Source organism: Streptomyces sp. HUAS CB01 (genome assembly GCF_030406905.1).
GTDB classification, from domain to species: domain Bacteria; phylum Actinomycetota; class Actinomycetes; order Streptomycetales; family Streptomycetaceae; genus Streptomyces; species Streptomyces chengbuensis.
In genome coordinates, this window is the sequence record NZ_CP129137.1 from 5,912,844 (window position 1) to 6,374,216 (window position 461,373).

380 protein-coding genes, 10 pseudogenes and 1 riboswitch (2 of these 391 running past the window's edge) are annotated in these 461,373 nt (G+C 73.1%); of the genes and pseudogenes, 217 read left to right on the top strand and 173 right to left on the bottom strand.

Annotated features, from left to right (window positions below):
• Positions 1-570, top strand: the 3' portion of a protein-coding gene (locus tag QRN89_RS26100; protein ID WP_290351800.1) for a M23 family metallopeptidase. 204 nt of this gene lie to the left of the window's left edge; 570 of the gene's 774 nt are visible here — the last part of the coding sequence; its start codon lies beyond the left edge, outside the window; its stop codon occupies positions 568-570.
• A 180-nt stretch (positions 571-750) separates the two neighbouring features.
• Positions 751-1,428 carry a GntR family transcriptional regulator gene (locus QRN89_RS26105; RefSeq protein ID WP_290351801.1) on the top strand — a complete coding sequence of 226 codons (678 nt, stop codon included), beginning with the start codon at positions 751-753 and terminating at the stop codon, positions 1,426-1,428.
• Positions 1,429-1,573: 145 nt separating this feature from the next.
• Here the strand turns inward: QRN89_RS26105 and QRN89_RS26110 are convergent, their stop codons facing one another.
• A complete protein-coding gene (locus QRN89_RS26110; protein ID WP_027734018.1) occupies positions 1,574-1,855 on the bottom strand; it encodes an HPr family phosphocarrier protein in 282 nt (93 codons plus the stop codon).
• 173 nt (positions 1,856-2,028) lie between these two features.
• Between QRN89_RS26110 and QRN89_RS26115 the strand changes: the two genes are divergently transcribed.
• From QRN89_RS26115 to QRN89_RS26130, 4 genes are all read left to right on the top strand, one after another.
• Positions 2,029-5,139, top strand: a complete 3,111-nt coding sequence (locus QRN89_RS26115) for a bifunctional acetate--CoA ligase family protein/GNAT family N-acetyltransferase (protein ID WP_290351802.1) — start codon at positions 2,029-2,031, stop codon at positions 5,137-5,139.
• A 771-nt stretch (positions 5,140-5,910) separates the two neighbouring features.
• Positions 5,911-6,504, top strand: coding sequence for a DUF5998 family protein (locus tag QRN89_RS26120; protein WP_290351803.1), 594 nt, complete (start codon positions 5,911-5,913; stop codon positions 6,502-6,504).
• Complete coding sequence (locus tag QRN89_RS26125) at positions 6,504-7,694, top strand: alkaline phosphatase family protein (RefSeq protein WP_290351804.1); 1,191 nt, start codon at positions 6,504-6,506, stop codon at positions 7,692-7,694. The genes QRN89_RS26120 and QRN89_RS26125 overlap by 1 nt, the downstream gene beginning before the upstream one ends.
• Positions 7,695-7,751: 57 nt before the next feature.
• Complete coding sequence (locus QRN89_RS26130; protein ID WP_290351805.1) at positions 7,752-8,402, top strand: thymidine kinase; 651 nt, start codon at positions 7,752-7,754, stop codon at positions 8,400-8,402.
• Positions 8,403-8,887: 485 nt separating this feature from the next.
• Here the strand turns inward: QRN89_RS26130 and QRN89_RS26135 are convergent, their stop codons facing one another.
• On the bottom strand, positions 8,888-9,667 hold the full coding sequence (locus QRN89_RS26135; protein ID WP_290351806.1) for a VOC family protein: 780 nt from the start codon (positions 9,665-9,667) through the stop codon (positions 8,888-8,890).
• A gap of 240 nt (positions 9,668-9,907) precedes the next feature.
• Here QRN89_RS26135 and QRN89_RS26140 point away from each other — a divergent pair, with 240 nt between their 5' ends.
• Complete coding sequence (locus tag QRN89_RS26140; RefSeq protein WP_290351807.1) at positions 9,908-10,762, top strand: sulfurtransferase; 855 nt, start codon at positions 9,908-9,910, stop codon at positions 10,760-10,762.
• A gap of 306 nt (positions 10,763-11,068) precedes the next feature.
• Here the strand turns inward: QRN89_RS26140 and sepH are convergent, their stop codons facing one another.
• Positions 11,069-12,139, bottom strand: coding sequence for a septation protein SepH (gene sepH, locus QRN89_RS26145; protein ID WP_290351808.1), 1,071 nt, complete (start codon positions 12,137-12,139; stop codon positions 11,069-11,071).
• A gap of 435 nt (positions 12,140-12,574) precedes the next feature.
• Here sepH and QRN89_RS26150 point away from each other — a divergent pair, with 435 nt between their 5' ends.
• Positions 12,575-13,450 (top strand): hypothetical protein, encoded by an 876-nt coding sequence (locus tag QRN89_RS26150; protein ID WP_290351809.1) that lies wholly within the window; start codon positions 12,575-12,577, stop codon positions 13,448-13,450.
• 67 nt (positions 13,451-13,517) lie between these two features.
• On the opposite strand, the gene QRN89_RS26155 is transcribed toward QRN89_RS26150, so the two are convergent.
• Together QRN89_RS26155 and QRN89_RS26160 are read right to left on the bottom strand one after the other, a co-directional pair.
• Positions 13,518-14,849 carry a D-arabinono-1,4-lactone oxidase gene (locus QRN89_RS26155; protein ID WP_290351810.1) on the bottom strand — a complete coding sequence of 444 codons (1,332 nt, stop codon included), beginning with the start codon at positions 14,847-14,849 and terminating at the stop codon, positions 13,518-13,520.
• Positions 14,806-16,050 carry an MFS transporter gene (locus QRN89_RS26160; RefSeq protein ID WP_290351811.1) on the bottom strand — a complete coding sequence of 415 codons (1,245 nt, stop codon included), beginning with the start codon at positions 16,048-16,050 and terminating at the stop codon, positions 14,806-14,808. Before QRN89_RS26160 ends, QRN89_RS26155 begins: the two co-directional genes overlap by 44 nt.
• Positions 16,051-16,156: 106 nt before the next feature.
• Here QRN89_RS26160 and QRN89_RS26165 point away from each other — a divergent pair, with 106 nt between their 5' ends.
• Both QRN89_RS26165 and QRN89_RS26170 read left to right on the top strand, forming a co-directional pair.
• Complete coding sequence (locus tag QRN89_RS26165) at positions 16,157-17,299, top strand: ferrochelatase (protein ID WP_290351812.1); 1,143 nt, start codon at positions 16,157-16,159, stop codon at positions 17,297-17,299.
• A 119-nt stretch (positions 17,300-17,418) separates the two neighbouring features.
• Positions 17,419-18,219, top strand: coding sequence for an inositol monophosphatase family protein (locus tag QRN89_RS26170; protein ID WP_290351813.1), 801 nt, complete (start codon positions 17,419-17,421; stop codon positions 18,217-18,219).
• A 94-nt stretch (positions 18,220-18,313) separates the two neighbouring features.
• On the opposite strand, the gene QRN89_RS26175 is transcribed toward QRN89_RS26170, so the two are convergent.
• Positions 18,314-18,487, bottom strand: a complete 174-nt coding sequence (locus QRN89_RS26175) for a hypothetical protein (protein ID WP_290351814.1) — start codon at positions 18,485-18,487, stop codon at positions 18,314-18,316.
• Positions 18,488-18,836: 349 nt separating this feature from the next.
• Here QRN89_RS26175 and QRN89_RS26180 point away from each other — a divergent pair, with 349 nt between their 5' ends.
• From QRN89_RS26180 to QRN89_RS26195, 4 genes are all read left to right on the top strand, one after another.
• On the top strand, positions 18,837-19,490 hold the full coding sequence (locus QRN89_RS26180) for a response regulator transcription factor (RefSeq protein WP_290351815.1): 654 nt from the start codon (positions 18,837-18,839) through the stop codon (positions 19,488-19,490).
• Positions 19,491-19,492: 2 nt separating this feature from the next.
• On the top strand, positions 19,493-20,737 hold the full coding sequence (locus QRN89_RS26185) for a sensor histidine kinase (RefSeq protein ID WP_290351816.1): 1,245 nt from the start codon (positions 19,493-19,495) through the stop codon (positions 20,735-20,737).
• 422 nt (positions 20,738-21,159) lie between these two features.
• Entirely contained in the window at positions 21,160-21,456 is a 297-nt protein-coding gene (locus QRN89_RS26190) for a DUF4193 domain-containing protein (protein ID WP_017946571.1), read from the top strand.
• 13 nt (positions 21,457-21,469) lie between these two features.
• The gene (locus tag QRN89_RS26195; protein ID WP_290351817.1) at positions 21,470-22,438 is read left to right on the top strand and encodes a hypothetical protein; all 969 of its coding nucleotides are present in this window, start codon (positions 21,470-21,472) and stop codon (positions 22,436-22,438) included.
• A gap of 680 nt (positions 22,439-23,118) precedes the next feature.
• Here the strand turns inward: QRN89_RS26195 and QRN89_RS26200 are convergent.
• A complete protein-coding gene (locus QRN89_RS26200) occupies positions 23,119-23,601 on the bottom strand; it encodes a DUF3093 domain-containing protein (RefSeq protein WP_290351818.1) in 483 nt (160 codons plus the stop codon).
• A 58-nt stretch (positions 23,602-23,659) separates the two neighbouring features.
• Between QRN89_RS26200 and QRN89_RS26205 the strand changes: the two genes are divergently transcribed.
• The 8 genes from QRN89_RS26205 (at position 23,660) to QRN89_RS26240 (ending at position 31,217) form a co-directional block, all read left to right on the top strand.
• Complete coding sequence (locus QRN89_RS26205) at positions 23,660-24,235, top strand: PaaI family thioesterase (protein ID WP_290351819.1); 576 nt, start codon at positions 23,660-23,662, stop codon at positions 24,233-24,235.
• Positions 24,235-24,756: a dUTP diphosphatase gene (dut, locus tag QRN89_RS26210; protein WP_290351820.1), complete on the top strand. Its 522-nt coding sequence runs from the start codon at positions 24,235-24,237 to the stop codon at positions 24,754-24,756. Before QRN89_RS26205 ends, dut begins: the two co-directional genes overlap by 1 nt.
• Position 24,757: 1 nt before the next feature.
• Positions 24,758-25,534 (top strand): DUF3710 domain-containing protein, encoded by a 777-nt coding sequence (locus QRN89_RS26215; RefSeq protein WP_290351821.1) that lies wholly within the window; start codon positions 24,758-24,760, stop codon positions 25,532-25,534.
• A gap of 194 nt (positions 25,535-25,728) precedes the next feature.
• Positions 25,729-26,430 carry an ABC transporter ATP-binding protein gene (locus QRN89_RS26220; protein ID WP_290351822.1) on the top strand — a complete coding sequence of 234 codons (702 nt, stop codon included), beginning with the start codon at positions 25,729-25,731 and terminating at the stop codon, positions 26,428-26,430.
• A 189-nt stretch (positions 26,431-26,619) separates the two neighbouring features.
• A complete protein-coding gene (locus tag QRN89_RS26225; RefSeq protein ID WP_290351823.1) occupies positions 26,620-29,163 on the top strand; it encodes an ATP-binding protein in 2,544 nt (847 codons plus the stop codon).
• Positions 29,164-29,212: 49 nt separating this feature from the next.
• Entirely contained in the window at positions 29,213-29,899 is a 687-nt protein-coding gene (locus QRN89_RS26230; RefSeq protein ID WP_290351824.1) for a response regulator, read from the top strand.
• Positions 29,900-30,062: 163 nt separating this feature from the next.
• Positions 30,063-30,470 carry an OB-fold nucleic acid binding domain-containing protein gene (locus tag QRN89_RS26235; RefSeq protein ID WP_290351825.1) on the top strand — a complete coding sequence of 136 codons (408 nt, stop codon included), beginning with the start codon at positions 30,063-30,065 and terminating at the stop codon, positions 30,468-30,470.
• A 3-nt stretch (positions 30,471-30,473) separates the two neighbouring features.
• Positions 30,474-31,217 carry a DUF3159 domain-containing protein gene (locus QRN89_RS26240; RefSeq protein ID WP_290351826.1) on the top strand — a complete coding sequence of 248 codons (744 nt, stop codon included), beginning with the start codon at positions 30,474-30,476 and terminating at the stop codon, positions 31,215-31,217.
• A gap of 160 nt (positions 31,218-31,377) precedes the next feature.
• Here the strand turns inward: QRN89_RS26240 and QRN89_RS26245 are convergent, their stop codons facing one another.
• Both QRN89_RS26245 and QRN89_RS26250 read right to left on the bottom strand, forming a co-directional pair.
• Positions 31,378-32,061: a potassium channel family protein gene (locus tag QRN89_RS26245; RefSeq protein WP_290351827.1), complete on the bottom strand. Its 684-nt coding sequence runs from the start codon at positions 32,059-32,061 to the stop codon at positions 31,378-31,380.
• The gene (locus QRN89_RS26250) at positions 32,061-32,729 is read right to left on the bottom strand and encodes a potassium channel family protein (RefSeq protein ID WP_290351828.1); all 669 of its coding nucleotides are present in this window, start codon (positions 32,727-32,729) and stop codon (positions 32,061-32,063) included. The genes QRN89_RS26245 and QRN89_RS26250 overlap by 1 nt, the downstream gene beginning before the upstream one ends.
• A 295-nt stretch (positions 32,730-33,024) precedes the next feature.
• Between QRN89_RS26250 and QRN89_RS26255 the strand changes: the two genes are divergently transcribed.
• The 7 genes from QRN89_RS26255 to QRN89_RS26285 all read left to right on the top strand — a co-directional run bounded on the left by QRN89_RS26255 (position 33,025) and on the right by QRN89_RS26285 (position 42,673).
• Complete coding sequence (locus QRN89_RS26255) at positions 33,025-35,073, top strand: APC family permease (protein WP_290351830.1); 2,049 nt, start codon at positions 33,025-33,027, stop codon at positions 35,071-35,073.
• A gap of 126 nt (positions 35,074-35,199) precedes the next feature.
• Entirely contained in the window at positions 35,200-36,528 is a 1,329-nt protein-coding gene (locus QRN89_RS26260; protein WP_290351831.1) for a class I SAM-dependent RNA methyltransferase, read from the top strand.
• A gap of 958 nt (positions 36,529-37,486) precedes the next feature.
• On the top strand, positions 37,487-38,710 hold the full coding sequence (locus QRN89_RS26265; RefSeq protein WP_290351832.1) for an arginine deiminase: 1,224 nt from the start codon (positions 37,487-37,489) through the stop codon (positions 38,708-38,710).
• Positions 38,711-38,776: 66 nt separating this feature from the next.
• Positions 38,777-39,778, top strand: a complete 1,002-nt coding sequence (gene argF / locus QRN89_RS26270; RefSeq protein ID WP_290351833.1) for an ornithine carbamoyltransferase — start codon at positions 38,777-38,779, stop codon at positions 39,776-39,778.
• A 32-nt stretch (positions 39,779-39,810) separates the two neighbouring features.
• Complete coding sequence (locus QRN89_RS26275) at positions 39,811-40,764, top strand: carbamate kinase (protein ID WP_290351834.1); 954 nt, start codon at positions 39,811-39,813, stop codon at positions 40,762-40,764.
• Positions 40,761-42,284 (top strand): YfcC family protein, encoded by a 1,524-nt coding sequence (locus QRN89_RS26280; RefSeq protein ID WP_290351835.1) that lies wholly within the window; start codon positions 40,761-40,763, stop codon positions 42,282-42,284. Before QRN89_RS26275 ends, QRN89_RS26280 begins: the two co-directional genes overlap by 4 nt.
• Before the next feature lie 194 nt (positions 42,285-42,478).
• Entirely contained in the window at positions 42,479-42,673 is a 195-nt protein-coding gene (locus QRN89_RS26285) for a hypothetical protein (RefSeq protein WP_290351836.1), read from the top strand.
• A gap of 1,012 nt (positions 42,674-43,685) precedes the next feature.
• Here QRN89_RS26285 and QRN89_RS26290 read toward each other — a convergent pair.
• A complete protein-coding gene (locus QRN89_RS26290; protein WP_356948656.1) occupies positions 43,686-44,453 on the bottom strand; it encodes a CBS domain-containing protein in 768 nt (255 codons plus the stop codon).
• Between the two features lie 88 nt (positions 44,454-44,541).
• Positions 44,542-44,664, bottom strand: a pseudogene (locus QRN89_RS26295) (zinc-dependent alcohol dehydrogenase); the annotation flags it as partial.
• A 381-nt stretch (positions 44,665-45,045) separates the two neighbouring features.
• Between QRN89_RS26295 and gap the strand changes: the two are divergent.
• The 4 genes from gap to QRN89_RS26315 all read left to right on the top strand — a co-directional run bounded on the left by gap (position 45,046) and on the right by QRN89_RS26315 (position 51,272).
• Entirely contained in the window at positions 45,046-46,074 is a 1,029-nt protein-coding gene (gap, locus tag QRN89_RS26300; protein ID WP_290351837.1) for a type I glyceraldehyde-3-phosphate dehydrogenase, read from the top strand.
• Positions 46,071-46,676 (top strand): Rv1733c family protein, encoded by a 606-nt coding sequence (locus QRN89_RS26305; protein ID WP_290351838.1) that lies wholly within the window; start codon positions 46,071-46,073, stop codon positions 46,674-46,676. Before gap ends, QRN89_RS26305 begins: the two co-directional genes overlap by 4 nt.
• Positions 46,677-46,819: 143 nt before the next feature.
• Positions 46,820-49,480, top strand: a complete 2,661-nt coding sequence (adhE, locus tag QRN89_RS26310) for a bifunctional acetaldehyde-CoA/alcohol dehydrogenase (RefSeq protein ID WP_290351839.1) — start codon at positions 46,820-46,822, stop codon at positions 49,478-49,480.
• Between the two features lie 67 nt (positions 49,481-49,547).
• Complete coding sequence (locus QRN89_RS26315) at positions 49,548-51,272, top strand: sensor histidine kinase (RefSeq protein WP_390702682.1); 1,725 nt, start codon at positions 49,548-49,550, stop codon at positions 51,270-51,272.
• A 176-nt stretch (positions 51,273-51,448) separates the two neighbouring features.
• On the opposite strand, the gene QRN89_RS26320 is transcribed toward QRN89_RS26315, so the two are convergent.
• Both QRN89_RS26320 and QRN89_RS26325 read right to left on the bottom strand, forming a co-directional pair.
• Entirely contained in the window at positions 51,449-51,913 is a 465-nt protein-coding gene (locus QRN89_RS26320; protein WP_290351840.1) for a pyridoxamine 5'-phosphate oxidase family protein, read from the bottom strand.
• A gap of 147 nt (positions 51,914-52,060) precedes the next feature.
• Positions 52,061-52,387 (bottom strand): STAS domain-containing protein, encoded by a 327-nt coding sequence (locus tag QRN89_RS26325; RefSeq protein ID WP_290351841.1) that lies wholly within the window; start codon positions 52,385-52,387, stop codon positions 52,061-52,063.
• 392 nt (positions 52,388-52,779) lie between these two features.
• Here QRN89_RS26325 and QRN89_RS26330 point away from each other — a divergent pair, with 392 nt between their 5' ends.
• A complete protein-coding gene (locus QRN89_RS26330) occupies positions 52,780-53,505 on the top strand; it encodes a response regulator (protein ID WP_290351842.1) in 726 nt (241 codons plus the stop codon).
• Positions 53,506-54,019: 514 nt separating this feature from the next.
• Here QRN89_RS26330 and QRN89_RS26335 read toward each other — a convergent pair.
• Complete coding sequence (locus tag QRN89_RS26335) at positions 54,020-54,889, bottom strand: universal stress protein (protein ID WP_290351843.1); 870 nt, start codon at positions 54,887-54,889, stop codon at positions 54,020-54,022.
• A 351-nt stretch (positions 54,890-55,240) separates the two neighbouring features.
• Here QRN89_RS26335 and QRN89_RS26340 point away from each other — a divergent pair, with 351 nt between their 5' ends.
• The 6 genes from QRN89_RS26340 to QRN89_RS26370 all read left to right on the top strand — a co-directional run bounded on the left by QRN89_RS26340 (position 55,241) and on the right by QRN89_RS26370 (position 61,854).
• A complete protein-coding gene (locus tag QRN89_RS26340) occupies positions 55,241-56,110 on the top strand; it encodes a universal stress protein (RefSeq protein ID WP_290351844.1) in 870 nt (289 codons plus the stop codon).
• Between the two features lie 330 nt (positions 56,111-56,440).
• Entirely contained in the window at positions 56,441-58,708 is a 2,268-nt protein-coding gene (gene pflB / locus QRN89_RS26345; protein ID WP_290351845.1) for a formate C-acetyltransferase, read from the top strand.
• Positions 58,705-59,433 carry a pyruvate formate-lyase-activating protein gene (gene pflA, locus QRN89_RS26350; RefSeq protein WP_290351846.1) on the top strand — a complete coding sequence of 243 codons (729 nt, stop codon included), beginning with the start codon at positions 58,705-58,707 and terminating at the stop codon, positions 59,431-59,433. The genes pflB and pflA overlap by 4 nt, the downstream gene beginning before the upstream one ends.
• A 42-nt stretch (positions 59,434-59,475) precedes the next feature.
• Entirely contained in the window at positions 59,476-59,910 is a 435-nt protein-coding gene (locus QRN89_RS35865) for a universal stress protein (RefSeq protein WP_435833268.1), read from the top strand.
• Positions 59,911-60,167: 257 nt separating this feature from the next.
• Entirely contained in the window at positions 60,168-60,797 is a 630-nt protein-coding gene (locus QRN89_RS26365; protein ID WP_290353864.1) for a DoxX family membrane protein, read from the top strand.
• 151 nt (positions 60,798-60,948) lie between these two features.
• Entirely contained in the window at positions 60,949-61,854 is a 906-nt protein-coding gene (locus QRN89_RS26370; RefSeq protein WP_290351847.1) for a universal stress protein, read from the top strand.
• Between the two features lie 36 nt (positions 61,855-61,890).
• Here QRN89_RS26370 and QRN89_RS35870 read toward each other — a convergent pair.
• The 5 genes and pseudogenes from QRN89_RS35870 to msrA all read right to left on the bottom strand — a co-directional run.
• Positions 61,891-62,015, bottom strand: a pseudogene (locus tag QRN89_RS35870) (sugar hydrolase); the annotation flags it as partial.
• A gap of 90 nt (positions 62,016-62,105) precedes the next feature.
• Positions 62,106-65,450, bottom strand: coding sequence for a glycosyl hydrolase (locus tag QRN89_RS26375; RefSeq protein WP_290351849.1), 3,345 nt, complete (start codon positions 65,448-65,450; stop codon positions 62,106-62,108).
• 493 nt (positions 65,451-65,943) lie between these two features.
• Positions 65,944-66,273 (bottom strand): annotated as a pseudogene (locus QRN89_RS26380) (DNA-binding protein); the annotation flags it as partial.
• Positions 66,270-66,437, bottom strand: a complete 168-nt coding sequence (locus QRN89_RS35875) for a hypothetical protein (protein WP_390702676.1) — start codon at positions 66,435-66,437, stop codon at positions 66,270-66,272. The pseudogene QRN89_RS26380 and the gene QRN89_RS35875, both read right to left, overlap by 4 nt.
• Positions 66,438-66,775: 338 nt before the next feature.
• Positions 66,776-67,297 (bottom strand): peptide-methionine (S)-S-oxide reductase MsrA, encoded by a 522-nt coding sequence (gene msrA / locus QRN89_RS26390; protein WP_290351851.1) that lies wholly within the window; start codon positions 67,295-67,297, stop codon positions 66,776-66,778.
• Between the two features lie 558 nt (positions 67,298-67,855).
• Between msrA and QRN89_RS26395 the strand changes: the two genes are divergently transcribed.
• From QRN89_RS26395 to QRN89_RS26405, 3 genes are all read left to right on the top strand, one after another.
• On the top strand, positions 67,856-69,058 hold the full coding sequence (locus QRN89_RS26395; protein ID WP_290351853.1) for an IS701 family transposase: 1,203 nt from the start codon (positions 67,856-67,858) through the stop codon (positions 69,056-69,058).
• Positions 69,059-69,092: 34 nt separating this feature from the next.
• Positions 69,093-70,670, top strand: coding sequence for an FAD-dependent oxidoreductase (locus tag QRN89_RS26400; RefSeq protein WP_290351855.1), 1,578 nt, complete (start codon positions 69,093-69,095; stop codon positions 70,668-70,670).
• Positions 70,671-70,743: 73 nt separating this feature from the next.
• Positions 70,744-71,514: an SDR family NAD(P)-dependent oxidoreductase gene (locus QRN89_RS26405; RefSeq protein ID WP_290351856.1), complete on the top strand. Its 771-nt coding sequence runs from the start codon at positions 70,744-70,746 to the stop codon at positions 71,512-71,514.
• A 94-nt stretch (positions 71,515-71,608) separates the two neighbouring features.
• Here QRN89_RS26405 and QRN89_RS26410 read toward each other — a convergent pair whose 3' ends face one another.
• On the bottom strand, positions 71,609-72,643 hold the full coding sequence (locus QRN89_RS26410; protein WP_490235872.1) for a ScbA/BarX family gamma-butyrolactone biosynthesis protein: 1,035 nt from the start codon (positions 72,641-72,643) through the stop codon (positions 71,609-71,611).
• A gap of 66 nt (positions 72,644-72,709) precedes the next feature.
• On the opposite strand from QRN89_RS26410, the gene QRN89_RS26415 reads away from it, so the two are divergent.
• Positions 72,710-73,327, top strand: coding sequence for a ScbR family autoregulator-binding transcription factor (locus tag QRN89_RS26415; protein WP_290351858.1), 618 nt, complete (start codon positions 72,710-72,712; stop codon positions 73,325-73,327).
• A gap of 99 nt (positions 73,328-73,426) precedes the next feature.
• Here QRN89_RS26415 and QRN89_RS26420 read toward each other — a convergent pair whose 3' ends face one another.
• The 4 genes from QRN89_RS26420 to QRN89_RS26435 form a co-directional block, all read right to left on the bottom strand.
• Positions 73,427-74,008: a TetR/AcrR family transcriptional regulator gene (locus QRN89_RS26420; protein WP_290351859.1), complete on the bottom strand. Its 582-nt coding sequence runs from the start codon at positions 74,006-74,008 to the stop codon at positions 73,427-73,429.
• A 123-nt stretch (positions 74,009-74,131) separates the two neighbouring features.
• Entirely contained in the window at positions 74,132-75,766 is a 1,635-nt protein-coding gene (locus QRN89_RS26425) for an FAD-binding oxidoreductase (RefSeq protein ID WP_290353865.1), read from the bottom strand.
• An 80-nt stretch (positions 75,767-75,846) separates the two neighbouring features.
• On the bottom strand, positions 75,847-77,472 hold the full coding sequence (locus tag QRN89_RS26430; RefSeq protein WP_290351860.1) for an FAD-binding oxidoreductase: 1,626 nt from the start codon (positions 77,470-77,472) through the stop codon (positions 75,847-75,849).
• Between the two features lie 134 nt (positions 77,473-77,606).
• Entirely contained in the window at positions 77,607-78,065 is a 459-nt protein-coding gene (locus QRN89_RS26435) for an AtaL-like protein (RefSeq protein ID WP_290351861.1), read from the bottom strand.
• Positions 78,066-78,367: 302 nt separating this feature from the next.
• On the opposite strand from QRN89_RS26435, the gene QRN89_RS26440 reads away from it, so the two are divergent.
• The 13 genes from QRN89_RS26440 to QRN89_RS26500 all read left to right on the top strand — a co-directional run bounded on the left by QRN89_RS26440 (position 78,368) and on the right by QRN89_RS26500 (position 92,000).
• Positions 78,368-79,774, top strand: a complete 1,407-nt coding sequence (locus tag QRN89_RS26440) for an MFS transporter (RefSeq protein ID WP_290351862.1) — start codon at positions 78,368-78,370, stop codon at positions 79,772-79,774.
• 96 nt (positions 79,775-79,870) lie between these two features.
• Complete coding sequence (locus QRN89_RS26445; protein WP_290351863.1) at positions 79,871-80,632, top strand: SDR family NAD(P)-dependent oxidoreductase; 762 nt, start codon at positions 79,871-79,873, stop codon at positions 80,630-80,632.
• Positions 80,633-81,061: 429 nt separating this feature from the next.
• A complete protein-coding gene (locus QRN89_RS26450) occupies positions 81,062-81,316 on the top strand; it encodes a response regulator transcription factor (protein WP_290351864.1) in 255 nt (84 codons plus the stop codon).
• A gap of 38 nt (positions 81,317-81,354) precedes the next feature.
• The gene (asnB, locus tag QRN89_RS26455; RefSeq protein ID WP_290351865.1) at positions 81,355-83,205 is read left to right on the top strand and encodes an asparagine synthase (glutamine-hydrolyzing); all 1,851 of its coding nucleotides are present in this window, start codon (positions 81,355-81,357) and stop codon (positions 83,203-83,205) included.
• A gap of 166 nt (positions 83,206-83,371) precedes the next feature.
• A complete protein-coding gene (locus QRN89_RS26460) occupies positions 83,372-84,532 on the top strand; it encodes a 3-deoxy-7-phosphoheptulonate synthase (protein WP_290351867.1) in 1,161 nt (386 codons plus the stop codon).
• Between the two features lie 61 nt (positions 84,533-84,593).
• Entirely contained in the window at positions 84,594-85,367 is a 774-nt protein-coding gene (locus tag QRN89_RS26465) for a 2,3-dihydro-2,3-dihydroxybenzoate dehydrogenase (RefSeq protein ID WP_290351869.1), read from the top strand.
• A gap of 55 nt (positions 85,368-85,422) precedes the next feature.
• Entirely contained in the window at positions 85,423-86,037 is a 615-nt protein-coding gene (locus QRN89_RS26470; protein WP_290353866.1) for an isochorismatase family protein, read from the top strand.
• Positions 85,980-87,974, top strand: a complete 1,995-nt coding sequence (locus QRN89_RS26475; RefSeq protein ID WP_390702673.1) for an anthranilate synthase family protein — start codon at positions 85,980-85,982, stop codon at positions 87,972-87,974. Before QRN89_RS26470 ends, QRN89_RS26475 begins: the two co-directional genes overlap by 58 nt.
• Positions 87,962-88,294 carry a hypothetical protein gene (locus QRN89_RS26480; protein WP_290351871.1) on the top strand — a complete coding sequence of 111 codons (333 nt, stop codon included), beginning with the start codon at positions 87,962-87,964 and terminating at the stop codon, positions 88,292-88,294. The genes QRN89_RS26475 and QRN89_RS26480 overlap by 13 nt, the downstream gene beginning before the upstream one ends.
• Positions 88,295-88,457: 163 nt before the next feature.
• Complete coding sequence (locus QRN89_RS26485) at positions 88,458-89,657, top strand: 3-hydroxybenzoate 6-monooxygenase (protein WP_290351872.1); 1,200 nt, start codon at positions 88,458-88,460, stop codon at positions 89,655-89,657.
• Positions 89,654-90,838 carry a chorismate synthase gene (gene aroC, locus QRN89_RS26490; protein WP_290348229.1) on the top strand — a complete coding sequence of 395 codons (1,185 nt, stop codon included), beginning with the start codon at positions 89,654-89,656 and terminating at the stop codon, positions 90,836-90,838. Before QRN89_RS26485 ends, aroC begins: the two co-directional genes overlap by 4 nt.
• A 206-nt stretch (positions 90,839-91,044) precedes the next feature.
• Positions 91,045-91,380, top strand: a complete 336-nt coding sequence (locus tag QRN89_RS26495) for an alpha-amylase inhibitor (RefSeq protein ID WP_290351873.1) — start codon at positions 91,045-91,047, stop codon at positions 91,378-91,380.
• A gap of 11 nt (positions 91,381-91,391) precedes the next feature.
• Positions 91,392-92,000, top strand: coding sequence for a ribonuclease FAU-1 family protein (locus tag QRN89_RS26500; RefSeq protein WP_290351874.1), 609 nt, complete (start codon positions 91,392-91,394; stop codon positions 91,998-92,000).
• Positions 92,001-92,010: 10 nt separating this feature from the next.
• On the opposite strand, the gene QRN89_RS26505 is transcribed toward QRN89_RS26500, so the two are convergent.
• Positions 92,011-93,222, bottom strand: a complete 1,212-nt coding sequence (locus QRN89_RS26505) for a DUF418 domain-containing protein (protein ID WP_290351875.1) — start codon at positions 93,220-93,222, stop codon at positions 92,011-92,013.
• 747 nt (positions 93,223-93,969) lie between these two features.
• Here QRN89_RS26505 and QRN89_RS26510 point away from each other — a divergent pair.
• On the top strand, positions 93,970-94,734 hold the full coding sequence (locus QRN89_RS26510; protein WP_290351876.1) for an aldehyde dehydrogenase family protein: 765 nt from the start codon (positions 93,970-93,972) through the stop codon (positions 94,732-94,734).
• Positions 94,735-95,206: 472 nt separating this feature from the next.
• On the opposite strand, the gene QRN89_RS26520 is transcribed toward QRN89_RS26510, so the two are convergent.
• Entirely contained in the window at positions 95,207-97,282 is a 2,076-nt protein-coding gene (locus QRN89_RS26520) for a SpoIIE family protein phosphatase (protein ID WP_290351877.1), read from the bottom strand.
• Between the two features lie 122 nt (positions 97,283-97,404).
• Positions 97,405-99,834, bottom strand: a complete 2,430-nt coding sequence (locus tag QRN89_RS26525) for an ATP-binding SpoIIE family protein phosphatase (RefSeq protein WP_290351878.1) — start codon at positions 99,832-99,834, stop codon at positions 97,405-97,407.
• Between the two features lie 620 nt (positions 99,835-100,454).
• Between QRN89_RS26525 and QRN89_RS26530 the strand changes: the two genes are divergently transcribed.
• From QRN89_RS26530 to QRN89_RS26580, 11 genes are all read left to right on the top strand, one after another.
• Positions 100,455-100,871 (top strand): cell division protein SepF, encoded by a 417-nt coding sequence (locus QRN89_RS26530; RefSeq protein WP_290351879.1) that lies wholly within the window; start codon positions 100,455-100,457, stop codon positions 100,869-100,871.
• Positions 100,872-100,927: 56 nt separating this feature from the next.
• Entirely contained in the window at positions 100,928-102,064 is a 1,137-nt protein-coding gene (locus tag QRN89_RS26535; protein WP_290351881.1) for an AAA family ATPase, read from the top strand.
• A complete protein-coding gene (locus QRN89_RS26540) occupies positions 102,061-102,432 on the top strand; it encodes a nucleotide pyrophosphohydrolase (protein WP_290351882.1) in 372 nt (123 codons plus the stop codon). Before QRN89_RS26535 ends, QRN89_RS26540 begins: the two co-directional genes overlap by 4 nt.
• 125 nt (positions 102,433-102,557) lie before the next feature.
• A complete protein-coding gene (locus QRN89_RS26545; protein ID WP_290351884.1) occupies positions 102,558-103,118 on the top strand; it encodes a DUF6099 family protein in 561 nt (186 codons plus the stop codon).
• A 294-nt stretch (positions 103,119-103,412) separates the two neighbouring features.
• The gene (locus tag QRN89_RS26550) at positions 103,413-104,336 is read left to right on the top strand and encodes an LLM class F420-dependent oxidoreductase (protein ID WP_290351885.1); all 924 of its coding nucleotides are present in this window, start codon (positions 103,413-103,415) and stop codon (positions 104,334-104,336) included.
• Positions 104,337-104,379: 43 nt separating this feature from the next.
• On the top strand, positions 104,380-105,288 hold the full coding sequence (gene mmuM / locus QRN89_RS26555) for a homocysteine S-methyltransferase (RefSeq protein ID WP_290351886.1): 909 nt from the start codon (positions 104,380-104,382) through the stop codon (positions 105,286-105,288).
• 86 nt (positions 105,289-105,374) lie between these two features.
• Entirely contained in the window at positions 105,375-106,952 is a 1,578-nt protein-coding gene (locus QRN89_RS26560; protein WP_290351887.1) for a 3' terminal RNA ribose 2'-O-methyltransferase Hen1, read from the top strand.
• Positions 106,949-109,504 carry a polynucleotide kinase-phosphatase gene (locus QRN89_RS26565; RefSeq protein WP_290351889.1) on the top strand — a complete coding sequence of 852 codons (2,556 nt, stop codon included), beginning with the start codon at positions 106,949-106,951 and terminating at the stop codon, positions 109,502-109,504. Before QRN89_RS26560 ends, QRN89_RS26565 begins: the two co-directional genes overlap by 4 nt.
• Positions 109,505-110,372: 868 nt before the next feature.
• Complete coding sequence (locus QRN89_RS26570; RefSeq protein ID WP_290351891.1) at positions 110,373-111,623, top strand: arginine deiminase; 1,251 nt, start codon at positions 110,373-110,375, stop codon at positions 111,621-111,623.
• 82 nt (positions 111,624-111,705) lie between these two features.
• On the top strand, positions 111,706-112,728 hold the full coding sequence (argF, locus tag QRN89_RS26575; RefSeq protein ID WP_290351892.1) for an ornithine carbamoyltransferase: 1,023 nt from the start codon (positions 111,706-111,708) through the stop codon (positions 112,726-112,728).
• Positions 112,729-112,843: 115 nt separating this feature from the next.
• Positions 112,844-114,304, top strand: a complete 1,461-nt coding sequence (locus QRN89_RS26580; RefSeq protein WP_290351893.1) for an amino acid permease — start codon at positions 112,844-112,846, stop codon at positions 114,302-114,304.
• On the opposite strand, the gene QRN89_RS26585 is transcribed toward QRN89_RS26580, so the two are convergent.
• On the bottom strand, positions 114,273-114,722 hold the full coding sequence (locus QRN89_RS26585) for an ATP-binding protein (protein ID WP_290351894.1): 450 nt from the start codon (positions 114,720-114,722) through the stop codon (positions 114,273-114,275). The two genes, QRN89_RS26580 and QRN89_RS26585, sit on opposite strands and share 32 nt — an antisense overlap.
• 326 nt (positions 114,723-115,048) lie before the next feature.
• On the opposite strand from QRN89_RS26585, the gene QRN89_RS26590 reads away from it, so the two are divergent.
• Complete coding sequence (locus QRN89_RS26590; RefSeq protein ID WP_290351895.1) at positions 115,049-115,876, top strand: enoyl-CoA hydratase family protein; 828 nt, start codon at positions 115,049-115,051, stop codon at positions 115,874-115,876.
• Positions 115,873-118,305: a bifunctional salicylyl-CoA 5-hydroxylase/oxidoreductase gene (locus tag QRN89_RS26595; RefSeq protein ID WP_290351896.1), complete on the top strand. Its 2,433-nt coding sequence runs from the start codon at positions 115,873-115,875 to the stop codon at positions 118,303-118,305. The genes QRN89_RS26590 and QRN89_RS26595 overlap by 4 nt, the downstream gene beginning before the upstream one ends.
• 150 nt (positions 118,306-118,455) lie before the next feature.
• Here QRN89_RS26595 and QRN89_RS26600 read toward each other — a convergent pair whose 3' ends face one another.
• Positions 118,456-119,271 carry a PaaX family transcriptional regulator gene (locus tag QRN89_RS26600; RefSeq protein ID WP_290351897.1) on the bottom strand — a complete coding sequence of 272 codons (816 nt, stop codon included), beginning with the start codon at positions 119,269-119,271 and terminating at the stop codon, positions 118,456-118,458.
• A gap of 62 nt (positions 119,272-119,333) precedes the next feature.
• Positions 119,334-120,980 (bottom strand): AMP-binding protein, encoded by a 1,647-nt coding sequence (locus QRN89_RS26605; protein ID WP_290351898.1) that lies wholly within the window; start codon positions 120,978-120,980, stop codon positions 119,334-119,336.
• Between the two features lie 145 nt (positions 120,981-121,125).
• Between QRN89_RS26605 and QRN89_RS26610 the strand changes: the two genes are divergently transcribed.
• Together QRN89_RS26610 and QRN89_RS26615 are read left to right on the top strand one after the other, a co-directional pair.
• Complete coding sequence (locus QRN89_RS26610) at positions 121,126-122,265, top strand: acyl-CoA dehydrogenase family protein (protein ID WP_290351899.1); 1,140 nt, start codon at positions 121,126-121,128, stop codon at positions 122,263-122,265.
• Positions 122,262-122,660: a RidA family protein gene (locus tag QRN89_RS26615; protein WP_290351900.1), complete on the top strand. Its 399-nt coding sequence runs from the start codon at positions 122,262-122,264 to the stop codon at positions 122,658-122,660. Before QRN89_RS26610 ends, QRN89_RS26615 begins: the two co-directional genes overlap by 4 nt.
• A gap of 33 nt (positions 122,661-122,693) precedes the next feature.
• On the opposite strand, the gene QRN89_RS26620 is transcribed toward QRN89_RS26615, so the two are convergent.
• Complete coding sequence (locus QRN89_RS26620; protein ID WP_290351901.1) at positions 122,694-124,079, bottom strand: aminopeptidase P family protein; 1,386 nt, start codon at positions 124,077-124,079, stop codon at positions 122,694-122,696.
• 211 nt (positions 124,080-124,290) lie between these two features.
• Between QRN89_RS26620 and QRN89_RS26625 the strand changes: the two genes are divergently transcribed.
• The 10 genes from QRN89_RS26625 (at position 124,291) to QRN89_RS26670 (ending at position 137,108) form a co-directional block, all read left to right on the top strand.
• A complete protein-coding gene (locus QRN89_RS26625) occupies positions 124,291-126,675 on the top strand; it encodes a collagenase (protein WP_290351902.1) in 2,385 nt (794 codons plus the stop codon).
• Between the two features lie 70 nt (positions 126,676-126,745).
• Positions 126,746-127,921, top strand: a complete 1,176-nt coding sequence (locus QRN89_RS26630) for an NAD(P)/FAD-dependent oxidoreductase (RefSeq protein WP_290351903.1) — start codon at positions 126,746-126,748, stop codon at positions 127,919-127,921.
• A complete protein-coding gene (locus tag QRN89_RS26635) occupies positions 127,918-128,232 on the top strand; it encodes a (2Fe-2S)-binding protein (protein WP_290351904.1) in 315 nt (104 codons plus the stop codon). The genes QRN89_RS26630 and QRN89_RS26635 overlap by 4 nt, the downstream gene beginning before the upstream one ends.
• Positions 128,213-129,883: an FAD/NAD(P)-dependent oxidoreductase gene (locus QRN89_RS26640; protein ID WP_290351905.1), complete on the top strand. Its 1,671-nt coding sequence runs from the start codon at positions 128,213-128,215 to the stop codon at positions 129,881-129,883. The genes QRN89_RS26635 and QRN89_RS26640 overlap by 20 nt, the downstream gene beginning before the upstream one ends.
• 286 nt (positions 129,884-130,169) lie before the next feature.
• Complete coding sequence (locus QRN89_RS26645) at positions 130,170-131,072, top strand: dihydrodipicolinate synthase family protein (RefSeq protein WP_290351906.1); 903 nt, start codon at positions 130,170-130,172, stop codon at positions 131,070-131,072.
• Between the two features lie 219 nt (positions 131,073-131,291).
• On the top strand, positions 131,292-132,293 hold the full coding sequence (locus QRN89_RS26650; protein WP_290351907.1) for a proline racemase family protein: 1,002 nt from the start codon (positions 131,292-131,294) through the stop codon (positions 132,291-132,293).
• Positions 132,294-132,454: 161 nt separating this feature from the next.
• A complete protein-coding gene (locus tag QRN89_RS26655) occupies positions 132,455-133,477 on the top strand; it encodes a proline racemase family protein (protein WP_356948659.1) in 1,023 nt (340 codons plus the stop codon).
• Positions 133,474-134,433: an ornithine cyclodeaminase family protein gene (locus tag QRN89_RS26660; protein WP_290351909.1), complete on the top strand. Its 960-nt coding sequence runs from the start codon at positions 133,474-133,476 to the stop codon at positions 134,431-134,433. The genes QRN89_RS26655 and QRN89_RS26660 overlap by 4 nt, the downstream gene beginning before the upstream one ends.
• A gap of 41 nt (positions 134,434-134,474) precedes the next feature.
• Positions 134,475-135,185 carry a GntR family transcriptional regulator gene (locus QRN89_RS26665; protein ID WP_290351910.1) on the top strand — a complete coding sequence of 237 codons (711 nt, stop codon included), beginning with the start codon at positions 134,475-134,477 and terminating at the stop codon, positions 135,183-135,185.
• Between the two features lie 375 nt (positions 135,186-135,560).
• Positions 135,561-137,108 (top strand): MFS transporter, encoded by a 1,548-nt coding sequence (locus tag QRN89_RS26670; RefSeq protein ID WP_290351911.1) that lies wholly within the window; start codon positions 135,561-135,563, stop codon positions 137,106-137,108.
• Between the two features lie 92 nt (positions 137,109-137,200).
• Here QRN89_RS26670 and QRN89_RS26675 read toward each other — a convergent pair whose 3' ends face one another.
• On the bottom strand, positions 137,201-137,596 hold the full coding sequence (locus tag QRN89_RS26675) for an ATP-binding protein (RefSeq protein WP_290351912.1): 396 nt from the start codon (positions 137,594-137,596) through the stop codon (positions 137,201-137,203).
• A gap of 673 nt (positions 137,597-138,269) precedes the next feature.
• Between QRN89_RS26675 and QRN89_RS26680 the strand changes: the two genes are divergently transcribed.
• On the top strand, positions 138,270-139,625 hold the full coding sequence (locus QRN89_RS26680) for a sensor histidine kinase (RefSeq protein ID WP_290351913.1): 1,356 nt from the start codon (positions 138,270-138,272) through the stop codon (positions 139,623-139,625).
• Between the two features lie 190 nt (positions 139,626-139,815).
• Here the strand turns inward: QRN89_RS26680 and QRN89_RS26685 are convergent, their stop codons facing one another.
• Positions 139,816-140,469, bottom strand: coding sequence for a response regulator (locus QRN89_RS26685; protein ID WP_290351914.1), 654 nt, complete (start codon positions 140,467-140,469; stop codon positions 139,816-139,818).
• A 227-nt stretch (positions 140,470-140,696) separates the two neighbouring features.
• Between QRN89_RS26685 and QRN89_RS26690 the strand changes: the two genes are divergently transcribed.
• On the top strand, positions 140,697-141,680 hold the full coding sequence (locus QRN89_RS26690) for a DUF5996 family protein (RefSeq protein WP_290351915.1): 984 nt from the start codon (positions 140,697-140,699) through the stop codon (positions 141,678-141,680).
• A gap of 10 nt (positions 141,681-141,690) precedes the next feature.
• Entirely contained in the window at positions 141,691-142,152 is a 462-nt protein-coding gene (locus tag QRN89_RS26695; protein WP_290353868.1) for a VOC family protein, read from the top strand.
• A 104-nt stretch (positions 142,153-142,256) separates the two neighbouring features.
• On the opposite strand, the gene QRN89_RS26700 is transcribed toward QRN89_RS26695, so the two are convergent.
• Positions 142,257-143,786, bottom strand: coding sequence for a helix-turn-helix domain-containing protein (locus tag QRN89_RS26700; RefSeq protein WP_290351916.1), 1,530 nt, complete (start codon positions 143,784-143,786; stop codon positions 142,257-142,259).
• A 553-nt stretch (positions 143,787-144,339) separates the two neighbouring features.
• On the opposite strand from QRN89_RS26700, the gene acnA reads away from it, so the two are divergent.
• Positions 144,340-147,057, top strand: coding sequence for an aconitate hydratase AcnA (gene acnA, locus QRN89_RS26705; protein WP_290351917.1), 2,718 nt, complete (start codon positions 144,340-144,342; stop codon positions 147,055-147,057).
• Positions 147,058-147,354: 297 nt separating this feature from the next.
• On the opposite strand, the gene QRN89_RS26710 is transcribed toward acnA, so the two are convergent.
• The gene (locus tag QRN89_RS26710) at positions 147,355-148,236 is read right to left on the bottom strand and encodes an AraC family transcriptional regulator (protein WP_290353869.1); all 882 of its coding nucleotides are present in this window, start codon (positions 148,234-148,236) and stop codon (positions 147,355-147,357) included.
• A gap of 104 nt (positions 148,237-148,340) precedes the next feature.
• On the bottom strand, positions 148,341-149,240 hold the full coding sequence (locus QRN89_RS26715) for a LysR family transcriptional regulator (protein WP_290351918.1): 900 nt from the start codon (positions 149,238-149,240) through the stop codon (positions 148,341-148,343).
• 183 nt (positions 149,241-149,423) lie between these two features.
• Here QRN89_RS26715 and QRN89_RS26720 point away from each other — a divergent pair, with 183 nt between their 5' ends.
• The gene (locus QRN89_RS26720; protein WP_290351919.1) at positions 149,424-149,774 is read left to right on the top strand and encodes a DoxX family protein; all 351 of its coding nucleotides are present in this window, start codon (positions 149,424-149,426) and stop codon (positions 149,772-149,774) included.
• Between the two features lie 377 nt (positions 149,775-150,151).
• Here the strand turns inward: QRN89_RS26720 and QRN89_RS26725 are convergent, their stop codons facing one another.
• Complete coding sequence (locus QRN89_RS26725) at positions 150,152-153,982, bottom strand: GH92 family glycosyl hydrolase (RefSeq protein ID WP_290351920.1); 3,831 nt, start codon at positions 153,980-153,982, stop codon at positions 150,152-150,154.
• A gap of 473 nt (positions 153,983-154,455) precedes the next feature.
• Between QRN89_RS26725 and ngcE the strand changes: the two genes are divergently transcribed.
• The 9 genes from ngcE (at position 154,456) to QRN89_RS26770 (ending at position 166,518) form a co-directional block, all read left to right on the top strand.
• Positions 154,456-155,907, top strand: a complete 1,452-nt coding sequence (gene ngcE / locus QRN89_RS26730) for an N-acetylglucosamine/diacetylchitobiose ABC transporter substrate-binding protein (protein WP_290351921.1) — start codon at positions 154,456-154,458, stop codon at positions 155,905-155,907.
• 85 nt (positions 155,908-155,992) lie between these two features.
• Entirely contained in the window at positions 155,993-156,916 is a 924-nt protein-coding gene (locus QRN89_RS26735; RefSeq protein WP_290351922.1) for a carbohydrate ABC transporter permease, read from the top strand.
• 1 nt (position 156,917) lies between these two features.
• Positions 156,918-157,844 carry a carbohydrate ABC transporter permease gene (locus QRN89_RS26740; protein WP_290351923.1) on the top strand — a complete coding sequence of 309 codons (927 nt, stop codon included), beginning with the start codon at positions 156,918-156,920 and terminating at the stop codon, positions 157,842-157,844.
• A 185-nt stretch (positions 157,845-158,029) separates the two neighbouring features.
• Entirely contained in the window at positions 158,030-159,229 is a 1,200-nt protein-coding gene (locus QRN89_RS26745) for an ROK family transcriptional regulator (RefSeq protein ID WP_290351924.1), read from the top strand.
• A 120-nt stretch (positions 159,230-159,349) separates the two neighbouring features.
• A complete protein-coding gene (locus tag QRN89_RS26750; protein WP_290351926.1) occupies positions 159,350-160,462 on the top strand; it encodes a substrate-binding domain-containing protein in 1,113 nt (370 codons plus the stop codon).
• Positions 160,463-160,629: 167 nt separating this feature from the next.
• Entirely contained in the window at positions 160,630-161,418 is a 789-nt protein-coding gene (locus QRN89_RS26755) for an ATP-binding cassette domain-containing protein (RefSeq protein WP_093651866.1), read from the top strand.
• Positions 161,415-162,710: a sugar ABC transporter permease gene (locus QRN89_RS26760; RefSeq protein WP_290351928.1), complete on the top strand. Its 1,296-nt coding sequence runs from the start codon at positions 161,415-161,417 to the stop codon at positions 162,708-162,710. The genes QRN89_RS26755 and QRN89_RS26760 overlap by 4 nt, the downstream gene beginning before the upstream one ends.
• A 206-nt stretch (positions 162,711-162,916) precedes the next feature.
• On the top strand, positions 162,917-164,839 hold the full coding sequence (gene dxs / locus QRN89_RS26765) for a 1-deoxy-D-xylulose-5-phosphate synthase (RefSeq protein ID WP_290351930.1): 1,923 nt from the start codon (positions 162,917-162,919) through the stop codon (positions 164,837-164,839).
• Positions 164,840-165,006: 167 nt separating this feature from the next.
• Positions 165,007-166,518, top strand: coding sequence for an amino acid permease (locus QRN89_RS26770; RefSeq protein WP_290351932.1), 1,512 nt, complete (start codon positions 165,007-165,009; stop codon positions 166,516-166,518).
• A 337-nt stretch (positions 166,519-166,855) separates the two neighbouring features.
• On the opposite strand, the gene QRN89_RS26775 is transcribed toward QRN89_RS26770, so the two are convergent.
• Positions 166,856-167,227 (bottom strand): NTP pyrophosphohydrolase, encoded by a 372-nt coding sequence (locus QRN89_RS26775; protein ID WP_290351933.1) that lies wholly within the window; start codon positions 167,225-167,227, stop codon positions 166,856-166,858.
• A gap of 183 nt (positions 167,228-167,410) precedes the next feature.
• Between QRN89_RS26775 and QRN89_RS26780 the strand changes: the two genes are divergently transcribed.
• On the top strand, positions 167,411-168,520 hold the full coding sequence (locus QRN89_RS26780) for a DUF8189 domain-containing protein (protein ID WP_290353870.1): 1,110 nt from the start codon (positions 167,411-167,413) through the stop codon (positions 168,518-168,520).
• A 120-nt stretch (positions 168,521-168,640) separates the two neighbouring features.
• Here QRN89_RS26780 and QRN89_RS26785 read toward each other — a convergent pair whose 3' ends face one another.
• The 5 genes from QRN89_RS26785 to QRN89_RS26805 form a co-directional block, all read right to left on the bottom strand.
• On the bottom strand, positions 168,641-170,770 hold the full coding sequence (locus QRN89_RS26785; RefSeq protein ID WP_290351935.1) for a 3-hydroxyacyl-CoA dehydrogenase NAD-binding domain-containing protein: 2,130 nt from the start codon (positions 170,768-170,770) through the stop codon (positions 168,641-168,643).
• Entirely contained in the window at positions 170,767-171,993 is a 1,227-nt protein-coding gene (locus QRN89_RS26790) for a thiolase family protein (RefSeq protein WP_290351936.1), read from the bottom strand. The genes QRN89_RS26785 and QRN89_RS26790 overlap by 4 nt, the downstream gene beginning before the upstream one ends.
• A gap of 743 nt (positions 171,994-172,736) precedes the next feature.
• The gene (locus tag QRN89_RS26795; RefSeq protein WP_290351937.1) at positions 172,737-174,020 is read right to left on the bottom strand and encodes a ribonuclease D; all 1,284 of its coding nucleotides are present in this window, start codon (positions 174,018-174,020) and stop codon (positions 172,737-172,739) included.
• 80 nt (positions 174,021-174,100) lie between these two features.
• Positions 174,101-174,763, bottom strand: a complete 663-nt coding sequence (locus tag QRN89_RS26800) for a helix-turn-helix transcriptional regulator (protein WP_093651875.1) — start codon at positions 174,761-174,763, stop codon at positions 174,101-174,103.
• Positions 174,764-175,473: 710 nt separating this feature from the next.
• Positions 175,474-176,139 (bottom strand): DUF3000 domain-containing protein, encoded by a 666-nt coding sequence (locus QRN89_RS26805; RefSeq protein ID WP_290351938.1) that lies wholly within the window; start codon positions 176,137-176,139, stop codon positions 175,474-175,476.
• 90 nt (positions 176,140-176,229) lie between these two features.
• Here QRN89_RS26805 and hemE point away from each other — a divergent pair, with 90 nt between their 5' ends.
• Positions 176,230-177,342, top strand: coding sequence for a uroporphyrinogen decarboxylase (gene hemE, locus QRN89_RS26810; RefSeq protein ID WP_290351939.1), 1,113 nt, complete (start codon positions 176,230-176,232; stop codon positions 177,340-177,342).
• Between the two features lie 80 nt (positions 177,343-177,422).
• Here the strand turns inward: hemE and QRN89_RS26815 are convergent, their stop codons facing one another.
• Positions 177,423-178,793, bottom strand: coding sequence for an FAD-dependent oxidoreductase (locus QRN89_RS26815; protein ID WP_290351940.1), 1,371 nt, complete (start codon positions 178,791-178,793; stop codon positions 177,423-177,425).
• Positions 178,794-178,821: 28 nt separating this feature from the next.
• On the bottom strand, positions 178,822-179,754 hold the full coding sequence (locus QRN89_RS26820) for a DUF4349 domain-containing protein (protein WP_290351942.1): 933 nt from the start codon (positions 179,752-179,754) through the stop codon (positions 178,822-178,824).
• 479 nt (positions 179,755-180,233) lie between these two features.
• Here QRN89_RS26820 and hemG point away from each other — a divergent pair, with 479 nt between their 5' ends.
• Together hemG and hemQ are read left to right on the top strand one after the other, a co-directional pair.
• Positions 180,234-181,679, top strand: coding sequence for a protoporphyrinogen oxidase (gene hemG / locus QRN89_RS26825; protein ID WP_290351945.1), 1,446 nt, complete (start codon positions 180,234-180,236; stop codon positions 181,677-181,679).
• Between the two features lie 4 nt (positions 181,680-181,683).
• Complete coding sequence (gene hemQ, locus QRN89_RS26830) at positions 181,684-182,403, top strand: hydrogen peroxide-dependent heme synthase (protein WP_093651881.1); 720 nt, start codon at positions 181,684-181,686, stop codon at positions 182,401-182,403.
• Between the two features lie 64 nt (positions 182,404-182,467).
• Here hemQ and QRN89_RS26835 read toward each other — a convergent pair whose 3' ends face one another.
• From QRN89_RS26835 to QRN89_RS26860, 5 genes are all read right to left on the bottom strand, one after another.
• On the bottom strand, positions 182,468-184,069 hold the full coding sequence (locus QRN89_RS26835; RefSeq protein ID WP_290351948.1) for an alpha/beta hydrolase: 1,602 nt from the start codon (positions 184,067-184,069) through the stop codon (positions 182,468-182,470).
• A gap of 579 nt (positions 184,070-184,648) precedes the next feature.
• Positions 184,649-185,707: a TIGR04222 domain-containing membrane protein gene (locus QRN89_RS26845; protein WP_290351949.1), complete on the bottom strand. Its 1,059-nt coding sequence runs from the start codon at positions 185,705-185,707 to the stop codon at positions 184,649-184,651.
• Positions 185,708-185,713: 6 nt separating this feature from the next.
• On the bottom strand, positions 185,714-187,243 hold the full coding sequence (locus QRN89_RS26850) for an MbnB/TglH/ChrH family RiPP precursor modification enzyme (protein WP_290351950.1): 1,530 nt from the start codon (positions 187,241-187,243) through the stop codon (positions 185,714-185,716).
• A gap of 242 nt (positions 187,244-187,485) precedes the next feature.
• Complete coding sequence (locus tag QRN89_RS26855) at positions 187,486-188,265, bottom strand: DUF4142 domain-containing protein (RefSeq protein ID WP_290353871.1); 780 nt, start codon at positions 188,263-188,265, stop codon at positions 187,486-187,488.
• Positions 188,266-188,395: 130 nt separating this feature from the next.
• Complete coding sequence (locus tag QRN89_RS26860; RefSeq protein WP_390701144.1) at positions 188,396-189,127, bottom strand: peptidyl-tRNA hydrolase; 732 nt, start codon at positions 189,125-189,127, stop codon at positions 188,396-188,398.
• Positions 189,128-189,732: 605 nt separating this feature from the next.
• On the opposite strand from QRN89_RS26860, the gene QRN89_RS26865 reads away from it, so the two are divergent.
• Complete coding sequence (locus QRN89_RS26865) at positions 189,733-190,845, top strand: S1 family peptidase (protein ID WP_435833269.1); 1,113 nt, start codon at positions 189,733-189,735, stop codon at positions 190,843-190,845.
• A 227-nt stretch (positions 190,846-191,072) separates the two neighbouring features.
• On the opposite strand, the gene QRN89_RS26870 is transcribed toward QRN89_RS26865, so the two are convergent.
• The 4 genes from QRN89_RS26870 to zapE form a co-directional block, all read right to left on the bottom strand.
• The gene (locus QRN89_RS26870) at positions 191,073-191,996 is read right to left on the bottom strand and encodes a PPK2 family polyphosphate kinase (RefSeq protein ID WP_290351952.1); all 924 of its coding nucleotides are present in this window, start codon (positions 191,994-191,996) and stop codon (positions 191,073-191,075) included.
• Positions 191,997-192,362: 366 nt separating this feature from the next.
• Complete coding sequence (locus tag QRN89_RS26875) at positions 192,363-193,799, bottom strand: alkaline phosphatase PhoX (protein ID WP_290351953.1); 1,437 nt, start codon at positions 193,797-193,799, stop codon at positions 192,363-192,365.
• 150 nt (positions 193,800-193,949) lie between these two features.
• Positions 193,950-194,375, bottom strand: a complete 426-nt coding sequence (locus QRN89_RS26880; RefSeq protein WP_093651891.1) for an OsmC family protein — start codon at positions 194,373-194,375, stop codon at positions 193,950-193,952.
• Positions 194,376-194,436: 61 nt separating this feature from the next.
• Positions 194,437-195,513: a cell division protein ZapE gene (zapE, locus tag QRN89_RS26885; RefSeq protein ID WP_390701143.1), complete on the bottom strand. Its 1,077-nt coding sequence runs from the start codon at positions 195,511-195,513 to the stop codon at positions 194,437-194,439.
• A gap of 697 nt (positions 195,514-196,210) precedes the next feature.
• Here zapE and QRN89_RS26890 point away from each other — a divergent pair.
• The 6 genes from QRN89_RS26890 (at position 196,211) to QRN89_RS26915 (ending at position 200,288) form a co-directional block, all read left to right on the top strand.
• Positions 196,211-196,978, top strand: a complete 768-nt coding sequence (locus QRN89_RS26890) for a pyrimidine reductase family protein (protein ID WP_290351956.1) — start codon at positions 196,211-196,213, stop codon at positions 196,976-196,978.
• A 102-nt stretch (positions 196,979-197,080) separates the two neighbouring features.
• Positions 197,081-197,551: an indole-3-glycerol phosphate synthase gene (locus tag QRN89_RS26895; protein ID WP_290351957.1), complete on the top strand. Its 471-nt coding sequence runs from the start codon at positions 197,081-197,083 to the stop codon at positions 197,549-197,551.
• A 42-nt stretch (positions 197,552-197,593) separates the two neighbouring features.
• On the top strand, positions 197,594-198,988 hold the full coding sequence (gene murC / locus QRN89_RS26900) for a UDP-N-acetylmuramate--L-alanine ligase (RefSeq protein ID WP_290351958.1): 1,395 nt from the start codon (positions 197,594-197,596) through the stop codon (positions 198,986-198,988).
• A gap of 36 nt (positions 198,989-199,024) precedes the next feature.
• Complete coding sequence (gene msrB / locus QRN89_RS26905; protein ID WP_093651895.1) at positions 199,025-199,435, top strand: peptide-methionine (R)-S-oxide reductase MsrB; 411 nt, start codon at positions 199,025-199,027, stop codon at positions 199,433-199,435.
• Between the two features lie 155 nt (positions 199,436-199,590).
• Positions 199,591-199,953, top strand: coding sequence for a type II toxin-antitoxin system RelE/ParE family toxin (locus QRN89_RS26910; RefSeq protein WP_290353872.1), 363 nt, complete (start codon positions 199,591-199,593; stop codon positions 199,951-199,953).
• A complete protein-coding gene (locus QRN89_RS26915) occupies positions 199,950-200,288 on the top strand; it encodes an XRE family transcriptional regulator (protein WP_290351959.1) in 339 nt (112 codons plus the stop codon). Before QRN89_RS26910 ends, QRN89_RS26915 begins: the two co-directional genes overlap by 4 nt.
• 212 nt (positions 200,289-200,500) lie before the next feature.
• On the opposite strand, the gene QRN89_RS26920 is transcribed toward QRN89_RS26915, so the two are convergent.
• Entirely contained in the window at positions 200,501-201,427 is a 927-nt protein-coding gene (locus QRN89_RS26920) for a helix-turn-helix domain-containing protein (RefSeq protein ID WP_290351961.1), read from the bottom strand.
• Between the two features lie 114 nt (positions 201,428-201,541).
• On the opposite strand from QRN89_RS26920, the gene QRN89_RS26925 reads away from it, so the two are divergent.
• Entirely contained in the window at positions 201,542-202,369 is an 828-nt protein-coding gene (locus tag QRN89_RS26925; RefSeq protein WP_290351962.1) for an alpha/beta fold hydrolase, read from the top strand.
• A gap of 230 nt (positions 202,370-202,599) precedes the next feature.
• A complete protein-coding gene (locus QRN89_RS26930) occupies positions 202,600-203,517 on the top strand; it encodes an arginase family protein (protein WP_290351963.1) in 918 nt (305 codons plus the stop codon).
• A gap of 75 nt (positions 203,518-203,592) precedes the next feature.
• On the opposite strand, the gene QRN89_RS26935 is transcribed toward QRN89_RS26930, so the two are convergent.
• Both QRN89_RS26935 and QRN89_RS26940 read right to left on the bottom strand, forming a co-directional pair.
• On the bottom strand, positions 203,593-203,841 hold the full coding sequence (locus QRN89_RS26935) for a DUF397 domain-containing protein (RefSeq protein WP_290351964.1): 249 nt from the start codon (positions 203,839-203,841) through the stop codon (positions 203,593-203,595).
• The gene (locus QRN89_RS26940) at positions 203,838-204,686 is read right to left on the bottom strand and encodes a helix-turn-helix domain-containing protein (RefSeq protein ID WP_290351965.1); all 849 of its coding nucleotides are present in this window, start codon (positions 204,684-204,686) and stop codon (positions 203,838-203,840) included. The genes QRN89_RS26935 and QRN89_RS26940 overlap by 4 nt, the downstream gene beginning before the upstream one ends.
• Before the next feature lie 116 nt (positions 204,687-204,802).
• Between QRN89_RS26940 and QRN89_RS26945 the strand changes: the two genes are divergently transcribed.
• Complete coding sequence (locus QRN89_RS26945) at positions 204,803-205,270, top strand: ATP-binding protein (RefSeq protein ID WP_290351966.1); 468 nt, start codon at positions 204,803-204,805, stop codon at positions 205,268-205,270.
• Between the two features lie 56 nt (positions 205,271-205,326).
• Here the strand turns inward: QRN89_RS26945 and QRN89_RS26950 are convergent, their stop codons facing one another.
• A complete protein-coding gene (locus QRN89_RS26950; RefSeq protein ID WP_290353873.1) occupies positions 205,327-205,719 on the bottom strand; it encodes a VOC family protein in 393 nt (130 codons plus the stop codon).
• A 78-nt stretch (positions 205,720-205,797) separates the two neighbouring features.
• Between QRN89_RS26950 and QRN89_RS26955 the strand changes: the two genes are divergently transcribed.
• The gene (locus QRN89_RS26955) at positions 205,798-206,433 is read left to right on the top strand and encodes a nucleoside/nucleotide kinase family protein (RefSeq protein WP_290351967.1); all 636 of its coding nucleotides are present in this window, start codon (positions 205,798-205,800) and stop codon (positions 206,431-206,433) included.
• A 30-nt stretch (positions 206,434-206,463) separates the two neighbouring features.
• On the opposite strand, the gene QRN89_RS26960 is transcribed toward QRN89_RS26955, so the two are convergent.
• Together QRN89_RS26960 and QRN89_RS26965 are read right to left on the bottom strand one after the other, a co-directional pair.
• On the bottom strand, positions 206,464-207,000 hold the full coding sequence (locus tag QRN89_RS26960) for an SMI1/KNR4 family protein (protein ID WP_290351968.1): 537 nt from the start codon (positions 206,998-207,000) through the stop codon (positions 206,464-206,466).
• Positions 207,001-207,041: 41 nt separating this feature from the next.
• Positions 207,042-207,875, bottom strand: coding sequence for an oxidoreductase (locus QRN89_RS26965; protein ID WP_290351969.1), 834 nt, complete (start codon positions 207,873-207,875; stop codon positions 207,042-207,044).
• 193 nt (positions 207,876-208,068) lie between these two features.
• Between QRN89_RS26965 and QRN89_RS26970 the strand changes: the two genes are divergently transcribed.
• The 3 genes from QRN89_RS26970 to QRN89_RS26980 all read left to right on the top strand — a co-directional run bounded on the left by QRN89_RS26970 (position 208,069) and on the right by QRN89_RS26980 (position 211,184).
• Complete coding sequence (locus QRN89_RS26970) at positions 208,069-208,650, top strand: TetR/AcrR family transcriptional regulator (protein WP_290351970.1); 582 nt, start codon at positions 208,069-208,071, stop codon at positions 208,648-208,650.
• A 192-nt stretch (positions 208,651-208,842) separates the two neighbouring features.
• Positions 208,843-209,802 carry a DUF1444 domain-containing protein gene (locus QRN89_RS26975; RefSeq protein WP_290351971.1) on the top strand — a complete coding sequence of 320 codons (960 nt, stop codon included), beginning with the start codon at positions 208,843-208,845 and terminating at the stop codon, positions 209,800-209,802.
• A 245-nt stretch (positions 209,803-210,047) separates the two neighbouring features.
• On the top strand, positions 210,048-211,184 hold the full coding sequence (locus tag QRN89_RS26980) for an aminopeptidase P family protein (RefSeq protein WP_290351972.1): 1,137 nt from the start codon (positions 210,048-210,050) through the stop codon (positions 211,182-211,184).
• A 106-nt stretch (positions 211,185-211,290) separates the two neighbouring features.
• Here the strand turns inward: QRN89_RS26980 and QRN89_RS26985 are convergent.
• The 3 genes and pseudogenes from QRN89_RS26985 to QRN89_RS26995 form a co-directional block, all read right to left on the bottom strand.
• Positions 211,291-211,571: pseudogene (locus tag QRN89_RS26985) on the bottom strand (IS5/IS1182 family transposase); the annotation flags it as partial.
• 106 nt (positions 211,572-211,677) lie between these two features.
• Entirely contained in the window at positions 211,678-212,193 is a 516-nt protein-coding gene (locus tag QRN89_RS26990) for a hypothetical protein (RefSeq protein WP_290351973.1), read from the bottom strand.
• Complete coding sequence (locus QRN89_RS26995) at positions 212,190-213,212, bottom strand: Hint domain-containing protein (protein ID WP_290351974.1); 1,023 nt, start codon at positions 213,210-213,212, stop codon at positions 212,190-212,192. Before QRN89_RS26995 ends, QRN89_RS26990 begins: the two co-directional genes overlap by 4 nt.
• A 107-nt stretch (positions 213,213-213,319) precedes the next feature.
• Here QRN89_RS26995 and QRN89_RS27000 point away from each other — a divergent pair, with 107 nt between their 5' ends.
• Positions 213,320-213,907, top strand: coding sequence for an FG-GAP repeat domain-containing protein (locus QRN89_RS27000; RefSeq protein WP_290351975.1), 588 nt, complete (start codon positions 213,320-213,322; stop codon positions 213,905-213,907).
• A gap of 187 nt (positions 213,908-214,094) precedes the next feature.
• Here QRN89_RS27000 and treZ read toward each other — a convergent pair whose 3' ends face one another.
• The gene (gene treZ / locus QRN89_RS27005) at positions 214,095-215,846 is read right to left on the bottom strand and encodes a malto-oligosyltrehalose trehalohydrolase (RefSeq protein WP_290351976.1); all 1,752 of its coding nucleotides are present in this window, start codon (positions 215,844-215,846) and stop codon (positions 214,095-214,097) included.
• Between the two features lie 172 nt (positions 215,847-216,018).
• Here treZ and QRN89_RS27010 point away from each other — a divergent pair, with 172 nt between their 5' ends.
• Entirely contained in the window at positions 216,019-217,407 is a 1,389-nt protein-coding gene (locus tag QRN89_RS27010; protein ID WP_290351978.1) for a GH1 family beta-glucosidase, read from the top strand.
• Between the two features lie 237 nt (positions 217,408-217,644).
• On the opposite strand, the gene QRN89_RS27015 is transcribed toward QRN89_RS27010, so the two are convergent.
• The 3 genes from QRN89_RS27015 to QRN89_RS27025 form a co-directional block, all read right to left on the bottom strand.
• Entirely contained in the window at positions 217,645-218,538 is an 894-nt protein-coding gene (locus QRN89_RS27015; protein ID WP_290351980.1) for a GNAT family N-acetyltransferase, read from the bottom strand.
• Between the two features lie 431 nt (positions 218,539-218,969).
• Positions 218,970-222,233 carry a tetratricopeptide repeat protein gene (locus QRN89_RS27020; RefSeq protein ID WP_290351982.1) on the bottom strand — a complete coding sequence of 1,088 codons (3,264 nt, stop codon included), beginning with the start codon at positions 222,231-222,233 and terminating at the stop codon, positions 218,970-218,972.
• The gene (locus tag QRN89_RS27025) at positions 222,230-224,098 is read right to left on the bottom strand and encodes an HSP90 family protein (protein ID WP_290351983.1); all 1,869 of its coding nucleotides are present in this window, start codon (positions 224,096-224,098) and stop codon (positions 222,230-222,232) included. Before QRN89_RS27025 ends, QRN89_RS27020 begins: the two co-directional genes overlap by 4 nt.
• Positions 224,099-224,659: 561 nt before the next feature.
• Here QRN89_RS27025 and QRN89_RS27030 point away from each other — a divergent pair.
• The 7 genes from QRN89_RS27030 to QRN89_RS27060 all read left to right on the top strand — a co-directional run bounded on the left by QRN89_RS27030 (position 224,660) and on the right by QRN89_RS27060 (position 234,715).
• Positions 224,660-225,211: a DUF1707 and FHA domain-containing protein gene (locus QRN89_RS27030; protein WP_290351984.1), complete on the top strand. Its 552-nt coding sequence runs from the start codon at positions 224,660-224,662 to the stop codon at positions 225,209-225,211.
• Between the two features lie 328 nt (positions 225,212-225,539).
• Positions 225,540-226,400, top strand: a complete 861-nt coding sequence (locus QRN89_RS27035; RefSeq protein ID WP_290351985.1) for a universal stress protein — start codon at positions 225,540-225,542, stop codon at positions 226,398-226,400.
• A 365-nt stretch (positions 226,401-226,765) separates the two neighbouring features.
• Positions 226,766-228,832 (top strand): transketolase, encoded by a 2,067-nt coding sequence (gene tkt / locus QRN89_RS27040; protein WP_290351986.1) that lies wholly within the window; start codon positions 226,766-226,768, stop codon positions 228,830-228,832.
• Between the two features lie 61 nt (positions 228,833-228,893).
• Positions 228,894-229,925 (top strand): phosphogluconate dehydrogenase (NAD(+)-dependent, decarboxylating), encoded by a 1,032-nt coding sequence (gene gnd, locus QRN89_RS27045; RefSeq protein ID WP_390701132.1) that lies wholly within the window; start codon positions 228,894-228,896, stop codon positions 229,923-229,925.
• Between the two features lie 3 nt (positions 229,926-229,928).
• Positions 229,929-231,380 (top strand): glucose-6-phosphate dehydrogenase, encoded by a 1,452-nt coding sequence (gene zwf / locus QRN89_RS27050; RefSeq protein WP_290351987.1) that lies wholly within the window; start codon positions 229,929-229,931, stop codon positions 231,378-231,380.
• Between the two features lie 195 nt (positions 231,381-231,575).
• Positions 231,576-232,319 (top strand): HAD family hydrolase, encoded by a 744-nt coding sequence (locus QRN89_RS27055; protein WP_290351988.1) that lies wholly within the window; start codon positions 231,576-231,578, stop codon positions 232,317-232,319.
• Positions 232,316-234,715, top strand: a complete 2,400-nt coding sequence (locus QRN89_RS27060) for a glycoside hydrolase family 65 protein (RefSeq protein WP_290351989.1) — start codon at positions 232,316-232,318, stop codon at positions 234,713-234,715. Before QRN89_RS27055 ends, QRN89_RS27060 begins: the two co-directional genes overlap by 4 nt.
• A gap of 472 nt (positions 234,716-235,187) precedes the next feature.
• On the opposite strand, the gene treY is transcribed toward QRN89_RS27060, so the two are convergent.
• A complete protein-coding gene (treY, locus tag QRN89_RS27065; RefSeq protein WP_290351990.1) occupies positions 235,188-237,503 on the bottom strand; it encodes a malto-oligosyltrehalose synthase in 2,316 nt (771 codons plus the stop codon).
• Between the two features lie 254 nt (positions 237,504-237,757).
• Complete coding sequence (glgX, locus tag QRN89_RS27070; RefSeq protein ID WP_290351991.1) at positions 237,758-239,878, bottom strand: glycogen debranching protein GlgX; 2,121 nt, start codon at positions 239,876-239,878, stop codon at positions 237,758-237,760.
• Positions 239,879-240,006: 128 nt separating this feature from the next.
• On the opposite strand from glgX, the gene QRN89_RS27075 reads away from it, so the two are divergent.
• From QRN89_RS27075 to QRN89_RS27090, 4 genes are all read left to right on the top strand, one after another.
• Positions 240,007-240,813, top strand: a complete 807-nt coding sequence (locus tag QRN89_RS27075) for a Tat pathway signal sequence domain protein (RefSeq protein WP_290351992.1) — start codon at positions 240,007-240,009, stop codon at positions 240,811-240,813.
• Between the two features lie 15 nt (positions 240,814-240,828).
• Positions 240,829-242,295 carry a copper amine oxidase gene (locus QRN89_RS27080; RefSeq protein WP_290351993.1) on the top strand — a complete coding sequence of 489 codons (1,467 nt, stop codon included), beginning with the start codon at positions 240,829-240,831 and terminating at the stop codon, positions 242,293-242,295.
• Between the two features lie 99 nt (positions 242,296-242,394).
• The gene (locus tag QRN89_RS27085) at positions 242,395-243,639 is read left to right on the top strand and encodes a DUF5919 domain-containing protein (protein ID WP_290351994.1); all 1,245 of its coding nucleotides are present in this window, start codon (positions 242,395-242,397) and stop codon (positions 243,637-243,639) included.
• Between the two features lie 140 nt (positions 243,640-243,779).
• Positions 243,780-244,484 (top strand): 3'-5' exonuclease, encoded by a 705-nt coding sequence (locus QRN89_RS27090; RefSeq protein WP_290351995.1) that lies wholly within the window; start codon positions 243,780-243,782, stop codon positions 244,482-244,484.
• A 413-nt stretch (positions 244,485-244,897) separates the two neighbouring features.
• On the opposite strand, the gene QRN89_RS27095 is transcribed toward QRN89_RS27090, so the two are convergent.
• Positions 244,898-245,749: a phosphotransferase enzyme family protein gene (locus tag QRN89_RS27095; RefSeq protein ID WP_290351996.1), complete on the bottom strand. Its 852-nt coding sequence runs from the start codon at positions 245,747-245,749 to the stop codon at positions 244,898-244,900.
• A 113-nt stretch (positions 245,750-245,862) separates the two neighbouring features.
• Here QRN89_RS27095 and QRN89_RS27100 point away from each other — a divergent pair, with 113 nt between their 5' ends.
• The 6 genes from QRN89_RS27100 (at position 245,863) to QRN89_RS27125 (ending at position 252,905) form a co-directional block, all read left to right on the top strand.
• Complete coding sequence (locus QRN89_RS27100) at positions 245,863-246,804, top strand: carbohydrate ABC transporter permease (RefSeq protein ID WP_290351997.1); 942 nt, start codon at positions 245,863-245,865, stop codon at positions 246,802-246,804.
• A complete protein-coding gene (locus QRN89_RS27105; protein WP_290351998.1) occupies positions 246,801-247,640 on the top strand; it encodes a carbohydrate ABC transporter permease in 840 nt (279 codons plus the stop codon). Before QRN89_RS27100 ends, QRN89_RS27105 begins: the two co-directional genes overlap by 4 nt.
• Positions 247,640-248,938 (top strand): ABC transporter substrate-binding protein, encoded by a 1,299-nt coding sequence (locus QRN89_RS27110; RefSeq protein WP_290351999.1) that lies wholly within the window; start codon positions 247,640-247,642, stop codon positions 248,936-248,938. Before QRN89_RS27105 ends, QRN89_RS27110 begins: the two co-directional genes overlap by 1 nt.
• Before the next feature lie 253 nt (positions 248,939-249,191).
• A complete protein-coding gene (gene mgt, locus QRN89_RS27115) occupies positions 249,192-250,391 on the top strand; it encodes a macrolide-inactivating glycosyltransferase (protein WP_290352001.1) in 1,200 nt (399 codons plus the stop codon).
• A 673-nt stretch (positions 250,392-251,064) separates the two neighbouring features.
• Positions 251,065-252,267: a S8 family peptidase gene (locus QRN89_RS27120; RefSeq protein WP_290352003.1), complete on the top strand. Its 1,203-nt coding sequence runs from the start codon at positions 251,065-251,067 to the stop codon at positions 252,265-252,267.
• Between the two features lie 77 nt (positions 252,268-252,344).
• Positions 252,345-252,905 (top strand): DUF1697 domain-containing protein, encoded by a 561-nt coding sequence (locus tag QRN89_RS27125; protein WP_290352005.1) that lies wholly within the window; start codon positions 252,345-252,347, stop codon positions 252,903-252,905.
• 130 nt (positions 252,906-253,035) lie between these two features.
• Here the strand turns inward: QRN89_RS27125 and QRN89_RS27130 are convergent, their stop codons facing one another.
• Positions 253,036-253,227, bottom strand: coding sequence for a DUF4236 domain-containing protein (locus tag QRN89_RS27130; protein ID WP_290352006.1), 192 nt, complete (start codon positions 253,225-253,227; stop codon positions 253,036-253,038).
• Between the two features lie 196 nt (positions 253,228-253,423).
• Between QRN89_RS27130 and QRN89_RS27135 the strand changes: the two genes are divergently transcribed.
• Both QRN89_RS27135 and QRN89_RS27140 read left to right on the top strand, forming a co-directional pair.
• On the top strand, positions 253,424-253,885 hold the full coding sequence (locus tag QRN89_RS27135; protein WP_290352007.1) for a hypothetical protein: 462 nt from the start codon (positions 253,424-253,426) through the stop codon (positions 253,883-253,885).
• A gap of 89 nt (positions 253,886-253,974) precedes the next feature.
• The gene (locus QRN89_RS27140; protein WP_290352008.1) at positions 253,975-254,652 is read left to right on the top strand and encodes a DsbA family protein; all 678 of its coding nucleotides are present in this window, start codon (positions 253,975-253,977) and stop codon (positions 254,650-254,652) included.
• Between the two features lie 31 nt (positions 254,653-254,683).
• Here the strand turns inward: QRN89_RS27140 and QRN89_RS27145 are convergent, their stop codons facing one another.
• The 15 genes from QRN89_RS27145 to QRN89_RS27210 all read right to left on the bottom strand — a co-directional run bounded on the left by QRN89_RS27145 (position 254,684) and on the right by QRN89_RS27210 (position 270,452).
• Positions 254,684-255,457 (bottom strand): sirohydrochlorin chelatase, encoded by a 774-nt coding sequence (locus QRN89_RS27145; RefSeq protein WP_290352009.1) that lies wholly within the window; start codon positions 255,455-255,457, stop codon positions 254,684-254,686.
• Positions 255,458-255,466: 9 nt separating this feature from the next.
• Positions 255,467-256,381, bottom strand: a complete 915-nt coding sequence (locus tag QRN89_RS27150; protein WP_290352010.1) for an ABC transporter permease — start codon at positions 256,379-256,381, stop codon at positions 255,467-255,469.
• Complete coding sequence (locus tag QRN89_RS27155) at positions 256,368-257,159, bottom strand: ABC transporter ATP-binding protein (RefSeq protein ID WP_290352011.1); 792 nt, start codon at positions 257,157-257,159, stop codon at positions 256,368-256,370. Before QRN89_RS27155 ends, QRN89_RS27150 begins: the two co-directional genes overlap by 14 nt.
• A 38-nt stretch (positions 257,160-257,197) precedes the next feature.
• Positions 257,198-258,307, bottom strand: a complete 1,110-nt coding sequence (locus QRN89_RS27160; protein ID WP_290352012.1) for an aliphatic sulfonate ABC transporter substrate-binding protein — start codon at positions 258,305-258,307, stop codon at positions 257,198-257,200.
• Positions 258,308-258,532: 225 nt separating this feature from the next.
• The gene (locus QRN89_RS27165; protein ID WP_290352013.1) at positions 258,533-259,873 is read right to left on the bottom strand and encodes a sulfate adenylyltransferase subunit 1; all 1,341 of its coding nucleotides are present in this window, start codon (positions 259,871-259,873) and stop codon (positions 258,533-258,535) included.
• A gap of 2 nt (positions 259,874-259,875) precedes the next feature.
• Positions 259,876-260,799, bottom strand: a complete 924-nt coding sequence (gene cysD, locus QRN89_RS27170) for a sulfate adenylyltransferase subunit CysD (protein ID WP_290352014.1) — start codon at positions 260,797-260,799, stop codon at positions 259,876-259,878.
• The gene (gene cysC / locus QRN89_RS27175; RefSeq protein WP_290352015.1) at positions 260,796-261,329 is read right to left on the bottom strand and encodes an adenylyl-sulfate kinase; all 534 of its coding nucleotides are present in this window, start codon (positions 261,327-261,329) and stop codon (positions 260,796-260,798) included. The genes cysD and cysC overlap by 4 nt, the downstream gene beginning before the upstream one ends.
• 65 nt (positions 261,330-261,394) lie before the next feature.
• The gene (locus QRN89_RS27180; protein WP_290352016.1) at positions 261,395-262,105 is read right to left on the bottom strand and encodes a phosphoadenylyl-sulfate reductase; all 711 of its coding nucleotides are present in this window, start codon (positions 262,103-262,105) and stop codon (positions 261,395-261,397) included.
• Positions 262,102-262,281, bottom strand: coding sequence for a hypothetical protein (locus QRN89_RS27185; protein ID WP_290352017.1), 180 nt, complete (start codon positions 262,279-262,281; stop codon positions 262,102-262,104). Before QRN89_RS27185 ends, QRN89_RS27180 begins: the two co-directional genes overlap by 4 nt.
• Positions 262,282-262,465: 184 nt before the next feature.
• On the bottom strand, positions 262,466-264,163 hold the full coding sequence (locus QRN89_RS27190) for a nitrite/sulfite reductase (protein WP_290352018.1): 1,698 nt from the start codon (positions 264,161-264,163) through the stop codon (positions 262,466-262,468).
• A gap of 149 nt (positions 264,164-264,312) precedes the next feature.
• Positions 264,313-264,396 (bottom strand): putative leader peptide, encoded by an 84-nt coding sequence (locus QRN89_RS35625; RefSeq protein ID WP_356948698.1) that lies wholly within the window; start codon positions 264,394-264,396, stop codon positions 264,313-264,315.
• A gap of 290 nt (positions 264,397-264,686) precedes the next feature.
• Complete coding sequence (locus tag QRN89_RS27195; RefSeq protein ID WP_290352019.1) at positions 264,687-265,253, bottom strand: GNAT family N-acetyltransferase; 567 nt, start codon at positions 265,251-265,253, stop codon at positions 264,687-264,689.
• A gap of 149 nt (positions 265,254-265,402) precedes the next feature.
• Entirely contained in the window at positions 265,403-266,785 is a 1,383-nt protein-coding gene (locus QRN89_RS27200; RefSeq protein WP_290352020.1) for an FAD-binding oxidoreductase, read from the bottom strand.
• Between the two features lie 263 nt (positions 266,786-267,048).
• Positions 267,049-268,344, bottom strand: a complete 1,296-nt coding sequence (locus QRN89_RS27205) for a GAF domain-containing protein (protein ID WP_290352021.1) — start codon at positions 268,342-268,344, stop codon at positions 267,049-267,051.
• 434 nt (positions 268,345-268,778) lie between these two features.
• Entirely contained in the window at positions 268,779-270,452 is a 1,674-nt protein-coding gene (locus QRN89_RS27210) for an acyl-CoA dehydrogenase family protein (protein ID WP_290352022.1), read from the bottom strand.
• Positions 270,453-270,469: 17 nt separating this feature from the next.
• On the opposite strand from QRN89_RS27210, the gene QRN89_RS27215 reads away from it, so the two are divergent.
• Both QRN89_RS27215 and QRN89_RS27220 read left to right on the top strand, forming a co-directional pair.
• Positions 270,470-271,687, top strand: coding sequence for a YihY/virulence factor BrkB family protein (locus QRN89_RS27215; RefSeq protein ID WP_290352023.1), 1,218 nt, complete (start codon positions 270,470-270,472; stop codon positions 271,685-271,687).
• A gap of 47 nt (positions 271,688-271,734) precedes the next feature.
• Positions 271,735-272,481 carry a helix-turn-helix domain-containing protein gene (locus QRN89_RS27220; protein WP_290352024.1) on the top strand — a complete coding sequence of 249 codons (747 nt, stop codon included), beginning with the start codon at positions 271,735-271,737 and terminating at the stop codon, positions 272,479-272,481.
• Here QRN89_RS27220 and QRN89_RS27225 read toward each other — a convergent pair.
• Complete coding sequence (locus QRN89_RS27225; RefSeq protein WP_290352025.1) at positions 272,403-272,813, bottom strand: VOC family protein; 411 nt, start codon at positions 272,811-272,813, stop codon at positions 272,403-272,405. The genes QRN89_RS27220 and QRN89_RS27225 overlap by 79 nt on opposite strands.
• Before the next feature lie 186 nt (positions 272,814-272,999).
• Here QRN89_RS27225 and QRN89_RS27230 point away from each other — a divergent pair.
• Positions 273,000-273,809: pseudogene (locus QRN89_RS27230) on the top strand (response regulator transcription factor); the annotation flags it as partial.
• 284 nt (positions 273,810-274,093) lie between these two features.
• A complete protein-coding gene (locus QRN89_RS27235) occupies positions 274,094-275,203 on the top strand; it encodes a sensor histidine kinase (protein WP_290353875.1) in 1,110 nt (369 codons plus the stop codon).
• Positions 275,204-275,565: 362 nt separating this feature from the next.
• Here the strand turns inward: QRN89_RS27235 and QRN89_RS27240 are convergent, their stop codons facing one another.
• Positions 275,566-276,732, bottom strand: coding sequence for a serine hydrolase domain-containing protein (locus QRN89_RS27240; protein ID WP_290352026.1), 1,167 nt, complete (start codon positions 276,730-276,732; stop codon positions 275,566-275,568).
• Positions 276,733-276,969: 237 nt separating this feature from the next.
• Here QRN89_RS27240 and QRN89_RS27245 point away from each other — a divergent pair, with 237 nt between their 5' ends.
• A complete protein-coding gene (locus tag QRN89_RS27245; RefSeq protein ID WP_356948660.1) occupies positions 276,970-277,272 on the top strand; it encodes a hypothetical protein in 303 nt (100 codons plus the stop codon).
• On the opposite strand, the gene QRN89_RS27250 is transcribed toward QRN89_RS27245, so the two are convergent.
• The 3 genes from QRN89_RS27250 to QRN89_RS27260 are packed head-to-tail and all read right to left on the bottom strand — an operon-like array spanning position 277,247 to position 280,169.
• On the bottom strand, positions 277,247-277,807 hold the full coding sequence (locus QRN89_RS27250) for a cupin domain-containing protein (protein WP_290352027.1): 561 nt from the start codon (positions 277,805-277,807) through the stop codon (positions 277,247-277,249). The two genes, QRN89_RS27245 and QRN89_RS27250, sit on opposite strands and share 26 nt — an antisense overlap.
• A complete protein-coding gene (locus tag QRN89_RS27255; protein ID WP_435833270.1) occupies positions 277,804-279,099 on the bottom strand; it encodes a cytochrome P450 in 1,296 nt (431 codons plus the stop codon). The genes QRN89_RS27250 and QRN89_RS27255 overlap by 4 nt, the downstream gene beginning before the upstream one ends.
• Positions 279,093-280,169 carry a type III polyketide synthase gene (locus tag QRN89_RS27260; RefSeq protein ID WP_290352028.1) on the bottom strand — a complete coding sequence of 359 codons (1,077 nt, stop codon included), beginning with the start codon at positions 280,167-280,169 and terminating at the stop codon, positions 279,093-279,095. The genes QRN89_RS27255 and QRN89_RS27260 overlap by 7 nt, the downstream gene beginning before the upstream one ends.
• Before the next feature lie 293 nt (positions 280,170-280,462).
• Here QRN89_RS27260 and QRN89_RS27265 point away from each other — a divergent pair, with 293 nt between their 5' ends.
• Together QRN89_RS27265 and QRN89_RS27270 are read left to right on the top strand one after the other, a co-directional pair.
• The gene (locus tag QRN89_RS27265) at positions 280,463-281,710 is read left to right on the top strand and encodes a cytochrome P450 (protein WP_290352029.1); all 1,248 of its coding nucleotides are present in this window, start codon (positions 280,463-280,465) and stop codon (positions 281,708-281,710) included.
• Between the two features lie 7 nt (positions 281,711-281,717).
• Entirely contained in the window at positions 281,718-281,966 is a 249-nt protein-coding gene (locus QRN89_RS27270) for an acyl-CoA carboxylase subunit epsilon (protein ID WP_290352030.1), read from the top strand.
• A gap of 326 nt (positions 281,967-282,292) precedes the next feature.
• Here the strand turns inward: QRN89_RS27270 and QRN89_RS27275 are convergent, their stop codons facing one another.
• The gene (locus QRN89_RS27275) at positions 282,293-283,333 is read right to left on the bottom strand and encodes a hypothetical protein (RefSeq protein ID WP_290352031.1); all 1,041 of its coding nucleotides are present in this window, start codon (positions 283,331-283,333) and stop codon (positions 282,293-282,295) included.
• Positions 283,330-284,368: pseudogene (locus QRN89_RS27280) on the bottom strand (SPFH domain-containing protein). The gene QRN89_RS27275 and the pseudogene QRN89_RS27280 overlap by 4 nt, the downstream one beginning before the upstream one ends.
• Before the next feature lie 121 nt (positions 284,369-284,489).
• Here QRN89_RS27280 and QRN89_RS27285 point away from each other — a divergent pair.
• The gene (locus tag QRN89_RS27285) at positions 284,490-284,843 is read left to right on the top strand and encodes a DUF488 domain-containing protein (protein WP_290352032.1); all 354 of its coding nucleotides are present in this window, start codon (positions 284,490-284,492) and stop codon (positions 284,841-284,843) included.
• 85 nt (positions 284,844-284,928) lie between these two features.
• Here QRN89_RS27285 and QRN89_RS27290 read toward each other — a convergent pair.
• Both QRN89_RS27290 and QRN89_RS27295 read right to left on the bottom strand, forming a co-directional pair.
• Positions 284,929-285,257: pseudogene (locus tag QRN89_RS27290) on the bottom strand (oxidoreductase); the annotation flags it as partial.
• Positions 285,258-285,452: 195 nt separating this feature from the next.
• Entirely contained in the window at positions 285,453-286,223 is a 771-nt protein-coding gene (locus QRN89_RS27295; protein WP_290353877.1) for a VOC family protein, read from the bottom strand.
• A 650-nt stretch (positions 286,224-286,873) separates the two neighbouring features.
• On the opposite strand from QRN89_RS27295, the gene rsgA reads away from it, so the two are divergent.
• Both rsgA and QRN89_RS27305 read left to right on the top strand, forming a co-directional pair.
• Entirely contained in the window at positions 286,874-287,878 is a 1,005-nt protein-coding gene (gene rsgA, locus QRN89_RS27300) for a ribosome small subunit-dependent GTPase A (RefSeq protein WP_399009627.1), read from the top strand.
• A gap of 704 nt (positions 287,879-288,582) precedes the next feature.
• Positions 288,583-289,971, top strand: a complete 1,389-nt coding sequence (locus QRN89_RS27305) for a DNA-3-methyladenine glycosylase 2 family protein (RefSeq protein ID WP_290353878.1) — start codon at positions 288,583-288,585, stop codon at positions 289,969-289,971.
• Positions 289,972-290,070: 99 nt separating this feature from the next.
• Here QRN89_RS27305 and QRN89_RS27310 read toward each other — a convergent pair whose 3' ends face one another.
• Positions 290,071-291,282 (bottom strand): helix-turn-helix domain-containing protein, encoded by a 1,212-nt coding sequence (locus QRN89_RS27310; protein WP_290352034.1) that lies wholly within the window; start codon positions 291,280-291,282, stop codon positions 290,071-290,073.
• Positions 291,283-291,986: 704 nt separating this feature from the next.
• Between QRN89_RS27310 and QRN89_RS27315 the strand changes: the two genes are divergently transcribed.
• From QRN89_RS27315 to QRN89_RS27325, 3 genes are all read left to right on the top strand, one after another.
• Positions 291,987-293,693 carry a protein phosphatase 2C domain-containing protein gene (locus QRN89_RS27315; protein ID WP_290352035.1) on the top strand — a complete coding sequence of 569 codons (1,707 nt, stop codon included), beginning with the start codon at positions 291,987-291,989 and terminating at the stop codon, positions 293,691-293,693.
• A 27-nt stretch (positions 293,694-293,720) separates the two neighbouring features.
• A complete protein-coding gene (locus tag QRN89_RS27320; RefSeq protein ID WP_290352037.1) occupies positions 293,721-295,463 on the top strand; it encodes a pyruvate dehydrogenase in 1,743 nt (580 codons plus the stop codon).
• A 121-nt stretch (positions 295,464-295,584) separates the two neighbouring features.
• Positions 295,585-295,998 carry an ATP-binding protein gene (locus QRN89_RS27325; RefSeq protein WP_290352039.1) on the top strand — a complete coding sequence of 138 codons (414 nt, stop codon included), beginning with the start codon at positions 295,585-295,587 and terminating at the stop codon, positions 295,996-295,998.
• Positions 295,999-296,257: 259 nt separating this feature from the next.
• Here the strand turns inward: QRN89_RS27325 and QRN89_RS27330 are convergent, their stop codons facing one another.
• Both QRN89_RS27330 and QRN89_RS27335 read right to left on the bottom strand, forming a co-directional pair.
• The gene (locus QRN89_RS27330; protein WP_290352041.1) at positions 296,258-297,343 is read right to left on the bottom strand and encodes a DUF2637 domain-containing protein; all 1,086 of its coding nucleotides are present in this window, start codon (positions 297,341-297,343) and stop codon (positions 296,258-296,260) included.
• Positions 297,344-297,565: 222 nt separating this feature from the next.
• A complete protein-coding gene (locus tag QRN89_RS27335) occupies positions 297,566-298,435 on the bottom strand; it encodes a (2Fe-2S)-binding protein (RefSeq protein WP_290352043.1) in 870 nt (289 codons plus the stop codon).
• A gap of 707 nt (positions 298,436-299,142) precedes the next feature.
• Between QRN89_RS27335 and QRN89_RS27340 the strand changes: the two genes are divergently transcribed.
• Together QRN89_RS27340 and QRN89_RS27345 are read left to right on the top strand one after the other, a co-directional pair.
• Entirely contained in the window at positions 299,143-299,976 is an 834-nt protein-coding gene (locus QRN89_RS27340; RefSeq protein ID WP_399009629.1) for a GntR family transcriptional regulator, read from the top strand.
• Between the two features lie 9 nt (positions 299,977-299,985).
• Positions 299,986-301,491: a WD40 repeat domain-containing protein gene (locus QRN89_RS27345; RefSeq protein ID WP_290352044.1), complete on the top strand. Its 1,506-nt coding sequence runs from the start codon at positions 299,986-299,988 to the stop codon at positions 301,489-301,491.
• Between the two features lie 150 nt (positions 301,492-301,641).
• Here QRN89_RS27345 and QRN89_RS27350 read toward each other — a convergent pair whose 3' ends face one another.
• Together QRN89_RS27350 and QRN89_RS27355 are read right to left on the bottom strand one after the other, a co-directional pair.
• On the bottom strand, positions 301,642-302,406 hold the full coding sequence (locus QRN89_RS27350; RefSeq protein ID WP_290352045.1) for a hypothetical protein: 765 nt from the start codon (positions 302,404-302,406) through the stop codon (positions 301,642-301,644).
• A gap of 479 nt (positions 302,407-302,885) precedes the next feature.
• A complete protein-coding gene (locus QRN89_RS27355; protein ID WP_290352046.1) occupies positions 302,886-304,601 on the bottom strand; it encodes a PucR family transcriptional regulator in 1,716 nt (571 codons plus the stop codon).
• 282 nt (positions 304,602-304,883) lie between these two features.
• Here QRN89_RS27355 and QRN89_RS27360 point away from each other — a divergent pair, with 282 nt between their 5' ends.
• From QRN89_RS27360 to QRN89_RS27390, 7 genes are all read left to right on the top strand, one after another.
• The gene (locus QRN89_RS27360; protein ID WP_290352047.1) at positions 304,884-305,774 is read left to right on the top strand and encodes an FAD binding domain-containing protein; all 891 of its coding nucleotides are present in this window, start codon (positions 304,884-304,886) and stop codon (positions 305,772-305,774) included.
• A 2-nt stretch (positions 305,775-305,776) separates the two neighbouring features.
• Positions 305,777-306,376 carry a (2Fe-2S)-binding protein gene (locus QRN89_RS27365; RefSeq protein ID WP_290352048.1) on the top strand — a complete coding sequence of 200 codons (600 nt, stop codon included), beginning with the start codon at positions 305,777-305,779 and terminating at the stop codon, positions 306,374-306,376.
• A 4-nt stretch (positions 306,377-306,380) separates the two neighbouring features.
• Positions 306,381-308,789 carry a xanthine dehydrogenase family protein molybdopterin-binding subunit gene (locus QRN89_RS27370; RefSeq protein WP_290352049.1) on the top strand — a complete coding sequence of 803 codons (2,409 nt, stop codon included), beginning with the start codon at positions 306,381-306,383 and terminating at the stop codon, positions 308,787-308,789.
• A 311-nt stretch (positions 308,790-309,100) separates the two neighbouring features.
• Positions 309,101-310,564: an NCS2 family permease gene (locus QRN89_RS27375; protein WP_290352051.1), complete on the top strand. Its 1,464-nt coding sequence runs from the start codon at positions 309,101-309,103 to the stop codon at positions 310,562-310,564.
• Between the two features lie 46 nt (positions 310,565-310,610).
• Positions 310,611-311,768, top strand: a complete 1,158-nt coding sequence (locus QRN89_RS27380) for an XdhC family protein (protein ID WP_290352052.1) — start codon at positions 310,611-310,613, stop codon at positions 311,766-311,768.
• A gap of 137 nt (positions 311,769-311,905) precedes the next feature.
• A complete protein-coding gene (locus QRN89_RS27385; RefSeq protein WP_290352053.1) occupies positions 311,906-314,398 on the top strand; it encodes an FHA domain-containing protein in 2,493 nt (830 codons plus the stop codon).
• 10 nt (positions 314,399-314,408) lie between these two features.
• On the top strand, positions 314,409-315,026 hold the full coding sequence (locus QRN89_RS27390) for an SH3 domain-containing protein (RefSeq protein WP_290352054.1): 618 nt from the start codon (positions 314,409-314,411) through the stop codon (positions 315,024-315,026).
• A gap of 387 nt (positions 315,027-315,413) precedes the next feature.
• On the opposite strand, the gene QRN89_RS27395 is transcribed toward QRN89_RS27390, so the two are convergent.
• Positions 315,414-316,688, bottom strand: coding sequence for a streptophobe family protein (locus tag QRN89_RS27395; RefSeq protein WP_390701117.1), 1,275 nt, complete (start codon positions 316,686-316,688; stop codon positions 315,414-315,416).
• Positions 316,689-316,865: 177 nt separating this feature from the next.
• On the opposite strand from QRN89_RS27395, the gene QRN89_RS27400 reads away from it, so the two are divergent.
• The gene (locus QRN89_RS27400; protein ID WP_290352055.1) at positions 316,866-318,221 is read left to right on the top strand and encodes a DUF6777 domain-containing protein; all 1,356 of its coding nucleotides are present in this window, start codon (positions 316,866-316,868) and stop codon (positions 318,219-318,221) included.
• A gap of 73 nt (positions 318,222-318,294) precedes the next feature.
• On the opposite strand, the pseudogene QRN89_RS27405 reads toward QRN89_RS27400, so the two are convergent.
• The 5 genes and pseudogenes from QRN89_RS27405 to QRN89_RS27425 all read right to left on the bottom strand — a co-directional run.
• Positions 318,295-318,453: pseudogene (locus tag QRN89_RS27405) on the bottom strand (SpoIIE family protein phosphatase); the annotation flags it as partial.
• Between the two features lie 276 nt (positions 318,454-318,729).
• The gene (locus QRN89_RS27410; RefSeq protein WP_290352056.1) at positions 318,730-320,406 is read right to left on the bottom strand and encodes a SpoIIE family protein phosphatase; all 1,677 of its coding nucleotides are present in this window, start codon (positions 320,404-320,406) and stop codon (positions 318,730-318,732) included.
• A 115-nt stretch (positions 320,407-320,521) separates the two neighbouring features.
• The gene (locus tag QRN89_RS27415) at positions 320,522-321,697 is read right to left on the bottom strand and encodes a PP2C family protein-serine/threonine phosphatase (RefSeq protein ID WP_290352058.1); all 1,176 of its coding nucleotides are present in this window, start codon (positions 321,695-321,697) and stop codon (positions 320,522-320,524) included.
• A gap of 11 nt (positions 321,698-321,708) precedes the next feature.
• Entirely contained in the window at positions 321,709-323,898 is a 2,190-nt protein-coding gene (locus QRN89_RS27420; RefSeq protein ID WP_290352061.1) for an FUSC family protein, read from the bottom strand.
• The gene (locus QRN89_RS27425) at positions 323,895-324,074 is read right to left on the bottom strand and encodes a hypothetical protein (RefSeq protein ID WP_290352063.1); all 180 of its coding nucleotides are present in this window, start codon (positions 324,072-324,074) and stop codon (positions 323,895-323,897) included. Before QRN89_RS27425 ends, QRN89_RS27420 begins: the two co-directional genes overlap by 4 nt.
• 487 nt (positions 324,075-324,561) lie before the next feature.
• On the opposite strand from QRN89_RS27425, the gene QRN89_RS27430 reads away from it, so the two are divergent.
• From QRN89_RS27430 to QRN89_RS27445, 4 genes and pseudogenes are all read left to right on the top strand, one after another.
• Positions 324,562-325,479: a DMT family transporter gene (locus QRN89_RS27430; protein WP_290352065.1), complete on the top strand. Its 918-nt coding sequence runs from the start codon at positions 324,562-324,564 to the stop codon at positions 325,477-325,479.
• Positions 325,480-325,642: 163 nt separating this feature from the next.
• On the top strand, positions 325,643-326,122 hold the full coding sequence (locus tag QRN89_RS27435) for an SPW repeat protein (RefSeq protein ID WP_290352067.1): 480 nt from the start codon (positions 325,643-325,645) through the stop codon (positions 326,120-326,122).
• Between the two features lie 156 nt (positions 326,123-326,278).
• Positions 326,279-327,199, top strand: coding sequence for a MurR/RpiR family transcriptional regulator (locus tag QRN89_RS27440; RefSeq protein ID WP_290352068.1), 921 nt, complete (start codon positions 326,279-326,281; stop codon positions 327,197-327,199).
• A gap of 302 nt (positions 327,200-327,501) precedes the next feature.
• Positions 327,502-328,056: pseudogene (locus tag QRN89_RS27445) on the top strand (5-methyltetrahydropteroyltriglutamate--homocysteine S-methyltransferase); the annotation flags it as partial.
• Positions 328,057-328,128: 72 nt separating this feature from the next.
• Here the strand turns inward: QRN89_RS27445 and QRN89_RS27450 are convergent.
• Together QRN89_RS27450 and QRN89_RS27455 are read right to left on the bottom strand one after the other, a co-directional pair.
• Complete coding sequence (locus QRN89_RS27450) at positions 328,129-328,818, bottom strand: class F sortase (protein ID WP_290352069.1); 690 nt, start codon at positions 328,816-328,818, stop codon at positions 328,129-328,131.
• A gap of 133 nt (positions 328,819-328,951) precedes the next feature.
• A complete protein-coding gene (locus tag QRN89_RS27455) occupies positions 328,952-330,022 on the bottom strand; it encodes a hypothetical protein (protein WP_290352070.1) in 1,071 nt (356 codons plus the stop codon).
• Between the two features lie 435 nt (positions 330,023-330,457).
• Here QRN89_RS27455 and QRN89_RS27460 point away from each other — a divergent pair, with 435 nt between their 5' ends.
• From QRN89_RS27460 to QRN89_RS27470, 3 genes are all read left to right on the top strand, one after another.
• Entirely contained in the window at positions 330,458-330,739 is a 282-nt protein-coding gene (locus tag QRN89_RS27460; RefSeq protein ID WP_290352071.1) for a hypothetical protein, read from the top strand.
• Positions 330,740-330,995: 256 nt separating this feature from the next.
• On the top strand, positions 330,996-331,595 hold the full coding sequence (locus QRN89_RS27465) for a sigma-70 family RNA polymerase sigma factor (RefSeq protein ID WP_290352072.1): 600 nt from the start codon (positions 330,996-330,998) through the stop codon (positions 331,593-331,595).
• Entirely contained in the window at positions 331,592-332,416 is an 825-nt protein-coding gene (locus QRN89_RS27470) for an anti-sigma factor (RefSeq protein ID WP_290352073.1), read from the top strand. Before QRN89_RS27465 ends, QRN89_RS27470 begins: the two co-directional genes overlap by 4 nt.
• A gap of 366 nt (positions 332,417-332,782) precedes the next feature.
• On the opposite strand, the gene QRN89_RS27475 is transcribed toward QRN89_RS27470, so the two are convergent.
• A complete protein-coding gene (locus QRN89_RS27475; RefSeq protein ID WP_290352074.1) occupies positions 332,783-334,081 on the bottom strand; it encodes a cytochrome P450 family protein in 1,299 nt (432 codons plus the stop codon).
• A 107-nt stretch (positions 334,082-334,188) separates the two neighbouring features.
• Between QRN89_RS27475 and QRN89_RS27480 the strand changes: the two genes are divergently transcribed.
• On the top strand, positions 334,189-335,424 hold the full coding sequence (locus QRN89_RS27480) for an FAD-dependent oxidoreductase (RefSeq protein WP_290352075.1): 1,236 nt from the start codon (positions 334,189-334,191) through the stop codon (positions 335,422-335,424).
• Between the two features lie 469 nt (positions 335,425-335,893).
• Here QRN89_RS27480 and QRN89_RS27485 read toward each other — a convergent pair whose 3' ends face one another.
• From QRN89_RS27485 to xylB, 3 genes are all read right to left on the bottom strand, one after another.
• The gene (locus tag QRN89_RS27485; protein ID WP_290352077.1) at positions 335,894-337,567 is read right to left on the bottom strand and encodes an acyl-CoA dehydrogenase family protein; all 1,674 of its coding nucleotides are present in this window, start codon (positions 337,565-337,567) and stop codon (positions 335,894-335,896) included.
• A gap of 25 nt (positions 337,568-337,592) precedes the next feature.
• Complete coding sequence (locus QRN89_RS27490) at positions 337,593-338,210, bottom strand: TetR/AcrR family transcriptional regulator (protein WP_290352078.1); 618 nt, start codon at positions 338,208-338,210, stop codon at positions 337,593-337,595.
• 952 nt (positions 338,211-339,162) lie between these two features.
• A complete protein-coding gene (xylB, locus tag QRN89_RS27495; RefSeq protein WP_290352079.1) occupies positions 339,163-340,668 on the bottom strand; it encodes a xylulokinase in 1,506 nt (501 codons plus the stop codon).
• A 195-nt stretch (positions 340,669-340,863) separates the two neighbouring features.
• On the opposite strand from xylB, the gene xylA reads away from it, so the two are divergent.
• Together xylA and QRN89_RS27505 are read left to right on the top strand one after the other, a co-directional pair.
• Positions 340,864-342,033 (top strand): xylose isomerase, encoded by a 1,170-nt coding sequence (gene xylA / locus QRN89_RS27500; protein ID WP_290352080.1) that lies wholly within the window; start codon positions 340,864-340,866, stop codon positions 342,031-342,033.
• 81 nt (positions 342,034-342,114) lie between these two features.
• Entirely contained in the window at positions 342,115-343,377 is a 1,263-nt protein-coding gene (locus tag QRN89_RS27505; RefSeq protein WP_290352081.1) for an ROK family transcriptional regulator, read from the top strand.
• A gap of 3 nt (positions 343,378-343,380) precedes the next feature.
• On the opposite strand, the gene QRN89_RS27510 is transcribed toward QRN89_RS27505, so the two are convergent.
• Together QRN89_RS27510 and QRN89_RS27515 are read right to left on the bottom strand one after the other, a co-directional pair.
• Positions 343,381-343,734: a VOC family protein gene (locus QRN89_RS27510; protein ID WP_290352082.1), complete on the bottom strand. Its 354-nt coding sequence runs from the start codon at positions 343,732-343,734 to the stop codon at positions 343,381-343,383.
• 236 nt (positions 343,735-343,970) lie between these two features.
• Positions 343,971-344,993: a LacI family DNA-binding transcriptional regulator gene (locus QRN89_RS27515; protein WP_290352083.1), complete on the bottom strand. Its 1,023-nt coding sequence runs from the start codon at positions 344,991-344,993 to the stop codon at positions 343,971-343,973.
• Positions 344,994-345,143: 150 nt separating this feature from the next.
• Here QRN89_RS27515 and QRN89_RS27520 point away from each other — a divergent pair, with 150 nt between their 5' ends.
• The 4 genes from QRN89_RS27520 to QRN89_RS27535 are packed head-to-tail and all read left to right on the top strand — an operon-like array spanning position 345,144 to position 350,812.
• Positions 345,144-346,451, top strand: coding sequence for an ABC transporter substrate-binding protein (locus tag QRN89_RS27520; RefSeq protein ID WP_290352085.1), 1,308 nt, complete (start codon positions 345,144-345,146; stop codon positions 346,449-346,451).
• A 31-nt stretch (positions 346,452-346,482) separates the two neighbouring features.
• Complete coding sequence (locus tag QRN89_RS27525; RefSeq protein WP_093652008.1) at positions 346,483-347,430, top strand: carbohydrate ABC transporter permease; 948 nt, start codon at positions 346,483-346,485, stop codon at positions 347,428-347,430.
• Positions 347,430-348,248 carry a carbohydrate ABC transporter permease gene (locus QRN89_RS27530; RefSeq protein WP_290352088.1) on the top strand — a complete coding sequence of 273 codons (819 nt, stop codon included), beginning with the start codon at positions 347,430-347,432 and terminating at the stop codon, positions 348,246-348,248. Before QRN89_RS27525 ends, QRN89_RS27530 begins: the two co-directional genes overlap by 1 nt.
• Positions 348,245-350,812 carry a beta-xylosidase/alpha-l-arabinosidase gene (locus QRN89_RS27535; RefSeq protein WP_435833271.1) on the top strand — a complete coding sequence of 856 codons (2,568 nt, stop codon included), beginning with the start codon at positions 348,245-348,247 and terminating at the stop codon, positions 350,810-350,812. The genes QRN89_RS27530 and QRN89_RS27535 overlap by 4 nt, the downstream gene beginning before the upstream one ends.
• A gap of 275 nt (positions 350,813-351,087) precedes the next feature.
• Here QRN89_RS27535 and QRN89_RS27540 read toward each other — a convergent pair whose 3' ends face one another.
• Positions 351,088-352,422 carry a cytochrome P450 gene (locus tag QRN89_RS27540; RefSeq protein ID WP_356948661.1) on the bottom strand — a complete coding sequence of 445 codons (1,335 nt, stop codon included), beginning with the start codon at positions 352,420-352,422 and terminating at the stop codon, positions 351,088-351,090.
• 453 nt (positions 352,423-352,875) lie between these two features.
• Here QRN89_RS27540 and QRN89_RS27545 point away from each other — a divergent pair, with 453 nt between their 5' ends.
• The gene (locus QRN89_RS27545) at positions 352,876-354,282 is read left to right on the top strand and encodes a cytochrome P450 (protein WP_290352090.1); all 1,407 of its coding nucleotides are present in this window, start codon (positions 352,876-352,878) and stop codon (positions 354,280-354,282) included.
• Positions 354,283-354,387: 105 nt separating this feature from the next.
• On the opposite strand, the gene QRN89_RS27550 is transcribed toward QRN89_RS27545, so the two are convergent.
• The 4 genes from QRN89_RS27550 to QRN89_RS27565 all read right to left on the bottom strand — a co-directional run bounded on the left by QRN89_RS27550 (position 354,388) and on the right by QRN89_RS27565 (position 358,691).
• Positions 354,388-355,503 (bottom strand): selina-4(15),7(11)-diene synthase, encoded by a 1,116-nt coding sequence (locus QRN89_RS27550; protein ID WP_290352092.1) that lies wholly within the window; start codon positions 355,501-355,503, stop codon positions 354,388-354,390.
• A 350-nt stretch (positions 355,504-355,853) separates the two neighbouring features.
• A complete protein-coding gene (locus QRN89_RS27555) occupies positions 355,854-357,398 on the bottom strand; it encodes a SulP family inorganic anion transporter (RefSeq protein WP_290352093.1) in 1,545 nt (514 codons plus the stop codon).
• 109 nt (positions 357,399-357,507) lie between these two features.
• On the bottom strand, positions 357,508-358,116 hold the full coding sequence (locus tag QRN89_RS27560) for a carbonic anhydrase (RefSeq protein WP_290352094.1): 609 nt from the start codon (positions 358,114-358,116) through the stop codon (positions 357,508-357,510).
• Between the two features lie 176 nt (positions 358,117-358,292).
• Positions 358,293-358,691 (bottom strand): hypothetical protein, encoded by a 399-nt coding sequence (locus QRN89_RS27565; RefSeq protein ID WP_290352095.1) that lies wholly within the window; start codon positions 358,689-358,691, stop codon positions 358,293-358,295.
• A gap of 243 nt (positions 358,692-358,934) precedes the next feature.
• Positions 358,935-359,117: riboswitch (cobalamin riboswitch) on the top strand.
• Positions 359,118-359,161: 44 nt separating this feature from the next.
• Between QRN89_RS27565 and QRN89_RS27570 the strand changes: the two genes are divergently transcribed.
• The 4 genes from QRN89_RS27570 to QRN89_RS27585 all read left to right on the top strand — a co-directional run bounded on the left by QRN89_RS27570 (position 359,162) and on the right by QRN89_RS27585 (position 362,756).
• Positions 359,162-359,551, top strand: coding sequence for a (2Fe-2S) ferredoxin domain-containing protein (locus QRN89_RS27570; protein WP_290352096.1), 390 nt, complete (start codon positions 359,162-359,164; stop codon positions 359,549-359,551).
• Positions 359,552-359,776: 225 nt separating this feature from the next.
• The gene (locus QRN89_RS27575) at positions 359,777-360,766 is read left to right on the top strand and encodes an ABC transporter substrate-binding protein (protein WP_435833272.1); all 990 of its coding nucleotides are present in this window, start codon (positions 359,777-359,779) and stop codon (positions 360,764-360,766) included.
• Complete coding sequence (locus QRN89_RS27580) at positions 360,763-361,941, top strand: FecCD family ABC transporter permease (RefSeq protein ID WP_435833273.1); 1,179 nt, start codon at positions 360,763-360,765, stop codon at positions 361,939-361,941. The genes QRN89_RS27575 and QRN89_RS27580 overlap by 4 nt, the downstream gene beginning before the upstream one ends.
• Complete coding sequence (locus tag QRN89_RS27585; protein ID WP_290352097.1) at positions 361,938-362,756, top strand: ABC transporter ATP-binding protein; 819 nt, start codon at positions 361,938-361,940, stop codon at positions 362,754-362,756. Before QRN89_RS27580 ends, QRN89_RS27585 begins: the two co-directional genes overlap by 4 nt.
• A gap of 243 nt (positions 362,757-362,999) precedes the next feature.
• Here the strand turns inward: QRN89_RS27585 and rpmF are convergent, their stop codons facing one another.
• A complete protein-coding gene (rpmF, locus tag QRN89_RS27590) occupies positions 363,000-363,170 on the bottom strand; it encodes a 50S ribosomal protein L32 (RefSeq protein ID WP_290352098.1) in 171 nt (56 codons plus the stop codon).
• A 111-nt stretch (positions 363,171-363,281) separates the two neighbouring features.
• Positions 363,282-363,737 (bottom strand): Lrp/AsnC family transcriptional regulator, encoded by a 456-nt coding sequence (locus tag QRN89_RS27595; protein WP_290352101.1) that lies wholly within the window; start codon positions 363,735-363,737, stop codon positions 363,282-363,284.
• Between the two features lie 218 nt (positions 363,738-363,955).
• On the opposite strand from QRN89_RS27595, the gene QRN89_RS27600 reads away from it, so the two are divergent.
• Both QRN89_RS27600 and aspA read left to right on the top strand, forming a co-directional pair.
• Positions 363,956-365,062: an asparaginase gene (locus QRN89_RS27600; protein WP_290352102.1), complete on the top strand. Its 1,107-nt coding sequence runs from the start codon at positions 363,956-363,958 to the stop codon at positions 365,060-365,062.
• A 280-nt stretch (positions 365,063-365,342) separates the two neighbouring features.
• Complete coding sequence (aspA, locus tag QRN89_RS27605) at positions 365,343-366,827, top strand: aspartate ammonia-lyase (protein ID WP_290352104.1); 1,485 nt, start codon at positions 365,343-365,345, stop codon at positions 366,825-366,827.
• Positions 366,828-366,834: 7 nt separating this feature from the next.
• Here the strand turns inward: aspA and QRN89_RS27610 are convergent, their stop codons facing one another.
• The 7 genes from QRN89_RS27610 to QRN89_RS27640 form a co-directional block, all read right to left on the bottom strand.
• Positions 366,835-367,131 (bottom strand): hypothetical protein, encoded by a 297-nt coding sequence (locus QRN89_RS27610; RefSeq protein ID WP_356948662.1) that lies wholly within the window; start codon positions 367,129-367,131, stop codon positions 366,835-366,837.
• Positions 367,132-367,269: 138 nt separating this feature from the next.
• Positions 367,270-367,950, bottom strand: coding sequence for a GOLPH3/VPS74 family protein (locus QRN89_RS27615; RefSeq protein WP_290352107.1), 681 nt, complete (start codon positions 367,948-367,950; stop codon positions 367,270-367,272).
• Between the two features lie 119 nt (positions 367,951-368,069).
• Positions 368,070-369,095, bottom strand: a complete 1,026-nt coding sequence (locus QRN89_RS27620) for an alcohol dehydrogenase (RefSeq protein WP_290352108.1) — start codon at positions 369,093-369,095, stop codon at positions 368,070-368,072.
• 244 nt (positions 369,096-369,339) lie between these two features.
• Positions 369,340-369,741, bottom strand: a complete 402-nt coding sequence (locus QRN89_RS27625; protein WP_290352109.1) for an STAS domain-containing protein — start codon at positions 369,739-369,741, stop codon at positions 369,340-369,342.
• Positions 369,742-369,931: 190 nt separating this feature from the next.
• Positions 369,932-370,372: an ATP-binding protein gene (locus QRN89_RS27630; RefSeq protein WP_290353884.1), complete on the bottom strand. Its 441-nt coding sequence runs from the start codon at positions 370,370-370,372 to the stop codon at positions 369,932-369,934.
• A gap of 420 nt (positions 370,373-370,792) precedes the next feature.
• On the bottom strand, positions 370,793-371,332 hold the full coding sequence (locus tag QRN89_RS27635) for a hypothetical protein (RefSeq protein ID WP_290352110.1): 540 nt from the start codon (positions 371,330-371,332) through the stop codon (positions 370,793-370,795).
• 260 nt (positions 371,333-371,592) lie between these two features.
• Complete coding sequence (locus QRN89_RS27640; RefSeq protein ID WP_290352111.1) at positions 371,593-372,015, bottom strand: ATP-binding protein; 423 nt, start codon at positions 372,013-372,015, stop codon at positions 371,593-371,595.
• A gap of 355 nt (positions 372,016-372,370) precedes the next feature.
• Here QRN89_RS27640 and QRN89_RS27645 point away from each other — a divergent pair, with 355 nt between their 5' ends.
• From QRN89_RS27645 to QRN89_RS27685, 9 genes are all read left to right on the top strand, one after another.
• The gene (locus QRN89_RS27645; RefSeq protein WP_290352113.1) at positions 372,371-373,936 is read left to right on the top strand and encodes an SDR family oxidoreductase; all 1,566 of its coding nucleotides are present in this window, start codon (positions 372,371-372,373) and stop codon (positions 373,934-373,936) included.
• Between the two features lie 245 nt (positions 373,937-374,181).
• A complete protein-coding gene (locus tag QRN89_RS27650; RefSeq protein ID WP_290352115.1) occupies positions 374,182-375,564 on the top strand; it encodes a cryptochrome/photolyase family protein in 1,383 nt (460 codons plus the stop codon).
• Positions 375,565-375,664: 100 nt separating this feature from the next.
• Positions 375,665-376,138, top strand: a complete 474-nt coding sequence (locus QRN89_RS27655; RefSeq protein WP_290352117.1) for a hypothetical protein — start codon at positions 375,665-375,667, stop codon at positions 376,136-376,138.
• 119 nt (positions 376,139-376,257) lie between these two features.
• On the top strand, positions 376,258-377,262 hold the full coding sequence (locus QRN89_RS27660) for a MerR family transcriptional regulator (RefSeq protein ID WP_390701165.1): 1,005 nt from the start codon (positions 376,258-376,260) through the stop codon (positions 377,260-377,262).
• Between the two features lie 11 nt (positions 377,263-377,273).
• Complete coding sequence (locus tag QRN89_RS27665) at positions 377,274-378,800, top strand: cryptochrome/photolyase family protein (protein ID WP_290352120.1); 1,527 nt, start codon at positions 377,274-377,276, stop codon at positions 378,798-378,800.
• Positions 378,801-379,202: 402 nt separating this feature from the next.
• A complete protein-coding gene (locus tag QRN89_RS27670; protein ID WP_290352122.1) occupies positions 379,203-380,624 on the top strand; it encodes a polyprenyl synthetase family protein in 1,422 nt (473 codons plus the stop codon).
• The gene (locus QRN89_RS27675; protein ID WP_290352124.1) at positions 380,621-382,264 is read left to right on the top strand and encodes a phytoene desaturase; all 1,644 of its coding nucleotides are present in this window, start codon (positions 380,621-380,623) and stop codon (positions 382,262-382,264) included. The genes QRN89_RS27670 and QRN89_RS27675 overlap by 4 nt, the downstream gene beginning before the upstream one ends.
• Entirely contained in the window at positions 382,261-383,277 is a 1,017-nt protein-coding gene (locus tag QRN89_RS27680; protein ID WP_290352126.1) for a phytoene/squalene synthase family protein, read from the top strand. Before QRN89_RS27675 ends, QRN89_RS27680 begins: the two co-directional genes overlap by 4 nt.
• Positions 383,274-384,332: a DUF5914 domain-containing protein gene (locus tag QRN89_RS27685; protein ID WP_290352127.1), complete on the top strand. Its 1,059-nt coding sequence runs from the start codon at positions 383,274-383,276 to the stop codon at positions 384,330-384,332. The genes QRN89_RS27680 and QRN89_RS27685 overlap by 4 nt, the downstream gene beginning before the upstream one ends.
• A 168-nt stretch (positions 384,333-384,500) precedes the next feature.
• On the opposite strand, the gene QRN89_RS27690 is transcribed toward QRN89_RS27685, so the two are convergent.
• The 4 genes from QRN89_RS27690 to QRN89_RS27705 form a co-directional block, all read right to left on the bottom strand.
• Positions 384,501-386,138, bottom strand: a complete 1,638-nt coding sequence (locus QRN89_RS27690) for an FAD-dependent oxidoreductase (RefSeq protein ID WP_290352128.1) — start codon at positions 386,136-386,138, stop codon at positions 384,501-384,503.
• Positions 386,139-386,217: 79 nt separating this feature from the next.
• Positions 386,218-386,949, bottom strand: a complete 732-nt coding sequence (locus QRN89_RS27695) for a methyltransferase domain-containing protein (protein WP_290352129.1) — start codon at positions 386,947-386,949, stop codon at positions 386,218-386,220.
• Between the two features lie 86 nt (positions 386,950-387,035).
• Positions 387,036-388,259: a lycopene cyclase family protein gene (locus QRN89_RS27700; RefSeq protein WP_290353885.1), complete on the bottom strand. Its 1,224-nt coding sequence runs from the start codon at positions 388,257-388,259 to the stop codon at positions 387,036-387,038.
• A gap of 156 nt (positions 388,260-388,415) precedes the next feature.
• Positions 388,416-389,120, bottom strand: coding sequence for an RNA polymerase sigma factor (locus QRN89_RS27705; protein WP_290352130.1), 705 nt, complete (start codon positions 389,118-389,120; stop codon positions 388,416-388,418).
• Positions 389,121-389,588: 468 nt separating this feature from the next.
• On the opposite strand from QRN89_RS27705, the gene QRN89_RS27710 reads away from it, so the two are divergent.
• From QRN89_RS27710 to QRN89_RS27735, 6 genes are all read left to right on the top strand, one after another.
• Entirely contained in the window at positions 389,589-389,966 is a 378-nt protein-coding gene (locus QRN89_RS27710; RefSeq protein ID WP_290352131.1) for an anti-sigma factor, read from the top strand.
• Between the two features lie 484 nt (positions 389,967-390,450).
• The gene (locus tag QRN89_RS27715) at positions 390,451-391,653 is read left to right on the top strand and encodes a PP2C family protein-serine/threonine phosphatase (protein WP_290352132.1); all 1,203 of its coding nucleotides are present in this window, start codon (positions 390,451-390,453) and stop codon (positions 391,651-391,653) included.
• Positions 391,650-393,362, top strand: a complete 1,713-nt coding sequence (locus tag QRN89_RS27720; RefSeq protein WP_290352133.1) for a sensor histidine kinase — start codon at positions 391,650-391,652, stop codon at positions 393,360-393,362. The genes QRN89_RS27715 and QRN89_RS27720 overlap by 4 nt, the downstream gene beginning before the upstream one ends.
• A complete protein-coding gene (locus tag QRN89_RS27725) occupies positions 393,359-393,796 on the top strand; it encodes a response regulator (protein WP_290352134.1) in 438 nt (145 codons plus the stop codon). Before QRN89_RS27720 ends, QRN89_RS27725 begins: the two co-directional genes overlap by 4 nt.
• A gap of 172 nt (positions 393,797-393,968) precedes the next feature.
• Positions 393,969-394,475, top strand: coding sequence for a DUF6328 family protein (locus tag QRN89_RS27730; RefSeq protein WP_290352135.1), 507 nt, complete (start codon positions 393,969-393,971; stop codon positions 394,473-394,475).
• Between the two features lie 114 nt (positions 394,476-394,589).
• Positions 394,590-395,027, top strand: a complete 438-nt coding sequence (locus QRN89_RS27735; RefSeq protein WP_390701097.1) for an ATP-binding protein — start codon at positions 394,590-394,592, stop codon at positions 395,025-395,027.
• Positions 395,028-395,109: 82 nt separating this feature from the next.
• Here the strand turns inward: QRN89_RS27735 and QRN89_RS27740 are convergent, their stop codons facing one another.
• Complete coding sequence (locus tag QRN89_RS27740; protein ID WP_290352136.1) at positions 395,110-395,484, bottom strand: STAS domain-containing protein; 375 nt, start codon at positions 395,482-395,484, stop codon at positions 395,110-395,112.
• Positions 395,485-395,730: 246 nt separating this feature from the next.
• On the opposite strand from QRN89_RS27740, the gene QRN89_RS27745 reads away from it, so the two are divergent.
• Together QRN89_RS27745 and QRN89_RS27750 are read left to right on the top strand one after the other, a co-directional pair.
• Entirely contained in the window at positions 395,731-395,901 is a 171-nt protein-coding gene (locus QRN89_RS27745; RefSeq protein ID WP_093652039.1) for a hydrophobic protein, read from the top strand.
• A gap of 196 nt (positions 395,902-396,097) precedes the next feature.
• On the top strand, positions 396,098-396,277 hold the full coding sequence (locus QRN89_RS27750) for a DUF8839 family protein (RefSeq protein WP_290352137.1): 180 nt from the start codon (positions 396,098-396,100) through the stop codon (positions 396,275-396,277).
• Between the two features lie 321 nt (positions 396,278-396,598).
• On the opposite strand, the gene QRN89_RS27755 is transcribed toward QRN89_RS27750, so the two are convergent.
• Positions 396,599-397,477 carry a SigB/SigF/SigG family RNA polymerase sigma factor gene (locus tag QRN89_RS27755; protein ID WP_290352138.1) on the bottom strand — a complete coding sequence of 293 codons (879 nt, stop codon included), beginning with the start codon at positions 397,475-397,477 and terminating at the stop codon, positions 396,599-396,601.
• Between the two features lie 148 nt (positions 397,478-397,625).
• A complete protein-coding gene (locus QRN89_RS27760; RefSeq protein ID WP_290352139.1) occupies positions 397,626-398,018 on the bottom strand; it encodes a DUF2267 domain-containing protein in 393 nt (130 codons plus the stop codon).
• Between the two features lie 354 nt (positions 398,019-398,372).
• On the opposite strand from QRN89_RS27760, the gene QRN89_RS27765 reads away from it, so the two are divergent.
• A complete protein-coding gene (locus QRN89_RS27765; protein ID WP_290352140.1) occupies positions 398,373-399,149 on the top strand; it encodes a GAF domain-containing protein in 777 nt (258 codons plus the stop codon).
• 159 nt (positions 399,150-399,308) lie between these two features.
• Here QRN89_RS27765 and QRN89_RS27770 read toward each other — a convergent pair whose 3' ends face one another.
• The 3 genes from QRN89_RS27770 to QRN89_RS27780 form a co-directional block, all read right to left on the bottom strand.
• Entirely contained in the window at positions 399,309-400,259 is a 951-nt protein-coding gene (locus tag QRN89_RS27770) for a SigB/SigF/SigG family RNA polymerase sigma factor (RefSeq protein ID WP_290352141.1), read from the bottom strand.
• Between the two features lie 115 nt (positions 400,260-400,374).
• Complete coding sequence (locus QRN89_RS27775; RefSeq protein WP_290352142.1) at positions 400,375-402,501, bottom strand: MMPL family transporter; 2,127 nt, start codon at positions 402,499-402,501, stop codon at positions 400,375-400,377.
• A gap of 256 nt (positions 402,502-402,757) precedes the next feature.
• The gene (locus tag QRN89_RS27780) at positions 402,758-403,276 is read right to left on the bottom strand and encodes a MarR family winged helix-turn-helix transcriptional regulator (protein ID WP_435833274.1); all 519 of its coding nucleotides are present in this window, start codon (positions 403,274-403,276) and stop codon (positions 402,758-402,760) included.
• 258 nt (positions 403,277-403,534) lie between these two features.
• On the opposite strand from QRN89_RS27780, the gene QRN89_RS27785 reads away from it, so the two are divergent.
• Positions 403,535-404,107, top strand: a complete 573-nt coding sequence (locus QRN89_RS27785) for a DUF4383 domain-containing protein (RefSeq protein ID WP_290352143.1) — start codon at positions 403,535-403,537, stop codon at positions 404,105-404,107.
• Between the two features lie 116 nt (positions 404,108-404,223).
• Here the strand turns inward: QRN89_RS27785 and QRN89_RS27790 are convergent, their stop codons facing one another.
• A complete protein-coding gene (locus QRN89_RS27790) occupies positions 404,224-404,601 on the bottom strand; it encodes an STAS domain-containing protein (protein WP_390701095.1) in 378 nt (125 codons plus the stop codon).
• A gap of 283 nt (positions 404,602-404,884) precedes the next feature.
• On the opposite strand from QRN89_RS27790, the gene QRN89_RS27795 reads away from it, so the two are divergent.
• Positions 404,885-406,081 carry a PP2C family protein-serine/threonine phosphatase gene (locus QRN89_RS27795; RefSeq protein ID WP_290352145.1) on the top strand — a complete coding sequence of 399 codons (1,197 nt, stop codon included), beginning with the start codon at positions 404,885-404,887 and terminating at the stop codon, positions 406,079-406,081.
• A gap of 46 nt (positions 406,082-406,127) precedes the next feature.
• Here the strand turns inward: QRN89_RS27795 and QRN89_RS27800 are convergent, their stop codons facing one another.
• Together QRN89_RS27800 and QRN89_RS27805 are read right to left on the bottom strand one after the other, a co-directional pair.
• Positions 406,128-406,649: a MarR family winged helix-turn-helix transcriptional regulator gene (locus tag QRN89_RS27800; protein WP_290352146.1), complete on the bottom strand. Its 522-nt coding sequence runs from the start codon at positions 406,647-406,649 to the stop codon at positions 406,128-406,130.
• A 280-nt stretch (positions 406,650-406,929) separates the two neighbouring features.
• Positions 406,930-407,430 carry a MarR family transcriptional regulator gene (locus QRN89_RS27805; RefSeq protein ID WP_290352147.1) on the bottom strand — a complete coding sequence of 167 codons (501 nt, stop codon included), beginning with the start codon at positions 407,428-407,430 and terminating at the stop codon, positions 406,930-406,932.
• 282 nt (positions 407,431-407,712) lie between these two features.
• On the opposite strand from QRN89_RS27805, the gene QRN89_RS27810 reads away from it, so the two are divergent.
• Positions 407,713-408,690, top strand: coding sequence for a YihY/virulence factor BrkB family protein (locus QRN89_RS27810; RefSeq protein WP_290352148.1), 978 nt, complete (start codon positions 407,713-407,715; stop codon positions 408,688-408,690).
• Here the strand turns inward: QRN89_RS27810 and QRN89_RS27815 are convergent.
• Positions 408,637-409,320 carry a pyridoxamine 5'-phosphate oxidase family protein gene (locus tag QRN89_RS27815; RefSeq protein ID WP_290352149.1) on the bottom strand — a complete coding sequence of 228 codons (684 nt, stop codon included), beginning with the start codon at positions 409,318-409,320 and terminating at the stop codon, positions 408,637-408,639. The genes QRN89_RS27810 and QRN89_RS27815 overlap by 54 nt on opposite strands.
• Before the next feature lie 204 nt (positions 409,321-409,524).
• Between QRN89_RS27815 and QRN89_RS27820 the strand changes: the two genes are divergently transcribed.
• The gene (locus QRN89_RS27820) at positions 409,525-409,815 is read left to right on the top strand and encodes a DUF5133 domain-containing protein (protein WP_290352150.1); all 291 of its coding nucleotides are present in this window, start codon (positions 409,525-409,527) and stop codon (positions 409,813-409,815) included.
• A 94-nt stretch (positions 409,816-409,909) separates the two neighbouring features.
• Here the strand turns inward: QRN89_RS27820 and QRN89_RS27825 are convergent, their stop codons facing one another.
• A complete protein-coding gene (locus QRN89_RS27825) occupies positions 409,910-410,485 on the bottom strand; it encodes a TerD family protein (protein WP_290352151.1) in 576 nt (191 codons plus the stop codon).
• 173 nt (positions 410,486-410,658) lie between these two features.
• On the opposite strand from QRN89_RS27825, the gene QRN89_RS27830 reads away from it, so the two are divergent.
• Together QRN89_RS27830 and QRN89_RS27835 are read left to right on the top strand one after the other, a co-directional pair.
• Positions 410,659-411,069, top strand: coding sequence for a BlaI/MecI/CopY family transcriptional regulator (locus tag QRN89_RS27830; RefSeq protein WP_290352152.1), 411 nt, complete (start codon positions 410,659-410,661; stop codon positions 411,067-411,069).
• 4 nt (positions 411,070-411,073) lie between these two features.
• Complete coding sequence (locus QRN89_RS27835; RefSeq protein ID WP_290352153.1) at positions 411,074-412,012, top strand: M56 family metallopeptidase; 939 nt, start codon at positions 411,074-411,076, stop codon at positions 412,010-412,012.
• A gap of 411 nt (positions 412,013-412,423) precedes the next feature.
• On the opposite strand, the gene QRN89_RS27840 is transcribed toward QRN89_RS27835, so the two are convergent.
• A complete protein-coding gene (locus QRN89_RS27840) occupies positions 412,424-413,443 on the bottom strand; it encodes a sporulation protein (RefSeq protein WP_290352154.1) in 1,020 nt (339 codons plus the stop codon).
• Between the two features lie 414 nt (positions 413,444-413,857).
• On the opposite strand from QRN89_RS27840, the gene QRN89_RS27845 reads away from it, so the two are divergent.
• Positions 413,858-415,186, top strand: a complete 1,329-nt coding sequence (locus tag QRN89_RS27845) for a hemolysin family protein (RefSeq protein ID WP_290352155.1) — start codon at positions 413,858-413,860, stop codon at positions 415,184-415,186.
• Positions 415,183-416,208 carry a hemolysin family protein gene (locus QRN89_RS27850; RefSeq protein ID WP_290352156.1) on the top strand — a complete coding sequence of 342 codons (1,026 nt, stop codon included), beginning with the start codon at positions 415,183-415,185 and terminating at the stop codon, positions 416,206-416,208. The genes QRN89_RS27845 and QRN89_RS27850 overlap by 4 nt, the downstream gene beginning before the upstream one ends.
• A 271-nt stretch (positions 416,209-416,479) precedes the next feature.
• Here the strand turns inward: QRN89_RS27850 and QRN89_RS27855 are convergent, their stop codons facing one another.
• Positions 416,480-416,983, bottom strand: coding sequence for a hypothetical protein (locus tag QRN89_RS27855; RefSeq protein WP_290352157.1), 504 nt, complete (start codon positions 416,981-416,983; stop codon positions 416,480-416,482).
• Positions 416,984-417,240: 257 nt separating this feature from the next.
• The gene (locus QRN89_RS27860) at positions 417,241-418,401 is read right to left on the bottom strand and encodes a magnesium and cobalt transport protein CorA (protein WP_290352158.1); all 1,161 of its coding nucleotides are present in this window, start codon (positions 418,399-418,401) and stop codon (positions 417,241-417,243) included.
• Positions 418,402-418,745: 344 nt separating this feature from the next.
• Between QRN89_RS27860 and QRN89_RS27865 the strand changes: the two genes are divergently transcribed.
• Entirely contained in the window at positions 418,746-419,909 is a 1,164-nt protein-coding gene (locus QRN89_RS27865) for a winged helix DNA-binding domain-containing protein (RefSeq protein ID WP_290352159.1), read from the top strand.
• Between the two features lie 246 nt (positions 419,910-420,155).
• Here QRN89_RS27865 and lysA read toward each other — a convergent pair whose 3' ends face one another.
• From lysA to QRN89_RS27885, 4 genes are all read right to left on the bottom strand, one after another.
• Positions 420,156-421,523, bottom strand: a complete 1,368-nt coding sequence (lysA, locus tag QRN89_RS27870) for a diaminopimelate decarboxylase (RefSeq protein WP_290352160.1) — start codon at positions 421,521-421,523, stop codon at positions 420,156-420,158.
• A 2-nt stretch (positions 421,524-421,525) separates the two neighbouring features.
• Positions 421,526-421,990 carry an SAV_915 family protein gene (locus tag QRN89_RS27875; RefSeq protein WP_290352161.1) on the bottom strand — a complete coding sequence of 155 codons (465 nt, stop codon included), beginning with the start codon at positions 421,988-421,990 and terminating at the stop codon, positions 421,526-421,528.
• Between the two features lie 455 nt (positions 421,991-422,445).
• The gene (locus QRN89_RS27880) at positions 422,446-423,147 is read right to left on the bottom strand and encodes a LysE family translocator (RefSeq protein ID WP_290352162.1); all 702 of its coding nucleotides are present in this window, start codon (positions 423,145-423,147) and stop codon (positions 422,446-422,448) included.
• Between the two features lie 182 nt (positions 423,148-423,329).
• Positions 423,330-424,187 carry a helix-turn-helix transcriptional regulator gene (locus tag QRN89_RS27885; RefSeq protein ID WP_290352163.1) on the bottom strand — a complete coding sequence of 286 codons (858 nt, stop codon included), beginning with the start codon at positions 424,185-424,187 and terminating at the stop codon, positions 423,330-423,332.
• 126 nt (positions 424,188-424,313) lie between these two features.
• On the opposite strand from QRN89_RS27885, the gene QRN89_RS27890 reads away from it, so the two are divergent.
• Complete coding sequence (locus QRN89_RS27890; RefSeq protein WP_290352164.1) at positions 424,314-425,990, top strand: AMP-binding protein; 1,677 nt, start codon at positions 424,314-424,316, stop codon at positions 425,988-425,990.
• Complete coding sequence (locus tag QRN89_RS27895; RefSeq protein WP_290352165.1) at positions 425,987-427,591, top strand: AMP-binding protein; 1,605 nt, start codon at positions 425,987-425,989, stop codon at positions 427,589-427,591. The genes QRN89_RS27890 and QRN89_RS27895 overlap by 4 nt, the downstream gene beginning before the upstream one ends.
• Before the next feature lie 51 nt (positions 427,592-427,642).
• On the opposite strand, the gene QRN89_RS27900 is transcribed toward QRN89_RS27895, so the two are convergent.
• Both QRN89_RS27900 and QRN89_RS27905 read right to left on the bottom strand, forming a co-directional pair.
• Positions 427,643-428,149, bottom strand: coding sequence for a GNAT family N-acetyltransferase (locus QRN89_RS27900; protein WP_290352166.1), 507 nt, complete (start codon positions 428,147-428,149; stop codon positions 427,643-427,645).
• A 365-nt stretch (positions 428,150-428,514) separates the two neighbouring features.
• Complete coding sequence (locus tag QRN89_RS27905) at positions 428,515-429,435, bottom strand: hypothetical protein (RefSeq protein ID WP_290352167.1); 921 nt, start codon at positions 429,433-429,435, stop codon at positions 428,515-428,517.
• A 272-nt stretch (positions 429,436-429,707) separates the two neighbouring features.
• Here QRN89_RS27905 and gcl point away from each other — a divergent pair, with 272 nt between their 5' ends.
• Positions 429,708-431,495 carry a glyoxylate carboligase gene (gcl, locus tag QRN89_RS27910; protein WP_290352168.1) on the top strand — a complete coding sequence of 596 codons (1,788 nt, stop codon included), beginning with the start codon at positions 429,708-429,710 and terminating at the stop codon, positions 431,493-431,495.
• A 116-nt stretch (positions 431,496-431,611) separates the two neighbouring features.
• Here the strand turns inward: gcl and QRN89_RS27915 are convergent, their stop codons facing one another.
• Positions 431,612-433,033, bottom strand: coding sequence for a glycosyltransferase 87 family protein (locus QRN89_RS27915; RefSeq protein WP_290352169.1), 1,422 nt, complete (start codon positions 433,031-433,033; stop codon positions 431,612-431,614).
• Between the two features lie 115 nt (positions 433,034-433,148).
• On the opposite strand from QRN89_RS27915, the gene QRN89_RS27920 reads away from it, so the two are divergent.
• Together QRN89_RS27920 and QRN89_RS27925 are read left to right on the top strand one after the other, a co-directional pair.
• Entirely contained in the window at positions 433,149-434,282 is a 1,134-nt protein-coding gene (locus tag QRN89_RS27920) for a molybdopterin-dependent oxidoreductase (protein ID WP_435833275.1), read from the top strand.
• Positions 434,279-434,737 carry a hypothetical protein gene (locus QRN89_RS27925; RefSeq protein WP_290352171.1) on the top strand — a complete coding sequence of 153 codons (459 nt, stop codon included), beginning with the start codon at positions 434,279-434,281 and terminating at the stop codon, positions 434,735-434,737. The genes QRN89_RS27920 and QRN89_RS27925 overlap by 4 nt, the downstream gene beginning before the upstream one ends.
• On the opposite strand, the gene QRN89_RS27930 is transcribed toward QRN89_RS27925, so the two are convergent.
• The 4 genes from QRN89_RS27930 to QRN89_RS27945 are packed head-to-tail and all read right to left on the bottom strand — an operon-like array spanning position 434,719 to position 437,884.
• The gene (locus QRN89_RS27930; RefSeq protein ID WP_290352172.1) at positions 434,719-435,384 is read right to left on the bottom strand and encodes a methyltransferase domain-containing protein; all 666 of its coding nucleotides are present in this window, start codon (positions 435,382-435,384) and stop codon (positions 434,719-434,721) included. The two genes, QRN89_RS27925 and QRN89_RS27930, sit on opposite strands and share 19 nt — an antisense overlap.
• Complete coding sequence (locus QRN89_RS27935; RefSeq protein ID WP_290352173.1) at positions 435,381-436,091, bottom strand: TIGR04282 family arsenosugar biosynthesis glycosyltransferase; 711 nt, start codon at positions 436,089-436,091, stop codon at positions 435,381-435,383. The genes QRN89_RS27930 and QRN89_RS27935 overlap by 4 nt, the downstream gene beginning before the upstream one ends.
• On the bottom strand, positions 436,088-436,762 hold the full coding sequence (locus QRN89_RS27940) for a glycosyltransferase family 2 protein (RefSeq protein WP_392854161.1): 675 nt from the start codon (positions 436,760-436,762) through the stop codon (positions 436,088-436,090). Before QRN89_RS27940 ends, QRN89_RS27935 begins: the two co-directional genes overlap by 4 nt.
• A 54-nt stretch (positions 436,763-436,816) precedes the next feature.
• The gene (locus QRN89_RS27945) at positions 436,817-437,884 is read right to left on the bottom strand and encodes an NAD-dependent epimerase/dehydratase family protein (protein WP_290352175.1); all 1,068 of its coding nucleotides are present in this window, start codon (positions 437,882-437,884) and stop codon (positions 436,817-436,819) included.
• Between the two features lie 201 nt (positions 437,885-438,085).
• Between QRN89_RS27945 and QRN89_RS27950 the strand changes: the two genes are divergently transcribed.
• Both QRN89_RS27950 and QRN89_RS27955 read left to right on the top strand, forming a co-directional pair.
• Complete coding sequence (locus tag QRN89_RS27950; protein ID WP_290353888.1) at positions 438,086-440,017, top strand: NAD-binding protein; 1,932 nt, start codon at positions 438,086-438,088, stop codon at positions 440,015-440,017.
• Between the two features lie 386 nt (positions 440,018-440,403).
• A complete protein-coding gene (locus tag QRN89_RS27955; protein ID WP_290352176.1) occupies positions 440,404-440,673 on the top strand; it encodes a hypothetical protein in 270 nt (89 codons plus the stop codon).
• A gap of 313 nt (positions 440,674-440,986) precedes the next feature.
• Here the strand turns inward: QRN89_RS27955 and QRN89_RS27960 are convergent, their stop codons facing one another.
• Positions 440,987-442,411 (bottom strand): flotillin family protein, encoded by a 1,425-nt coding sequence (locus QRN89_RS27960; protein WP_290352177.1) that lies wholly within the window; start codon positions 442,409-442,411, stop codon positions 440,987-440,989.
• A 69-nt stretch (positions 442,412-442,480) separates the two neighbouring features.
• Entirely contained in the window at positions 442,481-442,990 is a 510-nt protein-coding gene (locus tag QRN89_RS27965; protein ID WP_290352178.1) for an NfeD C-terminal domain-containing protein, read from the bottom strand.
• 453 nt (positions 442,991-443,443) lie between these two features.
• Between QRN89_RS27965 and QRN89_RS27970 the strand changes: the two genes are divergently transcribed.
• Positions 443,444-444,736: an LCP family protein gene (locus QRN89_RS27970; protein ID WP_290352179.1), complete on the top strand. Its 1,293-nt coding sequence runs from the start codon at positions 443,444-443,446 to the stop codon at positions 444,734-444,736.
• 63 nt (positions 444,737-444,799) lie between these two features.
• Here the strand turns inward: QRN89_RS27970 and QRN89_RS27975 are convergent, their stop codons facing one another.
• The 5 genes from QRN89_RS27975 to QRN89_RS27995 form a co-directional block, all read right to left on the bottom strand.
• Entirely contained in the window at positions 444,800-445,072 is a 273-nt protein-coding gene (locus QRN89_RS27975) for a DUF6510 family protein (protein WP_290352180.1), read from the bottom strand.
• A 55-nt stretch (positions 445,073-445,127) separates the two neighbouring features.
• Positions 445,128-445,838 carry an FAD-binding oxidoreductase gene (locus QRN89_RS27980; protein WP_290352181.1) on the bottom strand — a complete coding sequence of 237 codons (711 nt, stop codon included), beginning with the start codon at positions 445,836-445,838 and terminating at the stop codon, positions 445,128-445,130.
• Between the two features lie 2 nt (positions 445,839-445,840).
• A complete protein-coding gene (locus QRN89_RS27985) occupies positions 445,841-446,440 on the bottom strand; it encodes a sulfite oxidase-like oxidoreductase (RefSeq protein WP_290352182.1) in 600 nt (199 codons plus the stop codon).
• Between the two features lie 131 nt (positions 446,441-446,571).
• Complete coding sequence (locus tag QRN89_RS27990) at positions 446,572-447,045, bottom strand: SRPBCC family protein (protein ID WP_290352183.1); 474 nt, start codon at positions 447,043-447,045, stop codon at positions 446,572-446,574.
• Positions 447,046-447,462: 417 nt separating this feature from the next.
• Positions 447,463-448,446 carry a DUF8832 domain-containing protein gene (locus QRN89_RS27995; protein ID WP_290352184.1) on the bottom strand — a complete coding sequence of 328 codons (984 nt, stop codon included), beginning with the start codon at positions 448,444-448,446 and terminating at the stop codon, positions 447,463-447,465.
• 239 nt (positions 448,447-448,685) lie between these two features.
• On the opposite strand from QRN89_RS27995, the gene QRN89_RS28000 reads away from it, so the two are divergent.
• Together QRN89_RS28000 and QRN89_RS28005 are read left to right on the top strand one after the other, a co-directional pair.
• Positions 448,686-450,947, top strand: a complete 2,262-nt coding sequence (locus QRN89_RS28000) for a heavy metal translocating P-type ATPase (protein ID WP_290352185.1) — start codon at positions 448,686-448,688, stop codon at positions 450,945-450,947.
• A 190-nt stretch (positions 450,948-451,137) separates the two neighbouring features.
• Positions 451,138-451,395 carry a hypothetical protein gene (locus QRN89_RS28005; RefSeq protein ID WP_290352186.1) on the top strand — a complete coding sequence of 86 codons (258 nt, stop codon included), beginning with the start codon at positions 451,138-451,140 and terminating at the stop codon, positions 451,393-451,395.
• Between the two features lie 348 nt (positions 451,396-451,743).
• On the opposite strand, the gene QRN89_RS28010 is transcribed toward QRN89_RS28005, so the two are convergent.
• The 9 genes and pseudogenes from QRN89_RS28010 to QRN89_RS28050 all read right to left on the bottom strand — a co-directional run.
• A complete protein-coding gene (locus tag QRN89_RS28010) occupies positions 451,744-452,301 on the bottom strand; it encodes a DUF4396 domain-containing protein (RefSeq protein WP_290352187.1) in 558 nt (185 codons plus the stop codon).
• 160 nt (positions 452,302-452,461) lie between these two features.
• Positions 452,462-452,970: pseudogene (locus QRN89_RS28015) on the bottom strand (DUF305 domain-containing protein).
• Positions 452,971-453,763: 793 nt separating this feature from the next.
• Positions 453,764-455,227: a catalase gene (locus QRN89_RS28020; RefSeq protein ID WP_290352188.1), complete on the bottom strand. Its 1,464-nt coding sequence runs from the start codon at positions 455,225-455,227 to the stop codon at positions 453,764-453,766.
• A gap of 400 nt (positions 455,228-455,627) precedes the next feature.
• The gene (locus QRN89_RS28025) at positions 455,628-456,554 is read right to left on the bottom strand and encodes a 2-hydroxy-3-oxopropionate reductase (RefSeq protein WP_290352189.1); all 927 of its coding nucleotides are present in this window, start codon (positions 456,552-456,554) and stop codon (positions 455,628-455,630) included.
• A gap of 59 nt (positions 456,555-456,613) precedes the next feature.
• The gene (locus QRN89_RS28030) at positions 456,614-457,453 is read right to left on the bottom strand and encodes a TIM barrel protein (protein WP_290352190.1); all 840 of its coding nucleotides are present in this window, start codon (positions 457,451-457,453) and stop codon (positions 456,614-456,616) included.
• Positions 457,454-457,797: 344 nt separating this feature from the next.
• Positions 457,798-458,673: a hypothetical protein gene (locus QRN89_RS28035; RefSeq protein ID WP_290352191.1), complete on the bottom strand. Its 876-nt coding sequence runs from the start codon at positions 458,671-458,673 to the stop codon at positions 457,798-457,800.
• Between the two features lie 47 nt (positions 458,674-458,720).
• The gene (locus tag QRN89_RS28040) at positions 458,721-459,647 is read right to left on the bottom strand and encodes an Rv1363c family protein (RefSeq protein ID WP_290352192.1); all 927 of its coding nucleotides are present in this window, start codon (positions 459,645-459,647) and stop codon (positions 458,721-458,723) included.
• Positions 459,620-460,894, bottom strand: a complete 1,275-nt coding sequence (locus tag QRN89_RS28045) for an MCE family protein (protein WP_290352193.1) — start codon at positions 460,892-460,894, stop codon at positions 459,620-459,622. The genes QRN89_RS28040 and QRN89_RS28045 overlap by 28 nt, the downstream gene beginning before the upstream one ends.
• Positions 460,891-461,373: the 3' portion of an MCE family protein gene (locus QRN89_RS28050; RefSeq protein WP_290352194.1), read on the bottom strand. The gene runs 810 nt beyond the window's last position; only the last 483 of its 1,293 coding nucleotides appear in the window; the start codon falls outside the window, past its right edge; its stop codon occupies positions 460,891-460,893. Before QRN89_RS28050 ends, QRN89_RS28045 begins: the two co-directional genes overlap by 4 nt.

Genomic DNA, 461,373 nt, shown 5'->3' on the forward strand with positions numbered 1-461,373 from the left:
GAGCAGATCGACGCCCAGGCGGATGCCCAGCAGCAGGAGGCCGCCCTGTCCGCGGCCCAGGAGAGGGCCGAGGCCGAGGCCAAGCGCAAGGCCGAGCTCCGGGTGGAGGCGGCCCGTGACGCCGCGGAGCGCGCCGCCCGCGAGGCCGAGCGCAAGCGGCTGATGACCTACACGCTGCCGGTCGCCGGCTCCTACGTGAGCACCGACTACCACGCCGGGGGCGGCCAGTGGTCCTCCGGCAGCCACACCGGCGTCGACTTCCACGCCGCCTCCGGCACCGAGGTCGTCGCCGTCGGCATGGGCACCGTCGTGGAGGCCGGCTGGGGCGGCGCCTACGGCAACAACGTCGTCCTGCGCATGCACGACGGCACGTACACGCAGTACGGCCACCTGTCCTCGATCAGCGTCTCGGTCGGACAGCAGGTCACCCCGGGGCAGCAGATCGGCCTCTCCGGGTCGACCGGCAACTCGTCCGGACCCCACCTCCACTTCGAGGCCCGCACCGGCGAGGACTACGGCTCGGACATCGACCCGGTCTCGTACCTCCGCTCGCACGGCGTCCGCGTCTGACGCACGCGCCTCTTCCCACCGAAGCCCCGGCTCTCTCCGAGCCGGGGCTTTCGGCGTATTCCGGCCAAAAGATATCCATGGATTACCATGGGTCTTCGGAAATTCCGGCCACCTGCCATAGAGTCACCGAAACAGACGTCGCTCGACGGGGTTTCGCGGCGATTAAAGCGGAGGTTCGGTATGCGCATTCCCGCGCGCTCGGTGTGCACGGCGATCCGCGACGACATCGTCTCCGGTGTGTTCGAGCGCGGCAGCCGGCTCACCGAGGAGCAGCTGGCGCGCCGCTACGGCGTCTCCCGCGTCCCGGTCCGCGAGGCGCTGCGCACCCTGGAGTCGGAGGGGTTCGTGGTCACCCGCCGCCACGCCGGCGCGTGCGTGGCGGAGCCCACCGAGCAGGAGGCCGCGGACCTGCTGGAGATCCGGCTGCTGCTGGAGCCGCTCGGTGCCGCCAGGGCCGCGCAGCGGCGGACCGAGGCGCACCTCAAGGTCCTGCGCGGACTGGTCAGGCTCGGTCAGGACAGGGCGCGGCGCGGCCAGGGCGAGGACCTGCGCTCGCTCGGTGCCTGGTTCCACGAGACGCTCGCCCAGGCGTGCGGGAGTCCCGGACTCACCTCGCTGCTGACCCAGCTCCGGCACAAGATCGCGTGGATGTACGCCGTCGAGCAGCCCGCCCGGCCCGTCGAGGCGTGGGCCGAGCACGGGGCGATCGTGGACGCGGTGGCCCGCGGGGACGCCGAGCGGGCCCGTGCGCTCACCGCGCTGCACGCCGAGCGGACGACGGGCGCGCACCGGCTGCGGATCAACGCGGGTGTGAGGGCTTCGCAACATCCCGTAAACACGGTGGGCGACCGTATTTAACAGTCGCGCCGTATACAAAGAAAGGGACTGAATCCCCCGGTCTTTTTGTGCTGCCGGAAAAGCATTTCGGCCGGGCGGCGATAAAACGAGCGGGCCGCCGTACCTGAATTATCGGTACCGCGGCCCATTCGGGAATTCGTCGGGTTCAGACGGTCTCGGGAAGCTCCTCGAGGCCCTCGGCGACCAGCTTCGCCAGACGCTCCAGGGCGGCCTCCGCGCCCTCCGCGTCCGAGGCGAGCACGATCTCCTCGCCGCCCTGGGCGCCGAGGCCGAGCACCGCGAGCATCGAGGCGGCGTTGACCGGGGTGCCGCCGGCCTTGGCGATCGTCACCGGAACGCCGGAGGCCGTGGCGGCACGAACGAAGATGGACGCGGGGCGGGCGTGCAGGCCCTCGGCCCAGCCGACATTGACGCGGCGCTCAGCCATGGTGGTGCCCTTCGAGTCTCAGCGGGAAGTCTGCGGGTTGTCTAGACCAGTCTCTCACGGGGTGCGGAGTGCCCGGCCACCGCCCTCGGCCCGTGCGGGGCCGGGATCGGCCATCCCAGCCTGCCCCCGCACTTCGGGGACCGCCAACTGTGCCGGGGCCTTACGCTTGCCCCATGCAGACCCCGTCGGACCACGCGTACCCCGACCACTGGGAAGCCGACGTGGTGCTGCGTGACGGTGGCACCGCGCACATCAGGCCCATCACCACCGAGGACGCCGAGCGGCTCGTCAGCTTCTACGAGCAGGTCTCGGACGAGTCCAAGTACTACCGCTTCTTCGCACCCTACCCACGACTGTCCGCCAAGGACGTGCACCGCTTCACGCACCACGACTACGTGGACCGGGTGGGTCTCGCCGTCACCGTCGGCGGGGAGTTCATCGCGACCGTCCGCTTCGACCGCATCAACGCGGACGGCCTGCCCGCCTCCGCCCCCGCCGACGAGGCCGAGGTCGCCTTCCTGGTGCAGGACGCCCATCAGGGCCGGGGCGTCGCCTCCACCCTGCTCGAACACATCGCGGCGGTCGCGCGGGAGCGCGGGATCAGGCGGTTCGCGGCGGAGGTGCTGCCCGCGAACAACAAGATGATCAAGGTGTTCACGGACGCCGGGTACACCCAGCGGCGCAGCTTCGAGGACGGCTCGGTCCACCTCACGCTCGACCTCGAGCCGACGGCCCGGTCGCTGGCGGTCCAGCGCGCCCGCGAACAGCGGGCCGAGGCCCGCTCAGTCCAGCGGCTCCTGGCGCCCCGCTCGGTGGCGGTGATCGGCGCCGGCCGGGCACCCGGCGGGGTGGGGCGAGCGGTGCTGCGCAATCTGCTCGACGCCGGCTACACCGGGCGGACGTACGCGGTGAACCGTTCCCTCGTCCTCGACATGGACGAGATCGACGGGGTGCCCGCCCACCGCTCGGTGGGGGACATCGTCGCGGCGACCGGCGAGCCGGTCGACCTGGCGGTCGTCGCCGTCCCCGCCGAACGCGTGCCCGACGTCGTCGCGGACTGCGGCGAGCACGGGGTGCAGGGACTCGTCGTACTCGCCGCGGGGTACGCGGAGAGCGGCCCGGAAGGGCGGGAGCGGCAGCGCGAACTGGTGCGCCAGGCGCGCTCGTACGGGATGCGGATCATCGGACCGAACGCGTTCGGGATCATCAACACCGCGGACGGGGTCCGGCTGAACGCCTCACTCGCGCCGGAGTCGCCCGCGCGCGGCCGGACCGGGCTGTTCACCCAGTCCGGCGCCATCGGCATAGCGCTCCTCAGCGGGCTCCACCGGCGGGGCACCGGGCTGTCGTCGTTCATCTCCGCCGGCAACCGGGCGGACGTGTCCGGCAACGACTTCCTCCAGTACTGGTACGAGGACCCGGACACCGACGTCGTCCTGCTCTACCTCGAATCGATCGGCAACCCCCGGAAGTTCACCCGCCTCGCGCGGCGCACGGCGGCGGTGAAACCGGTGGTCGTCGTCAAGGGCGCCCGGCACAGCGGCAGTGCCCCGCCGGGACACGCGGTGCCGACGACGCGGGTCCCGTACGCGACGGTCTCGGAACTGCTGAGGCAGGCCGGGGTGATCCGCGTCGACACGGTCACCGAACTCGTCGACGCCGGGGCGCTGCTGGCGAGCCAGCCGCTGCCCGCGGGACCGCGGGTGGCGATCCTGGGCAACTCCGAGTCCCTGGGCCTGCTGACGTACGACGCCTGCCTGACGGAGGGGCTGCGGCCCCTGCGGCCGCGCGACCTGACGACGGCCGCGACGCCGGACGACTTCTGCGAGGCGCTGGCCGGGGCACTGTGGGACGACGCGTGCGACGCGGTCGTCGTCAACGCGATCCCCTGGGTCGGGGAGAACGGTGTCACCGAGTCCGGCGACGGCGAGGTCCTGGCCGCGGCCCTCCTCGCCGCGACGGCCTCCGCACCGGCGAAGCCCGTGCTCGTCGTCCACGTCGAGCTCGGCGGACTGGCGGACGCCCTCGCGGCGGCCAGCAGCTCCGCCCCGGCCTCCGCGCACCGGGGCCCGGGTGCGGCGGTGGAGCCCGGGCCGGGTGCGGACCCGGGACCGACGGCCGCGGCCGGCTCCCCGGACGGGGGCGCGGGCACCGATCCGGGGCAGTCGGCGGGGAGCCGGGCCGGCGGCTCCGAAACCACCGGGCAGGGACCGGCACCGGCCCTCGGCAACCCCGCGACCGGTGGCCCGGGCGCGGCGACCACCCCCGTTCCTCCCCGGGCGGCCGTGCCGGCGCCCGGAGCGGGTGCCCCCGGCACCGCCGGCGCCGCGAACGCGGACGGCTCCCCGGCCGGCCCCGCCGGTGCCGCACTGCCCGACGGGGCAGGGCCCCCCGCCGCGGCCCGGGGGGAAGCCGCCCGGATCCCCGCCTACCCCGCCGCCGAACGGGCCGTGCGCGCCCTGGCCGAGGCCGTGAGGTACGCGCAGTGGCGCCGGGACGCGGCGGAGCCGGGGAAGGTCCCGGAGTACGACGACATCGACGAGGGCGGTGCCGCCGAGCTCATCGAGGGCCTGCTCGACGCCGCCCCCGGCGAGCGCGGCGTCACCCTGCCCGAGGACGACGCGCGGCGGCTGCTGGAGCGCTACGGCATCTCCGTTTGCCCCACGCTCCCCGCCCCCGACGCGGACACCGCCGCCCGGGCCGCCGGCCGGCTCGGCTACCCGGTCGCGCTCAAGACCACCGCCCCCCATCTGCGCCACCGCCCCGACCTCGGCGGCGTGCGCCTGGACCTGGCCGACGAACGGCAGGTGCGCCGGGCCTACGCCGAGTTGACGGAGAGCCTCGGCAAGCCCGAGGAACTCCAGCCCGTGGTGCAGTCGATGGTCCCGCGGGGGGTGGACACCGTCGTGCGAGCCGCGATCGACCCCGCCGTGGGCGCCGTGCTGTCCTTCGGGCTCGCCGGCCCCGCCACGGACCTGCTCGGCGACACGGCCCACCGTCTCGTCCCCGCCACCGACCGCGACGCAGCCGAGCTGATCAGGTCCATCCGGACCGCCCCCCTCCTCTTCGGCTGGCGCGGCTCCGCACCCGTCGACACCGCCGCGCTGGAGGAACTGCTGCTCCGCGTCTCCCGGCTGGTCGACGACCACCCGGAGGTCGTCGGGGTCGGCCTCGAACCGGTCGTGGTCGCCCAGCACGGCCTGTCCGTGCTGGGGGCCTCCGTCCGCCTCGCCCCGCCACCGGCCCGCACCGACCTGGGACCGCGGACCCTCCCGAGCTACTGACGGGCCGGCGGACCCGGCGGGTGCCCGCGGCGTCGGGCGGGCGATCACGGGGCCGTGCCCGGGTCCGGTGAGGGATTCCCGGGGTGCGGGAGGTCGATGTCGGAGAACGGTGCCGCTCGGTGGCCTGACGAGCGATTCGACGAACGAGGATCCGAGGACGGACACCGCACGCCGCCACGCAGCACTCCGGCTCCCGGAAGGGCCCTGGTGGGACTGGGATGTCATCGCCTGGGAGACCGCCCGCTCGCAGCCGGCCGCGGGGCACGACCCGACCTACCACCACGGGCTGGAACTCGTCTTCACCGAACCGGCCTTCGGTCGGCTGCCCCGCGGTGTCCCACGATCCGGTCTTCCGCGCGCCCACCGGGGACGAGGTGCTCCGGTTCACCCGTCAGCCGGGGGAGGAACCGGCGGTCCTGGTCGCCTTCGAAGCGGACGCGAACGGCACGAGCCCGTTCCCTGCCTCGTCGCCGCCGAGCGGTTCGAGGTCGTGCACGAGACCGTCCTGGGTACCGGCGGGACGATGCCGCACCCGGTCAGCGCTTCGCGCCCGTGGGTGCGTCCCCCCGTCCAGCGGACGGAGCGCCCCGTGCGCCCCCGCCACGAGGACGGCGCTGCCCCGCCGATCCACGGGCCGGCGCCACGGCCGACCCACGGACGGCGCCACGGCCGGGACGGAGCCGGATGCCGAGCCCGGCGGGTGCCCGGGTCGTCGGGCCGGGCGGTTACGGAGCGCACTCCCGGGTCCCCGGGCCCCGTAGGATGGAGCCCATGGCGAAGACCGGTACGACGACCCAGGGGCTGCGCGCGGCGATCGAGCGCAGCGGCTACTACCCGGCTCTCGTGGCCGAAGCGGTGGAGGCCGCGGTGGGCGGCGAGCCGATCTCCTCGTACCTCGTGCACCAGGAGACCACCTTCGACTCCAACGAGGTCCGCCGCCACGTCACCGTCCTCGTGCTGACCGGCACCCGCTTCATCGTCAGCCACACGGACGAGCAGGCGGCCGACAACAGCTCCCCGACCCCGTACGCGACGACCTCCACCGAGTCGGTGAAGCTCCCGAGGATCTCGTCCGTCGTGGTCAGCCGCGTGGTCGCCAACCCGGAGTCGTACACCCCGGGCACCCTGCCCCGTGAGGTCGTCCTGACCATCGGCTGGGGCGCGGTCTCCCGGATCGACCTGGAGCCCGCCGCCTGCGGCGACCCCAACTGCGACGCCGACCACGGCTACACCGGCAGTTCCACAGCGGACGACCTCAGCCTGCGGGTCAGCGAGGCCGGCGACGGGCCGGACGCGGTGCGCCAGACGCTCGCCTTCGCCCAGGCGCTGTCCGAGGCGACGGCCGCCACGGCGGCCACCCGCTGATGGTCCGTCCCGACTGGCCCGAGGACGTCGTGCCGCTCGCCCTCGACACGGCACCCGTCCCCGCGTACGGCACGGCCTCGCTCGCCGACCTGCTGCCGACGCTCGCCGCCGGGCAGGGCGTGCCGGGGCTGCACGCCACCATCGCGGAACTCGCGCCCGCGGACCGGAACTGCGTCTTCCTGATCGACGGCCTCGGCTGGGAGCAGTTGAAGGCGCACCCCGAGGACGCGCCGTACCTCACCTCGCTCCTCGCCGGCTCACTGGGCGGCACGGGCCGTCCCCTGACCGCCGGATTCCCCGCCACGACGGCCACCTCGCTGGCCTCGTTCGGCACCGGTCTGCCGCCCGGCGCGCACGGCCTGCCCGGCTACACCGCACGCAACCCGGAGACCGGCGAGCTGATGAACCAGCTCCGCTGGAAGCCGTGGACCTCGCCGCGCGTCTGGCAGCCGTACCCGACGGTCTTCCAGCTCGCCGACGAGGCCGGGGTCCACACCGCCCAGGTGTCGTCCCCCACCTTCCGGGACACCCCGCTCACCAAGATCGCGCTGAGCGGTGGCACGTTCCACGGCAGGCTCACCGGCGAGGAGCGGATGGACTTCGCCGCGCGACAGCTCGCCGCCGGGGACCGGTCGCTCGTCTACACGTACTACAGCGAGCTCGACGGCAAGGGACACCGCTTCGGCATCGACTCCGACGCCTGGCGCGGCCAGCTGATGTACGTCGACCGTCTCGTCCAGCGCCTCGCGGAGCAACTGCCGCCCCGCGCCGCGCTGTACGTCACCGCCGACCACGGCATGATCGACATCCCGTTCGACGAGGAGTCGAGGATCGACTTCGACGAGGACTGGGAGCTGCGCGCCGGCGTCGCCCTGCTCGGCGGCGAGGGCCGGGCCCGACACGTCTACGCCGTACCCGGCGCCGAGGCCGATGTGCTCGCCGTCTGGCGCGAGGTGCTCGGCGACCGGTTCTGGATCGCGAGCCGGGACGAGGCCATCGCGGCGGGCTGGTTCGGCCCGCAGACCGACGAGCGGGTGTACCGGCGCATCGGGGACGTGGTCGCCGCGGCCCACGACGACGTCGTCATCACGGCGTCGGTCAGCGAGCCCAACGAGTCGGCCATGGTCGGCATGCACGGTTCGATGACCCCCGTCGAACAGCTCGTCCCCCTGCTCGAAGTACGCTCCTGACGTCCGGCCGCCCCGACCGCGTCCCCCCGGCAACAACTGAAAGGCTGTCACGTCCTCATGCCCGAGCTGGTGTTCTTCTCCGGAACGATGGACTGCGGAAAGAGCACCCTCGCTCTTCAGATCGAGCACAACCGGTCCGCCCGGGGCCTGCAGGGCATGATCTTCACCCGTGACGACCGGGCCGGCGAGGGCAAGCTGTCCTCGCGGCTGGGGCTGGTGACGGACGCGATCGAGGCGGCGGACGGCTTCGACTTCTACGCGTACGTCGTCGCCCACCTGTCCAAGGGCGGACGCTGCGACTACGTGATCGCGGACGAGGCCCAGTTCCTCGCGCCGGAGCAGATCGACCAGCTGGCCCGGGTCGTGGACGACCTGCGGCTCGACGTGTTCGCGTTCGGCATCACGACGGACTTCCGGTCCAAGCTGTTCCCCGGGTCGCAGCGGCTGGTGGAGCTGGCCGACCGGGTCGAGGTGCTCCAGGTCGAGGCGTTGTGCTGGTGCGGGGCCCGTGCCACCCACAACGCCCGGACCGTCGGCGGGGAGATGGTCGTCGAGGGCGCCCAGGTCGTCGTCGGCGACGTCAACCAGTCGCCGGACGAGATCGGCTACGAGGTGCTGTGCCGTCTGCACCACCGGCGCCGGATGACCGCCGCGTCCGCGCGCGCCGCGGCGCTGTCGCCCGACGTGCTGCCCGTCGCCGCGGAGTGAGAGCGGACGCCGGCGGCGCCCTCCGCCGGGGCGGGTACGGGCACATCCCGCCCTGCCCGGGAAGGGCACCGCTGCCGGCGGATGCGGGCTCCGGGCGGCCCTGACAGCGGTCGGCGGCGGCCGGACGCCGAGGCATACCGGCCGGACCCCGGTGTCAGCGGGTGTCAGCGGGCTCCGGGGCGGCGGGGGCAGGTCGCGCGACAGCGGCGCTCCAGCGGGCAGCGGCGCGGGTCTCGGTGGCGGCGGGCACTGGGCGCGAGCACCCCGGGCGGCTCCGGCCCCGGCGGGGCGGCAGGGGGTTCCGAACGGGTCCGGCCGATCCGGCGGCGGGTTCCGGGCAGGTACCGGTGGCGGCGGGGATCCGGGCAGGTCTCGCCGGCAGGGGGTTCCGAACGGGTCCGGCTGATCCGGCGGCACGGAGCCCGCGGCGTGCCCGGCGTCCGGCCGCGGTCGGCCCCGTACGGCGGGAGCCCCGCGCCACTCGCTCAGTCCTGCCGGGCGCTCCGCACCACGGTGAAGACCGCGCCCTCGGGGTCGGCCACCGTCGCCAGCCGGCCACTCGTACCGTCGCACGGTTCGCGCACGACGTGTCCGCCGAGATCCACCACCGTGGCCACGGTCCTGTCGGGGTCCTCGACCTCGAAGTAGGTCATCCAGTGCGAGCCCCTGTCGCGCGGCAGCGCGTGGCCCACGCCGTGGATCGAGGCCACCGGACGGTTGTCCAGGTGCAGCGTCAGATAGTCGAAGTCGGCCGAGACCACGGGCTCCAGGTCGTAACCGAAGACCGTCTGGTAGAACTTGCCGACCGCCGAGGCCTCCCGGGTCATCAGCTCGTTCCAGACGGGCGTGCCATGGGTGCCGAAGAGGGCGGTGCCGGTGTGCGCGGCCGCCTGCCAGACGCCGAAGACCGCGCCCTCCGGATCGGCGGCGATGACCAGCCGGCCGGCGTCCGCCGCGTCGAGCGGCCCGACGCCGATCGTGCCGCCGCACATCCTGATCTGCTCGGCGGTCTCGTCGACGTCGTCGGACGCCATGTACGTCGTCCAGGCGATCGGCAGATGGCGGTCCGGCGGGAGCTGGCCGATGCCCGCCACCTCCTTGCCGTCGAGCAGTGCGCGGACGTACGGCCCGAGTTGCTGCGGCCCCGGGACGAACTCCCAGCCGAACAAGGCCCGGTAGAAGTCCTGCGTCGTGTCGAGTCCGTGCACCATGAGGCTCACCCAGCAGGGCGTGCCTGGTCTGCGCCGAGTCGCCTCGGTCGTCATCGTCACTCTCTCCTCGGACCATCGTCGTCGTGGCCGTGCGGGGACCGGCGGCCGTCGTACGGGAACGGCCCTCATCCCGTGCAGATGCTCGCACCACCGCGTACGCCGCGCGTCACGGCCGCGCCGCTCCTTCCCGGGGGATCCTCCAGGGAAGGATGCCCGTTCCGGCACCTTCCATCCGTGGTGCGGCCATGGCCGTTGCTGCCGCGGGCCCGTCGGGCCCTGAGCGAAGATGGCGTTATGAACCCCATCATCACCGCTACCGAACTCACCGGCGAGTCGGCCGGTCCGCGGCCTCCGGTGCTGCTCGACGTCCGCTGGCAGCTCACCGCGGCCAAGGCCGCCGGTGCCGCGCCCTTCGACGGCCGGGCCGCCTACGAGGCCGGTCACCTCCCGGGCGCCGTGTACGTCGACCTCGACTCCGAGCTGGCGGGACCGCCCGGGCGGGGCGGCCGGCATCCGCTGCCGGACCTGGAGGCCTTCGGCGCGGCGATGCGCCGTGCCGGGGTGTCGGACGGCGCCCCGGTCGTCGTGTACGACGGGGGCCAGGGCTGGGCCGCGGCGCGGGCGTGGTGGTTGCTGCGATGGGCGGGGCACACGGACGTCCGGGTCCTGGACGGAGGTCTCGAGGCATGGGACGGACCGTTGAGCACGGACGTCCCGGCCACGGAGCCGGGGGACTTCACCCCCGTGCCCGGCGGTCTGCCGCTGCTCGACGCGGACGGCGCCGCGGCCCTGGCCCGGTCCGGAGTCCTGCTGGACGCCCGCGCCGCCGAGCGCTACCGGGGCGAAGTCGAGCCGATCGACCCGGTCGGCGGGCACATCCCCGGCGCGGTGTCGGCCCCGACCACGGAGAACGTCTCCGAGGGCGGCACCACCCTCCTGCCCCGTGAGGAACTGGCCGCCCGCTTCAAACGGCTCGGCGCCGCGGACGCTCCCGAGGTCGGTGTCTACTGCGGGTCCGGCGTCTCCGCAGCGCACGAGGTCCTGGCCCTGGCGGTCGCCGGCATCCCGGCGGCGCTCTACGCGGGCTCCTGGTCCGAGTGGTCGTCCGACCCCGCCAGGCCCGTCGCGACGGGCCCCGACCCGCAGTAGCCGACCCGACCCGGCCCCGGCCTGCGACAGTCGGCAGAGGGCCGGGATCCCGAACCCCCACGCTCTCGACCGTGCGGGGCGCCCGGACCCCGGCCCCCCGGCCTCTCTGCGGCACGCCGGCCCCTCCGTGTCACCGGCCACGACGAGGAGCCCGCAGCCCGGGTCCGCCACCTCGCCCCGGGTCCGGCACACGGCCCCGGTTCGGCACGGCAGGCGGCACGGCCGGCATGGCGGCGGGCTCGTACGCAAAGCGTGAGGGCTCATACGGAAATCCGTATGAGCCCTCCCCTTCATCACCCGGAGGTGCTACTCCTGCTTCTTCCTGCGGGTGCCGAACACGATTTCGTCCCAGCTCGGCACCGCCGCGCGGCGCCCCGGTCGCACACCGTCCGCCTCGGCCTGCCGGTCCGTGGTCCCGGTGAGGCGGTCGCGGTGGCCGGTGACCGACCGCGGCATCAGGACGTCCGCGTACGCGGAGCCGGCACCCGCGGACGCGGCGGGGGCGGGAGGCTCCTCGGCCGCGGGCTCCTGGACGGGCTCGGTGGCCGGATCCTCGGGGGCGGGCCGCTCCGGCACGACGAGGTCGCCGCGGAAGCTCGGCACCGCCTCCAGCAGGCTGGTCAGCGAGTCCCGCTCGGTCTCCTCCGGCTCGGGCGCCGGTGCCGGGAGCTGCGCGGGACGGTCCGGCGTGCGGTCCAGCGGCCGGTCCCGGGGGAGCCGCGCGATGCGCGGCACGAACGGGAAGCTCGGCTCGTGGGTGACGCCGATCGCGTCGTCCGTCTCCCCGATCAGCGCCCGGGCCTCGTCGTCGACGGCCTGGACGAGCCGGCGCGGCGGGTCGTACGTCCAGCTCGCCGAGTGCGGCTCTCCCGCGACCCGGTAGACGAGCAGCACTTCCCAGGTGCCGTCGTCGCGGCGCCAGGAATCCCACTGGACGGTGTCCTTCTCGGCGCCCCGCAGCAGCAGACGCTCCTGCACCGCCTCGCCGAGCTGCGGGCCGGCGTTCTCCCCGGGACGCCGGACGGGCGTCTTGCGCGCACGCTCCGCCATGAACGCGCGCTCCGCGAGGACGGGGCCCTCGAACCGGCGCACCCGTTCCACGGGGATGCCGGCGAGCTGGGCGACCTCTTCCGCGGAGGCGCCTGCTCTTATGCGCGCCTGGATGTCACGGGGGCGGAGGTGGCTCTCGACCTCGATCTCGATCTGGCCGAGGCGCGCGCGGTCGTTGCGAACGGCAGCACGCAGCCGTTCGTCAATCGGAAGCGTGTACTCCGTGCTGTCCGCAGCCTTCAGCACCAGTCGTGTGCCGTCGTTTGAGACGGCCACGACACGCAGTTCGGGCATGGGGACCTCCCGGGTGGTGCCTGCCGACGTCACGTGCGTCGCTGCTTCCGCTAGTCGAGTGTGGCCTGCCCGGGTGCAGCCTGCCACAACCTTGCCGAGTTGCCCGGCGTGTCGGGCATGGGCCCTGGACCGCCGTTATGGCACGGTTACCTGTTTGCAACGCAGGGTGACGAGCGTCGTCACCCTGTGCAGCAGGCGACCGTGCGGTGCCACGGCGCCGCCGGTTCGAGTGCCGCTTTCGGCCCCCTGTTCCCGGGGCCGTGCACCCGTGAGAGAGACCGGACCCAGGGCTCGTCACAGTACTCCATTCGGGCCATCGGGGTGGACCGGCGCGCCGCCGAAGTTGTCGCGGAGGCCGCAAGTTCCGTTCCTCTACCCCGATTTCGAGGGTGGCAAGCTTCACAGAATCCGCAGAATCGGAACTATTCGATTCGCCCATATGTCCCTTCCTGGTGCACGGTGGGACAGATGGGTAAGCAGAGGCTGGAGATGCATCACAAGCGGGACAACGGCACGGCGGAGCAGAAGGAGCGGCGGCTGGACCTGAGCGTTCCGCAGGTCGCGGGCAGTGCGCTCGCTGCGGTGGCGGCGGCGGTCCTCGCATCCCAACTCGGCGTCTACGGAACGATCCTGGGTGCCGGAGTGGTGAGCGTGGTCGCCACTTGCGGCGGCACCGTCTTCCAGCACCTGTTCCGGCGAACCGGCGAACAGATTCGCGACGTCGCCCAGCAGTCCCGCCCCAAGGGCCCCCGCCCGGCGGCCGGTTCCCCGGAACCGGAGCCCGCCGCCCTCGGCGAGCCGCCCGCCCACGGGGAGTTCGGCGAGCCGACCACCCACGGAAACCGGGTCCGGGGCCGGAAGCGGTCCCTGCTCGCCGCCGCCGTCGTCTTCGCGGTCGCGATGATCGGCATCACCGGGTACGAGCTCGCGTCCGGCCAGGACCTCAGTGGCGGGCGGGGCACCACGGTGGGCACCGCCGTACGCGGCGGGGGCGGCAACGCGTCCGGCGACGAGTCCCCTTCGCCGTCGGACCCGCAGCAGGGCCGGGACGGCGGTCGGCACGGGCACCGGGACGGCACCTCCGCAACGGACGACGCCCCCGGAACGGGCAGCGGCGCGGGCGACCGGGGCGGGAGCGGCACCGACGGTGACGGCCGGGGCGGCTCGGGCTCCACGTCGGGCTCCGGTGCGGGGCCGGGAGCGGACGGCGGCGAAGAGGGCCGGCCCGCGCCCGCCCCTTCCGCGTCCACCGGCGACGAGAGCCCGGCGCCGGACCAGGACCCGACACCGTCCGCGCCCACACCGTCCGCGTCCACGGGAGGAGACGCTCCGGATGCTCCCTAGTGCCGTGACCGGGGTCGGGGGCCCGGGGGGCAGGCCTCACGAGCGGCCGGGCCCCGGCGCGAGGTGCCTAGGCGCCCAGTACCCGCCGCAGGTAGTCGTTCCCGAACACCCGGTCGGGGTCGAGCCGGTCGCGCAGCGCCAGGAACTCGCCGAACCGCGGGTAGACGCTCTCGAAGTACTCCGCGTCCCGCGTGTGGATCTTGCCCCAGTGCGGCCGGCCGCCGTGCGCGGTCATGATCCGCTCGACCGCGGTGAAGTACGAGCGGTACGGCGTCCCCTTGTACATGTGCACGGCGATGTACGCGCTTTCGCGTCCGGACGCCGTCGACAGCGTGATGTCGTCGGCGGGAGCCGTCCGCACCTCCACGGGGAAGCTGATCCGCAGCGGCGAACGGTCGACCATGGCCTTCAGTTCACGGAGCGCCGGGACCGCGGACTCCCTCGGAAGCGCGTATTCCATCTCGACGAACCGCACCCGCCGGGGGCTTGTGAAGACTTTGTAAGGGATGTCCGTGTACGTGCGGGCCGACAGCGCGCGGCTGGAGACCTTCGCGATCGCCGGAATGGTGGCCGGTATCGCTCGTCCGAGTGAATTGACCACCTGGAACAGGCCGTTGGAGAGGAGCTCGTCCTCGATCCACCCGCTGACCGCTCCGGGCGGGGCGACGGGACCGGCGCTGCGGTTGTTGCGCTTGGTGTTGCAGTTGCCCGTGTGGGGGAACCAGTAGAACTCGAAGTGCTCGTTCTCCGCGTGCAGCTCGTCGAACTCCGACGTCACCCGGTCGAAGGTCATCGGCTCCTCGCGAGCCGTCAGCAGGAACAGCGGCTCCACGGCGAAGGTGATCGCGCTGATCACGCCCAGTGCGCCGAGCCCGATCCGGGCGGCGGCGAAGATCTCGCGCTCCTCGTCGGTGCCCTTCTCGGAGCAGGTCAGCACCGAACCGTCGGCCGTGATCAGTTCGAGCCCCCGGATCTGCGCGGAGATCGAGGCCGAGTCACGGCCGGTGCCGTGCGTCCCGGTGCTCGTGGCGCCCGCCACCGTCTGCTCCATGATGTCGCCCATGTTCGTGAGCGACAGGTCCTCACGGGCGAGCGCGGCGTTGAGCCGCTTCAGCGGGGTGCCGGCCTCGACGGTCACCGTCATCGCCGTACGGTCGATCTCCCGGATGCCGGTGAGGAGATCGGGCCGGACCAGCACCCCGTCGGTCGCGGCGATCGCGGTGAACGAATGGCCGGAGCCGACCGTCTTCACCCGCAGTCCGTCCTCGGCGGCGCGGCGCACGGCCTCCGCCAGCTCCCCGGCCGAGGCCGGGGTGACCTCCCGTACCGGCCGGGCGGCAACGGTGCCCGCCCAGTTACGCCACGCGTTCCTCGTCGTGGTCCTGGATGTGCTCGTCATCCCGCCCCTCCCGCGTCGGCACCGGCCTGCGCAGCCGGCTGTACCCCAGGAACGCGACCACGACCGCGAGCGCTCCCGCCACCGCGGGCACCGCGTACGCCGCACCGGCCCCGTACTCGTCCACCACCCATCCTGAGGCCGACAAGCCGAGCGAGACGCCGACCGCGAGCCCGGTACCGGTCCAGGTCATGCCCTCGGTCAGCTTGGTGCGCGGTACGTGCGCTTCGACGAGGGCCATGGTCGTCACCATGGTCGGCGCGATGGCCAGGCCCGCGACAAAGAGCGCCACGGCCAGGACCACCAAGTTCCCGGCCAGTTGGAGGGGGATCATACTCACGGCCATCGCGCACACGCCCAGTACCCATCTGCGGGCCGGCTCGCCCTTCAGGTGCAGCAGTCCGAAAACCGCTCCCGCCAGGCAGGAGCCCAGCGCGTACACCGCCAGGACCAGGCTGGCCGCGGCCTTGCTGCCCTGCTCCTCGGCGAAGGCCACCGTCACCACGTCGATCGAGCCGAAGATGGCGCCCGTCGCGACGAAGGTCACGACCAGTACCCGCAGACCGGGTGAGCGCAGGGCGGAACCGGCGCTGTCGGACGTACGCGGGTGCGGCGCGGGCTCGGTCGCGCGCTGCGCCGTCAGCCAGAGGACGCCGACCACCAGGAACGCGGTGGCCAGCAACGGGCCCGCCTCGGGGAACCAGACCGTGGACAGCCCGATGGAGACGATCGGGCCGATGATGAAGCACACCTCGTCGACGATGGACTCGAAGGCGTACGCGGTGTGCAGTTCGCGCGGCGAACCGTGGTGGATCGCCGCCCAGCGGGCCCGGGTCATCGCGCCGACCGCCGGGATGCAGCCGGCACAGGCGGTGAAGGCGAACAGCATCCAGTTCGGCGCCCCCTGCTGGGCGCTGACGAGCAGTCCGGCCACCGCGACGACCGAGATCAGCAGGGCCGGCCGCAGCACCCTGCCCTGGCCGTGCCGGTCGACGAGCCGGGAGACCTGGGGGCCGAGCACCGCCGCCGAGAGCGCCAGGGTCGCGGAGAGCCAGCCGGCGAGGCTGTAGCGCCCCGTCAGCTGGGAGACCATGACCACGATGCCGACGCCCATCATGGACAGCGGCATGCGTCCGAGGAAGCCCGCGGCGGAGAACGCCAGGGTGCCGGGGGCCGCGAATATGGCGCGGTAGGGACTGGGCAAGTGGCGCTCCGTAAGGAATGTGAGTGGCCCGTACAGCTTACGGGTGAGGCAACCCTTACTCCAGTGCGGTTTCCCCGCTGACCGAGGCTGGTGGGAGGATCGCACCATGGCCGAACAGCACGATCCCGCCCCGCGCGACCCCGCTCCCTACGACGCTCTGCTGCTGCTCTCCTTCGGCGGCCCGGAGGGGCCGGACGACGTGGTCCCGTTCCTGGAGAACGTGACGCGGGGCCGCGGCATCCCCAAGGAGCGCCTGAAGGAAGTCGGTCAGCACTACTTCCTGTTCGGCGGGGTCAGCCCGATCAACGACCAGAACCGGGCGCTGCTGAAGGCGCTCCGCAAGGACTTCGCCGGCGCCGGCCTCGATCTGCCGGTCTACTGGGGCAACCGGAACTGGGCGCCGTACCTGACCGACACCCTCCGCGAGATGGTCCTGGACGGGCGCCGCCGGGTGGCCGTGCTGGCCACCAGCGCCTACGCCTCGTACTCGGGCTGCCGGCAGTACCGGGAGAACCTGGCGGACGCGCTCGCCGCGCTGGAGGCCGAGGGGCTGCCGCTGCCGCGCGTCGACAAGCTGCGGCACTACTTCAACCATCCCGGGTTCGTCGCCCCGATGGTCGAGGGCGTGCTCTCCTCGCTCGCCGACCTGCCCGAGGACGTCCGGGCGGGCGCGCACCTGGCGTTCACCACCCACTCCATCCCGGAGGCCGCGGCGGACAGTTCGGGCCCGGTCGCCGAGCACGGCGACGGCGGGGCGTACGTGCGGCAGCACCTCGACGTGGCACGGGTGATCGTCGACGCGGTCCGGGAGGCGACCGGCGTCGCCCACCCGTGGCGGCTCGTGTACCAGTCGCGCAGCGGTGCCCCGCACATCCCCTGGCTGGAGCCGGACATCTGCGACCACCTGGAGGAGCTGCACGGCGACGGGGTCCCGGCGGCCGTGATGGTGCCCATCGGCTTCGTCTCCGACCACATGGAGGTCCTGTACGACCTCGACACGGAGGCCACCGCCAAGGCTGCCGAACTGGGTCTTCCGGTACGCCGGTCGGCGACGGTCGGGGCCGACCCGCGCTTCGCCGCCGCGGTCCGCGACCTGCTCCTCGAGCGCGCGGCGACCGAGCGGGGGAAGGTGGTGGAGCGGTGCGCGCTCGGTGCGCTCGGGCCGTCCCACGACCTCTGCCCGATCGGATGCTGCCCGGCCAGGTCCGAGCGCCCGGCGGCGGCGGGCGCGGACAGCCCGTACGCCTAGAGCCGACGCGGACGCGGACCGCGACGTAAGGCCGGGGAGCCGGCGTACGGACTGAGGGGCGCGGTCGCCGCCCGCACGCCCCGGCACACCACACAGCCACGCACCTGGGAGCCATTTCCGTGACCGACCCACTGCTCGACGAACTGCTGTCCCTCGCGCTGGAGGCCGCGCGGAGGGCGGGTGAGCTGCTGCGGGACGGCAGGCCCGAGGACCTCGCCGTGGCCGCGACCAAGTCAAGCCCCATCGACGTCGTGACCGAGATGGACATCGCCGCGGAGAAGCTGATCACCGGCTTTCTCGCCGGGGCCCGGCCGGACGACGGCTTCCTCGGCGAGGAGGGGTCCTCGACGGAGGGCACGAGCGGTGTCCGCTGGGTCGTGGACCCGCTCGACGGCACGGTGAACTATCTCTACGGTCTGCCCACGTGGGCCGTGTCCGTCGCCGCCGAGCGGGACGGCGAGACCGTCGTCGGCGTCGTCGAGGTGCCGATGCGCGGCGAGACGTACCGGGCCGTGCGCGGCGGCGGCGCCTTCTGCGGCGACCGCCGGCTCCGCTGCCGGCCCGCGCCGCCTCTGGACCAGGCACTGGTCTCGACGGGCTTCAACTACGTCCAGTCCGTCCGCCGCCACCAGGCGGAGGTGGCACGGCAGCTGATCCCGCAGCTCCGCGACATCCGGCGCGGCGGCTCCGCGGCCGTGGACCTCTGCGACGTCGCCGCGGGACGCCTGGACGGCTACTACGAGCGGGGTCTCCACCCCTGGGACCTCGCCGCGGGGGACCTCGTCGCCCGCGAGGCGGGGGCCCTCACCGGGTCCCGCCCGGGGGAGCCGCCCTCCGGCGAGCTGGCCGTCGCGGCGTCGCCCGGCGTCTTCACCCCCCTCCAGCGCCTGCTCGAGGACCTGGGTGCCTGGCACGACTGACCACGCCGACGGCGGTCCTCACCGGTGCCCGTACGGGGCCGAGCATGCGTGAGGGCCCGGTGCCGTCCCATGGCACCGGGCCCTCACGGGCGGGTCAGGCGCTGACGGCGCCGAACTGCACGCCGTGCTCCGCCGCGAGACGGTGCAGGTCGTCCAGCTCGGCCTGCTCGACCTCCGCCAGGAAGTCGTCGCCGTCCTCGCGGGCCCGCGTGAGGTCGGTCTCCGTGGCCTTGATGCGCTGCAGAAGACCTGCGGTGAATGCGTCCATGGTCGCGCCCCCTCGTCGTGGGTCGGTGGCGGGGTGGTGGATCACGCGCACCCTCTGGGGGACAGAGAGACGGGGTGTGGCATGCCACATACATGGCGTGATCGCGGGGTGTGCAGTCGTCCTCCCCACGGCCACCCTCAGGGAAACCTCAACTCCACAGGGTTCCGCGTGAATTCCCGGTGCACTCCCGGTGCCGCCGGGGTGCCCCGTCTCCGTCTTACGGCCGGTTTACGCGCGTAAGGGGCAGGATGGAGACACAACGAACCACCATTCGACCACCGACCTGCCCGGGTCACCGTCGACCTGCCCGGTCACGGGACGGGGAGGTCACAGAGGAAGGACCAGCCTCGTGCGCGTACTCGTCGTCGAGGACGAGCAGCTGCTCGCCGATGCGGTGGCCACCGGACTGCGCCGGGAGGCCATGGCGGTCGACGTCGTGTACGACGGCGCCGCGGCCCTGGAACGCATCGGGGTCAACGACTACGACGTGGTCGTCCTCGACCGCGATCTCCCCTTCGTCCACGGCGACGACGTCTGCCGCAAGATCGTCGAACTCGGCATGCCCACCCGTGTGCTGATGCTGACCGCCTCCGGCGACGTCAGCGACCGCGTGGAGGGCCTGGAGCTCGGGGCGGACGACTACCTGCCCAAGCCCTTCGCGTTCACCGAGCTCATCGCTCGCGTGCGCGCGCTGGGCCGGCGCACCACCGTGCCGCTGCCGCCCGTCCTGGAGCGTGCCGGGATCAAGCTCGACCCCAACCGCCGCGAGGTGTTCCGTGAGGGCCGGGAGATCCAGCTCGCCCCCAAGGAGTTCGCCGTGCTCGAGGTCCTGATGCGCAGCGAGGGCGCGGTCGTCTCGGCGGAACAGCTGCTCGAGAAGGCCTGGGACGAGAACACGGACCCGTTCACCAATGTCGTCCGGGTCACCGTCATGACCCTGCGCCGCAAGCTCGGCGAGCCCCCGGTGATCGTCACCGTCCCGGGCTCCGGCTACCGGATCTGACCGTGGCGACGGCACCCGCACCCCCCACGGCGCCCCCCAAGCCGACCTGGGACCCACGCGAGCCCGTGGGTCCCCTGCTGCGCCCCACGATCCGCATAAGGCTCACCCTGCTGTACGGCGGGATGTTCCTGATCGCGGGCATCCTGCTGCTGTCGATCATCTACCTCCTGGCGGCCCAGGCGCTGCACGACGGCATCCGCCAGTCCGTCGAGGTCGGTGCCGCGCCGGGCGCGAACGTCACGATCACCAGTCCCACCTGCCCGCGCATCAACGAGCTGGTCGACAACGCCGAGCGGAACGCGGCCCTGAAGCTGTGCATCGCCGAGCAGCGGCAGCACGCCCTCGACGAGCTCCTGACCCGCTCGCTCTTCGCGCTCCTCGGCCTGAGCGTCATCGCGTTCGCGTTCGGCTACGCCATGGCCGGCCGCGTGCTGTCCCCGCTCGGCAAGATCACCCGCACCGCGCGCCGGGTCGTCGGTACCGACCTCTCGCGGCGGATCGAGCTGGACGGCCCGGACGACGAGCTGAAGGAGCTCGCAGACACGTTCGACGAGATGCTGGAGCGGCTGGAGAGGGCCTTCTCCGCACAGCAGCGGTTCGTCGCCAACGCCTCGCACGAGCTGCGCACTCCGCTGGCGATCAACCGGACCCTGCTGGAGGTGCACCTCTCCGACCCGGGTGCCCCTGCCGAGCTCCAGCAGCTCGGCAGGACCCTGCTCGCCACCAACGAGCGCAGCGAGCAGCTCGTGGAGGGCCTGCTGCTGCTCGCCCGCAGCGAGAACCAGATCGTCGAGCGCAAGCCCGTCGACCTGGCCGAGGTGGCCGGCCGCGCGGTCGACCAGACGCGGGCGGAGGCCGAGGCCAAGGGCGTCGAGATCCGCGGGGAACGGGCGCCGGCCGCGGTCCAGGGCAACGGCGTCCTGCTGGAGCGGATCGCCCTGAACCTCGTGCAGAACGCGGTGCGGTACAACATCGCGGACGGCGGCTGGGTGGAGGTCACCACCGAGGTCCAGCACGGTCAGGCGGTGCTGGTGGTGACGAACACCGGACCGGTGGTTCCCGCGTACGAGATCGACAACCTCTTCGAGCCATTCCGGCGGCTCCGCCAGGAGCGCACCGGCAGTGACAAGGGGGTGGGACTTGGCCTGTCGATCGCGCGGTCCGTCGCGAGGGCCCACGGGGGCCGTATCATCGCGGAGCCGCGCGAGGGCGGCGGCCTCGTCATGCGCGTCACCCTGCCGCTCTGAGACCCGCTCCCGGGACCGCAGGTGACACCGAAGGGCCACCGAGGGAAACGCTTGTGTTCGCTTTACGCGGAATTTTCGGGACTCACACCCGGAGGTTCGCTGTGTGATCGATCACAGGGGCGGATTTCCGGCCCTGTACTCTCCGTCGTCAAAGATCCTGTGGAACGCCGGGAACGTCCGGGTTTCCGGGGGTCGGAATGACGGGAAGTACACGGGGTGGCGCCCGTGAAGTGCGACATTAGGACCGTGTACGGTCCTGATCGCCATCCAAGCTGATCACCCTTGAGGGGTCGGGTTGGGTGTCGATTGAGTAACAGACCTTGATGTGAGGCAAAATCTCCGCCTCAGGTCGGGCACAAGTCCGGCCTCTCACGCGTTACGTGCGCTGGAGACACCGCAAACACCCAGAGGGGGAGAGCGACATGGCTACGGATTACGACACCCCACGCAAGACCGACGACGACATCGATTCCGACAGCCTCGAAGAGCTGAAGGCGCGCCGGAACGACAAGACGACCTCCACGGTCGACGTCGACGAGTTCGAGGCCGCAGAGGGCCTGGAGCTGCCCGGTGCGGACCTCTCGAACGAGGAGCTGGCCGTCCGGGTGCTGCCCAAGCAGGCGGACGAGTTCACCTGCATGAGCTGCTTCCTGGTCCACCACCGCAGCCAGCTGGCCCGCGAGAAGAACGGCCAGCCGATCTGCCGCGACTGCGACTGAGGTCCGGTCGGCCGTGGCAGGTGACGGACCGGCGGACCGGCCGGCGAAGCGCCGCTTCCGCCGGAAAGGTCCCCCGGACGCACATCCGGGCGGTACCGGCCCGTGGGACGGCGAGAAGCCGTCGGACGGGCAGGAGGACGCTGCCCGGCTGCCCTCCGCCGGTGCGCGTGACGACGAGCGGGGCCGGCCGGCCTCGCTCGAGGCCGCACCCGGGTCGGGTGCCCCGTCCAGGACCCGGCGCCTGGACGCGGTCAAGGAGGGCGTCCGCAGGAGCGGCGCGGCCGCCAGGACCGGCGTGCGCAAGAGCGGCGAGGCCGCGAAGGTCGCGCTGGGCTTCGTCGCCGACCGGCTCATCGAGTACGCCCCGCGGATTCCCGTCCGCGATCTCACCACCCTGCGGGCGCAGTTCCCGGGCCTCGGCCCGGACCAGATCGCGGACAAACTGATCGCGGGCGCGGCCAACGGCACGTCGACCGTGGGCGCCGGGATCGGCGCCGCGGCCATGATGCCGGTGCCGCCCGCGCTGCCGGCCGAGCTGGCGACGGAGATCATCGGCGTCGCCGCGATCGAGCTGAAGCTCATCGCCGAGCTGCACGAGGTCTACGGCCGGCGCCCGCCCGGCAATCTCAAGGAGCGGTCCACCGCGTACCTCGCCAGCTGGTCGGAGGAGCGCGGCATCGACGTGTCCAAACCGGCGACGATCAACGCCGCCCTGGGCGGTCAGATGAAGCGCGAGCTCCGGCAGCAGATCATGAAGCGCACGGTCCGCAATCTGCCGAACCTGATGCCGTTCATGATCGGCGCGGCCGTGGGCGCCGTGATGAACCGGCGCGACACCAGGAAGCTCGCCGAGCGCATCCGCAAGGACCTGCGTGCCCGGCAGGTCCCCTGGGACGCGCTGCCCCCGCAGCCCCGGCTGGACCAGCCCGACGAGCTGCCGCACACCATTCCCGTCGAACTCCGACGCGAACTCGACCAGTGACTCCGCCGGTGCCCGCCTGTGGGCACCCCTGCACGGGCGTGTGGGGCCCGCTGCCGCCTGCGGACGGCCGTCCGCGCCCACCTGACCCGGCCTGCCCGGCACGGCCCCTCGTGCCCCCCTCCGGGGCGCCGGCCCCACGGGCCGGACCGCGCCGGGCCTGTCGGCCGCTTGCGTCGGGCGTCAGCGCGGTGCCTGACGGTTCGGGGCGCGGGGACCGGACCCCGCGGGCCCGTGCCGGGCGGCGACCCCGGACCACCCCCTCCGTCCTGCGGCCGAGGTGGTGCTGCGGCTGCCCTTGGAGGCGGTGGGACGAGCCGTCACCCAGGGAGGACCAGGGCGAGGGCGGCGGCAGCCCCGGGGCGCGCCGCCGAGGAGCCGCGCGGCCTGCCGGGCAGGCTCCCTCATGCCCCGTCCGGGTTGCGGCCTCCCCGTGCGCCGGGCTTCAGTCCTGCCTGAGCAGCCCGGGTCGTGGACGGTCGGACGCTGCGGGGCCGGGCCTGCCCGTCCCGGGGCCCCGGGCCCACGGCCCGGACCGCGCCGGACCTGTCGGCCGCTTTGCGCGGGGCTTCAGTGCTGCCCGGCGGGTCGGGTCGGGCGGTCGGACGCTGCGGGGCCGGGTCGTCCGTCCGGGGCGCCGAAGGAGCAGCCCGGACCGTGTCGGGCCCGCCCGTCCGCCGGCCTCAGTGCTCCCCGGCGGATCGGAGCGCCGCGATCAGGCCCTGCGGGTCCCGGGTCGACAGGTACAGGTACGGCGTCGGGTCCTCCGGGTCCGTGACCGGCACCCGAACCGCCGTCGGCACGTAGCTGCGCAGCAGCATGAAGGCGCGCGGATCCGCCTTGTGGGAACGCCAGGCCCGCGCCTCCTCGGCCTCCAGGGCCTCGGGCTCGCCGAGCGCCGGGACGGGGATCCGGGCGTCGCCCGCCACCAGCGAGTCCGCCACCACCCGGATCCGGGCGGACCCGTACGAGCTGACACCGGCCGCCGCGAGCGCGCCCGCCGCGATCAGGCCGCCCAGCATGGGCACCGGACCCAGCGGAAGGAGGACCAGGCCGCCCGAGACCGCCACCAGAACGGTGATCAGCCACCAGGAGCGGGGGGCGGTGAGACGCTCGTCGTAACGGGGTGCCGCGGGGGAGCCGGACGGTGTGGCGGAGGGCTGCATGAACCCAAGCTTGGCACGGTGCGACCAGCAGGTTGCCCCGCGGGTAAGGTCTGCGCCTGTGAGTACTGCACTGACCCCTCCCGACGACGCCGCGGCGCCGGTCCGGCACCCCGACGCGCCCGCTCCCGGTGAGCTCCTCGGCGCGCACTACGAGCACTGCTTCGGCTGCGGTGGCGGACAGCCCCACGGGCTGCACCTGGAGGCACGGGCGGGCGAGGGCGTCAGTCTCACCGCCGAGTTCACCGTGACCCCCGCTCACCAGGGGGCGCCCGGCCTCGCCCACGGCGGCGTCCTGGCCACCGCGCTCGACGAGACGCTCGGCTCGCTCAACTGGCTGCTGCGGGTGATCGCGGTGACCGGACGGCTGGAGACCGACTTCGTCCGTCCCGTGCCCGTGGACACGGTGCTGTTCCTCGAGGCCGAGGTCACCGCGGTCGCCGGCCGCAAGATCTACTCCCGGGCCACGGGACGGATCGGCGGCCCGGAGGGACCCGTGGCCGTCCGCGCCGAGGCCCTCTTCATCGAAGTCAAGGTCGACCACTTCATCGACAACGGCCGCCCGGAGGAGATCCAGGCGGCCATGGCCGACCCCGACCAGGTCAGGCGCGCCCGCGCCTTCGAGGTGAACCCCTGATGCGCAATCCCGTCGACGTACTCATCCGGCGCGTGGACCCGGAGGTACCGATTCCGCAATACGGACATCCGGGCGATGCGGGTGTCGATCTGGTGACCACCCGGGCCGCCGAGCTGGCGCCCGGGGAGCGCACCGTCCTGCCGACCGGGGTGTCGATCGCACTCCCGGACGGGTACGCGGCCTTCGTGCACCCGAGGTCCGGTCTGGCGGCCCGCTGCGGACTGGCGCTCGTGAATGCCCCGGGGACGGTGGATGCCGGGTACCGTGGGGAGATCAAGGTGATCGTGGTCAATCTGGACCCGCGCGAGAGCGTGCGGTTCGAGCGGTTCGACCGGATTGCTCAACTGGTCGTCCAGCAGGTCGAGAAGGTGCGCTTCCACGAGGTGGCGGAGCTTCCCGGCTCGGCGCGGGCCGAGGGGGGCTTCGGGTCCACCGGCGGTCATGCCGCCGTGGACGGACCGGGCGGCTCACAGGGTGGGAATCGATACGCTTCGGTCGTATCCGACCGGGAAGGACAGTGACGTGTTCGGACGTCGCAAGAAGAGCAGTCCCGCTGGGGAGACAGCGGACGTGGCGGGCGAGGCCGAGCAGGTCGTCGACGAGCTCGACACGGACGACGCGGCGGAGCAGGACGAGCCCCGCCGGGTGAACCTTCCGCCGGCGCCGCGGCCCGACGGCCCCTGGGACGTCTCCGAGGTCTCCCGGCCCGAGGAGGGCCGCGTGGACCTGGGTGGTCTGTACGTGCCCGGGGTCGAGGGCATGGAGCTGCGCGTGGAGGTCGCGGGCGACGCGATCGTGGCGGCCACGATCGTGCTGCGCGACAGCGCGATCCAGCTGCAGGCCTTCGCAGCGCCCAAGAAGGAAGGCATCTGGGGCGAGGTCCGGGAGGAGATCGCCTCCGGCATCACCCAGCAGGGCGGCATCATCGACGAGGTCGAGGGCTCCCTCGGCTGGGAGCTGCGGGCCCAGGTCCCGGTCCAGCTGCCCGACGGCACCGGCGGCGTGCAGCTGGTGCGCTTCGTCGGCGTGGACGGACCGCGCTGGTTCCTGCGCGGAGTGATCTCCGGCCAGGGAGCCGTGCAGCCACAGGCCGCGGGCCTGCTGGAGCAGATCTTCCGGGACACGGTCGTCGTCCGCGGCGAGGGACCGATGGCTCCCCGCGACCCGATCGTCCTGAAGCTGCCGAACGACGCGCAGATGGTGCCCGAGGGCGTCCAGCAGGAGGAGCAGGAGACGTCGCGCTTCTCCGGCGGCATGGGACAGCTGCAGCGCGGCCCGGAGATCACCGAGGTGCGCTGACGCGGACACCCCACGGCGACGGCCGTGGACCGTGCGGTGGGCCGCACCCCGAGGCGGGGTGCGGCCCATCCGCCGTTCAACCTCCTTGCTCCCCGGGGCCGTTCCCGCTGATACTGATCGGTCGTCCCGGGCGGCGGGGGAGCCGGGGACGCAGGGGACCGGCGGGGCCGGTGAGGCGACGGGGAGGGAACCGCATGGCCGACAGGCCGATGGTGCGCGTCGAGGATCTGCACCGCTCGTACGGCACCGGGGCCGCCGCCGTCCACGCCCTGCGCGGGGTGTCGTTCGAGGTCCCGCGCGGTGAGCTGGTCGCTCTGAGGGGCCGGTCCGGCTCGGGCAAGACCACGCTGCTCAATCTGGTCGGCGGGCTCGACAGCCCGGACCGGGGCACGATCACCGTCGACGGCACGGACCTGTCGGGACTCGGCGAGGACGGCCTGCTGGCGCTGCGGCGCGACCGTATCGGCTTCGTCTTCCAGTCCTTCGGGCTGATCCCCATCCTCACCGCCGCCGAGAACGTCGGGGTGCCGATGCGGCTGCGCGGCACCGAACCGCGCGAGCGGGAGGAGCGCGTCGGACTGCTGCTCTCGCTCGTCGGCCTCGCCGACCAGGCGGCGCAGCGCCCGGGCGAGCTGTCCGGTGGCCAGCAGCAGCGGGTCGCCGTCGCCCGCGCCCTCGCCAACCGTCCGGCGCTGCTGATCGCCGACGAGCCCACCGGGCAGCTGGACGCCGAGACCGGCCTCGCCGTGATGGAGCTGCTGCGCGCGGTCGTCCGCAGCGAGGGCGTCACGGCCCTCGTCGCCACGCACGACGCCCAGCTGCTGGGCCTCGCCGACCGGGTGCTGGCCCTGAGCGACGGCGAGATCACCGAGGACCGAGCCGCCGTGCGGTCCTGACCGGCGGAGCCGCCACCGAGCCGCCGTGCGCTCCCGACCAGGGGACCCGGGCGCATCAGAATCGCGTCAATACGCCCCCTGGCAGAGCCGGCGGTCCGATCTGTCCGATTTCCTGGATGTAGCTTCGACAGGGCGTCCACGGCGGGCGCAGCAGCCGGTGCCCGGCTGCCGGTGAAGGACAATGAGGCCATGGCGCGCGGCAAGCTACGCATCTATCTCGGGGCCGCACCGGGCGTGGGCAAGACCTACGCGATGCTCTCCGAGGCGCACCGGCGCGTCGAGCGGGGCACGGACTGCGTCGTCGGCTTCGTGGAGCACCACGACCGGCCGCGGACCGAGGTCATGCTGCACGGCCTGGAGCAGATTCCCCGCCGCGAGCTCGCCTACCGGGACGCCGTCTTCACCGAGATGGACGTGGACGCCGTCCTGGCCCGCCGGCCCGCCGTCGCGCTCGTGGACGAACTGGCCCACACCAACGTGCCGGGCTCGCGCCACACCAAGCGCTGGCAGGACGTCGAGGAGCTCCTCGCCGCCGGCATCGACGTGATCTCGACCGTCAACATCCAGCACCTGGAGTCACTCGGCGACGTCGTCGAGTCGATAACCGGCGTGCGCCAGCGGGAGACCGTCCCCGACGAGGTCGTCCGCCGTGCCGACCAGATCGAGCTGGTCGACATGTCGCCCCAGGCCCTGCGCCGCCGCATGGCGCACGGCAACGTCTACAAGCCCGACAAGGTCGACGCGGCACTGTCCAACTACTTCCGCCCGGGCAATCTCACCGCCCTGCGCGAGCTCGCCCTGCTGTGGGTCGCCGACCGGGTCGACGAATACCTCCAGCAGTACCGCGGCGAGCACAACATCCGCTCGACCTGGCAGGCCCGCGAGCGCATCGTCGTGGGCCTCACCGGCGGCCCCGAGGGGCGCACCCTGATCCGTCGCGCCGCCCGTCTCGCCGAGAAGGGCGCGGGCGGGGAGGTGCTGGCCGTCTACATCGCCCGCAGCGACGGACTCACTTCCGCCTCGCCCAAGGAGCTGGTGCTCCAGCGCACGCTCGTCGAGGACCTCGGCGGCACCTTCCACCACGTCGTCGGCGACGACATCCCCTCCGCGCTGCTGGAGTTCGCGCGCGGGGTCAACGCCACGCAGATCGTCCTCGGCTCCTCGCGCCGCAAGAGCTGGCAGTACATCCTCGGGCCCGGCGTGGGCGCCACCGTCGCCCGGGAGTCAGGGCCCGACCTGGACGTCCACATCGTCACCCACGAGGAGGCCGCCAAGGGCCGCGGACTGCCCGTGGCCCGCGGCGCGCGGCTCGGCCGCTCGCGGATCCTCGCCGGCTGGCTGGTCGGCGTCGCCGGCCCGGTGCTGCTGTCCCTGCTGCTGACGCACATCGACGCGGACCTCGGCCTGGCCAACGACATGCTGCTGTTCCTGTCGCTGACCGTGACCGCGGCGCTCCTCGGCGGTCTGCTGCCGGCCCTCGCGTCCGCAGCCTTCGGCTCCCTGCTGCTGAACTACTACTTCGCGCCGCCGCTGCACCGGTTCACCATCTCCGACCCGAAGAACATCGTCGCCATCGCCGTCTTCTTCTGGGTCGCCGTCGCCGTCGCGTCGGTCGTCGACCTCGCCGCCCGGCGGACCCAGCAGGCGGCCCGGCTGCGCGCCGAGTCCGAGATCCTGTCGTTCCTCGCGGGCAGCGTGCTGCGCGGCGAGACGGCCCTCGACGCCCTGCTGGAGCGGGTGCGTGAGACCTTCGGCATGGAGTCCGTGGCCCTGCTGGAACGCCTGAGCGACGTCGACCCCTGGACCTGTGCGGGCAGTGTCGGACCGCGGCCCGTCGCCCGTCCCGAGGACGCCGACGTGGACATGCCCGTGGGGGAGAACATGGCCCTGGCGCTGTCCGGCCGCGTCCTGCCCGCCGAGGACCGCCGCGTCCTCGGCGCCTTCGCCGCCCAGGCCGCCGTCGTCCTCGAGCGGCAGCGGCTCGTCCACCGTGCGGAGGAGGGCCGCAAACTCGCCGAGGGCAACCGCATCCGCACCGCGCTCCTCGCCGCCGTCAGCCACGATCTGCGCACCCCGCTCGCCGGCATCAAGGCGGCCGTCTCGTCGCTGCGCTCCGACGACGTCGAGTGGTCCGAGGAGGACCGGGCCGAACTCCTCGAGGGCATCGAGGCGGGCGCCGACCGGCTGGACCATCTCGTGGGCAATCTGCTCGACATGTCCCGCCTCCAGACCGGCACCGTCACCCCCCTCATCCGCGGCATCGACCTCGACGAGGTCGTCCCCATGGCCCTCGTCGGCGTCCCGGAGGGCAGCGTCGAGCTGGACATCCCCGAGACCCTGCCGATGGTCCGCATGGACAAGGGCCTGCTGGAGCGGGCCGTCGCCAACATCGTCGAGAACGCCGTCAAGTACAGCCCCGACGCCGTCCCCGTCGTGGTCTCCGCCAGCGCCCACGGCGGCCGGGTCGAGGTACGGGTCGTGGACCGCGGCCGCGGTGTCCCGGACGACGCCAAGGACCGCATCTTCGAGCCTTTCCAGCGCTACGGCGACGCGCCGCGCGGGGCGGGGGTCGGGCTCGGCCTGGCCGTGGCCCGCGGCTTCGTCGAGGCGATGGGCGGCACGCTGGCCGCGGAGGACACCCCCGGCGGCGGGCTGACGATGGTCCTCACCCTCCAGACGGCGCCCGGCGCCACCGCGCCGGACCTCGAGGTCCCCGCCCGGGTCACCGGGTGACCCCGCACACCACCCCGACGAACGGACGAGAGACGGAAGGAAGGCACTCATGACCCGAGTGCTCGTGGTCGACGACGAGCCGCAGATCGTACGCGCCCTCGTGATCAACCTGAAGGCGCGCAAGTACGAGGTCGACGCCGCCCCCGACGGCGCGACGGCACTGCAGCTCGCCGCGGCGCGCCATCCCGACGTCGTCGTCCTGGACCTCGGGCTGCCCGACATGGACGGCGTCGAGGTGATCAAGGGCCTGCGCGGCTGGACCCGTGTGCCGATCCTGGTCCTCTCCGCCCGGCACACCTCCGACGAGAAGGTCGAGGCCCTGGACGCCGGCGCCGACGACTACGTCACCAAGCCGTTCGGCATGGACGAGCTGCTGGCCCGTCTGCGGGCCGCCGTGCGCCGTGCCGAGCCGGCCGGCGGGGACGACGACGAGATCGTGATCGTCGAGACCGAGGGCTTCACCGTCGACCTCGCTGCGAAGAAGGTCAACCGGGACGGCAAGGACGTCCGGCTCACCCCGACCGAGTGGCACCTCCTGGAGGTCCTCGTCCGCAACACCGGCCGTCTGGTCAGCCAGAAGCAGCTGCTCCAGGAGGTGTGGGGGCCCTCGTACGGCACGGAGACCAACTATCTGCGGGTCTACATGGCCCAGCTGCGCCGCAAGCTGGAGGCCGATCCCTCGCACCCCAGGCACTTCGTCACCGAGCCGGGCATGGGCTACCGCTTCGAACGCTGAGGCACCGGCGGGCGCGCGCCGCTGCCCGCGACCGGCCGGGCCGCGACCGGCCGGGCCGCGACCGGCCGGGCCGCGCCCGGCGGCGGCCGGGGCCGCCGGTCCGGCTGATCCGTACCGCTCGGCTCTTGACGGTGCCCGTACATCGTCCCGGTACGCTTTCACCATGAGTGCTGTACCTCGATCCGGGAACGCCGAGAAGCCGGCAGGCCGCTTCCGGCGGATGCTCGACCGTCTGTCCAGCTCCCAGCAGGAACTCGAGTCCGCGGAGCTCAAGGAGGACGCGCAGGCATCGGGTTGCACGCCGATCTGCGACTGCGGCGACCGGCAGATCGTGAAGGTGACTGGTACCTTGCGCACGGTCACCCTGCGTCCGCGGGCCGGTGTCCCGGCCCTGGAGGCTGAGCTCTTCGACGGCTCCGCCGCCCTGGACGTGGTGTGGCTGGGCCGGCGCTCCATCGTGGGCATCGAACCGGGCCGCAAGATGATCGCCTCCGGCCGGATCTCCATGAGCCACGGCCGGCGGGTGCTGTTCAATCCCAAATACGAGCTCCGACCGCTCGGACAGGAGTAGCCGGTGACGTCCCTCGACAAGCCGAACACGCAGGAACAGGACGACGGCCACGGCCGGCACGCCAAGGCCGTGACCGAGGCGGCCCTGTTCGAGGCCTTCGGCGGCATCCGGGGCACGGTCGAGACGGTCCTGCCCGGACTGATCTTCGTCACGATCTACACGATCAACAAGGACCTGCACCTCTCGGCCATCGCGGCCCTCGGGCTGTCCCTGGTGCTCGTCGCCGTCCGGCTCGTCCGCCGGGACACCGTGAAGCACGCCTTCAGCGGCGTCTTCGGCGTCGCCTTCGGTGTGGTCTTCGCGATGATGACCGGCAACGCGAAGGACTTCTACCTGCCGGGCATGCTGTACACACTCGGCCTCGCCCTCGCGTACATCATCACGACCCTGGCGGGCGTCCCCCTGATCGGTCTCATCCTGGGACCGGTCTTCAAGGAGAACCTCTCCTGGCGCACCCGCAACCCCGGCCGCAAGAAGGCCTACGCCAAGGCCAGCTGGGCCTGGGGCCTGATCCTGCTCGCCAAGTGCGCGATCCTCTTCCCGCTCTACTGGTGGGCCGACACGGCCCAGCTGGGCTGGGTGCTGGTCACGCTCAAGATCCCGCCGTTCCTGCTGGCGGTCTATCTGACCTGGGTCTTCCTGGCCAAGGCTCCGCCGCCGATCGACGTCTTCGCCGAGATGGAGGAGCAGGAGCGCGCCGAGGAGGCCCGCAAGGCGGCCGCGGCCCGGGAGAGCGGCGAGGCGTAGCCTGCCGGGCGAACCGCTCAGCACGCAGCCGTCACACCGGCAGCCCGGCGTACACCCCGGGCAGTGCCGCAGGGCCGGAGACAGCGAATCGCCGGACGGACCGGGACACCCGGCACGTCCGGCGATTCGGCGTCGAGGCCACCGCGGTGCGCGCCGCGTGTCAGCCCGTGGTCGTCGGGTCCTCGCGGCGGACCGACAGCAGGTCCTCCAGCTGCTCCTCACGCGCCTGGGCGGCCACGAAGAGGAGTTCGTCACCCGGCTCCAGGGTCTCCTCGTTGTGCGGGGTGAGCACCCGGGGACCGCGGATGATCGTCACCAGCGAGGTGTCCTCGGGCCACGCCACATCGCCCACCTGCGTGCCGGCCAGCGCCGACTCCGGCGGCAGGGTCAGCTCCACGAGGTTCGCGTCCCCGTGGCTGAAACGCAGCAGTCGCACCAGGTCGCCGACGCTCACGGCCTCCTCGACCAGCGCCGACATCAACCGAGGCGTGGACACCGCGACATCGACGCCCCACGACTCGCTGAACAGCCACTCGTTCTTGGGGTTGTTCACCCGGGCCACCACGCGCGGCACCCCGTACTCGGTCTTCGCGAGCAGGGAGACGACCAGGTTCACCTTGTCGTCGCCCGTGGCCGCGATCACCACGTTGCAGCGCTGCAGCGCCGCCTCGTCCAGCGACGTGATCTCACAGGCGTCGGCCAGCAGCCACTCCGCCTGCGGCACCCGCTCCACGGAGATGGCGGTGGGCGCCTTGTCGATCAGAAGGACCTCGTGCCCGTTCTCCAGCAGCTCGCCCGCGATGGAACGCCCCACCGCGCCGGCCCCGGCAATCGCGACCCGCATCAGTGACCGCCCTCCTCGGGACCCTGGGCGAACGCCGCCTCGACCTTCTCGATCTCCTCCGTGCGCATCATCACGTGCACCAGATCGCCTTCCTGCAGCACGGTCTGCGAGGTCGGCAGGACCGCCTCGCCCAGGCGGGTGAGGAACGCGACCCGCACACCCGTCTCCTCCTGCAGCCGGCTCACCTTGTGGCCGATCCACGCCGGGGAGGTGTGCACCTCGGCGAGCTGCACGGCGCCGCTCGGGTCCCGCCACAGCTCCTCTGCCCCGGAGGGCAGCAGCCGGCGGAGCATCTGGTCCGCGGTCCAGCGGACCGTCGCCACGGTGGGAATGCCCAGCCGCTGGTAGACCTCGGCTCGCCGCGGGTCGTAGATGCGGGCCGCCACGTTCTCGATCCCGAACATCTCACGGGCGACACGCGCGGCGATGATGTTGGAATTGTCACCGCTGCTGACCGCCGCGAACGCGCCGGCCTCCTCGATGCCCGCCTCGCGGAGCGTGTCCTGGTCGAACCCGACGCCGGTGACCCGGCGCCCCCCGAACCCGGAGCCCAGACGACGGAAGGCGGTGGGGTCCTGGTCGACGACGGCGACCGTGTGCCCCTGTTGCTCCAGGGTCTGCGCGAGCGCCGCTCCGACGCGCCCGCAGCCCATGATCACGATGTGCACCTATCTACCCCGCAGTCCTGGTCATCACGGTGACCTGTGCAAACACCCTGCTCACTCTTCTCTCTCGGCTCTGCCGGGCAACGATGGGGCATCAGTGTGCGGTTGTCGCCCCAGACGAGCTTATGCCGCACCACCCGCGTTGCCCGCATCCGCGGTGCCGCTACCGGCGGTGGCACCGGATGTCGTGGCACTGCGTACTCGCTCCGTTGCCGCAGCGTGGCCGCCGGGAGGCGATTTCGTGGCGGAGGACCCCACGGGTGGGCGCCGCCGAGAGGAACCCCTTACGATCCTCTCCGTGTCCAAACTGACCGACCTGCCCAAACGGATCCTGATCGGCCGGGCGCTGCGGAGCGACAGGCTGGGCGAGACGCTCCTGCCGAAGCGCATCGCACTCCCCGTCTTCGCCTCCGACCCGCTGTCCTCGGTGGCGTACGCACCCGGGGAGGTGCTGCTCGTCCTCTCGATCGCGGGTGTGTCGGCCTACCAGTACAGCCCCTGGATCGCGGCCGCGGTCGTGGTCCTGATGTTCACCGTCGTCGCCTCGTACCGGCAGAACGTCCACGCGTACCCGAGCGGCGGCGGCGACTACGAGGTCGCGAACACCAACCTCGGCCCGCGGGCCGGCCTCACCGTCGCCAGCGCCCTGCTCGTCGACTACGTCCTCACCGTGGCCGTGTCGATCTCCTCCGGAGTGGAGAACCTCGGCTCCGCGGTCCACTTCGTGATCGAGCACAAGGTGCTCAGCGCCGTCGTCATAATCCTGCTGCTGACGCTGATGAACCTGCGCGGTGTGAGGGAGTCCGGGAAGCTCTTCGCGATCCCGACGTACGTCTTCGTCTTCGGCGTCTTCACCATGATCGCCTGGGGCGCCTTCAAGGGCCTCGTCCTCGACGACACCATGCGCGCCCCCACCGCGGACCTGGAGATCAAACCGGAGCAGGAGGGCCTGGCCGGGTTCGCCATGGTGTTCCTGCTGCTGCGCGCCTTCTCCTCCGGCTGTGCCGCGCTCACCGGCGTCGAGGCCATCAGCAACGGCGTCCCCGCCTTCCGCAAGCCCAAGAGCCGGAACGCCGCCACGACGCTGCTGCTCATGGGCGGGCTCGCGGTCACCATGTTCTGCGGAATCATCGGCCTGGCCATGGCCAGCGACGTACGGATGGCCGAGAACCCCGCCCACGACCTCATCCGCGACGGACAGCCGGTCGGCGCCGGCTACGTCCAGGACCCGGTGATCTCGCAGGTGGCTGCGGCCGTCTTCGGCGAGCACTCGTTCTTCTTCGTGCTCCTCGCCGCGGCCACCGCCCTCGTCCTCTTCCTGGCGGCCAACACCGCGTACAACGGCTTCCCGCTGCTCGGCTCGATCCTCGCGCAGGACCGGTACCTGCCGCGACAGCTGCACACCCGCGGCGACCGGCTCGCCTTCTCCAACGGCATCGTGCTGCTCGCCGGCGCGGCCATGCTGCTGGTCTGGATCTACGACGCCGACTCCACCAAGCTGATCCAGCTCTACATCGTCGGCGTCTTCGTCTCCTTCACGCTCAGCCAGACCGGCATGGTCCGGCACTGGAACCGTCATCTGAGGACGGAGCGGGACCCGGCCGTACGGCGCCACATGATCCGCTCCCGGGCGATCAACGCCTTCGGCGCCTTCTTCACCGGTCTCGTCCTGGTCGTCGTCCTCGTCACCAAGTTCACGCACGGCGCCTGGGTGGCGCTCCTGGGCATGGTGATCTTCTACGGGACGATGTCGGCGATCCGCCGCCACTACGACCGGGTGTCGGACGAGATCGCCGCACCCGACGAGCCCTCCGACGACAGCGTGCGGCCCTCCCGGGTCCACTCCATCGTGCTGGTCTCCAAGGTCCACCGGCCTACGCTGCGGGCCCTCGCCTACGCCAAGCTCATGCGCTCCGACAAACTGGAGGCGCTCAGCATCGACGTCGACCCCGCGGAGACGAAGGCGCTCAAGGAGGAGTGGGACCGGCGCGGCATCAACGTCCCGCTGAAGATCCTCCACTCGCCCTACCGCGAGATCACCCGGCCGATCATCGAGTACGTCAAGAGCCTGCGGCGGGAGAGTCCGCGCGACGCCGTCAGCGTGATCATCCCCGAGTACGTGGTCGGCCACTGGTGGGAGCACCTGCTGCACAACCAGAGCGCCCTGCGCCTCAAGGGCCGGCTGCTGTTCACCCCGGGCGTCATGGTCACCTCCGTGCCCTACCAGCTCCAGTCCTCCGAGCTGGCGAAGAAGCGGGCCAGGAGGCGGCAGGAGTGGAGCGCGCCCGGATCCGTGCGCCGCGGACCAGTGAACGAGCGGGGCAAGGAGCCCAGCAGCAGGAGCTGACCCACCGGGCGGAGGGACCGGGTACCGGCGGCACGGGCCGGGGCACCCTCCCGCCCACGTAGACTGGGGGGCTGTCGTCCGCGGACGGACGACAGCCCCCTCTCGTATCCCTGGAGTCACCCCGCCATGCCGAACGCTTCCGATGCCTCGCTCGTCGGGGAGGAGTACGAGGTCGAGGTCGGCCCCGTCGCGCACGGCGGGCACTGCATCGCCCGTACCGACGCCGGCCGGGTCCTCTTCGTCCGGCACGCGCTCCCCGGCGAGAAGGTCCTCGCCCGCGTCACCGAGGGCGAGGAGGGCTCCCGCTATCTGCGAGCCGACGCCGTGCGCGTCCTGGAGGCGTCGAAGGACCGCATCGAGGCGCCGTGCCCGTACGCGGGGCCCGGACGCTGCGGTGGCTGCGACTGGCAGCACGCCAAGCCGGGCGCGCAGCGGCGCTTCAAGGGCGAGGTCGTCGCGGAGCAGCTGAAGCGGCTCGCCGGCCTCACCCCGGAGGAGGCCGGCTGGGACGGCACCGTCATGCCGGCGGAGGGCGACAAGCTGCCCGCGGGCGAGGTCCCGGCCTGGCGGACGCGGGTGCAGTACGCCGTCGACACGGAGGGCCGGGCGGGGCTGCGCAGGCACCGCTCCCACGAGGTGGAACCGGTCGAGCACTGCATGATCGCGGCGCCCGGCGTCTCCGAACTCGGCATCGAGAAGCGGAACTGGGAGGGCATGGCCTCGATCGAGGCCATCGCCGCGACGGGGTCCCAGGACCGCCAGGTGGTCCTCACCCCGCGACCCGGCGCCCGGCTCCCGATCGTGGAACTCGACAGGCCGGTCTCCGTCCTGCGCGTCCACGAGGGCGACGGAAGCGTCCACCGCGTCCACGGCCGCCCCTTCGTCCGCGAGCGCGCCGACGACCGCACGTACCGTGTCGGCATGGGCGGCTTCTGGCAGGTCCACCCGAAGGCGGCCCAGACGCTCGTCGAGGCCGTGATGCAGGGACTCCTGCCGCGCAAGGGCGACACCGCGCTCGATCTCTACTGCGGCGTCGGCCTGTTCGCGGGCGCCATCGCCCAACGCGTCGGCGAGAAGGGCGCGGTGCTCGGCATCGAGTCCGGCAAGCGCGCGGTGGAGGACGCCCGCCACAACCTCCAGGACCTGCCGCGGGTCCGCATCGAACACGGCAAGGTCGAGTCCGTCCTGCCCCGCACCGGCATCACCGAGGCCGACCTCGTCGTCCTCGACCCGCCCCGCGCGGGCGCCGGCCGCTCCACCGTCGAGTACGTCTCGGGCCTCGGCGCCCGCCGCATCGCGTACGTCGCCTGCGACCCGGCGGCCCTGGCACGGGACTTGGCGTACTTCCGCGAGAACGGCTACCGGCCGCGGACGCTGCGGGCGTTCGACCTGTTTCCGATGACGCACCACGTGGAGTGCGTCGCCATCCTCGAACCGGCCGCAAAGGGATCCTGAACTGCGGTTTTACGCGTGCGCATTATGTGCGTTGTGGGTGTTACGGGCGGCATCTTGACGCTGGAATGACGCTCGTGACGCTCATTCGACCATCGTCCTGATGGTGTGTCAGGCGTGGGGTTGCGCTGGTCAGGGGTCTGACGGCGCCGATGCAGCCGGGTTGCCGAGGATTTCCCTGCGGACGCCTCCTGCCCGAGGTGCGGACGGTGAGGTCGTCAGCCCGGGTGGACCACGTTCCACCATCGAGCCGGGCGACTGCTTCACCCCGCGGTCGGGCCTCCCAGGACGGGACGCACCGACGGCACCCGGCGCGGACGTGCGGCTCCTGCCGTGCGCGACGCACCGCACCGAGCAGAGGCCTACGCCGTCTTCCGGCTGCCTGAGCAGGACCGGGCCCCCGGGCGGGACGAGGTCGTGGCACTGCCCGGCCGCAGGCCCACGAAAGACACAACGGGGGCCATCGGGGGTGGCGCGAGCGGTGCGGGCGGCCATGGTGGTCGGGGGTCCGCGCGGGTGGTAGGCGCGGGGCGCCGGTGCTGCGGAAGGATCCGTCCGGGGGCGGCGTGGCGCGGCATTCATGGCGCCTGGTCGGCCCAGGTTCCGTCACGCACGCCGGCTGCACCACTGCGGGTCCCCCGTGGTCGTGGTACCGCGAAGAGGCGCGCAGTGGAGCAGGCCGCCAGGGCACTGCGGGGCCAGCGGGGCCGATGCACACAGACCGTGCATCCGTGCGCCTGTCCTTCCGTCCGGCACCCAGAGCCGAAGGGCCCTGCGGCCTCGGCCCAACGGGCCCTCACCGCCGGTACCGCACGGCCTGCCACCGGGGACTGTTGCCGTCCGGGTTCAGTCGGCCGCGAGTGACAGGGTTCAAGTGCTCCCCGGGCGTCACGCGGACGCCGGGGAGCACGTCATGTGCCCTGCTTCCGCGGCACTTCGAAACCGACCCTACGGGGGTCCCATGTCTTTTCACGTCGACTCCGAGACGGGCCGTCTGAAGCAGGTCATCCTGCACCGGCCGGACTTGGAACTGAAACGGCTCACTCCCACGAACAAGGACGCGCTCCTCTTCGACGACGTGCTGTGGGTCAAGCGCGCCCGCGAGGAGCACGACGCCTTCGCCGACACGCTGCGCGACCGTGGAGTGCGTGTCCATCTCTTCGCGGACCTGCTGACCGAGACGCTGGCACTGCCCGCCGCCCGGCAGCTGATCGTGGATCGCGTCTGCGACGAGCGCGAGTTCGGGGCCTTGGCCACCGACCACTTCCGCGCCTATTTCGACTCCCTTGAGCCGACCGCGCTGACCGCCTGCCTCATCGGTGGTGTCACCAAGGGTGAACTGCTCGAGCGCGTCGGGGCCACACCGAGTGTCCGGCTCCATGCCCTGGCGCCCGACGACTTCCTCGTCGCACCGCTGCCCAACCACCTGTTCACGCGCGACACATCGTGCTGGGTGTACGACGGGGTGAGCATCAACCCGATGAGCAAGCGGGCCCGCCGCCGCGAAACGGTCCACTTCGAGGCCATCTACCGCCACCACCCCCTCTTCGACAAGGGCGAGTTCCACCGATGGACGGACGGTGAAGGGGCCTACCCCGCCACCATCGAGGGGGGCGACGTCCTTGTCATCGGCAACGGCGCCGTGCTCGTCGGCATGAGCGAGCGCACCACCCCGCAGGCCGTGGAGAACCTGGCCCTGCGCATGTTCGCCGCGGGCTCCGCCCGGCGGGTGGTGGCGATCAACATGCCCAGGCGCCGCAGCTTCATGCACCTGGACACCGTGATGACGATGGTCAGCGGTGACACCTTCACCCGTTACGCCGGCCTGGGCATGCTGCCGACGTCCACGATCGAACCCGGCACGGGCGGGCAGGGACTGAGGATCACGGACCACGCACCCGAGTACATGGACCAGGCCGTCGCGGACGCCCTGGGCCTGCCATCCATCAACGTGCTCACACCCAGCCAGGACGTGCGCTCCGCCGAGCGGGAGCAATGGGACGACGGCTGCAACGTGCTGGCCGTGGAACCCGGGGTGGTCGTCGCCTACGAGCGCAACGTCACCACCAACACCTACCTGCGCAAGAACGGGATCGAGGTCGTCACCGTACGCGGCAGCGAGCTCGGCCGAGGCCGTGGCGGCCCTCGGTGCATGAGCTGCCCCATCGAACGAGAAGCCGGCTGACGCCCCCGGCGCCCGGACACTCCCACTCTGCCATACCCCCTGACACCCGCCCCAAGGAGCCAGAGCATGACCGTCGACCTGAGCCACCGCACCTTCCTCAAGGAACTCGACTTCACCCCGGAGGAGTTCCGCCACCTCCTGGAGCTGTCCGCGCGGATCAAAGCGGACCGCCGCAGCGGTTGCGAGGAGCAGAGGCTGCGCGGCAGGAACATCGCCGTCATCTTCGAGAAGACCTCGACCAGGACCCGCTGCGCGTTCGAAGTGGCCGCCCACCAGCAGGGCGCGCACGTGACGTACCTGGAGCCCTCGAGCTCACAGCTCGGACACAAGGAATCGATCAAGGACACCGCCCGGGTGCTGGGTCGCTACTACGACGGCATCGAATACCGGGGCAGCGACCAGCGCCTGGTGGAGGAGCTGGCCGAGTACGCCGGCGTGCCGGTGTGGAACGGGCTGACCGACCAGTGGCATCCCACCCAGTCGCTCGCCGACGTGCTCACCATGTGGGAGCACACCGACAAGCCGCTGCACCAGGTGTCCTTCGCCTACCTGGGGGACGCCCGGAACAACGTCGGCAACTCCCTGCTGATCACCGGGGCCATGCTCGGCATGGACGTACGCATGGTCGGCCCCAGCTCCCTGCACAACGCCCCGGAGATGGTGGACGTGGCACGCGAGGTGGCAGCCGGCACCGGCGCGCGGATCACGCTCACCGAGGACGTGGCCGAGGGCGTGGCCGGGGTCGACTTCGTCTACACCGACGTCTGGCTGTCGATGGGGGAGCCGCCGGAGCTGTGGGACGAACGCATCGCCCTGCTCAAGCCGTACCAGGTGACCTCCGCCGTCCTTCAGGCGACCGGGAACCCGCGGGTGAAGTTCATGCACTGCCTTCCGGCCTTCCACAACGGCGACACCACCGTCGGCGCCAAGATCGCCGCCCGCACCGGCATGACCGCGCTGGAGGTCACCGACGAGGTCTTCGAGTCCTCCCACTCCATCGTGTTCGACCAGGCCGAAAACCGGCTCCACACCATCAAGGCGGTTCTCGTCGCCACCCTCGCCGACTGACCCGCCCGCCACCCACCCCCTGGAGAACACTCATGCGTGTCGTCGTCGCCCTGGGTGGCAACGCCCTGCTCCGCCGCGAGGAGCGGCCGGACGCCGCCGTGCAACTCGCCAACGTCCGCGCCGCCGTGGCGGCCCTCGCCCCGCTCGCCCACGAGCACGAGCTCGTCATCACCCACGGCAACGGCCCCCAGGTCGGCGTCCTCGCACTGGAAAGCGCCGCAGACAGCTCCCTGAGCAGCCCCTACCCCTTCGACGTCCTGGGCGCGGAGACCCAGGGCATGATCGGCTACTGGCTCCTGCAGTCCCTGCAGAACGCCCTGCCCGGCCGCCAGGTGTGCGCCCTGCTGAACCAGACCCTGGTCTCGGCGGCCGACCCCGCCTTCGCCGACCCGGCCAAGTTCGTCGGCCCCGTCTACGAACGGGACGAGGCCGAACGACTGGCCGCCGACCGGGGCTGGACGGTCAAGCAGGACGGTACGCACTGGCGGCGCGTCGTACCCTCACCCCGCCCACAGAGGGTCGTGGAGACCCGGCTGATCCGGCTGCTGCTCCAGTCGGGAGCGGTGGCCGTGTGCGCCGGGGGCGGCGGGGTACCGGTCATCCGGGACGGGCAGGGGCAGTTGACCGGAGTCGAAGCGGTGGTGGACAAGGACCTCACCGCGGCCCTCCTGGCCGAGGCGCTCGACGCCGACGCCCTGCTGCTGCTCACCGACGTCCCCCACGTCTCTCTCCACTACGGCACCTCCGACGCCGAGCCCATCGGACGAACCACCCCCGCAGCGCTGCGAGCCCAGCACTTTCCGGCGGGATCGATGGGCCCCAAGGTCGACGCCGTGTGCCGGTTCGTGGAACTCACGGGCGGCACGGCAGCCATCGGCGCCCTCCGAGACGCCCGCGCCATCCTCGACGGGACCGCCGGCACCGTCGTCACACCCACCGGCCGCGACCTCGACGGCCGCCTCGACGCACATGAGGACCTGACATGAGCCTCGGCACCACCCCCAGAGCCCCCGAGCCCGCCGCCGACAACGCCGGCACCGCACCCACGAAGCGGCGCTTGTCGTTCCCCTCCGCGTTCACCGTCCTGATAGCGGTCACCGTCGCGGTCTGGGCCCTGACCTTCGTGCTGCCCGCCGGACGCTACGACACCAAGGACGGCAGCCCCATCCCCGGCACCTACCGACCGGTGGAGGTGACCACCGGCTTCTGGGAGCGGCTCAAGGACCTGTTCCTCTCACCGGTCAACGGCCTGTACGGCGTCACCGACACCCAGAGCGGTCTCACCACACCCGGTGGCACCGGAACCTTCGCGGGCGCCGCCGGAGTGTTCCTCTTCATCCTGGCCGTGGGGGCCTTCATCACCGTCACCATGCGCACCGGAGCCCTCACCGCCGGGGTGGGCCGTCTCGCTCAACGCCTGCGCCACCACAGAGCGGTGCTGCTCGTCGTCCTGCTGGCGGTGTTCTCCCTCGGCGGCACCACCTACGGCATGGCGGAGGAAACCCTCGGCTTCTACGGGCTCATGATCCCCCTGATGCTCGGCCTGGGCTACGACCGCATGGTCGCCGCGACCGTCATCATGGTCGGCGCGGGAGTCGGCACCCTCGCCTCCACCGTGAACCCGTTCGCCACCGGAGTGGCCTCCGACAGCGCCGGCATCGGCACCGGGGACGGCATCCTGCTGCGCCTGGCGATGTGGGCCTGCCTGACGGCGCTGGCAGCCGCGTACCTGCTGCGCTACGCCCGCCGCATCACCGCCGACCCCTCCCGCTCCCTGACCCCGCTCACCGAGGACGACCGCCGTCTCCGGGCCGAAGGCGGCGGCCGGGTGGAGCTCACCAGTCGTCAGCGCACCGTCCTGGGCCTCTTCGCGGCCACCTTCCTCTTCATGATCTTCGCCGTGATCCCCTGGACCGATCTGCACGTCACCTTCCTGCCCACACTCGGTTGGTACTTCCCCGAGCTCGCCGCCCTGTTCATCGTCGCGGCCATCCTCGTCGGGCTGATCGGAGGCCTGCGGGAGAAGGGCACCGCGGAGGCCATCACCGCCGGAGCGGGAGACTTCGTCGGCGCGGCCATGATCGTCATGCTGGCCAGGGGTGTCACCGTCATCATGAACAACGCCGGCGTCACCGATACCATCCTCAACACCCTGCACGGGGCGGTCTCCGGCACATCGTCCGGCGTGTTCGCCGTCCTGATGTTCGTGGTGAACCTCCCCCTGGCGTTCTTCGTCCCCTCCTCCTCCGGCCACGCGGCCCTCGCCATGCCGATCCTCGCGCCGCTGGCCGACTTCGCCGGAGTCAGCCGAGCCCTGGTGGTCACCGCCTACCAGTCGGCCTCGGGATGGGTGAACCTCATCACCCCCACTTCCGCTGTCGTCATGGGCGGCCTTGCCCTGGCCAGGGTCCGCTACGACCAGTATCTGCGCTTCATGGCGCCTCTCATGGGCATGCTGCTGGTGGCGGTCGCCGGCTTCCTGGCACTCGGCGCGGCCCTGGGCTGAACCCCGTCACGATGTCCCGGGCCGGCAGGCCGATGCTCGGCCTGCCGGCCCACCCCTGTGTCTACCGCGCGGTGCGGGGGCCTCATGGCTGCGCCGGACGGGCCATCAGGCCCCTGGGCGCCGCCCCGCTGTTCGGCGACAGTGAGATCCGGCGGGGGCAGGGTGCCCATCAGCCGTTCAAGGAGGTGGGCCACATGCTCGGACTGCTGGCCATCGGAGCCGTCACATCGATCGGGCTCGGCGCGATACTCGTATTCGCCGTCGACTGGCAGTGGGACGGCGCTGACCGGCCACTGGTGGGGCTGATCATGATGGCGGTCGGGATGCTCGCCCTGGTCGCTGCCACGAACATGTACGGCCACGACTCCCACTCCGGGAAGACGTCGTGAGCCCGCCCACCGCGCGCGGAACGGACAGTGCCGGTGCGGATGCCGTCCCGAAACCCAACCGGGAGGCGAGGCCCGTCACTTGGCCCCACGCCCAGCTCCAGGACTGACTCCCGGGAGTCACGTGGCAGGTGCACCTGCTCTGACGCTCCACGGCGGGACCCCGGCTGGAGGCGCGTGCGAATCGACCATGTCGGACAGGGCGATGGCCTGCCGGTGGTGGCGGATCATCGCCTCTCCGGCGTTGGGCGGCACCTGCACGCGGCGCCGCTGCGCTTCCTGGCCTCCGCGCCCCCTGCGCGGTCAGCGGGCCAGGGCCTGGGCGACGCGCCACCGTCGGCACGGGAGCGCCGATGCCGCACCGTCAAGAGGCCAGGGCCTGGTGCGGCCGCTGCCCCTGGAGGGAAGCGCCCGCACCCGGCCCTGGCAGACCCGGTCCACATCTGCGATGCCGCCTCCGACGGACGGTCAGAGGTGCGGCACCACCGCAACAGGCACCGCAGCATGGTGCAGCACCGCATGCGTGACCGGCCGATGTGCCTGCCGATCGCCGCGCGGCGTACGCGCCGTCCCACGACCAGCAACGAGGCGTCCTTCGAGGCGTCCACGAGGTGGTCGGCCGCCCGGCCCACCACGCACTGCTCCTTGACGCCGACATCCGGGAACTTGCACCGCCACGGCCGCAGCGCGTCGGGCGCTCGCTTCCCGCAGTCCCCTCGCGGCGCCGTGTCCGGGATCGACGGCGCGGGGGTCGCATCCGAACACGATCGGCGTGTCCCACCCGTGGACGAGCCTCAAGGCGGCCCCGCGTGCCGCGGCAGTGGACAAGGCGTACTCGATCACCTCGTCGCACGGTCGGGTGAGGTCGAGCCCCAGCACCACAGGGGGTGGCGTCGAAGCGGTGGACGAGTTCGGCGCTGTTCCCGGGGACGGGCGGTGATCTGCAGCGCGCCTTCCATGGCCGGTGGCTCGGCATTCAGGCAGACCTTCCCCGGCATCTCGGAAGGCCCGACTGCTATACCTCGCTCGGCCGTACGGACGAGGCGTATCGCCGGTCGGCCGCCGGCCGGTTGACCACGCCGACGACGCCGTCGACCCGCCATGCGGCCCGGATCAGCGCCATGGTGTTGATCTCGGGTCCGGCAGGGCCCTCGATGGTGACGACCCCGTCCCGGACATCGATGTGGGGGAGTTCGTCGGCGCCGTCAGTGGGACTGTGGAGGCAGACAGCGCCGGTTACGTCTTCGCGGATCTCCTCGTCGGTGCGCAGGAAGACGCGCAGGAGGTCGCGGCGGGTGGTGATGCCGATGAGACGGTCTTCCTCGTCCACCACGGGCAGCCGGTCGATGTGGCGGCGTTCCATGATGCGCGCCGCGTCGACCACGCGCTGCTCGGGATGCACGGTGACCGCGGGACTCGACATCAGCCCGCCGGCCGTCAGGGAGAGTGTGGCGGTGGGGCGGGCGTGGGCGATCCGCCTCAGGGCTCCCAGCACGCGGTCCCGGCCGGATCCGGTCCGGCCGTGAGCCGCCTGTCGCCGGGTCAGGTCGGTCTGGGAGACCACGCCCATGACCTTGTCGTCGTCGTCCACCACCGGCAGACCGCTGATGTGGTGGGACGTGAGCAGGCGAGCCAGCTCCTTGAAGGAGGTGTCCGGGTGAGCCTGGACCACTTCGCTCGTCATCACTTCGCCCACCGTCCGGTGCTTCACCACGGTTCCCATCTCCATTCGCTTGAACAGCTCTTGGCCGCCGCCCACGGCACCGCCGTCGTCCCCCGGCACGAAGGGAACGTGTCTCGGGGCGCCGAGGTGGCTGCATCCCCCCGCGGAGGCTGGGCGCTTCACATGTCGAGGACAACGCGGCCCTTGACGTGCCGACGATCGAGCCGACGACGGACGTCCCGTCGAGCACGGTCGAGAAGGCCGGCAGCTGGACGAGGCCGTCCGCGGGACGAGCCACCATCACCGGCTTGCCGCCGCGCCGGAGACCGGCCAGGGCGCGGCTACGAACGGAGGGGGGCTCGACCGGCCGGTCACCGTGAGCTCCGTGGATGTCCGTGTGGCACAGCCCGGACGCCTCGACGCGGATGCGCACCTGCCAACGGCTCTCTCGGGGTCTTCACCACTGCTGCCCTCATCGCCCGTTCCTCTGCTTGTCGTTGCCCCCAGGGTGGGCCGCGGTGGGGAGGGCGAACAGAACCGGTCAGGACCTGTACCGCGGGCCCTTCGGCCCGTGATCTGTCGGGCCACTCGGCGTGCGGGAGAGGAGGGCCCAACGGCACGGGGACAGCCCCGTTCGACCCCTGCCGCGGGGCAGACGGGAGCCCGCACGCTGGCGCCACCTGCATCGGAACCCCTCGGGAGGGCGGCGGAGATGACCGTACGCACAGCAATCAACGGCTTCGGGCGCATCGGGCGCAACTACCTGCGCTGTGTCATGGAACGCGCGGAGGCGGCAAGCGGCACCCCGGTCGAGGTGGTGGCCGTCAACGACCTCGCCCCGCCGCAGGTGCTGGCGCATCTGCTCACCTACGACTCCACCTACGGCCGGCTGGGCCGCACCGTCGAGCACGACGACGCATCGATCACGGTGGACGGGCACCGCATCGCCGTCACCTCCGAGCGCGACCCGGCCGACCTGCGCTGGGGGGCCCTGGGGGTGGACGTGGTCATCGAGGCCACCGGCCGCTTCCGCACCCGGGAGGACGCCGGCCGGCACCTGAAGGCGGGAGCGCGCAAGGTCCTGCTGTCGGTGCCGGGCAAGGGCGTGGACGCCACCATCGTCATGGGTGTCAACGAGTACACCTACGACCCGCAGCTCGACCACGTGGTCTCCAACGCCTCCTGCACCACCAACTGCGTGGCCCCGATGGTGAAGGTCCTCAACGCGCGCTTCGGGATCGTCAAGGGCCTGATGACCACCATTCACGGCTACACCAACGACCAGGTCGTGCTCGACGGCCCGCACAAGGACCTGCGCCGCGGCCGCACGGCAGCCGTCAACATCATCCCGACCAGCACCGGCGCCGCCCGGGCCGTCGGCCTGGTCCTGCCCGAGCTGGCGGGCACCCTGGACGGCATCGCCGTGCGCGTGCCGGTCGAGGACGGTTCCCTGACCGACCTCAGCCTTGTCCTCGAACAGCCGGTGACCGCACAGGACATCAACGACGCGTTCCGCGAGGCCGCCGATGGGCCCCTGAAGGGCATCCTGCGCGTGAGCGGGGCCCCGATCGTCTCGCGCGACGTCGTCGGCGACCCCGCCTCGTGCATCGTGGACGCCCCGCTGACACAGGCGCACGGGAACCTGGTCAAGGTGTTCGGCTGGTACGACAACGAGTGGGGCTACACCAACCGTCTCGTCGACCTGACCCAGCACGTCGCGGCCCTTCTCGACCCCCGATGAACACCGGGCACCCGGCCGACCGGGAAGAGCAAGGTGCCGGGACGCGCGTCAGGAGGGTGCGGCTGTGGCGGTGGCGCCGTAATGCGCTGCGTCGTCGTTACCACGCGGTGGAGGGCTGGATCCTCTTGGTCCTGGGCGTGGTCGGGTTCATCGGTGCGCCGCTGGGCGGCGCGGTGGCTTGGGAGGCCGTGCTGGAGGGGCGGGCTCAGCAGCGGACCGAGCGCCACCTCACCGACGCGGTGCTGGCGGAGGATCCCGGCCCCGCGGCCAGGGGCAGCACACGCACCCGGGCCACCGCCCGGTGGACCGCGCCCGACGGCACCACGCGTACGGGCCGGGTGCCGGTCGGAAGCCACCTGGAGCGCGGAGCGCGCGTCCCGGTGTGGACGGACGAGGACGGGGCGACGACCTCCGCGCCGCTGGGGCCGGCCGCCGCACGGTTCGATGCCGCGGTAGCCGCACTCGCCGTCACGGTGAGCCTCGGTTTCCTGGTGTTCGCCGTGCACCAGCTCGTGCGACGGCATGGCGAACGGCGCTTCACTGCGCAGTGGGGCAGGGAATGGGCCCGGGTCGCCCATGAGTGGGCCCGCAAGAACGCCTGACCAAGAGGCTCCGGAGACCATCGGGCACCTCCCCGGGACCTTCGGGACCTTCGGCCACGGGCATCTCCGGCGCAAGGCTGTAGCCGACACGACGAGCGGCCACCCCATGACCGGCCGATCCATCCGCATCCAGGGAGCCATCCATGACTCAGGTGACCAGTGACCACCGCGACACCTCCGACGGGGGCGTCCCCTCCGACGCGCGGATCGCCGTGAACCGGCTCGTCGACAACGCTTCCAAGGCGCTCGCCGACTTCGAGTCCCTCACGCAGGAGCAGGTCGACCACATCGTCGCCAAGGCGTCCGTCGCCGCTTTGGACCAGCACACCGCCCTGGCACGCCTGGCGGTGGAGGAGACCGGTCGCGGGGTGTTCGAGGACAAGGCGGCGAAGAACATGTTCGCCTGCGAGCACGTCACCCACAGCATGTCCCGGACCAAGACGGTCGGCGTCATCGCGTGCGACGACATCGAGGGCATCATCGAGATCGCCGAACCGGTCGGCGTGCTCTGCGCGATCACCCCTGTCACCAATCCGACGTCCACCACCGTCTTCAAGGCGCTGCTGGCGCTGAAGACACGCAATCCGGTCGTCTTCGCCTTCCACCCCTCCGCGCAAACGTGCAGCGCCGAGGCCGCCCGCATCGTCCGGGACGCGGCCGTCGCCTCCGGCGCCCCCGAGCATTGCGTGCAGTGGATCGAGGCACCTTCGATCGAGGCCACCGGCCTGCTCATGCGCCACCCGGGCGTGGCCCTGATCCTCGCGACCGGCGGCAACAGCATGGTCAAGGCCGCCTACTCGGCCGGCAAGCCCGCCGTCGGCGTCGGCGCCGGCAACGTCCCCGCCTACGTGCACCACAGCGCCGATCTGCACCGGGCGGTCAACGACCTGGTGCTGTCCAAGTCCTTCGACAACGGCATGATCTGCGCCTCCGAACAGGCCGTCATCCTCGACACCAGCATCTACGACGAGGCCCTGGCCGAGTTCCGGCGCCTGCACGCCCACGTCGCGACGGCCGAGGAGAAGCGGAAGCTGGAGACCTACCTCTTCCCGCCGGACCCGGCCGGTCGGCAAGGCCGCGTGAATCCGGCGGCCGTGGGCCGGAGCCCCGACTGGATCGCCGAGCGGGCAGGGTTCGCGATCCCCGCCGAGACGTCGCTCATCCTGGCCGAAGCGAGCCGCGTCGGGCCCGACGAGCCGCTCACCCGGGAGAAGCTCTGCCCGGTCCTCACCGTCCTGCGGGCCGACTCGACCGAGGAGGGCTTCGACCTCGCCGCCGATATGGTCGCCTTCCACGGCCAGGGGCACAGCGCGGTGATCCACACCGGGGACCCGGCCCTCGCCGAGCGCTACGGCCGCCGCATGAAGACCGTGCGGGTCATCGTCAACTCGCCTTCCTCACAAGGCGCGATCGGCGGCATCTACAACCGTCTCCTTCCCTCCCTCACCCTGGGCTGCGGCTCCTGGGGCAGCACGTCGGTCTCCGACAACGTCTCCGCCGCCCAGTTGCTCAACATCAAGCGCGTCACCACCCGGCAGAACAACCTGCAGTGGTTCAAGGTGCCGCCGAAGATCTACTTCGAGCCCCAGGCAATCCGGTACCTCGCCTCGATGCCCGACGTGCACCGCGTCACCGTCGTCACCGACGCCACCATGACCCGGCTCGGCTACGTCGACCGCGTCAGCCGCGTCCTGCAACAACGGGAACACCCCGTGACCATCCAGATCATCGACGATGTCGAACCGGAGCCCAGCATCGCGTCCGTGCGGCGCGGCGCCGCCCTCATGCGCGACTTCCGCCCGGACACCATCATCGCCCTGGGCGGCGGATCGCCCATGGACGCGGCGAAGGTGATGTGGCTGCTGTACGAGCAGCCGGACGTCGACTTCGCCGACATGCGGCAGAAGTTCTCCGACATCCGCAAGCGCGCCTTCCGCTTCCCCGTCATCGGTGAGCGGGCCCGCCTGGTCTGCGTGCCCACCACCTCCGGCACCGGCGCCGAAGTCACACCCTTCGCGGTGATCTCCGACCCGGCCACAGGCAAGAAGTACCCGCTCGCCGACTACGCCCTCACCCCGAGCGTGGCCATCGTCGACCCCGTGCTGACCGCCGACCTGCCCTCCCCGCTCGCCGCCGACAGCGGATTCGACGCCCTCACCCACGCCACCGAGGCGTACGTGTCGGTGTACGCCAATGACTTCACCGACGGTCTGGCGCTGCACGCCATCAAGCTGATCTTCGAGAACCTCGAGGGCGCGGTCACCGGTCAGGGCGCACAGCGGACCCTGGCCCGGGAGAAGATGCACAACGCGGGCACCATCGCCGGCATGGCCTTCGGCAACGCCTTCCTCGGCATCGTCCACGCCATGTCCCACACGCTGGGCGCCACCTTCCACATCGCCCACGGCCGGACCAACGCGATCCTCCTGCCGCACGTGATCCGCTACAACGGCCGCGTTCCGGCCAAGTTGACGGGCTGGCCCAAGTACGAGAGCTACCGGGCCCCTGAACGCTTCCAGGATGTCGCCCGCGCACTGGGCCTGCCCGCCTCCACCCCCGCCGAAGGCGTCGCCTCCTACGCGGCCGCCGTGGAGCGCTTGCGCGACGCGGTCGGTATCGCGCCGTCCTTCCGCGCCCTGGGCATCGACGAGACGGCGTTCATCGGCGCCCTGCCCCAGCAGGCGCTGAACGCCTACGAGGACCAGTGCGCCCCGGCCAACCCGCGCATGCCGATGCTCGACGACATGGAGGACATCATGCGCGCCGCGTACTACGCCGGGCCCCGGCCACTGCCCTTGATCTGACCCTCCGGCCACCCGGACGGCCGATAGGCTGTCGCGGTACGGGCGGGTGATCGGCGGAGGAGGCCCGGTGGGTGTGGAGGAGCCGCTGTCGCGGATGCCTCAGATGCGGCTCGACGAGCTGCTGGAGGAACTGCAGGCGCGTATCAACGCCGCGCGCGGCACCCGGGACCGGGTGCACAGCCTGCTGGAGGCGGTCGTCTCGGTGGGCCGCGAACTGGACCTTGCGCAGGTACTGCGACGGATCGTGGAAGCCGCCGCGCTGCTGGTCGACGCCCAGTACGCGGCGCTCGGAGTGATCGGCCCCGACGGCCGGAGCCTGTCGCAGTTCCTCACCGTCGGCCTGACGGAGGAGGAGATCGCCAGGATCGGGCCCCTGCCGGCCGGGCACGGCATCCTCGGCGAGCTCATCCGCAACCCCGAACCGCTCCGCCTGACCGACCTCGGCGCCCATGAGGCGTCCTACGGGTTCCCCGCCGACCACCCGCCGATGCGGACGTTCCTCGGTGTGCCCATCCGCGTCCGCGACGAGGTCTTCGGCAACCTCTACCTGACCGACAAGCACGGGGGCATGGACTTCGACGCTGAGGACGAGTCGGTGATCTCCACGCTGTCCGTCGCCGCCGGGGTCGCCATCGACAACGCCCGGCTCTACGAAGCCTCGCAGCGCCAGCACCGCTGGCTGCAGGCGAACGCGGAGATCACCAACAGCCTGCTCTCGGGCAGCCCGCGCCTGGAGGTCCTGGAGCTGATCGCCCGCCGAGCCCGGGAGATCACGGAGGCAACGCTCGCCGACGTGTCCGTGCCCGTGGCCGGGACGGACGACCTCGTCGTCGAGCTGGCCATCGGTGCCGACGACGACACCCGCCGCGGCCTGGTAGTACCGGTCGAAGGCACCCTCTCCGGCGCCGCCTACCAGGCCGGTGCACCCGTGACCACCGCCGGCCTCGCCGAGGACGACCGGTACGGCGCCGGGCCCGGCCGCTTCGACGGCCTGGGCCCGGCGGTCGCCGTCCCCCTGGGCACCGCCGTCAAGGACACCCGGGGAGTGCTGCTGCTGGCCCGCCACCAAGGAGAGCCGGTCTTCACCGAAGCCGAACTGGTGCCGCTGCTGGCCTTCGCCGGACAGGCCGCGCTCGCCCTCGAGCTGGCCGAACGCCGCAGCGACGCCGAGCAGCTCGCGCTCCTGGAGGACCGCGACCGCATCGCCCGGGACCTGCACGACCTCGCCATCCAGCGCCTGTTCGCGACCGGCATGACGTTGCAGAGCGCCGCACGCCTCGTGCAGCACGAGGGCGCCGCCGAACGGGTCTCGCGCGCCGTCGGAGACCTCGACGAGACCATCAAGATCATCCGTTCCACCATCTTCGGTCTGCGCGCCCGCGAGGAGGACGCGGGACCGAGCCTGCGGGCACGCATAGCCCGCACCGTGGGCGAGACGGCGACCGCGCTCGGGTTCCCGCCCCGCCTGAGCATGGAGGGCCTGCTGGACACGGACGTACCGCCGCAGGTGGCCGATCACGTCACGGCAGCCCTGACCGAACTGCTCAGCAACGCCGCCCGCCACGCACACGCCACCCGGGTGGAGATCGCCCTGCAAGCCACCTCCGACGAAGTCGTCCTCACCGTGACGGACAACGGCATAGGCATTCCCCCCGACGGCCGGCGCAGCGGCCTGAACAACCTCGAAGAGCGGGCCCGCAGAGTGGGCGGCACCGTGGAGATCGGGCGCCCGGACGAGGGCGGCAGCCGGCTGGTGTGGCGCGCGCCTCTCGCCCCCGGCCCTGGCGATTGATCGCCGGCTTCCCGGCAAGCGCCCATCCTGTCCTTCCGGTGCAGGCCGGGGACGGTGGCGCGTCCGGCGGCCCCACCCGACGGTCTGAGGGCCGCCGTGGAACAGGTGCCCGCAGTCGCGGTGACAGCGGCATTCGCCGTCGCAGCACTCGGTCATCCGGTGCGGCCGGCAGGCCCCTACGCGGTGACCTGCAAGCCCGTCACCAGGTCCGGCCGGATGCGCAACGCGGCCTTCATGGCGGGGTGTTGCACCCACGGGCGCAGACGGGCGGCGAAGCGCGCGAGTTCCCTCTCGTCGGTGACCCGGTGGGCGTATCCGGTGACCACCACGCTCCAGCCGATGTGCGTCTCGAGGTCGATGACGTCAGCCTCGTAGGCCACCACGACACCTGTGGCCTGAGTCGGCGTCACGATGGAGGCGAGCGTGGCGCCGTCGTGCAGCTGGACGATGATGTCCTCGCCGTCCATGAGGTGGTTCACCGGGCGGATGGCCGGCAGGGCCTGATGTGTGAAGACGATGCGCCCGAGCGAGATGCTGCCGAGCAGCCGCAGGCCCTCGACACGGCCGAGCTGTTCCGTCCGCCGGGGCGCCACCGCCTCACGGTGGTCGCCCACCGTGGTGTGCGTGGCTTCGTCCTTCATCGTGCCCACCTTCTGCTCCAGCTCGGCCCTGGACGACTTCGCTGCCTCCAGCCAGCGTCTCCCGTCGCACGCTGCCTCAGTAGGGCCGAACGGACCTTTCAGCCGTGCCGGTTCCGCCATGGCCGCAGGCCGGAGCTCTCCGATGGGTCAGGCGAAGGAGCAGGGCACGGCGCGGTGCACACCCAGGGCGCGGATGACGCGAGCAGTAAGCCGCTGGATGCGGCACAGGCTCAAGCGCACACCGGCCGCCACGCACCGGCGGTGCACGCGCAGGAACAGCGCCACGCCGGAACTGTCACAGAAGGTGACGTCCGCCAGGTCGAGCAGCAGTTCGCGCCCGGTCCCCCGTGTGAGGTGGGTCAGCTCCGCCTCGATGTGCGCAACGGTGTACAGGTCGAGCTCCCCGGCCAGGGCGACGGCCGTCGTGCTGTGGCCCAGCGGGGTCGTGGTCAGGCTGATCTGGGGCGTCGTCATGGCGGCAGCCCTGCTTTCTCGATCCAAGCGGTGTCCCGGGGCCTGAAGGCCCCGGCCGTGCCGGCGCACGCAGGGAAGTCCACCGGAACGCGAGCCAAGGCAGCAGGTCCGGCGGCCCCTCCCCATGGGGCCGAAGGTCCCTCGCCGGCGACGCCTCGTCGTCGCAGCGAAAACGAAAGGGCCGAGCAACGGGGGCGCCGACGGGTGCCGTTCACCCGGCTCGTGATCGTCGTTCACCGGGGTGCACGGGGCTTTGCGGCATCGGGTACCGGCAATTGCCGGGCCTGGCCAGGGTATGAGGGCCATCCGGCCCTGGGCGATGGTCCCGCTCGCGCGACACGATGCCCAAGGAGCCCCTCGGGGCGGAGAATTCGGCGAACACGGAGTGTGCGATGACAGACAGCAGCGGCGGCCCCACCGAGAAGGAACCGGTCAGGGTCTTCCTTCTCGACGACCATGAGGTGGTGCGTCGCGGTGTGCACGATCTGCTGGACGCCGAACCCGACCTGACCGTGGTCGGGGAGGCCGGTACGGCCGAGCAGGCACTGGTGCGGGTGCCTGCACTGCGCCCGCAGGTCGCTGTCCTCGACGTGCGTCTGCCGGACGGGGACGGTGTGAGCGTGTGCCGGGAACTGCGCTCGCGCATGCCCGACCTGGCCTGTCTGATGCTGACCTCGTTCGACGACGAGGAGGCGCTGCTCGACGCGATCATGGCCGGCGCATCCGGTTACGTCCTCAAGCAGATCACCGGCACGGACCTGGTCACCGCCGTGCGCACGGTCGCCTCGGGCCAGTCCATGCTCGACCCCGGCGCCACGGCACGGGTGATGGCCCGGCTGCGTGGCGGATCCCCCCAGGAGGAGCAGCGCCAGGGGCTGCCCGGATTGACCGAGCGGGAGCGGGAGATTCTCGCTCTGGTGGGAGAAGGGCTGACGAACCGGGAGATCGGCAAGCGCCTGTACCTGGCGGAGAAGACCGTCAAGAACAACATCTCGCGGCTGCTCGCCAAGTTGGGTGTCGAACGCCGGGTGCAGGCCGCCGTCATCGCTACCCAGGCACTGGCTGCCCAGCCGGACCGGGGCGGTTCGGCCGGGCGGGAAGGCCGCCCGCGAGGCTGAACGCCAGTCCCGTACGCGGATGCGTACCGATGAAACGGCCCCTGCTCTGTGCCGCGCTCGGAGCCGAGCAGGGACCGCTGTCGGCATCCCCGGCCTACGAAGAGCAGACGGGCGCGGCCGCCGAACCTTTCGCGTTTCGACATCCGGCGGCGTCCGGACGCACCACCTGTCGTCGGTGTCGTCTCGAGGCGGGTTCGGAAGTCTCTTGCCGCGCCGTCGCATGATTCCCGAGTGATGCCGCAGCTCAGTCGGCGGCGGTTGCGTGTCCGGGTTCTGCCGTAGTGCGAACGAGGCGGCAGGACCCGGTGCCGGTCCGGATGGTCGCGCGGTCGAAGGGAGACGGTCGGCGCGAAGAGGCCGAGTCGGCGAGAGTCCCTGTCCAGCCCACCGGTCGGCCCGGTACGTGTTCCTCGTCGTGACATCGCCTTGCGATACGGCCGCTTCGGCGGTCCCGGCGGTGTCGTCCCCATGGCGGGGGCCGGCCATGTGCTCAGCCCCCGCCACCGGGAGATGGTCAGTCGTGCGGAACGACAGCGACGGGGCAGGGCGCATGGTGCAAGGCGGCGTGGGCGACCGATCCGATGCGGGTACCGACGGGCGCGCGGCGCGTCCGTCGGCCGACCACGAGCAGCTGCGCGTTCGACACGGCCGACAGCAGCACCTGTCCCGCGCTGCCGATCTCGACGTGCTCGGTCACGGGGACGTCGGGGAACCGCTCCCGCCACGGGGCAAGGGCCTCCGCCAGCGCCTTCTTCTCGAAGGGCTCCAGTCCGCCCGCCTCGTCCGCGAGGCGCATCGAGCCGGGGCTGTAGGCGAAGATCGGCGGCAGGGTCCAGGCTTGTACCGCGCGCACGGCCGCGCCGCGTGCGGCCGCCTCCTCGAAGGCGAAACCGAGCACCGCGTCGCTGTCCTCCGGCGTGCCCTGCTGGCCCACGACGATCTCGCCGCCCTGCGCGTGCTTCTGCTCGTCACGGGCGCGCACGGAGATGACGGGCCGTTGCGCGGCGGCGATCACCTGCTGACCGTAGGAGCCGAGGAGGAAGCCGACGACCGCCCCGTGCCCCCGCGAACCCAGCACCAGCATCTCGGACGCTTCGGCCTCCCTCAACAGAGCGGCGACCGCGGTGTCCTGGACCACTTCGGCGGTGACCGTGAGAGCCGGGTGACGGCCGGCGACGTGTGTCTCGGCTTCGCGGAGCACGGTGTGGGCGGACTTGGCCTGCGTCTCCCTGTCCTGGACGACCGGGACGTCCAGCGGCTGCCAGAGCCAGGCGTGCACGATACGCAGCGGCATCCCGCGCAGTTCGGCTTCGCGTGCCGCCCAGCCGGCCGCTGCCAGGCTCTCCGCGGAACCGTCCACTCCTACGGTGATGGCGCTGGTCATGAGGGTGCCTCCATACGGTTCGACGGGCACGCCGTTACGGCCGCCCTTTCCTGTCCTCAGCATCCGTGAGGAGGCGGCTATCCGCGGAGGGCCCATCGGCCCTGTCTCCCGGCCGTTCGGTCACGGCGGCAGGGCCGTCCAGCCGGTGATGCGCGGCCGCGAGGCCCACCGGCCCACGACAGGGACCTCCGGCCCCCTGCGCGAACCACCCCGGCCGACCACTGTGGAGGGGCAGGCCCTCCCAGCAGGGCGCCTCGGAGCGCCGGACGGCCAACTCCCCTGAGAGCCCGTGCAGGTCAGCCCACGTACCCCGCATCCGGCCCTGCCGGACGCCAGACTTACGGAGTCCCCATGTCCCGCACCGTCACCGTCGGCCTCGACGGATCCCAGGAGAGCCTCACCGCCGCACAGTGGGCCGCCCAGGAGGCACTGCGCCGCGCGGTGCCGCTGCTGCTGCTCCGGGCATGGAGCAGTGACGGGGACCCGCGCACCCGTCTGGTCGATGCGGAGACGGCACGCGGATGGGGCGAGCGCACGCTCGCCATCGCCGAAAGGCGGCTGCGGCGCCGCCACCCGGGCCTGGACGTCGAGACGAAGTGGGTGGCCGGCGACCCGGTGGAGGTGCTGTGCGCCGCTTCCGACGAAGCGGAATTGCTGGTGCTCGGCTCCCGCGGTCTGGGCCCTCTGGCCGGCTTCCTCGCAGGGTCGGTCTCCTTGGCCGTGCTCGCCCGCACGCGGCGACCTGTCGTCCTCGTTCGCCCGCACGACTCCCTGGAGCCCGAGCAGGACCGTACGGGCGAGGTGGTGGTCGGTCTGGACGTGTCCGCCCCCAGCGACGAGGTGCTGGCCTTCGGCTTCGGCGCGGCCGACCGACACGGCTGCGGCCTGCGGGTGGTGCACAGGTGGGCCGTCCCCGCGCTCTACGGACCCGAGATGGGCGGCGCACTGCCGCTGCTCATGACGGAGGTCGCCGAAGACGCACGACGGGCGCTCGACGAGGCGCTGGCCCCCTGGACCGAGAAGTTCCCGGGCGTAGCGGTGGTGCGCGACTGCCGCCAGGGTCGGCCGGCGCAGGACCTGATGGAGCTGTCGCACGACGCCCGGCTCGTCGTCGTCGGCCGCAGGGTCCGGCGCGCGCGGATCGGCACCCACATCGGGGCCGTCACCCACGCGGTCCTGCACCACTGCCTGGCCCCGGTCGCGGTCGTCCCGCACGACTGAACGGGCCCGACGGCCGAGCGGGGCACACCGACGCTGCCCACCGGTGCGGGCACCTGCCCGGGGCAGGTGGGGCAGCCGAGCCGCTCACGTGGGCACCCTCCGGCCTCTTTCATCGACGACGACGAAAGGCGCCGCCTGGCCCGTGAGGGTGGGCGGAAGGCCCCTCGTGCCACCGGGGCCACCGGCCCTTTCACCCGGAACGACAAGCCCGGTCAGCGGCTTCGCGCGCCCTTTGAGGCCCTGGGGCCGGTGGCAGGGGAGCGACGAACATCGAAGGTGAGGCCGGGCCCTCGCCCGCCTCGCCGGCCGCCGTCCCTTGGAGTTGACGACATGACCGTGACCGTCCAGCCCTCCGCCGCCACCCGCCCCACCGACTCCGCATGGCGCGGTCTTACCGGTGGGCCGTGGCAGCAGTGCGTCGACGTGCGGGCCTTCATCCAGGCGAACTACACGCCGTACGAGGGTGACGCCGCGTTCCTGGCGGGTCCCACCGACCGCACCCTGGCCGTGTGGCAGGCCGTCACTGCCCTCTTCCCCGAGGAGCGCCGCAGGGGCGTGCTCGACGTCGACACCGCGACACCCTCCACCATCACCTCCCACGCCCCCGGCTACATCGACCGCGAACGCGAACTGATCGTGGGGCTGCAGACCGACGCACCGCTGAAGCGGGCGATCATGCCCAACGGCGGACTGCGCATGGTGGAGAACGGGCTGCGCGCGTACGGGTTCGAACCGGACCCGTTCGTCACCGCGGTCTTCGGTACGTACCGCAAGACCCACAACGACGCCGTCTTCGACGCCTACACCCCCGAGATGCTGCGCGCCCGCAAGGCCGGCATCATCACGGGCCTGCCCGACGCGTACGGGCGCGGCCGGATCATCGGCGACTACCGCCGCGTCGCGCTGTACGGAACCGCCCGGCTGACCGAGGCCAAGCGCGCCGAACGGGCCCGGCTGGACGAGATCCCGTCCACGGCCGACGTGATCCGCGACCGCGAGGAACTCGCCGAGCAGATCAGGGCACTGGGCGAGCTGGAACGCATGGCCGCGTCCTACGGCTGCGACGTGTCCCGGCCCGCCGCCACCGCGCACGAGGCCGTCCAGTGGCTGTACCTCGGCTTCCTCGCCGCAGTGAAGGAGCAGAACGGCGCGGCGATGTCCCTCGGCCGCACCTCCACCTTCCTGGACGTCTACCTCCAGCGCGACCTCGACGAGGGGCGCATCGACGAGAGCCGAGCCCAGGAGCTCATCGACGACTTCGTGATCAAACTGCGGATCGTGCGGTTCCTGCGCACGCCGGAGTACGACGCGCTGTTCTCCGGCGACCCGACCTGGGTCACCGAGTCCATCGGCGGCGTCGGGGAGGACGGCCGGCCGCTGGTGACCCGCACCTCCTTCCGCTTCCTGCAGACCCTCTACAACCTCGGCCCCGCCCCCGAGCCCAACCTGACCGTCCTGTGGTCCCCCCGGCTGCCCGGGGGCTTCAAGCGGTTCTGCGCCCAGGTGTCCATCGACACCAGCTCCCTCCAGTACGAGTCCGACGAGCTGCTTCGCCCCCGCACCGGCGACGACACGGCCATCGCCTGCTGCGTCTCCGCGATGGCCTCGGGCAAGCAGATGCAGTTCTTCGGCGCCCGCGTCAACCTCGCCAAGGCCCTGCTGTACGCGGTCAACGGCGGCCGCGACGAGCTGACCGGCGAACAGGTCGCCCCCACCGTGGCCCCGCTGACCGGCGAGTACCTGGACTATGACGAGTTGACGGCCGCCTACGACCGGATGCTGGACTGGCTCGCCGCGACGTACGTCAGCGCCCTGAACGTCATCCACTGCATGCACGACAAGTACGCCTACGAGCGCATCGCGATGGCACTGCACGACCACCCGGTCCACCGCACCATGGCCTGCGGCATCGCCGGCCTGTCGGTCGCCGCCGACAGTCTCTCGGCCGTCAAGCACGCCCGCGTGCACGTCATCCGGGACGCCACCGGCCTCGCCGTCGACTACCAGGTCCAGGGCGACTACCCGGCCTACGGCAACGACGACGACCGCGCCGACGGCATCGCCGTCGACCTGGTCCGCTCCTTCATGGCCAAGGTGCGTCGGCACTCCACCTACCGCACCGCCGAGCACACCCAGTCGGTGCTCACCATCACCTCGAACGTCGTGTACGGCAAGCACACGGGCAACACCCCCGACGGTCGCCGCGCAGGCGCCCCCTTCGCCCCGGGCGCCAACCCGATGCACGGCCGCGACACCCACGGCATGGCCGCCTCCGCCCTGTCCGTCGCCAAGATCCCCTACGACCAGGCACGCGACGGCATCTCGCTGACCTCCACCATCACACCCGAGGGCCTGGGCCACGACCCCGCCGAACGCGCCGGCCACCTCGTCGGTCTGCTCGACGCCTACACCGCCGCGGGCGGCTTCCACATGAACGTCAACGTCCTCGACCGCACCACCCTGGAAGACGCCATGGAGCACCCGGACAACTACCCGGAGCTGACCATCCGCGTCTCCGGATACGCCGTCAACTTCGTCCGTCTCACTCGCGAACAGCAGCTGGACGTCGTCAACCGCACGTTCCACGACGCCCGATGACCACCGGCCGCATTCACTCCTGGGACCTGTCCACCGGCGTGGACGGGCCCGGTACCCGGTTCGTCCTCTTCCTCAACGGCTGCCCGCTGCGCTGCCTGTACTGCGCAAACCCCGACACCTGGCACCTGCGCGACGGGCAGCAGGTCACCGTGGACGAGGTGATGACCCGCATCGAGCGGTACCGCCGGTTCACCGACCTGGCCGGCGGAGGAGTAACCGTCACCGGGGGCGAGCCCCTGCTCCAGTCTGCCTTCACCGCCGAAGTGCTGCACCGGTGCAAGGAACTCGGCCTGCACACCGCCCTCGACACCTCCGGCGCGCTCGGCCCCCGGGCCAACGACGCGCTGCTTGCCGACACCGATCTGGTCCTGCTCGACATCAAGTCCTTCGACGCCGCCGTCTACCGCCGCCTGACAGGCGGTCATCTGGCCCCGACACTCGACTTCGCCACCCGCTTGGACCGACTGGGCGTCCCCGCCTGGATCCGCTACGTCCTCGTCCCCGGCCGGACCGACGACCCCGCGGCCATCGACCGCCTGGCCGGCTTCCTGACGAAGTTGGACAACATCGACCGGGTCGACGTCCTCCCCTTCCACAAACTCGGCGCACCCAAGTACGGCACGCTCGGCATCCCCTTCCCGCTCCGGGACAACCCCGTACCGGACGGTGCCCTGGTCGACCGCGTGCGCGACCAGTTCCGCGCCCACGGCCTCCGAGCACAGTGAGGCACTGGCACTCCTTGGCCGTCCGTCACCGAGCCGACGGGCGTGCGCCGCGGACCCGATGACGCACGCGGCGGTCCGTCGTGGGCGACCCCGGGCCATGCGGGCATCACAGGGACCCGACCGCCGGCACGCATTCGCCCTCGTCACCGGATCCCGGGGCGGGGCGACATCGCCGGCCTCCTGCTCGGATCGGCGAGCTCGGCCGTGGCCGCCGAAGCCCACTGCCCGGTCGTCGTGGTGCGCGGGGGCAACGCCGGGCCGGCGGGCACGCGCGAACGGATCACGCTCGGCGTGGGAGAGGCCGACGCCGACTCCGCGGCGGTCCGGTCCCTGAGCCCTGCCTCCCGGACCCACGAGACCACCGACCATCCGCTGCCGGCCGGAGGCCCCGCCCGCTACGACGAGGGCAGGGCGTCCGGCCTGCCCTCGACGAGGCACTCGAAGCTGCCGCGCGGGACCACCCGGAGATCCGGGTGAAGCGAGCCACATGCCAAGGCAGGTGCCGTCACCGCACGGGACCCGGGGACCTGAGGTGGTACCGAGACGGCGCCGGTGAACCAGACGTCGTGTTCGTCCACGCGGGCCACGTACCCCCAGAAGGTCCGAACGTCCCGCTCACCAAGGGCTGTTCAGCCCACGGCCGTGGACCATTGGCGCCCGGCGCGGCCCGGCGCCGGCCGGGAGAGTCAGTGGTGTCAGGAACCGAACGGAACGTCCTCGAAGGGATCATCACCATGGCCGTGCACCAGCACCCGAACCCGAAGACCGGATTCCACCTGCCGTTCATGCGCAGGAACCAGGCCGCCTCCGCCCCGGAGTCCGCAGCGCCTGCACGCATCGACACGGACACCGCACGGGCCTACGTCCTCTCCTCGGTCCGCGTGCTGATGGGATTCGTCTTCCTGTGGGCCTTCCTCGACAAGACCTTCGGACTGGGCTACGCCACCCAGTCCGGCAAGGGCTGGACCGACGGTGGCTCGCCCACCGAGGGGTTCCTCGGCCACGTCGCCGTCGGACCGATGGAATCCGTCTTCCACTCCTGGGCCGGCGCCGCCTGGGCGGACTGGCTGTTCATGCTCGGTCTGCTCGGCATCGGCCTCGCCCTGACCGCCGGGGTGGCGCTGCGCCTGACGGCCCTCGCGGGCACCGTGATGATGGCGCTGATGTGGGTGGCCGAGTGGCCACCCGCTCAGCACCTGTCGGACGGCTCACGGAGCATGTCGACGAACCCGTTCATCGACTACCACCTCGTCTACGCGGTGGTGCTCATCGCCCTCGCCGCCGCCTCCGCCGGCGACGCCCTGGGCCTGGGGCGGCCGTGGGCCAAGCTCCCCTTCGTCCGCGACCACAGATGGCTGCGCTGAACGCCGCCGGCGCGGTGGGCCCGCTGACGGGCCACCGCGCCGGTCCGCCAAGAGGGCCCAACGGCCCCGATCCGGGACCAGCGGTCCCTGCCCCGGTCGGCCACCGACCCAGATGTTCGAAGCAGATCACACAACGCAGGAGGTGGGCTCTGTGCCCGGAACGATTGTCGTGGGACTCGACGGCTCGACCGAGAGCCGTGCCGCCGCGGAATGGGCCGCCCGTGAGGCGGAGTTGCGCGACCTGCCGGTGAAACTGGTCCACGTGTGGCAGCCGGTGCCGGTGCCGATGGCGCAGGCGCCGCTCCTCGGGGCCGAGACCCACCGGCACTGGACCGAGCGCGTCCTCCGCGAGGTCGCCGAAGACCTGCGGCAGCGTCACCCCGGCGTCGAGGTGAGCACCGAACAGCGCAACGGAACCCCGGCCCGCGTCCTCCTGGACGCCGCACCGGACGCGGAGTTGCTGGTCCTCGGCTCCCGCGCGCTGAGTGGTGTCGGCGGCTTCCTCGTGGGTTCCGTCGGCCAGTCCGTGACCGCCCGCACCGAGGTGCCCGTGGTCCTGGTCCGGGCCGGTGAGCAGGCCGCCGACGAGCACCTCAAGGACGTCGTCGGCATCGCGTCCGCTGCCACCGGCTTCCGGCCCGTCGTCCTGGGGCTGGACACCGGCAGCTCCTACGACCAGGTGATCTCCTTCGCCTTCGAGGAGGCACGGCGCCGCAAGGCCACCCTCACCGTCGTCCACAGTTGGGACCTGCCGCCCTCCTCTGCGTACAGCGTGGCCGGCGGGTACGACCCCCGCGCGGACATATCCCGTGCACAGGCAGGTGCCCTCACCGAGGTGCTCCTGCCCTGGCGGGAAAAGTACCCGGACGTCAGGGTGGACGAGATGTCCCGTAGGGGTAGCCCCGCCAGACACCTTGTCGACGCCTCCCGTGGCGCCTCGCTCGTCGTCGTCGGCCGTCGCGTGCGTCGTGCACCGTTCGGCATCCACATCGGTTCCGTGGCGCACGCGGTACTGCACCATGCCGCCGCCCCCGTCGCCGTCGTCGCCCACGACTGACACGGCTGGGCGCGCAGGGCGATACACGACGACGGCAGGCTCGGCCCACCAGGCGTCCGGCGCCGGGACGGGCGGGACGGTTCCGCAGGCCAGGGGCGGCAGGTGCCACTGACGTCGGCCCAGCCCTGGCGGCCCGTGGACGGTTCCGTTCCGAGGTTGTACGGGGCAGCGGGTTCCTCGCCGGCGGTTCCACCGGGCGAGCCCGGCCCGCGGGACGATCCGTCACAGGCCGGGCCGGGGCCGATCGGCTGTCAGTCGAACGGGATGGTCAGGACGGATCCCGTGCCCACCTGGAGGGTGGACGGACCGTTGCCCAGGGCGCTCCAGACCTCGACGCGGACGGTGCCGCCGTCCAGGTCGCCCAGGGTGCCCGACGCGGAGTGCGTCCCCTGCCGGGCGGAGGAGTAGTCCTCCCAGCCGGTGATCGGATCGGTGGCGAAGTAGCGGAACGTCTCGACACGGTCGAAGGTGCCGTCACCGGTCAGGTCGTAGGAGACCCGTGCCTGCTGGGCGTAGCCGACGTGGGTGCCGGCGTCGACCTTGAGGGTGAAGGCCGTGCCGGATCCCGCCTTCAGGGTGCCGTTGACGTTCTTCACCTCGTAGACGAGCGGGTTGTACGGGGTCCCGTCGCGGTTGGCGCCGCCTGCGGACGGGATGGTGTCCGAGGACCCGGCCGCAGCCGCCTGGGTGGTCAGCTGCCCGCCGGAGCGGAGGTAGAAGGTGTCGCCCGTGACCGGCGGGGGCCCGGAGGTGGTGACGGTCACGGTGCCGCCGGCCGGGCCGACCTGGTCGGCCGTGTCGCGGGCCCTGACGCTGTAGGTGTACTGGGTGCCGGAGGCCAGGCCCGTGTCGGTGTGGGTGGTGCCGGTGACCGTGGCGACCTTGGTGGTGCCGCGGTAGACGTCGTAGTCCTTGACGCCCCTGTCGTCGGTCGCCGCTTCCCAGCTCAGCTTCACCGAGCTGCTGGTCACGTCACCGGCGACCGGGGTGCCGGGCGCGCTGGGCGCCTCGTCGCGCGGCGGCGGGTCGCCGGTGGTGGTGACGGTCACGGTGCCGCCGGCCGGGCCGACCTGGTTGGAGGTGTCGCGGGCCTTGACGCTGTAGGTGTACTGGGTGCCGGAGGTCAGGCCGGTGTCGGTGTGGGTGGTGCCGGTGACCGTGGCGACCTTGGTGGTGCCGCGGTAGACGTCGTAGTCCTTGACGCCCTTGTCGTCGGTCGCTGCGCTCCAGGTCAGCTTGACGGAGTCGTCGGTGACGTCACTGGCGACCGGGGTGCCGGGCGCGCTGGGCTTGTCGTCGCCGGGGGCGCCGCACAGGGTGCCGAGTTCGGTGTCGTCGCCCGCTCCGGACGCGGTCGACATCGCCGGGACGTTCAGCACGCCGCCGTCGGAGAAGACGACCGAACACGCCTCGCTGGTGTAGTTGTGCGCGGCGTACGTCCTGGTGCCGCTCTTGTCGAAGGCGACGGCCGTCGGGGAGTTGGCCGTGACGGTCATGTCCGGCGATCCGATGGAGTTCATCGTGGCGACCCAGTGGTAGGTGTGGGCCTTGGTCTCGCCGGCCTCGGGGACGTAGCCGCCGTTCCACTGGTTCCAGTGGCTCATGGCCTTGGCCGGGTCGTAGAGGGCCTGGACCTGCCAGAAGATGTCCTTCCACTCGACGGCCGGGCCGCCGTTCTCCCGTTCCATCTCGGCCACGCTGCGGTTCAGCATGGCCTTCTCGCGGGCCAGGTGGAGCGAACCGCCGGTCACCGGCAGGAAGTTGATGCCGTGGATCTCCTCGGGGTTGGCGGTCCACCAGGTCGCGTAGGCGCCGCCGCTGCTCCAGACCATGCCCACGACGTCGTGGGTGAAGTCCTCGGGGTAGACCTGCTGGTCGGCGTCGAACCAGTACTGCGCGATCGACTCCGACTCGGTCGTCATCATGTAGACGCCCTGGTCACGCAGTGCCTTGTCACCCATGGCCGACCCCCACATGATCAAGCCGGCGCTGAGGTTGATCGACTCCGAGGACGACTCCTGGTTGTTGCCGGCGGCGAACGCCTCGTGGCCGGCGGCCCAGCTGTGGCCGGCGTAGACGTCGAAGCCGCGCAGGAACGGGTACTTGGTGTCGTTCCTCGCCGGGTTGGCGGCGTCCTTGATGAGCTCCTTGACCATGCCGCCCCACTCGGAGTCGGCGGCCCACCGGGGGTCGTACTGCGCCACGACGGCCGCGGCCGTCACGTAGTACGAGTAGTGGAAGTGATGGTCGTTGAGCTCCTGATCGCTCCCGTACGAGGCGGGGTACCCGATGAGGGTGCGCCAGTCCTTGTCGTAGGAGAACTCGGAAGGGCCGCCGACCGTGAACCACTCCTCCATCCGGCCCTTGACCAAGCTCAGCAGCTTGTCGCGGCTGACGGTGTCTCCGACCTGGTCCGCGAGAGGGACGAGCACGGCGAGCTTGCCCAGGGCCTTGCCGGTCCAGTAGGTGTCGATCGCGCCGCTGAAGGGGTCACCCTGGGTCAGCACGTCGTTGATGTAGCCCTTGAGCTTCGCCTTGTCGACGCCTGCCGCGCTCGGCAGGCCGGGCAGCACGCCGTTCACCTTCTGGGTGGTCGTGAAGGACGTTCCCTCGCGCACCTTCATCGCACCGCGCGAGGAGACGTAGCGGTAGGCGGTCAGCGGGTCGCTGCTGTGCATCCACTGGTGGCGGTAGAGCGCCTGGAAGGTGCCGGTCTCAGCCCCCTCCTTCGGCTCGGTGGTCAGCGAGTAGGTCGCCGTGACCTCGCCGTCGCCCTCTCTGTACTCCCAGTCAACCTTCGATCCGGTCACGAAGCTGAAGGCGTACTTCTTGAAGTCGGCCAGCGCTGCCTTGTCCGGGAGGACCGCCAGGGAGAAGTACTCCTTCGAACCCAGGTCGGCCCGGATCTCGTTGCCGGAGACGGTCCAGTCGCTGCCCCTCGGGGCGAACAGCGCGTAGTCATGACCCGAGATGGTGACGCCGAGGACGTTGCCCTGGTCGGCGAAGACGGTCGGCGGAGCCGCCGCGCTGATCTGCGCCGCCCCTCCGGTGCCCTCCGCGTACACGTACGGCAGGCCGTGGCCGATGGTCGTCCGCAGACTGCGCGCACCGTCGTTCCAGTACGGGCTGACGGTCCAGTCGCTCCACCCGTCCGCCTTCGCGTCGGGCGAGTTGAGACCCGTGAGCCCCAGGGTCAGGTCGGCCTTGTGCGGAAACTCGTACTGGCGGCCGCCGCCCACGATCTGGTGCGTGGTCGGGTATCCGACCTCCAGGCCACCGGAGACCGCCTTGTAGGTGAGGGGATGGCCGTACATGTTCTCCGACCACGGATTGCTGGAGAAGCGCTGGAAGGCCAGCGACGACCACCAGTCGTTCGTCGGCACGGGGAGGTCCGCCATGGCGGGAGTGACCTTCGGCTTGACCGCCTGGCCACCGCTGTTCGTCGGCCCCTGGCGGCCGGCGGGGCGAACGTCGCTGTAACTGCCCTTCCCCACCTCGATGGTGGCGGCCGAGGCGACGCCGCTGCCCAGCGTACCCAGGGCGGTGGCGGCAAGAGCCGCTGTTGTCAGCAACGACAGGTTTCTTCGAGATCTCATGAACAGCCCCTTTGAGAGCGCTCTCAAGTCGCCGACAACGTAGGGCGGCTCCGTAAGTCGGTCAACACTTCGAGTCGAAATCCTTACGGGCTGTCGCGCCCCTTCAAGGCTTGAACGCTCCAGCGTTGCTGGGCGTACGGCGGCCTCCGGCCCACCGACGTGCGAAGACGTCCGAGGCACTTGCGTGCTCATGACTGCTCGCGTCGTCTCGTGTGCGACGGGGTGTCGCCATCGCGCCGGGGCTGTACCTGGGACGAGGGCCGCCCGGCGGTACGGGGGGCGCTCTGACGCGAGCCGCACGGGGTTCGGTGGCCGCCCCCTACGTGGACTGCGACGACAGGGGAGGTGCGCGAGCGGCTGCGGCACACCTCGTTTCCGCAGGTCGCGGGGCGCTCCGTGGTCGGCGAGGGTGCGGACCTCGGTGCCCACCGGTGATCTGACAGTCCGTCTGGAAGTGACCCCGAACGGAAACGGAGGGTGGCCGGCCGTCGACGAGGATCGTGACCCGGCCCGCCGGGGAGAGTGCCGCAGCGCAGAGCATCGCGTCGATGGCGTACTTGTGGTCGTGCAGCCCGGCCGTGCGCAGCAGGGTGGCGGCGGACTGGGCGAGGGCCTGGGTGAGCGGTTCGCCCCGCAGTCGCGAGAGCGTCCACTTGAGTGCGGCGTCGTTGATCCGAGGGTGGATCACCTCGACGAGCACCGCGGCCGAGGTGATCACCGGTAGATCGGCATCGCGGGCGGCGGCGAGCCACTCGTGGACCTCGGGGTCGCGCTGGACCACCTCGGCCAAGCCCTCGCTGTCCAGGATCACGGCGCCGCTCACGCGGCCGTCCCGGCACCGGACGAGGCGTCGCCGGTGAGCTTGGCCCGCTTGGCGACGGCCGCCGGGTCGGCGGGGCCGTGTTTCCCGTCGAAGTCGGAGATCAACTCGTCCAGGTTGTCACGCTCGATCTGCCGTTGCGCGGCCTTCTCCAGATACCCGGACACGCCCAGCTTGCCGCGCGGATCGCCTGCAGGCTCCCGGCGGTCAGGGAGACGGAGATACCGCTGGTGGGCCGTTGCCCGGGAGGAAAACGGTCATGGCAAATGGCATACGGCGAGGTGCCGGCAGATGGCGGCATCCGGCGCTGTGGCGAACCGGGTGCCGGTGGCAAGGGTCGCTGCCCTTCGTGGCCGTGGGGCTGATCGACCTGTGTCCGGGCCCCGGGGTGCCCGGGCTCGCGGGCCGCGGCCAACCGTTCCGGTGCCATGCGCTCGGAACGGCCCGGAGAACGCGGAGCCCCTCTCCGTCACGCTTGTCGGAGAGGGGCCGGCCGTGCCGTCCGTCAGCTCGCCGCGTCGGCGGCGCGGCGAGGGAGCTTCCAGCCAGGGCGGGGGAAGTGACAGGTGTAGCCGTCCGGGTAGCGCTCCAGGTAGTCCTGGTGCTCCGGCTCCGCCTCCCAGAAGTCGCCCTCCGGTTCCACCTCGGTCACCACCGAGCCCGGCCACAGCCCGCTCGCCTCGACGTCGGCGATCGTGTCGACGGCGACGCGCCGCTGCTCCTCGTCCGTGTAGTAGATCGCGGAGCGGTAGCTGCGCCCGAGGTCGTTGCCCTGGCGGTCCTTGGTGGTCGGGTCGTGGATCTGGAAGAAGAACTCCAGCAGATCCCGATAGCTCGTCGCGTCGGGGTCGTAGACGATCTCGATCGCCTCGGCATGGTCCCCGTGGTTCCGGTACGTGGCGTTGGGGGTGTCGCCGCCGGTGTAGCCGACCCGGGTCGCCAGCACGCCGGGCTGCCTGCGGATGAGGTCCTGCATCCCCCAGAAGCAGCCGCCCGCCAGAACGGCCTTCTCGGTTCGGGCAGTCATGTCCCACTTCCTTTCTGTCCGGTCCCCAGTCTCCTCCGGCCCCCGTGGCCCACGCCAACGGGGGTGGCGGTGTCCCGTGCGCCGCGGCGCCGCGCGGAGACCCGCGGCCCCGGCCGGTCCAGGTCGGGGCGCCGCTTCGGCGTGCTCGGGCGCCCCGCCCGAAGCCCCTCGGCCGACGCCGGCCGGGCGAGCCTGCGTCACGGAGTTGGCCGGATCCGAAACTCCATTGTGAGTTGAACGGTCGGTTTGGTAACGAGCGCGTTCGGCGCCCCGCTCGCGCCCCGGCCGCTCGTGCCGCCGCGCTGTCGAATTCGCGTGCACGGCGCGGGACGGTCTCCGGTCAATGCCTTCTGAGCTGCTGTTATTCCGGTTCCTCCCGCGCGGGACGGCCTCTGTTGCCCTCGGTTGACGGCGTCCCGGACGGCTCCGTGTGAAGAGGATTACGATGGCCAAAATCCAAACCGTGTGTTCAACTAGAACTCGCAAATGGACAAGGGGGGCCTGATCCAGAACGCGGTGGGGTGACTGGATCCGGTGTCAGGGGGAGGTTTGCTCATCGTGGACACACATCGTTCTCATCGAACGCACGAGATCCTCTGGAGCGAGGTCGCCGACGACTTCGTCACCGAGTACAGCCGGCGGATGCTGATGTCGCTCCCGCGGCGCGACCAGCGCGAGAACGGCGAACTGTACATATCCGGTCTGCTGTCGCTCACCAGCCGGAAGTCGATGCGCTCGATCGCGTCGATGGCAGGGGGCGGCGCGGCCGAGCAGCGGCTGCACCACTTCATCAGCAAGTCGTCGTGGGACTGGGTCCCGGTGCGCAAGGCGCTCGCCGCGGATCTCGACCAGGCACTCGACCCGCTGGTGTGGGTGGTGAAGCCGATGGTGGTGCTCAAGACGGGCGAACACACCGTAGGAGTCACCGAATCGTTCGTGCCGCAGCTCGGACGGATCGTCAACAGCCAGCGTTCGTACGGCGTCTGGCTGGCCGGCGAGTCGAAGAGCGCGCCGGTCAACTGGCGGCTGAGGCTGTCCGGTGAGTGGCTCGCCGACGCCAAGCGCAGGCGGCGCGCGGAGATCCCCGAGTGGGTCGGCACGGACGACGGCTGTGGCCCGCCCGCGGTGGCGGCCGCGCTGGAGCTGACGCGCGGGTGGGGGCTGCGGCCCCGGCCGGTCGTCGTGGACGCCCGCGAGGAGGACGCGGGGCTGCTGGTGAGGCACCTGGCCGCGGCGAAGCTCCCTTTCGTCCTGCGGATCGGCGGTGCCACCCGGCTGATCCCGCTGGGCGCGGTGCGGGAGGGCCGAGCGCTCCGGCTGATGACCGCCCAGCACCTCGCAGAGGGCGCCGATCGCGCGGGGCGTCCGGTCCGGTGGGTGGACCGCACCGGGCAGACCGCCCGGTCCTCGCAGGTCACCGGCACCGACGTCGTGCTGCCGCCCGGTTCCGGCGCCCCGCCGCTCCGGCTGGTGGGCGCTCAGCGCCCGGGGGAGCGCAGGGCGCGGGAGCTGTGGCTGTCGAACATGTCCGAGGTCCCGTCCCCGCGCCTCGTGCGGCTGGGCCGGCTCAGCGAGCGCGTCGACCGCGACTTCGCCGAGATCAGCACCAAGGTGGGAGCGGCGGACTTCGAGGGCCGCACCTTCGGGGGCTGGCACCGCCACACGACCCTGAGTGCCGTGGCGCAGGCCATCGTGACCCTGTCCGCGGCACGCGATCAGGCGGTCGAACTGCCGAGCGGCGACCATCTGCAACTCGCGTGAACGGCGGGCCGGGACCCGCCGGGAGGGGGACGGCATGGACGGGGAGAGGGGCCCGGTGGCCCCGGACACGAGCGGGGCGGGAGAGGGGAGCGTGGCCGTGGACACGGACGTGGTGATCGTGGGCGGCGGACCGGTGGGCATGCTGCTGGCCGGCGAGCTGGCCCTGCACGGGGTCCGTACGACCGTTCTGGAGAAGGAGTCCGAGCCGTCGGGGGAGTCGAAGGCCGGGACCCTGCACGCCCGGACCGCGCAGTCGCTGCACCGGCGCGGGCTGCTGGAGGCCGTGCAGCCCGGCCGGTACGTGGCCGGGCGCGCCGCGCAACGGCACGTGCCGTTCCACTTCGGCGGCCTGTCCCGGCTCGATCTCGCCCCGGTGGTCGAGGAGTTCCCCGCGATCGTCGGCAGCCCGCAGGCCTACGCGGAGGCGGTGTTCGCCGAGCGCGCCGTCCGGCTGGGCGCGCGGGTGGCACGGGGCGCGGAGGTCACGGAGGTGCGGCAGCACGACCGTCATGTCGAGGTGACGTTGCGTCAGGAGGCTGGCGGGGAGCGGTCGCTGCGGGCGGCCTGGGTCGTCGGCTGCGACGGGGCCCGCAGCGTGGTGCGGCAGAGGGCCGGCATCGCGTTCACCGGCACCCCGTCGACGATCTCCTGCCTGATGGGGGAGGTCCGGCTGGCCGATCCGTACGGCTCTCCGAGCGGCTGGAACCGTACACCGCGGGGCTGGACCATCTTCTGGGTCGATCCCGAGGGCCACAGCCGGATCGGCACGTACGACTTCCGAGGGCCGGCCCTCGACCGCACGTCCCCGGTCACCTTCGAGGAGTTCAGGTCCGAGGTGGAGCGCATCACCGGCCGCGCGGTCGCGATGGACGCGCCCCGCCATCTCTCCCGGTTCAGTGACGCCGCCCTGCAGGCGGAGCGCTACCGTTCCGGGCGCGTCCTGCTGGCGGGGGACAGCGCCCATGTGCACTTCCCCGCCGGCGGTCAGGGGCTCAACACCGGCTTGCAGGACGCCCTCAACCTGGGATGGAAGCTGGCAGCCCGGGTGCGCGGCGACGCGCCGGCCGGGCTGCTCGACACCTACCACGCGGAGCGGCACCCCGTCGCCGCGCGGGTACTGGAGAACGTCCGCGCCCAGGTGGCGCTGATGCACCCCGGCCCGAACACCGACGCGCTGCGCCGCCTGTTCGCCGATCTCATGCGCGTGGACGCGGTCAACGCCCATCTGGCCGGCATGGTCAGCGGCTCGGACATCGCCTACGACGTCGGGCGGCCCGGCGACGCGCTGGCGGGGCGCTTCATCCCCGAGACAGTGCTGAAGACGGCCGCCGGCCCGACGAGCCTGGCGGGGCTGCTGCACCACGGCCGGCCGGTGCTGCTGGACCTCGCGGACCGGGCCGACGTCCGGCAGGCCGCCGCGGGCTGGGTCGGAAGGGTGGACGTCCTTTCGGCACGCGCGGAGGAACTGCCCGCTGACGCGGTCCTGTTGCGACCCGACGGCTACGCGGCCTGGAGCGCACCGGCCGGCGGGACGGGAACCGGGGGCCTGCAGGCGGCGCTGCGGCGCTGGTTCGGCGAACCGGCCGAGGGCGCCCGGACGGCGAACCCATGACACGGAGCCGCGCGGTCCGGCCCGCGGGCCGCACCGAACACATCTCGTCACGACTCACCGAAAGACTGCGACTGTGCCAGACACTCATCGACTGCTGAGCGGCAGAACGGCCCTGATCACCGGGGCGAGCAGCGGGATAGGTGCCGCCGCCGCCCGGGTCTTCGCCCACGAGGGGGCGGCCGTCGTCCTCGCCGCCCGCCGGGAGGAACTGCTCGACAAGCTCGTGCGGGAGCTCCGCAACGACGGCCACGACGCCTCGTACGTGGTGACGGACGTGACGCGCCCCGAGGACACCGCACGCGCCGTGCGGTACGCCGTCGAACGGCACGGCCGGCTGGACGCGGCGTTCAACAACGCGGGTGTGGGCGGTGACCAGACGCCGCTGCACCTCATGGACGACGACGTGTACGACACGGTGATGGACACCAATGTGCGCGGGCTCTGGAACTGCCTGCGGCACGAGATCGCCGCGATGCTCGAGGGCGGGGGCGGGGCCGTCGTCAACACGGCCAGCGTGGGAGGGCTCGTGGCGATCCCCGCCGCGGCCCCCTACGTGGCGGCGAAGCACGCGGTCGTGGGGCTGACCAGGGCGGCTGCGGGCGAGTACGCGGCTCGCGGCATCAGGGTCAACGCGATCGCGCCCGGGGCCACCCGCAGTGAGATCACCGAGGACTGGTTCGGCCGCAATCCGGGTCTGGAGGACGCCGTGATCGGTGTGACACCGCAGGGCCGGATCGCGGCGCCGGAGGAGATCGCCCAGGCTGCCGCCTGGCTGTGCAGCGACCGCTCACCCTTCCTGACCGGCGCCGTGGTGCCCGTGGACGGCGGCTTCACCAACGGCTGACCGAGGGACCGGGCCGTGTCGTCACGGGGGGCGCGGCCGGGGAGGGGGGAGCGGGCCGCCTGTGGGCGGCGGCCCGCTCCCCCCGGACGTCGGCTCAGTCCGTCAGACAGCCGGACACGGTGCTGCGGAAGCAGATCCGCCCGTCCTGCCGTCCCGTCACGTCCACCGTGACGCGTCCGCGGTGGGCCGGCGGGGCCGTGGCCTCGACCAGGCAGGGCGCGTCCAGTTCCACATAGCTCGCGAAGGCATTGGTGGCGGACAGCGGCACGAAGCCCGGACCGGCCAGCGCACGGGCGGCCTGCTGGGCCGCCTCGACCAGGACCAGGCCGGGTACGTGGTCGACGCGGTGGTCGAACAGCAGCAGGTTGCGTGTCTCGTTGCGGAGCTGCCAGCGCCCCTGCGACACGGGGGCGAGCAGGACGTCCTGCGCGGTGGCGCGGCCCACCGACGCGGGCGGCACGGGCTCCGGGGCCGGCGTGTTCCAGGGCGCGTCGACCTTGGCGCCGCGGAGCCTGCGGTACACGGCCCGGGACATCCAGGAGAACTCGGAGTCGATCCGGGCGAGCAGCCCGCCCGCGTGCAGGATCTCCGCCTCGATGCGGAGCCCGGCGGGCCGGCCGCCGCGGTGCCCGGTCACGGTGCAACGGGCGAGGACGTCCAGGGCGACAGGGCCGTGTGCCGGCAGCGGCCGGCCGGGGTCCACGGTGAGGTTCAGGTTCTGCAGCAGGGTCTCGCTGGTGCGGGGCACCCCGTACGCGGAGTGCGCGATGAGTAACCCGGCCTGGCGGTAGGTGGCCGCCACGAGCACCGGGGCGGGCCCGGAGAGGGTTCCGGACACGGGTGCACGACCGCCGTGCGCCTCGGGCCAGACGGCTCCGAACCGGAATTCCGCGGGGCCGGTCCTGGCCCAGCGCGTCAGGTGGAGCGAGGAGCGGTGGGTGAGGTGCAGATGGTCCATGGGTATGTCCTCGGACCACCGCGGTTCGGGACGGTCGGCGGACTCGGTTCCGTCGGCTTCCGGCCCCCGCCGGTCGCCCCGCGCGGGCAGCAGTTCAGGCACGTCGTTTCCCCCCATGCGCTGATGACGGGGCGGGGACCTGGCCGGGTCTCGCCCCGGAGTAGATTGCATAATCAGCGTTCCATTATTCCATTCCGAGCCGGAGACGAGGACGCAGTGGCATCGCAGGCACGGGGCATGCGCACCCGCAGACAGCTGCTGGACGCCGCCGCTTCGGCGTTCCTGGAGCACGGGTACGAGGGCGCGAGCATCGGCGACATCACCCAACGGGCCGGGCTCACCAGGGGCGCCGTCTACTTCCACTTCGCGTCGAAGGAGGAACTGGCGCAGGGGGTGCTGGACGAGGCGGTCACCACCGAAGGGGTCCGCCCGCAGGTCCTGAAGCTCCAGGAGCTGGTCGACACCGCGATGGCACTGGCCCACCGGCTGCCCAGGGAGCCCGTGCTGGCCGCGGCGCTCCGGCTCGCGGTGGACAACGGTGTGCGCCGGAGCGTGCGCACGGCGTGGCCGGAGTGGATCGCCCTCCTCACCGAGCTCCTGGAGGACGCCAAGCGCCGCGGGGAGACGCTGCCGCACGTGGATCCGGGCCCGACGGCGCGGCTGGTGATGAGCAGCTGGACGGGGGCCGCGCTGGTCCTGGACGGGGTACCCGACGGCCACGACCTGGAGCACCACATCGGCGCGCTCCTCGACCTCCTGCTGCCGTCGATCGCCGTACCGGCGGTTCTCGCCAGGCTGGACACCGCTGCAGGGCGCGGCGCCCGCGTGGTCGGGGCGGCGCAGGACGCCTCCTGAGGCCTGCTCCCGTCGGAGCCCTCCTCGCCCTCGGTGACGCGGGCGAAGGACCTTCTCGCCGCCGCGTCACCGCGGTGGCCGGGGGCGCGCCGGGTGGGGTCAGTCCAGCGCGGCCAGCGCTACGCGCGCGGCGGCCCGCAGCCGCTCGGCCTCCGGTGCCGCCCGTGCGATCACCCGCACACCCTGCATCACCACGAGCAGGAAGTGGGCGATCTCGTGCGGGTCCTTGTCGGCGGCCAGTTCCCCCTGGGCCCGCGCCCGGAGCAGCGAGGAGACCAGCGCCGTCTCCACGACGCTCCAGCTCACCTCCACCTGGCGGGCCACCTCGGGGTCGCGGGGCGACAGTTCCACCGCCGCGTTCACGACCAGACAGCCACGGCGGTCCGGGTCGGTCAGCGCGTCGGTGACCCAGCTCTCCACGAACGCCCGCACGGCCGGCAGGGCGGGCCCCGGCTGGGCGAGCGCGGTGACGAAGCCGGCCTCGCTGCCCCGCAGGTAGCGCCGCATGGCGGCCAGATACAGGTCGTGCTTGCTGCCGAAGGTGCCGTAGAGACTGGCCCGGCCGATGCCCAGGTGCTCGACGAGGTCCGCCATCGAGGTCGCCTCGTAGCCCCGTTCCCAGAACAGGTCCATCGCGCGCTCGAGCACCACGTCGGGATCGAATTCCTTGGTCCTGGCCATGTCCCGAGGCTAACAACAAACAGACCAAGCAATCCAGAAAAGCCCGCCCCGGGAGAGCGGGACGGGCTTCCGGGTGCCGGAGGCCGGTGGGAGGCGGTCCGGCACGGGGCCGGAGCGAGGGGTTCAGCGCCCCGGCGGCTGGAGGGACTGGCCGTGCCGGAAGAAGTCCGTGGGGTCCCAGGCGGCCTTCACCCGCTGCAGACGGGGCAGGTTCTCGCCGTAGTAGAGGGCGCTCCAGGACACGCCCGACCGGTTGCGTCGCGGGTCGCCGAGATCGATGTCCGGGTAGTTGACGTAGCAGCCGTCGGTGTTCTCGTCGGACACCGGGACCCCGCCGGTCCCGGCGTACACGTCCTCGTAGACGCCGCGCAGCCAGGCGATGTTGGCGGCGTCCTCGCCGGCCGAGTGCCAGTAGGTCTGGTAGAGCAGCTTGAACACCGAGTCGCGGTGGACGGAGGCGGTGGCCGTCCGCGGTACGGAGTTGACGGCCCCGCCGTAGGAACTGAGCAGCACCATCGCGTTCGGGTTGGCGAAGTCGGTGCGGGTCAGGTGCCGGTGGATCGTGGCGATCTGTCCTTCGGGGAGGGTGCGGCGTGCGTAGGCCGACTTCTGGTCCCCGCGCAGCGTCGGGTCGACCAGGACCGAGTTGGTGACTCCCAGATAGCGCGTGGCCTGGAGCCACGGCAGCCGCTGCGGGGTGGCGAACTCCGGCATCGGCCCGTGTTCGCCCAGCGGCGAGGTCGCGGCCCCGTGGGGCACGCCCACGCCGTCGGACACGGCCCGCAGGAAGGCGTCCAGCAGTGCGCGGGCGTGCGGGACCGTCGCGTCCATCTGGGTCAGCATGCCGATCCGGCCGTTGGAGCGGTGGCTCAGGCTCAGGTTGGCGACCAGTCCGTCGTACGGGCCTCCGGCCGCGGCGTGCGCCTCGTGCCAGGCACCGTAGTTGCGGACGAGGCGGGTGACGGCCCGCTCCGTCATGCTCTCCCACGGCCAGGAGACCGCGCTGAGCCACACCTCCGCCGGCGGCCTCGGCAGCAGCGCGGCGGGCGTGTCGCCCCTCGCGCCGGGGGAGCGGAACCAGTACCGCGTCACCACGCCGAAGTTGCCGCCGCCCCCGCCGGTGTGGGCCCACCACAGCTCGCGGTTCGGGTCGTCGGCCTCCCGGGTGGCGACCACCACGCGTGCCTGGCGCCGGGCGTCCACGACGACGACCTCGACGGCGTACAGATGGTCCACGATCAGGCCGTCCCTGCGGCAGAGCATGCCCCAGCCGCCGCCGCTGACGTGTCCGCCCACACCGACCGAGTAGCACACACCGCCCGGGACGACGACGCCGTACGCCTTGTAGAGGCGCTCGTAGACGTCGGTGAGCGTGGCGCCGGCCTCGACCTCGAAGGCGCGGCGCCGTTCGTCGTAGCGCACCGCGTTCATCTCGGAGAGGTCGACGACCGTCTCCACGGCGTCGTTGAGGACGAAGTCCTCGTAGCAGTGGCCGCCGCCGCGCACCGTGAGCCGCTTGCCCTCGTCGGCCGCCCGCTGGACGGCGTCGCGGACCTGTTGCGTGGAGGAGAGGAGCTGCACGCTCTCGGGGCGGGCCGTCCAGCGCTGGTTCATGCCGCGTACCAGGTCGGGGTAGCGGGCGTCGCCGGGACGCACGGAGACCGGCGGGAACGGGGCGGTTTCCGCCGCCCCCGCCGCGGTGGCCCGGCCGGCGGCGAGGGGGATCGCGGCGCCGGCCACGACGGCCGCGCCCCCCATCAGACGCCGGCGTGACCACCCGGCGGCCGGGGCCGGTCCGGAGGGGTCGCCGCCGGGGGCCGGTGTGCGGGGAGCCATGGTCACACCGCCCTGATCGACAGCGCGTGGCTGAAGAGGTTCTTCGGGTCCCACTGGGCCTTCACCGTCTGCAGCTGCCGGTAGCCGGACTTGAAGTAGAGCTCGTGCCAGGGGATGCCCGAGGCGTTGTGCCGGGGATCCGCGAGGTCGGCGTCGGCGTAGTTGATGAAGCAGCCGTCCGTGTCCGCGTTGCTGGCCGGCACGCCGCCGGACGCGGCGTACACGTCCTGGTAGAAGGAACGGACCCAGTTCAGATGGGTGGCGTCGTCGGCGGGGTTCGTCCAGAAGCTCACGTAGTGGAGCTTGAGGATCGAGTCGCGCTGCGGGACCGCCGTGTCGGCCGCCGCGACGGAGTTGGTCCTGCCGCCGTACGAGGTGATCATGACGAGTGACGCGGGGTGCGCGTAGTCGGTCCGTGTCATGTGCTTCCAGAACGCCTTGAGACCGGCGTCGGTGAACCCCCGCCGCATGTAGGCCGACTTCCCCTTGAAGCGCGTGGTGGTGTCGGTGCCGGTGAAGCCCGGCCACTGGGTGACCGCGTGCAGCCAGGAGATCTTCCGGCGGTCGTCCACCCGGTACGCGACGCCGGTTCCCTCGTTGACGGCGGCCAGGTACGAGTCGAGCAGCGCGGCGGCGTTCGGCACGGACGCGTCGATCTGCGTCGTCATCGAGAACGAACCCGCCGACCGGTGCTGCGGCTTGAGCTGGCTGAAGAGCGTGGCGTACGGCGACCCGGGCGAACTGTTGGACTCGTACCACTTGCCGAAGTTGCGGAGCAGACGGGTGAACGCGGCCTCGGTCATGTCGCTCCAGGACCAGGTGACGTTCGAGACGATGACCTCGGACGGCGGCTTGGGCAGCAGCTCGGAGGGGGCGTTGCCGGTGGCGTTGGGGGAGCGGAACAGATAGCGGGTGACCACGCCGAAGTTGCCGCCGCCGCCTCCGGTGTGGGCCCACCACAGGCTGCGGTTCGGGTCGTCGGCCTCCCGGGTGGCGACCACCTTGGACGCCTTGCCGGACGCGTCGACGACGACCAGTTCCACCCCCCAGAGGTGGTCGACGACGAGGCCGTGCCGCCGGGACAGCGGACCGTAGCCGCCGCCGGCGACGTGCCCGCCGACACCGACGGTGGGGCAGCTGCCTCCGGGCAGGGTGACACCCCACCGGTGGTACAGGGTCCGGTACACGTCGCCGAGGCGGGCACCGGGCTCGACGAAGAACACCCTGCGTGCCTCGTCGTAGCCGATCGCGTTCAGCCCGGAGACGTCGATGACGGTGCGGACGCGGTCGTTGGTGACGAAGTCCTCGTAGCAGTGGCCGCCGCTGCGGACCGCGAAGCCCTTGCCGCCGGCGACGGCCTGCTGGACGGCGGACAGGACCTGGCCCGGCGTGGCGGCCAGCTGCACGGTGTCCGGGGTGCCCACCCAGCGCTGGTTGCTGCCCCACGTCAGATCCGGGTAGCGGCGGTCCCCGGGCCGGACGGCGACGAGGGCGGGCGCGGGGACCGCCTCGGCGGCGGCCGGTGTCTCAGCGGCGGCCGGTGTGGCGATGACGGCAGGTGTGAGGGCCGTCGCGCCTCCTATCAGCGCGGCATGTCGGACGAACGCGCGACGGGTGTGCCCTGGCATGGTGGTGTGCTCCTCTTTCGGGTTCCTGGCGGTTCGGGTGGGGGGCGTGCGGTGCGCGGGGACACGGGAAGTGGGGGGCACATGCTCCGATGTCCTGTGGGGGGAGCCGGCGTGGGAACCGGCCGGCGCAGCGGTCAGCGCGCATGGCGCTCGACGAGGCCCTCGACGATGAACTGCAGCGCGTCCGAGAAGTAGCGCTTGGTCTCGTGGAGGAAGTAGCGGGTCTGCTCCGCCTTCTCGACCCCGGCGGGGCTGAGGGTGACGCGCAGGGTCAGCGTCGGCCGTCCCGTCGCGTCGGTGCCGAGCTCGTTCACGATCTCCTCGATGCAGGGATCGTCGACCGGCCGGAACACCACGCGCTCGTGGTCCTCGAAGGTCACGCGCTCGTGCACCCGGTCGGTGTCGCGGACGGTGATCTCGCGGAGGAAACCGTCGTCGAAGCGCTCCAGGACGCGGCATGCCGTCACGGCGGGGACGTACGGGCTGGGGTTCTCGGCCTTGTGGACCAGTCCTTCCCAGACCTGGCCGGCGTCCGGGCCGACCGTGTGCCCGCCCGGACCGGCGACGGGGAGCGTCCAGCTGAAAGTGGCCATGTGAGGTGCCTTCCTGATCCGTGGGTCACCCGGGATTCTGGTCGGCCCGCAGTGCCGGGACATCGCATGAACGTGCGATCTCCGGGGGTTCGGCCACCGCGCACCACGGGTTCGCGCCGAGGCTCGCCGTCTACCGGCGACGGCCTCGCCCACGGCCGGAAAGCGACGGTTCCCGCCCTGCGTAACCGCGTCGCCATCCTCTTATCTAGACCGATCATTCAAACACGTGCTAGCTTTTGATCACGGGAACAGCAAGGCCATTCTCCGGGAATCCGCCCCTGTATTGGAATGAGTGTTCAACTGTGGGTACCGTCTCTGTGGACACCTCGCCCCACGCGGCACCGTCGCGACCCGGCCTGTCCTTCGCGTTGCTGGGCGCCGTCCAGATCACGCTGATCGCGACGATCACGGTGATCACGGTGGCCCTGCCCGCGATCCAGCGGGACTTACGGCTGACCGACACCGACCTCGTCTTCGCCACCTCCGCCTACAGCCTGTCCTTCGGAGGGCTGCTGGTCCTGGGCGGCCGGCTCGCCGACCTGCTCGGCCACCGCCGGGTGTTCGTCACCGGCACGGTCGTCTTCGGGGCCGCCTCGCTGGCAGCCGCTGCCGCCGGCGCGCTGTGGGTCCTGGTGGCCGCCCGTTTCGCGCAGGGCGTGGGCGCGGCGTTCGCCGCCCCCGCCGCGATGGCGCTGCTCGGCTCCGTCTTCCCGGACGCCGCACGGCGGACCCGGGCACTGGCCGTCTGGGGAGTCCTGGCGAGCATCGGGGCCGGCTCGGGCAACATCCTTTCGGGAGTGATCCTCTCCTGGGTCCAGTGGCGCTGGGTGTTCGTCGCTCCGGCCGTCGTGTCGGCGGTGGTCGCCCTGTGCGCACCGCTGCTGCCGGCGGGACCGGCGCGCCGCCCCGAACGGCTCGACGTGCCCGGCGCCGTGCTCATCACCGCGGGGTTGACCGCGTTCATCTACGGGCTGGGCGAATCGGACGGGGTCTGGACGGGAGTCGGCGTCCTCGGCCTCGCCCTGTTCGCGGTGACCCAGACCCGTACCTCCCGCCCACTGGTGCCGCCGGCGCTGCTGGCCTCCGCCCGCCGACTGGCCGCACTGCTCGCCATCGGCCTGACGGCCGCGGCGATGGCGACGTACTTCTTCGTCCTCGCGCTCTACTTCCAGCGGACGCTGGACTACTCACCGCTGCGCACCTCGGCCGCGTTCCTTCCGTCCGTCCTCGCGGTGCTGTTCACCGCGGCGGTCGGCGGCAGGGCGGCGCGCCGGTTCGGGGCGGGTGCCCTGACGGCCGCCGGACTCGCCCTCGGGGCGGCGGGAATGGGGCTGCTGAGCGGGCTCGGCGCGGACTCCTCCTACTGGGGGCTGCTCGCCGCCGGGATCACGCTCTTCCCGGTCGGTGCCGGCTTCACCTTCTCCGGGGCGACCGTGTGGGCCGTCGAGGGGACGGCACCCGAGGAGGCCGGCCTGGTGGGCGGAGTGGTGAACACGGCCATGGAGATCGGGCCACCGGTCGGACTGGCCGTCCTCGTACCGCTCGCCGTCTCGTACGCCGCCGGGCACGGCGGCAGCGGCGAGCCGGCGGCGGACGCGAGCGGGTACGGCTTCGCCTTCGGAATCGCGGCCGTCGCGCTGGCCGTCGCGTCCGCGCTCGTCCTGCTGCAGCGCGCCTCGAGGTCCTCCGGGACTCCCGCCCGCGGCTGAGACCGGGCCGTCCCGCGGAGGCGACGCCCGCCGCCGGCCGGTGACCGAACAGACCAACGCATCACGCAACAACACCACGCAACAGAGGAGTTCGTCATGAGCGCACGTTTCACCGACAAGGTCGTCCTCGTCACCGGCGCCGGCGGCGTACTGGGCCGCACCGCGGCGCTGTCCTTCGCCAAGGAGGGTGCGACCGTCGTCGTGGCCGACGTCAACGAGAGCGGCGTCGACGAGACGGTCAAGCTGATAGAGACCGAGGGCGGCAAGGGCTCCGGCGTCGTCGTCGACGTCACCAGCTCCGAGAGCGTCAGGGCGATGGTGGACACCGCGGTCTTCCGCCACGGTGGTCTGCACGTCGCCTTCAACAACGCGGGCATCCTCGGCGGCGGCACGCCGGTCGGCGAGCACGACGAGGACGTGTGGAACAAGGTGCTCGCCGTCAACCTCACCGGTGTCTTCCTCGCCCTCAAGCACGAGACCGCGCACATGGCGGCCAACGGTGGCGGTGTCATCGTCAACACCGCCTCGAACCTGGGCGCCCACTGGCGGCTGGCGGGCATGAGCGCCTACTCGACATCCAAGGCCGGGGTCAGCTTCCTGACCCGTACCGCCGCGCTCGAGTACATCCAGCACGGCGTGCGCATCAACTCCATCAGCCCGGGCCCGATCGACACCCCCATGTCCTACCTGCCGGGCGAGAGCCGCGAGCAGCGTGACGCCCGACTGGCGCCGACCGTGCCCCTGGGCCGCGTCGCGGACCCGCAGGAGGTCGCCAACGCCGTGCTGTGGCTGGCGTCGGAGGAGTCCAGCTACGTGGTCGGGCACGACCACGTGATCGACGGGGGCGCCACCGCCTGACCGGGAGAGGACGTACGGCGCGACGGCGCGCCGTGAGGAGGGAGTCGCGGACGCCGCGGCTCCCTCCGCTGTCTGCGGACCCCGCGGAAGCCGGCGTCCCGGCGACCTGACGAAGTCCGTCCGTACTGACGAAGTCCGCCCGTTGTGACCCAGTCCCCCCGACCTGACGGGAGGGGGGCTGACCTGACATTCCGCCGCCGAGCTGACACAGCTTGCCGACAGTGACGAAATTCCCCGGACCTGACGACATGGCGGGCGCCTGACATTCTCCGGCGCGTCTGACGTTGTTGCTCATTCCGCTTTGTCGCCCGGCCTTCCGGCAGGGCAGTCTTGCTTTCGTAACCGCCCGGAAAACGTGGAGACTTACGCATCCCCAGGGCGTGGCGGATTACACGGACTACGTTGCGCAGTGACACGGAAAGCGAGTCGATGCAGACGCTCAAGGCGACGAGGAGGGCCCGTCCGAGCAGGTCCCGTTCGGGCTGGAATTCGCTGACACCGACCGAATTGCAGGTGGCTCGCCTGGTGGCGATAGGGCTGAGCAACCGTGCCGTGGCCGAGGAACTGATGGTGTCCCCGCATACGGTCAACACGCATGTGAGAAACGCGTTCGTGAAACTCGATGTGTCAAGTCGGGTCCAGTTGACGCGGCATGTGCTGCGCCATGAGGCCGAGGATTTCTGACCGCCCGCCCACGTTTCAACGAAAGGACCTGAATTCTCATGTGCGGACTGGCCGGATGGGTGAGTTACGGACGAGACCTGACCGGGGCCGCCGACGTCGCGGCGGCGATGACCGCGACCATGGTCTGCCGGGGCCCCGACGCCGGCGGCCTCTGGACGTCACGGCACGCGATCCTCGGCCACCGCCGGCTCGCGGTCATCGACCTCGAGGGCGGTCGGCAGCCGATGGCCGCCTCGGACGACGCCGGGCTCCCGGTCATCACCTACACCGGCGAGGTGTACAACTTCAAGGAACTGCGGGCCGAACTGGGCGCGCTGGGACACGAGTTCCGCACGTCCAGCGACACCGAGGTGGTGCTGCGGGCCTACCTCGAGTGGGGTGCCTCGTTCGCCGAGCGCCTCAACGGCATCTACGCGTTCGCCATCTGGGACCCGCGCACCGAGGAACTCCTCCTGGTCCGGGACCGGATGGGCGTCAAGCCCCTCTACTACCACCCGACCGCCGACGGCGTGATCTTCGGTTCCGAGCCCAAGGCCATCCTCGCCCACGACGAGGTCGAGGCGGTCGTCGACGCCGACGGCCTGCGTGAGATGTTCAGCATCGTCAAGACACCCGGGCACGCAGTGTTCAAGGGCATGCGGGAGGTGCTGCCGGCCACCGTCGTCCGCTTCTCGCGCGACGGCAGCAGCGAGCTGACGTACTGGAAGCTGGAGGCCCGCGAGCACACCGACGACCTGGACACCACGGTCGGCCGTGTGCGGACCCTGCTGGAGGACATCGTCGACCGGCAGCTCGTCGCCGACGTGACCGTCGGCACCCTGCTCTCCGGCGGACTCGACTCCAGCGCCGTCACGGCGCTGGCGGCCGCCGCCCGCGCCCGGCGGGGCGTCACCGAGCCCATCCGGGCCTTCTCGGTCGACTTCGTGGGGCACGAGCAGCGCTTCGAGTCCAATGTGCAGTGGGAGGACCCGGACACCCCGTTCGCCGTCGAAGTGGCCGAGCGGGTCGGCGCCGAGCACATCGTCGTCGAGCTGGACAACGACGACATCCTCGACCCCGGGGTCCGCGAGGCCGTGCTGCGGGCACAGGACCTGCCCGTGTCCACCGGCGACATGGAGTACTCCCTGTACCTGCTCTGCCGGGCGCTGAGGGAGCGCATGACGGTCGCCCTCTCCGGAGAGGCCGCGGACGAACTGTTCGGCGGCTACACCTGGTTCCACGACAAGGAGGCCGTCGAGCTCGACAGCTTCCCCTGGCACCACCCCTTCGAGAAGGCCGGCGGCATCGGCGCGCTCCGCGACATCGGCCTGTGGGACCGCCTCGACCTCACCAACTACGTCAAGCAGCGCTATTCCGAGGCGCTGGAGGAGGTCCCCCGTCTGCCCGGCGAGACGGGCCACGAGGCCCGGATGCGGGAGCTGACCTACCTCAACATCACCCGGTGGGAGAACTTCCTGCTGGACCGCAAGGACCGCATCAGCATGGCGGTCAGTCTCGAGGTCCGGGTGCCGTTCACCGACCACCGGCTGGTCGAGTACGTCTACAACACCCCCTGGGCGATGAAGAACTTCGACGGACGGGAGAAGAGCCTGCTGCGCGCGGCGATGCGCGGAGTGCTCCCCGACTCGGTCCTGGACCGGAAGAAGAACCCGTACCCGTCGACCCAGGACCGCTCGTACGAACTCGCCCTGCGCCGGAAGGTCGAGGAGATCCTCACCGACGGCGCCCCGGTGCTGCGCATCGTCTCCGAGGAGGACGTGCGCCGGCTGCTCGACCGGCCGGCGGGCTCCTTCGCGGTCGGCGGTCCCTGGAGCGCCCGCGCCGTCCTCGAACGCCTGGTCGAGTTCAATGCCTGGGTCACCGCGTACGACGTCCGCGTCGAGTTCTGACGGCGCTCCCACCGGGCGGGCCCGTGCGGCCCGCCGGCGCCGGCCGTCGCTGCCGCCCGGCCGGCGCCGATCCGCACCGCACCCTTACCGCACTCGCCACCCGCTTCCCTGATGCCGTCCCGTGACGGTGTACCGGCCTACCACCCGTGGGGTTCCCGTGACCGACATGCACTCGCATCTGCGTACTCTGCCCGCCCTGCAGCAACCCGAATGGCCGGACGAGGCGCACGTGTCCCGCGTCCGCGACGAACTGGCGCACATGCCGCCGCTGGTCGACGCCGAGGCCGTGCACCGCCTCGGCGAACTACTGATGGAGGCGGCCGCCGGGCACATCCAGGTCCTCCAGGCGGGCGACTGCGCCGAGGACCCCGCCGAGTGCAACCCGTCGGACACCGCCCGCAAGGCCGCCCTGCTGGACGTGCTCGCCGGCACCATGAAGCTCGCCGCGCTGAAGCCGGTGCTGCGGGTGGGCCGGCTGGCCGGCCAGTTCGGCAAGCCGCGCTCCCGGCCCACCGAGACCGTCGGCGACCGTGAGCTGCCCGTGTACCGGGGCCACATGGTCAACCGCCCCGAGCCGGACCCCGAGGGCCGCCGCCCCGACCCGGCCCATCTGCTGTCCGGATACCGCGCCGCCGGCGACGCGATGCACCACCTCGGCTGGCGCACGCCCCGGCGCCACCGCCTCGAACTGCCCGTGTGGACCAGCCACGAGGCGCTGCTGCTGGACTACGAGATCCCCCTGCTGCGCCGCGAGCCGGACGGTTCCCTGCTGCTGGCCTCCACGCACTGGCCGTGGATAGGGGAGCGCACCCGCCAGGTCGACGGCGCGCACGTCGCGCTGCTCGCCGCCGTCAGCAACCCGGTCGCCTGCAAGATCGGACCCGGTATCGAGGTGGACGAACTCCTCGCCCTCTGCGGGAAGCTGGACCCCGAACGGCGCCCCGGCCGGCTCACGCTGATCGCCCGGATGGGCGCGACGGCCGCGGCCGAGCGGCTGCCCCGGCTGGTCCGGGCCGTCGCCTCGGCGGGACACCCCGTCATCTGGCTCAGCGACCCCATGCACGGCAACACGGTCAACGGCCCCAACGGGCTGAAGACCCGGTTCCTGGAGACCGTCGTGCAGGAGATCGACGCCTTCCAGCAGGCGGTGCGCGAGAACGGCGGTACCGCCGGCGGCCTGCACCTCGAGACGACCCCGGAGACGGTCACCGAGTGCGTGCGCAATGCCTCGTACCTCGACCGCGTCGGCGAGAAGTACCTGAGCTTCTGCGATCCGCGGCTCAACCCCGCCCAGGCGGTCGAAGTGGTCTCGGCCTGGCGCGGCTGACCGCGACCGGCGTCCCCGCCCGTCCGCGAACGCCACGCCACATCCCCAGTTCGGAGGAAACATGGAAGACAGGATCGCCCTGGTCACCGGGGCGGCCGGGGGTATCGGCGAAGCCGTCGTCCGTACCCTCGCGGAACGCGGCGCCCTGGTCGCCGCCCTGGACCGGGACCCCGCCCGGCTGGCGGACAGCGTCGGCCGGCTGACCGCCCGGGGACTGCGGGTCACCGCCGTCCCCGCCGACGTCACGTCGAGCGCGGACGTCGACCGTGCGGTAGCCGCCGTCGAGGACGCCCTGGGGCCGGTGGACCACCTGGTCAACGCCGCGGGAGTGCTGCGGCTCGGCGAGGCCCGCAAGCTCACCGACCGGGACTGGGAGGACACCTTCGCCGTCAACGCCACCGGTGTCTTCCACGTCTCCCGCGCGGTGGCGGACCGCATGGTGGCCCGGGGCAGGGGGGCCGTCGTCACGGTCGCCTCCAACGCGGCGGGCACCGCCCGCAGCGAAATGGCCGCGTACGCCGCCTCCAAGGCGGCGGCGACGGCGTTCACCAAATGCCTGGGCCTCGAGCTGGCCCCCCACGGCATCCGCTGCAACGTGGTCGCCCCCGGCTCCACGGACACCCCGATGCTCCGCGGTATGCACGCGGGCGGCACCGCCGTCCGCGACTCGGTCGCGGGAACACCCTCCGCCTACAAGGTCGGCATCCCCCTCGGCAAGGTCGCCCAGCCCGGCGACATCGCCGAGGCGGTCGCCTTCCTGCTGTCGGACGAGGCCGGCCACATCACTCTGCACAGTCTGACCGTGGACGGCGGGGCGACGCTCGGTGTCCAGTGAGGAGAGCACGGTGACCAGTCCCACCCCGGGCATACCGCCCGTCGAGACCTACCCCATGCCCGCCGAGGGCGACCTGCCGCCCGCCGCCGTCTCCTGGGCACCCGACCCGCGCCGCGCCGTCCTGCTGGTCCACGACATGCAGCGGTACTTCCTGCGGCCGTTCGCCGGCGGCGGCTCCCCCGGCGCTCCGCTCGTACGCAACGCCGCCCTGCTGCGTGAGCGGTGCGCCGCCGCCGGCATCCCGGTGGCGTACACCGCCCAGCCCGGTGACATGACCGTCGAACAACGCGGTCTGCTCCGCGACTTCTGGGGGCCGGGGATGCGTACGTCGCCCGAGGACCGCGAGGTGGTCGACGAACTGGCGCCCGGCCCGCGGGACTGGCTGCTCACGAAGTGGCGCTACAGCGCCTTCGCCCGAACCGACCTGCTGGACCGCATGCGCGCCGAGGGCCGTGACCAGCTCGTCGTCTGCGGCGTCTACGCCCACGTCGGTGTGCTGATGACGGCGGTGGACGCCTTCACCCACGACATCCAGCCGTTCCTCGCCGCGGACGCGGTGGCCGACTTCTCCGCCGACCACCACCGGCTGGCCCTGACCTACGCGGCGGAACGATGCGCACGGGTGGCCACCACCAAACACCTGCTGAACGAACTGGAGGACACCCGGTGACCGGTCCGAACACCGCCGTCGCGGAGCCTTCGCCGCCGGGCCGCGACGATCCGCTGGGGCAGGTCCTCGGGGACCGTCCGCCCGCCTTCGCCCTTCTGCACCGGCCGCACACCACCGGCCCCGGTGCCGTCGACCTCGTCCTCGGCGACGTCACCCGGTGCGCCACGCTCGCGGACGTGCCGGTGGCGGACGCGCCGGCCGGTGGCGGGGCCGGCGGGACGGACGGCGGGCACGAGGTGCTCGTCCTGGTGCCGTACCGGCAGCTCACCGAACGCGGCTTCGCCGCCGTCGACGACGGCGAACCCCTGCTCGCCCTGGAGGTGCGCGAGCAGGCGACGCTCCCGCTGGGCGACGTGCTCCGACGGCTGCCCGACGTGCCCGTGTCCCTGACCGACGGCCGGTTCGACACGGACGACGACACCTACGCCGCGCTGGTGCGCAGGGTCGTCGCCGACGAGATCGGCACGGGCGAGGGCGCCAACTTCGTCGTCAAGCGGTCGTTCACCGCGGACATCACCGGGTACACGCCCGCCGCCGCCCTGTCGTGCTTCCGGCGGCTGCTGGAGCGCGAGACCGGCGCCTACTGGACGTTCCTGATCCACACCGGCGAACGCACGTTCGTCGGGGCGTCCCCCGAGCGGCACGTCAGCCTGAGCGACGGAACCGCCGTGATGAACCCCATCAGCGGAACCTACCGCTACCCGGCCGGCGGCCCCACCCTCAGCGGCGTACTCGACTTCCTCGGCGACCCCAAGGAGACCGAGGAGCTCTACATGGTCGTCGACGAGGAACTGAAGATGATGGCCCGGATCTGCGAGACCGGTGGCCGGGTGACCGGCCCCCACCTCAAGGAGATGGCGCGGCTGGCCCACACCGAGTACTTCATCGAGGGCCGCACCACCCGGGACGTGCGCGACATCCTGCGCGAGACGCTGTTCGCCCCCACCGTCACCGGCTCCCCCCTGGAGAACGCCGCCAAGGTCATCAGCAGGTACGAGCCCGAGGGCCGCGGCTACTACAGCGGGGTCGCCGCGCTCATCGGCCGGGACGCGTCCGGCGGGCGCACACTGGACTCCGCCATCCTCATCCGCACCGCGGACATCGACCGCTCCGGCCGGCTGCGGATAGGCGTCGGGGCCACGCTGGTGCGTCACTCCGACCCCGCGTCGGAGGTCGCCGAGACCCGGGCGAAGGCGGCCGGGCTGCTCGCGGCCCTGGACGGACCCGGCCCCACCCCCCTCGCCACCGAGGAGCGGGTCCTCAGCGCCCTCGCCCGGCGCAACGAGACCATCGCCGACTTCTGGCTGACCGGGGCACCCGGCGACGCCACGGCCCGCGCCGCCGAACTGGCCGGCCGCAGCGTGCTGGTGGTGGACGCGGAGGACACCTTCACCGCCATGATCGGGCACCAGCTCAGGTCGCTCGGGCTCACGGTGACGGTGCGGCGGTTCGACGAGGCGTACGACACCGACGCCCACGACCTGGTCGTGATGGGACCCGGCCCGGGCGACCCCCGCCTGACGGACGACCCGAAGATCAGGCATCTGCGCGGCACCGTCGGACGACTGCTGGAGACCCGGAAGCCGTTCATGGCGGTCTGCCTGAGTCACCAGGTGCTCGCCACCCTCCTCGGTCTGCCCCTGGTCCGGCGGGACGTGCCCAACCAGGGCGTACAGCGCGAGATCGACCTCTTCGGGCAGCGGCAGCGCGTCGGCTTCTACAACACCTTCGCCGCGCGTGCCGACTCCGACAAGACCGAGCACCCCGTCCGCGGCGTCGTGGAGATCTGCCGGGACCCCGGGAACGGCGAGGTCCACGCCCTGCGCGGCAGCGGGTTCGCCTCCCTGCAGTTCCACGCCGAGTCGGTGCTGTCCCAGAACGGTGTGGCCGTCACCGAGTCCCTGCTGACGGAGGTGCTGCGCTCGTGCACGCGGTGATCGTGTGGTGGGACCTCGCCGGTTCGGCACAGACCGTGGAGTCGCTGCGCTCCTTCCTGCGGGACGAGGCCGTTGACCGCTTCGCCCGGGTTCCCGGCCTGAGGCTGAAGTTCTGGATCTCGGACACGGCCCGGCAGCGCTGGGGAGCCGTGCTGCTGTGGGAGTCCGCCGAGGCCGCCGCCGTGCCCCTGGCTCCGCGCGCCGCCGAACTCATCGGCCGCCCGCCGGACTCCGTGACCGCCTTCGACGTCGAGGCCACCGTCGAGGGGCTGTTCACCACGGCGGCCCTCGCCGGCCGTGGCATCGCCCTCGAGGAGTAGGGGGCCGGTGACGGCCGCCGGCCGTCACCGCGGTCGCACGTCCGGTCGGCGGCCCGCGCGCCGCCGCGCCGCGGCGCGTGACGACACAGGACCTCGGGGACGTGCCCGGCATCGCGCCGGGCCGTCACCCGTCCGTACGACTGGGAAGGGAAGCGAACACGACATGGCGAGGATCATCGTCGCCGGGGGCGGAATCGGCGGGCTGGCCGCCGCCCTGAGCGTCGCACGGCAGGGGCACGACGTCGTCGTGCTGGAACGCCGCCGGGCCTTCGAGGAACTCGGCGCCGGCATCCAACTCGGCCCCAACGCCTTCTGGGCCCTGGACCGTCTCGGTGTGGGCGCGGAGGTCCGCGGCAAGGCCGTCTTCATCGACCAACTTCGCCTCATGGACGGCACGTCGGGCGAGTGCGTGGCCCGGATGCCGCTCACCGGGCCCTACCGTGCGCGGTTCGGCAACCCGTACGCCGTCGTGCACCGCGGCGACCTGTACGAACCGTTGCTGCGGGCCTGCCGCGCCGACCCCCGCGTCGAGCTGGTCCCCGGAGCGCAGGTGACCGGCTACACCCAGGACGCCGGCAGGGTCACGGCCGCACTGGCGGACGCCACCGCGGTCACCGGCGACGCGCTGATCGGCGCGGACGGCATCCGCTCGGTGGTCCGCGCCCGGCTCGTCGGGGACGGCGAACCCCGTGTCTCCGGCCACACGATCTACCGCTCGGTGATCCCGATGGAGAAGGTCCCCGAGGACCTGCGCTGGAACACGGTCACGCTGTGGGCCGGCCCCAAGTGGCACTTCGTCCACTACGCCATCGGCGGCGGCAGGTACCTGAACCTCGCCGCCACCCGCGACGACGGCGCGACCGTCGCCGTCGCCGGGGACCCCGTCGAACGACGTCACGTGCTCGCGGAGTTCCCCGGTCTGCGCGGCACCGTCCGACGCCTGCTGGAACTCGGCGAGGACTGGCGGACGTGGGTCCTGTGCGACCGCGACCCCGTCGACACCTGGACCGACGGCCGCGTGGCGCTGCTCGGCGACGCCGCCCACCCCATGCTCCAGTACGCGGCCCAGGGCGCCTGCATGGCCCTGGAGGACGCCGTCGTCCTCGGTGGACTCCTCGACTGCGACGCCGGGTCCCTCGCCCCGCGCCTCGAGAAGTACGCGGCCGAACGCCGCGAACGCACGGCGCGGGCGCAGTTCGTCGCCCGTGAGATGGGCACCCGGCTGTACCATCCCGCCGGCGACGAGGCGAAGGCGCGCAACGCCATGCTGTCCGGACTCTCCGAGACCGACCTGTACGACAAGGTCGACTGGCTGCACGGCTTCTCGCCGTCGGTCGGGCCCGTCGGCGGGGCGGTCCGTTGAGCAGGTTGCGTTGGCTGACCGCGGGGGAGTCGCACGGACCCGCGCTGGTGGCGACGTTGGAGGGTCTTCCCGCCGGCGTCCCGGTCACCACGGGGATGGTGGCGGACCATCTGGCACGGCGGCGCCTGGGTTATGGACGTGGTGCGCGGATGAAGTTCGAGCGGGACGAGGTGACCTTCCTCGGTGGGGTGCGGCACGGGCTCACGCTGGGTTCTCCGGTCGCGGTCATGGTGGGCAACACGGAGTGGCCCAAGTGGGAGAAGGTGATGGCGGCCGATCCGGTCGATCCGGCCGAGCTGGCCGAGTTGGCTCGTAACGCGCCGTTGACCCGGCCCCGGCCTGGTCATGCGGATCTTGCGGGGATGCAGAAGTACGGCTTCGACGAGGCCCGGCCGGTGCTGGAGCGTGCGAGTGCCCGGGAGACCGCGGCGCGTGTCGCTCTGGGCGCCGTCGCCCGCTCCTATCTGAGGGAGACGGCGGGCGTCGAGATCGTCTCGCATGTGGTCGAGCTTGCCGCGGCCAGGGCTCCCCGCGGGGTGTACCCGACGCCGGCGGATGTGGAGAGGCTCGACGCCGACCCGGTGCGCTGCCTGGACGCGGACGCGTCGAAGGCGATGGTCGCGGAGATCGATCAGGCGCACAAGGACGGTGACACGCTCGGTGGTGTGGTGGAGGTGCTTGCCTACGGGGTGCCGGTGGGTCTGGGTTCGCACGTGCACTGGGACCGCCGGCTCGATGCGCGTCTGGCCGCGGCGCTGATGGGCATCCAGGCGATCAAGGGTGTGGAGGTCGGTGACGGTTTCGAGCTGGCCCGGGTGCCCGGTTCCCGGGCCCATGACGAGATCGTCTCCACCGAGGACGGCATCCGTCGCTCCTCCGGCCGCTCCGGCGGTACCGAGGGTGGTCTGAGCACGGGGGAGCTGCTGCGGGTGCGTGCGGCGATGAAGCCGATCGCGACCGTGCCGCGTGCGCTCAGGACGGTGGACGTGGTGACCGGCGAGTCCGCCGCGGCCCACCACCAGCGCTCGGATGTGTGTGCTGTGCCGGCGGCGGGGATCGTGGCCGAGGCGATGGTGGCGCTGGTGCTGGCGGACGCCGTCGCGGAGAAGTTCGGCGGTGACAGCGTTCCCGAGACCCGCCGCAATGTGCGCTCGTACCTCGAGAACCTGGCCGTCCGGTGAGCGACGCACACGAGGCCGCGCCCCCGCGGCCCGGCGCGGGCGGCCCGGGCGTTCGCCCGTTGCGTCGGGTCCTCGCTCGCGACAGGGCCGCAGTGCGTGCACCTTTCACTTCATGATCTGAATTCACTTCCCGGAAGGAAAGCACCCCGAGCCCCTTCCTGATGCTTCAGACTGGCTCCATGAATTCAACCTCTGAAGTCAGGTCGATGGCACGACAGTTGATCGGTTCAGTTGTCGGCGTAGCGGTGATGGCGGCGCTGTTCTCGGCCGGCACGGCCCAGGCGGCGCCGGTGGTGGCCCGGGCGGCGTCGACGGCGGCCGAGGGAGGCGAACCGGCGCCCGAGTGCGTCCGGTACACGGCGAGCTGGCGCTACACGCACGTCGCCAACGGCTGTGACACCACGCACCGGTTGACCGTGGAGTACGCCGACGGCTTCGACGTGCCCTGCCGTGAGGTGCGGCCCGGGGAGACGGTCACGTTCCCCGGGTACGGCACCGGCGGCAACAGCGTGCTGAGGGTGCGGCTCTGCACGTCGCCGTAGGGTGGCGGCTCATGGAGACACGATTCCGCGAGGGTGAGGTCATCGTCCGCCGGGAGATGCTGGACGGCCGTGAATGGCTGGTCTATCCCGTGCGGGTGGCGGCCGACGACGAGCACGCGCTCGCCGTGTACCTGGCCCGGGGCACACCCCTCACCTTCGGCCACGGCGACTTCCGCTGGGGCCCGCACGCGTGGCTCGCGTTCGCGCACGAGTGGCAGTCGAGCGGCGTGCTCCAACTCCAGCGCCCGGGCGAGGGGTACGCGGTGTGGGGCCGCTGGGAGGGCGGCACCCTGCGGGAGTGGTACGTCAACTTCCAGGCGCCGTTCGCCCGTACGGAGCGCGGGTTCGACACGCTCGACCACGAGCTGGACCTCGTCATCCCGGGCGACGGTTCCCCGTACCGGTGGAAGGACGTCGACCACTTCGACGAACGCGTGCGCACGGGCGGCCTCACGGCCGAGGAGGCGGCCGCCGTGCGAGCGGCCGCCTCCCGGGTCGTCGGTCTCGTGGAGCGCGGTCAGTGCTGGTGGGAGCGGTGGCGGGAGTGGGCGCCGCCCGCCGAGTGGGACGTGCCCGCGCCGGCCGCCCTGACGGACGGCGGCGCCCCCGGCGCCCGTTGAGGGCCGCTACCTACGGCCCGGTCGCCTCCCGGGGGGTCCGCTGCGCCCCGGTCGAATCGGCCGGCGCCGCGGCCCCCTTCGGGGTGACCGCCCGCACCAGGACGTGCAGAAGCCATTCCAGCGGTCCCCGGCCCGGCTGCGTGCCGCGGAAGGCACGGGCCCACAGCGCGCAGCCCACCAGGGACACCAGGCAGAACGCGCCCAGCGCCCCCCAGCCGTGCTGGGGCCGCAACTCGGCGCGGGCCAGCACATGGACGGCGTACACCGAGAGCCCCATCGTGCCCACGGTGGCCAGCGGGCGCATCAACGGGCGGAGCAGCCCGCCGCGGGCGGCGGCGACGGCGAGACCGAGGAGCAGCAGACCGGCGCCGATGTTGGCGACGGTCTCCAAGGGTGTCTGGCTGTACGGCCCGTCGACCAGCAGCCAGGCCCAGGAGGTGCTCGGTATCGCGCCCGCCTGGGAGGCGAGCACCACCTGCACCGGATCGGGGGCGTTCACCGCGGCCGGGTGGCTTTCGGCGACCGCCCGCAGAAGTGCCTCACGACCGCCGCCCGGCCCCAGCGCCAGCGCCGACAGCCCGTGCCCGGCCGCCGTGGCCAGGGCTCCCCAGCCGATGAGCCGGCCGGCGGTGCCCGGCCGGCTCGGATCCATCACGCGGCCCAGCGCCATGCCGACCAGCACGTACGGGAAGTAGGTGAGCCACGGGTACGCGCCGGACAGCAGCAGGGTCTCCAGCGCGTCGCCGAATCCCGGCAGGCTCGTGACCGCGTCGAACCCGGGGTAACGGCCGCGGCCGGACACACGGTGGCCGAAGTACGGCCCCAGCACGTAGGACAGCACGGGTCCGACGACCGGTGAGAGCGCCGCCAGTACGAGCAGGGTGCGGGTCCGCAGCCGGGCGAGCGGCTCGGCGGCCAGGAAGTACACCGCGAAGAAGGTCAGGATGACCGCGATCCCGGACCTCAGCTCCGCGAGGGCCAGACCCAGTGCCGCGAGCACCGCGCAGCGGACGAGCGTGCCGCGCCGAGCACTCCTCTCCGGAGGGCGCGGGCGGGTCCCGCCCCGGGAGAGCGACAGTGACAGCCCCGCGATCAGCGTGAAGATCGCGGGCGCGCGCCCGTCGAACGCGACGATCAGATGGCCCGCCCCCTCGGGCCTCGCCGGGGGGCCGATGTGCGCGGCGAACATCGCGAGGACCGCCACGGCGCGGGCGGCGTCCACGCTGGTCAGCCGCTTCCCCCGGTCTCCCCGGGCCCGCCGCTCTCCCCGGTCTTCCGGTACTCCGCCGTCCCCCTGCCGCCCCGGTACTCCGCCGTCCCCCTGCCGCCCCGGTTCTCCGCGCTCTCCGCGCTCTCCGCGGTGTTCGTGTTCCTCCCGCTCGCCGGGCTCCCGCCCGGTCGGTGTCGCCGCACCCGCTGTCCGTACCACCTGATCCGCCCCCGCGTCTCCGGTCCTGCCGCCGAACCGGTCGTACGGCCCGGGCGGGTCGTACGGCCCCGGATCGGCTCGAAATGGTCGACCTCATGTGTATCGGTACGCGGTGGAAGGCCCGAAACCGGGGCGCCCACGGCTCGCGTTGCGCCCGGCACCCGACGGCGGCAGCATGGGGAGACGGCCCGCGGGACGGGCCCCCGCCGGTGAGCCGGCGGCGACCGCCGGGACCCCCGGCGTGCAGGCGATGCGGCGATTTCCCCCAGATCAGCCGGTCATCCCGGGACGGCTGAGCGGGCGCCTCCGGCGCCAAGGAAGTCCGAGCGACTCCACCACGAGACCGATCAGCGTTCTTGCACGAGACGGATCTGCCACTCGGGTACACCGGCGACGTCGTCGCAGAGGCGGCCGATGCGGGCCGCGGCGCGGTGGAGCGCGCGCGGCGTCGTCCGGTACGGCGGCCATGTCGGACCGGCAACGCGCCGAACAACGACGTGTCCGTTCACTCAGCGCTCCGGACGAAGCTGGGAGTGAGCCATGACGACTGCGACCGCGTTGCACTGGATCGACGGCACCTGGGTCGGCCCGGGAGGCCGTGACGGCCCCGACGCCCGCACGGCGCCGGGCGGCCGGACGACGGACGGGGGTGCCGGCGACGGGCGCGAGATGGCCGCACGGGCGCTCGTGGCGGCCAGAAGGGCCTTCGGCGAGACGCGCTGGAAGGACGACCGCCATCTGCGTGCCAGGACCCTGCACGAGATGGCGGACGTGTTCGCCGCGCACGTCGGGCAGTTGACCGAGTCGCTGGCCCAGGCGGACGGAAAGCCGAGGCAGCACGCGCGCTTCGAGGCGGAGACGGTGCCGTCGCGGCTGCGGTACTTCGCCTCGCTCGTGCGCACCGGGCACGGCCGCGCGCTCGAAGTCGGCCCGGGGAAGTGCTCCCTCCTGCTGCGCCGCCCCCGCGGCGTCGCGGGAATCGTCGTGCCGCGCCGGTCCCCGGTCGCCCTGCTCGTCTGCTCCCTGGCCCCGGCCCTCGCGGCCGGTACGACCAGCGTGGTGCGGATGCCCGGGCAGACCGCGCGCGTCAACGCCCTGGTGTTCGGGATCCTCTCCGAGGTCCAGTCCCTGCCGCGCGGCGTCGTGAACGGGTTCACGGAGGAGGACGGCGCGGGCGCCCGCTACCTGGTCGCCGCCGCCGATGTGCCGTGCACCCTCGACGGGGCCGCCCGGGAGGCGTCGGCGATGGAGCACTTCGTCGAGTGCGAGCGGGTGACGATCACCCCGGGAACCATCCAGCGGTAGGAGGAACCCGGGCCAGGCGCCCGTACGGCACGGGTGGTTGACGGCCCGTCACGGGGAGCTGCGGGACCCGGCCCCGATCCGGCGCGGACGGGGACCGGTGCCGCCGCGGTCCTCGCCCCGGTGCACGACGGTCACCGCGGCGAGGGCCGCCGCCATGCCGACCGCGGTCTGTGTGCCGAACGGGGCTCCCCGAAGAGCAGTGCGCCCCGCACGGCCGTCACCGGCGCCATGAGCAACATCAGCGCATTGACCCGGGTCACCCCGGAGCGGCGCAGGATCAGCCGGTACAGGCCGTACCCGCCGCCTGCGGAGAGCGCCACCACCCGGGCGACGGCCGTCCGGGAGGAGGCGTCCGCGGGCGGCGCGGCAGCCCCCGGCCCGCGCGCCGAAGCCCCCGGGACGGCTCCGCGCCCCCGCCCTCCGGTTCACCGCGATGACGTCGCCGGCCTGCGTTCACGTCGCCGGCCGGCGCTCACTCCCGCACGCGCGCGATGAGCAGGGCCACGTCGTCCTCCACGGGCCCCCGCCGCAGCGAGTCCAGGAGGCGGTCGCACGTCTCCTCCAGGCCCGCGGTCGGCCCCGCCATCAGCGTGAGCAGCGCATGCAGCCGGGTGTCGATGTCCTGGTCGCGCGTCTCCACCAGACCGTCCGTGTAGAGCACCAGCGTGTCCCCGGGGGACAGGGCGAAGTCGACGGAGCAGAACTCCACCCCGCCGACGCCCAGCGGCACCCCGGTCGGCAGGTCGAGCAGCACGGGCGCCTCGCCGGGCCGCTGCAGCACCGGCGGCAGATGACCGGCCGTGGAGATGCACACCCGGCCCTTGTGCGGGTCGTACAGGGCGTACAGGCACGTCGCGATGTACGGCTCCAGTTCACCGGTGATCGAGTCCAGGTGCCGCAGCACCTCGTCGGGCCCGAGCCCCAGGGAGGCGAGGGTCTGGGTGGCGGTGCGCAGCCGCCCCATGGCCGTCGCCGCGTTGATGCCGCTGCCCATCACGTCGCCCACCACCAGCGCGGTCTTCCCGTCGCTGAGGGGGAGGATGTCGAACCAGTCGCCGCCGACCTCGCTGACCGCTCCCGCGGGCTGGTAGCGGGAGGCGACCTCCAGTCCGACCAGGTTCGGCGGATGCCGCGGCAGCAGACTGCGCTGGAGGGCGAGCGCCGCGTTGCGCTGCTGCTGGTACCAGCGCGCGTTGTCGATGCACACCGCGGCCCGGCTCGCCAGCTCGCTGGCCAGCAGCACGTCGTCGGAGTCGAAAGGGACCGGGTTGCGGAACCGCTTGAGGTCCAGCGCTCCGAGCACCTCCCCGCGGGCGATCAGCGGCACCGCCATGTACGAGTGCACCCCCGCCGCCGCCAGCAGCACCGCCGCCGACGCGTCCCGCGCGATCCGGGGCAGGTCCTCGTTCGCCACGTGCGGCACCACGACCGGCTCGCCCGTCTGCACGCACTGGGTGACCAGCCGGTCGGCCTCGTAACGGGTGATCTCGCCCGGTGGGTCGGCCGCCTGCACGGCGACGGTCGGATGGGCGGCCGCGACGGCGAGCGCGCGGAACACCGCCGTGCTGCCGGCCTGCACCGACTCGCGCCGCCCCTCGACCGCCGAGTCCAGTACGTCCACCGCGGCGATGTCGGCAAGCTCGGGCACCGCCACATCGGCAAGCTCCCGCGCGGTCTCCCACAGGTCCAGGGTGGTGCCGATCCGCATCGACGCGTCGGCCACCAGGGACAGCCGGTGCCGGGCCCGCTCCGCCTCCTTGGCGGCGTGGTGCCGGTCCGTCACGTCCACCACGGACGCCGCCACCCCGAGGATGCGGCCGCGAGGGTCCTCCAGCCGGTACAGGGAGACCGACCAGGCGCGCTCGGTGTCCAGGTCGGACGGTGTGCGCCCGAGCACCTGGCGGTCCACCATCGGCGTACCGGTCTCCAGCACCCGGCGCATCGCGGCCTCGAGCCGGGCGGCGTCCAGGAACGGCAGGGTCTCGCTCACACGGCGGCCCACGTGCTGCTCCGCGGGGAGCCCGCTGACGCCCGCCAGGGCCGGGTTGACCGTCACACACCGCAGTTCGGGGTCGAGCACGGCCAGACCGATCGGGGACTGGTCGACCAGCCGCACCGACAGGGCCAGGTCGCGCTCCACCTGGCGCAGGGTCTCCTGGCTGGTGGACAGCCCCAGCGCGTAGAAACCGCCGTGCCGGTCCTGGAGCCGCATGTTGCGGAACTCCAGCTGCCGGATCGCGCCGTCCTTGTGCCTCACCGGGAACACCCCGGCCCAGTTCTCGCCGCTCTCCATCACGCTCGAGAACAGCTCGAGGACGGTCTCGATGTGCTCCTCCTCGACCAGCAGCCGCAGCGCGAACTCCCCGAGCGCCTCCTCCGCGGTGTAGCCCAGCAGTTCCTCGGCCTGCTGGCTCCACAGGGCGATCCGCCCCTCCGCGTCCAGCACCACCGGTGCCAGACCGAGCACGTCGAGCAGCCCGCCGGGCGGGGCGGGGCCCGCCTCCACGCTCGGTACCAGGTCACCGGGGAACGCTTCGGTGCCACCCATCCGCAGCTGCTCCTCCCGCCACCGTCACAGGGTATTTGTGCAGGTCATGCCCACCCCGCCGGAAACCTGGGCGCTCTTATCGTCCCTCCGTGCCCGGATCCGTGCAGCTTCGGCCCCACCGGTCAGCCCGGCAGCTCCTGCTCGGTCCAGACAGTCTTGCCCTCATGCGCGTGCCGTGTACCCCACCGTGACGTCAGTTGTGCCACGAGCAGCAGGCCGCGGCCGCCCTCGTCGGTGCTGCGGGCCCGTCGCAGATGCGGCGAGGTGCTGCTGGGGTCGGAGACCTCGCAGATCAGCCGGTGCAGACGGATGAGTCTCAGGGTCACCGGGCCGCCGGCGTAGCGGTAGGAGTTGGTGACGAGTTCGCTCACGATCAGCTCGGTGGTGAAGATCATCTCCTCCAGGCCCCACTCGGTCAGCTTCTCCGCGGTCAGCACCCGGGCCCGGGCCGGCGCGGTCGGCTCGGCGGGCAGCACCCACGTCGCGACCTGCTCGGACGCGAGGGTGCGGGTCCTGGCCAGCAGCAGGGCCACGTCGTCGGTGGGCCGCGCGGGCAGCAGCGCGTCCACCACGGACTGGGCCATGTCCTCCAGCGGCCGGTCGCGGCCGCTCAGGGCCTCCGACAACCGGTCGAGCCCGGCGTCGACGTCGTGCGCGTCGCCCTCGATGAGCCCGTTGGTGTACAGGGCGAGCACGCTGTTCTCCGGCAGCTCCAGCTCCTCGGACTCGAACGGCAGCCCGCCGAGGCCCAGCGGCGGCCCGGCCGGCAGGTCGGGCAGGCTCACCTCGCCGTCCGGCGCCACGAGCGCGGGCGGCGGATGACCGGCGCGGGCCACGGAACAGATCCGGGACACCGGGTCGTACACGGCGTACAGGCACGTGGCGCCCACCACCTGCTCGCCGGGTGAGCCCTCGTCGCCGTGCTCCTGCTCGCCGGCCAGCCGGGTGACGAGGTCGTCGAGGTGGGACAGCACCTCGTCCGGTTCCAGGTCCAGGTCGGCCAGGGTGTGCACGGCGGTGCGCAGCCGTCCCATCGTCGCGGCCGCGTTGATGCCGTGGCCCACGACGTCGCCGACGACCAGCGCGACCCGGGCCCCGGAGAGCGGGATCACGTCGAACCAGTCACCGCCGACCCCCGCGGCGCCGCCCGCCGGCAGGTACCGGTGCGCGACGCGCACCGCCGGCTGCGAGGGAACCTCGCGCGGCAGCAGCCTGCGCTGCAGGGCCAGCGCCGTGCGGTGCTCCTGGGTGTAACGGCGGGCGTTGTCGATGGCGATCCCGGCCCGCCCGGCGAACTCGTTCGCCAGCGTCAGGTCGTCCTCCTCGAAGGGCTCCGGGACGACGTACCGCCACAGGCAGACGAGCCCCAGCACCAGGCCCCTGGCGGTCAGCGGCACGACCATCAGCGAGTGGACGCCCAGCGTCCGGGCGTGCTCGGTCCGTTCGGGGTCCAGGCCCAGCTCCACGTCTTCGGGGTCCATGTGGGGCACCAGCACGGGGCGCCGGCTCACCAGGCACCGGGCCTGCGGCGAGTCCTTCGGGAACGACCGGAGCGTGCCCACCGGGTACATCACCTGCTCGGGGAACGGCGCCACCGACTTGAACGCGGACCTGCGCAGCGGTCCGCCGCGCTCCGGGAACAGCGCCTCGCCGAGCCCGACGGCCGGCAGCAGGTCGACCGTCACACAGTCGGCGATTCCTGGCACGGCGACGTCCACCAGCTCCTGCGCCGTGGTCTCCACGTCCAGCGTGGTGCCGATGAGCTCGCTCGCCTCGTTCAGCATCGCCAGCCGGCGGCGCGCCCGGTGCCGGTCGGTGACGTCCTCCACCAGCTGGGTCACCCCGAGCGTCCGGCCGCCCGAGTCCTCCATGCGGAAGGCCGACACCGCCACGTAGCGTTCGACCCCGGGCTCGATGAGCAGCCGGCACGACTGCTCGGTGAAGATCATCGGGGTGCCGGTCTCCAGGACCTCGTTCAGCCGGGACTCGATCGTCTCGGCGTCCGCGGCCACCAGGAAGTCACCGATGCGATGGCCCCGGGCCTGGTCGCTGGTGATGCCACCGATGTGTGCTATCGGCCGGTTGATCCGCAGGATCGCCAGCTCCGGGTCGTGCACCGACAGACCGATGGGGGAGCGGCAGAACAGCCCCTCCATGACCGACCTGTCGATCTCCCACTGGGCGACCTCCCCGGCCGGTGCGCCCACCAGCAGCCACTCGTCCGCCCTGCCCGCCCGTATCACCCGTCTGGCCCGGACCCCGAAACGGGACCGGCGGCCCTCCCGGTCGAGGACGGGCACCACCCCGAACCAGCCCCCGTCCCGGACGCAGTCCGCCGCGGCCTCCCGCACGAGGCCGTGGTCACGGGCGGCGACGAGGAAGTCCTCCGCACGGCGCCCGAGAGCCTCGGCGTCCGTGAACCCCAGGACTTCGCGCGCGCGCTCGCTCCAGCCGACCACCGACCCCCGCTCGTCCAGCACGACGGAGATGGCCCGCCCCAGCGAGAACGGGTCCTCCGGGCTCTCACTGATCAGGGTCACGGATCCGGTCATCACTCTCATGCTCCACCGGCTCCGACGGTTGCGCACGCCCCGTGGCCCGTTTGACGCCGATACACCGGGAGGCCCCCTGTGCGGCGACGGCGGGCACGTCCGGCGGCGAACGACGCGGGCGCGACGGCGGACGGTCCTCCGGGGAGACGCCGGCATGCGATCTCGATCGCGGCGGCGCACCCTGGAGCCATGGCGGCCGTCCGCCCGTGCAGTGTGCTCCCGGGCGGGTGCGTCTGCCAACAGGTGTGCGGTCCCGCTCCGTTCAGGACGCCGCCCGGTCACGGCGGGTCAGCTCCGGTGTCCGGGGACGGGAGCCGGCAGGGCGTCGCCGTGGTGGGCCATGACCCTCTCCTGCCCCATGTCGGAAGAAGGACCCCGACGACGCCGACGAGGCCGCCGTCCCGGACCCGAGGTGGTGCCGGCCGCGTCCGTCCAACGGCCTCGGCACCGACAGCGTCAACACGTCGGAGCACGGCGGCACACCGCCGGCACCGTTGACCCGGCACGACGCCGGGTCCACGCCCTCCGCTGCGCACCCGTGCCCCGTCTCCCACGGGCCGGGTGCGGACTCGTTCGTGTCGCTGTTGGGCCGAATGGGTGAGGGGCGCGAAGATGGTCGCATGAGCAGGTACGAGAGGTACGACGTCACCGACGAGCAGTGGGAGGGCCTGGCCCAGGTCGTGCCGCTGAGGGGCCGCAACGAGTGGCCCTCACGCGTGGACCACCGCACGATCCCCCGGGACGGTCTGGACGCCGCGCCCGGCGCCGAGGTGGAGCAGCGTCGGATGGTCGTCCTGCGCGTGCAGGTCTTCGCCGACGCCCGCGAGGTCGCCGAGTACCTCATCGCCCAGGTCCCCGTGCTGCTCGACCTCACGAGCGCCGACGCCGAAGTCGCCAAGCGCATCCTGGACTTCAGCAGCGGGGTCGTCTTCGGACTGGGCTGCGGGATGCACCGCGTCGACCGCAACGTGTTCCTGCTCGCGCCCGTCGGTACGGAGGTCGACGGTCTCGCCGCGGCCGCCGTCCCTCATTCGTAGGAAGCGTTTCCAGAGGTAACGGTTCGGCGTGCCGGGCCCTGCGTAGCGTCCGCCGTATGGACGTATCCACCCTCCGCCCCACCGTCACCGAACTGCGACTCTCCTCCTTCGCCGCGCACCGGGGGAGGACCCTGCCGCTCGGCCCCGTCACCCTCTTCGCCGGGCCGAGCGGCAGCGGGAAGTCGACCGCGCTGCGCGCGTACGCGGCACTGGCCGGGCTCGGGGCCGGCGCCGCGCTGGGCGAGGTGTTCCCCGATCCGGCGGGCTGTGTGCCGGAGGGTGCGGCACGCGACAGGCAGGGCAGGCGGGGATTCAGGATCGGCTGCACGGTCGACGGACCGGAAGGGCCCGTCCGGCTCGACGTCGCCGTCCAGGCCGACCCCGAACTGCGCGTCGTCGGCGAACGGTTGACCGCCGGCGGGCGGACACTGCTGAGCTCCGCCCTGCGCGACCCCGGGCGTTCCTGCGTCCAGGCCGCCTGGCACACCGCCGGCGACGCCGGGGTCACCCGCGCCCCGCTCCCCGACGACCTGCTCGGCACGGCGCTGCTGCCGCTCCGGGTCGCGGGGACGACGGACGGACAGCGACAGGTCCTCGCGGCCGCGGAGCAGGTCGTGGTGGCACTGCGCTCGGTGTTCCCCTGCGACCCGCGACCCGAGCGGATGCGCGAGCCGGTCGCACCGGGGGAGGGGCGGCTCCGGCCCGGCTGCGACAACCTGGCCGCCGTGCTCCACCGCACCCGCCACGAGTGCACGCGCCGCCACGCGAGGCTGACGTCCGTCGCCCGCGCGGGATGCGCCGGTCCCGTCAGCGAGGTCGGCGTCGAGGAACTCCCCGACGGCACGGTCCGCGCGGTGCTCGGCCGGGGCGCCCCCGAGAGCGCGGGCCTGCCCACCCCGCTCGGCCGGCTCGGCGACGGCGAACTGCGCTTCCTGGCCCTCGCGCTGGTCCTGCTGACCGGCCCCGGTGTGCTGGCGGTCGACCAGGCGGCGGAGGTCCCGCGGGCCCTCCAGTCGCTGACCGTCCTCGCCGAGAACCTGGACCGCGCCCTGGACACGGCCCAGTTGCGCGCCCTCCTGGCTCTGGCCGCTTCCGTCTGCGCCGACGGGCACATGCGCCTCGTGGGGGAGGTGGGGGAGGGGGCGGCCACACGGGGGATCCAGGGCGTGACGGTGGTAGACCTGGTGCGATGACGGAACCGGACGTGAAGGCACTACAGCGCAGACTGGCCGAGTTCGCCGCGGCGCGGAACTGGCAGCCGTACCACACCCCGAAGAACCTCGCCGTGGCGCTGACGGTCGAGGCCGCGGAACTCGTCGAGATCTTCCAGTGGCTGACGCCGGAGGAGTCGGCGCGGGTGATGGACGACCCCCGCAAGGCGCACCGGGTGGCGGACGAGGTCGCCGACGTGCTCGCGTATCTGCTCCAGTTCTGCGAGGTGCTCGGGGTCGACCCGCTCCGGGCGCTCTCGGAGAAGATCGACCGGAACGAGCTCCGCTTCCCGCCGGCCGAACGGGCATCCGACGGTCCCTCCGTACGAGATCGTCACTCTACGGAGTGACTGATCTTTCCCCAAGCGGCCTGCTGTCCACAGATTTCCGAATTCCCCTGGCTTTTCGTCTGGAGGGCCTTCACTCTGGGTAGTGACTCAGTGGGCAGAAAGTCGTACGAACGGGGGCGGCGTGCATGGATGCGGAACGGCTCGTGGCGATCGGCAGGCGCGCACTCGCGGAGTGCCGCGCGGCGCTGGACGTCGTGGCGGAGGCCTGGCAGGCGCAGGCCCTCGCGCAGGCGATCGGGAGTCAACTGGCGGTGAGCGGACCGCAGGTGCTGAGAAGCGAGGCGCGCGGACTCAGCGAGGCAGGCGGCCGGGCCGGCATGCTCGCCGACCCCGCCGTCCTGCGCGCGGGCGGCCCGAGAGCCGCGCAGCTCACGGAAGTGGCGGATCCCGGGCGGTCGTTGGACGCGCTCGGGACCCTGCTCGGCGAGGTCGGCATAGCGCTCGTCGGCGTGGCCTGCGCCACGGACGAGGAGGGTCTGTACTGGCAGTGCATCGAGGCGATCGACGCCGCGGACGAGTCCAGCGACCATGTCCGCGCCATGCTCCACCGGCTCGCCCTGTGCGAGCGCGAACGGGAGCGTCGAAGAGCCCACGGCTGGGAGCGGGACCGGGAGGACGGGACCGGCGGCCGCGAGCTCGCCGCCCGTCGCCCGGACCCGGCGGAGCCGACGGCGAGCCCGCCTTGAGCCCGGAGGGTCCCGTGCGTACCGCGCCGGGCGTCCGCTTCGGTCCACCGCGCGCCCGGGTCCCCTGCGCGGCCGGTACGCCCGCTGTCGGCCCACCGCCTGCCGCACGCGTTCGCACGCCCACGCCCGGCAGGACGTATCGGCACGGCAGGGCGCTGCACGGTCCGGCGCGGCGCTGCACGGTCCCGCGCGGCACGCGCAGCGTGGTCCGGGTTCAGTAAGGCACGCCCGGCTCTGCCCCGCACGGCGCGGCACGGCGAGGTTGAGGCGCGAACCAAGGTGCAGGATGGATGTATGGACCTTCGAATCTTCACCGAACCCCAGCAAGGCGCCTCCTACGACACCCTGCTCACCGTGGCCAGGGCCACCGAGGACCTGGGCTTCGACGCCTTCTTCCGCTCGGACCACTACCTCAGCATGGGGTCGGCCGACGGCCTTCCCGGACCCACCGACGCCTGGATCACCCTGGCCGGCCTCGCCCGCGAGACCCGGCGGATCAGGCTCGGCACCCTGATGACGGCCGGCACCTTCCGGCTCCCCGGTGTGCTCGCCATCCAGGTCGCACAGGTCGACCAGATGTCCGGCGGCCGGGTCGAGCTCGGCCTCGGCGCCGGCTGGTTCGAGGAGGAGCACAAGGCCTACGGCATCCCCTTCCCCAAGGAGAAGTTCGCCCGGCTCGAGGAGCAACTGGCCATCGTCACAGGCCTGTGGAGCACGGAGACCGGCAAGACCTTCGACTACGACGGACGGTACTACCAGCTGAAGGACTCACCCGCGCTGCCCAAGCCCGTCCAGCGGAAGGTCCCGGTGCTCATCGGCGGCCACGGCGCCACCCGCACCCCGCGACTGGCCGCACAGTACGCCGACGAGTTCAACATCCCGTTCGCCTCGATCGAGGACACCGAGCGGCAGTTCGGGCGGGTCCGCGCGGCAGCGGAGGAGGCCGGGCGGTCCCCCGGCGACCTCGTGTACTCCAACGCCCTCGTCGTCTGCGTCGGCAGGGACGACGCGGAGGTCGCCCGCCGCGCCGCCGCCATCGGCCGCGAGGCCGACGAACTCAAGGCCAACGGCCTCGCCGGCTCGCCCGCCGAGGTCGTCGACAAGCTCGGCCGCTACGCCGCCGCGGGCTCCTCCCGCGTCTACCTCCAGATCCTCGACCTGGACGACCTCGACCACCTGGAGCTCATCTCCTCGCAGGTCCAGTCCCAGCTGAACTGAGGCCGTCCGCCGTCCCGCACGCCCTCCCCCCCCGGAGCCACCCGTGAAGCCCGCCCGCAGCCTCGCCGACGCCCTCGCCGGGGACGGCCCGCTCGTCCTCGACGGCGGACTGTCCACCCAACTGGAGGCACAGGGCTGCGACCTGTCCGACGACCTCTGGTCGGCACGGCTGCTCGCCGACGGTCCCGAGCAGATCGAAGCCGCGCACACGGCGTACGCGCGGGCGGGCGCCCAGGTACTCGTCACCGCCAGCTACCAGGCCACCTACGAAGGCTTCGCCGCGCGCGGCACCGACCGGGGCGAGACGGCCGCCCTCCTCGCCCGCAGCGTGGCGCTGGCGCGCGCCGCGGCGGAGCAGCCGGCCCGGGAGGTGTGGGTGGCCGCCTCCGTCGGCCCGTACGGCGCGCTGCTCGCGGACGGCAGCGAGTACCGCGGCCGCTACGGGCTGACGGTGCGGGAGCTGGAGGACTTCCACCGGCCCCGTGTCGCCACGCTCGCCGAGGCCGCCCCGGACGTGTTCGCCCTGGAGACCGTGCCGGACACCGACGAGGCGGCCGCACTGCTGCGGGCCACGGCGGACACCGGCATCCCGGTGTGGCTCTCCTACACGATCGAGGGCGGACGCACCCGCGCCGGCCAGGACCTCGCGGCCGCCTTCGCGCTGGCCGCGGGCCACGACCACGTCATCGCCGTCGGCGTCAACTGCTGCGCGCCCGCGGACGCGGACCGCGCCGTGGGGATCGCCGCCCGAGAGACGGGCCGACCGGTCGTGGTCTATCCCAACAGCGGGGAGCGGTGGGACGCCCGCGCCCGCGCCTGGACCGGCGACGTCGCCTTCGACCCGGCCCGGCTGCCCCACTGGGCCGCCGCAGGCGCGCGACTGGCCGGTGGGTGCTGCCGCGTCGGCCCGGACCGCATCGCCGCCCTGGCAGCGCTCGCGGCACGGCTCTGAGCCGTGCCCGCCGGTCGCCCGCCCACAGCCGCAGACCGAGGAAATCCGCTGGTCGGACGCCGGACGAGTCGGTGATACTCGGACACGTGTTCCTGACGATCAGTACGACCGGCACCCCCGAGCGTCCCGCCACCGACCTGGGCTTCCTGCTGCACAAGCACCCCGACAAGGCGCAGGCGTTCTCCACCTCGCACGGCACGGCCCACGTCCTCTACCCCGAGGCGAGCGCCGAACGCTGCACGGCCGCGCTGCTGCTGGAGGTGGATCCCGTGGCGCTGGTCCGGCGCGGCCGGGGCAAGGGCAGCGGCGGGGCGCCCGACTCGGCCCTCGCCCAGTACGTCAACGACCGGCCCTACGCCGCCTCCTCGCTGCTCTCCGTCGCCATGAGCACCGTCTTCAAGAGCGCACTGCGCGGGGTGTGCGCCGCGATGCCGGAGCGGGCCGCGAGCCCGCTGCCACTGCGGATCGAGGTGCCCGCCCTGCCCGCGCGCGGAGGCGCCGAACTCGTCCGCAAGCTGTTCGGGCCGCTGGGCTGGGACCGGGTGGAGGCCGAGCCGGTCGTGCTCGACGAGCAGTTCCCGGAGTGGGGCGACTCCCGCTACGTACGGCTGACGCTCGAAGGGGAGCTGCGCCTCGCCGACGCCCTGCGCCAGCTCTACGTCCTGCTTCCGGTCCTGGACGACGCCAAGCACTACTGGGTGGCGCCCGACGAGGTCGACAAACTGCTGCGCGCCGGCGAGGGCTGGCTCGCCGACCACCCCGAGCAGAAGCTGATCACCAGCCGCTATCTGTCCCGCCGCTGGGGTCTCACCCGGCAGGCCGCGGAGCGGCTCGAGCTCGTCCGGCTCGCCGAGAGCGACGACCTCGAGGTGGAGGACGTCGACAACGCGGTGGACGAGACGAAGGACACCGAGGAGCGTCCCGTCCCGCTCGCCGAGCAGCGGCGCGCCGCGATCCTGGACGCCCTCCGCACGGCGGGCGCGTCCAGCGTGCTCGACCTGGGCTGCGGTCAGGGCCAGCTCGTCCAGGCGCTCCTGAAGGACACCCGGTTCAGCGACATCGTCGGCGTGGACGTGTCCGTGCGCGCCCTCGCCGTCGCCGCCCGCCGGCTGCGCCTGGAACGCATGGGCGAGCGGCAGTCCGGCCGCGTCACCCTCCTCCAGGGCTCGCTCACGTACACCGACAAGCGCCTCAAGGGCTATGACGCGGCCGTCCTCAGCGAGGTCATCGAGCACCTCGACCTGCCGAGGCTGCCCGCCCTCGAGTACGCCGTGTTCGGTTCCGCCCGCCCGCACACCGTGGTCGTCACCACGCCGAACGTCGAGTACAACGTGCGCTGGGAGACACTGCCCGCCGGACACGTACGCCACAGCGACCACCGCTTCGAGTGGGACCGCCGGGAGTTCCGCGACTGGGCCGCCCGGGTCGCCGAACGGCACGGCTACGGAGTCGTCCACGTACCGGTCGGCGACGACGACCCGGAGGTCGGCCCGCCGACGCAGATGGCCGTGTTCACGCTGGCCGCGGCGGACCGGGCGGCCGGAGCCAGGACGACCGGAGCCCGGGCCGCCGGAGCCCGGCCGGCCGAGTCCCCCGACGCGGACCCGGCGTCCCCGGCCGGCACCACCACCACCACGACCACCACGAAGGAGGGGGCGGCATGACCACCACCACCCGCGAACTGCCCGTCACCGACCTCTCCCTCGTGGTCCTCGTCGGCGCCAGCGGCTCCGGCAAGTCCACGTTCGCCCGCAAGCACTTCAAGCCCACCGAGGTGATCTCCTCCGACTTCTGCCGCGGCCTGGTCGCCGACGACGAGAACGACCAGAGCGCCAGCGGCGACGCCTTCGACGTCCTCCACTACATCGTCGGCAAACGGCTCGCCGCCGGCCGGCTGACCGTCGTCGACGCGACCAGCGTGCAGCGGGAGAGCCGCCGCGAACTCGTCCAGCTCGCCCGCCGGCACGACGTGCTGCCGATCGCGATCGTCCTCGACATGCCCGAGGAGGTGTGCGCCGCACGCAACGCGGCCCGCCCGGACCGGGCCGACATGCCCCGCCACGTCATCCAGCGCCACCGGCGCGAACTGCGCCGCTCCCTGCGCGGCCTGGAACGCGAGGGCTTCCGCAAGGTCCACGTCCTGCGGAGCGTCGAGGAGGCCGACGCCGCCGAGATCGTCCTGGAGAAGCGCTACAACGACCTGCGCCACCTCACCGGACCGTTCGACATCATCGGCGACATCCACGGCTGCAGCTCCGAACTGGACACCCTGCTCGCCCGGCTCGGCTATGTGGACGGCGCACACCCCGAGGGCCGTACCGCGGTCTTCGTCGGCGACCTCGTCGACCGCGGACCGGACAGCCCCGGTGTGCTCCGGCGCGTGATGGGCATGGTCGCCGGCGGCAACGCCCTGTGCGTGCCCGGAAACCACGAGAACAAGCTCGGACGCTGGCTGAAGGGCCGCAACGTCCAGCACACCCACGGCCTCGCCGAGACCATCGAGCAGCTGGAACGCGAGGACGCCAAGGACCCCGAGTTCCGGGGACGGGTGGCGGAGTTCATCGACGGCCTCGTCAGTCACTACGTCCTCGACGAGGGCCGGCTCGTCGTCTGCCACGCCGGACTGCCCGAGAAGTACCACGGCCGCACCTCCGGCCGGGTCCGCTCCCACGCCCTGTACGGCGACACCACCGGCGAGACCGACGAGTTCGGCCTGCCCGTGCGCTACCCGTGGGCCGAGGACTACCGCGGCCGCGCCGCAGTGGTGTACGGGCACACTCCCGTGCCCATGGCCTCCTGGGTCAACAACACCATCTGCCTCGACACCGGTGCCGTCTTCGGCGGCAAGCTGACCGCGCTGCGCTGGCCGGAGCGGGAACTCGTCGACGTCCCCGCCGAGCAGGTCTGGTACGAGCCCGCCAGGCCACTCGTCACCGAGGCGCCCGGCGGGCACGAGGGCCGCCCGCTGGACCTCGCCGACGTCCACGGACGCCGCGTCGTGGAGACCCGCCACATGGGACGCGTCGCCGTCCGCGAGGAGAACGCCGCCGCCGCACTGGAGGTGATGAGCCGCTTCGCGGAGGACCCGCGGCTGCTCGCCTACCTCCCGCCGACCATGGCCCCCACCGCGACCTCGCGGAAGGAGGGCTACCTGGAGCACCCGGAGGAGGCGTTCGCCCAGTACCGGACCGACGGGGTCGAACGGGTCGTGTGCGAGGAGAAGCACATGGGCTCCCGCGCCGTCGCCCTGGTCTGCCGCGACGCGGGCGTCTCACGGGAGCGGTTCGGCGCCGACGGCGTCACCGGCTCCCTGCACACCCGCACCGGCCGCCCGTTCTTCGACGACCCGGCCGTCACCGAGCAGATCCTCGCCCGGCTGCGCACCGCGATCACCGGAGCCGGGCTGTGGGAGGAACTCGGCACCGACTGGCTGCTCCTGGACGCCGAACTCATGCCGTGGTCGCTGAAGGCGTCCGGGCTGCTCCGCAAGCAGTACGCGGCCGTCGGCGCCGCGTCCCGCGCGGTGCTTCCCGGCGCCACCGCCGCCCTCGAGGCGGCCGTGGCCCGCGGGATCGACGCCGGGGACCTCCTGGCCCGCCAGCGCGACCGCGCCGTCGACGCGGCCGCGTTCACCGACGCCTACCGCCGCTACTGCTGGACCACGGACGGCCTGGACGGCGTGCGCCTCGCGCCCTTCCAGATCCTGGCCGTCCAGGGCCGCTCCCTCGCCGGCGTGCCGCACGACGAGCAACTGGCCCGGCTGGACCGGCTGGTGGAGGCGGACGCCACCGACACCGGCCCGGGGCTGCTCCAGCGCACCCGTCGCCTGGTCGTCGACACCGGCGACGAGGCCTCGGTGAAGGCCGGGACCGACTGGTGGCTGGAGATGACCGCCGCGGGCGGCGAGGGCATGGTCGTCAAACCCCTGCACGCCCTCGTCCGCGACGCCAAGGGCCGGCTCGTCCAGCCCGGCATCAAGGTCCGGGGGCGGGAGTACCTGCGGATCATCTACGGCCCCGAGTACACCCGCCCGGACAACCTGACCCGGCTGCGCGGCCGGTTCCTCGGCCACAAGCGCTCGCTGGCCCTGCGCGAGTACGCGCTCGGTCTGGAGGCCCTCGACCGCCTCGCCGACGGTGAGCCGCTGTGGCGCGTCCACGAGGCCGTGTTCGCGGTGCTCGCACTGGAGTCGGAGCCCGTCGACCCGCGGCTGTAGACGGCCGAAGCCGTGCGGGCGGGCACGGTCGGTGCCTCCCCGAAGGGTGTGATCACCCGCTCGGGGCCGGTCCTCGCGGACCGCGCCCCGGCGGGTGGACACGGCACGCGATGAGGGGGACAGGAGGGGCGCGACCACCGTCCGGAGGGTGGCCGGGGACCGTTGACCGGCAGCGGACCGCGCCCCGCCGAGCCGGCCCGTATTCCGCTGCCGCAGCAGCACGCCGCACGGGCCGCCGGCCCGCTCGCGCGGCGGCCGCCCGCGCCCCGGGACGCTGCCCGCCGGCCGGCTCGCCCCGGCGTCGGCATCACCGCGCTCACCCCGGCCGCGCGGAGCCCGGGTCGGCCGTCGGCGCCGGCCGACCCGAGGGGTCACGCCGCTCGGCGACCGACTGCGGCGACCGTCTGCGGCCATCGCCTGCGGGGCGACCGCGTCGGCGGCACCCACCACCTCGGCGGCTCCTTCGGGCCGGCACTCCGGCCCGGTCCCGGCCGCCGGGCCGACCCGGGGCCCGCCCGCAGAACGTCCGACGGGCCACCAACGGGCTGCCGGGACGACCGGTCGGTGCGCCGCCCCTCGTCCACGGGCTCGCGGTCGCGGCGCACGCGAGGCGGTGACCAGCCGGGGGGAGCGGGCTGCCGGAACCGGTCGACGCGGCTCACCTTGTTCGGGAGCTCGCGGTCGCGGAGCACCTCCTACGGCCACCAGCCGGGCGGGAGCGGGCTGCCGGAACCGGCCGGCGCGGCGCCCTTCGTCCGCGAGCTCGCCGGCGACGCACTCCGCGCGGCCGCGCGGAGTGCGCGATACGACAGGAGACGGTCCGGGCGTTCGCCGGGTGAAGTGCCCTCCGGACGGCCAGGATGGGGGCATGGGATTCCATGTCGACTCCGAGACCGGGCGACTGCGCCGGGTCATACTGCACCGGCCGGATCTGGAACTGAAGAGGCTCACGCCCAGCAACAAGGACGCGCTGCTCTTCGACGACCTGCTCTGGGTCCGGCGCGCCCGCCAGGAGCACGACGGCTTCGCCGACGTGCTGCGCGACAGGGGTGTGGCCGTGCACCTCTTCGGCGATCTGCTCCGCGAGTCGCTGGAGATCCCGGAGGCCCGCAAACTCGTGCTGGACCGGGTCTTCGACGAGAAGGAGTACGGCCCGCTCGCCACGGACCATCTGCGGGCCGCCTTCGAGGAGATGGACGCCGGCGGGCTCACCGAGGTGCTCATCGGCGGCATGACGAAGCGGGAGTTCCTCGCCGGCCACTCCGAGCCGTCGTCCGTCCGTTTCCACGTCATGGACCTCGACGACTTCCTTCTCGGCCCTCTGCCCAACCACATCTTCACCCGTGACACCTCCGCCTGGATCTACGACGGTGTCTCCATCAACGCGATGCGCTGGCCCGCCCGTCAGCGCGAGACCGTGCACTTCGAGGCGATCTACAAGCACCATCCGCTGTTCACGGGCCCCGAAGCGGGCGAGTTCCACCACTGGTCCGAAGGCCAGGACGACTACCCGTCCACCATCGAGGGCGGAGACGTCCTCGTCATCGGCAACGGCGCCGTCCTCATCGGCATGAGCGAGCGCACCACCCCGCAGGCCGTGGAGATGCTCGCCCGGGGGCTGTTCGCGGCCGGCTCCGCCCGGACGATCGTCGCGCTCGACATGCCCAAGCGCCGCGCCTTCATGCACCTGGACACGGTGATGACGATGGTGGACCACGACACGTTCACCCAGTACGCGGGGCTCGGGATGCTGCGCTCGTACACGATCGAACCGGCGCCGGGCGACCGGGCCATGTCCCTGCGGGTCACCGACCATCCGCCGGAGCACATGCACAGCGCCATCGCGGCGGCCCTGGGGCTGAAGGACATCCGTGTGCTCACCGCGACGCAGGACGTGCACTCGGCGGAGCGGGAGCAGTGGGACGACGGCTGCAACGTCCTCGCCGTCGAGCCCGGCGTCGTCGTGGCGTACGACCGCAATGTGACGACCAACACACATCTGCGCAAGCAGGGGATCGAGGTGATCGAGATCCCGGGCAGCGAACTCGGCCGCGGCCGGGGCGGCCCCCGCTGCATGAGCTGCCCCGTGGAGCGGGACGCCGTCCAGACCGGCTCGTGACGACGGCACCCCCGGTCGTATAGCAATACGGGATCACGTATACACTTCCAATGTCCCGTTCGCGATCCAGGAGCAGCCGACCATGGCGACACAACTCGCAGGCCGCCACTTCCTCAAGGAGCTCGACTTCACGGCCGAGGAGTTCCGCGGCCTGGTCGGCCTGGCCGCCGAGCTCAAGGCCGCCAAGCGAACCGGCACCGAGGAGCAGCGCCTCCGCGGGAAGAACATCGCGCTGATCTTCGAGAAGACCTCCACCCGCACCCGCTGCGCCTTCGAGGTCGCCGCAGCCGACCAGGGCGCGTCGACGACGTACCTCGACCCGGCCGCGTCCCAGCTGGGGCACAAGGAGTCGGTCAGGGACACCGCACGCGTCCTCGGCCGGATGTTCGACGGTATCGAGTACCGGGGGGACAGCCAGGCGGCCGTCGAGGAGCTCGCCGCGTACGCCGGGGTCCCGGTGTTCAACGGCCTCACGGACGACTGGCACCCCACCCAGATGCTCGCCGACGTGCTCACCATGACCGAGCACAGCGACAAGCCCCTCACCTCGATCGCACTGGCCTACCTCGGCGACGCCCGCTTCAACATGGGCAACTCCTACCTCGCCACCGGCGCCCTGCTCGGCATGGACGTGCGGATCGTCGCCCCCAAGTCCTACTGGCCCGGCGACGAGGTCGTCGCCGCGGCCCGCGAGGCCGCCGCGAGGAGCGGGGCGACGATCACCCTCACCGAGGACATCGCCGAGGGCGTCGCGGGCGCGGACTTCGTCGCCACCGACGTCTGGGTCTCCATGGGCGAGCCCAAGGAGGTGTGGGACGAGCGCATCGCGGCCCTCGCCCCCTACGCGGTGACCATGGACGTCCTGCGCGCCACCGGCAACCCGGACGTCAAGTTCCTCCACTGCCTGCCCGCCTTCCACGACCTCGGCACCCGCATCGGCCGCGAGCTCCACGAACGGCACGGGCTGACCGAGCTCGAGGTCACCGACGAGGTCTTCGAGTCCGCCCACTCGGTCGTCTTCGACGAGGCCGAGAACCGGATGCACACGATCAAGGCCGTCCTCGTCGCGACCATGGCCGAGGCCGGGGCGCCGCACCCGCGATGAGGGCCATGTGGGCCGCTGCGGTTAGCATCTGTCCCGTTCAGGTGGGGTTCGGGCTCACAAGGCCCGGACCCCTTCGCGTTGCACCACCCCCGCACCACCGAGAAGAGAACCACCCATGCGCACCAAGAGCCCTGCCCAACTGATCGCCGAATCCGGCGCGGATCGCGAGGGCCACGGCCTCAAGCGCACCATGGGACTCTTCCAGCTCGTCTGCTTCGGCGTCGGCGCCATCGTCGGCACCGGCATCTTCGTCGGCCTGTCCGACAGCGTCGCCGAGGCCGGCCCGGCCGTCGTCGTCTCCTTCGTCCTCGCCGCGATCACCTGCGTCTTCACCGCCTTCTCCTTCGCCGAGCTGGGCAGCGCCATCCCCGTGTCCGGCTCGTCGTACTCCTTCGCCTACGCCACCCTCGGCGAACGCGTCGCCTTCCTCACCGGCTGGTGCCTGCTGCTGGAGTACGGCGTGTCCGTCTCCGCCGTCGCCGTCGGCTGGGGCCAGTACCTCAACGAACTCCTCGGCGGCCTGACCGGCCACCGGCTGCCCGCCGCACTCGCCGCCCCGCCCGGGGAAGGCGGCGTCGTGAACCTCCCCGCCGTCGTCGTGATCCTCCTCGCCGCGACCCTCCTCGTCCGCGGCATCCGCGAGTCCGCCCGCGCCACGGCCGCCATGGCCGTCGTCAAGCTCGCCGTCCTCGGCCTCTTCTGCGCCGTCGCCTTCACCGCCTACGAGTCCGGCAACCTCACCCCCTTCGCCCCGTACGAGCTCGCCGGCATCACCTCCGGCGCCTCGCTCGCCTTCTTCTCGTACATCGGCTTCGACGCCATCACCACCGCCGGCGAGGAAGTGAAGAACCCCCGCCGCAACATCCCCCTCGCGATCATGATCTGCATCGGCCTGGTCACCCTGCTGTACTGCACGGTCGCGCTCGGTGCCATCGGCGCGATGTCCGCGGACGACGTCGCCGACAAGCCCGCCGCCCTGTCCCTCATCGTCGACAAGGTCACCGGCTCCGGCATCGGCGGCGGCGTCATCGCCTTCGGCGCCGTGGTCGCCATCGCGTCCGTCGTCCTCGCCGTGATGTACGGCCAGACCCGCATCCTGATGTCGATGTCCCGCGACGGGCTCGTGCCCCGCGTCTTCCAGCGCGTCTCCCCGCGCACCGCGACACCCGTCGCCAACACCTGGATCGTCGCCGCCGTCTTCGCCGTGCCGGCCGCCGTCGTCCCCCTCGACGTGGTGATGAACCTGACGACCATCGGCACGCTCGCCGTCATGGCCGTGGTGAACGTCGCCGTGATCGCCCTGCGCCGCCGCCACCCCGGCACCGAGACCTCGTTCCGGGTGCCGCTGTACCCCCTCAGCCCCGCGCTCGGTGTGCTGTTCTGCCTCTATCTGATGTGGGGCACCGGCTGGACGACCTGGCTCCAGTTCGCCGTCTTCCTCGCCGCCGGCGCCCTGGTCTACGCCCTCTACGGCCGCCGCAACTCGCGCCTCGCCGGCACCGGAACCACCTCGTCCGGGCCGGAGGAGGGGACGAGGACCGAGGTCACGCCTGAGCGGGAGCCCCAAGGAGTCTGAACCAGACCGCCTTGCCCCGCGCGGTCGGACGGTGCCCGCACGCCGCGCTCAGCGTACGCACCAGCAGCAGCCCGCGGCCGTTCTCCTGCCAGGGGTCGGGCATCGCGTACGGGGGCGGCCCGGACAGATCGCCGGGCGGGGACGGGTCGGGGTCGTGCACCTCGACCCGGCAGCCCTCCGGCAGCAGCTCCACCGCGAGCTCGATGGGGGAGACCCCGTCGGTGTGCTCCACGGCATTGGCGACGAGCTCGGCCGTGAGCAGCTCCGCCGTGTCGCAGTCGGCCCCCTCCTCGACGTCCGCCAGCGCGGTACGCACCAGGGCGCGCGCGATCGGCACCGCCGCAGTGGTGTGCGGCAGTGCGATCCGCCAGAGGCCGGTGGCCTCGACGGCAGGGGCGGTTCCGGGGGAGTGGGACAAGGCTCTGATTCCGATCGCGGCGCACGAGGGCCGGTACTGCGTCTGGTACTGGTTTCAACCTTACGAGACGGAATCAGCGGGCCCGGCAGAGCCCCCTGCCGCTCCGGCCGGCCGGTGCCGCACCCGTGAACCGCCGGGCCCCGCGCCACACCCAGACACGCCCTCCGCCGAGCCGCGGGCCTCCCCGCTCGTCGTCAGCCTTCACCCGAGCCGCCGTCTCTCCGTGTGTTATCGCGCCCTCGTGACGGAAGTCACGGAAGAGTGATAAATTCGGGTGGCAGGCAGACGTGGGACGAAACGCGCCCACCGAAGGAGGCCACACGTCCATGAGCCCCTTTCCGAGCTCCGCACCCCGCACCGAGGACTGGCGTCACATCCGCCTGACCAGGCAGGACGGCGTCGCCACCGTCACCCTCGACCGCCCGGAGAAACTCAACGCGCTCACCTTCGGCGCCTACGCCGACCTGCGCGATCTGCTCGCCGAACTCTCCCGGGAACGCTCCGTGCGCGCCCTGGTCCTCGCCGGCGAGGGCCGCGGCTTCTGCTCCGGCGGCGACGTCGACGACATCATCGGCGCCACCCTCGCCATGGACACCGCCCAGCTCCTCGACTTCAACCGGATGACCGGCCAGGTCGTGCGCGCCCTGCGCGAATGCCCCTTCCCCGTGATCGCCGCGGTCCACGGCGTCGCCGCCGGAGCCGGAGCCGTCCTCGCCCTCGCCGCCGACTTCCGCGTCGCCGACCCCACCGCCCGGTTCTCGTTCCTCTTCACCAAGGTCGGACTCTCCGGCGGGGACATGGGCGCCGCCTACCTGCTGCCCCGCGTCGTCGGACTCGGCCACGCCACCCGGCTGCTGATGCTCGGCGAACCCGTCCGCGCCACCGAGGCCGAACGCATCGGACTCATCAGCGAACTCACCGAGGAGGGCCAGGCCGACAAGGCCGCCGCCGATCTGGCCCGCCGTCTCGCCGACGGCCCCGCCCTCGCCCACGCCCAGACCAAGGCCCTGCTCACCGCGGAACTCGACATGCCGCTCGCCGCCTCGGTCGAACTCGACGCCGCCACCCAGGCGCTGCTGATGAACGGCGAGGACTACGCCGAGTTCCACGCCGCCTTCACCGAGAAGCGCGCCCCGAACTGGCAGGGCCGATGACCCCGCCCGCCGCCCCGGACACCCCGCCCCGCGCCCAGGACACCCCTGACACCCCCCGAGCCGCCCCCGGCCCACCACGACGCGACACCGCCCTGCGCATCGCCGTCGTCGGCGGCGGCCCCGGCGGCCTGTACGCCGCCGCACTCCTCAAACGCCTCGACCCCGCACGCGACATCACCGTCTGGGAACGCAACGCCCCCGACGACACCTTCGGCTTCGGAGTCGTCCTCTCCGACGAGACGCTCGGCGGCATCGAACACGCCGACCCCACCGTCTACCGCGCACTCCAGCGCGCCTTCGTCCGCTGGGACGACATCGACATCGTCCGCCGCGGCCACACCCTCACCTCCGGCGGACACGGATTCGCCGCACTCGGCCGCCGTACCCTCCTGCGCATCCTCCACGACCGCTGCGAGGAACTCGGCGTACGGCTCCGCTTCCGCACCCCCGCCCCACTCGCGGCCGAACTCGCCCGCCGGCACGACCTCGTCATCGCCGCCGACGGCATCAACAGCACCACCCGCGCCGCGCACGCCGACGTCTTCCGGCCCCGCGTGACCACCCACCGATGCCGCTACATCTGGCTCGCCGCCGACTTCGCCCTCGACGCCTTCCGCTTCGACATCGCCGAGACCGAACACGGCGTCATGCAACTCCACGGCTACCCCTTCGAACGCCCCGGACCCGCACCCCACCAGCGGACCGGACACCCCGGCGAGCCCCCCACGACCGGCGCCTCCACCGTCATCGTCGAGATGCGCGAGGAAGTCTGGCGCGCCGCCGGCCTCGACGAGTGCGACGAACAGCAGTCCGCGGAACGCTGCGCCAAGATCTTCGCCGACGCCCTCGGCGGGCGGCCCCTCCGCGGCAACAACTCCGCCTGGACCGCGTTCCGCACCGTCGTCAACGAACGCTGGTCCCACGGCAACACCGTCCTCCTCGGCGACGCCGCCCACACCGCCCACTTCTCCATCGGCTCCGGCACCAAACTCGCCGTCGAGGACGCCCTGGCCCTCGCCGCCTGCATCGAGGAACACCCCACCCTCCCCGACGCCCTCACCGCCTACGAGGCCGAACGCCGCCCCGTCGTCGAATCCACCCAGCGCGCCGCAGCCGCCAGCCTCCGCTGGTTCGAGGAACTCCACACCTACGTCGACCAGCCGCCCCGGCAGTTCGCCTTCAACCTCCTCACCCGCAGCCGGCGTGTCACCCACGACAACCTCCGGCTGCGCGACCCCGCCTTCACCCGCACCGTCGAGGACGACTTCGGCTGCCCGCCCGGCACCCCGCCCATGTTCACGCCCCTGCGACTGCGCGGACTGACCCTGCGCAACCGGGTCGTCGTCTCACCCATGGACATGTACTCCGCCACCGACGGCAACCCCGGCGACTTCCACCTCGTCCACCTCGGGGCCCGAGCCCTCGGCGGAGCCGGACTCGTCATGACCGAGATGGTCTGCGTCAGCGCCGACGGCCGCATCACCCCCGGCTGCACCGGCCTCTACACCGACGCCCACACCACCGCCTGGCGCCGCGTCACCGACTTCGTCCACGACCAGGCCCCCGGCACCGCCATCGGCGTCCAGCTCGGCCACTCCGGCCGCAAAGGCTCCACCCGGCTCATGTGGGACGGCATCGACCAGCCCCTGCCCGACGGCAACTGGCCCCTCGTCGCCGCCTCACCCCTCCCGTACCGGACCGGCGTCAACCAGACACCCCACCAGCTCGACCGTGACGGACTCGCCCTCGTCCGCGACCAGTTCGCCGCCGCCGCCCGCCGCGCCGCCGACAGCGGATTCGACCTCCTCGAACTCCACTGCGCCCACGGCTATCTCCTCTCCGGCTTCCTCTCCCCGCTCACCAACCACCGCACCGACGCCTACGGGGGCAGCCTCGCCAACCGCCTCCGCTACCCCCTCGAAGTCTTCGACACCGTCCGCGACATCTGGCCCGACGACCTGCCGATGACCGTCCGGATCTCCGCCACCGACTGGGCCGCCGGCGGCACCACGGCCGACGACGCCGTCGAGATCGCACGTGCCTTCGCCGCCCACGGCGCCGACGCCATCGACGTCTCCACCGGCCAGGTCGTCCCCGACGAACGCCCCGAGTACGGCCGCTCCTTCCAGACCCCGTTCGCCGACCGCATCCGCAACACCCTCCGCGTCCCCGTCATTGCCGTCGGCGCGATCTCCTCCTGGGACGACGTCAACTCACTCCTCCTCGCAGGCCGCACCGACCTGTGCGCCCTGGCCAGGCCCCACCTCTACGACCCCCACTGGACACTCCACGCCGCCGCCGAACAGAACTACACAGGCCCCGCCGCACCCTGGCCCGCGCCCTACCGCGCCGGCAGCCGCACACCCCCCACCGGCCGCACCGACGCCCCCAGACCACGCCTCACCCTCACCGGGAAGCCGCAGCCGTAGTCCCGGAAAGCCGCCCCGGCCGGCAGCCCCGGAAAGCCCCGCCGCAGCCGGCGGCCCCGGAAAGCCGCACCCCGGCGGGCCGGACCGGCCGGCCCGCGGCCCACCCGCCGTACGGGAACAGCCGCCGCCGGTACCGCGCACACCGGGCGCTCACACGCCGGCAGACCGGACGAACCCCGCACCCGCGTCGCGCAACCGCTCGTGCAACGCCGAGAACACCGCCGCCGAACGCCCGCCCGGCCAGCCCGCCGGCAACAGCTCCGCAGGCAGCCCCGGATCCGCGTACGGCAACCGGCGCCACGAATCCAGCGCCAGGAGATAGTCCCGGTACGCCTCCTCGGCCGACGTCTCCCCCCGCGACTCCCACGCCCGCAGCACCGGACCGTGCACGTCCAGGAACTCCTCGTGCTGCTTGGCCACCCCCGCCAGGTCCCACCAGCGGCCCACCGCCTCGGCCGTCGCCGCGAACCCCAGATGCTCGCCCCGGAACAGATCCACATACGGGTCCAGCTGCAGCCGCCGCAGCGTGTGCCGCGTCTCCTCGAAGAAACGCGCCGGCGCGATCCACACCCCCGGCGCCGCCGTCCCGAACCCCAGCCGGCCCAGACGCGACCGCAGCAGATGCCGCTTGTGCCGCTCCGCCTCCGGCACCGAGAACACGGCCAGCACCCAGCCGTCCGACAACAACGCCGCACGGCCGCCGAAAATGCGCTCGTCGCCGTCGTCCAGCAGCTGCCGGGCGTCGGCCGACAGGGCGTAGCCCGCCGCCCCGGACGCCGTCCGCTCCGGGACGAGCAGTCCCCGCCGCTTCAGCCGCGACACCGACGAACGCACCGAAGGGGCGTCCACCCCCACCGCCCCCAGCAGCCGGATCAGCTCCGCCACCGCGAACGGCCCCGCCGACTCGCGTCCGTACGCGCCGTACAGGGTGACGATCAGGGAACGGGGAGTGTGCTGCTCGGCCACGTGATCACTCTAGGCCGTGCCCGCCACACGGCGCCGTCAGCCCGAGGACCGGGCGGGATGTGTCAGACACCGCCCGCGCCCCGCAGGCGGAACCGCTGCAGTTTCCCCGTCGGCGTGCGCGGCAACGCGTCCATGAAGACGATCGCCCGCGGACACTTGTACGGCACCAACCGCGTCTTCACGAACTCCCGCAGCGCCTCGGCACCCGCCTCGTCCCGCGCGGCACCGTCGCGCAGCACCACGTACGCCGCCACGATCTGGCCCCGCAGCTCGTCGGCACGGCCGACCACCGCCGCCTCCACCACGTCGGGATGCGCGAGGAGCGCGTCCTCCACCTCCGGCCCGGCGATGTTGTACCCCGCCGAGATGATCATGTCGTCGGCGCGGGCCACATAGCGGAACCACCCGTCCGGCTCCCGCACATACGTGTCACCCGTCAGATTCCAGCCGTCCCGCACGTACACGCCCTGCCGCGGATCGGACAGATAGCGGCAGCCCACCGGCCCCCGCACGGCCAGCAGCCCCGGCTCACCGTCCGGCACCGGCACCCCGGAGTCCCCGTCCACCACCCGCGCCTCCCAGCCCGGCACCGGCACACCCGTCGTCCCCGGCCTGATGTCCCCGTCCGCCGCCGAGATGAAGATGTGCAGCAGCTCGGTCGCCCCGATGCCGTTGATGATCCGCAGCCCCGTCCGCTCCCGCCACGCCTGCCACGTCGCGGCCGGCAGGTTCTCCCCGGCCGACACACAGCGCCGCAGCGAGGAGACGTCGTGACCGCCGACCCCGTCCAGCATCACCCGGTACGCCGTCGGCGCCGTGAACAGCACCGACACCCGGTGCTCGGCGATCGCCGGCAGCAACTGCCCCGGTCCCGCCTGCTCCAGCAGCAGCGCCGACGCCCCCGCCCGCAGCGGGAACACCACCAGACCACCCAGACCGAACGTGAAACCGAGCGGAGGGCTCCCCGCGAACACATCGTCCGGCGTCGGCCGCAGCACCCGCGCCGAGAACGTGTCGGCCACCGCCAGCACGTCCCGGTGGAAATGCATGCACCCCTTGGGCCGGCCCGTCGTCCCGCTCGTGAACGCGATCAGCGCCACGTCGTCCGCCGCCGTCTCCACCGCCCGGAACCCCGCCGGCTCGCCCTCCGCCAGCCGCAGCAGATCGTCGGGCCCGTCCCCGCCGAACGCCGTGACCCGCAGCCCCGGCACCTCCGCCTTCACCAGCTCGTCCACGGACCGGATGTCGCACAGGGCATGCGTCACCTGTGCGATGTCACACATGACCGCCAGCTCCCGGGCCCGCTGCTGGGCGAGCACCGTCACCGCCACCGCGCCCGCCTTCATCACCGCGAGCCAGCACGCGGCCAGCCACGGCGTCGTCGGGCCCCGCAGCAGCACCCGGTTGCCGGGCACCACGCCCAGCTCACCGGTCAGCACGTGCGCGATCCGGTCCACCCGCTCACGCAGCTCCCCGTACGTCCAGACGCCGCCCGTCCCGTCACGGAACGCGGCACGGCCGCCCCCGTACCGGTCGATCGTGGCGTCCAGCAGCTCCGCACCGCAGTTGAGCCGCTCCGGATACCGCAGCTCCGGCAGCGCGAACAGCAGCCGCGGCCACTGCTCCGGCGGAGGCAGACGGTCCCGCGTGAACGTGTCGTGATGAGCCGAGGGAGTCAGCTCCGGGCCGGCCGAGGGTGTCAGCACCATTTCGCCCCCTTGTCGTGGTGGGGTCGCGCAACGAGCGTAGCGTGATGGTGACGACAGTCAACGGTCCGCGATAACCTGCTGCGCGAGGCCGCTGCGCAACAGCACCAACCGCCCCGTGATCCGGCCGCAGGAAGTGGGGAACCGGATGCCCGCATTCTCGCTCGAACCGGAACAGACCGCCTGGTGCGCCGAACTGCGCACCCTGGCCACCGAACGACTGCGCCCCCTCGCCGAGAAGGGCGAACCCGGCCGCGTCAACCGGCCGCTCCTCACCGCGCTCGGCGAACTCGGCCTCCTGGAAAGACTGTTCACCGCCGGCGCGCTCGACCTCTGCCTGATGCGCGAATCCCTCGCCCACGGCTGCACCGAGGCCGAGACCGCCCTCGCCCTCCAGGGACTCGGCGCCCACCCGCTCCACCGATCGGGTACCCCCGCCCAGCGCGACCGCTGGCTCCCCGCCGTCGTCACCGGCCGCGCCGTCGCCGCCTTCGCCCTCAGCGAGCCCGACGCCGGATCCGACGCCGCCGCCCTCGCCCTCCACGCCGCCCCCGAACCGCACGGCCCCGGCTGGAGGCTCACCGGCGAGAAACTCTGGATCTCCAACGCCCCCGAGGCCGACTTCTGCACCGTCTTCGCCCGCACGGGTGAAGCCCCCGGCGCCCGCGGCATCACCGCCTTCCTCGTCCCCGCCGACCGCCCCGGACTCACCGGCCGGCCCCTCGACATGCTCTCCCCCCACCCGATCGGCGCCCTCACCTTCGACGGCGTCCCCGTCACCCCCGACGACGTCCTCGGCCGGCCCGGCGCCGGCTTCCGCGTCGCCATGGACACCCTCAACCTCTTCCGCCCCAGCGTCGGCGCCTTCGCCGTCGGCATGGCCCAGGCCGCACTCGACGCCACCCTCCACCACACCGCACACCGCAGCGCCTTCGGCGCCCCCCTGAAGAACCTCCAGGCCGTCTCCCACCAGGCAGCGGAGATGGCCACCCGGACCGAAGCCGCCCGCCTCCTCGTCCACGCCGCGGCCTGCGCCTACGACGACGGCGCCCCCGACGTGCCCCGCCGCTCCGCCATGGCCAAACTGTTCGCGACCGAAACCGCCCAGTACGTCGTCGACACGGCGGTGCAACTGCACGGCGCACGCGCACTCCAGCGCGGCCATCTGCTCGAACACCTTTACCGGGAGGTGCGCGCCCCACGCATCTACGAAGGCGCCAGCGAGGTCCAGCGCAGCATCATCGCCAAGGAGCTGTACGCCACCGGCACCCAGGAGACCACCGGATGAGCCTCGAACGCATCAACCCGCCCGGGCTGTCACCCGCCAGCGGCTTCTCCCACGCCGTCGCCGCCACCGGCTCCCGACTGGTCTTCCTCGCCGGCCAGACCGCACTCGACGCCGACGGCAAGGTGACCGGCGACGGCCTCGTCGAACAGTTCGAGACCGCCCTCGCCAACCTCCTCGCCGCCCTCTCCGCGGCCGGCGGCACCCCCCACGACCTCGCCCGCGTCACCGTCTACGCCACCGACGTCGCCGACTACCGCCACCACGCAGCCGAACTCGGCCGCGTCTGGCACCGGCTCGCCGGCCGCGACTACCCCGCCATGGCGGTCATCGGCGCCGTACGCCTCTGGGACGAACAGGCCCTCGTCGAACTCGACGGAGTAGCCGTACTGCCCTGACCCCCGTCGACCGCCGGCGCGGACCGACCGGCGTCAGCCCTCCAGCAACGAACCCATCCACTCCTCGACCGCCCCCGGCGTACGCGGAAGCGCCCCCGACATCAGCCGCGCCCCGTCCGCCGTGACGACCAGATCGTCCTCGATGCGCACCCCGATCCCGCGCAACTCGGCCGGCAGCGTCCCGTCGTCCGGCTGGAAGTACAGACCCGGCTCCACCGTCAGCACCTGCCCCTCCTCCAGCACCCCGTCCAGATACGCCTCCGCGCGGGCCCGGGCGCAGTCGTGCACGTCGAGCCCGAGCATGTGGCCGCTGCTGCACAGCGTGTACCGGCGGTGGCGGTCGCCCCCCGGGTCCTTCAGCACCCCCCAGTCCACCAGCCCCTCGGCGATCACCCCCGTGCAGGCGCGGTGGAAGTCACGGAACCGCGCCCCTGGCCGCAGCGCCGCCATGCCCGCCTCCTGCGCGGCGAGGACCAGTTCGTACACCCGCCGCTGCACGGACGAGAAGCGGCCCGACAGCGGCAGCGTCCGGGTGACGTCCGCCGTGTAGAGGGTGTCGGTCTCCACCCCCGCGTCGAGCAGCAGCAGTTCGGACGGGTCGAGACGGCCGTCGTTCCGGGTCCAGTGCAGCACGCACGCGTGCGCCCCGGACGCGGCGATCGTCTCGTAGCCGGTGCCGTTGCCCTCCAGCCGGGCCCGCAGGCCGAAGACACCCTCGACCCACCGCTCACCGCGCGGATGGGCCAGCGCACGCGGCAGCTCACGCACGACGTCCTCGAAACCGGCCGCCGTGTGGTCCACGGCCCGCTGCAACTCGGCGACCTCCCAGGGGTCCTTGACCAGCCGGAGTTCGGCGAGGGCCGTTGCCAGCGCGGGATCGGACGCGGCATCGCGGCCGGGCGGCAGCAGACCGAGATCGTCGAGATGGACGCACCGGACGCCCGTCAGCCGCTCCGCCTCGGCCAGATCGGGCCGCCGGCCGACCCAGAACTCCCCGTACCTGCGGTCCCGGTAGAACGTGTCGTCCCCGGCGGCGCGCGCCGGCCGGGGGCGGACGTACAGTACGGCCTCGTGCCCGCCGCCCGGACCGGACGGCTCCAGCACCAGCACATGGCCGTGCTGGTCCTCGCCGGTCAGTCCCGTCAGCCAGGCGTAGGCACTGTGCGGACGGAACCGGTGGTCGCAGTCGTTCGAACGGACCTTCACCTCGCCGGCCGGAACCAGCAGCCGCTCGCCGGGGAACCGCGCAGAGAGCCGGTCCCGCCGGCCCGGTGTCATGTCACGGGCCGGCACCCGGGCATCGGCGGGCGACGCCCCCTCCGCCCAGTCCGTGCACATGAACGCGGCCAACTCCGGGGAAACCGGCAGGTCATGGCTCCCGGTGCGGAGGCGCTGGGGGAGGGGGTCACTACCGGCCATCTCGACTCCTCGAATCCTTGAACCCGTGAATCCTCGAATCCCGCGCATGCGGAACGGTGCTGAGGGCTTGTCAGTGCAATTTCACATTACTATGTTACGGGTCACATCGCGCCGCCACGGTACGGCCAATTCCCGCGTACCTCACGGAACTTCGCGATCACCGCACCGCTGACACACCACCCCCCAGCCACCTCCCACACAGGAGACACCGGTGTCCCAGCTCCGATCCGCGCTGCCCCGCTCCCCGCGCAGACCCCTGCTCGCCGCAGCGGTCGCCGTCACCCTCCTCGCCCCCCTGGGCCAGACCGCGCACGCCACCGCCACCGCCACCGCCACCGGCGACCCCGCGGCCCGCACCGCGCCCGCGGCGTTCACCGGCCGGCCCGCACCCAGCGCCCCCGGCACGGACCCGCACGACGAGGTCGACCGCCTCGCCCGGGCCCCGAAGCCCACCGCGGGCCCCGCCCCCGCACCCGGAGGCCTCGCCCAGGGCCGCACCCCCGGCCGCCAGAGCACCGGCACCCCCCGCGCCGACACCGCCCGCAGCGGTGACACCCTTACCGCCGCCGGAGTGCCCTGCACCCTCGACGGCCTCACCCGCCTCGGCCCCCAGCAGCTCGCCGACTTCCTCGCCGACCCCGCCGTCACCGCAGACGGCTGCCTCTCCGGCCTCATCTGGACCTGGGACGCCCGCCTCGCCCCCGTCATGTCCGACGCGCACGTCCAGGCCGTCGGCCGGCGGATATCCTCACTCGCCGCCGCACACGACGGCGCCAACAGCACCCACCTGCTGGAGATGTTCACCTATCTCCACGCCGTCGCCTACCACGACTTCTCGCGCCCCGAGATCGACATCACCGACACCCCGACCACCGAGATCCTGCGGCGCGCCGTCAACGACTTCGGCACCGCCGCCCGCACCTTCCACGTCACCCGCGCCAACGCCGAGACCCTCCGCGAGGCCCTCTACACGGGAAGCGCCCCCGGACTGCGCCACAGCCAGCTCGGGCTGATCAAGAAGGTCCTCGCCACGATGGACAGGTACCACAAGGGCCAGTACGACGACGCCTCCTGGGGCGGTGCGGCCCTCGCCGCCCTCTCCGTCAACTACCTCGGCGTCTACCCCGGCAACAAGGACACCGCGTTCCACAACGTCGTCACGGGCAACGTCTCGTACCGCGCCGCCTTCCGGGCCTTCGCGGGCCACACCCACCTCAAGGGCACCGTCAACGAGTGGGTCGTGCGCGACGCCCTGAGCGAGTACGGCCGCTTCGGCCAGATCGCCCCGCTCAACGCCGGGATCCTCCCCGACCTCGGCGCCCTGCTTCCCGTCACCCGCGCCAACTTCGGCAACGGCAGCCGCCCCTGGGCCTCGCTCGTCTCCTGGCTCAACTTCTACGAGGCGTGCAGGCCCTACGCGGTCTGCAAGGACGACATCGAGCGGCAGATCTTCCCGCACACCTTCAGCTACGACAACGGCGCCATCAAGGTCCGCACCGCCCTCGACCGCGCCACCGTCGACCAGCTCTACTACGCGAGCAAGCAGGTCAAGGCCCAGTTCCACCGGGTACTCGGCGCCGAGGCCCCACTCGCCGGCGACACCAACACCTCACTCAACATCGTGCTCTACGCCTCCCGCGCCGACTACGAGGTCTACCACCCCATCCTCACCGGCATGGGCACCGAGAACGGCGGCATCTACATCGAACGCGGCGCCACGTTCTACACCTACCAGCGCAGGGTCCCGCAGGACTCCTCCCTCACCCTCGAGGAACTCTTCCGGCACGAGTACGTGCACTACCTCAACGGCCGCTGGGCCGTGCCCGGATACTTCGGGGAGGGCCCCTGGTACAGCGGCGACCGCACCACCGCCATGGACGAGGGCACGGCCGAGTTCTTCGACGGCGCCACCCGCGACGACGGCATAGCCGTCCGCAAGTCCCTCGTCCAGGGCGTCATCGACGACACCGCCGGCGGCGGCCCGCGGATGACCGTGAACCAGCTCCTCCACGCCACCTACGACGGCGACGGCTTCCGCTTCTACGACTACGCGGGCACCTTCTTCGAGTTCCTCTGGACCGAACGCCCGTCGCTGCTGCGGGAGATGTACGGGCTGCTCCGGGCGGACGACCCCGCGGGCTTCGACGCCTGGCGCAGCCGGCTCGGCGGCGACCCCGCACTCCAGCGCGCCTACGACGCCTTCCTCGACGCGCAGATCGCGAAGGTCGACGAGCTGTTCGTGCCCGACACCACCTACACCCCCAACGACCGGCTCAGGGACGCCTCGGCCGAGGCCGTCCGCGCCTCCTTCGCCTCCGCCACCCAGTCCGACCCCGTCTGCGGGGAGAACGGCGACCCCGGAAAGCGGCGCTTCACCTGCACCGGCCGGATCACCGCCAACCTCACCGACGCCGCGTCCCCGGACCTCGTCTTCAAGGACATGTCCGAGACCGTGGACTACTTCATCCTCGACCGGGCCGGAGCCGCGTCCACCAATCTCGCGGACATGAACTGCTCCTTCGGCCCGGTCGAGATCTGGACCAACGGCCGGGCCGGTACGTCCACTTACCGCTGCGAAGGGCCCCTCCGCAGCTGAGTCGCGCGGGGGCGGAGCCGTTCCCGCGATTCCCTTCCCCGGCGACAAGGCAATGTGACATATTACTGCCGTGCCCACCGGAAACCCTCGCGGTCCCCTGGACGCCGTCATCGTCGGCGCCGGCGTCGTCGGAGCGGCCTGCGCACACTACGCGAGCCGTGCCGGCCTCGCCGTCGCCGTCGTCGACCGCGGCTCCGTCGCGGGCGGCACCACCGGCGCCGGGGAAGGCAACCTCCTCGTCTCCGACAAGGAGACGGGCCCCGAGCTCGACCTCGCGCTGCTGTCCACCCGACTCTGGCGCGAACTCGCCGACGTCCTCCCACCGGAGACGGAGTACGAGCCCAAGGGCGGTCTCGTCGTGGCGCCCGACGAGACCGCCCTCACCGCACTCCGCCGATTCGCCGCGGCCCAGCGCACCGCAGGCGTCGAGACGTACGAAGTCCCCTCCCACGCACTCCACGACCTGGAACCCCACCTGGCCCCCGGCCTCGCCGGCGGCTTCCACTACCCCCAGGACGCCCAGGTCCAGCCCGCCCGCGCCGCCGCCCGACTCCTCGCCTCGGCACGCCGCTCCGGCGCGGCCGTCCACCTCGGCGAAGAGGTCACCGGCCTCCTCACCCACCCCGACGGCACCCTGTACGGCGTTCGCACACCCCACCGGGAACTCCACGCCCCCGCCGTCGTCAACGCCACCGGCACCTGGGCCGGCGACCTCGCCCGCCTCGCCGGCACCCATCTGCCCGTCCACCCGCGCCGCGGCTTCGTCCTCGTCACCGAGCCCCTGCCGCGCGTCGTCCGCCACAAGGTCTACGCCGCCGACTACATCTCCGACGTCGCCAGCGGCTCCGCGGCCCTCCAGTCCTCCGCCGTCGTCGAGGGCACCCCCGCCGGACCGGTCCTGATCGGCGCCACCCGCGAACGCGTCGGCTTCGACCGCACCCTCTCCGCCGAGGCCCTCCGCCGGCTCGCCCGCCAGGCGGCCGCCCTCTTCCCCGTACTCGCCCGCGTCCGCGTCATCCGCACCTACCACGGCTTCCGCCCCTACCTCCCCGACCACCTCCCCGCCATCGGCCCCGACCCGCGCGTCCCCGGACTGTTCCACGCGTGCGGCCACGAAGGCGCGGGCATCGGCCTCGCCCCCGCCACCGGACTCCTGGTCGCCGCCGCACTCACCGGCGACCGGCCCGCCCTGGACCCGCGGCCGTTCCGGCCCGAACGATTCGACCCGGCAGGAGCAGCGCAGTGACCACCACCCCGGCCCGGCTCGTCCGCGCCGAACCCGGCCCCCCGTACGAGATCACCTTCGACGGACGCCCCGTCCCCGCCCTCCCCGGGCAGAGCGTCGCCGCCGCCCTGTGGGCCGCCGGGATCCTCGCCTGGCGCACCACCCGTGACGGCGGCACACCCCGAGGCGCCTTCTGCGGGATCGGCACCTGCTACGACTGCCTCGCCACCGTCAACGGCCGCCCCAACCGGCGTGCCTGCCTCGTCCCCGCACGCCCCGGCGACGTGGTCACCACACAGAAGGGGACCGGCCATGACGACCTCACCGTCTGAACCCGGCCCACCCCCCGGCGCCACCGGCGGTGACCCACCACCCCGCACCGGGGGTGAACCGCCCTGCGACCTCGCCGTCGTCGGCGCGGGACCCGCCGGGCTCGCCGCCGCCGTCACCGCGGCCGGACTCGGACTGCGCGTGACGCTCCTCGACGCGGGGGAGCGCCCCGGCGGCCAGTACTACCGCCACCCCGCACCCGCCCTCCGCGCCGCTCGGCCCCAGGCCCTGCACCACCACTGGCCGGCCTTCGCCCGTCTCGAACACCGGCTGCGCGCCCATGTCGCCGGGGGTCGCGTCCGCCACCTGCCGGGCCACCACGTGTGGACCGTCCTGCCCGAACGGCCCGAACGGCCCGAACGGCCCGCGTCGGCCCGGCCGGAGGACCCGGCCCCGGTGTGGCGACTGCACGCCGTCGTGGACGAGGGCTCCGGCACGGGCCACGGCCCGGAGGGCCGCGAGGACGGCCACAGCGGCGGCTCCCGCGGTGACGGCGGCGGCCCCCGCGGTGACGGTGGTGGCCCCCGCGGTGACGGCGGCGAGACGGCCGTCACCGTCCGGGCGCGCACCGTCCTCCTCGCCACCGGAGCCTACGAACGCCAACTGCCCTTCCCCGGCTGGACCCTGCCGGGTGTCGTCGGCGCGGGCGGAGCCCAGGCCATGCTCAAGTCCGGTCTCGTCCTCCCCGGCCGCAGGACCGTCGTCGCCGGAAGCGGGCCCCTGCTGCTCGCCGTCGCCGCCTCCCTCGCCGCCGCGGGCGGCACCGTGCCCACGGTCGTCGAGGCCGCCGCCTATCCCGCCTACGCACGCCGCCCCACCGCCCTGCTGCGCAACCCCGGCAAGCTCGCCGAAGGAGCCGCCCACGGCGCCACGCTGCTCCGGCACGGCGTACGGGTCCTCACCCGCCACGCCGTCACCGCCGCCCACGGCACCGCCCGGGTCGAGGCCGTCACGGTCGAACGGCTCGACCGCGACTGGCGTCCGGTACCGGGCACCGCCCGCCGCATCCCCTGCGACTCCCTCGCCACCGGCCACGGACTCGTGCCCCAGCTCGAACTCGCCACCGGACTCGGCTGCGCCACCCGTCGCACGGCCGACGGCACCCCCGCCCTCGAACTCGACGACGAGCAGCGCGCATCCGTGCCGGGTGTCTGGTCGGCCGGGGAGACCGGCGGGATCGGCGGCGCCGAACTCGCCCTGACCGAGGGCGAACTGGCCGCGCACTCCGTGGCCCGCGCCCTGCACGGCACCCCGCTGCCGTCGCACGCCGCGGCCCTGCGGGGACGCCGCGACCGGCTGCGGGCCTTCGGCGAGGCGATGGCCGCCGTGCACCGGCCGGGCGAAGGCTGGACCGCATGGCTCGACGACGCCACCCACGTCTGCCGCTGCGAGGAGGTCCCGGCCGGCGCGATCAGGGAAGCGGCGGGCGAACTCGGTGCGCGGGACGTCCGTACCGTCAAACTGCTGACCCGCGCCGGAATGGGCTGGTGCCAGGGACGCATGTGCGGCCCGGCGGTCGCCTCTCTGGTCGGCTCGGAGCCGGTTCCGGACCGGCGACCCCTGTCCTGCCCCGTACCGCTCGGCCACCTCGCCGGTCTGCCCCCGGACGGTCCTCCCGCCGGAACCCCGCCGCCCGCCCCGGCCGAAGGCTGACCCGCGGGACGGGCCTCGGCACCGGACGGCATCGGGTACGGCGTGCGCGGGGCAGCCGCCCCCTCCACCGGACCTTCACCACCCGTGGACACGCCCCACGGCGACGGGCCCCGGAGACACGTGCCCGGCCCTGCCGCCCGGCCCCGACGGGGCTCGTCGGCGACCGTCGTCGATCCCTCGACGACCCGTCGACGGTTCGTCAGAGGACAACGCCCGTACCGTCGCTCGCCCTTGTGGCAGTGACCCGCCACTAAGTAAAATGTCACACCTCACACTAGGAGTAGCCATGGCACCCGCACCCCGCACCCGTCCCTGGCACGGCATCATGGTCGCCACCGCCCTGCCCCTCCGCGACGACCTCTCCGTCGACTACGACGCCTACGCCGCCCATGTCGCCTGGCTGATCGAGAACGGCTGCGACGGCGTCGTCCCCAACGGCTCCCTCGGCGAGTACCAGACACTCACCGACGACGAACGCGCCCGGGTCGTCCGCACCGCCGTCGAGGCGGCGGGTGACGGGAACCGCGTGATGCCCGGCGTCTCGGCGTACGGCAGTGCCGAAGCCCGTCGCTGGGCCGACCAGGCGGCCGAGGCCGGCGCCGGTTCCGTCCTCCTGCTGCCCCCCAACGCCTACCGCGCCGATCCGGACACCGTCGCCGCCCACTACGCCGAGGCCGCCCTGTCCGGACTGCCGGTCGTCGCCTACAACAACCCCTACGACACGCGCACCGATCTCACCCCCGACCTGCTCGCCCGGCTGCACGGCGAACAGAGCATCGTCGCCGTCAAGGAGTTCAGCGGCGACGTCCGCCGCGCCTACGAGATCGCCGAACTCGCCCCGGGCCTCGACCTGCTGATCGGCGCCGACGACGTCCTGCTCGAACTCGCCCTGGCCGGCGCGGTCGGCTGGATCGCGGGCTACCCCAACGCCCTTCCCACCGCCTGCGCCACGCTCTACCGCGCCGCCGTCGCCGGAGACCTGGACACCGCGCTGCCGCTCTACAAGTCCCTCCACCCGCTGCTGCGCTGGGACTCCAAGACCGAGTTCGTCCAGGCCATCAAGCTCTCCATGGACCTCGCCGGACGCCCCGGCGGCCCCACCCGCCCGCCCCGTTCCCCCCTCAGCGGCGAACAGGACGCCGCCGTCCGCGCCGCGACCGGGAAGGCCCTCGCGGAAGGCCACCACTAGGCCGTGTTGCGGACGTCTCTCCTGGCCCGCGAGCGGGCGGAGCTGCTTCCGCAACACGCCCTGGCCGCACCGGCCGGACATGCCGGGACCGGCAGCACAGGACCGGACGTGCCGAGACCGGCAGCACAGGACCGGGCAGTACGAGACCGGAAGCACAAGGCCGGGCAACACGAGAACGCGCAGTACGAGAACGGGCAGCACGAGAAGGGGACACCACCCATGCGCACCCGCCACGTCTACCACGCCGTCGACTCGCACACCGAAGGGATGCCCACACGGGTCGTCACCGGAGGCGTCGGCGTCGTCCCCGGCGCCACCATGGCCGAACGCCGGCTGCACTTCGCCGAACACCTCGACGACGTCCGCACCCTGCTGATGTACGAGCCGCGCGGCCACTCCGCCATGAGCGGTGCGATCCTGCAGCCGCCCACCCGGCCCGACGCCGACCACGGGGTGCTGTTCATCGAGGTGTCGGGACTGCTGCCGATGTGCGGCCACGGAACCATCGGCGTCGCCACCGTCCTCGTCGAGACCGGCATGGTGCCCGTCACCGAACCGGTCACCACCGTCCGCCTCGACACCCCCGCCGGACTCGTCTCCGCCGACGTCCACGTCGAGGACGGCGAGGCACGCTCCGTCACGCTCACCAACGTGCCCTCCTTCTGCCTCGGACTCGACCTCAAGGCCGAGGTCCCCGGCCACGGCACCGTCACCTACGACATCGCGTACGGCGGCAACTTCTACGCCTTCGTCTCCCTCGACGCCCTCGGGCTGCCCTTCGACCGCGACCGCAAGGACGACCTGCTCGCCGCCGGCCTCGCCGTCATGGACGCCATCAACGCCACCGACCGGCCCGTCCACCCCGAGGACCCCGGCATCGCCGGCGTCAAGCACGTCTACCTCACCGCACCCGGCTCGGACGCCGTACGGTCCCGGCACGCCATGGCCATCCACCCGGGCTGGTTCGACCGCTCCCCTTGCGGCACCGGCACCAGCGCCCGCATGGCGCAGCTCCACGCACGGGGCGAGCTCCCCCTCGGCCGGGACTTCGTCAACGAGTCCTTCATCGGAACCGAGTTCACCGGGCGCCTCGTCGGGGAGACCACCGTCGGCGGACTGCCCGCCGTGATCCCCACCGTCACGGGCCGGGCCTGGATCACCGGCACCGCCCAGTACTTCCTCGATCCGTCCGACCCGTTCCCCGGAGGCTTCCTCCTGTGACCGCGCCGACCTCACCCACTCCGGCCACCGCGCCGACCCCACCCGCTGCGCCGACATCCGGGAGCGCGCCGCCGCCCGCGGCTCCGCGGGCCGTCCCGGACGCACCGGCCGGAACGAACCGTCCGGCGCCGGTGCCCCAGGCCCCGCCAGGCGCCGGGCCGTTGACGACCGTCCGCACCACCGACTACCACACGGCCGGTGAACCCTTCCGCATCGTCGCAGGAGGACTGCCCCCGGTCCCCGGCGGCACCGTCGCCGAGCGCTGCGCCAACGCCATCGGCGCCGGAGGCTCAGCCACCGCTCCCCGGCCCGGCGCGATCGACGACATCCGCCGGCTCCTCGTCCAGGAGCCGCGCGGTCACGCGGGAATGTACGGCGGCTTCGTGGTGCCACCGGACGACGAAGGCGCGGATCTCGGCGTCCTGTTCTGGCACAAGGACGGCTACTCCACCGCCTGCGGGCACGGCACGATCGCTCTCGGCGCCTGGGCCGTCGACAGCGGCCGCGTCACGGCACCCGACGACGGCTCCGTGCGGGTCCGGATCGACGTGCCGTCCGGCCGCGTCACGGCCACCGTCCACCGCGCGGACGGCCGCACCACCGCCGTCACCTTCCGCAACGTCCCCGCCCGGGTGACGGCCCGGAAGGTCCCGGTCGCCACCGGCTTCGGCACGGCGGACGTCGACATCGCCCACGCCGGGGCCTGCTACGCCTCCGTGCCCGCCGCGCAGCTCGGTCTCGACGTGGACCGCGCCTCACTGCCCCGACTCGTCCGCGCCGGACGCGAGATCAGGGCCGCGCTCGCCGGTCACCCCGCCACCTGGCACCCCGACAGCCCCCTGCTGTCGGGTGTCTACGGGGTGATATTGCACGAGGAACTCCCCGAGACCGCGGCCGGACCGGCCCAGGCCAACGTGACCGTCTTCGCAGACGGCCAGATCGACCGCTCGCCCTGCGGCTCCGGCACCTCCGCACGCCTCGCCCTGCTCGCCGAGGACGGCAGGCTGGGCCCCGGCGACGTCCTCCACCACGAGTCCGTCATCGGCACGGTCTTCACGGGCCGCGTGGTCACCCGCACCGACGAGGGCACCGTCACCGAGGTCACCGGAACCGCCCACCGCACCGGCGAGCACACCTTCCTCCTCGACCCCGACGACACCCTCGCGACCGGATTCCTGCTGTGAACGAGCCCGCCCCGGACCTGCTCCACCTCGGCGCCGCCGACATCGCCCGGCTCCTCCCGCCGGCGGCCGCGGCCGACGCGGTCGAGGCCGCACTCCGCGGCGGCCTCGATCCGGAGGACTGCCCACCGCGCACCCAGGTCACCGTCCCGGCCGGGCAGTTGCTGCTCATGCCCGCGACCGCCGGCGGCCACGCCGGGGTGAAGATCGCGGGTGTCGCCCCGGCCAACCCCGCGCGCGGACTGCCGCGCATCACCGGCGGCTACCTGCTCCTCGACGCCCGGACCCTGGTCCCGCTGGCGCTCCTGGACGGCGCCGCGCTGACCGCGCTGCGCACCCCCGCCGTGTCCGCCGTCGCCCTGAGGCAGCTCGCCGCGCCCGACACCAGCCACGCGGTGATCTTCGGCGCCGGTCCCCAGGCGTACGGGCACCTCGAAGCGGCCCTCGCGGAAAGACCGTTGACCCGCGTGACGGTGGTCTCACGACGCACGGAGCACGCCGAGCGACTCGCCGCCCACGCCCGCGCGCTCGGTCCGCACGCCCGTACCGGCACACCCGACGACGTGGCCGGCGCCGACCTCGTACTGTGCTGCACCACCGCACGCGAGCCGCTGTTCGACGGCCGGCTGGTCCCCGACCACGCCACCGTCATCGCCGTCGGCTCCCACGAACCGGACGCCCGAGAGACCGACACCGCGCTCGTCCGCCGCTCGGCCGTCTACGTCGAGGCGCGCGCGGCCGCCCGGCGCGAGGCCGGGGACCTCCTCGTACCCGAGGCCGAGGGAGCCGTCGGGCCGGACCACATCAGGGGGACGCTCGCCGAACTGGCCACCGGCCGCACGGGGCCCGACGCCGGTCGTCCACAGCTCTTCAAGAGCGTCGGCATGGCCTGGGAGGATCTTGCCGTGGCCGCCGCCGTCCACAGGGCGGCCACGACCGGAGCGGGCGGGGAAACGTGACATTGTACGCTTGCCCTCCACTGATTCTCGGAGGAAGCGCCATGGGGGACCTGAAGCAGATCGGCCTGATCACCGCTCAGGAGCGGCTGCGCGACCAGGTCGCCCATGCCCTGCGGGCCGCACTCGTCGCCGGTGAACTCCGCCCCGGCCATGTCTATTCCGCGCCGGGACTCGCCGCGGACTTCGGCATCTCCGCCACACCGGTCCGCGAGGCCATGCTGGACCTCGCCCGCGAGGGACTGGTCGAACCGGTCCGCAACAAGGGCTTCCGCGTCACCGAGGTCAGCGAGCGCGACCTCGACCAGTACACCGAACTCCGCGCCCTGATCGAGGTCCCGACCATCGGCCGGGTCACGCAGATCGCCACCGAGGCGCAGTTGGAGGCCCTTCGACCGGTGGCCGAGGAGATCGTGGAGCACGCCGGCAACCACAATCTCATCGGCTACCTCGACGCCGACCGCCGCTTCCATCTCGGTCTGCTCGCCCTGGCCGGCAACCACCGCCTCGTCGAGACCGTCGGAGACCTGCGCAAGCGCTCCCGGCTCTACGGCCTCACCCGGCTCGACGAACTGGGCCTGCTGGTCGCGTCCGCCGAGGAGCACCACGAGCTGCTCGACCTGATGCTCTCCGGTGACGAGCTCGCGGCCGAGGAGTGCATGGCCCGCCACCTCGGCCACGTCCGTTCCCTTTGGGCGCAGGCCAGGGACGAACCCGTGGAGCCCCGCCCCAAGCGCACGCTCGGCGCCCGCTGACCGCAGAGCCGGCAGCGTCCCCACCCGGCCGGCCCCGGCCCCGGCAGGCTCGCCCGCAGCACCGGACGTCCAGCGGCCCGCCCGCCCGTCCTCCGGATCCCGACAGCTGCCCGTCCCCCTGACGCCCCGGGCCCGACGGCCGCCTTCCGGCACGCGGCCGTCTTCCGGCTCCCGCCCGCGCCCCCGCAGCTCCGCCCGCGCCCCGGCGCGCCCGCCCGCGCCCCGCCGAACTCGAATGCCGATCACCCCAGTTGATCACCACGGACCCGGCGACGCCGACCCGTCGGCGCCCCCCATCTGATCAACTGGTCAACCTTTCCGGCCAGGCTTACGGTCGAAGGACGGATGCCCGCCATCCGACCAGGCAGCCACGCCATGACCACGCCCCGGCCCACCCCCGTCCCGCGCACCGCCGCCCCCGTCCGGGGCGACGGAAACGGGATCGCTCTGCTGGTCATCGCCTCGTGCCAGTTGATGGTCGTCCTCGACGCCACCATCGTGAACATCGCCCTGCCGCACATCCAGAGCTCGCTGCACTTCTCCACCACCGGCCTGGCCTGGGTGGTCAGCGCCTACACGCTCACCTTCGGCGGACTGCTGCTGCTCGGCGGCCGGACGGGCGACATCCTCGGCCGGCGGCGGGTGTTCGTCGCGGGCGTGCTCGTGTTCGTCGTCGCGTCCCTGCTCGGCGGACTCGCCCAGAACGCCCCGCAGCTGCTCGCCGCCCGCGCACTGCAGGGCGCCGGAGGCGCGATCGCCTCCCCGACCGCGCTGGCCCTGATCAGCACCACGTTCCGGGAAGGGCCCGCGCGCAACCGCGCCTTCGGCGTCTTCGCGGCCGTGTCCGCGGCGGGCGGGGCCATCGGCCTCCTCGCGGGCGGCGTCATCGTCGAATGGCTCGACTGGCGCTGGGTGTTCTTCGTCAACGTGCCCATCGGACTGCTCATCGTCCTCGCCGCCCCGCGCCGCATCCGCGAGTCCGCACGCCACCCGGGGCACTTCGACATCGCCGGCGCCCTGACGTCCACCCTCGGCATGGTGCTGCTCGTCTACGGCTTCATCCGCGCCGCCCAGGAGGGCTGGCGCGACTCCGTGACGCTGGCGTCCTTCGCCGCCGCGGCCGTGGTCCTCACGCTCTTCGTCCTGGTGGAGACCCGCTCCCGGCAGCCGATCACGCCGCTGCACATGTTCGCCGACCGCAACCGCGCGGGCACGTACGGGATGATGCTCAGCCTCGCCGCGGCGATGTTCGGGATGTTCTTCTTCCTGACGCTCTTCGTGCAGAACGTCCTCGGCTTCAGCCCGCTGCGGGCCGGTCTGTCCTTCCTGCCCGTCAGCGCGGTGATCGCGACCGGCGCGGGCCTGGCCTCGCGTCTGCTGCCCCGGTTCGGGCCCAAGCCCTTCATGGTGACCGGCGCGCTCCTCGCCACGGCCGGCCTGGCCTGGCTGACCGGTGTCGGCATCCACGCCACGTACGCGGGGGACATCCTCGGACCGATGATCCTCTTCGGCTTCGGCATGGGGCTGCAGTTCGTCTCCCTCACCCTCATGGCGCTCTCGCACGTCGCGGCGCACGAGTCGGGCGCGGCCTCGGGACTGCTCAACACCAGCCAGCAGATCGGCGGGTCGCTCGGTCTGTCCGTCCTGGTCACGGTGTTCGGGGCGGCGGCCGCGCACGAGGCGGCCCGCCAGGCGCCGGAGTTCCTCGCCGTGGCGACCCCGTCGCAACGACTGCTCTACGAACGCACCGGGCAGCTGCCGCCGCCCTGGGGCGAGCAGGTCCTCGCCGCGGGGACCGGTGCCGCGTTCGTCCTGGCCGCGGTGTTCACCGGTGTCGCCGCGCTGATCGCCCTGCTTGTCATCCAGGTGCGACCCTCGGACCTCGCACGTCTGAAGGGCACGGCGGAGCCGGGAGGGCGCTGAGACACAGGAAGGCACGGCGGAGCCGGGAGGGCGTCGGCACACGAAGGGCACGGCGGAGCCGGGATTGCGCCCGCACACACCGTGCCCGTGCTTCACGCCGCCGGCAGCTGGAACCACACCCACTTGCCGCGGTCGCCGACCGTGGCCACGCCCCAGGACCCCGCCAGGGCCTCCAGCAGGTCCAGGCCGCGCCCCGTCTCCATCTCGTCCGTGGGTGCGTCGCCCGAGCGGGACCCTGAGCCCATGGCCGGCGCACGGTCGAAGACCGCGCCGGTGATCGCGCCCACGGCCGGGTCACGGGCCACGGCCACCTCGATGGCCGCTCCGTCCGCGTGCCTGACCGCGTTCGACACCACCTCGGACAGCAGCAGCGCCGCGGTGTCCACGACCGCGCAGTCCGCCGGCGCGACCTCCTCGAGGACCCGCCGGGCCCGGGCGGCCGAGCGAGGATGCCGAGGCAGGGTGGCGACTGCGCTGTGTCCGGTCATCAGTGATCTCCAGGGTTCCGTCGCAGGGCCGTCCGCACCGGCCCACGCACTCCTTCCAGCCTCGTGCCGCCGGAAGGGCGCGGAACGTACCTTTCCGCCGGTCTTCGGTGTGCCGGACGTCAGGGTGACGGCGTGACTTTCGTCGTACGCCCGCCCACCGCGCGCGGGGAACACGCAGACGCGCGCCGGATACGGCTCATGCGGCACGGGACGGTCCTCCCTCCGGATCGGGTCCGGGCAGGGGCACGGACGGGCGCACAGGCAGGTGTACGGCGCGGCACCGTCCCTCGGGGGATGGAACAGGCACCGCGCCGCACATCCGCGGCCGCCGTTCCTCGGGGGGCCGGACCGCGCGGGCGCCGTATCTCCATGCTGGGCCGGGCGCGGTCCCGTTCCGCGTGCCGATCGTCCACACGGGAAGTGACCAAAGTGACGCGGGAGACGGAGCCCGCCCGGTTGCGCACGCTCGCGGCCGCGTCCTCGCGCACGGCCGTCCGCCGCGCCCTCCGCTCCGGCCGCCCGTCCTCCCGCACGGCCGGAGCGGAGGGCGCGTCTTACAGTGGCCGCAAGGCGCGCATTCCGTACACGCGCATTCCGTACACGCGCATTCCGTACACGCACATCCCGTACACGCGCATTCCGTGCGAAGGCTCGCGCGAGGTGGTGAGGCCCAGTGACCGAGCGCGGAGGTCGAGCGGGCCGGGAGGGCCATGAGGGCCATGAGGGCCGTGAGGCCCTGGAGGAACGAGAGCTCCTTCAGGCCGGCGGGACCGGCGGGACTGGCGGGACCGGCGAGGCCCAGTTGGCCGTCGAGGCCGGCGGGACCGGTGAGGCCCAGTTGGCCGTCGAGGGCGGCGGGACCGGCCTGGCCGTCAGGGGCGGCGGCTGGTCGGTACGGCGGAAGGACGCCCTGCTCACCGCGGTCGTCGTGGCCATCGGCGTGGCCGACACCTGGTTCAAGCCGTCGAACGGCCTGCTCACCGGCCTGCCCACGCCCGTCGTCGCCGTCGCGTCCGGCCTGGTCGGCTCCCTGCTCTGGTGGCGCCGCCGCAACCCGGGCGCGGTCGCCCTCGCCGTCATGGCGGGCTACGTCGTCGCCTTCACCCCGGTCGCGCTCGCCGTGGCCATGTACACGGTGGGGGAGACGTACCGGCGCATCCGCACTCTGGTGCTCCACGGTGCCGCAGGCTGCACGGCGGGCGTGCTGGCGCTGTGGGCGGGCCCGCCGGACTGGGATCTGAGGGACGCGGGATTCACGCTCGCGTTCATCCTCGGGCCGCTGGTCTTCGGGTACGCCGTCGCCATCCGCCGCGACCTGGCCCTGGAGGCGCGGGCGACCGTCGACGCCCTGGAGCGCGAGCAGCACCTGCTCGTCGAGCGGGCACAGGTGGGGGAGCGGGCCAGGATCGCCCGTGAACTCCACGACGTGGTGGCGCACCGGGTGGGCAACATCGTCCTCACCGCGGGCGCGCTCGAGGCCGGGGACCCGGCCCGCGACCCGGCCGTCGCCCGGGCGGCCGAGCTGATCAGGAACGAGGGCCACCAGGCGCTGGAGGAACTGCGCGAGGTGCTCGGCGTCCTCAACCCCGGCCACCGCGGCCGGCCTCTGCCGTCCGGGTCACCGCGGCCGGACGTCTCCCGGCTGCAGGCCCTCGTCGACCACGCCGGCCGGCTGGGGCGCCGTACGGCACTGCGCGTCGAAGGCCACCCCGAGGCCCTGCCGGACGCGGTCCAGCGCGCGATCCACCGCATCGTCCAGGAAGGACTCACCAACGCCGCGAAGCACGCGCCGGGGGCCGAGGTCGGCGTTCTCGTCGAGTGCCGGGTCGACGGGGTGGTGGTGCGGGTCACCAACGGCCCGGCGACCGGTACCGGAGCCGGTGACCTCCCGCCGGGCGGTGGCAACGGGCTGATCGGCCTGCGGGAGCGGGTCGGCCTGCTCGACGGCACCTTCTCGGCGGGCCCCTGCGACGGCGGGTACCGCATCGACGCCTTCATCCCGCACCGCGCGGCACCGGCGACCCCGTGAGCCGGCGCGGCACCGGCGGCCCCGACGCGGTCCGGTGCCGGGTCCGCCAGGGCCCGGCATCCACCCGGCCCAGACCGATTCGGCCCCGCCCCGCCCCCGCCCCGGCCGCCGTCCCGGCCCCCGCTCAGCCGCCGTCCCGGCGCCCGCCCGCGACTGCCACCCCCCGCCCCCGCCTGCCGCCCCGCCCTCGTCAGCGCTCCAGCCCCGCCCGGTACGCCAGCCGCGCGGCCTGCACCCTGTTGTGCGCCCCCAGTTTCGCCAGCAACCTGCTGACCTGCCCTTTGACCGTGCCCTCGCTGATGTGGAGGGCTGTGCCGATGTCGGCGTTGGACAGCCCTCGCGCGATCAGCCGGAGCACCTGCAGATCACGTTCCGTGAGCGCGTCCAGTACCTGCTGTTCCGCCGACGTGATGCGCGCCGACTGCCCCGCGAGCTGGTCCAGGACCCGCCCGGTCACCGCCGGGTCCAGTGCCGCCTTCCCCTCGGCGACCTGACGCACGGCGCGCAGCAGCTCCTCCGGGGGCGTGTCCTTGAGGAGGAATCCGCTGACGCCGGCCTGTACGGCCTCGTCCACGTACTCGTCCGCGCCGAACGTCGTGAGGATCAGCACCCGTGGGGGCCTCGGCAGCGCCCTGATCTCCCGGGTCGCCGCCAGCCCGTCCATCCCCGGCATCCGGATGTCGACCAGCGCCACGTCCGGGCTGAACTGCCGTGCGGCGTCCACGGTGCTCCGCCCGTCCGAGGCCTCGGCGACGACGTGCAGATCGTCACCGGCCTCGATGATGTCGCTCAGCCCGCGCCGTACGATCTCGCTGTCGTCGGCGATCAGGACATGGATCACCATGCGGTCCTCCGGAACCTGCCCGGACGCGCCCGTACGCGCCCGCCTTCCCCACCCCTCCCTCGCTCCCCTCCTCACTCATCGTCGCCGTACGCGAGCGGACCCGCCAAGGCGGAGCCGGACGAGGAACCGCCCCACCCCGCCCGGGCGGCCTCGCCGCCCCGGTTGCCCGGTCCCTCCCGCGGTGGCAGCGTTGTCGGCATCGCCCCGTTCCGACGGAGGGAGGCGGTATGACGGGGGACCACGACACCGACGCGCCGGCCGGCGCCTGGCCCGCGCTGCGCGTGGCCGACTGGACCGCCACGCGGGACACGCTGCACATGTGGATGCAGATCGTGGGCAAGATCAGGCTGGCGCACGCTCCGCTGCTCAACCACTGGTGGCAGGTCACGTCGTACGTCAGTCCCCGTGGCCTGACGACGTCCGCGATCCCCTACCGGTCGGGCCTGTTCGACATCGAGTTCGACTTCGTCGACCACCGTCTGGTCGTCCGCACCAGCGACGGCGAGGTCCGCACCGTGGCGCTGGAGCCCAAGCCGGTGGCGGACTTCTACCACCAGACGATGTCGGCCCTCGGCGAACTGGGAATCCCGACGAGGATCCAGCCGTCACCGAACGAGGTCGAGGAGGCCGTTCCCTTCCCCGAGGACGACCGGCACGACACCTACGACCCCGATGCCGCGCACCTGTTCTGGCGGCAGCTGCTGCAGGCGGACCGGGTGCTGGGAGAGTTCCGTTCGTACTACGTCGGCAAGGTCAGCCCGGTGCACTTCTTCTGGGGCGCGATGGACCTGGCCTGCACCCGATTCTCCGGCAGGGAGGCACCGCCCCACCCGGGCGGGGCGCCGAACTGCGGCGACTGGGTGATGAAGGAGGGCTACTCGCGCGAGTTGAGCAGCTGCGGCTTCTGGCCGGGCGGCGGGGAGGAGGGCGCCTTCTACGCCTACGCCTATCCCGAACCCGAGGGCTTCGCCGAGCACGCGGTCGCACCCGGGGCCGCGTACTACAGCAAGGACAACGGCCAGTTCCTCCTGCCCTACGAGGCGGTCCGCACCGCCGACGACCCCGACCGGGCCCTCGCGTCGTTCCTGCACTCGACCTACGAGGCGGCCGCCGTGCACGGAGGCTGGGACCGGGAGGCACTGGAGGACGATCCCGACCGGTGGGCCGAGCAGCGACCGCGCCACCGCCGACGCCGGCGCCAAGGGGGCTGACGTGCCCGCCCTGCCCGATCTGCCGCCTCTCCCGGCCCCGGAGACGGGACTGTTCCTGACGCACTTCCTGACCGTGCGCGACGTGGCCCGTTCGCGGGACTTCTACGCCGACGTCCTCGGCGGCGAGGTGGTGCTGGCGGAGAACCCGGCCATCGTGAAGGCCGCCAACAGCTGGATCATCATGAACCCCGGCGGTGGCCCCACCCCGGACAAGCCGGGCGTCACCCTGACCGCTCCCGAGCCGGGGGACCCGGTGTCGGCGTTCATGAACGTCCGCGTCGCGGACATCGCGGGGTTCTACGCCCGGGCGAAGGCGAAGGGCGCCCGATTCCTGACCGAGCCCCTCGACCGCAGGGCCGAACTGCGGTGCTACATGCTGGACCCTGACGGCCGTCTGATCGAGGTCGGCCAGGCGACCGGCATGCTGCGGGGCGTCTACGCGGACCCGCCGGCGGGGTCCGGGACGGGCTGAGTACCGCCCCCGTACCCCGACCCACGCGCCCCCGCCCGAACCGCTGTGAGCCGGGCGGGGCGCGGACCGAGCGGGGCGAGGGTGAGGACGCGTCGCCCTCACGGTCAGATGTCGCGGAAGATCTCGATCTGCGCGCCCACCGAGTTGAGGCGCTCCGCCAGGTCCTCGTAACCGCGGTTGATGACGTAGACGTTGCGCAGCACCGAGGTTCCCTCGGCCGCCATCATCGCCAGCAGGACGACCACGGCCGGGCGCAGGGCGGGCGGGCACATCATCTCGGCGGCCCGCCAGCGTGTCGGGCCCTCGACGAGGACGCGGTGCGGGTCGAGGAGCTGGAGCCGGCCGCCGAGGCGGTTGAGGTCGGTGAGGTAGATGGCGCGGTTGTCGTAGACCCAGTCGTGGATGAGGGTCTGGCCCTGCGCGACGGCCGCGATCGCCGCGAAGAACGGCACGTTGTCGATGTTGAGGCCGGGGAACGGCATCGGGTGGATCTTGTCGATCGGCGCCTCCAGCTTCGAGGGGCGCACGGTCAGGTCCACGAGCCGGGTCCGTCCGTTGTCGGCGGTGTACTCGGGCGTCCGGTCGTGGTCGAGGCCCATCTCCTCCAGGACGGCGAGCTCGATCTCCAGGAACTCGATCGGCACCCGGCGGATCGTCAGCTGGGACTCGGTGACGACGGCGGCCGCGATCAGGCTCATCGCCTCGACCGGGTCCTCGGAGGGGGAGTAGTCGACGTCCACGTCGATCTCGGGCACGCCGTGGACGGTGAGCGTGGTCGTTCCGATGCCGTCGATACGTACGCCCAGGGCCTCCAGGAAGAAGCACAGGTCCTGCACCATGTAGTTGGAGGAGGCGTTGCGGATGACGGTGACCCCGTCGTGGCGCGCGGCCGCCAGCAGCGCGTTCTCGGTCACGGTGTCGCCGCGCTCGGTCAGCACGATCGGGCGGTCCGGGGCGACCGAGCCCTCGACGACCGCGTGGTACTGGCCCTCGGTCGCGGTGATGTCCAGACCGAAGCGGCGCAGCGCGATCATGTGCGGCTCGATGGTGCGGGTGCCCAGGTCGCAGCCGCCGGCGTACGGCAGCCGGAAGCGGTCCAGACGGTGCAGGAGCGGGCCGAGGAACATGATGATCGAGCGGGTCCGGCGCGCGGCGTCCGCGTCGATGGCGTCCATGTCGAGCCGGGCCGGCGGGGTGATCTCGAGGTCGGTGCCGTCGTTGATCCAGCGGGTGCGCACGCCGATGGAGTGCAGCACCTCCAGCAGCCGGTAGACCTCCTCGATCCGCGCGACCCGGCGCAGGACGGTGCGGCCCTTGTTCAGCAGCGATCCGCACAGCAGTGCGACGCAGGCGTTCTTGCTCGTCTTGACGTCGATGGAGCCGGAGAGGCGGCGCCGGCCGACGACCCGCAGATGCATGGGACCGGCGTAGCCGAGCGACACGATCTCGCTGTCGAGCGCCTCACCGATCCGGGCGATCATCTCAAGGCTGATGTTCTGATTGCCGCGCTCGATACGGTTGACGGCGCTCTGGCTGGTGCCGAGCGCGTCGGCGAGTTGCGACTGTGTCCAGCCCCGATGCTGACGGGCGTCACGGATGAGCTTGCCGATGCGTACGAGGTAGTCGTCTGCCATGGGGGCAGGCTATCTCAGATATGAGATGAGGCGTCCACTGGGGTGGACCATACGGGTGATGCCTGGTCTTGATGGTCCATCACCCCATCAACTCGGGCAAAGCGGGATGAGCCATTCGGGCGCCCCGGTCGGGTGCGCTCGACCCGCCTCGCGCGCCGTGAGCGAGGGTGAAGCTGCGTCGCACCGCCCCGTGCGCCCCCGGGTACGCGGGTGGCGGGCCGGGTCGAAGCGCGCCCGCCCGGGCGGCGCCTCGCGTCCGTTCCGGGGTCGGGGTCGCGTGCATACCCGCCGCCACCGACCTGATCCAGGGCATACCGGCGACGCTTCACGGCTTCCGGTGCGGTGCCCGTCACTCTTGTCCGGGCATGACCCGTCAGCGGTCATGTACTAGAGTTATCTCGACATCGAGATATCTGCAGAAGGCGAACCGCAACCACCTTCCGCCGGGCCGCTGAGTAAGGGTGACCTAACTAAGCCTTACCTTAGCGGATCGTCGTGGAGTCGCAGGCGGCAGGATGCGGTCAGTACGCGCACATTGATGAAGGAGACTGTCGTGTCGGCGAACAGCTTCGACGCCCGCAGCACGCTGCGCGTGGGCGACGAGTCGTACGAGATCTTCAGGCTGGACAAGGTCGAGGGCTCCGCGCGCCTCCCTTACAGCCTCAAGGTCCTCCTGGAGAACCTGCTCCGCACCGAGGACGGCGCCAACATCACCGCCGACCACATCCGGGCGCTCGGCGGCTGGGACTCGCAGGCGCAGCCCAGCCAGGAGATCCAGTTCACGCCGGCCCGCGTGATCATGCAGGACTTCACCGGCGTGCCCTGCGTCGTGGACCTCGCCACCATGCGCGAGGCCGTGAAGGAGCTCGGCGGCGACCCGGCGAAGATCAACCCGCTCGCCCCCGCCGAGCTGGTCATCGACCACTCCGTCATCGCCGACAAGTTCGGCACCCGGGACTCCTTCGCGCAGAACGTGGAGCTGGAGTACGGCCGCAACAGGGAGCGCTACCAGTTCCTGCGCTGGGGCCAGACCGCCTTCGACGAGTTCAAGGTCGTCCCGCCCGGCACCGGCATCGTCCACCAGGTGAACATCGAGCACCTGGCCCGCACCGTCATGGTCCGGGGCGGCCAGGCCTACCCCGACACCCTCGTCGGCACCGACTCCCACACCACGATGGTCAACGGCCTCGGCGTGCTCGGCTGGGGCGTCGGCGGCATCGAGGCCGAGGCCGCGATGCTCGGCCAGCCGGTCTCGATGCTCATCCCGCGCGTCGTCGGCTTCAAGCTGACCGGTGAGCTCAAGCCCGGCACCACCGCCACGGACCTCGTGCTCACCATCACCGAGATGCTGCGCAAGCACGGCGTCGTCGGCAAGTTCGTCGAGTTCTACGGCGAGGGCGTCGCCGCCACCTCGCTGGCCAACCGCGCCACCATCGGCAACATGTCGCCGGAGTTCGGCTCCACCGCCGCGATCTTCCCGATCGACGACGAGACCATCAAGTACCTGAAGCTGACCGGCCGCAGCGAGCAGCAGCTCGCGCTGGTCGAGGCGTACGCCAAGGAGCAGGGCCTCTGGCTGGACCCGGCCGCCGAGCCCGACTTCTCCGAGAAGCTGGAGCTCGACCTCTCCACCGTCGTCCCCTCCATCGCCGGCCCGAAGCGCCCGCAGGACCGCATCGTCCTCGCGAACGCCGCCGAGCAGTTCACCCAGGACGTCCGCAACTACGTCGACGACGTCGACGAGGCCGGCAAGGAGTCCTTCCCGGCCTCCGACTCCCCGGCGATCTCCCCGAACGGCGCCCCGTCGAAGCCGACCACGGTCACCGCCCCCGACGGCTCCACGTACGAGATCGACCACGGTGCCGTCACGGTCGCCGCGATCACGTCCTGCACCAACACCTCGAACCCGTACGTCATGGTCGCCGCCGCGCTCGTCGCGAAGAAGGCCGTGGAGAAGGGCCTGACCCGCAAGCCGTGGGTGAAGACCACCCTCGCCCCGGGCTCCAAGGTCGTGACCGACTACTTCGACAAGGCGGGCCTGACCCCGTACCTCGACAAGGTCGGCTTCAACCTCGTCGGTTACGGCTGCACCACCTGCATCGGCAACTCCGGCCCGCTGCCGGAGGAGGTCTCCAAGGCCGTCAACGAGCACGACCTGGCCGTGACCTCGGTGCTCTCCGGCAACCGCAACTTCGAGGGCCGGATCAACCCCGACGTCAAGATGAACTACCTGGCCTCCCCGCCGCTGGTCGTCGCGTACGCGCTCGCGGGCTCCATGAAGGTGGACATCACCCGTGAGGCGCTCGGCACCGACACCGAGGGCAACCCGGTCTACCTGAAGGACATCTGGCCCTCCGAGGCCGAGGTCAACGACGTCGTGGCCAACGCCATCGGCGAGGACATGTTCAACAAGTCCTACCAGGACGTCTTCGCGGGCGACGCCCAGTGGCAGGCGCTGCCGATCCCGACCGGCAACACCTTCGAGTGGGACGCCGAGTCGACCTACGTCCGCAAGCCCCCGTACTTCGAGGGCATGACCATGGAGACCACCCCGGTCACCGACATCGAGGGCGCCCGCGTCCTCGCCAAGCTCGGCGACTCGGTCACCACCGACCACATCTCCCCGGCCGGTGCCATCAAGGCCGACACGCCGGCCGGCAAGTACCTCACCGAGCACGGTGTGGAGCGCCGTGACTTCAACTCCTACGGCTCGCGCCGAGGCAACCACGAAGTCATGATCCGCGGCACGTTCGCCAACATCCGCCTGCGCAACCAGATCGCGCCGGGCACCGAGGGCGGCTACACCCGCGACTTCACCCAGCCGGACGCGCCGGTGTCGTTCATCTACGACGCCTCGCGCAACTACATCGAGCAGGGCATCCCGCTGGTCGTCCTGGCCGGCAAGGAGTACGGCTCCGGCTCGTCCCGCGACTGGGCCGCCAAGGGCACCGCGCTCCTCGGCGTCAAGGCCGTCATCGCCGAGTCCTACGAGCGCATCCACCGCTCGAACCTCATCGGCATGGGCGTGCTCCCGCTGCAGTTCCCCGAGGGCGCCTCCGCCGAGTCCCTCGGCCTGACCGGCGAGGAGACCTTCTCCATCGCCGGCGTCACCGAGCTCAACGAGGGCACGACGCCCCGCACGGTCAAGGTCACCACCGACACCGGCGTGGAGTTCGACGCGGTCGTCCGCATCGACACCCCCGGCGAGGCGGACTACTACCGCAACGGCGGCATCATGCAGTACGTGCTCCGGAGCCTGATCCGCAAGTAGGCGGCCCCACGGCGGTCCGGCCATGGCGCCGGACCGCCGCGGGACACGGCCGTACCGGCATGATCCGCACAGCGGTACGGCCGCACGGGCGACCCGGCAGCACGGCGAAGGGCCGCACCCCGACAGAGCGTCGACGGGGTGCGGCCCTTCGTCCGCGTCCGGCTCCTCACCCGGGCCCTGCGAGGTTCCGCTCCTGGTCGCGGTCGGACACGACACGTGGTCCGGACCTCGGTGCATGACTCGGTCCTCACACGGGCCCTGGGCGTCGGCGCCTCCCCCGCCCACCGGGCGCCGGCGTCAGTCCGCCGTCGTCCGCTCCACCGGGATCCACAGCTCCGCCTCGGCCTCCGACGCGTCCGGCGAGAGCCGGGTGCGCAGGATCTCCGGGCCCGTCCTGCTGCGGTACGGGTTGGACGGGAACCACTGGGTGAAGACGTCACGCCACAGGTACTGGAGCGTCTCCGGGAACCGCCCCGCGTGCTCGAACACGGCCCAGGTGCCGGCCGGCACGGTCAGCGCCGTCATGTCCTCCGGCGTCTCCGCGGCGGTCACGACGCCGTGGTAGTAGTCGAGTTCGCTACCCTCCGCCCTGCTGTCGTCGAGGTTGTCGCTCACCGAGACGAGCCCCCTCGGCTCCTGGTCGGACAGGGCCTCCATACGCTCCAGCGTCTCCCGCCCGATGCCGCGCACGAACGCGACGATGTCCGGGTTCATCCCCTCGTGGACCAGGGGGACCCGGGCCTTCCGGCCCACGACCCGGAACTCGTCCTTCTCCACGATCCGGTACCGCATGCTGCTGCTCCCTTCGACGATCACGCGGAAGGACATCCGGGGCTGGGAGCGCAGCGCCGCTCCGGTCCGCCTGGCCTCGGCCGGCCCGACGCCGTGCACCGCGCGGAACGCCCGGGCGAACGCCTCGCCCGATCCGTAGCCGTGACGGACGGCGATGTCGAGCAGCGTCCGTTCCCCGGCGAGGACCTCGGCGCCCGCCAGGGTGAGCCGCCTGCGGCGGACGTACTCGGACAGCGGCATCCCGGCCAGCGCGGAGAACATCCGCCGGAAGTGGTACTCCGACGTCAGGGCGGTCCGGGCGAGCCCGGCCACGTCCACCGGCTCGGCCGACCGCTCGCCGAGATGGGCCTCGATACCTTCCATGGCCTGGTTGAGCCGCTCCAGCACCCCGGCCTCCTTCCCTCTCACGGTCACTCACGCTAGGGACGGCACTCCCTGCCGCACCCGACATCCTGTGCCCCCTCCGGTCGGGCCGCCGGGCGCGGACCGTGTCACCCGCGCCCCGCCACCGCCCCCCGGCAGCAGTCGACGAAGTCCCGCACCACCGCGTTGCCGTCGTCCACGGGAGACCACGCCACCCCGACCCGGCTGGGGCTGACACCGCTCACCGGACGGTAGGTGATTCCCGGCCGGGCGTAGAAACGGGCGGCGGACTCGGGCGCGAGCGCGATCCCGTAGCCGTTCGCGATCGCGCTCAGCCAGTCGTCCGGCTGGTCGGTGACGGCGCCGACACGGACGGGCCTGCCGTCGCGCTCGTCCGTCGCCAGCCAGTAGTCCCGCCACGGGCCCGTCTCCGGCGGAGCCGCCACGAACGGCTCGTCCCACAGGTCGCGGAACGACAACTCCTCGTGTTCGGCGAGGGGATGAGCGGAGGGCAGCGCCACCCACCGCGGCTCCTCGAACAACTGCTCGACGCGCAGCGTGCCCTGACCGGGGAACGGCAGCCGCAGCAGGGCGACGTCCACATCCCCGTCGGCGAGACCCGCGCTCGGGTTCGACCACGCCGCCTGCCGCATCTCCACCCGCCAGCCCGGCCGGCGACGCGCGAACTCCTGGACGATGCCCGGCGTCGCCTCGTTGGCCGCGCCGGCCAGAAAACCGACCCTCAGCACCCGCTCGGCCCGGCTCGCCGTGCCCTTCGTCTCCCGCAGCATCCCGTCCCAGTCCGCGAGCAGCGACGGGACCCGCCGTGCCAGGACCCGGCCGGGTTCGGTGAGCGCCATACCGGCCCGTGAGCGTGTGAACAGACCCACGCCCAGCAGGGCTTCGAGCTGACGGATCTGCTTGGTCAGGGCGGGCTGCGACACGAACAGCCGCTCAGACGCGCGGGTCAAACTCCCCTCCTCGGACACGGCGACGAAGGAGCGCAGCAGCCGGGTGTCGACATCCATGCCGCCAGGTTATGGAAACCGGTATTGGACGCCCCGCAGCGGGCGGGGCCAGTCTGGACGTGTCGAACGGCGGCCGCCCCCGACACCCCCGCACCACGGCTCCGGGCCCCTGCGCCCCGAGCCGTCCGGAACGACACCGGTGCGTGCACCGTCCTTGCCGGCCGAGCCGAACAGAGGCCCTCGATGTCCACCGCCTACGCAGTCGTCACCGTCGTCACCATCGCCGCCAACGCCGGGGAGGCCGTCGCCAACCTCCTCAAGGCCCGGTTCGTGGTCGCCAACGCCGCAGCCGTCGGCGTCCCGCCGTCCTGGCTCCCCGTCCTCGGGGCACTGAAGGGAGCCGCGGCCCTGGGGCTCCTGCTCGGCCTCCTCGGCCTCACCCCCCTCGGCACGGCCGCCGCCACCGGCCTCGTGCTCTTCTTCGTCGGCGCCCTCGCCTTCCACGTCCGCGCACGCGTCTTCCACAACATCGCCGGCCCGCTGCTCTTCCTCGCCCTGTCGGCCGCGTCGCTCGTGCTCGCGCTTGATGGGTGACATGGCACGACCGCCTTCCGCCGTCGGGGACGGGGCGCGGTGAGGGGTTGCCGTCCCGGTCGACGCCAGGCCGCGGACCCGCTCGGGCAGCTCGACGTCGAGGAGGATCCTCTCGGTACGTCCCGGTACGTCCTTCGACGGAGCGGGAGTCGGGCAGCGCCCTCCCTTCGACGCAGCCGGCCCCGGCGCACGGCACCCTCCGGTGCACGGCCGGCACGGCAGCTCCTGCGGTGTACCGAACCTCCGGTGCACGGCCGGCACGACAGCTCCTGCGGTGTACCGAACCTCCGGTGCGCGACCGGCACGGCGGCCTCCGGTGCACGGCCGAGGCCGCAGCCCCCGGGGGACTGCGGCCTCGGACCCGGGCGGAGGACGGGTCAGGAGATCAGCTCGACCTCCGCCAGCACCGGCTGCGCCGCACCCGTGGCGGGGACCAGCCGGTACTTCTGGTAGGTGCCGGGACGGGCGACCGTGAAGACCCGCGTCTGCCGGTCCCACGCGAACGACTCACCGGACCGCCGGTCCAGGTCGGTCCAGGCCGTGCCGTCCCTCGAACCCTGCAGCACCCAGCCGGCCGGGGCCTTGTCGTGCGCCGCCGAGGTGAGCGTGTACTGCACGGCCCGCGTGCCCTCCGCGACCGGCAGGTCCACGGCCTCCTCCAGCGCGGCCTCCGTACCGGAGGTGTTGTCGAAGAGGGCGCCCGTGCCGCTGATCGCGTCCTGGCGGGGCGTGGGCACCTCGTCGTCCTCGGTGACCGAGACGGGCGCCGCGCCCTTGCCCGTGCCCCAGCGCGACGGCTTCGGACCCATGTCGAACTCCAGCGTGCCGCCCCGCGCCAGCAACTCGTGCGGGAGAGCGGTGGAGTTCCAGCGCTTCCCGTTCACCTTCAGACCCTGGACGTAGACGTTCCGGGCGCTGTTGCGCGGTGCCTTCACCACGAGCTCGCGCCCGTTCTCCAGGCGGACCGTCGCCCTGGTGAAGAGGGGCGAGCCGACCGCGTACTCCCCGCTGCCCATCACCAGCGGATAGAAGCCGAGCGCGGAGAACAGGAACCACGCCGACTGCTCGCCGTTGTCCTCGTCGCCGTGGTAGCCCTGCCCGATCTCGCTGCCCGTGTAGAGGCGGGACAGGACCTCGCGCACCTTCTCCTGCGTCTTCCACGGCTGCGAGGCCGCGTTGTACATGTAGGTGACGTGGTGGGCGACCTGGTTGGAGTGCCCGTACATGCCCATCCGCACGTCGCGGGCCTCGGTCATCTCGTGAATGACGCTGCCGTACGAGCCGACGAATTCCGGTGACGCCGTCTCCGGGGTGGCGAAATAGGTGTCGAGCTTCTTCCCGAGTGCCGGCCGGCCGCCGTAGAGATTCGCCAGACCGCGGCTGTCCTGCGGCGCGGTGAACGCATAGCCCCAGCCGTTGGTCTCGGTGTAGTCGTGACCCCAGATCCGCGGGTCGTACTTCTCCGACGGAACCCGCCACCCGCCCTTCGGATCGCGGCCCTGGAAGAATCCCGCCTTCTTGTCGAACAGGGTCACGTAGTTCCGGGCCCGGTTCAGGAAGTACGCGGCCTCGTCCTTGTAGCGCGCCTTCTTCGTCTTCGCCCAGAGGGCTTCGGCCATCTTCGACAGGCCGTAGTCGTTGAGGTAGCCCTCCAGCGACCACGACAGGCCCTCGTGCGTCTCCGTGGAGGCGTAGCCGAGGAACGGCGAGGTCTCCATGCCCTTGCGTCCCACGCCCCGGTGCGGCGGGGTCACCGTCGCGTTCTTCAGCGCCGCCTCGTAGGCCTTCTCCGCGTCGAAGCCGCGGACGCCCTTCACATAGGCGTCGGCGAAGGCGACGTCGGAGGAGGTGCCGGTCATCAGATCGGCGTAGCCGGGGGAGGACCAGCGGGAGATCCAGCCGCCGTCCCGGTACTGCTGGACGAATCCGTCGACGAGCTCGCCCGCCTTCCTCGGGGTGAGGAAGGAGTAGGCCGGCCAGGTCGTGCGGTAGGTGTCCCAGAAGCCGTTGTTGACGTACACCCGGCCTTCGACGATCTTCGCGCCCGTGTGGGTCGGCGTGTCCGGCCCCGTCTGCGGCGAGAAGGGGCTCGCGTACGTGTCCTTGCCGTCGACCTTCTCGAAACCGGAGTTCGGGTAGAGGTACAGCCGGTAGAGCGAGGAGTACAGGGTCACGAGCTGGTCGTGGGTGGCGCCCTCGACCTCCACCCGACCCAGCAGATCGTCCCAGGCGTCCTGCGCCCGGTCCTTGATCCGGCCGAAGGACGCGGACGCGGGGATCTCCTGCGCGAGGTTCTTCCTCGCCTGGTCGACGCTGATCAGCGAGGTGGCGATGCGCAGGGTCACCGTGCGGTCCTCCCCGGCGTCGAACCGGAGGTGGCCCTTGACGCCCTCGGACGCGGAGGAGGTGACGGGCGCGTCGAAGACGCCGTACACGAACAGCCGGGTGGCGCCCGTGGACAGCCCGCTCTTGACGTCCGAGTAGCCGGTGAAGGAGCGGGTCTCCGGGTCGAGCGTCAGCCCGGCCTGCTCCGTGACGTTGTCGAACACCACCGACGCGTCGTCACCCGGGTAGGTGAACCGCATCATCGCCGCATGGTCCGTGGGGGTGATCTCCGCCTTCAGGCCGTTCTCGAACGTCACGCCGTAGTAGTGCGGGCGTGCGGTCTCCTTCTCGTGGCGGAAGGGCAGGGCGCGGGCGGCACGGCCCGTGTCCGGGGTGCCCTCGGCGACGGACGGCATCAGCTGGAAGGTCTGCCGGTCCCCCATCCACGGGCTCGGCTCATGGCTGGCGCTGAACGCCTGCACGGTGGGCAGGTTGTCGGCGTTGTTGGCGCGCGCGTACTCGTACAGCCAGCTCAGCGAGCCCGCGTTGGTCACCGGCGTCCAGAAGTTGAAGCCGTGCGGGACGGCCGTCGCCGGGAAGGTGTTGCCGCGCGAGAACGAGCCGCTGGAGTTGGTGCCGCGCACGGTCGAGGCGTAGTCCGACGGACGCGCGAGCCGCTTCTCCGGCGCCTTCGGGGCGATGCGGACGTCGTCGATCCACCCCTGGAACTTCGCCGGGCCCTTCGGCGCGTCGTACGCCACGAGGATCCGGTCCACGGTCTTGCCCGCGGCGACCGAGCCGATCCGGGACGCGACCTGGTTCCACTGGTTGACGTAGAGGCGCTTCGCCGCGCCCTGGCCCTGCGGGGTCAACAGCCCGCCGTGCGAGTCCACCGCCCGGAGGTCGCTCAGATAGGTGCCGTCGGTGAACGCGAGATCGACCGCCACGCTGGTGGCCGGGTAGTTGAGATCGGTCTCGGCCATCGACGGGAAGATCCGGTACGACAGCTCCGTGTCGCGCCGCACGGCCGTGTCGACGTCGAAGACCTTGTTGTACGAGTAGGCGCGGCCGTCCGGCTTGTGCGTGCCCGCGTACCGCAGGGCGCGCTTGCCGGTGAAGCCGGTGTTGGCCTTGGCGGTGGGGGAGCCCGCCGGACCGCGGTCGACATGGCTGCGCATGTCCTCCGGCACCGGGCTGCCGGTGTCGCCGTCGGAGAACTGCACGTCGGCGAGCTGGACGATGCCCGAGGCCCCGTTGTTGCGGGTGATCTCCAGGCGGTAGTGCGCGTACGAGCCGGCCTTCTCCGCGTCGATGTCGTACGTCTTCGTCTGGAAGCGCTTCTCGAACGTCTGGCCCTCGCGGGTGTCCAGGACCGTCCAGTTCTCGCCGTCCGACGAGCCCTTGAGGGTCCAGTCCTTCGGGTCGCGCTCGTCGAAGTCGTTCGCCGAGGTCAGTGCGTAGGTGACGACCTTGACGGGGCTGTCCGTGTCGAATTCGACCCAGCCCGTCGGCTCGAACGTGAGCCATTTGGTGGACGGCTGGAGGTCGACCAGGTTCTCCTTGGTCTCCCCGGCGCCGGCGTTCTCACCGCTGGCACGCACCTCGACGACCTTGTCGGTGACGTTGCCCGGTATGCCCGACGCGAAGCCGCCGTCGACCCCGTCGGACCGCTTCGCGCCGTCCGGTCCCGTGTCCACGGTGTTGCGCCAGTCGGGCTGTTTCCCGTCGGCTTCGAAGGAGCTGGAGAATTCCGGTGAGGGGGCCGAGGTCTGGGCGGGCGTGGCGACGGCCGCCGACTGCGCCGTCACCACCAGCAGGGAAGCGGCCGCCACCAGGGCGGCCGAGCGGGCGTGGGGGTGCCTGGGGCTGGATCTTGGCCGCATGTCGAAGCCGTTCCTCCCGCCGAAGCGATAGACAACGTTGTCAAGCGCAGTGCGCAGGCACCAGTAGGGAGGTAAGTGCCGTGTGGTGTCAAGGGTGTTGACGGTGCGCCGGGTTCGGATTCGGCCGGTTCGGCAAGATTCCTGCGATGCCGTCCCCGCGCCCGCCGTCCCCGCCCCCGGGAGGTCTCAACTCGGGAAAGACTGCCGCGCAACCTTGCTTTCGATCTTGCTCCGTTGGCGGGAAGTGGACTATACCTGTCGGCGTCCGCCTCGCCGGAAAACGCGGCGAAGGGCCAGGGGGAACGGGCAGGCGAAGTATCGTCTGCGGCCCGGGCAGAAGTCCGTTCCCACTGCCACGGTATTACCCCTGCACGACCAGCTTCAGCAATTGACCGCGGTGGCGGGGCCCTTCATCTCACGAAGGCGGGCGACCGGTTCACCGCCTGAGTCCTGGAGAAGGCGAGGACTTGAGCATGGGATCCACCTCCGGCCACTCGAACAGCGGTCTCGGCCGCCGCGACCTGATCAAGCGGTCCGCGGCGCTCGGCCTGGTCACCATTCCCACGATGAGCTTCCTGTCCGCCTGCGCGAGCGGTGACGGCGGCGCCGGCGGCTCCAAGGTCGAGAAGGGCAAGGTCACCAAGACCAACCCGCTCGGCGTCAACGAGACCGCTGCCCTCGAAGTCGTCATCTTCGACGGTGGATTCGGGCAGCAGTACGCGATCGACGCGGAGAAGAAGTACAACGCGGCCTTCCCGAAGGCGCCCAAGGTCAAGCACAAGGCCACCCAGAAGATCCAGTCCGAGCTCCAGCCCCGCTTCAACGGCGGCACCCCGCCGGACCTCATCGACAACTCCGGCGCCGAGCAGATGGACATGGGCGTCCTGGTCGGCAAGAAGCAGCTCGCCGACCTCACCCCGCTGCTGGACGCGCCCTCCGTCGACGACCCGAACAAGAAGGTCCGCGACACCCTGCGCCCCGGCATCGTCGAGATGGGCCAGTTCGACGGCGCGCCCGTCTGGATCCTCTACTACGCCTACACGGTCTACGGCGTCTGGTACTCGCAGACCGCGCTCGACCGGCTCGACGCGCAGTACCCCGAGACCTGGGACGAGATGCTCGCCCTGTGCGAGAAGGCGAAGAAGCAGGGCATCGCGGGCTGGACGTACGCCGGCAAGCACCCCTACTACCTCCCGTTCTCGCTCTACCCCTTCATCGCCAAGATCGGCGGAGTCGAGGTCCTCGACGCCATCGACAACCTGGAGCCCAACGCCTGGAAGCACCCGGCCGTCAAGGCCGCGTTCGAGGCGTACTACGAGCTCTACAAGAAGGGCTACATCCTCAAGGGCACCCCGGGCCTGGACCACATCCAGTCCCAGACCGCCTGGACCAAGGGCAAGGCGCTGTTCATCCCCAACGGCTCCTGGGTGGAGAACGAGGCGGCCAGCACGATGCCCAAGGACTTCAACCTCGCCGTCGCCGCGCCGTCCGGCCTCGACGCCTCGGACAAGATGCCCTTCGGCACCATCTGGGCCTCCGGCGGCGAGCCCTTCATCGTCCCGGCGAAGGCGAAGAACGTCGAGGGCGGCATGGAGCAGCTGCGCATCATGCTCAGCGAGGAGTCCTCGAAGAACTTCACCACCCAGGTCAAGTCGCTGACCGCGTTCAACGGCGGCACCGACGGCATCGAGCTGACGCCCGGTCTGAAGTCCGGCGTCGCCGCGCTGGAGAAGGCCGGCACGAACGTCGTCAACCCGCGTCTGCAGGACTGGTACGTCAAGCTCCAGAAGGAGCAGATCGGCGTGGCCGGTCTGGGCGAGATGATGGCCGGACGGCTCACCCCGGCCGAGGCCATCAGCAAGATCCAGGGCTTCGCCGACAAGGCCGCCCAGGACTCGTCCGTCAAGAAGTACAAGCACCAGTGAGCGGCCTGTGCTCCCGGGGGCGGCGTGCCCCCGGGAGCACACAGCACCAGCGGCGGCACACTCCGGAAGATCGGGGTCGGTAACCATGCAGCACGGCAAGTACCGGTTCATCGTGGGGTTCCTCGCGGCGCCCCTGGCGCTCTACGCGGTCTTCGTCATCTGGCCGTTCGTCCAGTCCATCTACTACTCGTTCACGGACTGGACCGGTCTGAGCCCGGACTTCTCCATGGTCGGCCTCGACAACTACGCCCGGCTGTGGGACGACGACGTCTTCTGGAAGTCGCTCCAGCACAGCCTGCTGTTCGCGCTGCTGCTGCCGGTGGTGACGATCGGCCTCGCCCTGTTCTTCGCCTTCATGATCAATGTCGGCGGGCGGCACCGCAAGGGGGCCGCGGTCTCCGGTGTCCGGGGCTCGTCGTTCTACAAGATCGCCTACTTCTTCCCGCAGGTGCTCTCGATCGCGATCGTCGCCCTGCTCTTCCAGTTCGCGTACAACCCGGAGAGCGGCGCGATCAACTCCGCCCTCAAGGCGGTCGGGCTCGGCGACGTCCAGCCGCTGTGGCTCGGCGACCCCGACCTCGCCCTGTGGTGTGTGATGGCGGTCCTCGTCTGGTCGACGGTCGGCTTCTTCGTCGTCCTCTTCTCCGCGGGCATGGCGTCCATCCCGAAGGACTTCTACGAGGCGGCGCTCCTGGACGGCGCGAGCCGGGTCACCACCTTCTTCCGGATCACGCTGCCGCTGCTGTGGGACACGATCCAGTCCGGCTGGGTCTACATGGGCATCCTCGCGCTCGGCGCCGAGTCCTTCGCGGTGGTGCAGATCATGACGACGGGGCCGGGCGGTCCCGACTACTCGACCACGGTGATGGTGCTGTACGTGTACCAGTCGGCGTTCCGCGACGGTGCGGCGGCCTACGCGACCACGATCGGCGTCGCCCTGCTGGTCGTCACGCTGGCCTTCGCGGCCGTCGTGATGAAGCTGGGCCGGCGCGAGCGCCTGGAGTACTGAGATGAAGACGACCGAAACCTCCCCCGCCGGCACCGCGGAGCCGCTGCCGCACGTGGTGAAGACCGATCTGCCCGGCGCGAAGCCCAGGAAGAACAAGCGCGGCGACGGCCGGGTCATGAACGTCTTCTCGCACGGGATGCTGATCCTCTGGGCCTTCATGGTCGTCATGCCGCTGCTGTGGGCGGTGATGACGTCCTTCAAGGACGACAACGCGATCTTCAGCTCGCCGTGGTCGCTGCCGGACCGGCTCCACTTCGAGAACTGGTCCCGCGCCTGGAGCCAGGCGCACATGAGCGACTACTTCCTGAACACCGTCCTGGTGGTCGCCGGCTCCCTCGCGGGCACCCTGCTGCTGGGCTCGATGGCGGCGTACGTCCTCGCCCGGTTCGACTTCCCGGGGAACCGCTTCATCTACTTCCTCTTCATCGGGGGGATGAGCTTCCCGATCATGCTGGCGCTGGTCCCGTTGTTCTACGTGATGAACAACATCCAGCTCCTGAACACGATCCACGGCCTGATCCTGGTGTACATCGCCTACTCGCTGCCGTTCACCGTGTTCTTCCTCACCGCCTTCTTCCGGACGCTGCCGACCTCGGTGGCGGAAGCGGCGCTGATCGACGGGGCGTCGCACACCCGGACGTTCTTCCAGGTCATGCTGCCGATGGCCAAGCCCGGCCTGATCAGCGTCGGGATCTTCAACTTCCTGGGCCAGTGGAACCAGTACATGCTGCCGACGGTGCTGAACACCGAGCAGGAGCAGAAGGTGCTCTCCCAGGGCCTGGTGCAGCTGGCCGTCAGCCAGGGGTACAAGGGCGACTGGTCCGGCCTGTTCGCGGGCCTGGTGATGGCGATGCTGCCGGTGCTGGCCGCGTACATCGTCTTCCAGCGCCAGGTCGTCGCGGGCCTCACGGCGGGCGCCCTGAAGTAGCTCCCCGACGCGGCTCCCGCCCGCTCCGCCAACGCGTCCGTACCGCCCTCCGGCAGCCACCGGCGGGTGGTACGCGCGTCTTCCGGGGATTTGCCGGGCTTTCGCTCAGGTCTTGACGGGGAGCTGCCCGAAAGGCTCCCCTTAGAGTTCACATGTTGGAGTGAAGAGCGGGAGTGTGTGAGTCGATGGAGACTCCGGGGTCGCAGACATCTCTGCATCGGGCCAATCTCGAGCGGGTCGTACGCGCCGTGCGGCTGGCCGGTTCGCTCACCCAGGCCGAGATCGCCAGGAGCACGGGCCTGTCCGCCGCCACCGTCTCCAACATCGTCCGCGAGCTGAAGGACGGCGGGACCGTCGAGGTCACGCCCACCTCCGCGGGTGGCCGCCGGGCCCGCAGCGTCTCGCTCAGCGGGGACGCCGGGATCGTCGTCGGCGTCGACTTCGGCCATACGCACCTGCGCGTCGCGATCGGCAACCTGGCGCACCAGGTCCTCGCCGAGGAGTCCGAGCCGCTCGACGTGGACGCCTCCTCCGCCCAGGGCTTCGACCGGGCGGAGCAGCTGGTCAAACGGCTGATCGAGGCCACCGGCATCGGCCCGGACAAGATCGTCGGGGTGGGTCTGGGCGTGCCCGGCCCGATCGACGTGGAGACGGGCACGCTGGGCTCCACGGCGATCCTGCCGGGCTGGAGCGGCATCAACCCCAGCGAGGAGCTCTCCGGCCGGCTCGGCGTCCCCGTGTACGTGGACAACGACGCCAACCTCGGCGCCCTGGGCGAGCTGGTGTGGGGGAGCGGCCGCGGGGTCAGGGACCTCGCCTACATCAAGGTCGCCAGCGGCGTCGGCGCCGGCCTCGTCATAGAGGGCCAGATCTACCGGGGCCCCGGCGGTACCGCGGGGGAGATCGGGCACATCACACTGGACGAGTCGGGGCCCGTCTGCCGCTGCGGCAACCGTGGCTGCCTCGAGACGTTCGCCGCGGCCCGCTACGTACTGCCGCTGCTCCAGCCCAGCCACGGCCCGGACCTGACCATGGAGCGGGTCGTGCAGCTGGCGCGGGAGGGCGACCCGGGCTGCCGGCGCGTCGTCGCCGACGTCGGCCGCCACATCGGCAGCGGTGTGGCCAACCTGTGCAACCTGCTCAACCCCAGCAGGGTGGTCCTCGGCGGCAGTCTGGCGGAGGCCGGGGAACTGGTCCTCGCGCCGATCCGCGAGTCCGTCTCCCGGTACGCGATCCCCAGCGCCGCCCGCCGGCTCTCCGTCCTTCCGGGGGCGCTGGGCGGCCGGGCCGAGGTGCTGGGGGCGCTGGCCCTCGTACTCAGCGAAATGGGTGATTCGACACTTCTGGACAGCTCGGTACCGGCCGGGACGCCTGCCTTCACTTAGATAACGAATGGCACCGTTGTCATCTCGTTAAGGATTTACTCCTTGACGCTGGCGTTGCGGCCGAGTTGACTTCCAGCCACCTCGGCCGCAAGGACGCGGCCTCGTCAGGGAGGTTTCTGAATGAACACGCAGATGCGTCGTGTCGCCGTGGCCGTGAGCGCCACCGCGATGGCCGTGTCGCTCGCCGCCTGCGGCAGCGCCAAGGAGTCCGGTGACAACGGCGGCAAGACCGGTGCCGCGAAGGGCGACGACCTCACCATCGGTCTCCTGCTCCCCGAGAACCAGACCGCGCGCTACGAGAAGTTCGACAAGCCGCTCATCGAGAAGAAGATCAGCGAGCTGACGAACGGCAAGGCGAAGGTCGTCTACGCCAACGCCAAGCAGGACGCGACGCTGCAGACGCAGCAGGTCGACACGATGATCACCAACAAGGTCGACGCGCTGATCGTGGACGCGGTGGACGCCAAGGCCATCGCGGGCGGCGTGAAGAAGGCGAAGGACGCCGGCATCCCGGTCGTCGCCTTCGACCGTCTCGCCGAGGGCCCCATCGACGCCTACACCTCGTTCGACAACGAAGAGGTCGGCAAGGTCCAGGGCGAGGCCCTTCTGAAGGCGCTCGGCGACAAGGCCAAGAGCGGCCAGATCGTCATGATGAACGGCTCCATCACCGACCCGAACGCCGCGCTGTTCAAGAAGGGCGCCCACTCCGTCCTCGACGGCAAGGTGAACGTCGGCAAGGAGTACGACACCAAGGAGTGGAAGCCGGAGAACGCCAACGCCAACATGGAGGCCGCGATCTCGGCCCTCGGCAAGGACAAGATCGTCGGCGTCTACTCCGCGAACGACGGCATGGCGGGCGGCATCATCACCGCCCTGAAGGCCGGCGGCTTCGACAAGCTCCCGCCCGTCACCGGCCAGGACGCCGAGCTCGCCGGTGTGCAGCGCATCGTCGCGGGTGAGCAGTTCATGAGCGTCTACAAGCCGTACGCGCCGGAGGCCGCGGCCGCCGCCGAGATGGCCGTCGCGCTCGCCAAGGGCCAGAGCCTGGACGCGATCGCCACGGCCAAGGTCGACAGCCCGACCACCAAGGGCGTCCCGTCCGTGCTCGTCCCGGTCGTCTCGCTGACCAAGGACAACATCAAGGACTCGGTCGTCAAGGACGGCGTCTACACCGCCGCCGAGATCTGCACCCCGAAGTTCAAGGCCGCCTGCGACGCGATCGGCCTGAAGTAGGCACCACGTCCCTGAGGGACGCTCCCTGAAGCCTGGCCGGTGCCCCGCCCCCATCCAGCCCCCGCTATCGGGGCGGGGCACCGGACAGAAACGCTTCTCCCAGCTTCTGCTCAACCTCCGCGCCACCCCTCCCGGCGCGGCATCCCGCCGGTCAGGCGGCGAAGGAGATGGTTCACGTGTCCGCTACGCCCGTGCTGGCGTTGCGCGGGGTCTCCAAGCGGTTCGGTGCCGTTCAGGCGCTCACCGACGTAGAGCTTGAGGTCCACGCCGGTGAGGTCGTCGCCCTGGTGGGCGACAACGGCGCCGGAAAGTCCACGCTGGTCAAGACGATCGCCGGCGTGCACCCCATCGATGAGGGCGTCATCGAGTGGGAAGGCAGGGCCGTGTCGATCGGCAAGCCGCACGACGCCCAGAACCTGGGCATCGCGACCGTCTACCAGGACCTCGCGCTGTGCGACAACATCGACGTCGTCGGCAACCTGTACCTCGGCCGGGAGCTCCGCAAGCGCGGCGTCCTCGACGAGGTCGAGATGGAGCGCCGCTCGCGCGAGCTGCTGAGCACGCTCTCCATCCGCATCCCCAGCGTCCGCATCCCGATCGCCTCGCTCTCCGGCGGCCAGCGCCAGACCGTGGCCATCGCCCGTTCGATGCTCGGCGCGCCCAAGCTCGTCATCCTCGACGAGCCCACCGCCGCGCTCGGCGTCGAGCAGACGGCGCAGGTGCTCGACCTGGTCGAGCGGCTGCGGGAGCGCGGCCACGCGGTCATCCTCATCAGCCACAACATGGCCGACGTGAAGGCCGTCGCAGACAAGGTGGCGGTGCTCCGGCTCGGCCGGAACAACGGCGTCTTCGACGTCAAGTCCACCTCGCAGGAAGAGATCATCTCCGCCATCACCGGCGCCACGGACAACGCCGTGACCCGTCGTGCGGCGCGCACCTCGGAGGCGCAGAAGTGAGCATCGACAAGACTCCGGCACCCGCCGGCGGCCGCCACCGGGTGGTGAACCCGGACGCCGCACACGACGCGGTCACCGCGGTCGACCCCCGGCTCCTGGTCCGCGAGCAGGGCTTCGGCGGCTACATCGCGGAGTTCAAGCGCAAGCTGCACGCGGGTGACCTGGGCTCCATCCCGGTCGTCATCGGTCTGATCCTGATCTGCGCGATCTTCCAGAGCCTGAACTCGAACTTCCTCTCCGCGCAGAACCTCAGCAACATCGCGGTCACCATGGTCGCCACCGGCATGATGGCCGTCGGCATCATCTTCGTGCTGCTGCTCGGCGAGATCGACCTGTCCGTCGGCGCGGTCAGCGGTGTGTCCGGCGCGATCGTGGCCGTCCTCAGCGTCACGAACGGGATGAACGAGTGGCTGGCCCTGCTGGTCGCGATCGCCGGCGGCGCGGTCATCGGAGCCCTCCACGGCTTCTTCTTCGCCCGCATCGGTGCCCCCGCCTTCGCCGTCACCCTGGCGGGCCTGCTGTTCTGGCAGGGCTTCATGCTCCAGCTCCTCGGCTCCCAGGGCACGATCAACCTGGACGGCGACGGCGTCGTGGCCAAGCTGACCACGTACTACTTCTCCGACGTGGCGGCCGCCTACGGTCTCGCCGCGCTGGCCGTGGCCGTGTTCTTCGTCTCGGCGTTCGTCGACAGCCGCCGCCGTGACGCGGCGGGCATCCCGTCCCGGCCGCTCGGCGACATCCTGTTCCGCACGGTCCTGCTCGCCGTCGTGTCCTTCGGGGCCGCCTACATGCTCAACCAGTACAAGGGGCTGCCCCTGGCGCTGGTGCTGTTCCTCGTGGTCCTGGTCGTCACCGACTTCGTCCTGCGGCGCACCGCCTACGGCCGGAAGATCTTCGCGCTCGGCGGCAGCGTCGAGGCGTCCCGCCGCGCCGGCATCAACGTGACCGCCGTCCGGATCTCGGTCTTCGCCATCGCCGGCACCTTCGCGGCCGTCGGCGGTCTGTTCTGGGCCTCCAAGATCGCCGCCGCCAACCAGAGCGCCGGCGCCGGCGACCTGCTGATGAACGTCATCGCGGCGGCCGTCATCGGCGGCACCAGCCTCTTCGGCGGCCGCGGCCGCACCTGGAACGCGCTGCTCGGCGTCATGGTGATCGTCTCGATCCAGTACGGTCTCGCGCTGGAGGGCATCGCCACCCCGATCCAGTTCATGATCACCGGTGGTGTGCTCCTCGCCACCGTCGTGATCGACTCGGTCACGCGCAAGACGCAGAAGACCGCCGGCCGCGCGTAGCGGCCACCGCCAGCAGTGCCCGGCGCCGGAACCGGCGCCGGGCACTGCTGCGTGTTCCCCTTCGGGACCGGCCGCCGGCCCCGGAGGGCCTCCGTGTCCTCCGACGGCGTGACGCGGAACGCACCGCCCGATGACAGCGGCCGGGAGCGGAACATTAGACTCGACAGATCGGCAAGCTCGACCAGCTCAAACGCAAGGAGGCACGGGTGGCATTGCTTACCCGTATCAGGGGACCGCGCGATCTGGACCGACTCGGCCCGGAGCAGCTCGACCAGCTGGCCGCAGAGATCCGCACCTTCCTCGTGGACGCGGTCTCGAAGACCGGCGGCCATCTCGGCCCCAACCTCGGCGTGGTCGAGCTGACCATCGCCCTCCACCGCGTCTTCGACTCACCGAACGACAAGGTCCTCTTCGACACCGGTCACCAGAGCTACGTCCACAAGCTGCTGACCGGCCGCCAGGACTTCTCCAGGCTCCGCGCCAAGGGGGGCCTGTCCGGCTACCCCTCGCGCGCCGAGTCCGAGCACGACGTCATCGAGAACTCGCACGCCTCGACCGTCCTCGGCTGGGCGGACGGCCTGGCCAAGGCCAACGAGGTGCTGAAGAAGGACGACCACGTCGTCGCGGTCATCGGTGACGGGGCCCTCACCGGCGGCATGGCCTGGGAGGCGCTGAACAACATCGCCGACGCCAAGGACCGCCCGCTCGTCATCGTCGTCAACGACAACGAGCGCTCCTACGCGCCCACGATCGGCGGCCTCGCCAACCACCTGGCCACGCTGCGCACCACCGACGGCTACGAGCGCTTCCTCGCCCGCGGCAAGGACATCCTGGAGCGCACCCCCGTCGTCGGCAGGCCGCTCTACGAGACCCTGCACGGAGCCAAGAAGGGCCTCAAGGACTTCATCGCCCCGCAAGGCATGTTCGAGGACCTCGGCCTGAAGTACGTCGGTCCCATCGACGGCCACGACATCGAGGCCCTGGAGTCCGCGCTGACCCGCGCCAAGCGGTTCCGCGGCCCGGTCATCGTGCACTGCCTCACCGAGAAGGGCCGCGGCTACCAGCACGCGGAGCAGGACGAGGCGGACCGCTTCCACGGCATCGGCCCGATCCACCCGGACACCGGGCTGCCGGTGAAGGCCTCGGCTGCCAGCTGGACGTCCGTCTTCGGCGACGAGATGGTCGAGCTCGGCCGGGAGCGCGAGGACATCGTCGCCATCACCGCGGCGATGCTCCAGCCCGTCGGCCTGAAGAAGTTCGCCGACACCTTCCCCGAGCGCGTGTTCGACGTCGGTATCGCCGAGCAGCACGCGGCGACCTCCGCCGCCGGCCTGGCCACGGGGGGACTGCACCCGGTCTTCGCCGTCTACGCCACGTTCCTCAACCGCGCCTTCGACCAGGTGCTGATGGACGTCGCCCTGCACAAGTGCGGAGTGACCTTCGTCCTGGACCGGGCCGGTGTCACCGGCGACGACGGCGCCTCCCACAACGGCATGTGGGACATGTCGATCCTGCAGGTCGTCCCGACCCTGCGGATGGCCGCCCCGCGCGACGCCGAGCAGCTGCGCGCCCAGCTCCGCGAGGCCGTCGAGGTCAAGGACGCGCCGACCGTGGTCCGTTACTCCAAGGGCGTGGTCGGCCCCGCCGTCCCGGCCGTCGGACGCGTCGGCGGCATGGACGTCCTGCGCGAGGCCGGCACGGACCGGCCCGACGTCCTCCTCGTCTCGGTCGGCGCGCTCGCGCCCATGTGCCTGGAGATCGCCGGCCTCCTCGACAAGCAGGGCATCTCCACCACCGTCGTCGACCCCCGCTGGGTCAAGCCGGTCGACGAGGCCCTCGCCCCGCTCGCCGAGAAGCACCGCGTCGTCGTCACCGTCGAGGACAACGGGCGCGTCGGCGGCGTCGGCTCCGCCGTCTCCCAGGCGCTGCGCGACGCCGGGGTGGACCTGCCGCTGCGCGACTTCGGCATCCCGCCGCGCTTCCTCGACCACGCCTCCCGCAAGGAGGTCATGGCCGAGATCGGGCTGACGGCGCCGGACATCGCCCGTCAGGTCACCGGCCTCGTGGCCAAGCTGGAGGGCCGTCTCGACGACGAGCCCAGCAGGACCGCGGAGCCCGCGCGGGACTGATCCGGCGCGCCCTCCGGCGCACGCACCCCGGCAGACGGATTGGGCCGGTCGGAGTACCGTAAGAGGTTTCCGGCCGGTCCTTTCGTGTGAAACGCACTCCGTGGGCGGGCGAGGTCCAGCACCCCTCTCGATCATGGATATACGGCCATGGGTACGGAGGTACGCCGGTGAGCACACAGCAGCAGCCCCCGAGAAGCACCGGGGCGTTCCGGACCAAGACGGTCGAGCAGTCGATCCGGGACACGGAGGAACCGGAGCACGCGCTCAGGAAGTCGCTCTCCGCATGGGACCTGACCGTCTTCGGCGTCGGCGTCATCATCGGCACGGGCATCTTCGTGCTGACGGGCATCGCCGCCAAGGAGAACGCCGGGCCGGCCACGGCCCTGTCCTTCGTCGCCGCCGGTGTCGTCTGCGCCCTCGCGGCGCTCTGCTACGCCGAGTTCGCGTCCACCGTGCCGGTGGCCGGGTCGGCGTACACCTTCTCGTACGCCTCGATCGGCGAACTGCCCGCCTGGATCATCGGCTGGGACCTCGTCCTCGAGTTCGCCCTCGGTACGGCGGTGGTGGCGGTCGGCTGGTCCGGGTACGCGCGCCACCTGCTGGAGACCAACCTCGGCTGGGAGATGCCCGCCGCGCTCTCCGGACCCGACGCGGGAGGCCACTTCGACCTGCTGGCGTTCCTGCTGATCCTCGTGCTGACCGCGATCCTCGTCATCGGCATGAAGCTGTCGGCGCGGATCACCGCGATCGTCGTCGCGATCAAGGTCACCGTGGTGCTGCTGGTCATCGTCGCCGGCGCCTTCTTCATCAAGGCCGACAACTACACGCCGTTCATCCCCCCGGCCAAGCCGCAGGAGACGGGCGGCGGTCTCATGGCGCCCCTGGTGCAGGTGCTGTTCGGCTACGAGCCCACGAACTTCGGCGTCATGGGCATCTTCACCGCGGCCTCCATCGTCTTCTTCGCCTTCATCGGCTTCGACGTCGTCGCCACCGCCGCCGAGGAGACCAGGAACCCCCAGCGGGACATGCCGCGCGGCATCCTGGGCTCCCTCCTCGTCTGCACCGTGCTGTACGTGGCCGTGACCCTCGTCGTCACCGGTATGCAGAAGTACACGGAGATGTCGGCGACCGCTCCGCTCGCCGACGCCTTCAAGGCGGTCGACCAGCCCTTCTTCGCCGGTGCCATCAGCCTCGGCGCGGTCGTGGGACTGATCACCGTCTGCATGATCCTGCTGCTGGGCCAGACCCGGGTGTTCTTCGCGATGAGCCGCGACGGACTGCTGCCGCGCTTCTTCTCCGTCACCCACCCGAAGTTCCGGACGCCCCACCGGGCGACCATCGTGCTCGGCGTGGTGATCGCGGTGATCGCGGGCTTCACCAGCCTCGAGGCGCTCGCGGCCCTGGTGAACATCGGCACGCTCTTCGCCTTCGTCATCGTGGCCCTCGGCGTCATCATCCTCCGCAACACCCGGCCCGACCTGCACCGCGCCTTCCGGACGCCCTGGGTGCCGGTGCTGCCCATCGTGTCCATCCTGGCCTCGCTCTGGCTGATGCTGAACCTCCCGGCCGAGACCTGGCTGCGGTTCGCCGTATGGATGGCGATCGGCGTGGTCGTCTACTACCTCTACGGCCGCTCCCACAGCCGCCTCGCCAAGCTCGGCAAGAACGCCGAGCTCTAGCCGCGCACCGGACGCCCCCCGCCGGGGGTGCCGTCACGACCGCACACGGCCCCGTATGCCCGCCTCGACGGGACATACGGGGCCGACGTGTGTGCGCATGCCCGTCGGATCGCCGCCTTCACCGCCGTACCCCCTCCGCCGTGCGGCCGCCCCGCCGGGAGGCACCGGACGGCCGGGCGGCACCCCGCCCGGAGCAGCACCCACCCCCGCCGGCCCGCCACCGGGGTGCGGCACCGCGCCGGGCCTCCGGGTGCGGGCGCCGCCTGGGGGCGTGCACCCCGAGACGTACCGGCTCGCCGACCGGCCCCCGGCCGGTGAGGCGGCCGGGGGGCCGGGGTCAGCCGCGGTGGACCGCGCGCGGCCCCACGACGCGCGCCCCCAGGGCCTCGACCCGCTCCCGCAGCCCCCGGTCCGCGGTGACCACCACGGCGGACCGGCCGGCGTTCTCCCGGACCAGCTCCACGACGCGGTCGTCACCGCTCCCGGGCGCGGACTCCACGCGTACGCCCGGCACGGGCCCGACGCCCCTCGCCCGCCCCTCGACGACCAGCACCACCTCGACCGGACCGGGGTGCCCGGGGATGCCCTCCTCGGCGAGCGGGACCAGTGCGTCGCGGAGCCGCTCGGCCGCGCCCGCCCGGTCGCGCCACCAGCCGTCCGGTACCGAACCGACCACGTTCGCGCCATCGACGATCAGGAGAGGGACCATGGCGGAAGCGTGTCACAGAGCCGGTCCACGGGCGGGCGGACCGGTGTGTCGACGGGTGTTATCGTCACGTGAATCACACGTGAATCAAGCGCCTGCACGGCGCTCGGGGAAGGTGGGCAACGGGCCATGTCATTGCGGTCTGCGCGGGGGTCGAAGCGTCGGACGGGCACCCCGCCCGACACCGTGGGGGCCGAAGGCCGGCAGCGCCGGGCGGCCCGGGCCACGACCTCGCTGCCCGCCGACCCGTCGCTCCCGCCGACCACCGGCTGGCTGCTGCGCGGCAAGGACGGGCGGCTCTCCGCGTACACGCCGGCGGCCGACGGCGTGCTGCGCTGGACCGAGAAGCGGGCGGGCGGGCCCGAGTGGATCGGCCCCGAGCTGTTCCCCGCCCCCGGCATCCTTCCCTACCTGGCGATCGCCCAGGGCTCGGACGGCTATGTGCAGCTGGTCGCGCTGCGGCGGACCCCGGTGGCGGGCGGCGAGGTCGCCACGGACGTCGTCCAGGCCATCCAGTACCAGACCGGGCGCCCCATGCGGGACTGGTACGCCCTCGGCACCCCGTACGCCCAGGACCGCGCCCTCGCGGCCACCATAGGGCTCCCCGCGGCCGTCGTGGACGCGGAAGGGTCCCTCCACGTCTTCGTGCGCAACGCCGGCGGCGGTGTCTGCGGCCGCGCACAGGTGCCGAACGGCAAGTGGAACAAGTGGGCCGACCTCAAGGGCAGCGGGCTGCTCGGCCTGCCCGCCGCGTCGGTCACCGACCACGGGCTGATGGAGGTCCTCGCCCCGACGGAGGACGCCGTCCTGCGGTGGAACCAGGAGACCCAGGGCGTGAAGTTCCAGCGGGCCGACGACATCGCGTTCTCCGCCGCCGACGGCTCGGTCAGCTCCGAGCGCACCGGCCGCGAGCGGCTGACCCACTTCTGGCGCGACGCGGCCACGGGCGTCGTGCACGCCTGGCGCGAGGGCATGGCCGCGCCCGCGGCCCTCGGCGGCGAGGGCGGCACCGGGCCGGTCGCCGTGCTCCGCACGCCGGTCGACGGCCAGGACTGCACGATCCTCGCCCAGCGCGGCGCCGACGGCCGCCCGGCCCTCGCCGCGTACCCGACGGAGGAGGAGTCCGCCGGCCTCAACTGGACGCCCACGGGCGAGTCCTGCGTCGGCGCCCCCGCCCTCGCCATCGACGGCACCGGCCGTGTCGTGCTCGCCGCCCTCGCCGCCGACGGCTCCCTGCGCGTGACCCGGCAGAAGTCCGAGTCGGGCCTGGCGATGGAGGCGTGGACGCGGGTCTGAGCCCTCCGGCGCTCCCGGCCGGGCGGGCGCCGGGGACGCACACGACAGGAACGGGCCGTACGGGAGGATTCCCGTACGGCCCGTTCCTGTCGGCCTGTCAGGCCGTCACGCGGTGACCGGTCACGCGGGGACGCTCGCCACGCCCTGCGCCAGGAACCGCTTGCCGTTGACGCGCTCGCTGACGCCCTCGCGGTCCAGGTACGGCGTGATGCCGCCCAGGTGGAAGGGCCAGCCGGCGCCGGTGATCAGGCAGAGGTCGATGTCCTGCGCCTCGGCGACGACACCCTCCTCCAGCATCAGCCCGATCTCCTGCGCCACCGCGTCCAGGACGCGGGCGCGGACCTGCTCCTCCGTCAGGACGCTGTCGCCCTGCTTCAGCAGCGCGGCGACCTCCGGGTCCAGCTCCGGCTTCCCGGAGTCGTACACGTAGAAGCCGCGCTTGCCGGCCTCGACGACCGCCTTCAGGTTGGGGGAGACCGTGAAGCGCTCCGGGAAGGCGCGGTTCAGCGTCTCGGACACGTGCAGACCGATCGCCGGGCCGACCAGCTCCAGCAGCACCAGCGGCGACATCGGCAGACCGAGCGGCTCGATCGCCTTCTCGGCCGTGACGACCGGGGTGCCCTCGTCGATGACGTTCTGGATCTCGCCCATGAAGCGGGTCAGGATGCGGTTCACGACGAACGCCGGGGCGTCCTTGGTGAGCACCGCGGTCTTCTTCAGCTTCTTGGCGACGGCGAAGGCCGTGGCCAGGGAGGCGTCGTCGGTCTTCTCCCCGCGGACGATCTCCAGCAGCGGCAGCACCGCGACCGGGTTGAAGAAGTGGAAGCCGACCACGCGCTCCGGGTTCCGGAGCTTCGAGGCCATCTCCGACACCGACAGCGACGAGGTGTTGGTCGCGAGGATCGCGTGCGCCGGGGCGACCGCCTCGACCTCCGCGAACACCTTCTGCTTGACCGTCATCTCCTCGAACACGGCCTCGATGATGAAGTCCGCGTCCGCGAAGCCCTCGGCCTTGTCCAGGACACCGGTCACCAGCGCCTTGAGGCGGTTGGCCTTGTCCTGGTTGATGCGGCCCTTGCCCAGCAGCTTCTCGATCTCGGCGCGGACGTAGCCCACACCCTTGTCGACGCGCTCCTGGTCGATGTCGGTGAGGACCACCGGCACCTCCAGACGGCGCAGGAACAGCAGCGCCAGCTGAGAGGCCATCAGACCGGCGCCGACGACACCGACCTTGGTGACCGGGCGGGCCAGCGACTTGTCCGGGGCGCCCGCGGGGCGCTTGCCGCGCTTCTGCACCAGGTTGAAGGCGTAGATGCCGGAGCGCAGTTCACCGCCCATGATGAGGTCCGCCAGCGCGGTGTCCTCGGCGTCGAAGCCCTTCTGCAGGTCGCCGTCCTTGGCGGCCTCGATGATGTCGAGGGCCCGGTAGGCGGCCGGGGCCGCGCCGTGCACCTTGGAGTCGGCGATGAACCGGCCCCTGGCGACGGCCTGGTCCCAGGCCTCGCCGCGGTCGACCTCGGGGCGCTCCACCACGATCTCGCCCTTGAGGACGGACGCGGTCCAGATGAGCGACTGCTCCAGGAAGTCCGCGCCCTCGAAGATCGCGTCGGCGATGCCCAGCTCGTGCACCTGGACGCCCTTGAGCTGCTTGTTCTGGTTGAGCGAGTTCTCGATGATCACCGAGACCGCGCGGTCCGCCCCGATCAGGTTCGGCAGGATCGTGCAGCCGCCCCAGCCGGGGACCAGGCCGAGGAAGACCTCGGGCAGCGAGAAGGCCGGCAGGGCCTTGGAGACGGTGCGGTACGAGCAGTGCAGACCGACCTCGACACCGCCGCCCATGGCCGCGCCGTTGTAGTACGCGAACGTCGGCACGGCCAGCGAGGCCAGCCGCTTGAAGACGTCGTGGCCGCCCTTGCCGATGGCGAGCGCGTCCTCGTGGCGCTTCAGCAGCTCGACGCCCTTGAGGTCGGCGCCGACGGCGAAGATGAACGGCTTGCCGGTGATGCCGGCACCGACGACGGCGCCCTCGGACGCCTCCTTCTCGACCTGGTCGATCGCGGCGTTCAGGTTCGCGAGCGACTGCGGGCCGAACGTCGTCGGCTTGGTGTGGTCCAGGCCGTTGTCCAGCGTGATGAGGGCGAACCTGCCCGCGCCGCCGGGGAGGTCCAGGTGGCGTACGTGCGCCTGGGTGACGACCTCGTCCGGGAACAGCTCGGCCGCGCCCTTCAGGAGCTCAGCGGTGGTGGTCACTTGTCGCCTCCGGCGTCCTTGTGGTGCGGGTTCTCCCAGATGACGGTGGCGCCCATGCCGAAGCCGACGCACATCGTGGTGAGGCCGTAACGGACCTCCGGCTGCTCCTCGAACTGCCGCGCAAGCTGCGTCATCAGACGCACGCCGGAGGAGGCCAGCGGGTGGCCGAAGGCGATGGCGCCGCCGTACTGGTTCACCCGCGCGTCGTCGTCGGCGATGCCGTAGTGCTCGAGGAAGGCGAGCACCTGGACGGCGAAGGCCTCGTTGATCTCGAACAGGCCGATGTCGCCGATGGACAGGCCCGCCTGGGCGAGGGCCTTCTCCGTCGCCGGGATCGGGCCGTAGCCCATGACCTCGGGCTCGACGCCGGCGAAGGCGTACGACACCAGGCGCATCTTGACCGGGAGGTTGTTCTCCCGGGCGAAGTCCTCGGAGGCGATCAGCGAGGCGGTGGCGCCGTCGTTCAGGCCCGCGGCGTTACCGGCGGTGACGCGGCCGTGGACGCGGAACGGGGTCTTGAGGCCCTTGAGGTTGTCCAGCGTGGTGCCCGGGCGCATCGGCTCGTCGGCGGTGACCAGACCCCAGCCGGTCTCGCCCGCCTCGGAGTTGGTACGGCGCACCGACACCGGCACCAGGTCCTGCTGGATCTTGCCGTTGGCGTACGCCTTGGCGGCCTTCTCCTGCGAGCGCACGGCGTACTCGTCGGCGCGCTGCTTGGTGATCGTCGGGTAGCGGTCGTGGAGGTTCTCGGCCGTCATGCCCATGAAGAGGGCCGACTGGTCCACGAGCTTCTCCGACACGAAGCGCGGGTTCGGGTCCACGCCCTCGCCCATGGGGTGGCGGCCCATGTGCTCCACGCCACCCGCGATCGCGATGTCGTACGCGCCGAAGGCGACGGAGCCGGCGACCGAGGTCACGGCGGTCAGCGCGCCGGCGCACATGCGGTCGATGGAGTATCCGGGCACGGACTGCGGCAGACCCGCGAGGATGCCGGCGGTACGGCCGATCGTCAGACCCTGGTCGCCGATCTGCGTGGTCGCGGCGATGGCGACCTCGTCGATCTTCTTGGGGTCGAGGTCCGGGTTGCGGCGCAGCAGCTCCCGGATGGCCTTCACGACGAGATCGTCGGCACGGGTCTCGTGGTAGATGCCCTTCGGGCCCGCCTTGCCGAACGGGGTGCGGACGCCGTCGACGAAGACGACGTCCCTGACGGTACGAGGCACGATGGCTCTCCTCCAGGGTGCGGGGTGGCACTGCTGCGTGGCGCGCGGCTAAGCGTGCGCTTGCTGCCCTCATGCTACTTGCGGGTAACTGGGTTGCCCACCCCTCGTGGCGGGAGCGGCGAACGTCACACGCACGACCGGTGGCGCCGCGGCTTTCGCGCCGTGGCGCGGGACCGTCGGTCGTCGTGGCGTGGCCGTCGTGTGGTGTCCGTGTCGGCTTCGCGTGCGTGGGCGTGGGGTGGCCGTACTGGCGTGGCCGTGCCGCCTCGCGTGGTGGTCGCCGTGCGCCGTCGGAGGGCGCGTGCTGTGCGCGCCGGGTGCCGCAGTCGCGTCCGGCGCTGCCCGCGCTGCCCGCGCGGCGCCGCGCGGGTGGGCGCCTGCGCCTGCATCCGGGGGTTCCGTGCGGGGCGGGGCGGCGTGCCCGCGCCCGTGACGCCTCCGGACGTGCGGCGCCGGACGATGTCGCTCCGGCAGCGTCCGGTGCCACCGTGCGGTGCCACCGTGCGGTGCCACCGTGCGGTGCCACCGTTCGGCGCGCCACGGGGCCGCTCCGCGGCGCCCGGCGCCCGAGTACACGGAGTGCACGGGACGCTCCGGCGCACGTGGCGCTTTCGCGTGGGGCCGCGAGAAGGCCTTCCCGGGCGCCGGCCGCGACGTGTGGCGTCACCGGCCCCGGACCGACAGCCGGCCCGGTCCGCGCCGCCGTACGTCAGCGGCCCGGACCCACGCGGACGCGCCACGCGTCAGGGTGTCGCCTGGAGTGCCCTCGTCAGCAGCGGCGTCACCAGTTCGACCTGCCACGGCCGCGCTCCCAGCGCGGTCAGCGCCGACGCGACCCCCTCCGGGGTCGGTTCCGCCGGCGGCTCCCAGCACAGGCGCCGCACCGTGTCCGGCGTGATCAGGTTCTCCTGGGGCAGGTTCAGCTGCTCCGCCAGCGTGGACACCCCCGCCCTCGCCGCGGACAGCCGCGCCGCCGCGGCCGGGTCCTTGTCCGCCCAGGAGCGGGGCGGAGGCGGTCCGGTCACCTGCTGCCCCGGCTGCGGGAGCTCCGCCTCCGACAACGCCCGCGCCCGGTCCACCGCCGCCTGCCACTGCTCCAGCTGACGCCGTCCCATCCGGTGCCCGAAGCCGGGCAGGGCCGTCAGCGCGTGCACATTGAGCGGGAGCGCCAGCGCGGCCTCGATGATCGCCGCGTCGCCGAGCACCTTGCCGGGGGACACGTCGCGGCGCTGCGCCACCTTGTCGCGGGCCGTCCACAACTCCCGTACGACGGCCATCTGACGGCGGCGGCGCACCTTGTGCATGCCCGACGTGCGTCGCCAGGGGTCCTTGCGCGGCGGCGCGGGCGGGGCCGAGGCGATGGCGTCGAACTCCTGACGCGCCCACTCCAGCTTCCCCTGCCGGTCGAGCTCCTTCTCCAGCGCGTCCCGCAGGTCGACCAGCAGCTCCACGTCGAGCGCCGCGTACCGCAGCCATGGCTCGGGGAGCGGGCGGGTCGACCAGTCGACCGCCGAGTGCCCCTTCTCCAGGGCGTAGCCGAGTACCGACTCGACCATGGCGCCGAGTCCCACCCGGGGGAAGCCCGCGAGCCGCCCGGCGAGCTCGGTGTCGAAGAGCCGGGACGGCAGCATGCCTATTTCGCGCAGGCACGGAAGGTCCTGGGTGGCGGCGTGGAGGATCCACTCGGTGCCGGTGAGGGCGTCGCCGAGCGCGGAGAGGTCGGGGCAGCCGACCGGGTCGACGAGGGCCGTGCCCGCGCCCTGGCGGCGCAGCTGGACGAGGTACGCGCGCTGCCCGTAGCGGTAGCCGGACGCACGCTCGGCGTCGACGGCGACGGGACCGGTCCCGGCGGCGAACGCGGCGATCACGGACGCCAGCGACTCGGGCGTGGAGACCACCGGGGGGATGCCCTCCCGAGGCTCCAGCAGGGGGATCGGCGCCCCTTCGTCAGAGACGGCGTCGTCCGGGGGGCCGCCCCCGGTGGTGAGCAGGTCCGGCTCTGCTGCGGTCTCTTGGGCGTCGGTCACCTGTCAAGGGTATCCGTGAACGGCAAGCGCCCGTCGACGGAACGTTCCGTCGACGGGCACCGGTCCCGTGTAAAGGAGGCTCAGTGGATGATGCCGGTGCGCAGCGCCACAGCCACCATGCCGGCGCGGTCACCGGTGCCGAGCTTGCGGGCGATGCGGGCCAGGTGGCTCTTGACCGTCAGCGCGGACAGGCCCATCGAGACGCCGATCGCCTTGTTCGACTGGCCCTCCGCGACCAGCCGGAGCACCTCCACCTCGCGGCCCGAGAGCTCGCGGTAGCCGCCCGGGTGGCTCGGGGCGCCGGGGGGACGGCGGTGCAGCCGGGCGGCCGCGGCGCCGATCGGGGCGGCTCCGGGGCGGGTGGGGTGGCCGAGGTTGGTGCGCGTACCGGTCACGACGTAGCCCTTCACCCCGCCGGCCAGCGCGTTGCGGACCGCGCCGATGTCGTCGGCGGCGGAGAGGGCGAGGCCGTTGGGCCAGCCCGCGGCGCGGGTCTCGGACAGCAGGGTGAGCCCGCTGCCGTCGGGCAGGTGGACGTCGGCCACGCAGATGTCGCGCGGGTTGCCGACGCGGGGACGGGCCTCCGCGATGGACGACGCCTCGATGACATCGCGCACCCCGAGCGCCCACAGGTGGCGGGTGACGGTGGAGCGGACGCGCGGGTCGGCCACGACGACCATGGCCGTCGGCTTGTTCGGGCGGTAGGCGACCAGGCTTGCGGGCTGCTCGAGGAGAACGGACACCAGGCCTCCTGGGAAGGTGGGGGACGGAGCCGGCTCGGGGATGAAGCCGGGGCGAACCGTGCTTGATGGGTCACCACCTCTTCGGCAGCAAACCTGGTCGCCTTTAGAGAAAGATCACGATTTGGTGAGTAACAATTCCGGCAATTAGGACGCGTGATCGATCATGCTGTGACTCCGTCCGGACATCCCGGCGCCCTCTCCACGGTCCCGGTCCGCGGCCGGCACCGGCCGGCGCCGCCCCGGGCGAACGGCCCCGGAGACGCCCGAGGCGTCCGCCGCGCGTCGCCGCCGACCCGGCCGCTGCGGCTGCGTCCGCCACACCCGCGGCGCGTACCCCCACCCCGGTGGCCGGGCCCGTCCGGCACCCGACGTCCGGCCCCGGCTCCCGCTCGCACCGCGCCGGTTCGGTCTCCGGCACCCGACGTCCGGTCCCGGCTCCCGCTCGCACCGCGCCGGTTCGGTCTCCGGCACCCGACGTCCGGCCCCGGCTCCCGCTCGCACCGCGCCGGTTCGGCCTCCGCCGTCCGACGTGCCGCGCCGTCCGACGTGCCGCGCCGGTTGCGCCTCGCGTCGCCGCGCTCGCCTCGCCGCACTCCGCCTCGCCCGTTCCGGAGGCCCCGGCACGGTACCGGGCCCTTCCGCGTCCCCGTGCCCTCGGCGTCCTTCCGTGGCCCTCCGCGTCCTTCCGTCGTCCCCCGTGCCGCCGGACGCTACGGCGCGTGCGGGCCCCTGCGCTGCGGCAGCGTGACGACGCCCGCCGCCGTGCCTTCCGGGCCCGCGGGCGGCAGGCCCGCGATCTGGCAGAGCAGGTCGCACCAGGCCGCGAGGTGCGCCGCGGTGTCCGGGGCCCCGTCGCGGCCCTCACGGGGCGTCCAGGACGCCCGGATCTCGATCTGCGTCGCAGGTCGCCGGTCCGCGAGTCCTCCGAAGTAGTGAGACCCCGCCCGGGTGACGGTGCCGCTCGGCTCCCCGTACGAGAGGTTCCGCGCCTCCAGCGCGCCCGTCAGCCACGACCAGCACACCTCCGGCAGCAGCGGGTCGGCCGCCATCTCCGGTTCCAGTTCGGCGCGCACCAGCGTCACCAGGCGGAACGTGCCCTGCCACGCCTCGTGGCCCGCGGGGTCGTGCAGCAGGACGAGCCGGCCGTCCGCGAGGTCCTCGCCGTCGTCGACGACGGCCGCCTCCAGGGCGTACGCGTGCGGCGCGAGGCGCTGCGGCGGCCGTGCGGGGTCCACCTCGATCCCCGGCCGCAACCGTGCCCCGCACAGCGCGTCGACCGCGAGCCGGAACGCCCGCGGCACGGAGTTCCGCTCGGCGTCGTCCGTGCCCTCGGCGCCGTCGGATGGATCGGAGAACTGTCCCTGAGCCGCAGCCATGCGGGGAAGAGTAGGCGGAACGCGGGCCCGGCGCAGGGAGGGACACCCACCCGCGCACGCTCCTTGCCCGCACATGCGAAGATTCTGGGCGTGAGCGCCAACGACCTTCCCCCGGCTCGGAGCACCGCCCCCGCCGGGGACGCCCCGTCCGCGGGCCAGCAGCCGACGACCGACGCCCTCCGCGATTCCGCCTTCCTGAAGGCATGCCGGCGCGAACCCGTGCCGCACACGCCCGTGTGGTTCATGCGGCAGGCGGGGCGGTCGCTGCCCGAGTACCTGAAGGTGCGCGAGGGCGTCCCGATGCTGGAGTCGTGCATGCGGCCCGAGCTCGTCACCGAGATCACGCTGCAGCCGGTACGCCGCCACAAGGTGGACGCCGCGATCTACTTCAGCGACATCGTCGTGCCGCTCAAGGCCATCGGCATCGACCTCGACATCAAGCCCGGCGTCGGCCCCGTCGTCGCCGAGCCGATCCGCCGCCGCGAGGACCTCGCCCGGCTGCGCGACCTGACCCCCGAGGACGTCGCGTACGTCACCGAGGCGATCGGGATGCTCACCGGCGAGCTCGGCGCCACGCCGCTCATCGGTTTCGCCGGCGCCCCGTTCACCCTCGCCAGCTACCTCGTCGAGGGCGGGCCGTCCCGCAACCACGAGCACACCAAGGCGCTGATGTACGGCGACCCGCAGCTGTGGGCCGACCTGCTCGACCGGCTCGCCGAGATCACCGCGGCCTTCCTGAAGGTGCAGATCGAGGCCGGCGCCTCCGCCGTGCAGCTCTTCGACTCCTGGGTCGGCGCGCTGTCCCCCGCGGACTACCGCCGCTCGGTCATGCCCGCCTCCGCGAAGGTGTTCGCCGCGGTCGAGGGGTACGGCGTGCCGCGCATCCACTTCGGCGTCGGGACGGGCGAACTGCTCGGCCTGATGGGGGAGGCCGGCGCGGACGTCGTCGGCGTCGACTGGCGCGTACCGCTCGACGAGGCCGCCCGCAGGGTCGGGCCCGGCAAGGCGCTCCAGGGCAACCTGGACCCGGCGGTGCTGTTCTCCACCCGGGAGGCCGTCGAGGCCAAGACCCGCGAGGTCCTGGACGCGGCGCGGGGCCTGGAGGGCCATGTCTTCAACCTCGGCCACGGCGTCCTGCCCACCACCGACCCCGACGCCCTGACCCGCCTCGTGGAGTACGTCCACACCCGGACGGCGCGCTGACCCCAGCGCCCGGGCGGTGACGGCCACGGCCCCGCCCCGGCGGTGCCGGCGCCGTCACCCGGCGCCGCCCCCACGGGGCGTCAGCCCGCCTTCACCACCGCCGCCGTCGCCTTGCGCGCCGCCACCAGCACCGGGTCCCAGACGGGGGAGAAGGGCGGGGCGTAGCCCAGGTCCAGGGCCGTCATCCGCTCCACCGTCATACCGGCGGTGAGTGCGACGGCCGCGACGTCCACGCGCTTGCCCGCGCCCTCGCGTCCGACGATCTGGACGCCGAGGAGCCGGCCCGTACGCCGCTCGGCGAGCATCTTGACCGTCATCGGCGCAGCGTCCGGGTAGTAGCCCGCACGGCTGGTCGACTCGACCGTGACCGTCACGAAGCGCAGGCCCACCGCCAGGGCCTCCTTCTCCAGCAGGCCCGTGCGGGCGATCTCCAGGTCGCAGACCTTGCTCACCGCGGTGCCCACCACCCCGGGGAAGGTGGCGTAGCCGCCGCCGACGCCCGCGCCGATGATCTGGCCGTGCTTGTTGGCGTGGGTCCCGAGGGGGATGTGCCGCTCGCGGCCCGAGACCAGGTCGAGGACCTCGACGCAGTCGCCGCCCGCCCAGACGTCGTCGTACCCGCGCACGCGCATCGACAGATCGGTGAGCAGCCCGCCGTGCGTCCCGAGCGGGAGACCCGCCGCGCGTGCCAGCGCCGTCTCGGGCTCGACGCCGATGCCGAGCACCACCACGTCGGCAGGGAACTCCCCGTCCTCCGTGGCGACCGCGCGGACCCGGCCGTCCGGGCCCGTGAGGATCTTGGTGACCTCCGCGTCGTTCACCGTGGTGATCCCCAGGCCGTCCATCGCCTCGTGCACCAGGCGGCCCATGTCCGGATCCAGCGTCGCCATGGGCTGCCGGCCCCGGTTGACGACGGTGACCTCGAAGCCGCGCTTCAGCAGCGCCTCGGCCATCTCCACGCCGATGTAGCCCGCGCCCACCACCACGGCGCGACGGCCCTCCAGCCCCGCCAGCGTGTCCAGCAGCGCCTGTCCGTCGTCGAGGGTCTGCACTCCGTGCACGCCCCGCGCGTCGATCCCGGGCAGCCGCGGCCGCACGGGCCGCGCGCCGGTCGCGATGACGAGCTTGTCGTAGGCCGTCCACGACTCCGAGCCCGACTCCAGGTCCCGGGCCCGTACGCGCCGCCCCGGGACGTCGAGCTCGACGACCTCCGTGCGCGTGCGCAGGTCGATGCCGCGCTTCCGGTGCTCCTGCGGCGTGCGTGCGACGAGCGCGTCGCGGCGACCCACGTCGCCGCCGACCCAGTACGGGATGCCGCACGCCGAGTACGACGCGAAGTGGGACCGCTCGAAGGCGACGATCTCCAGCTCCCCGGGAGCCCTGAGCCTGCGCGCCTGCGACGCGGCGGACATCCCCGCCGCGTCGCCGCCGATGACCACCATGCGTTCCATACGGAACACGCTACGGGGGGCCGACCGTTCAGTCCTGCCCGGGGGCGGGCGCCGGTGCCGGTGCAGGGTCGGCACCGGACCGCCGGGCCGCCGGCCGCTCCCGCAGCGGCCGGACCAGCCACCGCCACACCACGTACAGCACCGCGAGCGCGGCACCGAACGGGAACACCGCGGCCACCACCACCCCGATCCACCGCGCGGTCGTCACCAGCGCGTTCCAGCCGCCCGACAGCGCGTCCACGAAGCCCGGGTCGTCCTCCTCCCGCGGCCCTTCCCGCTTCTCGGGCTCCGACAGCCGCAGCGTGATCGTCGCCATCGTCGTCCGGTCCTTCAGCGACGCCTGGCGGGACAGCAGGGACTCCAGCTCGGCCTGACGCCTGCTCAGCTCGCCCTCCAGCGTGACCACGTCGGAGAGCTTCGTCGCCCGGTCCATCAACGCCCGCACCCGCGCCACGCTCGCCCGCTGCGTCGCGACCCTGCTCTCCACGTCGACGACCTGATCGGTGACGTCCTTGGCGTCCGCCTTGCGGGACAGCAGCTTCCCGGTGCCCGCGAGGCGGGCCAGGACCGACGCGTACTGGTCCTGCGGCACCCGCAGCACCACCGTGGACTCGACATGGGTCCTGTCGACCCGCTCCGTGGACTCGTTGGCGACGTGCCCCCCGGAGCCCTCGACGACGGCACGGACCTCCGCGAGCGTGCGGGTGGCGTCCTTCACCTGCACGGCCACCTCGGCCGTCCTGATGATGTGGGTGGCTGCCGGCAGCTGCCGGCCGGGCGAGGCCGGCGCACCGGCCTTCGGACCCGCCGCTCCGGCCGCGGCCTCCGGCGCGCCGCCCTTCGCCGCTTCGTCCACGGCGGCCCGGTCGGCGCTCGCGGACTTGCTGTCGGAGGCGCCGCAGCCGGCGAGTGCGAGTGAGGCCAGGAGAAGTACCGCCGTGAGTTTGTGCCGTGCACGCATATCGGTCCCCCCAAGGGATGCGGTGTATCGGTGCCGGTTCGACGTGCGACCGCGGAACGGGGTTGCTTCGTCCCGATTCCGAAGCGGTCACGGTAGGGACTCGTTACGGCACGGTTCACGGCGGGCGGTTCACGGCGGGGCACGGCTCACGGCGGCCGGCTCACGGCGGGGCACGGTTCACGGCGGGCGGTCCGCGGCGGGGCACGGCTCACGGCGGGCGGTCCGCGGCCACGGCCCCCCGGCACGCGGTACGGGCAGGGGACGCGACGGCGAGCGCCACGGGCGCACGGGGGACAGGATCGGCACGGGCAGGGCGCGGGACGGCTCGCGACGGTCGGGACGGCACGGGCAGGGCACCGGACGGGTCGGGACGGCACGGGCAGGGCGCGGGACCGTCCCCCCACCGACGCCCGTCACCGGCCCGCCAGGGCGACCGAGCCGATGCCGTCCGGCCCTGGGCGGTTTGAGAGAGTGGAGGCATGCTGCCCACGTCCGAGCACCCCCACGCCCGCACCGGCCGCGTCGTCGTCATCGGCGGCGGGATCGCCGGCCTCGCGGCGGCGCACCGGCTGGCCGTGTCCGGCGTACGGGTCACCCTGCTGGAGGCCACCGACCGGCTCGGCGGCAAACTCCGGTCCGGCGAGATCGCCGGAGCCCCCGTCGACCTGGGCGCCGAGTCGATGCTCGCCCGCAGGCCCGAGGCGGTCGCCCTCGCGCGCGCCGTCGGGCTCGGCGACCGGCTGCAGGCACCCGCCACCACCACCGCCTCCGTATGGACCCGCGACGCCCTGCGGCCCATGCCCCAGGGCCATGTGATGGGCGTCCCCGGCAACCCCGGGGCCCTGTCGGGACTGCTGTCCGCCGAGGGCGTCGCCAGGATCGGCCGGGAGCGCGAACTGCCCCCCGCCGAACTGGGGGAGGACGTCGCCGTCGGCGGGTTCGTCGCCGAACGCCTCGGCCGCGAGGTCGTCGACCGGCTCGTCGAGCCCCTGCTCGGCGGCGTGTACGCGGGCGACGCCTACCGCATCTCCATGCGGGCCGCCGTCCCCGCCCTCTTCGACGCGGCCAGGGCCGCCGGCGGCAGCCTGCTGGACGGTGTCCGCGAGGTGCAGCGCCGGGCCGCCGAGCGCCAGGAGACCGGCCCCGTGTTCATGGGCATCGACGGCGGCATCGGCACCCTCCCGCCCGCCGTCGCCGACGCCGTCCGGGCCGCCGGCGGCGAGGTGCTCACGGGGACGCCCGTCCTGGGCCTGACCCGCGGCACCGACGGCTGGCGGATCCGCACCGACGAGCGGGAGCTCACCGCGGACGGCATCGTCCTCGCCACCCCCGCCTGGTCGGCCTCCGCGCTGCTCGCCGACGCGGCACCCGCCGCCTCCGCCGAACTCGCCGGCGTCGAGTACGCGTCCATGGCCCTCGTCACCCTCGCGTTCCGCAGTGCCGACACGGACGCGCTGCCCGCCGGCTCCGGTTTCCTCGTACCCCCGGTCGACGGCCGCACGATCAAGGCGTCCACGTTCTCCGCCCGGAAGTGGGCCTGGGTCGCCGACGGCGCCCCCGGGCTGTTCCTGCTGCGCACGTCCGTCGGCCGCTACGGCGAGGAGGAACAGCTCGACCGGGAGGACGACGACCTCGTCGCCGTCTCCCTGAAGGACCTCGCCGAGGCCACCGGACTCTCCGCGCGTCCCGTCGCCACCGAGGTCACCCGATGGATCGGCGGACTCCCGCAGTACCCCGTCGGGCACCTCGGCCGGGTCGCCCGCATCCGGGACGCCGTGGCCGCACTGCCCGGGCTGCGTATCTGCGGTGCGGCGTACGACGGCGTGGGCATCCCCGCCTGCATCGGCAGCGGACAGCGCGCGGCCGACGAGATCATCGCCACGGCCCCCCTGGTGCAGGGCACTGTCCGTGACGGGCGAGAATAGCCCTATGAGTGCGCCCGAAAAGATCCCGAACGCCGGTAAGAAGGCGAAGGACCTCAACGAGGTCATCCGCTACACCCTGTGGTCCGTCTTCAAGCTGCGGGACGTGCTGCCGCAGGACGCGGACCGCGCCGGGTACGCAGGCGAGGTCCAGGAACTGTTCGACCAGCTCGCGGCCAAGGACGTCACCGTCCGTGGCACGTACGACCTGTCCGGTCTGCGCGCCGACGCCGACCTGATGATCTGGTGGCACGCCGAGACCGCGGACCAGCTCCAGGAGGCGTACAACCTCTTCCGCCGCACCCGCCTCGGCCGTGCGCTGGAGCCGGTCTGGTCGAACATGGCGCTGCACCGCCCCGCCGAGTTCAACAAGTCGCACATCCCGGCCTTCCTCGCCGACGAGACGCCGCGCAACTACGTCTCGGTCTACCCGTTCGTGCGCTCGTACGACTGGTACCTGCTGCCCGACGAGGACCGCCGCCGCATGCTGGCCGACCACGGCAAGATGGCCCGCGGATACCCGGACGTGCGCGCCAACACGGTCGCCTCCTTCTCCCTCGGCGACTACGAGTGGCTGCTCGCCTTCGAGGCCGACGAGCTGTACCGGATCGTCGACCTCATGCGGCATCTCCGTGCCTCCGAGGCCCGGATGCACGTCCGCGAGGAGGTTCCCTTCTTCACCGGGCGCCGCAAGAGCGTCGCGGACTTGGTGGCCGGTCTGGCCTGACGGCCGCGAACGACCTGGAGGCGGGCCCCCGCACGGGCGGCCCGCCTCCCTTTGACCCGGAAGATCAGACAGCCGGCGGCAGCACGCGCTCGACCGCCCGCTGGTCCAGCGACACCGGGTCCGGCTGCGGGTGCGGCGCGCACGAAGCGCGCCGCACCGGCGTCCTGCCGGTGAGCAGGTACTCCTCCATGTGTCTGTTGACGCAGGTGTTGTCGCCGCCCGAGATGCCGTGCGTCCCCGCACCCCGCTCCGTGACCAGCACCGAACCCGCGAGGCGCTCCTGCAGCCTCAGCGCACCCGCGTACGGCGTGGCCGCGTCCCGCTCGGCCGCGAGGATCAGCAGCGGCGGCACGTCGCCCGGCCCCGTGCGCACGTCGACCGGCCGCTGCCGCGGCGGCTGCCAGTACGCGCACGGCAGGTTCATCCAGACGTTCGCCCAGGTCTCGAACGGCGCCCGCCGGGCAAGCGCCGTGTTGTCCCGGTCCCACACCGCCCAGTCGACCGGCCACGGCGCGTCGTTGCACTGCACGGCCGTGTAGACGGCGTTGCCGTTCTCCTCCTCCGCGGCCGCCGCGGCGCGGGGCCCGGCCTGCTTGACGAGCTGCCGCGGATCGCCCCTCAGATACGCCGACAGCGCGAGGGCGCGGCGCGGCCAGTACAAGTCGTTGTAGATGGCCCGGGTGAACGCCGACTGCAGCTGGCCCGGGCCGACCGTACCGTCCGCCGGTTCCCTCGCGAGCAGGCCGCGGGCGCGGTCGTAACTGCCCTGCACCTGCTCGGGTGTTGTACCGAGGCCGTACGTGGCGTGGTGCCGGGCGACCCAGGCGCGGAAGTCCGCCCACCTGCTCTCGAACGCGAGCGACTGCTCCAGGTTGCTGCGGTACCAGACCTTCGCCGGGTCCGGGTCGACGGGGGAGTCGAGCACCATGCGCCGCACGCGCTCGGGGAACATCATCGCGTACAGGGCGCCCAGGTAGGTGCCGTAGGAGGCGCCCAGGAAGGTGAGCTGCCGCTCGCCGAGCGCCGCCCGCAGCACTTCCAGATCACGGACGTTGTTGAGGGAGTGGTAGTGCCGCAGCGCGGGGCCGGCGTTGCGGGCGCAGCCGCGCGCGTACGCCCGCGCCCGCGCGATGCCCTCCCGCTTCTCCGCGGCCGAGGGATGGACGGGGGCGGCGGTGGGGCCCTTGGTGAACGCCACCGGGTGCTCGCAGGAGATCGGCGCGGACCGGCCCACACCGCGCGGCGCGTAGCCCACCATGTCGTACGCCTCCGCGATGCGTTTCCACTCGGGCTCCTTGGCGAGCGCGGGGAAGTACATGCCGGAACCGCCGGGGCCACCGGGGTTGTACAGGAGGGCGCCCTGGCGCGCCGCCGGCCCGCCCGTCGCCTTCACCCGGCTTACCGCGAGACCGATCTGCCGGCCCCAGGGGTCGGCGTAGTCGAGAGGGACCCGGACCGCGGCGCACTCGACGGTCGGCGGCAGTTCCTCCTCCGCGGGGCAGGCGCCGAACGTGACTCCGGCGGCCACGGCACGGGCGGCGGCCACGACGGTGCCGCGGTCCTCCGGGGTGCCGTACGGGGACGGGGAGGTGCTCGCGGCGGGGGCCGCCGCGAGGGCCGACAGGATCAGGGAGCCGGATGCTCCGTACAGGGCTGCTGCTCTCATCGCGTTCCCTTCGCACCACCGGTCGTGGCTCGAAGGTCACCAGAACACCGGACTTTGTAAAGGATCTTGTTCGGGTGTCGCGCCCAATGACCCTTTTGCGGCACGCGTAATGTTTCACACGTCAGGCGTCACACGTCCGTTGTCCGTCGTCGGTGCCGGGTGCCGGGCGGCCGGTGCCGTGCTCAGGCGTGCCGGGCCGGCCGCCGTCGGTGGTCGAGCGCGGCGTGCAGCGCGGGGACGCCTACCGGCACGTCTCGTGGACGAGCATCACGTACGGGGACCGGTCCGCACAGCTCCAGGAGATCCGTGCCGTCGACCGGGAGCGTCAGGGCCGCTGCTCGTTCTCCGTGTCACTCGAGCGAAGTTCGCATGCACGGCGTGCGCCTTCGCGGCCGACGCAGTCCACGTTGGCGCGACGAACGTTCCCAACAGGACCGGGCTGGTCCGCTGCGACGCCGCCCAGCCACGACCGCAGGAGACCCCGCGCGTCTACCCGTGGGTGGAGCCACGATGCGGACCAGTGGACCGGTGCGTCCGGTGCCACGTGCTGTCGTGCCGCGGCCCCCGCAGGAGCGGCCGTCAGGTCGAACCGCCTCCACCGCAGCCGGACCCTCCGCCGCAGCTCGACCCACCGCCCGAACCGCCCCCGCAACTCGAGCCACCGCCGGACGATCCGCCGCAGCCGGAGCTGCAACCACCGGCCGAGCCGCAGGAACTGCCACCGGCCCCGCCGCAGCCTCCGCCGCCCGCACCGCCCGAGTCACCGGTCGAGGCCGCGCACCACACGGCGAGGGGGACGTACGCAGCGGTGTCGGCCGTACCGCTGTGGCCGCCACCGGCACGGGTACCGGTGCGGGAGGGCCGCCCCCGGCCGGCGGTGCGCACCAGCCGGGCCGCCGCGATCAACTGCTCCTGGAGCACGGGGTCGGGCACGGCGCGCAGTCCGCCGAACGTCACCAGATGGCCGGCGTCGGTGCGGTGGACGTGCGCGGCCCGGTAGTCCGCCGCCGCACGGTGTCCGGCCGCGGTGACCCGGCTGCGGGCCCGGGACGAGCAGACCGCCGCGACGACCACGCCCGCGAAGCACGCGGGAAGGACCTTGACGACGAACGGGAAGGGCATGTCGGCGAAGCCCTCGTGGAACGCGTACTGCATGAAGGTGGCGACGAAGGAGACCGGCAGCAGCACCAGCGACAGCACGACCTGCCGGGTCGCCCACTTCCTCCAGCGCCGGACGTCGCCGGGTGCGACCATCAGTCCCCGCGCCGCGAGTCCGTCGCCGATCTCCTGTACGGCGGGATTGCGCATCACCGCGAGCCGGAGTTGGTCCAGGGCGCCGCTCGGCGCACGGGTCAGCTCGTCCAGGATCGCGCGTTCGACGTGGTCGCGGGCGACGGGCTGACGGACGGCGACGATGCCCGGCCCTCCGACCATCAGCCGCCCGTCCGTCACCATCGCGGTCAGCGCGGCGTCGACGGCCCTGGCCGGCCCGCCGTTGAGGAACGCGGCCTCCGTGAGGTCGTGCACCGGACCACCGGGGCCGTGCCCGCGCCGCGCCCGTGCCAACCCTTTGACCAGCACGGCCGAGGAGACGCCCACGGCGAGGTACGCGGCGACGGCGAGTACGTTCATCAGCATCCGGGTTCACCCCCTGACGAGCGCGGCACGGGCCGCGCGGACGAAGCGGGTGGCGCGGCGCGGTGGGCGGGGCGCCGCCCGGTCCTGCCACCAGTGGGTGAGCCGCCGGCGTGCGACCGGGTCCTCCGGCCGCCCCGCGACGAGCAGGTGCTCGGCGAAGTCCAGCGCGTCCCGGCGGTAACCGTCCTGCATCGGGCGGGACTTGGCGTAGTCGAGGTACGCGGGCCGGTAGCCGGCGCCGAGGATCTCCGGCAGCTCGGGCGCCACCTTGGCGACCACGTCGGCCCGCTTGGCGGCCAGTGCCCGGATCTGCACCCTCAGGCGCCGGGCGTCGAAACCCTCCGGCGCGGGCGTCCCCGCGACCAGTGCGGACAGCAACGCGGCCTGGGCGAGCCCGAGCCGCTGGCGCGCGGGCAGCTCGGGGCCCTGGCCCGGTGCCGAGGGGGCTGCGGGGGACGGGGCGGCGGGCGCCGGCACGGCAGGGCGCGCCGACTCGTGTGCCGTCGCAGGCGCAGGCGCAGGCGCAGGCGCAGGCGCAGGCGCCGAGACCGTTGCCGTCGCCGAGACTGTCGCCGCCTCGGACACCGTCACCGCCTCGGACACCGTCCCGTTCCCGGGCGTCGCGGGCGCCACGTCTGCCTCGCGCACCACGTCCGTACCCGTTCCCCGGGTGCCCCGCGCCTGAGCAGCGGGCGTTCGCCGCACGGGGGCGGCGACGGTCGCGCGGATCGTCTCCAGTTCCGCCGCCAGCTCCTCCTCGGGCGGGAAGTCGTCGTCGCGCTCCAGCAGCACGCCGGGCGGATCGGTGCGCGAGCGCAGCTCGGCGAGGATGTCGAGCACCGCCCGCGGCACGGGGTGGGCGTGGGTGTCGTGCCAGACGCCGTCCCGCTCCAGACCGCCGGCGACATGGACGTACGCGATCGCCTCGACGGGCAGTTCGTCGAGGGCCCTGACCGGGTCCTCGCCGCGGTTGACGTGGTTGGTGTGCAGATTGGCGACGTCGATCAGCAGCCGCACCCCGGTGCGCTCGACGAGCTCCGCCAGGAACTGGCCCTCCGTCATCTCCTCGCCGGGCCAGGAGATCAGGGCGGCGATGTTCTCCAGGGCGAGCGGCACCGGCAGACTGTCCTGGGCGATGCGGACGTTCTCGCAGAGGACGTCCAGCGCGTCCCGGGTGCGCGGTACGGGAAGCAGGTGCCCGGCCTCGAGCCCGGGCGAGGCGGTGAGGGCGCCGCCGGCGCGGACGAACGCGATGTGCTCGGTGACGAGCGGCGCCCCCAGGGCCTCGACGCGTCCGGCCAGATCGGCCAGCCGGCGCGCGTCCGGCCGTTCCGCCCCGCCGAGCCCGAGTGAGACGCCGTGCGGGACGACCGTGACGCCCCGCTCCCTCAGCCGCCCGATCGAGTCGGGAAGATGGCCGGGGCAGACGTTCTCCGCGACGACCTCGACCCAGTCGAGACCGGGGAGCCGCTCCACGGCAGCGGCGATCTCCGGGCGCCAGCCGATACCGGTTCCGAGCCTGTCGAGCTGCTTCATGGGTCCCCCTCCTCTGCGTGTGCAGGGGTCATGGCCCCGTGGGACCCTGCCCAATCCAGAGGAGGGGACGTTCAGAGCTTCATTTGAGGTTCCGGCCCCTGGTGCGGGACCCGGTGCCTGCTGCCGGGGCCGCACTGCGGGTGCCGCCCGCCGGGGCGGCCACGGTTCCCGGCGCCGACGCCGGACGCGCGGAAGCCGGGTTCCCGGGCCACCCGGCCCCGGAACCCGGCTCGGTCACGGCGTCAGTTGCTCGCCCCCGGGGCCGGGCGGTTGGTGTTGATCGCCGTCGGCGGCCCGGGCTGGGTGGAGGGACGCGAGGTGGTCTCGGACTGGCCCGACGGCACGGCCGGGGTCGGTGCCGGCGGCAGGTTGCCGTCCGGGGGCGGCGGGCCGGTGGGGCTGGCCGTGGCACCGCCGGCGGCCTCGTTGGCGATCGCGTCGAAGTCGACCATGCCGGTGTTCTCCAGCATCGTGATGTGGTCGAGCACGGTCTGGTTCGCGTCGCTCGCGAGCTGACGTATCAGGGTGTTGCGCGTGGTGTGCCGGACCTGGGCCACCAGGGAGAACACCTTCCCGTGCGCGTTGCGCAGCAGGTTCGCGAACTTGTACTCGTACTCGCGGCCGCTCGCCGCCGACAGCTCTCTCAGCCAGCCCTGCTGCTGCTCGTTGGGCTGGTTCGGCAGCTCCACGCCGAGCTTCGCGGCCACGTCGCGCGCGCGCACGTCGAGGTCGGTGTGGCCGACGACGAGGTGGTCGCCCGCGTCCTTGATCGCCTGGGTCGGGGCGCGCTCGATCGCCTGCTGACCGGCGGGCAGCTCCCACAGGCCGGCCAGCCGCACCTTCACCAGGAAGTCGCGGTCGGTGGCCGACAGCGGACCCCACTGCGTCGCCACGGACGAGGCGTTCAGATTGGCCTGGCCTGTTCCGGACCGGTCGGCGTAGGACCATACGGGGAAAGCGAGTGCGCCCACTGTGGCGACCAGAGCCGCGATGATGAGAGCTGTCCCGTTGACGCGACGCAGCAAGTGTGCCTCCCGATCCGATGTGCGTACCGCGGAATCGCCGGCTACGGAACCCGCGATTCGAACTGCTTGGCAGTACTGGGAGGTACGTATCGGGGAGCGGATGCGTTCAGCCCTGAACGGAAAGTTCTCAATCCCGTACGGGGTGATCGGCGACGACCGTCACGGAGCCGGGGGCGATCTCCGTGAAACCGGCATCCCGGACCGTCGGCAGCCCGCTCGCGGCGAGTTCGGTCCAGCGGTCGTCGGCGGCGGTCCGGACGGCCAGCGGGAAACCGGCGTCACGCCACGCCGTACGTTCGGCCTCGTCCATGTCCCACCACAGCAGTTGGGCCCCGTGCCCGACCTGGGCCATCTCCTTGCCCGTCGACATGCGCAGTTCCGGGTTGAGCCAGATCAGGGCGTGGCCGGGGGCGACGTCGCCGGAGGGCTCCTCGGGGTCCTCCAGTTCCGTGCCCGACACCTGGAGCTTCGACAGTTCCCTGGGCCAGCCGTCGAGCGGCACCGGCGGGAACACCCGTACCTCGGCCCCGCCCCCGGTCACCGTGATCCCGGGCAGCTCCGACGCCTTGCGCCACTCCGCGCCGCGAGCCCGGCGCACCACCTTGCGGATCCGGGCGTCCTGCCAGTCCCGTACGCGCGCTGCCCACTCGCCGTCGCCGGACGACCGCTCGTCGGAGAGCATCACCACGACCGCGCGGGCGGCGGTCTCCAGCGCGTCGGTGCGGGACGGCGGAGCGTTCCTCTCGATCCTGACCACGAGCGGCAGGACGAACTGGGGGGCCTCGTCGCGCGGCGTCGGCTCCTGACGGAAGGGACTGTCGGTGCCGTCGGTGCTGCTGGGACTGTCGGTGCTGTTCACCCGCACAGTCTGCCAGCCGACGGGGAGCGGTCCGGGGGCCCGGGCCCCCGCCCGGAGCGAAGGCGGACGGCGGGCTGACGGCCCCGGACGCGAGGCGGACGGGCGGCGGCCCCCCTCGGCCGGTCGGTCGCGCTTCGGCCACGGCGAACAGGCTCCCGGGCGTGGACGAGAACTCCGCGTACTGCGAGCCCGCGGCCGCCACGGCCCGGCCCGCCCCCGGGCAGGACGGCGGGCCTTTCGCCGACTGTGCGCTGTGCGGGGAGCCGACGGAGTACCCCGGGTCCGTGAAGGGCGCCACGCTCTGCCCCGTCTGCGAATGGCGGGAGGCCCAGCGGACAGCCTGCTCCGGCCGGCCGCACCCACGACCCACCCGGTCCGGCGCAGCCGCCGGACCGGCGCGAACGCACTGCTCACACCCCTCTTGCGCCACGCCCGGGCGCACCCCGGTGACGCATGACCCCACGCTTCCTGACGATGCGTCAAGAAGATTTCTTTGCGGGGGCGATGAACAAACACGGGTGCGGCGTCCGTATGAAGGGCCGGACGCGTCCCCCCTCCCGGTCCCCTTCGGCGACCGGAGTCCGTACCCCGCAGGAGGCGAAGAGTTGAGTCACAGGCGTATACCCAAGCGGAAGGCGATCCTCGCCGGAGCCGGAGCGGTGGGCATCGCCGCAGCTGCCGTACTGCTGCCGAATGCCAACGCTTCGCAGTCCGGATCGGAGGACGACCGGACCGCCCCCAGAAAGATGAGCGCCGCCTCCGCCGCGGATCTCCTCCAGCAGCTGGGCAAGCAGCTCGGCGACTCCTACGGCGGGGCGTACTACGACGCGTCGAAGCAGCAGCTCGTCGTGAACGTCGTGGGTGACGACAACGAGGTGAGCGGTGAGGTCGAGCGGGCCGGTGCGGTGGCACGCAGCGTGCAGAACAGCTTCTCCACGCTGAAGTCCGCGACCCGTGAGCTGTCGAGCGAGGCCGCGGTCCCGGGCACGGCCTGGGCCATCGACCCCAGGAACAACCGGATCCTGGTCACCGCCGACCGCACCGTCACCGGTGACCGGTGGAACACCGTCGAGTCGGCCGTCGAGTCGCTGGGCGACGGCGTGGCCCGGATCCAGAAGTCGAAGGGCGAGTTCAAGCCGCTCCTGGAGGGCGGGGACGCCATCTTCGGCGGCGGTTCGCGCTGCTCGCTCGGCTTCAACGTCACGACGCAGGACGGACAGCCCGGATTCCTCACGGCGGGCCACTGCACCGCCGCCTCCGACCAGTGGTCCGAGCAGCAGGGAGGCCAGCCCATCGGCACCGCCCAGGAGTCCGTCTTCCCCGGCGAGGGCGACTTCGCGCTCGTGACGTACGACGACCCGAACACCGACGCGCCGAGCGCCGTCGACGTGGGCAACGGGCAGCTCCTGGAGATCCGGCAGGCGGCCGACGCGGCGGTCGGCCAGGAGGTGTTCCGCATGGGCAGCACCACCGGCCTCAACGGCGGCCAGGTCACCGGTCTGAACGCCACCGTGAACTACCCGGAGGGCACCGTCAGCGGTCTGATCCAGACCAACGTCTGCGCCGAGCCGGGCGACAGCGGCGGCGCGCTGTTCACCCGGGACGGCAACGCGATCGGCCTCACGTCCGGCGGCAGCGGTGACTGCACCTCGGGCGGCGAGACCTTCTTCCAGCCGGTGACGACCGCGCTCGAGGCGGTCGGCGCACAGATCGGCTGACGCGACCGGGGCGGGCCGGAGCCGGCACAGCTCGCCGCCGACCCGCTGCTCGCGACCGTACGACCGGCCGGGCACAGCACGGCCGGCAGGTCGGTTGTCGCGGTGGAGAGCACGGCATCCGACCACGACGGGAGAGCGAGAGGACGAGGGGAGGGAGAGACGGCGGCGCGGCCCTCGGCATCGGCGGATGCCGGGGGCCGCGCCGTCGCCGGCGGCATGAGCCGTCCTCAGCCGTCCTCCTGCAGCAGCTTCCGGCTCGCATCGAGGTCGAAGTCGCCCTGCGGGTACTGCGGGTCGAGTTCCTCCAAGTGCTCCAGCAGCAGCCGGGTGACCGCCCAGTTGCGGTACCACTTGCGGTCGGCGGGCACGACGAACCAGGGCGCCTCGGGGGGCGAGCAGCGTTCCAGCATCCGCTCGTACGCCTTCCGGTAGGCCGGCCACAGGGCCCGCTCCTCGATGTCACCCTGGTTGAACTTCCAGTGCTTGTCCGGGTTTTCGAGGCGTGCCAGCAGCCGCCGCCGCTGCTCCTCGTGGGAGATGTGGAGGAAGACCTTGACGATGGTGTGCCCGTCCTCCGCGAGCGCCCGCTCGAAGGCGTTGATCTCGTCGTAGCGGCGGCGGATCACCTCGCGCGGCACCAGCTCCCGGACCCGGGCGATCAGGACGTCCTCGTAGTGCGAGCGGTCGAAGATCCCGATGTCGCCGGAGCGCGGCAGCTCCCGGGCGATCCGCCAGAGGAAGTGGTGGTCGCGCTCCTCCTCGGTGGGGGCCTTGAACGCCTTGATCCGGCAGCCGGCGGGATTGAAGTGGCCGATGACGTGTTTGACGGTGCCGCCCTTGCCGCTGGTGTCCATGCCCTGGAGGATCAGCAGCAGCCGGCGCCGGTCGCCCGCCGTCGCCGCCGCGTACAGCCGCTCCTGCAGCTCGGCCAGGCGCGTCCCCGCCGCCGCGGCCGCCTCCAGGGCCTCGGCCTTGCTCCGTGGACCGGCCGGGATGCCCCCGGGGTCGTACGAGGAGAGGTCGACGCGCCCGCCCGCCGGGACGCACAGCACGTCACGGAGCCGGCCGGGGTACGCGTCGGGGGACCGGTCGCCGGGCTCGTCGGGAAGGGGGTCGGCCGGACGCCCGGTGCGGCCGCTCTTCGTGGTCATCCCTGGTCACCTCGGGCTCTCTTCCGGCCGGCTCCGGCACTCGGCTTCTCCGGCCCCGGTATCTCTCCGGCACAGCCCTTCGATCCTCCACCGGAACCGGGGGCGGCGCGAGCGACGTACGGTCCGGCGGCGCGGCGGCCGCCCTGGAACGGGCGGGGCGGCGGTCCCGGGGCCGGCGGTACGGCGGACGCCCGGAAGGCATCCGGGTGCCCGCCGCCTCGCACCCTCGGACCGTACGTCGCCGTCGTACCGCGGTCGCGCGCCGCCGGCCGCGGTCCGGACCCGGGACTCGGCGCCGGGGCCCGGTCCCGGGACTCAGCGCCAGACCCCGGTCCCGGTCTCAGCGCCCGGGCCCGGTCCCGGGCCTCACCGCCAGGGCCCGGTCACCGCGAACGTCGTACCGGGCGTGTAGCAGTTGACGTACATCGTCCCGCCGTCCGGTGAGAACGTGACGCCCGCGAACTCGCCCCACTCGGGCTCCTCCGGGGTGCCGATGTTCTGGCGGTTGCGTGCCATCGCGTACACCTCGCCCCGCTTGGTCAGCCCGTACACGTGCTGGGCCCCGTTCCCGTCCTCCGCGACCATGAGCCCGCCGTCCGGGGCGAGGCAGATGTTGTCCGGGGACTCGCCGGGCAGCTGCACGTCGGTCGCCGGCCCGAAGACGATCACCAGGGTCAGCCTGCGTCGCAGCGGTTCGTACCGCCACACCTGTCCGAAGTGGTCGGCCGCCGAACCCTCGGCGCTGCGGGCGAAACTGGAGACGAAGTAGACGGACGAACCGCCCCAGTAGCAGCCCTCCAGTTTCTGGGCGTGGGTGATGCCCCTGGGGCCGAAGTCCTGCAGCCGGATCGGGGTCCGGCCGGCCTGCGGATCGGGTACGGGGACCCACTCGACGCCGTCGAAGCGGGCGCCCGTCTCCTGGATCGCGGACAGGTCCGGCAGACCCGGGACCCGCATCGCCTCCAGCCGTCCGCCCGCCCGCAGCGAGCCGGTGCCGCCGAGCGGTTTGTCCGGCAGGAAGCGGTAGAAGAGCCCGAACGGCCTCTCGAAGGCGTCCTCCGTCTCGTAGACGATCCCGCTGCGCGGATCGACCGCGATCGCCTCGTGCTGGAAGCGGCCCATCGCGGTCAGCGGCACGGCGCCGCTGCGGCGCGGATCGGCGCCGTCCACCTCGAAGATGAAGCCGTGGTCCTTGGTGTAGCCGTTGGTACCGGCCTTGTCCTCGGTCTCCTCGCAGGTGAGCCAGGTGCCCCACGGTGTGGGCCCGCCCGCGCAGTTGACGGCGGTGCCCGCGATGGCGACGCGCTCGTCCAGGACGTTGTCGCGGCCGTCGAGGGTCAGTGCCGTGCAGCCGCCCTTGGCCGCCGGGTCGTAGGTGAGGCCGTCGACGACGGGAACACCGATGCGGCCGTTGTGCCGGTTCTCGTGGTTGCGCACGAGATGGACCCTGCCCCGGCGTCCGGGCAGGGCGGTCATGCCGTCGTGGTTGCTGGGCACGGGGCCCTCGCCGGAGCGCAGCGGCTCGCCCTCGCGGGAGAGCATCCGATAGCGGAAACCTTTCGGCAGGTCGAGGAGGCCCTGGGGATCGGGGACGAGGGGGCCGTAACCGGAGTGGCCGCGGGCGGCGGCGGTCCCCGCGAACAGCTCGGAGAAGGCGCCGGTGAAGGCGATTCCGGCGACTGCGGCACCCGTACCGGCGAGGACCTGACGCCGTGTCGCGGAGGAGGCCCCGGAGGGGGCCGGCGCTTCGGCGGCCCCGCCCCCGGCGGTCCCGGTTGATTCCTGCGTGCGTTCTGCGGTCATGAGGCAACTCCCTGTTGGCGGACAGAGATGTGACCCGCATGTGTGTACCAGGCGTGTGGTCACGCGTGAAGCATGCGGGTCACTGTGCCCCGTGGGACGCGCGCCGGTGCGTGAGCAACGAGAGGCGTCGCGCGAGCGCGGCGAGGGGTGTTACGCGAGCTTCGCCGTCAGCGTGATCGTCGTTCCCGAAAGGGCCTGGCTCACCGGGCAGTTCTTCTTGGCCTCCTCGGCGGCCGCCTGGAAGCCCTCCTGGTCGAGACCGGGAACCTGGCCCTCGACGGTCAGGTGGATGCCCGTGATGCCCTCGCCCGGCTGGAAGGTGACGTCGGCCTTGGTCTCCAGGCGGGTGGGCGGCGTACCGGCACCCGCGAGGCCGTGCGAGAGGGCCATGGAGAAGCAGCTGGAGTGGGCGCCGGCGATCAGCTCCTCCGGGCTCGTCTTGCCGTTCGCCTGCTCGGCGCGCGACGGCCAGGAGACGGGGAAGTCGCCGATGCCGGAGGAGTCGAACGTGACGACGCCGGAGCCGGAGAGCAGGTCGCCGTCCCAGACGGTGTGGGCCTGGCGCGTGGTGGCCATGATGGATCCCTTCTCAAAGCATTCAATGAATCGGTTCCAACCGGGCCCAACCTACTGGAACCTACTGTTCGACGAGGCCCTTGGCGTCCCGGGCGAGTGCCGTCAGCCGGGAGATCGCCCGGAAGTACTTCTTCCGGTACCCGCCGTTCAGCATCTCCTCGCTGAACAGCCGGTCGAAGGGGAGCCCGGACGCCAGGACGGGCACCTCCCGGTCGTAGAGCCGGTCGGCGAGCACGACGAGCCGCAGCGCCGTGGACTGGTCGGGCACCGGCCGTACGTCGGTGAGGCAGACCGCGCGCACGCCGTCCGTCAACGCGCCGTAGCGGCTCGGGTGCACCCGAGCGAGATGCTCCAGGAGCTGCGGGAAGGCGTCGAGGGAGGCACCCCCGGTGGCGTGTGCGGCCCGGGTGACCTGCTCGTCCGAGAAGGGCGCGGGCGCCTCGGGCAGGCCGCGGTGACGGTAGTCCTCGCCGTCGATCCGCAGCGGCCGGAAGTGCGCGGACAGGCCCTGGATCTCGCGCAGGAAGTCCGCGGCGGCGAAGCGGCCCTCGCCGAGCTTGCCGGGCAGGGTGTTGGAGGTCGCCGCGAGTGCGACGCCCGCCTCGACGAGCTTGCCGAGCAGGGTCGACACGAGCACGGTGTCGCCCGGGTCGTCCAGCTCGAACTCGTCGATGCACAGGAGCCGGTGGCCGCTCAGGGTCTTCACGGTCTGCTGGAAGCCGAGCGCGCCGACGAGGTTCGTCAGCTCCACGAAGGTGCCGAACGCCTTGAGTGACGGCTCGGCGGGTGTGGCGTGCCAGAGGGAGGCGAGGAGGTGCGTCTTGCCGACGCCGTAGCCCCCGTCCAGATAGACCCCCCGCGGTGCGACGGGCGGGGCGGGCTTCTTGGAGAACCAGCGGCGCCTGCCGCTGCCGGTGGCGTGCGCCCCGCCCAGCCCCGCGGCGAACGAGCTCAGCACCGTGACCGCCTCGGCCTGGCTGGGCTGGTTCGGATCGGGGACGTACGTCTCGAAGCGCACCGAGTCGAAGCGCGGCGGCGGCACCATCTCCGCGACCAGTCGGTCGGCGGGGACATGGGGCTCACGGGCGCACAGCGAGAGCGGGACGGCTTCGGTTATGGGGGTGGTCGACACAACCACCCACTCTACTGAGTCCGCAGGGACGGCCGCCCCGCACGTCGGGCGCCTCCGTCATCGGGCCCGGGCGCCGTGCGGTGGGCGCGCTCGGGCCACTGCGGCGTCCCGGGGCGTCCCGCGGCGTCCCGGGGCGAGGGTCCCGTCGCGGGGCCTGCCGCGTGCGCCGCCGGACGCCGCCGGGCCGACGCGGCACGGCACGGCGAGCGGGCGGGCCGGCGCGGCTGGCGAGCGCACCGGGGCGGGGCGGTACGGGAGTGCACGGTGCCTCAGGAGAGCGGGCGAGCGGGCCGCGCCACGGACGCGGGCGGGCACGGCACGGCACGGCGAGCGGGCGGGCCGACGCGGCACGGCGCGGCGAGCGCACCGGGGCGGTGCGGTGCGGGAGTGCACGGTGCCTCAGGAGAGCGGGCGAGCGGGCCGCGCCACGGACGCGGGCGGGGACCCGTGTGCGGCCGGACCGCGTGGCACCGCGCCCGCGCAGGAGGCGTACCGCGCGGCCGGGTACCGCGCGGGCCGGGTCGTTCAGGCCGGACCGGGGTGCCGGGTACCGCGCGGGCCCGGTCGTTCAGGCCGGACCGTGTCGTCAGGGCGGACCGGGTGCGCCGCGTCCCCGTACGCGCACGTCCGTGCAGCCGGGCCGGGCGCCGCGACCGGTACGGCGGCCGGTCGCGTCCGCACGGAGCGTGCCAGACTGCTCGGTATGCGACGTCTGTTCCCGCTGCCCGACCCCGACGATCCCGCCGCGACCGACCACGAGTGGGGGCTGGACGAGCTGGCCGACGCCTACGCCTATCCGGCCACGGAGGGCCCCTGGCTGCGGGCCAACATGGTCTCGTCCCTCGACGGGGCCGCACAGCACGACGGGAAGTCGCAGCCGCTGTCGTCCGACTCGGACATGCGGATCTTCGGCACCCTGAGGGGACTGGCCGACGCGGTCGTCGTCGGCGCGCAGACGGTCCGGCAGGAGGGCTACCGCCCCGCCCGCGCCCGGGACGCCTTCGCCGACCGCCGGGCGGCCGCCGGTCAGGGCCCCGCCCCCGCCATCGCCGTGGTCAGCGCGAGCCTCGACCTCGACTTCTCCCTGCCCCTCTTCGCCTCCCCCCTGGTGCCGACGCTGGTCCTCACCGGCGCCGCCGCTCCCCCGGCACGCGTCGCCGCCGCGGAGAAGGCGGGCGCCGAGGTCCTCGTGGCGGGCGACGGGACGGGCGTCGACCCGGCCCGGGCCGTCGAGGCGCTGGCCGGACGCGGCCTGCGGCGGCTGCTCACGGAAGGAGGGCCGAGGCTGCTGGGTCAATTCGTCGGATCCGGGGTACTGGACGAGCTGTGCCTGACGGTGTCGCCCACGCTCACCTCCGGCAGCGCCCAGCGGATCGCGTACGGAGCCGACCGGGCGGTGCCGGAGCGTTTCGCGCTGGCGTCGCTGCTGGAGGAGGCCGGGTTCCTCTTCACCCGATACCGTCGGACCTGACATTCCAGGCCGGTTATGTACCGGTTTGCTCCGGCTGGGCACACTACTCGCAGACCCCGTACGGACACGGGGAAGGACGGTTCCGGCAGAAGGGCTCCTGACGTGTTCACAAGCGTATTGATGATCGAGAAGCCCCTCACGGCGACCGACGTGGAATTCGTCACGACGCTGCACGGGGACGAGCCCGTGTCGTTCATCGTGCTCATGCAGCCGCGCGGCGACCAGGCAGACCTGCTCCTGCGCGCCATCGACGACGTGGCCATGGGCGAGCTCAAGGAAGCCGTTCGCGAGGGGGAGGAGCCGGAGGGCGAGAAGGCCCGGCAGCCGGCGGAGCTCGCCCTCGTGCACTCCCTGAACGCCCTGCGGGCCGCCGGGGCCGAGGCCGTCGGCCAGGTCGTCGAGGACCACCCGCTCGACAAGATGAAGAGCGTCGTCGACGAGGCCGGTGCCGACGAGGTGATCGTCCTGACCGCGCCGCACTACGTGGAGGAGTTCTTCCACCGCGACTGGGCCTCCCGCGCCAGGCACAAGGTCGGCGTACCGGTGCTGAAGCTCTTCGCGCACAGCGAATAGGCTGGGCCTCTCGTACGACGTCGCACCCTGGGAGACACGCGCATGGCATCCGGCATCCCCAACGCCATGGAACGGCCGCACTTCATCGGCATCGGCGGCGCCGGAATGTCCGGGATCGCCAAGATCCTCGCCCAGCGGGGCGCCAAGGTCGCCGGCAGTGACGCCAAGGAGTCGGCGACCGCCGAGTCGCTGCGGGCCCTCGGCGCGACCGTGCACATCGGGCACGCCGCCGAGCACCTCGCGGACGACGCGTCCTGCGTCGTCGTCTCCAGCGCCATCCGCGCCGACAACCCGGAGCTGACCCGTGCCGCCGAGCTCGGTGTACCGGTCGTCCACCGCTCCGACGCGCTCGCCGCGCTGATGCGCACCTCGCGCACCATCGCCGTGGCCGGCACCCACGGCAAGACCACGACCACGTCGATGCTGGCCGTGGCCCTGACGGAGCTGGGCCTCGACCCGTCGTACGCCATCGGCGGAGACCTCGCCGGGCCCGGGACGAACGCCCGGCACGGCGAGGGGGACCTCTTCGTCGCCGAGGCCGACGAGAGCGACCGCAGCTTCCAGAAGTACGACCCGGACGTCGCGATCGTCCTCAACGTCGAGCTCGACCACCACGCCAACTACGCCTCCATGGACGAGATCCACGAGTCCTTCGAGGCGTTCGTCGCCAAGATCCCGGCCGGCGGGACGCTGGTCGTCGGCGAGCACGCCGGAGCCCGCGAGCTGGCCGCCCGGGTCTCGGGCCGCCCGGACCTCACCGTCGTCACCGTCGGTGAGGACGAGGGCGCCGACGTCCGGATCCGCTCGATCACGCCCCACGGCATGACCAGCGAGGTCACGGTCGCCCTCCCGGACGCCGGGGAGATCACCTTCACCGTCTCCGTCCCCGGACGCCACTACGCCCACAACGCCGCGGCCGCCCTCGCCGCCGGCGTCCGTCTGGGCCTGGACCCGGCCGGCCTGGCCCACGCGCTCACCGCCTACACCGGCGTCGGCCGCCGCCTCCAGCTCAAGGGCGAGGCGAAGGGCGTCCAGGTCATCGACTCGTACGCGCACCACCCCACCGAGATGACCGCCGACCTGGAGGCCATGCGCGCCGCTGCCGGGGACCGGCGGCTGCTCGTCGTCTTCCAGCCGCATCTGTTCTCCCGCACCCAGGAGCTCGGCACCGAGATGGGCCAGGCCCTCACGCTCGCCGACGCCTCCGTGGTCCTCGACATCTACCCGGCCCGCGAGGACCCGATCCCCGGCGTCACCAGCGCGATGATCACCGAGGCGGCGGAGGCGGCGGGCGCCCGGGTGACGGCCGTCCACGACAAGGCGAGCGTCCCCGACGTGGTCGCGGGAATGGCCGCACCCGGGGATCTGGTTCTCACCATGGGGGCCGGCGATGTGACGGACCTCGGTCCGCGGATCCTGGCCCGTCTGTCGGACTGAGGCCCTCCGGGGCCCACGTGGTGAAGGAGACCGATCATGGCCTACGACGTCGAGAAGCCGGACGAGCAGTGGCGCGCGGAGCTGAGCCCCGCGGAGTACGCAGTGCTCCGGCAGGCCGGGACCGAGCCCGCCTTCACCGGTGAGTACACGGACACCAAGACCAAGGGGGTGTACTCCTGCCGGGCGTGCGGCGCGGAGCTCTTCACCTCCGGTGAGAAGTTCGAGTCGCACTGCGGCTGGCCGTCCTTCTTCGACCCGAAGGACTCGGACGCGGTGGAGCTGCTGGACGACCGGTCCTACGGCATGGTCCGCACCGAGGTCCGATGTGCGCGCTGCGGCTCGCACCTCGGGCACGTCTTCGAGGGCGAGGGCTACCCGACGCCCACGGACCAGCGCTACTGCATCAACTCGATCTCGCTGAGGCTGGAGCCGGCCGAGGACGCGTGATCACGGCGTGACCCGTCGGGGCGACCCGATGTGTGCGAGGGCCCGGAGGCGTCACGCCTCCGGGCCCTTCGTCCGTCGAACGGGTGACCAAGGGCGCGATCGCGGGCCTGCGGGTTAACGCTTGCATTAACTTCCGGCCCACGGGTCAATGGGAAGTGATCCTCGTCGAGGAGGTAGCGACGTGGTTCGAAGAACTTGCGGAGGCCGACTGGGACAGCGCTGAACAGGTGGAGGACGCCGTCGACGCCTTGTCGATGTCCGGTCCCACGCTGAGCCGCCCACTCGTGGACCGGATCAAGGGAGCTGAACAGCATCACTTGAAGGAACTGCGACCGGGTTCATCGGGGACGAGCGAAATCCGCATCCTGTTCGCGTTCGACCCGGTCCGCCGCGCGGTTCTTCTGGTGGCCGGCGACAAGAACGGCAACTGGCAGAGCTGGTACGACACCAGCGTTCCGCTTGCCGAGAAGCGGTATAAGGCACATCTGGGAGAAATCACAAGCAGGGAGTACACATGAGCGCGGTCCGCTGGGAGGAGACCAAGCGACGGGCGCATGAACGCCGCCGAGCCGCAGGGCTGCCTCTGCGCTCGGGGGAGGACAAGCAGGCGGCCATGAACCGTCTCGCGGCCGAGATCCGCGCGTACCGTCTCGCGGAGATCCGGCGTGAGCAGTCGCTGACCCAGAAGGACGTGGCGCAGACGATGGGCGTCTCCGCCCCCCGGGTATCGGCGATCGAGAACGGCGAAGCCGACCGCACGGAGGTTGCGACCCTGCGTTCGTACGTGGAGGCGCTCGGGGGCGAACTCCGCGTAGTGGCCGACTTCGGGGACACCGAGTACACGGTCGCCTGACGGTTCCTGGCTCGGAGCGGACCGATGTGTCGAGGGCCCGGAGGCGTGACGCCTGCGGGCCCTTCGTCGGTCCGGGAGGGAGTCGTCCGGGAGGGGGATGGAGGGCGCGGTGCGGCCCGGGCGGCCGGAGGCGTGGTCGTCACCGGCCGGTCCCACGTCGCGATGGGTCCCATGGCCACTGGCCGGTACGCGGTCGTCACGGGTGCACCGCGTCAGACCGCGTCCAGCGCGGCGCAGAGCCAGTCGTGGGCGGAGCCCGGATTCGGCTCGGGCGGGCTCCCCGGTGGGGTGGTCAGGTCGGCCGTCAGCTGCCAGTACAGGTCGATACGGGGGTCCGCGGCCAGTTGCCGGGCGAGGAGCCGGCGGAAGTCCGGGGTGTCCCGGGTGCCGCGGGAGACGGCATAGGCGGAGACGAAACTGTCGAGGGCCTCGCCCGCCCGCGGTGGCCGTCCCGCCCGAAGCTCGGCCGAGGCCAGCGCGTACGCCTCGCCGAGACCGTCGTAGAGCACGTCGGGACGGTAGCCCCGCTCGGGCCGGTGCACCGCGGGCTGCGGGCGGACGGAGCCGGAGCAGTTCCCGGACACCAGCGCGTGCATCCGGGCGAAGGCCCACACCTGCGCGGGAGTCGGGTCGTCGGGGAGCTGGGGAACCGCCTGGTCGAGGAACGCCGAGACCACCCGGGCGGGCAGCCGCGGCGGCAGCCAGTACCGCCAGAACCGTGCCATCGAGGCGGTGCTGGGCGGGACGGTCACGGCGCCGATCAGCCGGAGACGTTCGGCGCGCTCGCCGGCGCCGCAGTCGCGCAGCAGCCGCAGTGACGCCTCCCGCCAGCGCATGGCGGCCAGTTGGGATCCCAGCACCTGCAACCGGTCGCTGATCACGCTCTCCAGAACGTCGCCGAGCGCCTCGTCCTCGTGGTCCAGGACCCGTCCGACGTCGGGCACCGGCAGGTCGAGCCCGCGCAGTGAGCGGATCAGCCGGAGCCGGTCCAGCGCTCCGGGGCCGTACCGGCGGTGCCCGCCCGTGCTGCGGCCCGACTCGGGCAGCAGGCCGCGGTCCGAGTAGAAGCGGACCGTCTTGACGGTGACGCCCGCACGCTCCGCGAGCTCTCCGATCGTCCATGTGCCGTCAGCCGACAAGGCGTGAGCCTCCCTCGGGTTGAACCTCCCTCAGGGGGAGTTCCTACGGTACCCGGACCTGGCCGGCCCACGGGGGCCGGCCGTGCTGAACGTGCCCTGGCCGAGGAGGCGTTGATGACGGAGTTCGTGCTGGTGTCGGGCGGTCACACCGGAGGATGGATCTGGCGCGAGGTGGCCGCCGCGCTTCGGGAGTCGGGAGCCGGGGCGCACCCGGCGACCCTGACGGGCCTGGGCGACCGCCGCCATCTCGCCGGCCCCGGTACGGACATGGACACCCATGTCGAGGACCTGGTGCAGCTCATCGACCACGTCGACGAACCGGAGGTCGTCCTCGTCGGTCACTGCTACGGCATCTACCCGGTGCTCGGTGCCGCCGGCCGGCGCCCCGAGCGCACGGCCCGGATCGTGTTCGTGGACGCGCCCCTGCCCCGCGACGGCCTCTCCCTGCTGGACCAGGTCCGCGAACAGATGCCGGAAGGGCCGGTCCGTGACCGGATGCTGAGCCAGCCCGCCCGGGCCGAGGACGGCTGGCGCGTGCCCGCGCCCACGCCGGAGGAATGGCGGCAGTGGGGGAACCTCGCGGGTGTCTCCGAAGAGGCCCTTGTCCGGCTGGCGCTCCTCGCCGCACCTCAGCCGGTGGGCACGCTCACCCGGCCGGTCAGGTTCACGGACGTGGTGGACGCGCTGCCCATGACGGGCGTCTTCTGCACGGTCGGCGGCACGATGGACATCGCCGGGGTCGAAGCCCTGGTGGCGACGGGCAATCCGCTCTTCCGGCAGCTCGTCGAGCCGAGGTGGGGATTCTTCGAACTCGCCACCGGCCACTGGCCGATGCTGTCCGTGCCGGACGAACTCGTGACGGTCCTGCTGCGCGCCGCCGCGGGGGAGGGGCACCGGGTGGCGAGGGCCGAGGGCGTCCGTGACGGTGCCCCCACGGGCTGATGCCACGGTGCGGTGGACGCCCCCGCGGGCCGATCTGCGGCACGATGGGCCGAGTCCCGGCCCCGTGAACCTCGGCAGTCCCGTGAGCCTCGGGAGTCCCGAGGAACTGGGTCCCGTGAGGCCCGGGAGTCCCGCGGACCTGCGTCCCGTGAGGCTCGGGAGCCCGTGAACCTCAGGGGTCCTGGAAGCCTCAGGAGTCCCGAGGTCGTGCCCACAAAGGGAGTCCCCGCGTGCGTGAAGTGGCGATCATCGAGGCACCGTCGGTGCTCGGCCTGCGGCCGTCCGGTGTGCAGGACCTGCCCACGGCCCTCCTCGACGCCGGGCTCCTCGACCATCCCGGGGCGGTACGGGGCGGCCGCCTGGAGGCCCCGCCCTACGATCCCGAGCGCGACCCCGGCACCGGGGTCCTCAACCCGGGGGCCATCGCGCGCTACTCCGTCCTGCTCGCCGACGCGGTCGGCGACGTCCTCGACCGGGGAGCGTTCCCGCTCGTCCTCGGCGGCGACTGCAGCATCCTGCTCGGCAACCTCCTCGCCCTGCGCCGCCGCGGACGCCACGGCCTGCTCTTCCTGGACGGCCACACCGACTTCTACCAGCCGGCGGCCGAGCCGCTCGGCGAGGCGGCCTCCATGGACCTCGCTCTCGTCACGGGCCGCGGCCCCCGCCTCCTCACCGACCTGGAGGGCCGGGGGCCGCTGGTGCGGGACGAGGACGTCGTGGCGTTCGGCTTCCGCGACTCCGCAGAATCCGCGGAGGCCGGTATGCAGCCGCTCCCGGCTGGGCTGCACGCGGTGGACCTCGACGCCGTACGCGCGGTGGGCGCCCATGCGGCGGCCCGCGACGCGGTCGCCCGGCTCACCGGCGGCGCGAGCGCCGGGTACTGGGTCCACCTGGACGTCGATGTCCTGGACGACGCGGTCATGCCGGCCGTCGACTACCGCCGGCCCGGCGGACTGAGCTGGTCGGAACTGGAGAACGTGCTCCGGACCGCACTGGCCGACGAGCAGGCCACGGGCCTCGACGTCACGATCTTCAACCCGCGGCTCGACCCGGACGGCGGCATCGCGGCCCGCCTCACGGAGTGCCTGCACCGTGGCCTGTCGGCACTGAGCGGCCCGGACGGCCCGGGCGGCGAGGCCCGGGCCTGAGCGCGGGGCCTCGTGCTGCGCCTCACCTCCCTGCAGCACCGCACGGCGCTGGAGGGCGGCCCGTTGCCGTAGGAGTCAGTCCTGGGCGGCGTACGGGACGAAGGCTGCCCAGGCGGTGGGGGAGAGGGCGAGCCGGGGGCCCTGGGTGTGCTTGGAGTCCCGGACGTGGACGGTGGTGGGGCAGGCGGCGACCTCGACGCAGTCGCCTGAACCGCCGCTGCTGTAGGAGGACTTGTGCCAGGAGAGCGCGACCTCCACGCAGTCGTCGCCGGAGCCACCGCTGTAGCTGCGCTTGAACCAGGCCAGTTCCGCCGTGTCGCTCATAGCACTCCTCGCATCCGCCGCAACAGGCTCAGGGAGTCTTCTAGGGTAAGAGCCTGTGAGCGCATCCTGGCATACCGCATCTGGAGCATGCTGACCACTTTCGCGTCGGAGATGAACTGGCCGCTCTCCTGCCCCTCGCAGTAGCCGAACCACTTGTTGTCGGGGGTTTCCAGCAGCTGCATCGGGCCGTCGAGCCCCGCATGGCTCTCCCGCACCAGCGGCATGATCTGGAGCTCGATGTTCCGCTGTTCGGCAAGGTCGAGGATGTGGTCGACCAGCTCGCGGGTCACCGCCGCGCCGCCCGTCCGCCGAAGGAGCAGGTGCTCTTCGAGGATGAAGCCGTACGCCGTGTTCGGGCGCTCCCGCAGCAGCCGCTGCCGTTCCAGCCGGGCTGTCATCTGCGCCTCGATCTGCTCGTCCCCCAGCGGCGGGAGCTGGTTGACGAACAGCGTCCGGGCGTACGCCTCCGTCTGCAGCAGGCCCGGGACCAACCGGCATTCATACGTGCAGAGACTGCTCGCCACGGCCTCCAGCCGCGCCCACCTCCGGAACCACGCCGCCAGCCCCGGCCGGCGCGAGAGGTGCTGCGCTGCCCGCCGCAGCGCCCCCGTGTTCCCGAGCGCCGCCTCCGCCCGCTCCACGAAGTCGTCGTCCGGCATCCGGCGGCCCAGTTCGATCGAGGCCACCGTGTGCTTGGAGTAGCCCACGAGCGGGGCGAAGTCGCCGCGGCTGAGGCCCGCGTGCTCGCGTAACGCCTGGACCACCGCGCCGAACGTCCTGAGACTGTCCGAGGCCTCCGGCTCCGTCGCGTTCGTACCGGCTCCGCCGGTGTCCGTCATCGCCATCGGACCATGGTCACGGATGGTGACGCGTACCGTCCACCGGGAGTGCGCGTACGCTGACCCGGCGTACGCGGCGTCCCTCTGGAGAAATCCCTGGTCCGGCCGCCAGATTGGGGTGCATGACCGCATCGGCCACCCCACCGACCGCCACCGCCGCGCCCCAACCGCCCGTTACCGTACGTGTGTTCACCCAGCGCTTCAGCTCCACACCACGGGGCGCCCGGCTCGCCCGGCACCTCGCGCTCCACCAGCTCCACTCCTGGGGCGTTCCGCACGGGACGGAGGTGTCCGAGACCGCGGCCGTGCTGGTCGCCGAACTGGCGGCGAACGCGGTGACGCACGGCCGCGTGCCGGGGCGGGACTTCGAGCTGAGGCTCGCCCTCGACGCGGGGACGCTCACCGTCGATGTGTCGGACACGCGGGGCGAGCGCCGCCCGCCCGGGCCCGGAGCGACCGGCTTCCCGGCGGGTGACACGGAGACCGGCCGCGGCCTGCTGCTCGTCGCGGCGCTCGCCGACCGGTGGTCGGTCCTCGACCGCGTACCGGTCGGGAAGACCGTGCGCGCCGAACTCGACCTGCCGCGGTGAGCGCTCGGAGGGGCCGCCGGCGCGGGCCGCTCCACGGGCTGCAGCGGGTCGCCGGGCTACTCCGCGGGCTGCAGCAGGTCCCAGCGGTTGCCGTACAGGTCCTCGAAGACGGCGACCGAACCGTACGGCTCGTGGCGGGGCTCCTCCAGGAAGCGGACGCCCGCCGCCGTCATCCGGGCGTGGTCGCGGGCGAAGTCGTCGGTGTGGAGGAAGAAGCCGACCCGGCCACCGGTCTGCGCGCCGACACTCGCCGACTGCTCGTCGCCCTTCGCCCGCGCCAGCAGCAGATCCGTGCCCCCCGCGCCGCCGCCCGGGCGGACCACGACCCAGCGCGTACCGTCGCCCCGGTCGGTGTCCTCGACGAGGGTGAAGCCGAGGGCGTCCCGGTAGAAGGCGACGGCCTCGTCGTAGTCACGGACGACGAGCGTGACGAGGGCGATACGGGGCAGCGGTGCGGTGGACACGGGGTCGGATCTCCTTGCTCGGGGGGCGCCCCAGTATCGCCGACGCTGTGCACAATGCCTCGCATGGACCCGTCGATCGAGCAGCTCACCGACCGTGCCCGACGGCTCGCCCGCCCCGGTGCACGGCACCTCCTCGGTATCGCCGGGCCACCGGGGGCGGGCAAGTCGACGCTCGCCGCGGACCTCGTGTCGCGCCTGGGCCCGCAGCGTGCCGTGCTCGTCCCCATGGACGGCTTCCATCTCGCCGGGGCCGAGCTGGAACGGCTCGGCCGGGCGCAGCGCAAGGGAGCGCCGGACACCTTCGACGCCGCCGGGTACGTGGCGCTGCTGACGCGGCTGCGCGCCCCCGAGGCGGGTTCGGCGGTGTACGCGCCGGCCTTCGACCGGACCCTGGAGGAGCCGGTCGCGGGCAGCATCCCGGTCGGTCCGGACGTCCCGCTCGTCGTCACCGAGGGAAACTACCTGCTGCACGACGAAGGGCCCTGGTCGCGGATCCGTGCGCTGCTCGACGAGGTCTGGTACCTGGAACTGCCCGACGCGGTGCGGTTGCCCCGGCTCGTCGACCGGCACGTCCGCTTCGGCAAGGACCGCCCCCGCGCCGAGCGCTGGGTCCGCGACTCCGACGAGCTCAACGCCCGGCTGGTGGCGCACGGTCGGCACCGCGCCCACCTGACGGTGCAGATGGGGCCCGGTGACTGATCGCCGCCGCCGCGCGCGCGGGCGCCCGCCTCAGCGGCAGAGTGCGTCGATGTCGTCGGAGAACGTGGGGAATTCGGCCCCGGCCTCGTCGATGATCTGCCCTGCGGGGCGGCGAGGGGTGGTCGCGTGCCGCTCGGCGAGGGCGGCCAGCTCCGGGTCGGCGTTCGGGCGTGCCTCTCGTTCCCCGAACTCGACGGCCTCCAAGGGGCCTATGCCATCGGCCAGCACCCAGAGGAAGTCCGACAGGTTCCCCGCCACGACGCCTCGCTCGCCCTCCGAGCCCATGAACACCACGGGCTGTTCGGCCAGGGGCTGTCCGGGGCGGGCGAACCATAGGGCGGCGAGGCCGCCGGTACCGTCCTGGCCGAAGGGACGGAAGGCGTCGCCGTCCAGCTCGTGGTTGCCGGTCCAGTGGCGCAGCCAGTCGGTCGTCTCCTCGGCGGAGTCGAAGGCGTCGTACGGTTCGAAGTCGACGCCCTCGCCGTCCTCCCCGTACACGAACTCCACGCGGGCCACCTCGGCCAGGGCGGGCGGGAAGGCGCGGTCGTCAGGGGTCGTCTCGATCATGGGGGAACGGTATCCGGCACCACTGACACCACCGCCGGGAACTAGCCGCCGAGGCTGCCCATCGCGCGCCCGATGAGCGCGTCGTACGCCCGGTCGGGCAGCACGCGGCGGGTAAGGATCAGCGGCTTGGCGCCCATGCCCACCGCGTAACGGGTCCTGGGGCGGCGGCTGGTGGCGGCCCGGCCGATGGCGCGGGCGACGACCGAAGGGGACGAGGACCGGCGCGCGTTGCTCTCCGACTCCAGGGCCCCGGCCATCGACGCGATCTGCGCGGCGTACGCGCTGCCGCCGCTCACCTTGCGGAGCCTGTCGGCCGCGATCCCGCTCCATTCGGTGCGGATGGCGCCCGGCTCCACGATGACCACGTCGATGCCGAAGGGCCTGACCTCCATGCGGAGGGAGTCGCTGAAGCCTTCGAGCGCGAACTTCGTGCCGTGGTACCAGGCGCCCAGCGGCGTGTGGATCCTGCCGCCCATCGAGGTGATGTTGATGATGCGGCCGCTGCGGTGGGAGCGCATGTGCGGCAGGACGAGCTGGGTCAGCCGGGCGGCGCCGAAGACGTTGACCTCGAACTGGTACCGGGCCTCGTCCAGGGCGACGTCCTCGACCGGGCCGTACGAGCCGTATCCGGCGTTGTTGACGAGGACGTCGATGCGGCCGGTCTCGGCGACGATCCGGTCCACGCCGGCGCGCAGTGAGTCCTCGTCGGTGACGTCCATGGCGATCGTGCGGATCCCTCGCTCGGCCAGTTCGGACATCCGCTCGACGCGGCGGGCGGCGCCGTAGACGGTGAATCCGCGCGCGTGCAGTTCCAGGGCGGCGGCTTCGCCGATCCCGGACGAGGCTCCGGTGACGAGGGCGACCTTGTTGGACATGAGGGGGTCCTTCGTGATGAGGGGCGGCAATAAAGTGAACCAAGGCTCACAATCATCATGAGTGCTGGTTCATGTTTGTGCAAGCGGAGTGTCCGTGATCCTGAACTAGAATTCATGTTCTTGCCGCGGGCCCGGTGCCGAGCTCCGGCACGACAGCACGACAGACCGTCCCCTGGCGGAGTTGGAGGACCCGATGGCCGCTTCCCGGCCGCTGCGCGCGGACGCCGTCCGCAACCGGACGAAGATCCTGGCCGCCGCGCGCGAGCAGATCACCCTCCACGGGCCAGACGTCCCGATGGACGCCATCGCCGAGGCGGCGGGAGTGGCCGTGGGCACGCTCTACCGCCACTTCCCGACCAAGACGGACCTCGTCGGGGCCGTCATCGCCGAGCACAGCGAGGTCATCACTGGGGAGATCGAGGCCGCTGCCGAACGGGTCGGGGAGGGCTCGCGGGCGATGGCGGAGATCACCCGCCTGGCCGAGCGCACGGTCGAGGCCGCGGCCCGGGACCGCAGCGTGAAGGCGGCGGCGCAGACCCTGGGCGCCGCGCACTGGACCGAGCAGCAGGAGGAGCGGTTCAGGGGCGCGATGAAGCGGATCGTCGCCGCCGCCGTGGCCGACGGGGACCTCCACCCCGACGTCACCGTCGACGACTTCCTGATGCTCATCGCCACCGCCCCCACCGACCAGGGGCCCGCCGTACGGTCACGCTGGCTCACCCTCTTCCTGGCCGGTTTCACGGTCCGTGCCCGCGAGGGGACCGGCGGGGCCTGACGGCGCACCGGCCCGGACCCCGGCCCGGACCCGCCGGCGCCCGGCGCCGGCCTGGCCTGGCAAGCGGGGCGCGTGGTGCGGTCGGTACGCTCGAAACCTGAGCACACCCGTGAGCACACCAGAGGAAGACCGAACAGACGCAGCACCTGAGCAATCAGGATCCGATCCGACACAGGACGAGCGGGGGCCGACGTGAGGCTGTTCCGGCGAGGGCCGAAGCGGGACGGGGACGACGCGCCCCGGGACGCGGAGTTCGCCTTCTTCTCGGTGGCGGAGGGCTCGCACTTCCGCGGCCAGGTCCGGGAGGCGTTCGCCGAACGGGGCCTGGAGGTCACCGTCTACTCCGACGTCGTCACCGACAGCGCAGGACGGCAGTTCGGGCTCGGCAACCTGGCCGCGGTCTGCCACAACGACGAGCGCGGCCCCCGCGTCTGGCCCAAGGTCATCCGCGGCCACGTCGGCATGGTGCTGCGCACCATGGACGCACCCTCCGCGCTGGACACCCTGCCGCCCGACCAGATCCGGTCCCAGCTGTACCCGCGGGTGATCGGCTCCGAGGGCCTGGACAGGGAAACGTTCCGCTACGCCCGGGCGCTCGCGCCGGGACTGAGCGAGGTGCTCGCGCTCGACCTGCCCGAGAGCGTGATGATCCTGACCGACGACGCCCTCGAGCCGCTCGGGGACGTACCGGTGCTGCGCGAGCGCGCGATGGCCAATCTGCGGGAGCTCCCCGTGGAGGGCCACGAGACCATCAAGGACGCCGGGGGCATGCACCTGGAGGTGGTGGTCGGCGACTCCTTCTACACGGCCAGCCGCGTCCTCGTCCTGGACGCGCTCGTCCGCCGGGTCACCGGGCAGCAGATCACGGAGGACGGCGCGCTGGTCGCGCTGCCGTTCCGGCACCAGATCGCCTTCCACGTCATCCGCGACGCCGGGGTCATCCCGTCCCTGAACGCGCTGGCAGCCTTCGCCGCGTCCGGGTACGCCGACACACCGGGTGCGATCACCCCGTACGTCTACTGGTGGCGGGCGGGGACGCTGACCCAGCTCAGCGACCGAGACGAGGACGGGGAGGGGCTGCGGATCGTGGTCGGCGCGGACTTCCAGGACATGCTGGAACGGCTCGTGGCCCGGCATCCCGGCGACGACTGACCCCGGTCCGGCCGGCGCGGGGACCCGCGCGGGGGACCCGCGTGGGGACCGCTCCAGCCGGGAGTGGACGCCCCACCCGCCGGGCCGGGAGCCCGGTCCGGCGGACCACCGAGGACCTCCGTCCGGCGAAGAGCGCCGACAGCGCCGGACGGCGGATCGCGAGCCCGCCGGTCCGAGGACCGCCACTCCGGCCGGGGACCCCGACCCGGCCGGCCCAGGACGAGCACCGACCGCAGGAGGAGCCCATGTCCAGCACCGCCGAGTCCGCGCAGCCGGCGCCGTTCACCGCCGACGACCACCGGGCGCGGATGGCCCGGGCCGCCCGGTCCGCCGCCGAGGCCGGGCTGTCCGGTCTGCTGGTGGCTCCCGGCCCGGACCTGGTCCACCTCACCGGCTACCAGCCCGTGCCGACCGAACGGCTGACGTTCCTGGTCCTGGTCGAGGGACAGGACCCGGTGCTGGTCGTCCCGACCCTGGAGGCCCCCGACGCGCGGCAGGCCGCCGGAGGGCCCGCGCTCACACTGCGCGACTGGACCGACGGAAAGGACCCGTACGCCGTCACCGCCGCACTGCTCGAAGGACGCGGCCGCTACGGGATCAGCGACAACGCCTGGGCCATGCACCTGCTCGGCATGCAGCGCGAACTGCCCGGCACGACGTACACCGCGCTGACCCAGGCCCTGCCCATGCTGCGCGCGGTCAAGGACGAGCGGGAACTGACCAGGCTGGAGGCGGCGGGAGCCGCCGCGGACGCGACGTACCGCGAGATCCTGAAGGTCCGCTTCTCCGGCCGCAAGGAGACCGACGTGGCCGTGGACCTCGCCGCCCTGCTGTTGGACTTCGGCCACTCGCAGGTGGACTTCACCGTCGTCGGCTCCGGCCCGAACGGGGCGAACCCGCACCACGAGGCCGGTGAACGCACGATCGAGGAAGGCGACATGGTCGTCCTGGACTTCGGCGGGCTCAAGCACGGCTACGGCTCCGACACCAGCCGGACCGTCCACGTCGGCCGGCCGACCGACGAGGAGCAGCGGGTCCACGACATCGTGCGCGAGGCGCAGCAGGCCGGGTACGAGGCGGTCCGGCCGGGTGCCACCTGCCAGGACGTCGACCGGGCGGCGCGCGCGGTGATCGACGACGCCGGCTACGGGGCGTACTTCATCCACCGCACCGGCCACGGGATCGGCGTCACCACGCACGAGCCGCCGTACATGATCGAGGGGGAGGAGCAGCCGCTGGTCCCCGGAATGTGCTTCTCCGTGGAGCCCGGCATCTACCTCCCCGGCCGCTTCGGAGTGCGGATCGAGGACATCGTGACGGTCACGGGGACGGGCGGCAGGCGGCTGAACAACACGCCGCGCGAGCTGGCGATCGTGGAGTAGCGGGCGCCGGGGTGGTTCCACGGCTTCGTCGAGGTGATCGGCACCGTCAGGGGTCTGTGGCTGCAGGCCGGCTTTGGCGCAGCTGGCCGTGAGCCTTTTCCCAACCTCGCTTTGAGCTGGTCAGATGAAGGGTGAGGACGGCCTGGACGAGGCTGGTGATCCGGGTGGTCGAGCACCGTAGTCTGCGGAGGCTCGCCGGGATTTACGGGCGACGGCCTTCTCGACGAGGGCTCGGAAGTTCGCGTGGGACCGGTTCACCGCCTGCTGGCCTGCGGAGAGGGCCTCCCATCGTCCCCACCACGGAATGGGGACCGTGCCGCCGGCACCTCGGCATCCCTTTTCGGCCCAGCACTGGATGCCGGATTCGGTGAGGGCGCCGACGATGCCTTTGCTTGTTTGTCGCTGCCGCGTTTTCTGACTGCGGGTAGTCCCGGGTACGAAGAAGCGGCTCGCCAAGAAAGACCTTGGCGAGCCGCTTCGGCCGCACGCGATGTCACTCGGCGCCTGTAGTGGCCGACTGCAACACCGTGCAGTCCGAATTCCACGACGGCAGCTCGTGCCGGACTTGATCGAGATTGCGCCCCGGGTATCCCGGTGGCCCTTCAGGGATCCCGTGGGCTTCCAGAAGGTAGAAGTCCGCACGGTCCCCACTGACGGAAACCTTGCCGTCTGGGAAGAACTCCAACTCCAGTCGCAGACCGCCGTCGGTGATCCGCGAAGGGCGGCTGGACACCACTGAGAATGCCATCAGCTTCTGCTGCTGTGGCACCCCGTCCCACTGGAACGATCGCAGCCCGCGGACCACGAGGAGAGCGGAGTTTCCCATCGGATAGAACAACGCACTGCGCATCTCGAACAGCAGTGCCGCGCGATTTGCGGTCGGACACACCCTGCAGTCCAGGAGTTGGGCGTCGTCCAGGGCGTCTTGTTCCTTTAGCGGGTCCCAGTTGATGGGCTCCGCAGCCCGCCGGTAATCCTGAGACGTGAAGAGGTCTTCTACAAGGGTCATGGGATCGGAATGTGCCAGTAAGGGTCGGACTTGGCCATGTTTGCTGCCCCGGTTATCGGATGAATGATCTGACCTGCTTCGTTGAGGTAGCTGATGTAGCCCTTGGGATACGGATGTGGCCCGGTGGTGCCCGGATCCATGACGCGCACGTACCTGACGGTCTTGTGGAATCCGTTGGCCGAGGCTTCGGATGCCTTGATGCAGTAGAACCACCCCTTCAGGTTGTGGCCGTCGCAACGGCCTTGCGCCCCTTGGGCAGCCACAGCTTTTCTCCCTGAGGTCCGACGATGTCGCCGACCAGACAACGGCTGTTGTGGACCAGCACGGGGGTGTTGCCCGCCAGCATGGTACGTGTGGAGATCGTTGACGGTGAGGTTGTAGGCAGACGCGAGGCCGGTCCAGTGCCGGACGGCGTTGATCCGCGCCGTGCCGCCGTCGGGGGTGCGGAGGCTGTCTTCAGGGGTGAGGTCAGCGGCGTTTTTCCACTTCCCGTCACTCCCCGCCCAGAAAGGGTGGTGACCTGTCGCCGTGAGGGAACCGTCGCCGTCGGCCTCGTCGACGGTGATGCTGGTGAAATCGCGGTCGTCCGGAGTGTGGATGGTCGCGTCGACGCGGCGCGGGCCGGATTCTCCTGTTTCCGGATCGGCTGCCAGGACCTGATCGCCGATCTTGATCTGCTCGATCGGACGGGTGGTGCGGTCGCCCATGAGGACGCGAGTGCCCGCCGGGAAGCTGTGCTTCTCTTCGGCAAGGCACTCGGTGACCTGACTTACTTCCTTCGATTCCTTGCGCAGGCGGTTGCCCTTGACGGCGTCCTCGACGGCGTCTGCGCCCTTCTTGATTATTTTGAGTTTGCCGGCGGGGGTGATGGTGACGACTGCCATGGCGCAGTCGCCCCAGGAGGGGTTCTTGACGCATTTCTCGATGTCAGCGCCGCCCACGAGCTCCCATGCGAGGTCGTCGAGGCCGAAGGCGTCGCTTTCCTCGCAAGGGTTGGGGTGGGCGTAACCCGCCACCATGGTGTAGCCGCAGGCACCCGGTTCTTTGCGGGCTTCTTCGGCCTTCCGGACTTCTTCGGCCCGGCGCCCGGCTTCGGCGAATTCCGCTTCACGCTTGCGCTACCGGCATGCGCCTCCTGGCGGCCACCGACTTCACCGGCGACGGCAGGGCCGACATCCTCGCCGCGAACACCAACGGCAACCTCTACCTCTACCCGGGCAACGGCAAGAACGGCATCACCGGCTCCTCCGTCGTCGGGAGCGGCTGGGGCGGCATCCGCCTCATCGCCGCCGCCGACTTCAACGGCGACAAGAAGGGCGACCTGGTCGCCGCCCACACCAACGGCAACCTCTTCTTCTACCCCGGCAACGGCAAGAACTTCGCCTCGGGTTCTGTGTCCAGCACCGGCTGGACCAACATGCGCATGCTCTCCGCCGGAGACTTCACCGGAGACGGCAAGGCCGACATCTACGCCGTCCACAACAGCGGAGACCTGTACCTGTACTCCGGCAAAGGCAACGGCACCTTCCACACGGCCAAGAAAACCGGCAGTGGCTGGCAGAACATGCGACTGCTCTCCGAAGCCGACTTCAACGGCGACCAGAAGAGCGACCTGATCGCCATCCACACCAACGGCAACATCCACGCCTACTCCGGCAACGACAACGGCGGCTTCGGTACCCCGATCGCCACCCCCGCCCCAGTCATCCAATAGACAAATGAGCGGCTGCGGGTGGGTCCTGCGCTACGACTTCGGTGCGTTCCATCTGAACAGGTGCAACGCACCGAAGTCGTATGTGAGTTGCGATGCGTGCAGCCCGCATTTCTACCGTCGATCCCAGCAGTTGGTCGGCGATGGCGAAATGACCCGCACCTGAAGGCGCCGCACGACACGTGCCACGTCACGCGTCGTGCAGCACCACGCACGACTCGCCCGGCAGTTCCAGCACGCCCTCGGGGCCCGGGGGGCCGGTCTCTTCCCAGGCGGCCAGGACCCTCCCGCCCCCGGCGCCCAGGGGGATGGTGACCGGTTCCTCGCCGAAGTTGGCCGCGACGCGTACGTCGCCCCGGCGGAAGACGAACCAGCGCGCCTCCTCGTCGTAGGCGACCCGCACGGCCGCGAGGTCCGGGTCGGACAGGTCGGGCTCGGCGCGGCGCAGGGCGATCAGCTCGCGGTACCAGGCCAGGAGCCGGGCGTGGGGTTCACGGTCCCGTTCGGACCGGTCCAGGCAGGAGCGCTCCCGGGTGGCGGGGTCCTGCGGGTCGGGGATCTCCCGCGCCGCCCAGCCGGTCCCGGCGAACTCCCGCCGCCTGCCCTGGCGTACCGCCTCCGCGAGTTCCGGGTCCGTGTGGTCGGTGAAGAACTGCCACGGCGTACGGGCGCCCCACTCCTCGCCCATGAACAGCATCGGGACGAACGGTCCCGTCAGCACCAGCGCCGCCGCGCAGGCGAGCAGCCCGGGGGAGAGGGTCGCTGAGAGCCTGTCGCCGGTCGCGCGGTTGCCGATCTGGTCGTGGGTCTGGGCGTAGCCGACGAACCGGTGCGCGGGGGTGCGGACCAGGTCGACGGGCCGCCCGTGCGTCCGGCCGCGGAACGACGAGTACGTGCCGTCGTGGAAGAAGACATGGCCGAGGGTCTTGGCGAGCGCGCCGAGCGGCGCGTGCGCGAAGTCGGCGTAGTAGCCCTGCGATTCACCGGTCAGGGCGGTGTGCAGGGCATGGTGGAAGTCGTCGTTCCACTGGGTGTGGATCCCGAGCCCGCCCTCCTCGCGCGGGACGGTGGTCCTCGGGTCGCAACGGTCGGACTCGGCGATCAGGAACACCGGCCGACGGACGTCCGTCCCGAACCGGTCGACCGCCGCCGACAGTTCCTCCAGGAACGTCAGCGCCCGGGTGTCGACGAGGGCGTGGACGGCGTCGAGCCGCAGTCCGTCGACGCGGTAGTCCCGCAGCCACGCCAGCGCGCTGCCGATCAGGTAGGCGCGCACCTCGTCGGAGCCGGGCGCGTCGAGGTTGATCGCCGAACCCCACGGGGTGTGGTGAATGTCCGTCAGATAGGGGCCGAACGCGGTCAGATGGTTGCCGGACGGCCCCAGATGGTTGTGGACGACGTCCAGGACCACGCCGAGGCCGAGACCGTGGGCCGTGTCGACGAAGTGCTTCAGCGCCTCCGGGCCGCCGTACGGCTCGTGCACGGCCCAGGGCGCGACACCGTCGTAGCCCCAGCCGTGCCTGCCCGGGAAGGGGCACAGCGGCATCAGCTCCACATGGCTGACGCCGAGTTCCGCCAGCTCGCCCAGCCGGGCGGCAGCGGCGTCGAGGGTGCCCTCGGGGGTGTAGGTGCCGATGTGCAGCTCGTACAGGACCGCGCCCGTGAGGTCCCGGCCGCGCCAGTCGTCGCTGTGCCACACGTACGCGTCGGGGGCGACCACCGCGCTCGGCCCGTCCGGGCCGTCGGGCTGGCGGCGGGAGCGCGGATCGGGGAGGACGGGGCCGCCGTCGAGCCGGAAGCCGTAGCGGTCGCCGTCACCGGCCTCCGCCTCGGCCGTCCACCAGTCCTCCCGCGACGGATCGCGCTCCATCCCCTGTTCGGTGTCCTCCAGCCACAAGTCGACCCGGTCCTGCGCCTGCGGTGCCCATACCTCGAACAGCACTGGTGATCGATCCCCTGTCATCTCGGCGTCGGTGGTGCCGGTGTCCGTCGTGCGGCGTGTCGGCGTCCGTCACTCCGGTGTCGGCTGAGTCGTGTCGTCGGCGGCAGTTGTCCCCATCCTGGCAACATCGCCCTCTGGAGGCGCCGTACTCGCCGGTACTAGGGTCCGCGCCATGACAACGCCCTCCACGAGACCTCCCTCCGCGACACCGCTGCCCGCTTTCCCGCCCGGATTCCTGTGGGGTGCCTCGGCGTCCGCGTTCCAGACGGAGGGCGCCGCCGACACCGACGGCAAGGGCCCCTCCGGCTGGGACGTCTTCGCCGCGGAACCGGGGCGGATCAAGGACGGCGCCGACGCCTCCCGCGGAACCGGCTTCCACGACCGCTACCGCGAGGACGTGGCCCTGCTCGCCGGAATGGGCGCCGGCGCCTTCCGCTTCTCCGTCAGCTGGCCCCGGGTGGTCCCCGGCGGCAGCGGTCCGGTGAACCCCGCCGGGCTCGGCTTCTACGACCGGCTGGTCGACGAACTGTGCGAGCACGGCATCACCCCTGCCCCGACCCTCTACCACTGGGACACCCCCCTGCCCCTGGAGGAGGCCGGCGGCTGGCTGAACCGCGACACCGCGGCCCGGTTCGCCGACTACGCGGCCGTCGTCGCCGAGCGCCTCGCCGACCGCGTCCCCATGTGGATCACGGTCAACGAGCCCGCCGAGGTCACCATGCTCGGCTATGCGCTCGGCGAGCACGCCCCCGGCAAGCAGCTCCTCTTCGACGCCCTGCCCGCCGCCCACCACCAGCTCCTCGCCCACGGCCTCGCCGTCCGGGCCCTGCGCGCCGCGGGCGCCGGCAACATCGGCCTGGCGGTGTCGCACTCACCCGTGCACCCGTCGAGCGAGAGCGACGAGGACCGTGCGGCCGCCGAGCTCTACGACACGCTCACCAACCGGCTGTTCTCCGACCCGCTGCTGACGGGCCGCTACCCGGACGGCTTCGACGGGCTGATGCCGGGCCCCGTCGCCGACGACCTCGCGGTCATCTCCGAGCGCCTGGACTGGTACGGGGTGAACTACTACAGCCCCATGCTGGTCGGCGCCCCCGCGGCCGACGCGCTCGCGTCCTACGCGGGACTGGGCATGCCCGCGGAACTCCCCTTCGGGCTGCGGGAGATCGAGGGCACGGAGCGGACCCGCTTCGGCTGGCCCGTCGTCCCGGACGGCCTGCGGGAACTGCTCGTCGGTCTCAAGGCGCGCTACGGCGACCGCCTCCCGCCCGTCCACATCACGGAGAACGGCTGCTCCTACGACGGCGTCGACGACCACTCCCGGATCGCGTTCCTCGACGGCCATCTGCGCGCCCTGCACCGCGCGGTCGAGGAGGGCGTCGACGTCCGCGGGTACTTCGTCTGGTCCCTCACGGACAACATCGAGTGGGCGGAGGGCGCCTCGCAGCGCTTCGGCCTGGTACACGTCGACTACGACACGCTGGAGCGCACCCCGAAGGCCTCGTACGGGTGGTACCGGGACGTCATCCGCGCCCAGCGCGCCGCGCGGCCGGCGGACTGACCGGTTTCGGGGCCGGATCGGGACCGCGGAGCGGAGCGGTCGCCGGCCGGGGGACCCGCCGGGGACGTAGTGGGCGCGGACGCAGGTGGGCGCGGACGTACCGGGGTCGGGGAACGCGCCCGGGTCGGGGAACGCCCGGATCGGGGAACGCGCCGGGCTCGCCGGCCACGGCGCGTCCGCCCTCCGCCGGGGGTGCCCCGAGACCGCGGACACCCCCGGCCGGATCACTGAACCGGGTCAGAAATCGAGATGGACGCGCTCCTGCACCACCGGGTGCCCGGCCTTGGCGAAGTTGGCCGCCATCGGCGCGTTGCCCTGGTCGGTGGCGCCGGCGATGAACTCCGCGCCCCGCTCCGCCAGGAAGTGCGTGCACTCGGCGAGCAGGTCGTACGCGTAGCCGTTGCCGCGGTGCTCCGGAACGACGCCGATGAAGCCGATGCACGGGCCCGACGGGTTGTGCGCCGGGATGTGCAGACCGACGAGGTCGCCGTCCCGGGTGCGGGCCAGCTGCCACCACTCGCGCGGCGACGGGCACCAGTGGATGAAGTCCAGCTCCTCCCGGGCGGCCTGGTCCAGGCCGCCCTCGGCGATGGCGCGCAGCGCATGGGCGTCGAGGGTGCCCGTGTGGACGCGGCGCAGCACGTCGAGGAACACGGCGTCGTCGGGCTCGGGCCGGAACTCCAGCCGTCCGGGCCGCTCGGGGAGGCCGCAGTCGGGCGTCCACCGGTACTGGAAGCGTTCCACGAGGACGCTCATACCGGCGGCCTTCGCGGTGCGCAGCCTTGTCCCGGCGGCGGCCCGGGACACGGGGTCCTCGCGCCAGGTGGCGGGCAGGATCAGTTCGTACTCGACCCGGAACGGGGAGGTGCGCAGCAGTTCGGCGCCCGCCTCCTCCTCGCCGTCGGCGACGTCGAACCAGTTGAGATTGACGGGGGCCGTGTCGTCGGGGCCGCCCCACCAGGCGGCACGTGCGACGACCTTCCCGTCGCGCAGGGCGACCCGCTTCCACTCCGGGCGGTGGGTGGTGCGGGCCAGGGCCCGGCCCACGCCGAGCGGATCGGGCAGGGTGTCGAAGAGATGCGCGTCGCTCTCGGAGAGCGCGCGGAAGATCGGACCGGTCGAAGCGGTCATGAGGATGTCCTCCGGGACTGCGGAACGGGTGCTGCGCTCCCGGTCAGACGACGGACGCCGGGCGGTCGGGGCGGGAGCGCGGGAACGGTGTGGTCTGCACTGCACTCGCCTCCTTCCAGCGGCCGTGGGCGTCGCGAGCATGCTAGACGCCCCGGGCGGGAGACCTTCAGCCCTTATTCCGTACGCCGGCTGCGGGGCACGGAGCACGGCACCTCAGGAGGTCCGGGAACGCGGGAAGGTGACGGGGCACGGGGCGCCCGGAGGGGTCTCGGGTCCGGCGAACCGTTCCCGCGCACCCGTCCCGGGCCGTGCACGCAACCGGCCGACGCGAGGAAGCGGGAAGGGGGCGCGACACAGGCCGAGTCCCCCCGCGGCCCGTGTCCCTCGCCCCCTTCCCCCTGCGTCACTCCCGCGTCAGGCCGTACCCGTGCTCAGGCCTCGGATGCCCGCGCCAACTGCTCGCGTACGTACTCGGCATGGCGCAGCAGCCCGTCCGCCGCCTCACTCCCCAGCTCCTTCAGCTCGCCGACGAGGGCGTCCATCCGCCAGGCGCCGTCCCCGGCGCGGCCGAGGGCCCGCTCCGTCCAGGCGGCACGGACCAGGCACTGGACACGGTCGCGCAGCGCGGCCTCGTCGAACTCCGCGAAGGCCCCAGCCGCCCGGTCGAGCAGCCGGACCATCTCCTCGCGGGTGGCGGCGTCGGCGGCGGGGTCGCGCTCGCTCCCCGCTCCGTCGCCGTCCCCCTCCTCGTCGAGGTCGTCGTCCTCGTCGTCCTCGTCGTCGTGCCCGAGGCCGTCGTCCAGCAACTGGGCCAGCTGCAGCCAGGTCTGGGCACGCTCGTAGCGCAGCTGCGGTTCGTCGGAGCCGTCGAGCACGTCCAGTGCCCGCTCCATCAGGGCCCGGGCCCGCCGCCGGTCCGTGCCGTCCGCCGCACCCTCCTGGTCGTGCGCGTGGTGATCCTCGCCGGCGTCGTGCTCGTCGTACGCGTCGGTGTCGTCGTCCACGGACATCCAGGCCAGCGAGCGCAGCGCCCGCACCTCGCCCACGGGGTTGTCGCCCGCGAGCCGGTAGAGCTCCAGGGCCCGGGCGTACGCGGCCCCGGACTCCCTCCTGAGCCCGGCCTGGGCGAGGGCCTCGGCGGCCGAGTGCGCGAGACCGGCCTCGGGGCCCGGCTCTCCCCAGCCCTTGACCGTCTCGGCGGCCTGGAGGAACTGCTCGGCGGCGGCGCGCGGATCGCGCAGGTCCTGCAGCAGCCGGCCCAGCGTCTCCCGGGCCTGAACGCCCTCCTCCTCGCCGTGCTCCAGCAGATCGGGCAGCGCGGACTGGAGCACCTCGGCCGCCTCGGCGGTGCGGTCGGTGACCGCGTACGCCCGGGCCAGCAGCAGCCGTGCCCTCGCTCCGCCGCCCGCGGCCAGCCCCTCCTGGTCGAACCAGTGCGCGGCGTCCAGCGCGTGCGTCGCGGCCTCCTCGGCACCTTCGCCGCCCCGGCGCAGCAGCACCTCCGCCAGGCTCATCCGCACGGCGGCCTGCTCGCCGCCGTCGGTCACCTCACCGGCGTGGCCGAGTGCGGCACGCGCCACCGTCTCGGCCTCGTCGAGGGCTCCCCGCGCCGCCAGCACCTGCGCCCGCACCGCGAGCGGCTCCACGGCCTCCCACGGGCGTTCCGCGGCGAGACAGTACCGGGCCGCCGAGTCGAGCAGCGGCTCCGCCCGCCCGAGGTCTCCCACCGTCAGGGCCACCTTCGCCAGCAGCAGCTCCGCCGCGCCGACGACATCGGCCACGTCGGCCGCCACGGCCGCTTCCCCGGAGCCGGACGCACCCGAGCCCGCGACGAACGCCTCCAGCTCGGCCACCATCAGGGCGTCCACCCCGTGACCGGGTGCGTCGGGCCCGGCGCCCTCGCCGTGCGCGGCTGCCTGCTCGGCGCCCTCCGGGCCCTCGCCGGTGCCGTCGTCCTCCGCGTCGTCCTCCCCGCCGGAGTGCTCCTCGTGGCCGCGCAGGAAGGCCTCGACACGGATCCTGGTCAGTTCGGCGGAGGCGTGGCGCCGGGGCCGGGACGGATCGGACGCGTCCAGTGCCTGGGCGGCCGCCAGCGCCGTGCCCAGCAGCCGGCGGATCTCCTGCGGCCCGGACCCGGACTGGACCGCCGTCCCGGCCGCCGCCAGGTCGGCGTAGGCCGCCCGGCCGTGCTCCCCTGCCTCCCGGTGCGCCCCGGCGGCCTCGGTGAACAGCGCCACCGCCTCCGCCTCGCCGGCGATCGCGGCCGTGTGCGCCCGGTGTTCCAGCAGGTCTCCCGCGAGCCCCGCGTCCGCGACGACCTCGTGCGCGCCGGCGAGCCGTGCGACGGCCGTCCACAGGCCGTCGGCGGACGGGTGCCCGCGGCGGCGGGCCGCACGGGCACGCTCGACCAGTGCGGGGAAGTCCACGTCGGCCGATCCCGGACCGGTCCCCCCGGCAGATGCCCCTCCCGCACCGACCGGACCCTCGGCGGCAGTCGTGCCGCTTGCCGCGAGGCCGACCGCACGCGCACCGGACTCCGGGACCGTGCGCGCCGTGCGCGCCGGGGCCGCGCCGGCGGGCAGCACCTGGCTGCGCACGCCGAGCGGAAGCGCGTCGAGCAGCGGCTGCCGCGCGATGCGCTCGGACAACCGCGCCGAGACGTGCGCCGAACCGTTGCGCGCGTCGAACCGGGCGGCGATCCCGAACGCCTCCGTGTGCAGCAGGCCGTGCAGTTCGCCGACGGTGCGGGGCGTGCCCTGGTAGGGGGCCGCGGGCAGGTCGCCGTGCCCGAGGTCCACGAGCCGGCGCAGCAGTACGAGGATGCCGCCGGTGAACTCCATCTGCGACTCGACGTCAGCGAGCGGGCCGAGGTGGTCGGCGTGCTCGGCGAGGATCTCCAGGCCGCGCGACTCGTTGCCGGTCAGGGCGCAGAACTCGATGTGCTCGCCGACCGAGCGCAGCAGGCTGTCCTTGCCGCGGGTCATCCGGTAGCCGCGCAGATGGTGGGAGCGTGCCTCGGCGGCGCGGCCGAGCCGGACCAGCGGCAGCAGGGAGTGGGCGAGCACCCGGTGCGGCTCCTCCATGCAGGACTTGCCGCCGGACAGCACCGGCTCCCAGATCTCGACCGCCCTGGCGTCGTCGCCCTTGCGCGCCCGGTACCAGCCCTGGGTGTTGATCTCGCAGGCGTGGCAGTCGCTCATGCCGTCGCGTTCGGCGGCGGCCCAGCCCGCCATGGCCCGGTCCATCCGGTCCTCGTCGCCGATCGCGTCCGCGAGGTGGAACTCGGCCTGGCGGACGGCCCGTTCGCTGTACCCGGCGAGCCGGTAGCGGCGCTCCATGTCCGTCAGCCAGCGGTCCACCGTCGCGAGGGGGATCTCGGGTGACTCGACGATCCGTCCCGCGGCCCACTTGAAGCGCCAGTACAGGTTGTGCACCTCGTAGGACCCGAAGGACGACGGGTCCCGGTCGTACTCCTGGAGGAGCCGGGCGAAGGGGACCATCATCTTGGTGCGCTCCGAGCTGTACTCGTACGCGTCGATGAGGCCCTGGAGCGACCTGCGGAACAGTTCGCGGTCACCGGTGGCCTCCGCGGCGGCGTTCAGCGACTCCGCGCGGGCGTTGCGGGCGGCGCCGTAGGGGGCGCAGGAGTTCTCGCCGAGTGCCTGGCGGATCTCGTCGGGGGTCATCGAGGTCACTGCTGGTCCTCCCGGGGGTTCGCGCTCTGCGCCGCGGAGTGGGTCGCCCATTCCAGGAGCCCGAGGAAGGCCCGGTTGAGCAGGGTGGAGTCGGCCGGGCGCAGCGGTCGCTGCGACATCAGCAGGGCCTGGCCGTACAGCGACTCGACGGCGGTGCCGGTGAGCTCGGCGTCCGGCAGGGCGGCGATCCTGCGGATCAGCGGGTTGTTGTGGTTGAGCACCAGCCGGGCGCGCGGGGCCGAACCGCGCAGCGAGCCGAGGATGTCGCTCCACAGCGAGTCGGCGCTCTCCTGCGCGCTCGCCCGGTCGCGCTCGTGCCTGGCCTGCCGGTCGTCGAGGAACAGCGCGGGCACGGTCACCGGCTGGAAGGCGCGCAGCGACACGTCGCAGCCGTGCGGGTCCAGCCGGCCGCGGGCCGTCCCGAGGAAGGCGGCGAGCGCCAGCTCCTCGGTGGTGGAGACCGGGTCGAGCCGGTCGGTGACCGCTCCGGCGTCGAGCTCAATGACCTTCGCCGACGGCCGGATGCCGGGGAGCAGGGCGAGGAGTTCGGCGTCGTACGTGTATCCCGCGTTGACCACGCCCAGGCCGTGCGCCGCGGCGATCGGGGCGATCTGCCGGAACTCCTCGACGGTGCGGGTGAAATGGATCTCGGAGTGCGCGGTGGCGAACTCCTCCAGGTTCTGCTGTCCCTCGCTGGTCTCGAACGGCAGCCACGGCAGCATCAGCTCGAACAGCTCGGAGTCGTGCCGGGCCAGGGACTTGACGCCGAGGTGGTGGACGGACAGGAAGGCGGCGAGCCGGTCGGGCGACCCGGCGGCGAGCTCCGCCAGCCACTGCCGGATCCGGGAGCCGAGGGCGTCGCGGACCGCGGCCAGCGTCTCGTCGTCGTACAGGTGCTCGCGCGAGGCGGTGGGACGCAGGGAGTCGGCATCCACCACGGCGCGGACGAAGAAGGCCCACTCCGGGAGGAGTTTGTCCTCGTGGTCGGTGAGGAGCATGCCCTTCAGATAGGCACGGTGACCGGCCCGGTGCGCGGGGCTCGTCGGCTCCGGGAGGACGTAGGCCACGCCGCGGACGCCGGCGACCGGCAGGTCCAGGTCGATGACGTCGAGCGGGGTGAACCCGAACAGACGTGCGCAGTGCCCCGACAGTGCCACCCGGCGGGCGGCGGGCGTGGGGTAGTCGCGCTCCCAGACGGCCGGACGGTCGGTGACGGGACGCTCGGCGCCGTCGTCGCCGCGGAAGGTCATGTCGTACGGGAGCAGCGACCCGAAGTCCCGCGCCAGTTCCTCGACGCGCGCCGCCGCCGTCCACTCCTCCGCGCCCGGGCGCGGCTCGAGGTACACGGTCGTGCCGGCCTCGGGACGTGCCTCGTCGGGCAGGACACGGACGGTGTACGAGCCGTCGTCGGAGGCGAGCCACTCGACGGGGGCCGCGTCGGGCGTCCTGGCCGAGCGGGTGACCACCCGGATCTCGCGGGCGACGACGAAGCAGGCGAGCAGGCCGATGCCGAACTGGCCCAGGAACTCCCGGCGCGCGGACTCCAGGCCGTACTCGCCGCCGCGCTTGGAGCTCCGGCCGATCGTGGCGAGGAGCGTGCGGACCTCGTCGGCGGTCAGGCCGATCCCGCTGTCCTCGATGGAGACCCGGCCGCCCTCGGAGGACAGCCGGATGCGGATCGGCGCGGCGGGGTCGACGGCGTGGCGAGCGGTGACCGCGTCCACGGCGTTCTGCAGCAACTCGCGGACGTACACCCGCGGGCTGGAGTAGAGATGGTGGGACAGCAGATCGACCAGCCCGCGCAGATCGACCTGGAAGCTGCTGACGTCCGGCGGGGTCTCCCCGGCCCGTGCGTCGGAAGTCATGGCGCATCACCTCGCGTTGAGAACTCGTGGAAAACGGTGATCGCGAGGTCCCCCCCTCACAGATCACGAAGCGAGAGACAGAGTACGGGCGGCCACCGACAACCTCCTCCGGATTTGCCCCGGCCGCCTCCCGCCGCCCGCGGGCGGGCCGGACGGGGGCGTTCACGGCACGGCGGGCGCGCGGTACCGCCCTGCCCGCCGGGGCGGTACCGTACCGCGACGAAAGTGGTCTTCACCTGATTCCTCCCGGGATGCCCGGTTCTTCGGGGCGGTTGGGTACGGGTCCCTGGCTGGGAGTCGCGAAGTGGCGGGGTTCTCTGCGCTTCTGTTCCGACTGGTTCCCGGGTCATGACGACGGCAGCAGGGATGGCCGGCGGGGTGGCCTACCGCTGGGAGGTACCCCCGCGTCCGGCTGGTCCCAACCCGGCTGGTGCTGCATCTGCAGGCCCCGCCCGTCGCTGACGGTCAGGCGAAGTGAGCCGGGAATCCCCTCTCTTCAGGGAGGGGAGGAGTCGACGTTCCTTCTGGACACCCGGGGCGCCCGCCCGGACAATCACGACTGTGACGTCCTCCTTCGAGTTCCAGACGTGTCCCGCGCGGCCCTCCGACGCCGAGCGGGAGCGCGTACTCGGAGTGCTCCGGGAGGGCGCCGTCCAGGGCAGGTTGTCCCACGACACCTTCGTGCGGCGCATGGAGCTCGCCCTGGCCGCCCGCGGCCCCGACGAACTCCGCGCGCTCACCGCGGACCTGCGGCCCGACGGCGGGCGGCTGGCCGAGAGGCTGTACGGCGCGGTGGGCAGGATCTCGGCGTTCTCGGTGCGGCTCGGCCGCGCCTGGCGGGCGGAGCGGCTGCCTCCGCTGCTGCTGCCGGAGCCGGGACCGTATCCGCTGCGCATCGGCCGCGACCCGTCGAACGGACTTCGGCTCAGCCACGAGACGGTGTCGCGGCTGCACGCCGAACTGTCGCTGCGCGGCGGGCTGTGGGTGCTCCGAGACCTCGGTTCGACCAACGGCACGACCGTCAACGGCCGTCGTGTGACGGGGTCCGTGGTGGTCCGGGCCGGCGACATGGTCGGCTTCGGCCACATGAGCTTCCGCCTCGACGCCCGCTGAGACGGAGGGCGTCGCGGGGACGCCTCGCGGGGGCCCTCTCGCCCCCGGCCCGTCCGCCGCGTGCCGGACGGGCTCCGCGCGCGGAACCGGCGCGCGTGGGGTACGGGCCGGCCTCGCGCCCGGTGCCCCGCGTACAGGACCGGCGGCCCCGCACACCCAGCCGCGTCCGGCTGGTCCCACGCGCGGCGACCGCGCAGTCACCGTCCGTCATGCCCTGAATCGCGCTGTTCCTCCCGAGTCGGTACTTTCTTGATCAGGTGTCCTCTCGCGTCGACGGCCGCGCCCACCGCGCCGGCCCTTCGCCAGAGCCCGAGGCAAGGAGGGCAGCATGTCCCGAGCCATCGCCGTGGGAGTGGACGGCTCCGACGGAAGTCTCGCGGCCGTGGACTGGGCCGCCGACGAGGCCGCGCTGCGCGGCGCCGCACTGCGGCTGGTGAACGCCACCCGGTGGGCCGAGCACCAGTTGCAGGCCGTGCGGGTGTCCCACGAGGACCGGGCCGGCCAGGCCGACGGCGTCCTCGGCGCGATGGAGGAGCGCGTCCGGTCCCGCAGGCCTGAGCTCGCCATGACCGCCGAGGAGATCGAGGACTCGCCCGCGAGCGTCCTGCTGGAGGCGGCGTCCCGGGCCGACGCGCTGGTCGTCGGATCGCACGGACTCGGCAGCGTGGGCGGCTTCATCATCGGCTCCGTTGGCCAGGAGGTCGTCGCGGACGCGAAGGAGCCGGTGGTGCTGGTGCGGCCGGACTACCGCGACGACGCGCACGGTACGCACGGTGGGGGTCAGCGCAAGGTGGTCCTCGGCCTCGACGTGACCGACGCCAGGGACGAACTCCTGGAGTTCGCGTTCGACCACGCCGCCCGGCGCGACGTCCCGCTCCACATCGTCCACAGCTGGCACGCCCCGTTCTTCCACCGGCCGGGCGGGAAAGCGGAGACGGGCACACAGGCCGCGACGGCAGCCGCACTCGCCCGGGCCGTACGCCCGTACCGCGACAAGTTCCCCGCGGTGAAGGTGACGGAGGAATCGGCTCCGGGACGGCCCGCCGGCCGGCTCGTGGAGGCCGCCGCGGACGCCCGCCTGGTGGTCGTGGGGCGGCGCCGGGCGGCCTCCGGTTCGCACATCGGCTCGATCACCCACGCCGTCATCCACCACGCCGCCTGCCCGGTGGCCGTGGTTCCGCACGGCTGACGTGCCGACGGGCCCCGTGCCCGGAACGGGCCGTCCGCTCCGGGCGCCTCACCCGCTCCGCGTTTCACCCGGCCCGGGTGAGGTCCACCCGTGGTCGTCACGGACACGATGCGAACAGGAGCCCGACGCCGCCGGGCCCGCGGGCGCGCCCGCGGCACACCGCGCGAGACTCCCGGCCCCGGCCGTGCGCCGGGGCCGCCCCGACCCCCCACCGCCCGCCGACCCCACCGCACCGCCCGACCGGACCCGACCGCCCGCCCCTCCACCCGACCGGCCGCCATCGCCGCCATCGCCGCCAACGCCGAGCACGCCGAGCACGCCGAGCACGCCGAGCACGCCGAGCACGCCGAGAACGGGGAACGCTCATGACCGACGACCTGGACACCCTGTCGGTGAACACCATCCGCGGCCTGTGCATGGACGCCGTCCAGCGCGCCGAGTCCGGGCACCCGGGCACACCGATGGGCATGGCCCCCGTCGCCTACACGCTCTGGCAGCGGTTCCTGCGGTACGACCCACGGGACCCGATCTGGCCCAACCGAGACCGCTTCGTGCTCTCCGAGGGCCACGCCTCCACCCTGCTGTGGTCCCTGCTGTACCTGGCCGGCGTCCATGCCGTCGACCCGGACTACGAGGTGCTCGGCCGGCCGGCGGTCACGATGGAGGACCTCGAGTCCTTCCGCCAACTGGACTCCCGCTGCCCCGGTCACCCCGAGTACCGCTGGACGAGCGGCGTGGAGACCACGACCGGCCCGCTCGGCCAGGGCGTCGCCACCTCCGTCGGCATGGCCCTCGCCGGCCGTTGGCTCGGTGCCGCGTACAACCGCGAGGACTTCACGCTCTTCGACTTCGACGTGTACGCCCTCGCCGGTGACGGCTGCATGATGGAGGGCATCTCCTCCGAGGCCGCCTCGTTCGCCGGCCACCAGCGGCTGTCCAATCTGTGCTGGATCTACGACTCGAACCGGGTCACCATCGAGGGCCACACCGACATCACCTTCACCGAGGACGTCGCGGCCCGGTTCCTCGCGTACGGCTGGAACGTGACCACCGTCGCCGACGCGAACGACCTCGACGCCGTCACCCGGGCCTTCCACGACTTCCGGGCCGAGACCGAACGCCCCACCCTGGTGCTGGTGCACAGCCACATCGGCTACGGCTCGCCCGTCGAGGACTCCCCGAAGGCGCACGGCTCACCGCTCGGCCCCGACGGCGTCCGCGCGGCCAAACGCTTCCTCGGCCTGCCCGAGGACGAGGAGTTCCGGGTGCCCGACGCCGTACGGGAACGGTTCGCCCAGGGCATCGGCACCCGCGGCGCCGAACTGCGCGCCGCGTGGGAGAAGCGGTTCGAGGACTACCGCGCCGCATGGCCCGCCGAGGCCGACGAACTGGAGCGCATACAGCGCCGCGAACTCCCCGACGGCTGGGACCGGGCGCTCCCCGAGTTCCCCCCGGACCCGAAGGGCCTCGCCACCCGGGACTCCTCGGGCCGGGTGCTGAACGCCCTGGCGCGGAACGTCCCCTGGCTCCTCGGCGGCTCCGCCGACCTGGCCCCGTCCACGAAGACCAGGCTCACGTTCGACGGCGCGGGGGACCAGGAGCCGGACGAGCCGGGCGGACGCAATCTGCACTTCGGCGTCCGCGAGCACGCGGCCGCCGCCATCTCGAACGGGATGGCGCTGACGAAACTGCGCCCCTACTGGTCCGGCTTCCTCATCTTCTCCGACTACGCCAAGGGCGCCATCCGGCTGTCGGCGCTGATGGAACTGCCGGTGGTGCACATCTTCACCCACGACTCCATCGGCGTCGGTGAGGACGGACCCACCCACCAGCCGGTCGAACAGCTCGCGGGGCTGCGGGCGATGCCGGGTCTGCTGGTGTTCCGCCCCGCGGACGCCGGCGAGGTCACCGAGACCTGGCGCTACGTCGCCGCGCTGCGCCACGAACCGGCGGCGCTGGTGCTCTCCCGGCAGGCGCTCCCCACGCTCGACCGCACCCGGCTCGGGGCCGCGTCGGGCGTCGCGCGCGGCGCGTACGTCCTGGCCGACGCGCCGTCCGGCGAGCCGCAGGTGATCCTGCTCGCCACCGGGTCCGAGGTGTCCCTGGCGCTGGCGGCGCGGGAGGAGCTCGCGGGCGAGGGCATCGGCGCCCGGGTGGTGAGCATGCCGTGCTGGGAGCTGTTCGACCGTCAGCCCCAGGCGTACCGGGACGAGGTGCTGCCGCCGTCCGTGACCGCCCGGGTGGGCGTCGAGCAGGCGTCCACGTTCGGCTGGGACCGGTACGTCGGCGACCGGGGCGCCCTCGTCGGCATGCACACGTTCGGCGCCTCGGCGCCCCTGAAGCAGCTGCTCGGAAAGTTCGGGTTCACCGCCCAGCGGGTGGCCGAGACCGCCCGCGGGCTGCTGGCGGCCGGCCGGGAGACGGCGCCGTGACGGGCCGCCGCCGAGCAGCCCCGCAGACCGTCCGCACCCACCGAGAACGGGGAGAGCGACCATGACCACGGACACACCCATGCAGCTCGGCATGGTCGGACTCGGCCGGATGGGCGCCAACCTCGTGCGCCGGCTGATGCGCGACGGCCACCGCTGCGTCGTCTACGACCTGGACACCGACGCCGTCAAGGAGATGGAGAAGGAAGGGGCGACCGCCGCCTCCTCGCTCCACGACCTCGTCGACAGGCTCGAACAGCCCCGCAACGTCTGGCTGATGCTGCCCGCCGGTGTCGTGCAGCCGACCCTGGACCAGCTGGAGGCCCTGCTGACGGCCGACGACACCGTCGTCGACGGCGGGAACTCCTACTACCGCGACGACATCACCCGCGCCGCGCAGCTCGCCCCCAGCGGGATCCACTACGTGGACTGCGGCACCTCCGGAGGGGTGTGGGGCCTCGAACGCGGCTACTGCCTGATGATCGGCGGCGAGGACGAGCCGGTGACACGGCTCGGCCCGGTCTTCCGCACCATCGCCCCGGGCATCGGCGACGCGGCCCCCACCCCCGGCCGGACCCGCACCGACGGGACCGCCCCGGAGGGCTATCTGCACTGCGGGCCCAGTGGGGCCGGCCACTTCGTGAAGATGGTCCACAACGGGGTCGAGTACGGGATGATGGCGGCCATCGGCGAAGGGCTCAGCATCATCAAGCACGCCGACGCCGGCCTGCGTTCGCGCACGGTCGACGCCGAGACCGCCCCGCTGCGCGAGCCGGAGGCGTACCGGTACGAGATCGACGTGGCCGAGGTCGCCGAGGTGTGGCGGCGCGGCTCGGTCGTCGGGTCCTGGCTGGTCGACCTCGTCGCCGACGCGCTCGCCCGCTCGCCCGGGCTCGACGCGTACACCGGCCGGGTCTCCGACTCCGGTGAGGGCCGCTGGACGGTCCTGGCGGCGGTCGACGAGAGCGTGCCGGCGCCCGTCATCACCAGCGCGCTGATGCAGCGCTACGAATCGCGCGGACTGGGGCAGTTCACCGACAAGGTGCTGTCCGCGATGCGCGGCGAGTTCGGCGGTCACGCCGAGAAGGCGGGGTGACCCGTGACCGGCGGAACCCGCTCGGAGCACCACGGTGCCGTTCCCGACGACCACGTCATCGTGCTGTTCGGGGCCACCGGTGACCTCGCCCGGCGCAAACTGCTGCCGGGACTGTTCCATCTCGCCAAGGCCGGACTGCTGCCCGACCGCTACCGGATCGTCGGCTCCGCGCCCGCCCAGGCGGCGCTCAGCGACGACGAGTTCCGCAAACGGGCGCGGGAGTCGGTCGCCGAGTTCGGCAGGTCCGGCCCCGAGGGCGAGGCGTGGCAGCGGTTCGAGGAGTCGCTGTCCTTCGGGGCCGCCGACCCCGAGGACACGGAGCCGCTGATGGAGGCCGTGCGCGACGCGGAGCAGGCCGTGGGCGGCAGCCCGCGCCGGCTGTTCCACCTCGCCGTGCCACCGAAGGCCTTCGCCTCCGTCATCGAGATGCTCGGCGCCACGGGCCTCGCGGACGGCGCGCGCGTCATCGTGGAGAAGCCGTTCGGCACGGACCTGCCCTCCGCGCGGGCCCTCAACGAGACCATCCACTCCGTCTTCGACGAGTCGCGGGTCTTCCGCATCGACCACTTCCTCGGCAAGGAGTCGGTAGACAACATCCTGGCGCTGAGGTTCGCCAACGGCCTGCTGGAGCCGGTCTGGAACCGCGACCACATCAGCCATGTGCAGATCGACGTGCCGGAGAGGATCGGCATCGAGGGCCGCGCCCAGTTCTTCGAGGGCACCGGCACCTTCCGGGACATGATCGTCACCCATCTCTTCCAGCTGCTGGGCTTCGTGGCGATGGAGCCGCCCACCACGCTCGCCGCCAAGCCCCTGCGGGACGAGAAGGAGAAGGTCTTCCAGTCCATGCGGTCACTGGACCCGGCGCACGTGGTGCGCGGGCAGTACGAGGGCTATCGCGAGGAGCCCGGCGTCGACCCCCGCTCGGACACGGAGACGTTCGTCGCGCTGCGCGTCGAACTCGACAACTGGCGGTGGGCGGGCGTGCCGTTCTACCTGCGCTCCGGCAAGTCGCTGGCGGAGGGGCGGCACATGGTGACGCTCGGCTTCCGGGAGCCCGCCCTGCGGATGTTCCCGCTGGCCGCACGCCACTGCACCCGTACCAACGAGCTGGTGATCGACTTCGACGACCCGGGCAGGATCGCGGCGCGATTCCTGGTGAAGGAGCCCGGGCCCGCCATGCGGCTGGACGACGCCGAGATGGTCTTCAGCTACGCCGGGTCCTTCAACTCCATGCACGCGCTCGAGGGGTACGAGCGCCTCATCCTGGACGCGATGCTCGGCGACCAGTCCCTGTTCACCCGCTCCGACGGCATCGAACGCCTCTGGGAGGTGTCGACCCCGCTGCTGCAGAACCCGCCGCCGGTCGAGCCCTACGCCCCCGGCTCCTGGGGACCGGACAGCATCGACCGCCTCATCGAGCCGTACCACTGGAGCCTGCCGGGCCGCGGCTGACGCCCGGGGCCGCCCGTCCCGGGTCCGCGTCCCCCGCCGGGGACGCGGACCTTCCGGGCGCGGAGGCCGGCGGGTACCGAGCCCGGCGGGCTGCTCCGGATGGCACCGGGCACGTCATCCCCACGGGGTACGCGCGGTGCGGCGGGAGTCCGCTGCCGCACCCGGCGGCGGCCGCCGCCTCCTAGCCTCGACCGCATGCTGGGGCTTCCCGATCACGTACGCACCTGTCTGTTCGACCTCGACGGCGTCCTCACCCGCACGGCCAAGGTCCACGCCGCGGCCTGGAAGGAGATGTTCGACGACTTCCTGCGCCGGCGGGCCGATCGCGAAGGAGCCGCCTTCGTACCGTTCGACGCCGTCCGCGACTACGACGAGTACGTCGACGGCCGGCCCCGCGACGACGGCGTCCGCACCTTCCTCGCCTCGCGAGGCGTCGAGCTGCCCGAGGGGGCGCCGGACGACCCGCCGGAGCGGGAGACCGTCAACGGCCTCGGCACCCGCAAGAACGAACTGGTCCTCCGCCGGATCCGCGAGGACGGCGTGGAGGCGTACGAGGGCTCCGTGGCCTATGTGCACGCCGTCCGCGACGCCGGGCTGCGCACCGCCGTCGTCTCGTCCAGCGCCAACTGCCGGGACGTGCTCGCCGCCGCCGGTATCGAGGACCTGTTCGACGAGCGTGTCGACGGGATCGTCGCCCGCGAGCAGGGCCTGCACGGCAAGCCCGCGCCCGACACCTATCTGGCCGCGGCCCGCGCCCTCGGTGCCGCGCCGCGGGACGCGGCCGTGTTCGAGGACGCCCTCGCGGGGGTGGAGGCCGGCCGGGCGGGGAGCTTCGGCCTCGTCGTGGGCGTCGACCGCACCGGGCAGGCCGAGGAGCTGAGGCGGCACGGGGCGGACGTCGTGGTGGACGACCTGGCCGAACTGATGGAGTCACGATGATCACCCACTCCGACTACACGGTCGAACCGTGGTGCCTGCGCGAGACCGGGCTCGACCTGGACGTCCTCGCCCAGAGCGAGTCCGTCTTCGCCCTCGCCAACGGCCACATCGGCTGGCGCGGCAACCTCGACGAGGGCGAGCCGCACGGGCTCCCCGGCTCCTACCTGAACGGCGTCTACGAACTCCGTCCCCTCCCGTACGCCGAGGCGGGCTACGGCTACCCGGAGTCCGGTCAGACGATGGTCAACGTCACCGACGGCAAGATCATCAGGCTGCTCGTGGACGACCACCCCTTCGACCTGCGCTACGGCGAACTCACCTTGCACGAGCGGGTGCTGGACTTCCGCGCCGGGGTCCTGCGCCGCACCGCGGAGTGGACGTCCCCCGCCGGCAGGTCCGTCCGCATCACCTCCGAGCGGCTGGTGTCGTTCACCCAGCGCGCCATCGCCGCGATCGCCTACGAGGTGGAGCCGCTGGACGGGACCGTCTCGGTGGCGGTCCAGTCCGAGCTCGTCGCGAACGAGCAGATGCCGCACGCCACGGGCGACCCCCGGGTCGCCGCGGCCTTCGACACCCCGCTGGAAGCCGAGGAGGACTCCGCCCGGGACACCCGGCTGCGCCTCGTGCACCGCACCAGGACCAGCGGACTGCGGGTGGGCACCGCCGCCGACCACCTGGTCGACGGCCCGGCGGGGACGACCTGGTCCGCCGAGAGCGAGCCGGACGTCAGCAGGTTCACGGTGACCTCCACCCTGCGGCCCGGGGAGCGGCTGCGGCTCGTGAAGTTCGTCGGCCACGGCTGGTCCGGCCGGCGCTCGCTCCCGGCCGTGCACGACCAGGTCGACGCCGCGGTCGCCGCCGCCCGCAGCACCGGCTGGGAGGGCCTGCTCGCCGAACAGCGGGCCTTCCTCGACCACTTCTGGTCCTGCGCCGACGTGGAGGTGGACGGCGACGCGCAGATCCAGCAGGCCGTGCGGTTCTCGCTGTTCCACGTGCTCCAGGCGGCGGCGCGCGGCGAGGAGCGGGCGATCCCCGCCAAGGGTCTCACCGGCACGGGCTACGACGGGCACTCGTTCTGGGACGTGGAGTCCTTCGTGCTGCCCATGCTCACCCACACCGCCCCGCGGGCCGTCGCGCCGGTGCTGCGCTGGCGGCACTCCACCCTGCCCGCGGCGCGGGAACGGGCCCGGCAGCTGGGGCTGGCCGGGGCGGCGTTCCCCTGGCGGACCATCAGCGGCGCCGAGTGCTCCGCCTACTGGCCCGCGGGCACGGCCGCCTTCCACGTCAACGCCGACATCTCCTTCGCCGTGACCCGGTACGTGGAGACGACCGGCGACGAGGTGTTCGAACGGGGTCCGGGGCTGGAACTGCTCGTGGAGACCGCGCGCCTCTGGCACTCGCTCGGCCACCACGACCCGGAGGGCGTCTTCCACATCGACGGCGTCACGGGCCCCGACGAGTACAGCGCCATCGCCCGCGACAACCTGTACACCAATCTGATGGCGCGGCGGAACCTGCTGGTCGCGGCGGACACGGCCGCCCGCCACGCCGACCGGGCCGAGGAACTGGGCGTCGACGACGAGGAGTCCGCCGCGTGGCGGGACGCGGCCGCCCGGATGGCCGTGCCGTACAACGCGGCACTCGGTGTGCACGAGCAGTCGGCCGGCTTCACCAGCTTCCAGCACTGGGACTTCGCGAACACCTCGGCCGACCAGTACCCGCTGCTGCTCCACTTCCCCTACTTCGACCTGTACCGCAAGCAGGTCATCAAACAGGCGGACCTGGTGTTCGCCATGGTGACCTGCGGGGACGACTTCACGCCGGAGCAGAAGGCGCGGAACTTCGCCTACTACGAGCCGCTGACCGTACGGGACTCCTCGCTCTCCGCCTGCTGCCAGGCCGTGATGGCCGCGGAGACCGGTCATCTGCGGCTCGCCTACGCCTATCTGGCCGAGGCCGCGCTGATGGACCTGGAGAACCTGGAGCACAACACCCGCGACGGCCTGCACATCGCCTCCCTCGCGGGCACCTGGATGGCCCTCGTCCTCGGCCTCGGCGGCATGCGCCGGCACGAGGGCAAGGACGGGGCGCGCGGCGTGCTGGGGTTCTCGCCGCGGCTGCCGGAGCAGCTGACGCGTCTGCGGTTCACGGTGCTCGTGCACGAACGGAAGGTGCAGGTGGACATCCGCGGCGACACGGTCCGGTACTCCGTGGACGAGGGCGCGCCGCTGCGGATCCTGCACCACGGCGAACCGCTGTCCGTCTCCCCGGACCGGCCGGTGGAGCGGCGTGTGCCACCGCCACCGGTGCTGCCCGAGACACAGCAGCCGAAGGGCCGCCGCCCGGCCGACCGCGTCCTCACCGGCGCACCGGCGGACGACCCCGCTGCCTGCTGACCCGTGGCGGCACTCGCCCCGCCGGCCGCCACCCGCGGCGAAGCCCGACTCCCGCGCGATGGGCCCGCCTCCCGCGGCGGGTCAGGGCCCGACGCGCGCGCCGCTGGCCGGCGTTCGCGTTCGCGACGGCGGCTCCGCCGAGCGCCGGGTTTCCCGGGCGGCGCGGGCCGCCTTCCTGCCGCGCGTCCCGCTCCCGGCGGCGTCTCGCCCGCGCGTCCGGTCCCGGCGCGGGCTCGGCCTGCGCGTGGCGTCCTGCCGATCCGCGCGGCGTCCCGGCCTCGCGACGGCGGGCGCGTCCCGGCCGCCCGGTTCCGGCACGCCGTCCTGCGTTCCCTCGCCGGGCCCCCGCCACGCGCGGTCCCCCTCTTCCGCGCCTGGGCCGTGCCCTGTGCCCCGTGCCCCTCGCCACCACCCGCCCCTTGCCGCCGCGCCGGTGTGCCGCCGTGCCCGGGTCAGCCGGCCGGCGGACCGGTCAGCCGTCGGCCGTGCGCTCCAGCAGCGCGACCGGATCCGTGGCGAACAGCTCCGCCAGCGGCAGGGAAGCGCCGCCCGTGAACTCCCGGCCGGGGGAGAGCAGATCCGTCCACCGCCCGGCCGGGAGGGGCAGCGCGGTGTCCCGCCAGCCGCCCGACTCCTCCAGCCGCAGCGCCAGCCGGGTCACCGCCGTGATCACCTCGCCCGAGCGGGCGAACGCGACGCAGTGCCCGGCCGCGGGCCCCTCCGCGGTCAGCGGCGCGTACGCACCCGACTCGCCGAAGACCCCGGGCCGCCGCCTGCGCAGGCCCAGTGCCGCCTTCGTCACCGCCGTCTTCCGGTCCTCGCCCCGCTCCCGGAACGGCCGCCGGTTGTCAGGGTCCACCAGCGCGACGTACTCGCCCTCCGTGCCCTGGTACAGATCGGGCACCCCGGGCATCGTCAGATGCACCAGGGCGGCGCCGAGCGAGTTGGCGCGGACGTACGGGTCGAGTTCCCGGGCGAACAGGGCCAACTGGTACAGGGGCGGACCGGCGGGCCCCGCCTCCACGAACTCCTGCACGGCCTGCTCGTACCCCTCGTCCGGTTCGGTCCAGCCGGTGTGCAGCCCCGCCTCGCGCGCCGACTTCAGCAGCGCCGGGCCGAGCCGCTGCGGATGGGGGACACCGAAACCGGACGCCGTCTGCCACGCCACCCACGCGAAGTGACGGTCCGGCGCCGGTGCCCAGTCCAGGCTCGCCAGCAGCCGCGCCCAGCGCTCCGGGCACTCCGACAGCACCGCGATCCGCGCCCGTACGTCCGCGCTGCGCTTGGTGTCGTGCGTGGAGAGCACCGTCCCGGTGGCCGGCCAGTCCCGGGCGATCCTGCCGCAGTAGGCGTGGAACTCCTCCGGGCCCACCGCGGGCCGGCCGGGATCGCCGCCCACCTCGTTGGCCGAGAGCAGCGGGACGTAGCGGTAGAAGGCCGTGTCCTCCACCGACTTCGCCCGCAGCGCCGACGACGTCTGCGCGAACCGCGCCCGGAAGGCGCGCTGGTCCGGGCCGTCGCCGAGCCGGCCCAGCGCCAGGTCCCGGATCACGTCGACCGCGTCGCCCTCCCGGGCCACCGCGAACACCGCCTTGGCCCGCAGTGCCGCGTCCGCCGTCACCACCTGCTCGCCGCCCGTGCGGTACGGGCGGTACACGGGCACCCGCACCAGCAGTTCGCGGATCGCGGTGCGCAGCGCCCAGGGCGCGTGGTCGCGCAGGGCCGTGTCCGCGGCGCAGACCCGCTCGGCCAGCCGGGCCAGGGCCTCGGTCTCGGCCGCCAGCTCGTGCGTCACCACCTTGTGGGCGGCGCGCCGCACGGTCGCTCCCCAGTAGCCGCCGCGGTCCCCGGCGGGGGCCGCGTAGTCCCGGTACTGCCGCAGCAGTTCCTCGGCCCCGTCCGGGTCGGTGAACAGCCCGTCGATCCGGTGCAGCGCGTCGTAGCCGGTGGTGCCGGCGACCGGCCAGGTGGCCGGCAGCCGCTCGTCGCCGGTGAGGATCTTCTCCACGACCGTCCAGCAGCCGCCGGTCGCCTCGTCCAGCCGCAGCAGATAGCCGTCCGGGTCGGCGAGCCCGTCCGGGTGGTCGATCCGCAGGCCCTCGACCACCCCGTCCCGGACCAGTTCGAGGATCTTGCCGTGCGTGGCGGCGAAGACCTCCGGGTCCTCCACGCGGACGCCGATGAGATCGGAAATGGTGAAGAACCGCCGGTAGTTCAGCTCGGTGCGGGCCAGGCGCCACCAGGCGAGCCGGTACCACTGAGCGTCCAGCAGCTCCGGCAGCGCCAGTCCTTCCGTCCCCTCCCGCAACGGGAACGTGTGCTCGCCGTAGTGGAGGGTCCGCCCCTCCACCCGCAGCGCGCCGAGCTCCTCGCCCAGCCGTTCGCCCAGGACCGGCATCAGCACCTTCCCGCCGCCGGCGTCCCAGTCGATGTCGAACCACCGGGCGAACGGCGACTCCGGCCCCTCCCGCAGGACCTCCCGGAGGGCCCGGTTGTACCGGGGCACGGCGGCCATGTGGTTGGGCACGATGTCGATCACCAGTCCGAGGCCGTGCTCGCGTGCCGTGCGGGCCAGCGAGCGCAGCCCCTCCTCGCCGCCGAGCTCCTCCCGCACCCGGTCGTGGTCGACGACGTCGTACCCGTGCAGGGAGCCGGGCACGGCCTCCAGGACGGGGGAGAGGTGCAGATGGGAGACGCCGAGGCCGGCGAGGTAGGGGACGGCCTCCTCGGCGGCCCGGAAGGGGAAGTCCGGTTGCAGCTGGAGCCGGTACGTGGCGGTGGGCGTCATGCGAACGTACGTACCCGGATCGCGGCCTTCTGTGTCATCGGCCGCCGTACCGGCGGCGGTCACCGCCCGAACGTTCACCTGATACGACGAACGCGCCGCGGACCCTGACGCGAGACGTACCGCCCGTGCCCCGGACCGGACCCTGACACGAGCCGTACCGCCCGTGCCCCGGACCGGACCCTGACACGAGCCGTACCGCATGCGCCCCGGACCCGGCCGCGAGCCGGACCCGGGGCGCGCCGCGCCCGTCGGGATCACGCGGGACGCCGCAGCACCGTCAGGCTCCGGCTGATCATCCTGATCCGCTCGCCCGCGTCCACCTTCGGCCCCTGCCCCGGGGGGACGCCTTCGGGCCGTGCGGTGTCCACGACGACCTGCCACTGCCGGCCGTGGTCGACCGGCACGGCGAAGTCCAGGTCCTCGTCGCTCGCGTTGAACATCAGCAGGAACGAGTCGTCGGAGATCCGCTCGCCGCGCGGTCCCGGCTCCGAGATGGCATGGCCGTTCAGGAAGACCGTGAGGGCCTTCGCATGGGCCGCCTGCCAGTCCCGGGACGTCATCTCCCCGCCCTCCGGAGTGAACCAGGCGATGTCGGAGAGCTCGTCGTGCGTGCCCTCCACCGGCCTGCCGTGGAAGAAGCGCCGCCGCCGGAACACCTGGTGGTCGCGGCGCAGCCACACCATCGCGCGCGTGAACGCGAGCAGCGTGCCGTCCTGGTCGGCCGTCGACTCCGGCCAGCGCACCCAGGACAGCTCGTTGTCCTGGCAGTACGCGTTGTTGTTGCCCTGCTGGGTGCGGGCGAACTCGTCGCCGTGGCTGAGCATCGGCACGCCCTGCGACAGCATCAGGGTCGCGATGAAGTTGCGCATCTGGCGGTTGCGCAGTTCCCGGACCTCACCGTCCTCCGTCTCGCCCTCGGCGCCGCAGTTCCAGGACCGGTTGTGGCTCTCCCCGTCCCGGTTGCCCTCCCCGTTGGCCTCGTTGTGCTTCTCGTTGTACGAGACGAGGTCGTGCAGGGTGAACCCGTCGTGGCAGGTGACGAAGTTGACGGAGGCGAGCGGACGCCGGCCGTCGTCCTGGTACAGATCGGAGGAGCCGGTGAGCCGGGACGCGAACTCGGCGAGGGTGCGCGGCTCCCCGCGCCACAGGTCCCGCACGGTGTCCCGGTACATGCCGTTCCACTCCGTCCACAGCGGCGGGAACTTGCCCACCTGGTAGCCGCCCTCGCCGACGTCCCACGGCTCGGCGATCAGCTTCACCTGGCTGACCACCGGGTCCTGCTGGACGAGGTCGAAGAACGACGACAGCCGGTCCACCTCGTGGAACTGCCGTGCGAGGGTCGCCGCCAGATCGAAACGGAAGCCGTCGACGTGCATCTCGGTGACCCAGTACCGCAGCGAGTCCATGATCAGCTGGAGGACGTGCGGCGAGCGCATCAGCATCGAGTTGCCGGTGCCGGTGGTGTCCATGTAATACCGGCGGTCGTCGGTGAGCCGGTAGTACGAGGCGTTGTCGATACCTCGGAACGAGAGCGTCGGGCCCAGATGGTTCCCCTCGGCCGTGTGGTTGTAGACGACGTCGAGGATGACCTCGATGCCCGCCTGGTGCAGCGCCCGCACCGCGGACTTGAACTCCAGGACCTGCTGGCCCCGGTCGCCCCAGGACGCGTAGCTGTTGTGCGGGGCGAAGAACCCGATGGTGTTGTAGCCCCAGTAGTTGTTCATCCCCGCGTCGACCAGCCTGTGGTCGTTGACGAACTGGTGCACGGGCATCAATTCCAGCGCCGTGATGCCCAGTTCCGTCAGGTGCGAGATCACCTCGGGGTGGGCGAGCCCCGCGTACGTCCCGCGCAGTTCCTCCGGCAGCGCGGGGTGCAGCATCGTCAGGCCCTTGACGTGGGCCTCGTAGATGACGGTGCGGTGGTAGTCGGTGCGCGGCGGACGGTCGTCACCCCAGTCGAAGTACGGGTTGACGACGACCGACGCCATCGTGTGCGGCGCGGAGTCGAGATCGTTGCGCGAGTCCGGTCTGCCGAAGTGATAGCCGTAGACGGCCTCACCCCAGTCGACACGGCCGCTCATCGCCCGCGCGTACGGGTCGAGGAGCAGTTTCGCGGAGTTGCACCGCTGCCCGTGCTCGGGCTCGTACGGGCCGTGCACCCGGAAGCCGTACCGCTGTCCGGGCATCACGCCCGGCAGGTAGGCATGGCGCACGAACGCGTCGGTCTCGCGCAGCTCGACCGCGGTCTCGGAGCCGTCGTCGTGGAGCAGACACAGCTCGATACGGTGCGCGGCCTCTGAGTAGACCGCGAAATTGGTGCCGGCGCCGTCGTACGTGGCACCGAGTGGATACGCCTGTCCCGGCCAGACCTGCATAGATAAGACTCTTCCACTTCTGATCCGGGTGCTGGGGACCTCTTCGGCCAGATCCTTCCCGAAAGTTGGGCAACCTCCTAGGACTTACCACCGTCCTACCGGGTGACCACGGGTACGAGGGGGTAAAAGTGCGCACATTGATGCGCCGCCACCTGGGGAAGCTGGTGGCAGGCACCGCCATTGCGGTGACGGGCACCGCGGCGACGGTCGCCGTCACCCTGCCGGACGCGGCGGGGGCACGGGCGGGCCGGGGTGCCCAGACCGCCACCGGGGAGACGGCGGAGCCGCACGGCGGCACGCCCGGGCCCGGGGTCGTCGTGGCGGCTCCCGCGGAGGGTAAGCAGGGCACCGGACGCGATCCGCTCACCGACGACGAACTGGAGCGCGCCCGGCGGCTGGCGGCCGCTCCCGCGGAACGCACGGGCCGGGACGCCGCCGGCGACCGGGGCCCGCAGCACCTCACCGCCGATCTGGCCGAACCCCTCCCGTCCGAGGCCGGGTCCGCCGCACCGCCGCGCCGCGCGGTCGTCTCGTACTACGACTACCGCACCGACCGGCTCGTCACGTCGACCGTCGACGTCACCACCGGCACGGTCGAGAGCCGGGCCGCCCGGCAGGGCGTGCAGCCCTCCCCGGTCCGGGCGGAACTGACGGAGGCGGTCGAGCTGATCCTCGCGAGCCCGCACGGCGCCGGGCTCAGGGCGGACTACCGGGACGCCACCGGCGCGCCGCTGACCACGCCCGCGCCGCTCACGCTCAGCGGATACGTGTACCGCAAGGAACGCGAGGCCGTGGTGCCGCCGGGACTCCGGTCCTGCGGCGTGCACCGCTGTGTGCGGGTCGTCACCAGGATCACCGGCGGGCCGTGGATCGACACGCGGGACCTCGCCGTCGACCTGAGTGCCCGCACCGTCGTCGTCACACCGTCCGGCTGAGGGGTGCGCTCGCGCATGGACAGGAACGGACTTCCGGGTGCCCGCAGACGGAGCGGCCGGGCCGGCGGCCCGGGTGCCGAGTCGCCCGTCCGTGCCGGCGCGGCCTCCGCGGCCGGCAGCGGAGGCCGCGCCGGCACCGGCACCGAGGGCGTAGCCCCGGCCGTCCCCCCGCCCGGCGCCGCCCCGGTGCGCACGCCCCGCAGGGCCGTCTCCGTGGCCGCCGCTGCGGTGCTGCTCGGCGGTGCGCTGACCGCGGCCGGTCCCACCGCGGCCGGGGCGGCACCGCCGACGGGGCCCACCCCGCCGCCGGCCCCGGGCTGCAGCGCGCCCCACCGCGTCACGCAGCAGCTCGCCGGCGGAACCACCTGGCGCATGTGCTGGCACTACGACTCCTCCGCCGGGCTCGTCCTGGACGACGTCAGCTACCAGCCGCGCGGCGAGGCCCGTCCGATCCGCGTGCTGACCAGCGCCAAGCTCGCGCAGGTCCATGTCCCCTACGACGACGGCCAGGCAGAGTACGACGACATCACCGGCTTCGGCTTCGGCTACGGACTGCAGAACCTGAAGCCCGCGGAGTGCCCCGGCGGCAGCATCCGCTCCGTGAAGGTCCCCGACACCGGCCGGGTCGACGGGCTGTGCGTCACCACCCGCTCCCGCGGCCACGCCTACCGGATGGCGAGGGACCAGGGCACCGGCGTCTGGCACGAGGAGGGCAGGGACCTGCTCCTCTACACCGTCAACAAGGTCTCCTGGTACGAGTACATCACCGAGTGGCGCTTCTCCTCCGACGGGACCGTGTCCGCGAACGTGGGCGCCACCGGCAGCCTCTCCCCCGGGGACTACGACGCCGGGGACGGCCGGGGCTGGCCCATCGGCAAGGGCGCCGAGGACCACGCCGTCAGCCACAGCCACAACGTCTTCTGGCGGCTGAACTTCGGACTCGACGGCGGCGCCGGGGACCGGATCGAGCAGTACGACTCCGCGGTCACCCCGCCTCCCGCCCAGGGCAGTCCGACGACGAGGACCACCCGTACCCCCGTCACCAGGGAACTGGCCGGGGACGCCGAGGCCATGCGCTGGTGGCGCGTGGTCAGCGCCAAGGGCCGGAACGCCGACGGCCACGCCCGCAGTTGGGAGATCGTGCCCGGGCCGACCACCAGGCACGCCGGACGCCCGTACACCCGGCACGACGTCTACTTCACGCAGAACCGCCCCTGTGAGCAGTTCGCCAGCAACAACACCCTCGACTGCGGTCCGAACGCGCCGGACAGCGTGGACGAGTGGGTCAACGGCGAGAGGCTCGTCAACCCGGTCGTGTGGGTCCACATCGGTTTCCACCACATCGCCCGCGACGAGGACCAGCAGCCGATGCCCGTCCACTGGCAGGGCTTCCAGCTCGCCCCCAGGGACGTCACGGCTATGAATCCGCTCACGCCGGCGGAGCTCGCCGACCAGAACGGTGCGCCTCCGACGGGGAGTTGAGCGAGGAGCCTGCGGATCCTGCTGCACCGCGTCCCGCTCCCGGAGTACCCTTCCTTGATCGTTGAAGACGGGTGTGCGGGAGCAGAAGGCGGTGCGCGGGTGAGCTCGGGAGGGCTTGAGCTACCCCCTGGTGACACGGGTCACGACGGGGACTCCTCCGACGCGCCGCCGGGCGCGGTCTCCCTCGCCCGGCCGGTGGACATGGGGTCCGAGATCGGGCCCGAACTGGACTGGGGCGCGGACGCCTGGAGCGAGGTGCGCACCCGCGCGCAGCGGGCAGGGCGCGCGTACATCTGGCTGAATCTGGTCGAACAACGCCTGCGTGCCGTCGTGGCCGCCGTGCTGCGCCCGATCTACGAACCCGTGCACGGCGAGGAGTGGGTCGTCGCCGCGGCGGGCCCGGCCGGGCAGGAGTGGGTGCAGCGGGCCGTCGCGGTACGGGAGGTCAGCCGCCGCAAGGGGTACCTCCTCGACCCGGCGGACGACAACGTCCTCAGTTTCCTCACGCTCCCGCAGCTCAGGGAACTGATGGTCCAGCACTGGCCCTGCTTCGAGCCGTACTTCGACGACCGGCGCGACGTGGAACTCGCGCTGGACGAGCTGGAGGTCGCGCGGAACGTAGTCTCCCGCAACCGGGCGCTCAACGAGACGGTGCTGGCCCAGGCCGAACGGGCCTCGGCGCGGCTGCTGGAGATCCTCGGCAGCGGCGCCGGAGTGCCGTCCGCCGACCGGCTCCCCGTCGACGCGGTCGAGGACCTGGTCGGGGACCGGTACGCGGACGTGGTCTCCATCCACCCCGACCGTGTGCGCCTGCAGCGGCAGCTTCCGGCGGAGGACCTGTTCGGGGGCGCACGGCGCCTCGACGCCGTCGGCATAGGTCTCAACCTGCTGGTGCAGAACTTCTCCGGGCGCCGGCTGGTGCGCCTGGCCGAGTCCGGCTGCCGGGTGCGGCTGCTCTTCCTCAACCCGGCGAGCAGCGCGGTGAAACGCCGTGAGCGCGAACTCGGCCTGCGGAAGGGGGAGCTGAGCCGCTCGGTGGAGATGAACATCCTGCACATGCGGCGGGTGCGGTCGCGGCTCCGCGACCCGGGGGCGTTCGAGATCCACGTCTTCGACGAGACGCCCCGCTTCACCGCGTACCTCGTCGACGGGGACGGGGCGGACGGGCTCGCCGTCGTCCAGACGTACCTCCGCCGGGCGCGCGGCATGGAGGCGCCGGTGCTGGTCCTGCGCGGCGGGGGCCGGTCGGTGGTGAGGTCGGGTCAGGACACCGAGCACGGGCTGTTCCAGACCTACCGTGAGGAGTTCGAGTCGGTGTGGGCCGACTCCCGGCCGGTCTCCTGAGGCGGCCGGTTCCCCTCCGGGTGTGGCGCCGGCGATCCGGGGGAACGCCCACGGGACGGCGCGCGGCGGACGGCCCCGTGGAGGGACTGTCAGTGCCGCGTGCGAGAGTTCTTCGTCAGCAGGACCGACAAGGGGGGACGATGACCTGGCACCGTGAGCGGCTGGTGGGCTTCGATCTGGAGACGACGGGCACCGACCCGCTCTCGGCGCGGATCGTGACGGCGGCGGTCGTCACGGTCGACGGCGACGGCACGGTGGAGCGGCGCACCTGGCTGGCGGACCCGGGCGTCCGCATCCCGGCGCAGGCGTCGGCGATCCACGGCATCAGCAGCGAACGGGCCGCGGCGGAGGGCCGCCCGGCCAGGGAGGTGGCCGCCGAGACGGCGGCGGCGCTGGCCGGGCACTGGGCGCGCGGTGTGCCGGTCGTGGCGTACAACGCCGCGTTCGACCTGACCCTGCTCGCCGCCGAACTGCAACGGCACGGTCTGCCGCCGCTCCTGGACACCGTGCCGGTCGTCGACCCCTACACGATCGACCGCGCGGTCGACCGCTACCGGCGCGGCAAGCGCACGCTGGAGGCGGTCTGCGCGGAGTACGGCGTGGTCCTCGCCGACGCCCACGAGGCGTCGGCCGACGCCCTGGCGGCCGTCCTGGTCGCCCGTGCGATAGCCGACCGTCATCCGTCCGTCGCCGCGCTCTCCCCGGCCGACCTCCATGCCCGCCAGATCGGCTGGTACGCGGAATGGGCGGCGGACTTCCAGGCGTTCCTCCGCCGCAAGGGCGAGAAGGACGCGGTCGTCGACGGCACCTGGCCGCTGCGCGCCCTGGCACCCGTCCCCGGCTGATCCCGTCGCCCGGGCGGACGCGGGCCCTGTCGCGGCCCGGTCACTGCGGGCCGGTTGCGATCGGGCGGTGTGCCTGCCCGGTGGTCATCGGCCCTGTCGCGGTCCGGCCGCGGTCCGGCCCGGCGATCTGCGGGCCGGTTGCGATCGGGCCGGTGTCGGCCGGGTGTGGTGTCTCTCGTGGACCCCGCGGTGCGGTCGCCGGGCGACCCGCCGGGTTCCGCGGCTGCCCATCGGGGCGGTCGGGTTTCCCGTGAAGCGCCGGGCAGACGGTGCGCGTCCGTGCCGCGGCACCGGTGCTCCCGAGCCGACGGCCGCCGTCCCCGGCCGGGACGTCGGCCAGGTGGGGCACCAGGGCGGCCGCGGCACACCGGGCAGACCGTGGGCGCGACCGGAACCCGCGGGCGGAGGCTCCGTCAGAACGGGTGCCAGCGCACCTCGGGATCGCCGTCACGCAGCGACGCGACCCGCCGGCGGAACTCGGCCAGGGCGCGGGGGTTCGAAGGCGCGTGCTGAGCAACCCAGGCGCAGCTCGCCGTCTCCCGGGCGCCGCGCAGGACCGTGCAGCCGTCCCACTCACGGACGTCCCAGCCGTAGGCCGAGGTGAACGCGTCGTACGCCGCCGGGTCGAGTCCGTAGCGGTCGCGGGACAGGGCGAGGACGACCAGGTCGTGCTCGCGCAGGTCGGAGGAGAAGGTCTCCAGGTCGACCAGGACCGGACCGTCGGGCCCGACGAGCACGTTGCGGGGGAGCGCGTCGCCGTGGACCGGCCCGCGCGGCAAGTGCGGCGTCAGCGTGGCGGCCGCGGCCGTGAAGCCGTCCCGGCGCTCCCGCAGATAGGCCGCGTCCGCCGGGTCGATCGCGTCCCCCGCCAGCCGCAGCCACCGCTCGACACCCCCGAGCAGCTCCCGTCGCGGCAGCGTGAACGGCGCTTCCGGCAGGGCGTGGACCTGCCGCAGGAGCGGTGCCAGATCGCGGGGTTCCGCCGGGCGCACCGCCTCGGGCAGCCGGTGCCACACCGTCACCGGATGGCCCTCGACGAGCCGTGCCTCCGGCTCGGCGGCCCGTACCGCCGGGACACCGGCCGCTTCCAGCCACGCGGACACCGCCAGTTCGCGTGCCGCGCGCTCCAGCAGCTCGGCGCTCCGCGCGATCCTCACCACGCGGGCGCCGACCGCGAACACCGCGTTCTCGCCGAGCGCCAGCAGCTCCCCGCTCCGCGGCAGCCCGGCGGCCGCCAGGACCTCCCGCGCCCGTGTCTCGTCCATGGCGCGAATTCTCGCATCCCCGCAGGTGGGGTCGGCGCACGCGGGGTTGACGAACCGACGGCCCGTCAGCACGATGGCGAGGGCCGCTGCATTTTCGCAAAGGGGTCGATTCCGTGACATCGGCGACCGCAACGGAGCGGTCCGGCAGGGCGAGTCCGACACCGCGCCCCCAGGCGCGGCGCCCCGGCACGGACCACGGAGCCTGGTTCCTCGTCCTGCCCGCGCTGATCCCGATCCTCGTGCTCAGCGTGGGCCCGCTGCTCTACGGCATCGCGCTCTCCCTCACCGACGCCCAGTCCGGCCGTACCCGGGCCACCCGGTGGACGGGTACGCTCAACTTCCAGGACCTGCTGCACGACACGCTGTTCTGGGAATCGTTCCGCATCGGCCTGGTGTGGGCCGTCGGCGTCACCCTCCCGCAGGTCGTGCTGGCGCTCGGACTCGCGCTGCTGCTGAACCAGAACCTCCGGCTCCGCTGGCTCGCCCGGGCCCTCGCGATCGTCCCGTGGGCCATGCCGGAGGTCGTCGTCGGCATCATGTGGCGCCTCGTCTACCACCCCGACGCCGGAGTCCTCAACGAGACAATCCGCGATCTCGGGCTCGGCGACGGCCGGGACTGGCTCACCGGCCTGGGCACCGCCCTGCCGGCCGTGATCGTCGTCGGCATCTGGTCCGGGATGCCCCAGACCACCGTGGCCCTGCTCGCCGGACTCCAGAACACCCCGCGGGAACTCCACGAGGCCGCGGCGCTCGACGGCGCGGGCGCCTGGCGGCGGTTCCGCGCCGTCACCTGGCCCGCCCTGCGTCCCGTCGCCGTCGCCGTCACCGCGCTCCAGTTCATCTGGAACGTCAACTCCTTCGCCCTGGTGTACGTGCTCACCAGCGGCGGTCCCGGCGGCCGCACCCGTCTGCCCATGCTGTTCGCCTACGAAGAGGCCTTCCGCTACGGGCAGTTCGGCTACGCGGCGGCCATGGGCTGCGTCATGGTGGCGGTGATCTCCGTGATGCTCTCGCTGTACCTCGTGGCCCGGCTGCGGGGAGGTGCGCCGCGATGAGCATGCGCACCGGCAGGGCCGCACGGGCCGGCCAGTACCTGGCGCTCCTCGCCTATCTCGTCTTCCTGGCCTTCCCGTTCCTCTGGCTGCTCTCCACCGCCTTCAAGCCGCCCCGGGAGCTCGGCTCGCTCCATCCGTCGTGGATACCGGACGAGCCCACCCTGGCCAACTTCCGCCAGGCGTTCGACGAGCAGCCGCTGCTGCGGGCGGCGGGCAACAGCCTGCTCATCGCGCTGTGCGCGGCCGTCGTCGCCGTCCTCGTCGCGACGCCGGCCGCGTACGTCGCGGCCCGGCACCGCGGACGGCTCGCGAAGGCCGCCACGGGCTGGGCCGTGGTCAGCCAGGCGTTCCCGTTCGTCCTGCTGATCATCCCGCTCTTCCTGATCCTGAAGAACCTCCGGCTGGTCAACACCGTCACGGGGCTGGTGCTGGTGTACGTCGTCTGGTCGCTGCCCTTCGCGCTCTGGATGCTCGTCGGCTACGTGCGGGCCGTGCCCACGGAACTCGAGGAGGCCGCCGCCGTCGACGGCGCCGGACGCGTCCGTACCCTCGTCTCCGTCACCGCTCCGCTGCTCGCACCCGGTGTCGCGGCGACCGCGATGTTCGCCTTCGTCACGGCGTGGAACGAGTTCTTCTTCGCGCTCGTGCTGCTCAAGACCCCGGAGAAGCAGACCCTTCCGGTCGTCCTCACGCACTTCCTCGGCGCGGAGGGCGTCGCCGACCTCGGGCCGCTCGCCGCGGCCGCCTTCCTCGCGACGATCCCCTCGCTCGTGGTCTTCGCGATCGTCCAGAGACGGATCACGGGCGGGATGCTCGCCGGGGCGGTGAAGCACTGATGCGCGCACGTGTCTGGACCGCGGCCGCCGCCGCGCTCGCGCTGCTCCTCATCGGCTGCTCCGCGAAGGACCGCCCGGCCGACGACGGGACGATCACCCTCCGCTTCCAGTCCCTGGCCTGGCAGCAGGAGTCCGTCGCCGTCAACAAGCAGCTCGTGGCGGAGTGGAACGCCACGCACCCCCGGGTGCGGGTCGAGTACGTCCAGGGCAGCTGGGACAGCGTCCACGACCAACTGCTCACCTCGTTCGAGGCCGGTGAGGCGCCCGACATCGTCCACGACGCCTCCGACGACCTCGCCGACTTCGCCTACGGCGGCCACCTCGCCGACCTGCGCGGGCTGCTGCCGGCGCGGCTGACCGCCGACATCCCGCCGCAGAGCTGGGAGACGACGACGTTCGGCGACGGAGTCTACGGTGTGCCGTTCCTGCAGGAGCCACGCGTCCTCATCGCCAACAAGAAGATCCTCGAGGCCTCCGGTGTCAGGATCCCGACCCCCGAGGACCCCTGGAGCTGGGAGGAGTTCCGTCGGATCAGCGAGGAGCTGACCCGACGGGCGGGCCCCGGCCGGTACGGCGTGGCCTGGCCGTTCAGGGACCCGGTCTCCGCGACGCTCAACCTCGGCCTCTCGGCGGGCGGCAGGATGTTCCAGCGGGACGCGGACGGGAAGGCGCGCATCGAGTTCACCGACGCCGACGCGGTCGTTCCCGGCACGGTCCACGACCAGGTGAACGTGGACCGCAGCGCGTTGCGGACCGCGCTCGGCGGAGGCGGTTCGGACGCCCTGCCCGGCTTCTTCGCCGGCAAGTACGCGATGGTGCCGCTGGGGTTCTCGTACCGGCAGCAGATCGCGCAGCAGGCGCCCGACGGTTTCGAGTGGATCGTGCTGCCCGCGCCCGCCGGGCGGGCGGGGCTCGCCCAGGGGGTGAGCCCGCAGACCCTGTCGGTGGCCGCGGACAGCCCCCACAAGGAGGAGGCCGTCGCCTTCGTCGACTTCCTCCTGCGCCCGGCGAACATGGTGCGCCTGGCGAAGGGCGACTGGATGCTCCCGACCGGCCGGCAGGCCCTCGCCGACCCGAACCTGCGAACCGGGGAGGACGGCTGGGCGACGGGCGTGGCGCTCGCGGGCCACCTGCGCCCGGCACCCGCACAGTCGGTGCGCGGCTACCCGGAGTGGAAGGACAAGGTGGCGACCCCGGCGCTGCAGGAGTACTACTCCGGCGGCATCGACCGGGACGAGTTGAGGAGGCGACTGGTCGAGGACGGCAACCTGGTCCTCGCCCGCTACCAGCGCGATTAGTCCGTGTCCGACACATCCCGCCCGGCTCGCGACTCCTGGCCCGCGCACTCGCTGCAGGTCGTCGGATTCATCCGAGGTGCCCGGTACGGGGGTGGCCCTCCGCCTTGTGATGGCGCGCACCGGACGTCCCGAGCCCCGCCCTCGGGTGGACGGTGCCATGTGTCGAGCACGAACTGGTCCCCTCGCAGGCGCTGGAGCCGGGGGGTGCGGAACCACATTGCACGAGACGTATCGTCTCGCTTAGGGTGAGGGCATGACCGCAGCGAAGCGTGCCCACATCGCCATGTTCTCCATCGCCGCCCACGGGCACGTGAACCCGAGCATCGAAGTGATCCGGGAACTCGTGGCCCGCGGGCACCGCGTCAGCTACGCGATCCCCCCGTCCTTCGCCGAGAAGGTCGCCGCCACGGGAGCGGAGCCGGTGCTCTGGGACTCCACGCTGCCGACGGACGACGAGCCGGAGGCCTGGGGGACGGAGCTGATCGACAACATCGAGCCGTTCCTGGACGACGCGATCCAGGCGCTGCCGCAACTCGCCGAGGCGTTCGCGGGGGACGAGCCGGACCTCGTCCTGCACGACATCACCTCCTATCCGGCGCGCGTCCTCGCGCACCGCTGGGGCGTGCCCGCGATCTCCCTCTCACCGAACCTCGTCGCCTGGGACGGGTACGAGGAGGAGGTCGGCGAGCCGATGACCGCCGGGCTCAGGGCCACGGAGCGGGGCAGGGCGTACTACGCCCGGTTCGCTTCCTGGCTGTCGGAGAACGGGATCGGCACCCACCCCGACCCCTTCGTGGGCCGCCCGGCCCGCTCCCTGGTGCTGATCCCCAGGGTGCTGCAGCCGAACGCCGACCGGGTCGACGAGAGCGTCCACTCCTTCGTCGGGGCCTGCCAGGGCGACCGCGCCGAGCAGGGGGAGTGGCGGCGGCCCGCGGGCGCCGGGAAGGTGCTGCTGGTCTCCCTGGGCTCCGCCTTCACCAATCGGCCGGGCTTCTACCGCGAGTGCGTGAAGGCCTTCGGCGAGCTGCCGGGGTGGCACGTGGTGCTCCAGATCGGCACGTTCGTCGACCCGGCGGAACTGGGCCCCGTGCCCGCGAACATCGAGGTACGCGACTGGGTGCCGCAACTGGCGATCCTCAGGGAGGCGGACGCCTTCGTCACCCACGCCGGCGCGGGCGGATGCCAGGAGGGTCTCGCCACCGCGACGCCCATGGTCGCGGTCCCGCAGGCGGTCGACCAGTTCGGCAACGCCGACATGCTCGCCTCACTCGGCGTGGCCCGCCACCTGCCGATGGAGGAGGCCACCGCCGACAACCTCCGCGAGGCGGTGCTCACGCTGGCGGGCGACCCGGAGGTGGCCCGCCGTCTGGAGGGGATCCGCCGCTCGATGCTCCTGGAGGGCGGTACGCGTCGCGCCGCGGACCTCGTCGAGGCGGAACTGCCGCGGGGCTGAGGGCGGTTGAGGGCGCCCGGGCCGCGTCCCGGACGCCCGGACGCCCGTACGCCAGGCCGTCGCGCCTCCCGACCGGCGTCGCGGCGGTGTCCGCGCGGGCACCGCTGACCGGTCCCCGCGACCGTCCCCGTGACGGCCGAAACGGCCCTGGCGGGCCGGGTGTACGCCGCCCGCGTCGCCGCCGTCTTCACCGTGTGACCGCCGGATGACCGCCCCGTCCCGCGGGAGTGACCGTCCGGCCGGCTCCCCCCACGGTTGCGCGGCCGTGGCCGTCGGCGGGCCGAACCCCCCTTATGGATCAAGCCGATCCTCCCGGCGGCACCGGCTGTTCGTGCGCTCCTCCCGGCATCCGGCCCGCACGCCGCGGTGCGGTTTCCGCGCGTCCCCCGCGTGCTCGGCGGCGTATACCCGTATTCGCCGGGGACACACGCCGATTACCGCATGGGCACATTTCCTCGACACAAATTCCCTGCGTGTGAGGGAAGTTCGACCGTCGGTCCGACTTGTGGAGTGCTGGCCGATTTCGTATTACAAACTCTTGTTGATCAAGTCACACCTGGATGAAGGTCTTGATCTGAGCCCGTCAATCGGTCAGGGTTTCGACTCAGCGCCCGGAGATTTTCCTCCCGGGAGCCAATCCCCCCACAAATGATGACGAGGAGAACCCCTCTTCATGGCATCTCACAAGCGCACCAACAGGATGAAGCTGACCGCGGCAATAACCGCCGTTGCGGCCGCCGCCGGAGTGACCGTCCTCAACACCTCGTTCGCCGGCGCGGCCCCCGCGCCCGCCGAGGGCAAGATCTACGGTGCGAACGCCGAAGGCGCCGTCGCCGGCAGCTACATCGTTCTGCTGGACGAGAAGGCGGACAAGAAGGAACTCGCCGAGGAGTACGGCGGCTCGCTTCAGCGCAATTACAGCTCAGCGGTGAACGGCTTCTCCGCCAGCGGCCTTTCGGAGACCGAGGCCAAGCGCCTCGCCGCCGATCCGGCCGTCGACAAGGTCGTCCAGAACAAGAAGTTCACCGTCAACGCCACGCAGGACAACCCGCCGTCGTGGGGCCTGGACCGCGTCGACCAGGCCGACACCGCCGGGGACAGCAAGTACACCTACCCCGACGGCGCCGGCGAGGGCGTCACCGCGTACGTCATCGACACCGGGGTCCGCGTCACGCACAAGGACTTCGAGGGCCGCGCCAGCCACGGCTTCGACGCCATCGACAACGACGAGACCGCCGACGACGGCAACGGCCACGGCACCCACGTGGCGGGCACCATCGCCGGCGCCTCCCACGGTGTCGCCAAGAAGGCGAAGATCGTCGCCGTGCGGGTGCTCGACGACAGCGGATCCGGCACCACCGAGCAGGTCGTCGCCGGCATCGACTGGGTCACCAAGAACCACCAGGGCCCGTCCGTGGCCAACATGAGCCTCGGCGGCGGCGCCGACCCCGCCCTCGACGAGGCCGTGCAGAAGGCCATCGCCGCCGGCGTCACCTTCGGTGTCGCCGCCGGCAACGAGTCCAGCGACGCCGGGCAGGGCTCGCCGTCCCGCGTCAAGGAGGCCATCACCGTCGCCTCCTCGACGAAGGACGACAAGCAGTCCGACTTCTCGAACTTCGGCTCGGTCGTCGACGTCTACGCCCCCGGCTCGGACATCACCTCGGCCTGGAACGACAGCGACGAGGGCACCAAGACCATCTCCGGCACCTCCATGGCGACCCCGCACGTCGTCGGCGCCGCCGCGGTCTACCTCGCCGGGCACAAGGACGCCACGCCGGACCAGGTCGCCAAGGCCCTGACGGACGGTGCCACACCCGACAAGATCGGCAACCCGAGCGAGGGCACGCCGAACAAGCTGCTGAAGGTCGTCGAGTAGCCGACCGGCCGACAGCATGATCGGGCGGCCGCCGTGCCCTCCCCCACGGGGCACGGCGGCCGCCCTATGGTGTGCGCATGGCGAAGACCCACGCGTACGCCGCACTGCTCCGCGGCATCAACGTCGGCGGCCACCGCAAGGTCCCGATGGCCGACCTGCACGGCCTCGTGACGGACCTCGGCCACGGCCACGTCCGCACCTACCTGCAGAGCGGCAACGCCGTGTTCACCAGCGAGACGGACGACGAGGACGCGCTCGCCCGCGGCATCGAACGGGCCGTCGAGGAACGCTTCGGCTTCACCGTGGACTGCCTCGTCCGCGGCGGGCCGTACCTCGCCTCCGTCGTCGCGGACTGCCCCTTCCCGGCCGGCCGGCTCGAGGGCAGGCAGTTGCACGTCACCTACTTCTCGGAGCGTGTCGACCCCGAGCGGTTCGCCCGCGTCGACCGGGACGCCCATCTGCCGGAGGACTTCCGGCTCGGCGACCGTGCGCTGTATCTGTACACACCCGGTGGAATCGGCCGTTCCAAGCTCGCCGACGTGCTGGCACGGTCGAGCGTGAGCAAGGGGCTCGTCGCCACGACCCGCAACTGGAACACCGTCGTCAAGCTCGCGGAGATGACCGGGGACCCCGCCTGAGCCAGGGCATGCCCCCGGGCCCCGCCGGTCCCTCGGACGGCGTCGTGCCGACGGGTCTCACCGGCACGACGACCCGGGGCGCGGGCCGTTTCCCTCCCGCCCGGCGAGCCGGCTCCTCCGGCACGCCGCCTCAGCGCCGGCGGAAGTGCCGGTGCCAGCTGAAGCCGCCGGGCAGCCGCACCGACGCGCTGCCGTGGCCCCCGCTGCCCCGGGTGATGCGGGCCCGGCGCGTGCCGAGGCTCAGGGACCAGCCGTGCGTGCCGATGTTCAGGTGCAGCAGCCTCGGGATGAGCGTGATCCGCTTGTGGTAGTAGAGCGACATGTCGGCCTCCTCGCTGCCATGGTGCCCCGCCGGCTCGTCGTCTCCGTCACGACGGCGCCACGGTCGTGTCACCGCGGGGACCGGCACCCCGCGCCGCCCGGACAACGCACGCGGTCGTCCCCCTGGTTCCCCCGTCCGCGGGCGCGAACGTCCTCCCGCCCGGCGACTGTCGGTGCCGCGGCCTATCGTCGGTCCCATGTACGACGACGGGGACGGGCCGCCGCGTCCGGGCGGCCCGCGCGAGGCGCAGGCACGGGCCGCCGAGGTGCGGGTGGCGTTCGAGGGCATGCTCCAGATCCGCCGGCTGACCAACACCGGCGCCGACCCCGCGTCGGTGCCCGCACCCTGGGAGCTGGGGCGGATGGTCCGTGCCGTGGCACTCGCGCTGGAGGCGGCCGGCATCACCCCCTCCGCCGTCGACGCCGATTCGGGACGGCGGGTGGCCACCGGATACCGGGTGGGCCCCGCCGCGGACGAGCCCGGCACGGTCACGGTCGAATGGCTCGGACCGCCCGGCAGCGGCGCGGCCGGCGAGGAGGAGGGCGCGCTCGCCGACTGCGCGCGGGTGCTGCAACGCCTGGGCTGGGACGCCCTGGTGTACCGGGGGCGGAGCCGGCGCCGCTTCGTCGAGGTCCGGCCACCGCACCCCGGAGGCTGAACAGCCGGGCCGGGCACGGTGATTGGCCCAGCAGAACCGGTGGCCATTGGCCCGGGCGAACGGGACACACCGCTCCTAGGCTCACCGTCATGACCGACGAGCACCGAACCGACGAGCACCGCACCGGCGCACCCCGCACCGGCGCACCCCGAACCGACGAGCCCCGCACCACCGTCGACTTCTGGTTCGACCCCGCCTGCCCCTTCGCCTGGATCACCTCACGCTGGATGCTGGAGGTGGAGCGACTGCGCCCGGTCGACGTCCGCTTCCACGCGATGAGCCTGTATCTGCACAACGACGGGAACGAACTCCCCGGCTGGTACCGCGACCTGGTCGACCGCTCCGTCGGGCCGGTGCGTGTCGCGGTCGCCGCCGCAGAGGCGCACGGCGAGCACGTCCTGCGGGACCTCTACACCGCCATGGGCACCCGTATCCACCGGCGGAAGGCCGAGGACTTCGACACCGTGATCGCCGAGTCGCTCGCGGAGACGGGACTCCCCGCCGCCCTCGCCGGCGCCGCGCACGACCCGGGCCTCGACGACGCGGTGCGCCGCAGCCACGAAGCCGGCAAGGACCCGGCGGGGGACGGCTACGTCGGCACGCCCACCCTCCACGTCGACGGAGCCGTCTGGTTCGGGCCCGTCCTCAACTCCGTGCCCCGGGGGGAGGAGGCGGGGCGGCTCTTCGACAGCTTCCGTGTGCTCGCCGGCCACCCGGACTTCTTCGAACTGAAGCGCACCCGCACGGGGAAGCTCGACCCGCACTGAGCCGCCGGATCCCGGCAGTGGGCAGGGCCCCTCAGCCCGCGGCCGCGAGGCGGCGCACCGCCCGGGCCTCGTCGTACCGGCGCAGCATCAGCCGGGCCAGCGCGGGTGACGGCCCGAGGACGTCGGCCAGTACCTCCGCGCCCGCCGCCCGCGCGCCGTCCGCGATCCGGTCGGGCAGCCGGCCGGGGGCGATGACGTACGGTGCCACCGCCACCCGGGCCACGCCTTCGGCGCGCAGCGCCCGCACCGCGTCCTCGGGACGGGGCGGGCTCGCGGCCGTGACGGCGGAGGCGAACGCAGGCCGCACGGCGCACCAACCGGTGTGCCGCAGCTCCCGCGCCATGTCAGCGATCACTGCGATCGCCTCCGGGTCGGAGGAGCCCGCCGAGGCCAGGACGACCCCGGTCGAGCGCTTGTCGGCCGGGGCCAGCCCGGCCTCGTACAGCCGCTGTTCGACGGCGTCCAGCAGCAGCGGGGACGGGCCCAGCACCCCGGCCTGGGCGAGGCGCAGCCGCGGATGCCTGGCCCGTGCCTCGTTCAGCACGGACGGGATGTCCGTCTTCGCGTGGAAGGCGCGGGTCAGCAGCAGCGGCAGCGCGACCACGTCCCCCACTCCGTCGTTCGCCATCCGCTCCAGGACCTGAGGCACGGACGGCGCGTTGAAGTCCAGGAACGCCGTGCTCACCCGCAGCCCGGGCTCCCGCGACCGGATGTGCCGCACGAGGGCGTGCACGGTCGCGGCGTGCCGCGGGTCGCGGCTGCCGTGGGCGACGACGAGAAGGGCGGGGCGGTCGGGGCCGTGCACGGGATCAGCTCAGCTCTTGACGAGGAGCCCGCGGCTGCGGAGCACCCAGCGCTCCAGCGGGCTGAAGACGAGCAGGTCGACGGCGATACCGACGATCAGGATCAGGATGATCGCCAGGAACACGCCGGGCATGTCGATGTTGTTGCGGCCGTTCTCCAGCAACTGCCCCAGCCCCAGACCCAGGTCGGGGGAGGAGGCGATGATCTCCGCGGCCATCAGAGAGCGCCAGGAGAAGGCCCAGCCCTGCTTCAGACCGGCCAGGTAGCCCGGGAGGGCCGCCGGCATGACGATGTGCCAGGTGCCCTTCAGACCCGTGGCGCCGAGCGTCCGCCCGGCCCGCAGGAACAGCGGCGGCACCTGGTCGACACCGGACACGAGCCCGTTCGCGATCGACGGCACCGCGCCGAGCAGGATCACCGCGTACATCATCGAGTCGTTCAGGCCCAGCCAGATGACGGCCGGCGGCACCCAGGCCACCGACGGCAGCGACTGCAGACCGGACAGGATCGGGCCGATCGCTGCGCGGACGACCTTCACCCGCGACACCAGCAGACCCAGCGGGGTACCGATGGCCAGGGCCAGCAGAAAGCCGAACAGGCCGCGCGACACGCTGGTCCAGATGACCTCGAGCAGGGTGCCCTGCAGCCACATGTCGGACAGGCCCGCCCACACCGCGGACGGAGCGGGCAGCTTGTCCTCGGTCGTGACGCGCGCCGAGACGAGGACCTGCCACACCACGACGACGAGTGCGACCGCCACGACCGGCGGCACGACCTTCCTGACGAGGACCTCGCGGACCGGAGTGCGGCGGACCTCCACGGCGTCGAGCGCGTCCAGGCCGGCCTCGAGGCCGGCGAGGTCGTCCGGCCGGGCGGGCGAGGTGCCCGCCTTCGCGCCGTCGTCGCGGACGTCAGTGCTGGCCATGTCGGCGGATCTCCCCACGCAGTTGTTCAGTGATCTCTACGGACAGCTCCGCCACGGCGGCGTCCTCGATACGGCGCGGCTGCGGAATGTCCACCGTCCACTCGCGGGCCACCCGGCCCGGCCGTGACGACAGCAGGACCACGCGCTGCGCGAGCCGTACCGCCTCGCGGACGTTGTGCGTGACGAACAGGACCGACACGTTCGTCTCGCGCCAGATCCGGGTCAGCTCGTCGTGGAGCACGTCACGCGTGATGGCGTCGAGCGCCGCGAACGGCTCGTCCATCAGCAGCAGGTCGCTGTCCTGTGCGAGCGCCCGGGCCAGCGCGACGCGCTGGCGCATGCCGCCCGAGAGCTCGTGGACGCGCTTGCGGTGCGCGCCGCCGAGCCGGACCAGCTCCAGCAGCCGCTCCGCCTCGGAGCGGCGCTCGGCCTTGGGGACCCCGCGCAGCCGCAGGGCCAGTTCGATGTTCTTGCCCGCGGTCAGCCACGGGAAGAGGGCGTGCTCCTGGAACATCAGGGCGGGCCGCCCGCCCGGCGTCGCGATGGAGCCGGCGGTCGGCCGGTCCAGCCCCGCGATCAGGTTGAGCAGCGTGGACTTCCCGCATCCCGACGCCCCGAGGATGGTGACGAACTCGCCGGGGGCGACATCGAGACTGATGTCGTCGAGGACGAGCTGCGATCCGGCCGGGCCGGAGAAGGACTTCGAGACGTGCTCGATCCTGGCGGCGTGCGACACCGCGGTGGTGTCCTCGGCAGCCTTGGCAAGCGTGGTGGCCATGGTCGTCACCTCCTGGGAACGTTCGGGGACTCGCGTGCCTACTTCGCGCCGAGACCGGCGTCGGCGACCTCGGGCCTGCCCTCGGCCTTCAGCACCTTGTTCAGCAGCGTCAGGTCGTAGATGCCGTTCAGATCGGGCTCGTCGATCAGCTCGGCCTTCACCGCCCACTCCGACTGCGTCTTGAGCGTGGCGGCCAGCGGGTCGTCCGTGATCCGGATGCTCGGCCAGGCCGGGTCGATGACCTCCGGGGCGAGCTCCTTGCCGGTCTCGGCCTTCAGCGCCGCGTTGGCGGACGCCTTGGCCTTCTCCGGGTTGGCGTTGATCCAGGCGTTCGTCTTCACCGTGCCGCGCAGCACGGCCTCGACGACGTCCGGGTGCTCCTTCAGGAACGTCTGCGACACGATGACGTTCGTGATCACGAACTGCTTGCCGGGCCACAGGGCCGTCTCGTCGAGGAGGACCTTCGCGCCCTCGGAGACCAGCTTGGACGCGGTCGGCTCCGGCACCCAGGCGCCGTCGATGGAGCCGGACTTGTAGGCGTCCGGGGTGACCTTGTTGTCCGTACGGACCACGGAGACATCGCCCTTGCCGCTCTCCGCGTCGACCTTCCAGCCCTTCCCGGACACCCAGTTCAGGAACGCGACGTCCTGGGTGTTGCCCTTCTGCGGGGTGGCGATCCGCTTGCCCTTGATGTCGTCCAGGGTCTTGATCCGGTCCGGGTTGACCACGAGTTTCACACCGCCGGACGCGGAACCGGAGATGATCCGCAGGTTCTTGCCCTGGGACTTCACGTACCCGTTGATGGACGGCGAGGGCCCGATGAAGCCGATGTCGAGGGAACCGCCGTTGAGGGCCTCGATCTCGGACGGGCCGGCGTTGAAGGTCTGCGGCGCGATTCTGGTGCCGCCGAGTTCCTTCTGGATCAGGCCTTCCTGGACGCCGACGAGGGCGGTGGCGTGGGTCAGGTTGGGGAAGTAGCCGATGCGGACGGTGTCGGCGGAGAGCTTCTTGCCCTCGGCGGCGACCTCGGACCTCTTGTCCTCCTTGGCCTCGGAGCCGTAGCCGCAGGCGGTGGCGGCGACGGCCAGCAGGGGGAGGGCGGCGGCAGCGGCGAGACCGCGGCGCAGGGTCGTACGGGATGCAGGCACGGGAGGTCTTCCTCTCGGGGGCCCGGTTCCTACGTCCCCCGGTGGTTCCGGGTGGTGCGGGACGTGGCCGGGAGATCGGCGGGTCTGTGTCTTCGTCTGTGGCGCGGCCGGGGTGTCGCGCAGGTCATCGGACACATCGCGTGACACCTCCCGAACCCGCGCCGAGGACACCGCTGCCCACGCGGCCGCCCTCCTTGGCGAAGGTCGCGTACACGTCGATCGTCATCAGAAGTCCCACCCCTCGTCGTCCTGGGCCTGCGCGGGCACGGCGGCGGCGAAGGACTCGCCCGCCATACCCGCCGCCAGGGTCGTGCCGTCCGCCGGGTCGATCAGCAGGAAGGACCCGGTACGGCGGGAGTCCGCGTATGCGTCGAGCGCCAGGGGCTCGGCGGTACGGACCCGGACCCGGCCGATGTCGTTGGCCACCAGTTGCCCGGGAGCCGGGTGCTGGGACAGATCGTCGAGCGTCAGCCGCGACGGGATCTCCTTCACGATCGCCTTCACCGTGCGGGTGGTGTGCTTCAGCAGCACCCGCGTGCCCACCGACAGCGGCGTGTCGGCGACATGGCAGACCGTGGCCTCGACGTCCTGCGTCGTGGCCGGCGCGTCGTCGCGGGGCACGACGATGTCGCCGCGGGAGACGTCGATGTCGTCCTCCAGCAGCAGCGTCACCGACTGCGGCGTCCAGGCGACGTCCACCGGCGCGCCCAGCAGGTCGATCCCCGCGATCCGCGACGTCCGGCCCGACGGCAGCACCGTCACGCTCTCGCCGACGCGGAACGTGCCCGCGGCGATCTGGCCCGCGTAGCCGCGGTAGTCCGGGTGCTCGGCGGTCTGCGGACGGATCACGTACTGCACCGGGAAGCGTGCGTGGCAGCTCGTCAGATCGTGGCTCACCGGCACGGTCTCCAGGTGCTCCAGCACCGTCGGGCCGCCGTACCAGTCCATGTTCGCCGACACGTCCACCACGTTGTCGCCGGCGAGCGCCGAGATCGGGATCGCGGTGATCTCCGGAACGCCGAGCTCGCTCGCGTAGGCCGTGAACTCCTCGGCGATGGACGCGAAGACCGGCTCCTCGTAGTCCACGAGGTCCATCTTGTTCACGGCGAGGACGACGTGCGGGACGCGCAGCAGCGCGGCGATCGCGGCGTGCCGGCGGGTCTGCTCGACCACGCCGTTGCGGGCGTCGACCAGGATCACGGTCAGCTCGGCCGTCGACGCGCCCGTGACCATGTTCCGCGTGTACTGCACGTGCCCGGGGGTGTCGGCCAGGATGAACCGCCGCCGCGCCGTGGCGAAGTAGCGGTACGCCACGTCGATCGTGATGCCCTGCTCCCGCTCGGCCCGCAGACCGTCGGTGAGCAGCGCCAGGTCGGGCGCCTCCTGGCCGCGGGAGCGGGAGGCGTGCTCGACGGCCTCCAGCTGGTCGGCGAGCACCGACTTGGAGTCGTGCAGCAGCCGGCCCACCAGCGTGGACTTGCCGTCGTCGACGGAACCGGCGGTGGCGAAGCGCAGCAGGGTGGTGGCCGACAGCTGCTCGGCCGGCTGCTCGGTGGAGCTGGTCATCTCTAGAAGTACCCTTCGCGCTTGCGGTCTTCCATCGCGGCCTCGGACAGCTTGTCGTCGGCGCGGGTCGCGCCCCGCTCGGTGAGCCGGGAGGCGGCGATCTCGGCGATCACGGCGTCGAGCGTGCGGGCGTCGGAGTCGACCGCGCCCGTGCAGGACATGTCGCCGACGGTGCGGTAGCGGATCAGCCGCTTCTCCACGCTCTCGCCGTCCTTGGGGCCGCCCCAGTCGCCGGCGGTCAGCCACATGCCGTTGCGGGGGAAGACCTCCCGCTCGTGGGCGAAGTAGATCTCCGGCAGCTCGATCCGCTCGCGCTGGATGTACTGCCAGACGTCGAGCTCGGTCCAGTTGGAGAGGGGGAACACGCGGACGTGCTCACCGGGAGCGTGACGGCCGTTGTACAGCTGCCACAGCTCCGGGCGCTGGCGCCGCGGGTCCCACTGGGAGAACTCGTCCCGCAGCGAGAACACCCGCTCCTTGGCCCGGGCCTTCTCCTCGTCGCGCCGCCCGCCGCCGAACACGGCGTCGAACCGGTGCTGCTGGATGGCCTCGGTGAGCGGAACGGTCTGCAGCGGATTGCGGGTGCCGTCGGGGCGTTCGCGGAGCACACCGCGGTCGATGTAGTCCTGTACGGAGGCCACATGGAGCCTGAGGCCGTGGTGGCGGACCACACGGTCGCGGTACTCGATGACCTCGGGGAAGTTGTGGCCCGTGTCCACGTGCATCAGCGAGAAGGGAATCGCGGCGGGCGCGAAAGCCTTCAGCGCGAGATGCAGCATGACGATGGAGTCCTTGCCGCCGGAGAAGAGGATCACCGGCCGCTCGAACTCGCCCGCCACCTCGCGGAAGATGTGCACCGCCTCGGACTCCAGGGCGTCCAGGTGCGACAGCGCGTACGGGCTGTCCGTGTTCCCGCCGGCGGTCATGCCAGCCCCCTCTCGATGAGCAGCGCGTGCAGCGCCTGCGCCGACTCCTGGACCGTCTGGGTGTGCGACTCGATCCGCAGGTCCGGGGACTCCGGCTGTTCGTACGGGTCGTCCACCCCGGTCAGGCCGCTGATCTCGCCTGCCGCCTGCCGGGCGTACAGGCCCTTGACGTCGCGCACGGCGCACACGTCGACCGGGGTCGCCACGTGCACCTCGACGTACGGCGTGCCCTCGGCGGCGTGCCGCTTGCGGACGGCCTCGCGGCTGTCCGCGTACGGGGCGATCACCGGCACCAGGGCCGTCACACCGTTGGACGCCAGCAGTTCGGCGACGAAACCGATCCGCTGGACGTTGGTGTGCCGGTCCTCGCGGCTGAACCCGAGGCCCGCGGACAGGAACTCGCGGATCTCGTCGCCGTCGAGCACCTCGACACGGCGGCCCTCGCCGCGCAGCCGGCCGGCCAGCTCGTACGCGATCGTGGTCTTGCCCGCGCTCGGCAGCCCGGTGAGCCAGATCGTGGCCCCAGTCACGTGCTTCTCCCGTTGGTTCAGGGTCGGTTCGTTCGGATCGTCTGCTGTGTTTCCCGGCGCCGCCATCAGCCGTGCAGCCCGCACTCGGTCTTCGCGCGGCCCGCCCAGCGGCCGGCCCGGGCGTCCTCGCCCTCCAGCACCCGCCGGGTGCAGGGGGCGCAGCCCACCGAGGCGTAACCGTCCATGAGCAGCGGGTTGGTGAGGACACCGTGCTCGGCGACGTAGGCGTCCACGTCGGCCTGCGTCCAGCGGGCGATCGGCGAGACCTTCACCTTCTGCCGCTTCTCGTCCCAGCCGACGACCGGGGTGGCCGCCCGGGTCGGGGACTCGTCGCGGCGCAGTCCGGTCGCCCACGCGTCGTACGCGGTGAGGCCCTCCTCGAGAGGCCGGACCTTCCGCAGCGCGCAGCACAGGTCGGGGTCGCGGTCGTGCAGCCGCGGCCCGTACTCGGCGTCCTGCTCCTCCACCGACTGGCGTGGGGTGAGCGTGATGAGGTTGACGTCCATCACGGCCCCGACCGCGTCACGGGTGCCGACGGTCTCGGGGAAGTGGTAGCCGGTGTCGAGGAAGACCACGTCGACACCGGGGTAGGCCCGCGAGGCCAGATGGGCGACGACCGCGTCCTCCATGGAGGAGGTGACGCAGAAGCGGGGGCCGAAGGTCTCGGCCGCCCACGTCAGGATGTCGAGGGCGGACGCCTCCTCGAGGTCCCGCCCGGCGCGCTCGGCCAGGGACTTCAGCTCGTCCTTGGTCCGTCCGTTCCTCACCGCCGTCATATCGCTTCCCCTCCGCCGTCGTTGTGCCGGAGCCCGCGGGCGAGCAGCCCGAGGAACTTCAGCTGGAAAGCCCGGTTGCACGCGGCGCATTCCCACGCGCCGTGGCCCTGCTCGCTCGGACGCAGGTCCTCGTCGCCGCAGTAGGGGCAGTGGAAGGGGGCGGCGCGCTCGCTCATGACAGCGTCTCCCGGTTCGCTTCTCCGCCCACGCGGCGCAGAGGTGCGGCTTTCGCGGTCGGCTGCGGCCCGGCGGCCGCGTGTGCGTCGCTCACAGCGTCTCCCCGGTTCGCTTCTCCGCCCACGCGGCGCAGAGGTGCGGCTTTCGCGGTCGGCTGCGGCCCGGCGGCCGCGTGTGCGTCGCTCATGACAGCGCCTCCTCGCTGGCCCGCGCCACCCACGCGGCGAAGCGCTCGCCGTCCTCGCGCTCCGCCTGGAAGCGCTTGAGGACGCGCTCGACGTAGTCGGGCAGCTCGGCCGAGGTGACCTTCAGACCGCGGACCTTGCGGCCGAAGCCGGCCTCCAGGCCCAGCGCACCGCCCAGGTGCACCTGGAAGCCCTCGACCTGGTCGCCGTTCTCGTCCAGCACCAGCTGGCCCTTGAGACCGATGTCCGCCACCTGGATACGGGCGCAGGCGTTGGGGCAACCGTTGATGTTGATGGTGATCGGCTCGTCGAACTCGGGGATGCGGCGCTCGAGTTCGTCGATCAGCGAGGCGCCGCGGGCCTTGGTCTCGACGATGGCCAGCTTGCAGAACTCGATGCCGGTGCAGGCCATCGTGCCGCGCCGGAACGGGGACGGGGTGACCCGCAGGTCCAGCGACTCCAGCCCGGACACCAGCGACTCGACCTGCGACTCCTCGACATCGAGGACGATCATCTTCTGCTCGGCGGTCGTACGGACCCGGCCCGATCCGTGCGCCTCCGCCACCTCGGCGATCTTGGTGAGGGTGGCGCCGTCGACGCGGCCGACGCGCGGCGCGAAGCCGACGTAGAAGCGGCCGTCCTGCTGCCGGTGCACACCGACGTGGTCGCGCCAGCGCTGCACGGGCTGCTCGGGTGCCGGGCCGTCCGTCAGCGGACGCCGCAGGTACTCGTCCTCCAGCACCTGGCGGAACTTCTCCGCGCCCCAGTCGGCGACCAGGAACTTCAGCCGCGCACGGGTGCGCAGCCGGCGGTAGCCGTAGTCGCGGAAGATCGAGATGACGCCCTCGTAGACGTCCGGGACCTCCTCCAGCGGCACCCAGGCGCCGAGCCGGACGCCGATCTTCGGGTTGGTGGAGAGACCGCCGCCGACCCACAGGTCGAAGCCGGGGCCGTGCTCGGGGTGGTCCACGCCTACGAAGGCGATGTCGTTGATCTCGTGCGCCACGTCCAGCAGGGGCGAGCCGGAGATCGCCGACTTGAACTTGCGCGGGAGGTTGGAGAAGGCCCTGTTGCCGACGATCCGGCGCTGGATCTCGTCGATGGCGGGCGTGCCGTCGATGATCTCGTCCTCGGCGATACCGGCCACCGGGGAGCCGAGGATGACGCGCGGGGTGTCACCGCACGCCTCGGTGGTGGACAGGCCGACGGCCTCCAGGCGCTCCCAGATCTCGGGTACGTCCTCGATGCGGATCCAGTGGTACTGGACGTTCTGCCGGTCGGTGATGTCGGCGGTGCCGCGCGCGAACTCCTGCGAGATCTCGCCGATGACGCGCAGCTGCTCGGTGGTCAGCCGCCCGCCGTCGATCCGGACGCGCAGCATGAAGTACTCGTCGTCCAGCTCCTCCGGCTCCAGGATCGCGGTCTTGCCGCCGTCGATCCCGGGCCTGCGCTGGGTGTACAGGCCCCACCAGCGCATCCGGCCGCGGAGGTCGTTGGGGTCGATCGAGTCGAAGCCGCGCTTGGAGTAGATCGTCTCAATGCGTGTCCGCACATTGAGACCGTCGTCGTCCTTCTTGAACTGCTCGTTGCCGTTCAGGGGCGTGAAGTGGCCGACGGCCCACTGACCCTCGCCGCGGTGGCGTCCGGCCTTGCGGCGGGGCGTGGCGGTGGCGGGCTGTCCGGGGGTGGCGGCCATGGCGATTACGTCCTTCGGGACTACGGGAGGGCGGCTCTGACCTGCACATGCGCGCCCGGGTCACGGGAGGGCGCGGCGATGCGCGGAAGTCGGTTGATCTCAGGGAACGCGGGGAAAACCGGTGCCGGGGCCGAAGGCCCCCGGGGCACTCAGTCCACGCGACACATGGCGCTGGACATGCGGCCGAGGTCGACGTGCCGCCGACTCACCAAGGCAATTCCAGCTCGAGACATGACGGAAGCGTGGCACGGGACTTTGGACCCAGTCCACCGTTATCCATAATGTGGACAGCAATGTCCCGCATCGCAAGACGGTGTGGGGTCGGTCACGCTGCTCCGCGGGCGGGCGGGGACGCGAGGGTCGGGCCGGCTGCCGGCCGGGCCCCGGAATCGCCCCGGCCCCTCCCCGCCGGGCCTTCACGGCCGGGGCTCCGGAGGCGGCCGGGCTCCGGCAGCGGCCAGGGCGCCGGGAGGGGCCCGGCGCGGGAGGGGCCGAGGACCCGGCGCCGCTCCGGACCCGGCGGTCAGCCGCGGGCGCCGGGCCAGGGGCCGGGGGTGGCGACCTCCGGCTCCTCCTCCACCTTGGTGTCGAAGAGCGTGTAGCCGCGGCGCAGGTAGTTGTCCATCGCGTACGGGCCGTCCTTGGAGCACGTGTGGAGCCAGACCCGCTTCGTCGGGGTGCGTCCCGGCCAGCGCTCCGCGAGGTCCCAGGCGCGAGCGGTGCCGTACGACAGCAGATGACCGCCGATCCGCCGGCCGCGGAAGGCCGGGATCAACCCGAAGTAGACGATCTCGACCGCACCCTCTTCCTGGGCCTCCAGCTCGACGTACCCGGCGGGCGTGCCGCGCTCGTACGCCACCCACGTCTCGACGCCCGGCCTGGTCAGCGACTCCTCCCACTGCGCGTGGGTGAGCGCCAGCCGGTCCGTCCAGCGGATGTCCCCGCCGACCGCCGTGTAGAGGAAGCGGCTGAACTCGGGCGAGGGGACCTCGGCACGCACGATCCGTACGTCTCCCGCGGGCTCGGCGGCGGGGCGCAGATCGGAGGGGGAGGTCTGCTCCAGGGACCACGTGGTCACAGTGATGCTCATGGCCGCCAGGGAACCACGGGTGCCCGGCCCGGGACAAAGCGGACCCCTCCGGGGCCGGGCGGCGGATGGCGCGTCGCCCCGGGGCCGGTACGGGGCGCGGGGCGCGGCACCGTGCCCGGGCCGGTACGGGTGGCGCGGGACCCGGGCGCTCAGGCGGGCGGGATGTTCTGGTTGGCGTGGAGGAAGTTGTCCGGGTCGTACCGGCGCTTGACCTCCCGCAGCCGGTCGTAGTGGTCCCGGTACGTGGCCGTGACGCGCTCCGGGCCCTCGTCGGCGCCCACGAAGTTCACGTACGCGCCGCCCATCGAGAACGGGTGGAGCGCGGTCCAGTAGTCGACCGCCCACTCCCTGATGAGCCCGGCGTTCGCCGGGTCCGGGTCGATGCCGGCGATGACCCCCGACCAGACGGCGTCGCGGTAGGCCCACGCGGTGTCGCCCGGGGCCACGTCGTGGGCGGCACCGTCCACGGGGTAGAGGTGCATCGTCGACAGCGGGGTCGGCAGGTTCTCCCCGTACTTCAGGTGCACGTCGACGGCGCCGTCCGCGATCCGGTCGAAGAAGTCGCCCCGCCAGTACCACTGGAGTCCCCTCGGTATCAGCCCGTCGAAGAGGGTCTGCAGCCCCGGGTAGGGCATCGGCGTCGCGAAGTGGAACAACGGCTGGGCCGGCTCGGTCACCGCGGCGAAGCCCTCGTCCAGCCCCGGCCGCTCCAGGTCGCCGGTCCGGCACCACACCACCCCGCACACCTTCCGTCCGTGGATCTCCTCGGGGAAGGGCGGCCCCGGCGGCACGGACAGCAGGGCGAAGAAGCCGTAGAGGTCCCGGGGCGCCTCCGGCAGGAACGCGCGGTACCAGTCCAGCACCTCGCGGGTGCTCTCCACCGGCCACACGGTGATCGCGACCCCCACCGTGTCCACCGGGTGGAGCCGGTACGTGAAGGAGGTGACGACGCCGAAGTTCCCGCCACCGCCGCGCAGGGCCCAGAACAGGTCGGGCCGCTCGTCCTCGGAGACCGTGACGAACGTGCCGTCGGCGAGCACGACGTCCGCGCCGATCAGATTGTCGGCCGTCAGCCCGTGGCGGCGGGTCAGATAGCCGTGACCGCCGCCGAGCGTCAGGCCGCCGGCACCCGTCGTCGACATGATGCCCGAGGGGGTGGCCAGCCCGAAGCCGTGACCCGCGTGGTCCAGGTCGCCGAGCACGGAGCCGCCGCCGACCCGAGCCGTGCGGGTCACAGGATCGACGCGCACCCAGCGCATCAGGGACAGATCGAGGGTGAGGGCGCCGTCCACCAGGCAGAGCCCGGGCCCGCTGTGGCCTCCGCCGCGTACGGCGAGCTCCAGGTCCCGCTCACGGGCGAACCTGACGGTCCGCATCACGTCGGCCGCGTCCACGCACCGGGCGAACGCGGCCGGACGCCGGTCGATCATCGCGTTGTAGATCGCCCGGGTCTCGTCGTACTCGGGGTCCTGCGGACCCACCACCGGCCCACGCAGGGCCTCACGCAGCGCATCGAGAGCGGCGCTGTCCATGTGAACTCCTCGGGGGGCGCGCGCCCGGCTCCCATCCCCCTGACCTCCGGCCCCACCGGTCGCACTCTGGATCAGGTGGGCGCACCCCGCACGTCCGTCCCGCACGGTCCTGCGGGGGCGTCGGCAGAGCCCGTCGGCGGCCTTACGGGCGCCTCAGGGCCGACATCCTCAGCCTGGCACCCGGCCCCTGCACCCGCAACGCGTCAGCCGGCGCGCGTGCCGCGGCCCGACCCGGTCCCGGACCGCTACCGCGTCCCGGATCGCTACCGCGTCCCGGTCCCGGACCGGGCCCGCGCCGCGGCGACGGCCGGGGCCGAGGAGTGCGGGAGCAGGTCCCCGGGGTGGGCGGGGCGCACGATCTCCACGTCGACCTCGTCGGTGAAGCGGTACGGGCGGTGCGCCAGCACACCCGACAGGTAGCGCCTCACACGTGACATTTCAGCGCGCACCGTGACCGTGCGCGTCGGGTCGCCGAACACGTCGCCCGCGAGCTCCGCGGCCGTACGCCCCTGCGGATGCACGGCCAGTACGTACAGCAGTTCGGCGTGGCGGGGACTCAGCTCCTGGGTCCAGCTGCCGGCGGGACCGTAGACCGCGACCGTCCAGCGGCGGGCACGGCTCAGATCCAGGACGACCCGCCCCCCGGACTCCGACGGCCGCGACTCGTCGGGGCGCACCAACCACCCCCCGGGCAGCGGTTCCACGGTGCACATGCCCAGCGACGGGAGCCACACCCGGCCCGCGCGGAACGACTTGGGCAGCGGCAGCCGGTCGACCGGCGCCATTCCGGTGACCGCGGCCGTCCAGCCGTGCACGTCCACGGCGAGCGCCCGGCCGCCGACCCGGCACAGGATCGGCGCCGCGACCGAGCGGAGCCGTTCGATCTGCCGCAGATGACGGCCCCGCAGCTCCGCCTCGGCGAGCTGCGCCACCGATCTGACGAGCGCGAGGGTCGCCGGATGGAAACTGGACGCGGGGCCGCTGACGTCGACGATGCCCAGCAGCCGTCCGTCGCGCGGGTCCTGGACCGGCGCGGCCGCGCAGGTCCAGTTGTGCAGGGTGTGCACGAAGTGCTCGGCCGAGTGGACCTGCACCGGGCGCCGGGCCGCGAGTGCGGTACCGATGGCGTTGGTGCCGGTGCTGTCCTCGCTCCAGGCCGCACCCTCCTCCAGGCAGATGGTGCCGGCCTGCCGGAGCACGCCCGCGTTCCCCTCCCGCCACAGCACCCGGCCCTGACAGTCCGTCACCACCATGATCTGGAGGGACGCGTCGGCGATCGCGGTGAGGCCGCCGCTCAGCGTGTGCATCACCTCGCCGAGCACGGTCGACCTCCTCCGGTGCTCCAGCTCGTCGCGCTCCAGCAGCACGCTGCTCGTGGAACGGTCGGGGTCCAGCCCGAGTCGCAGCATCCGCTGCCAGGACGCGTCGATGACCGGCCGGGGCGGGATCGGCGGGCGCCGCCCCGCCAGCGTCGCCGCATGGACCTGATGCAGCACATGGGCCGCGTGCGCGGCGTCCGCGGCGCTCAGCCGTGAGATGTCCAGAGCCGTGTTCCTCATCGGAAGTCCCCAGCCGTCGTCGGCGCCGTGTGGTGCGGGTCGGAAGTGCGTGTGGTGCGGGTCGGTCGCGTGCGTGTGGTGCGGGTCGGTCGCGTGCGTGGTGCGGGTCGGTCTGAGCGTGGTGCGGGTCCGGCGTCCGCCGGTGCTGCGGGAGCGGTCGTGCCGTATCGGTTCTGCTCGGTGCGCGAGCGACCGCGGACCGTCCGGAACCATCGTGCCGCCCCCGTCCCGACCAGTGAGCGGAGTTCGGACATCTTCTGCAACGGTCTGCAACTCTGGCCAACGACCCACGGGTGGGTGAAGGTGACATGAGCGGAGGGTGGTGCCGTGTCGGCGCAGCACCACCCCCCGCTTTCGCGCAGGTCAGCCCCGTTCGACGCCGCCGCGGACACCGACGGTGCATGGGAGCTGCCACCGGCGCGCGGTGGCGCCGTTCACACCTCCACGCGCGCCCGTTCCACCACCGCCGCCTGGTTCAGCCCGTACGGCAGCGTCCCGAACGCCGCCCCCCAGTCACCGCCCAGCCGCGAGGCACAGAACGCGTCCGCGACCTCCGGCGGTGCCCAGCGCACCAGCAGCGACCCCTGCAGCACCAACGCCATCCGCTCGGCCAGCCGCCGCGCCCGCACCTCCGCCGACCCGAGATCCGCCAGCTCCGTCAGCATCCCCTTGATCGCTCCGTCCAGCCGGTGGTCGGCACCCCGGGCCAGGCCCACCTCCCGGAGGAAGGCGTCCAGGGGCGGCATGTCCCTCCCGCCCCGGCCGGCCGTACGGGGCGCGCCCCGCAGCGCCCGCAGCACGTCCAGCGCCTGGATGTTGCCCGACCCCTCCCACACGGAGTTGAGCGGCGACTCCCGCAGCAGCCGCGGCATCCCCGACTCCTCCACGTAGCCGTTCCCGCCCAGACACTCCAGCGCCTCCGCCACGACCGGCGTACACCGCTTGGTGACCCAGTACTTGGCCGCCGGCACCGCGAGCCGCAGCAGGGCCCGCTCCGACTCCGAGCCCTCACCGGCGGCGTCGTACGCCGCGGCCAGCCGCATTCCCAGCACCGTCGCCGCCTCCGACTCCAGCGCCAGATCGGCCAGAACGTTGCGCATCAGCGGCTTGTCGGCGAGCGGGCCCCCGAACGCGCTCCGGTACGAGGCGTGGTGCACGGCCTGCGCCACCGACTGCCGCATCAGGGCCGCCGAACCGAGCACGCAGTCCAGCCGGGTGGCCGCCACCATCCCGATGATGGTGCGCACCCCGCTCCCCTCCTCGCCGACCCGGCGCGCCCAGGTCCCGGAGAACTCCACCTCGGCCGACGCGTTCGACCGGTTGCCCAGCTTGTCCTTCAGCCGCTGGATCGCGAACACGTTCCGCGTCCCGTCGTCCAGCACCCGCGGCACGAGGAAGCACGTCAGCCCACCGGGCGCCTGGGCCAGCACCAGGAAACCGTCGCTCATCGGCGCCGAGCAGAACCACTTGTGCCCGGTCAGCTCGTACTCCGAGGCCGCGGCCAGCGGCACGGCCCGGGTCGTGATCGCGCGGACGTCGCTGCCTCCCTGCTTCTCCGTCATGCCCATCCCGAACAGCACGCCGGGCTTCCGCGCGGCCGGCCGGAGCTCCTGTGCGTACACGTCGGACGTCAGCCTCGGCTCCCACTCCGCGGCGAGGTCCGGGTCGGTGCGCAGCGTGGGCACCGCGGCGTGCGTCATCGACACCGGGCAGCCGTGCCCGGCCTCCGCCTGCGACCACACCAGGAACCCGGCCGCGCGCCGCACGTGCCCGCCGGGCCGTCCCCAGGCGTTCGTCAGCCCGGAGGTGACGGCCTTGCCGAGCAGCCGGTGCCATGCCGGATGGAAGTCGACCTCGTCGATCCGGTTGCCGTACCGGTCGTGCGTGCGCAGCACCGGCGGGTTCGTGTCGGCCTGGACCGCCCAGCGCTGCGCCTGGGCAGAACCGGCGGCCCTGCCGAGCTCCGCCAGCTCCCGCCGCGCCGCGTCGTGGACCCCCGGGTCGAGGTGCCGCTCGACCGCCTCGGCCAGCGCACGGTCCGCGGAGAACACGTCGTACGCCACCAGGGGCGGAGGCTGGTTGGTCACGGTGTGGGTGCTGGTCGCCATGCCGATACGGTAAGGAGGTGCAGGCAGCAAACGAAACACCCGACCGGCCCGCCGGCCGGCTCCACCGGGCCCGAGTCCTCTACCGCAACGTCTCCAAGCGGAAGCTCGCCTGGCTGCTGCTGAAGGACACGGTCAATTCGTGCATCGAGTACCGGATCCTGGGGCTGGCGGCCGAGGCCGCGTTCTTCACCCTGCTGTCCCTGCCGCCGCTGATGCTCGGCATGCTCGGCCTCCTCGGCTACGTCGACGACTGGACCAGCACCACCACCGTCGCCTCCATCCAGGAGAACATCCTCCGCGCCGCAGGCACCGTCCTGTCCGACCGGGGCGTCAACGATATCGCCAAACCCCTGCTGGAGGACGTCACCCGCGGCGGCCGTCCCGACGTCATCTCCCTCGGCTTCGCGATCGCCCTGTGGTCCGGCTCCCGCGCGGTGAACGTCTTCATCGACACCATCACCGTGATGTACGGACTCGACGGCCAGCGCGGCATCGTCGCCACCCGGCTGCTGGCGTTCCTGCTCTACCTGATCGCGCTGCTGATCGGCGCCGTCGTACTGCCGCTCGCCGTGGTCGGCCCGGACCGGGTCGTCGAGTTCGTGCCGTTCGGCGCGGACCTCGTCAGCGTCCTGTACTGGCCGGTGGTGATCCTGCTGTCCGTCGCCTTCCTCACCACGCTGTACCACGTGTCCGTGCCGGTCCGCTCGCCCTGGGTGGAGGACATCCCGGGCGCACTGGTGGCCCTCGGCATGTGGTTCCTCGGAAGCTTCCTGCTGCGCATCTATCTGACCAGCACCGTCGAGGGCCCCACCATCTACGGCTCCCTCGCCGCGCCCATCGCCGTGCTGCTGTGGATCGGCATCTCGGCGTTCGCGGTCCTCGTCGGCGCCGCCGTCAACGCCGCCATCGACCGGGTCTGGCCGTCGGTCGCCACGGCCGCCGCCCGCGCCGCGAACCAGCGCGTACGGGCCGCCCACGCCGCCGAGCTGGTCGCCCGCGCCCGGGCGGCGGAGGAGGAGAGCGAGGACGGGGAGGAGGGCGGGGACATGCCCTCGGAGTTCCCCGAGCGCTGGTCGAAGTTCCTGCCGCCGGACGACGTGAGGTCACGGCTGCAGGGGAGCCGGGAGCATCGCGACAAGGACAGCCGGGACCCTCGTGGAAAGGACAGCCGGGACCCTCGTGGAAAGGGCGACCGGGACCCTCATGACAAGGACAAGGGTGAGCAGAAGCTCTGACACTCCGGGGCAGCGGGACCACCGGGGCATGTCCTAGCCTCGACAGCATGTACGCGGAAAGGGCTTCGCTGCTGGACGGCGCCGTCGTCTGGCACAACGAGCCCGGCCCGGGCCCGGCCGTGCCGGTCCTGCCCGACGGCTGCATGGACCTGCTGTGGACCGGCGGCCGGCTGCTGGTCGCCGGACCCGACACCCACGCGCAGCCGTCCGAGGGCACGCGGGCGGCCTACGCCGGCCTACGCTTCCCGCCCGGTGCCGCACCCGCCTTCTTCGGCGTCCCCGCGCACGAACTGCGCGACCTGCGCGTCGACCTCGCGGACGTCTGGCCCGCCCGGCGGGTGCGCGCGCTGGCGGACCGGGTCACCGACGCGCCGGACCGGGCCGCCGCGCTGGAGGCCGTGGCACTGCGGCACGCGCTGGACACACCGCCTCCCGACCCGTTGCTGCGGGCCGTCGCGCAGGGACTGGACGCGGGCGGGACCGTCGCGGCGACCGCCGCCGCCGTCGGTCTGGGCACCCGTCAACTGCACCGCCGCTCCCTGGACGCCTTCGGCTACGGACCGAAGACCCTCGCCAGGGTGCTGCGGCTGCAACGCGCTCTCGCCCTCGTACGGGACGGCGTGCCCTACGCCGAGGCGGCCGTGGCCACTGGCTGCTCCGACCAGGCGCACCTCGCGCGCGAGATGCGGGACCTGGCCGGGCTCACCCTCGGGCGCTACGCGGAGCTGACCGCCGCGTCCCGGTTCGCGAACAGCGACACTCCCGCGCCGTCCGGGTCGAGGACGACCGCGTAGCGCTGCCCCCAGTCCGCGTCCCAGGGGGCGAGGTGGCCACGATGTCCCGCCCCGACGAGCTCTTCGTACATCTTGTCCACCTCGGCGGGGCCGTCGCAGAGGAAGGCGAGCCCCACCCGGTCCCCGCCCTCGGGGCGCGTCCAGCCCGGGTCGAAGGAGCGGATGGTCTCCTCGGTGTCGAACAGCACGCGCGGCCCACCCGGCAGCACGGCCTCGACGTGCGGCGCGGACTCGGCCCCCTCGGGGATGTCCAGGCCGAGCAGACGGTAGAAGGCGAGCGAGGCGGCCATGTCGGAGACGACCAGGCCGACGGCATCGAGTCGTGGAGTCATGCGGCCACCGTAGGACGGTCGGCGCGGCGGCGTCTTGAAGGAATCGGACGTCGTTGGGGACGTCGCCGGCCCCGCGCCGCCCGTCCCGCCGGGGCCGGCGCGACATGGCTCGGGGCGTCACGGATTCGTAAGGACGCCCGCGCGCACCCGGGGCCCCGCGCGGAGAAGACTGGGGCCATGCACAACATCCTGGTCGTCGACGACGATCCGACCGTCGCCGAAGTGGTCACCGGCTATCTGGAACGCGCCGGGTACACGGTGGCCCGCGCCGCGGACGGGCCCGGAGCGCTGGAGGCCGCAGGGGAGCGCTGGCCGGACCTCGTGGTCCTCGATCTGATGCTGCCGGGCATGGACGGCCTCGAGGTCTGCCGCAGGCTCCGCGGCCGGGGCCCGGTTCCGGTCATCATGCTGACCGCGCGCGGGGACGAGGACGATCGGATCCTCGGCCTGGAGACCGGCGCGGACGACTACGTCACCAAACCGTTCAGCCCGCGCGAACTGGTGCTGCGGGTCGAGTGCGTGCTGCGCCGCGGCCGGTCGGCCGGCGACGCTGCCCCGGGCGGGCCCGTGCTCAGCTGCGCCGGGATCACCGTGGACCCGGCGGCGCGCCGGGTCACCAAGGACGGCGCGGAAATCGGGCTCACGCTGCGGGAGTTCGACCTGCTCCTCCACCTCATGCGCCACCGCGGACTCGCCATCGGGCGCGAGCGGCTGATGCAGGAGGTGTGGGGCTGGGACTTCGGCGATCTGTCGACGGTCACCGTGCATGTGCGACGCCTGCGCGGCAAGATCGAGGACGATCCGGCACGGCCGCGTCTGATCCATACGGTCTGGGGCGTCGGCTACCGGTTCGACGCGCCCGCGGAGCCGGAGCGGCGGCCGGTGCCGACGCTCGGGGACGCGACGGACGCGCCGGACGCGCCGGACGCTACGGTGGACCCGGAGGGACCGGAGGGACCGGAGGGACCGGCACCCGGGGACGGCGGTGCCCGGCCCCCGCGTCCGTACGACCGGACCGCGGCCCCGGAGCCGGACGACCGGACCGCGGCCCCGGAGCCGAACGACCGGACATCCGCCGAGCGGACGGACGGACGGCCGGCCGGCGGGCAGGTCGGCTCGGCGCCGGACGGGCAGGCCGGTCCGGGGCTCGGCCGGCAGGTCGGCGGTCCGGGGCTCGGCGGCGGTTCTGGTCCGCGGTTTGGCGGGCTTGACGCTCCGGGGCTCGGCGGCGGGGATGCCGCCGACGGGGGAGCTGCCCCGTCGGACGGGGCGTGAGTGCCGTGCGCGACGTCCTCCTCATCGCCCTCTTCGCGTTCCTCGGCGCTGCCGCGGCCGGCCTCGCCGGTGCCGTGGTGCTGCGGATGCTGCGCCGGCGGTCCCTCACCGTGTCGCTGACGGTGGTCGCCGGCGTGACCGTCGTGGCGATGCTCGCCGGGACCCTGGCGGTCGCCCGTGCCATGTTCCTGTCCGCGCACGATCTGACCGTCGTCACCACGGTCGTCGCGATGGCCGCGGTCGTCTCGCTCGCCACGGCCCTGCTGCTCGGCCGGTGGGTCGTCGCCCGCAGCCGCGAACTCGCCCTCGCCGCCCGTACGTTCGGCGAGGACGGCAGCTTCGCCCCGCCCGGGGGCGAGGCCACGGCCGAACTCGCCGAGCTGGGGCGGGAACTCGCGGCGACCAGCGCCAGGCTCACCGAGTCCCGCGAGCGGGAACGGGCGCTGGAGGCATCCCGGCGTGAACTCGTCGCCTGGATCTCGCACGACCTGCGCACCCCGCTCGCCGGGCTGCGCGCCATGTCGGAGGCGCTGGAGGACGGCGTCGTCGCCGACCCGCAGCGGTACTTCCGTCAGATCCGCGCCGAGGTCGAGCGGATGAACGGGATGGTCGGCGACCTGTTCGAGTTGTCCCGCATCCACGCCGGCGCGCTCGCGCTCACACCGACCCGTATGTCCGCGCGCGACCTGGTCGGCGAGGCGCTGGCGGGTGCCGGCCCGCTGGCCCGGGAGCACGGGGTACGGCTCGTGGGGGGCCGGGTCGAGCAGGTGCCGATCGAGGTCGACGCGGAGGAGATGACGCGGGTCCTGGCCAACCTGCTGGTCAACGCGATTCGCCGGACACCGGCCGACGGGACGGTCGCGGTCGGCGCCGAACGCCGTGAGGACGCCGTCGTGCTGTCCGTGACCGACGGCTGCGGCGGCATCCCGGAGGAGGACCTGCCCCGGGTGTTCGACACCGGCTGGCGCGGCAGCGAGGCCCGTACCCCTCCGGCGGGGGCGGGCCTCGGCCTCGCGATCGTGCGGGGCATCGTCGAGGCGCACGACGGCCGCGCCGGAGTGCACAACGTGTCGGGCGGCTGCCGCTTCGAGGTGACCCTGCCGGCCGCTACGTGACCACTGCCGGCTACGTGACCACTGCCGGCAGCGTGACCACGGCCGGCTGCGTGGCCGCCGGTGGCGCGTCGTGGTTGCCCTCGCGCATCGTGGTTGCCGGAGCCGGAGCCGGAGCCGGAGCCGGAGCCGGAGCCGAGTCCGTGCGGCCGGGAGGCCGTGCAGGGCCGCACAAGGCCCGGGCCGACGCCGCCCCGGTCGTCGGCCCGCCCCGCCGTCGTCACGGCCCGGACCTCGAGGCCGCCCGCGGTCACGGTCCCGGTCGTCGGCCCGCCCCGCCGCCGTCACCGCCCCGGACCTCGCGTCGTGACGCCCCGCCCGGCGTCACGGCCCCGGTCGTCGGCCCGCCCCGGCCCGGCCTCGCGTCACAGCGCCCCGTACACCGCCTCGACCAGCGCCATCTTGCGCGGGTCGTCGGCGATGCGTGAGCCCATGCGGTTCATGACGTACCCCATGGACAACTCCGCCTCCGGGTCGGCGAGTCCGCAGGAGCCGCCGAAGCCGTCGTGGCCGGCAGCCCGCGGGTTGGGGCCGTACGACCCGTTGGGGCCGCTCAGCCACAGCCCGAGCGCGACCTCCGTGTCATGGGCGAAGCCCGCTCCGAGGACGAGGTCCCGGCAGGGCCCCTGGCCTTCGCGCACCCGCTCGGCGGCGCCCGCCGACAGCACCCTCCGCCCGCCGAGCAGACCGCCCGAAGCGACGATCCCGTACAGTTCGGCGACCGCGCGGGCCGTGCCGTGGCCGTTGGCGGCCGGGATCTCGGCGGCCCTCCAGCGCGGGCTGTTCGCCTCCCTCGCGCCCACGGCGGGGTTGGCCAGGGCAGCCAGGGCCACGGGTTCCAACTGTGCGAAGACCGCGGCCTGTTCACTGTCCGACGCGGCGGGCGCGTGAACCAGCTCGGCGGCACGGTGGTACTCCTTCTCCGGCAGTCCCACGGCGAAGTCGACGCCGTGCGGCCCCGTCACCTCCTCCTGCAGGAACGCGCCCGGCAGCAGACCCGTGATGCGCCGCACCACCTCGCCGACGAGGAAGCCGTACGTCATCGCGTGGTAGCCGGACCGGGTTCCGGGCTCCCACCAGGGCTCGGACGCGGCCAGCCGCGCCACGGTCAGCTCCCAGTCGCAGAGTTCGGCGAACGTGTGGGGCTCCCGCAGCCCGGCCAGTCCGGAGCGGTGCGACAGCAGGTGGCGGACGAGGACGGACTCCTTGCCGGCGGCGGCGAACTCCGGCCAGTACGAGGCCACCGGCGCGTCCAGGTCGAGGAGCCCCCGGTCGGCGAGGAGGTGCGCGCAGAGGGCGACGGGGCCCTTCGTCGTCGACCAGACGTTGACCACGGTGTCCCGCTCCCACGGCCGGGTGCGCGCCTGGTCCGCCCAGCCGCCCCACAGGTCGACGACCGTCCGCCCGCCGGCCCGGACGGCGACGGCGGCACCCAGTTCGCCGCGTGCGCCGAAGTTCTCCTCGAAGGCGGTGCGCACAGCGGCGAACCGCGTGTCGCAGTGCCCCTCGATGCGTGCCCCGGTGTCGGTCATGGCCGCCCCTCCCTGGTCCGTCGTCCGTCGTCCGTCCTGCGCCGCCGTACGCCGCCGTACGGCGTCCTGCGCCGGCCGGTGGCCAAGAACGTACCGACTGGTCGGACCGCCGGGAAGGCGGCGGGCGCCGCCGCCGTGACGGGAGCGTGCCGGGGAGGCGTTGTCAGTGCCGTACGGCAGGGTGGCGGGTGCACCGTCACATATGACGCGAGACGACCCGAGAGGAACGGCCGACCGATGAGTGCCACCGCTGTGATGACGTCCCGTGAACGAGCGGCCGCCCAGGCGTACTTGCGGCTCCTCGGCGCCGTGCGCGCCGCGCTCGCCGAACCTCCCGGCGCCGACGCCCCGCCGCCTCCCGTCCTGCTCAGCGCCCCCATGGCGGAGGCGGACGAGGCGTTGGCCGCGGCGGGTCTTGCCGGCAACGAGCAGGAGCTGTTCGGTCTGGTGGCGGGGCTGCACCGCACCGCGCCGTCCGGGCTCGCGGCGCACCGCGTCCCCCGGCCGGCGCGGGTCATGCCTCGTGGCGCAGGGGCGTGAGCTGCTCGATGTCGTAGCGGGCCCGGAGCTCGGCGACGGCCTCGTGGTCCGGTGGGCCGCCCGCGTCGAGGATGCCGATCAGCTCCTCGAAGTACCGCTCGTGGTCGGGCGGAGGGGACGCCTGGAAGAACATCCGCGCGGGCTTCCCCGTGCGGTTGGCGAACGCGTGCGGACAGCCGGGCGGCACGACGACCACCGTGCCGGGTCCCGCGCGCACCGGCCGCCTCCCGGTCGGGGACTCCCAGTCCCGCCAGTCGCCGCCCGTCCGAACCCGCGGCTCGAAGGCGAGCATCTCCAGCTCGCCCTCGAGCACGTAGAACAACTCCTCGCTGCGGGTGTGCACGTGCGCCCCGACGTCGAACCCCGGGGGGACGACCACCTCGAAGCTGGACGACACACGGGAATGCTCACCGGTGACCTTGAACGTCACCTCCTGGGCCGCCGCGCGCAGTGTGCGGCCGTGGCCGCCGGGCACGAGCAGCCCCTCGGCCGACGCGGTGTACGCGCCCCGCGGCGCCTGTACGTGGGACGTCACCAGACCACCGGCAATCCCTCGGGCCCCCGGATCAACGCGCCCGGTCTCCAGCGCAGTTCCTCCGCCGGCACGGCGAGGCGCATCCCGGGGAAGCGGTCCACCAGGGCGGCGAACAGCAGCTCGGTCTCCAACCGTGCGAGCAGGGCGCCCACGCAGTAGTGCGGCCCGTATCCGAACGCCACATGCGGGTTGGGGCTGCGGTCGAGCACGATTCCGTCCGGATCGGCGAAGACGTCCGGGTCCCGGTTGGCGGCGAGGTAGGAGACGTAGACGGCTTCGCCCCGGCGGATCACCTGGCCGCCGACGGTCACGTCCTCCGTGGCGATCCGGCACAGGCCGACCCCGTTGCGGTGCGGTATCCACCGGAGCAGCTCGTCGACGGCCGTGGTGCGCAGCCCCGGGTCCTCGTGCAGCCGGTCCCTCAGATCGGGCCGGGTCAGCAGGATGTACGCCATGTTCCCGGTGTTGTTGGTGACCGCCTCGCCGCCGATCTGGATCAGCAGCGCCAGCCCGACGGCCTCCCCCTCGGTGACCTCCCCGTCGGCGACGGCCGCCGCCAGCAGTCCGATCACGTCCTCGCCGCCGGTGCCGCGCCGCTCGCCCAGCACCCCGGCGAAGTAGTCGCACATCGCGTTCCTGGCCCGCTCGCTGCGCTCGGCGCCCTCGGCCGAGGACAGGATGAGGGACGTCCACTCGTGCATGGCCGGCCGGTCCCCGGCGGGCACGCCCATCAGTTCGCAGACGACGGCCAGGGGGAACGGCGCGAGGACACCCGCGACGAGATCGGCGGGCGGTCCGTCGCGCAGGACCTCGTCGACGAGTTCGTCGAGGACGGCCTGCGCCCGCCCGCGCAGCCGCTCCACACCACCGCTGGTGAACGCGGGGGCCACGGCACGGCGCAGGCGGGTGTGGTCGGGCGGGTCCTCGAAGCCGACCGCCCCGGCCACCGGGATGAAGTGCGGTGCCAGCCTGGTGACATCGCTGCCGACGACCGCCCTGCGGCTGAAGCGCGGATCGTTCGTCACCGCCCGCACGTCCTCGTGGCGCGTCACCAGCCAGGCCCAGCCCTCGCCGTTGGGGAGCCGGATCCGGGCCAGGGGTCCCTCCCGCATCAGCGCCGCGAGGTCCGGGTCGAACTCCACGCCGGCCAGGTCCCTTACCGGCCAGAAGCGGACCGGGGGGAGCGGGACCGCCGCACTCGCACTCGCACTCGCACTCGTACACGCACGCGTTCGCGCATGTGTCTGCGTGGTCGCCGCCGGCGTGGAGATGTCGTCCCGCACGGTCAGCACCTCCCCGCGGCGGCCGGCACCTCGGCCTCGGTCCAGCGCCCCAGGCTCATCTCGGCGGTGATGCCGGGGCCGAAGCCGGCGAGGATGCCGCGCGCGGCGTGCCGGGTCGAGCCCTCGTCGAACAGCCTGCGCAGTGCGTCGAGGACGACGGCGCTGGCGATGTTCCCGTACTGGGTGAGCGTGGCCCGGCTGAACCGGAAGGCCTCGGGCGGCACTCCGAGGTACTTCCCCAGGTCGTCGAGGATGCGCGGACCGCCCGCGTGGACGATGTAGAAGTCCAGCGAGGCGGCGTCCCAGCCGTGTTCGGCCGCGAGCGCCCTCAGTGCCGGTGCCAGCGGTTCCATGGTGCCCGGAACCCGTCGGTCCAGCTTGAAGTGGAAGCCCGTGGAGCGGACGTCGTAGGCGATCCAGTCCTCGGTGTCGCGCACCAGATAGGAGCCGTTGCGTTCCAGGGACACACCGTGCCCGCCCCGGCCGCGGACCACCGCCGCGGCCAGGCCGTCGCCGAAGAGTCCGTTGGACAGCAGATTTCCCACGTCCAGATCCGTCGGCTGGTAGCACAGCGAGCAGAACTCGCAGGCCACGATGAGGGCGTTCGCCTCCGGGTACGCCGTGCAGAAGTCATGGGCCCGGTTGACCGCCGCGCCGCCGGCCGCGCAGCCGAGCTGCGCGATCGGCACCTGACGCGCGTCCGTGCGGAAACCCAGCGAATTGATCAGCCAGGCCGTGAGCGACGGCATCATGAAGCCGGTGCACGACACGTAGATGATCACGTCGATGTCGACGGGCCTGAGCTCGGCGTCGGCCAGCGCCCGGTCGATCACCGCGGGCACCCGGGCCTTCGCCTCGGACTCGTAGAGGGCGTTGCGGTGTTCGAATCCGGGATGCTTCAGCGTCTCCTCGATCGGCTGCAGCAGGTGCCGCTTCTCCACTCCGGTGTTCCGGATCAGGCGAAGCGCCAGGTCCAGTTGTGGATGGTCCGCGTGAACGGTCCGCGCCAGGTCCAGGGTCTGCTCCATGGTGATCACGTGTTCGGGTACGGACACCGCCGGTCGGCACAGAGTGGCCATGTTGGTGCGCCCTTCTCTCGCGTTCCCCTCCCAAAGGATCCGGGAGGTCACCCGTTCGCGCCCGCCGAGGAAAGCCCTTGTGTCTGGTCCGTCCGGGTGATCGCGGGCCGGTGCCGTCCCGATGGCGCGGCGACCAGGAAGGGGTGGTCCGTCCGGGTGATGGCGGGCCGGTGCCGTCCCGATGGCGCGGCGACCGGGAAGGGATGTGGAAGCCGTTGAACGCCGCCCGCTCCGCTCACCGGGAGTCACCGGGGGCCGCGGCGGCATCGGGCGTCGGACGTTGGGAGTCGAACGTGAAGACGTCAGAACCCGGGACGCCGGCCGCGGCCGGCCCCGGTCCGCAGGGCGACGAGGACGTTCGCCACTGGAGCCTCGAGGACCTGAGTGCCCTGGACTTCGACCCGTTCCTGACCACGGTCCTCCGGGACGAGCCGGTGGTACGCATCCGGCTTCCGTACGGTGAGGGCACCGCCTGGCTCGTGACGCGCCACGAGGACGTCAGGTTCGTCACGTCGGACCCCCGGTTCAGTCGCCGGGCGCTCGCCGACCGGGACGTGACGAGCGCTTCACCGCACGCCATCGCCGCCAGGCACGCCTCCCTCAACTACACGGATCCGCCGCACCTCACGACCATGCGCCGGGTCGTCGCCCGCGCCTTCACCGGCAGCAGCATGGAGCGGCTGAGGCCCCTGGCCCAGCGGACCGCGGACGGACTGCTGGACGAGATGGAACGGCACGGGCCCCCGGCCGATCTGGTGGGTCACCTGCACGGGCCGTTCCCGCTGTCCGTCGTCGGCGACCTGCTCGGACTGCCGGAGGAGGACCGCGCCGGGATGATCTCCTGGACGGACGTGATCATGACGCCGGGCCCGGCACCGGCCCGAAGCCAGGAGGGCAGGAAGTCGGTCCGCGAGGTCGTCGAGGCGCTCCTCGCCCGCAGGCGGGCGGAGCCCGCGGACGACCTGGCCGGCGTCCTCGCCGCCGCCGCCTCCGAGGGGGAGATCAGCGACGACGAGGCCCTGTCGATGGCGACGGCGATCCTCGTGAGCGGGGCGCACGCGGTCCGCAACAACAGCGCAAACATGGTGTACGCGCTTCTCACCCGTCCGGAGCAGCTGGCCCGGCTGCGCGCCGAGCCCGCGCTGCTGCCCCGGGCGGTCGAGGAACTGCTGCGCTACATCCCGCACCGCAACGGGGTGGGCCTGCCGAGGATCGCCACCGAGGACGTGGAGGTCGGCGGCGTACGCATCCGGGCCGGGGAGGTGGTCCACTGCTCGTACCTGGCCGCGAACCGGGACCCCGAGGTCTTCCCCGACCCGCACACCCTGGACTTCGACCGCCCGGCCGCCGCGCATCTGTCCTTCGGGTTCGGCCCGCACCACTGCGTGGGCCCGATGCTGGCGCGGATGGAGTCCGAGGTGATGCTCGCGACGCTCCTGAGCCGCTTCCCGCGACTGGCCCTCGCGGTGCCTCCGGAGGAGATCGCCTGGCAGGAGGGCGCGCTGATCCGCGGGCCCAAGTCGCTCCCGGTGAGCTGGTGAGGTCGTCATGGACGTCGATCTGCGCATCGTGCACGGCGCTCCGGACGCCGAGGAACTGGCCGCCGTCATGGCCGTGCTGACGGTCGTCGCCCACCGGCGCTCGACCGCCCGCCCCGGCGCGGGCGGCGGCACACCGGACGGCGGATCGCGGCGGCGCGCCCACTGGGACCGCGCCTGGGGAGGCGGCTTCCAGCCCTGCGGCTCGTGGCGGGAACGGGACCGGACGGTGACGGCGTTCGACCCGGGCAGTCGCTGACCGGGCAGCCGCCGGCCCGGGCCGGTCGGCGCCCTCGGGCAGCCGCGCGCCCACGCGACGACCGTTCGGAGATCGCCGCGCATGAACGCGCACACCCCGGGTATCCGAAGTCCGCGAATGCCCCCCACGAAGGGGGCGGCACCCCCCATGCCGCCCCGCGAACGGCCCCGCCCGCCGCCCCCCTCCGGCAGGCGGGGCCGACGCATCCCGGGGAGAACCGACCCGGGACGGCGGCGTCGGGAGCGCGGCGTCGTGACGGCGGGCTCGGCACCGAGCGCTCGGGACAGTGCCCTCCGACGGTGGCCGGACGCGTCCCTCGGATGCCGTCAGACCAGGAGCCGCAGCGATGTGTCCGACACCCCGACACGGACCGACTGGCCCCACGTCAGTTCCAGCGCGTCGGACTCCATGCCGTCCCCGAAGGCCACCAGCCGGTCGGACTCGACGGTGATCCGCAGCCGGCGCCCGGCCGGGAGGTCCCCTTCCACCAGCGACGTCCCGGTCGTGGGGGAGGGCCAGGCCTCGCGTACGAACCACAGCAGCCGGGCCTCGGCGGGTGCCGGCAGCGGGTGGCTGCCCCCGCGCTCCCGCCACAGCGACCGGAGCCAGCCGGTCGCGCCCGTCCCGGTGCCGACGAGGACCCCGGAGGACGCCTGGGCCTCACCGGCCCGGGCGTCGTCGCCCGCGCGCCCCCGACGGCCCGCGTCGCTGCCGCGTCTCCCGGTACCGGGGTCAATGCGGCCACTGCGACCGCTCCGGCCACCGCCGTCGCCCCCGGTGCCCACGGTGGCTCGGGCCGGTTCCGCGGGATCGCCCGGGCCGTCGAGGTCGAGCCGGTAGCGGGACGTCTGGTGGTCCGGCCGGCCCAGGTAGATCTCGTTGAGCGCGACGAGCCGCTGGGTGTCGTCGGCGACGGCCTCCACCATGGTGAGTTCGTCCGTCGTGGCGGCACGCCCCACGGCGGCCCGCAGCAGCCGGGCCGTGTCCGCGGGGCGGTGCCGTACCAGTACGCCGGCGTTGCGCCCGGGGTCGGTGTCGATGCCCACCACCGGCTGGCCGTCCAGGTACTTGGCCGTGTTGGCGACGAGCCCGTCCTGTCCGGCGACGACCACCACGTCCTCGGGCGCGAACAGGAACCGGTCGAGGTCCGCCCGCTCCACCCGGGCCCGGCGCCACTGCGCCGGCACCGCCGCCGAGACGGCGGCCAGGGCACGACGGGTGCGGCCGTGCCGCTCGGCGACCTCGTGGATGCTCCGGCCGCGGGAGGAGAGGAAGAACTCGGCCTGGCCGTGGGTGCCGTGGCGGGCGAGCAGTTCCTCGTACTCGGTGGTGCGGTGCACGATCACCGCGCGCGGGGCGAGACTCACGCTCCCCCCGTCCCCGTCCCCGTCCCCGTCCCCGTCGCCGGGCCGGCCAGTCGTGCGAGGAGCCCGGTGAGGACGTCGGGGGAGAGGGTGACGCTGTCGACGCGCGGCAGGTTCTCCGCGAGCCGCGTGACGGCGAGGGCGTGCAGGGTCGCCGGGTCGGCCTCGGAGTGCACCCGCAGCCACGCGGCCTGGGCCCCGGCACGGGCCTCGCCCACCTCGCGCGCCGCCGTGGCCTCGGCCTTGGCGAGCCGTACCTTCCGCGCGGCCTCCGCCTCCGCGCGCACCGCGTCCGCGGCGGCGCTCTCCTCGGCCTCGCGCCGCGCGTTGGTGCCCTTCTGGTCGACCAACCGCTCCTCGCGGCGGGCGAGTTCGATCCTGCTGGCCAGCTCGTTCTCGGCGATGGCCCGCTCCCGCTCCACGGCGACCGCCCGCCGTTCGTACGTCGCGCGGTCGGCCTCCTGCTGGATCTGCTCACGGGCCGGGGTGCGCAGGGCGCGTTCGACCTCGGGCTCGGGCCGCAGGGCCATGACGCGTACGGCCGGCCACCACCTCGATACCCGTGGCGGTCAGCCGTGGTTCCGCGCCCAGCCCGCCGGAGATCCGCTCGCGCACGGCGGCGACACCGTCGACGAGGGCCGCCGACAACGGGGTGCGGGCCAGCACGTCCAGTGCGTGCTGCTGGGCGGTCTCGGTCAGGAGGGTCGAGATCTGCTCCAGTGGAGCGCCCCGCCAGGCACCGGTGTCCGGGTCGATGGAGAAGTCCAGCCGGGCGGCCGCCGTGGCCGGATCGCTGATCCGGTACGTCACCGTCGCCTGCACCGACACATCCTGGAAGTCGGACGTCCTGGCGTGGAAGGTCATCGCCAGTTCCCGGTCGTCGACGGGGACTTCGGACAGCGCGGCGGTCAGCGCCCGGAACCAGAAGCTGAGCCCGGGTCCGTCGTGGACGAGCCGGCCGCGGCGGTGGTGGCGGACGTGGGCGGTGGGCGCGGAGCGCAGATGGCGCCTGCCGAAGCGCCTGGTGATGTCGGCCATGTGGGCAACCCCCTCTTTCTCGTCAGTGCGACGATATCCGAGGCGGCCCTTTATCGTCAATACGACGAAATGGGGAGGGTTCGCGCTTGCGCCGCGAGGTCGCGCACAGCAGGCTGACGGCATGGCGACCATCAACGTGCGCAGGGTCTACGACGACCCCGACCCGGCCGACGGCACCCGCGTACTCGTCGACAGGCTCTGGCCGCGCGGTGTCTCGAAGGAGCGGGCCGCCGTCGACGTCTGGCTCAAGGAGGTCGCGCCGACAGGCGAGTTGCGCGGCTGGTACCACCACGACCGTTCCCGGTACGAGGAGTTCGACGCCCGGTATCGCAGGGAACTCTCCGACGGTCCGGCCGCGGCGGCCATGGAGCAGCTGCGCGGACTCGTCCGGGGCGGCCCCGTCACCCTCGTCACCTCGGTGAAGAACGTCGAGGGCAGTCACGTCCCCACGATCGTCGCCGTGCTGGAGGAGTAGCCCGCTCGGCCGGCCGCGACCCGGCGTCCTCGGCCGAGTCGCCGTGCGGCGCCGGGTCGCGGCCGGGCCGGGTGCGCCCGCCGGGTCAGCGGGCGGGGCCGAAGGCGCCCACTCCCGTGAGCTCGGCCGGCAGCGCCCACGGACGTGCGGCGTTGCCGGGGTCCGTCGCGTAGGCCCGCACCCCGCTGTTCAGCTCGTCCGAAGCGCCCTCGCGAGCGCCTCCGCGACGTCGCAGTCCTCGAGGTAGAGCCCGCCCATGTCCGCCAGCCGGCTCGACGTGGCCGCCCACACCTGCGTCGCCGCGCCCTGCTCCGGCGTCTTGAAGCTCGGGTCGAGCGGGTTTCCCTCTTCGTCGATCCAGCCGCGGCCGACCATCTCCTCCTTGGACGGATGGCGTACCAGCTCGGTGACGATCTCGAGCCCTCCCGTGCCATGACGTGTGGGACGCCCGTGCCGTGCGGCCGGGAGGACGACCCGGTCAGCGGGCCGGCGCCGGGAAACATCACGGCCGGGCAGTCACTTGTGAGCGGAGTCACATGGAGGGGAGGTGTCGCGGCGGCGTCAGGTCGCTCGGCCAGGAGGGACCCGTGTCGCCGGCCGGAGCGTGCGTCAGGAAGGTTCGTCCTCGATGGACGACAGATGGAAGAGCCCGCCTTCGGGATCACGGATCGTCGCCGTGCGCCCCAGCGGTGTGTCCTGCGGGGGCGTCACGACGGTGCCGTGCGCGGCACCCGCGCGGGCCGCCGCCTCGTCCACGTCGTCCCGGCAGAAGTGGACGTGCCACTGGGGGCGGATCGCCCCGTCCCCCGACTCCGGCACGCCGCCGTACAGTCCCGCCACCGTGCGGCCGCCGGCCCGCAGCATCACCCGGTCGTGCTCGTAGCGCACGTCGATGACGTCCGGATGGGCGTCCCATTCGAACACCCCGCCGTAGAACAGCGCTGAGGCGAACGGGTCCCTCGTGTGGAGCTCCAGCCATGCCACGGCGCCCGTGCCCCGTCCTGCCTGCCACCCCGCGGTCGCGGGTCCCTCCCAGACGCAGAACACCGCGTCCAGTGGATCGGCGGCCCACGCCATCCGGCCCCGGCCGAACGCGAGCGGTCCCACGGCGACCGTCCCGCCCCGTTCGCGCACGCGCGCCGCCGCCGCGTCGGCGCTGTCGGCCACGAAGTACGCCGTCCAGGCGACCGGCAGCCGAACCCCCATGGTCTGCGCGGACTCCACGAGACCGGCGACCGGTTGGCCGTCCGCGTGCGCGACCACATACCCCTCCGCCTGGACATCGGGCTCGAACTCCCAGCCGAACACGGCACCGTAGAAGTCCTGGGCGGCCCGCATGTCCTGCGTCGTCAGGCTCACCCAGCACGGCGTGCCCGGCACCCCGGGTGAAGTGCTCGCCAAGGCCGCTCACCTCATTCGTGTGCGTCCCGGGGCAGGGGCGCGGGCAGGGACAGGTGGACACTCCCTGACACCCTTCAACAGAATCGGGGCGGTCGCCACCGCAGCGGGGCCCGGTGGTGCCACCGGGTGGCGGCGTCGCGAAAACGCGTTGGCACGGTCCGGGGGACGGGTTAGTGTGGCGTCGCCGCCGTGCCCGAGGCACGGCGAGAGCATCGAGAAGGACACGGAGGTGAGGACGTTGATGACGGTCACTGCGCCGGGCGCTGCCCGGAACCCGAAGTCCATCACTCCCATTTCCGTGGTCACCGGCTGAGCCGTTCCCTCCTTGTCGTACGCCTGCGCGCGTGCGTTGCCGGGGCCACCCGTGTGAAGGGTCTCCCTTGTCTCTCTCCTCCTCTGCTCACTCTTCTTCCTCGGCTTCTCCCGAGCGCCCCGTCTCCCGCGAGCACTCCGCTTCGGACGAGCAGCCCGGCTCCCCCGCGCACTCCTTCCCGCCCTCCGTTCCGGGTGCCGGTGCCGGTGCCGGTGCCGGTGCCGGTGCCGGCGGTGGCGCGCCGCACGCGCTCGCCCCGTACGGCTGGGACGAGGACCTCGCGGCGGCGTTCGCGCCCCACGCCGAACGAGGGCTGGTGCCCGGGCGGGTCGTCCGGGTCGACCGGGGCCAGTGCGACGTCGTCACCGCGGACGGGACCGTCCGCGCCGACACCGCGTTCGTCACCCCGCACGATCCGCTCCGCGTGATCTGCACCGGCGACTGGGCGGCCGTCGACCCCGAGGGCGGCAACCCCCGGTACGTACGGGCCTGTCTGCCCCGGCGCACCGCCTTCGTGCGATCCACCTCGTCCCAGCGGTCCGAGGGCCAGATCCTCGCCGCCAACGTCGATCACGTCGTCATCGCGGTCTCGCTCGCGGTCGAGATCGACCTCGGACGGATCGAACGGTTCCTGGCGCTGGCCTGGGAGAGCGGGGCGCAGCCGCTCGTCGTGCTCACCAAGGCCGACCTGGTGCCGGACGTGACCACCCTGTCGTACCTGGTGCAGGACGTGGAGACCACGGCACCGGGTGTCCAGGTGCTGCCGGTCAGCTCGCTGACCGGCGAGGGCATGGACGTCCTCGCGGCACTCGTCTCCGGCGGCACGAGCGTGCTGCTCGGCGTCTCCGGCACGGGGAAGTCCACGCTGGCGAACACCCTGCTCGGCGAGGACGCCATGGAGGTGCAGTCCACGCGTGGCGTGGACGGGAAGGGACGTCACACGACGACGACCCGGAACCTTCTCGTCCTCCCCGGTGGCGGCGTGCTCATCGACACCCCGGGACTGCGGGGCGTGGGCCTCTTCGACGCGGGGGCGGGCGTGGGCCAGGTCTTCTCGGAGATCGAGGGCCTGGCCCGGGACTGCCGCTTCCACGACTGCGCCCATGAGTCGGAGCCGGGGTGCGCCGTTCTCGCGGCGCTGGCCGACGGCTCCCTCCCGGAACGACGGCTGGACAGCTATCGCAAGCTGGTCCGCGAGAACCAGCGCATCGTCGCGAAGACCGATGCCCGGTTGCGTGCGGAGATCCGCCGCGACTGGAAGCGCAAGCACGCGGAGGGCCGCGCGGCGGGCGAGGCGAAGAGGGGCGGGCGCGTGCGCTGATTCCCCGTCGGGCGTCTCCGGCGGTCCCGGGGGCCGTCCGGCGATGCGGCGGTCCCGGCTCTTCCGGCGGTCCCGGCTCTTCCGGCGGTCCCGGCTCTTCCGGCGGTCCCGGCTCTTCCGGTGGTCCCGGTGGTCCCGGTGGTCCCGGCGGTCCCGGCGGTCCCGGCGAGGAGGGTGCCCCGAGGGGGGCGGGGTGCGGGGGCACCCGGGCACCCGTGGCGGGGCCACGGTCGGGGCAGCGGTGCGGGTGGTGGTGAGCCGCTGCCGGGGCGGAGCCGGAGCCCGGGCCGGACCAGGCGTCGCTGCCGGCATCGGCTCCGGGGGAGCGGGCTGTTGCAGGGCCGGGGGTTGTGCCCCGGCCTTCGCGGCAGGGCTGTCGGGGCCGGGGTGTCCGCGGGGATTCGGGGCCCGGTGCCCCGGGGCAGTGGGCTGTTGCAGGGCCGGGGGTTGTGCCCGTTCTTCGCGGCAGGGCTGCCGGGGCGCGGTGTCCGCGGGTGGCACAGGGGCGCCGGAGGGCCCGAGCCGGGTCCGTGCGCCTCAAGGGCCATGGCCCCTGAGGCGCACGCGATCGCCCGGAGCGGTTCGCCGAAGCGCCCGGCTGGAGCAGGGGCGGGCGGGCTCGCCCCTGCTCCGGTCGCCCCCGAGGCGTCGTGTCCGAAATCCGCCGGACCGGCGGCCTCCGGAGACGGACACTGGACGGTGTGATGGACGACGACAGCAGGTACGAAGCCGTCAGCAGCCGGGACGCACGGTTCGACGGGGCGTTCTTCTTCGCGGTGGAGACGACCGGGATCTACTGCCGTCCCAGCTGCCCCGCGGTGACGCCCAAGCGTGCCAACGTCCGCTTCTTCCCGTCGGCCGCGGCCGCCCAGGGCCACGGCTACCGGGCGTGCCGGAGGTGCCGGCCCGACGCCGTTCCGGGGTCGGCCGAGTGGAACGTCCGGGCCGATGTCGTCGGGCGGGCCGTACGGATGATCGGGGACGGTGTCGTCGACCGGGAAGGCGTCCCCGGGTTGGCCCGGCGGCTCGGCTACAGCGCGCGGCAGGTGCAGCGGCAGCTGAACGCGGAGCTGGGCGCCGGTCCCGTCGCACTCGCCCGCGCGCAGCGGTCGCACACCGCGCGGGTGCTGCTGCGGACGACCGCGCTGCCCGTCACGGAGATCGCGTTCGCGTCGGGGTTCACGAGCGTGCGCCAGTTCAACGACACCATCCGGCAGATCTACGCCCGCACGCCCACCGAGCTGCGCGCCGAGAGGGGAGCGAAGCGGGCCGCCGGCAGCGCCGGGATCCCGCTGCGGCTGGCCCATCGCGGCCCGTACGCCGCGGGCGAGGTGTTCGACCTGCTCGCCCGGGAGGCACTGGACCGGATCGAGGAGGTCGTCGGGGTGCCCGGGGCGCGTACGTACCGCCGCACCCTGCGGCTGCCGTACGGTTCCGGGATCGTGGCCGTGGACGAACGCTCGGCCGGTCCGTGGCTCGACGCCCGGATCCATCTGACCGATCTGCGTGATCTGACCACCGCCGTGCAGCGGCTGCGCCGGCTCTTCGACCTGGACGCCGACCCGTACGCCGTGGTGGAGCGGCTCTCGGCGGACCCGGTGCTCGCGCCCCTCGTCGCCGCACGTCCGGGGCTGCGGTCACCGGGCACGGCGGAGCCCGAGGAGTTCGCCGTCCGTGCGGTCGCCGGGCGGGAGGAGTCCGCCCGGCTGGTCGAGACGTACGGAAAGCTCCTGGACCAGCCCTGCGGCGGGCTCACCCACCTCTTCCCCGAGGCGGCGGCGCTCACCGGTCACCCGGTCGTCGGCCCCCTGGCGACCGCGCTCGGGGACGGCGACGTACGGCTCGACCCGGGCGCCGACCGCGACGACGCCGAACGCGCGCTGCTGACGGTGCCCGGGCTCACGCCGCGCAGCGCCGCGCTGATCCGGATGCGCGCGCTCGGCGATCCCGACGTGGACCCGGAGCCCGAGGGGCGGGGCGGGCCGTTCCGGTGCTCCGGCGGCGAAGCCTGGCGGCCCTGGCGCTCCTACGCCACCCGTCACCTCCAGGCCGTTTCGTCCCGGCGCCCCCCGGCGGCCGTCGGCGCCGGCTGAAGGGAGCCGGGGCGACCGCCCGTCGTCCTCGCAGATCCGGGTCTCCCTCCACCGGGGGGTGGAGCAGGAGACCCCTGCGCGGCGACGGGGCCGTCGTGGTCACCCCGCGGCGGCCGGCGCCGTTTCCCCGTCGAGGGCGGTCGTCCGGGGCCGCGCCGTGTCGGCAGCCCACATTCCCGTACCCGTGTCCGCTTCGGGGCCCGGCGGTTCCGCGGACGCCGTCGCCGCGAAACCCGCCTCGGTGTCGGCGGCAGGCCCGGCGCTCGCCCCGGACGTTCCGGAGGCCGCCGCCGCGCCCGTCCACGCACCACCCGCCCGGTCCTCGGCTGCCGTGCGTGCCACCCACCCCTTCTCGTACGCGTGCCAGCCGAGTTGGAGCCTGGTCGTGACGCCGGCCAGTTCCATGAGGCCCTTCACGCGTCGCTGGACCGTGCGGAGGCCGAGGTCGAGCTGCTTGGCGACACTCGCGTCCGTCATGCCCGCGAGCAGCAGCGAGAGGATCTCCAGGTCGGCGGCGTCCGGGCCCGCGGGGCCGTCCTCCGTCACCCCGCCGCCCCCGCCGAGGCGCAACGGCAGCGCCTCTCGCCACACGGCCTCGAACAGGCCCGTCAGCGACTCCAGCAGCCCGCTCGCGTGGACCACGAGCGCCGCCGGCTCCGAGCCCCGCCCGGTCAGCGGGACCATCGCCAGCGTCCGGTCGGCGACGACGAGTTTGGTCGGCACGCGGTCCACGACGCGGACCTGTTCGTCACGGCCGAGCGAGGCCGACACCTCGACGAGCCCGGTCGGCAGCGTCAGCACCTCGCGTTCGATGACCACGCGGTACGCGACGCCGCGCTGCGCCGCCCGCTCCTCCGCCTCGTTGTCCGTCCCGGACACGACCATCGGCTTTCCGGTGACGAGCGCGCACACCTCTTCGGACGCGCCCAGCTGGAGCTGGAGGAAGCGGTGCGCCACCGCGCTCGCGCCGGTGACGACCTCGACCAGGTCGTGCACGGGCAGTTCCGTGGCCTCGGCCCGGTACTCCTGGGCCAGCAGCGCCGCGGCGAGTTCGGCCTGCTCGAGTTCGTGCCGGTGCTGGGTGAGCAGCGCGCCGAGGGCGACGCCCGGCGGCGCCGCCACCCAGCGGCCGGTGCGTGCGGACGACTGGGCGGCCAGCCCGTGGTGCTCCAGCAGACGCAGCGTCCGTTCGGTGTCCGCCTCCGGGAGCGCGAGGCGGTGCGCCAGATCGGCCACCTCCGCGGCGCCGAGCGCCACCAGCGTGCGGTACGCCGACTCCTGCCTCGCGTCGAGACCTATTGCTCCCAGCACCCCTGAGCCCTCCCCGGACCTCGCCATTCCGCTTGCTGCGGGCACGATCGTGGCGGAAACCGGCCACGGCGTAAACCCGCCGTCCTCATCATCCCCGCAGGGCTTCCGGCTCTGCCAATGTGGCGCCACCACCAAGGATCACCGACACGGACCGCGTCCGGAATCGACCTGGGAGGGCGATGTGTCCGAACGCGCGCACGAACACCGGCGGACGGTGCCGTCGACGCGCCGCCGGCCGGGCGCCGTCCCGGACGGGAGCGCCCCTGCGAATTCCCCCGCGGCCACGGCGATCGGGCAGCCGGCGCCGGCGCGCAAGCGGAACGCGGAGGCGCCCACCGTCCGGACCCGGGGTTCCGCGCGGCGCGGAAACGCGTACGCCCGGGGAATCCCGGTCCTCTTCCCGGCTCCCGGCCCTCCCGTGGGCGGCCGCAGGACGTTCCCGGTGACGGACGGCCAGAAGCCGACGCCCCGGAAACGCCGGACGCGCTCGGTGCGCACGGATGACGCCGCGGGCCCAACCGGCCGACGCGGGCGGGAGATCCGTCACCCGGTCCGTCGAACTCGCGCACGCCGTGCGCTGACCACCTGAACGTCCGCCGGGCGTCCTTCCCGTGGGGGGTTGGGACGCCCGGCGGACTCCCAGCCCGGCCGGGTTTTGTGGAATACGCCGTTTTCGTGCGGCCTCCGCGGTCGACAATAGGGACATGAGTCAGCAGGGGGACAGGCCCACCGCAGGCGACGACTGGTGGAACCGGCTGTACGACGAGTCCGCCCCGGACACCGGCCCCGCCGCCGCCGCGGGCGACACACTCGACGACCGCTTCGACTCCGCGGTGGACACGGTGGGCCCGGACGGCCCTCGGGGTTCCTGGTGGGACCCGTCCCACCGGGGCGGCGGCGCCCCTTGGGAGCCTCCGCCTCCCACCACTTCGCCCGCCGCGGCGGGTTCCGGTGCGGATCCGCTCGTGTCCCGAGCGGGGCCCGGGGTGCCCGCATCCGCCGTGCCCGCACCCCCGCCCCCACCGTCGGCCCCGCCCCCCGCGCCGCCCGTACCGCCCGTACCGCCACCTGCGCCGCCCGTACCGCCGGCCCCGCCCGTCGAGCCCGGGGGCCCCGCGGTCTCCATCCCCTCACCGGCCTCGTCGAGCGCTCCTGCCGCTCCCGTCCCACCGATCGCGCCGCCCCCGGCTGCCGGCCGCCACACGCCCGGTGCCCCGTCCGGCGCGGCCCCGTCGGGGACGCCGCTGCCCGCCGCCTCCGGTGCGGAGCCCGCGGGAGGGTCCGTGCCGGAACCCGCGCCGGAGCGACCGCCGATGCCCGCCGCGCCCCCTGACGGGACGTCCGCCGCTGCCCCCGACCGGGGCACCCGGGCCGCGGGGCTTCGTGCGGCCGTGCCGTGGGGACGGCGCAAGGAGGGCGCCGGCGCGGGACGGGGCGACAGCAGGGACGGGTACGTGGGGGACCGGCCGCCCACGTACGACGCCGAGCCCACCGCGCTGCCCGCCGCGGATCCGCAGGAGCTCGACGGGCTCGTCGCGGACACGGTGCTGGACGGCGCGCGGTACGGCTCGTTCACCCTGCGCGCCGCCTCCGTGCGCGGCGACTCGGCCCGCTACCGCGGTGAGCACCGCCGCGACGCGCTGCTCACCGCACGCTTCGGCGCCGGGGAGCACGCGCTCGTCCTGGTCGCCGTGGCCACCGGGGCACGGGCCGCGGAAGGCGCGCACCTCGCCGCCGCCGACGCATGCCGCTGGATCGGCGGCGCCGTCGGCCGCAGCCACGCCCGGCTCGCCGAGGACATAAGGGCCGGCCGGCGGGGCGACCTGAAATCGGGGCTCCACCGGCTGACCGACCGCTCCTTCGGCCGGCTCCGCGCCCGCGCGGACGAACGGGGCGTACCCCCGGAGGAGTACACGGCGAGCCTGCGATGCCTGCTGCTGTCGGCCGATCCCGCCTGCCGCACCCGGGTGTTCTTCGGCGTCGGCGCCGGAGGGCTGTTCCGCCTCCGCGACGGCGGTTGGCAGGATCTGGAGCCGGCGCTCCCGGACGCCCTCGCCGGCGAACCCGTCGTCGGCTACGGCTCACCTCCCCCGGAGACCCGGGAGGGCGACCGGCTCACCATGGACCTGGGCGTCCCCACGCCCCCGTCGCCGCACGTCGACGCACCCGTCCCGCCGCCCGCCGAGCCGTTCCGCTTCCGTGCGTCCGTGGCCCGCCCGGGGGACACGCTGCTGCTGTGCAGCAACGGCCTCGCCGACCCGTTGCGCGGTGAGTCCGCGCTCGCCCAGGAGTTGGCGGAACGGTGGGCGGGCACGGAGCCGCCCGGTCTCGCCGCCTATCTGGCCGACACCCAGCTGAGGGTGAAGGGCTACGCCGACGACCGTACGGCGTGCGCCCTCTGGGAGGCGTAACCGCCGGGGCCGTGGATAGATGGATCCATGGCCAAGCAGAACGTCGCAGAACAGTTCGTCGACATTCTCGTCCGCGCCGGTGTGCGGCGGCTGTACGGAGTCGTCGGCGACAGCCTCAACCCCGTTGTCGACGCCATCCGCCGCAACTCCGCGATCGACTGGGTCCAGGTCCGCCACGAGGAGACGGCCGCGTTCGCCGCCGGTGCCGAGGCACAGATCTCGGGCCGGCTGGCCGCGTGCGCCGGCTCGTGCGGCCCCGGCAATCTGCATCTGATCAACGGCCTGTACGACGCCCATCGCTCCATGGCCCCGGTCCTCGCCCTGGCCTCGCACATCCCGTCCTCCGAGATCGGGCTCGGCTACTTCCAGGAGACCCATCCGGACCAGTTGTTCAGGGAATGCAGCCACTACTGCGAGCTGATCTCCAACCCGCAGCAGATGCCGCGCCTGCTGCAGACCGCTGTCCAGCAGGCCATCGGCCGCAGCGGCGTCAGCGTGGTCGCCCTCCCGGGGGACATCGCCTCCCGTCCCGCCCCGGAGAAGTCCATCGAGCACGCCCTCGTCACCTCGCGCCCCACCGTCCGGCCCGGCGACGCGGAGATCGACGCCCTGGCCCGGATGATCGACGAGGCGGACCGCGTGACGCTCTTCTGCGGCAGCGGGACCGCCGGCGCGCACCACGAGGTCATGCAGTTCGCGGAGCGCGTCAAGTCACCCGTGGGTCACGCGCTCCGCGGCAAGGAGTGGATCCAGTACGACAACCCGTACGACGTCGGCATGAGCGGACTGCTCGGCTACGGCGCCGCCTACGAGGCCACCCACGAGTGCGACCTGCTGATCCTGCTCGGCACGGACTTCCCGTACAACGCCTTCCTGCCGGACGACGTGAGGATCGCCCAGGTCGACATCCGGCCCGAGAACCTCGGCCGCCGCTCCAAGCTGGACCTCGCCGTCTGGGGCGACGTGCGCGAGACGCTCCGCTGCCTCACCCCGCGCGTGCGGCCGAAGAACGACCGGCGCTTTCTCGACAAGATGCTCAAGAAGCACGCGGAGGCGCTGGAAGGCGTCATCAAGGCGTACACGCGCAAGGTCGACCGGCACGTGCCCATCCACCCCGAGTACGTGGCGTCGGTGCTCGACGAACTGGCCGCCGACGACGCCGTGTTCACCGTGGACACGGGCATGTGCAACGTCTGGGCGGCCCGTTACATCACCCCGAACGGCCGGCGCCGCATCATCGGGTCCTTCAGCCACGGCTCGATGGCGAACGCCCTGCCGCAGGCCATCGGCGCTCAGTTCGTCGACCGCGACCGCCAGGTCGTCTCGATGTCCGGCGACGGCGGATTCACCATGCTGATGGGCGACTTCCTCACCTTGCGGCAGCACGACCTGCCGGTCAAGATCGTGTTGTTCAACAACTCCTCGCTCAGCATGGTCGAGCTGGAGATGCTGGTCGCGGGCCTGCCTTCGTACGGAACCGCCAACCTCAACCCGGACTTCGCCGAGATGGCCCGGGCCGCGGGCGTGTACGGCGTCCGGGTGGAGAAGCCCAAGCAGCTCGCGGGCGCCCTCAAGGACGCGTTCGCGCACGACGGCCCGGCTCTCGTCGACGTCGTCACCGACCCGAACGCCCTGTCCATCCCACCGAGGATCAGCGCCGAGATGGTGACCGGGTTCGCGCTCTCCGCCAGCAAGATCGTGCTGGACGGCGGCGTCGGCCGGATGGTGCAGATGGCCCGCTCGAACCTGCGGAACGTACCGCGTCCGTGACTACGGGTGAAATCGGCATGCGTGGCGGCACGGCGGCGGGGCATGCATTCCGGGAGTGCCTGTTCGAGCCGGACGGGACGAGCGAAGGGGAAGGGACCGTTCCGACGTGCGGTGGGGGAAAATGGCGGGGCGTCAGGAAGGGTCGGGCGCCGCGCAGTTGCGGCGCAGCGTGAGGCGCGCGGACCTCAGGGCGGTACCGGAGGTGCGGAGGGCCCTGCGGGCCCTGCTGGGTCACTGGGGCGAGCCGGGCTCGGCCGAGGTGGCGGAGCTGCTGACCAGTGAACTGGTGACGAACGCGCTGGTGCACACGGAGGAGGGGGCGGTCGTCACGGCGACGGTGGCACCCGCACGACTCCGGGTCGAGGTAAGGGACTTCACGACCGGGCTGGTGGAGCCGCCCGCGGAGCCCGTGCCCGACGAGAGCACGCACGGCAGGGGACTGCTGCTGGTGCAGAGCCTCGCCGACGCGTGGGGTGTGCGGGCCCACGGCCTGGGCAAGGCGGTGTGGTTCGAACTGCACGGCGGGCGCGCGTGACGGGCGCGGATGGCCCGCTGCCTGCGGAGGGTGCGCCACGGATACGGCGTGCCTCGAGGCGGGCTTGGCGCGGGTCGACGGGGTTGACGCGGGGGTGACGCGCGAGGTCGGGCCGGTGCGCGCGTGAACTCGGACGGGCGGGACCCGTGCGGCCGTGCGAACGCAAGGTCGGCGACCGGCGAGTCCGTGCCGACCCGGACGTGAACGCGGACGGGCGGGACCCGTCGAAGGGTCCCGCCCGTGTCGCCGGTTCGCGTTGTCAGCCGAACTGCTGCTCGAGATGCTTGAGCTTCTTCTCGAGGGAGTCGAGACGCGGCAGCGCCTGGGTGTCGTCCTCGGCCGTGAGGTCGACGGTGACCGGGTCACCGCCCTTCACGGCCTGCAGGGAGGCCCGGGCGCGCGACGGCGGTTGCCCGGACTCGGCCGTGGCGGGCTCCGCGACGGACCCGACGGCCGGGGCGGAGCCCGGGACGGATCCCGCCGCCGCGGCGGGGCCCGCGAGGGTGCCGCTCACGGTGGTGGTGACCTCCAGCTGCCGTCCCCCGCGCCGCCCCCACGCCCGGTGCTGCCGGCTGAGCGCCCTCAGCCGGGCCCGCTCCAGTTTCTCGTGGTCCCGCCGGCGCATGCGCTCCTGCTCCTTCTGCCGCCGGTCCTCGCGCACCTCGTCGACCGCCTCGTCCAGGGTGCGTACGCCTTCGAGCAGCATCAGCGACCAGGCGCCGAACGTCTCACGGGGAGCCCGCAGCCACCGTACGACCCGGATCTGCGGCAGCGGCCGGGGTACCAGGCCCTGCTCGCGCAGCGCCGCCCTGCGGGTCTGCTTCAGTGCCCGGTCGAAGAGCACGGCCGCGGAAAGCGACATGCCCGCGAAGAAGTGCGGGGCCCCGTCGTGGCCGAGACCGCGCGGCGCGTGGACCCAGTTGAACCAGGCCGCCGCACCGGCGAACAGCCAGACCAGTATGCGCGAGCCGAGCGCCGCGTCGCCGTGGCTGGCCTCCCGCACCGCGAGCACGGAGCAGAACATCGCGGCGCCGTCGAGGCCGAAGGGGACGAGGTACTCCCATCCGCCGGAGAGGTTCAGGTTCTGCCGGCCGAAGCCGACCAGGCCGTGGAACGACAGTGCCGCGGCGACCGCGGCGCAGCAGAAGAGCAGGAGGTAGGAGGCGGTGCCGTAGACGGCCTCCTTGCGCCTGCGGCGCTCCTCGCTGCGCTCCCAGGAGTCGTCGCTCGCGGTACCGCCCCCCGTGCGCCTGCCACGCGCGAGCACCGCCACCGCCGCGACGACCCCTGCGAGCATCACGCCGCCCGGAAGCAGCCAGTCGAGCGATATGTCGGTCAGTCTCATGCGGTGTCCCTTGCATCTGCATCGCGTTGGGCGTTTCGCGCGCCATATTGGCCGAAGTGCCGTCGCGGGCAGGGGGTTTCCCCGCAAGAGGGCGCCAAGAGGGCTTCGCGGACTGCGAATAGGTGTCTTTCGCTCGAACATCACAGCAGGCGCAGGGAATTGAGTTCGATTACTGCTGCCCGGGGCACGTCGCGGTGCCGAGCGCGGGGTGGTCCCGGCGGGTCAGCTCTGCGTGGCGAGCCGCCGCACGCGGTCGGCGTCGCAGGTGCGAGGACAGGTGACGCAGGTGTCCTCGGGGCGCAGCGTGTAGAACAGGCAGCAGCTCGCACGGTCCCTGGTGGGCAGCGGCTCCCCGGACGGCCCGGTGAGTTCGCGGAACCCTGCCGTGCCGACGTACGGCTTGGTGGTGCCGGGCAGCAGCGCCTCCAGTTCCGTCATCGCGCGGCGCTCCTCGCCGAGGAGGTGCGCCACGTACCAGAGCCCTTCGACGATCTCGTCCGTCGCCATGCCCCACAGGGCGCGCCGGCCGCGCCGCATGCGCGGGCCGAAGCCGTCGAGGATCGCCTCCATGTGCTCGGCGACGGCGTCCCGGACCTCCGCGCGCAGCGCGTCCTCGTCGGCGACCACCCGCGCGCCCGGGAGCACGGCCGCCGGGTCGCCGGGGAGACAGGAGAAGGCGCGGACGCGCACCGCCATCCGGCCCCGGGCCCGCTGGTACGAGACGTCCTCGACGGGCAGCCGCGGCACGCGCCGCTCGAGGAACCACGGCACCGTGATCAGCAGACAGGCGGGCCAGGCGTAGCGGTGGAGTCCGAAGCTCGCCACGACGTCCGGGCGGGCCTGCTGCCCGTAGTCCTGCAGCACCTGTGCGTTGTCCCACGCCAGGAACGCGTCGAGGGCCGCGCCACCGGCCGCGAGGTCCGCCGCCGCGACCCAGCCGGCGCCGCGCGGAGCCGGTTCGCCGTCCGCGAGCTGCCGCACACCGAGCCCGGGGAACACCGCGGACATCCGTGCGTACGCGCCGGTCACGGGCGCCGTGGCGGCGGAGGGGGCGGCAGGCCGCGAGTCGTGGAGAACAGCGGGGACCGTCATGCGGGGACCACCGAATCGCGCTCGTGAGCAGGTTAGCCTTACCTTACCCGACGCTATCGGTGTTTGAACTGTGACCCCGTCCGCCTATCGTGCACGCAGGACCCGCGCCGTGCGAGCCGGGTCCGGAACGCGGTCGGAGGAGGACCCGAGTGGAGCAGGGCAGAGCGCGCGGCGACGCCGCGGCACCGCCGTCCGCGTCCGTCCGCGTTCCCGGACAGACCCGAGGGGAGCACGCTCCCGGCCCCGGCCAGGGCCCGGTCCCGGCCCAAAACCCGGCACACGGTCCGGCCCGGGGCCCGGCGCCGTCCCACCCGTCCCGTCCGTACGGTCCGGTCGCGTCCCACGGTCCGGCAGACGACCCGGCGCCGCCCCGCGAAACGTCGGAGGGGCCGGTCGTGTCCCACGGGCCGTCGGAGTCGTACGGGCCGGTCGCCTCCCACGCGTCGGCGCGGGGACCGGCGTCGCACGGCCCGTCTCCGTCGCACGGTTCGGCACACGGCCCGGCGGCGTCCCGCGAACCGTCCTCGTCGCACGGCCCGGCCGCGTCCCGCGGCCCCGCCACGCCCTGCCGACCGGCCGACGGTCCGTTGCCCTCGCATCGCCCGGCTCCGGCCGAGGCCGGTGCGGAGCGGTCCGCGCCGGAGCACCGTCCCGACCCGGGGGCCCGTCCCGGACCGGCGCCGCTCCCCGGGGAAGGGCCGGCCCGGATTCCCGGGCAGCCCCGCGAGGAGCGGGACCCGAGTACCCGATCGTCTCCCGGCGGACGGGCGAGCGGCGCGGGCGCGGGAGTCGGCCGTGAGCCGTCCGGCACCGGCGTCGCACCCGCCCCGCGCCGGTACGACGAGGGGGTCGAGCCGCCGTCCGGCGCACAGGTCCGCGGTGAGCACACCCACAGCGAGCCCCCGGCTCCCGGCACCGTCGTCCGGCGCCACTCCGTGCGCGGCCAGATCCTGGACGCGCTCCGAGCGGCCCTCGTCAGCGGTGAGCTGCGCCCCGGGGAGGTCTACTCGGCGCCCGCGCTGGGCGAGCGGTTCGGCGTCTCCGCCACCCCCGTGCGCGAGGCGATGCAGCAACTGGGCCTCGAAGGCGCGGTGGAGACGATTCCGAACCGCGGCTTCCGCGTCGTCGTGCGCACGGCCCGGGAACTGGCGGAGCTCGCCGAGGTCCGCGCTCTCATCGAGGTACCGGTGATGCTGCGGCTCGCCCGTACCGTTCCTGCCGCCCGCTGGGCCGAACTCGTCCCGCTCGCCGAGGCGACCGCGGCCGCCGCCGCGACCGGGGACCGGGCCGGCTACGCGGAGTCCGACCGCGCCTTCCACCGCGCCGTTCTGTCGCTCGCCGGCAACGACCAGCTGGTGGCCGTCGCGGACCACCTCCACCGACGCGCGCAGTGGCCCCTGGTGAGCGCCCCCGCGCCCCGCCGGGCGGACCTCGTGGCCGACGCCGCCGAGCACGCGGCCCTGCTGGAGGCGCTCATGGCGCAGGATCTGGCAGTGGTGACCTCCCTCGTACGGGAGCACTTCAACGGCGCGGACCGCTAGGCGCGACCGGTGGCCGACCCGGTCGTCCCCCTCACGGCCCAGAGCGTGCGCGGCACTGTCTGGACCCTCGCCAACCAGCTCGGCGTCGTGGCCCGGAGCCCCGGCGAACTGGTCGGCGCACTCACGGGCCTCGGAGTCACGGGCGTGGTCGTCGTACCGCAGTCACCCGCGGCCGGGGAGCCGGCCGAGGTGGACGAGGCGGCCGAACTCGTCCGTGCGCTGCGGGACCTCGGCCACATCCGGCTCGTGACCGCACCCGGGCGGGAACGGGGGAGCGGCCGCGAGGGTGCCGCCACCGGCGTGGTGGTACCGAAGTCCCCGCCCCTTCCGTCCGGCGGGGCGACCGGCGCGGTCACGGACGACGGCCTGGTCCGGGATGCCCCGTTCGGAGCGTCCGACCTCGGCGACCCCGCCGCGGTCTGCACCGCGGACCCGTCGAGCGTGACGGCCGCGTTCGAGCACGGCCCGCACGGCCCGCACGGCCCGCACGGTCGGTACGAAGGCGACGGCCCGGAGGGACGCGCCGGCGGAGGCGACGGTCCGCACGGAGGCGCGCGCGGAGACCACGGCCCGGAAGCGGGCCCGGAGACCCGCCCGGACGAGCACGGCGGACTGCGAGCCGCCTGGTTCCGCGCCGGACAGTCCCTCATCCGGGAACAGCCACCGGCCCAGCGGGCACTCGTCCTGCTCACCGCGCTCGGTGACGACGCCGACCCACGGCTCCGCCCCGCCCTGAACGCCCTTGCCGCCACGGCCCCGTGGCGGTCCGACTGGACCCGGGTGCGGGGCGATGTCTCCCCGCCCTGGCCCGGTCCGGTGGCGGCACTCGCCCAGGGCACGGGCCGCTGGTCGGGGCATCTGCTCGTCGCCGACCAGCGCGGAGCGATACGTTCCGTGCACCCGGCCGACGCCGCACCCGCACCGGGCACGGCCACCCTGCCCGTCCGGATCACGGCTCTCGCCCCCATGCCCGACGGTGCCCTGCTGATGCTGGACGAACGGGGCCGCCTCCGCACCCACGGCGACACCCCTCTGACGGACGCGGTGGCCGCCACGCTGGACGCACACCCCGGCACGGCGCTGGCCGCCACGAGCAGGCTCGTCCTGGTCGGCGACCGCCACGGATCGCTGCACGCGTTCGGTCACGGCGGCATGCACCAGGCCGCCGCGCACCGCGGCCGGGTCACCGCCGTGGCGGTGGCGGACGGCCCGGCAGCGGTGGTCTGCAGCGGGGGCTCCGACGGCACGGTCCGCACCTGGACGCCCGGTCGCAGCACGGACGACACCCCGCTCGCGGAACGGGGTTGCGCGGTCACCGCCCTCGCGGCCCACGGCCGGACGCTGGCCGTCGCCTGGGCCGACGGACTCGTCGAACTCCGCCGCCTCGGTACGGACGAGGCCCTGCCGCTGCGGCCGGGCCCGCCGGTCCGGGCGGTGGCGGTGACGGGGGAGCGGTCGGTCGTCGTCGGCACGGACGACACGCTGTTCCGGGTCACGGCCCGCGCGCTGCCCTGACGGTCGCTGCGCCGGTGTTCACGGTGCGGAGCTCCGGTACGCCCGGCACATCACGCCGCCGGGGCAGGGCTCGTCCGCGGTGCTCGTTCCTGTCACGCCGCCTGGGCAGGGCTCGTCCCCGTCACACTGCCGGGTCGGCGCTCGTCCCCGTCAGGCCGCCGGGGCCGGTGGGGCCAGTTGGTCCGCGAGCCAGGTCGGGACCCCGCCGAGCAGACGGAAGAGCCGGGTGGCCTCGGTGCGCAGACGGGATGCCTCCGGTTCCGGCTCGGTGTCCGCGAGGGCCGCCAGCGCCGGGGCCGTGCCCACCAGATAGCCCAACTCCTCGCGGATGCGCAGGGATTCGGTGAACCCCTGCCGGGCCTCGGCGAGTTCGCCGTCGCGCAGGGCGAGCGCGGCGAGATGGCGCCAGGTGAACGACAGCAGCAGCGTGTCGCCGTGGGCGAGGGCGCCGGTGTGGGCGCGGTGGTAGGCCGCGCGGGCGGCCTGCGCGGAGTCCGCGAGGTGTTCGGCGACCAGGCCCCGGCGGAAGTCGAGGAGCGGACGGCCCACCGCGTCCGGGGCGAGCAGTGCCGCCGCCCGGCCGAGGGCGGCTCGGGCCTCGTCGGCCCGGTCGCGTACGCCCAGCACCGTGGAGGCGTAGGCGAGTTGACCGCGCTCGCAGGCGGCGGCGCCTCGCTCGTCGTCGTCGCGCGCGGCGGCCTCCGCCGTACGCAGCGCGTCCTCCGCGTCGGCCCAGCCGACGCCGGTGAACAGGCAGCGTTCGACGAGGAGGGACGCGCGTTGCAGGGTCAGGGCGGCGGACGCCGCGTGGGGAGCGAGGAGGGCTGCCGCGTCCGTCCAACAGCCGCGCGAGCGCAGCCGCCATACCGCGGTCTGGAGTGGATCGTCACTTGCTGTGGTTCCGGAACCAGACATGGCGGTATACGCCACATTGCCCTCCCCAAGCGCGCCATTGTGCTGTTGAGTCAGACGGAATCAGAGCACGGATCGGGCTACGTGGCCAAGGGGTCTGGTGAATCAATTCACAATCACCGGGTGTTCGATCCACGAAGGCCGTGCAATTCCGGTGCGATCCGGGCGCTGCGGGCGCTTCGCAGACATGCGGGTGAACGCGTGTACGTCGCTTGACGGGTCATCACCGAACGCGGGCGGCGTAGCCGTTCCGCCCCCGACTCGCTGGTCGTCCGCTGCGGCCGCAGGCCGGCGCCTCCGGGGCCCGCGCCGGACGCGGCCTCCGGCGGACCCTCCGGACAGCGGGGAACGGCCTCGAACAGTGTGGAGCGGCCGCCCCCGTCAACGGTCTCGTACGGCCTGGGACGGCGGCCACCGTCCCGCGCCGGACGGGTGCCGGCGGGCCTCGGCCGGCACCGTCCGAGGCGGGGGCGGCCTGCGGCTCAGCTCATCCGCAGGGCCAGGAAGAAGTCGAGCTTGTCCTCCAGGCGCGACAGGTCCCGGCCCGTCAGCTGCTCGATCCGTCCCACCCGGTACCGCAGCGTGTTCACGTGCAGATGGAGCCGGCCGGCGCAGCGCGTCCACGAGCCGTCGCAGTCCAGGAACGCCTCGAGGGTCGGGATCAGTTCGGCGCGGTGGCGGCGGTCGTAGTCGCGCAGCGGGTCGAGGAGCCGGGCCGTGAACGCCCGGCGGACGTCGTCGGGGACGAACGGCAGCAGCAGGACGTGCGACGCCAGTTCGTGGTGGCCGGCCGCGCACACCGGCCCCGGGCGGGCGGCGGCGACGCGGCGGGCGTGCCGGGCCTCCTCGAGGGCGCCGCGCAGTCCTTCCGCGGAGTGGACGGCGGCGCTGACGCCGAGGGTGAGGCGGCCGTCGTCGGCGAGCCCGGCGGAGAGCGGTTCGCGGACCGACGCGAGCAGGGCGTCCGCGTGCAGCCCGGTCCCGTCCTGGTCCGGGTCCTGCTCGTCGGTCTGTCCCTCGGCGGGCTCGGCCGCCGCGGGGGGCACCGCGGGCAGCGGGACGAGCGCGACGGCCTCCTCGCCTGTGTGCGCGACGGCGATGCGGTCCGCGATCTCGGAGCCCGGGGCGGCCGGGTCCACGAGGATCTCCTCCAGGAGCGACTGGGCCGCCGCCCCGGCCTCGACGGGGGAACCGCCCTCCTCGTCCCACTCGACCCTGGCCACGACGACCTGCCAGTGGGGCGCCGTGCCGAGGCCCGGCAGCAGGACGGGGGCGGCGACGCGAAGGCGGGCGGCGATCTCGGCGGGCGGGGCACCCGTCTGGACGAGTTCCAGGACCTCCTGCGCCAGCCGGCGCCGAACGGTGCGGGCCGCCTCCCTCCGGTCCCGTTCGACGGCGATCAGCTGGGTGACGCCCTGCAGCAGGTCGAGCCGGGCGGCCGGCCAGTCGGACGCGTCCGCCTCCACGGCCAGCAGCCAGTCCGACAGCACGGTCTCCCGGACGTCCCGGGCGGCCGGCACGGCACCCCGGCCCGTGTTCCGGATCGGGAACAGCGAATAGGTGATTCCATCGAGGGTGGCGCGGTGCGGGCCGCGCCGTCCCGTGCGGGTCGCGGCCAGATGCTCGGCGGCCAGTCCGGCGCCTGTCCCGGGCGGCAGCGGTTCGCCCGCCCCCGCGATCCGGCGGCCGGTGGGGGAGAGGACCCAGGCGCGAAGGTCCAGGTCGGAGCCGAGGAGGTCGAGGACGACCTCGGGGCCGCCGCCAGCCGGACCCGAGGTCATCAGCCGGCGGTGGCGGTCGACCACGGCGGCCAGGTCACCGGCCCGCTCGCCGGAGACCTGGCGCACCACATGCTCGGTGATCGTCGCGAATGCGACGTCCTCGTTGACGGCGAAGAGCGGCAGTCTGTGCCGTTCGCAGGCCAGGACGAGATCGTCGGGGATGTCCCCGAGCTCCGCCTCGCCCGCGGCCAGCCCGACGACCCCCGCGCTTGCGAGAATGCGTACAAAAGGCTCGGAATCATCGGCGCTGCGCCGCCAGGCGAGCCCGGTGAGCACGAGTTCACCGCCCGAGAGGTAGCGGCTCGGGTCGCGAAGGTCGGTCGTCATCACGCCGCGGACGGTGCGGTCCAGCTCGTCGTCGCCGCCGAGCAGCCGCAGTCCCAGCGCATCGGTCTCCAGCAGTGCGCGCAGCCGCATCTCGTCGCCGCCGATCTGTCGTGTCGTGCCGTTGGACTGTGCTGAGGGGTGTGCCGATGGTTTCGGGAGGAAAACGGAGACGTTACCGACCTCCGTCTTTCGTTCGAATCTACAAGACGAGGGTGGCGACCAGCCAACTCCTTCATGTTTTCGGTGACTGCACCCGGCGAGGCGGTCCTTGTGTACTGGGCCACACCGCGTTAACAGGACATGAACATCCCGCCAGGGCCGGCCGTCCCCGGGCCCCAGTGAACGACCGAATCACGTAGAAGAGAGCCACTCATGGACTTCCTTCGCCCCGCCAGCTGGGAGGAGGCGCTCGCCGCGAAGGCCGAGCACCCCACTGCTGTGCCCATCGCGGGTGGCACCGACGTCATGGTCGAGATCAACTTCGACCACCGCCGGCCCGAGTACCTCCTGGATCTGAACCGCATCACCGAGCTGAGCGAGTGGGAAGTCGGCGAGGAGAACGTCCGGCTGGGCGCCTCCGTTCCGTACACGCGGATCATGGAGAACCTCCGGACCGAGCTGCCCGGCCTGGCGCTCGCCTCCCACACCGTCGCCTCGCCGCAGATCCGCAACCGCGGCGGCGTCGGCGGCAACCTCGGCACCGCGTCCCCCGCCGGTGACGCCCACCCGGCCCTGCTCGCCGCCGGCGCCGAGGTCGAGGCGGAGTCGGTACGGGGAACCCGCTTCATCCCGATCGACGCGTTCTACACCGGGGTGAAGCGCAACGCGCTCGCCCCGGACGAGCTCATCAGGGCCGTCCACATCAAGAAGGCGGACGGGCCCCAGCAGTACTCGAAGGTCGGCACCCGCAACGCCATGGTCATCGCCGTGTGCGCCTTCGGCATCGCGCTGCACCCCGGGACCCGCACCGTGCGCACCGGCATCGGCTCCGCCGCGCCCACCCCGGTGCGCGCCGGGGCCGCCGAGGAGTTCCTCAACGCCGCGCTCGAGGAGGGCGGCTTCTGGGACAGCGGCAAGATCATCACTCCCTCGGTCGCCAAGCAGTTCGCGGAACTCGCCTCCGGCGCCTGCAACCCGATCGACGACGTCCGCGGCACCGCCAGGTACCGCCGGCACGCGGTCGGCATCATGGCCCGGCGCACGCTCGGCTGGACCTGGGAGCAGTACCGCGGAAGCGGCCGCACGCTTGAAGGAGCTGCATAACCATGCGCGTGAATTTCACGGTCAACGGCCGTCAGCAGGAAGCCGACGACGTGTGGGAGGGCGAGAGCCTCCTGTACGTGCTCCGTGAGCGCCTGGGCCTGCCCGGCTCCAAGAACGCCTGCGAGCAGGGCGAGTGCGGTTCCTGCACGGTCCGCCTCGACGGGGTGCCGGTGTGTTCGTGCCTGGTCGCGGCCGGGCAGGTCGAGGGCCGCGAGGTCGTCACCGTCGAGGGCCTGGCTGACTTCGCCAGACAGCGCGCCGAGCACTCCGCGCACGGCGGTGCCTGCGCGACCGGCGCCCGCGGCGGCACCTCGCTGCAGGAGGCCCAGGCGTGGACGGCCAGGGGAACCGACTCGCAGACCGGTGAGGGGACCGAACTCTCGCCGATCCAGCAGGCGTTCATCGACGCCGGCGCCGTGCAGTGCGGTTTCTGCACCCCGGGTCTGCTGGTCGCCGCCGACGAACTGCTGGAGCACAACGCCTCCCCGTCCGACGCGGACATCCGCGAGGCGCTCTCCGGCAACCTGTGCCGGTGCACCGGCTACGAGACCATCCTCGACGCGGTCCGCCTCGCGGCCGCCCGCCAGGGAGAGGCGGTCTGACACCATGGCGCTCGACCCCCGAGTCACCACCACGCCGGCCGGCACCCCCACCAAGGTCACCCAGGGTTCGCAGACCAAGGGCGGCATCGGCGAGTCCACGCTCCGCCCCGACGGCACCCTCAAGGTCACCGGCGAGTTCGCGTACTCCTCGGACATGTGGCACGAGGACATGCTGTGGGGCCAGACGCTGCGCTCCACCGTCGCGCACGCCGAGATCCGGTCGATCGACATCTCCGAGGCCCTGGCCATGCCCGGGGTCCACGCGGTCCTCACCTACGACGACCTGCCCGCCGAGACGAAGAACTACGGCCTGGAGATCCAGGACACGCCGGTCCTCGCGCACGGGAAGGTCCGCCACCACGGCGAACCGGTGGCCCTCGTCGCCGCCGACCACCCGGAGACCGCCCGCCGCGCCGCCGCCAAGATCAGGATCGACTACGCAGAGCTGCCGCTGATCACCGACGAGGCGTCGGCGACGGCCCCCGGCGCGGTCCTCGTCCACGAGGGCCGCGACGACCACCACATCGGCCACGTCCCGCACCCGAACATCGTGCACCGCCAGCCCATCGTCCGCGGCGACGTGGCGGAGGCCCGCAAGCGCGCCGACGTGGTCGTCGAGGGCGAGTACGTCTTCGGCATGCAGGACCAGGCGTTCCTCGGCCCGGAGTCCGGTCTCGCCGTACCCGCCGAGGACGGCGGCGTCGACCTGTACGTCGCCACCCAGTGGCTGCACTCCGACCTCCGCCAGATCGCCCCGGTCCTCGGCCTGCCCGAGGAGAAGGTACGGATGACGCTCTCCGGAGTCGGCGGGGCCTTCGGCGGCCGCGAGGACCTGTCGATGCAGATCCACGCCTGTCTGCTGGCGCTGCGCACCGGCAAGCCCGTCAAGATCGTCTACAACCGGTTCGAGTCCTTCTTCGGCCATGTGCACCGCCACCCGGCGAAGCTGTACTACGAGCACGGCGCCACCAGGGACGGCAAGCTCACGCATCTGAAGTGCCGGATCGTCCTCGACGGCGGCGCGTACGCCTCGGCGTCCCCGGCGGTCGTCGGCAACGCCTCCTCGCTGTCGGTCGGCCCCTACGTCGTCGACGACGTCGACATCGAGGCCATCGCGCTCTACACCAACAACCCGCCCTGCGGCGCGATGCGCGGCTTCGGCGCGGTGCAGGCGTGCTTCGCCTACGAGGCCCAGATGGACAAGCTCGCCGCGGCACTGGGCATGGACCCGGTCGAGTTCCGGCAGCTCAACGCCATGGAACAGGGCACGATCATGCCCACGGGGCAGCCGGTCGACTCGCCGGCGCCGGTCGCGGAGCTGCTGCGCCGGGTCAAGGCCCGCCCGCTGCCCCCGGAGCGCCAGTGGGAGGTCGCGGGCGGCGAGGCCGATGTCCGGGCCCTGCCCGGCGGACTGTCCAACACCACCCATGGCGAGGGCGTCGTCCGCGGTGTCGGCTACGCGGTCGGCATCAAGAACGTCGGCTTCTCCGAGGGCTTCGACGACTACTCGACGGCCAGGGTGCGCATGGAGGTCGTCGGCGGCGAACCGGTCGCCACCGTCCACACCGCGATGGCGGAGGTCGGGCAGGGCGGCGTCACCGTCCACGCCCAGATCGCCCGTACCGAACTGGGCGTCACCCAGGTGACCATCCACCCGGCCGACACCCAGGTCGGCTCCGCAGGTTCCACCTCCGCCTCCCGCCAGACGTACGTCACGGGCGGTGCGGTGAAGAACTCCTGCGAACTGGTCCGGGAGAAGGTCCTGGAGATCGGCCGCCGCAAGTTCGGCTCCTACCACCCGGCCTGGGCCACCGCCGAGCTCGTCCTCGAGGGCGGCAAGGTCGTCACCGACGGCGGCGAGGTCCTCGCCGACCTGGTGGACGTGCTGGAGGACGAGGCCGTCGAGGTGGAGGCCGAGTGGCGGCACCGACCGACCGAGGCCTTCGACCTGCGCACCGGCCAGGGCAACGGCCATGTCCAGTACTCGTTCGCGGCGCATCGCGCGGTCGTCGAGGTGGACACGGAGCTGGGCCTGGTGAAGGTGGTCGAGCTGGCCTGCGCGCAGGACGTCGGCAAGGCGCTGAACCCGCTGTCCGTCCTCGGGCAGATCCAGGGCGGCACCACCCAGGGTCTGGGAGTGGCCGTCATGGAGGAGATCATCGTCGACCCGAAGACCGCGAAGGTGCGCAACCCCTCCTTCACGGACTACCTGATCCCCACCATCCTCGACACCCCGACGATCCCCGTCGACGTGCTCGAACTCGCCGACGAGCACGCCCCGTACGGGCTCCGCGGCATCGGCGAGGCCCCGACCCTGTCCTCCACGCCGGCCGTCCTCGCGGCGATCCGCGACGCGACGGGACTGGAGCTCAACAGGACGCCGGTACGCCCGGAGCACCTGACCGGCACCTGAGCCGCGGGGGCCGGGGGACCACCTTCCCCCGGCCCCCGGCCACCGGCCCGGGACCCCTCCCTGGCCACCCCCCCTCCGAGGGGGAACGGACTTCCGGGGACCCGTCCCCGGGCCGCCCGGCACCGCCCGTGTGCCCGGCACCAGCAACACCCGAAGAACTGCGGACCGGACCCCGCCGGGTCCTCCAGCAGACCGTTCGTCTCGGGCCGTCCCCCGGGTCGTGCAGCCAACGCAAGATCCCAAATCCCGCAGCTTGAGCCAGGCTTCAGGCGTCATGCGGGTGCCCCTGTGAACCTTGGGAGTAGGCAACCATGACCCAGTCGTCAGTGGAGCCGAGGACCACCGCGGAGGACGCCGGCCCCGGCTCGCGCGTCCCCGCCGGACGGTCCTGGCTCGACCGGTACTTTCACATCTCCGAACGAGGATCGACGGTCGCGCGCGAGGTGCGCGGCGGCATCACCACCTTCATGGCGATGGCGTACATCCTCCTGCTCAACCCCCTCGTCCTCAACGGCAAGGACGTCGCCGGAAACGTCCTCAGCCAACCGGGACTCATCACTGCGACTGCCTTCGCGGCCGCGGCGACCACCCTGCTGATGGGCTTCCTCGGCAAGGTCCCGCTCGCCCTCGCGGCCGGCCTGAGCGTCTCCGGCGTCCTCGCGTCCCAGGTCGTCCCCCAGATGACCTGGCCGCAGGCGATGGCCATGTGCGTGATGTACGGCGTGGTGATCTGCCTGCTGGTGGTGACCGGGCTGCGCGAGCTGATCATGAACTCGATCCCGCTCGCGCTCAAGCACGGCATCACGATGGGCATCGGCCTGTTCATCGCGCTGATCGGCCTGGTCAAGGCCGGGTTCGTCGGCAAGGGCGCGGAGTTCGGGCCGCCCGTCACACTCGGCGTCGGCGGCGAGCTCGCCGGCTGGCCGGTGCTGATCTTCTGCTTCACCCTGCTGCTGATCTTCATGCTGCAGGCCCGTGCGATACCCGGGGCCATCCTGGTCGGCATCGTCGTCGGGACCGTCGTCGCGGTCGCCGTCCACAACATCGCCGGTCTCGACGCCAAGGCCTGGAACATGTCCCCGCCGGAGCTCGCCGGCGGAGCCGTCTCCATGCCCGACTTCTCGCTGTTCGGACACGTCGAGTTCGGCGGCTGGGGCGAGGTCGGGGCGATCACCGTCGGTTTCATCGTCTTCACCCTGGTGCTCGCCGGCTTCTTCGACGCCATGGCCACGATCATCGGCGTCGGCACGGAGGCCAAGCTGGCCGACGAGCGCGGCCGGATGCCGGGCCTGTCGAAGGCGCTGTTCATCGACGGCGCCGGCGGCGCGATCGGCGGCATCTCGGGCGGCTCCGGCCAGACCGTGTTCGTCGAGTCCGCCACCGGGGTCGGCGAGGGCGCGCGGACCGGTCTCGCCTCGGTCGTCACCGGACTGTTCTTCGCCGCCTGCCTCTTCTTCACCCCGCTCACCGCGATCGTGCCGCCCCAGGTCGCCTCCGCGGCCCTGGTCGTCATCGGCGCGATGATGATGCAGAACGCCAAGCACGTGGACTGGGGCGACCGTTCCGTCGCGATCCCGGTGTTCCTCACCGTCGTGCTGATGCCGTTCACCTACAGCATCACCCCGGGTGTCGCCGCGGGTGTCATCTCGTACGTCGCCATCAAGGTCGCCCAGGGCAAGGCCCGGGAGGTGGGCGGCTTCATGTGGGGCCTGACCGCGATCTTCCTCGTGTTCTTCGCCCTGAACCCGATCGAAGGCTGGCTGGGAGTCCACTGACGCCGGCCGCGCCCTCCACGCAACCACGATTCCGAGGAGACCGAACATGCTGGACATCGCCGACGAGCTGGACCGGTGGGTCGGGCAGGGGCGTGACTTCGCCGTCGCCACCGTCGTGGCCGTCGGCGGCAGCGCGCCCCGCCAGCCCGGTGCCGCGCTCGCCGTCGCCGGCGACGGCACGGCGATCGGGTCGGTCTCCGGGGGATGCGTGGAGGGCGCCGTCTACGACCTGTGCCTGCAGGCGCTCGAGGACGGCCGGACCGTCCTCGAGCGCTTCGGCTACAGCGACGACGACGCCTTCGCCGTGGGGCTGACCTGCGGCGGGATCATCGACATCCTCGTCACCCCGGTCCGCGCGGAGTCTCCCGCCAGGGCCGTCCTCGCGGCGGCGCTGAGCGCGGCCGCACGCGGGGAGGCGGCGGCGGTCGCGCGGATCACCGACGGGCCCGACGAGCTGATGGGCCGCGCGCTGCTCGTCCGCCCCGACGGCTCGTACGAGGGCACCCTCGGCGGCCACCCGGAACTCGACCGGACCGCCGCCGGCGAGGCCTTTGCCCTGCTGGACGCCGGGCGCACCGGCACCGCGGGCATCGGCGAGGACGGCTCGCGCTGCGGCCGCCCGCTCACCCTGCTCGTCGAGTCCAGCGTCCCCGCCCCGCGGATGATCGTCTTCGGGGCCGTCGACTTCGCCTCCGCCCTGGTGCGGGTCGGCACGTTCCTCGGCTATCGGGTGACCGTGTGCGACGCCCGGCCGGTGTTCGCGACGAAGGCCCGCTTCCCCGAGGCGGACGAGGTCGTCGTCGAATGGCCGCACCGCTACCTGGAGTCGACCGAGGTCGACGGCCGTACGGTGCTCTGCGTCCTCACCCATGACGCCAAGTTCGACGTACCCCTGCTCGAGCGGGCCCTGCGGCTGCCCGTCGCCTACGTCGGGGCGATGGGTTCGCGCCGCACCCACGAGGACCGCAACGCGCGGCTGCGCGAGGCGGGCCTGGGCGAACGCGAACTCGCCCGGCTGCGCTCACCGATCGGCCTCGACCTCGGGGCCCGTACGCCCGAGGAGACGGCGGTGTCCATCGCGGCGGAGATCGTCGCCGGCCGCCGCGGCGGCAGCGGTGTCCCGCTGGCGGGCGCCCGCACGCCGATCCACCACGACGTCCCGCGCATACCGGCACCGGGCCGGACCGTCGGATCCGTCGCCTGAGACGGGGCCCGACCGCGTCGTCCCGGCGCACGCCCCGCCCGTGTCACGGGTACGACCCGGCCGCAGCCGCTCCCGTCGGGGTCCGTCGGCCCACGGGTGACCGGGCGGACAGAAGGGGCAAAAGTTAAAATCGTCGCATGGCTGAGCGGCCCGCAGCGCCGACCGCGCCCGAGCTGGTCATCGAAACCGACGGGGGCTCGACGCTCATGAGCCCGGGCCGGGTGTACCACGTCGGGCGGGACCCCCTGAGCGACATCGTCCTCGACGACGCCCGGGTGTCCTGGCACCATGCCGTCCTGCGGACCGTCGCGGACCACTGGACGGTCGAGGACGAGGACAGCACCAACGGCACGTACGCCGACGGCCGCCGCGTCCACGAGTGGGGCGTGGGGCCGGGCAGCGTCATCCGGTTCGGCAATCCGCAGGACGGCCCGCGCGCCGTCCTCGTGGGCACGGCTGCCGCCGAACCCGAGGCGCCGGCGCGGCCCCCGGCCCGCACTCCGCGCCCGGAACGGCCCGCGCCCGTCACCCCCGCACCCGAGCCCCGCGAGCCCGGGACCCCTTCACCGACTGGTGGCCGCACCCCCGGGTCCCGGCGTGAACCGGACGTCCCGCCGGCGGCCGGTACGCCGCCCGCCACCGCGGGGGCCGCCGCCACGAGCACGTTCCGGCAGCCCACGACCGTCCGCCCGCTGCCCACCCGAACGGTCCGCATCGGCCGCGCAGCCGACAACGACATCGTCATCGACGACCTCATCGTCTCGCGCCGGCACGCCGAGCTCCGCGCCCATCTGGACGGCCGCTACGAGATCGTCGACCTCGGCAGCCACAACGGCACCTACCTCAACGGCCAGCCCGTGACCCAGGCCGGGATCTCGGCCGGGGACACCGTCGGCATCGGTCACTCCACGTTCCGCCTCGTCGGGGACGAGCTGCAGGAGTTCGTGGACTCCGGCGAGATCTCGCTCGACGTCCAGGACCTCGCCGTCACGGTGGACGAGGGCCGCAAGGTCCTCCTCGACCACGTGTCGTTCCCGGTGGGGGAGAAGTGCCTGCTCGCCGTCGTGGGACCCAGCGGCGCCGGCAAGTCCACCCTCCTCAACGCGCTCACCGGGCTCCGCCCCGCCGAACACGGCACGGTCGTCTACGACGGTCGCGACCTGTACCGCGACTACGCCGAACTGCGCCGCCGCATCGGGCTCGTACCGCAGGACGACATCCTGCACGTCCAGCTCACCGTGCGCCGGGCCCTCGGCTACGCCGCCGAGCTGCGCTTCCCCGAGGACACGGCACCCGCGGAGCGCGACGCGAGGGTCGAGGAGGTCATCCGCGAACTCGGCCTGGAACAGCGCGCCGACCAGCCCATCCACAGTCTCTCCGGGGGGCAGCGCAAGCGGGTCAGCGTCGCGCTGGAGCTGCTGACGAAGCCCTCCCTGCTGTTCCTCGACGAGCCCACCTCGGGACTCGACCCGGGCATGGACCGCTCGGTGATGCACATGCTTCGCGGACTCGCCGACGACGGCCGCACGGTCATCGTGGTCACGCACAGCGTGCTCAACCTCGATGTGTGCGACCGACTGCTGGTCATGGCGCCGGGAGGCCGGATCGCCTACTTCGGCGCGCCCGAGGACGCCCTGGAGTTCTTCGGTTTCGACCAGTGGCCGGAGGCGTTCGAGGCGTTCGAGAACGACCACGACCGCGACTGGGCGGGGGAGTACCGGGCGTCGCCCCAGCACCGCCAGTACATCGCGCTCAGTCCCCAGCCACGGGCCGCTCCGGACCGCACGCCGGTGGCGGCGGCGCCACCGCCCAAGTCGCAGAGCTGGTTCGGGCAGTTGAGGACCCTCGTCCGGCGCTATGTGTCCGTGCTCAGCGCCGACCGCACCTTCATCGTGATCATGATCGCGCTGCCGTTCGGCATGGGCGTCATGGCCCGGGCCCTGGCCGGCAGCAAGCTCACCCTGGACACCACCATGGACGCCCTGCTCGTGCTCTGCGTCGGCGGCGTGCTGACCGGCGCGGCGAACGCCGTGCGCGAGCTGGTCAAGGAGCGGGTGATCTACCGGCGGGAACGGGCGGTCGGCCTGTCCAGATCCGCCTATCTGACCTCCAAGGTCGTGGTGCTCGGCTCGATCACGGTCGTCCAGGCGGTCGTCCTCACCCTCGTCGGCCTCGCCGGCGTCGATCTGAACGCCCCCGGCGGCAAGGGCGTGCTCCTGCCCCCACTGCTCGAGATCACCCTGGCCGTCGCGCTGCTGTCGTTCACCTCGATGATGCTCGGCCTCGTGATCTCCGCGCTGGTGCCCAAGGAGGAGGTCACCATGCCGCTGCTGGTGCTCCTCACCATGGTCCAGATCGTCTTCTGCGGCGCCCTGCTGAAGCTCGACGGCGTGCTGGGCATGGAGCAGCTGGGCTGGCTGGTGCCCGCACGATGGGCCTTCGCCGCGATGGCGAGCACGATCGACCTCGCCCGGATCGTGCCCGGCAAGGACACCGCCGATCCGCTCTTCGACCACACCGCCGCGGTGTGGCTGACGAACATGGGCGCGATGGTGCTGCTCAGCGTGGCGCTCTGGTTCGTCGTCGCGCTGCTGCTGCGGCGGCACGAACCCGCGGTCATGCGGAAGTGACGGGGTGCCGATGACCGAACCCGCCGCCGTCCCGGGCTTCAGCCCGACACACGTCGTCCCCGGTGACGGCCTGCCCACGTGGCAGGCCCCGGACGTCAGCAGCCCCAGCGCGCCCCTCGACCCGTTCCTGCCGGTCGAACTCGTCGACCGGCGCGGCGACTGGGGGCGCGTGATGTGCGCCAACGGATGGTCGGCGTGGGTGGACGGGCGGCTGCTCGTCGCGGTGCCGCAGGCGCCGCCGTCGGCCGGGCAGCCGCTGGACCGGGCGTCCGATCCGCAGCCGCTGCTCGCCCGGGCGGAGGAGGTGCTCTCCCAGTACCGGCGGGCCGCGGACGAACTCGCCGACGGCCGGTCCGACCGCGAGACGTTCCGCCGGCGCACCCGGGGCATGCGGCTGGGAATGGTCGTGGACGGGGAGACGCTCTGGCTGTACGACGCGGAGCACGAGCGGTGGGTGTACTGCGACGGCGCCCAGCTCGCCCCCTTCGCCGTCACCGCGGCCCCGCAGGCGCCGCGCGACTCCCCGTCGCAGCCGCCCCGGCGCACCACCGCACCGGGCCGGACGGCGGCCCCGGCGCCGCCGACGCAGATCACCGAGACGGGCCGCGGGCGGGGCACGACCGGCTGACGTCCGCGCCCGCCGCCGTGTCGGCCCACGGCCGCCTGCCGGGACGGCCGTACGGTCGCCGGAGCCTCCGCCCGGCACGGGGCTGTCCCGGCCGGCAGCGCGGGACGACCACGCCCGGCCGCCCCCGTACGGCCGCCGGCCGGTCCACGCCCGACGGGCAACCTGCGGTCCGCCGGCCCGTACCGTCCGCCGTGCCGTCCGCCGGCCCGCCGTGCCGTCCTCCGTGCCGCCCGCGGGCAGTCCCCGTGCGTGCGCCTGCGGCCCACGTGCCGACTGCCGGCCCGGCCGTACGTCCGTGGCCCGTCCGCCGGACCGCACGTCCACGGCCCGTACACCGGCCGTCCGCTCGTGGCCCGCAGCCGGCCCGCTCCGTCCGGCCGCGACGGGTCAGTCCCCCACCTCGCCCCGGCGCCGTACCGGAGCCGCCAGCAGGGAGCCGAGCAGTCCGGCGACGAGGCCCCAGCCGAGGCCGATGCCCACCGCCGCCCACAGTCTGGGCTGCAGCGACACCTCCCCGCCGAGCTCCGCGAGGTCGCCGACGCCGAGCAGCGAGAGCCCGATGCGCGCCGCGATCCGGCCGGTGAGGCACACGAGGAGCACCGTGAGGGCCAGGGCCACCCCCATGCGCACGGCGTGCTGCCAGGGCCTCACCCGGGCCGGGGAGCGCGCCGCCATGAGGAAGGCCGCCGCGGGCACCAGCACCGCGGCGACCACCACCAGCCACCAGGCCCGCCCGTCCTGCTGGGCCAGCGTGGCCACGTTCAGCGCGGAGCGGTCCTCCCCGCGCAGCACGGCGTCCAGCACCTGCGGCATCGGCAGCCCGAACGGTCCCTCGACCTTGCCGTCCCAGGTCGCGCCGAGGCCCAGGGTGAGCGCCGGCCAGGCGAGGTTGGGCAGTCCGAGCAGGACGACCGCGAACGTACGGCCAGGGTGGCCCTGGGTCACCGCGACCACGACGCCGGCGCACAGCCCGATCACGACGTACGCCAGCAGCAGCCACAGCATGGCGTACGCGGCCGGACGCACCGCCTCCTGGAACCCCACCAGCCGCGGGGGCAGCGGAGCCCTGCGGGACACGACGAGGGCCAGGGCGGTCACACCGATCAGCCACAGCAGTCCGTACAGCAGCGTGGGCCACGTCTCCGCGCGGAAGCCGACCCGGGGGGCGGCGTCCAGGAACTCGCCGATGTCGGCCAGCGGGGAGTCCTCGCCGAGCGGGACGCGGAACGTCTTCCGCGCCAGGGCGGTGAGGCCGGCGAGAGCCGCCAGCCACAGGACCGCCAGCCGCGCGAACCGGCCGAGGAGCTCGCGGGTCCCCGCCACGGCACGGTGCCGCAGCGGCCGCAGGAACGCCGACGCCGTCACCAGGGCGCCCACGAGGCTCACCGACAGAGGCATCACCGTGAGCTCGGCCTGCGTCCGGGCCACGAACCCGGCGTCCCCGGCGATGGCCACCTCACCGCCGGCCGCCAGGACCACGACCGCGGCCACCACCTGCGGGAACGCGCCGTCCGGCAGGCCCGTCGCCCCTGCCGCCCACAGGCCCGCGGCGGCCACGACGAGCATCGCGGCGAAGCCCGCCACGACCGCCACCAGCGCGTCGCGCCAGTCGCGCAGGCCGTGCGCGCCGCCGCGCCGGGAGGTGGAGGGCTGCTGGCTCACGGAGCCACCGTAAGCAGCGGGCACCTCCGCCGCGCGCCCGGCTGGTCCGACCGGTTCGGCTTGCGTGTCCCTGCGCCGCCGGGCACACAATTGGTGGAACAGCACCCTCGATCTCCGGCGCAGCCGGTGAAGCCGGGACCTCCGGGAACGGACGTCCCGGCCCGGGAAGTAGGGCGCGTGAGCGTGCAACCGCCGTCGGGGCCACCCGCAGGACCTCCTTCCGGCCCGCTCTCCGGCGGGGAGGCGACACCACCCGCGCCGCCCCCGCCCGCGCCCCCCGGTGGCGGGGGCGGCGGACCGGCCGGCCCGGCGGGTGCCGGCCCGGGAGGTACGGGCCCCTGGTGGCGCTCCGTCCCCAGGATCGCCGCGATCACCGCGGTCGTCGTCGCGGCCGCCGCGCTGGTCGTCGTGCTCACCCGCTTCGGCGGTACGGGCGACACCGGCACCGACGTCTACCTCCAGGCCGCGTCCGCGACCGGCCCCGACCCCTTCACCCGGTCGACGGCGAAGGTCGCCGAGACGCCGCAGCCGCGCGCCAAACTGCCCGCGTCGACGGCGAGTCCGTCCCCCGTCGGCGGCACCAACGTCACCCGGGGCGTCGACGGCGCGACGCCCGGCCTCTACGGCGGCACGGAGAGGACGGCCAGCTGCGACACGGAGCAGCAGATCCGGTTCCTCGCCGACGAGCCGGACCGGAACCGGGCCTTCGCCTCGGCCCTCGGGCTCGCGCCGGCCGCCGTCCCCGCGTACCTCCGATCCCTGACGCCCGTCACCCTGCGGATGGACACACGGGTCACGAACCACGGTTTCACCGACGGCGCGGCCCGCCCCTACCAGGCCGTGCTGCAGACCGGGACGGCCGTGCTCGTCGACGACCGAGGCGTGCCGCGGGTGCGCTGCGCCTGCGGGAACCCCCTGCTGCCGCCGGTCTTCGTCCGGGGTCCCGCGGAGCGGAAGGGCGACGCCTGGCCCGGCTACAACCCGGCCGAGACCGTGGCCGTCACCCCGGCGCCGCGGCCCGTCGAGGCCTTCGTCGTGTACGACCCGCGGGAACGGGACTACTTCGCCCGCGAGCAGGGCGACGACGGTGAGAAGGACAAACCGGCGGCACCACCGCGGGACCCCTCCACCCCGGTCCTCGTCCCGCCCGAGGAGGCGACCGCCGCCCCGTCCGACGAGGAGACCTCCGGGCGCCCGGAGCGCGAGAGCCCCGCGCCGGGCACCACGTCACCGCCGGGCCCGGCCACCGACGGCAGCGCCACGCCCGGGCAGCGCAGCCCGGGGGAGGAGACCTCGCCCGGCCGTCCCGCGGAGGGCACCACCGGCGGTGAGCCGCCGACCGGGCCGCCGACCGGCCCCGTGTCCGAGGAGCCGCCCGCCCCGCCGCCCGCCGGCACGCGGGAGCCCGCCCCCGAAAGCCCGCCCCCGACCTCGGGACCCGCGCCCCGGGAGGAGGAGCCCGTCCCGCCGTCGCTGCCGGACCTCGTCGTCCCTCCCGCCGGGACGGCGTCCTCCCCGGCGCCGGCGCCGTGAGCACGGCGCCGCCGACGGAGCCGTGCGGCAGCGGCACCTCGCCGGCCGGGCAGCGGGCGGAGGCGTCGACGCCGAGCAGCGCCCCGCCGGGCACGTCGAGCACGCTCACGGAGCCGCCCGGCCCGCGCAGCAGCGGGTGCGGGTGGCCGGCCCGGGCGATCAGGGCACGCCGGTTCGCCGGATCGAGGTGCACGTACACGCAGCCGACGAACGGTTCTGCCTCGAGGTCCATCAGGAGCCGGCGGGTGCCGGCCGTCACCTCACCGGGCGGCTTCCGACCGCGGTGAAGGCGCGGACGGCGGTCGACGGCCGCGCGGATCGGGCGGCGACCAGGAGGGGCGCGCGGGTTCGTGCGGCGCGGCAGCGCGGGCCGGCCGGGGGTGGCAGGGCCGCGCGCGGCGGGATGGGCGTGCGGTGCGGGCGCTGCACGCAAGCGGTCCGGCCCGGCTCGCCCGTCCGCTCCGGGGCACCCAGCCCGTGGTCCCCAGTCCCCGGACCGCCGCCGACGTCAGCGACTGCCGCCCTGGAACGGCTGGTCCTCCGCGAGGTGCGGGCGGCGCCGGCGGATCCGGGCCGCGAGCAGCGCCACGTCGTCCTCCGCGTGCTCGGCGTCCAGCTCCCGGACCACGGCGTCGGCCATCTCGTCCACGGTGGCCGTGCAGGGCAGCCGCAGCCGGGTCAGCCTCCGAAGCGAGTCGTCGATGTCCTCCCCCCGCCGCTCGACCAGGCCGTCGGTGTACAGCAGCAGCGTGTCGTCCGGCGTCAGCGGCCGGGTGACGAGCTCGTAGCCACCGACACCCGTGCCGAGCGGGGGCCCGGCCGGCACGTGCACGAGCTCGGCGTGCCCGTCGGGAGTGAACACCACGGGCGGCAGGTGCCCGGCACTCGCGAACGAGCCGAGCCCCCGCGCCGGGTCCACCCGGACGAGCAGACACGTCGCGGGCCGGGCCATGGTCTCGGAAATGGCGATGTCCAGCTGCCGCAGCACCCGGTGCGGCGGCAGATCCGCGGCGGCGACATCACGCAGCATCGAGCGGTACGTGTTCATCTCGACGGCCGCCTCCACCCCGTGCCCCATCACATCGCCCATGACGAGCAGCGTGCGGCCGTAGTGGAGGCGCACGGTCTCGAACCAGTCGCCACCGACGATGTTGCTGCTGCCCGCGGGCAGATAGCGGGTCGCGAAGCGCAGATTGGGATGGGGCTTGCCCGGCTCGGTCAGCAGGGCACGCTGGAGCTCCACCGACTTGCCCTGCTCGGCCGCGAACTCCCGGGCGTGCACGACGCCGACCGCCGCGCGCCGCGCCGCGTGCCCGGCGACGGCGATGTCGTGCCCGGTGAACGCGGCGCCGGTACGCGCCAGCAGCGCCAACCCGACAACCGGTGCGCCCCGTCCACCGCCGTCCGGAAGCCTGGTCAGGGGGACCGCGAGAACCGACGTGTTTGCGGCGGCGTCGTACTCCGTCGCGGGCAGCCCGGACTCGACGGCGCGCGCGGCGGCCGACTCCGCCGCCGGCCGGAGCCGTTCCCCGTCGGTGAGCAGTGCCACGGAACCGGACCCGGCGGCGCGGCGCATCATCGCGGGGGAGGGGCGTCTCGCCGGCGCTGCGCCGCTCTTCGGGGGCGGCGGCAGCAGGTCGACGACGGCGGCCTCCGCGATCCGCGAGCCCAGGAACTCCGCCAGTTCCCGGCAGGTGGCTGTCTCGTCGAGGCGGGTGCCTATCCGCTCGACGGCCTCGTCCGCCGCGGCGAGCCGGGCGGCGGCCGGGGACGGTTCCTCCTCGAGCCGGGGCGTGGACGTCTCGGCCACCACGCACATCAGCCCCGTGACGGTGCCCGCGTTCTCCAGCCGGAGGCAGGTGGTGCGGCAGCGCCCGCCGGGGCCGGTGACCCGGGTACGGGGGAGGCCGTCGGCGAGGACCTCGGCCGGCAGACCGGTGGGGGTGCCGAGGTACGGCTCGGCGGCAGGGCCCGGACGACGGCCGGCGAGAGCGGCCCCGGACTCGCCGGCGATCCGGAGGAAGGCGGGGTTCGCGTAGCGGTAGCGCAGATCCGTGTCCAGGACCACCACCCCGGCCGCGCTGCCCCACAGATCGTCGCCACCGGGCCAGGCACCGGTCGCGTCGGCGTCGGCCGCGGGGAGTCCGTGACGGCCCTGGAGCCGGTCCCGAGGGCCGGTAGCCACACGCTCACCTCCTCCCCCGCGGGGGCGGTGACCCCAGCTTCCTCCACAGCCTCCCCGCTCGCATCAGCTGACGGGGGCCTCCCGGCGGGGCCGGGCCCCGGACCGTACGGCGAGCCTATCCACGCGGCACCGGGCGGGCGGAGGCGCCCCCGGTGCCGCACCGCGGCGGCCCGGCGCCGTCCAGGGACAGCGCGAGGACGGCCCGGTCGTCGTCGTCGGAGTCGTCGGACCGGGCCGACCAGCGCTCCGCGTCGGTCCGTACGAACGCCACGACCGCCTCGGGGTCCGGCGCGCGCCCGTCCCCGAAGTGTTCGCCGAGCCGCTCCAGGACCGGGTAGAACACGCCGTTCGCGTCCCGTGCCTCGCTCACCCCGTCGGTGATCACCACGAGCACCTCGCCCGGATCCAGCCGGTGCGCCGTCGGGTCGTCGCCGTCCGCCGCGAGTCCGCCCAGTCCCAGGGGCAGCCCGGGGGCGGTGACCAGCCGCCGTGCGCCCTGCGGTCCGACCACCAGCGGCGAAGGGTGCCCGCGGTCGACGATCCGCACCTCGCCGCCGCCCGGCGGGAACTCCAGCACCAGCGCCGTCACGAACAGCTCCGGGTCGCCCTCGTCGCCGGACGGGCTGTTGCGGGCGATGCTGAGCTCCAGTCGCTCGGCCAGGCTGCTCAGGCTCTGCCACTCGTGGGCCGACACCCGGAAGCTGCCCAGCACCGCCGCGACCGTCTGGACCGCTTCCAGCCCCTTGCCGCGGACGTCCCCGATGATCGCCCGCACTCCGAAGGGCGTCTCGCACACGTCGTACAGGTCACCGCCGACGAGCGTGCCGCCTTCGCCGGCCTCGTAGAACCCGGCGGCGCGCACCGGCCCGAGCCGGGGCGGCACGGGCCGCAGCAGGGTCCGTTGCACGGCCTCCGCGACCGAGTGGGCCCGGATCAGATGCCTCCGGGTCCGCTCCCGCTGCCAGGCCAGCGCGACGCTGGCGACGCCGATGAGGAACGTGGCGGCATACACGGCCACATGGTGCTGCTCGTCGAAGTGTCCGGGGCGGCGGGCGGCCATCCACATCTGCAGCCCCAGGCACACCACGGCCGACAGCGCCGTACCCCGCGGGCCGCGCGTCGCGGCGGCCAGCGGCGGCACCGCGATGAGCATGAAGCTCACCGGCTCGCGGCCTCTGACGACCAGCTCCGCGAGCACGTCGACGGCCACCGCGGCCAGCGGCAGCCACCACACCCACGCACGGCGTGGGGACGGTGGCCGCAGCGCGGTACGGAGGCTCGGGGCGTCCACGGGGGCGCGCCCTACCGTCCGGGCCCGCCGGGACCGGACACGGAGTCCGCGGCACCGGCCGCCGTCGTGCCGGGGGCCGCCCGGCGCACCGCGTCGGGAAGTTCGGCCTCGATCCGGGTGAGCTGGGCGTGGAGACTGCGGAGCCACACGTCGAGGTCGACCAGCGCCGGCAGGGGCGGTCCGGCCGGCGGGGAGGGCGCGGCCCGCGTCCCGTCCGGCGGCGGGCGCTCGCCGGTGCACAGGGCGGCGAGCCGGTCGGTGGTCCGCGCCAGCGCCCGCGCACCGGCCCGGGCCCGGTCCGCGGCCTCCGGGGGCAGCGAGTCCGACGGCAGGTCGAAACGGGGCAGCCACTGGGCGCCGAGCAGGATCTGGTTCGCCGCGATCAGTACGCCGTGCCAGTCGGCGTGGACGGGCGCGCTGCCCCCCGGTTCGCTGCGGAACTGGTCGTAGGCGGACTCGGCGAGGCGCAGCCGGTGCAGTGCCGGCAGCGTCGGCGGCGGAGGGGCCGAGCCCGGCGGCACGGCCGTCAGGACCCCGACGGTGCCCCTGATCAGCGGGCCGCACTCGTGCAGCAGCCCGGCCATGGTCCTGCGCACCTCACGGCGGGCGCCGGCCGGCCAGGCCAGCATCGCGCACAGCAGACCGATGGCGCTCCCGGTCACCACGTCCACGATCCGCGCCTCGGCCAGCCGCCAGGACGCCGGTGAGATCTGGGCGAACGCGGTGGCCACCACCAGCGTGAACAGCCCCTGCGCCCAGGCGATGCCGAGCAGCGGCCCGAGCGCGAAGGCGATGAGCATGCCCGGCGCGAGGATCGCGGCGTACGCCTCGGTGTGCTGTCCCAGACCGATGAGCAGGGCGCCCGCGGCGACGGCACCCACGAGGTTGCCGGCGACCGCCTTGCGGATGGCCGCCCAGGTCTGGCCGAAGGTGGTCCGGCTCAGCGTCAGCACCGCCAGCAGCACCCAGAAGCCGTGGGTCAGGTCCAGCGAACCCGCCACGAACCGGGCGGCCGCGAGGGCCAGTGCGATGCGTACGGCGTTCTGGAACTGCACCGAGCGGAGCGTCATGTTGCCGGTGACCCGGCGGAGCCACAGCTGCGGGGTGGATGCCTCGGTGTACCAGAACAGCTCCCGCGGCTCGATCGGCGGGGTCCGCCGCCCGTCGAGGCCGACCCGTACGGAGATCTCCAGGATCCGCACCGACTCGGCGACGGCCAGCAGTGCCGCCTGCCGGCGCAGCACCGGCACCGGAGGCACCTCCGCGACGGGTCCCGTCACCTGCCGCACCCGCATCTGCTGGAAGGCGTCGATCGCCTCGTCCATCCGCTGCGGGCCGGGGGCGGGGCGGCCCGCCCGCAGGGCGGCGGCGGTCTCGTCGCACAGGGACGCCACCTGAGGCAGCAGCGAGCCGGACGCGGTGTCGGCACGGTCTCCGTCGGGCCCACCGGCCCCGGTGCCGTCCCTGACGAGCCGGTGGAGTTGGCCCGTCTCGGTCTGATGGGCCAGTTGTTCCAGCAGCCGGCGGGCGGCGGACCCCGCCTGGGAGAGTCCGCGTGCCGCACGTCCCGGGCCCGCGGGCCGCTCCGCCGGCGGGATCCTGGAAAGCCGCAGCTTCGACCCGGCGGCCCGCAGGGCCTCGGGGGAGAGGCGGACGCGCCCCGCGATGGTGTCGCCCGCCGTGGCGACGGCCTCCGCGAGGGTCGCCCGGTACGTCGTGCCCGGCGGCTGCGGCAGCAGGTACAGCTCGCACAGCGCCAGCACCAGCACTCCGTAGGTGAGCCCGGCCAGCCGCAGCCACAACGTCTCGGGCTCGTACGGCGGGAAGCAGGCCAGGATGTAGAAGAGCTGGAGTCCCGGCGCCGCCCCGGCGGGCCGCGGCCCCCCGATCGCCCCGAAGGCGAGGAGGAAGCCCACGACGAGCATCCCGAGCACCGCCGCCCAGGTCGCCACCGCCAGCACGGTCCCCAGTGCCACCAGCACCAGGCCCACCGGCAGTGCCTTCAGCATCACCTCGGCCCGCTGCCGCCCGGACCCGGGGATCGAGGACAGCAGCCCGAGGGCGATCGGGGCGAACAGCGCGTACAGCGCCAGCACCGGGTCGTGGAGTCCGTACAGGAAGGGGTAGAACCCCGCGGTCGCCGCGAGGGACACCCGCAGCGACCGGTGCAGGATCTCGGTGCGCTCCGCCCCGGTCTTCACGGCAGGTCCCCGGGAGCGCCCGTGCCGGGCGGGGACACCCGGCCGATCATCCCGGTAGCGGCGGGTGCCCTCACCGCCGTCGGGCGCATGTGCGGGGCGGGCCCGGCGCCGAGCGCCGCGAGCACGACCGCCGTGAAGGCGCCCGTCCGCGCGGCCGGCGAAGACTCAGCGCGCATGAGCACGTTCCTCTCGGGCCGACGCCGCCGCGGCGTCGTGGGCGGGCCGGACAGCGACCCGCTGCCCATTGTCGGCCGCTCCCGTGGGGACCGCAGCCCGGCCGGCGCGGCTGGGGGCCGGCCCCGGTCGGACCGGGCCTGTTCGGACGGGCCCGTTCGGAGGGCCCGTTCGGACGTCGGTCCGGCCGCCCGGTGGACCCGCCGTCCCGTCCACCCCGTCGGGACGGCAGTCCCGGACGGCCCTGTGAGGGGCGCTGCCCGGTCGGCCGTGAGGACCTGTGCCCGGGACTACGAACCTCTGCCCGGTCGGCCGGACGGCCCTGTACGGATCGCGGCCCGATCGCGCCCGGTGGAGCCCGCCCGGGCCTCCGTCCCCCACCCCGTTCGGACGTCGGTCCGGCCCTCCCCGATCGCGGCGCGCCCCGTGCCAGGGTCACGATGGCAGGAACCACAGCAGCCACGGGGGCGGAGGCGGGAGGTCGTACGGGTGCAGTCGCTCCTGGTGCCGGTGGGCTTCGCCCTCGCCTCGGCGCTCAGCAATGCCATCGCCACCGTGCTGCAGCGCCAGGAGGCCCTCAAGGTGCCGAGCTCCAGCGGCTTCCGCCCGGGGCTGATGCTCGATCTGCTGCGCCGTCCGCTGTGGCTGGCCGGGATCGCCGCGGTCCTCGTGGCGGGGGTGTGCCAGGCGCTGGCGCTCAACACCGGCCCGCTGGCGATCGTCCAGCCGCTGTTCGTCCTCGAACTGCCGCTCGCCCTGATCGTCGCCTCGATCGTGATGCACCGGCACCTGCCCCCGTCCGGCTGGGGCGCCGTGAGCCTCGTCGTGGTGGGCCTCGGCATCGCCCTGGCCGCGGCGTCCCCCACCGGCAACCGCACCCAAGTGCCCCTGGACCGCTGGCTGCCCGCGCTCGCCGTCTGCGGAGGGGCGGTCGTCGCGCTCTCGGTCGTGGCCCTGCGGCGGCCCGTGGGGCGCACCCGCGCCGCCCTCCTCGGCACGGCCACCGCCATCAGCTACGCCCTCACCGCCGCGCTCATGAAGTCGGCGACCCACATCCTCGAGGACGAGGGAGCCGCGGCCTTCTTCACCTCCTGGGAGGTGTACGCCTTCGCGGTCACCGGTGGCACCGCGCTCTTCCTGCTCGAGAACGCCCTGCAGGCGGGCCCGTTGGTCGCCTCCCAGCCGGCGCTCACCCTCGGCGACGCCACCCTGAGCCTGCTGCTCGGCGTCACCCTCTACGAGGAGCACGTGCGCACCGGCTGGTGGCTGCTGCCGGAGCTGCTGGGCCTCGGCCTGATCACCGTCGGCGTCTTCACCCTCGCCCGGATCCCCCTCGCGGAGACACTCGTGGCCGCGGAGGAGACCTCCGAGGCCGCTCCTCCCCAGGCGGGGCAGCCCCTGCCCTGAACCGCCCCCCGTCGGGGATTCGCCGCCCGGCCGCCGAGGGTTCGCGGACGGGTCCGCCGAAGGATCCCGAATCGGCGCGCCAGGGGATTGAGGGAAGCGGCCGAGAAGCGTTTCATTGCAGGTGAAAGGGGCCGATTTGACGCTTCCGAAGGAGGCGGCCCGCATGACCACACACCAACCGAGCATCGAGCAGCACCCTGATCTCGCCGAGATGCGCGCACGCTTCGAACGCGCCACCGCGTCGCCGCGCGGCCAGGTGACCGAAACGCTGGCCCTCCTCACGGGCCTCTACCTCGCGGCCTCGCCGTGGATCGTCGGTTTCAACGGCCTCACCACGCTGGCCGTCACCAACCTGATCTGCGGCGTCGCCTACGCCCTGTGTCTGGGCGGGTTCGGCTCGGCCTACGAGCGGACCCACGCCATGGCCTGGTGCGCCATCGTGATCGGCGCCTTCACGATCTTCTCCCCGTGGATCGTCGCCGGGAACGTCGCCGTCACCGGCAGCGTCGTCAGCAACGTCATCGTCGGCATCGCGGCACTCTGCATCGGCGTGGCCATGGCCGCCATGACCGACCGCCCCGGCTCGCTGCGCCCCGCGCGGGCGTCCGGAGGCCGGGGCCGTGACCTCGGTCCCCTGAGCTGAGCCGCCCTTCACCGCGAAGGCCCCGGCCGCCCGGACAGGGCGCCCGGGGCCTTCCGGCTGGACGAACAGGGGCCTTCCGGTTGCACGAAGAGTCTCTCGGGCGACCACGCATGGTGAGCTATGTTGAGCGAGAGCGGGACGAGAGGGAGGCACACGGTGCCATCAGGGCAGCGGGCGCGCGCACAGGCGTCTGCGATCACGCCGGGAAGACAGACTCCGGACGCGGAGCCGGCTCCTGTGGAGAGGGTCCGCGCGCTGTTCGGCGGACACCGGCTGTCGCCCGGGCAGCGGCGGATCGCGCAGTACATCACGGACAACCTCACCGAGGCCGCCTTTCTGTCGATCACCGATCTCGCGGACCGCGTCGGCGTCAGCCAGCCGTCGGTGACGCGCTTCGCGTCCTCGGTGGGCTTCAGCGGCTACCCGGCGCTGCGGGAGGCGCTGCAGCCCATCGCGCTCAGCGCCGTCGCCGGCTCGCCGGAGACGGGCGGGAGCGGGCGCAACGAGCTGCAGACGGCGGTCGACGCGGAGATCGCGAACCTGGAGAGCCTGCGCCGGAGGTTCGCCGACACCGGCCAGGTGCTCGAGGTCGGCCGCGAGCTGGCCCGTTCGGTGCCGCTGACGATCCTGGGGCTGCGGATCTCCACCTCGCTCGCGGAGTACTTCGCCTATGCCGCCCGGCGGATCCACCCGGACGTACGGCTGGTCTCGCGCGGCGGGAGCGTGGCGTACGACGCGCTGCTGCAGTCGCGGGAGGCGGGCGGGACCTGGGTACTGGCCTTCGCGATGCCCCGGCACGCCAAGGAGACCCTTGCGGCGGTGCGGGCCGCCCGCCGTACGGGCCTGCGGACCGCCCTGATCACGGATCTCACCCTGGGGCCGCTCGTGGACGAGGTCGACGTGGCCCTGACCGCGGGCACCGGTTCACGACTCGTGTTCGACTCCTACTCGGCGCCCGGCGTCCTGTCGGCGGCCATCCTCCAGGCGATGGCGGACGCGGACCCCGAACGCACACAGCGGCGGCTGGAGCAGTACGAGCACGCCGCGGAGCAGCACGACTTCTTTCTCGAGGACTGACCGGCAGCACGCACACCCCCTCCCCCCGGTGGGAGAAAAGGGGGACTTTCATGCCCAGAAGCGCATGAATTTTTTCATGCTCTTGCTTACTTGGCGGTAAATATATTTACTGCGTGTGGCACTGCGGACGACACTCCTCCTCGTCGGCCCCACGGTGTTCTGTTCGGGCAATCCGCTCCCCTCGGATGCCCCCCGGCGGCTCCGGTCAACCCCTGGGCCGGAGCCGCCGGTCAACAGCCTTCACGAGCACGGCCCCGGCCAACGGCTCCCCGCACCGGCCGAACCGGCCGTACGCCCGCCGCGTCGCCCTGCGCGACGAGGTCGCCGACCTGGAGGCGGCGGGCACCTCCGTGATGCAGGTCGACGGACCCGCCCGACGCGAGACCCTGCCCCTGCGGACCGGGGAACGCGCCGGCTGCCCCGCCCGGGCCACCGAGGCGTTCCGGCTCACCACCGGCGGGGTACGGCCGGACACCCGGATCCACACCCACGGGTGCTACGCGGAGTTCGGCGACGCCCTGCAGACCGTCGACGACCTCGACGCCGATGGCATCAGCCTGGAGGCGGCCCGCTCCCACAGGCAGGTCGCCCGTGGACTCGCCGGCGCCGCCGGCGCCGGTCGTCCGGGCGAGGTCGGCCCCGGGGTCTACGACATCCACTCGCCGCGCGTGCCGGACACCGCGGAGGCCGTCGCCCTGCTGCGCGAGGCACTCCGGGCCATCCCGGCCGAACGGCTGTGGGTCAATCCGGACTGCCGGCTGAAGACCCGCGGCCGGCCCGAGACGAGGGCCGCGCCCGGGAACCTGGTCGCGACGGCCCGGGACCCGCGGGCGGAGCCGGCCCGCCGGCAGTCCTGACGCGCGAAGGGCCCGTGCGGACACCTCCCCGGTGTCCGCACGGACCCGTCCCCTCCGCCCACGACCGGCGGTTCAGCCGTTCTTGACGGAGTCGAGATGGGCGAACACCACGATGTTGTCCTTGTAGTCCTTGGTCTTCTTGTCGTACAGGCCGCCGCAGGTGATCAGACGCAGCTGCGCGGTCGGCGCGTCGTTGTAGACCCGCGCACTCGGGAAGGCGGCCTTGCTGAAGGTCTCCACCGAGTCGACCTTGAACGTGGCCACCTTGCGGTCCTGGCGGGTGATGTCGATCTTGTTCCCGGGCTTGAGCGCGCTGAGGGACTCGAACACCGCGGGTCCCGTCATGGTGTCCAGATGGCCCGCGAGGATGGACGTGCCCTTCTCGCCCGGGGTGGAGCCCTTCCCGTACCAGCCCACCAGGTTCTTGTCGTTGGGCGGCGGCGCGTTCAGCTGCCCGGCCTTGTTGAGCGTCAGCACCGTGAAGGGGGCGTTGACCGAGATGGCCGGGATGGCGATCCGCGTCGGGACGGAACGCGGCAGCGGCGGGTGGACGGGAGCGGCCTTCGGCGGGCTGACGGGGGCGGGGGCGGGCGAAGCGGGGCGGGCCTGAGGGGTGTTGGCCGCCTGGCCGCCGAGCGAGTTGTAGCAGAGCAGTCCGCCCAGCGCGGCCGCAACGACCGGCCACAACAGGGTCTGGCCGAGGGAGCGGGACGGCGCGGGCTCGGGGGGCGTCTGCGAGCCGAGCGGTTGCCTGGCGTTCATACGAGAGGCCTTTCGTGTACCGGGACGCAAGCGGGGATCGGGATCGGGGCGGTGAAAACGCATCGCCGCGGCCGCCGTCCGGTGAGGACGGCGGCCGCGACAGCGCAGCGAGCTGCAGGTGATGCGACCTCGATCAGGCCGAGGTACCGGTCACGCCACGACGGCGCAGCTTCCAGGCGCCGGCGCCGATGCCACCGAGCATGAGCAGCGAACCGGCGGCCAGGCTGCCGCTGTTCATCGCGAGGCCGCCGCCTCCGGCGTCGACGCCACCGTTCGGGTCGTCGTCGTCGTCATCGTCGTCGTCATCGTCGTCGTCGTCATCGTCGTCGTAGTCGTGGTCGTCCTTGTCGTGGTCCTTGTGCTTCCACTTCTTGTCGTGGTCGCCCTTCTCGTGGTCGCCCTTCTCGTGGTCGTCCTTCTTCTCGTAGTCCTTCTTCTCGTCGTCCTTCTTGCTGTACTCGTCCTTCTTCGAGCCCTCTTCCTGCTTGGACCCGTTCTCGTCCTTCTTCGAGCCCTCTTCCTGCTTGGACCCGTTCTCGTCCTTCTTCGAGCTCTCTTCCTGCTTGGACCCGTTCTCCTCCTGCTTGGAGCCCTGGCCCCACTCGTCGTTCATGACCGACGCGAGGAAGCCACCGCCGGCGTCGACGCCGCCCTTGGGCTCGTCGTCGTCGTCATCGTCGTCGTCGTCATCGTCGTCGTCGTGGTCGTCGTCATCGTCGTCGTCGTCGTGGTCGTCCTTGTCCCACTTCTTGTGGTGGTCCTTCTTGTCCCACTTCTTGTCGTCGTCGTCCTTGTCGCCCTTGTCGTGGTCGCCCTTGTCGTGGTCGTCCTTCTTCTCGTCGTCCTCGGCCACGGCACGGCTCAGGAAGCCACCGCCGGTGTCGACGCCGCCCTTGGGCTCGTCGTCGTCGTCATCGTCGTCGTCGTCATCGTCGTCGTCGTGGTCGTCGTCATCGTCGTCGTCGTCGTGGTCGTCCTTGTCCCACTTCTTGTGGTGGTCCTTCTTGTCCCACTTCTTGTCGTCGTCGTCCTTGCCGTGGTCGTCCTTCTTCTCGTCGTCCTTCTTGCCCTCGTGGCTGCTGGACGAAGAACCGTTGTCGTGGCCCCAGTCCTCGGCCAGGGTCATCGCGTAAGCGGTAGGTGCGGAAATCGTCAGGACCGCGGTAATGGCGGCCGAGGCGCACAGGGTGCGGGCAGAGCGCATGAGATCCCATTCCTTTCGCCGCCACTGCGAGGGCTGACACATCGTCGGCTCATCGGATCGCAGCTGCGACGAATTCACCGTCAGACGGATCGCGGCTTCGCACCAGCCGAGAACGTCGCATTCGAGGGACACCGTCCGCTCTTCGGGTGGCGACACGCCGACTATTCACTCTTTGGGCGGCAGCCAGACGATATGCGCCTTCGCGGCGCACTCCGGACCTCTCGCGATCCGGTTTCCCGCAGAACGGCAGGAGCGCTCGTCCGGCACTGCGAATTCCGTGTTCTTCGCGTTCTGCGCCTATCCGGAGACGGGTCGGCTTCGAACTACTCGTGTCACGGGCACGCGGCAGCGACGCCGTGCGAGTGCCGTGCCCGGCGGTCCGGACGGTCCCCGAAGAGGAGATCCGGAAGGCCCCCGGGAGAAAGGTGGGGTCAGATGGCCGTTTCCCTCCGGGTGCGCCGTTTCGCGGCCGGCGCGGCCGCCGCCGGTGTGCTCGTCGGCGGGGTCTCCGCGGCGTCCGCGGACAGCGCGGCGGCATCGTCCGCCCTTGCCGCCCCGACGCGGGTCTCCCACCTCGTGGGTGAATCCGGCGGCCCGGACTGGGACCGCTGCGAGTGGCGCAAGGGCCACTGGAAGGAGGAGTGGGTCAAGGACCACTGGGAGGACAAGTGGGTCCCGGGCCGCTGGGACTGCCGTGGTGGCGACGGGGGCGACTGACCGGCCGCGACCCGAGGCCGGCCGGGAGCGAGGACGAGTGACTGCTGAACGACGGGTGACTGCTGAACGACGGGTGACTGCTGAACAGAGAACTGGGCAGGTGACGTACGAGCGGTGCCCGGCGGACGTGACATGTCACCGGACACCCCGGCTCCCTCGTGGCTCCAGGCGTGCGGCCCCTTCCGATCGGTGGTGGCATGGTGACGAACGAGCCTGTACGGCACCCCTGGTGCCCACGAGGAGCGAGGGGGCGCGAGTGTCGCCACCTGATGCGGATCCCGACGCCGCCGAACAGCTGGCCAAGCTCGGACTGGACGAGCTGATGGTCCTGGTGGGACGCGGCGACCAGGACGCGTTCGTACCCGTCTACGAAGCGGTCAGTGGCCCGGTACTGGGCCTCGTCCGCCGGGTCCTGCGCGATCCGGCGCAGTCCGAGGAGGTGACCCAGGACGTGCTCGTGGAGGTGTGGCGTACGGCAGGCCGGTTCCGGCCCGAGCAGGGCAGCGCTCTGACCTGGGTCCTGACCCTCGCCCACCGGCGCGCGGTGGACCGGGTCCGGTCGTCACAGGCCAGGACCGAACGGGAGCGCAGAGTGGCGCTGCTCGAGTCCGCTCCGCCGTTCGACGAGGTGGTCGAGCAGGTCGAGACCGGCCTGGAGCAGCAGCAGGTCCGGCGCTGTCTGCAGTCGCTGACCGAACTGCAGCGGGAGTCGGTCGTGCTGGCGTACTACCACGGCCTCACCTACCGGGAGGTGGCCGAGCTCCTCTCCCAGCCCCTGGGCACGGTGAAGGCCCGGATGCGCGACGGGCTGATGCGGTTGCGTGACTGTCTGTACGAGGGCGAGGTACGGCCATGAGCGAGGTCCGGGACAGGAACGGCGACGAGTTGCACTCCGGCACCGGCGCCTACGTCCTGCACGCGCTGCCCGAGGACGAACGCAGGGCGTTCGAGGAGCACCTCGCGGCCTGTGCGGCCTGTGCGCGTGAGGTCGCGGAGCTCTCGGAGTCGGCGGCCCGCCTCGCCCAGCCGGTCACGGCCGTGCCTCCGGAGCACCTTCGGCGGCGGGTGCAGGAGCGGATCGCCGTCACCCCCCAGGCCCCGTACGCGCCGCGCGTCCCGCGTGAACACCCCGAGGCGGAGGTCCCCCACGCCCGGTCCGCCGCCGGTGAGCCGGCCCCGCCCCGCAGCCGGCGCTCTCCCGTCCCCCGGATCCTGCAGCTCGCCCTCGCCGCCTGCACCGCTCTCGCCGTGGCCTTCGGCGGCGTCGCCGCATGGCAGTACCAGGCCGCCGAACAGGCGCGTTCCCAGCTGCACTCGGCCGAGGAGCGGTACGCGGGTGTCGCCGACGTGCTCGCCGCCCCCGACGTGGAGCTCCACACGCAGCAGCTCGCGGACGGCGGCACGGGCACCATCGCGGTCTCCCGGAGCCAGGACGCCGCGGTGTTCTTCGCGACGGGAGTCCCACCGCTGCCGGTCGGCCAGACGTACGCCCTGTGGTTCAGCGAGGACGGCTCCTACCGGCCTGCCGGGCTGGTCAGCGGGGCCGAGGCGCAGGACATGCAGATGCTCTACGGTCCGGTCTCGGGGGCGACGGCCGTGGGCATCACGATCGAGCCCGTCGGCGGCTCGGCCCAGCCCAGCGGTCCGCCGCTCGGACTGATCGACATCCCGGCCTGAGCGGCCGAAGCCCGTCCGTTTCACACGGGTGGTGTGCGCCTGCGGTGTGCGCCCGCGCGCGAGGCGCGGCGGGCCCCGGCCCGGCCCGGTTCCGGCGGGCGTGCTCCGCGCCGGGGCGGTGCGCTGTGCCCGGTACGGGGCGTGCTGCGGGTACGCGCAGCCGGCCCTCCGGCGCGGGTGGGACGGGGCTCCGCGGCCGGACGGGAGAGGGTCCACGCCGGGGCAGCTCCCGCAGAGTGTGACCGCGCCCCTGCGCCGGCCCGCGGGTGCCGGTGACCGCCGGCCACTCCGCCTGCACGCGACCCGGTCCGGCCCGCAGATACCGGGCGCGCGGCGCGGCCCGCGGGTGCGCGATGCCCCGGATGGTCAGCCCGTGCCGAACGGTGCGACCTCGCCCGGGGCGGACCCGGCGACGTCCCGTCCCGCGACGTTGCCGGGCCGGTGCCCGTCCGTGGGTGTGAAGGTCACCGGCAGCCGCGCCGGGCCGCGCAGCCCGCCCGGCCTCCAGCGCAGCTCCTCCGGCGGCACGGCCAGCGCCAGGTCCGGCAGGCGGCGCAGCACGGTGCCGATGGCGATCTGGCCCTCCAGCCGGGCCAGCGGGGCGCCCAGGCAGTAGTGGATACCGTGGCCGAAGGCGAGATGGGGGTTGTCACGCCGGGTGATGTCCAGCCGGTCCGGGTCGGCGAACCGCGCCGGGTCGCGGTCGGCGATGGCCGAGGCGATCAGCACGGTCGCGCCACGGGGGACCGTCACACCGGCGATCTCGACGTCCTCGCGGGCGAACCGCGCGATCCCGGGGTTCACGGGCCCGTCGTAGCGCAGGAACTCCTCGATCGCCCCGGGGAGCAGCTCGGGATCGTCCCGCAGCAGGGCCAGCTGGTCGGGGTGGGCGAGCAGCGCCGCCACCCCGCTCCCGATCAGGTTGACCGTGGTGACGTACCCGGCGACGAGCAGCAGGAACGCCATGGCGATCAGCTCGTCCTCGTTCAGTCGCTGCTCCTCGTCCCGGGCGGTGATCAGCGCGCTCAGCAGGTCGTCCCCCGGCTGGGTCCGCTTGTCCGCGATGAGCCCGGTCAGATAGGCGCGCATCCGCTGCCAGGCCGCGTCCACCACGGCCGGGTCCGGCATCTCCGCCCGGCGCAGCAGCATGTCGTCGGTCCAGCGCTGGAACTCGTGCCGGTCGTCCACGGGCACACCCAGAAGCTCGCTGATGACGGTGACCGGGAGCGGCAGCGCGAAGTCCGCGACGAGTTCCGCCCGCCCGGCGGGCAGCAGGCCGTCGAGCAGCCGGTCGGTGATCTCCTGGACCCTGGGGCGCATCTCCGCCACCCGGCGGGCGGTGAACGCCTTGGAGACCAGCCGGCGCAGCCGGGTGTGGTCGGGCGGGTCGGAACGCAGCATGTTGCTCACCATCGACTCGCGCTCCGTCGAGGGCAGCTGCTGCATCAGCCGCGGGTCGGAGGCGTCGCGTACGTCGCTGCTCAGCCGGGAGTCGGACAGGGCCGCCAGGCCGTCCTCGTAACGGGTGACCAGCCAGGCCTCCAGTCCACCGGCGATCACGGCCCGGCGCACCGGACCCTCCTCGCGTAGCCGGCGGTAGAGCGGGAAGGGATCCGCGACGAAGGCCGGGTCGGCGTAGGGCAGAAGGACCGGCTGCTCGCTCATGTTGCCTCCCGGGAAGCGGCACGGACACCCATGCCGCGGTTGACCGTCTTGAGGGTATATGTCCAATTGTGGCTGACCCCGGGACACCACCGAAGGGAGCGGTTGCCATGGAGCGGACCACCTGCTGTGTGGTGGGCGGCGGACCCGCCGGGATGGTCCTCGGACTGCTGCTGGCCCGGGCCGGGGTGGACGTCACCGTCCTGGAGAAGCACGGGGACTTCCTCCGCGACTTCCGCGGCGACACCGTGCACCCCTCCACCCTGGCGCTGCTGGACGACCTGGGTCTGGCCGAGCGGTTCGCCCGGCTGCCGCAGCGCCGGGTGACGACGGTGCAGCTGCCCATCGGACCCGACCGTTCCCTGATCACCGTCGGGGACATCGGCGCGCTCCGGGGCACGTACAACTACATCGCGATGGTGCCCCAGTGGGACCTGCTCGACCTCCTCGTGGACGAGGCGGGCCGGGAACCGTCCTTCTCCGTCCGGATGAACACCGAGGCGACCTCGTTCCTCATGGAGCGCGGCCGGGTCGTCGGCGTCCGCTACCGCACCTCGGACGGCGGCACCGGCGAGCTGCGGGCCACGCTCACCGTGGCGTGCGACGGCCGGGGATCGCTGGCGAGGGCGCTGCCCGAACTCCGTCTGGAGAGCTTCAACTGCCCGATGGACGCCTGGTGGTTCAGGCTGCCCCGGCACGAGGGCGATCCGAGCGGGCTGGTGGGCGGGGTCGGCGACAGGTTCTTCAGCGCACTCATCGACCGCGGCGACTACTGGCAGATCGCCGCACTGATCCCCAAGGGCACCGACGCGGAGCGGCGCGCCGAGGGGCTGGACCGGTTCATGGCGCGGTTCACCTCGGCAGCCCCCTGGCTCTCGGACCGGACGCACGCGCTCACCTCGTGGGACGACGTGAAGCTGCTCGACGTACGGCTCGACCGGCTGCGGCGCTGGCACCGCCCTGGGCTGCTGTGCATCGGCGACGCCGCCCACGCCATGTCGCCCGTCTTCGGGATCGGCATCAACCTCGCCGTCGAGGACGCGGTGGCCGCCGCCCGTCATCTCGTCGGCCCGCTGCGCGAAGGCCGGGTGGGCCTCCAGGACGTACGCGGCATCCAGCGCCGCCGATGGCCCACCACCGCCGGCACCCAGGCCCTCCAGCGCCTCGCCCACGCCAGGGTCATCGAGCCCCTGCTGGCCGGGGAGCCCGCCTTCGGCAACCCCCGGCTGGCCAAGCGCGCGACCGAGCTCATCACCACCTCCCGCCGGTTCAACCGGCTCCCGGCCTACTTCCTGGCCTACGGCGCCCTGCGCGAACGACCGCCGAAGGAATCGGTGCGGCGCTGACGGCGGGGCGGTTCGTCGCGAAGGGGCGGGAGGCGGGACGGGGACGCGGGTGCGGTGCGCAACGGGTACGGGGCGGGGTGGGCGGGGGCGGGAGGGACGCGCCCGTACCGCACGGGTGCGGACGGGGCACGATTCGGGCACGGTGGCGATGGTGCGTCGTGCGACGCGGGTGCGTCTCGGCGGATGCCCCGCCACCGGGCGAGCGCACCGTTCCGGGTCGCGGCACCTCCGCGCCGGCCGCCGGGACAGCCGGGGTACGCGACGGGGGCCGGTGCACCCCCGGTCGCCGGGCGGCGTGTGACGTTCCGTCGGGACGGCGCCCCCGCGCCGGGCAGCCACAGGCAGCCACAGGCAGCCACGGGCAGCCGAGGCAGCCGGAGGTGGCCGGGAGCCGGTGCACACCCGGCTCCCGGCCGCAGCCGGCGTTGTGGCGGGGCGAGCCGCGCGCCGGACGGGCGCGGCCCGCACCTCAGTGCGTCGCGCCCGGGACCCGGGTGAGGATCGTGGCCAGGTCGGCGGCCGGCGGGAGGGTGCCGAAGGCGAATCCCGAGTCCCCGCCCAGGCGGGAGGCGCAGAAGGCGTCGGCCACGGCGGGCGGTGCGTGGCGGACGAGGAGAGAGCCCTGCAGCACCAGCGCGAGGCGCTCGACCAGCCGGCGGGCACGCAGTTCCGCGTCGGCGGTGAGCACCAGCTCGCCGCGCAGCGCGCGCCACGCCTCGTCCAGGCGCGCGTCCGCACCGGTGGCCGCGTCGATCTCCGCCCGGAACGCCTCCAGCGACTCCGGCTCGCGGACGAGCGCACGGAGCACGTCCAGGGCGTTGACGTTGCCCGAGCCCTCCCAGATGCCGTTGAGCGGAGCCTCGCGGTAGAGCCGCGGCATGCCGGACGCCTCGTCATAGCCGTTGCCGCCCAGGCACTCCAGCGCCTCGGCGACCGCGGCGGGCTGGCGCTTGCAGACCCAGTACTTCCCGACGGCCGTGGCCAGCCGCAGGAAGGCCCGCTCCTGGGCGTCGCCGCGCTGCGCCCGGTCGGCCGCACCCGCGACCCGGAGCGCGAGCGTCGTCGCGGCCTCCGACTCCAGTCCCAGATCGGCGACCACGTTCCGCATCAGCGGCTGGTCGATCAGCCTGGCGCCGAACACGGTGCGGTGCCGCACGTGGTGCGCGGCCTGCGCCAGCGCCGCGCGCGTCCCCGACGCCGAGCCCAGGATGCAGTCGAGCCGGGTCATGGTGACCATGTCGATGATCGTCCGGACCCCTTGCCCCTCGCGGCCGACCAGCCAGGCGACGGTGTCGTCGAACTCCGGCTCGCTGCTGGCGTTGCTGCGGTTGCCCAGCTTGTCCTTCAGCCGCTGGATGCGGAAGGTGTTGCGCGAGCCGTCCGGCAGCACCCGGGGCACGAGGAAGCAGGACAGCCCTCCCGGCGCCTGCGCCAGCACCAGGAACAGGTCGTTCATCGGAGCGCTCGTGAACCACTTGTGCCCCCGCAGCCGCCAGGTGCCGTCCGGCTGCCCGGTCGCCACCGTGGTGTTGGCGCGGACGTCCGTGCCGCCCTGCTTCTCGGTCATGCCCATACCGGCGAGCAGTCCCCGCTTGCTCCCGGGCGCCCGCAGCCCCGGGTCGTAGACGCGGCTGGTGAGCAGGGGCTCGTAGACGGCGGCGAGTTCGGGTGCCGACCGCAGGGCGGGCACGACGGCGTAGGTCATGGACACGGGGCAGCCGTGGCCCTGTTCGGCCGAGCTCCACACCATGAAGCCCGCCGCCCGGGCGACGTGCGCGCCCGGCCGGTCGTCGGCCCACGGCGCCCCGCCGAGGCCCTCGCTGATGGCCACGTCCATCAGGGAGTGGTACGAGGGGTGGAAGTCGACCTCGTCGATCCGGTTGCCGTAGCGGTCGTGCGTGCGCAGCTCCGGCTCGTGGCGGTTGGCCTCCTCGGCCCAGCGCAGGACCTGCTCCGATCCGGCGAGCCTGCCCAGGCGGTGCAGGTCGCCCGCGTACCAGTCGGCACCCTCGCGCCGCAGTCCCTCGAGCAGGACGGGGTCGTCCGCGACGTCGTGACCGGCGAGCGGCGGGGGCTGGTTCGTCACCTCGTGCGTACGGGCGGTGGGGTTGCTGCGCAGCGATGCGTCCGCGGTCGCGGTCATGGGGAGTCCTCCCGGATCGTAGGGGTCATGCCGCGGGACGGGCGCCCGCGCAGCGCAGGGACATCGCCACCAGCTCGTCCACCAGCCGGCCGGCCTCGGGGCCCTCCGCCGGAGCGGAGAGCGGATCCACCAGCACCTCCCCGATCGCACCGGTCAGCGCGGCCGCGGTGATCTCCGGGTCCTGCCGGGGGAGCAGCCCGGCGTCGACGCCCTCCCGGACGACCTCGGCGAACACGGCGCGGTAGCGACGCCGGAACTCCAGGCGCTCCTGGCCGACGGCTGCCTCGGCCGGTGCGGCGAGCAGCGCGTACGCCAGCCCGCGCCGCTCCATGGCACGGCGCGCGAAGACGCTGACGCCGAGGGCCAGCCGCTCCACCGGGTCGCCGCTGCCCTCCCGGAGCACCTCGCCGAGCACGTCGGCCTCGTGGCCCGAGGCGCGGCGGAACACCTCGACGGCGAGCGCCTGCTTGGAGGGGAAGTGCTGGTAGACGGAGCCGACCGACATGCCGGCCGCGGCGGCGACCGCGGTGACGGACGCGTTCGTCCACCCGGCCTCCGCGACCACGGACGTGGCCTGCTCGACCAGGTGCTCCCTGGCGGCGGCCAGACGGTCCTCGACGGCGGGCGTCCTGCGGTACGGCATGGAAACAGTGAACCACCGTTCAGTGCTTCGGGCCAGACCTGCCGGGGAGGGCCGCGCGACGCGACCACGCTCGGGCGCCCGTCGTGCGGGCGCCTGTTCCGTCGGGGCCCTGCGGGGTCGTGGTCGTGGTGCGGTGCGTGTTCCGGCGGGGCCCTGCGGGGTCGTGGTCGTGGTGCGTGTTCCGTCGGGGCCGCGCGGGGCCGGGGTCGTCGTGTGGTGCGTGTTCCGGCGGGGCCCCGCGGGGCCGCACGGGGCCGGGGTCGTGGTCGTGGTGCGTGTTCCGGCGGGGCCCCGCGGGGGCTGCCGGGGTCGTGGCGTTCGTTCCCGCCGGGTCCGTGTGGGTCCGCGGCCGTCGTGCCGCTGCCCGCTGGAGGGCGCTCCTCACCGCAGCCGGCCCCGCGGTCGGGTACGCGGGCGCGGGCCGTGAGCGGGCCAGGGCCGAGTCGAGCCCGAGCCCGAGCCGCGTTCGAATCGAGCCCGAGCCCGAGCCCGAGCCCCAGCCGAGCCCGGGGCGCGCACAGGTCGGCTCCGAGTCGCGTACGAGCCGGTGTGAGCGCGAGCCGAGGCCGAGTCGAGCCCGAGCCGAGGCCGAGTCGAGCCCGAGCCGAGCCCGGGTCGTGCCCGGGGCGCGCACAGGTCGGCTCCGAGTCGCGTACGAGCGGTGTGAGCGCGAGCCGGGTCCGGGTCGCGCGGCCCGAACGCGAAGTGCCGGGCGCGGGCTCGCGACAGTCGACATCGGCCGAAACTGTTTCGGCCCCACGGTCCCGCGGCCGCGCGAAACCGTGAACCCGCAAGCCCACGGACCAGCCGCCGCGCCGCGCCCGGACGCCGGCTCCGCACGGCACCGCCCCGGCGCACCCTCGCGTGGGCCGGGCAGGGCAGGGCCGGGCCGCGGCGGGGGAGGGCCCGCGGCGGGGAGGGGCCGTGGCACGGCCCTGGACCCGCGGAGCGCTCAGCCGCCCGCTCGCCCGGCCCGTTCCGCGGCGCCCCCGAGTACGCCCCCGAGCACGTCCTCGATCCGCCGCCACGCTGCCTCGTCCCTCGGGACGGCGGGCAGGCCACGGCCCCGGCCCGTTCCCCACGCCGTCGCGACGGCCACCGGATCACGTCCGGTCGCCGCGCCCGCGGCGAGCGCGGCGGCTCCCAGCGCGACGAGTTCCTCGGACTCCGGGATCAGCACGGCGCGGCCCGACAGGCGGCGGACGGTGTCGACCCAGAACCGTCCTCGCGCGCCGCCCCCGATCAGCCTCAGGGGACGCTCGTGCGCGGCGGGCCCGTCCGGGCCGCCGTCCCCCTCACCGCCGCCGAGGGGGAGTTCGTCCAGGGCGCGCAGCACGGTGAACACCGCGCCCTCGTACGCCGCGCCCAGCAGCTGACGCGGCGTGGTCGTGTGCCGCAGGCCGGTGAGCAGGCCCGAGGCGTGCGGGAGGTCGGGGGTGCGCTCGCCGTCGAGATACGGCAGCAGCACCGCCTCGCCACCCGGCTCGGCGTCCTCGCGGTCGAGCCCGAGCAGCGCGGCGACCTTGTCGACCGCGAGCGTGCAGTTGAGGGTGCAGGCGAGCGGCAGATGGCCGCCGTCCGTGGCGGCGAAGCCGGCCAGGGCGGGCGACGTGGGGCGGGTACGGGTGGCCGCGAACGCCGTGCCCGAGGTGCCGAGGCTGACCACCGGGTGGTCGAGCAGGCCCGCGCCGCCGAGGCCCAGCCCGACCGCCGCCGCCATGTTGTCGCCCGTTCCCGCGGCGACGGCGATGCCCTCCGGCAGGCCGAGAGCCTCGGCCGCCGAGCGGGTGAGGGACCCGATCCGTTCGGCGCCCGTCGCGGCGACGGCGGGCAGCAACGCCGGGTCGAGGCCGACGAGGGCGAGCAGTTCGGGGTCGTACGCGCCGGTCGCGGTCGAGTACCAGCAGGTGCCGGAGGCATCGCCCGGGTCGGTCATCGCGGTGCCCGCGAGCCGCTCGGTGAGGAAGTCGTGGGGGAGCCGGACGGCGGCCGTCGCGTCGGCGGTCCGGGGTTCGTTCTCACGCAGCCACTGCCACTTCGTGGCCGTCATGGAGGCGACGGGCACCGAACCCGTGCGGGCCGTCCAGGCGTCAGGGCCGCCGAGGGCCCGGGTGAGGGCGGCGGCCTGCGGGGCGGAGCGGGTGTCGTTCCAGAGCAGCGCGGGACGCAGCGGGCGCCCCGCGGTGTCCAGGGTGACGAGTCCGTGCTGCTGTCCGGCGACGGCGATGGCCGTGACGGCGGAGGCCGGGGCCCCGGACGCGTCCAGGGCGGAGGCGACGGCCTCGCCCAGGGCCCGCCACCACACCTCGGGATCGGTCTCCCGCGCCCCGCCCTCGCCGGTGACGGCGTGGGGCGAGCGCCCCACGGCGAGCAGACGGCCGGAGTCGGCGTCGATGACGGCGGCCTTCGTGGACTGGGTGGAACTGTCCACGCCGATGACGACGGGCGATGACGGCACTGCGCACCTCACTGGCCAATTCTGACTGTCGTTGAAACAAAATATGTCGAGGTCGGGAGGGGGCGTCAAGCCCTGCACAGCGGGGCAATACCGACACGCATGGAACTGGGTCCGGGTCTTGGCAGACGAGGGGCCCTGAGGTATTGGTTAGAGGGAAAACAAATTCCGGACCGTCGTCTCCCGAGGGGCAGCACCATGTCGGAGAAGTACACCCCCACCGCGCAGGACAAGTTCACCTTCGGTCTGTGGACCGTCGGCTGGCAGGGCCGGGACCCCTTCGGCGAGGCGACCCGGCCGGCCCTGGACCCGGTCGAGTCCGTCGAGCGCCTGGCGGCGCTGGGCGCGTACGGCGTCACCTTCCACGACGACGACCTGATCCCCTTCGGCGCGGGTGACGCCGAGCGCGAGGCCGCCGTCAAGCGCTTCCGCTCCGCCCTGGAGCGCACGGGCCTCACCGTGCCCATGGCGACCACGAACCTCTTCACGCACCCCGTGTTCAAGGACGGCGCCTTCACCGCCAACGACCGCGACGTCCGCCGCTTCGCGCTCCGCAAGACGATCCGCAACATCGACCTCGCCGCCGAGCTGGGCGCCACGACGTACGTCGCCTGGGGCGGCCGCGAAGGTGCCGAGTCCGGCGCGGCCAAGGACGTGCGGGTCGCCCTCGACCGGATGAAGGAGGCGTTCGACCTGCTCGGCGAGTACGTCACCGAGCAGGGTTACGACCTGCGCTTCGCCATCGAGCCGAAGCCCAACGAGCCGCGCGGCGACATCCTGCTGCCCACGATCGGCCACGCCCTCGCCTTCATCGAGCGCCTGGAGCGCCCCGAGCTGGTCGGCGTCAACCCGGAGACCGGACACGAGCAGATGGCGGGGCTCAACTTCCCGCACGGCATCGCCCAGGCGCTGTGGGCGGGCAAGCTCTTCCACATCGACCTCAACGGCCAGTCCGGCATCAAGTACGACCAGGACTTCCGCTTCGGCGCGGGCGATCTGCGGCAGGCGTTCTGGCTCGTCGACCTGCTGGAGACGGCCGGGTACGAGGGCCCCCGGCACTTCGACTTCAAGCCGGTGCGCACCGACGGCTTCGACGGGGTGTGGGAGTCGGCGAAGAACTGCATGCGCAACTACCTGATCCTCAAGGAGCGCGTCGCCGCCTTCCGCGCCGATCCCGAGGTCGGGCAGGCGCTCGCCGCGTCCCGGCTCGACGAACTCGCCCGGCCCACCGCCGCCGACGGGCTCCGGGGCCTGCTCGCCGACACCTCCGCCTACGAGGAGTTCGACGTGCAGGCGGCCGCGGAGCGCTCCATGGCCTTCGAGCGCCTCGACCAGCTGGCGATGGAACACCTGCTCGCCGTGCGCTGACGGCGGGATATGTTTCCCTGTCGCCCTTTCGTGAGCTGCAGTCCCCGGCCGGCACCGCCGTGACCGGGGCAGGTGGGGAGTGTGAACGTGTCACAGAGCGCCGCGGGAGCGGCCGCCCGCGGCCAGGCCCGGGCGCCGGCCGACCAGGTGGCGGTGCGCCGTGCCAACCTCGTCCGGGTCCTCGGCGAGGTGCGCTCGGCGGGCCCGCTGTCCCGGGCGACCGTGGCCCGGCACACCGGGCTGACGCGGGCCACGGTGTCCAGCCTCGTGGCGGAGCTGATCGAGCGCGGACTGCTCCGGGAGACCGACTTCCAGCAGGACGGCACCGTCGGGCGCCCCGGCCGCCGGCTCGAGATCGACGGCCGGGCGGTGGCGGCGCTGGGGCTGGAGGTCAACTCCCGCTATCTCGCGGCCTGGTCGACGGATCTGGCGGGCCGCACCCGGCACGAGCGGCGGGTCGTCCACGACGCCACCCGCGAGGGTGCGGAGCGCACGATCCGCGCCCTGGCCGCGATCGCGGCCGAGCTGCTCGACGAGGCGCGGGCCGCGGGGGTGCGCACGGCGGGGATCGGCGTCGCCGTGCCCGGCCCGGTGGACGCCGCCGACGGTTCGGTGCGCGCCGCGCCGAACCTCGGCTGGCGGGACGTCCCCGTCGCCCGGCTGCTGCGGGAGCTCCTCGGCCTGCCGGACGAGGTGGCCGTCGTCGTCGACAACGAGGCCAATCTGGCGGCCCTGGCCGAACGCGGCCACGCCGGCTCCCGCGCCACCGACCTGGTGTACGTCACCGGGGAGGCGGGCATCGGCGCGGGCATCGTCGCGGACGGCGGGCTGCTGCGCGGTGCGGGCGGCTTCAGCGGCGAGCTGGGCCATCTGCAGGTGGACCCGGCGGGCGAGACGTGCGGCTGCGGGCGCGTCGGGTGTCTGGAGACCAAGGTCGGGCTGACCGCCGCGATCCGGACCGCGGCGCCGGATCTGGCGGCGGACGGCCCGGCCGGCCCGGTCACGCTCGATCCACAGGAACTCGCGGGGGAGTTGCTGCGACGGGCCACCGAAGGGGACCCGCGGGCGCTGGGCGGACTGGACGAGATCGGCCGCTGGCTCGGCATCGGCCTGGCGATCCCGGTCAACCTGCTCAACCCCGAGGTGATCGTGCTCGGCGGCTACTTCGCGACGGTCGCCCCGTACCTGCTGCCCGCCGCGATGCGGGAGTTGCGGGAGCGGGCCGTGGCCGGCGACCCGGCGGTGGCCAGGGTCACGGGATCGGCCCTGGGCTTCACCGCGGCGGTGCGCGGTGCGGCCGGCGTCATCGTGGAGGAGGTCTTCGCCGACCCCGTCCGGGCGTGAGCCTCACTGACGCCGCGGGCCGAGGACGCAGAACTCGTTGCCTTCGGGGTCCGCCAGCACGACCCACGGCTGATCGCCCTGGCCGATGTCGACACGCTGTGCGCCGTGAGCCACCAGACGGGCCACCTCGGCGTCCTGGTCGTCGGGCCTGAAGTCGAGATGCAGCCGGCTCTTGGCCTTCTTGCTCTCGTCGAGCCGGACGAAGTCCAACCCCGGCAGGCGATCCGGCGCCGGGCGGATCTCGAACTCGTCGGCGGAGGAGTGGACCACCACCCAGCCGAGTGCCTCGGCCCACCAATGACCCAAGGCCACCGGATCTTCCGAGTGGACGAGCACCTGTTCCCATTCCAAGGCCATCCGCCGATCTTAGACCTGCCAGGGTCCGGAAGGCAGGCGGTCGGGTCTCCCTCTCGACGAGCCGGGGGTGAGCGCCTTTCCCCTCGCCCGGCCACCGCGGCCGCCGGCACCGCGACGAGCGCCGGCACCACCGCCGCCCGCAGGTCCGGCACACACCGGCGTTCGGGTTCCGGTCTGTTCCGGCCCGCACCGGTCGGCCTGCTCGCGGGACGGGACCCCGCGGCCCGCTGACGCCGTCAGTCCCGCGTCGCCGGCGCCGCCGTGCTGTTGCGGACGACGAGACTCGTCGCGAGTTCCAGCCTGGTGGCGGAGGGTTCCTCGGTCCGCAGTCTGAGCAGCATCTGCGCCGCCTCCTCCGCCATCTGCCGGAGCGGCTGGTGGACCGTGGTCAGGGCGGGGCTCGACCAGCGGGCGACCGGCACGTCGTCGTAGCCGACGACGGAGAGGTCGTGCGGGACGCGCAGCCCGTTGACGCGTGCCGCCTCCAGCACGCCGAGGGCCTGCAGATCGCTCCCGGCGAAGATCGCGGTGGGGGGCTCGGGCAGGCGGAGCATCTCCATGGCCCGGTCGAAGCCGCCCTCCACGTGGAAGTCGCCGTAGCGGACGAGACCGGGGCCGGCCTCCAGCCCGGCCATGCTCATGGCCGAGCGGTAGCCGTCGAGCCGGGCCAGGGAGCACAGCATGTCCTCCGGCCCGGTGATGATGCCGATCCGCCGGTGCCCGAGCTCGATCAGATGCCGGGTGGCCGCGAGCCCGCCGTTCCAGTTGGCCGAGCCGACGGACGGTACGTCGGGGTCGGGGTCACCGGCCGGATCGATGATCACGAAAGGAATGGACCGTGCCCGGAGCTGCTGCTTGACCTCCTGCGGGAGGGCGGAGAAGACCAGCACCACACCGATGGGCCGCCGCTGGAGGACGCCCTCGACCCAGTCGGGGGCCGGCGAGTGGCGGGTGCCGCTCTCGGTGAGCACCACGCTGGCCTGGTTGGCCTTGGCGACGTTCTCCACGCCGCGGATCAGCTCCATCGCCCAGATGCTGTCCAGCTCGTGGAAGACGATCTCGACGAGCGGCGCCTCGCGGGACGACCTGGCCGTGCGGCGGTAGGCGTGCGTCTCGAGGAGGCGCTCCACCTTGACCCGGGTCGGTGCCGCCACGTCCTGGCGGCCGTTGAGCACTTTCGAAACTGTCGAAATGGAGACGCCCGCCTTCTCGGCCACCTGAGCCAGGGTGATCCGGCCCATCTCCTCGTCATCGCGCATGACAGGAGCATAAGGCACGGCCAACCGGGCGACGGCAGTAACGCTTTGGTAACTGACGGGCCGAGGGTTGACCGTCCTGGTGAGCCCGCCTAGCGTCCCTTCCCGTGAACTTTCGGTAATGGTGCCGAAATAGTTTCGAAAGGCGACGCGATGAAGCAACGCGTACGGTTCCCCCGGGCCGCCGTCACCGGCGGTGTGACGCTGGCCATGGTGCTCTCACTGTCCGCGTGCGGCGGCGGCTCCGACGACGCGGCAGGCCGGGCCGACGAGATCCACGTCCTCGTCTACGGCGACGCGACCAACAAGGTCGAGAAGCAACTGGTCGAGACCTTCAACAAGACCTCGAAGGTGAAGGCGGTCCTCGACACCATCCCCGGCGCGGACTACCAGGCCAAGCTGCAGACGATCATCAACAGCAAGCAGGCCCCCGACGTCTTCTTCAACTGGGGCGGCGGCAGCATCAAGCCGTTCGTCGACGCCGGACTGCTGATGCCGCTGGACGACTTCATCGCCAAGGACCCCGGGCTCGAGTCCAACTTCCTCCCCTCGGTGTTCAACACCGCCGAGGTCGACGGCAAGGCGTACGGCGTGCCGATGCGCGGCACCCAGCCCGTGATGCTCTTCCACAACAAGAAGGTCCTGCGGGAGGCGGGCGTCTCCGCGCCCACGACCTGGGACGAGCTCCTCGCGGCCGTGAAGACCCTCAAGGCCAAGGGCGTCACCCCGATCGCCCTCGGCGGCGGCGACAAGTGGCCCACCCAGATGTGGTTCCAGTACGTCTACGACCGCGTCGCCGGACCCGAGCTGTTCCGCAAGGCCCTCTCCGGCGACAAGAGCGCCTGGGAGAGCGCCGACAGCAAGAAGGCGCTGGGCATGATCAAGGAGCTGGTCGACGCCGGCGCCTTCGGCACCAACTACGACTCGGTGAAGTTCACCGACGGCGGTTCGCCGGCGCTGCTGGCCACCGGAAAGGCCGCGTTCGAGCTGATGGGCTCGTGGGAGTACGCGACCCAGCAGGACGCCCACCCCGACTTCGCCGCGAGCGACCTGGGCTACGGCACGTTCCCGACCGTCGCGGGCGGCAAGGGCGACCCGGCCAACCTCGCCGGGAACACCAACAACTTCTACTCCGTGCTGAAGCGGACCAAGCACCCCGAGGCGGTCGCCGAGTTCCTGAAGCTCCAGTACTCGGACGAGTTCGTGAAGGCGCAGCTCGGCGTCGGCAACCTGCCCACCACCACGAACACCCCGGACTTCCTCGACACCTCCGCCAACCCGGCGTACTCGAAGTACCAGTACGACCTGGTCGCCAAGGCACCCGCCTTCCAGCTCTCCTGGGACCAGGCCTACCCGCCGGCCGCGACCACCACGATCCACACGGCCGTCCAGCAGTTCTTCAACGGCCAGATCGACGCGGACGGCTTCATCGCGTCGATGCAGTCCCTGCCCGCGGCATGACCTCCACCCCACTCACCGGAACACCTGACCCATGACCACTGCCACAGCGCCCGCCGTGGACAGCGAGCAGACCGAGCGGACCGCGCCGCCCCGCGGCAGGTCCGCCTCGGAAGTGGGCCGTCCGGGCTTCGCCTGGGCGGCACCCGCCGCCGTCTTCTTCGGACTCTTCGCGATCGTCCCGCTCGCCCTGGTCGTCGTGCTGTCCTTCGCCGGCTGGGACGGCCTCGGCCCGCCGAGGTTCGTCGGCCTCGACAACTGGAAGAAGCTCCTCGACGACCCCGTGATGCTGGAGAGCCTCTGGCTGAGCGTGCTGCTCACCGGACTCGGCGTGCTCGTCCAGACCCCGATCGCCCTTCTGCTCGGCGTCTGGGCGGCGGGCCACCAGCGCAACCGGGCCGTGCTGTCCGCCGTCTACTTCGTCCCGCTGCTGCTCTCGGTCACCGCCGTGTCGGTGCTCTGGAGGGCCGTGCTCGACCCCAACTTCGGTGTGCCGTCGCAGGCGAGGTGGCTGTTCGGCGACGGCAACCTGCTCGGCACGCAGGCCGGCGCCATCGGGGTGCTGGCGTTCGTCGGCGCCTGGCAGTTCACGCCGCTGCACACGCTCATCTACCAGGGGGCCGCCCGCGCGATACCCAAGGTCCTCTACCAGGCCGCCGAGATCGACGGCGCCGGCCGGTACCGCCGGTTCTTCCACATCACCCTGCCGCAGCTGCGCAACAGCATCATCACCTCGACGATCCTGATGGTGGTGGGCGGACTGACGACCTTCGACACCGTGCTCATCCTCACCCAGGGCGGCCCCGGCACGGACACCACGATCAGCGCGTACTACATGTACCAAAAGGCCTTCAAGAGCTTCGACTTCGGGGCGGGCGCCGCGGTGGCGCTGCTGCTCGTCCTCGTCGCCACCGTCATCTCCCTCGTCCTGGTCCGGCTGTCCGGATACGACAGGATGCGCAGCACCATGGAGGGCCTGTGATGCGGACCCGCCCGAACGTCCTCGCCGGATTCGGCTCGCTGGTCTGGCTCTTCCTGGTCGGCCTCCCGCTGTACGTGATGCTGATCGCCACGTTCCAGAGCCGGGCCGACTACGCGGCGAACGGCCCGCTCGCCTTCCCCGAGCGCTTCACCCTCGACAACTACGTCAACGACCTCAACGAGGGCTTCGGGCAGTACTTCCTCAACACGGTGATCGTCACCGTGTCGGTGGTGGGCATCGTCCTGCTCCTCGTCCCGCCGCTGTCGTACGCGATCGTCAGGAGCCGGGGCCGGACCACCACCGCCGTCTTCCGGCTGTTCCTGCTCGGCCTCGCGATCCCCTCGCAGGCCGTCATCGTCCCCATGTTCTACGTCATCAGCCAGGCCGGGCTCTACGACAACCTCATCGGCGTCATCCTGCCGACCGCGGCCTTCGCGATGCCGGTGTGCGCGCTGATCCTCACCGGTGTCATGCGTGACATCACACCGGATCTGTACGAGGCGATGGCCATGGACGGCGCCTCGTCCCGGCGCATCTTCCTCCAGCTGGTGGTCCCGCTCTCCCGGAGCGGACTGTCGACGGTCGTCGTCTTCTCGGCGCTCCAGGCATGGAACGGCTTCCTCTTCCCGCTCGTCCTGACCCAGTCCGCGGAGACCAAGGTCATCACCATGGGGCTCTACGACTTCCAGACCGAGCACGGGGTCGACATCCCCGGACTGCTCGCCGCCGTGGTCCTCTCCATGCTGCCCATCCTGCTCGTCTACCTGTTCGCCCGTCGTGCCCTGGTCCAGGGGCTGATGGGAGTCGGAGGAAAGTGACCGCCAACACCGACCACGCCCACGTCCGGACCGGCCACGGGACCCCGCGCTGGCGGGACACCTCCCTGGACGCCGGGACCCGCGCCGACGCCCTCATCGCGGAGATGACCCTGCGGGAGAAGATCGCGCAGCTCTTCGGCGTCTGGGTCGGCGCGTCCGACGAGGGCGGCGAAGTCGCCCCCCACCAGCACGACATGGAAGAGGCGGTGGACCTGGAGGAACTGCTGCCGTACGGCCTCGGCCAGCTCACGCGGCCCTTCGGCACCGCCCCGGTCGACCCGGCGCTCGGGGCCCTCTCGCTGATGCGGACACAGCGGACGATCGCGGCGGCGAATCGTTTCGGCATTCCGGCCCTCGCCCACGAGGAATGCCTGGCGGGCTTCGCCGCCTGGGGCGCCACCGCCTACCCCGTACCCCTGTCGTGGGGTGCCACCTTCGACCCCGCGCTGATCCGGGAGATGGCCGCCGCCATCGGCCGCGACATGCGCGCGGTCGGCGTCCACCAGGGCCTCGCGCCGGTCCTCGACGTCGTGCGCGACGCGCGGTGGGGCCGGGTGGAGGAGACCATCGGCGAGGACCCGTATCTCGTCGGCACCGTCGCCACCGCCTACGTCCGGGGCCTGGAGTCCGCCGGCATCGTCGCGACCCTGAAGCACTTCGCCGGCTACTCCGCCTCCCGCGCCGGCCGGAACCTCGCCCCGGTCGGCATGGGGGCGCGCGAGCGCGCCGACGTCATCCTGCCGCCCTTCGAGATGGCCGTGCGCGAGAGCGGTGTCCGCTCCGTCATGCACGCCTACACCGACACCGACGGCATCCCCTCGGCAGCCGACGAACGGCTGCTGACCGACCTGCTCAGGGACACCTGGGGGTTCACCGGCACCGTCGTCGCCGACTACTTCGGCATCGCCTTCCTCAAGACGCTGCACGGGGTGGCCGGCACGTACGGCGAGGCGGCGGGCGCGGCCCTCGCGGCGGGCGTGGACGTGGAACTGCCGACCGTCAAGACGTTCGGCGCGCCGCTGCTGGAGGCCGTCACCGCCGGGAAGGTACCCGAGGCCCTGGTGGACCGCGCGGTGCGGCGGGTCCTGGTCCAGAAGGCCGAACTCGGCCTGCTCGACCCCGACTGGAGCCCGCGGCCGCCCGCGCTGGGCCCGGCGGGAGAGGACGACCCACCCGGGACCGGCGGCACGGCCGGCGCTCCCGGCACCCCCGTCCCCGAGTCCGGCACCCCCGTCCCGGAGTCCGGCACCCCCGTCCCGGAGTCCGGGGAGTCCGGTACGGTCCCGCGCCCGGAGTACGGCGCGCTCCCGGGACCCGGCGGCCGCGCGGAACGCGGCTCGGTGGACCTGGACCCCGAAGGCAACCGCGCCCTCGCCCGACGGGTCGCCGAACGGGCCGTCGTCCTCCTCCACAACGACGGCACGCTGCCCCTGTCCCCGGCCCACGCCCCCGGCCGGCCGGCCGGTCCGGCCAGGATCGCGCTGATCGGCCCCAACGCCGAGTCCCCGACGGCCGTCCTGGGCTGCTACGCCTTCCCGGTCCACGTCGGCGGGCAGCATCCCGGTGTCCCGCTCGGCATCCGGCTCCCCACCCTGCGCGAGGCGTTGGCGGCCGAGTTCCCCGAGAGCGAGATCGTGGTCGCGACGGGCGCGACCGTCGACGGCACCGGCACCGACGGTTTCGAGGAGGCCGCGGCACTGGCCCGCGGCGCGGACATCGTGGTGGCCGCGCTGGGCGACCGGGCCGGGCTGTTCGGCCGCGGCACCAGCGGCGAGGGCTGCGACGCCGAGTCGCTCGCCCTGCCCGGCGTCCAGCAGCAACTCCTCGACCTGCTCCTCGGCACCGGCACGCCCGTCGTGGTGACGCTGCTCGCCGGGCGGCCCTACGCGCTCGGGCGGGCGGCGACGGGTTCCGCGGCCGTCGTCCAGTCCTTCTTCCCCGGTGAGGAGGGCACCGCGGCCATCGCCTCGGTGCTCAGCGGGCGGACGGCGCCGTCCGGACGCCTCCCGGTGAGCGTCCCGCGCCACCACGGCGCGCAGCCCTCCACCTACCTGGCCGCCCGCCTCGGGCACTCCAGCGAGGTGTCCAGCATCGACCCGACACCGGCGTTCGGCTTCGGGCACGGGCTGACGTACACCACGTTCGCGTGGGAGGCTCTCGTGGTGGACGGCCACGAGGCCGCGACGGACGGCGAGTTCAGGGCGGCGTTCACCGTCCGCAACACCGGTCCGCGCGAGGGCACCGAAGTGGTGCAGCTGTATCTGCACGACCCGGTCGCCTCGGTGGTGCAGCCCGTCCAGCGTCTGATCGGGTACGTACGGCTGGAGCTCGCACCCGGCCAGGCCGTGCGGGTCCACGCCACGGTCCCCGCGGACCTGGCCTCCTTCACCGGCCGCGACGGGCGCCGCATCGTCGAACCGGGGGAGCTGGAGCTGCGGTTCGCCGCATCCAGCACGGCCCCCCGGCTCGTCGCCCGGGTCACGCTCACCGGGCCCGTACGCGAGGTGGACCACCGGCGCCGACTGCACCCGGAGTTCGGAACGGAGCCCGTACGGGAGCGGTGAACCGGGCCGGACACGGCGGCCGTTGTGGACGGGGCGCCGTGTCCCGCACGCGGTCGGCACGGCGGGTACGAGGGCCCGTACGGCCGTGGTGAACCCGTCCGCGCACGGCGGCGGCCGTGGTGAACCCGGTACTGGAACGCCCGGCCGGGTGCGTACCCCCGCGGCCCCGGCCTCCGGCCACGGCAGCGTGATCCCTGCCGGGGCGGACCCGGCGGCACGGCGTGCGCCGGTCCGACGAGCCGGGTCCGGGATCCCGCCCCGGCTCGTCGGGTCCGTCAACCGCGGGCGCGGCGGCGCACGACCATCGGCACCTTGGTCGGGTGCGCCATCGCCGCGGTCGCCTCCCGCGGCGCCTTGCTGCCCGGGACCGGGCTCAGCTGCCACTGGCGCAGGACGGTGGCCAGGGTGATCGTGGCCTCCAGCCAGCTGAACCGGTCACCGATGCACTTGCGGTTGCCCGCCCCGAACGGCACGACGTGTTCGCGGGGACGCTCCGCGACGCGCTCGGGCAGCCAGCGGTCCGGGTCGAACCGGTCGGGGTCCGGGTACAGCCCGGGGTGGCGGTGCAGGGCGTAGAGGCTGATGAGCACTTCGGTCTCGGCCGGGATGTCGTAACCGCCGATCGTGACCGACTCGTTCGTGCGCCGCATCAGACTGACCACACCGTGCAGACGGATCACCTCGTCCAGAACCCTGGAGATGCCGGGCAGGCGGGGCACATCGGCGAAGGTCACGGGCCTGTCGCCGATCGCCTCGTCGATCTCGGTGAGCAACGCGGCCTCCACGTCCGGCCGTTGACTCAGGTGGTAGAGCGCCCAGGCGAGCGTGGATGCCGTGGTCTCGGTACCGGCGAACAGCATGGTGGTCAGCTCGTCGCGGACCTCCTCGTCGGTCAGGCCTGCTCCGGTCTCGTCCCGCGCCGAGAGCAGCAGGGAGAGCAGGTCCGTGCGGCCTTCCGGGTCCGAGGCGCGGGTGGCCGCGATGACGTCGTCGATCACGGAGCGCATCCGGGCGGCGGACCGGTCGAAGGCGCGCCAGATCGGCAGCCGGTCCAGGGCCTTGGGGGCGAGGGCCCGGAGCAGCATGCTGTTCAGGATGACGGGGAGGTCCTCGCGCACCGATCTGACGGCCGGCGCGCCGATGTCGGTGCTGAAGAGGGTGGCTGCCAGCGTCTCGATCGCGTAGGTGCCCATGGCCTGGTCGACGTGGACGACCTGACCGTCACTCCACGAGTCGGAGAGCGCCTGGGCCCGCTTGCTCATGACATGGGCGTAGCCTTCCAGGCGTTCCTTGTAGAACATCGGCTGGATCAGCCGGCGGTTGCGCATGTGTCCGGGGCCGTCGGAATTGGCCAGGCCGTTGCCGACCAGTGGCCGGACACGTTCGAACAGCCGGCCTTTGCGGAAGGAGCGGGCCTTCTTGACCATGACCTCGTTGACGGCTTCGGCGCTGGTGACCGTGACCACGGGCATGGTGCCGATGTCGAGCCTCAGCACCGGACCTTCGGCATGGAGGGACCGGAGGACCCCGAGGGGGGCCCGCATCAGCCGCGGTACATGACCGAGGCCGGGTATCCGGCCCTTGGCACGAGGTATGGATTCCAGTGACACGGGTGCGTCCTCTCGCGAGACGGTCTCGTGCCGGGACGCCTCCGGCCCGGCGTGGGGGGATGGTGGTGTACGCGACCGCAGGCCCGCGCCCACCGGTGAGGCATGCCGGGTTGAACTGCGGGAAGGGGGCAGAGGGGAACTGCCCTCGGACACCATCATGGTCATTTTCTCGACACATACCGACCGGGGAAAACATCGTTTTCCGTTGAACGATCCGGCGATCGACGGCACGATGCATCCGGCGCCCGTTCGCCGGGCGGTCCAACAGCCTCTCCGACAAGGACTATTGACTCCTTGTCGGGGCCGGGACCGCCAGGGATATGCTGCCCCCAGTGCCGATCTTGCTCAGTGGAGACCGGCAGCCGAGACCGCTGCTCGCGGTCAGCAGTGACGATCATGAGCGCCCCCGGCCGGCCTTCGTGACGGGGGTCGCTCCCCATTTCCGGAGGCCCCGTGACCCCCCAACCCCCGATACCCGCCGACGGTCTCGTGCCGCCGCCCGGGTGCCCCGCCCACGGCATGGCCGCCGGCGGGCTCCGGCGTCTGCCGGAGATCAGCGACCCGGCCAGCACGTACGAGGAGTTGCGCCGGGAGTACGGTCCGGTGGCCCCGGTCCTCCTGCACGGGGACATCCCCGCGTGGATCGTGCTCGGGTACCGGGAGAACCTCGAGGTGATGCGCACACCCCTGCTGTTCAGCCGGGACTCGCGGCGCTGGAACGCCTTCCGCGAGGGCCGCGTCCCCGCGGACTCCCCGCTGATCCCCATGGTGGGGTGGCAGCCGCTGTGCGTCTTCGCCGACGGTGAGGAGCACGCCCGCCTGCGGGGCGCGGTCGTCGACGGGCTGGCCCAGTTCAACCGCCGCGGCATGCGCCGGTACGTCACGCACTACACCCGTCAGCTCGTGAGCGGGTTCGGGGCGGACGGCAGTGCCGATCTCGTCCGCGACTACGCCGAGCCGCTGCCGATGCTGGTCGTCAGCCGACTGCTCGGAATGACACCGGACAAGGGTCCGCTCCTGGTCGAGCCGACGCTCGACCTGATGCGCGGCAGCGAGACGGCAGCGGCGAGCAACGCGCTCGTGACCCAGGTCCTCGAGGATCTCGTCGCGTACAAGAAGACCGCCCCGGGCAACGACCTGGCGTCACGGCTCATCCTGCACGAGTCGCGGCTGACGGACACCGAGATCGTCGAGCACCTGCGCCTGACCCTGGTGGCCGCCCACCAGGGAACGGTCAATCTGATCGCCCACACCCTGCGGCTCATTCTGACGGACCGCCGGTTCCGAGGCAGTCTCTCCGGCGGTCGGATGACCCTTCCCGACGCGCTGGAGCAGGTCATGTGGGACAACCCCAGCATCGGCGTGGTTCCCGGCCGATGGGCGACCTCCGACACCAAGCTGGGCGGCCAGTTGATCAAGTCCGGAGACCTGCTGCTGCTGTGCATCGCCGCGGCGAACGTCGACCCGGAACAGCGGCCCGACCTGAGCGTCCCGATGCACGGCAACCGCTCGCACCTCGCGCTCAGCAGCGGTCCCCACGAGTGCCCCGGCGGGGACATCGGCCGTGCCATCGCGGACACCGGCATCGACGAACTCATGTCGCTGCTGCCGGACATGCACCTGGCCATTCCTGAGACCGAGATCGGCATCACGGCGGATTGGCTCACCCGGCGGCCCTCCTCGCTCCCGGTCCGGTTCACCCCGCCCCGCTCGCTGGTCACCCCGCATCCGCCGTACGGCGCCCCGATCGCCGCCCAGCCCCTGCCCGCGGCGGCCATGCCGATGGCCCGGCGCGACGAGGAGCCGGCCCCCGCGGCGGCGGTCCACCGTTCCTGGTGGCGCACCTTGCTGTCGCGCTGAGCCCCGGGCGTCCGTGCGAGGGTCGGCGCTCCGCCGTCCCCCGCGGTGAGCGGGCACCGCACCAGGGCGGTGCCCGCTCACCGCGCCCGGACCCTTGGCGTTCCGTCAGACCTGGGCGAGGGTCTTCGACTGCTGCCCGTGGGTGCGGCTGCGGGGCCGGACGGTCCCCGGCCGACCGGTGGGCAGGTTCCACCACCAGGCGACCGCGGGGATGTCCAGCGGTTCCGGGCTCTCGTCCGTGGGTGTGTCGCGGAAGACCGACGGGATGCGTGCCGGGTCGTCCGGTGTCGTGTAGCGGATCGAGCTGATGCCCCAGTCCTGCGCCCCGCGGATGAAGGAGGCGAGGCCGGCGAGGTACTGCCTCAACTGCGGGCTGCCGTCCTGCGAGAGGTGTGCGCTCAGACGCATGAACAGGCACATCACACGGTCGCGTTGGGCGATCGCCGTGTCCAGGGCCTGCTCGGGCGAGAGGCCGTCCTGCTCGATCACGCGCAGGGCGTTCAGGTAGTAGCCGGTACCCTTGCGCTCCTTGTGGTACGAGAAGATGTCGTTGTCCCAGGTGATGACGAACGATGCCATCTCCTCGGCCGCGCGCACCGCCGTGCTGTCGCGTTCGTGCGGCTGGAGCTCGTAGCCGTGGCCCATTTCGAGCAGGGGGAAGACCACCGAGGTGGCGCCGTCGTACAGGCGCATCAGCGTGTAGTCGTTGAGGTCGGGCACCGTGCCCGCACGCCGGTGGGAGGCCTCCCAGACCACGGAGAAGAAGTACTCGCGGAGTGTGCCCACCCAGCGCGCCGTCTGGCCGGAGGTCCCGTAGCGGTCCGCCCGCAGCCGGAGATCGCGGAGCCCGGCGGCCAGCGGGTCGTCGGTGAGCATCGGCGCCTCGGGGTTCTGGGCGACGCGCAGCAGACGGTGGAGCGTACCGGCGAGGTCGCCCGGACGGCGGCCCAGTTCGCCCTCCTCGCAGTGTCCGTCATCGACCCCGAAGAGCCACAGGACGAAGTCGGCGAGGAGGGCGATCACCTCCTCGCGGCCTTCCGGCAGAATGCGGGCGGCGAAGGTGCCGATGTCCTGACGTACGAGCCTGTCGCGCAACTCCTCGGAGCCGATGCGAAACGTTTCCGCCCATGCGGCGGTTCGGATGTCGATCTCCGCGTGGCGCGGATGGATCGCCGGGGCTATCGGGGAGTAGATCGGCGGAACTGTCAGCTCGGGCCCCACGGCCGTCCTCTCGTTCGCTTTTTGCGCCAGGCCCGACGTGGCCGGCGCCCGGTGGTCGCACCGATCACTCTCACCTCGAGTGATCAACTATGGCGCATAGTAGCCAGCGCTGACGGCTGATCCAATAGGGCGATCCGCCGGTCGGGGTCCGGACAGGGCCGTGGAGCGGAACGCGGAGAGGGACACATCGGTCCAGTCGGGGGCACCGAACCGGCTGCGATACGCGGAAAACGGAATTTCCGGGCGCCTTCACGAACGCCCCGGGCCGGCGGCGCCGAAGCACTGCCGGCCCGGGGCGGTTCGTCCCGCGCATGGCGCGTTCCCGACCCACCGGGACGATGCCGGGCGCCCTACGGGCGCGGCCCCTCGGGGCTGGATCCGGCCGGTCCCCGGGCGGGCTCGCCCGTAGCCCCCGCCCCCGGCACTCCCAGGACGCCGGCCGCCGCGTCCGGCTGGGAGATGTGGGCGTTGCGCTCGTCGGCCCAGCCCTGCAGGGCGGTCATGCAGGCGTGGTCCAGGTGGCGCACGCCGGAGAGGTCGAGCTCCACATGGCGCTGCGGCAGCGCCTCCAGGGTGTCCAGGATGCGGGGCAGTCGCAGGAACGTGGCGTTGCCGGTGAGCCGGACCCGTACCGGCCCGATGCCGCTGTCGGCGACGGAGATGTGGACGTGGGACATGGCCCAGGCCGTCTTGACGACGGCGAGCAGCAGTCCGATGAGTACGCCCTCGAACATGTTCGTCGTCACGATCGCGGCCGCCGTGACGATCAGGATGACCGCCTCCCCGCGGTGGTCCCGCCACAGCGGCCGGATGTCCCTGACCGGGATCAGCTTCCACCCCGCGTGGATGAGGACGCCGGCGAGCGCGGCGGTGGGGACGTAGGACAGCGCCTGCGGCAGGAAGGCCGCGAAGAGCAGCAGCCACACGCCGTGCAGCACCCGCGACAGCTTGGTGCGCGCCCCGGCCTGGACGTTCGCGGAGCTGCGCACGATCACGGCGGTCATCGGCAGGGAGCCCAGCAGGCCGCAGACGGTGTTGCCGGCGCCCTGCGCCATCAGCTCCTTGTCGTAGTCGGTGCGGCGGCCCGAGTGGAGCCGGTCGACGGCGTTGGCGCTGAACAGGCTCTCGGCCGAGGCGATCAGGGCGAACGCCACGACCGTGGCCGCGAGTCCGACGTCGGCGAGGCGCGCCGCGTCGGACAGCCCGGGCGGCTGGATCGCGTGCAGCAGCCCCGTCACCTCCACCCGGGCGATCGGCAGGTCGAACAGGGCGGTCAGGGCGGTCGCCAGGCCCACCGCGACGAGCGCCCCCGGGACCATCCGCGCCCGTCCCGGGACGCGGGGCCACACGGCGATGAGCCGTGCCGTTCCCACGCCGACGGCGAGGGCCAGGAGGGCGTTCTGCGAGGTGACGGTGTCGACGACGAGCCGGGGCAGACCCGCGAGGTCGGCCAGGCCGCCGCCCGGTGCCTTGGCGTCCGCCAGGGCGTAGAGCTGACCGGCGATCAGGACCAGCCCGATACCGGCGAGCATGCCCTGGACGACGGCGAGCGAGATCGCGCGGAACCAGCGGCCGAGCCGAAGGGCGCCCAGCAGCAGCTGGATCAGCCCGGCGCCGAGCACGATCACGCCGAGCGCGGGCAGCCCGTACTCGGACACGGCCGTGAAGACGAGCACGGTCAGCCCTGCCGCGGGACCGCTGACCTGGAGGCTGCTGCCGGGCAGCAACCCGGTGACCAGTCCGCCGACGATGCCGGTGATGAGGCCGAGTTCGGCCGGGACGCCGGAGGCGACGGCCACGCCCACGCACAGCGGCAGGGCCACGAGGAAGACGACGAGGGAGGCGGTGACGTCGGCGCGGAGGGTGCGCCGAAGCTTGGAAGTGATCAGGGGCATGGCGTTCTTTCGGGAGATGAGGAAGGAACGTCGTGGGCATCCGGTCCGGTGCGGCCGGCGTCGCGGAGCGTGCGGCCGCAGGCGCCGGTGACCGGGGTGCCGTCCGGGATCACAGGGGCCGGAAGGCGCGGCCGCCGGGTGCGCAGGCCAGGACCTCGCCGGACTCGACCGTGTAGTACCAGGCGTGCAGCCGCAGCCGGCCGGAGTCCAGGCGCCGGGCGACGCAGGGGTACGTCCGCAGATGGTCCAGCTGGGTCAGGACGTGCCGCTGCACGGCGGGCGTCAGCTCCTCGTCGGTGGACGACGCCGGTGCGGGCTCGTCACGGCCGGTGCGGTGCCCGGCCCTGGTGAGCCAGCGACGTACCAGCGGCATGCTCCGGACGTCCTGCTCCCGCAGCAGGCCCTGGACGGCGCCGCAGTGCGAGTGCCCGCACACGACGACGTCGGGGACCTCCAGGGCCTCCAGCGCGAACTCCAGACTGCCCCCGACGGCGCAGGCCGCCCCCGGTCGCCAGGGGGGCACGATGTTCCCGGCGGTGCGCACCTCGAAGACGTCACCGGGCCGGGCGCCGGTGATCAGGGCGGGGATCACCCGGGAGTCGGAACACGTGATGAACAGGGCCTGGGGCCGCTGCCCGCGGGCGAGTGCCGCGTAGGCGTCCTGCTGGCCGGCGATCCGTGCGGGGAACTGCCGGGCGTGGTCGATGAGCGACTGCATGGTCGTACCTCGGTCTCTTCGATGCGGAACCGGTCTGCTTCGTCGAAGAGGGGTGCGCCGCGGTGGCCCTGACGCCCCGTGACGGGGCGTCGGCCGCACCGGTGTCCGTCCCGGGGCGTGCCGGGGTCCGCCCGGGCGGGTCGGGGAGGGACGGCGGAGTGCGGCGCACCTGCCGGTCAGCAGCGGAACGACTGCAGCGTGCTCAGGGTCGGCGCCGGTGCGGCGCCCGGATTCCGGGTGTGTCTCGCGGTATCGGCCGACGCGCCCGGCGGCGGGCCCGTCGTCTCGTCCGGGGCGCCGCCCGAGGGGCCGGTGTTCCCGTAACCGGGCCCGGCGGGGGCCTGCGCGCCCAGCGGGGCGAGCCGCGAGGGATGGTTGCGCGGGTCGTACTCGTCGTGGTGGAGCCCGGCGCCGTCGGCGCGGACGATCACGACCGCGGTGTGGGGGTTCCGGTTCTCGGTCGAGACGACGGCCGCCTCGGCCGGGGGTGCGTCCGGGGTGGCGCACAGCGGAGTCACCACGTGCAGCAGCACCGCGCAGATCAGCAGAATGCCCGCTGACATACGTGAGATCACTGCCGGACTCCTTGAATGTCAGTGCTGCGCCGGGCCGAACATTACCGTTCCTTTGCCACGGATTCCGGTTGATTCCTGCAGATTTTGCAGTATGTGGTGTTGTCAGCCTGGTTCGTCCGGTGTTCGTCTGCCACCGGTGGGCGTCCGTTCGCGGTACGGCGAGCGCCGTCCGCGGCCCGGCCCCCGGGGGGCGTGCCCCACCGAACCCGGTGCGGTACGCGGACCCGCCGTGGACAAGGCGCGGGTTTCTGCGATGATGTCCGCCGTAACAGGCGACGGCGGAACGAGGAAGCCGGTGTGAATCCGGCGCGGTCCCGCCACTGTGATCGGCGAGCGGACCCCGAACGGACCACTGCCCCCATGCGGGTGGGAAGGCCGGGGCGAGCGGTGACCCGAGAGCCAGGAGACTCACGCGGTCGCCTCCTCGAGCTGACTGGGGCGGATTTCCCCAGAGGGGAGGGCTTGTCGTCGTGCCCAGGAGGCCAGTGGACACCGGTCCGGTGCCGTGCCGGATCGTGGTGTGCCGGGACTGCTGCTGCGGCAGTCCCAAGGTGACCGGAGTCGACCACGCGCGGCAGACCGCGCGTCTCGCGGAACAGGCGCCGGTGCGGATCTCCGACTGTCTGGACGTGTGCGACCAGGCGAACGTCGTCGTCGTCCAGCCCTCGGCCGCGGGGCGTGCCGCCGGCGGCCGTCCGGTGTGGTTCGGTCTGGTGAACGATCCGGCCGCGACCGAGGACGTGGCCGCGTGGGTGCGGGCGGGAGGCCCGGGCCTCGCCGAGATGCCGGAGATCCTCGGGCTGTACGCCTTCACCCCGCCGCGGCGCGTCCGTTCCGGGCCGCTCCGTGACGCCGGCTGAACCGGCCATCCCCGCGGCGCACGACCGCTCCTGACGGGCACCAGGCCACGCCGGGCGCACGCGCGACCGTTTGCGATCGACGTACCACCACTTCCGTCGCCCCGTCGTCCGCTCCTCCGGAGCGGCGCCCGGAACCCCGTACGGCAGTCCTGCGCGACGCGCGCCGGGACCCGCCCGGACCCGGCCGCCCTCCGGCTCCTTCCCGCGCTGAGAGGACCCATCCCCATGAAGGGCATACGCCCGATGTTCCTGCTGCCCGCCCTGGCGGCGGCTTTGCTGATGGCCGGCTGCGGCGGCCCCGGTGTCCGGGAGGACGCCGCGCCGGCGGGCCCGGCCGCCGAGGGCTTCCCGTTGACGGTGGCCAACTGCGGTGTGACGACGACCTACCAGCGACCTCCGCAGCGGGCGGTGTCGCTGAACCAGCATGCGACGGAGGTCATGCTGGCGCTGGGTCTGGAGAAGTCGATGGTGGGCACGGGCTATCTCGACGACCGGATCCTGCCGGAGTACCGGGCCGCCTATGACCGGGTGAAGGTGATCTCCGAGGAGTACCCGTCGTTCGAGACGCTGCTCGCGGCGGAACCGGACTTCGTGTACGGGGGGTTCGGCAGCACTTTCGACGAGAAGGAGGGCCGCGGTCGTGCGGCGCTGGCGAAGGCGGGGATCGACTCGTATCTGAATGTCGAGCAGTGTCCGCAGGGGCCGGTGACGATGGCCACGATGGACGAGGAGATCCGTGGCGTGGCGAGGATCTTCGGTGTGCCGGAGCGTGCGGAGCGGGAGTTGAAGCGGCTGCACGGGACGCTGGAGGGGGTCGAGGGCCGGCTGGCCGGGGTGGAACCGGTGAAGGTGTTCGTGTACGACAGTGGGGACAGGACGGCGTTCACGGCGGGCGGGGCCGGGGTCGGCAACGAGATGATCGAGCGGGCCGGTGGGGTGAACCTCTTCGCCGATCTGGACAAGTCGTTCAGTGATGTGTCGTTCGAGCAGGTGGCCGAGCGGGCTCCCGAGGTGGTGGTGATCTACGACTACGGGGACCAGTCGGTGGAGGAGAAGAAGAGGTTCCTGCTGGCGCATCCGGCGTTGAGGGACGTGCCGGCGATCAGGAACGAGCGGTTCGCGGTGCTGCCGCTGTCGTCCACGGTCCTGGGTGTACGTGTCCCGGCCGGTGTCGAGTCACTGGCCCGCCGGCTGCACCCGGAACGCTTCAAGTGACGGGCACGGCGGGCACGGCGGGCACGACGAACGCGACGAACGCGACGGGGGCGGCGAGACGGGCCGGACCGGCCGCCGGGGCCGACGCCACCGGTGCCACGGGAACGGCCGGCGCCGGTCCCGGCCCCGGGGCGCCCGGGAGCGCGGGCCGGCGGGCGCGGGTCCCGTACCCGGTCGTGCTCGCCGTACTGGGCGCGCTGGTTGTCGTCGCGGCGACCTTCGGCATCGCCGTGGGCTCCATCGGCGTACCGGCCGGGCAGGTGTGGGGCATCCTGCTGCACCGGGTGCACCCCGCACTGGCGGAGCCGGACTGGACGCAGGTCCGCGAGACGATCGTCTTCGAGGTCCGGCTGCCCCGGGTGCTGCTGTGCGCGGTGGTCGGCGCCGGTCTCGCGGTCTGCGGGACGGCGCTCCAGGCGCTCGTGCGCAATCCGCTGGCGGACCCGATGCTGCTGGGAGTGTCGTCGGGCGCGTCGGTCGGCGCGGTGACGGTCGTGGTCTTCAACGTGGGCGTGTTCGGGGTGTTCTCACTGCCGGTGGCCGCGTTCCTCGGCGCACTGGCCGCGCTGGTGGCCGTGTACTTCCTGGCGCGGTCCGGTGGGCGGATGACCACGGTACGGCTGGTGCTGGCGGGTGTCGCCACGGCCGAAGTGCTGTCGGCGGTGGCCAGTTTCCTGGTCGTCACCTCGAACGACCCCCACAAGACGCAGTCGGCGCTGCGCTGGATGCTCGGCGGCATGGCGGGCACCACCTGGGCCGGCCTGTGGATTCCGGCCGGGGCCGTCCTGCTCGGCACGGCCGTGCTGCTCGGCGTGTGCCGTCCGCTGAACCTGCTGCTGGCGGGGGAGGAGGCGGCCGTCGCGCTCGGCCTGGACGTGCACCGGTTCCGCGCCTCGCTGTTCGTCCTCGTCGCCCTGATGATCGGCACGATCGTCGCGGTCAGCGGACAGATCGGCTTCGTCGGCCTGATCATGCCGCACGTGGTGCGGCTGCTGGTGGGCGCCGACCACCGGCGTGCCCTGCCCGCCGCCGCCCTGCTCGGGGCCGCGTTCCTCATCGCCGCGGATCTGGCCGCCCGTACCGTCATGAGTCCCGAGGAGATTCCCGTGGGCATCCTCACCGCCCTGGTCGGCGGCCCGTTCTTCCTCTGGCTGATGCGACGGAGGACGGCATGAAGGAGACCACGGCCGTGGGCGCGCCCGGAAGCCTGACCGTGGCGGACGTCTCGGTGGTCCTCGACGGCAGGGCCCTGGTGGACGGGGTGTCGCTGAGTGCGGCCCCCGGCGAGATCGTGGGCCTCGCGGGACCCAACGGCGCCGGGAAGTCCACCCTGTTGCGCACGGTCTACCGCGCGCTGCGCCCCACTTCGGGGCGGGTGCTGCTGGACGGCGAGGACGTACGGCGGATGCCGGGCAAGCGCCTGGCGCGCCGGCTGGCGGCCGTACTGCAGGAGTCCCCAGGGGACTTCGAGCTCACCGTGTACGACGTGGTGGCCATGGGCCGGACGCCGCACAAGCGGGCCTTCGAGGGGGACAGCGCGGACGACCGGGGCGTCGTCATGGCCGCGCTGGCCGAACTGGACGCCGCCGGGCTGGCCTCCGCGCCGTTCGGCCGGCTGTCGGGCGGGGAGAAGCAGCGGGTGCTGATCGCCCGCGCCCTGGCCCAGCGCGCGGGGACGATGGTGCTGGACGAGCCGACCAACCATCTGGACCTGCGCCACCAGCTCGACGCGCTCCGGCTGGTCCGGCGGCTCGGTGTCACCGCCGTCGTCGCTCTCCACGACCTCAACCTGGCCGCGGCGTTCTGCGACCGGATCTGTGTGATGGCCGGCGGCCGGGTCGTCGCCCTCGGAACACCGGGAGAGGTACTGACCCCCGCTCTCCTGGCCGAGGTGTACCGCGTGGAGGCGGACGTGGCCGAGCATCCCCGCACCGGCACACCCCACATCACCCTGCTCACCGGATCCGAACGGCCGCGCGCGGAGGGGTGAGGACGGACGGCAGGCGAGGAGGGGCGGGCCGGGCGCGGCCGGGGTCCCGCCCGGGCCGCGCCGACCGGGACCCCGGTCGTACGGGGAGGCCGGCGTGCGGGAGGCCGGTGGGGCGGGACCGTCGGTCGTACCGAACGCCGGTCGTACGGGACCCCTGTCGCGCGGGCTTCGGCCGGGCGCGTACCGGGCCGGACGGTGCCGTGGCTGCGACCACCGCCCGGCCCGGGGTCCCGGTGGTCCCGGTCATCCCTCCGGGTGCAGCAGCCCGCGCTCGTACGCCCTGACCAGGTGCTGCGGCACCCGGTGGGCGACGCCGTCCACGGTGACGGTCACCAGGCGGGGGGCGCTCGCCTTCCACTGTGCGCGGCGGTGCCGGGTGTTGCTGCGGGACGTCTTCCGCTTGGGAACGGCCATGGCGGTCCTCCTGGACAGGTGACGGAGGGGAGGGGAACGGTCGCCCACGCTACATGAAAATGGATCCCATTACTAAACAGAGGTTCGGCGGGGCGGTGTGCGCGGGCCGGCTCAGCCGTCCACGGGGAGTCCCCGGGGTTCCTTGATCCGCTTCATGATGATCTGGGAGTTGACCTCGGTCACGCCGGTGAGCGCCGTCAGCTTCTCGATCCACAGCCGCTCGTAGGCGCGGAGATCGCTCACCGCGATACGCAGCAGGCACCCCGGGCTGCCGAACAGCCGGTACGCCTCGATGACGTCGGGGATGCCCTGGAGGGCCGCCTCGAAGGACTCGACCACCTCGCGGTCGCGCGCCACCTCGATGGAGACCAGCACCTCGAAGCCCCGGTCGACCGCGTCCGGATCGATGACCGCCCGGTAGCCCTGGATCACGCCGTCCTGCTCCAGCTGCCGGACGCGGCGCATGCAGGGGGACGGGGTGAGGCCGACGCGCTGCGCCAGCTCCTGGTTGCTCAGCCGACCATCGTCCTGGAGCTCACGCAAGATTGCCCTGTCGATCTCATCCATGGCGCAATTATCCACCACCGTTACCGGGGATGTGGAGTCGAAGTGGCGATCAAATTGCGCACGACAACTTCTATGATTGCGGGGACTGCTCCGGCCACCCCCGGAGTCAGCCATGGGGCGCTGCCCGGCCGGAGCCATGAGCGAGGCCGGGCCGCGTGCCCCGTCGGGAACAGCCGCCTCACTGCGGCACGACACGGCACGAAGGAGGAGCGGGCACTGTGGGACGCATCGTCGTCATCAGCACCGGAGGGACGATAGCCAGCCGGTGGCAGGGTTCCGGGTTCGCCGCCGACGCGAACGGCGGAGAGGTCATGGCCACCGCCCCGCTGCCGGACGGCGTCAGCGTCGAGGTCGTCGACCTCTTCAGCGTGAACAGCCCCCGCCTCACGACGCATCACCAGCTGACCCTCCTCCGCACGGTCCACGAGGTGCTCGCGGACCCCGGCGTCGACGGCATCGTCGTCACCCACGGCACGGACACCCTCGAGGAGTCCGCCTTCCTGGTGGACCTCCACCACGACGACCCGCGGCCGGTGGTCTTCACCGGCGCGCAGCTCCCGCTCGGAGCGACGGACGGCGACGGGCCCGGCAACCTGCACGACGCCCTGCTGACCGCCGCGACGACCCGTGGTCTGGGCGTCGTCATCGCCTTCGACGGGAAACTGCACCCGGCCCGCGGCACGGTCAAGACACAGACCCTCGCCCCCGACGCCTTCGCCGACCCGTCCGCCGCCCGCCTCGGGAACATCGGCTTCGGCCGGGTCTCCGTCCTCCGCCCCCCGCGGCGCCCCGCCGCGCTACCGCTGCCCGCGGCGGTGGACGCGACCCCGCGCGTCGACATGGTCATGCACCACTGCGACGCCGACGCCCTCCTGCTCAACGCCGCGCTGGACGCCGGGGCCCAGGGCATCGTCCTGGTGGCCACCGGGGCGGGGAACGCGACCCCGGAGATCGCCGAGGCCGTCGCCGCCGCCACCTCCCGCGGTGTGCTCGTCGCCCTGACCACCCGCGTCCAGGCCGGCCCGGTCACCGAGATCTACACGCACGGCGGTGCCGTCGATCTCGTGGCCGCGGGCGCGGTGCCGACCGGCACGCTCCGTGCCGGTCAGGCCCGGATCGCCGTGCTGAGCGCGCTGCTCGCCACCGCCGACCCGCAGGAGCGGGACCGGGTGCTGCGCCACGCGCTGGGCGAACCGGCGGCCGCCGACGCCCCGCCGGCGGACCTGGCGCGGGTCCAGCCCCCGCTCGCCCCCTCCTCGGCCCCCTCGTTCCAACCCGAACCCGCGCACCCGGACCCGGCCGCGCGCATCCCGGTGCGTCCGTAGCCGTCCGCCCTCGTCACCCCCGAACACGCTCCTTCCCGCCCCCGCCCGCAGTCCTCCGACGCCCGTCCGTCCGTCCGCTCCTTCCCGCTCCAGGCCCGCAGCGCCCTCCGCTCCCGCAGTCTCCGACCGCCGTCAGTCCGCACGCACCGTCCCGCTCCCCGCCCGTCCGCGGGCGTCGCCCCGCCCGTCCACGGGCCCGGGGCCGGACCGTCCACGGCCCGGTCCGCCGCGGGCCGGGCCCGTCGACCCCGCGTACACCGACACGAAAGTCCGCAGCGCCATGCCCACGCACGACCAGGCCCACCCCGACGACCCGCAGCACGGTTCCCACGGCGAGGCGCCCGGCGCGTTCCGCCGCGAGCACGACCTGCTCGGCGAACGCGACGTCCCCGCCGACGCCTACTTCGGCATCCACACCCTGCGGGCCGTCGAGAACTTCCCCATCACCGGCACGGCCGTGTCGGCCTACCCGGACCTCGTGACCGCCCTCGCCTCGGTCAAGCAGGCCGCGGCGCTCGCCAATCGTGAACTCGGGCTCCTGGACGCCGTCAAGGCGGACGCGATCGTCGCCGCGTGCGAGGAGATACGGGCCGGGAAACTCCACCGCGAGTTCGTCGTCGACGTGATCCAGGGCGGCGCGGGCACCTCCACGAACATGAACGCCAACGAGGTCGTCGCCAACCGGGCCCTCGAACTCCTCGGCCACCGCAAGGGCGACTACGCCCGGCTGCACCCGCTGGAGGACGTCAACGCGGGCCAGAGCACCAACGACGTCTACCCCACCGCGGTGAAGATCGCCCTCGACCTCGCCGCCCAGCGGCTGCTGGAGGCCATGGAGGTGCTGCGCACGGCCTTCGACGCGAAGGCCGTGGAGTTCGCCGACGTCCTCAAGATGGGCCGTACGCAGCTCCAGGACGCGGTTCCCATGACCCTGGGCCAGGAGTTCGCCACGTACGCCGTCATGCTCGGCGAGGACCACAAGCGGCTCACCGAGGCCCGTGAGCTCATCCGGGAGATCAACCTCGGCGGTACGGCGATCGGCACCGGGCTCAACGCCCACCCCCGGTACGCGGCGCTGGCCGCCCGGAACCTGCGGGCCGTCACCGGGCTGCCCCTGACCGTGGCGGAGGACCTCGTCGAGGCCACCCAGGACGCCGGCGCGTTCGTCCAGCTGTCCGGCGTCCTCAAGCGGATCGCCGTCAAGCTCTCCAAGACCTGCAACGACCTGCGGCTGCTGTCCTGCGGTCCGCGCGCCGGCTTCGCCGAGATCAACCTCCCGCCGGTGCAGGCCGGTTCGAGCATCATGCCCGGCAAGGTGAACCCCGTGGTGCCCGAGGTCGTCAACCAGATCGCCTTCGAGGTCATCGGCAACGACATGGCCGTGACCATGGCCGCCGAGGCGGGACAGCTCCAGCTGAACGCCTTCGAGCCGGTGATCGCGCACAGTCTGCTCAAGAGCCTGACCCATCTGCGGGCCGGCTGCCTGACGCTGGCCGAGCGCTGTGTCACGGGCATCACCGCCAACCGGGACCACCTCGCGGCCCTCGTGACCCGCTCCATCGGCCTCGCGACCGCGCTCAACCCGCACATCGGCTACGAACAGGCCACCGCAGTCGCCCAGGAGGCGCTGAGCTCGGGCCGCAGTGTGCACGAACTCGTCCTCGCCAGGGGGCTGCTGACGGAGGAACAGCTGCGGTGCATCCTGCTCCCCGACAACCTGGCCCGCCCGCACGGCCGTCAGCCGGTCCGGGACGCCGGCTTCTGAGGCCGCGTCAGCCGGGCCCGTGACTCCTCGTCGACGGGAACGTACGAGACCGTCCGGGGGCCGCTGCCCGGACCGAGCGACGGATCCGCGTGGTCGAGTCGGCACGCCGACGTGGGCGTTGCGGATCTGCTTGCGCTTGCTCCGCACGGACACCGCCTCGTGCCGGTCCCACGCATCGCGGAACTCGGGGGGAGGCCGACTGCAGCCGCTTCAGCGGCACCTTCCACGCGGGCTCGGCCGGATGCCCGGCCATCGAGGCGCGCAACTTCGCGGTCACGGTCCGGCCGGTCTCCTCCAGGTCCACGACGGACGCGCGCCACTGCCCGTTCGTGCAGAGGGGGGAGCCGGGGGCGGCCTGTCCGTGCGTGCCGGGGAAAGCGCCGGGGCGGCCTGTCCGTATGCGCCGGTGGGAGGGCCAGCCAGGCCCGCCCGCCCGTGTCCGTCAGTCGCCGCGCCAGATGTTGTCGAACGCGGCCTGTTCGACGGAGCGTCGCTGCCGGATGGCCTCCAGCTGCGTCAGGGCGTCGAGGACGGCCGCCAGTACGGTGTCCACGTCGTCGGAGACGCCCGGGGAGTCGCCGGGGCCCGCCCCGGCCTCCCCGGTCCCGCCCTCGCCCTCGCCCTCGTCCTCCCGTCCCGCCCCGTCCTGACCGCCGGGCGCGCCGTCGCCGCGGAGCCCCACGGCGGACGCGAGGGCGGCCAGCACGGGTTCGTCCGAGGCGAGACGTTCGGCCGCCGCTCGCCGTTCCGGTGAATCGGCCGGTACGTCGCGACCGGCCCGGAAGGACAGCCCGCGGCGGCGTTGCCGGCCGAACAGCCCGTCCGCCTCGAGCGCGGCCAGGTACGCCGCGGACAGGCCCTGGCCCCTGCGCCAGAGCCAGTCGCCGACGCGTTCGTACGGCGCGTCGCGGTCCAGTGACGCCACGGCCTGGTCCAGCAGCGGATCGCCCGTGGCCGGGCCGAGGCCGGGCACGATGCGGTCGCCGTCCAGGGTGACGGCATCGGCGGCGAGCAGGTCGACGACCTCCGCGCCCGCGAGCGCGAGGGACAGATCGCCCTGTTCGACGGGGCGGCTCGATGCCGCCTCCATGGCGATGATCATCAGGTCCCGTGAAGTGGTCATGGATCACGTCCGCCTCGAGAGGGTGCCGGGGAAGCGGCGGCCGGTGCCGTCGCCACCGGCGGGCGACGGGGGCGGCCGCGCACCCCCGGAGGGTTGCCGGGCCGGCGGGCGTCGACCGGTCAGCCGGTGGTCAGGACCATCCGGAAGCGGGCGCCGCCCGACAGCATCTTCTGGTACGCCTCCTCCGCCCGACTCAGCGGCACGGTCTCGATCGTCGGGCGGATCCCGTGCAGGGCGCTGAACTCCATGGTGTCCTGCACGTCCTGCGCGGTACCGGATGGGTGGCCCCGGACGACCCGGCCGCTCAACAGCAACTGCACCGGATTGATCCCGAGCGCTTCGGGAACGGCCCCGATCACCACCAGTTCGCCGCGGGGCGACAGCCCGTCCACGGTGGCCGTGATGGCCGCGGAGTTGGAGGCGGTGGCGAGGACGACCTTGGCGCCGCCGAGGGACTGCAGGGCGTCCGCGACGGACGTGCCGGCGGTGCTGTCGACGTAGTGGTGGGCGCCGAGTTGTTTGGAGAAGTCGGCCTTGTCCGCCCCGCGGGCGATGGCGACCGTCTCGAACCCCATCGCGACCGCGTACTTCACCGCGAGGTGGCCGAGACCGCCGATGCCGAGCACGGCGACCAGGTCGCCCGGCAGTGCGGGGCTGCGCCGCAGCCCGTTGTACGTGGTCACTCCCGCGCAGGCCATGGGCCCCGCGTCGGCGGCCGTCAGCGAGTCGGGGATCCGGGCCAGGGCGTCGACCGGCGCGATGACGGACTCGGCGAACCCGCCGTCGTAGGCCCAGCCGGGCACCTTGAGGTTCTCGCACACGATGAAGTCGCCCTGGCGGCAAGGGGTGCAGTGGCCGCAGCTGCCGCCGAACCACCCCACGGCCACCCGGTCGCCGATCTGCCAGCCCCAGTCCTCGATGCCCTCACCCAGGGCCTCGATGCGCCCCGCGATCTCGTGCCCGGGGACCTCCGGGAAGGTGACACCCGGCAGTGCGGCCGTCACGAAGAAGGCGTCGCTGTGGCAGATGCCGCAGGCTTCGACGGCGATCCGTACGTGACGAGGGCCCGGCTGCGGCACCTCACGCTCGACGATTTCGAACGGGCCACCGGCGGCGGCTACCTGTGCGACTCGGTACGTACTCATCCGGATCTCTCCCAGGACAGCTCGGACGGCCCCCACAATCCAGCAGACCAGCTCCGGCCCGATCCCGCGCGCCGAGGCGGAACGGGGCAGGCGGGGCGCGCCGCGCCCGCTCGCCGGGGCCTCTCGAAAGGATCTCCGGCCGGGCGCGCTCGCCGGGTCTCCTCGACGGGACGCGCAAACCGGTGCAGCGCGAGAGGCCGGGCGGTGCAGGGCGAGCGGCCCCGGGCGCCGGGCGCCGGTCTTCTCAGCCCTCTCCGGTCTCGCCGGTCACGGACCCCTGCGGCGCCTGTGCCTGCCGGTGCTGCCGCGCCGGCGGTGCCGTCAGATGGTCGAGGGTGCAGGTGAGCACGAGCAGTCGTTCCAGGAAGAAGGGCCTGCGGTCGAGATGGAGCCGGGTGCCGGCCTCGGCGGCACGACGGTGGACCATCAGCAGGGCGGACAGCCCCATGGAGTCGCAGAGAGTGAGCCGGCCGAAGTCGAGACGGAGGTCGGTGAGCGCGGGCCGCCGGGCGAGAACGCGCTCCGCGCCGCTCGTCAGCTCACCCGCCGACTGGTGGTCCAGCGCGCCCGACACCAGGAACCGGAGGGTCCGCGGACCGGCCGCCCTGACGGTGAGGGCGAACGGGGGTGGGGGGAGGGAGGTCATGCGGGGCTTTCCGGGGCCTTGGTGCGGTCGGGGAGGGATCTCGAGGGTGTCGGCGTCGTCGGCGGCGCACCGAGCGGTCGGGTCGCCCACGGGGAGTCCCCCGTGCTGACGCGCCCGTCCGCACCACCCTTCCCCAGCGGGGCTTTCCTGTGCAACCGCCGTCATACGTCGCACATCAGCCTGAATTCCGTCAGGCGGGGGAGCGCGGAGCGAGGGGGACCAGGACCCTGATCGTCTTCCCCCCGCGCAGCGGGGTGATGTGGATCCGGCTGGCGAGCCGTTGGACGAGCGGCCAGCCGTAGCCCCCCACGGGGAACGGCTGCCCCTCCGGGCGGAGTCGCACGACGGGCGGGGCCGGGTTGCGGTCCCGCACCGTCAGCACCAGCCCCTCGCCGGTCACCCGTGCCGCGAAACCGGTGACGCCGCCGCCGTGCCGGATCGCGTTCGTCACCAGCTCCGAGGTGACCAGCAGAGCGTCCGTCAGCGCCACGGCAGGAGGCCGGTGCCGGGGCGTGCCCCGGAAGTGGTCCTCCAGCAGCCGTTCGACCCGGTCCCGGGCGGCGGCCGCGCTCGTCGGCACCGACGGCCGCGAAGGCTGGTGCCGCTCCCCGGCCACATCGCCTGACAGCATGTTCACCCCCGCGCAATTCTTCCTTCGCGAACGCCGCTTACCCAGAAGGATGCCTTCTTCACCCACCGGACGAAGGGTGTTCGCGCGGGGTCGTCCGGCCCGGGCGGTTCCCGGAGCCGTGACGCCCGGCCCGGCGGCACCGGATGCCAGCCGGGCGGGAACGGCGCGGCCCCTGGTCGGGGACGCGCCGCCCCGGTGTCGGCCGCCCGCCTGACGACCGTCCTCGACGGATCGCGTCGGTTCGGCGGACCCCGCCGTTGCGCGGGCCGTGCGGGCCGGTGGACCTCATGGTGCGCTGCTCCCGCGCTCGACGTGACGCCGCGTGGTCCTGCGGTGCGCGTGGACCGTGACGGCCGCGCGGAACCCCGGGGATGTGCGCGGCCGTCGAGTGGCGCACGGCCTCGCGACGGCGCGCGGCCCTCACGGATGGAGGGTGGCCGAGCGCTGCGGTGGAACGCGCCGGCCCGGCACGGCCCTTCGCTGCGAGACCGGTGCGACGTCGGGAACGCGGGGCGCCGCGGCCACCAGTTCCGCGAGCAGTGAACGGCCGGCGAGCATCGCCTGCCGCAGGCTCTCGACGTCCGCGGTCCCGGCGGCCGCCTGCTCGGAGGCGCTGCGCAGCCGACGGGCCGCGTCGGCGTGAGCGGGGAAGAGCACGGCCAGGGCACGCGTACGGAGTTCGGGTGAGGCGTCAGGAAGCCCGCGCGCCGTGGCGACCGTGTTCAGCAGCTCATCGGCCCTGATGGTGGCCTCGCCGGGCGACTCCACGAACTGCCCGGAGATCACGGCCCATTGGGCCAGGTACTGCTCGGCCTCACTCCGGCTCATGGGCTCCAGGCGCGGCCGGAAGGGCCGGCGACGGAAACGGCCGGGGTGTGTGCGCCGCACGGGCCGTGCCATGACGAGTGCGAGGATCATGGCGGCGGCCACCCCGAGGATGGCAAGCGCACCGATCGACATGACGTCCTCCTCTGCGGGGTTCGGGGATCTGCCGGTAAGGGATCCATCTCTCTCGGTGATCGTGTGCTACTGAGCGTTACCGTCATCGCTGCGGGTAAACCTCCGCTCCGCGACGGGTGTTCGGAGCGGAGGTCACGCGAAGCGACGCCGGGCCCCCGCGCAGCCCGGCACGGCCCCCGGGCAGGCCGTCCGGTGCGCGCCGGAGCGAGCAGCGGACGCACCGCGCCGGGTACGGCGCGGCGTCCGGCGGTACGAGCGCCTCAGGCGAGGGAGATGAGTACGCTGACGCGCTTGCCCCCGTGCGCCTCGGGGATGATCGTGACGCTCCGCGCCAGTCTGCGGATCACGCGCCAGCCGTGGCCGCCGACCCGCAGTCTGCCGCTGCCGTCCCCGAGGGAGGGGAGCTCGGGGAGCCGGTCGCTGCGGTCGCCCACGCTCACCCGGCAGCCCTCGTCGGTCAGCTCGACGTCGAAACTCGTCATGCCGCCACCGTGCCGGAGGGCGTTCGTCACGAGTTCGGACGTCACGAGCAGGGCATCGCCGACCACGTTCGGGTCGGAAGCACCGCGGGCGGGCAGCAGCCACTCCCGCAGCAACGTCTCCACCTTGGTCCGCGCCTGTGAAGGGGTGCGCGGCATCACGGATTCCGGACGGGTCGGCCCGGTCAGTTCATCAGCAGACATCCTCCACCGCTCCTTGCGTACGCGACGATACGCACGTGCTGTTCGTCTGACCGCGGGTGCACACGGCAAACCTCCGTCGGGGTCCCGGCCCGCGGCCGCCGGGACCGCGTCCCGGCCCTGCCACGCCCCGGAGTCGCACGGGCCGGCCGCGGGCCCGGGAGGGCGGCCCGGAGCCGGAGGGACGCAGGCGGGGGTGGGTGGGGGCGCCACGGGTCCCGGCGCGGCAAGGCCGGGGTTCCGGACGGAGCCCCGTGCGCATCCGCCGTGCCTCCCCGAGCGGAAGCATCCCGCAGGGGGCAAGGTGACAGAGGGCGGGTCGGGGGAAGCGCCGCTCCCGCGGGAATCGGAGGTTTGCATGAGCGGACAGGTCGACGACCGGGACGGCGAGGGTCTGCGCTGTCTGGTGACCGGGGCGACCGGGTACGTCGGCGGCCGGCTGGTGCCCGAACTGCTGGACGCCGGATTCCGGGTCCGCTGCATGGCCCGCTCGCCGGAGAAGCTGCGCGACCACCCCTGGGCGGGACGGGTGGAGACCGTACGCGGCGACGTCACCGACCCGGACTCGCTCGACGACGCGCTGACCGGCGTCGACGTCGCCTACTACCTCGTGCACGGGCTGCGCTCCGGGGCGTCCTTCGAGGAGGCCGACCGCAGGGCGGCCCGCTCGTTCGCCGCACGAGCCGCCGAGGCGGGCGTGAGCCGCATCGTCTACCTGGGCGGACTGACGCCCGCGGACGTGCCCGCCCGCGAGCTCTCGCCGCATCTGCGCTCCCGCGCGGAGGTGGGCGAGATCTTCCTGCGTTCTCCCGTGCCCGCGACCGTGCTGCGCGCCGCGGTCGTCATCGGCTCCGGCTCCGCCTCCTTCGAGATGCTGCGCTACCTCACCGAACGGCTGCCCGTCATGGTCACCCCGAGCTGGGTGAACACCCGCGTCCAGCCGATCGCCGTCCGGGACGTCCTGCGCTACCTCGTGGGCAGCGCCCGGATGCCCGCGGACGTGAACCGGTCCTTCGACATCGGCGGGCCGGACGTGATGACGTACGAGCGGATGATGCGGCGCTACGCCGAGGTGGCCGGGCTGCCGCGGCGCCTCATCCTGGGCGTGCCGATGCTGACGCCGAGGCTGTCCAGTCTGTGGATCGGCCTGGTCACCCCCGTGCCGCCCGCCCTGGCCCGGCCCCTCGCCGAATCGCTGCGCCACGAGGTGGTGTGCCGCGAGCACGACATCGTCCGCTACGTTCCCGACCCGCCGGGCACCCCGATCGGCTTCGACCGCGCCCTGGAGCTGGCACTCCAGCGGGTGCGCGACGCGCGGGTCACCACCCGGTGGTCCTCCGCATCGCTGCCCGGCGCCCCGAGCGACCCGCTGCCCACGGACCCCGACTGGGCCGGCGGCAGCCTGTACACCGACCGGCGCGCACTGGACGTCGACGCCTCGCCGGAGGCGCTGTGGCGGGTCATCGAGGGGATCGGCGGCGACAACGGCTGGTACTCCTTCCCGCTCGCCTGGGCGGTACGGGGCTGGCTCGACCTGCTCGTCGGCGGTGTGGGGCTCCGCCGCGGCCGCCGGGACGCCGCACGGCTGAGAGTGGGGGACTCGCTGGACTTCTGGCGGGTCGAGGAGATCGAACCGGGGCGGATGCTGCGGCTGCGGGCCGAGATGCGGCTCCCGGGCCTCGCATGGCTGGAGATGCACGTCGAACGCGGCGAGCGGGGCCGCACCCGCTACCGGCAGCGGGCCCTGTTCCATCCGCGCGGACTCCTCGGGCACGTGTACTGGTGGTCCGTCTCCCCCTTCCACGCCGTCGTGTTCGGCGGCATGGCGCGCAACATCGCCCGGGCCGCGGCGAAGGCCGGCCCGGCGGGCCCCGGCGGGCCCGAGCCCGTGCCGGAGAGCCCCCCGTCCGCCCGTGCCCGCTGACCGGTCGCACGGCCCTCGCGGCGCGGGGCGTCCGGGTGCTCCGGACCTTCCCGCATCCGGTCGGCGCCTGTCACCGGAACAACGGGTGGGGAGCGTCCGACGGCCCGGCCCGGCGGGCCCCGCACCGGAGGGCCGGTCCGCGGCCGTCCGTGTCCCGTCCCGGCCGGAGGCACCCCGCCTCCGGGCGGCCGGTCGTCGCCCCGTCGCCCTCACCCCCACCATCCGCCGGCCATCCCTGGAGCCCCATGAACACCGCGGTCGTCCTGTTCACATCCGACCTGCGTCTGCACGACCATCCGCCGCTGCGCGCCGCGGTCGCGTCGGCGGAGCGGGTGGTGCCGCTGTTCGTCAGGGACGACGGCATCGAGGCCGCGGGATTCGCGCCCGCCAACCGGCGTGCGTTCCTCGCCGACTGCCTGACCGACCTCGACGAGGGACTGCGCGAGCGGGGCGGCCGGCTCGTCGTCCGCTCCGGTGACGTCGTCGAGGAGGTCCGCGCGGTCGCACAGGAGGCGGACGCCGACGAGGTGCACATGGCGGCCGGTGTCAGCGGCTACGCCCACGTCCGCGAGGACCGGCTGCGTACCGCCCTGGAGAAGGACGGCCGCACCCTGTGCGTCCACGACGCGGTCGTCACCGCTCTCGCCCCCGGGGCCGTCGTCCCGTCCGGCGGGGACCACTTCGCCGTCTTCACGCCGTACCACCGGCGCTGGTCGCAGCAGGAGATCCGGGGCGCGCTCGCGGCGCCGCGCACCGTCCGGGTGCCCGCGGGCATCCGTTCCGAGCCGGTGCCCTCCCGAGCGGACGCGGAGAAGGCCGGGGGCGTGTCGGAAGGGCTCGCCCCCGGGGGCGAACGGGAGGCCCGCAGGCGGCTGAACGCCTGGGAGCGAGGCGGTCTCTCCCGCTACGACGAGCGCCACGACGACCTCGCCGGCGACGCGACCTCCCGGCTCTCGCCGCATCTGCACTTCGGCACCCTTTCCGCGGCCGAGGCCGTCCACCGGGCCCGGGCGGTGGGCGGACCGGGCGCCGAGGCCTTCGTACGGCAGGTGTGCTGGCGCGACTTCCACCACCAGGTGCTCGCCGCCCGGCAGGACGCGGCCGCCGCCGACTACCGGCCCCGGCACGACCGCTGGCGCTCCGGGACGGACGCCGAGGCCGACATCGAGGCGTGGAAGAACGGCCGCACCGGCTACCCCGTGGTCGACGCCGCGATGCGCCAGCTCCGCCACGAGGGGTGGATGCACAACCGGGGCAGGCTGCTGGCCGCGAGCTTCCTCACCAAGACGCTGTACGTCGACTGGCGTGTGGGCGCCCGGTACTTCCTGGAGCTGCTGGTCGACGGCGACCTCGCGAACAACCAGCTCAACTGGCAGTGGGTGGCGGGCACCGGCACGGACACCCGGCCGAACCGGGTCCTCAACCCCGTCCGCCAGGCCCGTCGTTACGACCCGGACGGCACCTATGTGCGCCGCTGGGTGCCGGAACTGGAGGACGTCGACGGCTCCGCGGTGCACGAGCCGTGGAAGCTCCCCGACGCCGCCCGCGCCCGGCTGGACTACCCCGGCCCGATCGTGGCGCTCGGCGACGGACTGGCGCGGTTCAAGGAGGGCCGCGGCACCGGCTGAGAACGGATCCCCTCCCGGGGCCGCCCACGAAACACCGAGGACACCCCGGATGCCCCGGACCCCCTGGACACCCCCGGACCAGCCGAGGAAGGTGACGGCGATGAAGACGCCCCGAAGGACGTACCCCGACGTGATCGTCGCGGGCGCCGCGGCCGCCGCTCCCAGCCGCACCCCGGGCCCGAGTCCGTCGGTGCCGGGCGCGGTCGTCCCGGGCCCGAGTCCGTCGGTGCCGGGCGCGGTCGTCCCGGGCCCGAGTCCGTCGGTGCCGGGCGCGGTCGCCCCGGGCCCGAGTCCGTCGGTGTTCGGCGGCGACGCCCCCGGTCGTGGCGGGTCGCCGCGCGGGGCGCGGTCCGAGGTCCACGGGACGGGCACCGGCGGCCGGGAACTCGTCGCGGCCCGCACCGTGCGGGGCGCCCTCCCGGCCATGGACCCGCCGTCGCAGCTGAACCGGTCCACGGTGACTCCACGACGGCTGCCCGTCCGCGGCGGCCACCGGGCCACGGGCACCGTCCGGGGCGCTCCGGCCTCCGGGACCCGGGCGGCCCGGGTCGGGCTCGCCGGGCGGGCGCGGTGAACGGCCGCCGGGACGGCGGACGGCCCGCCACGGCGGGGCGCCGCACCCGGGCCGGACACGATCGTCGTGCCGGTGACGACGACGTCCACGCGGTCGAGGGGGTACGGCTGCGCCGTACCATGGGCCGGGTGAAGGCCGACAGCCGCTCGGAGGGCCCGGCAGAGGACGGCGTCACCGCCGCGCTCAGCACCGGCGCGGTCGCCCGCAGGCTCGGCGTCGCGCCCACGACCCTCCGTTCCTGGGAGCGGCGCTACGCGATCGGCCCCGCCACCCGCGAGGACGGCCGCCACCGGCGCTGGACCCCCGAGGACATCGCCCGGCTCGAGGAGATGTGCCGGCTCACCGCCCAGGGCGTCCCGCCCGCCGAGGCCGCACGCGCGGCGATGAGCACCCCCGGTCCGAGCCTGCGCCGCGAAACGGCCGGACGGACCACGGAGGAGACCGCCCCCGCCTCCCGCGCGCCCGGCGGACCCAACGCCCTGCCCCTCGGGGACGTACGCCAGGAATGCCGGGGCCTGGCCCGCGCGGCCGTCCGGCTCGACGCCCCCGCCGTCGACGCCCTGCTGGACGCCGTGCTCGCCGAGCACGGTCTCGTCACCGCCTGGGAAGAGGTCATCGCCCCGACCCTGCACGCCGTCGGGCGCAAATGGGCGACGTCCGGCGAGCGTTACGTCGAGGTCGAGCACCTGCTGTCCTGGCACGTGTCGTCCGCACTGCGCCGGGTACGGCCCGCCGTGGAACGATCCGACGCGCCGCCCGTGCTGCTCGCCTGTGTCCCCGGCGAGCAGCACAGCCTCCCCGTCGAGGCCCTGGCCGCCGCGCTCGGCGAACGCGGCCTGCCCGCCCGGATGTTCGGCCCCGCGCTGCCGGCGGACGCGCTCCACGAGGCCGTGCGCCGTCTCGGCCCCGCCGCCGTGGTCCTCTGGGCGCAGTCCCGGTCGACCGCCGACCGTTCGCTCGTGCGGATCGTCTCCGGCGTCCACTGGGGCGTGAAGGGCGCGCGGAAGCGCACCTCCGTCCTCCTCGCCGGACCCGGCTGGGCGGGCGCCGCCTACCCGGGGACGCTGCGGCTGCACGGCCTGGGGTCGGCGGTGGACGTCGTCGAGGCCCTGTTCAAAGGCTGACCGGAGCACCCATGTCCCCTCGTGCGTCCCGTACTTCCCGTCCCCACCTGATCTTCGGGGACCAGCTCGGCCCCCGCTTCGTCGAGCCCGGCGCGGACGGGCCCGACGAGGACGCGCCGGTCGTCATGATCGAGTCCCGCGCCGTGTTCCGCCGGCGGAGCTTCCACCGCGCCAAGGCCCATCTCGTGCTCTCGGCCATGCGGCACCGTGCCGCCGCACTCGGCGACCGGGTCCGGTACGTGAAGGCCGGCACCTACCGGGAGGGCCTGGCCCGCGCCACGGGCGGCGCCCGTACGACGGTCCGCCACCCGACCTCCCACGCGGCCGCCCGGTTCGTCGCCGCTCTGCCGGACGTCGACGTCCTGCCCCCACGCGGCTTCCTCGTGCCACGCGAGGACTTCGCCGCCTGGGCCGCGGAACGGCACGGCGGCGCCCTGCGGCTGGAGGACTTCTACCGGTGGGTGCGTCGGCGGCACGACCTGCTGATGGACGGCGGTGAACCGGCGGGCGACCGCTGGAACTTCGACACCGACAACCGCGAACCGCCCCCGCGGGACAGGCCGACCCTCGGCGCCCCGGCGCCGTGGACGGCGCGGGAGGACGAGATCGACGAAGAGGTACGGCGCGACCTGGACGCCTGGGAGCGTTCCGGAGAGGTCTCCTTCACCGGCCGCGACGGCCCCCGGCTCTTCCCCGCCTCCCGCGCCGAGGCCCTGGCCGCCCTCGACCGGTTCGCCGAGCACCGGCTGGCCGGTTTCGGCAGGTACGAGGACGCCGTCCTCGCCGACGACCCCTGGATGAGCCACAGCCTGCTGTCCGCCCCGCTCAACCTGGGACTCCTCGACCCCGCCGAGTGCGTGGGACGAGCCGAAGCGGCCTGGCGCGAGGGCAGGGTGCCCCTGGCGTCGGCCGAGGGGTTCGTCCGCCAGATCGCCGGCTGGCGCGAGTACGTCTGGCACCTCTACTGGCACTTCGGCGAGGACTACCGTCGCCGCAACGTGCTGCGCCACCGCAGGTCACTGCCGGACTGGTTCGCCGGGCTGGACGCGGACGCGGTCACCGCACGCTGTCTGTCCACCGTGCTCGCCCAGGTCAGGGACACCGGCTGGACCCACCACATCCCGCGGCTGATGGTCCTCGGCAGCCGCGCCCTGCAGGACGGCTGGGACCCGGCCCAGGTCACCGACTGGTTCCACCGCAACTTCGTCGACGGCTACGACTGGGTCATGCTCCCCAACGTCGTCGGCATGTCCCAGTACGCCGACGGCGGGCTCATGACCACCAAGCCGTACACCTCGGGCGGTGCCTACATCAACCGGATGAGCGATCTGTGCGGCGGGTGCCCCTACCGGCCCGCCGACCGCGTCGGCGACCGGGCCTGTCCGTACACCGCGGGCTACTGGGCGTTCCTCCACCGGCACCGGGAGCGGCTGTCGCACAACCCCCGCATGGCCCGGCCCGTCGCCGGCCTCGACCGGCTCACGGACCTCCCCGAACTGCTGGAACAGCGGCGCGGGCGTCGGCGGTCGGCGCCCTGAGCGGCCGCGGGCCGGCGCCCTGCGTCGCGGAGTGAGCGGCTTCGGCCGACGTGGGACCGGGGGCCGCTGCGGGGCGACCGACGTGCCGTCGCGGGCGCGGTGAGGCGGCGCGCGAGAGGGCGCGGCGGATGCGGCCGGGACGTGCGGCGGAAGGCGCAGTGAGGCGGACGCGCGGCGGGACGGCCCGTGGCGTCGGCGGCGAATGGGGCAATCGGGCGCCCGTCCGCCCGTGTGCTGCCGTCGATCGCACCGTGCGCGTGGTCGACTGATCGGCACCCGACGCCTGCGGACGCCGCCGGACCCCACGGGCCGCCCGCGGCGCGCGGCGCGCCGCAGACGCATCCGAACGCCGCCCCTCCGGGGAAGGACGGGTGACAGCAGCCGACCGACGCGGAGGACCGCATGCACCGATCCGGGGCAACCGCACCGACCCCGACCGTGCCGAACCTCGGGACGGACCCGGACCCCGACACGACCGTGCCCTTCTCCGAGCGGCCGGACGCCGGCCCGGCCGTGGTGGTGGGCGCCGGGGACCCCGTGGCGGTGGACGCCGAGGTCCCCGCCCTGGTCGACGCCGACGTACCCGCCGCGGTGGGACGGGAGCTGGAGCGCCTGCTGGGGGAGCGGGTGGCGGGCGCCGCCGCGCTCGACGGCGTGTTCGCGGCCGATGTGGCCGCGCCCGTCGCCCGGTTCACCCTGGGCGGGGGGAGGCGGATGCGCTCCCGGTTCCTGTGGTGGGCGATGCGGGCCTGCGGGGGAGCGGAGCGGGAAACGCCCGCGGCGCTCCGCACGGCCGCGGCGCTCGAGCTGATCCAGACCTGCGCCCTCGTCCACGACGACGTGATGGACGGCTCTTCGCGCCGCAGGGGCGGGCCGTCGTTCCACGCCCGGCTGGTTGCCCGGTACCCCGGTACCGCGTCCCCGGGCGCCGCGGCGGCCCCCTTCGCCACCTCTGCCGCGGTCCTGGCCGGAGACCTCGCCCTGGCCTGGGCCGACGACATCGTCGCCGCGACGGACTTCGGCGGCGCCGCCGCGCGGTACGGGGTGCTGGAGAACTGGCGGGCCATGCGCACCGAGATGGTGGCGGGCCAGTACCTGGACCTCCACGGCCAGGCGACCGGCTCCCGTTCCGCCGCCCGGGCGATCCGCACCGCCTGCCTCAAGACCGCGCTGTACACGGTCGCGAGGCCCCTGGCCCTCGGCGCGGCGATCGCGGGCGCCGACCCGCGGACGGTCCTCGACCTGTGCGCGGCGGGCCGGTGCGCCGGTACCGCCTTCCAGCTCCGCGACGACATCGAGGGCGTGTTCGGCGACCCCCTCGTCACCGGCAAGCCGTCGGGCGACGACATACGCTCGGGAAAGCTCACGTACCTCGTCGCGGTCGCCCTCGCCCGGGCCGAGTCCCGCCCGGACCGCGCCGCCCTGTCGGTCCTCGAAAGCTCCCTCGGGAACGCGGACCTGACGGAGGACCGGCTGCTGCGCGTGCGCGAGGTCCTCAGGGACACCGGTGCCCTGGCGGCCGCGGAGGAGCGGATCGAACGGCTCCGCGCCGCCGGTGAACGCCGGCTGGACGCGGCCGCCCTGGAGCCGGCCCCGGCACTCCGGCTGCGGGCGCTGCTCGCCGCGGTCGCCGCCCCCACGGGCCCGGCCCGTGCGGTGTCCGCCGCACCCGAGGCAGCTCCACCCGCCGTCGGGCCCGCCGCCTCCGCACAGGCCTCGGCGGCCACGCATCCCGCGCACGCGGTGTCGCGGCCCGTCCGCCCGGCCGCCGGTCCGGCCCCGCGGCGGCCGTTGGGCGCGACCGCAGACAGGAGCAGCCGATGAGGACCGTCAGGGGCCGCACGGACCACGTCGTGGTGGTGGGAGCCGGGCTCGCCGGCCTGTCCGCCGCCCTGCACCTCCTCGGCGCCGGGCGCGCCGTCACCGTCGTCGAGCGCGACATGCTGCCCGGTGGCCGGGCGGGCCGGATCGAACGGGGAGGCTACCGCTTCGACACCGGCCCGACCGTCGTCACCATGCCCGAGCTCCTCGCCGACGCCTTCGCGGCGGTCGGCGACACGCTTCAGGAGCGGCTGGAACTCGTCCCCCTGCATCCCGCCTACCGGGCCGGGTTCGCCGACGGCAGCGTCCTGGACGTGCACACCCGCCCCGAGGCCATGGAGGCGGAGATCGAGCGCTTCGCCGGGGCGCGCGAGGCGGTCGGCTACCGGCGCCTGCGCGGCTGGCTGGAGAAGCTGTACCGGGCGCAGATGGGGCGGTTCATCGACGCCAACTTCGACTCGCCGCTGCAACTTCTCACCCCCGACCTCGCCCGTCTCGCCGCGCTCGGCGGCTTCGGCCGGCTCGACGCCGGGATCGGCCGCTTCGTCCACGACGAACGGCTGCGCCGGGTCTTCTCGTTCCAGTCGCTGTACGCCGGCGTCGCCCCGTCCCGGGCCCTCGCCGCCTACGCGGTCATCGCCTACATGGACACGGTCGCCGGGGTCCATTTCCCGAAGGGCGGAGTGCACGCCGTGCCGCGCGCCATGGCCGCCGCCGCGACCGACGCGGGCGGGACCCTCCTCTACGGGCGCACCGTCACACGGCTGGAGCGCACCGGCGACCGCGTCACCGCCGTCGTGACCGACCGTGAGCGGCTGCCCTGCGACGCCGTCGTGCTCACCCCCGACCTTCCCGTCACCTACCGGCTCCTCGGGCGCAGCCCGCGGCGGCCACGCGCACTGCGCCACTCGCCGTCCGCCGTCGTCCTGCACACCGGCACCGACCGCACCTGGCCCGGACTGGCGCACCACACCCTCTCGTTCGGCGCCGCCTGGAAGAGCACCTTCCGCGAACTGACGCGCACCGGGCGCCTCATGACGGACCCGTCCCTCCTCATCACCCGGCCCACCGCCACCGACCCGGCCCTCGCGCCGCCGGGGCGCCACGTCCACTACATCCTGGCGCCCTGCCCGAACACCGACATCGGTCCGGGGGCGGCGGACTGGCAGGACCTCGCCCCCCGCTACCGGGCCGCCCTGCTCGCCGAGCTCGACCGCCGCGGCCTCACCGGCATCGCAGCGGCCATCGAGGAGGAGTGCCTGGTCACGCCCGCCGACTGGGCCCGGCAGGGGCATGCGGCCGGCACGCCGTTCTCCGTGGCGCACACCTTCGCCCAGACCGGCCCGTTCCGGCCGCGCAACCTCGTGAACGGTACGGAGAACGCCGTCATCGCGGGCTGCGGCACCACACCCGGAGTCGGCGTGCCCACCGTCCTGATCTCCGGGAAGCTCGCGGCCGCCCGCATCACCGGAGCCCACCGGCCCGCCACGGGAGCCCGTCGGCCCGCCGCCACGGAAGCGCACCGTCCGCACGCGGCGGCTGACGACGCCCGCCGGGACACCGGTGGCCACGGAGCCGGCCCGTCACGGCCCGGCTCGGCCCCGTCCGACACCCTCCGCACTCCGAAAGGCGGGACCGCATGACGCGCCGGGAACTCGACGCCGCCGGCATCACCGACCCCGCACTGCGCGCCGCCTACACCGCATGCCGCCGGCTCAACGCCCGCCACGGCAGGACGTACTTCCTCGCCACCCGGCTGCTCCCCGTCGAGCGGCGCCCCGCGGTCCACGCGCTGTACGGCTTCGCCCGCTGGGCCGACGACATCGTGGACGACCTCGACAGCGACGCCACCACCGCCGAACGCGCGACCGCGCTGCACCGGCTGTCCGAACGCCTCGACACCGGGCTGCGCCTCGGCCACAGCCCGGAACCCGTCGTCCACGCCCTCGCGCACACCGCCCGCCGCTACGGCATCGACCACCGCCACTTCACCGACTTCCTCGCGTCGATGCGGAGCGACCTGGAGGTGACGGACTACGCCGACTACGGCGAACTGCGCCGCTACATGCACGGTTCCGCCGCCGTGATCGGGCTGCAGATGCTGCCCGTCCTCGGCACCGTCGTCCCCCGTGAGGAGGCCGCTCCGCACGCAGCCGCACTCGGAGTCGCCTTCCAGCTGACCAACTTCCTGCGGGACGTCGGCGAGGACCTCGACCGCGGACGCGTCTACCTCCCCGCCGATCTGCTCGCCGCCCACGGCGTGGACCGGGGCCTGCTGCTCTGGAGCCGCGCCACGGGCCGCCCCGACCCCCGCATCACCGAGGCCCTCAGGGCCGCGGCCCGGCTCACCCGGGGCGTGTACCGGGAGGCCGCGCCCGGACTGGCCATGCTGGACCCGGTGTCGAGGCCGTGCATCCGCACCGCGTTCGTCCTGTACGGCGGGATCCTGGAGGCGATCGCCGACGACGGCTACGCGTGCGTGCACCGCCGCGCCGTCGTCCCGCCGGCCCGCCGGGCGGCGGTCGCCCTCGACGGGTTCGTCAGGGTGGCCGCCGCCCGGCTCGCCGCAGCGCGCCTTCGGGACGCGCCGGCCCGGCCCGAACGGGCCCACCGGCACGGCACGTTCGCACCGACCGTGGAGGAGACGACCGTATGACGCGCCGCACCACGCCCGGCACCGGCCCGGGCCGCGGACGCCGGCTCCTGCGGCTGCGCCGCTCCTCCGTCGCGTGGGAACGTCAGCGCCCCACCTGGCGCGACGCCCGGCCGGCCCTGATCGACAGCGCGCTCAAGCGCGCTCTCGCCCGCCCGTCGGGGAATTGGTACGTCCTCGGCGACGCCCGCGCCGTCCGCCCGGGCGCCCCCTTCGGCAGGACCGTCGCCGGGGTCGAGGTGGTCGCCTGGAGGGACGCCGCGGGACGGCTCCTCGCCGGGCCGGGCGCGTGCCCCCACCTCGGTGCGCCCCTGCGCGACAGCCGCGTGCGCTGCGGCACGCTCGTCTGCCACTGGCACGGACTGGCCCTGGAGGGCGTGCCGTTCGCGGGATGGGAGCCGTTCCCGGCGTACGACGACGGTGTGCTCGCATGGGTCCGGCTGGACGAGGCCGGCGGCGAGGAGCCGCTGGACCGGCCGGTGCTGCCGGTACGGCCGAGGCCGGCGGCGTCGGTGGCCGCCGTGTACACCGGCACGGGCGTCTGCGAGCCGGAGGACGTGGTGGCGAACCGGCTCGACCCCTGGCACGGGGCCTGGTTCCACCCGTACTCGTTCGTCGACCTCACGGTCGTCGACGCCCCCGAGACTCCCCCCGAGTCCTCGGGCGGTGCCGACGCCGGCACGGCGGGTGGGGCCGACGCGTTCACGGTCGAGGTGTCGTTCAAGGTGGCGGGGCGGGTCGTCGTGCCGGTCACCGCCGTCTTCACGGCACCCGAACCCCGCACGGTGGTCATGCACATCACCGGCGGTGAAGGGGAGGGATCCGTCGTCGAGACCCATGCGACGCCGCTCGGACCCGACCCCCTCGGCAGGCCGCGCACGGCGGTCGTCGAGGCGGTGGTGGCCGTCTCCGACCGCCCCGGCTTCGCCGCTGCCCGCGCCGCCGCCCCCGCCCTGCGCCCGCTGATGCGCGCCGCGGCCGCCCGCCTCTGGCGCGACGACCTGGCCTACGCGGAACGCCGCTGGCACCTGCGGAGCACGGGCCGCTTCCCGGGCTGAGGGACGGGGCCGGGTCGGGTCCGTCCCGAAAGGCCGGCGTGGGGGCGCGGTCCCGCACGCCGGCCCGCCTCCCACCCGGCCGTCCGCACCTCGCCGTCTCCACTTCGCCGCCCCCACGGCCCCCAGCCGCGGCCCCCACCCCGCCGTCCCCCGCCTCCACCACGCCGTTCAGTCGTGAGCCGCCAGCCTCACCAGCCCCCGCAGCAGCGCCGATCGGCCCTTCGCCGGGACGGTGCGCAGGGGCTCTCCGCGGACGCCCCAGCGGGCGAGGAGGGCGTTGGCCGCCAGGAAGCCGCTTGTGGCGGCGCGCTCCATCAGGGCGACCGGAAGATTCGTGCGGACCAGGTCCCCTGCCACCATCAGGGCGGGATCGGGGGTGCGGACGGTCGGGCGGGCCTCATGGCCGCCGACGGGGAACAGCGGGCAGTCGTCACGCCACTCGTGCCGCTCGTCGACGATCCCGGCTCCGCGGGTCTCCGGGTACACCCGGTGCAGTTGCTCCAGCAGCCGGTCCCGGACGGCCGCCCGGCCGTCGTCGGTGCGGGCCGCGTAGGCGTGCAGCTCCACCACGGAACCGCCCGTCCGCAGCGTCCACCGGTGCGCCTCCCCCTCCCAGCGGTCGAGCACGCTGATGTTGTCCAGGTCGCCGTAGCCGCTCGTACCGAGGAATCCGGGCCGGTCCGCGGCCACGGGCCGGTCCAGCCAGAAGCGGGACACCAGGAACGGGGGCGCGGTGCGCAGCGCCGCGACGCGCGCCCGCCACTCGGCGGTGCCCAGCCCCGGAGACGCCCCGACCACCTGCTTCAGCCCCGCCGTGTCCAGCGCGAGCACCACCGCGTCGTGCGTGGCGGTGCCGTCCGTCGCGGTCACCGTGAGCCGCCCGTCGCGCGCGGGTTCGACCGAGTCGACCGGTGTCGCCGTACGGATCGTGGCGCCGTGGCGGTGGAGGTACTCCGCCAGCGGCTCCCACAGCGCCTGCGGGAACGGCTCCCGGGGCACGTCGAACAGCAGACCCTCGCTGGAGCCGAGGAAGTAGATGTGGAACATCAGGGCCAGTTCCGCCGCCGACAGTTCCCGCGGATCGGCGAAGAAGCTGCGGGAGAACACCTCGAAGGCGAGGTGCTGCGCGGCCTCGGGGAAACGGATCCGCGCCAGGAAGTCCGCCGCGCTCACCGAGTCGAGCCGCTCGTAGACCCGGGGCACGCGCACGTCCAGCAGGGGCAGCGCGGCTCCGGGGTCCATCCGCAGCAGGCCGCGCCAGTCGAACGACGGGCTGAGCGCGACGAAGCCCAGCGCGCTGAGCGGAGGGGTCCGCGGCACCCGCGCGAAGCTGTCGAGCATGCCGCCGCTGTGCCGCAGCGGATAGTCCGGCAGCGGGGTGAGCGCGTGCAGTCCCGGGTCAGTCCGCCGCAACAGCGCGCGCAGGTTGTAGTACTGGCGGAAGAAGGCGTGGAAGCCGCGGCTCATGGTGGCGACGGAACCGTCGGCCAGTTCCACGGGCCAGCCGGCGAGCCGGCCGCCCAGTCCGTAGTCGCGTTCGTAGAGCGTGACGTCGACGCCCCGCTCCGCCAGGGCGGTTGCCGCCGCGAGACCGGCGATGCCGCCGCCGACGACACCGACGTGCGGGGCGGGCCCCTCCACCCGCGACCGGCCAGGGCGGGCGGGCAGGACGCATGAGCGCCGGTCCCGGCCGTGGGCGACCGGGCCGCCCGTGCCGTCGTCACCGCCGGAGCCCGCCCGGGTCCGGCCGTGTCCCCCGCCGTCCACGCGCGCTCCTCGGCCGCCGGGTCCTGCCGTGCTGTTCATGCGTCCACCCCGTCCGCGGCCCGCGGTCCTGCCGTGCTGTCCACGCGCGCTCCTCGGCCGCCGGGTCCTGATGCGCCGTTCACGCGCACTCCTCGTCCGCCGCGGCCGGTACCCGCGCCACGAACGTGTGCGTGATGCCCGTGTGCCAGCCGGGCAGCGGCAGGACCCGGACCCCCTCGAAGCCCGCCCTCTCCATCCGTGCCGCGAACACGTCCGCCGTGTCGAAGTCGACGACGCTGCGCCACAGGTGCTCGTACAGCGAGCCGTCCCCCGAACGCCGGGCGACGGGCAGGACCAGCCCACGGCACACCGCCGTCCAGACGGCGCGGTGCGCGGGCCGGCCGCTGAGCGTGTACTCGTGGACGGCGATGCGCCCGCCCGGTGCCAGCAGACCGCGTACCCCGGCCAGCACCTCGTCCGGGTCGGAGACGTTGCGGAACAGGTAGGCGGCGAGCACGGCGTCGAAGGGCCCCGTCACACCGGCTCCGGCGAGGCCCTCGGCGCTGGCGTGGACGAAGGAGACGCCCGGGGGCCAGGACTTGCGCCGCGCCCGGGCGAGCATCCCCGCCGACGCGTCCACCGCCGTGATCTCCGCGTACGGGGCGGCCGAGAGCAGCGCGGCGGTCGACGCCCCCGTACCGCAGCCCAGGTCCAGCAGCCGGCTGCCGAAGCCTCCGTCCGGAAGCCCGAGCCGCCGGGCGGATCGCCGGAGCTGCCGGTGGTAGCCGGGGTTGGCCGCGACCAGGCGGTCGTAGGACCGTGCGGCGTGATCGAACGCCGCCGACAGATCGGCGTCGTGCAGCAGGGACATGAGCGGCTCCTCGACGGGCGGACGGCGTACGGCGTACGGGGCAGCGGACGTGCGGGCGGCGAACGGCGGAAACGGGGCGACACGCCCTAGCGGTCAGGGCGTCTGCGCCGATCGGGCACCGGCGGGCGACGGGGGAGCGCGGGCAGCTCGAGCACGGTCCTGAGCATCGGCCCGACAGGGGTGCGCAGCCCGATCAGGACGTCCTCCCACCAGCGGGTGCCGCCGTCGAGGAAGCGCAGCAGCCGGTGCGTCGGCACGTCGCGGAACAGCCCGGTGAAGAACGCGGCCCCGTCCACCCGCCCGGCGTCCAGGGCACGCAGCAGCACCGCGTCCATGAACCGCGAGCGCGTGGGATACGGCGCGGGGACCAGCGGGGTGCGGCCCCGCGCCAGCGCGTCGGCCACGGCCCGGGTGTGGCGCTGGGCCGCGGCGAAGGTGTAGCCGGTCGAGGGCCGGGTCGCCCCTCCCGCCGCACCGATGGGGAACACCGACCGGCCCGTCCGGCGCGGAAAGCGCGCGTCGGTCATCGGGATCACGCCCTGCTCGGTGGCGGTGACGCGGAACGGGCCGAGTTCCAGCACGTCCTCGGCGTAGTGGCGCAGGGCCCGTTCGTACGCGGCGGTGCCGAGGACCGACGGGGAGAACTCCGTGTACTCCACCAGGGCCTCCCTCGGTCCGAGCGGCAGGACGTAGCCGAACGACAGCCCCCGGCCGGGCTGCGGCGTACGGAAGTCCATGAGGTCCGCGACGCCGGCGTCGAACCGCGGGCGCCCGGTGCGCACGAACCAGCCGCGGAAGTGCTGGAGCAGAGTGGTCCGGGCGGGTCGCGGCCGCCGCGGCGGCCGCGAGTCGAACGCCCAGCGGGCTCGCAGCCGGAACTCAGCGCCGGTGCCGTCCCGTCCGCGCACCTCGGCGCCGCCCCCGGGCAGGTCCCGCAGGCGGTCGACGACGGCCTCGTACCGCAGACAGCCGGACCGGGACAGGAGAGCGCCGGTCCGCTCCTCGAAGTGCGCCGAGCGGATCATCTTGTAGCGCAGGGGCGCGGGCCGGACCGTCACCGCCGTGCCGTCCGGCGCGGTGACCCGCAGCCGGTCCCAGCTCGCCGCGAGGACGTCGTCGTACTCGCCGTCGGGCTCCTCCCAGAAGCACCAGGTGCGCGGGGGCGGGCGCAGCGGGCCCGCCGGCGCGTCGACCAGTGCGACGGAGGGGCGCGGACCGGGTCCCGTCTGCGTCCCGGGTGCGGTGAGCCGGCGGGCCAGGGACAGCCCCGCCGCACCGGCACCGACGATGACGACGTCCACGTCGTGCACGGTGGTCCCTCCCACGGCGGTAACGGCACGGTGGCCGTCCCGGGGGAGGGAAGGCCATGACGCTGATGCTTCCGCGTAAGACCCGCCGGCGGATGCAGTCACCCGGGGTGTGTCGTGGACCTCCGGCGCGCCGGGGGCGTCGGCCGGGTGCCCGCCTCACCCCGTCGTCGCGAGGGAGCGGCGCAGGGTGAGCAGGGCGCGGCGCATGTGGCTCTTGACGGTGCCGAGGGGGAGTCCGGTCCGTTCGGCGATCTGCGTCTGGGTGAGGTCGGCGTAGAAGGCGAGCCGTACCACGTGCTGCTGGGCGGAGGGCAGGTCCTGCAGGGCGCGCAGGACGAGCACCCGGTCGACGGCCTGCTCGGGACCGCCGCCGGCGGCGGGCGGCGGCGCGGGGGTGAGGAAGGACCCCGCGGCGGCGACGAGTTCGGCGCGCCGGCTGCGGGCGGCGAGGGCGTCGGCCACCTTGTGGCGGGTGATGCCGACCAGCCAGCCCGGCAGGCCACCGCGCCCCGGCCGGTAGCCGCGGCGTCCGCGCCAGGCGGCGAGGAAGACCTGCTGGGTCACGTCCTCGGCCTCGCGTTCGTCCCCCAGGGTCCGCCGGGCGAGCGTGTACACGAGGGAGCCCCAGCGGCGGTAGACGACCTCGAGCGAACCCTCGTCGCCCGCGACGAAGCCCGCCGCCAGTGCGGCGTCGTCACGCGCGTCGCCGGGACCCGGTCCTGGCGCGGGGCGCGGGTCGCCGGGGCGGGTTGTCGCGGGCGGGCGGTGGTCGCCGGGACGGGCTCCCGGCGTGGTGCGCGGGTCGCGGGGCCCGCCTGCCGCGGGCGGGCGGTGGGGCCTCGCGGATCCGACAAGGACCATGATCTCGGCTCCTCGTGCCGGGCCGTCGGCCCGGTGCTGTTCCGGACACGCAGCCCGCTCCCTGGGCCGGAGCGGGCCTGCCGTGCCTGGGCGCCTCGGTGCGCCGCAGCACGGTCAGACTCGTGCCGCGCCGCCGCCCGGACAACTTGCACCGTTTCTGCGTCGTAAAACGAGCCCCTCCGCGCCCTCCGCCGCGGGGCGTTCCGGCCGCCCCCCTGCCCCCGCCTCCCCGCCCGCAGGACCCGTCCGGCCCGCATCCGGTCGCCGCCCTCTGCCGGAAACAGTGAGGGGTCATGGACGACCCCGCCGCGTCGAGCCGACAACGACTGGATGTTTCATGGCGAAACGAAATGAATCCTCCTCTGTGGAGACGCTTGCGCAGCCGCTGGTGCTGCAGCGGCGCGGTGCGGGGAGTACGCCCCGCGCCCCGGGGTGCCTGCGGCGCACGCGCACGCTGACCGGTGACCGGTGACGGGGCATCTGGATCCGGTGGACCTGGCCGAACTCGCCCTGGGAGGCGGCGCGCTCGACGAGGTGCCCCCGCGCGTGCGGAAGCACCTGCGCGCGTGCGGCGCCTGCCGCAATGAACTCGACTCGCTGCGCCGCCTCGTACGGGCCGTGCGCTCGGCGACCCCGTCGGATCTGGTCGGACCGCCTCCGCCCGGGGTGTGGACCCGCCTCGCGCGCGAGGCGGGCGTCGGGCGGCGTGCCGTACCGGAAGGCGACGGGCCGGTCCGCCGGGAACGCCCGCGTCGGCCGGCGCTCCTGCTCGCCGCCGCCGTCCTGGCGGCGGTGGCGTGGGGAGGTGCCGCCGTACGGTGCCGCCGTCGTCGCCGGGAGCCGTGACGAGCCGTGGTCCCCGTGGCGCGGTGAGACAAGGCCCACTCCGTTCCCGGGCATGGACCGCGCGGCGTCGCGGCGGGGCCGGCCCCGGGGGGTGACCTCCGCCACCTTTCCGGAGCCGTGGCGTCCGCGCCTCCGGGTGGAATCCGGTGCGCTCCTGGCGCCGGACCGCAGGCCGCAGCCGGGACAGGGCCGCTGCGTCGCCGCACCGCCCCTCCGGCGCAGGGGGCCCGGCAGCGGTCCGCCGCCGCCGTCCTGCGAGGGTGAATGGACAAGATCCACGCGCCGTTTGACCTGATGGGGCCGGTACGGTCGAGCAGGAGCCGCGCGAGTGCAATTATTCGCGAGCGGCAAGTATTCTGCTTGCGCCCCACGGCCCGCGTGCGGCCGAGGGGAGGGGAGGTCGGCTGTGAGGAGCCCTGTCGGTGGGCAAGGTCCGGAGGTGCCGGGGCCGAGGGCGTCGGTCACTCAGGTGCCTCTGGCCCGGGTGTCACCGGCCGACCTCGCGCCCGGCGGCGATTCCTGCCTGACGGTCCTGCTCGTCGAGGACGACGACGGCGACGCGCTCCTGGTCGAGGAGACCCTCCGGGACAGCGGCCTGGTGGTCCGGCTCACCCGCGCCCGTTCCCTGGCCGAGGCGCGGCGGGAGCTGAGAGGGGAGCACGGCTCTCCCGCCCAGTGCGTCCTGCTCGATCTGCACCTGCCCGACGCCCAGGGCCTGGACGTCGTCGGCCAGGTGCTCGCCGAGTCGCCCCGCGCGGCCGTCGTCGTGCTGACGGGCCTGGCCGAGGAGGGCGTGGGGCTCTCCGCCGTCGCGGCCGGTGCCCAGGACTACCTGATCAAGGGCGTCTTCGAGCCCACCGTGCTGGCCCGCTCGGTGAGGTACGCCGTACAGCGCCGTCAGATCGAGCAGGCGGCGATGGCCCTGGAGGCCAGCCGGATGCGCGCCCAGGAGAACGCCAGGCTCGAACGGGGCCTGCTGCCCTCGCCGCTGCTGCACGGAGCCGGGGTGCAGGTCGTGTCCCGGTACGAACCCAGCAGGTCCCTCGGCCTTCTCAGCGGCGACTTCTACGACGTCGTCGAGGCGGCGGACGGCACGGTCCACGCCGTCATCGGCGACGTCTCCGGCCACGGCCCCGACGAGGCCGCGCTCGGCGTGTGCCTCCGCGTCGCCTGGCGCTCCTTCACCCTCGCCGGTGTCACCGGCACCGGTGTGTGCGAGCTCATGCAGAAGGTCCTCGTCGCGGAGCGCACCGGCGCGGAGATCTTCGCCACGGTCACGACCGTCGAACTGCCCCCCGGCATGACGAAGGCGAAGATCGTCCGCGCCGGTCATCCGCCGCTGCTGCTGCGTGACCCCGGGGGCGTACGGCTCGTGGAGACCGCCGTCGGCCCGGCGCTCGGTCTGCTGCCCGACGGCCTCTGCCACTGGCGGGAGGACCATCTGGACCTGCCGGCCGCCGGGGGCCTGGCCCTGTTCACCGACGGCCTCTTCGAAGGGCGCGTCAGCGCCGACGGCCGGCGGCTCGGCGAGGACGGCCTGCTCGCCCTCGCCGCCCGCTACACCGGCCGCCCCGCCGAGGAGTTCGTGACCGCCGTGATCTCGGAGACGCGGACCCTCTCGGCCGATCACGGGGGCCACAGCGACGACGTCGCCCTCCTCCACCTCGAATGGAACGAGCAGAAGTGACCAGCCACGAAGAACCGGGCGCCCGGACCGGCGCGCCGCCCGCGCAGCCTCGGCGCACCGTGCTGACCGTCCCGATCTGGCTGGGCATCGTCCTGGCCGCCATCCTGGTCGTGGTGACGGGCTTCGCCGTGGTGGGCGCGCAGTTGCTCGCGCAGACCGCCGCCGAGTCCGACGACCTCGTCGACCGCATCCAGCCCGCCCGTGTGGACGCCTACCGGCTGCAGAAGGCGCTCCTCGACCAGGAGACCGGGATGCGCGGTTTCGTCCTCAGCCGGGACCCCCGCTGGCTGGAGCCCTACACGCAGGGCCTGAAGGAGGAGGAGTCCGCCGAACGGGCCCTGCGCGAGGCCCTGGCCGGGGACCCCGCGCTGCTCGCCGCCGTCTCCGGTGCCGAGGAGACGGCCGAGAGCTGGCGGACCGGCCATGCCGAACCGCTCGTGGAACGGGCCCGCCGGGGAGCCCTGCCCTCGTCCGCGACGACGGAACTGCAGTCGAGCAAGGTCGCCTTCGACCGGCTGCGTGAGCGGTTCGACGACCTGAACGAGACCCTGACCGCCGAACGGTCCAGAGCCAGGGCGGAGATGCACCGCACCCGCACCGGCCACAACTGGTCCCTCACCGGCATGCTGGCCGCCTTCGTGGTGTTCGCCGCGCTGCTGGTGGTCGTGCTCCACCGGGCCGTCGGAAGGCCGCTCGGCGGGCTGCGCACGGCGGCCCAGCGGGTTGCCGACGGCGACTTCGAGCACCGCATCGAGCCCGGCGGGCCCGCGGAGACCCGTCACCTCGCCGCGGCCGTCGAGGCGATGCGCGTCCGTGTCCTCGACGCCCTCAGGGCCTCGCAGCAGCGCGAGGAACTCCTCGCCCAGCGCACAGCGGTCCTCGACGAGCAGGCGCTGGAACTGCGTCGCTCCAACGCCGAGCTGGAGCAGTTCGCCTACGTCGCCTCGCACGACCTGCAGGAGCCGCTCCGCAAGGTGGCCTCGTTCTGCCAGCTGCTGGAGAAGCGGTACGGCGACCAGCTCGACGACCGGGCCAAGCAGTACATCGACTTCGCCGTCGACGGCGCCAAGCGCATGCAGGTCCTGATCAACGATCTGCTGACGTACTCCCGGGTGGGACGCCTCAACGACGCCCGAGACACCGTCGGCATGGACTCCGCACTGGACGGGGCACTGGCCAATCTCGGCACGTCCGTGGAGGAGGCGGGTGCCGTCGTCGAGCGCCCCGACGACCTCCCCACCACCACCGGCGACCCGATGCTGCTCACGATGCTGTGGCAGAACCTGATCGGCAACGCGGTGAAGTTCCGTGCCCCGGACCGCACGCCGGTCATCCGGATCACCGTCGAGCCGGAGACCGACGGCGAGGTTCCGGCCTGGCACTACCGCGTCGACGACAACGGCATCGGCATCCCGGAGGAGTTCGCGGAGAAGGTCTTCGTCATCTTCCAGCGGCTCCACGGCCGGGACGTCTACACCGGCACGGGCATAGGCCTGGCCCTCTGCAAGAAGATCGTGGAACACCACGGCGGCCGGATCTGGATCGACACCGAGCGGACCGAGGGGACCCGGATCCACTTCACCCTGCCCGCCGTCCCCGTGGAGGAACCCCCGGCGGAGCCCGGGTCCCCGGACACGGGGACGGAGTCCCCCGGAGCCGGTACGTTCCCCGTCGGCCGCGCGCCCCTCACCACTGGAGATCACGTATGAACGCCACCAAGCCCATCGAGGTCCTCCTCGTCGAGGACGACCCGGGCGACGAGCTGATGACCCGCGAGGCGTTCGAGGACAACAAGATCGGCAACACGCTGCACGTGGTGCGCGACGGCGAGGAGGCCCTGGACTTCCTCTACCGCCGGGGCGCCCACCAGGACGCCCCGCGCCCCGACCTGATCCTCCTCGACCTCAACCTGCCCAAGTACGACGGACGGCAGGTGCTCGAGCGCATCAAGGCCGACGCGGAGCTCACCCACATCCCCGTGGTGGTCCTGACGACGTCCGCGGCGGAGGAGGACATCCTGCGCAGCTACCGGCTCCACGCGAGCGCCTACGTCACCAAGCCGGTGGACCTGGAGCAGTTCATCGCCGCGATCCGGAAGATCGACGACTTCTTCGTCACCGTCGTGCGGCTGCCCCGCCCCTGACGGGCGACCGCAGGTCACGCGGTCCCGGGCTCACGGGCCCGGCGGGCTGCGCGGCATTGCACGGAAGTCGCGGGCCCGAGGATTCCCCAGGCGAACCGGGGGCAAACGGGTGGCTGGCGAAAGTCACCCGAAAGGTGCGCGACGGTGCGCACCGTGCCGCGAAGGAGCGCCCATGAACCCCGGACAGTCGACCGCCGACGCAGACCGCACCGAAGGCAGACGGGAGACCGAGGAGGAACGCGCCGACCGCCGCTGGCAGGAGCTCATCCAGGAGATACGCGTCACCCAGACCGGGGTGCAGATCCTCTTCGGCTTCCTCCTCACGGTGGTCTTCACGCCCCACTTCCAGCGCCTGGGGCAGACCGACAAGACGATCTACCTCATCACCGTCGTCCTGGGGGCTCTCGCGACCGGGGCGCTCATCGGGCCCGTCGCCCTGCACCGGATCGTGTCCGGCCGCCGCATCAAGCCGCAGGCCGTCGTCTGGGCGTCGAGGCTGACGTTCACCGGGATCGTCCTGCTGCTCGCCACGCTCACCTCCGCGCTGTTCCTCATTCTGAGGGCCGCCACGCACGACGCGTTCGTCCCCTGGGTGGTCTCCGGGGTGCTGGCCTGGTACCTGCTGTGCTGGTTCGCCCTGCCGTTCTGGGCCCGAAGGCGTCATACGTCCCAGGGCTGACCCGCCGGACGCACCTCCTTGCGTTTTCGGTCCCGCAGGGAGGTGCCGTCGCGCGGATTCGGGGTAGGAGAGCGCCGACCCAGGGACGGCAGGGACGAACGGGACGACCAGCAGATGAGTTCGAGTGTGATCGGGACGGGCCACGGCGCCGCCGCGGCATGGGCCGGAAACGCGTGGGCGGGTGCCGTCTACGACGGCGGCCCGGGGAGCATCGCCGAGGCCCGTCGTTTCAGCGCGCAGTTCCTGGTGGACAGGCACGGCTTCGACCCGGCTTCCGAGGCGGTGGGTGCCGTCCAGCTGATCGTGTCGGAGCTGGTGACCAACGCGTGCAAGTACGCCCACGGGCCGTGCGCCCTCGATCTGGAGCGGATTCCGTCGGGCGTCGAGATCACCGTGTGGGACAGCAGCACGGCCCTGCCCCTCGCGCGGGCCGCGGACCCGGGCCGCGTGGGCCAGCACGGTCTGGAGATCGTCCTGGCACTGTGCGAGGGCTTCACCGTCCAGCGCGAGCCGGTCGGCAAGCGCATCACGGTGCGCGTCTCCTGCACCTGACCGCGTCGGCGCCTGGTGTCCGCCGGCTCCGACCGCTTCGTGCGGTCTCCGCGGTCGCGATCGCCGTTCGGCACCGGGCGCCTCAGGGGCGGGGCACCGCGTCCAGGCCGTCCCTGACGTCGAGGACCTGGTCGGCTCCCGTGATCTCCAGCAGCCGGCGCAGCTGGGGCTGCGGTCTCGCGACGCACAGGTCCGCGTTCTGATGGACGCGCAGCAGCAGGTTGAGAAAGGCCGAGTCGCCGAAGGTGACACCGGAGACGTCCAGGATCACCTTGGAGTGCTCCGTGGAGGCCGAGGTGAGCGCGTCGTCCAGAGGCGGAAGGCTGGTCAGGTCCAGATCACCGCGGGCGGCGATCACCCAGGCCCCTCCGGCCGCGTACTGGACGCCCACCGGTCCCTCTCCGTCCTGCCCGCCCCCGCCGTTGATGCGGGACTGGTCCTCGCTGCTCGCGTCCATGGGGGCGAGTATGCCCGTCCCCGCACCGCTCCGGTAGTCACGGGCCCGCCGTGCGGGCGGATCCAGCCGGACGGGTCGCTCCGTTCGGTGGCACGCCGGTCCGGCCGCACCGCCCGTGGAATCCAACCCACGGTGCCCGCACGCTTTTCCGGGCGCCCTCCGGGCAAAAGGACCCCTGGAAAAGGGAAATGGCACCTGCGTGTGCGGTGAATTCCCGGGTAAGCGGATTCCGGGAGGTTGACAACAATGGTTCCTTTGCTGCTCGTTCTACTGCTCGCCCTGCTTCTCTTCGGTGCGGGCTTCGCACTCAAGGCACTCTGGTGGATCGCGGTGATCGTGCTGGTGGTGTGGCTGCTCGGCTTCGTGATCCGCCCGGCGGCGGCCGGCGGCCGCCGCGGTCGCTGGTACCGCTGGTAGCCGTCACGCGCGTCGTACGCGTGAAAATCGGGGCCCCGACGCTCGGTCGGGGCCCCGATGGCTTTTCCGTGTGCGACGCGCGGGACCGCGCGCCGTCCCCGGGTCTTCTTTCCGTACCCCTCCCCTTAACGGTCTTGAGCCGGGGAATCCGGAATGGGCACGGGATTTCCGTGAACGGGAAAAGGGGTGAACGGGCATGGTCGGTAAAGTCGTCGAGTCGTTCCCTGCCGGTGGCCCGCGCGGCTCGTGGCCCGCGGAGGAATGCGCCGCCCGCCGACGTGAGCAAGGCATGTCCGCCACGGTGGTCATGGACCTGGAAGGCGACGCGTTCCTCGTCGTCGAGCCCCCGGAGCCCCCGGAGCGCGGCCGGGGCTGAGGGCGGCACGGTCCCGGCGCGGCGGGGTGGGCCGGAGGAGGCCGGGGCACCGCCCGCGCCGGGACGGCACACGCTCCGGGCGGGGCGGGACTCGGGCGGAGCGGGTGGGCCGGAGAGGCGGGGCACCGCGCGGCACGGTCCGGACGGACTCCGGCGTGGGGCGGCCGCCACCGCACCGGACGTCGGTCCGCGTACGGGAGGGACGCGCCCCATCCGCCCGGCGTTCGCCGCTCCCGCACCCACGCCGACGGCGGTGGCCCCCCGCACCCTTGCCGGGCTGGGGGGCCACCGCCGATCGTGACTCGTGCGGGCGCCGGCGGTTCAGCCGGTGCCGGTTTCCAGCAGGCCGGCGCGGAGCCGCTTGATGATACGGGTCAGCAGCCGCGAGACATGCATCTGGGAGATGCCCAGTTGCTCGCCGATCTGGGCCTGCGTGAGCTCCTCGACGAAGCGGAGGTGCAGGATCCGGCGGTCGCGGTCCTCGAGCTCGGCGACCAGGGGAGCGAGGGAGTGGAAGTCCTCGATGAGTTCGAGCGCCGCCTCCTCCTCGCCGATGAAGTCGGCCAGGGCCGCCTCGCTGTCCTGTGCGGTGTCGCCCGTGAGCGCGGCGTCCAGGGAGGCGGAGTTGTAGGCGTTGGAGGCCTTGCGGGCCTCGATGACGTCCGCCTCCGGCAGGGACATCAGCTCGGAGAGCTCCCTCACCGTGGGGGTCCGCCCCAGCCGGCTCCGCAGTTCCTCGGTGGCCTTGGCCAGCTCGACGCGGGCCTCCTGCAGCCGGCGGGGGACGTGCACGGCCCAGCTGGTGTCCCGGAAGAAGCGCTTGATCTCGCCGACGATGCAGGGCACGGCGAAGGTGGTGAACTCCACCTCGCGGGACAGGTCGAAGCGGTCGATGGCCTTGATCAGACCGATCGTGCCGACCTGGACGATGTCCTCCATCTCGTCCGCGCCCCGGCTGCGGAAGCGACCCGCCGCGTACCGGACCAGCGACAGGTTCATCTCGATGAGGGTGTTGCGCACGTACTGGTACTCGTGCGTGCCCTCCTCGAGCTGCTCCAGCCGGGCGAAGAACTGGCGGGAGAGGTCGCGTGCGTCCTGGGGGGCCACCTTGGACGGGTCCGCGATGGGCGCGATCCCGAGCGCGCCGAGTCCCGAAGTCGTCCCCGGTGCCGCGGTTGTCACTGCGGTCACGGCTGCCATGCCATCCACCCCTGTCGTCCGTATCTCCAACCCCCGTGCTCGGTCCGCATACCCGGGATCCCGGAGTGCATTCCCCTTTCTTCGCCGATCGGGCCGGCCGATCCGCGAACGGTGCGCGGCGAGGGCTCGCCTGTGACGTCGGCCCCGTTCACACCGGCTCCGTACGGCCGAACAACCCCGCGTGCCCCGGGGGGAGTTGGGTCAGGATCCGGCGGAGCAGGGCGTCGTCCGCCACTTCGGCGACGATCCCGAGCACGGCCGTGACGGCCCGCCGGGCCTCACCGAAGTCCTCGTGGTCGCGGGCCGCCACCGCCTCGACGAAGCCCCGGGGGGTGAGGGGTTCGCTCGCCGGCGGGCCGCCGGTCAGCAGCGGGCCGCACTGGTGCGGCAGCAGACGGGCGAGATCGCTGCGGTCGTCGCCCACGAGATGGGCGCCCAGGACGTCCAGGACGCTCTCGACCGCCCGGGCGGCCTCCTGGCGCCTGACGTACCGGCCCCGTTCCCGCACCTGGTCCAGCAACGCTTCCAATCGGCTCTGCATCACGCGCTCCTTGCCGTGGTCGTTCCGCCGGCCCGCGCCGGAGCGGCTCGGCCACTGAACGTGATCATCCGGCTACCCGTGATGGCGGACGGTAATCGTCATGGACGGTGCGGTACGACCCGAACGGCCCAGCGGAGGCCGGCCGCAGGCGGTCCGGGTTCCTCTTCCGGCTCCCCCCGGCTCCGTGCCGGCTCCTCTCCGTCGGTGTCCGGTGCGGGACAGAACGGACGGATCGCACATGAGGCCCCCGGGTGCGTGGTAGACGAACGGACGTCCCCGGGCGTCCGGAACGGCCGTCCCGTACGCGCCCGTGGGTGCTGCCCCTCGGCAGCCAGGCCTGAAGGGAAAGTGAACATGCTGGAGGAATCACCGTCGATCGTTCATGACGTCTCGGTCGCCGCGGCGGTCGGCCGCCGGACCCTGCCGCAGCGGCTGTGCGCCGCCTTCACCCAGTCGCTCGGTGCCCAGCGGGCGGCCCTGTCGTTCCTGCCCCGTATGGAGCACTGGCGGCTGCTCCACGCCACCGACGAACCGGCCCTGCGCGGCGAGGCCACGCAGTTCACCCTCGGTGACGGCCCGTCGGTCAGTGCGGCCCTGCGCATGCGGCCCGTCCACGTACGGGACATGCGCCGGGCGACGTGCCGCGCCGGATCACCGCTCCGCGAAGGACTCGCCGACGTCCGCCAGGTGCTGGCGCTCCCGATGTACGTCCAGCACACGCCCGTCGGTGTCATCTGTCTCTACTACACCGTCCGCGCCGAGGTGACGGACGCTCATGTCGCCGAAGGGCAGCACGCCGCCGGTCTCGCGCTCGACGCGCTGCTGCGCTGGCGTGCCGTGCACGGCAGCGACGAGTGCGAGTGCCCGGTGTGGACCACCGACACACGGGCGGCGCGCTGGGAGCGGATCCACCAGGCGGCCGGGTACCTCGCGGCCCGTGAGGACTGCCCGGTCGCCGAGGCGCTGTCGATGCTCCAGGCCGCCGGCGCGCGGGACGGACTCTCCCTGCTCGACGTGTCCGACGCGCTGCTCCAGCCGCGGGACGCCCTCGCACCCGACGTGCCCGCGGCCCGTGCGGGAGGCCGGGTGGCGGCGGCCCACGGCCCGGGGCCGCACACGGCGCTGCTGTAGCGGAGTCCCGCGCCGCGGGGGGTGTCCGCGGGGATACAGCACCGGGGCCGGCCCGGAGGCCCCGCACACGGCGCTGCGGCCGGGGGCCTTCCCGGCGGGAGGTCCGTACGGTCGGCGGCCGTACGGCGCCGGTGCCTGCGCGGGCCCGGGCGGGCCGGCTCAGCCGCGCAGCAGCTCCGTGCGCAGCCTGGCCAGTGAGCGCCGCAGGAGCCGGGAGACGTGCATCTGCGAGATCCCGAGCTCCGCGCCGATCCGGGACTGGCTCATGTCGTGCACGAACCGCAGGGCGAGGATCGTCCGTTCCCGCTCCGGGAGCGCCGCGACGAGCGGACCGAGCGCGGTCACGTCCTCCACGCGTTCCAGCTCCCGGTCGTCGAAGCGGACGTGGTCGCCGAGGGCGTCCACCGGGTCGCCGTCGTCGACGGGCGCGTCGAGCGAGGTGGCCCGGTACCCGTTGGCCGCCCGCAGTCCCTGCTCGACGTCCCCTTCGTCCAGGCCGAGGTGCTCGGCGAGTTCGCCGCACGTGGGCTCCCGTCCCAGGTCCTGCGCCAGCGCCGATCCGGCGGCCCGCAGGGCGAGCCGGAGCTCCTGCAGCCGGCGCGGCACCCGTACCGCCCAGACGTGGTCGCGGAAGTAGCGCTTGATCTCACCCGTGATGGTGGGCAGGGCGTACGTGGTGAACTCGACGCCGCGCGAAGGGTCGAAGCGGTTGATGGCCTTGATGAGCCCCACGGTGCCCACCTGGAGGACGTCCTCCCAGGACTCCCGGCGGACGTGGAGACGCCCGGCGGCATGGCGCACGAGCGTCAGATTGAGCTCCACCAGTGTGTTGCGGACGTACGAGTACTCGGGCGTGCCCTCCTCCAGCGCGTCCAGCCGTTCGAACAGCGGTGTGGAGAGGGCGCGGGCGTCGGCAGGCGCGACCTCGGTGAGGTCCGTGACGCCGTCCAGGGCGTCGCCGAGTCCGTCGAGTGCTCCGAGTCCGTCGGGTGCGGACCGCCGGACGGCGGGGGACGCGGCGCCCGGCCCGGGGTCGGCCGGGCCGGGCGCCGCGTCCATGCGCTGCCCGGGTGAAGAGTTGCGCGGGCTGTCCGTCGTCGGGCTCGTCATCGCACGCTCCATTCCTCACGGGCGCCCGCGGCCGCCACGAGCGCGACATGAAGCCGCCGCTACCCGATGTGACGACGACTACACGCAGGGTCCCGGGAATGGTGTCAGTGCGGGCTCAGGTGATGTCCGCCGGCATGCGTGACGGCTTCCCCGCGCTCACCGGTTCCCGGCTCAGCCGCCCGGGCCACCAGGCCGTGCGGCCGATGTCCCGCACCAGCGCCGGGACGAGCAGGGACCGGACGACGAGGGTGTCGAGCAGCACCCCGAACGCGACGATGAACGCGATCTGGACCAGGAACGCCAGGGGGATGACGGCGAGCGCGGCGAAGGTCGCGGCGAGCACGACGCCCGCGGAGGTGATGACCCCGCCGGTCGCGGTGAGACCGCGCAGGACGCCCTCGCGCGTGCCGTGCAGGAGTGCCTCCTCGCGGACCCGGGACATCAGGAAGATGTTGTAGTCCACGCCGAGGGCCACCAGGAACACGAACCCGTACAGCGGCACGGACGCGTCGGTGCCCGAGAACCCGAACACGCCCTGGAACACCAGCGCCGAGACGCCCAGCGTCGCGAGGAAGTTGAGGGCGACGGTCGCGACGAGCAGCAGTGGTACCAGCACGGACCGCAGCAGGGCGACCAGGATGAGCAGGATGACCACGAGCACGACGGGCACGATCAGCAGGCGGTCGCGCTCGGCGGTCCGCTGGGTGTCGTACTGCTGCGCCGTGTACCCGCCGACGAGGGCGTCCGCGCCGGGCACGGCGTGCACCGCGTCGCGCAGCCGCACCACCGTGTCCTTGGCGGCGTCGCTGTCGGCGGCGTCCTCCAGGGTGACGTCGATCCGGACCTTGCCGTCGGCCACCAGCGGCTCGCCCGCGCCGGGGCGCCCGGACGCGGTCGCGGGAGCCGCGGAGTCCACGCCGTCGGTCCCCGCGGCGGCTGCCGTGACCTCGGCGACGCGGCCGGCGTCGGCGATGACGACGGCCGGGTTGCCCGAGCCGCCGGGGAAGTGCTCGCCGAGAACGGCCTGTGCGGTGACGGACGGGGCGTCGTTCACGAAGATCTCGTCCAGCGGCACGCCCTTCGACACGAGGCCGGGGGCGAACGCGGCACACGCCAGCAGCCCGGCGAGCGTGGCCGCCCAGACCCTGCGCGGAGCACGGTCCACCAGCGCGGCCACCCGTGACCAGACACCCCGGCCCGATGTGCCGTCGCCGGCCTGCCGCCGGGGCCGGGCGGGCCAGTAGGCGGCCCGTCCGAGCAGGACCAGCACGGCCGGCAGGAACGTGAGTGCGCTGAGCACGGCGCAGACGATGCCGATGGCGCCGACCGGGCCGAGGGCGCGGTTGTTCGTCAGATCGCTGAAGAGGAGCGCGAGGAGGCCGAGGGCGACGGTGGCAGCGCTCGCCACGACGGGGCCGGTGGACCGGCGCAGCGCCGACCGCATGGCCGCGAACCGGTCCGCGTTCCCGGCCAGTTCCTCCCGGTACCGGGCCGTCAGCAGCAGGGCGTAGTCCGTGGCGGCGCCGATGACCAGGATGGAGAGGATGCCCTGTACCTGGCCGTCGACGCGCACGACGCCGCGGTCGGCGAGTGCGTAGACGACGGCGCACGCGAGACCGAGGGCGAGTACCGCGCCGGCGATCACGACCAGCGGCAGCAGCACGCTGCGGTACACGAGCAGCAGGATCACCAGCACGGTGACGAGGGCGACGGCGAGCAGCAGTCCGTCGATCCCGGCGAAGGCGTCGGACAGGTCGGCCTGCGTCGCGGCGGGCCCGGCGATGTGGACCGTCGTGCCGGGCACCCGGTCCGCCGCGTCGCGCACCGCGGCCAGGACGTCGGGGAGTTCCTCGCCGAGGTCGGGCCGCAGTTGGACGACGCCCTGGACGGCCCGGCCGTCCTCGGCGGGCAGGGCGGGGGACACCGTGCCCGTGGTGCCCGGCGCTCCCTCGAGCGAGGCGAGGGCCTCGGTCGCCGACCGCCGCACGGCCGTGTCCACGGTCCCGTCGCCGTCGACGGTCCAGACGACGACCGCGGGGAGGGTCTCGTCCTGCCGGAACGCCTCCCGGGCGTCGACGACCCGTGTGGACTCGGCGCTGCGCGGCAGGAAGGCCGCCTGGTCGTTGGTGGCGACCTCGCCGAGCTTCCCGGCGTACGGGCCGAGGGCGGCGCCGCAGCCGAGCCAGGCGACCAGCAGGAGGATCGGTACCAGCCTGCGGGCCAGTCGCGAGGAGGGGGACATGGCACTCCCGGTTGTGTGCGGTGGTTTCACCCGGTGCTTCGTTCCGGGCGCTCTTATTTCACCCATCGACTATCTCAATGATTGAAACAGTTTGGCATGTGCCGGTTCCGGATCTCGGGAGGGGGTCCCGGGACGGGCCCTGCGTCGGGTGCGGCCCGAGGTGACGGAGCGGCACGGTGCCGTGTTCCTCTTCGGGGCACGGGCCGCCGGCGGATGCTCCTCGGGGCGGTGGGTTCCGCGGTGGCCGTAGGCGGGCTCAGTCGCGGCCGGAGAGCCGGTCCAGCTCCTGGTTCATCGCGTTCAGAAAGCGCAGCACGACGGCCAGTTCGTCGCCGCTGAAGCCCTCCTGGGCCCGGGCCGTCGCCTCGGCGAGCGGCAGGAAGTGGGCGCGGGCGGCGGACCTTCCGCGTGCCGCGTAGTGCAGATGGACGACCCGGCGGTCCTTGCTGTCGCGGGATCGGCGGATGTGGCCGGCCCGCTCCAGCCGGTCGAGGCACGCGGTCACGGCACCGGACGTCAGGCCGAGGTGGTCCCGCAGCCGCCCCGGGGTCAGGGGGGTCTCCGAGTCCAGGATCGCGGCGAGCGCCTGGACGTCGGTGGCGTGCAGTCCCTGGTCGGCGGCGAATCCGTGGACCAGCCGATTCATCTCGCCGTTCATGCGGCGCAGTTGGACGGCGAACTCCCGCAGATCGCGGCCCGCCGCCCCCGGAGCCGCGCCGGTCCCGGTGGAGGTGGTGGCGGTGTCCGCCGGCCCCGTCTCGTTCGTACTCGCCACGCGCTCAGCCTATAGAGCCACGGGCCCGCGGTCCGCGCCGCCGGTCACCGGGGCGGCACGGGGCCGGGTGGGTGAGGCGGGCGGGCCCGCACGGTACCCGCGGCGAACGACGCAGCACCGATGCGACTCGTCCGCCGCAGCGCGGTGGCGCAGTCTGCAGACGGAAGGCCGGTCCGGGAGCGGAGGAACGCCGGACCGTGACGGAGCGGAACGCGAATCCGGCCGGGCGGAACGGCTCCGGCCGGGGAGGAGGGCCCAGTGAAGCTCAGGGACGAACTTCCCGTCGACCACGCTCTCGCGACCGTCTACCGCGTGGGCGCCGCCCTCTGCGGTGCGGTCCTGCTGGTCTTCGCCTGCCTCGGATTCGCCGACGGACTCGGGTTCTTCGAGACCGACGGCGCGCGGGTGGCCGGCATGTCCAGCAACGGCCTGCTCAGTCTGATCTCGCTGTGCGTGGGCGTGCTGCTGCTGGGCGGTGCGGTCGTGGGCGGGAACGCCGCGAGTACGCTCAACATGATCGTGGGTGCGGCGTTCGTGCTCAGCGGTTTCGTGCACCTGTTCCTGCTCGGCCGCCCCGCCAACATCCTCGACTTCGGCATGTCCAACGTCGTCTTCAGCTTCGTGATGGGCCTGCTGATCGTCACCTTCGGCATGTACGGGCGGGTCAGCGGCGGACTCCCGCACGACAACCCCTACTGGCGCAGCCGCCATCCGGAGCAGGCCGGCCGTGTGGCCGGCGCGCCCGGGCGGGTGCTCGAGGGGCCGGCGTCCACCCGCCCCCGGCACGTCCTCCCCGCCGGCCCGGCCCGAAGGCCCGCGGACCGTCCGTGATGCCGCGACTCCTGCGCACGCCTCACGCCGGACGTACCGCTCCGGCCCGGCGCCGGAGGAGGTCCGGGCGAGGTGCCGCGTCTCCCGCCGCCGCGCCCGTCAGGGGCGGGCCCGCGTCACGACCGGGCCCCCGCCCCCGCGGCGGCGGTCAGCGCCGACTCGACGTCGGCGTGGACCGCCGTCGTCAGGCTCAGCCCGGTGAGGTCGAAGAGCTTGGCGACGGGCGGCGTCGGCGCCGCGAGGTGCAGGTCGCCGCCCGTCGCCCGGGTCTCGCGGGTCGCCCGTATCAGTACGTTCAGTCCGGAGGAGTCCATGAAGCCGACGGCGGACAGATCCAGCACGAGGTGCCGGCGGCCGTGGAGGGCCTGGTTCGCCAGGTGGTGATGGAGGAGCGTCGCCGTGTCGACGTCCAGTTCGCCGCGGATCGTCACCACCGCCGTTCTGGGGTCGTGGATCTCGACCTCGACGTCCAGGTTCTGTTCCATGGGGGACATGCCTCCGCTTTCGGCTGGTTCGTTCGGCCGGCGCGTCCTTGCGGGCGCCGCGCGGCGTGGGTCGCACACCCGTGCTGACCGGAGGACGTGTGCCCCGTGTCGCCGCTCGCACACCTCCCCGGGCTGTGTTGTCGCCCGGATATCATTGTCACGTGACAAATGTTGCTTTCGATTCGTAGAATCACGTGCTCGTGCCCGGCGTTCTTGGCCTCGGAGTCTGCGGATGCGTGCACACTGACGGCATGCTGGGCTTGTGGTCCCGGCACGACGAGAATCGGATGACGTGGACAAGTTCGCTGCCCTCGAGCAGGCCCTGCGCGGTGCCGCTCCCCACACCCTGCTGGATGTGGTGAGTGCGGCTCTGGACGAGCGGTACGGCACCGCCGGGGTGGAGCTGCGGCTCGCCGACTACGGAATGCACTCCCTGCAGACCGTGGACCCCGGCCCCGGCGAGACGGAACCCGTGCCGATCCACGGCAGCCCCCAGGGGCGCGCCTTCGGCTCCCAGGAGCCGTACGTCACCGAGGAAGGCGACGGCCGGGTCGCCGTGCACCTGCCCGTCACCGTGCGCGGCGACCGGCTCGGCGTGCTGACGGTGCGCCTGGCCTCGGACGCCTTCACCGAGGCCGACCTCCCGGACCTCCGGCTGGCGTGCGAGGCGCTCGGCCACGAGATGCTCGTCGCGGAGCGCGACACGGACCTGTACGTCCTGGCCCGCCGTGCGGCACGGCTCACCCTCGCCGCCGAGATGCAGTGGCAGCTGCTTCCGGGCCGCGCCTGCGCACGGGACGAGTTCGCGCTGGGCGCCCAGCTGGAACCCGCCTACGCGATCTTCGGGGACAACTACGACTGGTCGGTGTCGGCCGGCCATCTCACCATGGCCGTCACCAACGGCATGGGCGACGGCATCGAGGCGGCCCTCCTCTCCAACCTCGCCGTCAACGCACTGCGCAACGCCCGCCGCGCCGGCCTCGGCCTCGCCGACCAGGCCGCCCTCGCCGACCAGGCCGTCTACGCCCATTACCGGGGCCGCGCCTACGTCTCCGTCCTCCTGCTGCGCTTCGACTTCGTCACGGGCGAGGTCGAGGCGATCGACGCCGGGTCGCCGAGGCTGTGGCGGCTCCGCGACCGCGAGGTGGAGCCGATTCACTTCGACGCCCAACTGCCGCTCGGCATGTTCGAGGAGACGGTGTACGTACCGGAACGGTTCACCGTGCGCCCGGGCGACCGTCTGCTGTTCGGCAGCGACGGCGTCTACGAAGCCCTGTCCCCGGCGGGCGAGTCGTACGGGCTGCGGACCCTCGCCCGTACGCTGCTCGCCACGAGCCTCCTGCCGCCCACCCAGGTCCCCGGGGCCGTGCTGCGCGAACTCGCCGGCCACCGCGGGGCCAAGCCCCTCGACGACGACGCGCTCGTGGTCTGCCTCGACTGGTACGGGCGCGGGGCGGGTTCCCGGGGCGGCACGGACACCGCGGACTGACCGGAGGGGACGGGCTCCGTCCGGAGAGCGGCGTACCGCGCGGGGGTCACGCGGGCCGCGCGGCACCGCCGTCCGGGCCCGGGCTTCCGTCCCCCTCCGGACCGGCGTTCCGGGCCTCGCCCGTCACCACGGCCTCACGGAAGCCGTGGAGGCCCTCCAGCAGCGCGGTACGGGACGCCGGGTCCATCGCCTCGATGGCCGCCAGCAGGACCTCCTCGCGCTGGGAGCGCAGCTCCGAGAGGTACGCCCGGCCGTGGCCGGTCAGGCGGATCGTCAGCTCCCTGCGGCTGACCGGGCTGGGCGTGCGCTCGACGAGCCCCATGGCCTCCAGCCGGTCGCACAGCCTGCTGACCGACGACGGCGCGGATCCGAGCACGTCGCCGAGCGTGCGCAGATTGATCCCGTCGGCACGCTCCAGGCTGTACAGCACGCGAAGCTGGGAGGCGGACACGGCCGAGGCGGTGTCCCGGCCCCGCTCCCAGAGGATCTCGAGCATCTCGATGACGTCGCACGCCGCCCGGGCCGCATCGGTGGCCCTCCGCGAGTGTGGAGCCGGACTCCTGCTCATGCCGTGACACTCCAAATCAGACGTGCTCGCCGATGCCGCGGATCCGGTGCAGCGCCCCCTGTCTCCCGCGCTTCGGCGCCGGGTCGGATCCCCGGGGCCGGGTCTCCGGTGGGCCGGTGTCGTCGCGCGGGCACGAGGCACGTACGTGGGGCAACCATATCCCTCCTCCGCCTACCCGCCCGGCCGCAGATCCTTGTGCCGGTGGGGGAGTGATCCGGTGTGGCCGACGTGAAGAACGGGCGGCCGTGGGACGGGCGGGACCGGCCCGCCCCGGGGGAAGTCAGGCGGTACGGGCGTCGCCGGCGGGGCGCAGCCCCGGTGCGCACCCCGTCTCGGCGAGCGCGTCCCGGAACCCCGAGAGGCCCACGAGCAGGGCTTTCGCCGCGGCCGGTGTCATCGCGGCGATCACTTCCAGCAGCGAGGCGTCCCGGCGCGCGCGCAGCTCCTGCAGGTACGTCCGGCCGCGACCGGTCAGATGGAGTTCCAGTTCCCGTCTGCTGACCTGGCTGGGCAGCCGCCGGACGAAGCCGAGTGCCTCGAGCCGGTCGCAGAGCCGGCTGACGGAGGGCGGGGCCGAGCCCAGCAGCTCGCCCAGGGTCCGGAGGTTGATGCCCTCGTCGCGGTCGAGGGTGTAGAGCACGCGGAGCTGGGACGCGGAGACCGGCGCGTACGGCACCTCGCGGCCCCGTGTCCACACGGCCTCGAGAAGCTCGATGAACTCGTGGCCCGCCACCGGGTCCTCGCGCCGCAGAGGCCGGGAAGCAGAGTGGTGAACGTCCATACCTTCCGACACCCCGAATTCGGTCGCCCTCATTTCGCGGGGCCGTGGTACCGCCGCAGATCCAGAGGCAGAGGCCCTCCCCGCCACCGCAACCATATCTTTTCACCGGCAGCGGACACCCGGGGCCACGGCAAACCGCTCGGTCACGGCCGTGCGGGACGGATGGTCCGCCGGGATGCGGGCAGGTGTCCGACGGCCGCCGACCGTGCGGCCGTCACCGGGGCGGCCGCACGGCCCGCTGTCGACGCGGGCCGCGGCACTCCCCTCGCGACAGGAGACGACATGCACGGTGACCGGACGCGGACCGGCCGGCCGCCGGCGGACGACGCCCGCCCCGGGGCGCTGCCCTCGCGGGACGACCTGTTCTCCGCCCTGCGCCGGACACCGGTGTCCGTCTGGAACGACGACGTCATGGACTGGGCCGCGGCACTGACGTACTACGCCGTCCTGGCGCTGATCCCGATGCTGCTGGTCACCGTCTCGCTCACCGGGCTGGCCGACGCCTCGGGTACCGGGGCCCTGATCGAGCGGGCCGCCGCGCTCGTGCCCGCCCAGACCAGGCCGCTGCTGGAGGGGACGCTGCGGGACCTGGCCGGGCGGCAGTCGCAGGCCTGGCTGGTGGCCGTGATCGGCTCCGTGGGCTCGCTGTGGTCCGCCTCCAGCTATCTGGCCGTCTTCCGCCGCGCCCTGCACGCCATGCACGGCGTCAAGGACCGGCGGTCCGCCTGGCGGACCGTGCCCCGTGCGGTCGTCACGGCGTGCGTCCTGCTGGCCGCCCTCGTCTCCAGCGCCCTGGTGCTCACCCTCAGCGGCGAGCTGGCCGTGGCCCTCGGAGGGGCACTGGGGGTCGACGGGGCGGCGGTCGTCACCTGGAACGTCCTCAAGTGGCCGCTGCTGCTCTGCCTGGCGGCCACGATGGTGCTGGTGCTGTTCCGCTCCGGACCGGCGCCCGCCCGGGGGAAGCGGAGGCGGGCGCTCGGAGGCGGGCTCGCCGTGCTGCTCTGGCTGGCCGCCTCCGCAGCGTTCACGACGTACACCGCCCACGTCGGCACCTACGACCGGCTGTACGGGCCGCTCACCGGGTTCATCGTCTTCCTGGTCTGGCTGTGGGTCTCCAACCTCGCCCTGCTGACGGGCGCCCAGTTCGAAGCCGAACTCGTCAAGGCGCGGGCGCGGCGGCCGCGTTCACCCCGCACCGGGCCGGTCTCACACCCGGGTGCCGCCGCGATACGGGACGGACGGTGGCGGAACGGTCGGTGACGGGGCGTGCGGCACCGGCTCGTGCGCCGGGGCCCCGAGCCCACCGGGCGCGACGAAGTACTCGCCGTCGCGCGGCCGGTCGGTCCGCTGGCGCGGCCGGGGCGCCGGCTCCAGGTGCGGGATGTGCTTGGAGCAGTGGACGTAGGCCTCGTCCACCGTGATGTGCACCCAGAACTCGGGCCGGCGACCGGGTGCGGTGTCCACGGGCAGACCGGGCCAGGCGCGCCGCTGGTCCTCGTCCGCCCGCAGCTGCGCGGCCCCGTTGACGTGCAGACCGATGTGGTCGTGGGTGAAGTCGACGAAGAGCAGGCCGACATGGGGGTTCTCGGTGATGTTCCCCGCGCTGGCGAGCACGCCGTTGCCGCGGTACTCGGGGTAGGTCAGCGTGCGGTCGTCGAGCACGGTGACGAAACCGGGCGGCCCGGCCCGGAAGGTGGTGTCGCAGGCCCCGCCGGCGTCCGCCGTCGACAGGAACATCATCGTCTGGCGGGTGATGAAGCCGGCCATCTGCCCGGTGAGGCGGGCCTGCACCTGGCGGTCGTAGAAGTCGCCTGCCTGTTCGGCGGTGCCGAGGAGTTGCTGGAGACGGCGTTCGCCGACGGAGCCGGAGGACTCGTGGGTGTCGTTCACGAAGGGCTCAGTCTTCCTGTGGGACGTCCGTTCGAGGGGTGGGCCCCGGCACTCTAACGCCGCCGGGAACACGGTGTCCCCGGCCGTACGGGCATACGGGCGAGCTTGTGGCGTCGTGTGAGGGACGCCTGAAATGCCGTGCATGAGGTGGTGATTTCGGGGCACATGGTGAGCACATCTGAAGAAGGAGTGGACGCTGTGTTGATGCCGGACCCCAAGGCGCTTCGGAGCCTCCTGGCGCGTTACGCGGACCTGCGCATTGCCGCACCGACGAACGACGAGAACCGTCGTGCCCTGGACGACGTGACCTACACGTTGTGCGTGATGACGGCCACGAGCACCATCGAGGACGCGATCGAGCGGGCCGACGCGCTGCTGGAGGGTGCGGCGGCAGCGGTGCCGGTGCCCCCGCCCGCCGGCGGCGGTCCCCTTCCCGGGCCGTCGCGGGAGACCGCCCCGCCCCGGGACGAGAGCGGCGTCACCCTCGTCGCCTGACCTCCGCGGCGCCGCGGAGGAGGCCGCCCCGGGGCGAACGGCGCGATGCCGTTCGCCCCGGGGCGGCGTTCTGCCGTGCGACGGGGTCCGCGCGTCAGACCGCCACGCCGAAGTCGGACACGATGCCGGTGAGCCCCGATGCGTAACCCTGGCCCACGGCGCGGAACTTCCACTCGTCGCCGTTGCGGTACAGCTCGCCGAACACCATGGCGGTCTCGGTGGAGGCGTCCTCGGAGAGGTCGTAGCGCGCCAGTTCGGCCCCGCCGGACTGGTTGACGACGCGGATGAAGGCGTTGCGGACCTGGCCGAAGCTCTGGCTGCGCGCCTCGGCGTCGTGGATGGACACGGGGAAGACGATCCTGGTGACGTCGGCGGGCACCGCGGCCAGGTCCACCTTGATCTGCTCGTCGTCGCCCTCGCCCTCGCCCGTGAGGTTGTCGCCGGTGTGCTGGACGGAGCCGTCGGGGCTGGTGAGGTTGTTGTAGAAGACGAAGTGCCCGTTCGAGGCGACCTTGCCCGAGTCGTCCAGGAGCAGCGCACTGGCGTCGAGGTCGAAGTCGGTGCCGGTGGTCGTGCGGACGTCCCAGCCGAGTCCGACCAGGACCGCGCTCAGTCCCGGCGCCTCCTTGCTCAGTGACACGTTGCCGCCCTTGGCGAGGCTCACGCCCATGCCGGTTCTCCTCATCTGTGCGACCGGGCGCAACCGCACCCGGTCGGCGGAACTGCGGACAGGGCAAAATCTACAGCAGTGTAGAAGTTGGCGGCCGGCCGACGCGCCGCGACTCGCCGTGAATCAGTACGATGAGGCCGCGAAGACGCGGACGACGCCGGAGGGAGACGGAGTTGGGCAACCGGGGAACGGCCGGCTCGCTCCCGGCGGGCGGCGGTCGCCGGCGCGGCCAGGGCGAGCTCGAGGCGCAGGTGCTCACCGTACTGAGGACCGCACCGGGCCCCGTCACGGCGGCCTGGGTGCAGGAGCGACTGCCCGGGGACCTCGCGTACACCACCGTCATGACCATCCTCTCCCGGCTGCAGGCCAAGAACGCCGTCACCCGGCAGCGGGAGGGCCGGTCGTTCGCCTGGGAGGCCACCGCCGACCAGGCGGGTCTCGCCGCCCTGCGCATGCGCCGTGTCCTCGACGGCGAACGGGACCGGGAGGCGGTGCTCACCAGCTTCGTCACCTCCCTGTCCGCCGAGGACGAGCAGGTGCTGCGCGAGTTGCTCGGCCACACGGACGACGATCCCGAGGAGTGACCGGGTGGGCGTCTTCGTCTTCCTGCCGCTGGTGCTGCCCCTGACGGCGTGGCCGATCGCGCGCCTGGCCGAACAGCATCTGCATCCCCGTACGGCCACGCGTCTGCTGGCCGGGGTCAGCGCCTTGATGGCCCTGTGCAGCACCCTCTGCCTCGCGCTCATCATGGTGGTGGGAACAGCGCAACTGCCGGGCAACCCGCTGCCGGACACCTGGTCCGACCCCGAGGTGCGTGAGGCGGTTCCGTACGACGAGGTCGTCGGCAAGGCGGCGATCCCCGCACTGATCGCCGTGGCCGCGGCCGCGGTCCGTACGGTGTGGCGGCACCACCGCGTGCGGCGCCGGGCGGCACGCGCCCTGGAGGGACTGCCGGCGTCGCCCGTCGCGGTGCTGCCCGACGACTCGCCGTACGCCTACGCCCTGCCCGGCGGCCGGGGGGCGGCGCGGGGCCGGATCGTGGTGTCCACCGGCATGCTGGCCCGCCTCGACTCGCGTGAGCGCCGCGCCCTGTTCGCGCACGAGCGCGCGCATCTGGTCGCGGGGCATCACCGCCACCTCCTCGCGGCCCGGCTGGCGGCCCGCGCGAACCCGTTCCTGCGGCCCCTGCACACCGCCGTGGTCTACTGCGCGGAACGCTGGGCGGACGAGGAGGCCGCCGGGGCGATCGGCGACCGGCGCGTGATGGCCCGGGCGGTGGGCAAGGCGGCCCTGGTCACCGGGGGCAGCCCGTTCCCGGTGCCGGCCGGTTTCGCCTCGGGGCCGGTGCCACGGCGCGTCGCCGCTCTGCTGGGACCCGTTCCGCCCGCCCGGACCTGGCCGCCCGCCTACACCGCGGCGGGCGCGGCGCTCTGGACGGCCGCGGCGGGGGCCGCGGTGTCCGCGCTGTCGTCGGCGAACTCGGCCGTGGCGCTGTTCCTGGTGCTCAAGGCGGCGACTCCGCTGTAGGAGGGCGGGCCGGCCGCCGCGCGACGCCGCGGGAACGCGGGGCCGGGCCGCGGTGGCCGTGGTACGGCACCCGGAGCCGGGGTGCACGGCCCGAGGCCGGCTTCGGGGGATCGTCATGCAAGGGCCTTCGGGGCAGTCGCCGTCCGGCCCTGAGCCGGCGTACGGCGTCGGCGCGTGGGCGCCGACGGCCGGCTGCGGCACTCGGACCCGGGGCGTACGGCCCGGAGGGCGCGCGGCGCGGCCGGGTGGGTCCCGCTAGTGGTGGTCCGGCACCCGGCACCCGGCGAGACCGTGTCCCGGGCGGGCGGCGCCGGGCGCCCGGCGTCCGCGCTCCCCGGCAGTCGTACGGTGCCCGGCGGCCGGGCGTTCCGCGCCGGTGCGGTGCCCGGCCGTGGCCGCGCGTGACCCTCGTCAGCCCTCGTCGCCGTCGCTTCCGGCCCCGTCCTCCTCGAAGGCGTCGCCGATCTCGTCCACGATCTCCGCGCCGACGATGCCCGCGCCCACGCCGACGGCGAGACCGGCCGCACCGGCGGCCACGGCGGCGCCCGTACCGGGGCCGTGGTGGTGGTGCCCGCCGTGGTGGTCGCCGTGACCGCCCTCGTGGCCCGTCCCGTGGAACAGGTCGTGCGAGGCGTGGCCGCCGTGCGACCCGTGCGCGACGGGGGAGGAGCGGTGCTCCAGCAGATAGTGCAGCCAGGTGCCGACCCTGGCGTTCCAGTCCGCGTGGCCGGCCTCCTCGTGGGCGACGGTGAAGCGGCCGACCGCGTCGTGGCCCCCCGCGAACAGCCCGCCGCGCCCGTCGGCCCGGAGGACCACCTCCATGCCGCCGGGGCCGGCGAGGAACGTGACCTCGACCTCGTCGACCGCACGGGCGTGCTGCGGGGGAGGGGTGAGCTCGATCTCCTGGTGGAAGGGCAGGGCGCCGCCGAGGTGCCCGTACACGATGTCGGCGGACCGGAAGCCGAAGCCGAGCTGCCCGAACGCCTCCAGGACCGCTTCCTGCACCGGGAGCGGACGTACGGCCAGCAGGTCCAGATCGCCCTTGTCCCGGGCGCCGGCCACGCCCAGTTCGGTACGCACGCCCAGCACGACGCCGAGGGCCTGGCCGTGCAGTTCGGTCACCGGCGTCTCCCAGGGCACGGTCATCGCGAAGGGGACGACGTGCCGTGCGCCCCGGTCGAGCCGGAAGCCGCCACCCACCGTGAACCGCTCGAAGGCGACGTCTCCCTCGTGCTCCCCGTGGTCACCCTCCGCTTCCACACGGGCGACGAACTCCAGGGTGATGTGCTCGATGTCGTGGGCGGCGTCCCCGCCCTCGAGGCGGACCTCGCCGGTGAGGCTGCCGCCCGGCGCGACGGCTCCGGGGGTGAGGACCGTGTCCACAGCCGGGCCTCCGACGCCGAGCGAGCCGAACAGTCGTTTGAACACCATCGTGGCGTTCACTCCTTCATGTACGCGTGGGTTCTGCGGGAAGCGGCGGCGCCGCGCGGACGGACCGGGGCCGGGAGCATCGGTGTCCGTCCCGGGAACATCCCGTACCGCCCTGGCGTTATCTACACGCATGTAGAAGCATAGGAGGGGAGCGCGCGCCGCGGACCGTGCACACGGGCGCCGGTGACGGAACGGCCGAAAACGCCTCACGGATGGCCAGTACAAAGGGAATGGCCAGGCGCTTTACCCGTCCTTTACCATGGTGCGGCGGACACTGTCCCGACCATGACCCCAGCAGGGCCGACCCCGGCCCATCGAGCAGCGAAGGAGCAGCAGACCCGCAATGGGTGAACCTCCCAGTCCCAGCCGTGCCCCGTCCCGCCCGCCGTTCTCCGAGGGCAGGGAGGTGGCACGGTGACCGAAGTGCTCCTGCTGCTCGTGGCCCTGGCGCTCACGCTGGCCTGCGCCGTGTTCGTCGCGGCCGAGTTCTCCCTCACCACCGTCGAGCGCGGTGAGCTGGAGCGTGCGGCCCGGTCCGGCGACCGGGGCGCCGAGAGCGCCCTCAAGGCCGTGAAGCGCCTCACCCTCCAGCTGTCCGGTGCCCAGCTGGGCATCACCGTGACCTCACTGGTGATCGGCATGCTCGCCGAGCCGTCCGTCTCGGCACTGCTGCGCGGCCCCCTCGAGGCGGCCGGACTGCCCCAGGGCGCCGTGCCGACCGTGTCGACGCTCCTCGGCGTCGCGATCTCGACCGTCGTCCTGATGGTGGTCGGCGAGCTCGTCCCCAAGAACTGGGCGATCTCGCGCCCGCTCGCCGTGGCCAGGGTCGTGGCCGGGCCGCAGCGCGGTTTCACCGCCGCCTTCGGACCGCTGATCCACCACCTGAACAACACGGCGAACCGGCTGGTGCGCCGCTTCGGGCTGGAGCCCGCCGAGGAGCTGGCGTCCGCCCGTACCCCCGAGGAACTGATCGCGCTCGTGCGGCACTCGGCACGCGAAGGCGCCATCGAGGCCGACTCGGCCGAGCTGTTCGTCCGCACCCTGCACCTGGGCGAGCTCACCGCGGAGAACGTCATGACGCCCCGCGTCGACGTCCGCGCCCTCGAAGTGCACGCCACGGCGGCCGACGCGGCGAACCTCACCCTCGCCACCGGTCTCTCCCGCTTCCCGGTCTACCGGGACAGCCTCGACGAGGTCATCGGCACCGTGCACATCCGCGACGTCCTCGCCCTGGACGAGGACAAGCGTCCCCTGACGCCGATAGCCGACCTGGCGACCGCGCCCCTGCTGGTGCCGCACTCGCTGCCCGTGGACAAGCTCCTCGGCCGGCTGCGCAGGGCCCGCACCATGGCCGTGATCATCGACGAGTACGGGGGCACCGCGGGTGTCGCCACCGTCGAGGACATCGTCGAGGAGGTCGTCGGCGAGGTCCGCGACGAGCACGACCCCCACGAGACGCCCGACCTGGCGCCCGCCGAGCCGGCGCTCGACGGCCGCCCGGTGTGGGACGCCGACGGCAGCGTCCGCGTCGACCAGCTCCGGGAGATCGGCTTCGCGGCGCCCGACGGCCCCTACGAGACCCTGGCCGGACTGATCGCCGCCCGGCTGGAGCGCATCCCGACCACCGCCGACCGTCTCGACGTCGACGGCTGGCAGCTGGCCGTGCTCCACACCGAGCACCACCGCGCCGACCGCGTCCGCGTCACCGCCCCCGCGGCCGAGAGCGTGGAGGAGACCCGATGACCACCCTGCAACTGCTGATCGGTGCGTTCACGCTCGTCACCAACGCCTTCTTCGTCGGCGCCGAGTTCGCCCTGATCTCCGTGCGCCGCAGCCAGATCGAGCCCGCCGCGGTCAAGGGCAACCGCCGTGCCCGGACCACCCTCTGGGGCATCGAGCACCTGTCCGCGATGATGGCCACGGCCCAGCTCGGCATCACCGTGTCGTCGCTGGTGCTCGGCGCCGTCGCCGAACCGGCCATCGCCCATCTGCTGGAGCCTCCGTTCCACGCCATCGGCGTGCCCGAGGCGCTGATCCACCCGATCGCGTTCGTCATCGCGCTGACCCTGGCGACGTATCTCCACATGCTCGTCGGCGAGATGGTCCCCAAGAACATCGCCCTCGCCGCCCCGGCGCCGACGGCGCTCCTCCTCGGCCCCCCGCTGGTGGCGCTGACCCGGGCGCTGCGGCCGGTGGTCTTCGGCATCAACGCCTTCGCCAACACCCTGCTCCGGCTCCTGCGGGTCGAGCCGAAGGACGAGGTGGCCTCGGTCTTCACCGACGACGAGCTGGCCCGTCTGGTCAAGGACTCCAGCGAGGCCGGGCTCCTCGAACCGGAGGACGGCGAGCGACTCCAGGACGCGCTGGAACTGGGCACCCGGCCGGTCGGCGAGGTGATGGTGCCGCTCAACAAGATGCTCACCGTCGACGCCGGCATCACCCCCCAGGGCCTGGAACGGGCGTCCGTCGCCCACCGGTTCTCCCGCCTCCCGGTGGTCGCGGAGGGCGGCGCGATCCTGGGCTACCTGCACATCAAGGACGCCCTGGGCGTCGCGGAGCGCACGAAGCCCTTCCCGCGCACAGCACTTCACCCGATCATCAAGGTGGCCATCGACACCCCCCTCGACGACACCATGACCGCCATGCGGGGCGCCGGTACCCACCTCGCCGCGGTCACCGGCACCAAGGGCACGGTCATCGGCTTCGTCACCATGGAGGACGTGCTGGAGGAACTGGTGGGCCCGGCACCCGACGCGGTCGGCTGACCCGTCGCCCCGTCGCCCCGTCGCCCCGTCGCCCCGTCGCCCCGTCGCCCCGTCGCCCCGTCGCCCCGCCGACGCGCTGTCCCCGCGAACGCAACGACCGCGGGGCGCATCGGAGCCGCCGCACCGCCGTGAGGCGGGGCGGCGGTTTCGCGTTCGCGGGCACGAGATGCCGAGGGGCTGCGCCCGGACACGGGAGGAACGAGCCAGGACACGGGGACGGGGCACGCCCCGCGCGGACCGGAGGGCTCGGCGACAGTGCCCCGGTCTGCCGTCAGCGCGCGGCCGCCCCACGCCCGGCGGCACGGCCGAGGACGAGACGACCCACGGCCGCGACGGCCGTGGTACCGGTCACGACCCCCATGGCCGCGACGATCTGAACCGGCTGCTGCGCCCACGCAGCGGTCGCGCAGAGCACGGCCAGGAACGGCCCGAGGAGAAAGAGAACGCTGCTTCCGCCGGGTGCGAGGACGCGCACGGCCGTGTGGCGCACCAGCGGTACGGTGCCCGCGAGCAGGGCGCCGAGTGCGGCCAGGAGCAGCGGAGGGCGTGCCGAGGCGGCGATCAGCGCCGACACGCACAGCGTTGCAGCGAGCGCGTATCCGGCGCTCATCGCCCATCGGAAGGCGGGGGATGTGGCGACACCTCCCGGGGCGGGGCGCAGCCCGAGGACGATCCCGGACGTCCGAAGACCGCGGGCCAGATCGGCCACCAGGTCCTTGACGTCGCCCCCCGCCACGTCGAACGCGGTGACGACCAGCGCGAGGGTTCCGTGCAAGGACGGGCAGAAGAAGGATCCGCACAGCTTCGCCCCGGCACGCCCGTGCTGCCGGCCGACGGTACCGCCGAGCCGATGCCTCCGGCAGCAGCTCCGGAACCATCGCCGTCCCTTCCGGCCGTTCGCTTCCTACCCCCGCCCACTGTGCCGCGTCCCCTCCGCGGCCCGATCCCGGGGCGGCAAGGACGTGGCGGAGGCCGACCGAGCCCGCAACAGGCGCGAACGGCGGGAGTGGGGCGAGAAGCGGCCGCTCCCCGCTACAGCCAGCCCCGCCGCTTGAAGATGAAGTACAGACTCGTGCACACCGCCGCCATCAGCAGAATCGCGAAGGGGTAGCCGTAGTTCCAGTTCAGCTCCGGCATCGCGTCGAAGTTCATGCCGTAGATCGTTCCCACCAGAGTGGGTGCAAAGAGAATGGCCGCCCACGCGGAGATCTTCTTGATCTCCTCGTTCTGCTCGAAGCCCGCCTCCGCCAGCGCCCGCATCTCCGCGTTCTGCTCCTGCGTCACCAGGGTCGCGTTGACCGTCAGGATGTCCGCCAGCGCCTGGCGGAACCCGTCCACGCGCTCGCTGATGTGCGTGACGTGGTCGGCGACGTCGCGGAGGTAGCGCTGGAGCTCCTCGTCCGTGCCGTACTTGGCGAAGCCCGCCATCAGACCGTGCAGCATGCCGACCAGCGGCCGGGTCGCACGCTGGAACTCGACCATCTCGCGGGAGAGTTCGTAGATGCGGCGGGACACCGCGGGATCGCCGCCGAACACCTCCGTCTCGATCTCGTCGATGTCGTTCTGCACACCGGCGACGACGGGCGCGTACCCGTCCACGACCGCGTCGAGGATCGCGTAGAGCACCGCCTCGGGGCCGAGGGCGAGCAGTTCGGGGTCCGCCTCCATGCGGCGGCGGACCGCCGAGAGGTCCGGCGCCGCCCCGTGGCGGACCGTGATCACGAAGTCCGGGCCCACGAAGACGTGCAGCTCGCCGAAGTCGACCTCCTCCAGGGCGTCGAGGTAGCGGGCGGCGCGCAGGACGACGAAGAGGGTCTCCCCGTACCGCTCCAGCTTGGGGCGCTGATGGGCCTCCATGGCGTCTTCGACGGCCAGTTCGTGCAGGTCGAACTCCTCCGCCAGCGCCCGCAGTTCCACCTCGGTCGGCCGGTGCAGGCCGATCCAGGCCATGCCGTCCGGGTCCTCCCGCAGCAGCCGGAAGGTCTCGGCGAGCGACGACGGCGACGACACCCGGCGCCCGTCGCGGTAGAGAGCGGCCTGGACGACGCTGCGCCCTTCCTGCTCCTCGCGTGCCCACTCGGACGGCGCCGGCGCCGCGGGCTCGGGCGGCCTGGGCGGGGACGCGGTGGGGGGGACCCGGCGGCGCCACGACTGCCGCTTCGAGGCCGGGGCGGAACGGGCTCGTCGGGGCATCCTGGGTCACCTCCCGTGCGAGCGAGGCGAGCGCCGCGCTTCTGCGTACACGCCCCTCTACCCGCGTTCTCGCCGTGTACATGCGTTCCTGACCGGCACGGGCAGGATATCCGGGCTCGTCGGCGGCAGCATGGCGGGACCGCCGGTGGGCCCGCGCCGGGAGCGGCGGCCACCGCCCGCGGTCATGGCGGACCTGGCCGGGGCCGCCCGGAATCGACCCGTTCGTGGCCGGGCGCGGTTCCGTCCGAAACCGACCCGCCTCCGCCCGTGACCGACCCGCCCCGCCCGCAACCGGATCGTCATTGCGGACACAAGTCGACCGCAAGGCTGAGTAGCGTCCGGGTATGGCCCCGAAGACACCACCCGTGCTCGGCCCCCGAGCCCTCGGTCGCGCGACCCTCGCCCGTCAGCTGCTGCTGCGCCGCGACCCGGGGAACCGGATGACCGCCGAAGCGGCCGTCGAGCATCTGATCGGGCTCCAGGCGCAGAACGTCAGACCCCCGTACCATGCGCTCGCCGCCCGGCTGCACGGCTTCCGCCCGCAGGAGCTGTCGGGACCCATGGAGTCCCGCGCGGTGGCGCGCATGGTCACGATGCGTTCCACCATCCACACCCACAGTGCGCACGACTGCCTCACCCTGCGGTCCTTCGCGCAGCCCGGCGGACCCGAGCGCGAACTGCGGATGTTCACGAAGCGACTCGACGGAATCGATCCGGACCGGCTCGCCGCCGTGGGCCGGGAACTGCTCGAGGAACGGCCCCGGCCGGTCGGGGAACTCCGCGCGGCGCTGCTCGAACGGTGGCCGGACGCCGATCCGCTCGCGCTCACCACGGCCGTGCGCTGCATGCTGCCGCTGGTGCAGACGACGCCCCGGGGACTGTGGGGCAGGAGCGGACAGGTCACGCTCACCACCGCGGAGAAGTGGTTCGGCCGGCCCGTCGGTCCGGCTCCCGAGCCCGAGGCGGTCGTACGGCGCTATCTCGCCGCCTTCGGGCCGGCCTCGGTCAAGGACATGCAGGCCTGGTCCGGGCTGACGCGGCTCAAGGGGGCGTTCGAGCGACTGCGCCCCGAGCTCGTGACCTTCCAGGACGACAAGGGCGTCGAGCTCTTCGATCTCCCGGAAGCGCCCCGGCCCGACCCGGACACCCCCGCGCCGCCGCGTCTGCTCCCCGAGTTCGACAACCTCCTGCTCTCGCACGGGGACCGTTCGCGCTTCGTGCCGCACGCCTTCAAGGACCGTACGTGGAAGGGGAACCAGGCCCACTGCGTCCTCCTGGTCGACGGTCGCGTGGCCGGGATCTGGAGGACCGAGGAGCGGAAGGGGAGCGGCGGACGGACGACGGTCCGTGGTGGGGAGGCGGGCGGTGCCGTGACGCTCACCGTGCAGGGCTTCGTCCGGCTCACGGCGGCGGAGCGCGTGGCCGTGACCGAGGAGGCGGAACGCCTGCTGAGGATCGTCGCTCCGGGGGCCGACCACGACGTGCGTTTCGGGGAGTTCACGGACTGAGGCGCGACACCGGAGCCGCCGGGGGAGGCCGCCGCTGCTCCCCTGTGGCGGCGGCGGGGGAGTGCGTGGGTCCGGGCCGGCGTGGAGGAACACTCTCCTGCGGAGGGGGGCGGGGGAAACCGCCCGGGCCGGCGCGTGGCGGGCGGCACGCGGGCACGCCCCTGCGCGGGGGCACACGGAAACGCGCGTGGTCCCGGGCCGTTCGGGGCCGGCCCGGGACCACGACGACGTGGCGTGGCGCCGCCGTCAGAGCCCCACGTCCCGCCGCAGCAGGTCCTCGACGCTCTCACGCCGTACCAGGAGCCGCGAGCGGCCCTCACCTGCCACCGCCACCACCGGGGGACGCCCGGTCGCGTTGTAGCCGGACGCCATCGACACGTGGTACGCCCCGGACGCCGGTACCGCGAGGACGTCGCCCGGCCGTACGTCCCCGGGCAGCTCCGCCGCCTCCGCGAGCACGTCGCCCGCCTCGCAGTGCCGTCCGACGACGGTCGCCTCCCGCGTCGGGGCCTGCGTCGCCCGGCCGACGAGCCGCACCGCGTACCGGGCCCCGTACAGCGCGGGCCTCGGGTTGTCGCTCATGCCGCCGTCGACCGCGACGAAGACCCGCCCGGCGGACCGTTTCACCGACAGCACCCGGTAGAGGGCCACGCCCGCCGGTGCGACGATCGAGCGGCCGGGTTCGAGAGTCAGTCGCGGCACCGGTACGTCGAACTCGTGGCAGGCCCGCAGCAGTTCGCCGTCGATGCGGCGGGCGTAGGCGACCGGCGCGGGCGCCGGGTCGCCCGGCCGGTACGCCACCGCGAAACCGCCGCCCAGGTCCAGCTCGCGCAGGGCGATCCCGTACCGGTCGCGGATTCGGGCCAGGAACGCCACCAACCTGCGCACCGCCCTCGCGTACGGCTCGGGCGTGGTGATCTGCGAGCCCAAGTGGCAGTGGAGGCCCACGAGTTCCAGGCGGGACTGACCGAGGATCCGGGAGACGGCGTCCTCCGCGTCGCCCTCCGCGATCGAAAGCCCGAACTTCTGGCCCTCGGCACCCGTCCGGATCTTGCGGTGGCCGCCGGCGTCGATGCCCGGCAGCACCCGGATCATCACCTGCTGCGGTCCGGGCCCCTCCACCCGCGCCGCGAGGCCGGCGACCTCGCTCTCCGAGTCGATGACGATCCGGCCGACGCCGAGCCGCAGCGCGGTGCGCAGATCGTCCGGCGACTTGGCGTTGCCGTGCAGGACGATCCGTTCCGGCGGGAAGCCCCGGGCCGCGGCGAGTTCGAGCTCACCCGCCGAGCAGACGTCGAGCCCGAGCCCTTCCTCCTCGATCCAGTCGACGACGGCCCGGCACAGGAACGCCTTCGCGGCGTAGACGATCTCGGCGTCGGGCAGCGCACGGCGCCAGGCACGCGCCCTGGCCCGGACTTCGTCCTCGTCGAGGACGTACGTGGGCGTCCCGTACCTCTCCGCGAGGCCGGCCAGGGACACCCCGGCCACCGTGACGTCACCACCGGGGGCGGGGAGGGCGGACCCGGGCCAGACGGACGGGGGCGCGGACGCCGCGGCGGGGCCCGGCCCGCCGCCGGGCGGGGGTACGGCACGGTCGACGGGTACTGCGCTCATCGTCACACCTCCGGGGTTCGGCCGAGGAGCGTGCCGACGGCCGAGCCGGCGGGCCGCACGACGGGTGCGGCGCCGGTCACCCGCAACGCCCCGGCGGCGTCCGGGTCCCAGGGCCGGGCGACGCGTGCGCATGCGGCCGGGCCGTGCGCGGCCGGGGCCGTCGGCCGCGACGCGGGAACCGGGGCCGGGGCGGTGAGCTGCGGGTCAACGGTCACCGTGGTCACGCCCAGCGGCTCCGAGAGCGCCCGCAGCGCCGGCTCCGCGAGCCTGATCCACGTCTGCTGCGCACCGAGGACGCCGGTCAGGCGCCGTTCGCTGGTGAAACCCACGGCGGTGCGCACGCCGAGCGGCGTGCGCATGTAGCACAACTGGCGTCCCCCGGCAGAGCCGAGCCGAACGGGTACGAACAGCGGCCCTGCCGGCCGGGGTTCGTCGGGGTCCGCGTCCTCGACGACGAGATGGTCCATGGTGCCCTCCGGGGCGGAGTTCCGTTCGCCGTCCGTGTGCGGCGGCGCCTCGAAACAGTGCCCCGGAACCGGGCCCGGGCGGCGTACGGCGGTGGATTCCTGACGCGGCGCTGATCCGCGGGAGCCGTTCCCTGACGTACCCCTGACGGACCCGACCCGACCCGGGCCGGGCCGGACCTGGGCCGGACACATGCCTGTGCTCGCGCCGCAGCCGCGTGCCCGGGCCGCTCCCGGGAACTCCCGCCCGGCTCGCGACGCCCGGTGCGCGCACCCGCCGCGTCGTCGCAGCCATCCCGGCGCGTCCGGTACGAGGACGGTCCTCCGCCGTGCGGTTGCACGCGCTCGGGCGCCGCGAGCCTGCCCTTCGGGAGGTCGCCGCCGGTCCCCGAACCCGCCTCAGCGGAGCGAGCGCGGAGAGCCGCCTCCGGCGGAGCCGGAGCGCGCGGGGACGCCCGTCAGTCCGAGCGGCCGGTCGCCGCCACTGTCACCCCGAGCCCGATCATGGCGACGCCGCCGGCGCCGCCGACCAGCGACAGCCGGCGCTCCGAACGGGCGAACCAGTTGCGGGCCGCCGCCGCGCCGAGCCCCCACAGAGTGTCGGTGACCAGCCCGATCGTGATCGGGACCAGCCCGAGCACCAGCATCTGCGCCGTCACCCCGCCCTGCGAGTGGTCCACGAACTGGGGGAGCACGGCGGCGAAGAAGACGATGCCCTTGGGATTCGTGACCCCGACGACCGCGCCGTCCACCAGCGTCCGGAGATCACCACGCGCCCTGCCGGCCGGCGCATGTCCCTGCCCCGCCCCATCGGAGCCCTCCGCCGGTCCGCCGTCTTCCGCTCCGGCCGCGATCGCCGAGGCCCGCAGCTCCCCGCGGTGCCGGAAGGCCTGCACGCCGAGATGGACGAGATAGGCCGCGCCGGCGAACTTCACCACCAGGAACACCGTCGCCGACGTCTCGACCAGCGAGCCGATCCCCAGCGCGACCGCCACGACGAGGACGTACGACCCGACGACGTTGCCCAGCGCCGTCGCCACGGCGGTACGGCGCCCGTGCGCCAGCGCGCGTCCGATCACGAACAGCACGCTCGGCCCGGGGATCACGATCACCAGCAGCGACATGGCCGCGAAGGCGAGCATCCTGTCCACCGACACCATCCGTACCCCTCTCGGCGCGTCCCGCTTTCGCGTTCCCCGCCCGTCCGTGCCGCCCTCGCCGGGCGTCCCGCCGGCCAGGGCCCGCCGTCCTGCGACGAGTGCCGCCGTCGGCGCGCCACCCGTGCGACGAACGCCGCCGAACCGGGCCGCCGATCCCGGCCCTCGGGCGACGGGCGCCGCCGTCAGGGCAGCAGGCCCGCGCGCCGCGCCGCCACCACCGCCTCCAGGCGGTTGTGCGTGCCCAGCCTCCGCATCGCCGACCGGAGATAGGCCTTGACCGTCTCCGGGCGCAGACCGAGACGTTCGGCGGCGGCCGCGTTCGTGGAACCCGTCGCCACGCAGGCAAGCACATCCAGCTCGCGCGGCGCCAGGGCGATGCCCGCGTCGCCCACCGCGGACCCCGGTCCGGCCGCGGCGGTGAGCCGGTCGCACAGGGAGAGCAACTGTTCACGGAGTCCGGGGTCCGCGACCCCCGGAGCGAGCGCACGGAGCTCCGCGTGGATATCGCGCACCTCCTCCCGCACCCGGGCGCGCCCTTCGGGTTCCGGCGCACGCTCCGCCGCCACCAGCCGTTCGACCTCGTCGCGCACGACCAGGTTCTGCTCCACGTCCCGCGCGGCCGCGACCGCCGCGTCCAGCGTGCGGTCGCCGAGGGCGAGCGGCTGCCGCAGCGCCCCGTACAGCACGCCGCGCACCCTGCGGCGTACGACCACGGGTACGGCGAGCACCGAGCGCAGTCCCTCGGCCGCCACGGGTACGTCGTACTCGTGGCTGATGTGCCGGGCCTCGCGGTAGTCCGTGACGGCGCACGGGCGGGAGAGGGCGATGGCCTTGCCGCCGAGACCGCTGCCGGACCGGATCGCCAGCCCGCGCAGCGCTCCGGTCACCGCGCCGTTCAGCTCCGCTATCCGCATCCTGAGCGGCTCCTGGAGCAGCCCGCCGAAGGCCATCTGCAGACCGGTGGAACGGCGGAGCCGCAGCAGAGCGGCCCGTATCTCCACCGCGTCCGCCGCCGGCGTGGCCGAGCTCGCTGATGTCATGGGTTCCGGTCCTCCCGACGGCACACCATCCCCGCGAGGAGGAAGGAGCACCCCCGTACGGGGGTAGTGAGACCTGCGTCACTGATTACACGATGCTCGTGAGCGGTCCCGCAACGAGGAGGACACATGACGTCAGGCGACGAGACGGCGAGGTTCCGGGAGGCCCGGGACTTCCTGCTCCGGCACCGGGAGGACTACGCGGCGGCATACGAGGGCTTCGCCTGGCCCCGGTTCGAGCGCTTCAACTGGGCGCTGGACTGGTTCGACGCGATCGCCGACGGCAACGACCGCCCGGCGCTGCACATCGCCGAGGAGGACGGGACCTCCACCGTGCTCTCGTTCGACGCGCTGAGGCACCGCTCGGACCGGGCCGCGAACTGGCTCCGGCAGCAGGGCGTCCGCGCCGGCGACCGCATCCTGGTGATGCTCGGCAACCAGGCCGAGCTGTGGGAGACCGCCCTCGCCGCGATGAAGCTCAGGGCGGTCGTCATCCCCGCCACGCCGCTGCTCGGCCCGGTCGACCTGCGGGACCGGATCGAGCGCGGCCGGGTCCGGCACGTGATCGTCCGCACCGACGACACGGCGAAGTTCGACGAGGTGCCCGGCGCGTACACCAGGATCGCCGTCGGCGGTGGCGCCACCGGCTGGCTGCCCTACGAGGAGGCCTACGCGGCGCCGGAGGCCTTCGGGCCCGACGGTCCCACCCGCGCCGGGGACCCGCTGATGCTCTACTTCACCTCCGGCACCACCGCCCGGCCCAAGCTCGTCGAGCACACGCACGTGTCCTACCCCGTCGGGCATCTGGCCACCATGTACTGGATCGGCCTGAAACCCGGGGACGTCCATCTGAACATCTCCTCGCCCGGCTGGGCCAAGCACGCCTGGTCCAACCTCTTCGCTCCGTGGAACGCCGAGGCGACGGTCTTCGTCCACAACTACACGCGTTTCGACGCGGCCCGGCTGATGGCGGAGATGGACCGGTCCGGCGTCACCGCCTTCTGCGCGCCCCCGACGGTGTGGCGCATGCTGATCCAGGCGGACCTGACCCGGCTGCGCACCCCGCCGCGCGAGGTCGTCGCCGCCGGCGAGCCCCTCAATCCCGAGGTCATCGAGGCCGTGCGGCGGGCCTGGGGCGTGACCATCCGAGACGGCTTCGGCCAGACCGAGACGGCCGTCCAGGTCTCCAACAGCCCGGGCCAGCTGGTGAAGGCCGGCTCGATGGGCCGCCCCAGCCCCGGGTACCGCGTGGAGCTCCTCGACCCGGTCAGCGGGAAGCCGGGCGCGGACGAGGGAGAGATCGCGCTCGACCTGGCGGCCGATCCGGTGGGGGTCATGACCGGCTACCACGGCGACCCGGACCGCACGGCCGAGGTGATGGCGGGCGGTCACTACCGCACCGGCGACATCGGCGCGCGCGACTCCGACGGCTACATCACGTACGTCGGCCGCGCCGACGACGTCTTCAAGGCCTCGGACTACAAGATCTCGCCGTTCGAGCTGGAGAGCGCGCTCCTGGAGCACGACGCCGTCGCGGAGGCGGCGGTCGTGCCCGCGCCCGACCCGGTGCGGCTCGCCGTCCCCAAGGCGTACGTGGTGCTCGCGGAGGGCTGGGAGCCGGACGCCGACACCGCCCGCCGGATCTTCGAGCACTCACGGTCGGTCCTCGCGCCGTACAAGCGCATCCGGCGGCTGGAGTTCGCCGAACTGCCGAAGACCGTCTCCGGGAAGATCCGCAGAATCGAGCTCCGTGAGCGCACCGCTCAGGGCTCCCCGGCCGAGTACGACGAGGGGGACCTGCGATGACCCTGTCCTACACGCACGGCACGGGCACCGTCCCGCTCCTGGGCGACACGATCGGCCGCAGTCTGGCCCGGGTGATCGAGGCGCACCCGGAGCGGGAGGCGCTCGTCGACGTCCCGTCCGGGCGACGCTGGACCTACGCGGAACTCGGCGCGGACGTCGACGAGCTGGCCCGGGCCCTGCTCGCACGCGGTGTCGCCAAGGGCGACCGGGTCGGCATCTGGGCCGTGAACTGTCCGGAATGGGTGCTCGTCCAGTACGCCACGGCGCGCATCGGCGCGATCATGGTGAACATCAACCCCGCGTACCGCGCCCACGAGGTGGAGTACGTCCTGAACCAGTCGGGGATCTCCCTGCTGGTCGCCTCGCTCTCGCACAAGACGAGCGACTACCGCGCGATCGTCGACGAGGTCCGCGGCAACTGCCCGGAGCTGCGGTCGGTGCACTACATCGGCGACGACAGCTGGACCGCACTGGTGTCGTCGGCGTCCGCCGCCGGGCCGGACGAACTGGACGCCCGTGCGGCGGAGTTGTCCTGCGACGACCCGGTCAACATCCAGTACACCTCGGGCACCACCGGCTTCCCCAAGGGCGCGACCCTCTCGCACCACAACATCCTCAACAACGGCTATTTCGTGGGCGAGATGATCGCCTACACCGAGGAGGACCGGGTCTGTCTGCCCGTGCCGTTCTACCACTGCTTCGGCATGGTCATGGGAAACCTCGGCGCCACCTCGCACGGTGCCTGCATCGTCATCCCCGCACCGTCCTTCGACCCGGCCGCCGCACTCCGCGCGGTGCAGCAGGAGCGCTGCACGTCTCTCTACGGCGTCCCGACGATGTTCATCGCCGAGCTGAACCTCCCGGACTTCGCGACGTACGACCTGAGTTCGCTGCGCACCGGCATCATGGCGGGCTCCCCGTGCCCGGTGGAGGTGATGAAGCGGGTCGTCTCGGAGATGAACATGGCGGAGGTGTCCATCTGCTACGGGATGACGGAGACCTCCCCGGTGTCCACCCAGACCCGGCGCGACGACGACCTGGAGCGCCGCACCGGCACCGTCGGCCGGGTGCTGCCCCACATCGAGGTCAAGGTCGTCGACCCGGTCGACGGGGTGACCGTCCCCCGGGGCGAGGCGGGCGAGCTGTGCACCCGGGGCTACAGCGTGATGCTCGGCTACTGGAACGAGCCGGAGAAGACGGCGGAGGCCGTCGACGCCGGACGCTGGATGCACACGGGGGACCTGGCCGTGATCCGCGAGGACGGGTACGTCCAGATCGTCGGCAGGATCAAGGACATGATCATCCGCGGTGGGGAGAACGTGTACCCGCGTGAGATCGAGGAGTTCCTGTACGGCCATCCGAAGATCGCCGACGTCCAGGTGGTCGGCGTCCCCGACGAGAGGTACGGCGAGGAGATCCTGGCCTGTGTCATCCCGCGGGACCCGGCCGACCCGCCGACCCTGGAGGACATCACCGCGTTCTGCCGGGAACGGCTGGCCCACTACAAGATCCCCCGCCGGCTGGAGATCCTCGACACCTTCCCGATGACCGTCAGCGGCAAGGTGCGGAAGGTGGAACTGCGCACGGCGTACGGGCACTGAGGGCCGGCGGCCATCCGCGGGCTCGCGGTCACGGCCCGGCCGCCGATCGCGTCACAGAGGGCGCCGCATGCACACGCGGGGCCAGCGGTCCAGCCCGTGCACGGCTTCGGCCTTCCGGATGTTCCTCAGCCCCTCGGTGAGTTCGTCCTCGCCGAGGGTGCGGAAGCCGAGACGGGTGTAGTAGGGGGCGTTCCACGGCACTTCGGTGAACGTGGTGAGGGTGAGCGCGCACAGTCCGTCGTCCGTCGCCACAGCGGCCAGATGGTCGATCAGTTCCCGGCCGAGGCCGCGCCGTGCGACGTCCGGGTGGACGGACAGCTGCTCGATGTGTGCGGCGCCGTCCACGGGCTCGGTGAGCAGATACGCCACGGGCCGGCCGTCCCCCGTCTCGGTCACCCACAGGCCGCCGGACCTCCGGTACCGCTCCAGTTCCCCGAGCGGCGGGGGGTCGTCGTCCGCGACCGCGGCCATTCCGACGGAGCGGAAGGGCTCGCCGGCGGCCCGCTCGATGTCCTGGAGGAGCGGGAGTTCGCAGGGTTCGGCCGGTCGGATGCGCATACGGGGGAGTATCGCGCACCGGCCGGGCGTACGGGCCGGGCGCACGGCCGGACCCCCGACTCGGGCGGGCTTCGTCCCGTACGACCTCGGCCGGTGACGGTGTCCGGCGGCGGTGGACGGGGCGAACGGGGACGGTGCACGGTGCGGGCCGGGACGGTGCACTGCGCGGGTCGTGTTCTGCGCACGGCCGGGTTCGGTCCGCGGCCGCGGCCTGGTCGGGCCCGGTCCGTAGCCGGTTCCGGTTGCACGGGGCGGGTCCGGGAACGTGCACGGGGTGGGTCCGGGAACGTGCACGGCGCGGAGTCGGCCGGTCCGTGGACCCGCCGGCCGGTCCGCAGGCGACCGCCGCATCCGGCGCCGGCCGGTCAGGCGCCGGAGGAGATCAGGTCCCGCGCAGGGCCGTTCACCGGCTCGGGGGCGCCCGTGAGATCCATGACGAACAGCGGGACCCCGAGGTCGTCCGCCCGCGCTCGCGCGTCCGCCGAGTAGCCCGCGAGCGAGAAGAGGACGCTCCTGGCGGAGGAGTTGAGCCCGTTCAGCCAGAGGCATTCCACGGCCCGCAGGGTGACGGGCCGTGTGGTCGGGTCCACCTGGGCGACCAGTTCCCGCGCGCGCAGGTCGATCCCGGACGTCGTCCGTTCCTCGGGCTGGACGACCTCCTGGAACCCCAGCCAGCGCAGGTACTGCGCCGCGGCGGTCACCGCGTCGCGTGCCGTACGGATCGTGACCGGACGGAAGACGGGCCGGGGCAGCGGACCGGTGTGCGTGGGCACGGCCAGGGGGCAGTCCTCCTCCGACGGCCCGTCCGTGGAGCCGGAGGGCAGCGGGACCCGCGCCGGTGGGGCGAAAGGATCGGCCGGTTCCGCGTCCTGGGAGTCGAAAGCGCCCGGGGCGGGGGTGCCGGTGCCGCCCGGGCCGCCCGCCCCACCGGTCCCGGGTGCGAAGGGTTCGCCTGCGCCGCCCGACGCGGTGGCCGAGGTCCGGTGCGCCGCGGCCGCGCCCGCGGACGGCTCGGGTGTGGCGGTCACCGGCCGTACCGGGATGCGCAGCACCGTGCCGCAGGGGCAGCCGAGCTCCGGCTGCGGCCACTGGTCCTGCCGCGCGCAGGCCGGACAGCGCACGGTGACCCAGTCGTCGGTCCAGGTGCGGTGGCGGATCGGTTCGGCCGGAGCGCCCTGCAGCAGGGGCGGGGCGAGCGGTGCCCCGCAGGCGCACGGATAGACGGGTGACGCGAACGTGTGTGCGCGGCGGCACACCGGACAGCGCACCGGTACGTGATCTCCCATGTCCGTCCCCCTCCGGCGCTTCCGGGCACGCCTCCTGGTCCATCGTCCACCAACCGCGACTCCTTGGGGAGGGAGTTCGGCCATCGGCGGTCGGCCCATCCCTTGACGCCGTTCGGCCTGCCACCTACATTACTTCCGAATAGTAGAAGATGTCTTCCGTATTACGGAAGAAGCCGCGAGGCTGCGGAAGACGATCAGGGAACCAGCACGGAATCGACGCTCTCAGGTGGCGCGACAGAGCCCGATCCGCCAGGCCGAAGCAGGAGCACTCCATGCCTCGTATGACCGCCGCCCGAGCGGCTGTTGAGATCCTCAAGCGTGAAGGCGTCAGCCACGCGTTCGGTGTGCCGGGCGCGGCGATCAACCCCTTCTACAAGGCCCTGAAGGAGGGTGGCGGCATCGACCACACCCTCGCCCGCCACGTCGAGGGCGCCTCGCACATGGCCGAGGGCTACACCCGCGCCAACCCGGGCAACATCGGTGTCTGCATCGGTACGTCGGGTCCCGCCGGCACCGACATGATCACCGGTCTGTACTCCGCGATCGGTGACTCGATTCCGATCCTGTGCATCACCGGACAGGCGCCGACGCACGTGATCCACAAGGAGGACTTCCAGGCCGTCGACATCGCGTCGATCGCCAAGCCGGTCACCAAGGCCGCCACGACCGTCCTGGAGGCGGCACAGGTTCCCGGCGTCTTCCAGCAGGCCTTCCATCTGATGCGCTCCGGCCGCCCCGGCCCGGTCCTCATCGACCTGCCGATCGACGTCCAGCTCACCGAGATCGAGTTCGACCCCGAGACGTACGAGCCGCTGCCGGTCTGGAAGCCCGCCGCGACCCGCGCCCAGATCGAGAAGGCGCTCTCCTTCCTCCTGGAAGCCGAGCGTCCGCTGATCGTCGCGGGCGGCGGCATCATCAACGCCGACGCCTCCGACCTGCTGGTCGAGTTCGCCGAGATCACCGGCACCCCGGTCATCCCGACCCTGATGGGCTGGGGCACCGTCCCCGACGACCACGAGCTCAACGCCGGCATGGTCGGCCTCCAGACCTCCCACCGCTACGGCAACGCGAACTTCCTGGAGTCCGACTTCGTCCTCGGTATCGGCAACCGCTGGGCCAACCGCCACACCGGCTACAGGCTCGACGTCTACACCCGCGGACGGAAGTTCGTCCACGTCGACATCGAGCCCACCCAGATCGGCAAGATCTTCGCGCCCGACTACGGCATCACCTCGGACGCCGGGGCCGCGCTCGAGCTCTTCGTGGAAGTCGCCAAGGAGCTGAAGGCGGCCGGAAGGCTGCCCGACCGCTCCGCGTGGGCCGCCTCCACGCAGGAGCGCCGGGCCACGCTGCAGCGTCGTACGCACTTCGACGACATCCCCATGAAGCCGCAGCGCGTCTACGAGGAGATGAACAAGGTCTTCGGCCCGGAGACGCGCTACGTCACCACCATCGGGCTCTCCCAGATCGCCGGCGCGCAGATGCTGCACGTCTACCGGCCCCGACACTGGATCAACTGCGGCCAGGCCGGGCCCCTGGGCTGGACCATCCCGGCCGCCCTGGGCGCGGCCACCGCCGACCCCGAGACCCCCGTCGTCGCCCTCTCCGGCGACTACGACTTCCAGTTCCTGATCGAGGAGCTGGCGGTCGGCGCGCAGCACAGGATCCCCTACGTCCACGTCCTCGTGAACAACTCCTATCTGGGGCTGATCCGTCAGGCGCAGCTCGGCCTGGACATCGACTTCCAGGTCAACCTGGAGTTCGAGAACATCAACTCACCCGAGCTCGGCGTCTACGGGGTCGACCACGTCAAGGTCGCCGAGGGCCTGGGCTGCAAGGCGATCCGCGTCACCGACCCGGGCGAACTGGGCGCGGCCTTCGAGCAGGCCAGGAAGCTGGCCGCCGAGCACCGGGTGCCGGTCGTCGTCGAGGCGATCCTGGAGCGGATCACCAACATCGCGATGAGCCGGACCGCGGACATCAGCGACGTCACCGAGTTCGAGGAGATCGCGACCGAGCCGGGCCACGCGCCCACGGCGATCCTGCCGCTCAAGAGCTGACGCGCCGTCCTGGGTCCGGACGTCGGGGAGTGGTCCGCCGGCCCCTCCGCCACGTCGTCGATCACCCGGTCGGGCAGGTTGCCCGACCGCCCGTCAAGGGGCGTGCGCCGACCGCGTCAGGCGCTCCTCCCGGTGTTTCCCGACGGCTCCGCGGGGGCCGGACGACCCGGACGCGTCCCGGACGGGCGGCCGCGGGCGGTCCGCCTCCGCAGGGCCCACCCGGCGAGGACCGCGGCCGCCGCCGTCGCGTAGGCGATGGTGCCCACGGTGTCGGCGTCCCCGGGGAACGCCCGGCCGGTGACGTACCTCGCCGCTCCCGCGACGGCGATGCCCAGCCATTCCCCGCGGCCGTCGAGGGCGACCAGGGCGACGACGAGCAGGGCGTACCAGGAATAGCCGGGGGTCAGGAGCAGGAAGGCGGTCCCCGTGACCACCAGCGCGCCGCTCCACGGCTGCTCCGGATCCCCGCGGAGGACCACGTACGCCACGACGGCCAGCATCGCCGCGGCCACGACCGGGAACGTCCAGTCGTCCGGCAGGAGCAGGCGCAGAAGCGCGTACCGGTTCCTGGCGGAGGCGTCGTCGTAGCCCTCCTCCCGGACGTAGCCGCCGAGGAAACCGAGGACCGAGCCCCGCGAGACCAGCACGTACGGCAGGTAGAGCACGGCGACGACGCAGGCCGCCGGCAGCAGCACGGCCAGGGCGTCCCGGGCGCGCCGCACACCGGACAGCGCGCCCGGAACCAGCACGGCGGGCAGCAGCTTCGTGGCGACGGCCACCCCCAGCAGGGCCCCGCCCGCCGCCCTGTGCCGGACGACGGCCGCCAGGGCTGCGACGGAGAAGAGCACGCCGAGGACGTCGACGTGGGCGTTGTTCACGGCCTCGACGGGCACCGCCGGGCACCAGGCCCAGTAGGCGGCTCTCCACGGCGCACCGCGGCGACGCAGCACCAGCAGCAGCGCGGCCGCGGTGGCGACCGAGAGCAGTGCCCCTCCGGTCTGCAGCGGCTTGTGCCGCGCGCCCTCGGGCGACAGGGCCTCGACCAGGAGGAAGTAGCCCTCTGCCACGGGCGGGTAGACGGTGTTCACCCGGGGCCGGTTGATCCGGGTGCACACGCCGTCGCCCACGGGCGCACGGTCGGGCCCGGCGCAGGCGGCACGCCCCTCGGGGAAGAGCCAGGCGTCCCGCAGCGGGGCGAGCTCGGGAGCCGCGGGGACGTGGTCGTACGGAGAGGTCCCGGCCGCCTGCACCCGGCCGTCCCAGGCGTACCGGTAGGAGTCGGTGCTGGTGCGCGGCGGTGCGACCAGACCCGTGGCGGCGACGGCGACCGAGCCGGCCATGACCAGCACCACCGCCGTCCGGGCGGGTGCCTTCCGCAGCGTCCACAGAGCTGCCGCGAAGACCAGCCAGGCGGCCGCGTACCACAGGGACAGCCGCCCGGGGGCGGAGTGGTAGTCGTCCGCGCGCACGGTGCCGACGAGTACGGCGACGAGGCCGGCGAGGAGCAGGACGGTCACGGCGGTGCGGCGGCTGGTCATGGCGCCCAGCGTGTCAGCGCCGCGGACGCCGGAACGGTACGCGCGTTGCGCCGTCCGCGTTCCGTAAGGTGTCCGGGCCGCCGTCCGGGGGCGTCGCGGCGGTCTCATGGACGGCATGAGACCGCGACTTCGGCCACCGTCCTTCTCCGGCAGACTCCACGACGCCCGAACGGCCACTGTCCTCGGCCGCTGTCTGGGCTTGGCGATCGCCGTGTGTTTCCTCACCGGCCTCGTCAGCCACTACCTGCAGCATCCGCCCGGATGGCTCGCGAACGAGCTGCCGCCGCGGCCGGTGTGGGGCTATCGGCTGACCCAGGGGCTCCACGTCGCCTCGGGCCTGGCGGCCGTCCCGCTGCTCCTCGCCAAGCTCTGGGCGGTGTACCCGCGGCTGTGGGTGTGGCCGGCGGTGCGCTCCCTCGGGCACGGGCTGGAACGGCTCTCGGTGGGGGTACTGGTCGCGGCGGCCGTGTTCCAGCTGTTCACCGGGCTGTTGAACATCGCCGAGTGGTATCCGTGGCCGTTCTCGTTCGTACCGGTCCACTTCGCCGTCGCCTGGCTGGTCGCCGGTGCGGTGCTGCTGCACGTGGCCGTCAAGGCGCCGCAGATCAGGGACCACTGGGGGCGGAGATCGCCCGGCACGCTCGCGCTGCCGCCGGAGGACGCCCCGGACCGCAGGTCGCTGCTCGTGGCCGTCGGCGCGGCGGTGGCCGCCGTGACCGTGACCACCGTGGGCCAGGCGTTCACGCCGCTGAAGAGACTCGATCTGCTGGCACCGAGACATCCCGGGATCGGCCCTCAGGGCCTGCCGGTCAATCGGACGGCAGCCGCCGCGGGCGTCACCGCCGCGATGGTCCGGGACTGGCGCCTGGAGGTGCGGGGACCGCGCCGCTACACGCTGACCCTGGACGAGTTGCGGGCGCTTCCGCAGACCGAGGCCGTCCTGCCGATCGCCTGTGTCGAGGGATGGAGCGTCTCGGCGCACTGGCGAGGCGTACGCGTCCGCGATCTGTTGGAGCGTGCGGGCGCCGCCCCTGACGCGGGGCTGCGGGTGGTGTCCATGGAGGCGCGCGGCGCGTACCGCGTGATGGAGATGGGCCGCGAGTACGCCCACGACCCGTCGACCCTGCTGGCCCTCGCCCTCAACGGCCGGGTGCTGTCGGCCGACCACGGTTTCCCGGCACGGATCATCGCCCCGAACCGCCCCGGTGTCCTGCAGACGAAGTGGGTCACCCGGCTGGAGGTCCTGTGAGGCCGCCGCGTGGAGGCACCGCGCCGCTCCGGTACGCGGCCGGAGGACTGGGTCTGGTGCTGATGGCCGTGGGTACGGCGCTGGTCCTCTCCGCCCGCGACGCCCGGGGGGTGGCGGTGTGGCTGGGCGGAGCGCTCGTCCTGCACGACGCGGTGCTCGCTCCGCTCGTCCTCGGCGTGGGGATGCTCGTCGCGGGCCTGCCCGCCCGCGGGGTGGTGCGGGGCGCGCTGGTCGTGGGCGGCTCGCTCGTGCTGGTCACGCTGCCGCTGCTGCTCCGGCCCGGTGCCCCGCCCAACCCGTCCGCGCTGCCACTGCCCTACGGGCGGAACCTGATGATCGTGCTGGGGGCGGTGGCCGGTGCCGCCTGCCTGATCCTGCTCGTCCGGCGGCTTCGGCGCGGGCTCCGGCACGTGGGGGAGGACGGTCGGCGACAGCGTCAGGTCCCGCGCCGCTGAGCGGGGCCGCGCAGTTCGACGAAGCTGCGCCCGGCCGTCGTCCACTGCCGGGCCGCGGTCCAGCCGGCACCGGCCGCGTGCTCGCGCAGGGCGCGGGCCCCGAGGCGCGCCCAGGGGAACGGGGCCCCGCGTTCCCCTCTGCCGTTGACGACGGTCACCTCGACGCGTTCGTCGGCGTCCTCGTCCTCGGCGGAGGTCTCGGCTATCAGCACCGCGCCGGGCGCGGTGACTTCGGCCGCACGCCGCATGAGCGCGGCCGGGTCCCCTCCGATGCCGACGTTGCCGTCGATCAGCAGCGCCGTCTCCCAGCGGCCCTCTTCGGGCACCGGTTCGAAGACCGAGCGGAGCAGGGCGGTGCCGCCGGCCCGGACCGTACGGGCGACCGCCTCCGGACTGACGTCGATGCCGAGTACGCGTCGCCCGCGTGCCTCGAGTGCGACGACGAGCCGTCCGGGACCGCAGCCGATGTCCAGCACAGGCCCGTGGCACCGTCCGAGCACGGTCCGGTCGGCGAAGTCCGGCCCCTCGCACCAGCGTTCCACCTCCAGGGGCAGGAGCCACCCGTCCCGGCGACGCAGGAAGAGCGGACCGCGCCCGGTGCGCAGCGCGTCCGTGTAGGGGTCGGCCTGCCACGCGGTCGCCGTCATCGAGGACCCGCAGGCGAAGGGCCGTCACCGGGCCGTGCGGCGGATGACCCGGTACGGAACCCGTCCGCGCGGGCCGGCCCGGGGGCCGCCGGGACCAGCCGTGCGTACACGGCCGCGAACCGGCTTCCCGCCGCCTCCCGGGCCACCAGCCGCGCGTCCTCGGCGGTGTCCATGTCGCGCAGGGTCGGCAGGTCGCCCACGCGCAGCCCGGCGTCGACCAGCCGGCGACGCTGTGCGGCTCCGGTCTCCGGCACGGACATGGGTACTCCGCGCAGCAGTTCCGGATCCGGCGAGGCCAGTCCCAGCGCCCAGAATCCGCCGTCGGCGGCGGGCCCGAACCAGGCGTCGTGCTCGTGCCACGCCCGCGGCGCGAGCGCAGGAGCGAGGAGGGCCGCCGAGAGTTGCGGGGTGTCCATGCCCACGAGCAGCGCCGGGCCCGCACACAGGGAGAACGCCGCGGCCAGCCGCTCGTCGAGCGGGCCGGCGCCCTGGGGCACGACGTCGAATCCCGCCGGCAGCCAGTCGCGGGCCGTTCCGTCCAGGACGAGCACACGTCGCTCCGCGGGAAGTCCGGCGACCACGGCAAGGGTGTCGGCCAGCGCGGCCTCGGCCAGGAGCGCGGCCTGCGCCGGGCTGTACGGAGGACACAGCCGTGTCTTCACCCGGCCCGGTACCGGTTCCTTGGCGATGACGAGAAGCGTGGTCACGGTGCACCACCCGCCTCGCCCAGCACCCGGCGCATGTCGTGCACCGCCTGCCAGGTGCCCCGCCAGGTTCCGGTCACCTTCGACTTGCCGGTCCGGGGCAGGTAGGGCACGTCCTCCTCCCGCACCCGCCAGCCGGCATCAGCGGCGCGCACCACCATCTGCAGCGGATAGCCGCTGCGACGGTCCGTCAGACCCAGCTCCAGCAGCCCCTCGCGGCGTGCCGCCCGGAGCGGACCCAGATCGTGGAGCCGCAGTCCGGTTCGCCGGTGCAGCATCCAGGAAAGCGCGAGGTTCCCCGCGCGAGCGTGCGCCGGGAACGCCCCCCGCCCGGCGGGCCGTCGCCGGCCCAGCACCAGGTCGGCCTCGCCCTCCGCCACGGCACGGACGAAGGGGACGAGGAGTCCGGGATCCAGGGAGGCGTCACAGTCGCAGAAGCACACGATGTCCGCCTCCGCGGCCAGCAGCCCCGCGTGGCAGGCGGCCCCGAATCCGCGCCGATCCTCATGTACGACGGTCGCCCCCAACTCCCGGGCGATGACGGCGGATCCGTCGGTGGAGCCGTTGTCGACGACGATGGCACGCCATCCGGCGGGGACGCGTTCGAGGACCCAGGGCAGTGCCCCGGCCTCGTTCAGACAGGGAAGTACGACGTCAGTGGTCACGACTGTCACCGTACGAATCGGCGGCGAACAAAGCGGACATCGACCCCTTACGAATCGCGGACGTCATCCTCCGTGAGCGGCGCCCGGTGTGCGCTGGGCCGCACGGGCGAACTCGGCCACGCCCTCACGGAATCCGGTGCGCGGCGACCAGCCCAGGTCGTGTCGCAGCCTCCGTGAGTCCGCCGTGATGTGCCGGACGTCCCCGAGCCGGAACTCACCGGTGACGACAGGGGCGGGACCGCCGCACGCGGCCGCGAGGGCCGCGGCCATCTCGCCGACCGTGTGGGGCTCCCCGCTGCCCGTGTTGTACGCGGTGAGGGCACCCGCCTCTCGTTCCGCGACCGCCTCCAGCGCCACGACGTTCGCCTCGGCGACGTCCCGGACGTGGACGAAGTCGCGCCGCTGGGCACCGTCCTCGAACACGCGGGGTGCCTCGCCCCGGGCCAGCGCCGACCGGAAGAAGGAGGCCACTCCCGCGTACGGCGTGTCCCGGGGCATGCCCGGGCCGTAGACGTTGTGGTAGCGGAGCGACACGGCCCGTCCGTCCGTCGCACGCGCCCAGGCCGCCGTGAGGTGCTCCTGCGCCAGCTTCGTCACGGCGTACACGTTCCGCGGGTCGCACGGGGCATCCTCGTCGACCAGGCCCGGGGTCAGTTCCGCGCCGCACCGCGGGCACGGCGGCTCGAACCGCCCCGCCGCAAGATCGGCCGCCGACCTCGGACCGGGACGCACCGCCCCGTGGTCGGGGCATGCGTAACGCCCCTCCCCGTACACGACCATCGAGCCGGCGAGCACGACCTGCCGTACCCGCGCCTCCGCCGCCGCGGCGAGGAGCGTCGCCGTCCCCAGGTCGTTGCAGGCCACGTAGTCGGGCGCATCGGCGAAGTCCTTGCCGAGCCCCACCATCGCCGCCTGGTGACACACCGCGTCCACGCCCCGCAGGACCGTGGCGAGCACCGCCGGGTCGCGGACGTCGCCATGGACGAAGCAGGTCTCCGGCAGGGCCGGAGGCCCGTGGTGCGCGGTGGGCAACAAGGCGTCCAGGACCACCGGTTCGTGGCCACGCCCGATGAGTGCCGAGACGATGTGTGCGCCGATGAAGCCGGCGCCTCCCGTGACGAGTACGCGCATGCCGCCGACGCTATGGGCCGCCTCCGCCGCCCGCCTGCTCCCACGCCAGGACGTAAGACTTCCGTCACCACGGCCCCCGCCGGCCCGGCTCGCGCGGGGACGCAGCCCGAGGGCCGACCGGCCTTCGTCGCCGATGTGTTGAGGTGCGCCTCAGGTGGGCGACACGGCAATGTATGGCATGTGCATCCCATTCCTCAGCAGATGCGGCGCCCGGCCGGCCACATGCTCGTCAGCGGTGACGACGCCCTCGCCCATCGGCTCGCCGGCGAACTCCGCGACGTCTACCGGCAGCAGGTGACGCTGCTCGTGCCGCCCAGCCGCTCGTCCAGGACCCCTCCCGCGGACGCGAACGCTCCCTCGGGCGGCCGGGCCCTCGCCCTGCTCGGCAGGGTGTCGGCAGGCATCACCCGTACGGGAGGGAGCCGCGCGGCCGTGAACGGCGGGGGCGGTCGTCCGGACGAGATGACCGTCGTCGAGACCGACGACCTCGACGACCTCGCGCTCCGGGAAGCCGGGGTGGAGACCGCGCAGGCACTCGCCCTGGTGCACGAGGACGACGAGACCAACATCCGTGCCGCACTCACCGCCCGCCGGCTGAACCCCCGCCTGCGTCTGGTGATCCGCCTCTACAACCGCAAGCTCGGCCAGCACCTGGAGGAACTTCTCGACCAGGCAGCCGTCCTCGCCGTCCCCGGGATGGCCGCGGACGACATCGACTCCTCCACCACCGTCCTGTCCGACGCCGACACCGCCGCTCCCGCGCTCGCCGCCACGGCCGTCACCGGTACCAGCAAGATCGTCCAGGCCGACGGGCTGCTCCTGCGCGCGGCCGAGAGGCCCCCGCCGGGGCGCGGTGAGACGGGGGATCCGGGACTGTGCACACTGGCGCTGCTGTCCTCCACGAGCAGCGACCCCGCAGGCGTGGAGGGAGCCGACGGCAGCGGATCCGACGGACCGCTCCTGCTGCCGGACGACGGGGCCGTCGCCGCGGCGTCCGGCCGGGGCACGATCGTGCTCGAAGCCGTCACCGGACCGGAAGCCGTGCCCGGGAGCCGGCTGAGCGGTCCCGCCCTGCCCTTCCGGGAACTCCTCTCGCGCCGAGTGCGCTGGTCGTTCGCCGGTGTCGGCGCGGCCGTCACCGCCCTGGCCGTCGCGTCCTGGCTCACCACGGGCGACCATCCCCTCCACGCCGCCTACGTCACGCTCCTCGACCTCTTCTCCATCAACGACCCCGCGGTCGGCGAGGACACCGACCGACAGGTCCTCCAGCTGCTCACCGGGCTCGTGGGCCTGCTCCTGCTGCCCCTGCTCGTCGCCGCGGTGCTGGAAGCGCTCAGCTCCTTCCGCTCGGCGACCGCCCTGCGCCGGCCGCCGAGAGGGCTGAACGGGCACGTCGTCCTGCTGGGTCTGGGCAAGATCGGCACCCGTGTCCTCGCCCGGTTGCGTGAACTCGGCACGCCCGTCGTCTGTGTCGAGAACGATCCCGAAGCGCGCGGAGTCGCGCTCGCCCGGAGACTGCGCGTTCCCGTGATCATCGGGGACGTCACGCAGGAGGGTGTGCTCGAGGCGGCCAGAACCCACCGGGCCCACGCCCTGCTCGCCCTCACGAGCTCCGACACCACCAATCTCGAGGCGGCGCTGTACGCCCGCTCGATCGCCCCCGATCTCCGGGTGGCGCTGCGGCTGTACGACGACGACTTCGCCACCGCCGTCTACCGGACGCTGCGCGCCGCGCACCCCGGGGCGCTCACCCGCAGCAGGAGCGTGACGTCGCTCTCCGCGCCCGCCTTCGCCGGTGCCATGATGGGCCGTCAGGTGCTCGGGGCGATCTCCGTCGAGCGCCGGGTCCTGCTCTTCGCCGCGCTCGAGGTGGCCGACCTGCCGCAGCTGGAGGGCCGCACCATCGCCGAAGCGGTCCGCCCGGGCATGTGGCGGGTGCTGGCCCTGGACATGAAGGCACCGGGCGACCGGCGTCCGGATCTCTCCGCGGCCCCGCCCGACGACGGGACGGAACACACGACCGATCTGCTCTTCGACCTCCACCCGGGGCATCTGCTGCGTCCCGGCGACCGGGTGGTCGTCGCCGCCACGCGCCGTGGCCTGGCGGAACTCCTCGGGCACCGGACCCGGTAGTCCGCGTTCCGGGCAGTCGGCGCTGCCGTCGTGCGCTTTGCTCGTGGGCCTTGCGGGGGTCCGCGTCGTGCCGGTGGGCCCTGGAGTGGTTCGCGTTCCGCTCGTGGGTCCCTGGACGATCCGCGCGGCCGTGGGGCAGGTCGAGCCGGTGGGGCGGCTATGTGGACGGGCTGGCCCCCGGCTGCGGCGGGGTCCGTAGGCGCGCGTACGGCGCGTCTGTGGTGGACTCGTCCTGTCGGCAGGGGCACCGCCCGCCCCGGCCGCCCGATCCGCCGCAGGCAGTACCGGAACCGACGGACAGGGGGGATGGTGAGGCGGACGGGATGCGGCGGCCGCCGGTGGGACGGTGCCGCCCCCGCCGTCCTCGAGCGCATCGGAGGGACACCGTGAACGGCTCCGCCTCGCTTCTGACCGTCGCCCTCGTGGCCGCCGCACTCGTGATCAGGACGGCCGTCGCGGAGCTGCGCAACCCCGGAAGCGCCCGTGCGCGGTGGGCCGTCGCCTCCCGCACCCGGGCCGTCACCGCGGGGGCGGTGACGGCGGCCGTGCTCGGAGTCGTCGGCTGGCGGTACGCGGGCCACGGCGCGGTGGCCTGGGCCGTTCTCGCGGGAGCGCTGGTCGTGGTCGTCGTGGACCGCCGCCCGCCCCCGGAGTGAACGCCCGCTGCCGCACCACCCGAGGACCGCAACGGCGCTGCCCGGCGGAGGCGCGCGCCACCCAGCCACACGACGCGCCCTCCACGAGGTGCGCGCTCAGGGGCGGTCGGGTCCACGGCGGGCCGGCCCCCCCGGCCTGCGCGGGGGCGGGGCCGGCCCGCGCCGGGTCGGGTTCTCCGCCCGCGTGTTCCTTCCCGGTCGCGTCGGGCGGGCTTTCCCGGAGGCTGCCGGGCCTGCCTTCCCGGCGGGCGCCGGGTGGTCCCGGAGCCGGCCGGGCGGGCCGTCGCCCCGGTCGACCGCCCGACGCCCCCCGTCAGCCGGTGATCTCGACCGCGCCGTTCTCCGCGGACTTGCCGCGCTCCCGCTTCGGGCCCTTCTGCGTGATGCCCCGCAGCAGCTCGGCGAGGTCGACCCCCGTGGTGGAACCCAGGAGTTCCAGACCCTGGGCGACGTTGTCCGCCACGGCGCGCGGCAGCTTGCCGGCTCCGTCGGTGGAGATGACGGTCATCTTGTCGATCGCGCCGAGCGGTTCGGCCGCCTTGCCGACCACCTGAGGCAGCACCTCGACGAGCATCTGCAGCACCGCGGCGTCGCCGTACCGGTCGAAGGCGTCGGCCTTCTTCTGCATGGCCTCCGCCTCGGCGGATCCCCTCGCGGCGATGGCGGCTGCCTCCGCCTCGCCCTCGATACGGACCGCGTCGGCGAGCGCCGCGCGGTGCGCCTTCTCGCCCTCACCGGTCAGGCGGGCCCGCTGCGCATCGGCCTCGGCCTGCTTCACCAGGGCGACACGACGCGCCTCGGCCTCCTGCTCGGCCTGGTAGCGGGCCGCGTCGGCCGGCTTGCGGACCTGGGTGTCGAGCTCCCTGTCCGTCAGCGCCGCCCGGCGCTCCGCGACCTTCTCCTGCTGGCTGAGGATCTCCTGCTGCCGGTCGGCCTCGGCGAGCGGTCCCGCCGCCGCGGCCTTCGCGGCGGCCTCGTCCGTCTCCGCCTTGATCTCGGCCTGCTTGAGCGCGAACGTCCGCTGCGCGACGGCGATCTCCTCCTCGGCCTTCAGCCGCGCCTGCTCCGAGGCCCGCCGGGCCACGGCCTCGGCGATGTCGGCCTCCTGCTTGGCCCGCGCCGCTTCCGGGCGCCCGAGGTCCTCGAGGTAGGAACCCTCGGTGGTGATGTCCTGGATCTGGAACGCGTCCAGCACCAGGCCCTGGCCCGAGAGACTGGCCTCGGCCTCCTCCGCGACCTGGCCGGCGAAGGCGGCCCGGTCCCGGATGATGTCCTCCACCGACATCCGGCCGACGATGGAGCGCAGCGCTCCGGAGAGCACTTCCTGGGTGAAGCCGACGATGCCGTTCTGCTGGACGAGGAAGCGCTGGGCGGCGGCCCGGATGGAGTCCTCGGACCCGCCCACCTTGACGATCGCCACGCCCTCCAGATTGGCCTTGATGCCGCGCAGCGTGACCGCGCCGCGCACGGCGACGGGGATGTGCCTGCTGGAGAGGTCGAGGGTGAACCTCTGCTGCACGAACGGGACGACGAAGACGCCGCCGCCGACGACGACCTTCTGGCCGCTGTTGTCGGTGAAGACCCGTCCGGTCTCGGGATCGGTGGACTTCTTGCCGCGCCGGCCCGTGATGATGAACGCCTCACTGGGGCCGGCGACCTTGTACCGCGTGACCACGACGAGGGCCAGCAGTACGAGGAGTACGGCGACTCCCACCACGGCGATGACGACTGGATTCATGGTGCTCCCCCCTGCCTCCCTGGGGCGGCAGATCACGTGGGTCGAATGGACGGGCGCCGGGGTGGATCGTCAGCGCTCGACGGGGCGGACGAGGACGGACGTGGCCGACAGGGCGGCCTCCACCCACACCTCCGCGCCCCGCCGGACAGGCGTGGCGGACCTGGCGGCGTACTTCACGGGCTGCCCGGCCACCAGCAGCAGCACCTCGCCGTAGCCGTCGGCCGGGATGGCGGTCACCACGGATCCTCCGGTGCCGAGGAGGTCCTCCCCCCGGGGAGCGGCCGCGGTCCGGTCCGCCATGAGTGCGCTGCTGAGCCGCCAGGTCAGCCTGGCCGCGAGCAGGCCGGCGAGCACTCCCGCCACCGTGGCGGCGGTCGTACCGAGACCCGTCGTGCCCAGCACGATCGCGCCGGTGAAGCCGAGCATCGAGACGAACCCGGCGATCGCAGGAAGCGACAGCCAGCCGTCGAACATGCCGCCCAGCGCCCCGTCGAGGACACCTTCCAGCACCCCGTCGAGGACGAGCGAGAGCGCCAGGAGGACGATCCCCGCGATGCCGAGGCCGAGAAACAAACCCATACCAGTACACCCCCCTGACCACCGGTCACCCCGCCGGCCGCATGGTCTCACGCACAACGAGCCGATCTCATTGCCGTGTTACGGCAGTCTTGACGACTTCTTGATGCCGTCCTCTCCGCGGCGCCGGGTCCCATCGGTGAGGCTCCCCCTCCGGGCGGCGGAGCGGGCGGCCGGCAGTCCGCCGAACCCGCACTCCACACGCCTTCCCCTGCCCGGGTGTCGCCGCGGCCCGATGCCTTCTACACGGAAGTAGAGTGCTGGGACCTTGCCGTGCCGCCGAGAGCGCGTACCGACGACGGGCGGGCGCCGACCCGTCCGGGGCAGTGGAGGGACGTCGACGTGAGTGATGCGCCCGGGCAGCACCCGGCGAAGACCCGAACGACCCCGACGGCGGCTCCGGTCCGCGGTCCCTCCCGCCCTCGTACCCGGCGCGGCCGGAGGGTGTCGTGGGCCGTGTCGGCGCTGGCCGCGCTGCTCGCCGTCACCGCGGCCGCCGGTGTCTGGGTCTACCGCGACCTGCAGGGCAACATCCACTCCGCGGACGTGGACAACAAGATCGGCGACGACCGGCCGCCCAACATGAGTCCCGGCTCCAAGAACATCCTCGTGGTGGGCTCCGACTCCCGGGCGGGAGCCAACGCCCAGTACGGCAGGGGCCTGTCCACCATGCAGTCCGACACGCTGCTGGTCCTTCACCTCGCCGCGAACCGGAAATGGGCGACCGTGGTGTCCTTCCCCCGGGACTCATGGGTGAAGGTGCCGGCGTGCGACCGCGGTGACGGCAGCACCTCCGGACCCCACCACGCCAAGATCAACGAGGCGTTCGCCATCGGGGGCGCCGGGGGCGAGGTCGCCGGAGCCGCCGCCTGCGCGATCAAGACGGTCGAGCAGAACACGGGACTGCGCATCGACCACTTCATGTCGGTCGACTTCCAGGGGTTCAAGGGCATGGTCAACGCCCTCGACGGGATGGAGGTCTGTCCCACGGCCGCGATCCGCGACAGGAAGGCCCGCCTCGACATCCCCGCCGGCTGTCAGACCGTGAGGGACGAGGAGGCCCTGGGCTACGTCCGTGCGCGGTACGGCGTCGGCGACGGCTCCGACCTCGGCCGCATCGGCCGGCAGCAGGAGTTCATGCGCGCCCTCGCCGACCGGGCCCAGGAGAAGCTGACCAGCCCCGGCGCGATGTACGGGCTGCTGGAGTCCGCCACGAAGTCGCTCACCACGGACAAGGGACTCGCGGGAATCCAGCCCCTGTACGGTCTCGCCTCCCGGCTCAAGGCGATCCCGCCCGGCCGGCTGACGTTCGTGACCGTGCCCAACTACCCCCGCAGCATGGACGTGCCGTCCGACACGGCGAACGTCGTCTGGCAGTACCCGGAGGCCGCCGACCTGTTCACGGCGCTCGCCCGGGACGAGGAAGTCCGCAAGGAGGCGTTCGCGGACGCCCGGGCGAACCCCCTGTACGCGAGCGCCGTCCGGGTACGGGTGCTCAACGGCACCGGCACTCCGGGCCTCGCCGGCGAGGTCGCCCGGTCGCTGCGCCGGGCCGGATTCACCATCACCGGAACCGGCAACGCTCCCTCGCCGTCGGCCCGGACGTCGGTCACCCACCCGGCCGGACTCGGGCAGCAGGCCCGCGCGCTGGCCTCCCGGCTGCCCGGGGCCTCCGTCACGGAGAGCGCCGAGGCGCCGGAAGGGCTGGTCACCCTGACCGTGGGGGACGACATCGAAGGAATGCCGTGAGCCGCGATCCCGTGCGGCCCGGGGACCGGGCCGCACGGGGCTCGTACCCTGGCCCGACCCCCCTCACGCGGTACGGAAGCGGAACGCGCCCGTGGCGCCGCCCATGGTCAGCCAGACGTGGCCGGACTCCTTCACGAGCCTGAGCGCGACCCGGGCGCAGCCGGGGCAGCGGGCCGTGAGCCCCGGTTCGGGCCCGTAGACGTGGAGTTGGGCGAGGGGCCCGGCCATGGCGCACGTGGGGCAGCGCCACCAGGCCTGGGTGGGCTCGACGGAGAGGATCTCCGAGAGCGGGCCGGCCAGCCAGTTGCCGTCGCGGTGGAGGGGTGTGTCTCCCATGGCGTCCTCCCGGAGGGAATGAGTGGGCATCGGCCGGGTCCGGCGTGAGGCGCCGTCACCCGAAGCGTTCGGTGCGGATCGTGGCGGGGTCGCGGCCCAGGGCCACGAGCTGGTCGCTGACGGTCTCGACGAAGGCGGTGGGACCGCACACGAAGACGGCCCCGGCCCCCGCGAGCCGCGAGACGTGCCCGCGCAGGTCGTCGGCGGAGACACGGCCCGGCGCCCGGGTGCTGCCCGGGGCGGCCTTCCGGGTGTACAGGACGTCGACGTCCAGACGGTCGGACCCGCCGGTGAGCAGCTCGCGGTACCAGAAGTCCTCGGGGGTGCGCACCGAGTACACCAGCTGGAAGTCGCTGGCGGACTTCTCCTCACGGTGGGCACGGATCATGGCCGTCAGCGGGACGACGCCCGAGCCGCCGCCGACCAGGAGCACCGGACCGGTCTGTCCGGGCCGCCAGACGAACCAGTAGCCGAGGGGCCCGCGCACCTCCACGTCGGCGCCCAGCGGGAGCCCGTCGGCGAGATACGGCGAGACCTCCCCGTCGGCGACGGCCTGCACGCCGAGTTCGACGCGTTCCCCGTCGGGCGGCGCGGCGAGCGAGTAGCTGCGCGCGGCCTGGTAGCCGTCGTCGGCGGTGAGCCGTACGTCCACGTGCTGGCCGGGGAGGTGTCCGGGCCAGCCCGGCACCGTGAAGGTCAGCGAACGGGCGGTGGCGGTCTGCGGCACGCGCTCCACGAGGTGGGCGCGGCGCCATGCGGCGGCCATCGTCAGTCGTCCCAGGTGCGCTGTTCGCGCCACGGGTCGCCGTAGTTGTGGTAGCCGACGCTCTCCCAGAAGCCGGGCTCGTCCTCGAGCGTGAGCCGCAGCTCCCGTACCCACTTCGCCGACTTCCAGAAGTACAGGTGCGGCACCAGCAGCCGTGCGGGGCCGCCGTGTTCGGGGGACAGCGGGTAGCCGTCGTAGGTGTGGACGATCCACGCCTTGCCGTCGAGGAGGTCCTCGAGCGGCAGGTTGGTGGTGTAGCCGCCGTGGCTGACCGCGACGGCGTGGTCCGCGGCGGTCTCGACGTCCTCCAGGAACGCGTCGACCGGGACGCCCCGCCACGGGGTGTCGAACTTCGACCACCGCGTCACGCAGTGGATGTCGTGGACCGTGTCCTCCTGGGGCAGCGCCATCATCTCGTCCCACGTCCAGCTGCGGGATTCGCCGCTCTCGTTGGTCACGGTGAAGGTCCACGTGTCCGTCGGCACGCGGGGGGTGGGGCCGGCCGACAGGACGGGGAAGGACTCCGTCGGGTACTGCCCGGGAGGGAGCTTCTCCGCCAGACCGCGGCCTCGACCGTGAAAGCCGGGTGAGTAGGTACCCATACCGTCGCCTCCTGAGCACCGTTTCCGGTCGGGCCGGGCACGGAGGACGCCGCCTGCGCGGCGCGGGCGCGCCCCGGCCGTCGTGAGTGGTCTCAGGTTCCAGTGTCGGAGGGCGGGGACGGCACGACCACTCAGGCGGCCGCCGTCGCGCCGGCGACACCCGCGGCGGCCGGCGTGGTCCGCTCCACGGTCCGGGCCAGGTTCGCCAGCAGATTGCGGTGCCGTAGTTGGATGAAGACTTCCAGGGGCGCCACGTGGACGGTGCCGCCGAAGCCACGCAGCGGGTGCTCGTCCACGATGACCAGGGTCTGCTCACCCCAGGTGCGCAGTTCGATGCTGACACGGGCCGTGCCCAGCCGGCCGCTGTGGGCTTCCAGCTCCAGCCAGTCGGGGGGCTCGTGGCGCCGTACGACGGTGTAGCCCTCGTAGGACCAGCGGCCGACGGCGATCGTGTAGGCCAGGGCGGTTCCCACCGCGGGCCACTGCTCGTCGATCGGCCTCGTCGACGCCACCCCGGTGACCCAGTCGCCGTAGAGCCGGGGGTTCTCCAGCACGGTCCACACCGCTTCCCGGGACCGTCCGATGACGCGGTGCCGTACGGCCATGGCAGCGCCTTTCGCTCGTGTCCGCCCCCGAGGCGCGGGGCGCGGGGCGCGGACATCGTGGGAGCCGGCCTTCCGGTGCGGCCGGGGGACGCGCGCGCCCGGCGCGGTGCCGTACGCGCCCGTGCGTACGGGGCGGGTGTGCGCGGTCCGCCCCGCCCCGGACGGCTTGTGGAACGCCGGACCAGCTTGCCGAAGGGGGAGGATTCCGGCAACAGGAGACAGGTCGGGCACGGGCCGCCCGCCGGTGCCCTGCCGGGCCCTGGGCCGTGTGGCGACAGTCCCTCCCGGCCCGCGACGCCTGGCACGCCCGCTCGCTGCGTTGTCGGAGTCATCCGCGTACGTCCAGTACGAGGATGATCCTCCGTCCTGCGATCGCACGCACCGGACGCCGCAGACCCTGCCCCGGGGCGGACGGAGCTACTTTCGCCACACGGCCTGGTGCGGGTGAGCGGTGTCGTCGTGCGCCGGCGCCGACGGGACCTCCGGCAGGTCCGTGCCGGGTGGCGCCGCCTCGCCGGCCCGCACGGTGAACGCGGCGGTGCGGACGGTGCCGTCGTGCTTGAAGTCCAGGAACAGGCGGTACGTCCCCGCGCTCGGGGCCGTGGCCGTGAAGGAGACGGCCGGGCCGGGCCGGGTCCTGCCGTCGCCCGGTGCGCCCGCGGGGTGGACGTGGAGGTAGGCGAGGTCGCCGGAGCGCAGGGCCACGAGGTGGCCGTAGGCGCCGAGGTGCGGCTCCAGGTCGGTCACCGGGCGGCCGTCGCGGGTGACGTCCAGCCGGAGCTCCCCGGACGTGCCCGGTCGCAGTTCCCCGGCCAGGGTGACGGTGTAGCCGTCCACGACGGCCGTGGTGTTCGGGCGGGGTGCCGGTGGCGGGGCGTAGGGGCCGGCGGCGACGAGGTCCGCGCCGAGGGTGAGGCCCTCGGCGCCCTCGGCGGCGGGGGTGAAGTCGGCGAAGACCCGGTAGCCGCCGGCTGCGGGCAGGGTGACCGGGGCGCTCCAGGTGCCGTCGGCGGCCTGGACGGGATGCAGATGCCGGTAGGTGAGCAGATCACGGGAGGCGACGATGAGATGGAGTTCCTTCCCGTGGTCGCGCTCGAAGGCGGTGACCGGCCGACCGGACGCGTCGCGAATGGCGAAGCGCAGATCGGTGCCGCGCCCGGCGGTGAGGTGCGGGGTCCTCAGATCGAGCGTGTAGCCCCTTTCGGAGATCTGCAGACCCGAGGGCACGGCGGCGTCGGACTGCGCGCTGCCGCTGCCCGGTCCGGGGGAGTCGTGCGCGGCGTGGGCGGCCGGAGGGGACCCGGCGGGCACCGGACCTACGGCGGTGCCGACGCCGTAGGCGGCGGCGAAGGACGCGGCCAGGGCGGCGCCGAACGCGCCGGCCTTCCAGATCGTGTGCATCGCGTTTCTCCTTCGCGGTTCGCGGGCCCCTTCGGCTTCCTCTGACCATATACCCCTCTGGGGTATAAGCGTCGAGGTGCGGTCGCCTTGCCGCCGGATAGGGGTAGGGGGTATGTATGACGCCGACGCCAAGTGTACCCCTGGGGGGTATATAGTCTGCAGAGGTAGGATCGGGCGCCGGACGAGGGGAGCCCCGCCGGCGGCCGGCCCCGCCCCCATCCACGAGCTCAGGAGCAGGGATGACTGCCACGGTCCACGGCACCGCCGAGGTCGAACTCGCGATCGGCGGCATGACCTGCGCCTCGTGCGCCGCCCGTGTCGAGAAGAAGCTGAACCGCATGGACGGCGTGGAGGCCACGGTCAACTACGCCACCGAGAAGGCGAGGATCTCGTACCGCGACGACGAGGTCTCCGTCCGCGACCTCATCGCCACCGTCGAGGCGACCGGCTACACCGCGACCGAGCCCCCGCCGCCCCGAACCCGGCCTGGCGACGGAGACGGTGACGGCGGGACCGGCCCCGAGGACGAGCTGCGTCCGCTGCGGCAGCGGCTGGTCACCGCCGTCGTGCTGTCGGTGCCCGTCGTCGCGATGGCGATGGTCCCGGCCCTGCAGATCGAGTACTGGCAGTGGCTCTCGCTCACCCTGGCCGCACCCGTGGTGACGTACGCGGCCTGGCCGTTCCACCGCGCCGCACTCACCAACGCCCGGCACGGGGCCGCCACCATGGACACCCTCGTCTCGGTCGGCACCTCGGCGGCGTTCCTGTGGTCGCTGTGGGCCCTGTTCCTCGGCACCGCGGGCGAGCCCGGCATGACCCACGGCTTCGAGCCGACCATCGCCCGCAGCGACGGCGCGGGGAACATCTACCTCGAGGCCGCCGCAGGGGTCACCGCGTTCATCCTGGCCGGCCGCTACTTCGAGGCCCGCTCCAAGCGCCGGGCCGGTGCCGCGCTCAGGGCCCTCGTGGAACTCGGCGCGAAGGACGTGACCGTGCTGCGCGACGGCGGCGAACAACTCGTCCCCGTCGCGGAACTGGCCGTGGGCGACCGCTTCGTGGTGCGCCCGGGCGAGAAGATCGCCACCGACGGCACCGTCGTCGAAGGCTCCTCCGCCGTGGACGCGTCCATGCTCACGGGCGAGTCCGTACCCGTGGAGGTGTCGGTCGGCGACCCCGTCACCGGAGCCACGCTGAACGCCGGCGGCCGGCTCGTCGTCGAGGCCCGCCGGGTCGGCGGCGACACCCAGCTGGCGCGCATGGCGAAGCTGGTCGAGGACGCGCAGAACGGCAAGGCCGCGGCGCAGCGGCTGGCCGACCGGATCTCCGCCGTCTTCGTGCCCGTGGTGATCGCCCTGGCCGTGGGCACGCTCGGCTTCTGGCTCGGCGGCGGGGCGGGCTGGACGGCCGCGTTCACCGCCGCGGTCGCGGTGCTCATCATCGCCTGCCCCTGCGCACTCGGACTGGCCACGCCCACCGCGCTCATGGTGGGCACGGGGCGCGGCGCCCAGCTCGGCATCCTGATCAAGGGGCCCGAGGTGCTGGAGAACACGCGCAGGGTCGACACGATCGTCCTCGACAAGACCGGCACCGTGACCACCGGCAGGATGACCCTGCTCGGCGTCCGCACCGCCGAGGGGACCGACGAGACCGAGGCGCTGCGGCTGGCGGGTGCCCTGGAGCACGCCTCCGAGCACCCCGTCGCCCGGGCCGTCGCGACCGGAGCGGCCGAACGGGTCGGGGCGCTCCCGGTGCCGGAGGACTTCGTCAACGTCCCCGGCCTCGGCGTACAGGGCGTCGTCGACGGACACGCCGTCCTCGTCGGCCGTGAACGGCTGCTCGCCGAGTGGGCCATCGCGCTCCCGGCCGAGCTGGAGCAGGTCAGGGCCCGGGCGGAGGCCGCGGGCCGGACGGCGGTCACGGTGGCGTGGGACGGCGAGGCGCGGGCGGTGCTGGAGGTCGCCGACGCGGTCAGGCCGACCAGCGCCGAGGCGGTCCGGCGACTGCGCGCCCTCGGGCTGACGCCGATCCTGCTGACCGGCGACAACAAGGCGGTCGCCGAGTCGGTCGCGGCGGAGGTCGGCATCGAGCGGGTCGTCGCGGAGGTCATGCCCGAGGACAAGGTCGACGTGGTGCGCCGGCTGCAGCAGGAGGGCCGGACGGTGGCGATGGTCGGCGACGGGGTCAACGACGCGGCGGCGCTCGCCCAGGCGGACCTCGGACTCGCGATGGGCACCGGAACCGACGCCGCGATCGAGGCGGGGGACCTGACGCTGGTGCGCGGCGACCTGAGGGCGGCCGCGGACGCGATCCGGCTGTCGCGCAGGACGCTCGGCACGATCAAGGGCAACCTCTTCTGGGCCTTCGCCTACAACGTCGCCGCGCTCCCGCTCGCCGCAGCAGGACTGCTGAACCCGATGATCGCGGGCGCGGCGATGGCGTTCTCCTCCGTCTTCGTCGTCGGCAACAGCCTGCGTCTGAGGGGCTTCCGCCCGGCGGACTGAGGCCCCGCGGGGACACACCGCCGTGGCGTCGGCGAGGGTGGTGACACCTCGCGGGCGCCACGGCGGCGTTCTGTCGCCGTCGGTGCGCGGAGTGCGCCGGCGGGTAAGGACCGGCGACCCGGCCCGATGGCGACTCGTCGGGCGCCTTGGGCTCGCCGTCGGCGGTGGGGACGGAAGAAGGGGCACCGGGATGTGGGACGCGATCGAACTGTGGCTGCGCAGGGCCGGCGGGCCACTGCTGATCGGTGCGGTCATGACGGGCTGTGCGATCGCCCGTGACCGGTTGTGGCTGCCGTGGCGCGTCGTGGTTCTCCTCGGCGGCATCGCGGCGGTGGCCTGCTGCTGTGCCGAGACGTGGCGGCTGATCCGCTCCCGGGAACCGGCCGCGACGGTCCTGGACCGCCTGGAGGCGGCCGAGCGCGGGGAGGGCGGGGCGGGTCCCGCGTGACGGAGGCCGGTGAGCGCTGAGGTCGGCCGCCGTACGTGTCCGGCGGGCTGTGCGGCCGGCGATGACCGTGCTCAGCCGCGTACCGGCCACGGAGACGCGGTGAGGCTCCCGCCCGGACGCCGGAGGCCGGCCCGGACGGCAGGCGGGGGGTGCGCGACCGCGCCGAATTCCGGGCTGTCGCAGGGCCGACGCGCGGAAAAGGGCCGGGGGGTACGGAGCCGGGCCGCGCTCACGGAGAGGGTCCGGGGGTACGGAAACGGGCCGCCGGAGAGGTCCGGCGGCCCGTCGAAGACGATTTTCCGAGAGTGCGCGAGGCGTACGGCCCGAAGGGCGGAGTCGTGGCGCGCGTCAGTGGTACGCGTGGGCGACGGCGTGGCCCTTGCCGCGACCGATGAGCCACTTGTTGACCGGGGTCGTCACCACGAAGGCGACGACGAAGCCGCCCAGCAGCGAGGACCAGAACAGCGCGTCGGTCAGGTGTGCGTCCATCGCGCCCGGGACCAGGGCGATGATGCCGTTGTCGACGAGCTCCATGACGGCGATGGAGACCGTGTCGGCGGCCAGCGCGACCTTGACGGCACTCCTGAAGCTCACCCCGGCGCGCAGCACCGCGAACATCGTGAACGAGTAGCCGAAGAGGAACGCGAGCGTGATCGCGAGAGCCATCGTCGGCACGTTGTCCCACATCAGCGCCGTACCGATCACCATGCCGAGGATCTCACCCACGGCACAGCCGGTCAGGCAGTGCAGTGTCGCCTTCGCCGCCGTGCCCCAGGTGGCGCCGCCGTGCCCGTGGCCGGCGTGGTCATTGGGGCCGGCAGGGTCGCCGATACCGGCGGGCGAGCCGTGACCCTGATGCCCGGCCCGGTCGTGCGTGGCACCGGTGTGCCGGGAGGTGTGGTCCATGACGTCATCCCCATTTCGCGTCATTACCGTCCGGTGTGGCCCCCGTCCTCGGAGCCACGAGCTGGGTAACAGTATACCCCCTGGGGGTATTCCCGCATGGGGAACGGCGAGAAGACGGGGGAGGGGGTCCGGCTCGGACCCCCTCCCCTCGTCGCCGGGGTCAGTCCCGGCCGAGCAGCTTCCTCATCAGTGCGATCTCACCGCTCTGGGCGCTGATGATGTCGCCCGCCATCCTCTTCGCGGGCGGGTGGACGCCACCGGCCCGCTCGGCCTCGGCCATCGCCACCGCCCCCTCGTGGTGCTCGATCATCAGCTCCATGAAGGCGGTGTCGAACGCCTTGCCCGAGGAGGTCTCCAGCCGGGCCATCTGCCCGGCGCTCATCATCCCCTCCGCGCCGTGCGCGGAATGGTCCGTGCCGCCCACGCCGCGAGGTCCGCCATCTCCACCGCCTGCCGGTGGTGGGGGACCATGCCCTTCGCGAAGGCGACGTCGGCGGCGTTGTGCTTCCCGACGCCGGGGGAGGCCACCGCGGAGGGGGACGACGCCGCGTGACCGTTGTGGCGCTTCGGCGTCTCGCCGCTTCCTCCGCACGCGCCCAGGACGAGGGCGACGGCGCCGGTGGCGGCCACGGCGGTGGTACGGCGGACGAGTGAACGCTTGCTGTGCATGCTGGTGCAACTCCTTGTCGCGCGACCGGACTCGGGCGCGCGGGATCGCGGAAAGGGGCGTGCGAAGGCGCGGCGCCGCTCACCGGACGGGCCGGCGCGGGGGAGAGGTGCCGCGCGGGCCGCCCTATACGCGGAGGAGTTGCAGCTCGGCGAGGCCGGGCGGGGCGCGCCCGCCCGGCCTCGTCCGGCCGGCCCCGTCCGGCGCCGCGACCCTGGGCGCGGCGCCGAGCCCGGGGGCGCACGACCGGCCGGTGACCTCTGTGCGAAGGTCACCGGCCGGTCGCTCGGGCGCGCAGTGCGGGACCGTAAACCGCACCGTGCGCCTGGCCCGGGGAGGTGGTCGCCGCCCGACGGTGCGGGGCCGGCGCGACAGGACGTTCGAGCCGCCGGGCGGGGTTCCCGGGCTAGCGGAGCCCGGCCGCCGGGTCTCCGGAGCCGGCCGGGGAGGGCCTTCCCGGACCGGTCCCGGCAGGGCTCCGCCAGGACCGCGGCGGGGCGATGGGCGATCCGGCCGGCCCTCCCTCAGGTCTGGAAGGGAGCCGGGTCCGCCCGTACCACCGCACTGGCTCGCACGCCGCCGCGGTCCTCCGGCGGGCGCCGGCCGTGCGGCCGGCGCCGTGTCCTCGCCGTCGGCCACCCCTCATCCGGGCCGGCGGTTCGGACGGCGTACGCACACGGGACCTCCCAGTCTGCGTGCGTACGCGGTCTCGGTGTCAGCACCCCCGCCCCGGCGACACCACCGGTGCGCTCTCCGCGGGGGCGGGGGAGCGGGACGTCCGTCGTCGCGCAGTCCTCAGTCCTCGCGCAGGACGCGGACCGCCTCCTCAACGCGCTTGCCGTAGTCGGGGTCGGCGGCGTGGAAGTGGGCGAGGTTCTTCTCGATGACGTCGTCGCGGGAGACCTGGGACAGGCCGCCGGCGATGTTCGCGACGAGACGCGACTTCTCCTCCTCCGACATCAGGCGGTAGAGCTCACCGGCCTGGTGGAAGTCGTCGTCCTTGGCGTGCAGGGGCGCGGCGTGCGTGCCGGTGTGGCCGTACAGGGCCAGCGGGGCCGACAGGGCGGCGTCGGTCTGCACGGGGCCCGCGTACGAGTTGGGCTCGTAGTTCTTGTCGTGGCGGGAGCCGTTGCGGGTGGCCATGAAGCCGTCGCGGCCGTAGTTGTCGGCGCCGCCGGGAACGGCCTTCGGCGCGTTCACCGGGAGCTGGGTGTGGTTGACGCCGAGGCGGTAGCGGTGGGCGTCCGCGTAGGCGAAGAGGCGCCCCTGGAGCATCTTGTCCGGCGAAGGGCCGATGCCCGGCACGAAGTTGTTCGGGGAGAACGCCGCCTGCTCGACCTCGGCGAAGACGTTGTCCGGGTTGCGGTCGAGGACCAGCCGGCCGACGCGCTGCAGCGGGTGGTCGGCGTGCGGCCACACCTTCGTGAGGTCGAACGGGTTGAAGCGGTAGTCCGCCGCCTCGGCCGCGGGCATGATCTGCACGTAGAGCGTCCATGACGGGTTCACGCCGCGCTCGATCGCCTGGAGCAGGTCCGTCTGGTGCGAGTTGGGGTCCCTGCCCGCGACCTCGGCGGCCTGCTCGCCGCTCAGGCAGCGGATGCCCTGGTTGGTCTTGAAGTGGTACTTGACGAAGAAGGCCTCGCCCTCGGCGTTCGTCCACTGGTAGGTGTGCGACCCGTAGCCGTTCATGTGGCGGTACGAGGCGGGGATGCCGCGGTCGCCCATCAGCCAGGTGATCTGGTGCGTGGCCTCCGGCGCGTGCGCCCAGAAGTCCCACACGTTGTCCGGCTCCTGCTTGCCGGTGAACGGGTCGCGCTTCTGGGAGTGGATGAAGTCCGGGAACTTCACCGGGTCCTTGATGAAGAACACCGGGGTGTTGTTGCCGACGAGGTCGTAATTGCCTTCCTCCGTGTAGAACTTCACCGCGAAGCCGCGCGGGTCACGGACGGCGTCCGCGCCGCCGAGCGAGTCGGCGACGGTGGAGAAGCGCAGGAAGAGCTCCGTGCGCTTGCCGATCGTGTCCAGGAACGCGGCCCGGGTGAAGCCGGTGACGTCGTCCGTCACCTCGAAGTAGCCGTACGCGCCGGAGCCGCGCGCGTGGACGACTCGCTCCGGGATGCGCTCGCGGTTGAAGCGGGCGAGCTTCTCCAGCAGATGCTGGTCCTGGAGGAGGAGCGGGCCACCGACGCCGGCGGTGGCGGAGTTCTGGTTGTCGGCGACCGGAGCGCCGGACTCGGTCGTAAGCACGCGCTGCGTCATGGGTGGGAGGGCGGCCTTCCGTGCGGGAGCTGCTGAAGTGTCAGGAGCGTAAGTACGCGCCCGAGAAAACGTCAACAGTTTGTTGAAGTGAAGGAGGTGAATCCGGGCCGTGGCTGCGCTTGGGCGCGACAGGACAGGTGTCAGCGCAGCCACGGCCCGGACGTGTGCGGGGCCGATGACGGCCCGGGACCGGGGAACCGCAGGGTGGGGCGGGGTGGGCGGACGGCCGCTTCGGCTGCTTCGGTGCCGATCGGGTTCGATCGGGTCCGATCGGCACCGGGCGGGCGGATCCCCGGTCGGGTGGCGCCGGAGCGCGGGGGCGGGTGGGCCTCCGCCGACTGCCCCTCGCCGGACGGGCGGTTCTGGGAGGGCTTCTCCGGTCGGGCGGCCGGCGGGCGGGTCAGGCGACCGGCGAGCCCGACAGGCGCTCGACCGCGCGGAGCAGCGCCGAGTGGTCCAGGCCTCCGTCGCCCTGGGCGCGCAGGGACGCGACCAGCTGGGCGACGACGGCTCCGACCGGCAGCGCGGCACCGACGTTCCGGGCGGCGTCGGTGACGATGCCCATGTCCTTGTGGTGCAGGTCGATCCGGAAGCCCGGCGCGAACTGGCGGTCGAGGAAGTTGTCCTTCTTGCGGGTCAGCACGGTGGAGCCGGCCAGCCCGCCGTTGAGGACGTCCAGTGCCGCCCGCAGGTCCACGCCGGACTTCTCGAGGAAGACGACGGCCTCGGCGCAGGCCTGGATGTTGACGGCGACGATCAGCTGGTTGGCGGCCTTCACCGTCTGGCCGGAGCCGTGCGGTCCGCACAGCACGATGGTCTTGCCCAGGGCCTCGAGGATCGGGCGGGCCTCGTCGAAGACGTCCTGCTCGCCGCCGACCATGATCGACAGTACGGCCTCCACGGCGCCGGCCTCGCCCCCGGAGACGGGGGCGTCCAGCACGCGGATTCCCTTGTCGGCGGCGTTCTTCGCCAGGTCGACGGAGGTCTGCGGGGTGATCGAGGACATGTCGATCAGCAGGGCGCCCCGCTTCGCGTTCTCCAGGATGCCGTCCGCGCCGTACGCGATGGCCTCCACCTGGGGCGAGGCCGGGACCATGGTGATCACGACGTCGGCGTCCCCGACGGCCTCGGCGATCGAGGCGGCGGCGGTGCCGCCGGCGGCCGCGAGACGGTCCAGCTTCTCCTGCTCCAGGGTGTAGCCGGTCACCCGGTAGCCCGCCTTGATCAGGTTCTCGGACATGGGCGAACCCATGATGCCGAGGCCGATCCACGCGATGGTGGGCAGGTCGGATCGGGAGGAGCCGGCGGAGTCTGCGAGGGTGCTCATCGGGGTGCCTCTCTTGAAGCGGTGGTACGAAAGGGAGTCGGCGGGCCGCGGGCCGGATGTCAGTGCGCGGGCCGGGCCTTCTCGGGGAGCCAGTCGAAGGCGCGCGCGCTCGGACGGTCGCCGGCCTTGTACTCCAGGCCGACCCAGCCGTCGTAACCGGCCTTCCTCAGCCGGTCGAGCAGCTCCTCGAGGGGCAGCGAGCCGGTGCCCGGCGCGCCGCGGCCCGGGTTGTCCGCGATCTGCACATGGCCGGTCTTCGCCGCGTACGCGTCGATGGCGGCGGCGACGTCCTCGCCGTTCATCGACAGGTGGTAGATGTCGAGCAGGAACTTGGCGTTGCCGAGGCCGGTGGCGGCGTTGACCTGGTCCACGACCTCGATCGCGGAGGCCGCACTCACCAGCGGGTAGAGCGGCGACTCCGGCTTGTTCAGGGTCTCGACCAGCAGGATCGCGCCCACCTGCTCGGCCGCGTGGGCCGCCGTCACCAGGTTCTCCAGGGCGAGTTCGTCCTGGACCGCCGGGTCCACGCCCTCGACGCGGTTGCCGTACAGGGCGTTGAGCGCCTTGCAGCCCACCGACGCGGCGAAGTCCGCGGCCACGTCGATGTTGGCGCGGAAGCGGTCCGACTCCTCACCGGGTACGGAGAGGGCGCCGCGGTCCGGGCCCGGCAGCCGCCCGGCGTAGAAGTTCAGGCCCACCAGCCGGGTGCCGGAGTTCCTCAGCGCCTTCCTGAGGTCGTCCAGTTCGCTCTGGTCGGGCGTGGGGGTGTCGATCCAGGGCCACCACAGCTCGACCGCCGTGAAGCCGGCCGCCGCGGCGGCCGCGGGGCGCTCCAGCAGCGGGAGTTCCGTGAAGAGGATCGACAGGTTCACATCGAAGCGCTGGTCCGTGTATCCCATGAGGGGGTGCGCTCCTTCCGTATTGCGGAAACTCGTTTCTGCTTAATGGAAGATTGCCTGCAGTGGGGGAGAGCTGTCAAGACCGGGCCGCGATCTGCCCGCGATGCGGACCGCTTCCGGGCAGCGGCGGCCCGTTGGCGCCCGGCAGGCGAGGACGTCCCCGGCACGACGCGGCGGCCGGCTGCGTGCCAGAGCGCCCCCGGGCGGAGCGGGAGGGGCCGGGCAGCGCGTACGCGCCCCGTCCGGGCGGGAAGCGGGCACGGGAAAGCGCCCCCTGGGGGACGGTGACGGCCCTGCACGGCCGTCGCCGTCCCCCAGGGGGCGCAGCGCTTCCTTCCCGGCGGTTACAGCGCGTCGACCGCGCTGACCTTCCACCCGCCGGGGGTCCGGGTGAGCTCCATCCGGACCCGGTTCAGATCCACCCGGGGCCCGTCGACACGGGTACTCCTCGTCACCTGGTTGACGAAGAGCAGGACCACGGCCCGGTCCGGTGAGGCCGACACCACCGAGGCCGCGGGGCTGCCGCCGCCGGGCGGCGTCACCACCGAGGCCTTGACCACCCCCTGGTACTTCTTCGCCGTGGGTGCCACGACCTTCGTGGTCGTCCGGCGGTACTCCTCCAGGAACGGCCCGGTGAGATGGCCGCGGGCCGCGGCGAAGTCCCGGTCCAGATGCCGGTGGTCGTACGAGAGCACGGCCGGTGCCGCCTTCCGCGCCGCCGCCAGTGCCCCGGCCCGCCCCTCCTCCGCCTGCCGGCCGTCCGCGTACGCCGTGCCGAGCACGGCCGCGGCGATCAGCCCGGCGACGGTGAGCACGGCGAGTACCGCGCAGATCAGCAGCCGGCGCCGCGGGGACCGCCGGCCGCCCGGGACGCCGTCGTCCTCCGCCGGGGCGCCGGCCGCACGCGCGGCGTCCGGCTGCTCCCGGTCCCGCTCCACGCGGTCCGGCCCCCCACGGTCCGGCTCCTCCCAGTCGGGTGCCTCCCAGTCGGGCTCACTGCCCTCGGGCGGAGGGTCCTCGGCGCGCAGCGTCCGCCCGGACACCACACCGCCGGGACCGGCGGCGGGCTGTCCGGAGCCGTCGGTGCCGGGCGCTGCGCGCCGGCCGCCCCCGGTCTGCTGGGCCTGTTCGGCACGCTTGGCCGCCGCCCGGGCTGCGGCGGTCATGGAGCGCCGGGCGGGGGAGCCGGTGCCGCGGCCGCGGGTCGTCGTGTTCGCCACGGGGATTCTCCTCACTGGTGGTCGTACTGGCGTGACGGGGGCGGGGGTCAGCCGACGAACTCCACGTTCGACGTCAGCCAGCGGCCGCCCTCGAGCACGAGATCGAGCTGGAGCCGGTAGGTACGGGACTGGCCCTCCGGTGCGGCCGAGTTGGTCACCTTGCTGTCGGCGACGACCAGCACCCGGGCGGTGCGCTCGTCGGAACGGGCGATGCCCGCCTCCAGGACCTGCCCTTCGGAGACCGACTTGTTCGCGGCGACGAGCTTGGTCAACTCCGCCGTCTGCGCAGCGAACTGCTCCTTGAACTCGCCCGCCGCGCCCTTGAGGACGTTCGCGCTGTCCCGTTCGTAGTGCCGGTAGTCGAGCGAGGTGAAGTTCAGCGCCGACCGGCGGGCGGCGGCCAAAATGTCCTGTCGGCGCTGCTCGTCGGCGTGCTGCTCGTGCACCCGGAAACCGAGCCACAGGGACAGGGCCGTCGTCACGACGGTCGCCGACGCGAGCAGGGCGGCCACCGCCCTGCCGTGGCGGGCGGCGGTGACCGCCCGCGCCCCGAGCCGGCGGATCGCCCGCACTGCTCCCGGCACGGACCCCCTGCGCACACCGCTCGCCGCGCGGGTGGGGGCCGCGGCGCCGGGCGCCGGGCCCGTCTCCCTGACGTCGGCTGATGGGCCGGCCTCCCGGCCCCCGGCCGCCGGGTCCGTCTCCCGGGCGTCGCCCGCGGGGTCGGTCTCCCGGCCCTCGGTCACCGGGCCGGTCTCCCTGACCTCGCCCGCCGGGCCCGTCGCTCGGCCACGGACCGCAGGGGCCGTCCTCTCGCGCCCGCCTGCCGGGTCCTTCGCTCCGCCACGGACCGCGGGCCCCGTCGTCCCGCCCCCGCCCACCGGATCCGCGCCCCCGATCACCGTGACCGCCGAGGCGTCCTCCGGGCCGGGCGCCGTCACGTCCGTCATGCCATCGGTCCCACGAGCAGCCATTGCCACGACTCCTTTCCGAACACGCTCTGTTCGCCGCCCGTCGAGCCGATCTCGACGGGCGTTCCGTCCGGTCCGGCGGCCGCGCCGGTCTCCGGGTCGTACGGGGTGACGTACGCGGCCGGGTCCGCGCCGCGGGAGCGCCCCGAGGCCCCGGGAACGTTCTGCGCACCGCGTACCGAGCTGGGGCCACCGCGCGGGGCCGAGCAGCGCGCGCCCGTGTTCGCCGGCCGATCGGCGGTGTCCGAGGGGTCGCGCCGCTGGGTGCCGTAGCCCTGCCGGCACGCCGGCGGGTCGTCCGCGTTCGCCACCATGCCGAAGTGGGTGGTGCCGTCGCCCGGGATCACCGTGTAGCTGCCCGACACCACCACGGGGAAGGTGACCAGCGCCTGCTCCACACCGGGCAGCCGGGCCACCGTGATCTGGCCGCCGCTGATCAGATTGCCCAGCAGGACCGGCAGATGGGGCCGGGTCTCCGTCAGCAGCGCGTCGACCTCCTGCGCGGCGGGCGCGCCGGCGCCGACGAGCCGGCGGATGTCGCCGTCGGAGGACTTCAGCTCAGCGGTGAGCGCCGCCAGATCCCGCGAGAAGGACCGGATCGCCGAGCCCTGCTCCACCTGGGTGCCGAGCACCTTCCGGGAGTCCTCGATGAGGGCGACCGTCTGCGGCAGCGACTCGGACGCCGACTCGACCAGGTTGTTTCCGGAGTCGACCAGCCTGCCCAGCTCCGGACCGGTGCCCGCGAACGCCTTGCCGAGCTCGTCGACCGTGATCCGAAGGTCCTTCCTGCCGACCGAGTTCACCAGCCGGTCCAGGCTCAGGACGACGTCCGTGGTGGGCAGCGGCACGCGGGTGTCGCCGCGGGCGATGACGCTCCCGTCGCGCAGGTACGGGCCGCCCGTTCCGCGCGGCTGCAGATCGACGTACTGCTCGCCTACCGCCGAACGGTTCGCCACCACCGCCACCGTGTCCGCCGGGATCCGGGCGCCGTCCTCGACGTCCAGGTCCACCGACACCCCGTCCCGCCCGGTGAGCCGCAGTTCCCCGACCCGGCCGACGGGCACTCCCCGGTAGGTGACCTCCGCACCCTCGAACACCCCTCCGGAGTCGGCGAGGTCGGCCCGCACGGTGTAGCCGCGGTCGAGGACGGCGTCCACCAGTCCCGTGTAGCGGGCCCCGACGTACGACACCCCGACCGCGGTGAGCGCGGCGAACGCCGCGAGCTGGATCCTGACCGTACGTGTGATCACGGCTGCATCCCCTTCAGCATCAGCTCCGCGAGGGCCGGATCGACCCCCGGCGGACGTCCGTCGCCGCCGTGACCGCCGACGTACGACGCGTGACCGCCGGTGCACACCGGCGGGCACAGTCCGCCACCGCCGCCCGGAGGCGGTGCGGGAACGGAAGGCCCGCCCGGCAGCGCCGTGGGCTCCGGAACGCCCGGCACGTCCGGGACGTCGGGGACGTCCGGGAGCTCCGGCGGCAGATCCGGCAGGTCGGGCAGTGGCGGGGCGTCCGGCCCGCCGGGTGCCGACGGCTCGTCGGCGAGATTGCCGTAGACCGAGGCGAGGTCGAGATCGGCGGTGATCCTCAGATTGACGTAGTCGCCGTGGATCGCGTCCACGGCGTTGCGCGGGAACGGGTACGTCGTCATCAGCTCCAGGGCGTTGGGCAGATCGTCACCCGCCTTGTTGAGCTGTTCCAGGATCGGCCGGAGGCTCTTCAGGTT

Bases quoted from the DNA above. Each gene is read 5' to 3' on its own strand.
- QRN89_RS27330 (WP_290352041.1), bottom strand. From the start codon at position 297,343: ATGAGACTGACCGACATATCGCTCGACTGGCTGCTTCCGGGCGGCGTG.
- QRN89_RS26640 (WP_290351905.1), top strand. From the start codon at position 128,213: ATGACGACCTCACCGTCTGAACCCGGCCCACCCCCCGGCGCCACCGGC.
- QRN89_RS27335 (WP_290352043.1), bottom strand. From the start codon at position 298,435: ATGACGGTCCCCGCTGTTCTCCACGACTCGCGGCCTGCCGCCCCCTCC.
- QRN89_RS27670 (WP_290352122.1), top strand. From the start codon at position 379,203: ATGCACCGATCCGGGGCAACCGCACCGACCCCGACCGTGCCGAACCTC.
- QRN89_RS27105 (WP_290351998.1), top strand. From the start codon at position 246,801: ATGAGCATGCGCACCGGCAGGGCCGCACGGGCCGGCCAGTACCTGGCG.
- QRN89_RS27555 (WP_290352093.1), bottom strand. From the start codon at position 357,398: ATGCCCCTGATCACTTCCAAGCTTCGGCGCACCCTCCGCGCCGACGTC.
- QRN89_RS26475 (WP_390702673.1), top strand. From the start codon at position 85,980: ATGCGCACGGGTGGCCACCACCAAACACCTGCTGAACGAACTGGAGGA.
- QRN89_RS27490 (WP_290352078.1), bottom strand. From the start codon at position 338,210: ATGCCGTACCGCAGGACGCCCGCCGTCGAGGACCGTCTGGCCGCCGCC.
- QRN89_RS26445 (WP_290351863.1), top strand. From the start codon at position 79,871: ATGAGCGCACGTTTCACCGACAAGGTCGTCCTCGTCACCGGCGCCGGC.
- QRN89_RS26120 (WP_290351803.1), top strand. From the start codon at position 5,911: ATGGCGAAGACCGGTACGACGACCCAGGGGCTGCGCGCGGCGATCGAG.
- QRN89_RS27285 (WP_290352032.1), top strand. From the start codon at position 284,490: ATGGCGACCATCAACGTGCGCAGGGTCTACGACGACCCCGACCCGGCC.
- QRN89_RS26415 (WP_290351858.1), top strand. From the start codon at position 72,710: ATGCGCACCCGCAGACAGCTGCTGGACGCCGCCGCTTCGGCGTTCCTG.
- ngcE (WP_290351921.1), top strand. From the start codon at position 154,456: ATGGGATCCACCTCCGGCCACTCGAACAGCGGTCTCGGCCGCCGCGAC.
- QRN89_RS27095 (WP_290351996.1), bottom strand. From the start codon at position 245,749: ATGGACGAGACACGGGCGCGGGAGGTCCTGGCGGCCGCCGGGCTGCCG.
- QRN89_RS28020 (WP_290352188.1), bottom strand. From the start codon at position 455,227: ATGACGCAGCGCGTGCTTACGACCGAGTCCGGCGCTCCGGTCGCCGAC.
- QRN89_RS27110 (WP_290351999.1), top strand. From the start codon at position 247,640: ATGCGCGCACGTGTCTGGACCGCGGCCGCCGCCGCGCTCGCGCTGCTC.
- QRN89_RS26530 (WP_290351879.1), top strand. From the start codon at position 100,455: ATGAGCAGGTACGAGAGGTACGACGTCACCGACGAGCAGTGGGAGGGC.
- QRN89_RS27665 (WP_290352120.1), top strand. From the start codon at position 377,274: ATGTCCCCTCGTGCGTCCCGTACTTCCCGTCCCCACCTGATCTTCGGG.
- QRN89_RS28030 (WP_290352190.1), bottom strand. From the start codon at position 457,453: ATGGGATACACGGACCAGCGCTTCGATGTGAACCTGTCGATCCTCTTC.
- QRN89_RS27635 (WP_290352110.1), bottom strand. From the start codon at position 371,332: ATGTCGATCGGTGCGCTTGCCATCCTCGGGGTGGCCGCCGCCATGATC.
- QRN89_RS27060 (WP_290351989.1), top strand. From the start codon at position 232,316: ATGATCACCCACTCCGACTACACGGTCGAACCGTGGTGCCTGCGCGAG.
- QRN89_RS27180 (WP_290352016.1), bottom strand. From the start codon at position 262,105: ATGACGGCGGTGAGGAACGGACGGACCAAGGACGAGCTGAAGTCCCTG.
- QRN89_RS26665 (WP_290351910.1), top strand. From the start codon at position 134,475: ATGGGGGACCTGAAGCAGATCGGCCTGATCACCGCTCAGGAGCGGCTG.
- QRN89_RS26745 (WP_290351924.1), top strand. From the start codon at position 158,030: ATGGAGACTCCGGGGTCGCAGACATCTCTGCATCGGGCCAATCTCGAG.
- QRN89_RS26675 (WP_290351912.1), bottom strand. From the start codon at position 137,596: ATGACCGGACACAGCGCAGTCGCCACCCTGCCTCGGCATCCTCGCTCG.
- QRN89_RS26720 (WP_290351919.1), top strand. From the start codon at position 149,424: ATGTCCACCGCCTACGCAGTCGTCACCGTCGTCACCATCGCCGCCAAC.
- hemQ (WP_093651881.1), top strand. From the start codon at position 181,684: ATGAGTGCGCCCGAAAAGATCCCGAACGCCGGTAAGAAGGCGAAGGAC.
- QRN89_RS27730 (WP_290352135.1), top strand. From the start codon at position 393,969: ATGAACCCCGGACAGTCGACCGCCGACGCAGACCGCACCGAAGGCAGA.
- dut (WP_290351820.1), top strand. From the start codon at position 24,235: ATGCGCAATCCCGTCGACGTACTCATCCGGCGCGTGGACCCGGAGGTA.
- QRN89_RS27895 (WP_290352165.1), top strand. From the start codon at position 425,987: ATGACCCTGTCCTACACGCACGGCACGGGCACCGTCCCGCTCCTGGGC.
- QRN89_RS27655 (WP_290352117.1), top strand. From the start codon at position 375,665: ATGAAGACGCCCCGAAGGACGTACCCCGACGTGATCGTCGCGGGCGCC.
- glgX (WP_290351991.1), bottom strand. From the start codon at position 239,878: ATGCAGGTCTGGCCGGGACAGGCGTATCCACTCGGTGCCACGTACGAC.
- QRN89_RS26325 (WP_290351841.1), bottom strand. From the start codon at position 52,387: ATGACGACGCCCCAGATCAGCCTGACCACGACCCCGCTGGGCCACAGC.
- QRN89_RS27825 (WP_290352151.1), bottom strand. From the start codon at position 410,485: ATGGGCGTGAGCCTCGCCAAGGGCGGCAACGTGTCACTGAGCAAGGAG.
- QRN89_RS27425 (WP_290352063.1), bottom strand. From the start codon at position 324,074: ATGCGCGCTGAGTCTTCGCCGGCCGCGCGGACGGGCGCCTTCACGGCG.
- hemG (WP_290351945.1), top strand. From the start codon at position 180,234: ATGCTGCCCACGTCCGAGCACCCCCACGCCCGCACCGGCCGCGTCGTC.
- QRN89_RS27920 (WP_435833275.1), top strand. From the start codon at position 433,149: ATGAGACCGCGACTTCGGCCACCGTCCTTCTCCGGCAGACTCCACGAC.
- QRN89_RS27975 (WP_290352180.1), bottom strand. From the start codon at position 445,072: ATGGGAGACACACCCCTCCACCGCGACGGCAACTGGCTGGCCGGCCCG.
- QRN89_RS27585 (WP_290352097.1), top strand. From the start codon at position 361,938: ATGAAGGAGACCACGGCCGTGGGCGCGCCCGGAAGCCTGACCGTGGCG.
- QRN89_RS27875 (WP_290352161.1), bottom strand. From the start codon at position 421,990: ATGGACCATCTCGTCGTCGAGGACGCGGACCCCGACGAACCCCGGCCG.
- QRN89_RS26715 (WP_290351918.1), bottom strand. From the start codon at position 149,240: ATGGATGTCGACACCCGGCTGCTGCGCTCCTTCGTCGCCGTGTCCGAG.
- QRN89_RS27185 (WP_290352017.1), bottom strand. From the start codon at position 262,281: ATGAGCGAGCGCGCCGCCCCCTTCCACTGCCCCTACTGCGGCGACGAG.
- QRN89_RS27765 (WP_290352140.1), top strand. From the start codon at position 398,373: ATGCTGGAGGAATCACCGTCGATCGTTCATGACGTCTCGGTCGCCGCG.
- QRN89_RS27210 (WP_290352022.1), bottom strand. From the start codon at position 270,452: ATGGCGACCAGCACCCACACCGTGACCAACCAGCCTCCGCCCCTGGTG.
- QRN89_RS27315 (WP_290352035.1), top strand. From the start codon at position 291,987: ATGAGTCAGCAGGGGGACAGGCCCACCGCAGGCGACGACTGGTGGAAC.
- QRN89_RS26925 (WP_290351962.1), top strand. From the start codon at position 201,542: ATGACGGAGTTCGTGCTGGTGTCGGGCGGTCACACCGGAGGATGGATC.
- QRN89_RS26125 (WP_290351804.1), top strand. From the start codon at position 6,504: ATGGTCCGTCCCGACTGGCCCGAGGACGTCGTGCCGCTCGCCCTCGAC.
- QRN89_RS26535 (WP_290351881.1), top strand. From the start codon at position 100,928: ATGGACGTATCCACCCTCCGCCCCACCGTCACCGAACTGCGACTCTCC.
- tkt (WP_290351986.1), top strand. From the start codon at position 226,766: ATGACCGACGACCTGGACACCCTGTCGGTGAACACCATCCGCGGCCTG.
- QRN89_RS27475 (WP_290352074.1), bottom strand. From the start codon at position 334,081: ATGAGCGAGCAGCCGGTCCTTCTGCCCTACGCCGACCCGGCCTTCGTC.
- QRN89_RS26540 (WP_290351882.1), top strand. From the start codon at position 102,061: ATGACGGAACCGGACGTGAAGGCACTACAGCGCAGACTGGCCGAGTTC.
- QRN89_RS26980 (WP_290351972.1), top strand. From the start codon at position 210,048: ATGTCCAGCACCGCCGAGTCCGCGCAGCCGGCGCCGTTCACCGCCGAC.
- QRN89_RS27205 (WP_290352021.1), bottom strand. From the start codon at position 268,344: ATGAGGAACACGGCTCTGGACATCTCACGGCTGAGCGCCGCGGACGCC.
- QRN89_RS26550 (WP_290351885.1), top strand. From the start codon at position 103,413: ATGGACCTTCGAATCTTCACCGAACCCCAGCAAGGCGCCTCCTACGAC.
- QRN89_RS27685 (WP_290352127.1), top strand. From the start codon at position 383,274: ATGACGCGCCGCACCACGCCCGGCACCGGCCCGGGCCGCGGACGCCGG.
- QRN89_RS27735 (WP_390701097.1), top strand. From the start codon at position 394,590: ATGAGTTCGAGTGTGATCGGGACGGGCCACGGCGCCGCCGCGGCATGG.
- QRN89_RS27120 (WP_290352003.1), top strand. From the start codon at position 251,065: ATGGCATCTCACAAGCGCACCAACAGGATGAAGCTGACCGCGGCAATA.
- msrB (WP_093651895.1), top strand. From the start codon at position 199,025: ATGGCCTACGACGTCGAGAAGCCGGACGAGCAGTGGCGCGCGGAGCTG.
- QRN89_RS26200 (WP_290351818.1), bottom strand. From the start codon at position 23,601: ATGCAGCCCTCCGCCACACCGTCCGGCTCCCCCGCGGCACCCCGTTAC.
- QRN89_RS27840 (WP_290352154.1), bottom strand. From the start codon at position 413,443: ATGGTGTTCAAACGACTGTTCGGCTCGCTCGGCGTCGGAGGCCCGGCT.
- QRN89_RS27680 (WP_290352126.1), top strand. From the start codon at position 382,261: ATGACGCGCCGGGAACTCGACGCCGCCGGCATCACCGACCCCGCACTG.
- QRN89_RS26340 (WP_290351844.1), top strand. From the start codon at position 55,241: ATGTCCCGCACCGTCACCGTCGGCCTCGACGGATCCCAGGAGAGCCTC.
- QRN89_RS27885 (WP_290352163.1), bottom strand. From the start codon at position 424,187: ATGACATCAGCGAGCTCGGCCACGCCGGCGGCGGACGCGGTGGAGATA.
- QRN89_RS27915 (WP_290352169.1), bottom strand. From the start codon at position 433,033: ATGACCAGCCGCCGCACCGCCGTGACCGTCCTGCTCCTCGCCGGCCTC.
- QRN89_RS27455 (WP_290352070.1), bottom strand. From the start codon at position 330,022: ATGCGCTCTGCCCGCACCCTGTGCGCCTCGGCCGCCATTACCGCGGTC.
- QRN89_RS27905 (WP_290352167.1), bottom strand. From the start codon at position 429,435: ATGGGAGATCACGTACCGGTGCGCTGTCCGGTGTGCCGCCGCGCACAC.
- QRN89_RS27930 (WP_290352172.1), bottom strand. From the start codon at position 435,384: ATGACGGCGACCGCGTGGCAGGCCGACCCCTACACGGACGCGCTGCGC.
- QRN89_RS27010 (WP_290351978.1), top strand. From the start codon at position 216,019: ATGACAACGCCCTCCACGAGACCTCCCTCCGCGACACCGCTGCCCGCT.
- QRN89_RS26570 (WP_290351891.1), top strand. From the start codon at position 110,373: ATGGGATTCCATGTCGACTCCGAGACCGGGCGACTGCGCCGGGTCATA.
- QRN89_RS27775 (WP_290352142.1), bottom strand. From the start codon at position 402,501: ATGTCCCCCTCCTCGCGACTGGCCCGCAGGCTGGTACCGATCCTCCTG.
- QRN89_RS27355 (WP_290352046.1), bottom strand. From the start codon at position 304,601: ATGCGGCTGCGCGCACTGCTGGAGACCGATGCGCTGGGACTGCGGCTG.
- QRN89_RS27740 (WP_290352136.1), bottom strand. From the start codon at position 395,484: ATGGACGCGAGCAGCGAGGACCAGTCCCGCATCAACGGCGGGGGCGGG.
- QRN89_RS27200 (WP_290352020.1), bottom strand. From the start codon at position 266,785: ATGGACAGCGCCGCTCTCGATGCGCTGCGTGAGGCCCTGCGTGGGCCG.
- QRN89_RS27370 (WP_290352049.1), top strand. From the start codon at position 306,381: ATGGCGCTCGACCCCCGAGTCACCACCACGCCGGCCGGCACCCCCACC.
- QRN89_RS26245 (WP_290351827.1), bottom strand. From the start codon at position 32,061: ATGCGGGTCGCGATTGCCGGGGCCGGCGCGGTGGGGCGTTCCATCGCG.
- QRN89_RS27000 (WP_290351975.1), top strand. From the start codon at position 213,320: ATGCGCCTCCTGGCGGCCACCGACTTCACCGGCGACGGCAGGGCCGAC.
- QRN89_RS27195 (WP_290352019.1), bottom strand. From the start codon at position 265,253: ATGAGCATCACTGTGACCACGTGGTCCCTGGAGCAGACCTCCCCCTCC.
- QRN89_RS26805 (WP_290351938.1), bottom strand. From the start codon at position 176,139: ATGGCTGCGGCTCAGGGACAGTTCTCCGATCCATCCGACGGCGCCGAG.
- msrA (WP_290351851.1), bottom strand. From the start codon at position 67,297: ATGACTGCCCGAACCGAGAAGGCCGTTCTGGCGGGCGGCTGCTTCTGG.
- QRN89_RS27080 (WP_290351993.1), top strand. From the start codon at position 240,829: ATGGACAGGAACGGACTTCCGGGTGCCCGCAGACGGAGCGGCCGGGCC.
- QRN89_RS27880 (WP_290352162.1), bottom strand. From the start codon at position 423,147: ATGGTGTCGGTGGACAGGATGCTCGCCTTCGCGGCCATGTCGCTGCTG.
- QRN89_RS26165 (WP_290351812.1), top strand. From the start codon at position 16,157: ATGGCCGAACAGCACGATCCCGCCCCGCGCGACCCCGCTCCCTACGAC.
- QRN89_RS26525 (WP_290351878.1), bottom strand. From the start codon at position 99,834: ATGACCGGATCCGTGACCCTGATCAGTGAGAGCCCGGAGGACCCGTTC.
- QRN89_RS27485 (WP_290352077.1), bottom strand. From the start codon at position 337,567: ATGACCGCGACCGCGGACGCATCGCTGCGCAGCAACCCCACCGCCCGT.
- rpmF (WP_290352098.1), bottom strand. From the start codon at position 363,170: ATGGCCGTTCCCAAGCGGAAGACGTCCCGCAGCAACACCCGGCACCGC.
- QRN89_RS27140 (WP_290352008.1), top strand. From the start codon at position 253,975: ATGACCGACGAGCACCGAACCGACGAGCACCGCACCGGCGCACCCCGC.
- QRN89_RS27890 (WP_290352164.1), top strand. From the start codon at position 424,314: ATGACGTCAGGCGACGAGACGGCGAGGTTCCGGGAGGCCCGGGACTTC.
- QRN89_RS26875 (WP_290351953.1), bottom strand. From the start codon at position 193,799: ATGACCGCAGAACGCACGCAGGAATCAACCGGGACCGCCGGGGGCGGG.
- QRN89_RS26335 (WP_290351843.1), bottom strand. From the start codon at position 54,889: ATGACCAGCGCCATCACCGTAGGAGTGGACGGTTCCGCGGAGAGCCTG.
- QRN89_RS26155 (WP_290351810.1), bottom strand. From the start codon at position 14,849: ATGACGAGCACATCCAGGACCACGACGAGGAACGCGTGGCGTAACTGG.
- QRN89_RS27620 (WP_290352108.1), bottom strand. From the start codon at position 369,095: ATGAGTACGTACCGAGTCGCACAGGTAGCCGCCGCCGGTGGCCCGTTC.
- QRN89_RS27365 (WP_290352048.1), top strand. From the start codon at position 305,777: ATGCGCGTGAATTTCACGGTCAACGGCCGTCAGCAGGAAGCCGACGAC.
- mgt (WP_290352001.1), top strand. From the start codon at position 249,192: ATGACCGCAGCGAAGCGTGCCCACATCGCCATGTTCTCCATCGCCGCC.
- QRN89_RS26330 (WP_290351842.1), top strand. From the start codon at position 52,780: ATGACAGACAGCAGCGGCGGCCCCACCGAGAAGGAACCGGTCAGGGTC.
- QRN89_RS27995 (WP_290352184.1), bottom strand. From the start codon at position 448,446: ATGCACACGATCTGGAAGGCCGGCGCGTTCGGCGCCGCCCTGGCCGCG.
- QRN89_RS27480 (WP_290352075.1), top strand. From the start codon at position 334,189: ATGGAGCGGACCACCTGCTGTGTGGTGGGCGGCGGACCCGCCGGGATG.
- QRN89_RS27640 (WP_290352111.1), bottom strand. From the start codon at position 372,015: ATGTCTGCTGATGAACTGACCGGGCCGACCCGTCCGGAATCCGTGATG.
- QRN89_RS26520 (WP_290351877.1), bottom strand. From the start codon at position 97,282: ATGGGTGGCACCGAAGCGTTCCCCGGTGACCTGGTACCGAGCGTGGAG.
- QRN89_RS26610 (WP_290351899.1), top strand. From the start codon at position 121,126: ATGCCCGCATTCTCGCTCGAACCGGAACAGACCGCCTGGTGCGCCGAA.
- QRN89_RS26225 (WP_290351823.1), top strand. From the start codon at position 26,620: ATGGCGCGCGGCAAGCTACGCATCTATCTCGGGGCCGCACCGGGCGTG.
- QRN89_RS26105 (WP_290351801.1), top strand. From the start codon at position 751: ATGCGCATTCCCGCGCGCTCGGTGTGCACGGCGATCCGCGACGACATC.
- QRN89_RS26365 (WP_290353864.1), top strand. From the start codon at position 60,168: ATGGCCGTGCACCAGCACCCGAACCCGAAGACCGGATTCCACCTGCCG.
- QRN89_RS27530 (WP_290352088.1), top strand. From the start codon at position 347,430: ATGCGGACCCGCCCGAACGTCCTCGCCGGATTCGGCTCGCTGGTCTGG.
- QRN89_RS27525 (WP_093652008.1), top strand. From the start codon at position 346,483: ATGACCACTGCCACAGCGCCCGCCGTGGACAGCGAGCAGACCGAGCGG.
- QRN89_RS26815 (WP_290351940.1), bottom strand. From the start codon at position 178,793: ATGGAACGCATGGTGGTCATCGGCGGCGACGCGGCGGGGATGTCCGCC.
- QRN89_RS26190 (WP_017946571.1), top strand. From the start codon at position 21,160: ATGGCTACGGATTACGACACCCCACGCAAGACCGACGACGACATCGAT.
- QRN89_RS28040 (WP_290352192.1), bottom strand. From the start codon at position 459,647: ATGGCTGCTCGTGGGACCGATGGCATGACGGACGTGACGGCGCCCGGC.
- QRN89_RS27800 (WP_290352146.1), bottom strand. From the start codon at position 406,649: ATGAGCAGGAGTCCGGCTCCACACTCGCGGAGGGCCACCGATGCGGCC.
- QRN89_RS26375 (WP_290351849.1), bottom strand. From the start codon at position 65,450: ATGAGATCTCGAAGAAACCTGTCGTTGCTGACAACAGCGGCTCTTGCC.
- QRN89_RS28025 (WP_290352189.1), bottom strand. From the start codon at position 456,554: ATGAGCACCCTCGCAGACTCCGCCGGCTCCTCCCGATCCGACCTGCCC.
- QRN89_RS27860 (WP_290352158.1), bottom strand. From the start codon at position 418,401: ATGCCCCGACGAGCCCGTTCCGCCCCGGCCTCGAAGCGGCAGTCGTGG.
- QRN89_RS27630 (WP_290353884.1), bottom strand. From the start codon at position 370,372: ATGCTGTCAGGCGATGTGGCCGGGGAGCGGCACCAGCCTTCGCGGCCG.
- QRN89_RS27320 (WP_290352037.1), top strand. From the start codon at position 293,721: ATGGCCAAGCAGAACGTCGCAGAACAGTTCGTCGACATTCTCGTCCGC.
- QRN89_RS26135 (WP_290351806.1), bottom strand. From the start codon at position 9,667: ATGACGACCGAGGCGACTCGGCGCAGACCAGGCACGCCCTGCTGGGTG.
- QRN89_RS26750 (WP_290351926.1), top strand. From the start codon at position 159,350: ATGAACACGCAGATGCGTCGTGTCGCCGTGGCCGTGAGCGCCACCGCG.
- QRN89_RS26400 (WP_290351855.1), top strand. From the start codon at position 69,093: ATGGACGGGGAGAGGGGCCCGGTGGCCCCGGACACGAGCGGGGCGGGA.
- xylA (WP_290352080.1), top strand. From the start codon at position 340,864: ATGTCGGAGAAGTACACCCCCACCGCGCAGGACAAGTTCACCTTCGGT.
- QRN89_RS26420 (WP_290351859.1), bottom strand. From the start codon at position 74,008: ATGGCCAGGACCAAGGAATTCGATCCCGACGTGGTGCTCGAGCGCGCG.
- QRN89_RS27435 (WP_290352067.1), top strand. From the start codon at position 325,643: ATGACCACACACCAACCGAGCATCGAGCAGCACCCTGATCTCGCCGAG.
- QRN89_RS26320 (WP_290351840.1), bottom strand. From the start codon at position 51,913: ATGAAGGACGAAGCCACGCACACCACGGTGGGCGACCACCGTGAGGCG.
- QRN89_RS26650 (WP_290351907.1), top strand. From the start codon at position 131,292: ATGCGCACCCGCCACGTCTACCACGCCGTCGACTCGCACACCGAAGGG.
- QRN89_RS26755 (WP_093651866.1), top strand. From the start codon at position 160,630: ATGGTTCACGTGTCCGCTACGCCCGTGCTGGCGTTGCGCGGGGTCTCC.
- gnd (WP_390701132.1), top strand. From the start codon at position 228,894: ATGACCACGGACACACCCATGCAGCTCGGCATGGTCGGACTCGGCCGG.
- QRN89_RS27260 (WP_290352028.1), bottom strand. From the start codon at position 280,169: ATGGCCACTCTGTGCCGACCGGCGGTGTCCGTACCCGAACACGTGATC.
- QRN89_RS27390 (WP_290352054.1), top strand. From the start codon at position 314,409: ATGACCGAACCCGCCGCCGTCCCGGGCTTCAGCCCGACACACGTCGTC.
- QRN89_RS26260 (WP_290351831.1), top strand. From the start codon at position 35,200: ATGCCGAACGCTTCCGATGCCTCGCTCGTCGGGGAGGAGTACGAGGTC.
- QRN89_RS27810 (WP_290352148.1), top strand. From the start codon at position 407,713: ATGCACGGTGACCGGACGCGGACCGGCCGGCCGCCGGCGGACGACGCC.
- adhE (WP_290351839.1), top strand. From the start codon at position 46,820: ATGACTCAGGTGACCAGTGACCACCGCGACACCTCCGACGGGGGCGTC.
- QRN89_RS26465 (WP_290351869.1), top strand. From the start codon at position 84,594: ATGGAAGACAGGATCGCCCTGGTCACCGGGGCGGCCGGGGGTATCGGC.
- QRN89_RS26870 (WP_290351952.1), bottom strand. From the start codon at position 191,996: ATGACCACGAAGAGCGGCCGCACCGGGCGTCCGGCCGACCCCCTTCCC.
- QRN89_RS27460 (WP_290352071.1), top strand. From the start codon at position 330,458: ATGGCCGTTTCCCTCCGGGTGCGCCGTTTCGCGGCCGGCGCGGCCGCC.
- QRN89_RS27725 (WP_290352134.1), top strand. From the start codon at position 393,359: ATGAACGCCACCAAGCCCATCGAGGTCCTCCTCGTCGAGGACGACCCG.
- pflB (WP_290351845.1), top strand. From the start codon at position 56,441: ATGACCGTGACCGTCCAGCCCTCCGCCGCCACCCGCCCCACCGACTCC.
- QRN89_RS27360 (WP_290352047.1), top strand. From the start codon at position 304,884: ATGGACTTCCTTCGCCCCGCCAGCTGGGAGGAGGCGCTCGCCGCGAAG.
- QRN89_RS26280 (WP_290351835.1), top strand. From the start codon at position 40,761: ATGAGCCTCGGCACCACCCCCAGAGCCCCCGAGCCCGCCGCCGACAAC.
- QRN89_RS26970 (WP_290351970.1), top strand. From the start codon at position 208,069: ATGGCCGCTTCCCGGCCGCTGCGCGCGGACGCCGTCCGCAACCGGACG.
- QRN89_RS27650 (WP_290352115.1), top strand. From the start codon at position 374,182: ATGAACACCGCGGTCGTCCTGTTCACATCCGACCTGCGTCTGCACGAC.
- QRN89_RS26740 (WP_290351923.1), top strand. From the start codon at position 156,918: ATGAAGACGACCGAAACCTCCCCCGCCGGCACCGCGGAGCCGCTGCCG.
- aspA (WP_290352104.1), top strand. From the start codon at position 365,343: ATGCCCACGCACGACCAGGCCCACCCCGACGACCCGCAGCACGGTTCC.
- QRN89_RS26690 (WP_290351915.1), top strand. From the start codon at position 140,697: ATGACGGGGGACCACGACACCGACGCGCCGGCCGGCGCCTGGCCCGCG.
- QRN89_RS27090 (WP_290351995.1), top strand. From the start codon at position 243,780: ATGACCTGGCACCGTGAGCGGCTGGTGGGCTTCGATCTGGAGACGACG.
- QRN89_RS27130 (WP_290352006.1), bottom strand. From the start codon at position 253,227: ATGTCGCTCTACTACCACAAGCGGATCACGCTCATCCCGAGGCTGCTG.
- QRN89_RS26995 (WP_290351974.1), bottom strand. From the start codon at position 213,212: ATGGTGGCGGGTTACGCCCACCCCAACCCTTGCGAGGAAAGCGACGCC.
- QRN89_RS26435 (WP_290351861.1), bottom strand. From the start codon at position 78,065: ATGGCCACTTTCAGCTGGACGCTCCCCGTCGCCGGTCCGGGCGGGCAC.
- QRN89_RS26880 (WP_093651891.1), bottom strand. From the start codon at position 194,375: ATGGCCACCACGCGCCAGGCCCACACCGTCTGGGACGGCGACCTGCTC.
- treY (WP_290351990.1), bottom strand. From the start codon at position 237,503: ATGACGCCCACCGCCACGTACCGGCTCCAGCTGCAACCGGACTTCCCC.
- QRN89_RS27990 (WP_290352183.1), bottom strand. From the start codon at position 447,045: ATGGCCGTACGGCACCGCGTCATCGGACGGTCCCGGGAAGCGGTGTGG.
- QRN89_RS26595 (WP_290351896.1), top strand. From the start codon at position 115,873: ATGACCCCGCCCGCCGCCCCGGACACCCCGCCCCGCGCCCAGGACACC.
- QRN89_RS26915 (WP_290351959.1), top strand. From the start codon at position 199,950: ATGAGCGCGGTCCGCTGGGAGGAGACCAAGCGACGGGCGCATGAACGC.
- QRN89_RS27450 (WP_290352069.1), bottom strand. From the start codon at position 328,818: ATGAACGCCAGGCAACCGCTCGGCTCGCAGACGCCCCCCGAGCCCGCG.
- QRN89_RS27750 (WP_290352137.1), top strand. From the start codon at position 396,098: ATGGTCGGTAAAGTCGTCGAGTCGTTCCCTGCCGGTGGCCCGCGCGGC.
- QRN89_RS27325 (WP_290352039.1), top strand. From the start codon at position 295,585: ATGGCGGGGCGTCAGGAAGGGTCGGGCGCCGCGCAGTTGCGGCGCAGC.
- QRN89_RS27270 (WP_290352030.1), top strand. From the start codon at position 281,718: ATGGACGTCGATCTGCGCATCGTGCACGGCGCTCCGGACGCCGAGGAA.
- QRN89_RS26450 (WP_290351864.1), top strand. From the start codon at position 81,062: ATGCAGACGCTCAAGGCGACGAGGAGGGCCCGTCCGAGCAGGTCCCGT.
- QRN89_RS26965 (WP_290351969.1), bottom strand. From the start codon at position 207,875: ATGTCCAACAAGGTCGCCCTCGTCACCGGAGCCTCGTCCGGGATCGGC.
- QRN89_RS27515 (WP_290352083.1), bottom strand. From the start codon at position 344,993: ATGCGCGATGACGAGGAGATGGGCCGGATCACCCTGGCTCAGGTGGCC.
- QRN89_RS27155 (WP_290352011.1), bottom strand. From the start codon at position 257,159: ATGGCCACCACGCTTGCCAAGGCTGCCGAGGACACCACCGCGGTGTCG.
- QRN89_RS27960 (WP_290352177.1), bottom strand. From the start codon at position 442,411: ATGAATCCAGTCGTCATCGCCGTGGTGGGAGTCGCCGTACTCCTCGTA.
- QRN89_RS26265 (WP_290351832.1), top strand. From the start codon at position 37,487: ATGTCTTTTCACGTCGACTCCGAGACGGGCCGTCTGAAGCAGGTCATC.
- QRN89_RS27240 (WP_290352026.1), bottom strand. From the start codon at position 276,732: ATGACCGACACCGGGGCACGCATCGAGGGGCACTGCGACACGCGGTTC.
- QRN89_RS26685 (WP_290351914.1), bottom strand. From the start codon at position 140,469: ATGGTGATCCATGTCCTGATCGCCGACGACAGCGAGATCGTACGGCGC.
- QRN89_RS27245 (WP_356948660.1), top strand. From the start codon at position 276,970: ATGAGTGCCACCGCTGTGATGACGTCCCGTGAACGAGCGGCCGCCCAG.
- QRN89_RS27135 (WP_290352007.1), top strand. From the start codon at position 253,424: ATGTACGACGACGGGGACGGGCCGCCGCGTCCGGGCGGCCCGCGCGAG.
- QRN89_RS27850 (WP_290352156.1), top strand. From the start codon at position 415,183: ATGACCACCCTGCAACTGCTGATCGGTGCGTTCACGCTCGTCACCAAC.
- QRN89_RS35625 (WP_356948698.1), bottom strand. From the start codon at position 264,396: ATGTCTCGAGCTGGAATTGCCTTGGTGAGTCGGCGGCACGTCGACCTC.
- QRN89_RS26115 (WP_290351802.1), top strand. From the start codon at position 2,029: ATGCAGACCCCGTCGGACCACGCGTACCCCGACCACTGGGAAGCCGAC.
- QRN89_RS27865 (WP_290352159.1), top strand. From the start codon at position 418,746: ATGGCCCCGAAGACACCACCCGTGCTCGGCCCCCGAGCCCTCGGTCGC.
- QRN89_RS26150 (WP_290351809.1), top strand. From the start codon at position 12,575: ATGGGTAAGCAGAGGCTGGAGATGCATCACAAGCGGGACAACGGCACG.
- QRN89_RS26580 (WP_290351893.1), top strand. From the start codon at position 112,844: ATGCGCACCAAGAGCCCTGCCCAACTGATCGCCGAATCCGGCGCGGAT.
- QRN89_RS27560 (WP_290352094.1), bottom strand. From the start codon at position 358,116: ATGCAGTCGCTCATCGACCACGCCCGGCAGTTCCCCGCACGGATCGCC.
- QRN89_RS26110 (WP_027734018.1), bottom strand. From the start codon at position 1,855: ATGGCTGAGCGCCGCGTCAATGTCGGCTGGGCCGAGGGCCTGCACGCC.
- QRN89_RS27965 (WP_290352178.1), bottom strand. From the start codon at position 442,990: ATGGGTTTGTTTCTCGGCCTCGGCATCGCGGGGATCGTCCTCCTGGCG.
- QRN89_RS26990 (WP_290351973.1), bottom strand. From the start codon at position 212,193: ATGACCCTTGTAGAAGACCTCTTCACGTCTCAGGATTACCGGCGGGCT.
- QRN89_RS27470 (WP_290352073.1), top strand. From the start codon at position 331,592: ATGAGCGAGGTCCGGGACAGGAACGGCGACGAGTTGCACTCCGGCACC.
- argF (WP_290351833.1), top strand. From the start codon at position 38,777: ATGACCGTCGACCTGAGCCACCGCACCTTCCTCAAGGAACTCGACTTC.
- QRN89_RS27305 (WP_290353878.1), top strand. From the start codon at position 288,583: ATGGACGACGACAGCAGGTACGAAGCCGTCAGCAGCCGGGACGCACGG.
- QRN89_RS27220 (WP_290352024.1), top strand. From the start codon at position 271,735: ATGTACGCGGAAAGGGCTTCGCTGCTGGACGGCGCCGTCGTCTGGCAC.
- QRN89_RS27510 (WP_290352082.1), bottom strand. From the start codon at position 343,734: ATGGCCTTGGAATGGGAACAGGTGCTCGTCCACTCGGAAGATCCGGTG.
- QRN89_RS26410 (WP_490235872.1), bottom strand. From the start codon at position 72,643: ATGCAATCTACTCCGGGGCGAGACCCGGCCAGGTCCCCGCCCCGTCAT.
- QRN89_RS27225 (WP_290352025.1), bottom strand. From the start codon at position 272,813: ATGACTCCACGACTCGATGCCGTCGGCCTGGTCGTCTCCGACATGGCC.
- QRN89_RS27805 (WP_290352147.1), bottom strand. From the start codon at position 407,430: ATGGACGTTCACCACTCTGCTTCCCGGCCTCTGCGGCGCGAGGACCCG.
- QRN89_RS27380 (WP_290352052.1), top strand. From the start codon at position 310,611: ATGCTGGACATCGCCGACGAGCTGGACCGGTGGGTCGGGCAGGGGCGT.
- QRN89_RS26500 (WP_290351874.1), top strand. From the start codon at position 91,392: ATGGAGACACGATTCCGCGAGGGTGAGGTCATCGTCCGCCGGGAGATG.
- QRN89_RS26285 (WP_290351836.1), top strand. From the start codon at position 42,479: ATGCTCGGACTGCTGGCCATCGGAGCCGTCACATCGATCGGGCTCGGC.
- QRN89_RS27755 (WP_290352138.1), bottom strand. From the start codon at position 397,477: ATGGCAGCCGTGACCGCAGTGACAACCGCGGCACCGGGGACGACTTCG.
- QRN89_RS28005 (WP_290352186.1), top strand. From the start codon at position 451,138: ATGTGGGACGCGATCGAACTGTGGCTGCGCAGGGCCGGCGGGCCACTG.
- QRN89_RS27705 (WP_290352130.1), bottom strand. From the start codon at position 389,120: ATGGTCCTTGTCGGATCCGCGAGGCCCCACCGCCCGCCCGCGGCAGGC.
- QRN89_RS27745 (WP_093652039.1), top strand. From the start codon at position 395,731: ATGGTTCCTTTGCTGCTCGTTCTACTGCTCGCCCTGCTTCTCTTCGGT.
- QRN89_RS26725 (WP_290351920.1), bottom strand. From the start codon at position 153,982: ATGCGGCCAAGATCCAGCCCCAGGCACCCCCACGCCCGCTCGGCCGCC.
- QRN89_RS26590 (WP_290351895.1), top strand. From the start codon at position 115,049: ATGAGCCCCTTTCCGAGCTCCGCACCCCGCACCGAGGACTGGCGTCAC.
- gcl (WP_290352168.1), top strand. From the start codon at position 429,708: ATGCCTCGTATGACCGCCGCCCGAGCGGCTGTTGAGATCCTCAAGCGT.
- QRN89_RS26470 (WP_290353866.1), top strand. From the start codon at position 85,423: ATGCCCGCCGAGGGCGACCTGCCGCCCGCCGCCGTCTCCTGGGCACCC.
- QRN89_RS27595 (WP_290352101.1), bottom strand. From the start codon at position 363,737: ATGGATGAGATCGACAGGGCAATCTTGCGTGAGCTCCAGGACGATGGT.
- QRN89_RS27770 (WP_290352141.1), bottom strand. From the start codon at position 400,259: ATGACGAGCCCGACGACGGACAGCCCGCGCAACTCTTCACCCGGGCAG.
- QRN89_RS27790 (WP_390701095.1), bottom strand. From the start codon at position 404,601: ATGTCCCCCATGGAACAGAACCTGGACGTCGAGGTCGAGATCCACGAC.
- murC (WP_290351958.1), top strand. From the start codon at position 197,594: ATGGCATCCGGCATCCCCAACGCCATGGAACGGCCGCACTTCATCGGC.
- QRN89_RS27695 (WP_290352129.1), bottom strand. From the start codon at position 386,949: ATGTCCCTGCTGCACGACGCCGATCTGTCGGCGGCGTTCGATCACGCC.
- QRN89_RS26495 (WP_290351873.1), top strand. From the start codon at position 91,045: ATGGCACGACAGTTGATCGGTTCAGTTGTCGGCGTAGCGGTGATGGCG.
- QRN89_RS27645 (WP_290352113.1), top strand. From the start codon at position 372,371: ATGAGCGGACAGGTCGACGACCGGGACGGCGAGGGTCTGCGCTGTCTG.
- QRN89_RS27125 (WP_290352005.1), top strand. From the start codon at position 252,345: ATGGCGAAGACCCACGCGTACGCCGCACTGCTCCGCGGCATCAACGTC.
- QRN89_RS26935 (WP_290351964.1), bottom strand. From the start codon at position 203,841: ATGAGCGACACGGCGGAACTGGCCTGGTTCAAGCGCAGCTACAGCGGT.
- QRN89_RS27675 (WP_290352124.1), top strand. From the start codon at position 380,621: ATGAGGACCGTCAGGGGCCGCACGGACCACGTCGTGGTGGTGGGAGCC.
- QRN89_RS26510 (WP_290351876.1), top strand. From the start codon at position 93,970: ATGACGACTGCGACCGCGTTGCACTGGATCGACGGCACCTGGGTCGGC.
- QRN89_RS26230 (WP_290351824.1), top strand. From the start codon at position 29,213: ATGACCCGAGTGCTCGTGGTCGACGACGAGCCGCAGATCGTACGCGCC.
- QRN89_RS28000 (WP_290352185.1), top strand. From the start codon at position 448,686: ATGACTGCCACGGTCCACGGCACCGCCGAGGTCGAACTCGCGATCGGC.
- QRN89_RS26620 (WP_290351901.1), bottom strand. From the start codon at position 124,079: ATGGCCGGTAGTGACCCCCTCCCCCAGCGCCTCCGCACCGGGAGCCAT.
- QRN89_RS26735 (WP_290351922.1), top strand. From the start codon at position 155,993: ATGCAGCACGGCAAGTACCGGTTCATCGTGGGGTTCCTCGCGGCGCCC.
- QRN89_RS26945 (WP_290351966.1), top strand. From the start codon at position 204,803: ATGACCGCATCGGCCACCCCACCGACCGCCACCGCCGCGCCCCAACCG.
- QRN89_RS27615 (WP_290352107.1), bottom strand. From the start codon at position 367,950: ATGACCACTTCACGGGACCTGATGATCATCGCCATGGAGGCGGCATCG.
- QRN89_RS26615 (WP_290351900.1), top strand. From the start codon at position 122,262: ATGAGCCTCGAACGCATCAACCCGCCCGGGCTGTCACCCGCCAGCGGC.
- QRN89_RS26820 (WP_290351942.1), bottom strand. From the start codon at position 179,754: ATGCGTGCACGGCACAAACTCACGGCGGTACTTCTCCTGGCCTCACTC.
- QRN89_RS26835 (WP_290351948.1), bottom strand. From the start codon at position 184,069: ATGAGAGCAGCAGCCCTGTACGGAGCATCCGGCTCCCTGATCCTGTCG.
- QRN89_RS26130 (WP_290351805.1), top strand. From the start codon at position 7,752: ATGCCCGAGCTGGTGTTCTTCTCCGGAACGATGGACTGCGGAAAGAGC.
- QRN89_RS26775 (WP_290351933.1), bottom strand. From the start codon at position 167,227: ATGGTCCCTCTCCTGATCGTCGATGGCGCGAACGTGGTCGGTTCGGTA.
- QRN89_RS26425 (WP_290353865.1), bottom strand. From the start codon at position 75,766: ATGGGGGGCGCGGCCGTCGTGGCCGGCGCCGCGATCCCCCTCGCCGCC.
- QRN89_RS26700 (WP_290351916.1), bottom strand. From the start codon at position 143,786: ATGGCAGACGACTACCTCGTACGCATCGGCAAGCTCATCCGTGACGCC.
- QRN89_RS27945 (WP_290352175.1), bottom strand. From the start codon at position 437,884: ATGCGCGTACTCGTCACGGGAGGCGCCGGCTTCATCGGCGCACACATC.
- QRN89_RS26645 (WP_290351906.1), top strand. From the start codon at position 130,170: ATGGCACCCGCACCCCGCACCCGTCCCTGGCACGGCATCATGGTCGCC.
- QRN89_RS27055 (WP_290351988.1), top strand. From the start codon at position 231,576: ATGCTGGGGCTTCCCGATCACGTACGCACCTGTCTGTTCGACCTCGAC.
- QRN89_RS27985 (WP_290352182.1), bottom strand. From the start codon at position 446,440: ATGGGTACCTACTCACCCGGCTTTCACGGTCGAGGCCGCGGTCTGGCG.
- QRN89_RS26890 (WP_290351956.1), top strand. From the start codon at position 196,211: ATGCGACGTCTGTTCCCGCTGCCCGACCCCGACGATCCCGCCGCGACC.
- QRN89_RS26305 (WP_290351838.1), top strand. From the start codon at position 46,071: ATGAACACCGGGCACCCGGCCGACCGGGAAGAGCAAGGTGCCGGGACG.
- QRN89_RS26565 (WP_290351889.1), top strand. From the start codon at position 106,949: ATGACCACCACCACCCGCGAACTGCCCGTCACCGACCTCTCCCTCGTG.
- QRN89_RS27625 (WP_290352109.1), bottom strand. From the start codon at position 369,741: ATGACCTCCCTCCCCCCACCCCCGTTCGCCCTCACCGTCAGGGCGGCC.
- QRN89_RS27375 (WP_290352051.1), top strand. From the start codon at position 309,101: ATGACCCAGTCGTCAGTGGAGCCGAGGACCACCGCGGAGGACGCCGGC.
- QRN89_RS27350 (WP_290352045.1), bottom strand. From the start codon at position 302,406: ATGTCTGGTTCCGGAACCACAGCAAGTGACGATCCACTCCAGACCGCG.
- QRN89_RS27520 (WP_290352085.1), top strand. From the start codon at position 345,144: ATGAAGCAACGCGTACGGTTCCCCCGGGCCGCCGTCACCGGCGGTGTG.
- QRN89_RS27385 (WP_290352053.1), top strand. From the start codon at position 311,906: ATGGCTGAGCGGCCCGCAGCGCCGACCGCGCCCGAGCTGGTCATCGAA.
- QRN89_RS26605 (WP_290351898.1), bottom strand. From the start codon at position 120,980: ATGGTGCTGACACCCTCGGCCGGCCCGGAGCTGACTCCCTCGGCTCAT.
- QRN89_RS26460 (WP_290351867.1), top strand. From the start codon at position 83,372: ATGCACTCGCATCTGCGTACTCTGCCCGCCCTGCAGCAACCCGAATGG.
- QRN89_RS26275 (WP_290351834.1), top strand. From the start codon at position 39,811: ATGCGTGTCGTCGTCGCCCTGGGTGGCAACGCCCTGCTCCGCCGCGAG.
- QRN89_RS26485 (WP_290351872.1), top strand. From the start codon at position 88,458: ATGGCGAGGATCATCGTCGCCGGGGGCGGAATCGGCGGGCTGGCCGCC.
- QRN89_RS26220 (WP_290351822.1), top strand. From the start codon at position 25,729: ATGGCCGACAGGCCGATGGTGCGCGTCGAGGATCTGCACCGCTCGTAC.
- argF (WP_290351892.1), top strand. From the start codon at position 111,706: ATGGCGACACAACTCGCAGGCCGCCACTTCCTCAAGGAGCTCGACTTC.
- QRN89_RS26955 (WP_290351967.1), top strand. From the start codon at position 205,798: ATGGACCCGTCGATCGAGCAGCTCACCGACCGTGCCCGACGGCTCGCC.
- QRN89_RS27190 (WP_290352018.1), bottom strand. From the start codon at position 264,163: ATGGCCGCCACCCCCGGACAGCCCGCCACCGCCACGCCCCGCCGCAAG.
- QRN89_RS26845 (WP_290351949.1), bottom strand. From the start codon at position 185,707: ATGCTGATGAACGTACTCGCCGTCGCCGCGTACCTCGCCGTGGGCGTC.
- QRN89_RS26670 (WP_290351911.1), top strand. From the start codon at position 135,561: ATGACCACGCCCCGGCCCACCCCCGTCCCGCGCACCGCCGCCCCCGTC.
- QRN89_RS27165 (WP_290352013.1), bottom strand. From the start codon at position 259,873: ATGACCAGCTCCACCGAGCAGCCGGCCGAGCAGCTGTCGGCCACCACC.
- asnB (WP_290351865.1), top strand. From the start codon at position 81,355: ATGTGCGGACTGGCCGGATGGGTGAGTTACGGACGAGACCTGACCGGG.
- QRN89_RS27690 (WP_290352128.1), bottom strand. From the start codon at position 386,138: ATGAACAGCACGGCAGGACCCGGCGGCCGAGGAGCGCGCGTGGACGGC.
- QRN89_RS27900 (WP_290352166.1), bottom strand. From the start codon at position 428,149: ATGCGCATCCGACCGGCCGAACCCTGCGAACTCCCGCTCCTCCAGGAC.
- QRN89_RS26175 (WP_290351814.1), bottom strand. From the start codon at position 18,487: ATGGACGCATTCACCGCAGGTCTTCTGCAGCGCATCAAGGCCACGGAG.
- QRN89_RS27980 (WP_290352181.1), bottom strand. From the start codon at position 445,838: ATGGCCGCCGCATGGCGCCGCGCCCACCTCGTGGAGCGCGTGCCGCAG.
- lysA (WP_290352160.1), bottom strand. From the start codon at position 421,523: ATGAGCGCAGTACCCGTCGACCGTGCCGTACCCCCGCCCGGCGGCGGG.
- QRN89_RS27150 (WP_290352010.1), bottom strand. From the start codon at position 256,381: ATGGCCAGCACTGACGTCCGCGACGACGGCGCGAAGGCGGGCACCTCG.
- QRN89_RS27025 (WP_290351983.1), bottom strand. From the start codon at position 224,098: ATGACTTCCGACGCACGGGCCGGGGAGACCCCGCCGGACGTCAGCAGC.
- QRN89_RS27660 (WP_390701165.1), top strand. From the start codon at position 376,258: ATGGGCCGGGTGAAGGCCGACAGCCGCTCGGAGGGCCCGGCAGAGGAC.
- cysD (WP_290352014.1), bottom strand. From the start codon at position 260,799: ATGACCGCCGGCGGGAACACGGACAGCCCGTACGCGCTGTCGCACCTG.
- QRN89_RS27015 (WP_290351980.1), bottom strand. From the start codon at position 218,538: ATGACCGCTTCGACCGGTCCGATCTTCCGCGCGCTCTCCGAGAGCGAC.
- QRN89_RS27950 (WP_290353888.1), top strand. From the start codon at position 438,086: ATGCGGCGCCCGGCCGGCCACATGCTCGTCAGCGGTGACGACGCCCTC.
- QRN89_RS26850 (WP_290351950.1), bottom strand. From the start codon at position 187,243: ATGAAGCAGCTCGACAGGCTCGGAACCGGTATCGGCTGGCGCCCGGAG.
- QRN89_RS27820 (WP_290352150.1), top strand. From the start codon at position 409,525: ATGCCGGACCCCAAGGCGCTTCGGAGCCTCCTGGCGCGTTACGCGGAC.
- gap (WP_290351837.1), top strand. From the start codon at position 45,046: ATGACCGTACGCACAGCAATCAACGGCTTCGGGCGCATCGGGCGCAAC.
- QRN89_RS27035 (WP_290351985.1), top strand. From the start codon at position 225,540: ATGTCCCGAGCCATCGCCGTGGGAGTGGACGGCTCCGACGGAAGTCTC.
- QRN89_RS26545 (WP_290351884.1), top strand. From the start codon at position 102,558: ATGGATGCGGAACGGCTCGTGGCGATCGGCAGGCGCGCACTCGCGGAG.
- QRN89_RS28010 (WP_290352187.1), bottom strand. From the start codon at position 452,301: ATGGACCACACCTCCCGGCACACCGGTGCCACGCACGACCGGGCCGGG.
- QRN89_RS26940 (WP_290351965.1), bottom strand. From the start codon at position 204,686: ATGGCGATGACGGACACCGGCGGAGCCGGTACGAACGCGACGGAGCCG.
- QRN89_RS26235 (WP_290351825.1), top strand. From the start codon at position 30,063: ATGAGTGCTGTACCTCGATCCGGGAACGCCGAGAAGCCGGCAGGCCGC.
- QRN89_RS26140 (WP_290351807.1), top strand. From the start codon at position 9,908: ATGAACCCCATCATCACCGCTACCGAACTCACCGGCGAGTCGGCCGGT.
- QRN89_RS26430 (WP_290351860.1), bottom strand. From the start codon at position 77,472: ATGCCAGGGCACACCCGTCGCGCGTTCGTCCGACATGCCGCGCTGATA.
- pflA (WP_290351846.1), top strand. From the start codon at position 58,705: ATGACCACCGGCCGCATTCACTCCTGGGACCTGTCCACCGGCGTGGAC.
- QRN89_RS27760 (WP_290352139.1), bottom strand. From the start codon at position 398,018: ATGCAGAGCCGATTGGAAGCGTTGCTGGACCAGGTGCGGGAACGGGGC.
- QRN89_RS26960 (WP_290351968.1), bottom strand. From the start codon at position 207,000: ATGATCGAGACGACCCCTGACGACCGCGCCTTCCCGCCCGCCCTGGCC.
- QRN89_RS27575 (WP_435833272.1), top strand. From the start codon at position 359,777: ATGAAGGGCATACGCCCGATGTTCCTGCTGCCCGCCCTGGCGGCGGCT.